The following is a 447,103-nucleotide window of genomic DNA, read 5'->3' as shown; positions in this document are numbered from 1 at the left end:
ATGTCCAACAATGCAGTACTCAGCGCGTTACGCCGCATGGACATCAGCGGCGACGAAATGACTGGGCACGGCTTTCGTGCGACAGCGAGAACCATAGGCGCTGAGGTGCTGGGGTTTCGCCCCGATCTTCTGGAGCATCAGCTTGCTCACACGGTAAAAAATCCGCTGGGACGTGCGTACGATCGAACCACCTTCTTGCCGGAGCGGCGTGAAATGATGCAGATCTGGGCCGACTTTTTGGACTCGATAAAACGCTGAATGCAAGCGCCCCCATCAGCCAGCAAGCCTTCAAGCTAATACGAGCACTATCTTATCGCTCCAGTACTGGCTGAATTGCTAAACTGCGCCGATTTGGCGCCTGTAATGCGCCAGGCGCAGTCCAAAAGGAATTCCTACCGATGTCAGCCTTATCAGCTTTGCTGAATACCTACCGCAGCGCTTCTGTCACCGAACGCGAAAAAGGTACTTACTTCGAAGAGCTGATTTGCACTTACCTCCGCAACGAAGCCACCTACCGTGACCTTTACGACAGAGTATGGACGTATGCGGAGTGGGCGAAGGAACAAAGCCTCAGTGGCAAGGATGCGGGCATTGATTTAGTGGCTCGCACCCAAGGCACCGGCGAGTACCACGCCATCCAGTGCAAGCTGTACGCCGAGGACTACAAGGTCCAGAAGAAGGACATAGACAGTTTCTTCACCGCCTCGGGCAAGGCACCGTTCTCGCACCGCTTCATCGTCGCCACCACCAACAACTGGAGCGAGCACGCTGAGGACGCGTTGCAGGGCCAGCAGCCTCCGGTCAGTAAAATCGACCTGCAAGCCCTGGAAGACAGCCAGATAGACTGGGCCAAGTACCAGCCCAATCAGGCAGTCGCTCTCAAGGCCAAGAAGCAGCTGCGAGAGCACCAGCAAACCGCGTTGAATGCCGTGGCCGCTGGCCTCAAGGACGCAGAACGCGGCAAGCTGATCATGGCCTGCGGCACCGGCAAGACCTTCACCAGCCTGAAAATTGCCGAGCAGCAGGCCGGTAAGGGTAAGCGTGTACTGTTCCTGGTGCCCAGCCTGTCGCTGCTATCGCAGACCCTTACCGAATGGACGCAGGAAAGCGCAACCCCGCTCCACAGCTTTGCCGTCTGCTCCGACAGCGACGTTGGCAAGAAGCGCAAAGCAGAGGATGACGCGGTTCAGGTGTTCACCCACGAGCTACGCTACCCAGCCACCACTAAGGCAGATCGCCTCGCAGCGGAAATGCTCAAGCGCCATGATGCCGAGCACATGAGCGTAGTGTTCTCCACCTATCACTCCATCGACGTGATCAGCCGTGCCCAGGCTGATCATGGCCTGGCCGCTTTCGATCTGGTGATCTGCGACGAAGCGCACCGCACCACGGGCGCCACCTTTGGCGACGATGACGAAAGCAACTTTGTGCGCGTTCATGATGCCGACTACATCCGCGCCACCAAACGTCTGTACATGACCGCCACGCCGCGCATCTACGGTGACAACGCGAAGCTCAAGGCCGAGTCCGGTGAAGTCACCCTGTGCTCGATGGATGACGACGCGCTCTACGGCAAAGAGCTGTTCGTCATCAACTTCTCCGAGGCCGTTCAGCGGGGCCTGCTCACCGATTACAAGGTGCTGGTACTCACCGTCGAGGAGAGCACCATCAGCCGGCGCCTTCAGGAGATGCTGAAGGACGAGAACAACCAGCTCAAGGTAGACGACGCCGCCAAGATAGTCGGTTGCTGGAAGGCGCTGGCCAAGCAGGGATTGGCCGAAAACCTGGTGGGTGATGATCAGCCCATGAGGCGCGCTGTAGCTTTCTGCCAGGTCATCTCGCCCAACTACAAGGGCACCAAGCACAAGGTCAGCTCGATCAACATCGCCAGCATGTTCCAGTCGGTGGTGGAGGCTTATCAGGAGTCAGAAAACATCGATGAGGCCTCACGCATCATCTGCGAAGCCGCACATGTCGATGGCGGCATGAACGCCAGCGCCAAGGAAGCCAAGCTCAACTGGCTTAAGGAAGAACCGCCAGCCAACACCTGCCGCATCCTCAGTAACGTGCGCTGCCTGTCGGAAGGTGTGGACGTACCGGCGCTTGACGCCGTGCTCTTCCTCACCCCGCGCAATTCCCAGGTCGACGTTGTGCAATCGGTGGGCCGGGTGATGCGCAACGCACCGGGTAAAAAACGCGGCTACGTGGTGCTGCCCGTGGTCATTCCGGCCGGCATGGAGCCCCACGAAGCGCTTAATGACAACCAGACCTACAAAGTGGTCTGGCAGGTGCTTCAGGCACTGCGTTCGCACGACGACAGCTTCGACGCCATGGTCAACAAGCTCGACCTGATCGGCTCTGACCCGCGCAAGATGGAAGTCATCGCCATCACCGACAAGGCCGATAAAAAAGCCAGGAAAACTAGCGGCACCAGCAACGGCCAGGCAGGCAAAGGCCAGTACGGCATTGGTGAGAAACGCGCTAAGTACGATGTCGAAGGCCAGATGACCCAGCAGGCGGAGCTGGCCTATGAGGTGGGGGAAATCGAGAAGGCCATCTACGCCAAAATCGTCGACAAGTGCGGCAACCGCCATCACTGGGAAGACTGGGCAAACGACATTGCCAAGATCGCCCGCACCCATATTGACCGCATCCAGGGCATCTTGGAGAACCCGGCCAACATCCAAGAAAAGGCTGCCTTCAACGCCTTCGCCGCCGAGCTGCGCGACGACCTCAACGACAGCATCAGCGATGGCGAGATTGTCGAAATGCTCGCCCAGCACCTGGTAACCAAGCCGGTATTCGATGCGCTGTTTGACGAGTACAGTTTTGCCAGCAACAACCCCATGTCCAAGGCCATGCAAGGCGTGCTGGACGCGCTTCATGAGCACCACCTGGCCAAGGAAGCTGACACCTTGGAGAAGTTCTACGCCAGCGTGCGTCAGCGCGCTGCCGGCATCAACAACGCCCAAGGCAAGCAGAAGATCATCGTCGAGCTGTACGACAAGTTCTTCCGCAACGCCTTCCCCAAGATGACCGAGCGCCTGGGTATCGTTTACACCCCGGTCGAGGTGGTGGACTTCATCCTTCACAGCGTCAACCACCTGCTGCAACAAGAGTTCGGTCAGACCCTGGGCAGTAAGGGCGTCCACATCATCGACCCCTTTACCGGCACCGGTACTTTTATCACCCGCCTGATTCAGTCAGGTCTAATTAAACCGGAAGAGCTGCCGCATAAGTACAAGAATGAAATCCACGCCAACGAGTTGGTTTTGCTGGCCTACTACATAGCTGCCATCAATATCGAAGCTGCCTACCACGGCGAAGTAATCGATGAGTACGCGCCGTTTGAAGGTATCTGTCTGACCGACACCTTCCAAATGTACGAGAAAGACGACCTGGTGGACGCCCTGTTGGAGGACAACAGCGCTCGGCGTAAGCGTCAGAAGGCGCTGGATATTCGGGTGATTGTGGGTAATCCACCGTATTCGGCGAAGCAGGATAGCGGTAATGACAACAATGCTAATTTGGCCTATCTCAATCTCGATTCCTCCATTCGTGAAAGTTATGCTGCGCGCTCAGCTGCGACCAATAAAAACGCCTTGTACGACAGCTACATTCGAGCTATTCGATGGGCCAGTGATCGTATAGGGGGAGCAGGCATTATCGGATTTGTAACCAATGCGGGGTTTGTTGAATCCAACACAGCAGATGGCGTTCGCAAGTGTTTGGTGGATGAGTTCTCCAGCCTCTATGTGTTCCATTTACGTGGTAATCAGCGCACAAGCGGCGAAACCTCCCGCAAGGAAGGTGGCAAGATTTTCGGCAGTGGCAGTCGCGCCCCTATCGCAATCTCATTGTTGGTCAAGAACCCTCAATCACCGGCTCACGGTCAGATTTATTTCCACGATATTGGTGACTATCTCAGCCGCGAGGAAAAACTAGAGCTGATCGCCAGCTACGTCAGCGTGGAAGGCATTAGGAATTGGCAAACCATCACCCCGGATGAGCACGGTGACTGGCTCAAACAGCGTGACGACAGCTTCAACCATTTCATAGTTTTGGGCGATAAGGAGGACAAATCAGCACCGAGCTTGTTTGAGAACTACTCACGAGGAGTTGAATCGGGACGAGACGTTTGGGTTTACAACTCAAGCAAAATCGCTGTGGCTGAGAATGTCAGCGATATGCTGGCCGTCTATCACAAAGAGGTGACGGCTCTCACCAACGCCGATCTGAAAGGAACAAAGAAAGATCGGATTGCCCAAGCTGTTCAATTGGTTTGTAACGACCCCACAAAAATTAGCTGGACAAGTAGCTTGTTAGCCGATGCGGCGAGCGGTATTCAGCATAGCTTCGATGGCGATGCTCTATGTCATGCCCTCTACCGACCATTTACCAAACAGTGGCTGGTTTATGATGCGTCTGTTATTCATCGAGTAGGCCAGATGCCACGAATTTTTCCAAGATCGCCTAGTCAGAATATAGGAATTTGTGTTCCTGGCTTAGGCGGGGATAAAGGATTCTCGGCACTAATAGTTAATCGTATTCCGGATCTGAATTTGGCTCCAGGCATGGGGGGATACCAATGCTTCCCCCTCTACCTCTACGACGAAGCCCCCCACCCCGCAGAGAACGATCTCTTTTCCAAGTCAACTGAAGGTGGCTTGCGCAGCCGCAATGCAATTACTGACACCGGCCTTGCTCATTTCCAAGCAGCCTACCCTGGCGAGCAGATCAGCAAAGAAGACCTGTTCTACTACGTCTACGGTATCCTCCATTCCCCGGACTACCGCGAGCGCTTTGCCGACAATCTGAGCAAGGAGCTGCCGCGTATCCCGGCAGTGAAGAACGCCGTCGACTTCTGGGCGTTCAGCAAGGCTGGCCGTGCCCTGGCCGAGCTTCACCTGAACTACGAAACCGTCGAGCCCTACCCGCTGACCATCGAGGCCAAGAGCACGCTCACCGACGCAGATTACCGCGTGGAGAAGATGAAGTTCGCCAAGAAGGGCGACAAGAGCGCCGTCATCTACAACCACCGCATCACCCTCAAGGGCATCCCTGAGGCGGCATGGGACTATGTGGTCAACGGCAAGGCCGCGTTGGACTGGGTGATGGAGCGCCAAGCCGTGCGCACCGACAAAGCCAGCGGCATCGTCAACGACGCCAACGACTGGGCCGTGGAAACCATGGGCAACCCCAAGTACCCTCTGGAGCTGTTCCAGCGCGTGGTCACTGTTAGCCTGGAAACCCAGAGAATCGTCAAGGCGCTGCCCAAGCTCGATATCGCTACAGATAACTAGTTGAGCCCGATAAACGCTGAGCTCTCAGATAACCACTGCCCTGGTTGGGCACCCTTTCCCAACCAAGGCAGAGCACTGCTGATTGCCAGCCCGGCACTCTCATGTTAAAAAGTCTCCGTCCCAAGCGATCCCTATCGATCCGCAAAGGTCCGCCACGTCGCCTTGGTAACGACGTTAAAAACTTTCGCCTCGTTCGCATCCGCTGAACGGGCCGCAGCAACTGCAATTGGTTGATTTGCGTATCTGGCAGAACACTCTCAGTCCGTTGTGCCCCTAGAAGCCTTACGGCCCTAGAATTTCTGTAGCCCACAACGACCTCCGACGCTACCGAACATTAATCTCGGAAACGCGCATATACCTATGCGTGTGGCAAATGCCCCTGCTCGCTATATAGCCAGCCGATATCCGTCTTTTACCCTTTTTAGCAGTAGTGCCGGAGGACGCTGCCTCACGCTTCAGGACCTAGGACTCAAATCTATGGCAATGCACGTTAGCAACTTTGACGACGTCAGCGACGATGACAAAATTCTTCGTTTACGCGATGTCGAGGCAATCGTCGGACTAAAACGCTCAACGATCTACCGCAAAATATCGGAGGGCCTTTTCCCGCGACAACGTCTTTTGTGCGGTTCCAGCGTCGGCTGGCGTAACAGCGAAGTCCAGGCTTGGATTCGGCAAAGGGAGGCTTTGTAATGCAGCCCCAAACACCTCAACAGCCAGGCTGGATGGTGGAACTCACAGCAGCGGTCGATATTCCAGTGGAAAAGATCCAGTGGATTTGGCCAGGCTGGCTGCCAAGGGCAAAGCTATCCATTCTTGCCGGCGCTGGTGGGTGCGGCAAAACCACGTTGGCAATCTCGCTGGCAGCCAGGCTTAGTAAAGGAGATGCCTGGCCAGATGGCAGCAAATGTGAGGCCGCAGGCAACGTCATAATCTGGAGTGGTGAGGATGGTATAGCTGACACGATAATTCCTCGCCTTACGGCTGCAGATGCAGACCTAAACCGCGTGCACATTATCGAAGGGCTCAGGGATCAGAGTGGGAATAGGCGACAATTTGATCCTGCAGCCAACTTTGCCCTTTTGAACGAGGCAGCCACACGGATTAACGGCGTTTCATTGCTGATTTTCGACCCACTGATCAACCTCATTCGGGGGGACATGCACCGAGCAAACGAAGTTCGACAGGGGCTACAAATGGTAGTGGATTTTGCAGAGCGGCATTGTTGCGCTGTCCTCGGCATATCTCACCTGAGCAAAGGTACGGCCCAGTCCTCCGCAGCTAATCGTGTAATCGGCAGCCAGGCATTCTCCGCGCTCGCTCGCACTGTACTGGTGGCAGAGAAGGATCAGAATTCAGAAGCCAGGGTGCTTGTCCGAGCCAAGTCTAACGTTTCGATTGATAGCGGGGGGATCGAGTATTTCGTTGAGCCCATCGTTATAGACGAGCAGTTGGAGACAACCTGCATCCGATGGGGAGAGGCCATCGAAGGAAGCGCTGAAGCCATTCTGGCTGCTATCGAGCAAACGAACAGCCCAATACCAGCATCAGCCATTCAAGAAGCGTGCAGCTTTCTGGAGGAGACGTTACAAGCTGGGCCTGTTGCAATCACTGCGTTGAAGTCTCTAGCTGAAGAGTCTTGCATTTCGTGGGCATCAGTTCGTAGAGCTCGGAAAAAGCTCGGTATACGGTCACACAAAACAGGTATGCAGGGCGGATGGGCATTGGGACTGCCCACCTCTTCCTGAAGGTGCTCAACGAATATCGAAGGTGCTCAATACTCGTCTTGAGCGCCTTCGCTTTTATTGAACACCTTCGACTCGCGCGAGAGTCTGTATGACTGATTCCGCAGATAAAATCCCGACACGCCAGTAGCACTGGTCGACCACGAACTACTTCCCAATGAAATAGAGATTGCCGTTCTTGTTGTAAATCGCGGCAGGCCGGAAGTCCTTAGGCCAATTCCGCCCAGGATAGTATGCATACATCCATTCGGGCAGGTGACGAGCAATACCCGCCAGCGCATCCATGCCGTCCTTATCAGCTCTGCTAGCGTCAGCAAATAGTTCGCCTGAGGGATCGGTCAGGAAAATCGGGCCGTAGGCTTTCTCGGCCGAAATGAACGCTGGCGCAGCGCTCGCCGGAGCGTCGAACGGCGCGGGGTTCCCAGCAGCCAAATCTGCAAGCCTGTCGTATTTCTTGCCTGATCCGTCAGCGTACTTAGCCGGCTCATGACGCAACTTTGAGATTTTTCCACCAAAGTATTTTTCTCTCGCATCAAGCCAGGCCGACCTGACCAACGCAGATGCCTCCTTCGGGTTAGACGCGAGTTCCTCAGGCACCCACGCAGCAACCTGGTAGCGATAGACAGGGCCAGCACTGCCACCACCCAGCAAGAATAACCCGACGCCAAGAGAGGCTGCGCCTGCGCTGCTAAAACCAGTTGGAGGCGACACGTATCCCAAACCCGCCGTTGCTAAACCTCCAGAGCTTCCCGAAGATCGCGGCGCGCTCAGGTTATCTACTTCATTCCCGACCATTACCCTTGGAATATCGCGCTGACCATCGATGCGCATGGCTTCCAGAACCAACATGGCATCGGACCATTTTTCGCGAGGAACATCTTTAGGTTCTGGCAACGTTACCTTCGGGGTACTGGAGCAACCCACCAACGCAACCAACAGCAAGGTACCAACGCATCCCTTCACAGAAAAAAGCACCGACATGAAAACGCCCTATTTTTATTCAGTGGTAGTCCGGCACACTTAGAACGCCGGAGATATCCTTCACTTGCCTGCTAGGTCATAGCGCCCAAAATTTTCTGGGCAACTTCAGCGGAAAACAACACCACCACTTAAACGACCGCAGATGATTTCGGCGAACCGACGTAGCGGTAAAGCGTTGTTCGAGAAACGCCATACCGTCGGGCAACATCGGTTACCTGTATCTCAGGATCTCTGAGAAGAGCTCGTATCTCACGCACCTGACGATCATCCAGCGCAGGCTTGCGTCCACCTTTTCTCCCACGGGCACGAGCCGCAGCCAGTCCTGCACGAGTTCGTTCTCGAATGAGGTTGCGCTCAAACTCAGCCAGGGCAGCGAACACGTGAAAAATCAGCTTGCCGGCAGCGCTGGTGGTTTCGATTCGTTCAGTTATGGATTCGAAGGCCACCCCTTCCTGCTCCAAGCTACTGACAATCCCAACCAAGTCAGGCAAAGAGCGACCGAGGCGGTCCAGTCGCCAGACAACCAGAGTGTCACCGTTACGCAGAGCTTTAAGGCAATGCCCCAGCTCCGGCCTGTCCGCCGACTTGCCGCTCATGGTCTCCTCGTAGACTGTTGAGCACCCAGCCAGAGCAAGTGCATCTCGCTGCAGGTCGAGGTTCTGATCATCAGTCGACACTCGGGCATATCCAATCCGCTTTCCCATACGTTTTTCTCTCACTGATTTCGGTACAGGAAAAGTGACAGGAAAGCGGTAAATCCCAAGTCCAAAATGTCACTTTCAGAAGGCGACAGCACGAAATATCAAAAGTCGACCGCACGGTCTTTTCTGACGTTGGAGTCGCCTCAGAAAACGGAAAATAAAGCACGCTAAGGCGTAGTTCCCTCGGGCTACACCGCGTCCGCACTGCGCGGTTCTTTCTTCCCTTGCAGTGACGCAATCAGCGGGCAGGAAACGTTCCCCTTCCGCGCATGGCAGGCGCACACCAAATCAGACAGCACGGCCTCCATGCGCGCCAGGTCAGCCATCCTCTCGCGCACGTCCTTGAGCTTGTGCTCGGCCAGGCTGCTGGCTTCCTCGCAATGGGTGCCATCCTCCAGCCGCAGCAGCTCGGCGATCTCATCCAGGCTGAAGCCCAACCGCTGGGCTGATTTCACGAAGCGCACCCGCGTTACATCCGTCTCGCCATAGCGGCGAATGCTGCCGTAAGGCTTGTCCGGTTCCGGGAGCAAGCCCTTGCGCTGATAGAACCGGATGGTCTCCACATTGACCCCGGCCGTCCTGGCGAAAACGCCAATGGTCAGGTTCTCCAAATTGTTTTCCATATCGCTTGACTCCGTACATAACTACGGAAGTAAGCTTAAGCTATCCAATTCAGATTCGAAAGGACAAACGTATGTCTGAACCTCAAAACGGGCGCGGCGCGCTCTTCACTGGCGGGCTGGCCGCCATCCTCGCCTCGGCTTGCTGCCTCGGGCCGCTGGTTCTGATCGCCTTGGGGTTCAGCGGCGCTTGGATCGGCAACTTGACGGTGTTGGAACCCTATCGCCCCATCTTTATCGGCGTGGCGCTGGTGGCGTTGTTCTTCGCCTGGCGGCGCATCTACCGGCCGTCAGCCGCCTGCAAACCGGGTGAGGTTTGCGCGATTCCCCAAGTGCGAGCTACTTACAAGCTCATTTTCTGGGGCGTGGCCGTGCTGGTTTTGGTCGCGCTCGGATTTCCCTACGTCGTGCCATTTTTCTATTGATCACAGGAGTTCACCATGAAAAAGCTGCTTTCCGCCCTTGCCCTCGCTGCCGTTGTTGCCCCCGTGTGGGCCGCCACCCAGACCGTTACGCTGTCCGTACCGGGCATGACCTGCTCGGCCTGTCCGATCACTGTCAAGAAGGCGATTTCCAAGGTCGATGGCGTCAGTAAAGTTGACGTGACCTTCGAGACGCGCGAAGCGGTGGTCACCTTCGATGATGCCAAGACCAGCGTGCAGAAACTGACCAAGGCTACCGAGGATGCGGGCTACCCATCATCAGTCAAGAACTGATCATGAAAGACCCGAAGACACTGCTGCGGGTCAGCATCATTGGCACAACCCTCGTGGCGCTGTGTTGCTTCACCCCTGTTCTGGTCATTTTGCTCGGTGTGGTCGGCTTGTCCGCGCTGACCGGCTATCTGGACTATGTGCTGCTGCCTGCGCTGGCGATTTTCATCGGCTTGACCATCTACGCCATCCAACGAAAACGCCAAGCCGATGCCTGCTGCACCCCGAAATTCAATGGAGTAAAAAAATGACCGAAATCACCGTGAATGGCATGACCTTCACATCCTGCGCCACCCATGTCAAAGATGCTTTGGAAAAGATTCCCGGCGTGAATGCCGCTGTGGTGTCCTATCCAGAAAGCCGCGCGCAAGTCATGGCAGACACCGCCGTGAGCCACAACCAACTGCTGGCCGCCATCGCCGCATTGGGTTATCAAGGCTCGATCCGGGTTGGTGATTTCAAAGATGAACCAAAAATCCGTGATGCACTTGAGGGCGCCGGTTTGCATATCGCCATCATTGGCAGCGGCGGGGCCGCGATGGCGGCGGCGCTGAAGGCCGTCGAGCAAGGCGCGACGGTCACGCTGATCGAACGCGGCACCATCGGCGGCACCTGCGTCAATATCGGCTGTGTGCCGTCCAAGATCATGATCCGCGCTGCCCATATTGCCCATCTGCGCCGGGAAAGTCCGTTCGACGGCGGTATTGCGGCAACTGTGCCTGCGATTGACCGCAGCAAACTGCTGGCCCAGCAGCAGGCCCGTGTCGATGAACTGCGGCACGCCAAATACGAAGGCATCCTGGACGGCAATCCAGCCATCACCGTTTTGCACGGTGAAGCGCGTTTCAAGGACGACCAGAGCCTGGTCGTCCGTTTGAACGAGGGTGGCGAGCGCGAGGTAACGTTCGACCGCTGCCTGGTCGCCACCGGTGCCAGTCCGGCCGTGCCGCCGATTCCGGGCCTGAAAGAGTCACCCTACTGGACTTCCACCGAAGCGCTTGTCAGCGACACCATTCCCGCACGCCTGGCCGTGATCGGTTCGTCGGTGGTGGCGTTGGAACTGGCGCAAGCCTTTGCCCGGCTCGGCAGCCAGGTCACGATCCTGGCACGCAGCACCTTGTTCTTCCGGGAAGACCCGGCCATCGGCGAGGCCGTGACAGCCGCTTTCCGCGCCGAGGGCATCGAGGTGCTGGAGCACACGCAAGCCAGCCAGGTCGCCCATGTGAACGGCGAATTCGTGCTGACCACCGGACACGGTGAATTGCGCGCTGACAAGTTGCTGGTTGCCACCGGTCGGGCACCGAATACGCGCAGCCTCGCGCTGGACGCGGCGGGGGTCACTGTCAATGCGCAAGGGGCCATCGTTATCGACCAAGGCATGCGCACGAGCAACCCGAACATCTACGCGGCCGGCGACTGCACCGACCAGCCGCAGTTCGTCTACGTGGCAGCGGCCGCCGGCACCCGTGCCGCGATCAACATGACCGGCGGCGACGCAGCCCTCAATCTGACCGCGATGCCGGCAGTGGTGTTCACCGACCCGCAAGTCGCCACCGTGGGCTACAGCGAGGCGGAAGCGCACCACGATGGCATCGAGACCGACAGTCGCACGCTGACACTCGACAACGTTCCGCGAGCGCTTGCCAACTTCGACACACGCGGCTTCATCAAGCTGGTCATCGAGGAAGGTAGCGGACGGCTCATCGGCGTGCAGGCGGTGGCCCCGGAAGCGGGCGAACTGATCCAGACGGCGGTGCTCGCCATCCGCAACCGCATGACGGTGCAGGAACTGGCCGACCAGTTGTTCCCCTACCTGACAATGGTCGAGGGGTTGAGGCTTGCGGCGCAGACCTTCAACAAGGACGTGAAGCAGCTTTCCTGCTGCGCTGGATAAAAAAAGGAGGTTTTCAATGAGCGCCTACACCGTGTCCCGGCTGGCCCTTGATGCCGGGGTGAGCGTGCATATCGTGCGCGACTACCTGCTGCGCGGATTGCTGCGTCCGGTGGCGTGCACCCCGGGCGGCTATGGCCTGTTCGATGATGCCGCCTTGCAACGGCTGTGCTTCGTGCGGGCGGCCTTCGAGGCGGGCATCGGCCTGGACGCGCTGGCGCGGCTGTGCCGGGCGCTGGATGCTGCGGACGGCGATGAAGCGGCCGCGCAGCTTGCCGTTCTGCGCCAGTTCGTCGAGCGTCGGCGCGAAGCGTTGGCCGATCTGGAGGTGCAGTTGGCCACCATGCCGACCGAGCCGGCACAGCACGCGGAGAGTCTGCCATGAACAGCCCCGAGCGCTTGCCGTCCGAGACGCACAAACCGATCACCGGCTACCTGTGGGGCGCGCTGGCCGTGCTCACCTGTCCCTGCCATTTGCCGATTCTCGCCATTGTGCTGGCCGGCACGACGGCCGGCGCGTTCATCGGAGAGTACTGGGGTATCGCAGCCCTCACGCTGACCGGTTTGTTCGTCCTGTCTGTGACACGACTGCTGCGGGCCTTCAAAGATCGATCATGAGCGCTTCCCATTGAGACAAACCACGCTGTCGCTACGTTGCCTCATGCCGGCATCAAATTCGGCTGAGTAGCTTCTCGCCATCTGGACGTAGCTCACCCTTGGGTGAAACATGCCGATACAGGGTCTGCCGCGTGACGCCAAGTTCCTGGCACAGGTCGCCGACCTTGGTCTCTGGCTGACCCATTGCCGCCATCGCCAGCCGCAGCTTGGCGGCGGTCATCTTGAACGGCCGGCCGCCTTTCCGCCCGCGCGCGCGGGCCGAGGCTAGGCCGGCAATCGTGCGCTCCGCGATCAACTCGCGCTCGAACTCGGCCAGGGCGGCGAAGATGCCAAAGACCAGCTTGCCGGCGGCGGTCGTGGTGTCGATGGCCGCGCCGTGCCCGGTTAATACCTTCAAGCCGATGCCGCGCCCAGTCAGGTCGTGCACGGTGTTGATGAGATGTCGCAGGTCGCGTCCGAGCCGATCCAGTTTCCACACGACCAGTGTGTCGCCAGTTCGCAACGCCTTCAGGCAGCTCGTCAAGCCGGGCCGATCCTCGCGCATGCCGGATGCCTGGTCCTCGTAAAGATGTACTGGATCGACCCCGGCGGCAATCAGCGCGTCGCGCTGCAAATCGGTAGCCTGGGAGCCGTCCGCCTTCGATACCCGCATGTAGCCTATCAGCATGTCGTACCTGTCACATATACGTTCGATTATGTGACAGCGTGAGCCAGAAAGTTCTCGCCGTCAAAAACTGTCACTTAACCCGTCATTTAGTCTAAGACCTGCAAACGGCCATTCAGGCTCGTAATGTGACAAAAACTCCGGCGGGATGCCCTCCTTGGTGAACGTGGCGCGCAAACGTTCCAGGGATTCGGGGTCGCGTCGCCCGTAGGACGCCAGTGTGAACAGCAAGCGGGCCGTCTCCGGGTTGTGTCGCGCTTCAATGATGGCCTCATCGATGGCCTGGGCTGCTCGTTGCCAGTGGTTGATGGGTTCCGGCTTCGGCACCTTCGCCGGCAGGCCGTTGGTGAAACCAGTGTGCGGCTCCGTCTGAAACAGCGCGGCCTGTTCCCCGCGCGGGATCAGCGCCTTTGACTCGATCAGCGTGATGGCGGTGGCCGCCGCCTCCAGCATCTGCCACTGCACCGCCGGGGCCAGAATCTCGTAGGGACGCCACAGACTCTGCCCGGCGCGCAGCGGATGGCCGCAGCGCTCCCAGACATGGCGGATGCTCGCCGAGCAACTGCCGCAGTGCGAGAGCGGCGTGTTCAGCTCAGCAAGCAGGGTGCGCAGCAGCCGGAACCACAAGCCGGCGTGGACACGCCGACGCGGCAGCTCCACAAAACCCGTCGTCAGCGCCTGCCAGGTGCGCCGGTCCATGCAGGCGATTGCGTCATCGGCAGGGCGCGGCGCAGCATCGGCGATTTCCCACTGAAGATACCGGCCGGGCATGCCCCAGTAGGACTCCAGCCAGCAGCCATGCTGCGGGCAGCTCAGCATCAAGGGGAGCTGCCAGACGAGTAGCACAGCTTGATTCGTTGGATCGTTCAGACACTGCGGACACGCCCGGCGAATCGTCTGGCTCGGTAGCCAGGCACGCCAGCGAGTGATGGACCGCACCTTGCGGGTGCGCTTGGGCAGGAGCACCGCGCATTGGAATGTATAGGTTTCCAAGGCTGCTGGTACCGAATCGTCGAGACTGTCGAGCAGCCACGGCACCCAGCCTGCAAGACTCATGCTGCGCAACCGCTCCAGCTCGACGCCACTGCGCTGGCAGAGCGCCGTCAGCAACGACAAGGATGGTGCGGTATCCAGGTCATCAAGTTGGCTGTGACCAAGATCGTGGGCCAGCAGCTCGTGCACGTCCATCTGGTAGCAGGCGGCGACCCGGTTGAGCCATGAGGACAGGGCTTCGCCTTCCTTGGGTGCCGGATGCAGCGGCCAGCGCGGCGCGGACTTCACATCAGTTCCCGCTCGAACTGTCGCCGCCGCTCACTGGGGCCGATGTAGTCGGCCATGCTGAGCGTGCGGTGGTTGATCGCTTCCTCGCCACTCTCCACGGCGGCGACGGCCGCCGCCACCAGCAGATGTGCAAGCTCGCCGATGGTGCCTTCGCTCCGGGTGAGCAGGTAGCGGGCCATGTCCAGCGTGGCAATCGGGGATGGCCGCCGTAGCGGGAGTGACGCCGCGAAGCTGGCCAGCAGCGAGCAGCAGTCCTCATTGGCCTCCCACGGCGGCAGCAGCATCGGCTCGAAGCGGTTTTCCAACTGATCGTCCGAACGGATGGCCAGGTACGCCTCGCGCGTGCCGACCCCGACCAGGGGGATACGCAGCTCGTTGCCGAGGAAGCGCAGCAGGTTGAGGAACTCGCGCCGGTTAACGCTGTTGCCAGCCAGTACATTGTGCAGTTCGTCGATCACCAGCATGCGCACGCCGACCTTGCGCAGCAGGGCCAGCGCCAGTTGCTCCATTTCCGGCAGCCGTGGGCGCGGGCGCAGCGGCGCGCCCATCGCAGCCAGCAGCGCGACATAGAAGCGGATCACCGATGGCTCTGACGGCATCTGCACGACCAGCACCGGGATATGTTCTTGGTCAGCGTCGGTGCCGACCGGGTGCGCCCGCCGGAATTTCTCGACGATCATCGACTTGCCGTTGTTGGTGGGGCCGACCAGCAGCAGGTTTGGCATGCGTTGCTTGTTCGGCCACGCATACAGAGTTTCCAGCCGGTTCAGCGCCTCGACCGCGCGCGGGTAGCCGATCCAGCGGTCGGCGCGAATGCGCTGGATGCGCTCGTCTGCCGGCAGCCTGGCCAAACCCTGTGCCGCTGGCAGCAGGTGGGACAGGTCAATGACGGGATATTCGTCCACGGCTACCACTCCTCGATCTGATCGAACGGTTTGGCCGGCGGCAGGTTGTCTGCCTGCGGGTCAGCCATGTCCACATCCGGCGGTATGGGCTTGGCCGGTGGCTCCGACGTCTTGAGGTGCTGGCGGCGATCAGCGTCGCGCCGCGCCTTGCGCGTGGCCTTCTGGGCGGTGGTCACGATCTCGCGCATCTGCCCGATCATGCGGAACAGCGCCGACTCGTCCACCTGCTCGCGCCCGAGCTGACGCAATTTGGCCAGCGCCTGGCGTTGTTCCCAGAGGGTGACGGCCGGATGGGACAAGGTGCGGTAGTGGATCTCCAGATAGTGCTGACCTTCCGGTTCCAGTACCCAGATGCGGCTGATGTCGCGCGGATCGCGCCGGATCAGGAAGGCGGGCAAGCGCTCGCGCCGGGCAATCCACGGCTTGAGGGCGTCGGCGTAGTAGTGGATGTGGTCGATGACAAAGCCGGTGCGGGTCAGGGTGCGGCGGATCACCGGCAGGAAATCGACCAAAAACGCGGTGGGGCGGGTAACGACGGCCGGGACGCCAACGCGCTCCACGGCCTCGGCCCAGCGCGCGGCCGGCGGCTGGAGCAGGCCGTTGTGCACGGAGCCGTGATAGGTGCCTACCGCCAACGCGAGCCAGCGCTCCAGCTCGCGCAGCGTCAGGGTGGCCATCTTCTCGGAATCGTACTCGCCGCGCTGGCCGGGATTGGAGAAGGTCGTCCCCGGTAATTCGTCGTGGATCATCTGCATCGCCGTGCCGATGATCCGTTCCACGATGCCGCCGTAGTGCGGCTGGCCTGGTGGGCGATAGTCCAGCCGGATGCCATGCTGTTCGCAGCCACGGCGCAGCGCTTCGCTTTTGAACTCGGCCGCGTTGTCCAGATAGAGCAGCCTGGGCTTGCCGCTCATCGGCCAGTCCATTTCCACATTCAGCCCTTCCAGCCAGGGCCGCTTGTCGCAGGCGGCATGCGCGAGGCATAGGCCGACCGAGACGGCGGACGGCGCTTCCAGCGTGACCACCATGCCGAGTACGCAGCGCGTGAACACGTCGATGGCGAGGGTCAAATATGGGCGGCCAATCGGTTGCCGGTCGCGCTCGTCGACCACGATCAGGTCGATGACGGTGTGGTCGATCTGCACCTGTTCCAGCGGCATGGTGACTTCGGGCGGAATGCCACCCGCGCCTTGCAAGGGACGGGCAGCGTCCTGCCCGCCCCGGCTGCGGGCTATTTTCGCCGGGTGTAGTCCGGCAATCCGCTGGGCCACGGTGTTGCGCGCCGGCACCGGCAGCTTCTGGGTTTTGCACGCCTGCGCGACTTCGCGGTGGAACGCCGCCAGGCTGCGTTTCTGCTTGGTCAGGAAGCGCTTTTGCAGCAGCTCGCGGATGATGCGCTCGACCGGTTCCGGCAAGCGCCCCTTGCCTTTGCCGCCGCCGGATCGGCCGGGCGTCAGGTCTGTTACCAGGCCAGTACCCTGCCGGGCGCGACGGATCAGGACATATACCTGTCGCCGGGACAGGCCCAGCGCTTGGGCTGCCTCATCGGCGGCTTCATGCCCGACCACCTCAAGCGCTGCCAGTGGCCCGATGATTTCCGTCCGGTGCCGGGCTTGCGCCCATGCCTCGTCGGGCAGGGTGGCCACGCCTTGCGCGGCAATCGGTGGAGTGTCTGATGTCATGCCCAAACCTCGCTTTGGTGCACACGAGTATTGAGCATAGTCGAGATTGGTGCAGACGACTCCTGATATTGGGCTGTCAGGAGCCGTATGCACACCAGGCGTTACATCCAGTCAGATGGTGCGGTCGTCTTCTGAAAACGACAGTGTCTTTGATTAAGGTTTAATGATCTGCAAGGGGTCTATATCTTCCAGAAGCTTGTTTTTAATTTGACTTTCTAATATTGTTATAGATAGGCAACTTTCAATAAACTAGACCGGGCAGTCAATATGAGAGCAACTATTTTAGCAATCCCCCTGCTGTCGGCTATATGTCAAATTAGTTTCGGAAGCGAATGCGTGCTGGAAGGTGGGGAGGTCACCCTGTATGGCAGTATCAACAAAGAAACCTTTCCCGGTGCACCGAACTACGAAAGCGTCGAAATGAGCGATGAGGCTGAATCTGTACAAATATTGAAAGCTAATAAAGAGATATGTGTCACTGGGACATACCCAGATAGCGAGCAAAGCTTTAAACTCACAAATCTTTCAAAGTTCCACCTTGTATTTGATACCCCTTACTCCATCAAGGATGACGCTGCTGCGGAAAATTTCATTGTCACTGGTCACATCTATTCTGCTGTAACTGGTCATCACCACACACCAGCCATCCTTGAAGTAAGTAGGGTTGAAACTGCATCAGGCAACGTATCAAAAAAAGACAAGGTTACAGATGCTGGTAAAATTGCGATGAAAGCTAATCAAGGAATGGGTGGTACTCATTCCAACGCCAAGTCAACGACTAACTCAACCACTGTTCCCGATTACTGCGAAGGTTTTTCATCTGAAGCATGTTCACGGATCAGGGCGGTGGTTGAAGCCAACATCCGCCCGTCCTACTGTCTCGATGGAAATGTCATAACCAATAGTGCCCCGAACATGACATCGGAACAATTGCAGATCTGTAATACTATCGCAGAACGTACCTACGCGAACGCTGTGGATCAAAGAATTAGCGATGCCAGGGCGGCGGTGAAAGAAAGCTGGACGCAGTACCAAGGCATTATTACAACGATAGATACGGGTTATCGTTGCGATGTGATCAATGCAATGTCAGCAAATCTTGCAATTACAAAAATTCAAGAATTTATGGATGACGAAAAAGCAAAATATGGACTCATCGGAGACGTCAATACCAGTATTGAAACCGCGACTACAGATGCAGTTCATGCCAGTAAAGCTGAAGTTGAAAATGGTGCCTGTAAGCGTATTACTCCAGCATGGCGTGGAAAAATTCGTGCTCTGGTTTCGGATCTAATGCCAAGGCCGTAGTCCCTGTTTTGTATTTTAATCTAGAATTTGAATACCGTTTGTGGTGTTCACCTGTCCCGAAATTTTTGCTTCTGACTTTGCAGATGTAGCTCAAATGGAAAAAGGCCGTGCTAAGTTCATTGTGGTTGTTTCGGTTGATTACGTGACAACTACGTTTTGACGGCCTCACGGAGCCGCCTGAGAGCTGCTTCCAGCGATTATAAATCAACTTCCATATGTGGGTAGGGGTCTCGCCGTAAAACGTCCCCAGTCGAACGGTGGAGCTTAATCCGACATAACAATGATAATGGCCATTTTCCGATTCGCCCACTTCTCTTGCCCAGCAATGGATGACATTTATCTGCTTGTTCCATTTTGGACTTGAAAGGTCTTGTTTTATTTGCTTGAAAAATTTTGTGACCACTAGGTTGGCCGATGTAGCAGGCATATAATCCATAACGGGCAGATGAAGATCAAACCGCAACAGTTGTACTCGGGAATGGTGGGTCAGCAGCGCGTTGATCTGACCAAGCATTGGTTTAAGCAAGCTCGTGTATACACCGAGATTTCTAAATTTCCCTGTGTTGATTGCTACATCTTCGTACGTGGATTTGTAGGTGATTTCACTTTTTGGTTTGCGATTCTTTGATGCTGGCATTCTCGTTATCCTTCGTTGGTTTTTCCCTAATGCCTTGTATTGGATATTACTAAAGTGCAATCACGCACACAGCGGTACACCGCAGTTGGACTGGGGTTGATTGGATTTAGGTATCGAAGAAACAGGATTAAGGTTGATTGAATCCTACCACCGTTTCAACAGGTTCTAAACACTTTCACTAACGTTCTATTTGATGCTAATAAAAAATTGATTGCATCAAATAGTGCAGCCAAAATTACTACCATTTACATGGTTTCAGATGAAGTAATGAGGTTGCGTCATCATTCACCCTTATTGATCTCGTTGATAATAAATGGTCACAAAAATGCTGTACAAATATACAGTATTATCGGTTTTAATTAATATGTGAGATATATACAACCATTCTCCAGTGGCTCGCGCAAAACCTCCAGCACCTTGCGATCAAACTCGGGCAGTTCATCGAGGAACAGCACCCCATGGTGGGCCAGGGTGATTTCCCCCGGTTGTGGCTTCGACCCGCCGCCTACCAGTGCAGGGCCTGATGCCGAGTGATGTGGCTGACGAAATGGTCGATGGGGCCAATGGCTCAGCGGCGCCAGGCTGACCACGGACTGAATCGCCGCGACTTCAAGGGCCTCCTGCTCGCTCAACGGCGGCAATAAACCGGGCAGGCGGCTGGCAAGCAACGTCTTGCCGGTGCCGGGCGGCCCGCTGAACAGCAGGTTGTGCGCGCCCGCTGCCGCAATCAGCAACGCGCGCTTGGCTGCCCATTGGCCCTGAACTTCACTCAGGTCCGGGTAAGGTTTGTTCAAGTACCGCAAACCGTCGGACTTGTAGGGCTCGATCGGCACATGCCCATTCAGGTGCGCCACCACTTGGAGCAGGTGGTCCACCGCAATCACCTTCAGCCCGGAAGCCAGGCATGCTTCCTCGGCATTGTGCCTGGGCACTATCACCGTGCGCCCGGCCTTGCGCGCCGCCAGCGCTGCCGGCAGCACGCCCTTCACCGCGCGCACCTCGCCGGACAACGCCAACTCTCCCAGGCATTCCACGTCATCGAGCATCAACGCCGGTACCTGCACACTGGCCGCCAGGATTCCCAGGGCAATCGCCAGATCGAAACGCCCACCGTCCTTGGGCAGATCGGCGGGCGCGAGGTTGAGGGTGATACGGCGGGAGGGGTATTGCAGGGCTGAGTTGAGAATGGCACTGCGCACACGGTCCTTGCTTTCCTTGACTGCCGTTTCCGGCAGACCGACCAGCGTCAGCGACGGCAAACCATTGGCCATATGCACTTCGACGGTGACGGCAGGGGCTTCGACGCCGATCTGGGCGCGGCTGTGGACAATGGCGAGGGACATGCTCGTTCCTTGAAAGTGGGGGCCGCTTCCTGCGGTTTTTCAAGGGTAGATGAGGTGGGGAAGAATGAGGCGGGGAGGTTTTACAGAACGTATCCAGAGGGGGCTGCCAGCCCCCAGTGGTTGAGCTTATTCGGCGGGCGGGTTCAACCGCGCTTCCAATTCCGCGACTTTCGCCTCCAGGCTCTCCAACCGCGCACGCGTGCGGGCCAGCACGACCATCTGGCTGTCGAATTCTTCCCGGCTCACCAGGTCCAGCTTGCTGAAGCCACTTTGCAGCAAGGCCTTGAACTGGCTTTCGATTTCATTGCGGGGCAGCGGGGTGTCACCGCTGAACAGGCGAGAGGCGTGGCCGCTCAGGGCGTCGAGGAGGTCTTTGGGCGCGAGCATGGGAAATATTCCGGAAACTGTTGGCCGGCAGTGTATCACGCAGCGTCTATAGTCTTTTCCAGGTCCCGTTGCGCACGCTTTTCGCGCAGGGTGCCAGGAGGCGGTGCACTGTTTTCGTGCGCATTGCAGCCGCCGTGAAGCCCCGCAGGTGGGCATAAGTGAGCAAGGGACTGATTTCAGTGATTTTTACGGAGCTGGCAAGGTTTCTGCTTAGACGATCATGACCCATGCACTGATGCAGTCGCTGTGACGAATGCAGTGCGCCGACGGATCAGGGGTACAGGTTTCGTCACCAGTGGTTCGCTGGCGTCGTAATGGCAACTGCTCTTGCGACGACGCGTTACAAAGCCAGGCGCTGCGCTTAGACTTGAGACGGGTTTGTTTTCCTGGGGCAAGTCCACCAATTCGGGAGAGAGTTTTCATGAAGCTAGTCACTGCCATCATCAAGCCGTTCAAGTTGGACGATGTACGCGAGTCGTTGTCCGAGATCGGCGTGCAGGGCATTACCGTTACTGAGGTCAAAGGCTTCGGTCGGCAGAAGGGTCACACCGAGCTGTATCGCGGCGCGGAATATGTGGTTGATTTCCTGCCGAAGGTGAAGATTGATGTCGCCATTGACGACAAGGATCTTGATCGGGTTATCGAGGCGATAACCAAGGCCGCCAACACTGGCAAGATCGGTGACGGCAAGATCTTCGTGGTCAATCTGGAACAGGCTATTCGCATCCGTACCGGCGAAACCGATACCGACGCAATCTAAGCCGCCAAACCCCAACGCCCCAGGAGAAAACAATATGACTCTGCGTAAATTCGCAGGGCTCGGAGCCCTGTTGTCCATCGTAATGCCCAGCCTGGCTATGGCGGCAGACGAAGTGGCGGCTCCAGTCCTCAATTCCGGCGACACCGCATGGATGCTCACATCCACTGCGCTGGTGCTGTTCATGACCATCCCAGGCCTGGCGCTGTTCTACGGCGGCATGGTGCGCTCCAAAAACATTCTCTCCGTGATGATGCAGTGCTTCGCCATCACCGGTCTGATCAGCATTCTGTGGGTCGTCTACGGCTACAGCATTGCGTTCGACACGACTGGCATGGAGCAGGGCGTCGTCAACTTCAACTCCTTCTTCGGCGGTATGGGCAAGGCGTTCCTGGCGGGTGTCACGCCGGCCAGCATCACCGGCCCTGCGGCGCTCTTCCCTGAAGCGGTGTTCATCACCTTCCAGATGACGTTCGCCATCATCACCCCGGCGCTGATCGTCGGTGCATTCGCAGAGCGCATGAAGTTCTCCGCCATGCTGATCTTCATGGCCATCTGGTTCACCCTGGTCTACGCGCCGATCGCACACATGGTCTGGAGCGGCAACGGTGGCCTGCTGTGGGACTGGGGCGTGCTGGACTTCGCTGGCGGTACCGTCGTGCACATCAACGCCGGTGTGGCTGGCCTGGTGGCGTGCATCGTACTCGGCAAGCGTAAAGGCTACCCGAGCACCCCGATGGCCCCCCATAACCTGGGTTACACCCTGGTCGGTGCGGCCATGCTCTGGGTCGGCTGGTTTGGCTTCAACGCCGGTTCCGCCGCAGCTGCCAACGGTACTGCCGGTATGGCGATGCTGGTGACCCAGATCGCAACCGCTGCCGCCGCCCTGGGCTGGATGTTCGCCGAGTGGCTCACCCACGGTAAGCCAAGCGCACTGGGCATCGCCTCGGGTGTGGTTGCCGGTCTGGTCGCTGTGACGCCTGCTGCTGGCACCGTGGGCCCGATGGGTGCCCTGGTGATCGGCCTGGTTGCTGGCGTGATCTGCTTCTTCTGTGCCACCAGCCTCAAGCGCAAGCTGGGCTACGACGACTCCCTGGACGCGTTCGGCGTACACGGTATCGGCGGTATCGTCGGTGCAATCCTCACCGGTGTTTTCGCAGCCCCTGCGCTGGGTGGCTTCGGCACTGTGACTGACATCGCGGCCCAAGTCTGGATTCAATGCAAAGGCGTTGGCTTCACTGTGATCTACACCGCCATCGTGACCTTCATCATCCTCAAGGTGCTGGACATGGTCATGGGCCTGCGGGTTACCGAAGAAGAAGAGGCGGTCGGCCTCGACCTGGCGCAACACAACGAACGCGGCTACAACTTGTAAGTACGCAAAAAAAACATGCCCGGCTTGCCGGGCATTTTTTTGTCTGGCGTTTGTCATTGATAACAAGCTGTATCGGTTTTTGCGCTCCGTTTGTGATGGAGCGCACGTGGCATGTTTCAGTGTGCGTATGTCTTACAGCCCTGTGGGCGTATTCGGCACTTTGTTTTTTCCCAGAGCACGCTAGAATGCGCGCCGATGGGCGGAGAACTGTATGTGGCAACAGACCCTGATTACCCTGCGGGCCAAGCCCCGGGGCTTTCACCTGGTGACCGACGAGTTGCTTGCCGGCTTGCCTGAATTGAAGGCTTGTCGCGTGGGCCTGTTGCACCTGTGGCTACAGCACACCTCGGCCTCGTTGACCGTCAACGAGAATGCCGATCCGGCGGTTCGTCGGGACTTCGAGCGTTATTTCAACTCGCTGGTGCCGCAAGGCCTGGCAGGGTTCGAACACAACGACGAAGGCCCGGATGATCTGCCGGCGCACTTCAAGGCCAGTCTCCTGGGCTGCCAGCTGAGTTTGCCGGTGAAGGCCGGCCGCTTGGCGATGGGGACCTGGCAAGGTGTTTATCTGGGCGAGCACCGTGATCATGGCGGTGCTCGTAAAGTCCTCGCCACTTTGCACGGTGATGGGGCATAAGCCACTGGTTATCCGGTGGATGTTGATTTTTTTCCGGCAACCTCGACAGAGGGTGAAGCTGGGCTATAACTAATCTGCTTTTCGCAAGTCATGAGGTAGAACATGAGCGACGATGATCTGGAAAACGACGAACTGGAAGTAGGTGACGAAGACGACACCGAGGAAGGTCTTGAAGCGGCGGCGGAAGACGTTGCTGACGACGACGGCGGTGACGATGTTCCTGTTCCGGCTGCTAAAGGCAAGGCCAAGGCCGCTGTTTCGGTAGACGAACTGCCGAGCGTCGAGGCCAAGAACAAAGAGCGCGATGCGCTGGCCCGTGCGATGGAAGAGTTCCTCGCAAAAGGCGGCAAAGTGGTCGAGGTCGAGCCCAATGTGGTTGCAGACCCTCCCAAGAAGCCGGATAACAAGTACGGCAGCCGGCCTATTTAAGTCCTGCGCATGCTTGCGTGAAAAAGCCCGCCGTCGCTGCGGGCTTTTTCATGTGGGATGTCCCGTCCTGAATAAGGTTTACACCTTCTGACCGATCTTCAGGAGGATTCAATGGATACGGGAAAAAGGCGGAGCCAGCGCGATTACACGCTAGCTTTTAAATTGTCAGTCGTAGATCAAGTCGAAAAAGGCGAGTTGAGTTATAAAGAGGCTCAACGGCGCTTTGGCATTCAAGGCCGGTCCACGGTACTGGTTTGGTTACGCAAGCATGGCCGACAGGACTGGAGCCAAGGCGCCTCAATCCGAGCGCTGCGGAGCAGGCCGATGACCGACCCCAACCTCCCGCTGACACCCGAACAGCGGATCAAAGAGCTTGAAGAACAGTTGGCGCTGAGCAATCAGAAGGCCCAGTTCTTTGAAGCTGTCGTGAACGTCTTGAAAAATGATTACGGTGTGTCCATCGTAAAAAAGCGACCCGGCAAGTCCTCTCGCAAGGGCAAATCCAAGACCTGAGCATTACCAGGGCTTGCCTGTTTATGGGCATTTCGCGCCAAGCGTATTACAAGCGCAACCGAGCCTTTGACGCGAGAGTTTGCCAAGACCAGCAGGTAGTGGAATTCGTTCTGGAAAAGCGTCGCCGCCAGCCGAGGCTTGGGACGCGCAAACTGCACCACCTGATGGTAACTGAAGCCGCAGCGACGCTACGTGTCGGTCGAGACCGCCTGTTTTCCATCTTGCGAGAGGCGCGAGAGCTAGTCCCTCGCAAACGTGCTTATCATAAAACCACGCATAGCCATCATCGCTTCCGCCGTCACCCCAACCTACTCAAAGCTGGCCCGGAACAAGTTGTAGCCAGCAGACCTGAGCAGGTTTGGGTCGCAGACATTACCTATCTCCCAACGCGGGAAAGTGTCGCTTACGTCAGCCTGATAACAGACGCGTACTCACGCAAAATCGTGGGTCATCATGTGCACGGCAGCCTGCATACGGAGTCGGTGGTCAGGGCACTGCAGAAGGCTGTTAGTCAGCGAAAATCCAATCAACCGCTCATCCATCATTCAGATCGCGGAGCCCAGTATTGCTCCGATTTATACCAACGGATGCATACCCGGCATGGAATCAGGTGCTCAATGACTGACGGCTATGATTGCTATCAGAACGCGATGGCGGAGAGGATAAATGGGATTTTGAAGACTGAGTTTTTGCTGCATCGTCCCAAAGACCTGGCGGATGCAGTGAAAATGGTGGATGAGTCGGTGCAAATCTACAATCGGGAGCGGCCGCACTTATCCCTGAAATACAAAACGCCCGATGCAGTGCACCGGGCGTTTTGAGACTGAAATAGGTGTAAACCTATTTCAGGACTAGACAGGAAACAAATTCTGTTTGCCACTGAAGATCAGTGTCAGTTCCAGCTACGCAGTAACGCGGGCAACTCCGCCAGGCTACGAATCTGCGCGTCCGGGCGTTTGTCCGCTTCCCAAACCTTGCCCGTCGGGTTGAACCACACCGCACGAAGCCCCGCCTGCTGCGCGCCGGCGATGTCATCGCCCGGATGGTCGCCGACATGTACCGCCGCATTCGCGTCTACCCCTCCACGCTGCAACGCCTCCTCAAACAATCGCGCATCCGGCTTGGCGATGCCGACATCTTCGGCGCGCAGGGCAAAGTGGAAGTAGTCCGCCAGACCCACACGCTGTACATCGGCGTTGCCATTGGTGATCACGCCCAGCAGGAAATGCTGGCGCAGCGCCTGAAGCATGGGCTCGGCTTCAGGAAACACGGTGAGCTGGTGCCGTGCATGAATGAACGCTTCAAAGCACACATCGGCCATTTGCGTGGCCTCGGGCTGTGGATAGCCGGCCTCTTCAAACGCATGTATCAGGACGCGATGGCGTAAAAGGCTGATGCGGTTTTTCAGCTCGGGATGACGTTGCAGTACCTGCTGGCGCAGGCTGGCGAAGTGTTCCAGAGGCAGTTCGCCGACCTTGGACGCATGGGTCGCCAGCCATTCGCGCATCGACGCTTCGGCGCTGATGATGACCGGTACGTTGTCCCAGAGTGTGTCGTCCAGGTCGAAGGTGATCAGCTTGATACTCATGAGTCGCCGCCCTTGATGCGTTTGGCCCTTGGATGGGCGCTGTCGTACACCGTTGCCAGGTGTTGGAAGTCCAGGTGGGTATAGATCTGTGTCGTCTTGATATCAGAGTGGCCGAGCAGTTCCTGCACCGCGCGCAGGTCTTGGGACGATTCCAGCAAATGGCTGGCAAACGAGTGCCGCAGCATGTGCGGATGCAGGTTCTGCCCCAGCTCGCGCTCGCCGGCCGCCTTGACCCGCAGTTGAATCGCCCGCGGTCCCAGGCGCCGGCCCTGCTGGCTGACGAATACGGCGTCGTCCGCCGGGTTGGTCAGCGCGCGCAGGGGCAGCCACAGTTGCAGCGCTTCGCGGGCTTTGCGGCCGACCGGCAGCACGCGGGTCTTGCTGCCTTTGCCGAGCACTTGCACCAGGCCGTCGGCCAGGTCCAGTTGATCGAGATTCAGGCCCGTGAGCTCCGACAGGCGCAGGCCCGAAGAGTAGAACAGTTCGAGGATCGCTTGGTCGCGATGGGCGAGGAAGTCATCTTCCACGGCGCCATCGAGCAGTTGCAGGGCGCGATCGGTGTCCAGGGTCTTGGGCAGGCGCCGTTCGCCCTTGGGCGGGGCCAGGCCATTGGCCGGGTCGTGATCGCACAGGCCTTCACGGTTCAGGTAGTGATACAGGCCGCGCACCGCTGACAGCAGGCGCGCCAGGCTGCGCGAGGACTGGCCTTGCTGGTGCAGGCGCGCTATCAGGCTGCGAAGGCTCTGGATATCCAGAGCCTTCCAGCTGGGGATCTTTTGCTTTTCGCAGTAGGCCAGAACCTTGTTCAAGTCCCGCCGGTAGGCTTCCAGGGTATGGGGCGACACCTGGCGCTCGTTGCGCAGGTGAGCGCAATAAGCGTCCAGTTGCCGTTCCATGGCTAGCGCACCGCGCGCAGGGCGCTGGTGAAGCGCGGCAGTACGCGGCCCAGCACTTCGGCGATGTAGGTCAGGAACAGCGTGCCCACCGAGCTCTTGTAGTGCGCAGGATCTCGGCTGCCGATGGCCAGTACGCCGTGCAGGCCCTGATGGCTGATGGCGACCACGGCGGTGGAGCCGATCTGCTTGCGTTGTTCGGTGCCAAACAGGAAGTCCAGTTCGTGCTCGCGCAGGGTGCCGCTGATGGTCTTGCCTTCGGACAGCAGGCCTCCGATGGCGGTTTGCGCTTCGCCACCGCTGACCCAGCGACCCACCGGCATCGGGTTGTCGCTGAACAGGATCAAGCTGACGAAGGGCACCTGGAAGTCCAGGCGCAGGCTGTCTTCCACGGCGATCACCGTTTCTTCCAGGCTGGTGGCGTCCATCAGTGTGAGGATCAGGCGGCGGGTCTTGTCGAACAGGCGGTCGTTGTCACGCGCGACGTCCATCAACTGCGAGAGCCGATGGCGCATTTCGATGTTGCGCTCGCGCAGGATCTTCATCTGCCGCTCCACCAGCGACACGGTATCGCCGCGCTGGTGGGGGATGCGCAGGGCCGGCAGCAACTCTTCGTGGTCGACGAAAAAGTCCGGATTAGCCTCAAGGTACGCCGCGACAGCTGCGGCCTCCAGGCTTTCGCTCGGGGTTGCTTGGGCGGGTACTTGAGGCTTATCGGTCATTAGCTCGGCTCACTCATAGACGGACCTGTCCTTCGTATACACGCGTGGCCGGCCCGGTCATCAGCACCGGGTGGCCGGGGCCTGCCCATTCGATGGACAGGCGTCCACCGGGCAGGTCGATCAGCAGCGGCGAATCCATCCACCCCTGGCTGATTGCGGCCACGGCAGCAGCGCAAGCGCCGGTACCGCAAGCCTGGGTTTCGCCGGCACCGCGCTCCCACACACGCAATTGCGCGCGGGAACGGTCGACCACCTGCAGGAAGCCCACATTGACCCGTGCCGGAAAGCGCGGGTGATGTTCGATCTTCGGCCCCAGCTCATGCACGGGCGCGTTGTTGATGTCGTCGACCCGCAGCACCGCATGGGGGTTGCCCATCGACACGGCGGCGATATCCACCGATTGGCCATCGACGTCCAGCGCGTAGTGGGTCGCCTGCTCGGCTGCCTGGAACGGGATGTCCGCCGGCACCAGGCGTGGCGCGCCCATGTTGACGCTGATCTGGCCGTCGCTGCGGATATCCAGCTCGATCACACCGCTCTTGGTCTCGACGCGAATCTGGCGCTTGGCGGTCAGGCGCTTGTCGAGCACGAAGCGCGCAAAGCAGCGCGCTCCGTTGCCGCACTGTTCCACTTCGGAGCCGTCGGAGTTGAAGATCCGGTAACGGAAATCCACCTCCGGGTTGCTCGGCGCCTCGACGATCAGCAATTGGTCGAAGCCAATACCGGTATGCCGGTCGCCCCACTGTTTAGCGTGCTTGGGCAGGATGTGCGCGTGCTGGCTGACCAGGTCGAGGACCATGAAATCATTGCCCAGCCCGTGCATCTTGGTAAAACGCAGCAGCATGGCTTACTCCGGCAGCAGGCTTTCGCCAGCATACAACTCGGCTACCGTCTCACGGCGACGCACTTCAAACGCTTGATCACCGTCCACCAGCACCTCGGCGGTACGCCCGCGGGTGTTGTAGTTGGAGCTCATGACAAACCCATAGGCACCGGCCGAATGGACGGCCAGTAGGTCGCCTTCTTCCAGGGCCAGCTGACGATCCTTGGCCAGGAAGTCGCCGGTCTCGCAGATCGGGCCGACGATGTCATAGGCTCGTGCTTGGCTGTCGCGAGGCTTCACGGCGGTGACATTCATCCAGGCCTGATACAGCGCCGGGCGGATCAGGTCGTTCATCGCCGCGTCGACGATGGCGAAATCCTTGTGCTCGGTGTGCTTGAGGTACTCGACCTGGGTCAGCAGCACGCCGGCATTGGCAACGATGAAACGGCCCGGCTCGAACATCAGCGTCAGGTCGCGGCCTTCGATGCGCTCGCGTACGGCCTTGATGTAGTCGGCAATCAGCGGCGGCTCTTCGTCGCGATAACGCACGCCCACGCCGCCACCGAGGTCGATGTGGTGCAGGTAGATGCCGCACTCGCCAAGGCGATCGACCAGCGCCAGCAGGCGGTCGAGGGCATCGAGGAACGGTGGCAGGGTGGTCAGTTGCGAGCCGATATGGCAGTCGACGCCCAGCACTTCCAGGTTCGGCAACTGGGCGGCGCGGATGTACACGTCCTCGGCGTCGGCGATGGCGATGCCGAACTTGTTCTCTTTGAGACCGGTGGAAATGTACGGGTGGGTGCCGGCGTCGACGTCCGGGTTGACGCGCAGGGAGATCGGCGCGCGAACGCCCATCTCGGCCGCGACGACCTGCAGGCGTTCAAGCTCATCGGTGGACTCGACGTTGAAGCAGTGCACGCCGACTTCCAGGGCACGACGCATGTCTTCACGGCTCTTGCCGACGCCGGAGAACACGATTTTGTCAGCCTGGCCGCCAGCGGCCAGTACACGCTCCAGCTCGCCACGGGAGACGATGTCGAAACCGGCGCCCAAACGCGCCAGGACATTCAGTACACCCAGGTTGGAGTTGGCCTTGACCGCGTAGCACACCAGGTGCGGCACGCCATCGAGTGCGTCGGTGAATGAGCGGTATTGGGCTTCGATATGCGCGCGCGAGTACACATAGGTCGGGGTGCCAAAGCGCTCGGCAATCGCGGACAGCGCCACGCCTTCCGCGAACAGCTCGCCGTCCCGGTAGTTAAAAGCGTCCATGAGGTTCCCTTAGTAGGTGTCGTGCTTATGCGCTTTGACGGGCTTTTGCGACGATTGCGCCTGTTCATTCGGGTCTTTGCTGTCATCGGGCAGATACAGCGGGCCTTTTTGACCACAGGCACTAACGAGGCAAGCGACCGCGACGAGCGCAGCAAGAGAAGAGATCAGGCGCTTCATGGCGAAATCCTTGAATATGCATTAATTGCGCCCGAGTATACCGACCACCCGGCAGCTTGCCTATGCGCCGAAATACCCGTCCGGCGGGGGTTTGCCGAGATAGGCGAGAAGCGGGCTACGCTGGCTGAGGATATTTCGTACCGCCATCTGTAATGAAATCGGTATCCTTTGCAATCGGCGAGGCTCGCCCGTATCGTGCGGCGCTTGAGCAAAACCAGACACTTTTGAGGTTGCCACAATGAGTTTGACCGAAGCCCGTTTTCACGACCTGGTGGATTCGACCCAGCAGGCGCTGGAAGATATTTTCGACGACAGCGGCCTGGACGTGGACCTGGAAAATTCGGCCGGTGTGCTGACCGTCAAGTTCGAGAACGGCACCCAACTGATCTTCAGTCGCCAGGAGCCGTTGCGCCAACTGTGGCTGGCTGCACGTTCGGGTGGTTTTCACTTCGATTACAACGAAGAAGACAACAATTGGCAGTGCGATACCAGCGATGAGCTGCTCAGCGAAATGCTCGCGCGGCTGGTTCAGGAACAAGCCGGCGTCGAACTCGGCTTCGATGAGCTGAACCCCGACGAGAATTGATCGTGAGCCAGCCTGCAATCGTGCGTCCGCCCAAGCCGCTGTTCAGCAATGTCAGCCCGGCGGTGCCGTCACCTTGTATCAGTTTGTGTCGCCTGGATGAGCAGAAAGTCTGCCTCGGCTGCTTCCGTCATGTGGAAGACATCCGGGAATGGCGCTCCGCCGATGATCAGCGGCGGCGAGTGATCGTGGACCAGGCCGAGCGGCGTAAAGTCGCGCCCTGAGCCCGTCTTGTTTATTTGTGGTGCTGTGGTAGTGTCCGGGTACGCCTCAATCCATAGAGGCCCGTGAGAACCCCGCCTTTTTCTGGCGGGGTTTTGCTTTTTTGTGCAGAAAAAAGGAGTCTGCCTGAATCATGACCACCGCACCGTCCATCATTCTTACCCGTCTTGACGTGCAGCGTCTGGAGCAACTGATCGACCGCTTGGGCGACGAAGCTCCGGGCGTCGCGGCGTTGCAAGCCGAACTCGATCGCGCCGAAGACGTGGTTGGCCACGATGAAGTGCCTGCGGGTGTCGTGACCATGAACTCCAGCGTGCATTGCCGTGAGCAAGGCCGCGGCAAGGATTACCACCTGACCCTGGTCTATCCGAAAGACGCGAACGCCGATGAGGGCAAGATCTCGATCCTGGCTCCGGTGGGCAGTGCCTTGCTTGGCCTGCAAGTAGGCCAGCACATCGATTGGCCAGCACCTGGCGGCAAGACTCTCAAGCTTGAATTGCTCAGCGTTGACGCCCAGCCTAAAGACGGCGGTTCTTTTTCGCTCTAAATCTGGCTCAGCGCCTGGTTCAGTGAGCGCTCAAGTTCGGCCTTGTAACGCAGGTACAGATTGCTCGGGCTTTGCACATCACCGAGCAGACCCGACAGGTCCAGATCCGTGATATAGCAGCGGTAGCGCTCGGTTTCCCGGCGCTGCCCGACGATCTCTTGGGCGACCACTGCAAACAACCGGTCGCCAAACTCCAGTTCGGAAAACTCCCGCTGATTACAGTACAGGGTAATCCCCACCTGGCCAGGTGCCGCCTTGCCGATAATCGCCTGCACGTCATAAAACGGCTTGTTTGCCGGGTTTTGCGGTGCCGGCCGCGGCTCGATGCCACGTGCGCGGTTGCTGCCCGACGGCAGTAGTTGGTAGTACAGAATTTGCACCGCGCCCAGCGGTTGTTGCGGGTCCAGGGGCGACAGCGCGTCCCGGCGATAGATGATCGACTGCAGAAAGCGCTGCAACGGTACCAGCAGGCTCTGTTCGTCATGGAACGGCAAGCGTTGCTGCCAGAGCGCGTTGAATTCATCCAACACATACAGCTCGGCGAAGTCTTCGTTGACCCGGTAGAAGACCTGAATGCAATCGGCCATGCCCATGGGCAGCAGCAGCGCGAGCTCGTGGTCTTCCAGGGCCATGGCGTCCAGGTGCAGCGGGCTGTAGCTGGCCAATTCTTCGCTGAGGTAGGCGATCAACGCGTCCTGGGTCGGCAGCGACACGTGGGTGGCCTGGCCCGGTACCAATTCCATGACGTGATAGTGCTGTTGGACCTGCAGCACATAACGATGATTGCCCTGAGCCAGCTGCAGGTTCTGCGCGGTGTCGAAGATTTCTTCCACCCGCCGGGCAATGAATTGCGCGCGGTTGTGGCAGAAGCAGCGTACCCGCAGGCGTGGCAGGTGGTCCGGCGGCAGTTGGTTGAGGTAGTCGCGCAGGCAGTCGAGCAGGGCGTGGGGGCCGTCGTAGCGGCTGACCGTCACCTCGTTCCAGCTATTGAGTGTGACCTGGTCCAGGGTCAGCACCAGGTTGTCGCGTACACCGGCGTAGCTCAGGGAGTCGGTGCGCTCGGTGGTCATCAGGATATTCAGCTCGCGGTGGTGCTTGAGCGGGTCGACGCCGACGTTGATCAGCAGCAACACCTCTTCGGGCACGGCCGAGCGCAGCAGACGCTCTTCATCGACGCTGGCCAGGGGCAGGGCGATGGTCTGTTGCAGGCTGCCCAGCAGGTTGAACAGTTCGAATTCGGTCAGGTCGCTGACACCCGGGTGCAAGGCCAGGCGGGTGCTGCTGTCGATCACGCCGTTGCGGTGGCACCAAGTGAGCATTTCCAGGAGGTCGCGGCTGCGCTTGATCGGCGCAAAGTGCTCCCACTCCAGGGCGGTGAGGTTGCCGTTGTACAGGCCCCAATGGTGCTGGCCCGGCTCCTTGCGGATGGGCGATTGCACCAGGGTCAGGGTGTCTTCGGCCAGGTCCGGGGCGATGCCGGGGTTGATGAACTCGACCTTGCCGGCCTTGCGCTCAAAGGCGGCATACAGGCGCCGGCCCAGCACATTGAGGTCGCGCTTGTTGATCAGGCTGACGGTCTGTTCGGTGCGTGCGAACTGGGTCAGGAAGCGATAGCTGTAATTGAGCTCGTTGACCAGGGCGCGCCGTTCGGAAACCACCTGGCGGACTTTCCATTGGCTGCGGCTGTCCAGTAGCGCCAATTGGCGCTGGTCCCAACCCCACTCGTGGGCCAGGCGTTCCAGCAGTAGTCGCTGCCAGCCGGTACTGCGCTGGCCGGCGGTGAGCTTGCGGTTGACCTTCAGGTACAGCGCGCGGCGGACCAGTTCCAGGCGTTCGGGCTCGTTGCGCGCCTTGAGGTATTCCTCGATGCGCCGGTACACCACGATGTACGGGTCCAGTTCATCCAGGTCCATCTGGTTGGCGAACACCGCCCGTTTGAACCGCAGGCTCAAGCAGTGCACGTTCGGGTGCTCGCTGGCATAGACCTCGGTCAGCAGCAGCTTGAGCAGCGACTTGTAGGGCGACTCGATACCCTTGAACAGTTGCCACAGCCCGGCACCGATGAATTCGCCCGGCGGGATGCGCGCCAGGTGGCCGAGGTCGAGGGTTTCATCGGCGCGGATAAAGCGTTTGGAAATCAGCGTGTGGGTGAAGTCGGCGTAGCGTGATTCTTCATACACCGGCACCAGCCACCAGATCGGCGTGCGCCCGGCCAGCCAGATGGCGGTGCGGTAGAACTCGTCCAGCAACAGGTAATGCTGGGTGGTGCCGCAATCGTCAGAGCTCAGTTGCGTGTCGCGCTCGCCCAGTACAAAGCGTGTCGGCTCGATCAGGAAGAAGTGAGCTTCGGCACCCATGCTCAGGGCCCAGGCTTCCAGCAGCTGGCATTTTTTGCGCAGTTCGGCCAGCGCGTCTTCGCCCAGGTCTGCCGCGTGGCACACCCACACGTCCATATCGCTCTGATCGGCCTGGGCCAGGGTGCCGAGGCTGCCCATCAGGAACAGGCCGTGGATCGGCCGCGGCGGGTTGCCGTGGCGTGGCTTGTAGGAGAATGAGCGGGTGAGGCGCTGGGCTTCGGTCAGGGCTTGAGTATCGGGTTCGAAGTTCGACAGGCCCGCCGGCGTGCTGCCCGAGACGTAGCCTGGCAACAGCGGGTGGTTGACGTGGAAAAACAGCGGTAACAGGGTCAGCACGCTTTGCTGGCGTGGCGTCAGCCCTTCGACGGCGCGGGCCATGCGGCCCTCATTGAGCGCCATGAAACGCGCACGCAACTGGGCCAGCACCTTACGGTCGATGCCTTCGTCCAGGTCGGGGCGGATCTCATGGGTGCGACTCATATCGAATTCGGTGGCTCGCAGGGCCCGACGTGGGCGGCCGTGTAGGAGTTTACAGTCAGTAGCGTAGGAGGTTTAGAGGGAAAAGGTTTTTGGCGTCAGAATATTGTGCCGCCCACGGCAACGCCCTCGGAATCCGCATTGGGCGGACTCCATGGGCGGTATCCGGTATCAGGCGGCTTCTTTGTTCGTGGCGGTCGTCAGGATAGTCAGCAGGGTTTGCGCCTGCTCGGCAGCGTCCCGGCCCAGGCTGGTCAGGTAGCCTCCGTCCGGCTGATCAATCAGTTTTTTCTCGAACAGGCGCTTGGCCGCGGCGATGGCAGTGGGAGCGGCGGTCTGGTGGACTTTCAGACCTTCCTGGGAGCTGTCCAGGTTGAAGAGTGCAAGGATTTCCAGTTCGGCAACCAACTCAGGGGTATACGACATAAGGACTCCAGACTTTCTAAGAATTTGTTAGAGGCTAGCAGGCCATAAGGTGAACGCACTTTGGCAGGCTGTCCAGTAGGAGCGAGCAAGCTCGCTCCTACGGAAAATAGCGACTACTGGTTTTCGGGTGGCAGTTCAGGCAGCGCTCTTAACGCGGTTTCATACCATTGGGTATCGAAGGCGCGGTCTTCGTCCAGCATCTTGTCGATCTCCACCGCCAGTACGTGGGCCATGAGATTCAAAATTTCATCGCGCTCGTAACCCACCAGGGTCAGCTTGTTGAATGTGGCTTTGGCGGCCGGCGGGTTATCGCTTTCGATCTGGTTTTCGATGGCCTGGGTCAGCGTGCTTTCGGCAAACTCTTCTTCGTCGTTGTCGATATCGGTCGGCTCGCTCATGGCAGGCTCCTCAAGGAAAGGGCGCCAGTCTACCTCCATTCAGGCAGGTGATGCTGCTGGTCAGATCGGGCCTGGGGATCTATAACGCTTGCAGCCAACCCCATTCCCGGCCTGGAGGCGACTGTCATGCTCAAGCTCTACGGATTCTCGGTCAGCAACTACTACAACATGGTCAAACTGGCGTTGCTGGAGAAAGGGCTGCCTTTTGAAGAGGTGCCTTTCTATGCCGGGCAAACTCCCGATGCTCTGGCGGTAAGCCCGCGAGGCAAGGTGCCGGTACTGGGCGTGAAGCAAGGTTTTATCAACGAAACCAGCGTGATCCTCGAATACATCGAACAAACCCAGGAAGGCCCGTCGCTGCTCCCGGCCGAGCCGTTTCAACGCGCCCAGGTGCTGGCGTTGTGCAGGGAAATCGAGCTGTACATCGAATTGCCCGCACGGGCGTGCTTCGCCGAGGCGTTTTTCGGCATGGCGGTACCGGAGGCGGTCAAGGAAAAATCCAAGGCCGAGTTACTGTTGGGTGTGGCTTCGCTGGGGCGACACGGCAAGTTCGCGCCGTACGTGGCGGGGGAGAGCTTCACCCTGGCGGATCTGTATTTTATGTACAGCCTGAACCTTGCCTGCGGCGTAGGCGAGAAGCTGTTTGGCCTGGACCTGCTGGCGGAGTACCCGGCGGCCAAGACGTTGCTGGAGCGCTTGCATGCCATGCCCAACGCCCAGAAGGTGGCGGCGGACAGGGACGCGGCGATGCCGGCGTTCATGGCGATGATTGCGGCGAAGAAATGAGTTAGCCATGTGGGAGGGAGCAAGCCCCCTCCCACATTCTGATGCGTTTAGCGGCTGGCGAGCAGCGCCTGGCCGCGCACGACGGCTGCCTTCACCTGTGCCGGCGCAGTGCCGCCCACATGGTTACGGGCATTGACCGAGCCTTCCAGGGTCAGCACGGCAAACACGTCCTGTTCGATCTGGTCGCTGAACTGGCGCAGTTCTTCCAGGCTCATTTCCGCCAGGTCCTTGCCGCTTTCCACGCCGTATTTCACCGCATGGCCGACGATCTCGTGACAGTCGCGGAACGGCAGGCCACGGCGCACCAGATAGTCCGCCAGGTCGGTGGCGGTGGAGAAACCGCGCAAGGCCGCTTCCCGCATGATCGCGTGCTTGGGCTTGATCGCCGGAATCATGTCGGCAAAGGCACGCAGCGAGTCGCGCAGGGTGTCGGCGGCGTCGAACAGCGGTTCCTTGTCTTCCTGGTTGTCCTTGTTGTAGGCCAGGGGTTGGCCTTTCATCAGGGTCAGCAGGCCCATCAGTGCGCCGAATACGCGGCCGCTCTTGCCGCGTACCAATTCGGGTACGTCGGGGTTTTTCTTTTGCGGCATGATCGAACTGCCGGTGCAGAAACGGTCCGGCAGATCGATGAACTGGAATTGCGCGCTGGTCCACAGCACCAGCTCTTCGGAGAAGCGCGACAGGTGCATCATCGCGATGCTGGCGGCGGCGCAGAATTCGATGGCGAAGTCACGGTCCGAGACGCCATCCAGGGAGTTGCCGCCCACGGCGTCGAAACCCAGTAGTTGCGCGGTGTACTCGCGGTCGATCGGGTAGGTGGTGCCGGCCAGCGCGGCGCTGCCCAATGGCATGCGGTTGGCACGCTTGCGGCAATCGACCAGGCGCTCGTAGTCGCGGCTGAGCATCTCGAACCAGGCCAGCAGGTGGTGGCCGAAGGTTACGGGTTGTGCGGTCTGCAGGTGGGTGAAACCGGGCATGATGGTGTCCGATTCACGCTCGGCCTGTTCCAGCAGACCTTTTTGCAGACGGGTGATTTCGGCCAGGATCAGGTCGATTTCATCACGCAGCCACAGGCGGATATCGGTGGCCACCTGGTCGTTGCGGCTACGGCCGGTGTGCAGCTTCTTGCCGGTCACACCGATGCGATCGGTGAGGCGGGCCTCGATGTTCATGTGCACATCTTCCAGGTCGACGCGCCAGTCGAACGTGCCGGCTTCGATCTCACCGCGGATGGTGGTCAGGCCGTCGATGATGCTGTCACGCTCGGCGTCGGTCAGCACGCCGACCTTGGCCAACATCGTGGCGTGGGCGATGGAGCCCATGATGTCGTGGCGGTACAGGCGCTGGTCGAAGGTGACGGAGGCGGTGAAGCGGGCGACGAAGGCGTCGACGGGTTCACTGAAGCGGCCGCCCCAGGACTGGTTGGTCTTGTCGGTGCTCATGGATTCGCTCGTGATCTGCTTATAGGGAGGCATGGAAGTGTGCCGGCGATAATAACAGGGTTGCCCGTGATGGCGGTGCTGTGGGTCGTCGGCATTTTTATTTGTGCAAAGGATGGCTAAGTGCCTTGCCGCCGACCGCGTCCGGGACGAGACTGGAGGCAGGCTTGTTGAAACGATATTTGACGATTGAGCAATGTCGTCTCAGTGAGCGTCTACAGTTGGACTGATAGTGTGTGAATGCACCAAAGTCGGGTGACGCGGTCATAGCCCAGACTATCCATTTTAAAAGGGGGGTATTCGGATTGTGTATCAGCAAACCCTACGACGATGCCCGAAGGCACCAGGTCTTGGGCACTATTGAACAGGTCCGGGTAAATATGGGTGCCGCTCTCGGGGCACTTTTTGCCGCTCGCGCTAGTCTTAGCGTGGATCGCTGTGACGCAAGTCACCGCACCTGTCTACGCTATCCTTGTGCGAGACTCACGCAGGAATCCAGCGCAATATGAATGTCCTGATCGTTGATGACGAACCCCAAGCCCGCGAGCGACTGAGCCGTTTGGTCAGTGAGCTCGAGGGTTATACAGTCCTTGAACCGAGCGCCACCACGGGCGAAGAGGCGTTGACGCTGATCGACAGCCTCAAGCCGGATGTGGTGTTGCTCGATATCCGCATGCCAGGCCTCGACGGCCTGCAGGTTGCCGCCCGCTTGAGCGAGCGAGAATCGCCGCCTGCCGTGGTGTTGTGTGCTGCCCAGGAGGAGTTTTCCGCAGAGGCGCTGGAAGCCAGTGGCGTCAGCTTCCTTGCCAAGCCGGTGAGTGCCGAGGCATTGCTCAAGGCCCTGAAAAAAGCCGAGCGGCCCAACCGCATACAACTCGCTGCACTCACCCAGCCAGCCGCCCAAAGTGGTAATGGGCCACGTAGCCACATCAGTGCCCGCACACGCAAAGGCATCGAACTGATCCCCTTGAACCAGGTGGTCTACTTTATTGCCGATCACAAGTACGTGACCCTGCGGCACGAGACCGGTGAAGTGCTGCTCGATGAGCCGCTCAAGGCGCTCGAGGATGAATTTGGCGACCGCTTCGTGCGCATCCACCGCAATGCGCTGGTGGCCCGTGAGCGTATCGAACGCCTGCAACGCACGCCCCTGGGACACTTTCAGCTGTTCCTCAAAGGGCTCAATGGTGATGCGCTGATCGTCAGCCGACGCCATGTCGCGGGCGTGCGCAAAATGATGCAGCAGCTTTAGCCTAAGGGTTGCAGCAAGGCCTGCCTTCCTTATCCCGGTGCGACGTGGCCAGGGAGGCCAGGCACTTGCTGATTCAAATCAAAGCGTATTTGCCTGAGCTGTTATTATCTGCCGTATCTATTCAGTACGGATTGATCCATGTCCTCTCGCGAAATCCGCATCGCCACCCGTAAAAGCGCCCTGGCTTTGTGGCAAGCCGAATACGTCAAAGCCCGCCTTGAACAGGCTCATCCCGGCCTCAAGGTGACTTTGGTGCCTATGGTCAGTCGTGGCGACAAGCTGCTGGACTCGCCGCTGTCGAAAATCGGCGGCAAGGGCCTGTTCGTCAAAGAGCTGGAAACTGCGCTGCTGGAAAACCACGCCGATATCGCTGTGCACTCGATGAAAGACGTGCCCATGGACTTCCCCGAAGGCCTGGGCCTGTTTTGCATCTGCGAGCGTGAAGACCCGCGCGATGCCTTCGTTTCCAATACCTACGCGTCCCTGGATGAACTGCCCCAGGGCAGTGTCGTGGGCACCTCCAGCCTGCGTCGCCAGGCACAATTGCTGACCCGCCGCCCTGACCTGCAGATCCGCTTCCTGCGCGGCAACGTCAACACGCGCTTGGCCAAGCTGGATGCCGGTGAGTACGACGCGATCATCCTCGCTTCGGCGGGCTTGATCCGCCTGGGTTTCGAAGGCCGCATCACGTCGGCCATCAGTGTCGAGGACAGCCTGCCCGCAGGTGGGCAGGGTGCCGTGGGCATCGAATGTCGCACCGTCGATACTGAAATCCACGCGCTGCTGCAACCGCTGGATCACCACGACACCGACGTGCGCGTCACGGCCGAGCGTGCCCTGAACAAGCACCTCAACGGTGGCTGTCAGGTGCCAATTGCGTGTTACGCGGTGCTTGAAGGTGAAAACCTGTGGCTGCGTGGCCTGGTGGGCGACCCGGACGGCGGCACGTTGTTGACGGCCCAAGCGCGTGGCCCGCAGCGAGACGCCGCAGCCCTGGGTATCCAGGTGGCGGAAGAGTTGCTGGACAAGGGCGCCGGCGCCATTCTGCAAAAAGTCTATGGCGAGGCCGGCCCGCAGTGACCGATTGGCGAGTGCTGCTGACGCGGCCCGCCGAAGAGTCGGCAGCCCTGGCAGCGACGTTGTCCGAAGCCGGTATCTTCAGCAGCAGCTTGCCGTTGCTGGATATCGAGCCGATACCGGTCACGCCCGAGCAACAAGCCATCTTGCGTGATCTGGGCCGCTATTGCGCGGTGATCGTGGTGAGCAAGCCGGCTGCGCGCCTGGCCTTGCAGCAGTTGGATCAAGCCTGGCCGCACCTGCGCTGGTTCAGCGTCGGCGCAGCCACCGCCCAAGTGCTGGCCGATCACGGCCTCGACGTGCAGTATCCGCAAACAGGCGACGACAGCGAGGCCTTGCTTCAATTGCCTGCGTTGCGCGAGGCTATCGCACGCCCGGATGCCCGGGTATTGATCCTGCGGGGCGAGGGGGGGCGCGAGTTGCTGGCTGAGCGTTTGCGCGAGCAAGGTGCTAGTGTCGACTACTTGGAGTTGTACCGCCGTTTCCTGCCGGCTTACGACACCGGTGTACTGACACAGCGCATCCAGTTGGAACGCTTGAACGGCCTGGTGGTCAGCAGTGGGCAGGGTTTTTTGCACTTGCAGGCCCTGGCCGGACCCGATTGGCCGCAGGTGGCCCAGTTGCCGTTGTTCGTGCCCAGCCCGCGAGTCTATGAGATGGCGCGGGCCGCTGGCGCAGAAAAAGTTGTGGATTGTCGCGGCGCGAGTGCCGCGGCTTTGTTAGTGGCGTTGGGCAGCTTTGCCTTATAAGGCATCCCGCCCCCACTCTCTGATACGCAAAGGACGGATACGTGAGCGAAACAGCCTTGCCCAAAGAAGAAGCCCAACCCGCACTCGATGCGCCGGTTGAGTCACCGGTCACCGCCCCGCGACGTGGCAATGGCCTGGCAATCGTGGCCCTGCTGCTGGGCGCCGCCGGTGTTGCCGCCGGCGGTTGGGGAATCTGGCAGGTCCGCGCCCTGCAAGCCAGCAGCCAGCAACAGCTAGGCCAGGTGCGAACCCTCGATGACCAATCCCAGTCCCTCAAGCAAAGCCAGCAGCAATTGGCTGCGCGCCTGGCGCAGTTGCCCGGTGCGGATGAGCTGGAGGAGCGCCGCCGCCTGGTCGCCCAATTGCAGGGGGATCAGCAGCATTTGAGCCAGCGCCTGGAAACCGTGCTGGGCGCCAGCCGCAAGGATTGGCGCCTGGCGGAGGCCGAGCACTTGATACGCCTGGCGAGCCTGCGCCTGTCTGCCCTGCAGGACATCAACAGTGCCCAGGCGCTGGTACAGGGTGCCGACGAGATTCTTCGTGAGCAGAGCGATCCAGGTTCCTACGCTGCGCGCGAACAGTTGGCCAAGAGCCTGGCGGCACTGCGCAGCACCGAGCAGCCGGACCGTACCGGGTTGTATCTGCAATTGGCGGCCTTGCGCGATCAGGTTGTGCAACTGGCGGCCGTCGCCCCGGAATATCAACTGACCGAGCCCGTTTCCCAAGGCCGTCCGACCACCGACACCGACAACCGTTGGAGCCAATGGTGGGAGCAGATCTCCCGTTACTTCCGCATCGACTTCAACCCCGATGACAACATCCGTCCGCTGTTGGCCGGCCAAGGTCTGAACCAAGTGCGTCTGGCCCTGAGCCTCGCCCTGGAGCAGGCACAATGGGCCGCGCTCAATGGCGAGTCGGCGGTCTACAGCCGCTCACTGGGCGAGGCGCGCAGCGTGCTGCAGGACAACTTCAACCAGGACAACCCGCAAAGCAAGGCGATGCTGGCGCGTATCGCCGAGCTTGAACCCAAGGCCGTTTCGGTGGTGACCCCGGACCTGGCCGCGAGCCTGGCGGCGGTGCAGGCGTACCTTGAACGTCGTCACCTGTCTGCCGACGAAGCCAAGGCGGCGGCCACGCCGGCGACCCAGGAGTAGAACCGATGAAGCGTTTCTATGTGATCCTGGTGCTGGCGATAGCGATCGCCCTGGCACTCGCCGTGGGCATTTCGAAACATACCGGCTATGTGCTGATTACCTACCCTCATGTGCTGCATTACGAGTCGAGCCTGTGGGCGACCGTGGTGGCGGTGTTTGTCATCGGCCTGGCGATCTACCTGATCCGCGTGTTATTCGGCCTGGTCAGCACCTCGAGCGGTGTGGTCAACCCGTGGTCGCGGCGTAACCGTAGCCGCCGCGTGCAGATTGCCATCGAACAGGGCCAGTTGGACCTCGCCGAAGGCCGTTGGGCCAGCGCCGAGCGCCACCTGCGCCGCGCTGCCGAAGCCGAGCGCCAGCCATTGCTGTACTACCTCGGCGCGGCGCGAGCCGCCAACGAGCTGGGGCGCTATGAAGAGTCGGACGGTTTGCTGGAGCGTGCCCTGGAGCGTCAGCCTCAGGCCGAGCTCGCGATTGCCTTGAGTCATGCGCAATTGCAACTGGACCGCGGTGACACGGACGGCGCATTGACCGCCCTGCAGGCGATGCACGAGCGTCATCCCCATAACGCTCAGGTGCTGCGCCAATTGCAGCGCCTGCATCAGCAGCGGGGCGACTGGTCGTCCGTGATCCGCCTGTTACCGGAGCTGCGCAAGGACAGGGTGCTGCCTGCCGCCGAACTGGCCGAACTCGAGCGCCGCGCCTGGGGTGAAAACCTGAGCCTGGCCGCCCAGCGTGACGAGCAGGGCGAAGCCGGCCAGCAGTCGCTTGAGCGCGCCTGGCAGCAACTCACGTCCGCCCAGCGTCAGGAGCCGCAATTGGTCCTGGCGTATGCCGAGCAACTGCGTCAACTGGGCGCCGATGCCAACGCCGAAGAAGCGCTACGCGGCGCGATCAAGCGCAGCTACGACAGCCACCTGATCCGCCTCTACGGCCTGCTGCGTGGCAGTGATCCGGGCCGGCAATTGAAATTTGCCGAAGGTTGGCTCAAGGACCATCCAGGGGATGCCAGCCTGCTGCTGACGTTGGGTCGCTTGTGCCTGCAAAACAGCTTGTGGGGCAAGGCGCGGGATTATCTGGAAAGCAGCCTGCAAGTGGAGCGCAATCCCGAGGCCTGTGCCGAATTGGCGCGGCTGTTGGCCCAGTTGGGCGACGCCGAGCGTAGCAACCAGTTGTTCCAGGAGGGCCTGGGGCTGCTGGATAGCCGCTTGCTGGCGTCACCCCTGCCTGCCCCTGTCCGGGCTTGATGTAGGAAGAGGTCTGGGGTTGGCTCAGACGTGTCTTATAGCCAACCCCTTAATGTCTCGAAAATGATGGGCCTTGAGCGTTCGTAGGTGAACTCCTACACCCTGCTCCTCGAAGTCTTCCATGTTCTGACGGGTTGTCCTTACGCTCTCGCGGAATCGTCTGCTCTGGCGTGTATTGAAAGGGGTCAGGCCTTTCCTCTACCGTATCGACCTATATTTCGCGGTGCGGATAAAGCATGTCTTTGGCCCCTTCACGTTCCTTGTTTTTCCTTGCGTTCCTGGCGGGTGCGCTGACGTTGGGCGCGTCCTTTTACCTTGAGTTCGGTGCGTCGTTGCGGCCCTGCTTCCTCTGTCAGATGCAACGGGGCTTCCTGGCTGCCTTCACATTGATCAATCTGCTTGCCGCCATCCATAGCCCCAAGCGTTCTGCCATCTACCTGTACGGGTTCGCCAGCATGGGGTGCGCGTTGCTCGGCGCCATCACCGCCGTGCGCCAGGTGTTGCTACAAAATGCCGCACCGGAGCTGGCTGGCGATTGCTGGCCGAGCCTGCACCATATGATCGAAAACCTGTCGCTCTGGCAGGCATTGCAATTGACCGTCCAAGGCACCGTCGATTGCATGGAGATCACCTGGACGCTGTTTGACTTGAGCCTTCCCGAGTGGAGCCTGTTGTTCTTCCTGGGGATGTTGATGCTGGGCATCATGCAATTTTCACGGCTGTTCTTGAGCCAGCGTATGCGCCCGGCAAGGCACTGAACGCCAGCTGCAGTTTGTAGGACGGGATTAAACACTTGTATGAACATTCTCTCCTGCGTACCTTGAAGCCATAGTCATGCGGGCATAATCTGGCCCGCACGCGTTACTGAAACCGTTTGTCTGATGCGGCCTTGTCCGGCTGCCGCTTTTATCCTTGAAGTGTTGCGCGGGCACGGGCGGCAGCGCCCCCTATAGGGAAGAGAGATCATCATGCTGGAAAGTTGTCAGAATGCTCAGGAACGCTGGGGTGGGGTGCACAAGCTGATCGACAGCTGGCTGAAGGCACGTCACGAACTGGTTCGGGCGTTTGATGCTCTCGGCGAGAAGCCCGAAGCATTAGCGAAGAATCGCAAGCCGCTGCAGGCGTTTTGCGGTGTCTTGGTGGACTACGTGTCTGCCGGTCATTTCGGCGTCTACGAGCAGTTGACCAAGGAAGCGGAAGCCTTCGACGATCAGCGTGGTCTTGAGTTGGCCGACACCCTCTATCCACGCATCGATGTGATCACCGAGAAGCTGCTGGCGTTCAATGACCTGTGTGATGCCGGCAAGTGCGTTGCCGAAAAATTCAAAGAGCTGGGTGGCTTGCTCCATGAGCGTTTCGAGTTGGAGGATTGCCTGATCGAAGTGCTGCACAATGCTCACCGGGATGTGGCTGTCGCCCAGGCCTGACCTTTGGTGATGAGATAAAAAACGGTGCGCATGACGCACCGTTTTTTATTGGGTCAGCGGCGAGTGCCGAGCAATTCGATCTCGAACACCAGTGGCGTATAAGGCGGGATCAACTCGCCGGCACCATCGGCGCCATAGGCCTGGGCCGATGGAATCACCAGGCGCCATTTCGCACCCACCGGCATTTGTTGCAGCGCACTGCTCCAGCCGCTGATCACACTGTCCAGGCGGAACCATTGGGGCTGCGTGCTCTGATCGAACACCGTGCCGTCGGGCAGCCGTCCCACGTAGTTCACTTGAACCTGGTCGCTGGCCATCGGCTTATTGCCCGTGCCTGCCGTGAGCTCCGTGAGCAGGATGCCATCCGCCAACTCGCGCACGCCTTTTGCGGCTTTTTCCTGGGTCAGAAATTGTTGTTCGGCAGCCAGCGCTTTTTCGCTTTGGGGGGCCTGCGTGTCAGCTTCGTTCTGCGCTTCGTGCTGGGCAAGAATCTGTTCGATGCGTGCGTTATCCAACGCCAGCGGTTGGCCCTGATAGGCTTGTTTGAGGCCATCGATCAGGGCCTGGATCTGCAGGTCGGGAACCTCCTGACGCAGTCGCTCACCCAGGCTGGCGCCCAGGCTGTAGGCGAGATCGTGCTGAGTCTGCGCAGTGGTTTTGGGCGGCGATTGTTCGTTCGCATGGGCCACCGAAATCGCCAGGCCAAGCACAAGAAAAAGGTAACGCGACATGGGTGTCCTCCCGCCGAAAGTGCGACGGATTATGCCAGTGCGAGGAGGTAAAAAGTGCCGCGTATTTTCGTTATATCGATAAGAATTTTCGTACGGTGCAACGCAAGGCAAACGATACTGTCAACATGCCCTAGCGGCGGTAAGAGCAGAGGGCTAGTATGAGCCGCACCCACGTCAGCCAGGAGGTAACCCATGTCGGCCAAACAGAAGCCTGTTAATACCCCGTTGCATCTACTCCAACAACTTTCGGGCAGCTTGCTCGAACATCTGGAAAGCGCCTGTTCTCAAGCGTTGGCCGATGCAGAAAAACTGCTCGCCAAGCTGGAAAAACAACGCGGTAAAGCACAAGAAAAACTGCACAAATCCCGCACCAAACTGCAAGACGCCGCCACTGCCGGCAAGGCCAAGGCACAAGCCAAAGCTAAGGACGCCGTTAAAGAACTTGAGGATCTGCTGGACGCTCTCAAGGATCGTCAGGCTGAAACCCGCGCCTATATTTCCCAACTCAAGAAAGATGCCCAGGAAAGCCTGAAACTGGCCCAGGGCGTTGGTCGTGTGAAGGAAGCCGTGGCTAAAGTGCTGGGCGCTCGTGCCCCTGCCAAGCCAGTTGCCAAAACGGCTGCTGCAAAACCGGCCGCGAAGCCAACTGCTAAAACCGCTGCTGCAAAACCAGCCGCCAAGCCAGTTGCTAAAACCGCTGCTGCAAAACCAGCCGCCAAGCCAGTTGCTAAAGCTGCTGCTGCAAAACCGGCCGCGAAGCCAACTGCTAAAACCGCTGCTGCAAAACCAGCCGCCAAACCAGCCGCCAAACCAGTTGCTAAAACCGCTGCTGCAAAACCAGCCGCCAAGCCAGTTGCCAAAGCTGCTGCTGCGAAACCAGCCGCCAAGCCAGTCGCTAAAGCTGCTGCTGCGAAACCAGCCGCCAAGCCAGTCGCTAAAGCTGCTGCTGCAAAACCAGCCGCCAAGCCAGTTGCTAAAGCTGCTGCTGCAAAACCAGCCGCCAAGCCAGTCGCTAAAGCTGCTGCTGCAAAGCCAGCCGCCAAGCCAGTCGCTAAAGCTGCTGTTGCAAAACCAGCCACTCCAGCAGCACCTGTTGCTACTTCGGCACCCACCGCGCCGGCCAGCAGCACTCCTGCGCCGGTAGTGCCAAGCACCACCCCAACCAGCGCTTCCTAAGTGCCGGTGGCCATGGCGCGCAGCTGCTGCAGCGCGTCATGGTCAAGGTTGGTGGCATTCTCAGCCGCCAGCCCTTCCAGCCATCGCGGGTAACCCACCGCCTCTGCGATCGGCCATGTTTGCGCCAACGCTTCCAGACGCATCAGTTGCGTTCTTTCGGCATCCAGCTCCAGGGCTTTGACCCGCTCCCGCAACACCGCCAATTGCTCATCCTGCTGCGCCATGGCGCGCCATTGCACGCGCATCTGTCGCAACGGCTCGACCACCTGCGCCTGCCACGACCGAGCAAGCTGTTGCAGGGCCTGTGCGCGCCCGGGTTCAAACGCAACGCCGCGCTGTTCCAGCCACGCACCGCAAAGCAACAGGCACACATCCGCGCCTTGCGCCTGCAAGCGCAGGCAAGCGGCTTCGACGCCGGGGCGGGCGTAAGTCGAGAGGGCAAAGCTCCACAGGTCAGCACACATATTCACACCCAAGCCAGCGGCCAACGAAGCTGGTAGACTCCGCCGCCATTATGATCCGACTTCAAAGCCTAACATTACAGCGTGGCCCGCAACGTCTTCTCGAAGACGCCGAGCTGACCCTGCACGCCGGTCACAAAGCCGGCCTGATCGGTGCCAACGGCGCCGGCAAATCCACGTTGTTCGCCCTGTTGCTCGGTGAGCTGACCCCGGATTCCGGGGACTGCCTGCTGCCGGCCGACTGGCGCATCGCCCATATGCGCCAGGAGATCGACACCCTGGACCGCATCGCGATCGACTACGTGCTCGATGGCGACCTGCGTCTGCGCCAGGTGCAACACGACCTGGCCGAGGCCGAGAAAGCCCAGGACGGTGCCGCCCAGGCCCGCCTGCACGCTGAACTCGACAGCGCCGACGGCTACACCGCCGACGCCCGTGCGCGCAAGATGCTCGCCGGCCTGGGCTTTACCAACGAACAGATGGATCGCCCGGTCGCCGACTTCTCCGGCGGTTGGCGCATGCGCCTGAACCTGGCCCAGGCGCTGATGTGCCCCTCGGACCTGCTGCTGCTCGACGAACCGACCAACCACTTGGACCTCGATGCGATCCTGTGGCTGGAAGACTTCCTCAAGAACTACCAGGGCACCTTGCTGCTGATTTCCCACGACCGGGATTTCCTCGACGCGGTGGTCGACAACATCGCCCACGTCGAACAGCAGAAAATCACCCTCTACCGCGGCGGCTACTCCGCGTTCGAACGCGCCCGTGCCGAACGCCTGGCCCAGCAGCAGCAGGCCTACGAGAAGCAGCAGGCGCAGCGCGCGCACATGGAAAGCTACATCGCCCGGTTCAAGGCCCAGGCCACCAAGGCCCGTCAGGCCCAGAGCCGGATCAAGGCGCTGGAGCGCATGGAAGAGCTGTCGGCGGCCCATGTCGATTCGCCGTTCGACTTTGTGTTCCGCGAATCGGTGAAAATCTCCAGCCCCTTGCTCGATCTCTCGGATGCGCGCCTGGGTTACGGCGACAAAGTCATCCTGGAGAAGGTCAAGCTGCAGCTCACGCCGGGCGCACGCATCGGTTTGCTCGGGCCTAACGGCGCGGGCAAGTCGACGCTGATCAAGAACCTGTCGGGCGAATTGCAGCCGTTGGCCGGCCGCCTGACCCGAGGCGAGAACCTGGTGGTGGGCTACTTCGCCCAGCATCAGTTGGACTCCCTCGACGCCAAGGCCAGCCCGTTGCTGCACTTGCAGCGCCTGGCGCCGACCGAACGCGAGCAGACCCTGCGCGACTTCCTCGGCGGTTTCGACTTCCGTGGCGCGCGCATCGATGAGCCGGTGCTGAATTTCTCCGGTGGCGAAAAAGCCCGCCTGGCCCTGGCCTTGATCGCCTGGGACCGGCCGAACCTGTTGCTGCTCGACGAACCGACCAACCACCTCGACCTGGAAATGCGCCTGGCGCTGACCATGGCCCTGCAGGAATTCAGCGGTGCGGTACTGGTGGTGTCTCACGATCGCCACTTGCTCAAGAGCACCACCGACAACTTCCTGCTGGTGGCTGATGGCAAAGTAGAAGAGTTCGACGGCGACCTCGACGACTACGCGCGCTGGCTGACGGATTACCGCCTGCGCAACGCGCCGACCAGCAACACCCCGGTCAACCCGGACAAAACCGACAAGAAGGCCCAGCGCCAGGCCGCCGCCGCGCTGCGCCAACAACTGGCGCCGCACAAGCGCGAAGCCGACAAGCTGGAAGCCGAACTGGGCAAGGTGCATGAGCGCCTGGCCAAGATCGAAGCCAGCCTGGGCGACAGCGCCGTGTACGAACCGGCACGCAAGGACGAACTGCGCGACCTGCTGGCCGAACAGGCCAAGCTCAAGGTGCGTGAAGGGCAATTGGAGGAGAGCTGGATGGAAGCCCTCGAACTGCTCGAAAGCCTGCAAGCGGAGCTGGAGGCGCTGTCCTGATGGAAGCGCTGCATCTGCCGCCCCAATGGGTCGAGCCCGTGTGGATCGGCGTGCAAATCCTGCTGATCCTGCTGGCCGGTTACCTCGCCCAGCGGTTTGTCGCCAAAGGCCTGACTCGCCTGGGGGAACGCTACCCGCTGCCGCCGCAACTGCTGATGCCGCTGCGCGGTGGCCTGCGGTGGCTGATCATGGGCAGTGCGCTGATCTTCGTGCTGGGCCGCCTGGGGGTATCCGCCACGGTGTTGTGGACGGCACTGTCAGGGTTTGTCGCGGTGGCGGCGGTGGCGTTTTTCGCCATGTGGTCGGTGCTGTCCAACCTGCTGTGCGCCATCCTGATTTTCACGGTCGGCCCGTTTCGCCTCGGTGACATCGTTGAGCTGGTCGACACCGTCGACAAACCAGGGGTGAAGGGGCGCGTGGTGGCGATCAATCTGCTCTACACCACGTTGATCGAGGTGGAAGACGCAGGCACCGGCAGCGCCATGGTGCAGGTGCCTAACAGCCTGTTCTTCCAGCGCTCGGTGCGGCGTTGGCCGGGTACCCATGTGTTTCCGGGCGACCGCTAGCGTTTACATCCTGTAAAAATCTATAGCCAGCGTTTGCTCGGCGGAGTTAGCTTAAGGCCCATCAGCAAACGCTCTCCTGAGGTGTGTCATGGCACTCGATACGTGGCTGGCCTTTTTCCTGGCCAGTTGGATCATTTCTCTTTCGCCCGGCGCCGGCGCCATCGCCTCGATGTCCAGCGGCCTGCAATACGGTTTCCTGCGCGGTTACTGGAACGCCATCGGCCTGCAAATCGGCCTGGCGATGCAGATTGCCGTGGTGGCCGGTGGTCTGGGGGCGATTCTGGCGGCGTCTTCTACCGCGTTCTATGCGATCAAATGGTTCGGCGTGGCGTACCTGGTGTACCTGGCCGTCAAGCAATGGCGTGCCTTGCCCATGGACATGACCGATGACGCGGCCGTGCGCCCGGTCGGCAAGCCGATGGCAATGGTGTTCCGTGGCTTTCTGGTCAACGCCAGCAACCCCAAGGCCCTGGTGTTCATGCTCGCGGTGCTGCCGCAGTTCGTGAACCCGCAGGCGCCGCTGCTGATCCAGTACCTGATCCTCGGCGCGACCATGATCAGCGTCGACATGATCGTGATGGCGGGCTACACGGGGTTGGCGTCGAAAGTGTTGCGCCTGTTGCGCACGCCTAAACAGCAGAAGCGCATGAACCGCACGTTTGCCGGGCTGTTCGTGGGGGCGGCAGGTTTCCTGGCCAGCCTGCATCGCGCAACGGCCTGATTGACGAAACCGGATCAATATGGAGGGGGCTTGCTCCCGACAGTGGAGGATCAGTCAGCACATCGCTCACTGAACCACCGCCATCGGGAGCAAGCCCCCTCCACAGGTGATTGGGTTTACACATTTCTATCTGTGAATACAGTCAAGTGTGGGGGCTTGCTCGCCCCCTCCCACATTGTTGTGAAGTCGCGGTTCAGCGCAGAATCTTCGGCGCTTCATCCCGTGGCAGGTGGTTGCGCAGCGGCGGTTGGCCGGGGTCTTGATACCCACCGCCCAATTGTTCCGCCAACTGCCGCGCCACATCTTCGCCCAGTGCCTTCGACACTTCCTTCACTACCCGCGGCCGGTTCAGGCTCACGCGCACGTCGCGGCTGTTCACCAGTTTGGTGTCCTGGCCTTCGCCCATGGCGGTGAACGCCGAGGTGATTTCGTAGGTGCGCGTGTTGATCAGGCTGAAATCCGCCACCAGCGTCAGGCCCAGCACCGCCGAGTAGCTGTTGGTGTGGTCCAGGGCGTTGATGTCCTGGGTGAAGTCGATGTCCGACAGCGTGCCGAACAGCACGTAGTCCGCACCCTTGAAATGACCGGCCTTGATGCGCTTGATCACGTCATACACGTCACCCTTGGCATCGGCGGTGTAGGGCGTGCCCTGCACCAGTTGGAACTGGTGGGACTTGAGGATCTCGCCCTTGATGTCGCCGCTGAATTTACGCAGTTCGGTCTGTTCGATATAGCTGGTACGGCTTTCGTACTCGCTGTAGTTCGACGCGCCGCTGGCGTGGTAGGCGCTGGCCTGGAAGTTGTTGCTGGCCGAAACCTGGTGGATGTACTCCTCGACCCGGGCCTCATAGGCCAGGTCGGTCACCGCGATTTTCGGGGCGGCCGAGGCGCCGAAGGCGCACAGCAGGCCGATGATGCCGATCCATGCACGCATTGCTTAACGCTCCGTGGTTTTGCGGATTTCTTTTTCGTCCATCCATTCGGCCAGGCCGCTCTCAACGTCGATCAACTGCAGGCTGAACTTGTAGAACACGTCCTTGTAGTCCGAGCTGCGTTTGACGATGGAGCTGATGGAGCCTTCCAGACGGTACTTGGCGGCGACCATGTTGCCGGTCTTGCTCACGGTGGACTTCTTGTACAGGCCGCTCTGGTTCTGCAGCTTGAGCTGGTCGACCTGGCTCTGCATGTCGGTGTTGTCGCTGGCGAAGCGCGCGGTGCCGGTCTTCATCAGTTGGGTCTTGATCGACGTGGTGATCTCGCGGGTGTCGATGTACTCGCTGGTCTTGTTCTTCACGTCATACACCTGCACCACCGGGCGGCCCTGGAGGATGCCGGACTGGGCCAGGGAGCGGGTCATGCTTTCGGCGATCATCTGCAGGTCGGTGGAACCGAACTCGTTGGTCACCAGTTCCACGGCCTTGGTGTCGCCGTAGCCGATGTTTTTACCGCCCAGTACCGGGGAGGTGTTGGCGCAGCCGCTGGCCAGGACGGCGACGACGGCGAGGATCGAGAAGCGTGCAAACATGGGGACATCTCTCAGCAGCAAAAGGGGTGAACGGCTCAAGGGGTTTTCACTTCAAGACGGAAGTCCGCCGCTTGGGGCAGATTGGCGATGGCCGGCAGGAAGGTCGCCTGGTTGGCGTACAGGTTCAGCACTTTCCAGGTCTCTTCGTCGCCCACCGGGAAGCCGTCGGCGCCCAGCCAGGCAAAGCGGTAATACATCATCTGGTTGCTACTGGTGATGTTGCTCAGTTGCACCTTGGCGGTGAGAAAGCCGTTCTCGCGCGCGACGCGAATGGCGCCGACGGCGATGCCCTTGAATTTGCCCATCACCACGATTTTGCTGGCGGCGCTGCCGGGTGCCGGCGGCGGCGGGGTGGCGCAACCGGCGAGCAGGACCAGCGCCAAGGCACCGAGGATGAAATGACGCATAGCGCGCTCCTTAAGGTTATTTGAGAGTGGCGATAGCCTGGGGTTGAGTGCTCGGCACGACATGGGCCGCAAGGCCGCCGGCGAACACTTGGGTGCCGACCACGCGCAGCGTGATGACTTGGTAGCGCTGATCGGCCTTGATCGTCACCAGCGTGCCGCCCAGGGCGCTGGGCAGGCTGACCTGGTGTTCGCCATGCTTGAGGCGCAGGCGGGTCACTTGGGTCATGTCCGGCAAGGTGCGCCAGGTGCGGGTGTCGGCGCCTTCGGCGACTGCCGAGGCGATACCCAGTACCAGGCCCGCCATGGGGTTGGTCTTGTTCAGGTTGTTTTGCGCCACGCCCCGGCTGACCGCCCGCACGGTGGTGCGCAGGATGATGCCGGGCATGTCATCGCGCAGGGCGCGGCGGGACATGGCCGTGGTGCTGTTGAGCGGCGTGAGGTTCTGCTGCTGGCCGTCGACACCGATCTGGGCGAACGGTGCGGTCGACGTGTCGGCCTTGATCACCGGGAACGACAGCGGCGTGATCACCAGGTTGCCATTGATCGGGATGGGCAGCGGCAGGCGAATCGAGTCGCGGGCCGGCGCCAGGCCGCTCTGGACCACGATCAGGACGTCCGTTTCATCGGCGCCGACTTTGGATTTGTCCAGGTCCAGCAGGGCCTGCTCCAGCAGCGGCGTGTTGGGACGCAACTCGGCAGCCTTGCGGTAGCCGGGGGCGGCCAGGTCTTTTTCGCCCAGGGCTTCGTAGACGAAACCGGCCAGGTAATGGCTGAACGCACTCTGGTAGCTGTTTTTCAGGCCGACCACTTCCGGCGCGTCCAGGGCTTCCACCGGGTAGCCGCGCAGGTCTTTCATCTGGGTGGTCACACCCTCGCGCTGGGCTTCATCCTCGCGCTTGAGGTATTCCTTGTCCCGCAGGTCGGCGATCACCGCTTCGCGTTCGTGGGTTTTCTTGATTTCGGTGCGTGCGCCGTCGAAGTCATTCAGGGCCAGCAGGTTCAAGGCCATTTGCGTGGTCAGCATGACTTTTTCGTAGTCGTAGCCTTCGTAGCGACGCACTTTGTCATTGACCAGGAAACTGCCGAACTGAGAGAGGTACTTTTCGCTGTCGAACTTGACCGACTCTTCCCATTTGTAGACCTGCAGATCGGCGCTGCGCCAGGCGGTCTGGCTGCCGGTCAGATCGCCCTTGGCCCGCAGCAATTCGCCCTTTTCAAAGAAATAGAGCAGGTCTTTGTCTTCGCCGGTGTTGTTCTTTTCCAGCAGCGTCAGGGCGCCGTCGACATTGCCGGTGGCCAGTTGCTGGTTGGTGGCTTGCAGCTCGGTGTCGTAGCTGCGGAACATCGAACAGCCGGACAGCAAGGTGACTGCCGCGAGCGCGAGTGGGGGTAAGGCGCGAAATGCCATGCTACTTCTTCCCTGAACGTATTCATCCGATATGGTCATTCATCATAAAAATGAAGAACGAAATTCCCTTTCGCACTAACAGGGCGGCGCATTATAAGCGCCATTACTGGCAAAACAATGGCTTTGTGCTGTTACGCGAGCGACGAAATGCCACTACCGGCGTTTGGCTGCGACGTCTTTACACAGGCGAGATCACGAACACCTTGAGTCAAACCCTTTAAAGTTAAACAATGTGTTACTTCGTATTTCCCTTTGAGATTCATTCATGATTGCGCCCCTCCGTTTGCTCGCCTGGCTGGTAGTGCCGGCGTTGATGTCGTGCAGCTTCAACCTGTTGGCCGCGAGTGCCGAGGGCGCCCCGAAAGCCTTGCATTTACTGGACTACATCGGCGCGGACTACCCGCCGACCGTGTCGGCAGGCAAGGTCATTGATGAGTCGGAATACCGTGAGCAGGTGGAATTTCTCGGGGTCTTGCAGGGGCTGGTGGCGGATTTGCCTGCCAAGCCCGAGCGCGCCGAGCTGGTCAAAGGGGTCGATGAATTGAAGGCGGCAGTGACCGCTCGTCAGGACGGTGCGACCGTAGCCCGTCAGGCTCGGCAGTTGGGCGCCAAGTTGGCAGTCGCGTATGAAGTCAGCCAGGCCCCGGCGATTACCCCCGACCCGACGCGCGGCGCGCCGCTCTACGCCCAGCACTGCTCGGTCTGCCACGGCACGACGGGGGCCGGTGATGGCCCCGCCAGCGTCGGCATGACGCCGCTACCGGCGAACCTGACGGACGCTGCACGCCTGGACCGCCTGAGCCTCTATGCGATCTACAACACCCTGGGCCAGGGCGTTGAAGGCACCGATATGGTGTCCTTTGCCGATCAACTGGATGACCGTCAGCGCTGGGACCTGGCTACCTACATCGCCGGCTTCACCGCCGATCCGGCCGCTGCCAAGAGCGAGCAGCCCTTCAACCTCGCCGACCTGGCCCGCCAGACCCCCAATGAAGTGCTCGCCGCCAGTGGCCCCGGCGTCGCCGCGACCTTCCGCGCCCAGCGTGCGCAACCGCCGCAGGTCAAACGGGGCCCGGCGCAATTGCTCGACTACACCGCCGCCACCCTGGACAAGAGCCTTGCCGCGTTCCGCAACGGCGATCGTGAACAGGCCTACGACCTGTCGGTGGCTGCTTACCTGGAAGGCTTCGAGCTGGTGGAAAGCTCCCTGGACAACGTCAACGCCAACGTGCGCAAGGACACCGAGAAGGCCCTGATGGCCTACCGGCAGGCGTTGCAGGACGGGTTGCCGATCGAGCAGGTGCAGCAACGCCTGGACGCAGCCAAGGGCAAACTCACCGAATCCGCCGGTTTGCTGGGCGGCGACGGTCTGAGCTGGTCGCTGAGCTACATCTCCGGCTTGTTGATTCTGCTGCGTGAAGGCCTGGAAGCGATTCTGGTACTGGCTGCGGTCCTCGCTTTCCTGCGCAACACCGGCCAGCAATCGGCGGTGCGCAGCGTCCACATGGGCTGGGGCCTGGCGCTGTTGGCCGGCTTGGCCACCTGGGCGCTGGCAGCGTATGTGATCGACGTCAGTGGTGCGCAGCGCGAACTGCTCGAAGGCTGCACGGCACTGTTCGCCAGCGTGATGGTGCTGTGGCTTGGCGTGTGGATGCATGACCGACGCCACGCAGCCGCCTGGCAGGATTACATCAAGAGCAGCCTGGTGGGCGGCGGCGGGCGCTTCGGCTTTGCGATTCTGGCGTTCTTCTCGGTGTACCGCGAGCTGTTCGAAGTGATCCTGTTCTACGAAACCTTGTGGTTGCAAGCCGGTCCTGCCGGGCACAACGCCGTGCTGGCCGGTGGCGCCACGGCGCTGGTGCTGTTGACGGGCCTGGCCTGGGTGATCCTGCGCGGTTCGGCGAAGCTGCCGCTGGCGTTGTTCTTCGGTATCAACGCGGCGCTGCTGTGTGCGTTGTCGGTGGTGTTCGCCGGGCATGGTGTGAAGGCACTGCAGGAAGCGGGCATCTTCGGTACGCGGCCGGTGGCGTTCTTCGACTTCGACTGGCTGGGCATCCACGCCGACGCTTACTCGCTGGGCGCGCAGGTGGTGGCGATCCTGGCGATTGTGGTGCTGTACAGCCGCAGTCGCCTGGCCGATAAGCACCGCGTGGCGACATAGGCATGCGGGTATGGATCGACGCCGACGCCTGCCCGCGGGCGGCCAAGGACCAGGTGGTGAAGTTCGCCCTCAAGCGCCAGTTCGAGGTGGTGCTGGTGGCCGGGCAGAGCCAGATCAAGCCGAGCTTCTCTTGTGTGAAGCTGATCGTGGTGCCCAGCGGCCCGGATGCGGCCGATGATTACCTGGTGGAACACGCGGTGCCCGGTGAACTGGTGATCTGCAGCGATGTACCCCTGGCCGACCGACTGGTGAAGAAGGGCGTCACAGCCCTGGACCCGCGCGGCAAGGAGTTCAGCCCGGCGAACATGAGTGAGCGGCTGGCGGTGCGCAACCTGTTCACCGACCTGCGCGAGCAGGGCCAGATGGGCGGCGGTCCACCGCCCCACGGGGAAAAGGACAAGCAGGCGTTTGCCAATGCGCTTGACCGCATCCTCACTCGGTTGATGCGGTAAGCCTGGTGGTGAGCGGGGCTCAGTCGTTCTCGTGGGTCAGTTCCAGCACACGATCCACCAGTTTGTTGATGCCTGACGCCACCTCGCTGATGTTCTTGCCCAACATGTAGGCCGGTGTGCTCACCAGTTTGCGCGCCTTGTCCTCGACGATTTCCTCCACCGTGCATTCGTGGTGGGTGGCGCCCATTTTTTCGAGGGCGGCGGCGGTGTCGGCATCGTTGCCGATGGTGCAGGTCACGCCCGGGCCATAGATTTTCGCGGCCAGGGCCGGCGAGATGCAGATCAATCCCACCGGTTTGCCCGCTTCGGCAAAGGCTTCGGCCAGCGCCAGCAGTTGCGGGTTGACACTGCAAGCGGCGCCTTCAATGGCAAAGTTCGACAGATTCTTCGCCGCCCCAAACCCGCCGGGCACGATCAGCGCGTCGAAATCTTCGACGTTGGCGTCGTTAATGTCTTTCACTTCACCCCGGGCGATGCGCGCCGATTCCACCAGCACATTGCGCGATTCGGGCATTTCGAGGCCGGTGAGGTGGTTGATTACATGCAACTGTGGGATGTCCGGGGCAAAACATTGGACCTGAGCGCCGCGCTGGTCCAGGCGCAGCAAGGTGATCACGCTTTCATGGATCTCTGCGCCGTCGTACACGCCACAGCCGGAAAGGATCACTGCAATCTTTTTGCTCATGGGCATTTCTCCTGGGTTCTTGGCGTTAAATGTCTACTAATTTGTAACCTGTTGCCAATGGGATCTCGTGCCACTGCACCTAATCTTGATCAAACAAAAACAAGCCGGACCAGCCCATGGACTTCGTGCCTTATGCGGTACCGTTTTTCATTGCCTTGATCGTGGTGGAGCTGCTCGCCGACCGTTGGCGCGGCCAGCGTAACTACCGAGTGGCGGATGCCATCAACAGCCTCAGCACCGGGGTGCTGTCCACCACCACGGGCCTGCTGACCAAGGGCGTGGGGCTGCTGACCTATGCATTTGCCCTCCAGCACCTGGCACTGATCGAGCTGCCGGCCCAGAGCGTCTGGACCTGGGTGTTCGCCTTTGTCTTCTACGACTTCTGCTACTACTGGCTGCATCGCTGCGGCCATGAGCGCAACATCCTGTGGGCCGCGCATTCGGTGCATCACCAGAGCGAGGACTACAACCTCACCACGGCCCTGCGCCAGACCAGCACCGGCTTCCTGCTGAGCTGGATCTTCTACCTGCCCCTGGCCGTACTCGGCGTGCCGTTGGTGGTGTTCATCAGCGTGGCGTCGCTCAACCTGCTGTACCAATTCTGGGTGCACACCCGCCACGTGCCCAAGCTCGGCTGGTTCGAGTGGTTCTTCGTTACGCCGTCCAATCATCGGGCCCACCATGCACAGAACGCTCTCTACATGGATCGCAACTACGGCGGGGTGTTCATTATTTGGGACCGACTGTTCGGCAGTTTCCAGGAAGAAGACGATAACGAACCGGTGATCTTCGGCGTGACCACGCCCCTGGCCAGTTGGAACCCGCTGTGGGCCAACCTGCAGTTTTATGCGCAGTTGTGGAACGATGCGCGGCGCACGGAGAGTGGCTGGGACAAGCTGCGCATCTGGTTCATGCGCACCGGCTGGCGCCCGGCCGACGTGAAGGCCAAATACCCGCTGGCCAAGCCGGACCTGAGCCAGTTCCGCAAATTCGAGGTGCCGCTGGACGCGCGCCAGCAGGTGTACGTCGCTGTGCAGTTTGCGGTGTATGTGGGCTTTGGCAGCTATTTGATGAATGTCGGCGAGGGATTGCCCACGGCGGCGCTGATCCTGGGCTGGAGTGCGATGGCGCTGGGGTTGTTCACGTTGGGGGTGGCCCTGGAGAATCGCCCGTGGGCGCTCAAAGCCGAGCTGGTGCGCCTGGCGCTGAATGTGCCATTGGTGGGGTTGGCGCCGCTGGTCGGGCTGTGGCCGGCCAGCGGTTTGGGCTGGCTGGGCCTGGTGAGTTACAGCTTGCTCAGCGGGATCGGCCTGTACTGCTGCAGAAGCCGGCTCACTCGACTGGCGTCTTAGGGGGCTCGACTGGAGCGGGCTCGGCGGTCAGCCGGGCCTTGGCATCGGCACAGGCCTGGCGGGCGATGCGCGCGTTCTTGAAGCGTCGGCGCAACCACAGGCCAAAGCCCAGCACCAACAAGGCGCCCAGTACCCACAGCTCGTATTTCTTGACGCTGCCGAGCATACCTTCCAGCACCGCGCCAAAGTGATAGGCCGCAGCGCCCAGGGCTGCAGCCCAGACCGCGGCGCCGATACCGTTGAGGATCAGGTAGCGCACCGGCGGGTAGCCGGAAAGGCCGATTGCCACGGGCATCACCGTACGCAAGCCGTAGACAAAGCGGAAACTCAGCACCCAGACATCCGGATGCTTGCGGATATGTTCCAGGGCCTTGTCGCCCATCAATTGCCAGCGCGGCTTGCGCGCCAACAGTTTGCGGCCGTGCTTGCGCCCCATGTAATACCAGAGCTGGTCGCCGGCGTAGCTGCCGAAGAAGGCAACCACCACCACCAGGTTGATATCCATATACCCACGGAACGCCAGGAAGCCTGCGAGAACCAAGATGGTCTCGCCTTCAAAGAACGTGCCTAGGAAGAGGGCAAAGTAACCGAAGTCATGCAGAAATTGTTGAAGCATGGTCTGGGTGCTGGCGAAATGAACGCGCAGCCTACGCCTTCGTGAACATGGATGAAAGTATCGAGATGTGTCACGAAGTGAACAATTCCTACATATGACGACGAATGCGACTACAGGTCGCATGCTTAAGCACAACTGTCATACCTTCGTCATAATGGCCGCTTATAACTGCAACGCTCGCCCGTAAACCCGGGCTCAGGAGTCTGTCGTGAGTTTTACCCCTGCCAATCGCCTGTTCCCTGCCACTCGCCTGCGTCGCAATCGCCGTGATGATTTTTCTCGTCGCTTGGTGCGTGAAAACGTGCTGACGGTGAACGACCTGATCCTGCCGGTGTTTGTACTGGAGGGTGAAAATCGTCGGGAAGCGGTGGCGTCGATGCCCGGTGTAGAGCGTTTGAGCATAGACCTGCTGCTTGAAGAGGCGGCGAACTGGGTCGAACTGGGGATTCCGGCGTTGGCGCTGTTTCCGGTCACGCCGTCCGAACTCAAGTCCCTTGACGCTGCGCAAGCCTGGAACCCGGAAGGGATCGCCCAGCGCGCCACCCGGGCCCTGCGCGAGCGTTTCCCGGAGCTTGGGGTGATCACCGACGTGGCGTTGGACCCGTTCACCACCCACGGGCAGGATGGCATTCTCGACGAAGACGGCTATGTTCAGAACGACATAACCGTCGACGCGCTGGTCAAGCAGGCCTTGTCCCACGCGGCAGCCGGTGCCCAGGTGGTCGCGCCGTCTGACATGATGGACGGGCGTATCCAGGCGATTCGCGAAGCCCTGGAGCTGGCCGGTCATGTCAACGTGCGGATCATGGCCTACTCGGCCAAATACGCCAGTGCCTATTACGGCCCGTTCCGCGATGCGGTGGGCTCGGCCCTGAACCTGGGCAAGGCCAACAAGGCTTCGTACCAGATGGACCCGGCCAACAGCCACGAGGCCCTGCACGAAGTAGCGGCCGATCTGGCCGAAGGCGCCGATATGGTGATGGTCAAGCCGGGGATGCCTTACCTGGACATCCTTTACCGCGTCAAAGAGGAATTCAAAGTGCCGACCTTTGTGTATCAGGTCAGTGGCGAGTACGCCATGCACATGGCTGCAATACAGAATGGCTGGTTGAGTGAAGGGGTGATCCTTGAATCCCTGACGGCCTTTAAACGTGCCGGGGCTGATGGCATCCTGACCTATTTCGCCGCCCGCGCCGCCCAATTGCTTAGAGAGCAACAATAGCCCTCACAGGAACAGTCGATGAATACCGAAGGACTCTCTGAAGTTGCCGTAAAAGACGCTCACCCGGTGGTTGAAGCCGTCGCTGAGACCCCGCCGGAGCTGGAGCCGGTGCCGCCGGTGGTGGTCGCCGAAGCGCCCGCCCCGGCGCCGGCGCCCGCCGTGGTGACCAACCTGGATGACAGCAGCCTGTACATCCACCGCGAACTGTCGCAGCTGCAATTCAATATCCGCGTGCTGGAACAGGCGCTGGATGAGTCTTACCCATTGCTGGAGCGGCTGAAGTTCCTGCTGATCTTCTCCAGCAACCTGGACGAGTTCTTCGAAATCCGCGTCGCCGGCCTCAAGAAGCAGATCACCTTCGCCCGTGAGCAAGCCGGCGCCGACGGCCTGCAGCCGCACCAGGCCCTGGCGCGCATCAGCGAACTGGTGCACGGCCACGTGGACCGCCAGTACGCGATCCTCAATGACATCCTGCTGCCGGAACTGGAAAAACATCAGGTCCGCTTCATCCGTCGCCGTCACTGGACCACCAAGATCAAGACCTGGGTGCGTCGCTACTTCCGCGATGAAATCGCACCGATCATCACCCCTATCGGCCTCGACCCGACGCACCCGTTCCCGTTGCTGGTGAACAAGAGCCTGAACTTCATCGTCGAGCTGGAAGGTATCGACGCCTTTGGTCGCGATTCGGGTCTGGCGATCATCCCGGCACCGCGTCTGTTGCCACGGATCATCAAGGTACCGGAAGAAGTAGGGGGTGCTGGCGACAACTATGTATTCCTGTCGTCGATGATTCACGCCCACGCCGATGACCTGTTCCAAGGCATGAAGGTCAAGGGCTGCTACCAGTTCCGCCTGACCCGTAACGCCGACCTGGCGCTGGACTCCGAAGACGTCGAAGACTTGGCCCGCGCCCTGCGCGGCGAGCTGTTCTCGCGGCGCTATGGCGATGCGGTACGCCTGGAAGTGGCTGATACCTGCCCGAAACACCTGTCGGACTACCTGCTCAAGCAGTTCAACCTCGGCGAGAGCGAGCTGTACCAGGTCAACGGCCCGGTGAACCTGACGCGCCTGTTCAGCATCACCAGCCTGGACAGCCATCCGGAATTGCAATACACGCCGTTCACGCCGCAGATCCCGAAACTGCTGCAAAACAGCGAGAACATTTTCAGCGTGATCAGCAAGCAGGACATCCTGTTGCTGCACCCGTTCGAGTCCTTCACCCCGGTGGTCGACCTGCTGCGCCAGGCCGCCAAGGACCCGCATGTGCTCGCCGTGCGTCAGACCCTGTACCGCAGCGGCGCCAACTCGGAAATCGTCGACGCCCTGGTGGACGCTGCGCGTAACGGCAAGGAAGTCACCGCGGTGATCGAACTGCGTGCGCGCTTCGATGAAGAGTCCAACCTGCAACTGGCCAGCCGCCTGCAAGCCGCCGGTGCGGTGGTGATCTACGGCGTGGTCGGCTTCAAGACCCACGCCAAGATGATGCTGATCCTACGCCGCGAAGCCGGCGAAATCGTGCGCTATGCCCACTTGGGCACCGGCAACTATCACGCCGGTAACGCCAAGCTCTACACCGACTACAGCCTGCTGACGTCCGACGACGCCTTGTGTGAAGACGTCGGCAAGTTGTTCAGCCAACTGATCGGCATGGGCAAGACCCTGCGCATGAAGAAGCTGCTGCACGCGCCGTTCACCCTCAAGAAGGGCATGCTCGACATGATTGCCCGCGAGACCCAGTTCGCCCTCGACGGCAAACCGGCGCACATCATTGCCAAGTTCAACTCGCTGACCGATCCGAAGATCATCCGCGCGCTGTACAAGGCCAGCCAGTCAGGCGTGCGTATCGACCTGGTGGTGCGCGGCATGTGCTGCCTGCGTCCGGGCATCGCCGGCGTGTCGCATAACATCCATGTGCGTTCGATCATCGGCCGCTTCCTGGAGCACACGCGGGTGTTCTACTTCCTCAACGGCGGCGAAGAGCAGATGTTCCTCTCCAGTGCCGACTGGATGGAGCGCAACCTCGACAAGCGTGTCGAGACCTGCTTCCCGGTGGAAGGCAAGAAGCTGATCATGCGGGTCAAGAAGGAACTGGAAAGCTACCTCACCGACAATACCCACAGCTGGAGCCTGCAGTCGGACGGCCGCTATGTGCGTAACACCCCGACCGGCAACCAGAACCCGCGCAGTGCGCAGGCGACGTTGCTGGAAAGGCTGGGTAGTCCGATTCTGGCGGTGAATTGACGCGGACCTAATGTGGGAGGGAGCAAGCCCCCTCCCACTTGTGTTTTAGGCGTTGTTTAGCGCAGGTTCAGGGTGAACCCCACCCGCGTCAGCCACTCCGCTTCCTGGGCGAAGTCCGCCTGGGTCAGTTGGTTCTCGTCCAGCCAGCCTTCCGGGAACACCACGTCCAAGCTGTCGCCGCTGGCGCGCAGGGTCACCTGGGGCATTTCCTGGGTGCCACGGATGTGGTGGAACAGGATCGCAAAGCGCAGCAGCACGCACAGGCGGATCAGCTTGATGCCTTCATCGCCGAACTCGGCGAATTTGTCCTTTGGAATATTCCGACGATGGCCGCGTACCAGCAGCGCGAGCATCTGCTGGTCTTCCCGGGAGAAACCGGCCAGGTCCGAGTGCTCGATCAGGTAGGCACCGTGCTTGTGGTAGTGGTAGTGGGCGATATCCAGGCCCACTTCATGCACCTTGGCCGCCCAGCCCAGCAGTTCGCGCCATACACCGTCTTCCAGATCCCAGTCCGCGGCCACCTGGTCGAAGGCATGCAGGGCTTTGCGTTCCACGCGGGCCGCTTGTTCCAGATCGGCGTGATAGCGCTCCATCAACGAGCTGAGGGTGCGCTCACGCACGTCCTCGTGATGATGGCGACCGAGCAGGTCGTAGAGCACGCCTTCGCGCAGGGCGCCGTCACAGTGGTCCATGCGTTGCAGTTCGAGGGCGTCGAAGATGGCTTCGAGGATCGCCAGGCCGGCCGGGAAGATCGTGCGCCGGTCGGGCTTGATGCCGTCGAAGTCGATCTTCTCGGCATCTCCCAGCTTGAACAGCTTGCGCTTGAGCCACGCCAGGCCTTCGGCGTTGACTTCACCGGTGCCATGGCCGCCGGCCTTGAGGGCCAGGCCAATGGCGCGGATGGTGCCGGAGGAGCCGATGGCTTCATCCCAGGTCAGGCGGTGCAAGGCGTGCTCGATGCTCATGATCTCCAGGCGCGCCGCCGTGTAGGCCTGGGCATAGCGCGCCGGGGTGATCTTGCCGTCCTTGAAATAGCGTTGGGTGTAGCTGACGCAGCCCATCTGCAGGCTTTCGCGCAGCAGCGGCTCAAAGCGCTGGCCGATGATGAACTCGGTACTGCCGCCGCCGATGTCCGCCACCAGGCGCTTGCCAGGGGTGTCGGCCAGGGTGTGGGACACACCGAGGTAGATCAGGCGTGCTTCTTCACGGCCGGAGATGACTTCTACCGGGTGCCCGAGGATTTCCTCGGCGCGGCGGATGAACTCACCGCGGTTGCGGGCCTCGCGCAGGGCGTTGGTACCGACGATTCGCACGGCACCAGTGGGCATGCCGTTGATCAGTTGGGCGAAACGCTTGAGGCAATCGAGCCCGCGTTGCATGGATTCTTCATTGAGCTGGCGCTCGTCGTCGATCCCGGCAGCCAGTTGCACTTTTTCGCCGAGCCGTTCAAGGATGCGGATTTCGCCGTTCTGGGCCTTGGCCACGACCATATGAAAGCTGTTGGAGCCCAGGTCGATGGCGGCGATCAGGGACAGATTCTTGGCTTGGGATTGCGGCATGGTTAGGGGGTCTCGGTCGATAACCTCGCCATCGTGCCACGATCGACCGCTGCCGCCAACGCGTAGCGCCTCAGGAATTTCTCTTCGGCCGCTTGTAGGTGATTTTTGTAGGAAATGTAGGTTGTCTTTCCAGGCTCCTGTTGGCTTGAGCATATGACATGTAGGAAGTATTAACTTTGATCTGTTGTAAGGCCGCTAACGAATCGACCTACAACCTGGTCGGATGTATTTTATTCATGATTATGTTTAGGCCTACTGTTGAGTCACGTTCAGGCGACAGTTTATTTATATCGCTCTCACATTAATTGGCGTGTTGTCTTATTCTTTAGCTCAGTACCAAGGCGACAGACTGTCACTCGGCAATTTTGCCGTGGTGTTATTTATTTATGACTTGCCGTTTCAAGTTAAAGATAAATACGCCTGATAACTTTCACTGACAGGTCGAATATGAAAAAAATTGTTGGATTGACTCTTGGTATCGCTTGCCTGGCTGCAGGCCTCAACGCTCAGGCGTCCACCAGTGCCGAGCTGATCGTCAGGGGACGATCAAGCCAGCCGCCTGTAACCTCAGCATGACCGGTGGCGGCATTATCAATTACGGCGATATCCCCTCGGGTCAACTGCTGCCGACGGCGTTCAACCCGCTTGCGGAAAGAACCACGCCGTTGACCGTCAACTGCGGCAACACGCCTGCCAAGTTCGGCCTGAAGTTCGTCGACCTTCAGGCGGGGAGCAAGGTGCCGGGCATCCTCAATGTGCTCGGGACAGGCTACACCGAGGCGTATAACTATGGCCTGGGCACTGCGTCGGGCCGCAAGACCGGTGGCTTTGCGGTCACCCTCAAGGACCTCAGGACGTCGACCACATCGCTGTATCCCATCATGCGTTCCGGTACGGGCGCCTGGCAGAGCAGTGACGGCAGGGTTTCCCAATCGCCCACTCAATACTCATGGCGCAGCAGCACCACGATCACTCCCGCCGCAGTCTCTCAACTGACCGGGACTATCGCGGTACGGGCGGTTATCAACAAGGGCCAGGATCTGGACCTGAGTCGTGACATTACGCTCGATGGTCGCGCGACACTTGAGTTGAGCTACATCTAAGCGACTGAAATACAGCCGACCAAGATACTCCGTGTTTCTTGTCGGCTGTTTTTATGTGGGCGTCTGGTTATCAATCGTCAACTTCAAAGTCGTGGGGAGCGCTGAGTGCTTAGTCTTTCAGTAATAAATAATCTGCGGTTGTTGTGTGCAAGTGTGTGCATCGGGTTTGCCGGTATTACCGTGGCGGACGGTATGTTGCCGGAAACTACGGTGGTTGTGCTTTATGAGGAGCAGGGTGAAGCCACGATAAACATCAAGAATACCGACGCGGCGCCGGCCCTGTTGCATTCGGTCGTGGAGAACGTGCCCGAAGACCTGGAGCCGTTATTGATTGTGACGCCGCCCATCACGCGCGTGGAGGCCGGTGAAACCCAACTGGTGCGCTTCATCAGCACCTTGCAGGAGCCCCTCAAGACCCAGCGCTTGAAGCGCGTGACGTTCGAGGGCATCCCTCAGGCGCGCACCGGTGGCGGTGCGACCATTGGTATCACCCTGCGACAGAATTTGCCGTTGATCCTGCACCCGCGAGGCCTGCCCGTGCATCAGGCCCCTTGGGAGCTGCTGAAGTGGCGGCGTGCGGGGGAACGTCTCACGGTTCACAACGACAGCGCCTATGTGGTGCGCCTGGCGCCGGAGGTGCAGTTGTTTCCACAAGGCGTACTGGCAACGTTGCCGCGAACCTACGTGTTGCCGGGTGAAGCGCTGACGCTCAAGGTTGAAGGTTCGTTGGAGGGGGTGACAGACGTCGAAATCCAGCCAGCGACGATCTACGGGTTTTCGGCAGACAGTTACCGAACCCCGATCAATGCCAATGGGGGTTGACCGGGCCATGACCAACCTGTCGAGTAACAGGCTTGCCGCGACTTGCTGGCCTCGCCGACCCACATTGCTCATGGGGGTTGCGACCCTATGGAGCTTGCCGGGCCTTGTCCCTGCGCTGGAGTTGGGCGAGGGTTTCGATCTGGCGGCACTCACCACCCACGGCATCGACCCGAAAGTATCCGACTACTTCCGCAGTGCGGCGCGGTTTCGCGAAGGTGTCCATGTGGTAGGACTGCGAGTCAATGGAGCGCCCCTCGGTTTGGTGGATGCGCGGTTCGACGCGCAAGGGCAATTGTGTTTTACGCCGGGGTTGCTGGAAAAAGCCGGCTTGGTAAAGCCCGATGGGGTCGTTCGCGACGGTGCTACGGCAGATCAGGCCTGCCATGACTTTCTCGGCGCTTTCCCTACAACGATGGTGCGGCTGCGGCCTGGCAGCGACGAAGTGGCGCTGGTGGTGCCGACCGGATCACTGCGTGAGCCGCAATGGGATGCCGGGGAGTTTGCCAGGGGCGGTACGGCTGCGCTGTTCAACTATGACGTGCAGGGTTTCGACAGCCATTCGCGCAGCGGGCCCAGCCGCTTCGTTTCGGCCTATACCGAGGCTGGCTTCAACCTGGGTGATTGGGTCGTGCGTAGTCGTCAATTCTATGTGTCCGACAACGGTACAACCCGTAACGAGCATCTGTATGCCTACGCCCAGCGGGATATCGCCGCGTTGCAATCGACTTTTCAGGTGGGGCAGCTCTCCAGCAACAACCCGCTGTTTGGCGGCATCCAGCTGTCCGGCGTGCAGTTTTCCCCCGATGGTCAATCGCGGGCGCCGGCGGGCAGCAACAACGCGGTGGTGGAAGGAATGGCCCAGAGCCAGTCGCGGATTGAAGTGCGCCAGTCCGGCGTGTTGATTCACAGCACGCTGGTGCCTGAAGGTCCCTTCCGGCTGACGGGCCTGCCCTTGCTCAACGGCACCAGTGACCTGGACGTCAGCATCATCGATGTGCGCGGCGCCAAACGCAGTTTCGTGGTGCCGGCGGCCTCTTTCGCGGGGGCTGTGCCGGTAGCCCCCGGTTATTACTTCGCCCTTGGCAAGGTGCGTGAAAATGCCCAGGAGGAGGCTCGGTCGCCGGTAGTTGCCATGGGTAGCGGCACGTGGGGCCTGGGGCGCGACACCTCGGCGGGCCTGGGCCTGTTGAGCACCGATGAATACTGGTCGGCGGGGGGTACCCTCAGCCATGTGTTTTTCCAGCGGGTTTCCGTGGGGGCGCGTCATAACCTGTCTCGGGACAGCCGTAATGCCGTATCCGGATCACGCAGCAGCGTGTCCGTGAGCAGCCCCGTGTTCGCCAATATCGATGCCCATCTCAGCGCAACCGCGCAGACCCGTGGCTACCGGGAAGTGCTTGAAGCGGGCCGCTCGCCCAAGGCCGACGAGCTGGATTCGCGCTTCAAGAACCAATACACGGCGGGACTGAGCTGGGTCGATGACACCTTGGGTGCATTCTCCCTGGGCTATACCCGCAGTGCCCAGGTGAATGGGCAAGCCGCCGAGCATGTGTTTGCCTCCTGGAACAAGTCGTTGCGCTATGCCGATATCGCGCTGGTCGCCGACTCCCAGGTGGGCGGCACTTCGCCGCGCCGCAACGCCAAGGATGCGAGTGGCCGGCGCGATACGGCCCTGGACAATGACCTGTCCGTGCGGCTGCAGGTCAGCGTGCCCTTGGGCGGGGATCGTCGCGTGAACAGCTATATCAGCCATCGTGGCGATCAGTCCCGAGCGGGTACCGCACTCAGCGAGCGGGTCAATGAGTATGTGAATTATGAGGTGGGCGTCGAGCGCGACCTCAGTGCGCGCGAGCAATCGGTGCGAGGCCAGTTGGACCTGATGCCCCGTTATACCCGCGTGGGCCTGGGGGTCAGTCGCGATCCGTCGGGTACCCGCTATTCAGGGCAGTTGCAAGGCGGCGTGGTGGCTCACGGCGGCGGAGTGACCTTTTCACCTTATGCCGTGCAGGACACATTCGGCATCGTCTCGGTGGGTGACATTGGCTCTGCCAAGATCGAGACGCCACAAGGTCCGGTCTGGACCGACTTCAGCGGGCAGGCCGTTCTCCCAGGCTTGCCTGCCTACAGCGACAGTCGTATCGAGGTACAAACCCAGTCCTTGCCAAAACGCGTGGACTTGAAGAACGGCACTCAGGTGCTCGCCGCAGGGCGAGGGTCTTTCAATAGCGTGGCATTCGATGTGGTGAAGGTGCGTCGCGTCTTGATCACTGCCAGCGATGGACAAGGTCGACCGCTGCCTCAGGGGGCTGCGGTGTTCGACAAGAACAATCGTTTCCTCACCAGCGTGGTGGGCGAGGGCATGATTTTCCTGAACGACGCCAATGACGCGCAAAACCTGCGGGTGTCACTGTCGGATTCGTCCTCGTGCCTGCTGAACCTTGCCCCCGAGACCCAGGCAGACAATGACAAGTTCTATGAGACGACCTCGGCGGTGTGCCATGGTCGCTAAGTTCAACGGCATAGCCCTGGTACTGCTGTGCACGATGCTGATGGCCCAGGGCGCGCGGGCGGAAAACTGCCGGTTGTCCATCAGCCAGTCTCGTATCGATTACGGCGTCATTCACAGAGAGGCTCTTGTCGAGAGACCCTCGGTTGCGCTGGGGACGCGTACGCTGCATCTGAATGTACTTTGCACGGAACCTTCGGCAATGGCATTGCGGTTCACCGGCGCCGCAGAGGGGCAGGGCTTTCGCTTTGGCCGTCAGGGACGCCTGCGGCTGACGCTCAGGCATGCCCAGGTGGATGGGCGTGCCGTCGATTGGAGGCTGGCCCACCTTACCGGCGAGACCGCCAGCGGGCAGTTGTTGCCGGGGCAGGTTCTGGTGGCCGGCTCGCCAGGAAAACGGCTGACGGCCCAGGTCGATATCGACACCGACCTGCCCCCGGACGCCTTGCAGGTGCGCAGTGAAACGATCCTGGAGGGGGTGGGCCGTTTCGAGCTGGTCAGTCCGCCTGTTCCGTTGAGCCGATGAAGTTGGCGAGCTCGGGGGTGCGTGGGTTGGCGAACAGCACCTTGGGGTCGCCCACTTCGTGCACCTTGCCCTGGTGCATGAACACCAGCTTGTCGCCGACTTCCCGGGCAAAGCGCATTTCATGGGTGACCATGATCAAGGTCATGCCGTCCTTGGCCAACTGGCGCACCACGCTGAGCACTTCGTTGACCAGTTCCGGATCCAGGGCCGAGGTGATTTCATCGCACAGCAGCACCTTGGGCGACATCGCCAGGGCACGGGCAATGGCGACCCGCTGTTGCTGGCCGCCGGACAAACGATCGGGAAACGCGTCGAACTTTTCTCCCAGGCCAACGCGTTCCAGCATCTGTTTGGCCAGCTTCGCCGCCTGGGCCTTGGGCACCTTTTGCACCACTTGCGGTGCGAGCATGACGTTTTCGCCCACCGTCAGGTGCGGGAACAGGTTGAACTGCTGGAACACCATGCCGACTTTCTGCCGCAGGCTGCGCAGGTCGGCGCGGGCGGCATCGAGGTATTCGCCGTCGACCTCGATCACGCCGTCGTTGATCGATTCCAGGCCATTGAGGGTACGCAGCAAGGTGGACTTGCCCGAGCCGCTGCGGCCGATGATCGCCACCACCTGGCCTTCTTCGACCGTCAGGTCGATGCCCTTGAGGACGTGGTGATCGCCGTAATATTTATGCAGGGCGGAAATTCTAAGCAGAGGCATGCAGTCTCCTTTCCAGGTAGCGCGCACTGAGGGACAAGGGGTAGCAGAGCAGGAAGTAACCAAGGGCCACCAGGCCGTAGACCATGAAGGGCTCGAAGGTGGCGTTGGCGAGCATGCCGCCGGTCTTGGTCAATTCGGTGAAGCCGATGATCGAAGTCACGGCAGTGCCCTTGACCACCTGCACCGAGAAACCCACGGTGGGCGCGACGGCAATCCGCAGGGCTTGGGGCAGGATCACGTAGCGCAGTTGTTCAAGGGGGTTCAGCGCCAGGCTGGCCGACGCCTCCCACTGCCCGTGGGCGATGGAATCGACGCAACCGCGCCAGATTTCGGCGAGGTAGGCGCTGGTGAACAGGGTCAGGGCAATCGCGGCCGCCAGCCAGGGCGAGATATCCACCCCGAGCAGGGCAACGCCGAAAAACACCAGGAACAGCTGCATCAGCAGCGGTGTGCCCTGGAACAGTTCGATGTAGGTACGGGCGACGTTGCGCGGGAAGGCTTTATGGCTGATGCGTATCGTCATCACCAGCAAGCCGATCAGGCCGCCGCCGATAAACGCCACCAGCGACAGCAGCACGGTCCACTGCAGGCCGGTGAGCAGATTGCGCACGATGTCCCAGAAGGAAAAATCACTCATCGGCTGTTCCTCATCACAAACCGGCGGCCGATCCAGTTGAGCAACTGGCGAATCATCAACGCCATGCACAGGTACACCAGGGTGGTCAGGGCATAGGTTTCAAACGCACGGAAATTGCGCGACTGGATAAAGTTGGCGGCAAAGCTCAGCTCCTCGGTGGCGATCTGCGAACACACCGCCGAGCCGAGCATCACGATGATGATCTGGCTGCTCAGGGCCGGCCACACCTTGCCCAGCGCCGGCAGCAGCACCACATGGCGAAACGCTTCGAAGCGCGTCATCGCCAGTGCGGCAGCGGCTTCCAATTGCCCGCGAGGGATGGCCTGGATGCCGGCGCGGATGATCTCGATGGAGTAGGCGCCGAGGTTGATCACCATCGCCAGCACGGCGGCTTGCCACTCGGTGATTTTCAGCCCCAGGGATGGCAGGCCGAAGAAGATAAAGAACAACTGCACCAGGAATGGCGTGTTGCGGATCAACTCGACATACACCCCAAAGAACCACGCGAACGGCTGGATCTTCCACGCCCGCACCACGGCGCCGACAGTGCCCAGGGCAACCCCCAGGATCGCGCCGATAGCGGTCAGTTCAAGGGTGAACAGGGCGCCGCGCAACAGCAGGTCGGTATTGGCCAGCACCGGCACAAAGTCGAATTGATAGGCCATGGGTCAGCTCCGCTTCAGAGGTCGGCAGGCAGTGGTTCTTTCAGCCACTGCATGGCGTTCTTTTCCAGGCTGCCGTCAGCCTTGGCCGCGACGAGGATCTGGTTGACCTTCTCCAGCAGCGCCGGCTCGTTCTTGTTTACGCCCACGTAGACCGGCGAATCCTTGAGCTTCACTTTCAGTGCCGGTACGCGTTTCGGGTTGCGTTCGCTGATGGCCACCATCACCACGTTGCCGCTGGCGATCAGATCGACCTGGCCGGCCAGGTAGGCGGCGATGGTCGAGTTGTTGTCTTCGAAGCGTTTGATCGTGGCTTCCTTGGGGGCTACGGCGGTCAGCTCGATGTCTTCGATCGCGCCACGGGTCACGCTGATGGTCTTGCCCTTAAGGTCGTCCGTGGTGCTGATCGCGGCGTCAGGCGGGCCAAACACGGCCAGGTAAAACGGTGCGTAGGCCTTGGAGAAATCGATGACCTTCTCGCGCTCGGGGTTCTTGCCCAGGCTGGAAATCACCAGATCGACCTTGCCGGTGGTGAGGAACGGAATGCGGTTGGTGCTGTTGACCGGGGTCAGCTCCAGCTTGACCTTGAGCTGGTCCGCCAGCAGCTTGGCGGTGTCGATGTCCAGGCCGCGTGGCTTCATGTCGGGGCCGACCGAACCGAACGGCGGGAAGTCCTGAGGCACGGCGACCTTGAGGGTGCCGCGGGCGACGATATCGTCCAGACCATTGGCCTGGGCGGGTGCCTGGCTCAGCATCAGGCTGGCAAACAGGGCAGTAAGCAGGGCGCTGCAGCGCTTGGTCATGGCAACTCTCCGAGAAGGGCGAAGGATTTTTCTGGATTTGCTCAGTGCACAGCCCATGCCAGCTACGCTCGAATCGTCTGCAAGGCTCGAATTTATTGAGTTGCGGTGGTCTTACTGGTCTGAACAGTTGGTGGGCTTTTCGCACCCTTTTCGAGCGCCGGCAAAATCGCGCGAGCCCCTTTGGGGCGTGGCTTGCCGTCAGCCGAGAATAGCTTTACAACTAGCCGCACTGTTGACTGATACCTTGAGTTTTTTATGACTTCCATCGCCCAAGCCGTACCCGAAGCGGCCCTGCAGGCCATCCGCAAACTGATCAAGCAGCACGGCTTCGGACCGGGCGATGCGTTGCCGTCCCAGCGCGACCTGGCGGTGCAACTGGGGGTGAGTCGGGCGTCGTTGCGCGAGGCGTTGTCGTCCCTGAGTGCCTTGGGCGTCGTCAGCGTGCAGCCGGGCAAGGGTGTGTTTGTGCAGGCGATCGATGAGACACCGGCGTTTGCCTGGCCTTTTGCGGCGCAGGCCACGCCGCTGGATATCTTCCAGTTGCGCTATGCCCTTGAGGGGTTTGCGGCGGGTTTGGCGGCGGTGACGTTGACGCTCGATGAGCTGGACCGCCTGGAAGACAACGTCGAGGCGATGCGCAAGGTGCTCAAGGCCGGTGATTTCGACGCGGCCAACCGGCTGGACTTCGAATTCCACCAACGCATCCTGCTCGCCAGCGGTAACCAGGCGATGGTTAGCATTCTCAGCGCCAGCGCCGAGGTGTTCCTGGAGAGCCAGAAGCTACCGTTCATCCGGCCGGAGCGGGCCATGGAAACCTGGCAGGAGCACCGCAAGATCCTGCGTGCGCTGGCTCGTCGCGCCAGCGCGGCGGCGCAGAAAACCATGCAGGAACATGTGCGTAATGCTGCGTTGCGCACCGGCATTGCCTTCGTGACGCCTGTAACGCCGTGAGTCGGGCCATACCCAAACTCGTGCGCCATGATAGGAAGACTCAATCAGAGGCGGCTTCCTGAACGGGGGAAGGGCAGCTATGATGGGCAACGTTTTTTTTGCTTACAATCCGGAGACATCCATGAGCAACGATCTTATCAAGCACGTCACCGACGCGACATTTGAGGCCGAAGTACTCAAGGCTGCTGGCCCGGTGCTGGTTGACTACTGGGCTGAATGGTGCGGCCCTTGCAAAATGATCGCTCCTGTCCTGGACGACGTTGCAACCACCTACGACGGCAAGCTGACCATTGCCAAGCTGAACATCGACGACAACCAGGAAACCCCGGCCAAGCACGGCGTGCGCGGTATTCCTACGCTGATGTTGTTCAAGGGCGGCGAAGTCGCAGCGACCAAAGTGGGCGCACTGTCGAAGTCCCAACTGACTGCATTCATCGACGCGAACATCTAAGCGTCGTCAAAAAAAGCCCCGCAAATTGCGGGGCTTTTTCGTGAAACAGGGCTAGACGCTCCGAAACTCAGGTGGTACATTCGGCCCCGCACTGGTTTCTCCACTGCCCCCTGCAAGCCGTCGCCGACGCACTCCTTTTCGATTAGTACGCGATCCTGTCGCCTTCTCCGCGGCGCGGCCTCATTAAGCCAAAAGCTTAATTTCCCCCCTCCATAAATGATTACGTCATTCCTATATGAATCTGACTGAACTCAAGCAAAAGCCGATTACCGACCTGCTCCAATTGGCCGAAGAAATGGGCATAGAAAATATGGCCCGTTCGCGCAAGCAGGACGTGATTTTCTCCCTGCTCAAAAAGCACGCGAAAAGCGGCGAGGAAATCTCCGGTGATGGCGTGCTGGAGATTCTCCAGGACGGTTTCGGCTTCCTCCGCTCTGCAGACGCCTCCTATCTCGCCGGCCCGGACGATATCTACGTCTCGCCGAGCCAGATCCGTCGCTTCAACTTGCGCACCGGTGACACCATCGTTGGCAAGATCCGCCCTCCGAAGGAAGGCGAGCGTTATTTCGCCCTGCTCAAGGTCGACACGATCAACTTCGATCGTCCCGAGAACGCGAAAAACAAGATTCTCTTCGAGAACCTGACCCCGCTGTTCCCGACCGTGCGCATGAAGATGGAAGCCGGTAACGGTTCCACCGAAGACTTGACCGGTCGCGTGATCGACCTGTGTGCGCCTATCGGCAAGGGCCAGCGTGGCCTGATCGTCGCACCGCCGAAAGCCGGTAAGACCATCATGCTGCAGAACATTGCAGCGAACATCGCACGTAACAATCCTGAAGTTCACCTGATCGTCCTGTTGATCGATGAGCGTCCGGAAGAAGTGACCGAAATGCAGCGCACCGTGCGCGGCGAAGTGGTTGCCTCCACGTTCGACGAGCCGCCAACCCGCCACGTGCAGGTTGCCGAAATGGTGATCGAGAAGGCCAAGCGCCTGGTCGAACACAAGAAAGACGTGGTGATCCTGCTCGACTCCATCACCCGTCTGGCCCGCGCCTACAACACCGTGATCCCGAGCTCCGGCAAGGTATTGACCGGTGGTGTCGATGCCCACGCCCTGGAGAAACCGAAGCGTTTCTTCGGCGCCGCGCGGAACATCGAAGAAGGCGGCTCGCTGACCATCATCGCCACCGCGCTGGTTGAAACCGGCTCGAAGATGGATGAAGTGATCTACGAAGAGTTCAAGGGTACCGGCAACATGGAACTGCCCCTGGACCGTCGCATCGCGGAAAAACGCGTCTTCCCGGCCATCAACATCAACCGCTCCGGCACCCGCCGCGAAGAGTTGCTGACCGCCGACGACGAACTGCAGCGCATGTGGATTCTGCGCAAGCTGCTGCACCCGATGGACGAAGTCGCCGCCATCGAGTTCCTGATCGACAAGCTGAAAACCACCAAGACCAACGACGAGTTCTTCCTGTCGATGAAACGTAAGTAATACGACGTTTCAGGTCCGAAAGAATGGCGCCCCCGGGGGCGCCATTTTTGTGTGTGCGTTCTTTAGGATATTTCGACAGCCAAATGCACCGCGATAAGCTGCCAGCCGTCCTCAGAGCAGGTAGGATGTACGCCTATTTTACGGGTGGCATGGTTAATGAAATTCAAGGATCTTCGGGATTTCGTGCAGCAACTTGAGCAGCGCGGAGAGTTGAAACGCATCCAGGTGCCGGTTTCGCCGGTGCTGGAAATGACTGAGATTTGCGACCGCACCCTGCGCAACAAGGGCCCGGCGCTGCTGTTCGAGAACCCGACCGGTTTTGATATCCCGGTGCTCGGTAACCTGTTCGGCACCCCCGATCGCGTGGCCTTTGGCATGGGCGCCGAGTCGGTCAGCGAGCTGCGCGAGATCGGCAAGTTGCTGGCGTTCCTCAAGGAGCCCGAGCCACCCAAGGGCTTGAAGGATGCCTGGTCGAAGCTGCCGATCTTCCGCAAGATCATTGCCATGGCGCCCAAGGTGGTCAAGGACGCGGTGTGCCAGGAAGTGGTCATCGAAGGCGATGACGTCGACCTGGGCATGCTCCCGGTGCAGACCTGCTGGCCCGGCGACGTCGGCCCGCTGATCACTTGGGGCCTGACCGTCACCAAGGGACCAAACAAGGATCGCCAGAACCTCGGCATCTACCGTCAGCAAGTGATCGGCCGCAACAAGGTGATCATGCGCTGGCTGAGCCACCGTGGCGGTGCCCTGGACTTCCGCGAGTGGTGCGAGAAGCATCCCGGCAAGCCATTCCCGGTCTCCGTGGCCCTGGGCGCCGACCCGGCCACTATCCTCGGCGCCGTGACTCCGGTGCCTGACAGCCTATCCGAATATGCCTTCGCCGGCCTGCTGCGCGGCAACCGCACCGAACTGGTGAAGTGCCGTGGCAACGACCTGCAAGTACCGGCCACCGCCGAAATCATCCTTGAAGGCGTGATCCATCCCGGCGAAATGGCCGACGAAGGCCCTTACGGCGACCACACCGGCTACTACAACGAAGTCGACAGCTTTCCGGTGTTCACCGTCGAGCGCATCACCCATCGGATCAAGCCGATCTACCACAGCACCTACACTGGCCGTCCGCCGGATGAACCAGCGATTCTCGGCGTAGCACTCAACGAAGTGTTCGTGCCGATCCTGCAAAAGCAATTCCCGGAAATCACCGACTTCTACCTGCCGCCCGAAGGCTGCTCGTACCGCATGGCCATCGTGACCATGAAAAAGTCGTACCCAGGCCATGCCAAGCGGGTCATGCTCGGCGTGTGGTCGTTTTTGCGACAGTTCATGTACACCAAGTTCGTTATTGTCACCGACGATGACATCAACGCCCGCGACTGGAACGACGTGATCTGGGCCATCACCACGCGCATGGACCCCAAGCGCGACACGGTGATGATCGACAACACGCCGATCGACTACCTCGACTTCGCCTCGCCGGTGTCGGGCCTGGGTTCGAAGATGGGCCTGGATGCCACCCACAAATGGCCGGGTGAAACCACCCGCGAGTGGGGCAGGGTGATCGTCAAGGATGAAGCCGTGACGGCACGTGTCGATGCGATCTGGAAAGAATTGGGAATAGATTGATGCGTGTAACCCTGCAACCTTCCGGTGCCGTGCTGGAGCTGGTCCCCGGCGAGCGAATCCTCGAAGGTGCGCGCCGCCTGGGCTACGACTGTCCTCAGGCGTGCCGCAACGGCGTGTGTCATGTGTGTGCGGCTTTGTTGGTGGAAGGGCGGGTGCAGCAAGCCGGCGAAGTGCGCGATCACGGTGAGTTCTACACCTGCATCGCCGAACCGCTGGAAGATTGTGTGGTGTTGTGGGATGGCGTGCTGGCGCCGGGAGAGTTGCCGTTGCGCAAGTTGTCGTGCCAAGTGAGTGAATGTGTGGACGTCGGTGGTGATGTCTGGCGTGTGCGCCTGCTGGCCCCGGCCGGCAAGGCGGTGCGTTACCACGCCGGGCAATACCTGATGATCGAGCGGGAGAATGGTGAGAAGTCGGCGTTTTCCCTGGCCTCGGCGCCCCATTGCGGGCGCCAATTGGAGCTGCATGTGCTGGTCCGCGAGGACAGTGCGCGCACGCTGCTGGAGCAATTGCAGCGCAACCGGATGGCGCGCATCGAGCTGCCGTTTGGTGACACCCACCTGGCCGAGCTGCCGGACGGGCCGTTGGTGCTGATCGCCGCCGGCACTGGCATGGCGCAGATGCACAGCCTGATCGAGCATTGCCGTGCCTCGGGCTTCAAACACCCGGTGCATTTGTATTGGGGCGTGCGTCGTCCTGAAGATTTCTACGAGATCGAAGAGTGGGACCAATGGCTGAAACTGCCTAACCTGTTCCTGCACAAAGTCGTCAGCGACCTGTGCGGTTGGGAAGGGCGTTGCGGATTGCTGCATGAAGCCGTGTGCGAAGACATTGCCGACCTCAAGGGCGTGCACGTCTATGCCAGCGGCTCGCCGGCAATGATCTACGGCACGCTGGATGCGCTGGTCAACGCCGGCATGGATGCGCACCAGATGCGTGCCGACGTGTTTGCCTACGCGCCGCGCGCTTAGAAACGCACGCCGGTCGTCACCATCGCTGCGTTGAACCCCAGCAGCACCAGTTCCGCCGCCACCGGCCCGTAATGGGCGCCTACCGACGGAATGATCACCGGCGCCACGCCGAAACGGTTCAAGGGGATTTTGTCGCGGAACTTGCCGCGATACCCCTGGATCGCCCCGCCTGTCAGTTTCAAATACACCGGATAGTCGCGCATGTCATAGCGTTTGCCCGCATAGGCATAGTAGGAACGCTGGCTGAACGAGTTGCGAAACGTCGCCCCTCCATACACCAGGCCTGACGCCTCATTGCGCTCCAGGCCGATCAAATCCTGATGGTTGTTGTGCTCTGGGTCCGGCGCGAAGTGCCGGGTGTAGACGCTGGTCTGCGCATACCAGAAGCCTTTGTCATCGTCGGCAGGCAGCGCTTCGGCCGCGAGGGCGGTGGTGGCCTGGGCCAGTAACAGCAGGCCAGGCAGTCGAGATTTTTTCATGGGGGACCTCGATTAGTCGGTGTGAGGGCGGCTAGGTGGGTCGTGATGTGGAAGACATTTTGACGGGGCGATGTGCACCCAGGCTGAACCGGGGCTGAAAGTAATGGGATTGCTGGCTTCAATCCTGACGATCGGGTGTACCGTTCAAAGGGCGCTTTTTCGCCGTACGGTTACAGCGGCGCGTTTTATTACGGTAAAGTTGCTTACAACTGGTAACACATAGGGGGCACTCCGCTTTTCGCCATGACCGCCATTGAATCCGATCTTTTGCAATTGGCTTACCCTCCGCAGCTCGATCTGGGGCCGCAACTCACTCACGAACAGTTGATGAGCTCGATGCAGGCCACCATGGCGCGGCATAAGGGTGGGCCGGTCTGGCTATTTGCATATGGTTCGTTGATCTGGCGCCCTGAATGTTCGTCGACCGAGCGAGTACGGGCCCGGGTTCATGGTTATCACCGTGGCTTGTACCTGTGGTCCCATGAGCATCGGGGCACGCCGGAATCGCCTGGGCTGGTCTTTGGCTTGGATCGCGGCGGTTCCTGCAGCGGGTTTGCCTACCGTTTGCCGGAAGATCAACTGGAGGCCTCGCTTTATGCCCTGTGGCAGCGCGAGATGCCTTACCCCTCCTACCGGCCGCACTGGCTCAGCTGCCGTCTGGAAGATGGCAGTCAGGTGCAGGCTTTGGGGTTTGTCCTGGAGCGGCACCTGCCCAGCTACGCGGGCAACTTGCCTGACATCGTGCTTAACCATGTATTGCAAAGTGCGTGCGGGCGTTATGGCACCACGCGCGATTATGTCGAGCAGACCGTCAAGGCCCTGCGTAGCCACGCCATGCCAGATAAAAACCTGGAGGCGCGGCTCAAGCGTTGTGCCAAGGATTGCTCAGCATGATTGAGTTAGCGGGTCTGGACGACGACTTTGCCAACCGCCTTGCGCTGCCCCAGGTCATTGATCGCCCGGGCGGCCTGATCGAGTGGGTACACCTGCGACACTAACGGCTTGAGCTTGCCCTCGGCATACCACGTGAACAGTTGTTGGAAGTTCGCCCCGTTGTCCTGCGGCTGGCGCTGGGCAAACGAGCCCCAGAACACCCCGACCACCGCCGCGCCCTTGAGCAGCGCCAGGTTCACCGGCAGCTCGGGAATCCGTCCGCTGGCAAAACCCACCACCAACAGGCGGCCGTTCCAGGCGATGGCACGGATGGCCTGGTCGAACAGGTCGCCGCCCACCGGGTCGTAGATCACATCGGCGCCGTTGCCGTCGGTCAGGCGCTTGATCTCGTCCTTGAGGCTGGTTTCGCTGTAGTTGATCAACTCATCGGCGCCGGCTGCCTTGGCCACCGCCAGTTTCTCGGCACTGCTGGCGGCGGCGATCACCCGCGCGCCCATGGCTTTGCCGATTTCCACGGCGGCCAGGCCCACCCCCCCGGAAGCGCCGAGCACCAGCAGGGTTTCGCCGGGTTGCAGGTTGGCCCGTTGTTTCAGCGCATGCATGGATGTGCCGTAGGTCATGCTGAACGCGGCGGCGGTGTTGAAGTCCATGCTCGGCGGGATCGGTAGCACGTTATAGCCCGGCACGGCGACCTGTTCGGCAAAGCTGCCCCAACCGGTGAGCGCCATCACCCGGTCGCCGACTTTCAAGTGACTGACCTTTTCCCCCACTTCGCTGACCACCCCCGCCGCTTCGCCGCCCGGCGAGAACGGGAAGGGCGGCTTGAACTGGTATTTGCCCTCGATGATCAGGGTGTCCGGGAAATTCACCCCGGCGGCATGCACGTCCAGCAGGATTTCGTTCTTCTTGATCGCCGGGCCGGCGATTTCTTCCAGCACCAGGGTTTCGGCAGGGCCGAAGGCTTTGCACAGCACAGCTTTCATCGGACTATTCCTTTGGGCGTCGTGGCCGATAAGTGTAGGAGGGTATGCCCGAGGGTCAATGAGCATGCTCGGGCCTGATAAGTCGCCATAAGCTTGTGCTCTGCGTTGCTAGCGTTATGCTACCGGGCAACCGAATGTGAGGAATGAACTGTGAAAGCGTGGATTGTGTTGATGCTGGCCCTGGCCTTGCCGATGGCGGCCCAGGCCCAAGAGGCGAAAGAGGCAAAAGAAGGCGAGGCGCCGAAGGTCAGCTATATCAGCCTGAGCCCGCCGTTCGTGGGCAACTATGGCCTGGATGGCACGGCAAAACTCAAGGTGTACAAGGCCGACATCGCCCTGCGCGTGACCGGCACCGAAGCGGCCGCAGCGGTCAAAGCCAATGACGCGCTGATTCGCAACCAGTTGGTGGCGCTGTTCAACCAGCAGACCAACGAGTCCATGAGCACCGTCGAAGGCAAGGAAAAGCTGCGCCAGGAAGCCCTGAAGCAAACCCAGCAAGTGATGAACGACGAGACGGGCAAGCCGGTGGTGGAAGATTTGTTGTTCAACAACCTGATCGTCCAGTAGGAGCGAGCTTGCTCGCGAAAGTCGTCAACGATGACGCGTCCGTTCTGATTTGACGCGGTGTCCTTGAGTGCTTCGCGAGCACGCTCGCTCCTACCGTCGGCGGGACGCGGTTTCAGGAAGCCAGGCTCTTCCTGAACCGCGCCAACGCCACCGCAAAGAACAGCAAACCAATCCCCGCCAGCGCCAGCATGTCCGGCCACACCACGCTGACCCCCGCATCCCGGAACAGAATCGCCGCACTCAGGCTGACAAAGTGTGTCGACGGTGAGGCCTGCATCACCCACTGCAACCATTCGGGCATGCTGTCCAACGGCGTGCTGCCGCCTGAGAGCAGCAGCATCGGGATGATCACGGGGATCGCCAGCAAGCCGAACTGCGGCGTCGAGCGCGCGAGGGTGGCGAGGAAGATGCCCAGCGCGGTGCTGGCAAACAGGTACAGCGCCGTCACAAACAGGAACAGCACCAGCGACCCGGCCAGCGGCACGCCGAGCATCCACTTGACCACCACCTCCAGCGACAGCCAGGTACACAGCACCACCACCAGCATGTTGCTCCAGATTTTCGCCAGCATGATTTCCAGCGCGGTCAGCGGGAGCACCAGCAGGTGGTCGAGGGTGCCGTGCTCGCGCTCGCGCAGCAACGCGGTGCCGGTGAGCACGATGGCGAGGATGGTGATGTTGTTGACGATCTGGATCACCGCCAGGAACCAGCCGCCCTCCAGATTACTGTTGAACAGCGCCCGGGACGTGAGCAGGGCGGGCACCTGGCTGGCGGTATTGGCTTGCCCGCTGTAGGTCAGCAGTTCCTGCTGGAAAATCCGCCCGATGTAGCCCGCGCCCATGAACGCCTGACTCATTGCCGTGGCATCGACATTCACCTGCACGCCCGGCTGGCGTCCAGCCAACAGGTCGGCCTGGAAGTTCGCCGGCACGTTGATCACGAAGGTGTACTCGCCGCTGTCCATGACCTTGTCCAACTGATCGTAGGCCAACGGCACCGGCGGCTGAAACTCGGGAGGCAGCAGCGCCTCGGCCATCTGCCGCGAGAGCGCGCTTTGATCTTCATCGACAAAGGCCACGCTGGCATTGTGCACGCCGATCACCGAACCGGCGGCGGGCATGTAGATGGCCACGGTGAAGGCGTAGAACAGGAACAGCAGCAACACACTGTCGTGGCGCAGGCTGGTGAGTTCCTTGAGGCCCAGGCGCAGGATATGCGCGAACTTGTGCATCAGACCTCCTGTTTCTTGAGCATGATCAGGCTCAGCCCGGTGAACCCGACGAAAAATCCGAACAGCGCCAGGCATTGCGGCCACAGTTGGCGCAGGTCCAGGGCCTTGGTGAAGGTGCCCACGGCGATATCCAGGAAGTGCCCGGCCGGAAACAGCATGCCCATCACCGCAGCTGCGCCTTCCAGGGACGAGCGCGGCACGATCAGCCCGGAGAACTGGATGGTCGGCAGGCTGGTGATGATCATGGTGCCGAGGATCGCCGCGATCTGCGTGCGGGTGAACGCGGAAATCAGCAGGCCCATGCTGGTGGTCGCCAGCACGTACAACAGGCCGCCGAACGCCAGGGTCAAGGCGCTGCCCTTGAACGGTACGCCGAACAGCCAGCGGTTCATGGCCACCAATACCGCCAGGTTGACCAGGCTTACCGCCAGGTACGGTGCCTGTTTGCCCAGCAGGAACTCCAGGCGGGTCAAGGGCGTGGCGTAGAAATTGGTGATCGAGCCCAGCTCTTTTTCGCGCACGATGCCCAAGGCGGTGAGCATCGCCGGGATGAAGGCGAGGATCAGCGCCATCACGCCCGGGCCGATGGCGTTCACGCTGACCACGTCCTGGTTATAGCGAAGCGTGTTTCCAGCTTGGCCGCGGAGGCGTTGTTCGCGGGCGCGCTGCTCAGTTCGGCCAGTTGCTCAAGGTTGGCCTGGTGCACGGCCTCTACGTAGTTGCGGCTGGTTTCCGCGCGAAACGGCATGCCGCCGTCGAGCCAGGCGGCCACCGTGGGTTGGCGGCCGGCATACAGGTCGCGACCGAAACCGGGCGGGATTTCCAGGGCCAATTTGATTTCCGAGCGTTGCAGGCGCCGGTGCAGTTCGTTGGCATCCTGGATCGGGGTTTGTTCGGCGAAGTAACGCGAGCTGCGAAAGGCTTCCAGGTAGGCGCGGCTTTGTGGGGTCTGGTCCTGGTCGTAGACAGCGAAGGCGAGGTTTTCCACATCCAGGGAAATGCCGTAGCCGAAGATCACCATCATGAACATCGCCCCGAGCAGGGCAAAGGCCATGCGCACTTTGTCGCGCAACAATTCCTTGCCTTCACGGCTGGCCACGGCCATCAGGCGCGACAGGCTGAACCCGCGCCTGCTCACGGGCGGCGCGTTGGTTTCGCCGACGGTTTGGGCCGGCGCGCTGGGTTCGGGTTCGCCCTGGGCCTGTTCCAGGCAGGTGACGAACGCGGCTTCCAGGGTGTCGCCGTGGAACTGCTGTTGCAGTGCGTCGGGCGTATCGCAGGCCAGCACCTTGCCGGCGTGCATCAGGGAAATGCGGTCGCAGCGCTGGGCTTCGTTCATGAAGTGGGTGGACAGGAAAATCGTCACCCCTTGTTCGCGGGACAACTCGATCAGCAACCGCCAGAAGTCATCCCGCGCCGCCGGGTCGACGCCCGAGGTCGGCTCATCGAGGATCAACACTTCCGGGCGATGTAGCACGGCCACGGCCAAGGACAGACGCTGACGCAGGCCAAGGGGCAGTTCGCCGGACGGCTGCTCGGCCACATGGCCGAGGTCGAAGCGTTGGATCAGCTCATCGATGCGCGCAGCGCTGTCGGCCTTGGGCAAGTCGAACAGTTGCGCGTGCAGCACCAGGTTCTGGCGCACGCTGAGCTCGCCATACAACGAAAAGCTTTGCGACATGAAACCCACCCGCTTGCGCGTGGCGAGGTCCTTGGCATCCACCGGGTTGCCCAGCAGCGTGGCGCTGCCTTCGGTGGCCGGCATCAGCCCGGTGAGGACTTTCATGGTGGTGGTCTTGCCGCAGCCATTGGAGCCGAGGAATCCAAAAATCTCGCCGCGGCCGATGGCAAAGCTGACCTTGTTCACCGCGGTGAAATCCCCGAAGCGCAGGGTCAGGTCGTGGGCTTCGATGGCGATATCGGTGTTGGCGTTTGTCCTGGGTGGAATCACCAGCGGCTGGTTGTCATGGCCGCTGTCGCCCTGGAAGTGGGTGAACGCCTCATCCAGTTTGCCGCTGGGCGTAGCCGCCGCCAGTTCGTGGCTGAGGCCATCGGCGATCAGTTTGCCGCGGTCGAGCATCAGGCAATGTTCGAATTGCTCGGCCTCTTCCATGTAGGCCGTGGCCACCAGCAGGGTCAGTTGCGGGCGCTCGCTGCGGACGCTTTCGACCAGTTCCCAGAAGCGCCGACGCGACAGCGGGTCGACGCCGGTGGTGGGCTCGTCGAGGATCAGCAGGTCCGGCTCGTGGATCAGCGCACAGCACAGGCCGAGTTTCTGTTTCATCCCGCCGGAGAGTTTGCCGGCCGGGCGTTCGGCGAAGCGTTCGAGGTCGGTGGCCAGCAGCAGGTTGTGCATGCGCTGGTCGCAATCGGCTTTGGACAAGCCGAACAGCGTCGCAAAGAAGCGGATGTTTTCGCTGATGGACAGCTCGGGGTACAGGTTGCCGCCCAGGCCTTGGGGCATGAAGGCGATGCGCGGGTACAGGCTGTTGCGGTGGTGGCGGTCGGTGATGGCGCCGCCGAGCACCTCTAGCTGGCCGTCCTGCAGTTTTTTTACCCCTGCGATCAGTCCCAACAGGCTCGACTTGCCGGCGCCATCCGGGCCGATCAGTCCGCAGCGCGTGCCGGCGGGCAGGCTGAAGGCGATGTCAATCAGTGCCTGTTGCTTGCCGTAGCGGTGCTGGATGCCCGTGGCGTGCAGCGCCAGGCCGCTCATTGCAGGTTGGCCGGCCAGTCGATGTCAGCCGTGCGCACATAGCCGGCGCCGGGCATGCCCGGTTTGGCCTGGGGCACGGCGCTGGGTTGGGTCAGGCGCAGCTTGACGCGAAATACCAGTTTCTGGCGTTCATCGCGGGTTTCCACTTCCTTGGGGGTGAACTGGGATTTGGCCGCGACAAAGCTGATTTTGGCCGGCAGCGATTGGCCGGGGAGCGCGTCGAGGAGGATGCGTGCATCGCTGCCGACGGTCAGGGCGCCAGTCACCGAGGCGGGCAGGTAGAGGTTCATGTACTGATCTTCGGGGTCGATCAGCAGCAACACGCGACCGCCGGCGCCGAGCACTTCGCCGGGCTCGGCCAGGCGCAACTGGATAATGCCGTCGATCGGCGCGCGCAGGCTGCTGTCGTCGATTTCGCTGGTAAGCTGCGCCACCTGGGCCTGGGCGGCGCCGATGGCGGCCCTCACCGAATTGACCTGGGCCTGGGCCGCGACCACCGCTGCATTGCCGGTGCTCTGGCGGGACTGCTGCTGATCGATCAATTGGCCGCTGGCGAAGCCGCGCTTGTACAGCTCCTGGGTGCGTTTGAGTTCTTGATTGGCCAGCAATTGTTCGCTTTGGCGCAGTTGCACAGTGGCCTCGGCGGCGGCGAGATTTTCCTTGGCGCGCAGCACTTCGGCTTCGGCCTGGGCGCGCTGGGCTTCCAGGGTGCGGGTGTCCATGCGCGCCAGCAGTTGGCCTTTGAGCACCTTGTCACCTTCATCCACTCGCACTTCGGCCAGGCGCCCGGGGATCTTGGCGGCGATCTGCACTTCAGTGGACTCCAGACGGCCGTTGCCCATGCTTAAACCTTCGGGCAGGCGGTCCTGAGTGGAGCGCCAGTAACCGAAGGCGCCAGCCCCCAGCAACAGAGCGAGCAGTGCGATGGCAAAAAAGCGGGACAGAGGGCGGTTCGTGGACATGACTGCTTCCTGCGGCATTAGCGAATGAGTGTGACCGGTTTCCCTGGAGAGGGCTTTGATACCGGTCAGTTAAAGCAAATCAAGGATGGCGGCCCATTGCTCCGGCGTGACGGCCATCACGGAAAGGCGGCTGCCTTTTTGCACCAGCGGCAACTCGGCGAGGTCGGCTTGCTGTTTCAGGTAGCCCAGACCCAGCACCTTGGGAAAGGTCTGGACGTGCGCCACATTGATTGCACTCCACGGGTTCTTCTCCGCGTTGGCCTTGGCGTCGAAATAGTGGCTGTCCGGTTCCAGTGCAGTCGGGTCCGGGTAGGCGGCCTCGACGATTTTGCCGATGCCGGCAATGCCCGGCTCGGGGCAACTGGAGTGGTAAAAGAAGAACTCATCGCCGACGGCCATGGCGCGCAGGAAATTGCGCGCCTGGTAGTTGCGCACCCCGTCCCAGCGGACTTCACCGAGCTTTTCCAGGCCTTTGATCGAGAGTTCGTCCGGTTCCGATTTCATCAGCCAGTAGGCCATTGTTGGGCTCCTGAAAATGGGGGTTGGCAAGTTGTCCGGCAATTGGATGACAAACCGACAGTCGGTTGGCGCCAAGGTTTGCGTGTTGGTTCACGTTAACGCAGAATGCCGGGATTTTAAGCTTGACGCAGCTGCAACGGACTACTTTGGAACGTTGTTGTCATCGTGTACGAGGTGCCTGAAGGGGGGCAATCGATGCAACGTAAACCGGATTTACTATGGATTTTGGTGATTTTGTTTGGTCTGGGTGTGGTCACCACCGGGTATGCGCAAAGCCTGTGGTCGAACAAGACCGATGCCCCCGTGGAGATGGCTCAGCAGCCGCCGCAGCCGTTCAAGCGTTGACCCTTCTTCAAGGCGCCGCTGATTCCAGTGGCGTCTGCGCGATATACCATCTCTTGTCAGTGACGGTGCCCGCCAACGGCACATCCCAGCTCGCCTGTACCAGCCGTTCGACTTTCTGACACTCATGGGCCAGTCCCAATAGTGTTGGCTTGCGCCAGCGTTGGCGGCGCGCCAGGTAAGCCAGGCTACGGTCATAGAATCCGCCGCCCATGCCCAGTCGGCCGCCAGCTTCATCGAACCCCACCAATGGCAGCAATACCAGGTCCAGGGTCCACACCTTGCGTTGCCGGCTGACGGTCACGCGTGGTTCCAAAATGCGAAAACGGTTGGGCCGCAGTTTTTCTGCGGGCTCCACGCGCTGGAACACCATCTTGGTCCGCGGCCAGGCGCTGAGCACCGGCAGGTAAGTGACCTTGCCCCGGCGCTGTGCTGCGCGCAGCAGCAGGCGCGGATCGATTTCACCGTCCGTCGGTAGATATAAAGCGATGTGTTTGGCCCGGCGAAACAGCGGATGCTGTGCCAGTTGCCGATACAGGCCAAGGGCGGCCCGGCGCTGCTCGCTCGGCGTGAGGGTGCGTCGGGCGTTGCGCAACATGCGTCGAAGTTGCGGACGGGAAAGCGGCGCAGGTTCGGTCATGGTTTTTCGGCTCATAAAACAATGCCAGTCCTTAAGACTGGCATTGAGTTTGGAATTCAGGCTCCCCGACAGAGCCGCTGTCGACTCAGCCCTTGAACCCGAAAGTTCAAGGTGGAAGATGCAGTAGGCTTTAAGGCTTTCCGTCTAGCGGACATGCACACCAGCCCAACGTGCAACTTCCAGGGTAGTGCGAATCGGCTCCGGGACATCGCCGACTGGCAAGCACGCCAGGGAGTGGGGCGAGTATACCTTAAACGGGCATAGCAATCAGCCTTTGGATGTGTCGGAATCGTTGGCCAGTGCCAGGTCCACGCGCTCCAGTAGGTCACGTACCTGCTCACGCGTCGAGCCGCTGGCCTGCACGTCAGGGCGTTCCTGCTTATGCAGCAGATCGTGGGTGATATTCAGGGCGGCCATCACGGCGATGCGATCGGCGCCGATCACTTTGCCGCTGCTGCGGATTTCACGCATCTTGCCGTCGAGGTAGCGGGCGGCGCTCACCAGGTTGTTGCGCTCTTCGGGGGGGCAGATGATCGAGTATTCTTTATCGAGGATTTGCACGGTGACGCTATTGCTTGAACTCATGAGTCTTGCTCCAGGGCCTTCAGGCGCGAAATCATCGACTCGACCTTACGCCGGGCGATTTCGTTTTTTTCAATGAGGTGAGCGCGTTCCTCGCGCCAGGTCTTTTCCTGAGCTAATAGGAGTCCATTTTGACTCTTAAGTTGCTCGACCCGAGTAATTAGCAATTCGAGTCTGGCCATCAGCGCTTGCAGGTCGGTGTCTTCCATTGGGTTCCACTGGATTTGTCTGATGAATGGCAACTGCAGGATAAACGATCTGACGCCCTTGATAGTCTTGGTACGTCTGCCGGTGCTAGGATACAGCGCTCCATTCTAGACATTGCGCCGTCTGGCGCCTAGCTCACCATGCCTATTCAGAACTCCCCGTACGATGCTTTTTCCAAACTGCTGAGCACCAGCGGTCATCCTTGCTCGCCTGCCGAACTGCACGGCGTGCTGCTGGGCCGCAGTTGCACCGGCGTTGGCTTTGATGCCGACAACTGGCTGGCCGATGTGGCCGAGCTTCTGGAAAAAGAACCAGAAGATAACGTGCGTAATGCACTGATCGGCCTGCAGGAAATGGTCAAGGGCGAGCTGACCGGTGATGACGTCACCGTGGTCCTGCTGCTGCCCACCGACGATGCGCCGCTCACCGAGCGTGCTGCCGCGCTGGGTCAATGGTGCCAGGGCTTCCTCCATGGCTTTGGGGTGAACGCCGGCGGCCTGGAACTGAGCACCGACGCCAAGGAAGTGCTGCAGGACCTGGCCGCCATCTCCCAGGTGCAAGACGCCCTGGAAGAATCCGAGGACGGCGAAGGCGACTACATGGAAGTCATGGAATACCTGCGCGTCGCGCCGCTGCTGCTGTTCACCGAGACCAAGAAGTCTGCTGAGCCGGTTGCGGCCAAGCCATCGTTGCACTAAGGCCGTCACTGCACTAAGAAAGGAAGCCCATCTGCCCATGATCCATATCCCGAAAGCGGAATACACCCGGCGCCGCAAGGCGCTCATGGCGCAGATGGTCCCCAATAGCATCGCCATTCTGCCGGCCGCCGCCGTGGCGATCCGCAATCGCGATGTCGAGCATGTCTATCGCCAGGACAGCGACTTCCAGTACCTGAGCGGCTTCCCCGAGCCTGAAGCGGTGATCGTGCTGATGCCCGGTCGCCAGCACGGCGAATACGTGCTGTTCTGCCGCGAACGCAATGCCGAGCGCGAATTGTGGGACGGCCTGCGCGCCGGTACCGAAGGCGCCGTGCGTGACTTTGGCGCCGACGATGCCTTCCCCATCACCGATATCGACGACATCCTGCCCGGCCTGATCGAAGGCCGTGACCGGGTGTATTCGGCCATGGGCAGCAATGCCGAATTCGACCGGCACCTGATGGAGTGGATCAACGTTATCCGCTCCAAAGCGCACCTGGGCGCCCAGCCACCGAACGAATTCGTTGCCCTGGATCATCTGCTCCACGACATGCGCCTGTATAAATCGGCGGCGGAAGTGAAGGTGATGCGCGAGGCCGCACGCATTTCCTGCGCGGCCCACGTGCGCGCGATGCAGGCCAGTCGCGCCGGTTTGCACGAGTTCAGCCTGGAAGCCGAACTGGATTACGAGTTCCGCAAAGGCGGCGCGAAGATGCCGGCCTATGGCTCCATCGTCGCCGCCGGGCGCAACAGTTGCATCCTGCATTACCAGCAGAATGACGCGCTGCTCAAGGACGGCGACCTGGTGCTGATCGATGCCGGTTGCGAAATCGACTGCTACGCCAGCGACATCACTCGCACCTGGCCGGTCAACGGCAAGTTTTCGCCGGAACAGAAGGCGATCTATGAAATCGTGCTGGCCTCCCAGGAAGCCGCCTTTGCCGAGATCGCGCCGAACAAGCATTGGAACCAGGCCCACGAGGCGACCGTCCAGGTGATCACCGCCGGGCTGGTCAGGCTGGGGTTGTTGCAGGGCGACGTTGACGAGTTGATCGCCAGCGAAGCCTACAAGCCTTTCTATATGCACCGCGCCGGCCATTGGCTGGGGATGGATGTGCATGATGTGGGCGAGTACAAAGTGGGTGGTGAATGGCGCGTGCTGGAAGTCGGCATGGCGCTGACCGTGGAACCGGGCATCTATATTTCGCCGGACAACCAGAACGTGGCAAAGAAATGGCGTGGCATTGGCGTACGCATCGAGGACGACGTGGTGGTGACCAAGCAAGGCTGTGAAATCCTGACTGGCGGCGTGCCCAAGGCGGTCGCTGAGATTGAAGCGCTGATGGCGGCAGCCCGATGAGCCGGGTCAACCTGGCGATCATCGGCGGCGGCCTGGTGGGTGCCAGCCTGGCGCTGGCGTTGCAGGCCGGCGCCAAGGAGCTCGGCTGGAAGATTGTCCTGATCGAACCGTTCGCACCGGGCGACAGCTACCAGCCGAGCTACGATGCGCGGTCGTCGGCGTTGTCCTACGGGGCTCGTCAGATTTATCAGCGACTGGGCATCTGGCAGGACATTTCCCGCCGTGCCGAGCCGATCAAGCAGATCCATGTGTCGGACCGGGGGCGTTTCTCCACCGCGCGCCTTTCGGCGATGGAAGAAGGGGTGCCGGCCCTCGGTTATGTGGTGGAAAACGCCTGGCTCGGCCAATGTCTGTGGCAGGGATTGGACCGCGATGTGGTCAGTTGGCGTTGCCCGGCGGAAGTCACACGCATGGAACCGCTGCCGGATGGCTATCGCCTGACCCTCAACGACGAAACTGTACTCGAGTGCGACCTTGCGGTGCTGGCCGATGGCGGTCGTTCCGGTTTGCGCGAGCAACTGGGCATCGGTGTGAAAACCCGTCCCTACAACCAGAGCGCGCTGATCGCCAACATCACCCCCAGCGAAGCCCACAATGGCGAAGCCTTCGAGCGCTTCACCGACGACGGGCCGATGGCCTTGCTGCCGCTGCCGGACAACCGCTGCGCGCTGGTCTGGACCCGTGTCGGCATGGACGCTCAACGTCTGGCCGCGCTCGATGAACGCAGCTTTTTGAGTGAATTGCAGGGCGTGTTCGGCTATCGCCTGGGTACCTTGAAGCAAGTGGGCGCCCGTCATCTGTACCCGTTGAGCCTGGTGGAAGCCGAAGAGCAAGTGCGCTCGCACCTGGCCATCCTCGGCAACGCTGCCCACAGCCTGCACCCGATTGCCGGGCAGGGCTTCAACCTGTCCCTGCGCGACGCAAGTGCCTTGGCCGAGGCCTTGCTGGCCGGGCCGGCGGTACCGGGTGACCTGGCGACCTTGCAAGGCTATCGCGAGCGCCAGCGGATGGACCAGAAGCTGACCGTGGGTTTCTCCGACCAGGTCACGCGGCTGTTCGGCAGTGCCCAACCGTTGGTGGCCTTGGGCCGCAACATGGGTTTGCTGGGCCTGGACCTGTTACCGCCGGCCAAGCGCTGGTTCGCCCGTCAGGCCATGGGCCTGGGCACGCGTCCCGATGCGTAAATGGTTGATCGCGCGTCTGGGCAAGGCGCGGTTATTGCGTTGGATCATGACCCTGTACCCACCTTATCTGGGCGCGGGCATCAGCGTGCAGCATCTGAGCGCCGATTTTCGCCATGTCAAAGTGCGCATGGGCCTCGGTTGGTACAACCGCAATTACGTCGGCACGCAATTCGGCGGCAGCCTGTATTCGATGGTCGACCCGTTCTACATGTTGATGCTGATGGAGAACCTGGGCCGCGACTACATTGTCTGGGACAAGGCCGCCAGCATCGATTTCGTCTCGCCGGGCAAGGGCCCGGTGTACGCCGAATTTTCCATCGACGACGCCTTGCTCGATGAGGTGCGTCGACAGACCGAAGGTGGCGAGAAGTACTTGCCCCACCTCAAGGTCCAGATTCATGACGGCTCCGGCACCCTGGTGGCGCGGGTCGACAAAACCCTTTACGTGCGGCGCAAGCCGCCAGCGAGACAGGCTTAAAGCATGGACATGCGCGCAGATGTGCTGATTGTCGGGGCCGGAATGGTCGGAAGCGCCCTGGCGCTGGCGTTGCAGGGCAGTGGCCTGCAAGTGCTGCTGCTCGACGGCAGCGCGCTCAGCGTCAAGCCGTTCGACCCCGAGGCCGCCTTCGAGCCACGGGTGAGCGCCTTGTCCGCCGCCAGCCAGCGCATCCTGGAGCGTCTGGGCGTGTGGGATGGCATCGTCGCACGGCGCGCCAGTCCTTACGGCGAGATGCAAGTGTGGGACGGCAGCGGCACCGGGCAGATCCACTTTTCGGCGGCCAGCGTGCATGCCGAGGTGCTGGGGCATATCGTCGAGAACCGTGTGGTCCAGGATGCCTTGCTCGACCGTCTGCACGACTGCGACCTGGGCCTTTTGGCCAATGCACGCCTGGAGCAGATGCGTCGCTCCGGCGATGACTGGCTGCTGACCCTGGCCGATGGCCGCAAGTTGCGCGCGCCGCTGGTGGTGGCCGCCGATGGCGCCAACTCCGCCGTGCGCCGCCTGACCGGCACCGCAACGCGCGAATGGGATTACCTGCATAACGCCATCGTCACCAGCGTGCGCAGCAGCCAGCCGCACCAGCGGACGGCGTGGCAACGCTTTACCGACACGGGTCCGCTGGCGTTTTTGCCGCTGGTGCGCGATGGCCAGGAGGATTGGTGTTCGATCGTCTGGTCGACCACGCCGGCTGAATCCGCACGCCTGATGGCGCTGGACGATGAACGCTTCTGTCGTGAACTGGAACGTGCGTTCGAAGGGCGCCTGGGCACCGTGGTCAGCGCTGACCCGCGCGTTTGCGTGCCCTTGCGCCAGCGCCACGCCAAGCGCTATGTGGCCGAGGGCCTGGCACTGATCGGCGATGCCGCCCACGTGATCCATCCATTGGCGGGACAGGGCGTGAACCTGGGCTTTCTCGACGCCGCGGTGCTGGCCGAGGTGCTGTTGTCGGCCACCGAGCGTGGCGAGCGCCTGGCGGACTTGAAAGTGCTGAGCCGTTACGAGCGCCGGCGCATGCCGCATAACCTGGCGCTGATGGCGGCGATGGAGGGCTTCGAGCGCTTGTTCCAGGCCGATCAATTGCCATTGCGCTGGTTGCGCAATGCGGGCTTGAAGCTGGTCGACCAGATGCCCGAAGCGAAGGCCATCTTCGTTCGCCAGGCCCTCGGCCTGACGGGCGATCTGCCGGAACTGGCCAAATTCTGAAACACACCCCCTGGAGCGAGCTCGCCCCTACGGGGGGGTGTGGTTTGCAACATCTGGTAACGCCTCCGCTGAGTGTTTGATTGAGATGCTAAATGTGAGTCCCTATCATTTGCCTTCAATTTGCATATGAGAGACCGCCCCCCATGTCGGCATCCAAACGCCTTCTGACTGCCCTGGCACTCACCCTGATCGGCACCACCACCGTGCAGGCGGCCGACGAAGTCGTGGTCTACTCCTCGCGCATCGATGAACTGATCAAGCCCGTGTTCGACGCCTACACCCAAAAGACCGGCGTACAGGTGAAGTTCATCACCGACAAGGAAGCCCCGCTGATGCAGCGCATCAAGGCCGAGGGCGAAAACGCCACCGCCGACTTGCTGCTCACCGTCGACGCCGGCAATCTCTGGCAGGCCGAGCAGATGGGCATCCTGCAGCCGTTCACCTCTGACGTGATCGACAAGAACATCCCTCTGCAATACCGCTCTTCAAAGCACGCCTGGACCGGCTTGAGCCTGCGCGCGCGGACCATCGCCTATTCCACCGACCGGGTAAAACCGGGTGAGCTGACCACCTACGAAGCCCTGGCCGACAAACAATGGGAAGGCCGCCTGTGCCTGCGCACGGCGAAAAAGGTCTACAACCAGTCGCTGACCGCCACCCTGATCGAGACCCATGGCGAGGCCAAGACCGAAGCCATCGTCAAGGGCTGGGTCAGCAACCTGTCCACCGATGTATTCTCCGACGACATCGCCGTCCTGGAAGCGATCAACGCCGGGCAATGCGACGTCGGTATCGTCAATACGTATTACTACGGTCGCCTGCACAAGCAGAAACCGGACCTGGCGGTGAAGCTGTTCTGGCCAAACCAGGGCGACCGCGGCGTGCATGTGAACCTCTCGGGCATTGGCCTGACCAAGTACGCGCCGCACCCGCAAGCCGCCAAGGCACTGGTGGAGTGGATGACCACGCCGGAGGCGCAGAAGATCTTTGCCGACGTGAACCAGGAATTCCCGGCCAACCCGGCGGTACCGCCATCGGCTGAAGTGGCGAGCTGGGGCAAGTTCGTGGCCGATACCTTGCCGGTGGAAGTGGCAGGCAAGCGTCAGGCCGAGGCGATTCGCTTGATGGATCGGGCCGGCTGGAACTGAATGTATATGTGGGAGGGCGCTTGCTCCCGATGGCGGTCGGTCAGTCACTGATGAGGTGACGGGCATGGCTCCATCGGGAGCAAGCCCTCTCCCGCATTGTTTTGTGTCTGTCTGTAGATCACCCATTCCCCGGGAACTTGCTCTTGGCCCACCCCGCTCAACGTCGCTGGTACCTGCCGGTCTTCACCGTCGCCGCCCTGGTGCTACTGCCGCTGAGCGTGCTGGTGCTGTCCTGGCAAAGCATTGACACGCAAATCTGGTCCCACCTCTGGGACACTCAGATGCCGCGCCTGCTGGGTAACACCCTGACCCTGGTGCTGGGCGTCGGTATCGGCGTCACGCTGCTGGGCGTGAGCCTGGCCTGGCTCACGAGCCTCTGTGAGTTCCCCGGACGGCGCTGGCTCGACTGGGCGTTGATGCTGCCCTTCGCGATTCCTGCCTATGTGCTGGCCTTTGTATTTGTGGGGCTGCTGGATTTCGCCGGCCCGGTGCAAACCCTGCTGCGCGACGGGTTTGGCACAGGGCTGCGTTTGCCACGGGTGCGCTCCACCGGCGGCGTGATCATCGTGTTGGTGCTGGTGTTCTACCCCTACGTCTACCTGCTGGCACGCACTGCGTTCCTGTCCCAGGGCAAAGGCTTGATGGAAGCCGCGCGGGTGTTGGGACAGTCACCCTGGCAAGCGTTCTGGCGCGTGGCGCTGCCCATGGCGCGACCGGCGATTGGCGCGGGCGTGGCCCTGGCGTTGATGGAAACCCTGGCGGATTTCGGCGCGGTCTCAGTGTTCAACTTCGATACCTTCACCACCGCCATCTACAAGACCTGGTATGGCTTTTTCAGCCTGTCCAGCGCGGCACAGTTGGCCAGCCTGTTGCTGTTGTTGGTCATGCTGGTGCTCTACGGCGAACGGCGCGCCCGGGGTGCCAGCCGACCCAGTAACGAAAGGCCACGAGGCAAAGCCCTGTATCACCTGCGCGGTTTCAAGGCGGCGGCAGCCAGCAGTTGGTGTGGATTGGTATTTGCCTGTGCCTTTGTCATTCCGATGTTGCAATTGGTCGCCTGGTTCTGGCAGCGCGGACGGTTCGACCTGGATGAGCGCTATTCGGGCCTGATCGTCCACACCCTCTACCTGGGGGGGATCGCGGCGCTGATCACCGTCAGCGTGGCGATGCTGCTGGCCTTCGCCAAACGCCTGGCGCCGACCCGAGCGATTCGCTCCGGCATCAGCCTGGCCAACGTCGGGTACGCCTTGCCGGGCTCGGTGCTCGCGGTGTCGATCATGTTGGCATTCAGCTATCTCGACCGCGAACTGGTGGTGCCGTTGTCCGACTGGTTGGGCGGCGCGGGAAAACCCTTGCTGCTGGGCAGCCTGTCGGCGCTAGTGCTGGCGTATCTGGTGCGTTTCCTGGCCGTGGCCTATGGCCCGCTGGAAAACAGCCTGGCGCGCATCCGGCCCTCCTTGCCGGAAGCGGCACGCAGTCTTGGGGTGAGCGGTCCACGACTGTTTTGCAAAGTGTATCTGCCGTTATTGCTGCCCGGGACGCTGAGCGCTGCGCTGCTGGTGTTCGTCGATGTGCTCAAGGAAATGCCCGCGACCCTGCTGATGCGCCCGTTTGGCTGGGACACCCTGGCGGTGCGGATTTTTGAAATGACCAGCGAGGGGGAATGGGCGCGAGCGTCATTACCGGCCTTGACCCTGGTGTTGGTGGGCCTGCTACCGGTCATCGGGCTGATCCGACGCTCTGCCCGTCAAATCGGCTAGGTGCCAGTCCTACAGCTTGAGGCTACAATGCGCGGCATTCGGTGCAGCCCGTCTTTCGGATCGAGTCGCTGTGCGTCGCTGCGGGCCTTGTAACTCAAGGCATTCAGCACGAACGGCAACTCTGCGCACCTTCGCCAAGCCCGGAAGGAGAAACCCATGGGACAGCGTACGCCTCTGTATGACCTGCATCTCGCCCTCGGCGCGAAAATGGTCGATTTTGGCGGTTGGGATATGCCTCTGCACTACGGCTCGCAAGTTGAAGAGCACCATCAGGTGCGACGCGACTGCGGGGTGTTCGATGTATCGCATATGACCGTGATCGATATCTCAGGCCCCCAGGCCAAGGAATGGCTCCAGCACCTGCTGGCCAATGACGTCGACCGTTTGGATGGCTGCGGCCGTGCGTTATACAGCGCCATGCTCAACGAGCAGGGCGGTGTGGTGGACGACATGATCGTCTACCGTACCGAAACCGGTTACCGGTTGGTGGTCAATGCCGCCACCCGTGACCAGGACATGGCCTGGATGCACGCGCAACTGGGCGACTATCAGGTGCAACTGCTTGAACGCCCCGAGCTGGCCATGCTGGCGATTCAAGGCCCCCACGCCCGGCAAAAAATTGCCGAGCTGGTCACTCAGTCTCGTGCCACGCTTATTCATCAGCTCAAGCCCTTTGAAGGCCAGGCCGATGGCGACTGGTTTATCGCCCGGACCGGTTACACCGGTGAAGATGGCCTGGAAATTGTCCTGCCTGCCAACCAGGCGCCGGGTTTTTTCAACGACCTGGTAGGTGCAGGTATTTCACCCATCGGCCTCGGTGCCCGCGATACCTTGCGCCTGGAGGCCGGCATGAACCTGTACGGCCAGGATATCCGCCAGGACGTTTCGCCGCTGGCGGCCAACATGGCTTGGAGCATTGCCTGGGAGCCTGCCGGGCGCAACTTCATCGGCCGTGGGGCGCTGGAAGCCGAGCTGGCGGCGGGTGTGCAGTCCAAACTGGTGGGATTGGTGCTGGAAGAACGCGGGGTTTTACGTGCGCATCAGGTGGTTCGTATCGCCAATGTTGGCGAAGGGGAGATCACCAGTGGTAGTTTCTCTCCTACGCTGAGCAAATCCATTGCCCTGGCGCGTGTACCGTCGGCGACTGCCGATCGGGCCGAAGTGGAAATCCGCGGCAAGTGGTACCCGGTTCGAGTGGTCAAACCGACCTTCGTGCGCCATGGAAAAACCTTGATCTAACTATTTCCGGCAGGCCAAAGGCCGCTGACATTTCTTCTTGAGGACACAGACTATGAGCAATATCCCGGCCGACCTGCGTTTTGCCAAGAGTCATGAATGGGCCCGTCTGGAAGCTGACGGCACCGTGACCGTCGGCATCTCCGACCATGCCCAGGAAGCCTTGGGGGATGTGGTGTTTGTTGAGTTGGCTGAAGTGGGCGCCATATTTGCCGCCGAAGGCGAGGCTGGCGTAGTCGAATCGGTGAAGGCTGCTTCGGACATCTACGCCCCGGTGGCTGGCGAGGTCATTGCCGTCAACGAGGAGCTGAGCGCGAACTCTGAGCTGTTGAACTCTGACCCTTATGGCGCCTGGATCTTCAAGCTCAAGCCCGCTAACCCGGCTGACCTGGACACGTTGTTGGATGCTGCTGGCTACGAAGCGTTCCTTATCCGCGAGTGATCCTGTTGCAGGAGCCGGGCATCCGGCTCCTGCAATACGCTTTCAGCGTTGCAGCACCGCTTTTACCGCCGCAACCGACCGTTCGACATCCGCTAACGTCATTGCCGTAAACATCGGCAACGACACGATCAAACGTCCTACCTTTTCCGCCACTGGGAACATGCCTTCCTTGAACCCCTGCGCCCGATACAGGCTAAGTAGGTGGATCGGCGGGTAGTGATAGCCAATGCCTACACCGTGGGCCTGCATCTGCTCCATGAAAGTGGCGCGGGCGGGCAGGCCGTCCTGACGCTCCGGCAGCACCAGTTGGAACAGGTGCCAGTTGCTGTTTTCGAAATCCGCCGGCGGCAGTTGCGCACCGTATTTTTCCTCGAAGTCGCTGCCGAAGCACTTGAAGTAGTGCTGCGCCAGACGGCGGCGGTGGGCAGTGATCTTCTCGATATGGGCAAACTGTCCCAGTCCGATGGCGGCGGCAATATCGGTCATGTTGAACTTGCCCCCCAGCACATCCACGTCCAGGCCGTCGAAGCCGGTGCGGGTCACGCCCTGCAGGCGGTATTTTTCCGCCAGGCGCGCTTCTTCGGCATTGTTCAGTACCAGGCAGCCGCCCTCGGATGAGGTGATGTTCTTGTTGGCCTGAAAGCTGAACGACACAAAATCGCCGGTGGAGCCGATTCGCTCACCGTCCCAGTTGGATCCCAGCGCTTGTGCGGCGTCTTCGACGATGCGCAGGTTGTACTTGTTGGCCAGCGCATACAGCATCGGCATATCCACGGGCAGGCCAGCCAGGTAGACCGGAATGATTGCCTTGGTGCGTGGCGTGATCGCGGCCTCCACTTGGGCAAGATCGATATTGCGGGTGACCGGATCGATATCCGCGAACACCGGCGTGGCACCCACTTCCAGGATCACGTTGGCCGTGGCGACCCAGGAGATCGGCGTGGTGATGACTTCATCGCCCGGCCCGATACCGGCAATGCGCAAGGCAATCTCCATGGTGCAGGTGCCCGAGTTGAAGGTACGCACCGGTCGACCGCCAAAATATTCCGACAACTGCGCCTCGAATGCCTGCACTTTCGGCCCGCTGGTGATCCAGCCCGAGCGCAGTACATCGCCGACCGCCGCGATGGTGGCTTCGTCGATGGTAGGTTTGGAAAACGGCAGAAAGGGCTGTTGGCTCATAACGACGAAGGCATCCGTTTCAGATTGGCGATGAGTAAGCAAGGTATCAGTACTGGCATGGTTGCACGGTTCTACTGAATATAGCCTGTCGCCTGTGAATGAATCGTCAGCGTGGGGACAAAAAAATGCCGCTTCGAGAGCGGCATTTTTCAGAGTGAGGGCATCACTCGGTGACAGCGTTTTTCGCAAGGATGGCGTTGGCCAGTTCCATATCCGTGGCTTGCAGGCCAGGATTGTCGGCGCGGACTTTTTGCATGGCCGCTTCCAGGTACGGACCACGGATGCCGCCGTCGCTGGCAACAAAGCTGCCGGCGTCGTCTTGAGCGGCGACTACCAGCTTGTGGTCCTTGAAGGTCAGGTACGTCGAACCGGTAGTGGCGCCTGAAGAGATGACATTGCGCCAGAAAGTGTCGGCCATGGCTGAGCCGACAGGGAGGGAAAGCACAGCGAGGGTTGCGACAGCATATTTGAGACGCATGATGGGTGACTCCGGGTGGGGTATCTGTACATTATGATTGCCGTTAGCCCAGCCGAGTTCCCTCTCTGACTAAACAGTTTCTACCTTCAGCACCGCACCGTCCTGACCGACCACCCGTACATGAGCACCTACGGGTGTGTCCGGGCCGGTGACCATCCACACGCCATCCCCGACTTTTACCTTCCCTCGGCCATCGACAATCGCCTGATGGACCACAAAAGTGCGGCCGATCAGCTCCGAGCCCCGTTCGTTCAGGCCCGGTTGGTCACTGGCTTTGGCGCTGCTGCGTTGGCGTTTCCACCAATACACCGCCGTCAGTATCGACAGCACGGCAAACAACAGCAGTTGCCATTCCATCCCCAGGTGTGGGAACAGAAACGTGATCACGCCCACGGCGGCCGCTGCAATACCCATCCACAGCAGGTAACCACCAGCGCCGAATACCTCAAGTATCAACAGCACCGTGCCCAGCGCCAGCCAATCCCAGAATGACAAATGCTGCAGGAAATCCCACATGATGGTGGCCTCAGCCTTTCTTGCTATCGAACGTGGCCTTGACGATCTCGCCGATACCGCCGACCGCACCGATCACCTGGCTGGCTTCCAGCGGCATCAGGATGACCTTGCTGTTGTTGGCCGACGCCAGCTTGCCCAGGGCGTCGATGTATTTTTGTGCGACGAAATAGTTGACCGCCTGCACGTTGCCTGACGCGATAGCTTCCGACACCACCTGAGTGGCACGGGCTTCGGCTTCGGCCTGACGCTCGCGGGCTTCGGACTCCAGGAAAGCCGCCTGACGGCTGCCTTCGGCTTCAAGGATCTGCGCCTGTTTCTTGCCTTCGGCGGTCAGGATTGCCGAGGCGCGCAGACCTTCGGCCTCGAGGATTTGCGCACGCTTGATCCGCTCGGCCTTCATCTGGCCGGACATGGCGGCCATCAGGTCGGCGGGTGGGCTGATATCCTTGATCTCGATGCGGGTGATCTTGATGCCCCAGGGCGCTGTGGCTTCGTCGACGGTTTTCAGCAGTTTTTCGTTGATGCCGTCACGTTGGCTGAGCATGGCGTCCAGCTCCATGGAGCCGAGCACGGTACGGATATTGGTTTGCAGCAGGTTGCGGATGGCGTGTTCGAGGTTGTTGACCTCGTAGGCGGCTTGCGCGGTATTGACCACCTGGAAGAAGCACACTGCGTCGATCTGCACGGTGGCGTTGTCGGCGGTGATCACTTCCTGCGGCGGGATATCCAGCACGCTTTCCATCACGTTGATCTTGCGACCGATTCGGTCCATGACCGGGATGATGATGTTCAGGCCTGGCTTGAGGGTGTTGGTGTAGCGGCCGAAGCGCTCGACCGTCCATTGGTAGCCCTGGGGCACGACCTTGAAACCCATGAACAGGATGGCGATGGCCAATCCCACGAAAAGAAGCAGTACGGTTCCGATCTGCATAGCGATTCCCTATCTGAAAGTGTCAGTAAAACGACATTCGGCCGATTGTAACGGCCTTGTCGCGAATAAGAGCGATTTCACCGCCCAATTGACAAAGCATTTGTTTCTAAATCCCCAGGCGTTACCCTCAATACCTCCGCCATCGTGGTCAGCCCCGCCTTGACCTTTAGCAGGCCGGCCATGCGCAGGCTGCACATGCCGCGGGCAATGGCCGTGCGGCGCAGGGCCTGTATGTCGGCGCCGGGCATGATCAGCGCCTTGAGATCTTCGTCCACTGTCATGATCTCGTAGACCCCGGCGCGACCGCGGTAACCGCTGTGTCGGCACTGCGCGCACCCGATGGCTTCGTGGGCATCCCCCGCCATGCGCTTGCAATCGGGACACAGCAGTCGTACCAGACGCTGCGCCATCACGCCCAATAATGTGGCCTTGATCAAATAATGAGCAATCCCCAGTTCCTGCAGGCGACTGATGGCGCCGGGGGCATCGTTGGTATGCAGGGTCGACAGTACCAAGTGCCCGGTCAGCGCGGCCTGGATCGCCATTTCGGCGGTTTCCCGGTCGCGGATTTCGCCGATCATGATGATGTCCGGGTCCTGGCGCAGCAGGGCGCGGATGCCTCTGGCAAAGGTCAGGTCGATAGCGTGCTGCACCTGCATCTGGTTGAAGGCCGGCTCGACCATCTCGATCGGGTCTTCCACGGTGCACAGGTTGACCTCCCGTGACGCCAGTTGCTTGAGTGTGGTGTAGAGGGTGCTGGTCTTGCCTGAACCGGTCGGACCGGTCACCAGGATGATGCCACTGGTTTGGCGAGTCATGGCGCGCCAGCGTTGCTGGTCCTCGTCGGACAGCCCCAGTTGGTCGAAGTCCTTGAGCAGTACCTGCGGGTCGAAAATCCGCATCACCAGCTTTTCGCCAAAGGCGGTGGGCAAGGTTGAAAGACGCAGCTCGACTTCCGCACCCATCGGGCTTTTGGTCTTGACCCGGCCGTCCTGGGGTTTGCGTTTTTCCGCGACGTTCATGCGGCCCAGGCTTTTCAGGCGGCTGACCACCGCCATCGTGACCTGGGGTGGAAACTGATAGACGTCGTGCAACAGCCCGTCAATGCGAAAGCGTACACGGCCCTGTTCGCGGCACGGTTCGACATGAATATCACTGGCCCGCTGGCCGAAGGCGTACTGCAATAGCCAGTCGACGATATTGACGATGTGCGCGTCGTTGGCATCCGGCTCCTGGTCGCTGGCGCCGAGGTTGAGCAGGTCGGATTGGCCGGGCGCCACTGCCTTTTGCTCTGCGCCGATCACAGACTTCGCCAGTCGGTAGAACTCGCCGATACAGCGTGCAATGTCCTGGGGGTTGGCCACCACCCGCTTGATCGAGCGCTTGAGCACCTGTGCAAGCCCGGCTTCCCAGCGGGTGACGTAAGGCTGGGCGCTGGCGACAGTGACGGTCTGCGCGTCCACGGCGACCGCAAGGATGGCGTGGCGTTGGGCGAATGCGTAGGACATCAGCGGCACAACCTTCGCCACCTCGATTTTCAGCGGGTCGATCCGCAGGTAAGGTTGCCCGGCGTACCGGGCCAGCCACTGGGTCAGGGTTTCCAGGCACGGGCCTTCGGCAGCGATGCATTCCAATGGATGCCGGTCTGGGTCGGTCGGTAGGCTCGACAAACGCTGGGCCATGTCGGCCTTGATCAGCCCGGCGTCGATCAAGGGCGGCAACAGCGGACGCAGTTCCAATCGTCGGTCAGTGGGCATGCAGAAATTCCTGGGTGGCGTCGGGGGGTAAATCCCAGGCTAGCCAGCCCCTGAATATCTTCCTCCCCACGTGTATTGCAGGCTTTTACCGGGCGGCGGCCGCCACCGCCTGAGGCCCCACGGCGTCAGCGGGCCAAAGGTCCATTACGCAGATGCTGATCAGGTTTCGAATCTTTTCACCGATCACTTGGGCACGATGCCAGCTCAGGCCCCCCATCACGATATCGATGTGCAGCAGGTCTTCCTGACGATTGACCATGACCTGCTCAGGCGTGAGCGATTGCAGCGCGAAATAGTTCAGCACCCGGCACAACACGTCGGGCTCCGCCTCGGCGACGATCTGGTAATGGGCCTGGCAATGGGCGCTGTTGACGGCCCATGCATCGATGCGGGTAGCTGGGTGGTTGGTTTCGACGGCGTGCATGCTGACTCTCCAGATTCGACTGGAGAAATTTTTACATTCGCTGGCGGAGATTTCTTATCTAAGATGAGCTTGATTGACGATTAATCGAATCATTCAATTCAATAAAATCAATTTTTAAGGTGTTTCTATGCAAAGCGAGTTGGACGCCTACGACCGCCGCATCCTGGCTCTTCTGCAAGAGGACGCCTCACTCTCCAGCGCGCAGATCGCTGAGCAGGTCGGGTTGTCCCAGTCACCGTGCTGGCGACGCATCCAGCGGCTCAAGGAAGAGGGCGTGATTCGCGGTCAGGTCACTCTGCTGGATCGCAAGAAGATCGGCCTCAATACGCAGATTTTCGCCGAGGTCAAACTCAACGCCCACGGGCGTTCCAATTTCGCGGAGTTCACCGAAGCGATTCGTGGCTTTCCGGAAGTGTTGGAGTGTTATGTGCTGATGGGCGCGGTGGATTTTCTGCTGCGCATCGTCACTGCGGATATCGAGGCGTACGAGCGGTTTTTCTTCGAGAAGTTGTCGATGGTGCCGGGGATTCAGGAGGTCAATTCGATCGTGGCTTTGTCGGAGATCAAGTCCACCACCAGCCTGCCAGTATTGTGCTGACCGGGCTGGCCTCATCGGGGGCAAGCCCCCTCCCACATTTAGAATGCATTGCAAATGTGGGAGGGGGTTGCTTTCGAGAGCGAGGTCACAGGCGCAGCAGGGTCTTCCAGGCACGGTTCTGATACACCGCAATCGTCTGATGCATACGTGCATCCAACGATTCGTCGGTGATCGGCTGGTTGGCCAGAAGCGCCAGCTTGTTCAGCTCGCCGTACAGACGGTCCAGTTCCGGAATGTCCACCACCTGACGTGCATGGTGCAGCCACGCCTGGATGCGTTCGATACGCGGCAGTTGCTCGGCCAGGTCTTCCGGTTGCTGCTGGTAACGCTGCAACTGCAGAGCGACGGCATCGTCGGCCAGCAGGCGCGGCAGCCAGTTGGTGATTTGCGCAGCACCCTGACGGTTACCGCGCACGTTGCGGTCGGCGGCCCAGGTGCGGTTCAGCAACCAGCGGGAAGTGTTCAGTGAGAACAGGCCCCAGCGCACGTCGGCCAATTCGTCGGCGAATTGCTCCGGCGCCGCTTTGCGGATGTCTTCATCGTCGTCACCGGCCTGGACCAGCGGGCGCCAGTCTTCCAGCAGAGCATCGAGTGCGCTGCGCAGTTCGCTGGTGGATTGACGCGGCGCGGCCTGGCCGAGGCTGCCGAGCAAGGCGCGCAATTCGCCGAGGTTTTCGACCCAGTCTTGCAACAGGCGCCAGTGGCCGTTGAAACGGTATTGCTCGGCCAGGCGCTGGCTGCTGCCCAACAGGTGCCACATGATCGCGGCGAAGGCGTCGTCCAGCGGCATTTCGGCGTGCAGTTGCGGTGCCGGCAGGCTCAGGGAGTAGCTGCTGGCGTCGTAGAGGCGGTAACCGCGCTCAGCCTTGCTGATGTCACAGGGCATCAGCGCCAGGGTCGCGGCCAGTTCGGCGGCCAGCTCCAGCAGGGCAGCGGGTTCGCCTTCGCGCAGTTCCAGTTCCAGTTCGCAGATTTCTTCTTTCTGCTTGCCGGCGACGACATGGCCCAGGTCCAGGGCGGCTTCTATCACCACCTTGGCCTTGCCGCGGCCCCAGGCGATTTCGGCGCGTTCGCGCACGAAGTCGGTGGTGAAGATCGGCTTGAGGGTCTTTTTGTCCAGCTCGGCGAGTTCCTCGGGCCAGCATTCGCCGTCGAGTTTCTTCACGTCGAGCTTGGCTTTGGGCAATTCCCAATTGTATTCGTTGCGCTCCGACAAGCCGGCGACGCTTTGGCCACGGGTTTTGAGGGTCTGGATAATGTCGTCACCGTCCTTGCGCAAGCGCAGGGCGACTTTGGCTTTGGCCAGGTCGCGCTCAGGGGTGTCGAAGTATTGGTTCATCAACTCACGGCGTTCCCAGCCACTTTTGTTGCGTTTTTTCAGTAGCGGGTGCTCACGCAGCGCGGCGAGTGTTTCGCGGCTGACGCGGAGCTTGATTTCGGTTTCTTTCTGCATGGCCGGAAAATCCAGGATCGGGAGTGCAGCCGGGAAAAAGAGTGGCTGCCAAGGCCGTGCAGTGTACAGGACTGAGCCCGGCAACGCGCCGCAACGGTTTATTGTGTCGCACCGATGCCTTTATAGTGAGGTTCATCCGGGAAGTAGGGAGACCGCGCATGCCGTTACCGTCCATGAAAGAGCAATTCGCCGCCTTGATTGCCACACCGTCGGTCAGTTGCACCCAAGCGTCTCTCGACCAGAGCAACCGCCCGGTGATCGACCTGCTCGCCAGTTGGCTGGGCGACCTGGGCTTCGCCATCGACATCCAGCCCGTCAGCCCCGGCAAATTCAATCTGCTCGCCAGCTTCGGCACAGGCCCAGGTGGCCTGGTGCTGGCCGGTCATAGCGATACCGTCCCGTATGACGCCGCCTTGTGGAAGACCGATCCGCTGAAGCTGACGGAAATCGACGGCCGCTGGGTAGGGCTGGGCAGCTGTGACATGAAGGGCTTTTTCGCCTTGGCGATTGAAGCTGTGTTGCCGTTGTTGGATCAGCCGTTCAAGCAGCCATTGCTGATCCTCGCCACCTGCGATGAAGAAAGCTCGATGTCCGGGGCCCGTGCGCTGGCCGCTGCCGGTCGTCCGCTGGGTCGCGCGGCGGTGATCGGCGAGCCGACCGGCCTCAAGCCGATCCGCCTGCACAAAGGCGTGATGATGGAACGCATCGACATCCTCGGTCGCAGTGGCCATTCGTCGGACCCGAGCCTGGGCCACAGCGCCCTGGAAGCCATGCACGACGCCATCGGTGAATTGCGCGGCCTGCGTCTGGCCTGGCAGCGCGAATACCGCAACCCGCAGTTCAGCGTGCCGCAACCGACCCTGAATTTCGGCTGCATCCATGGCGGCGATAACCCCAATCGCATCTGCGGCCAGTGTTCCCTGGAGTTCGATCTGCGGCCCTTGCCCGGCATGGACCCGCAGGTGCTGCGCGCGGCGATCCGGCAGAAGCTCGAGCCGGTGGCCGAGCGCCATAAGGTGAAGATCGACTATGCGCCGCTGTTCGCCGAAGTGCCGCCGTTCGAGCAGGCCGAAGACGCAGAGCTGGTGCGGGTCGCGGAACGATTGACCGGTCATCGTGCCGAAGCAGTAGCGTTTGGCACCGAAGCGCCTTATCTTCAGCGCCTTGGGTGCGAAACCCTGGTGCTTGGCCCTGGCGATATCGCCTGCGCTCACCAGCCGGGCGAGCACCTCGAAATGTCACGCTTGACGCCTACAGTGCGTCTATTGCGGGAGCTGATCGAGCATTACTGCCTGACACCTGCCTAATTTGATCCCCACCCATTCGTACATAAGGAGAGCGAGCGTGTCGCCAAGCCTGTTCCGACGATAACCATCAGCCTGCTGTGCGTTTTCACGACTCATCCTTTTTCGGCTGCTTTTTATTACAGGCCCAGGTTCCATGCCCGATTACGTCAATTGGCTTCGTCACGCTTCGCCCTACATCAACGCTCACCGGGACTGCACCTTTGTGGTCATGCTGCCCGGCGATGGTGTGGATCATCCGAACTTCGGCAATATCGTCCACGACCTGGTGCTGCTCCACAGCCTGGGCGTGCGACTGGTGCTGGTCCACGGTTCGCGCCCACAGATCGAAGCGCGCCTTGACGCGCGCGGCCTCACCCCGGTTTACCACAAGGGCCTGCGCATCACCGATGCCGCGACCCTGGAGTGCGTGATCGACGCGGTCGGCCAACTGCGTATTGCCATTGAAGCGCGCCTGTCGATGGACATGGCGTCGTCGCCGATGCAGGGCTCGCGCCTGCGCGTAGCCAGCGGCAATCTGGTCACGGCACGCCCGATCGGTGTGCTGGAAGGCGTGGATTACCACCACACCGGCGAAGTGCGCCGCGTCGACCGCAAGGGCATCAACCGCCTGCTGGACGAGCGCTCCATCGTGCTGCTGTCGCCCCTGGGTTATTCGCCCACCGGCGAGATCTTCAACCTGGCCTGCGAAGACGTCGCCACCCGCGCCGCCATCGACCTGGCTGCCGACAAGCTCCTGCTGTTCGGCGCCGATCCCGGCCTGATCGACGAAAATGGCCGTTTGGTGCGCGAATTGCGTCCACAGCAAGTGCCGGCGCATCTGCAGCGCCTGGGCAGCAACTACCAGGCCGAATTGCTCGATGCCGCCGCCGAAGCGTGCCGTGGCGGAGTAGGGCGCAGCCATATCGTCAGCTATGTCGAAGACGGTGCGTTGCTCACCGAACTGTTCACCCGGGACGGCGGCGGCACGCTGGTGGCCCAGGAGCAATTCGAGCTGGTGCGCGAGGCGGCGATTGAAGACGTTGGCGGCTTGCTCGACCTGATCAGCCCGCTGGAAGAGCAGGGCATCCTGGTGCGCCGTTCGCGGGAAGTGCTGGAGCGCGAGATCGAACAGTTCAGCGTGGTCGAACGCGAAGGCATGATCATCGCCTGCGCGGCGCTGTATCAGATCGCCGATTCGGACGCGGGGGAACTGGCGTGCCTGGCGGTCAACCCGGAGTACCGCCACGGCAGGCGCGGCGATGAGTTGCTCGAGCGCATCGAGGCCCGCGCCCGGGCGCAGGGTTTGAAGACGCTGTTCGTGCTCACCACGCGCACGGCGCACTGGTTCCGCGAGCGCGGCTTTGTGCCCAGCAGTGTGGATCGCCTGCCTTCGGCGCGGGCATCGCTGTACAACTATCAGCGTAACTCGAAAATTTTCGAGAAGGCCCTGTAAACACCTGCCCTCCCACCATTGAGCCGGCTCCTGTGGGCGCTGGCTTGTCTGCCGATGACGTTGCCGCTCAAGCCTTTGGGGCGTGTGTGTCCCAATCCTCACAGCGACAGTTTCAGAATTCTTGACTTTGAGCCGGAATGATCAAGGTGCAGAGGGTTAAATTGCGCGAAGCTTTCGCTGGCAGACGGTTCCACCGGCGGTTTTGATGCCGCCTTGAAATATTAGCGATACAAAAACTGTAACAAATTGACGGGAAGATGGGCGTTTGGCCGTGATGGTCTCGCCTTTTTGGTCTTGGTTGACGTATATAACGCAGCGCTCAAGCCTAAAAGATCTAAAAAGCGCACAACAAATACCCTTTTGGAATTGGCTTATGCGACGACTCGTCTACTCTGGCGTGCCTGACGCATGCAAAGGCTTATTCCGAAATTGTATGAAAAAGGATGAAATAATTCTTTTTGGGTGTATGAAAAACTCATTACCCTGCAAGGACCAAATCAACTGCGATTAGACGAAGGTAGTAGACACACAAGGTTACGATTGACTTGTCGGTCACTATGCGGTGCTAATCGCGCATCTGTGGATCGCGGGCGTCAGACCCGGGACCAAAGAAATACAAAAATTAGAAAGTAAGAGGAGCGGTACATGAAGAAGTCCACCTTGGCACTGGCTGTAGCTTTGGGCGTCATCGCCCAGCAAGCAGGCGCTGCCGGTTTCATCGAAGACAGCCACGCCACCCTGAGTGCGCGTAACTTTTACATCAACACCGATAACCGCGATGGCCAGCCATCAGGTACCTCGAACACGCGTAGCAAGAACGCTGAATGGGGCCAAGGCTTCGATCTGCGTTTCATCTCGGGTTACACCCAAGGTACCGTTCAGTTTGGCGTTGATGCGATCGGCCTGTATGGCGTACGTCTGGACTCCAGCCGCGAAAACCACGGTAACTACACCGGCACTGCTTCCGGCGGTACTGTATTCCCAAGCGATGGCAATACGGCCGTTAACGATTTTGCCAGCCTGGGCGTGACCGGCAAGGTCAAGATCTCCAAAACCGAATTGAAGCTGGGCACCCTGCAGCCTAAGTTGCCAGTCATCGTGACCAACGATGGTCGTCTGCTGCCACAAACGTTCCAAGGTGGTCAGATCACTACCAACGACATCAAGGATCTGACCCTGGTTGCCGGTCAGGTCGAAAAGGCCAAGGGTCGTAACTCCAGCAATAACGAAAACCTGTCGATCGCGGGCGCCAACGCTAGTTCTAACTACAACGCCGGCAAATTTAGCAATAAGTTCTACTACGCTGGTGGTGACTACAAACTCACCAAGGACCTGACTGCCCAGTACTACTACGGCAATCTGGAAGACTTCTACAAGCAGCACTTCCTGGGGCTGACTCACAACTGGGCCATCGGTCCGGGCGTGTTGAAGTCTGACCTGCGTTATTTCAACAGCTCTGACGATGGTAAGAACGGCAACACCGCCGCTTACTACACCAGCGGTAACTACAGTGGTGTTAACAGCGGTAAGGGCAAGGTTGACAACAACCTGTACAGCGGCCTGTTCCTGTACACCGTTGCCGGTCACACCTTCGGTGGTGGTTATCAGGTCAGCAACGGCAGCAGCGACTTCCCTTGGTTGAACCAGGGCGACGGTTCGTCGGCTTACCTGACAACTGACATGCAGATCCAGAAGTTCGCCCGTGCCGGCGAGCGTACCTGGCAAGCTCGCTACGCTTATGACTTCGCTACAGTCGGCGTACCTGGCCTGACGGCTGGTGTTGTTTACCTCAAGGGCAGCGATATCGACACCGTTACCGCTACGCGCACTGAAATTACCGGTCAATCCGAGTGGGAACGTGACATCACGCTCGCCTACGTAATTCCAGAAGGCCCGCTGAAAAACCTCGGCGTTGCCTGGAAAAACGCAATGTGGCGTACCGACCTGGCGAACACCCGTTCCCAGGACGAAAACCGTCTGATCGTCAGCTACACCCTGCCACTGTTCTAGTAGCGTGAAGCTGTTGTAAGACTGTAAACCCTGCCCGGCGCAACGCCGGGCAGGGTGTCTTGCTTTTCAAGTCGGGCTCAACCCCCGCAAGCCCTTCCTGAACCCCTCTTTTACAGCGTCTCAAGGCCTTCTCGAACCTTGGAGCGAATGTTGGCCCTCGCCTGTTCCCCGGTCCAGTGAACACATTTTTAATATTCCTTTATCGTCTAGATAAATCCTTATTTATTCTTTTTAAAATATCCGCGACCGATGCACAGTGGGTTCCTGAAGCACTCATCAGGAGCCACACCATGAGCCTAAGACTGGGCGACATCGCCCCCGACTTCGAACAGGATTCCAGCGCCGGCAAGATTCGTTTCCACGAATGGCTGGGTGATAGCTGGGGTGTGTTGTTTTCCCACCCGGCGGACTTCACCCCGGTATGCACCACCGAGCTGGGTTTCACCGCCAAGCTCAAGGACGAATTCGCCAAGCGCGGCGTCAAGGCCATTGCCCTGTCGGTGGACCCGGTGGACTCGCACCACAAGTGGATCGAAGACATCAACGAAACCCAGCACACCGTCGTCAACTTCCCGATCCTGGCCGATTCCGACCGCAAGGTCTCGGACCTCTACGACCTGATCCATCCGAATGCCAGCGATACCCTTACCGTACGTTCCTTGTTCGTGATCGACCCGAACAAGAAGATCCGCCTGACCATCACCTACCCGGCCAGCACCGGGCGCAACTTCCACGAAATCCTGCGGGTGATCGACTCGCTGCAGCTGACCGACCATTACAAAGTCGCCACGCCCGCCAACTGGCAGGACGGTGATGAAGTGGTGATCGTGCCGTCGCTCAAGGACGAGGAAGAAATCAAGAAACGCTTTCCCAAAGGGTATCGGGCGGTGAAGCCGTATCTGCGGCTGACACCGCAACCCAACCGTTGAAACAGGACCGATGTGGGAGGGAGCAAGCCCCCTCCCACCTGGTGATCGCATTTCAAAGTACACATAGCAGGGGTTTTGAGGCCGTTTCGACGGCCTTTTTTTTCGCTTGGCGATTGGTGGGCAGCATATTCTTTTAATGAATAAACAAATGAAAAAATAAGATTTATAGATATATAAATCTGCTGATAAGGTCTGTTCCATCTTGGCGCCATCGCCGCACAGCGAACCGCCGACACTTGCTCAAGGAATACCTGCATGCTGGTCGTAACACTTGGAGGCAGTCCCAGCCAACGTTCCCGCTCCGGGGTCTTGTTGGATAAATCCCGTCAGTGGTTGCAAGACAAAGGTGTGGAAGTGGTGAGTTACCAGATACGGGACTTCCCGGCCGAAGACTTGCTGCATGCGCGCTTCGACAGCCCCAAGGTCATCGACCTGCTGCAACAGGTGGCCAACGCCGATGGCCTGGTCATCGCGACGCCGGTGTACAAGGCCTCGTTCTCCGGTGCGCTGAAAACCGTGCTCGACCTGCTGCCCGAACGCGCCCTGGCCCACAAGGTGGTATTGCCCATCGCCACCGGCGGCAGCATCGCCCACATGCTGGCGGTGGACTACGCCTTGAAGCCGGTGTTGTCGGCGCTCAAGGCCCAGGAATTGCTCCACGGGATTTTTGCCGAGGACAGCCAGATCGCCTATGGCGAAGGCAGTGTCCAGGCGCAACTGGTGCCGGTGCTCGAACACCGTTTGCACGAAGCCCTGGAGACGCTCTACAGCGCCATGGTCCGTCGCCCGAAACCGCTGGACCCCCATGTATTGAACGATCGTTTATTGAGTGCTCGCTGGAGCATTTAAGCCTTACCGCTACAACGAAGTACTCACCTTACTCAGCCGCCAACGGCCAAGCAGGTGCAGCCAATCCCTCATCGCACTATTTGGAGAGAGCGCCATGCGCACTGTCATCTTGCGTCGTGGTCTGGTCGCACTGTTTGCTGCGGCTGTGTCCTTCGGCGCCATTGTTCAAGCCCAAGCCGCCGAAACCCTGCGGATCGGCTATCAGAAATACGGCACCCTGGTGCTGCTCAAGGCCAAGGGCACCCTGGAAAAGCGCCTGGCCGCCCAGGGCGTGCAGGTGCAATGGACCGAGTTTCCCGGCGGCCCGCAATTGCTCGAAGGCCTGAACGTCGGCTCCATCGACTTCGGCGTCACCGGCGAAACCCCGCCGGTGTTCGCCCAGGCGGCGGGTGCCGACCTGCTCTACGTCGCCTACGAACCGCCCGCGCCGACCAGTGAAGCGATCCTGGTACCCAAAGATTCGCCGATCAAATCGGTGGCCGAGCTCAAGGGCAAGAAAGTCGTGCTCAACAAAGGCTCCAACGTGCACTACCTGCTGGTGCGTGCCCTGGAAGATGCCGGTCTGAAATACACCGACGTGCAGACCGTCTTTCTGCCGCCCGCCGATGCGCGTGCCGCGTTCGAACGTGGCAGCGTGGACGCCTGGGTGATCTGGGACCCGTACCAGGCTGCGGCAGAGAAACAACTGCAGGCGCGCACCCTGCGTGACGGTAGCGGCATCGCCGACAACCATCAGTTCTACCTGGCCACCAAACCTTACGCCGAACAACACCCCGCAGTGGTCAAGGCGCTGATCGAAGAAGTGCGCGCCGTGGGCGAATGGTCCAAGGCCAACCCGCAGGAAGTCACCGAACAAGTCGCGCCGCTGCTCGGCCTGCCGGCAGACATCACCCTGACCTCGGTGAAACGCCAGGGCTACGGCGCGCTGTTCCTGACCCCGGAAGTGGTCGCCGCCCAGCAGAAAATCGCCGACACCTTCTACCAACTCAAATTGATCCCCAAACCCTTGAGCATCAAGGACGTGATCTGGACGCCACCCGCCGCCGTGGCCAAAGCGCCGTAATCCGACTTCTTCAGGAGACAACTCCATGAGCCTCACTATTTTCTGGTTCCTGCCTACCCACGGCGACGGCCATTACCTTGGCACCGCTGAAGGCGCTCGCGCCGTCGACCACGGTTATTTGCAGCAAGTGGCCCAGGCTGCTGATCGCCTGGGATTTGGCGGGGTGCTGATCCCCACTGGGCGCTCCTGCGAAGACTCGTGGCTGGTGGCCGCCTCGCTGATCCCGGTGACCCAGCGTTTGAAATTCCTCGTCGCGCTGCGCCCCGGGATCATTTCCCCGACGGTGGCGGCGCGTCAGGCCGCGACCCTCGATCGCCTGTCCGGCGGCCGGGCGTTGTTCAACCTGGTGACGGGCGGTGATCCGGAAGAATTGGCCGGCGACGGTTTGTTTCTCAGCCACGAAGAGCGCTATCAGGCCTCAGTGGAATTCACCCGCATCTGGCGTCGCGTGCTGGAAGGCGAAACCGTCGATTACGACGGCCAGCACATCAGCGTCAAAGGCGCCAAATTGCTCTATCCGCCGATCCAGCAACCGCGTCCGCCGCTGTACTTCGGCGGTTCTTCCGAAGCCGCCCAGGACCTGGCGGCCGAGCAGGTGGATATGGTGCTGACCTGGGGCGAGCCGCCGGCTGCCGTGGCGGAAAAGATCGAACAGGTACGGGCCAAGGCCGCGAAACTGGGGCGCACCGTGCGCTTCGGCATCCGCCTGCATGTGATCGTGCGCGAAACCAACGATGAAGCCTGGAAAGCCGCCGACAAACTGATCTCCCATCTGGACGACGACACCATCGCCCGTGCCCAGGCTTCCCTGGCTCGCTTCGATTCGGTCGGCCAGCAACGCATGGCCGCCCTGCATGGTGGCAACCGCGACAACCTGGAGGTCAGCCCCAACCTGTGGGCCGGCGTCGGCCTGGTGCGCGGCGGTGCGGGGACCGCGCTGGTGGGCGATGGCCCGACGGTCGCGGCGCGGGTCAAGGAATACGCCGCGCTGGGCATCGACACCTTTATCTTCTCCGGCTACCCGCACCTGGAAGAGTCGTATCGGGTCGCTGAACTGTTGTTCCCCCATCTGGACATCGAACGTCCCGAGCTGCCGAAAAGCGCCGGCTACGTCAGCCCGTTCGGCGAGATGGTCGCCAACGACATCCTTCCCAAAGCTGCGTCACAGAGCTGAGGCGCCGCCATGAACCTTGAACAGTTGAGCCATCGCGTGGCGCCCTGGGTGCTGCCGATTCTATTGCTGGCGGTGTGGCAGTTGTCGGTATCGGCAGGCTGGTTGTCGACCCGCATCCTGCCGGCGCCCAGTGCCGTGATTGAAGCCGGGGTCCATCTGGTGGTCAGCGGTGAAATCTGGACCCACCTGGCCATCAGCGGCTGGCGTGCCGGCCTGGGCTTTGTGATCGGTGGCAGCATCGGCCTGGCCCTGGGTTTCATCACCGGCTTGTCGAAGTGGGGCGAGCGCCTGCTGGACAGCTCGGTGCAGATGATCCGCAACGTGCCGCACCTGGCGCTGATCCCGCTGGTGATCCTGTGGTTCGGCATTGACGAGACCGCGAAGATTTTCCTGGTCGCCCTCGGCACGCTGTTCCCGATCTACCTCAACACCTATCACGGTATCCGCAACGTCGACCCGGCGCTGGTGGAAATGGCGCGCAGCTATGGCCTCTCCGGGTTCAGCCTGTTCCGCCAGGTGATCCTGCCAGGTGCGCTGCCTTCGATTCTGGTGGGCGTGCGCTTTGCCCTGGGCTTCATGTGGCTGACGCTGATCGTGGCGGAAACCATCTCGGCCAGTTCCGGTATCGGTTACCTGGCGATGAACGCCCGTGAATTCCTGCAAACCGACGTGGTGGTACTGGCCATTGTCATGTACGCCATCCTCGGCAAGCTGGCCGATCTGGCCGCCCGTGGATTGGAGCGCGTGTGGCTGCGCTGGCACCCGGCTTATCAAGTGAACAAAGGAGGTGCGGCATGACCGCTCAACAACCTCCCCGCCTGTTGAAAGGCATCCCGCTGGTCGTGCGCAAGTTGCGTAAGGCCTTTGGTGCGCGGGAAGTGCTCAAGGACATCGACCTGCACATTCCTGCCGGCCAGTTTGTGGCGGTGGTCGGCCGCAGCGGTTGCGGCAAAAGCACCTTGCTGCGCCTGTTGGCCGGGCTGGACAAAGCCAGCGGCGGTGAGCTGCTGGCCGGTTCCGCGCCCTTGAGCGAAGCGATCGAAGACACGCGGTTGATGTTCCAGGAAGCGCGTCTGCTGCCGTGGAAAAAGATCATCGACAACGTCGGCCTGGGCCTCAAGGGCAACTGGCGTCCCAAGGCGCTGGAAGCCCTGGAAGCGGTCGGCCTGGCCGAGCGTGCCGATGAGTGGCCAGCGGCGCTGTCCGGTGGCCAGAAGCAGCGCGTGGCACTGGCCCGCGCGCTGATTCACCAGCCGCGCCTGCTGCTGCTGGACGAGCCGCTGGGGGCGCTGGATGCCCTGACGCGCATCGAGATGCAGCAACTGATCGAAAACCTCTGGCAGAAGCACGGTTTCACCGTGTTGCTGGTGACCCACGACGTCAGCGAAGCCGTGGCGATTGCCGACCGGGTGATCCTGATCGAAGAGGGCGAAGTCGGCCTCGACCTGATCGTCGACCTGCCGCGCCCACGCGCCCGAGGCTCCCATCGCCTGGCCGCGCTGGAAGCGCAGGTGCTCAACCGTGTGTTGTCACTGCCCGGCACCCCGCCGGAACCCGAACCTGTTTCACCGCTGCCGACGCAATTGCGTTGGGCGCAATAACTCACTTGTCCCATGAAGGAAGAACGACATGACCATCAAAGCCATCAACGTGCGTAACCAATTCAAAGGCACCATCAAGGAAATCGTCGAAGGCGACGTACTCTCGGAAATCGACGTACAGACCGCATCCGGCATCGTCACCTCCGTGATCACCACCCGCTCGGTCAAGGAGCTGGAACTGGTGATCGGCAGCGAAGTGATTGCCTTTGTGAAGTCCACCGAGGTGTCGATCGCCAAGTTGTGATCGATGCTGCGTACAAAGCCCCGAAGGTGAAAGCCTGTCGGGGTTTTTTTGTCACTCCGTTCGTGAATTCATCTCGCCTGTGAAGACTCCCCCCGAGCCGCTTCCGGAACCGATCGGGTGTGTATTTGCCAAGTCCTGCAACCTGCCGAACTCCGTTATCGATTACAGGGATTTCATCCTGTTTTTTCCGGCCGATTCGGGGAAAAAACCTCTATATATCGTGATGAATGTCCGGCTTGATCCGGGCGTCGTTACAGGCAGGAGCAAGACGTAGAAGGACTCTGGCTAGCGGGTGCGGGGGCTGGGCTGGGTACGAGGATTGCGGATCAACTGAGGGGGAAGAGCTTTGGTAGTTTTGATGCGTTTAGGAAGGCGTTTTGGAAAGCTGTGGCGGTTGATTCGGCGCTCGGTAGACAATCTGCGAGTTACAACCCCAAAAAATCACATTGATATTCATCGGAAATAGATCTATGAAATCGAGTATTTCAGAAGATACAGAAGATCAATTCATTAGCTTCATGCAGGAAATATTTAAGGCAAATAAAGGTGCTCCAGATGAGGTTTTAGATCCTTTACTTGATGAGTTTGAACGTATCACCGAACACCCTGCGGGGTCTGATCTTATTTATTACCCCGAGGAAGGTGCTGATAATTCAGCCGAGGGTATTACTCATACAATCAAATCTTGGCGTGCAGCCAATGGCCTGCCTGGTTTTAGACCCGCATGAAGCCTGGCGTTATTGGTCGCTCAGACCGATGCGGACCGCTTGGGTAAATACATCGGTAAATAAAGCCCGACATACGCATCGAACACGCGCATCCCTTCCTCTGCCATGCGCGGTGTGATCAGCCCATGCTGATGCACTGAGCGTGCGTACACGCGATCACTCAACTCCAGCGCCAACGCGAACACATCCACATCCGCCGGGAGGCTCGGCACTTCAAAGTGGCGACTGAACACTTCCAGCATCAAATCACCCAATTCCAGATCATGCTGGCGATCCGCCTGGGTCACTTCGGTGAGTCCATGTTGAGTCAGGATCAACTGGCGTGCGGCGGCGTCTTGCTCGTAGATAGTGAGCATGCGTTGTTCGACGATGTAGGACAGGTCGCGCCAGTGCTTGAGGGATTCATGGTCGATGGGGGCCTGGATGGCGGCGCGGAAGGCGGCGTGGACGTCCGCGGTCAAGGCTTCCAGCAGTGCCGGCACGCTGGCGAAGAAGTGATACACCGAGGACGGTGGAATCTGTGCGCGCTCGGCCACGTTGTAGATCGACAAACCGGCCACGCCTTCGGCGGCCAGCAAGGTGCGGGCGGCGTCGAGGATCGCGTCGATCCGGGCCTGGCTGCGGGCGCGGGGTTTGCGAGGGGCGGCGGGGCGGGTGGTCATGGAAGTCTCCTACAAGGCAGCGGGCATTGTATGAGCAGGAACCGGTGTTGTCTGCCAAGCCGCTATCGGGAGCAAGCCCCCTCCCACACTTGACTGAGTTCCAACCTTGAAATGCAGTCAAGTGTGGGAGGGGGCTTGCTCCCGATAAGGCCAACTCGGTCTACCAGGATAAACCCATAAAAAACGCCACAGACCAAAGGCCGGCGGCGTTTTTTCAGTGCAACCACTGCTTACACGGTATGCAGATACCAGTTGTACTCAAGGTCGGAGATGGAGTGTTCGAACTCTTCCAGCTCACTTTCCTTACAGGCGACGAAGATATCGATGTATTTAGGATCGATGTACTTGGCCATCACCTCGCTGTCGTCCAACTCGCGCAGGGCATCGCGCAGGTTGTTCGGCAGGCTCTGCTCGTTCTGCTCGTAGCTGTTGCCTTCCACCGGTGCGCCCGGTTCGATCTGGTTGGTCAGACCGTGGTGCACGCCCGCCAGGACCGAAGCCATCAGCAGGTAAGGGTTGGCATCGGCACCGGCCACGCGGTGTTCGATACGCACGGAGTCGGCCGCGCCGGTCGGCACGCGAATCGCCACGGTGCGGTTGTCCAGGCCCCAGCACGGCGAGTTCGGCACGTAGAACTGTGCGCCGAAACGACGGTAGGAGTTGACGTTAGGGCACAGGAACGCCATCTGGGCGGGTAGGGTCTCCAGCACACCGCCGATCGCGTGACGCAATGCGGCGTTCTGCTCGGGATCCTCGCTGGCAAAGATGTTTTTGCCGTCCTTGTCCAGGATCGAAATGTGTACGTGCAAACCGTTGCCTGCCTGGCCGGGGTAAGGCTTGGCCATGAAGGTGGTGTCCATCTCATGGTCGTAGGCGATGTTCTTGATCAGGCGCTTGAGCAGTACGGCGTAGTCGCAGGCCTTGATCGGGTCGGCCACGTGGTGCAGGTTCACTTCGAACTGCGCCGGGGCACTTTCCTTGACGATGGCGTCGGCCGGGATGCCTTGCTCCTTGGCACCTTCCAGGATGTCCTGGAGGCAGTCGACGTATTCGTCGAGATCGTCGATCAGGTAGACCTGTGTCGAGTGCGGGCGTTTGCCGGAGATCGGCGAGCGCGGCGGTTGTGGGCGGCCGTTCACGTTCTCCTGGTCGATCAGGTAGAACTCGAGCTCGAAGGCGGCGCAGATGGTCAGACCGAGGTCGTCGAATTTGCTCACAACTTGGCGGAGGACTTCGCGCGGATCGGCGAAGAAAGGTTCACCTTCAAGTTCGTGCATGGTCATCAGCAGTTGCGCGGTCGGGCGCTTTTGCCAGGGCTCATTGCACAGGGTGTCGGGGATTGGATAGCAGATTCGGTCAGCATCACCGATGTCCAGGCCCAGGCCGGTGCTTTCCACCGTCGAGCCATTGATATCCAGGGCAAATAAAGAGGCAGGCAGGTTAATGCCTTTCTCGTAAACCTTGTGGAGGCTGGTGCGTTCGATGCGCTTGCCGCGCACCACACCATTCATATCCGCAATTAGAAGGTCTACGTACAGAACCTCAGGATGATCCTTAAGGAACGCGTTCGCTTCGTTAAGCTGAACGGCACGCGGGGGTACCGACATGATGCAACACCTTTGTTGTTAAAAATATCAATCATTGATCTTTTCAGGTTTCAGTCAACCCGAACGGCATGCCGAAGTCAAGCGAGGCCTTTTTTGCCCTGAAAAAGCGCACTGAGGGCTTTTTTGGGGCTTTTTGGGGCGGTTTTGTCGGTTTGACCCGCATGGGACTAGCAGGCTTGAGCGGGCCGTGTTGTATTTTTTACGGGGGTGTTGTGTAAAAAAATGAACAAGGCTAAGCTCGATTCAAACCCATAACAGTAATAATACCGGGGTGCTTCATGTCTGGCCTGCCGTTGATCGGCATCACCACCTGCTCGAAACAGGTCGGTCTGCATGCTTTTCACATCCATGGCGAATGTTGCGAGCGCGCATTCCCGTTGATTATGCCTTCCCCGATAAGTCCCCTCGCTCCGGCCATTATTCTTGACGGCCAGGATGCAGTTCGCGTTACCCGTTCATTTTCTTGTACTCGACCTTTCCATGACGCCGGTCCTGCCTTTTTTGCGGTTGCCGCTCATTATCCTGCACGGGAGGCAAGCCTTTTGCTTTAGGAGTGCAACGGCACCCCAAATGGCGGTTAAGCTCCCACTCTGATGAACCAGCGACGCCGATGCGTCAACCGACGCCTGGCCTTTAATGGACGCCAGGAAACCCAGCCCAGAGGCATTTATGAGTAACAACCTCGACCAGCTCACCGATTGGTTGAAAGACCACAAGATCACAGAAGTCGAATGCATGATTGGCGACTTGACCGGCATCACCCGGGGCAAGATCTCGCCGACCAACAAGTTCATCGCCGAAAAAGGCATGCGCCTGCCCGAGAGCGTTCTGTTGCAGACCGTGACCGGCGACTATGTCGAAGACGACATCTATTACGAACTGCTCGACCCGGCCGACATCGACATGATCTGCCGCCCCGACCAGAACGCGGTGTTCCTGGTGCCATGGGCCATCGAGCCCACCGCCCAGGTGATCCACGACACCTACGACAAGCAAGGCAACCCGATCGAGCTGTCGCCGCGCAACGTGCTCAAGAAAGTCCTCAAGCTCTATGCCGACAAAGGCTGGCAGCCCATCGTGGCGCCGGAGATGGAGTTCTACCTGACCAAACGCTGCGAAGACCCGGACTTCCCGCTGCAACCGCCGATTGGCCGTTCCGGGCGCCCTGAAACCGGTCGCCAGTCCTTCTCTATAGAGGCGGCCAACGAATTCGACCCGCTGTTCGAGGACGTCTACGACTGGTGCGAACTGCAGGAACTGGACCTCGACACCCTGATCCATGAGGACGGCACGGCGCAGATGGAGATCAACTTCCGTCACGGCGATGCCCTGTCCCTGGCCGACCAGATCCTGGTGTTCAAGCGCACCATGCGTGAAGCCGCGCTCAAGCACGACGTGGCCGCCACCTTTATGGCCAAGCCCATGACCGGCGAGCCCGGCAGCGCGATGCACCTGCACCAGAGCATCATCGACATCGCCACCGGCAAGAACGTCTTCTCCAATGAAGACGGGACCATGAGCCAACTGTTCCTCAACCACATCGGCGGCCTGCAGAAATTCATCCCCGAATTGCTGCCGCTATTTGCCCCCAACGTGAACTCGTTCCGCCGCTTCCTGCCGGACACCTCGGCGCCGGTGAACGTGGAGTGGGGCGAAGAGAACCGCACCGTCGGCCTGCGCGTACCGGATGCCGGCCCGCAGAACCGTCGCGTGGAAAACCGCCTGCCGGGCGCTGACGCCAACCCGTACCTGGCGATTGCCGCCAGCCTGTTGTGCGGCTACATCGGCATGGTCGAAGGACATAACCCGAGTGCGCCGGTCGTCGGCCGTGGTTACGAACGGCGCAATCTGCGCCTGCCGCTGACCATCGAAGACGCCCTGGAACGCATGGAAAACAGCAAGACCATCGAGAAATACCTGGGTCACAAATTCATCACTGGCTACGTCGCGGTCAAGCGGGCCGAGCATGAAAACTTCAAGCGCGTGATCAGTTCGTGGGAGCGGGAGTTTCTGCTCTTCGCCGTCTGACGCGCCGGGCGCGCCCTTTAAAAGGGTGCGCCTTTCACTGAAAAGTCTAGGAGATTGGTATGTCCAGCAACAACCCGCAAACCCGTGAATGGCAAGCCTTGAGCAGCGATCACCACTTGGCGCCGTTCAGCGACTTCAAGCAGTTGAAAGAGAAAGGCCCGCGGATCATCACCAAAGCCGACGGCGTTTACCTGTGGGACAGCGAAGGCAACAAGATTCTCGACGGCATGGCCGGCCTGTGGTGCGTGGCGATCGGTTACGGTCGCCATGAACTGGCTGACGCCGCCGCCAAGCAGATGAAAGAGCTGCCGTACTACAACCTGTTCTTCCAGACCGCCCACCCGCCGGTACTGGAACTGGCCAAGGCGATCTCCGACATCGCGCCGGCCGGCATGAATCACGTGTTCTTCACCGGTTCTGGCTCCGAAGGCAACGACACCATGCTGCGTATGGTGCGCCACTATTGGGCGATCAAGGGCCAGCCAAACAAGAAAACCATCATCAGCCGCAAGAATGGCTACCACGGCTCCACCGTGGCCGGCGCGAGCCTGGGCGGCATGACGTATATGCATGAGCAGGGCGATTTGCCGATTCCAGGCATTGTCCACATTGCCCAGCCGTACTGGTTCGGCGAAGGCGGCGACATGAGCCCCGAAGAGTTCGGCGTATGGGCGGCCAACCAACTGGAAGAGAAGATCCTGGAACTGGGCGTGGACAACGTCGGTGCCTTCATTGCCGAGCCGATCCAGGGTGCCGGTGGCGTGATCGTACCGCCCGCCACCTACTGGCCGCGCATCAAGGAAATCCTCGCCAAGTACGACATCCTGTTCGTCGCCGACGAAGTGATCTGCGGTTTCGGCCGTACCGGTGAGTGGTTCGGTAGCGATTTCTACGACCTCAAGCCCGACATGATGACCATCGCCAAAGGCCTGACCTCGGGCTACGTCCCCATGGGCGGCCTGATCGTGCGCGATGACGTGGTGGCGGTGCTCAACGAAGGCGGCGATTTCAACCACGGCTTCACCTATTCCGGCCACCCGGTGGCGGCAGCGGTCGCGTTGGAAAACATCCGCATCATGCGTGATGAACAAATTGTTAAGCGTGTACACGACGAAACGGCACCCTATTTGCAGAAACGTCTGAGGGAGCTGGCTGATCACCCGTTGGTGGGGGAAGTGCGTGGTGTTGGCATGCTCGGTGCAATTGAGTTGGTTCAGGACAAAGCGACGCGCAAGCGTTACGAAGGCCGTGGTGCTGGCATGATCTGCCGCACGTTCTGCTTCGAGAATGGCCTGATCATGCGCGCTGTGGGCGACACGATGATCATTTCGCCGCCGCTGGTAATCAGCAAGGCTGAAATCGACGAGCTGGTAACCAAGGCTCGTCACTGTCTGGACCTGACTTTGGCGGCATTGCAGGGCTAAGTGCTAGGCTCAGTGCGCAGCGGCCTCTGGCGCTGCGTCTGGGCGGTGATCGATACGCTTCTATAAATAGGGCGTGTTGGTTGAAAGCCGGCCTAGGAACTTGCCAGACTGTCATCCTGTTTTGTTGTCCTTGGTGGGTGGCGAAACATACAAAGCTTGTGGCCCAAAAAAGAAAAATTGGAGCATCACCAAATGAAGGCATTAGGTTTGAAGAACGCTGGCAAGACCCTCCTCGCCTTGTCCCTGATGGGCGCAATGGCGGGCGCGGTCCAGGCAGACGATAAAGTGCTGCACGTCTACAACTGGTCCGACTATATCGCTCCGGACACCATTGCCAACTTTGAAAAAGAGTCGGGCATCAAAGTGGTGTACGACGTTTTCGACAGCAACGAGACGCTGGAAGCCAAGTTGCTGGCAGGCAAGTCCGGTTACGACATCGTCGTACCGTCGAACAACTTCCTCGCCAAGCAGATCAAGGCGGGTGTCTACCAGGAGCTGGACAAGTCCAAACTGTCCAACTACGACAACCTGAACAAATCCCTGCTTAAAGCCGTGTCGGTCAGCGACCCGGACAACAAGCACGCTTTCCCGTACATGTGGGGCTCGATCGGCATCGGCTACAACCCGGAGAAGGTCAAGGCCGCGTTGGGCGTCGACAAGATCGATTCCTGGGACACCCTGCTCAAACCTGAGAACATCGCCAAGCTGAAAAGCTGCGGCGTGAGCTTCCTCGACTCGCCAACCGAAATGCTGCCTATCGCGCTGCACTACCTGGGCCTGCCGACCGACAGCCAGAAGAAAGAAGATCTCAAACAAGCCGAAGCCTTGTTCCTGAAAATCCGTCCTTCGATCGGCTACTTCCACTCGTCCAAGTACATTTCCGACCTCGCCAACGGCAACATCTGCGTGGCCGTGGGTTACTCGGGTGACATCCAGCAGGCCAAGTCCCGCGCGGCTGAAGCCGGTGGCAAAGTCAAAGTGGCCTACGACATTCCAAAAGAAGGTGCTGGTAGCTTCTACGACATGGTCGCCATCCCTAAAGATGCCGAAAACGTCGAAGCCGCCTACAAGTTCATGAACTACCTGCTCGAGCCAAAAGTCATGGCCGGGATCACCAACAGCGTCCGTTTCCCGAACGGTAACGAGAAAGCCACTGCACTGGTCGACAAAGACATCACCAGCGATCCGGGCATCTACCCGTCTGTGGAAGTGCAAGCCAAGCTCTACGCCATTGCTGACCTGCCGGCTGCAACCCAGCGTGAAATGACGCGCAGCTGGACCAAAATCAAATCCGGTAAGTAAGCGAGGAAACCTGTAGGAGCGAGCTGGCTCGCGAAAATCATCAACGATAACGCAGCGCCTCTGGTCGCCCGCGTTGCCTGTGAGTTCTTCGCGAGCAAGCTTGCTCCTACAAAGCGCGGCAACCGTACAGTATTAAATGACAGAAAGTTTTGCCGGATCGGTTTATCGAGGGTAAGTTGCGCGCCGGTTTTGTTGTCGGGCAACAACTTTGGGCCCAACTATTTAAGAGGACCTCCACTTGCCAATTTCTTTATTTCGCCAAGCCTTGCTGGTGGGTGCAGGTATCACGCTGGCTGTCAGCGTGCAGGCCGCATCGACTGTGCATGTTTATAACTGGTCGGACTACATCGGCCCCGACACCCTGGCCAACTTCGAAAAAACCACCGGTATCAAGCCGGTGTACGACGTGTTTGATTCCAACGAAACCCTGGAAGGCAAGTTGCTCGCCGGGCGTACCGGTTACGACGTGGTGGTGCCGTCCAACCACTTCCTCGGCAAGCAGATCAAGGCCGGGGCGTTCCAGAAGCTCGATAAGTCGTTGCTGACGAACTATGCCAACCTTGACCCTGTGCTGCTCAAGCGCCTGGAGAAGAACGACCCGGGCAACCAGTACGCAGTGCCGTACCTGTGGGGCACCAACGGCATCGGTTACAACGTCGAAAAAGTCAAAGCCGTGCTGGGCGTCGACAAGATCGACTCCTGGGCCATGCTGTTCGAGCCGGAGAACATGAAGAAGCTGGCCACGTGCGGCGTATCCTTTATGGACTCGGCGGATGAAATGCTGCCGGCGGTGCTCAACTACATGGGCCTGAACCCCAACAGCACCAACCCCGAAGACTACAAGAAGGCCGAAGAAAAGTTGCTGAAAGTGCGGCCCTACGTGACCTACTTCCATTCGTCCAAATACATCTCGGACCTGGCCAACGGCAACATCTGCGTGGCCGCCGGGTTCTCCGGCGATGTGTTCCAGGCCAAGGCCCGTGCCCGCGAGGCGGGCAAGGGCGTGAATATCGCCTACGCGATTCCGAAAGAAGGCGGCAACCTGTGGTTTGACGTGCTGGCGATCCCCAAGGACGCCACCAGTGTCAAAGAGGCCCACGCCTTCATCAACTATTTACTGCAGCCTGAGGTAATCGCTCAGGTCAGTGATTACGTCGGTTACGCCAACCCTAACCCCGGGTCGGACAAACTGATGGAGCAATCGATACGCACGGACGAAGCGGTTTACCCACCGCAGGCGGTTCTCGATCGGACATTCGTCAACGTCGAGCTACCCCCGAACGTGCAACGTTTAATGACCCGTAGCTGGACCAAGGTCAAGACGGGCAAGTAAGGCTCAAACTATCCACGGTTTGCCTGTATCGGGCGAACTGCACTGTTTTTTTTGGGAGTTTCGTAAATGGCAGTTGCCTCCGGCGCCTATAAGAAAGCCCTCGAGGGCGACCAGACACCGAAGAAGGTGCTGGTCAAAATCGATCGGGTCACGAAGAAGTTCGACGAGACGATTGCCGTGGACGATGTGTCCCTGGAAATCAAGAAAGGCGAGATCTTCGCTTTGCTCGGCGGTTCGGGTTCGGGTAAATCCACCTTGTTGCGCATGCTCGCCGGTTTCGAGCGCCCAACCGAAGGTCGTATCTACCTCGACGGTGTGGACATCACCGATATGCCGCCCTACGAGCGGCCGATCAACATGATGTTCCAGTCCTACGCCTTGTTCCCGCACATGACCGTGGCGCAGAACATTGCGTTCGGCCTGCAGCAGGACAAGATTCCCAAGGCTGAAGTCGACGCCCGCGTGGCCGAGATGCTCAAGCTGGTACAGATGAGCCAGTACGCCAAGCGCAAGCCGCACCAGTTGTCTGGTGGTCAGCGTCAGCGTGTGGCCCTGGCCCGTTCCCTGGCCAAGCGCCCGAAACTGCTGCTGCTCGATGAGCCGATGGGGGCGCTGGACAAGAAGCTGCGTTCGCAGATGCAACTGGAACTGGTGGAAATCATCGAGCGCGTCGGCGTGACCTGCGTCATGGTGACCCACGACCAGGAAGAAGCCATGACCATGGCCGAGCGCATCGCGATCATGCACCTGGGCTGGATCGCGCAGATCGGTAGCCCGGTGGATATCTACGAGACGCCGACCAGCCGCCTGGTGTGCGAATTCATCGGCAACGTCAACATCTTCGACACCCAGGTGGTCGATGACGCCGAAGGCCACGCGGTGCTCCAGTGCCCTGACCTGGACCGCGACATCTACGTGGGCTACGGCATCGCCACCGCGGTGGAAGACAAGTCGGTGACCTACGCCATCCGCCCGGAAAAACTGCTGGTCACCACCCAGATGCCGACGTGCGAGCACAACTGGTCCAGCGGCAAGGTGCACGACATCGCCTACCTCGGCGGCCACTCGGTGTTCTACGTAGAACTGCCGAGCGGCAAGCTGGTGCAGTCGTTCGTGGCCAACGCCGAACGCCGTGGCCAGCGGCCGACCTGGGGTGATCAGGTCTACGTATGGTGGGAAGACGACAGCGGCGTGGTACTGCGCTCATGAACATGAAGAAGCTCAAGCGGCGCTTGCACCGCATCGTCCCCAGTGGCAAGCAGGTGGTCATCGGGATCCCTTTCCTGTGGCTGTTCCTGTTTTTCGCCTTGCCGTTCTTCATCGTCCTGAAGATCAGCTTTGCCGAAGCCGACGTGGCGATCCCGCCGTACACCGAGATCTACACCTTCGTTGAGCAGAAGCTGCAATTGGTGCTGAACCTGGCCAACTACGCGATGCTCGGCGACGACGAGTTGTACATCGCCGCGTACCTGGGCTCGCTGAAAATGGCGTTCTTCAGCACGTTGCTGTGCCTGTTGATCGGCTACCCGATGGCCTATGCCATCGCCAGCGCGCGCAAAGAGATGCAGACCGTCCTCGTGCTGCTGATCATGATGCCGACCTGGACCGCGATCCTGATCCGCGTGTATGCGTGGATGGGCATCCTCAGCAACAACGGCTTGCTTAACAGCTTCCTGATGTCCATCGGGCTGATCAACGAGCCGCTGCAGATCCTCAACACCAACATTGCGGTGTATATCGGCGTGGTCTATTCGTACCTGCCGTTCATGATCCTGCCGCTGTACGCCAACCTGGTGAAGCACGACCAGAGCCTGCTGGAAGCCGCTTCTGACCTGGGTTCGAGCACCTTCAACAGCTTCTGGAAGATCACCGTGCCGCTGTCCAAGAACGGCATCATCGCCGGTTGCATGCTGGTGTTTATCCCGGTGGTGGGTGAGTTCGTGATCCCGGAACTGCTCGGCGGCCCGGAAACCCTGATGATCGGTAAAGTGTTGTGGCAAGAATTCTTCAACAACCGTGACTGGCCGGTGGCGTCTGCCCTGGCGGTGGTGATGCTGGCGATCCTGATCGTGCCGATCATCCTGTTCAACCGCAGCCAAGCCAAAGAGATGGAGGGCAAGATATGAAGCGCGTCAGTTTTTCAAGCTTCATGCTGGTGGTGGGGTTGCTGTTCATCTACCTGCCGATGCTGATTCTGGTGATCTACTCGTTCAACGAATCCAAGCTGGTGACGGTGTGGGGCGGTTGGTCGATCAAGTGGTACGTGGGCCTGCTGGACAACACCCAGTTGATGGGCTCGGTGGCACGCTCCCTGGAAATCGCCTGCTACACGGCCATCGCGGCCGTGGCGCTGGGTACATTGGCGGCATTCGTGCTGACGCGCATCAGCCAGTTCAAGGGCCGCACGCTGTTCGGCGGCCTGGTGACCGCGCCGTTGGTGATGCCCGAAGTGATCACCGGTCTGTCGCTGTTGCTGCTGTTCGTGGCCATGGCGCAGATGATCGGCTGGCCCCAGGAACGGGGCATCGTCACCATCTGGATCGCCCACACCACCTTCTGTGCCGCGTATGTGGCGGTGGTCGTGTCGGCGCGCCTGCGTGAGCTGGACCTGTCGATCGAAGAAGCGGCGATGGACCTCGGGGCGCGGCCGTGGAAGGTGTTCTTCCTGATCACCATCCCGATGATCGCGCCGTCGTTGGCGGCGGGTGGGATGATGTCCTTCGCGCTGTCCCTTGATGACCTGGTACTGGCCAGCTTCGTGTCTGGCCCGGGCTCGACCACCTTGCCGATGGAAGTGTTCTCGGCGGTACGCCTGGGAGTCAAACCGGAGATCAACGCCGTGGCCAGCCTGATTCTGCTGGCGGTGTCGCTGGTGACTTTCCTGGTGTGGTTCTTCAGCCGTCGGGCCGAAGAGATGCGCAAGAAGGCGATCCAGCAGGCGATCGAAGAAGCGGCGGCCGATGGTTGGCAGCAGCCGGACATACGTCGGGCGCCCGCACCGGTCTAACGGTCGGAGCCGGGTTAAACAGGTGGGAGGGGGTTTGCTCCGCGTAGCAGTGGTTCAGTCACAGCGTTTTTGACTGACACACCGCTATCGGGAGCAAGCCCCCTCCCACAGTGTTGATCGCATTCCAGGTTGATCAGGCCGTCCATGGCGCAAGCCGTCGGCGAACGCGCAGATGATGCACTCCTTGAACCCTTCTCCCCGTGGATGCGCATGCACCACCGCTTCGCGCTGCCCGTCTGTAAAGGCGGCGTAGCCCAGGCCCAGCACGTCCATCTCGACCCCGGCCGTGACCAGCGCCACGGTCGGACGCAGATGTTGCGGCACGCCCGGCGTGGTGTGCAGGGCGATGGACAGCCATACCTGCTCGATATCGTCATCGTTCAGCCCGTAAGGCTTGAGGAAGGCTGCGGCCGCATTGGCGCCGTCCACTTCAAAGCGCTGGTCGTCACTGCGATGGCCTTCCACCAGGCCAAGGTCATGGAACATCGCGCCGACGTAGAGCAGCTCCGGGTTGTAGGCCAGTTGGTTGCGCTCGCCGCTCAAGGCGCCGAACAGGAATACCCGGCGCGACCATGGGCAAAACCGTCACCACCCATTGGGGCGATGCCGCCGACCTGGCGCGTTTGTGCCCCTCGGCCCAGGTCGAGGCCGATCGCCTCTACGTACAGGACGGCAAGCTCTACACCTCGGCCGGCGTCACGGCGGGGATCGACCTGTGCCTGTACCTGCTGGCCCAGGACCATGGCCCGGAAGTGGCGCTGAGCGTGGCCAAGCGCCTGGTGGTGTTCACCCAGCGTGCGGGCGGGCAGTCGCAGTTCAGCCCGTTTCTTACGGCCCACGCCGAAACCACCTCGGCGGTGGCGTTGGTGCAGTTGTACGTGCTGGCGAACCTGACCGGGGATTTGACCATCGCGGATTTCGCGATGCGCAGCACATGCGCAGTGTGTTCAACCGCCGCCTGGGCGTGACGCCGCAACAGTTCCGGCTCCACTTCGCGGCGCCGGTGTAGGCGCCGGTCAGCGGGCTGGCAGCAGCTTCAGCGTGCTGCGGGTGTTGGCGGTGACTTCCTCATCACTGAAGTGCGCTTGCTCGTAGCCGCCTTCGATATAGGTTTCTGCCTGGTCGCCATAGTGCTTGTCGAACGGCACGCCGCTTTGCCCCACGGGGTTGATGGTCAGCGCGTGGGGCACGTCGGCGAAGTCGATCAGGCGGCGGGTCGATGGGCCGTACGTCACGGGCCACGGTGCCGGGCCGATGTTGGCCGATTGGTTATTCGGCACTTCATGGCTGCCCGGTGCCGGGAAGGGGCCGACGTTGACGATCAGGTCCAGCGGCTTTTGCGAACCCAGCGGATGGCTGTGGGTCAGGGTATGGGCCTTGCCCCACTGCCATTGGCTCGGGTCGTCGCCGAAGGTGGCCTTGAGGTGCGCGAGGCTGTTGTCCCAGGCGCGCTTGACGGTGTCGGCGCGCTTGCCGTCCCACCAGGGCGAGTCCGCCGTGGCGGCCAAGCGTGGCAGCGCGGCGTCGATCACGCGGGTGCTGAGCAGGGTCTTGAACATGCTGTCGCCGAGTTTCGGGCGCAAGGCCGCGTCGGCGAGGTTGTACAGGAACTGGTTGAACAGCGTGGCGCTGGTGGAGTCCAGCGGGTAGTCGCCTTTCCAGGCGGCCAGTTGTTCCACCAGCTTCAATTGCGCCGGGTCCTTGACCACTTCGCGCAACACCGGCAACAGCGGCGCCAGCAAGCGTGGGCCATAGGCGGTGGTGGTGCCCAGTTGCAGGGCCTGGCTGTTGTTCACATCCCACTTCACGCTTTTGTCGCTCAACTGCGCGTTCAACTGCTGGCCACGGTCGGCCAGGTTGTAATAACCGGGGATCTCCATGCCGGTGGGCGACACCGGCTGGGCATTGGCGGACACCACATAACCGCGCGCCGGGTTTTCTTCCTGGGGGTTGGCGCTGAAGGGATAGAACCCGAGCTTGTCCGCCTGGTCGGTGCTGCCGTCGAGGATAAACCCGGCATTGACGCCCGCCGGGCGAATCGGCAACTGCGCCGCTGCCCACCAGCCGATATCGCCCTTGGCATTGGCCCAGACGATATTCAGCCCCGGTGCCGACACCTTGGCGGCAGCGGCGCGCGCCTTGGCCAGCGTGTCGGCGCGGTTGAGCTGGTAGAACCCTTCGAGGATCGGGTTCTGGGTGTCGAGGAACGCCCACCACATGGCGATCGGCGTCTTGCCGCCATTCTCGCCGAGCACGTCATTGATGATCGGGCCGTGGGGCGATCGGCGCAGGGTGAAGGTCACCGGTGCCTGGCCCTTCACGGCGATCTGTTGCTCGCTGCTGGTCATGTCGACCCACTGGCCGTGGTACCAGACCTGGTTGGGGTTGTCCGGGTTGACCTTCTCGGCGATCAGGTCGAGGTCATCGTTCTGGAACATGGTCAGGCTCCAGCCGAAATCCAGGTTGTGCCCCAGGAACGCCACCGGCACCAGCGCATTGTGATAGCCATACAGCTCAAAACCCGGCGCCGACAGATGCGCCTCGTACCACACTGACGGCACCGAAAAACGGATATGCGGGTCGCCCGCCAGCAACGGCTTGCCGCTCTTGGTGCGGCTGCCGCTGATGGCCCAGGCGTTGCTGCCTTCGAACTGCGGCAAACCATTGTCGGCCAGGGCCTGTTCGCTGAGGGCGGCGAGGGCGCCGAGGGTTTTCCAGTCGCTGTCGGCCAGGTTGAGCGCGCCCTTGGGTTGCCAGTCGAGGTCGAAGATTTTCAGGTAGTCGCTGCCCAATTGGTCGCGTACGTAAGTCAGCAAGGGTTCGGTACGAAACGCGGCGGCAAAGCTGTAGGCCAGGTAGCCGGCGACGCTGATGGTGTCTTCGGCGGTAAACCGACGCTTGGGAATGCCCAGCACGTCGAACTCCATCGGGCTGGCGTGGCTGTCCTGATAGCTGTTGATCCCGTCCAGATACGCTTGCAGGGCCTTCCACGCGGGGGATTGGTGGTCCATCTGCTCCACGTAGCTCAAGGCCCGCTCACGAATGCGCAGGCTGCGGAACAGTTTGTCGGTCTCCAGCAGCTTGGGCCCGAGCACCTCGGCCAGCTCGCCACGGGCCAGGCGTCGCATGATCTCCATCTGGAACAGGCGATCCTGGGCGTGCACATAGCCCAGGGCGCGATACAGGTCGGCCTCGTTCTCGGCGCGGATATGCGGCACGCCACGGTCGTCGTAGCGCACCGTCACCGAGCCTTGCAGGTTGGCCAGCGTGACCGTGCCCTGGCGGGTGGGTTGCTTGCTGTAGACGTACCAGCCGGCGCCAACGGCGACCAGCGCCACCAGCACCGCGAGAACCTGCAAGACGCGCTTCATGAACATTCCTTACCCAGTGTGGGGCCGCTGACTACGAACCGTTTGGCCACGAACAATAGCAGCCCACCGCCAGGGTGTGAGTAGCATTCACCTCGCGCCCGGCTTCGAGCGCCTTCAGGATCGGCTCGATAAAACTGTTGCTGGCGTTGCACGTCAGCCCTTCGCTGTACGGCCCGAAATACGCGAGCTTGCCGTTGCGATCCCAGATGCCCACGGCCGGCGTCGCCGGTATCTGATCGGCGCCGGGCAGGGCGGTCAGCACTTTCATGTGGCGCAGGTTATCGGGCAGTTGGCCGTGGCTGCCGGGTTTTTGCAGGGCGTAGAACTCGACGCCCTGGGGCCCGTACTGCTCGATCAGTTCGGCCAGGTGTTGCTGGTTGCCGACGTTGCAGGGGCAGGCCGGGTCCCAGAAGTGCACCAGGCGGATCGGTCCGGGGCCGCTGAGTTCGGCGGGCAGGCGCAGGGCGTCGCCGGAGAAGACCGCGGTGTGTTCGCTGAAGGCGCGCAGGTAGCGGCCCTGAAACCAGTCATAGGCGGCCCACAGCACGCCGGCGCAAAGGATCAGAATCAGGCTGGCGAACAGGGCGTTACGGTAAGGCTGTCGCATGTGGATCTATCCTCGCAGGTCGCGTAGCTTGCCATGCTTGCCCTGACAGATGAATATCGCCGTTCGATATTCATCTTCGTCTTACGCTTGGAACCCCTTTATGCCCGTCACCTTTGACCCCGATCATCTGCGCGAAAGCTTGCGGCCCCTGGTGGATGCGCAACCGCTCAGCGCCGAGGCACGGGTCTACCAGCGCTTCTACGGGCTGGACCTGGCGGCGCGCAAAGTCCCGGTGGCGAGCCGGCTGGGGCGTTTCGAGGTGGATGGGTTCGAGGTGGTGGCCCAGGTTTGGTGGCCGCCTGCGCCCGTGGCGACGATGTTCATGTTCCACGGGTTCTACGACCATATGGGGCTGTATCGCCACGTGGTGGATTGGGCGCTGGACCAGGGTTTCGTGGTGATTGCCTGCGATTTGCCGGGCCATGGTCTGTCCAGTGGTGCGCGCGCGAGCATCAATGATTTCGCGGTGTATCAGGATGTGGTGCAGGCCTTGTTCGCCCAGGCCCAAGCGCTGAATCTGCCGCAGCCCTGGCACCTGTTCGGGCAAAGTACCGGCGGCGCGGTGGTGGTGGACCATCTGCTCAACCATGGCGTCTACAGTCCGGCTCAGGGCCAGACTTTTCTGCTTGCACCCCTGGTGCGGCCGCGTGGCTGGGGGTGGTCGCAGGTCAGCTATTACCTGCTGCGTCCGTTCGTCAAAGGCATCGCGCGGCGGTTCAGCGAGAACACCAACGACCCGGCCTTCAAACCGTTCCTCGAAGCCGATCCACTGCAACCCCGCCAGTTGCCCACCGCCTGGGTCGGCGCCCTGGCGCGCTGGATCAAACGCATCGAAGCCGCACCGCGCAGCCCGAGGCGGCCGTTGATCGTGCAGGGCGAAGAGGACATGACGGTAGATTGGCAGCACAACTTGCAGGTACTGCGCAGCAAGTTCGATGAGCCTGAGGTGTTGATGCTCAAGCGCGGTCGGCATCACCTGGCGAATGAGATTGCGGAGATTCGCCAAGCGTACTTCACATTTCTAAGCGAACACCTGCGTAGGAGCTAGCTTGCTCCTACAGGGATCAGGGCGCCAGGCTGGAGGTGCTTTGACCGACCGCCAAGCCTGCGCGGACCGCTGCCAATGCCGCCTGGTAATACGCCTTGCCCTCCGCCGACTCGGCAAACGTAGCGAATTCTTCCAGCTCCGGGTCGGACAAATCCCGGTAGACATACAGCAGCGTGTTGTTCAGGTCAGTCCCAATCTGCTGCATCAGCCGCTCACGCTGGCCATTGAGCATGCCTTGGGCCTGACTGCCGCCCAGCAGGCCGGGAATCATCTGGCTCAAGCTGTCGGCCGCCACGCCGGCAATCGCCAGGCTGACTTCCGCCCCGGCTTCACGGGCGGGCAGGGCCTGGGCCAAATGGCCGATGATCAGGCTGCGGGTGGCGTCGGCTTCTACTTTCGGCAGGCCCTGGGCGTTTTTTGCCAACTGGTCGCGGCGGGTGGCGAGCAATTCGGCGGCGACAATCTTGCGTCCCAGCGGCGACTGGAAAAACGCCAGGGCCGGCTTCGGGTCTGCCAAGTGCTTGCGCAACTGCGCTTCGGCCCGCTGGTCCATGGCCTGGGCGGCAAAGCGTTTATTGCTGTTGTCCACCAGCGCCTGGTACACCGCTGGCGGCAGGCTATTGCGGTAGCGTTGCTGGGCGGCACTGAGGGCGTCATTGAAATGCGCACGTTGTTCGGCCCAGCCGGCGACCTTGTACAACTGGTCATGGCCGTCTGCCCAGGCGGGCAAAACGCAGAACATCAGCACGGAAAAAAACAAACGACGCATATGGACTCCTGTCAGTCGGCCACTATTGTCCGTGTCGGGTGTGGGATTTGTCGAGAAGTCCTATCAGTCACTTGAGTAAAGTGTGTTCAGACGCTCGGCGGCTCTGTCGGATTCCCAGGCGTATGGATACTATGCGCGCCATGCACATACCCTTCGATCACCCCTTGCTGCAACGCATCGTTGATGACCTGGCCGAAAAAGGCTGGTCGCAGCAAAACGGTTTCCTGCCCCAGGCTCTGACCCTGGAACTGGCGGCTGAGTGCCGTAAACGTGCGGCCGAAGGTGAACTGGCGCCGGCGGCGGTGGGGCGCGGACCGGCCCAGGAGATCCGCGAGGGCATTCGCGGCGACCATATCCAGTGGCTGGAAGAAGGTGACGCTGCCGTCTGCGGCAACTATATGGCGTTGATGGACAGCCTGCGCCTGGCGATGAACCGCAGTTTGTTCCTTGGCCTGGAAGATTTCGAAAGCCACTTCGCGATGTACCCGCCAGGGGCGTTTTACCTCAAGCACCTCGACCGTTTCCGTGATGATGACCGCCGCACGGTGTCGGCGGTGATCTACTTGAATGACGCCTGGCTGCCCGAGCAGGGCGGCCAGTTGCGCATGTACCTCAAGGACGGCGTCGAACACGATGTGGTGCCCAGCGGTGGATGCCTGGTGGTGTTCCTGTCGGGCGAGGTGCCCCACGAAGTCCTGCCGGCCACGCGTGAACGCCTGTCCATCACCGGCTGGTTCCGCCGGCGGGGCAACGAGCCGTTTTAAGCATGGAAAAGATTCTGATCAGCCGCTGCCTGCTCGGCCACGCGGTGCGCTATGACGGCGGGGCCAGCGGGCCGTTCGACCAACTGATGGTGTGGCAGGCCCAAGGCCGCGTGGTTGCGATCTGCCCGGAAGTGGCTGGCGGCCTGCCGACGCCGCGCCCGGCGGCCGAGATTGCGGGCGGGCAGGGCGTCGACGTGTGGGAAGGTCGCGCCCAGGTGCTGACCGCCGAGGGCGAAGACTTCAGCGCCGCCTTCCTCGACGGCGCCCGCCAGGCGTTGGCGCTGGTGCAGCGCCACAATATCCGCATCGCCGTGCTCAAGGCCAATAGCCCGTCCTGCGGCAACCTGCTGACTTACGACGGCACCTTCAGCGGCGTGAAAGTGAATGGCGAGGGCGTTACGGCATCGCTGCTCAAGCGCCACGGTGTTCAAGTGTTCAGTGAGCGGCAGTTGCCTGAGGCGGCGCAAGCCCTGGCCAATATTCGATCTACTGTGCCTTGACCGTCGGCGTATCGCTTTCAAACCACTTCTGCGACAGCTCTTTCAATCGGCCATCGTCCTTCACGCGCTTCAACGCCCCGTCCAGACTCGTCTTGAACGCCGGGTTGCCCTTCTGGAACGGGATCGCCAGTTCGGGCTTCTCACGATACGCCTCACTGAAATCGAACTGATCCTCTAGCTCGGCAGTCTTAGCGATATGGTTGATGGCCACGTCGTACTTGCCGGTCGCGACCCCGGTGAGCAGATCGGCGTCATCGGTGGTGATAAATGAGGAGCGCACGTCCATTTCTTTGGCCAGCAGTTCACCCAACTCGACTTCAAAGCCGGTGAGTTTGTCGCCTTCTTTGAAGTTATAGGGCGGGGTATTGGCTTCAAGGGCGATGCGCAGTTCACCGCGGTCGTTCACGTCGTCGATCAACTCGGCATGAGCCATAGGGCTCAAAAGGGGAAGCAAAAGTAACAGGCCAGGCGAGAAGCGCATGGTCACTCCTAGAATTTTTCAAATGTGCGAGGCGTCGTTCAGCATCGCTTTGTTATGGTGTTGAGTGCCTTGGACAGCAATTTGCCGCGAAGTTGTGATAACCCTACAGAATTCCTGGAAAAACTGGAGAAGCGAATGAAAGCCTTATTGTCCCGTGCAACGATTGCCAGCTTGCTGCTGGGTGCTTCGATGCTGGCCACCGCCGCCGACGGCATCCCGCGCAGCGCGCCGCCCGAAGGCGCCAAGGTGTTTATCGTCTCGCCCAAAGACGGCGCCACCGTCGATAAAACCTTCACCGTCAAATTCGGCATGGAAGGCCTGAAACTGGCTCCCGCCACCGATCAGACCCCCGGCACCGGTCACCAGCACCTGCTGATCGACCAAAAAGAGCTGCCGGACGCCAGCGTGCCAATCCCGGCCACCGACACTGTGATTCACTACGGCAAGGCCCAGACCGAAACCGAACTGACCCTCACCCCAGGCAAGCACACCTTGCAACTGGTGGCCGGCGACAAGCTGCACATGCAGTTCAACCCGACGGTCGCCTCGAAAGTCATTACGGTTAACGTGAAATAAAAAAACGGGAGCCCTGCAAGGGGCTCCCGTTTTTTGTAGGGACGGGTTCTTAGAAAAGAACGCGGCTACGGATCGTGCCGTTGATGTGCTGCAGTTTCTCTTGCGCCAGGTCCGAGTACTCGGCGTCGACGTCGATCACCACGTAGCCAACCTTCTCGTTGGTCTGCAGGAACTGACCGGCGATGTTGATGCCGTTTTCCGCGAAGACCTTGTTGATCTCCATCATCACACCCGGGATGTTCTGGTGGATGTGCAGCAGGCGGTGCTTGCCAGGGTGAGCCGGCAGCGCCACTTCCGGGAAGTTGACCGACGACACCGAGGTACCGTTGTCGCTGTACTTGACCAGCTTTTCCGACACTTCCAGACCAATGTTGGCCTGGGCTTCAGCGGTGGAGCCGCCGATGTGCGGGGTCAGGATCACGTTGTCCAGGCCACGCAGCGGGCTTTCGAAGATATCGTCGTTGGAGCGTGGCTCCACCGGGAACACGTCGATGGCGGCGCCGATCAGGTGCTTGTCCTTGATCGCGTCGGCCAGGGCGTCCAGCTTGACCACGGTGCCACGCGCGGCGTTGATCAGGATGCCGCCTTTCTTGATCGAGCGGATTTCCTTCTCGCCGATCATCCACTGAGTTTCAGCGGTTTCCGGCACGTGCAGGGTAACGATGTCGGACATGCCCAGCAGCTCGGACAGGCTCGACACTTGCGTGGCGTTGCCCAATGGCAGCTTGGTCAGGGTGTCGTAGAAGAACACCTGCATGCCCAGGCCTTCAGCCAGTACCGACAACTGAGTACCGATCGAGCCGTAACCGACGATACCCAGCTTCTTGCCCCGGATTTCGAAGGAGTTGGCCGCGCTCTTGATCCAGCCACCACGGTGGCAGGAAGCGTTCTTCTCAGGGATACCGCGCAGCAGCAGGATGGCCTCGGCCAGCACCAGCTCCGCGACGGAACGGGTGTTGGAGTACGGTGCGTTGAACACCGCGATGCCACGCTCGCGCGCTGCGTTGAGGTCGACCTGGTTGGTGCCGATGCAGAAACAGCCGACCGCCACGAGTTTCTTGGCGTGCTCGAAGATCTCTTCGGTCAGCTGAGTGCGGGAGCGAATGCCGATGAAGTGCGCGTCGGCGATCTTTTCCTTGAGCTGGGCTTCCGGCAGAGAACTGGTGATGTACTCAATGCTGGAGTACCCGGCGGCCTTCAGTACTTCGACGGCCGATGGGTGGACACCTTCCAGAAGAAGGAACTTGATCTTGCTCTTATCGAGAGAAGTCTTGCTCATCTGCGTAAACCTGTATCCCGGAGAAAAATGGCAGGGAATCGGATCGCTTAAGCTGACCCGGACGGCAGGAAAGCCGTCACCGCAGAAACGCCTTTGGGCTCTGTCCTGCGGGGGCGGTATGCTAGCATACGTGCCCCGCTAAACACCTATTCCTGCGACGTGAAGCGTTCTCAGGATGACCATGAATTGTTCGAGAGTTCTGTCGATGACCCATCCTGCCCTGATTGATGAGCTAAAGACCCTGGTTGAGCCCGGCAAAGTGCTGACCGATGCAGACTCCCTGGAGGCTTACGGCAAGGATTGGACCAAGCACTTCGCTCCCGCGCCGACCGCCATCGTGTTCCCCAAGACCATCGAGCAGGTGCAGGCCATCGTGCGCTGGGCCAATGAGCACAAGGTGGCGCTGGTGCCATCCGGTGGTCGTACCGGCCTGTCGGCCGCCGCCGTGGCGGCCAATGGCGAAGTGGTCGTCTCCTTCGATTACATGAACCAGATCCTCGACGTGAACCTCACCGACCGCACCGCCAAGTGCCAGCCGGGTGTGGTCACCAAGCAACTGCAGAACGTCGCCGAAGAAAACGGCCTGTATTACCCGGTGGACTTCGCTTCGTCCGGTTCGAGCCAGATTGGCGGCAATATCGGCACCAATGCCGGCGGGATCAAGGTCATTCGCTACGGTATGACCCGTAACTGGGTGGCCGGCATGAAGGTCGTCACCGGCAAGGGCGACGTGCTGGAGTTGAACCGCGACCTGATCAAGAACGCCACCGGCTACGACATGCGCCAGCTGTTCATCGGCGCCGAAGGCACCCTGGGCTTTGTGGTCGAAGCCACCATGCGCCTGGACCGTGCGCCGAAAAACCTCACCGCCATGGTGCTCGGCACCACCGATTTCGACTCGATCATGCCGGTGCTGCACGCGTTCCAGAGCAAGTTGGACCTGACGGCCTTCGAGTTCTTCTCCGACAAGGCACTGGCCAAAGTCCTCGGCCGTGGCGATGTGCCGGCGCCGTTCGAAACCGAGTGCCCGTTCTACGCATTGCTGGAATTCGAAGCCACCACCGAAGAAGTCGCCAACCACGCCCTGGAAACCTTCGAGCACTGTGTCGAGCAGGGCTGGGTACTGGACGGCGTGATGAGCCAGAGCGAAACCCAGTTGCACAACCTGTGGAAACTGCGCGAGTACATCTCCGAGACCATTTCCCACTGGACGCCGTACAAGAACGACATTTCGGTAACGGTATCGAAAGTGCCGGCGTTCTTGAAGGAAATCGACGCAATCGTCGGCGAACACTACCCGGACTTCGAAATCGTCTGGTTCGGCCATATCGGCGACGGCAACCTGCACCTGAACATCCTCAAGCCGGAAAATCTGAGCAAGGACGAGTTCTTCGCCAAATGCGCCACCGTGAACAAGTGGGTGTTCGAGACCGTCGAGAAGTACAACGGCTCGATCTCCGCCGAACACGGCGTGGGCATGACCAAGCGCGATTACCTGACGTACAGCCGCTCCCCGGTTGAAATCGAGTATATGAAGGCCGTGAAAGCGGTGTTCGACCCGAACGGGATCATGAACCCCGGCAAGATCTTCGCTGTTTAACCGCCCCTGAAGGAGTCGTTCCATGAGCTACCAGCACAAGTATGTCGACGGCACCAACATCCATTTCCCGGTGGGGAAAGTGGTGTGTATTGGGCGTAACTACGCCGAACATGCCAAGGAACTGGACAATCCTGTACCGACTGAGCCGCTGCTGTTCATCAAGCCGGGCAGTTGTGTCGTGCCGCTGGAAGGCGGGTTCAGCATTCCGACCGAGCGCGGTTCGGTGCACTACGAGGCGGAAATCGCGGTCCTGATCGGCAAACCGCTGTCGGCCAAGCCCAGCCGTGAAGAAGTGCTGGACGCCATCTCCGGCTTCGCCCCGGCCCTGGACCTGACCCTGCGCGACAAGCAGGCCGAACTCAAAGCCAAGGGCTTGCCGTGGGAAATCGCCAAGTCCTTCGACGGCGCGGCGGTGATCGCCCCGTTCGTGGTCGGCAGCACTTTCCCGGACCTGACTGATATCGGCATCCGCCTGACCATCAATGGTGAAGTTCGCCAGGATGGCAACAGCGCCGTCATGCTCAACCCGATCATCCCGATGATCCAGTACATGGCCGGCTGCTTCTCGCTGCAGGCTGGCGACGTGATCCTCACCGGCACCCCGGCCGGTGTGGGCCCGCTGACTGTCGGTGATGAGCTGGTACTGGAACTGACGGGCGTGAACCGCTTCGAAAGCAGCGTTCGCTGACATGTGAGAGGGGGCTTGCTCCCGGTGGCGGTGGTTCAGTCAGGCAGACATCGACTGAGACACGGCCATCGGGAGCAAGTCATTTGGATATGCATACATTCGACGGGTAAGATGGCGACCTTGCGCATAACGCTCCGCCAACCATAAGCCCTCCCCAATGCCCTTTGAACTCAGCGTCGACCTGACCACCCTCGCCATTCTCGCCGTCGTGGCCTTTATCGCCGGTTTCATCGACGCCATCGCCGGCGGTGGCGGCCCCCTCTCGCATTCGGTTTGTGGCTTTTGCATTTTTTTCACACGACATCCGGATAATTCACTGCCTTCAGCACGCGGGCCCTTGATCCTGTGCTATCCCCTGAAGCTGACTTTCTGGAAAAGCACCCTATGGCCCTGCCTTTGCACGCGGCACCACCCAAGCCCCGTTCTCGCTTTGCCCTGCGCTGGTACTCCTGGCTGTTTCTGGCGGGAGCGATCGGGTATGGGGTTTCCTGGGCCATGCACTGGGATGATCGCGGTGTGCTGTGGGTGCTGGAACGTTTTGAAACGCTGGCCGAACGCGAGGACAGCGTGTGGCTGCCGGCCTACCGTGCGGTCATCGATGGCAAGCTGTTGCCGGGCATGGAGAAGGACGAAGCTTCGGACGTCTCTTACGATCCGCAGAGCAAAACCCTGTTTTCCGTCATGGGCAAAAATCCCTTCCTGGTCGAGCTGAGCCTGCAGGGCGATGTGTTGCGCAAGATGCCGCTTAACGGCTGGAGCAACCCGGAAGGCGTGACCGTCATGGGCAACGGTCTGATGGCGGTGGTCGACGAGCGTGACCACAGCCTGACCATCGTCAAGGTCGACCCCGGCACCCAGCAGTTGAACAAGGCCGATTTCCCGAGTTACGACCTGGGCCCGTCCGAGGACCAGAACAAAGCGTTCGAGGGAATTACCTGGGACAAGCGCAATCAGCAGCTTTTGCTGGGCGAAGAGCGCCCGCCGGCGTTGTTCACCTGGAAAAGCGATGGCAGTCAGACCCTGACCGGCAACAAGCAAAAGCTGGTCAGTAAGGCGCTGGACATGCGCAACCTCTCAGCCCTGGCCATCGACCCGCGTACCGGGCACTTGCTGGTGCTCTCGGCCGACTCCCACCTGTTGCTGGAGCTGGATGAAAAAGGCGAACAGGTCAGCTTCATGACCTTGCTCGGCGGTTTCAATGGGCTCAAAAACACCATTCCACGGGCGGAGGGGGTGACCATGGACGAGCACGGCACGCTGTACATGGTCAGTGAGCCAAACCTGTTCTATCGTTTTGAAAGGCAGAAATAGCGGACTGATTACGTCGGATATTTCTCTATAAACGGCATTCGCCGGACATCAGGGGGCGTTTAAGTTTAAATTCAGACAGGCGTGATATTCATTCGCCACTTTGACGTTGAGCTCCCTACGATGTGCCGATTTGCCCGCCCCAAACCCCTGCTAGTCACGCTTGTGCTGATCGCCCTGATCGGCAGCGGGGCCGTTGCACAGCACTTTCGCCTGTTCGAGCGCGCCTGGTTCAACTGGCAGGCATGGCGCCACCCGGCGGATCAGCGCTCCATCGGCTTGGCGGATTACCGGGTGACACTGGAAGCCCAGGTGATCGACGGACTGGACGACGACGTCTCGGCCCTCACCTACGACCCGGTGCGCAAAAGCCTGTTTACCGTCACCAATAAAAACGCCGAGCTGATCGAGCTGTCCCTTGAGGGCAAGATCCTGCGGCGTATTCACTTGATTGGCTTCGGTGATGCCGAGGCGGTGGAATTTATCAGCGACAACACCTATGTCATCAGCGATGAGCGCCAGCAGCGGCTGATCAAGGTGCATGTGGACGACGACACCCAATTCCTCGATGCTGCCGATGCGGAGCAGATGACCCTGGGCCTGCACGTCGGTGGCAACAAGGGGTTCGAGGGCCTGGCCTATGACTCGGTCGGCAAGCGCCTCTTCGTGGCCAAGGAGCGTGACCCGATGCTGATCTACGAGGTCCACGGGTTTCCCCACGTCAAGCCGGAAAAAACCTACTCGGTGCATGTGATCAACAACCCCAAGCGTGACGCCGGGCTGTTTGTGCGCGACCTGTCGAGCCTGCAATACGACGAGCGCAGCGGCCATTTGCTGGCGCTGTCGGATGAGTCGTTTCTGGTGTTGGAGCTGGATATCGACGGTCGCCCGTTAAGCAGCCTGTCACTGCTTAAAGGACGCCACGGCCTGAGCAAACGCGTGCCCCAGGCCGAAGGGATCGCCATGGATGACGAAGGTACGTTGTACCTGGTCAGTGAGCCGAACCTGTTCTACGTGTTCAAGAAACCCGCTCTGGCCCCCCTGTAGGAGCCATGCATCAGGCCTTGAGGGTTTTCACGCCTTCCGGGGTGCCCAGCAGCAGCACATCGGCCGGACGCGCGGCGAACAGGCCGTTGGTGACCACGCCGACGATGGCGTTGATCTGGGTCTCAAGCTCCACGGGGTTAGTGATCAGCATGTTGTACACGTCGAGGATGATGTTGCCGTTGTCGGTCAACACGCCTTCGCGGTAGACCGGGTCGCCGCCCAGCTTCACCAGTTCGCGGGCCACATGGCTGCGGGCCATCGGGATCACTTCCACTGGCAGCGGGAAGGCGCCGAGCACCGGTACCAGTTTGCTCGCGTCGGCGATGCAGATGAAGGTCTTGGCCACGGCCGCGACGATCTTCTCGCGGGTCAGGGCTGCGCCGCCGCCCTTGATCAGGTGCAGGTGCTCGTCACTTTCATCGGCGCCGTCGACGTAGAACTCCAGGTCGCTCACGGTATTGAGCTCGTACACCGGAATGCCATGGCCCTTGAGGCGCGCAGCGGTGGCTTCGGAGCTGGCCACGGCGCCATCGAACGCGCCCTTATGCTTGGCCAGTGCATCGATAAAGCAGTTGGCGGTGGAGCCGGTGCCGACGCCGACGATGCTCTTGTCGTCGAGTTTGGGAAGGATTAAATCGACGGCGGCCTGGGCCACTGCCTGTTTGAGTTGATCCTGGGTCATGCGGGCTCCGGAACGGGCGGGGAGTAAAGAGGGCGCGAGTATACCCCAACAAACCTTGGGATTCGTGTGGTCTCCCGGCCAAACGCTGGGTTAGACTCCTTGCCCCTGTCAACCCGCCCAGTGATCTCCGCCGATGCTTGAACAGTACGTCAAAAAGATTCTCACCTCGCGCGTTTACGACGTTGCGGTAGAAACCCCGCTACAGACCGCCCGCCAGCTCTCCGAGCGGCTGGGCAACACGGTCTTGCTCAAGCGTGAAGACTTGCAGCCGGTGTTCTCGTTCAAGATTCGCGGCGCGTACAACAAGCTGACCCAGTTGACGACCGAAGAGCGCGCGCGCGGCGTCGTCACCGCTTCGGCAGGCAACCATGCCCAGGGCCTGGCCCTGGCGGCCAAGGTGCTGGGGGTCAAGGCCACTATCGTGATGCCCAAGACCACGCCAGAGATCAAGGTCGAAGGCGTGCGTTCCCGTGGTGGCAAAGTAGTGCTGCATGGCGATTCCTTTCCGGAAGCGCTGGCCTACTCGCTGAAGCTGGTCGATGAAAAAGGCTACGTCTACATCCACCCCTACGATGATCCGCACACCATTGCCGGGCAGGGCACCGTGGCGATGGAAATCCTGCGCCAGCACCCGGGGCCGCTGGACGCGATTTTCGTGCCGGTGGGCGGCGGCGGGCTGATCGCCGGTATCGCGGCGTACGTGAAATACCTGCGTCCGGAAATCAAGATCATCGGCGTCGAGCCGGACGACTCCAACTGCCTGCAGGCCGCCATGGCCGCCGGCGAGCGCGTGGTGCTGCCGACCGTGGGCCTCTTTGCCGATGGCGTGGCGGTGGCGCAGATCGGCCAATACACCTTCGATATCTGCAAGGACTATGTGGATGACGTGATCACCGTCAGCACCGATGAGATCTGCGCGGCGATCAAGGACATCTACGACGACACCCGCTCCATCACCGAACCGGCGGGCGCGTTGGGGGTGGCGGGCATCAAGAAATACGTCGAGACCCGTGGCGTCACCGGGCAGACCCTGGTGGCCATCGACTCCGGCGCCAACGTCAACTTCGACCGCCTGCGCCATGTGGCCGAGCGCGCTGAACTGGGTGAAGGTCGCGAAGCCATCATCGCGGTGACCATCCCCGAGAAACCGGGCAGCTTCAAGGCGTTCTGCGAGGCCGTGGGCAAGCGTCAGATCACCGAATTCAACTACCGCTATCACACCGGCCGCGAAGCGCACATCTTCGTCGGCGTGCAGACGCACCCGGAAAACGATCCGCGCAGCGCGTTGATCGCCAGCCTGACCAGCCAGGGTTTCCCGGTGCTGGACCTGACCGAGAACGAACTGGCCAAGTTGCACATTCGGCATATGGTCGGCGGGCATGCGGCCAAAGTCAGCGATGAAGTGGTATTTCGCTTCGAGTTCCCGGAGCGGCCAGGGGCTTTGTTCAACTTTCTTAACAAATTGGGCGGGCGCTGGAACATCTCGATGTTCCACTATCGCAACCACGGCGCAGCCGACGGTCGTGTGGTCGCCGGCCTGCAAGTCCCGGCGGACGAGCGCCATCTGGTATCGGCAGCCCTGGAAGCCATCGGCTATCCGTACTGGGACGAAAGCGATAACCCGGCTTACAAACTGTTCCTCGGTTGAGCGACTACGCTGATTGGGGCGGCCTTTAAGGAAGACGACACATGGAAACCCTGACCACCCTCAAAGTTATCCACATTGCGGCCACCGTGTTGTTGCTGCTCAGCGGTCTCGGCCTGGCGTTGCTGGCCTGGCGCAAACGCAGCGCCGGCCCAACGGTGACCGTGCAGCGCCCATGGGCGTTCGTCTGGTTGTTGATGGGGATTTGCGTGGTGAGCATGCCGTTTACCGGCTGGGGGCTGGTGCATTTGACCGGCTGGCCGCTAGGGCAAACCTGGATTCTGGGGTCCAGCCTGCTCTACACCGTCGCGGCGCTGTGCTGGTTCTGGCTGGTGGTGCGGCTCAATCGCTTGCGCAAGGGCGAGGGCGGTAGCCTGAATTTCACCTTGGCATTGGCGGTGGTCAGCCTGGTGGGGTTTGTGGCGATTGCGGGGTTGATGGGTGCCAAGCCGGTTTAAGGCTTGGCATCGACTTGCTCCCGATAGGGCCATCAGCTACGCAGCGTAATCACCGGCCAGCCGCGTTTCTCGGCCTCGGCTCGTAGATTCGGGTCAGGGTCCACTGCGATCGGATGCGTCACCTGCTCCAGCAGCGGCAAATCATTCATCGAGTCGCTATAGAAATAGCTGCCTTCCAGGCTGTGCCCGGTTTCTTCCAGCCAACGATTCAGGCGCGTCACCTTGCCCTCGCGAAAGCACGGCACATCGGTGCTGCGCCCAGTGTAGCGGCCGTCTTCCATCTCGCATTCGGTGGCGATCAGGGCGTCCACACCCAGGCGTGCGGCAATCGGCGCGGTGACAAAGCGGTTGGTGGCGGTGATGATCACCAACTTGTCGCCGGCGTCGCGGTGCTTGCCCAGCAGTTCAAATGCCAGTGGCAGCATGATCGGCTCGATACAGTCGCGCATATAGTCGTTGTGCCACTCCTCCAACTGGGCCATCTCGGTGCGGCCGAGGATTTCCAGGCAGAAGTTCAGGTACGCGGCGTTGTCCAGTTGGCCGGCCAGGTAGTCCTGATAGAACTCATCGTTGCGGGCTTTGTAGGCCACTGCGTCGAGAATCCCGCGTTCACAGAGGTAATCGCCCCAGGCGTGATCGCTGTCACCCCCCAGAAGCGTGTTGTCCAAGTCGAATAAAGCCAGGCGCATTGCAGTTACTCGCTGAAAAGTCTGTAAAAAGGCGTCCAGAATACGGTCTTTTCACAAGAGTGCACATAAGGTAAGAAGCCTCGTTGCCGCTGGAACAACCTTTGTGGAACAATGCGGCGACATGCGTTTGCGAGGTTGTTGCCGTGATCGACCCCGATGGTTTCCGTCCTAATGTCGGGATTATTCTTACGAATGATGCCGGACAGGTGCTATGGGCTCGCCGAATCAACCAAGATGCCTGGCAGTTTCCTCAAGGCGGAATCAACCCCGACGAAACCCCTGAAGACGCCCTGTACCGTGAGTTGAATGAAGAAGTTGGCCTTGAGCGCGAAGATGTGCAAATTCTGGCCTGTACCCGGGGCTGGTTGCGCTATCGTTTGCCGCAACGCCTGGTGCGTACCCACAGCCAACCGCTGTGCATCGGCCAGAAGCAGAAATGGTTTCTCCTGCGCCTGATCTCCAACGAGCAGCGGGTGCGGATGGATTTGACCGGTAAACCGGAGTTCGATGGCTGGCGTTGGGTCAGTTATTGGTATCCGTTGGGCCAGGTGGTGACATTCAAGCGCGAGGTTTATCGTCGCGCTCTCAAAGAGCTTGCCCCGCGCCTTTTAGCGCGCGACTGACGACGGAGTTCGACCCCGAGCCATGCTCAATACGCTGCGCAAGATCGTCCAGGAAGTTAACTCCGCCAAGGATCTCAAGGCGGCGTTGGGGATTATTGTGTTGCGCGTCAAGGAAGCCATGGGCAGCCAGGTCTGCTCGGTTTACCTGCTGGACCCCGAGACCAACCGTTTTGTGCTGATGGCCACCGAGGGCTTGAACAAGCGCTCCATTGGCAAGGTCAGCATGGCGCCCAATGAAGGTCTGGTGGGCCTGGTGGGGACGCGTGAAGAACCCCTGAACCTCGAAAACGCGGCCGATCACCCGCGTTATCGCTACTTTGCCGAAACCGGCGAAGAGCGCTATGCCTCGTTCCTCGGCGCACCGATCATTCACCACCGTCGCGTTGTCGGCGTGTTGGTCATTCAGCAAAAAGAACGCCGCCAGTTCGACGAAGGTGAAGAAGCCTTCCTCGTGACCATGAGCGCGCAGCTTGCCGGCGTTATTGCCCACGCCGAAGCCACCGGCTCGATTCGCGGCCTGGGGCGCCAGGGCAAGGGCATCCAGGAAGCCAAGTTCGTCGGCGTGCCGGGTTCGCCGGGCGCGGCCGTCGGTACGGCGGTGGTCATGCTGCCACCGGCCGATCTGGACGTGGTGCCGGACAAGAACGTCGATGACATCGACGCCGAAATCAGACTGTTCAAGACCGCCCTGGAAGGCGTGCGCGCCGACATGCGCAACCTGTCGACCAAGCTGGCCACACAGTTGCGCCCCGAAGAGCGCGCGCTCTTCGACGTGTACCAGATGATGCTCGACGACGCGTCCCTGGGTAACGAAGTCAAGACCGTGATCAAGACCGGCCAGTGGGCCCAGGGCGCGTTGCGCCAGGTGGTCTCCGATCACGTCAACCGTTTTGAATTGATGGACGACGCCTACCTGCGCGAGCGGGCCTCGGATGTGCGCGATCTCGGTCGCCGTCTGCTCGCCTACTTGCAGCAAGATCGTTCCACCAATCTGGTCTACCCCGACAACACCATCCTGATCAGTGAAGAACTGACCGCCACCATGCTCGGCGAAGTGCCGGAAGGCAAACTGGTGGGCCTGGTCTCGGTACTCGGTTCGGGTAACTCCCACGTCGCGATCCTAGCCCGCGCCATGGGCATTCCGACGGTGATGGGCCTGGTCGACCTGCCGTATTCCAAGGTCGACGGCATCGACATGATCGTCGATGGGCATCGCGGCGAGGTGTTTACCAACCCCAGCGAGCTGATGCGCAAGCAATACGCCGAAGTGGTCGAGGAAGAGCGCCAACTGTCCCAGGGCCTCGACGCCCTGCGCGAACTGCCGTGCGTGACCCTCGACGGCCACCGCGTACCGCTGCTGGTCAACACGGGCCTGCTGGCGGATGTAGCACGCGCTCAACAACGTGGCGCCGAAGGGGTCGGGCTGTACCGCACCGAAGTGCCGTTCATGATCAACCAGCGGTTTCCGAGCGAGAAGGAGCAGTTGGCGATTTACCGCGAGCAACTGTCCGCCTTCCACCCGTTGCCGGTGACCATGCGCAGCCTCGACATCGGCGGCGACAAGTCGCTGTCCTATTTCCCGATCAAGGAAGACAACCCCTTCCTGGGCTGGCGCGGCATTCGCGTCACCCTCGATCACCCCGAAATCTTCCTCGTGCAGACCCGTGCGATGCTCAAGGCCAGCGAAGGCTTGAACAACCTGCGCATCCTGCTGCCGATGATCTCCGGTACCCATGAGCTGGAAGAAGCCCTGCACCTGATCCACCGCGCCTGGGGTGAAGTGCGCGACGAAGGCGCCGACGTACCGATGCCGCCGATTGGGGTGATGATCGAAATTCCGGCGGCGGTGTACCAGGCCAAGGAACTGGCGCGGCAGGTGGATTTCCTGTCCGTGGGCTCCAACGACCTGACCCAGTACCTGCTCGCCGTGGACCGTAACAACCCACGGGTGGCCGACCTCTACGACTACCTGCACCCGGCGGTGCTGCAAGCGCTGCAGCATGTGGTGCGCGACGCCCATGCCGAAGGCAAGCCGGTGAGCATCTGCGGGGAAATGGCCGGCGATCCGGCAGCGGCGGTGCTGTTGATGGCAATGGGCTTTGACAGCCTGTCGATGAACGCCACCAACTTGCCGAAAGTGAAATGGCTGTTGCGCCAGGTGAATCTGAGCATGGCCAAGGAACTGCTGGCCGAGCTGATGACCATCGACAACCCGCAAGTTATCCACAGCTCGCTGCAACTGGCACTGAAGAACCTGGGGCTGACGCGAATGATCAACCCGGCCGCCGCAGCCAAAACCTTGTAGGAGCGAGCTTGCTCGCGAAAAAACTGAGGGCACCGCGTGCATTCAGGGGCGCGCGCGTTATCGTTGACGATTTTCGCGAGCAAGCTCGCTCCTACAGGTTGATCTCTACTTCGCCGAGCCGCCCACCGTGCGGCCCAAAACTGCGCTCCACCATCTGCCGCGTGCCGTCCGCATTCACAATCAGCGCTGTACTCGCCCGTGTCCCATAACTGGGGCTGGCGATAAATACGCTTGATAACAAACTCTCGGTCGCCAAGCCCACGCCGGTGTCCGGCAAGTCGGCAAACGGTGCGGTCTGCGGGTCGCTCAAGATATCCAGCAGGGTTTGCGGCTGCGGGTTCTCCAGTACCTCGCCCAGCGCCGCCTTGGCCTTGAGCAATTTCGGCCATGGCGTGTCGAGCCCTGCATTGGAAAGGCCGTACACCCCCGCGGGTAGCTGCGTAGGCACGCTGTCGCGGGCGTTGTAATGCCACAGCTCCTCCCGCGTGCCCACCAACAGGTTGAACCCGGCATATTCAATCGCGCGGCCGTTGATCTCCGCCAAATACTGCTCAAGCGGCAGCGAACCACCGAGAAACCGCGCCACCAGCTCCCCACGCGACTTGCGTGCCGGCGGCTGGTGCGGGTCGCGGATATTGGTCAGCGCGGCAAAACGCCCATCGGCGTTCACCCCAAGCCACGTACCGCCGGCTTCCAGGTCGCGACCGGCGTAGACGTGCGGCGCATCCTGCCATTGGGCCAGCGGCAGGCTGGGGCGGGCGTAGAACTCGTCACGGTTGGCCGCGACGATGAGCGGTTGGGCATGGCCCGGCCGCCAGGCGAAAACGATCAGGCACATCAGGTGATTCCCTTTTGTGTTTTTAGCCACTCTACCCACACAGGCGGTCGCGTTCCATCGTATCCAGTTGGGTCGCATGCCTTCCATCCGTTAACATGCCGGACTTGGTTTGGGGGCTCCCATGGAATTTCTGCTGTATTTGCTGCTGGGTGCCTGTGCGGGCGTGCTCGCCGGGCTGTTTGGCGTGGGCGGCGGGATCATTATCGTGCCGGTGCTGGTGTTCAGTTTCACCTTGCAGGGCTTCGACCCGCAGGTACTGACCCACCTGGCCGTGGGCACTTCGCTGGCGACGATCATCTTTACCTCGATCAATGCCGTGCGTGAGCACCACCGGCGTGGCGCGGTGCGTTGGCCGATCTTTGTGTGGATGACCGTGGGCATCCTGATCGGCGCAGGCTTCGGCGCACTGACGGCCGAGGCGATTTCCGGCCCCCACTTGCAGAAAATCATCGGTGTGTTCGCGCTGGTCATCGCCGTGCAACTGGCCCTGGAGGTCAAGCCCAAGGCCAGCCGCACGGTGCCGGGCAAGGTCGGTCTGACCTTGGCGGGCACGGTGATCGGCTGGGCCTCGGCGATTTTCGGGATTGGCGGCGGCTCGCTGACCGTGCCGTTCCTGACCTGGCGCAGCGTACCGATGCAGCAGGCGGTGGCCACCTCATCGGCCTGTGGCCTGCCGATTGCCCTGGCCAGTGCATTAAGTTTCATGATTCTGGGCTGGCATGACCCCCTGCTGCCCGCTCATAGTCTAGGGTTCGTGTATTTGCCGGCGCTGCTGGGCATTGCCCTGACCAGCATGGTGTTTGCCCGCTTCGGCGCGCGCCTGGCGCACCGCTTGTCGCCGCGCTTGCTGAAACGGCTGTTCGCCGGGCTGCTGTTTTGCGTGGGATTAAATTTCTTGCTGTAACGCAGGCTTAATCGCGCCCGGGCATGGTCCGGCGCCATAACGAATGATTTACGAGGAGTCGCAATGCTGCCTTACCCGCAGATCGACCCGGTGGCCCTGGCCATCGGTCCGCTGAAAATCCACTGGTACGGGTTGATGTACCTGATCGGCATCGGCGGTGCCTGGCTGCTGGCGTCCCGGCGCCTGAACCGTTTCGACCCGACCTGGACCAAGGAGAAACTCTCCGACATGGTGTTCTGGCTGTCGATGGGGGTGATCGTCGGCGGGCGCCTGGGGTATGTGCTGTTCTACGATTTGTCTGCGTACATCGCCAATCCGACGCTGATCTTCGAAGTGTGGAAGGGCGGCATGGCGTTCCACGGCGGGTTTATCGGCGTGATGATCGCCGCCTGGTGGTTCGGCCGGCGCAACGGCAAGTCGTTCTTCCAGTTGATGGACTTCGTCGCACCGCTGGTGCCGATCGGCCTGGGCGCCGGGCGCATCGGCAACTTCATCAATGCCGAGCTGTGGGGCAAGCCGACCGACGTGCCGTGGGCCATGGTGTTCCCACCGTTCAGCGACCCGGCGCAACTGCCGCGCCATCCGTCGCAGCTCTACCAGTTCGCCCTGGAAGGTGTGGCGCTGTTCCTGATTCTCTACCTCTTCTCGCGCAAGCCACGCCCCACCATGGCTGTGTCGGGGATGTTCGCGCTGTTCTACGGGATCTTCCGCTTTATCGTCGAGTTCGTGCGCGTACCGGATGCGCAGTTGGGCTACCTGGCGTTTGGCTGGGTGACCATGGGCCAGATCCTCAGCCTGCCGATGATCCTCGGCGGTCTGGGCCTGCTGTGGTGGGCGTACAATCGCCCGCAGCCGATCAAGAACACCGCGCTTTAAATTCGAACGCCGAGGCCTGTAAGGTCTCGGCTTCAACGATACGGGTAATGACATGAAGCAATATCTCGAACTACTGAACGACGTCGTGACCAATGGCCTGACCAAGGGCGACCGCACCGGCACCGGCACCAAGGCCGTGTTTGCCCGTCAGTATCGGCATAACTTGGCCGACGGCTTCCCGTTGCTCACTACCAAGAAGCTTCACTTCAAAAGCATCGCCAACGAATTGATCTGGATGTTGAGCGGCAACACCAACATCAAGTGGCTGAACGAGAACGGCGTACGTATCTGGGACGAGTGGGCCACCGAAGACGGTGATCTGGGCCCGGTGTACGGCGAGCAGTGGACCGCCTGGCCAACCAAGGACGGCGGCACGATCAACCAGATCGACTACATGGTCGAGACGCTGAAGACCAACCCCAACAGCCGCCGCATCCTGTTCCACGGCTGGAACGTCGAGTACCTGCCCGACGAGACCAAGAGCCCCCAGGAAAACGCGCGCAACGGCAAGCAGGCCCTGCCGCCGTGCCACTTGCTGTACCAGGCGTTCGTGCATGACGGTCATCTGTCGATGCAGTTGTATATCCGCAGTTCCGACGTATTCCTCGGCCTGCCGTACAACACCGCCGCGCTGGCGTTGCTGACCCATATGCTGGCCCAGCAGTGCGACCTGATCCCCCACGAGATCATCGTCACCACCGGCGACACCCATGCCTACAGCAACCATATGGAACAGATCCGCACCCAACTGGCGCGCACGCCGAAGAAGCTGCCGGAACTGGTGATCAAGCGTAAGCCGGCGTCGATCTATGACTACAAGTTCGAAGACTTCGAAATCGTGGGCTACGACGCTGACCCAAGCATCAAGGCCGACGTCGCCATCTAAAGGCTGTCTCAGTCTAAAGGTGTGGGCTTGTGTGGGAGGGGGCAAGCCCCTCCCACAATTTGATTTGTTGACCCCTTCAAATTAATGGCCGTGGCTTCTGCCCACATGCGAAGGCTCAGCCTCGCTGGCGGCAACACCGCCGTTGACCTCCAGCCGCTGCAAAATCCCGCAATGATCCCCGCCGCCACAGCGCTGGCGCAAATCCAGCAACTGCTCCTGCAACGCCAACAGGCCGTCGATCCGCGCTTTCACATGGTGGATATGCTCGTCGATCAACGCATTCACGTTTTCGCACTGGTCCTGAGGGCTGTCGCGCAGGTCGAGCAGGCTGCGGATTTCTTCCAGGGTCATGTCCAGGCTGCGGCAGTTGCGGATAAAGATCAGCCGTTCGGTGTGCGCCTGGGTGTACACGCGGTAGTTGGCCTCGGTGCGTGCCGGCGGAGGCAGCAGGCCTTCCTTCTCGTAATAACGGATGGTTTCCACCGGGCAGTCGGTCAGTTTGGCCAGTTCGCCGATCTTCATTGCCGCAATCTCCAAATGGGGGCTTGACCCTATAGTGGCTACAGGGTCTTTACTTGGCAACAGGCACCTTACGGACGCGACCTGATGAGCGACTCCCTTCACACCCCGCATAAACACGAGCACGACCACGAGCACGATCATGGCCCGAAGAAACTCACCCCCGTGCATGATCACGGCCACGGTGGCAGTTGCTGTTCCGGTACGCCGGCACCGACGCGGGTGCAACTGGGTCAAGCGCCCACCGCCGGCTCGCGCCTGAGCACTTTCCGCATCGAAGCCATGGACTGCCCCACCGAGCAGACGCTGATCCAGAACAAACTGGGCAAGCTCGCCGGTGTGCAGCAGTTGGAATTCAACCTGATCAACCGCATCCTTGGCGTCACTCACGACCTGCCAAGCACCGCGCCGATCATCGAGGCCGTCAAATCCCTGGGGATGCAGGCCGACCCTGTCGAAGAAGGCACTCCGGCGGCCGAACCGCCCGCCAAGAAGCATTGGTGGCCGCTGGCGGTGTCTGGCGTGGGCGCGCTGGGCGCCGAAGTGTTGCACTTCACCCACGCGGCGCCGACTTGGGTCATCGCCGTTGTGGCGTTGGTCTCGATCCTCAGCGGTGGCCTCACCACCTATAAAAAGGGCTGGATCGCCCTGAAAAACCTCAACCTGAACATCAATGCGCTAATGAGCATCGCGGTCACCGGCGCGGTCCTGATCGGCCAATGGCCGGAAGCGGCAATGGTGATGTTCCTGTTCACCGTGGCCGAATTGATCGAAGCCAAGTCCCTGGACCGTGCGCGCAATGCCATCAGTGGCTTGATGCAGATGACCCCGGAGCGGGCCACGGTGCGCCAGGCTGACGGCGGCTGGGTCGAGTGTGAGGTTAAAAACATCGAACTTGGCGCGATCGTGCGGGTAAAGCCTGGCGAGCGCATCGGCCTGGACGGTGACGTCACTGCCGGTACCTCCACCATCGACCAGGCGCCGATCACCGGTGAAAGCCTGCCGGTTGAAAAGACCGTGGGCGATAAGGTCTTCGCCGGCACCATCAACCAGGCCGGGGCCCTGGAATACCAGGTCATGGCGGCGGCCAACAACTCCACCCTGGCGCGGATCATCCACGCGGTGGAGCAGGCCCAGGGCGCCCGTGCGCCGACCCAACGCTTTGTCGACAGCTTCTCGAAGTTCTACACCCCGACGGTGTTCCTGCTGGCCCTCGGTGTGGCTGTGATTCCGCCGCTGTTCATGGCCGGCGCGTGGTTCGACTGGATCTACCGCGCCCTGGTGCTGTTGGTGGTCGCGTGCCCTTGCGCCCTGGTGATTTCCACCCCGGTGACCATCGTCAGCGGCCTGGCGGCGGCAGCGCGCAAAGGCATTCTGATCAAAGGCGGCGTGTACCTGGAGGGCGGTCACAAACTTAACTACCTGGCCCTCGACAAGACCGGCACCATCACCCACGGCAAACCGGTGCAGACCGATTATCTGGTACTGGTGCCCGACGTCGAAGCGCGAGTCCAGGCCCTGGCCGCCGGTCTGGCGGCGCGCTCCGACCACCCGGTGTCCCTGGCGATTGCCAACGCGGCGGTGGATAAAAACCTGCCGGTGCACGTTGTAGATAACTTCGAGGCCCTGGCCGGTCGCGGTGTGCGCGGTGATATCAACGGCGAAACCTATCACCTGGGCAACCATCGCCTCGTGGAAGACCTGGGCCTGTGCTCGCCGGCGCTGGAAGACAAACTCTTCGCCCTGGAGAAACAAGGCAAGTCCGTGGTGCTGCTGTTGGATAAATCAGGCCCACTGGCGCTGTTCGCCGTGGCCGACACGGTCAAGGACAGCAGTCGCGAAGCCATCGAGCAACTGCATGAGCTGGGCATCAAGACCCTGATGCTCACCGGCGACAACACCCACACCGCCCAGGCCATCGCGGCCCAGGTCGGCATCGACCAGGCTCAGGGCGACCTGTTGCCCACCGACAAACTGCTGGCCATCGAAGCCCTGTACGGCCAGGGCCACCGGGTGGGGATGGTCGGCGACGGCATCAACGATGCGCCCGCGTTGGCCCGTGCCGAGATCGGTTTCGCCATGGCCGCCGCCGGTACCGACACCGCCATCGAGACCGCCGATGTGGCCTTGATGGACGACGATTTGCGCAAGATTCCGGCTTTCATTCGGTTGTCGCGGCAAACGTCGAGTATCCTCAGGCAGAACATCGCCCTGGCGCTGGTGATCAAGGCGATCTTCCTGGTCGTCACCTTCCTGGGCCTGGCCACTATGTGGATGGCGGTGTTCGCCGACATGGGCGTGGCCCTGCTGGTGGTGTTCAATGGCCTGCGCCTGTTGCGCAAATAGATGATGAGAGGGTGGCGTGCTGAGTGCCGAGTTAAAGGCGTTTTATATGGTCGCCCGCCTGGGCAGCATCACTCAGGCGGCGAAGAAACTCGGCCTCAGCCAGCCCACCGTCACCACCCAGATTCGTAACCTGGAGAGCCAATACGGCGTCGAGCTGTTCTACCGCGGCGGCCGGCGCCTCACCGTCAGCGATGAGGGCGCGCGCCTGCTGCCGATGGTCAAGACGCTGTTGCAGCAGGAAGCGGATATCGAGTTTTTCCTGCGCAACAACGGCCAGGTCCAGGGCGCGCTGCGGATTGCCGCCACGGCGCCGTATTACATCCTCGACCTGGTCAAAGCCTTTCGCGAACGCCTGCCGCACGTGGAGGTGTCGGTGGAAATCGGCAACTCCCAGCAGGTACTCGAAGCCCTGGACGACTACCGCGTCGACGTCGCCGCCTCCTCGCAACTGCTGGAAGACCCACGCCTGATTCGCCGCGTACTGGGCTCCGACCCGTTGGTGCTGGCGGTGCATCGCAACCATCCCCTGGCCAGCCTCGATCACGTGCCGTTGACGGCATTGGCCGGTCATACCCTGTTGATGCGCGAAGCCGGCTCCACCACGCGACGGCTGACCGAAGACATGCTGCAAGGCGCCGGCGTGAGCTACGGGCCGCTGCTGGAAATCGGCAGCCGCGAGTCGATCCGCGAGGCGGTGCTGCGCAATATCGGAATCAGCATCATCGCCCGCCAGGAAGTGCCCCACGACCCGCAGCTGAAGGTACTGACCCTCGAGAACGCGCCACAGATTCCCGAATACCTGTACTGCCTCAAGGAAAGAAAAGGCGCGCGGTTGCCGGCGGCGTTTCTGGGGTTGGCGCAGGAAATGTCGCCGATCTGAACAGGGCGGTGACATTGAGGGAGCTATCGGCAGCAAGCCCCACACTTGACCGGGTTCCAACATGACAATGCGGTAAAAATGTGGGAGGGGGCTTGCCCCCGATAGCGGTAGTCCAGGCCCTCCACCTCTGTGAGCCCTACCCAAATCCACCAATACCACTATCGCCACGTTTTGCCTTTCTGCCACACGAGGGACGCATTGCCTGCCTAGCATGGCCTTCATCCGTTTGATGAGGTGCCTTGCATGAACACAGCCCTGACCCAACCCGGCGCGCCGATGAAGGTGCGCGGTATCCAGAAACGCTTCGGCGCCTTCACCGCGCTGGACAACGTGTCGCTGGACGTCGCCGCCGGTGAGCTGGTGTGTCTGCTGGGCCCGTCCGGTTGCGGCAAGACCACCTTGCTGCGCTGCATCGCCGGCCTGGAACGCCAGGACAGCGGCGAACTTTACCTGGGGGATCGCGACGTTTCCCTGCTGCCGCCCCAGGCGCGGGACTACGGGATTCTGTTCCAGTCCTACGCGCTGTTTCCCAATCTCACCGTCGAAGCGAATATCGGCTACGGCCTCACCGGCAGCGGCCGCGACGAAGTGCGCAAGCGCGTCGGCCAGATGCTCGAACTGGTGGGCCTGCTCGGCAGTGAAAAGAAATACCCCGGCCAACTCTCCGGTGGCCAGCAGCAACGCGTGGCCCTGGCCCGTGCGCTGGCGCCGGCGCCGTCGCTGCTGTTGCTGGATGAGCCGATGTCGGCCCTCGACGCCCGCGTGCGCGAGCACCTGTGCACCGAGTTGCGCCAGTTGCAACGGCGCCTGGGCATTACCACGTTGATGGTCACCCACAACCAGGACGAAGCCATGTTGATGGCCGACCGCATCGCCGTGATGCACAACGGCAAGGTCGAGCAATACGCCACGCCCCAGGAGATTTACGACCGCCCGGCCACGCCGTTCGTGGCGGAGTTTGTCGGCCAGGGCAACTGGCTGCCGTTCAGCCGCAACAGTGCCAGCCATGCCCAGGTCGGCGGGATGTCTATGCGCCTGGCCGACGATGCCGGCGTGGCCAAGTCCGGTCGTCTGTTTTGCCGCCCGGAAGCCATCAGCGTCAACCCGCCGGTGCATGAAGAAAACCTGTTCCCGGCCAAAGTGCGTGAGATCACCTTTCTCGGCAACCGCTGCCGCATGAGCTTTGAGCTGGAGCAACTGCCCGGTCATCCGCTGCTGGCGGAATTGGCGCCGGAAGCCATGCCGCGCCTGGGTGCACAGCACATCTGGGTGGCCTTGCCGCCGCGCAGCCTGCAGGTGTTTGCCTGAGATGGCTGCCGTTATGACGCTGCCGCGCCAGGTCACCCGTGCCGAATGGGGCGACCGCCTGTTCGTGGTGGGTGGCAAATGGCTCTGGCTGTTGCTGCTGGGTATTGCGGTCTTGCTGCCACTGCTGGCGATCTTCTGGCGCGGCTTCAGCAGCGAGGCAGGGCAGGGTGGTGGCCTGGTGGCGGCGCGCGGGCTGGTGACCAGCGCCAACTTCCACTGGCTGCTGGGCAACAGCCTGAAAGTCTCCCTCAGCGTGGCGGCCATCGTCGTACCGCTGGCCTACCTGTTTGCCTACGCCCTGCAACGCACGCTGATCCCCGGTAAAGCGGTCTGGCGCGGCCTGTCGCTGTTGCCGCTGATGGCGCCGTCGATGCTGCCGGGCATTGCGCTGGTGTACCTGTTCGGTAACCAGGGCCTGCTGCGCGGGCTGCTCTCGGAAAATATCTACGGCTTCTGGGGCATTGTGCTCGGTGAAGTGATCTACACCTTCCCACATGCCCTGATGATCCTGCTGTCGGCGCTGTCCCTGGCGGATGCGCGGCTGTTCGATGCGGCCTCAAGCATGGGCGCCAGCCCCGCCCGGGCGTTTCGCAGCATCACCTGGCCGGCCACGCGCCAGGCAGTGTTCGCCGCGTTCTGCCTGGTGTTCACCCTGACCATCACCGACTTCGGCGTGCCCGTGGTGGTCGGTGGCGATTATCAGGTGCTGGCGCTGGAAGCCTACAAGGCCGTGGTCGGCCAGCAACAGTTCGGACGCGGGGCGCTGATCGGCATGGTGCTACTGCTGCCGGCGCTGTTCAGTTTTGGTGTCGACGCCTGGCTGCGTCGGCGTCAGGGCGACGCGATGAGCGGCCGTGCCCAGGTGTTCCAGCCGCTGCCGTCGCGGCGGCGCGATGGTTGCTACCTGGCCATCGTGCTGCTGATCTGCGCGGTGTTGCTGCTGGTGTTCGGCATGGCGGTGTACTCGTCGCTGGTGAAGTTCTGGCCGTACAACCTGTCGTTGTCGCTCAACCACTACCAGTTCGAAGACACCGCCGGCGGCGGCTGGCTGGCCTATCGCAACAGCCTGACCCTGGCCCTGTGCACCGCGTTGATCGGCAGCGTGCTGATTTTCACCGGCGCCTACCTGATGGAAAAGACCCGCGGCCAGCAAGGCCTGAACCTGGCGCTGCGCCTGCTCAGCTTTGTGCCGATGGCCGTGCCGGGGCTGGTGCTGGGCCTGGGCTACGTGTTCTTTTTCAACCTCAGCGGCAACCCGTTGCACGTGTTCTACGGGACCATGACGCTGCTGGTGGTGTGCACCATCGCGCACTATCTGACCACCGCGCAGATGACCGCCACCACCGCGCTGCGCCAACTGGACGCCGAGTTCGAAGCCGCCGCGCTGTCGCTCAAGGCGCCGCTGTACCGCCATTACCTGCGCGTGACGGTGCCGATCTGTCTGCCGGCGCTGCTGGACATCGTGCGCTATCTGTTCGTGTCGGCGATGACCACCGTCTCGGCCGCGATCTTCCTCTACAGCCCCGACACCATCCTCGCCGCCGTCGCCGTGTTGAACATGGACGACGCCGGCAACGTCGGCGGCGCGGCGGCCATGTCCACTTTGATTCTGTTCACTTCGGCCGGCGTTTCGCTGCTGCTGGCGTGGGCCTCACGTGGCGCCCTGCGCCGCTCCCAAGCCTGGCGCCAGACCGCGCCCGGCCAATAACCCTTGAAGGAGGTATTCCATGTTCAAGCCCCTGACGCTGGTCGCTGCCGTACTCACTGCATTCAGCCTGAATGCCTTCGCCAAGACCGAGCTGACCGTGTACACGGCCCTCGAAGCCGAGCAGTTGAAGACCTATAAGCAGGCCTTTGAAAAGGCCAGCCCCGACGTTGAAATCAAATGGGTGCGCGACTCCACCGGCATCATCACCGCCAAGCTGCTGGCCGAGAAAGATCGCCCGCAAGCCGACGTGGTGTGGGGCCTGGCCGCGTCGAGCCTGGCGATCCTCGACCAGCAAGGCATGCTGGACAACTACGCGCCGAAGGACCTGGACAAGATCGGCAAAAACTACCGCGATGCCGCCAACCCGCCGGCCTGGGTCGGCATGGACGTGTGGGCCGCGACCATCTGCTTCAACACCGTCGAGGCCGAGAAACAAGGCCTGACCAAACCGGTGAGCTGGCAGGACCTGACCAAGCCTGAGTACAAGGGCAAGATCGTCATGCCCAACCCGGCGTCCTCGGGCACCGGCTTTCTGGATGTGAGCGCCTGGCTGCAGACCTTCGGCGAGAAGCAGGGCTGGCAGTACATGGACGACCTGCACCAGAACATCGGCCAGTACGTTCACTCCGGTTCCAAACCGTGCAAGCTGGCCGCTTCGGGGGAATTTCCGATCGGTATTTCGTTCGAGTACCCGGCCGTGCAGCTCAAACGTCAGGGTGCGCCGCTGGACATCATCCTGCCCAAAGAAGGCCTGGGTTGGGACATCGAGGCCACGGCCGTGATCAAGGGCACCGCCCACGCCGCCGCCGCGAAACAACTCGCCGACTTCTCCGCCAGCCCCGCGGCGATGGAGCTGTACAAGGACAACTTTGCCGTCCTCGCCCAACCGGGTATCGCCAAGCCGCAGACCGAACTGCCGGCCGATTACGAGCAGCGGTTGATCAAGAACGACTTCGCCTGGGCGTCGTCGCATCGCGACAGCATCCTGACCGAATGGCGCAAGCGCTATGACGGCAAGTCGGAAAAACAATAACTTTCACCTCGCTCCTACAGAGGGTTACGTATTTCATGACAGATTTACTGATCATCGGCGCCGGCATCCTCGGCCTGTCCCACGCCTACGCGGCCGCCAGGCGCGGGCTCAAGGTCAAGGTGTTCGAGCGCAGTGCCACACCGTTGGGCGCTTCGGTACGCAACTTCGGCCAGGCTCTGGTCACCGGCCAGCCGCCAGGCACCATGCTCGACCTGGCGCAGCACAGCCGCGATATCTGGGGCGAATGGGCGCGGGTGGCGGGCCTGCAACTCAAGCGTAACGGCTCGTACCTGTTCGCCCGTACCGAGGCAGAAGAGCATCTGCTGGAAGCCTTTTGCGCCGGGCGCGCCCGCGAACACGGCTACAACGTCGAACTGCTGCAAGGCGCGGCCATCAAGGATGTGTACGGCGGCCAGTTCCGCCATCATCGCGCCGCCCTGCATGGCCGCGATGATCAGCAGTTGTATTCGCGCGAAGCGATCCCGGCGCTGATCCGCTATCTGAGCCAGGAACTGAAGGTGGAGTTTCACTTTTCCACCCTGGTGCGCGACGTCGAGCCGGGCCAATTGCACAGCACGGCGGGCAGCTTTCGCGGCGAGCAGATCATCGTGTGCGCCGGCCACGACTACCAGACCCTGCTGGCCGAAGCGATCGCCGACCTCAACCCGCAAGTCTGCCGCCTGCAAATGCTGCGCGCGCGGCCGGCGGTCAACCTGAACCTGCAACACGCCTTGCTCACGGGCCTCAGTTGCGTGCATTACGGCGCGTTTGCCGACCTGCCGGAAGCGGCGGCGGTGCAGGCGCAGATCCTGCGCGATGCACCGCACCTGCATGAACACGGGATTCACTTGCTGATCAGCCCGACGCCCTATGGCGAGCTGATCATCGGCGATTCCCACCAGTACGGCAGCGATGCGTCGCCGTTCAACGCCGAGCAGGTCGATGACTGGCTGATCGAGCTGGCCGAACAGACCCTGGGCTGCACGATCCAGGTGGTCGAGCGCTGGCAGGGTGTGTATGGCGCACGCGGGCCGGGGCCGTTTTCGTTCCTGCGGGCGGCGCCGGGGGTGAGTGCGGCCTTGATGCACACTGGCGTGGGCATGAGCGTGGGGCCGGCGCTGGCCGAGCGCAATATCAGCGCCTTGTGGGGCGACGCCGCATGAACCCGGAACAGGCGATTGCCGAAGTGTTCGGCTTGTACGAACGCCACGGCATGGCGGATTACATCGGTGAGCCGGTGTCGCAGATCGAGCACATGTCCCAGGCCGCGCAGTTGGCCATGGCCGAAGGGTTCGACGATGAGGTGGTGTTGGCGGCGTTCTTCCACGATATCGGCCATCTTTGCGGCCAGGGCGGCGCGAACATGGGCGGTTATGGCGTGGTCAGTCATGAGCGGCTGGGCGCCGATTATCTGCGTCGCGCAGGCTTCAGCGAGCGCCTGGCCAGGCTGGTGGAATACCACGTGCAGGCCAAGCGTTACCTGACCTTCAGCCAGCCGGACTACTACGCCCGGTTGAGCGAGGCCAGCCGCCGGACCCTGGTGTATCAGGGCGGGGTGATGAGCGCCGAAGAGGCCCGGGCCTTCGAGCAGGACCCGCTCTGCGCCGTGAGTCTGCGCCTGCGCCACTGGGACGAAGAGGCCAAGCTCATGCACGTGCCGGTGCTCGACCTTGAGGTGCTCAAGGCCAAGGCCCGGCAGGTGCTGGCGGCTTAAGCTTCGTCGAGGCGCTGGGCCAGGGCTTCGACCTGTTCCTGGCGTTCGGCCTGGCTCAATTTGGCGTGGGGGTTGAGGGACGACCATTGCGGATAGGCGCGGGCCTTGTGCAGGGCGTCCGGCAACTTGCCTTCGCGCCAGGTCTTGTCCTGGGGCGTGTCCACTTTGATGCTGTGCATCGCCGCATGGCCGCGCAGGTTCAGGGCCTTGAGCAGTTGGCGCTGGCGCAGGGCGAGCAGGCGCAGCACGCTGTCGTCGACGGTCAGCTCGCGCTGGCCCTTGAGCTTGCCCAGCAGGCGGCTGCCATAACTGCGCGCGGTTTGCAGGGCACCGCCGGCAATCGCACCGGCCAGCGCGGCGGCGCCGAGGGTCAGGCCGCCGACCAGTAAATCCACACCGGCCCCGGCGGCCGCGCCCGCTGCAATGCCGCCGCCGACGCGCACGCCGAGTTGCTTGAGGGTTTGCGGGTTGAACAGGTCATCGCCCCAGCGGCCGTCCAGCAGCGGTAAATCACTGGCGGCGGCGTCCTGTGGGCGGAAGCCAAACAGCTTGAGCAACGCCTCGACGCACTTCTGTTCGCGCTGGCGTACGGCCTTGCGCAGATCGACGATGGCTTGCTGCTCATCTTCGCTGACCACGCTGCGTCTGCACGCGGCGCAGTCGATCAGCAATTCGGCGATCAATCGCGCCGCGCTTTGCAGACGCGCCTGGCGCTGGGCCTGCTGGTCGAGCACCAGGCGCTCCAGTTGCGGGCGTGCGTTTTCCAGCAGCAGGGCGAGGCTTTCATACAGCCGACGCTCGCCGTCTTCCGGCGGCGCGACGCTGTCGAACCGCACCAGTGCATGCAGGCCGAGGCGCGCCAGGGCTTCGCGCCAGTCCGGCTCGCGGTGGTCGCTGCTGCTGACAAAGTTGAGCACCGGCAGCAACGGTTTGCCGCAACTGGCCAGCACTTGCAGCTCGTCGCGGTACTTGGCTAGCACCGGTTCACGGGCGTCGATCACATACAGGCCGGCGTCGGACGCCAGCAGTTGGCGCAGCACCTTGGCCTCCTGCTCGAAACGCTGGCGCGCTTCGCTGCCGTCGAGGAAGCGCGCCAGCCGCGCGGGCCCATCGAGGCGCTCGCCGGGACGCTCCAGGCGCTCCAGGTAATCGAGCAGGGCGATGGCATCTTCCAGGCCCGGCGTGTCGTACAGCTCCAGCAAGGCTTCGCCGTCCACCGACAGGCGCGCGCCTTCGACATGCCGCGTGGTGCTGGGGCGATGGGAGACTTCGCCGAAGCCGACGTCCCGCGTGAGGGTGCGCAGCAGCGAGGTCTTGCCGACATTGGTGTGGCCGACCACGGCGAGTTTCAGCGGTTTAGTCATGACCGGTCTCCAGCCAGTTCAGCGGCGCGCAGTCGGCGAAGGGCAACTCCAACTGTTGCAGCGCGGTGTGCCAGTCGCCCAGGCGCTCGGCATCCAGCGCCTGGCCGGGCGGCGCTTGCAGCAGCCATACGCGGGTGGCGGTGGCGCTGCGGGCCAGCTCGGCGATCAGCGCCAGGCTGCCACGGTCTGGCGAGCGGCGTGGATCGCAGGCGATGGCCAGGCGCGCGGGCGGGAAGCGGCTGAGTTGTTCCAGCAGTTTGTTGCGTGATTCGCGGCTGTCGAGGATGCCGGCGTCTTTCACGTTGGCCGATAGCTTCGGTGGCCAGGGGTGTTGATCGTCCAACTCGATGGCCACCAACAGCGCGCCGGCGCTTTGCAGTTCGCTGACGCCGCCACTGACGTGGTGCAGGTGTTCCGGCGCCGCGTCATTGACGCCGAGGCGTTCGCTGCTGGGCATCAGGCGTTCGCGCAGTTGCGCGTAGCCGGGCAGGTTGAGGTCCAGGCGCAAGGCGGCGCGCCCGCGTTTCCAGCGCCACAGGCACAAGAGGGCGAGGATCAACCGGGGCAGCAGGCCGTAGACCAGCAACACGCCCACCAGCCAGGCGGCCCAGGCTTGGCGGGCGCTGTCGATATTCAGCGCGGAATCGCCGCTGGCGCGGATCATTTCGACGCTCGGCACGGTGAAACCCAACAACGCGGGCAGGGCGCTGAGGGCCTGGGTCACGGCGACGAAGGTGTCGGCGCCGAGGAGGGTGGTTTCCCACACAAAGCCGTAGCGCCGGGTGGCGAGCAGCGTCAGCAGGATCACCAGCGCGCTGAGCAGCGCCAGCAACCACAGGCTGTTGACCAGCACGCCGACGGCCCAACGATTGAGTTTGTGGCGCTGCAACAACAGCAGCAACGCCGGCGCCAACTGCGCGGCCTTGGCGTCACGGGCGAGTTTTTCGCTGAGCCACAGCCACACGCGCCCAAGGCTGGCGCCGTGCTCGCTGGCAAACAGCAGGCCCAGGGCCCAACTCAGCAACAGGATCAGGTTCAAACCGAGCAGACTGCCCAGGGCCCAGAACACATTCACCGGGGCCAAGCCATTGCCCAGCGCGGCAAAGGCCAACCCGGCGCCGCTGATGATGGCCACGATGGCCAGCAGCACCAGCGCCAGGCGCGCGCCTTGCAGCCAGCGGGTGAGGGCGGCGCGCAGGCCATCGCGTTCGGCCAGGTGCCGGGCGCGGTTCTGGATGCGCGTCGGCAGGTCGCCGCCGGCCGTGCGGGCCAGGCGGTTGGCTTCCAGGTCTACCAGGGGGCCGGCGTGTTCTTCACGCAGGCGCACGGTTTCTGTCAGCCAGAGAGTGTGCAGGGGGTTCAGTGCAGTCACGCGCCTTCCTGTTGTGCCAGTGAGCCTGGAGCATAACCGCTGTGCACCCGATTGGGGAAAGCTGCGCGGGGCTCTGGTATTCTCGTCGCCATGAAAAAAACTCTCCCTCTCAGCCTGATCGCAGCCCTCGGTGAAAACCGCGTGATCGGCGTCGACAACAGCATGCCCTGGCATTTGCCGGGGGATTTCAAATATTTCAAAGCCACCACGCTCGGCAAGCCGATCATCATGGGGCGCAAGACCTGGGACTCCCTGGGCCGACCGCTGCCGGGGCGCCTGAACCTGGTGGTTAGCCGTCAGACCGATCTTGCGCTTGAAGGTGCGGAAGTTTTTCCGTCGTTGGAAGCAGCGGTCGAGCGGGCCGATGCCTGGGCGCGGGAGCACGGCGCGGACGAGCTGATGCTGATCGGCGGCGCGCAGCTGTATGCCCAGGGGCTCGCGCAGGCGGATCGCCTGTACCTGACCCGCGTGGCGCTGAGCCCCGAAGGGGATGCGTGGTTCCCGGAGTTTGCGGCGAACCAGTGGAAATTGGTGTCGAACGTCGAAAATCCGGCTGAAGGCGCTAGGCCTGCGTATCAGTTTGAGGTTTGGGAAAAAGCCTGACTGAAGGAATGGCCCAAACTGGGCGATACCGTTCGTCATCAGTTCAAAAAGAAGCTGGTCGAGATCCTGGTCAATCCACGGATTGAAGCCGACCGTCTGCACGGCTTGCCCGATTGCTGCAAGATCAAACTTCGCAGCAGCGGCTACCGCTTGGTCTATCAAGTGATTGATCACGAGATCACGGTGTTTGCCGTGGCTGTCGACAAGCGTGAGCGTGATGAGGTTTACCGAAAAGCAGTTGATCGTTTGAGCTAGCAGGGCCTGAGAGCCCTGCTGGCTTATTGCGTTAAGCCTGCGCCAATTCGGCATGCTCATCGGCATTCAACAACGCTTTATCCGTCTGCCCCATGATCTGGCTGGTGATCGCCCCCGCCGTCATCGAGCCGTTCACGTTCAACGCCGTGCGGCCCATGTCGATCAGCGGTTCCACGGAAATCAGCAGCGCCACCAGTGACACCGGCAAGCCCATTGCCGGCAGCACGATCAGCGCGGCGAAGGTCGCCCCGCCGCCCACGCCGGCAACGCCCGCCGAACTCAAGGTCACAATCGCCACCAGGGTCGCGATCCACAGCGGGTCCAGCGGGTTGATGCCCACCGTCGGCGCGACCATCACCGCCAACATCGCGGGATAAAGCCCGGCACAACCGTTCTGGCCGATGGTTGCGCCGAACGAGGCGGCGAAGCCGGCGATGGACTGCGGGATGCCCAGGCGACGGGTCTGGGCTTCGATGCTCAGCGGGATCGCCGCCGCGCTGGAGCGGCTGGTGAAGGCAAAGGTCAGCACTGGCCACACCTTGCGGAAAAAGCGCAGCGGGTTGATCCCGGCCAGGGACAGCAGCAGGCCATGCACCACGAACATCAGGCCCAGGGCCAGGTACGAGACCACGACAAAACTGCCGAGTTTGAGGATGTCTTGCAGGTTGGAACCGGCGACCACCTTGGTCATCAGCGCCAATACGCCGTAGGGCGTGAGTTTCATCACCAGGCGCACCAGGCGCATCACCCAGGCTTGCAGGGTGTCGATGGCGTTGAGGACTTTCTGGCCCTTTTCCACGTCATCCTTGAGCAGTTGCAGCGCGGCGACCCCCAGGAACGCGGCGAAAATCACCACGCTGATGATCGACGTCGGCTTGGCCCGGGCCAGGTCGGCGAACGGGTTGGCCGGCACGAACGAGAGCAGCAACTGCGGGATATTCAGGTCGGCGACCTTGCCCGCGTAATCGTTCTGGATCACCTGCAGGCGCGCCATTTCCTGGGTGCCGGCCACCAGGCCCTCGGCGGTGAGGCCGAACAGGTTGGTCAGGCCGATGCCGATCAGCGCCGCAATCGCGGTGGTGAACAGCAGGGTGCCGATGGTCAGGAAGCTGATCTTGCCCAGGGCCGAAGCATTGTGCAGGCGCGCCACGGCACTGAGGATCGAAGCGAATACCAGCGGGATCACGATCATTTGCAGCAATTGCACATAGCCGTTGCCGACCAGGTCGAACCAGCCGATGGACGCTTTGAGGACCGGGTTGCCGTCGCCGTAAATGGCGTGCAATCCGGTACCGAACGCCACGCCAAGGACCAGGGCGAACAGGACCTTCTTGGCGAGGCTCCAGTTTGTGCGGCGGGTTTGTGTCAGGCCCACCAGCAGGGCCACGAACACCAGTACGTTGAGAATCAGGGGCAGATTCATGAGAGCTCCATTGAGAAGGCAGCCAATCGCGTGAGCCTGCGATTGCCAACCGGGAAGGCTAACAGTTTGATTTATATTGATTTAATACCGATATGGAATGGCGTCTGTCGTTTTTGGAATAAGAGGTTGGCGCTCAGGCGCATGGCAATGACGGAATCAGAACGCAAGCGGTCGTGACCGGGCGAAAACTGTCACAGGGATTTGTTAGCGTCGATGTCTTTCACTCAGGGAGACAACGCCTATGAAGCTCGCGCCGAAATTACTTGTATCCGCCGCATTCTGCCTCGGACTCGCCAGCCAGGCGTTCGCCGACACCGAGTTGAAACACTGGCCGGCCCCGGCCGCCAAGCAACTGAACGAAATGATCGCCGCCAACGCCAACAAGGGTAATTTCGCGGTGTTCGACATGGACAACACCAGCTACCGCTACGACCTCGAAGAGTCCCTGCTGCCCTACATGGAAAACAAGGGCCTGATCACCCGCGACAGCCTCGACCCGTCGCTCAAGCTTATGCCGTTCAAAGACACCGCCGACCATAAGGAAAGTCTGTTCAGTTACTACTATCGCCTGTGCGAAGTGGACGACATGGTCTGCTACCCCTGGGTGGCCCAGGTGTTCTCCGGTTTCACCCTCAAGGAACTCAAGGTCCAGGTCGATGAGTTGATGGCCTCCGGCAAACCCGTGCCCGTCAGCTATTTCGAAGGCGACGTGGTGAAGCAATCCGAGGTGCAACCGCCGAAAGTCTTCACCGGCCAGGCCGAGCTGTACAACAAACTGATGGAAAACGGCATCGAGGTGTATGTGATGACTGCCGCATCGGAAGAACTGGTGCGCATGGTCGCGGCTGATCCGAAGTACGGCTACAACGTCAAACCCGAGAACGTCATCGGCGTGACCACCCTGCTCAAAGACCGCAAGACCGGCGAACTGACCACCGCGCGCAAACAGATCGCGGCCGGCAAATACGACCAGAAAGCCAACCTCGGCCTGGAACTCACCCCATACCTGTGGACCCCGGCGACCTGGATGGCCGGCAAGCACGCGGCGATCCTCACCTACATCGACGAATGGAAAAAACCGGTGATCGTCGGCGGCGATACGCCGACCAGCGACGGCTACATGCTGTTCCACGATGTGGACGTGGCCAAGGGCGGCGTGCACCTGTGGGTTAACCGCAAGGACAAGTACATGGCCCAGCTCAACGGCATGATGGCCAGGCACGCGGCGGCCCAGGCCAAGGAAGGCTTGCCGGTGACGGCGGACAAGAACTGGGTGATCGTCAAGCCTGACGAAATCCAGTAGGCCCGCATTCCCTCTGTAGGCGCCCGGCTTGCCGGCTTCTACAGGTTTTCTCCAGGCAAAAAATGCCCCGCACCTGGCGGGGCATTTTTATCGGCGAGCCTTACAGGCCGTCGAGCATCGCCTTGTTACGCACAGCACCTTTGTCGGCACTGGTGGCCAACAGGGCATAGGCTTTCAGTGCGGTAGTGACTTTGCGCGGACGCTTCTCCACCGGCTTCCAGCCTTTCTTGTCCTGCTCGACCCGGCGTGCGGCCAGTTCTTCGTCGCTGATCAACAGGTTGATCGAACGGTTCGGAATGTCGATCAGCACCTTGTCGCCATCTTGCACCAGGCCAATCGCGCCGCCGGCAGCCGCTTCCGGCGAAGCATGGCCGATGGACAGACCCGAGGTGCCGCCGGAGAAACGCCCGTCCGTCAGCAGCGCGCAGGCTTTGCCCAGGCCCTTGGATTTCAGGTACGACGTCGGGTAGAGCATCTCCTGCATGCCCGGGCCGCCTTTCGGGCCTTCGTAGCGGATGATCACGATGTCGCCTTCTTTGACTTCGTCGGCGAGGATGCCGCGTACCGAGCTGTCCTGGCTTTCGTAGATCTTGGCGCGACCTTCAAACACGTGGATCGACTCGTCCACACCGGCGGTTTTCACCACGCAGCCGTCGAGGGCGATGTTGCCGTACAGCACGGCCAGGCCGCCTTCTTTGGAATAGGCGTGTTCGACACTGCGGATGCAACCGTTTTCACGGTCGGCGTCGAGGGTGTCCCAACGGGTCGACTGGCTGAACGCGGTCTGGGTCGGGATGCCCGCCGGGCCGGCCTTGAAGAAGGTGTGCACGGCTTCGTCGTCAGTCTGGGTGATGTCCCACTTGGCGATGCCTTCGGCGAGGGACTTGCTGTGCACGGTCGGCAGGTCGGTGTGCAGCAGGCCGCCACGGGCCAGGGAACCGAGGATCGAGAAAATCCCGCCGGCGCGGTGCACGTCTTCCATGTGGTACTTCTGGATGTTCGGCGCGACCTTGCACAGTTGCGGCACGTTGCGGGACAGGCGGTCGATGTCGCGCAGGTCGAAGTCGATCTCGGCTTCCTGGGCTGCGGCCAGCAAGTGCAGGATGGTGTTGGTGGAACCGCCCATCGCGATGTCCAGGGTCATGGCGTTTTCAAACGCCTTGAAGTTGGCGATGTTGCGCGGCAATACCGACTCATCGTTCTCGCCATAGTAGCGCTTGCACAGCTCGACGATGGTGCGGCCGGCCTGCAGGAACAGTTGCTCGCGGTCGCTGTGGGTGGCCAGCGTCGAACCGTTGCCCGGCAAGGCCAGGCCCAGGGCTTCCACCAGGCAGTTCATCGAGTTGGCGGTGAACATGCCGGAGCACGAACCGCAGGTCGGGCAGGCGCTGCGCTCGTATTCCGCGACCTTCTCGTCAGACGCGCTGGAATCGGCGGCGATGACCATGGCATCGACCAGGTCGAGGCCGTGGGAAGCGAGTTTGGTCTTGCCGGCTTCCATCGGACCGCCGGAGACGAAGATCACCGGGACATTCAGGCGCAGGGCAGCCATCAGCATGCCGGGGGTGATCTTGTCGCAGTTGGAAATGCACACGATGGCGTCGGCGCAGTGGGCGTTGACCATGTACTCCACGGAGTCGGCGATGATCTCGCGGCTCGGCAGGGAATACAGCATGCCGTCATGGCCCATGGCGATGCCGTCGTCCACGGCGATGGTGTTGAATTCCTTGGCCACGCCGCCGGCGCGTTCGATCTCGCGGGCGACCAGTTGGCCCAGGTCCTTGAGGTGGACGTGGCCGGGGACGAACTGGGTGAACGAGTTGGCAATCGCGATGATCGGCTTCTTGAAGTCGTCATCTTTCATCCCCGTGGCGCGCCACAGTGCGCGGGCGCCGGCCATGTTGCGGCCGTGGGTGGATGTTTTCGAGCGGTAATCAGGCATTGGAGCACTCCGGGCGGCTAATCAGGAATCAAAGGGGAGTGAGCTTCTATGGACGTCTGGAACACCCGAAAAATGGCACTGGTGTCCGGAAGTTGCCGCAAACGTTACGGGATCGCCGTGCGCAGTGGCCTTGAGCTCATAAACCCGCCGGGGGATGACTGGCGATGAATAGGGCCGATTCTACACCGTCTTCCTGTAGGCGCGAGCTTGCTCGCGAAAAACGTCAGCGATAACGCAGCGCTATCGGGAGGCCCGCGTCGCCTGTTCGTTTTTCGCGAGCAAGCTCGTTCCTACAGGGGGACGGTTTCAGTCTTTAGCTATTGGGCAGTAACCGGCAGGTGATGCTCTTAATGTAGCGCGTCTCGACAATCGCCGGGTGCACCGGATGGTCCGGGCCCTGGCCGCCGCGTTCGAGCATCTGGATATTGCGGTCCAGGTGGCGGGCGCTGGTCAGCAGGATGTTTTGCAGGTCGTCTTCCGGCAGGTGCATCGAGCAGGAGGCGCTGACCAGGATGCCGTCTTTGCTGAGCAGGCGCATGGCTTGCTCGTTCAGGCGGCGATAGGCGCCTTCGCCGTTTTTCATGTCTTTTTTGCGTTTGATGAAGGCCGGTGGGTCGGCGACGATCACGTCGAAACGTTCTTCGCTGGCTTTGAGTTCCTTCAGGGCTTCGAAGACGTCGCCTTCGATGCAGGTCATTTTCTCGGCGACGCCATTCAGCGCGGCGTTGCGCTCGACGCCGTCGAGGGCGAAGGCCGAGGCGTCGACGCAGAACACTTCAGTGGCGCCGAAGGCTGCGGCTTGCACGCCCCAGCCGCCGATGTAGCTATATAGGTCGAGGACGCGCTTGCCTTTGGCATACGGGGCCAGGCGCGCGCGGTTCATGCGGTGGTCGTAGAACCAGCCGGTTTTCTGGCCCTGGATCACCGGGGCTTCGAATTTCACGCCGTTCTCTTCCAGCGCAACCCACTCCGGCACCAGGCCGAACACGGTTTCGACGTAGCGGTTGAGGCCTTCGGCGTCGCGCGCGGCGGAGTCGTTCTTGAACAGGATGCCGCTGGGCTTGAGCACTTGGGTCAGGGCGGCGATCACGTCCTCTTTATGCGCTTCCATGGTCGCCGAAGCGATCTGCACCACCAGAATGTCGCCGAAACGGTCGACCACCAGGCCCGGCAACAGGTCGGAATCGCCGTAGACCAGGCGGTAGAACGGCTTGTCGAACAGGCGATCACGCAGGGACAGGGCAACGTTGAGGCGGTGCACCAGCAGTGACTTGTCCAAAGGCAACTTGATGTCACGCGACAGCAGGCGCGCGCAGATCAGGTTGTTCGGGCTCATGGCCACGATGCCCAGGGTCTTGCCGCCGGCCGCTTCGAGGATGGCCTGGTCGCCCGCCTGGAAGCCGTGAAGTGGGGTGGCGGCCACGTCGATTTCGTTGCTGTAGACCCACAGGTGGCCGTTGCGCAAACGACGATCGGCGTTGGCTTTGAGACGCAGGCTTGGCAGGGACATGACGTCGCTCCGGAAAAAAGAGCGGGAGTATAACGTGTTGCATTACATTTCGTGGCTTGGCCTGATGGGCTGTAGGCGCGAGCTTGCTCGCGAAGACCGTCAACGATAACGCAGCGCTATCAGGTAGGCCGTGTCGTCCATGGTTTTTTCGCGAGCAAGCTCGCTACAGGAGCGGGTTGCCATTCGGTTTTTGAGGTGTCGGTCAGCTTCCCATCGGGGTTAGAATCGGCGCCTAGCCCAGAGTATGTACTTATGCACCCAGAGCTTTCCGCCGAACAGATCCAACAGGCCCTGCAAGGCATCAGCGTGCCGCCCCAACCGCAGATCATGGTGGATTTGCAGATGGAGCAATACATGCCCGACCCGGACCTGGAGGTGATCGCGCGGTTGATCGCCCAGGACCCGGGCCTGTCCGGCGCATTGCTCAAGATCGTCAACTCGCCGTATTACGGCCTGACCAACAAGATCGCCTCGATCCAGCGCGCCGTGAACCTGTTGGGCAGCCGCTCGATCATCAACCTGATCAACGCCCAGTCGATCAAGGGCGAGATGAACGATGAGACCATCGTCACCCTCAACCGCTTCTGGGACACCGCCCAGGATGTGGCCATGACTTGCCTCACCCTGGCCAAGCGCACCGGCTCCCAGGCGGTGGACGAAGCCTACGCCCTGGGGCTGTTCCACGATTGCGGCGTGCCGCTGATGCTCAAGCGTTTCCCCAATTACATGTCGGTGCTCGAAGAGGCCTACGGCAACGCCGGTCCCGACTGCCGCGTGGTCGACACCGAAAACAACGCGTTCAACACCAACCATGCGGTAGTCGGCTACTACACCGCCAAGTCCTGGCGCCTGCCGGAGCATGTGACTGACGCCATCGCCAATCACCACAACGCCCTGGCGATTTTCAGCGATGAGTCATCGCGCAATTCACAACTGAAAAACCTGCTGGCGATCCTGAAGATGGCCGAGCATATCTGTTCGTCCTACCGGGTACTGGGCAACCAGACGGTGGATCATGAGTGGAATACCGTGGGCGGTCTGGTGTTGGACTACGTGGGCCTGTCGGACTACGACTTCGATAGCCTGAAGTTGTCGATTCGTGAGCTGGGCGCGCACTGACCCTTTCACCCAGAGGTACACATGCCCGAATTACCCGAAGTCGAAACCACCCGGCGTGGGATTGCCCCGCACCTGGAAGGCCAGCGCGTCAGCCGTGTGGTGGTGCGTGAGCGGCGCCTGCGCTGGCCGATCCCGGAGGACCTGGATGTGCGTCTGTCCGGGCAGCGCATCGTGCTGGTGGAACGGCGGGCCAAGTACCTGTTGATCAATGCCGAGGTGGGCACCTTGATCAGCCACCTGGGCATGTCGGGCAACCTGCGCTTGGTGGAAGTCGGCCTGCCGGCGGCCAAGCACGAGCATGTGGACATCGAGCTCGAATCCGGCCTGGCCTTGCGCTACACCGACCCGCGGCGTTTTGGCGCGATGCTCTGGAGCCACGACCCGCACAACCACGAATTGCTGATTCGCCTCGGACCGGAGCCGTTGACCGACCTGTTCGATGGCGAGCGTTTGTTCCAGTTGTCCCGTGGCAAGACGATGGCGGTGAAGCCGTTCATCATGGACAACGCGGTGGTGGTGGGCGTGGGCAATATCTATGCGACCGAAGCGCTGTTTGCCGCCGGGATCGACCCGCGCCGGGCGGCGGGCGGGATTTCACGGGCGCGTTATTTGAAGCTGGCGATCGAGATCAAGCGCATCCTGGCGGCCGCCATCGAGCGCGGCGGCACCACGTTGCGCGACTTTATCGGTGGCGACGGGCAACCGGGGTACTTCCAGCAGGAGCTGTTCGTCTACGGCCGGGGCGGCGAGGCGTGCAAGGTCTGCGGGACCGAATTGCGCAATGTGGTGCTGGGGCAGCGGGCCAGTGTGTTTTGTCCTAAGTGCCAGAGCTGATTGCTGTGTGATGGCTGATATTGCCATCGGGAGCAAGCCCCCTCCCACACTTCACATGTGGGAGGGGCTTGCTCCCGATAAGGCCCTTGCAGGCGCCAACAGGCTCAAGCCTTACCGGTAATCTTGCGGTACTTTTCCATCAACTGCGCTTCAGTCTCCGGGTGGGCTTCATCCAACGGAATGCAATCCACCGGGCATACCTGCTGGCACTGAGGTTCATCGTAGTGGCCGACACATTGGGTGCACAGGTTGGGGTCGATCACGTAGATCTCTTCGCCCTGGGAAATCGCAGCGTTCGGGCACTCGGGTTCGCAGACGTCGCAGTTGATGCAATCGTCGGTGATGATCAGGGACATGGAAACTCCTGCCAGGGCTGTCAGCCAAGGCATCTTGAAAACGAATGCGCGCAATTGTGCCGCATTGGCGCCCGCAGTGCGAGCGGGCGCCGATTGAGCGGTCTTACTTCTTGAAGCGTTGGGTCAGCGCATCCGCCACGGCTGGGTGCACGAACTTGGTGATATCCCCGCCCAATGCCGCGATTTCACGGACCAATGTCGAGGAAATGAACGAATAACGCTCCGACGGCGTGAGGAACAGGCTTTCCACGTCCGGCGCCAGTTGGCGGTTCATGTTGGCGAGCTGGAATTCGTATTCAAAGTCCGACACCGCGCGCAGGCCACGCAGGAACACATTGGCGTTCTGCTCTTTGGCGAAGTGTGCCAGCAGTGTCGAAAAACCCACTACTTCCACGTTGGGCAGGTGCTTGGTGACCTCACGCGCCAGTTCCACGCGCTGTTCCAGGGGAAACAGCGGGTTTTTCTTGGGGCTGGCCGCGACTGCGATGATCACATGGTCGAACAAGCGTGAGGCCCGTTCGACCAGATCGCCATGGCCTTTGGTAATCGGGTCGAAGGTACCTGGGTACAACACTCGGTTCATCGCGTCGTCCTGGCGGAGTCCGTTGGGGAACCGGATGGTATCGCAGCCATCCCGGTCGGCCAAGTCAACTTATGCAGATAGGCCTGGTGAATACCGTGTTTTTTCACGCCGTTTTAAGACGTTCGGCTAATGCGCTCGCCAGTTGCGCGGTCAATCCGTACACCGACAATTGTGGGTTGGCGCCAATGCTGGTGGGGAACAGCGAGCCATCGTGGATCGACAGGTTGCGCAATTGGTGATGGCGACCGAGGCTGTCGGCCACTGCGTTTTTCGGGTCTTCGCCCATGGCACAACCGCCCATCACATGCGCACTGCCCAGGCAGGTGCGGTGCAGTTCCAGGTTCAAGCCGTCGATCAGGCTGCGGGCTTCGGCCAGGGTCTTCACGTAGCGCGCATCGTGGTGTAACGGTTTGACCGACTTGGCGCCGGCCGCGAACTGAATCTCGGCCATGCTGTGAAAGGCCCGGCGCAGGCCGTCCCAAGCGTAGGGCGAAACCTGATAGTCGAGCACCGGCGTGCCGTCGCCGCGCAGTTCCACGCTGCCGCCGGGGCTGTCGGGGTGGAAACCGTCGCGCAGCAGGGCAAGCATGGCGTGGGTATTGGGCAATTGGCTCATGTCCAGGGCATTCTGGGTGCCGTAGCCCCCGAGCAGGGTGCTGGCCAGCGCCGGGTGCAGCGGCGGCGCCTCGAGCTTGTAGGACATTTTTCCGGTGGTGCCGTCCTGCCATTGGAAATGGTCGGAGTAGATCGACTGCGGTGCGCCATAGAACGGATTGATCACCTCGTCGAACAGCGCCGCGGAGAAATTCACCAGGTGCAGAAAGGTCCGTTTGCCCAGCCGCGAATGCGGGTCCGGGGCGTCCGAGCGCATCAGCAGCGCCGGGCTGTTGATGCCGCCACCCGCCAGCACGTAATGCCTGGCCTTGACCGTGATCTTGCGTCCAGTCGGCGCCACGCAGCGTTCGTCCATGGCCACGCATTCCAGGCTATTGATGTGGTCGCCGCTGTAGACCAGGCGTTCGGCGCGGGCCAGGTAGAGCAGTTCGCCGCCTTTTTCCAGGGTGGACGGGATGGTGGTCACCAGCATCGACTGTTTGGCGTTGACCGGGCAGCCCATGCCGCAATAGCCCAGGTTGAAGCAGCCGCGCACATTGCGCGGGATCACGTGCCAGCTATAGCCGAGTTTTTCGCAGCCTTTGCGGATCACGTCATTGTTGGCGTTGGGCGGCATGACCCAGGGCGCGATGCCCAGGCGCTGTTCCATCTTCTCGAACCACGGTGCCATCTCGGCGCTGCTGTGGCCCTTCACCGCATATTCGCTGGCCCAGTGAGAAAGGGTGGCGTCTGGCGTGCGAAAGCTGGAAGTCCAGTTGATCAACGTGGTACCGCCCACGGCGCGGCCCTGCAGGATGGTGATCGCGCCGTCCTTGCTCATGCGGCCAATGCCTTCCTGGTACAGGCTGGTGTAGGCCTCGTGTTCGAGCAGCTTGAAATCGCTGCTGGTCTTGAGCGGGCCTTCTTCGATCAGCAGCACCTTGTAGCCGGCGGCGCTGAGGATTTCGGCGGTGGTGCCGCCGCCGGCACCGCTGCCGATGATCGCGACGTCGGCTTCCAGGGTCAGGTCATGGTCGAGGGCTGCGCCATTGTGGGTTTTCCAGCCACGGGCCAAGCCGTCGCGGAAGAGATCGGGTACGGGCATCAGGATCGTCTCTAGTTTTTATTGTGGAGGATGCGGATCAGATCTTCGGCGGGCCGGGATAACCGCAATGGACCCAGGACGTCGGCCGGAAATACCAGGCCATGATCACCAGCTTGAGCAGCGAGCCCTGGCCCATGCGTAGCAGGTTCAGGTAGCTGTTTTCCCAGCGGTGCAGGAAGTTGCGGATCTGCTCGCTGCTGGCGTTTTCCCAACTGCCCCAGATGCCGGTCAACGGGCCACGGGTGATGCCCATGCCCAGTACGTCGAACAGTTGCTGAGTGAGCTTGAACATCTCCGGCGACAGGTGCTGCAGGCTGTAGTCGAGGCGTTTGAGGGTGTCCTCTATCCCGGCGACCACGTCCTGGGCGTTGGCCGCGCCTTCGAGCAGCACCGGGATCACCGCGCGCAGAAACGGCAGGTCACTGTTGCGCAGCATGGCAAAACCGCTGGCCGGGGTGCTGCTGGAGCAGCCGCTGAGGCTGGCGCCGAGCCCGGCCGTGGCCAGGAAGGCACTGGCGCACAGGCCGATCTTCAAGACGCCGCGCCGCGACAGCGCGGGTGAATCCGTGAGGCTTGGGTTCATTGTTGTTGTTATCCCGTAGGTGGCGGTGTCAGCGGACGAACAGCTTCTGGATCAACTTCTGGATGGCTTTGCCGTAAGGCGGGTAAATCAACTTCGCCGCGTTCAGGCGCTGTTTCACCAGCACGCCCTTGGCTTTACTGAACGTGAGGAAGCCTTCGTGGCCGTGGTAATGGCCCATGCCCGATGCGCCGATGCCGCCAAAGGGCATGTCGTCCTGGGCCACGTGCAGGAGGGTGTCGTTCAAGCACACGCCGCCCGAATGGGTCTCGTGGAGTACGCGATTCTGTTCGCGCTTGTTGTAGCCGAAGTAATACAGGGCCAGTGGGCGAGGCCGCTGGTTGATGTAGGCAAAGGCTTGGTCCAGGCCGCGATAAGGCACGATCGGCAGCAGCGGGCCGAAAATCTCGTCCTGCATCACGGTCATGTCGTCGCTGACATTCAACAACAGGCTGTGGGCCATGCGTCGTGCCTGGCCCTGGTCGTACAGCGGGACCAGGGTGGCGCCCTTGTCGGTGGCGTCCTTGATATAGGCGTTGAGCCTGGCCAACTGCCGCTCGTTGATGATGGCGGTGTAGTCCGGGTTATTGGCCAGTGTCGGATAAAACCCGCGAACCGCTTTGCTGTAGGCCTCGACGAAACCGTCGACGCGATCTTCCGGCACCAGCACGTAGTCGGGGGCCACGCAGGTTTGCCCCGCATTCAAGGCCTTGCCGAAGGCGATGCGTTCGGCAGCGTCCTTGAGCGGCACGTCGGCGGAGACGATCGCCGGCGACTTGCCGCCCAGCTCCAGCGTGACCGGGGTCAGGTGTTCGGCTGCGGCGCGCATCACATGCTTGCCGATGCTGGTGGCGCCGGTGAACAGCAGGTGGTCGAAGCGCAGTCTGGAAAAGGCCATGCCCACGTCGGCCTCGCCGAGCACCACGCATACCAGGTCTTCGGGGAAGATTTTCGCCAGCAGTGTCTTGAGCAATTCGCCGGTGGCCGGCGTGGACTCGCTGAGCTTGAGCATCACCCGGTTACCGGCCGCCAACGCCCCGACCAGTGGGCCGATGGCCAGGTACAGCGGGTAGTTCCAGGGCACGATCACGCCGACCACGCCCAGGGGTTGATAGATAACTTTGGCTGACGCGGGTTGGAAGGCGATACCTACAGCGCGACGGGACGGTTTCATCCAGCCTTTGAGGTGTTTGCTGGCGTAATGAATGCCGTGGAGGCTGGGCATCAGTTCGGCGAACAGCGTTTCGTCTGCGCTGCGGTGGCTGAAGTCCTGGCTGATCGCGTCGATCAGCGCCTGGCGTTCGTCGCTGAGCATCTCGCGCAGGGCCTTGAGCCACTGCTGGCGTTGCGCGGCCGGCGGCATCGGGTTGGCGGCGTAGGCGCGGCGTTGAGCGTCGAAGAGCGTCTGGAGGTGGTCCAGCGCCGGGGACTCTTGCAGGTAGGCAATGGTGGCAGACATGGCGCAGTTCCCGATTGTTATAGGTCTGCGTGAATTTTTAGAGTCATTGCTCTAAATTGTCAAATGACATCGCAGCGACATGCTGATTTATCCCGACAAGGATAGGCCGTAAGATGCCCCATCACGTGTATAGAAGCTGATCCCCTATGGCACCACGAGTAAAGACCAGCGAGCGCATTGTGCAAACCAGCCTGGAGCTTTTTAACCAGCAGGGCGAGCGCAGTGTGAGCACCAACCATATTGCCGCCCATATGGAAATTTCGCCGGGCAACCTGTACTACCACTTCCCCAACAAGCAGGCGATCATCGCCGTGCTGTTCCGCGAATACGAAGCCCTGGTGGACAGTTTTCTGCGCCCGCCCCAGGGGCGCGCCATGCAGGTAGAAGACAAACGTTTCTACCTGCAGGCCGTACTGGCCGGCATGTGGCGTTACCGTTTCCTGCACCGCGACCTCGAACACCTGCTGGAAAGCGACCCGGAACTGGCCACCGGCTACCGGCGGTTTTCCCAGCGCTGCCTGATCCAGGGCAATGCCATTTACCAGGGGTTTGTCGATGCGGGCATCCTCAATATGGACCCGGTGCAAACCGAAGCCCTCACCCTCAATGCCTGGATCATCCTTACCTCCTGGGTGCGTTTCCTGTGCACCACCAATGAAAACTCCGCCCATTTGAGCGCCGAAGCGATCAAGCGCGGGGTGTATCAGGTGCTGGTGCTGGAGGCGGGGTTTGTCACGCCCCAGGCGAAGGCGGCGGTGGATGCGCTGTTCAAGGAGTTTTACGTGCCGTTGAATCAGGCACTGGAAGAAGTGAAGTAGGACCTTTCCCGAATCTTTTACAGGAGTCCGTCATGCCGCTTGCTCAACTGATTACCCCCCAGCAATTGGCCGAGCGCCAGCAGTCGGCGGGCTTGGTGATCCTGGATTGCCGTTTTGCCCTGGAAGACCCGGACTACGGGCGTTGCAGCTATTGCGAAGGGCATATAGAAGGCGCGCAATACGCTGACCTGGAGCGTCATCTCAGTGGCCCCGTGACCAAGGGCGTGACCGGGCGCCACCCGTTGCCGGCGGCGGATACGTTCGTCGAGCAACTGCAGGCCTGGGGCATCAATGCCGATACCGACGTGGTGCTCTACGACGACGGCCCCGGAGCCTTTGCCGCCCGCGCCTGGTGGTTGCTGGCCTGGCTGGGCAAGCGTGACGGCGTGTTCATTCTGGACGGTGGCCTCAAGGCCTGGCACGCCGCCGGGTTCCCCCTGAGCCTGGATGCGCCGGTGATCGAGCCGGGCACCTTTGCCGGTACGCCGGACCATCGCCTGGTGCTGGATGCCGAGCACCTGCAAAAGTGTCTCGGCCAACCCGGCCTGACCCTGATTGATGCCCGCGCCCAACCGCGCTTTCGCGGCGACGTAGAGCCCATCGACCCGGTGGCCGGGCACATCCCCGGCGCGCAGTGCGCGGCATTCAATGAAAACCTGGGCAGCGACGGCCGCTTCCTGCCGGCTGATCAGCTCAAGCAACGCTTCGCCGCCCACTTGCAGGGGCGCTCGCCGGATGAACTGGTGGCGTATTGCGGCTCGGGCGTGACGGCGTGCCACAACCTGTTCGCCCTGAGCCTGGCGGGTTATCCGTTGGGCAAGTTGTACGCAGGGTCGTGGAGCGAGTGGATTACCGATCCGGCGCGGCAGATCGCTACCGGCGATTGAGTTAGACCCGATCCAGGTTATGGGGAAGGTACCGGGTTAGCCGCGTTGCGCCAGTAACCATTGGGGGATTCTGCGCTCCAGGTAATAGCCGGGGCGCCTCAGCGAACCGTCGACAAACCCCACATGCCCACCCTTGGCCAGCAATTCGAACTCGGTGCAGTCCGACAGCTCGCGGGCCTCGGGCAAGCTGTGGGCGAAGACGAACGGGTCATCCGCCGCCTGGATGATCAGGGTCGGCGTGCGGACAGCGCCCAGGTAGTAACGGCTCGAGGCGCGGCGGTAATAGTCCTCGGCACTCAAGAAACCGTGCAATGGCGCGGTGACCCGGCCATCGAAGTCCCAGAACGTGCGCATCTTCTCCAGTGGGCCGAGGGCTTCCAGGGTTTTCAGCCCGTCGGCACGACCGTCCTGCACAAAACGGCGTTGTTTGACGCGGATATACGCGAGCATTTCACGCATGAAGTGCTTTTGATAAACCCGCGAAAAACCCAGCCCGATGCGGTCCGCGCACTGATCCAGACGAAACGGTACCGACACGGCCGCAGCACCTTGCAGCCCCGATGCCTCGCCGGTTTCCCCCAAGTGCTTGAGCAGCACATTGCCGCCGAGGGAATAACCCACCGCATACAGCGGAGCCAACGGCCGTTTGGCGTGCAAGTGCGCGATCGCCGCCGCCAGGTCTTCGCTGGCGCCCGAGTGATAGCTGCGTGCCAATAGGTTCGGCTCGCCCGAGCAGCCGCGCCAATTCAAGGCTGCGCTGGCCCAGCCCTGGGCGGCGAGGGCTTTTTGCAGGCCGGCCACGTAAGGCGAATTGGAAGAGCCGGTCAATCCGTGCAACACCAACACCAGCGGCGCTTGTGCGTCATGGGGACCGTGCCAGTCGAGGTCGAGAAAGTCGCCGTCTTGCAGCCACAGGCGTTCGCGTTGGCGTTCGATATGGGTGGTGGGACGCCACAGCGGCCCCCATAGCGTTTGCAGGTGGGGGTTGCCGAGGCCGAAGGCGGGGGTGAAGCGGTTGGAAGGGGTCATGAACATCTCTGTGGCAAGCGGGCCTGTTGTGACGAGCGAACTTGCTCGCCACAACAGGCCATCTGCCTGGCATTTATGCGGCGCTTTCGACCAGGCGGTGCCACAACGCGTAATACACCCGCCCGGATTTTTGCTCCCGGTGCAGGCGCCAGGCGCCAGGCAGGCCCAGCGTCGACGGTGCGGTCTCGCTCTCAGTGTAGATCCACGCATCCGGCGCCAGCCATTGGCGCTCTTCCAGCAAGGCGCACACGGTCGGCAGCAGGTTCTGGTTGAACGGCGGATCGAGGAACACCACGTCGTATTCACTGGCCGCCTGGGTTTCCAGGTAGCGCAGGGCGTCGGCCGTCTGCACCTGGCCATTGGTGCAGCGCAGGGTGCCCAGGTGTTCCTTGAGGCTGGAGACCGCCACATTGCTGGCATCCAGCGCCTGGGCCTGGGCCGCGCCACGGGACAGCGCCTCCAGGAACAGCGCGCCGCTGCCGGCAAACGGGTCCAGTACCTTGGCCCCGCCGATGTACGGTGCGAGCCAGTTGAACAGGGTTTCGCGCACGCGATCGGGCGTCGGGCGCAGGCCTACGACGTCGGGGAAGCTCAGCTTGCGGCTGCCCCATTCCCCGCCAATGATGCGCAGTTGGCCCACACCGTTATGCACGTTGTGGACGGGTTTTTTCGGGCGAGATGAACTGGCCATTAATGCTCCGGAACCCCGAGCGGCTGCTCGGCAGGTTTATCAGTGGGGGGCGGTAGTGGCTTTTGCGCAATCGTCGGGCCGGCGGTCACGATGACCATCTTGTCGGCGCTCAAGTGTTTGTTCAAGGCAGCCTTGACCTGCTCTGTGGTCAGGGCCTGGGATTGTTTCATGAAATCTTCCAGATAGGTCAGCGGCAGGTTATAGAAACCCATGGCACCCAACTGCCCGACGATATCGGCGTTGCTTGCGGTGGACAGCGGGAAGCTGCCCGCCAGCTCGCGCTTGGCGTCGTCCAGTTCCTTCTGGGTCGGACCGGTCTTGAGGTAGTCGGCCAGCACATCTTCGACCAGGCGCAGGGTGCCGCCGCTCATTTCCGCGCGGGTTTGCAGGTTGATCATGAACGGACCGCGCACCTGCATGGGCGAGAAGCCGGAGTAGACGCCATAGGTCAGGCCACGTTTCTCGCGCACTTCACTCATCAAGCGGGTGCCGAAGCCACCGCCGCCGAGGATCTGGTTGCCCAGGGACAAGGCGGCGTAGTCGGGGTCGGCACGGTCGATGCCCAATTGGGCGAACAGCAGGTGGGTCTGTTTGGACGGGAACTCGATATGGCTCAGGCCGGCCTTGGGTTCGGTTGGCTGGGCGATCTTCGCCAGGGCCGGGCCTTTGGGCAACGATGCCGAGACCTTGGCGGTCATGGCTTCGGCTTCGGCGCGGGTCAGGTCGCCCACCACCGCAATCACCGCGTTACCGGCGGCATAAGCCTTGGCGTGGAACCCCTGCAATTGCGCGAGGGTAATCTTCGGTACGCTGTCGGGCGTGCCTTCGCTCGGGTGCGCGTAGGGGTGATCGCCATACAGGCGCTTGAACAGCTCAATGCTCGCCAGTTTGCCGGGGTTCTGCTTCTGGTACTCGAAGCCCGCGAGGATCTGGTTCTTGATCCGCGCCAGGGAGTCGGCGGGGAAGGTCGGTTTGCCTATCACCTGGTCAAACAGCGCCAGTGCGGCGTCGCGTTTGTCGCGCTCGCTCAGGCTGCGCAGGGACACCAGCGCCATGTCGCGGTAAGCGCCATTGCCGAAGTCCGCGCCGAGGCCTTCAAAGCCACTGGCGATCTGGCTGACGTCCTTGCCTGGTATGCCTTCGTTGAGCATGGCGTTGGTCATCAGCGCCAGGCCCGGTACGTTGCCGTCCTGGCTGCTGCCGGCGGCGAACAGGATGCGCATGTCGAACATCGGCAGTTCGTGGGCTTCGACGAACAGCACCTTGGCGCCTTCGGCGGTGGTCCAGCTTTGCACGTCGAGCTGGCGATTGGTCGGCGCCTTGCCGTCCAGTTCCGCCAGGGATTGCAGGGTGGCGCTCGATTGAGCCTTGTCGAGCGCCTGGCTGGCGACGGACTCGCTCGGGCGCAGGAAGTACACGGCACTTGCCGCGATCAGCGTGACGGCGATCAGGCTGGGCAGGATCAGGCGGCTGCTTTTGCGATCACTCATGAGCGGTCTCCTCAGGCAGGACATGGGCGACGCTGAGACGTTCGCGGGTGAAATAGGTGCGCGCGGCGTTCTGGATGTCTTGCGGGGTCACGCTTTGCAGGTCGGCCAATTCGCTGTCCATCAACTTCCAGGACAGGCCAACGGTTTCCAGGGAGCCAATGGCCGTGGCCTGGCTGGTGATGGAGTCGCGCTGGTACACCAGGCCGGCAATCACCTGGGCGCGGATACGCTCCAGTTCTTCGGCGGTGGGCGGTTTGGCTTTCAACTCTTCCAGCAGGCGCCACAGCCCGGCTTCTGCCTGGGCAACGGTTTTCTTCTTCTGCTGGTTGGGGGTGGCCGTCAGCATGAACAGCGTGTCGCCACGGGTGTAGGCGTCATAGTTGGTGGAGGCAGCGGATACCAGCTCTTCACCGCGCTCCAGCCGCTCGGAGATGCGCGCGCTGTAGCCGCCATCCAGCAGGGCCGAGAGCAGGCGCAGGGCTTGTACCGAGCGCTTGTCGTCGGCGGTGGCCAGGCCTGGAACGTTGAAGCCCAGGATCACGCTTGGCAGTTGGGTCTTCACGTGCAGCGTCAACAGGCGCTCGCCGGGCTCGGCCAGTTCCATGGGGACTTTCGCTGGCGGCACGTCACGCTTGGGGATCGGGCCGAAGTAGCGCTGGGCCAGGGTTTTTACCTCGTCCGGGGTCACGTCGCCGACCACCACCAGGGTGGCGTTGTTCGGCACGTACCAGGATTGGTACCAGTGGCGCAGCTCCTCGACCTTCATGCGGTCCAGGTCAGCCATCCAGCCGATGGTCGGCGTGTGGTAGCCACTGGCCGGATAGGCCATGGCCTTGAAGCGCTCGTAGGCCTTGGACATGGGGTTGTCGTCGGTGCGCAGGCGGCGCTCTTCTTTGATGACCTCGATTTCGCGGCTGAACTCATCGGCCGGCAGGCGCAGGCTGGCCATGCGATCGGCTTCCAGCTCAAAGGCGACGCCCAGGCGGTCGCGGGCCAGCACTTGGTAGTAGGCGGTGTAGTCGTCGCTGGTGAAGGCGTTCTCTTCGGCGCCCAGGTCGCGCAGGATCAGCGAGGCTTCGCCGGGACCGACCTTGGCGCTGCCCTTGAACATCATGTGTTCCAGGGCGTGGGACAAACCGGTCTGGCCCGGGGTTTCGTAGCTCGAACCGACTTTGTACCAAACCTGGGAAACCACCACCGGCGCGCGATGATCCTCGCGCACGACGACCTTGAGGCCGTTGTCCAGGGTGAATTCGTGGGTGGGTTGTGGGTCGGCAGCCAGGGCTGAAAGGGGCAGACAAACTGTGCTGAGCAGCAGGCCTGCGGCGCGGCGGGCTAGAGCATTCATTCGTTTTTAAACCTGTTGGGCTGCCCGCTTGGTCTTAGCGTCGGCGGGCGAGGAGGTGCTAGGATACTGATCCGATTTGTGGACGGCCACTACGGTCGTCATAGGGTTCTGGTTTCAGTTGTAGGCTTGTTGGTGTTCGCAGTGGTTTTCCCAGACGATCTTCCACTTTTCGACGATTTTATCGCTGCAGTCCTATATTGAATCGATTTGTTGAGGCCTTTATTTACGCCTTACAAAATGTTGCGCATGAACGAGCGAGCGTTAAAGCAGTCTGTTCTGCATTGAATTTTATTTACCGAGGCGCCCCTGGCGCGTCGCTACCTTGAGATAGCCGTCTCCATGTTTGGTTCCAACGACGACAAGAAGACCCCAGCTGCGGCTGGCGAGAAAAAAGGCCTGTTCGGATGGCTGCGCAAAAAGCCGCAGGAAACCGTCGTCGAACAGCCGCAGGTTCAAGCTGAGCCTATTCCTGAACCCAAAGTAGACGCCGTACCGGTTTCCGAGGCCCCGGCACCGGTCGTGTTGCCGATGGCTGAGCCGGTGTTGCAGCCGGTGGTGCCTGAACCTGACGCCGAGCATGCGCCGTGGCCGCAACTGCCGGTGCCCGAAGAGCCCGTCGCGCTGGTTGAAGATGTGCAGGCCGAGCATGTGGTGCCGCCGATCCCGGTGGTGGTTGAGCCGCAGCCGCTCATCGTTGAAGCGCCGGCACCTGCTCCGGCCGCGTCTGCCGAAACCAGCAAAACCGGCTTCTTCGCCCGCCTCAAGCAAGGCCTGAGCAAAACCAGCGCCAGCATCGGCGAAGGCATGGCCAGCCTGTTTCTGGGCAAGAAGGTCATTGATGACGAACTGCTCGAAGACATCGAAACCCGCCTGCTGACCGCCGACGTGGGCGTCGAAGCCACCGCCGTGATCATCCAGAGCCTGACCCAGAAGGTCGCGCGCAAGCAGTTGACCGACGCCGATGCGTTGTACAAGTCCCTGCAGGCCGAGCTGGCCGCAATGCTCAAGCCGGTGGAAGCGCCGCTGGTGATCACGCCGAAGAAGCCGTTTGTGATCCTGGTGGTGGGCGTCAACGGCGCCGGCAAGACCACCACCATCGGCAAACTGGCCAAGAAGCTGCAGTCGGAAGGCAAGAAAGTCATGCTCGCCGCCGGCGACACCTTCCGCGCCGCCGCCGTGGAGCAGTTGCAGGTCTGGGGTGAGCGCAACAAGATCCCGGTGATCGCCCAGCACACCGGCGCCGATTCCGCCTCGGTGATCTTCGACGCCGTGCAAGCCGCCAAGGCCCGTAACATCGACGTGCTGATCGCCGATACCGCCGGTCGCCTGCACACCAAAGACAACCTGATGGAAGAGTTGAAGAAAGTGCGCCGCGTGATCGGCAAGCTCGACGCCGACGCTCCACACGAGGTGCTGCTGGTGCTTGACGCCGGTACTGGCCAGAACGCCATCAGCCAGGCCAAACAATTCAACCAGACGGTCCAACTGACTGGCCTGGCATTGACTAAGCTCGACGGCACGGCCAAGGGTGGCGTGATTTTCGCCCTGGCCAAACAGTTCGGGTTGCCGATTCGCTATATCGGCGTTGGTGAAGGTATCGACGACCTGCGCACTTTTGAAGCCGAGCCCTTTGTCCAGGCACTGTTTGCCGAGCGGGAGCGTTCATGATTCGATTCGAACAGGTCGGTAAACGCTATGCCAATGGGCATGTCGGCTTGCATGAGCTGAGTTTTCGAGTGCGTCGCGGCGAATTCTTGTTTGTCACCGGCCATTCCGGCGCCGGCAAAAGTACCCTGTTGCGCCTGCTGCTGGCCATGGAACGCCCGACCACCGGCAAGCTGCTGCTGGCCGGCCAGGACCTGGCCACCATCAGCAATGCGCAGATTCCGTTCCTGCGCCGCCAGATCGGCGTGGTATTCCAGAACCACCAGTTACTGTTCGATCGCACGGTGTTCAACAACATTGCCTTGCCGTTGCAGATCCTTGGGCTGTCCAAGGCTGAAATCATCAAGCGCGTGGACTCGGCGCTGGAGCGCGTAGCGCTGTCGGACAAAACCGACCTCTACCCCGGCGACCTGTCCACCGGCCAGCAACAGCGCGTCGGCATTGCCCGCGCCATCGTCCACCGCCCGGCCTTGCTGCTGGCGGACGAACCCACCGGTAACCTCGATCCGCGCCTGGCGGCCGAGATCATGGGCGTGTTCGAAGACATCAATCGCCTGGGCACCAGCGTATTGATCGCCAGTCACGACCTGGCACTGATCGCGCGCATGCGCCATCGCATGCTGACGCTGCAACGCGGTCGCCTGATCGGCGATGGGGAGGCTGGCGTATGAGTGCCACGCGTAGCCCCAAGGTTTCCGAGCGCGTGGCGCCGAAACCGGCCGACCCGCAACCGAAAAAGAAAAAACACGACGACGACGACGGCCCGGATTTCGCCACGCTGCTGCGTGCCTGGATCGAAAGCCATCGCGCCAGCCTGCTCGACAGCCTGCGTCGCCTGGGCAAGCAGCCGATCGGCAGTTTTTTCACCTGCCTGGTGATGGCCGTGGCCTTGAGCCTGCCGATGGGCTTGTCGCTGCTGCTTAATAATGTGGAGCGCCTGGGCGGTTCCTGGCAGCGCGCGGCTCAGATTTCGCTGTACCTGAACCTGGATGCCAGCGCCAAAGACGGCGAGGCCCTGCGCGAAGAGATCAAGAACCTGCCCGGCGTGGCGGATGCCGAGTACATCAGCCGCGATCAGGCCCTTGAGGAATTCCAGCAACAGTCCGGCCTGGGCGAAGCGCTCAAGGAACTGCCGCAGAACCCGCTGCCGGGTGTGGTGCTGGTGACGCCGAATGAAGTCGACAAGCCGGCCCTGGAAGCCCTGCGACAAAAACTCGCAGAGATGCCCAAGGTACAACAGGCGCAACTTGATCTAGTCTGGGTAGAGCGCCTGGCCGCGATTCTCAAGCTGGGCGACCGTTTTGTGTTCGGCCTGACGGTGTTGTTGGTGTCTGCATTACTTTTGGTGATAGGTAATACCATTCGTCTTCATATTGAAAACCGTCGCACCGAGATAGAAGTGATTAAACTCGTCGGCGGCACGGACAGCTATGTGCGTCGTCCTTTTCTGTACATGGGCGCGCTTTATGGCTTCGGTGCAGGGATTTTGTCCTGGGGCTTATTGGCGTTCGGCCTGGACTGGCTGAACGACGCGGTCGTCGGGCTGGCCGGCTTGTATGGCAGTGATTTTGCCCTGGCCGGGGTGCCGGTGGCCGATGGGCTGTCGCTCTTGCTTGGCGCGGTCCTGTTGGGGTATATCGGTGCGTGGATTGCGGTCGCACGGCATTTACGTGAGCTGGCACCGAAGTAATTAATGTCAGGGTAATGTGGTTTCGTTTGTATTGACCGTATCAGTGGTTTAGGGAACTTGTCCTACGGTTCCCGGTCAATTTTCGCAGTGCTGAACTGCACGAGTTATGTGAGTCGGAGGTTTTTTCGTATGACCACTTCTTTGCAACCTGTTTATGCCTTGGTCCCGGGTGCGAACCTGGAGGCCTATGTGCACACGGTCAACAGCATTCCATTGCTGACGCCGGAGCAGGAGCGTGAACTGGCCGAGAGTCTCTACTATGAGCAGGATTTGGGGGCGGCTCGGCAGATGGTGCTCGCCCACCTGCGTTTTGTCGTACATATCGCCCGTAGCTATAGCGGCTACGGTCTGGCCCAGGCTGACCTGATCCAGGAAGGCAACGTCGGCTTGATGAAGGCTGTGAAACGCTTCAACCCGGAAATGGGTGTGCGCCTGGTGTCGTTCGCCGTGCACTGGATCAAGGCGGAAATCCACGAATTCATCCTGCGCAACTGGCGCATCGTGAAAGTGGCGACCACCAAGGCCCAGCGCAAGCTGTTCTTCAACCTGCGCAGCCAGAAGAAACGCCTGGCGTGGCTGAACAACGAGGAAGTCCACCGCGTGGCCGAAAGCCTCGGCGTGGAGCCCCGTGAAGTGCGCGAGATGGAAAGTCGCCTGACCGGTCATGACATGGCCTTCGACCCGGCCGCTGAAGCGGACGACGACAGCGCCTTCCAATCGCCGGCCAACTACCTGGAAGACCACCGGTACGACCCGGCGCGTCAACTGGAAGACGCCGACTGGAGCGACAACTCCAACCAGAACCTGCACGAAGCGCTGGAAGTGCTGGACGACCGCAGCCGTGACATCCTCTACCAGCGCTGGCTGGCCGAAGAAAAAGCCACGCTGCACGACCTGGCGCAGAAGTACAACGTGTCGGCCGAGCGGATTCGCCAGCTTGAGAAAAGCGCGATGAACAAGCTGAAGCTGTCGATCGCCGCTTAAAACTGTGGGAGGGGGCTTGCTCCCGATAGCTGAGTATCAGTCGACATCAAGGTGACTGAACCACCGCCATCGGGAGCAAGCCCCCTCCCATATTTGTTTGTGTTGTGTCAGTCGGACCAAGGCGCCTTGCGCGAATTGTTCAACTCAACCAGATAGCCATCCCCACCCAGTTGGCTCATCTGCTGGCGAATCCATGCCGCCCGCCGTGCCACATAGGCGGTTGGATGGCTGGCGCTCCATACCCGAGGATTGGGTAGCACCGCCGCCAGATAGCTGGCCTGCTGCCGAGAAAGCGCCTTGGCACTCACGCCAAAGTGATGCTGCGCCGCGGCTTGCGCACCGAACACCCCTTCATCCCATTCCACGCTGTTGAGGTACACCTCAAGAATCCGTTGCTTGGGCCACAGCACCTCGATCAGTCCGGTAAACCAGGCTTCCAGGCCCTTGCGCAGATAACTGCGGCCGGACCACAGGAACAGGTTTTTCGACACCTGCTGGCTCAGGGTACTGGCGCCACGGATCGAACCGCCGCGCTCGTTATGCGCCAGCGCTGCCTGAATCGCGCCGAAATCAAAGCCCCAATGCTGCGGGAAACGCTGGTCTTCGCCGGCCATCACCGCCACTTTGAGGTCATCGGCGATCTGATCCCACGGCACCCAGGTGCGCTGCAGGTCAATGGGTTCGCCGTCGAACCAGGATTCGACCTTGCGCTCCACCATCAGCGCGGTGAACGGCGGCGGGACGACACGCAACAGCAGCACCAGCAGCACACTGCCGATGGCCAACCATTTCACGACGTTGAGAAAGCGTTTGAAGAGGACACGCAGCATAGAGATGGCTTGGCCGAACCCGTTGAGCGGGCCATTATACAGACCCTGCCCAATGAGTCTGACTGGAGTTCCTCATGCTGCGTAGCTTTCTGATGCTGGCTGCCTTTTTTGGCTTCACCGGCGTCGCCCTCGGTGCGTTCGCCGCCCATGGCCTGAAAAACCGCCTGAGCGCCGAGTACCTGACGATCTTCCACACCGGCGTGACCTACCAGTTGGTGCACACCCTCGCACTGTTTGGCGTGGCGTTACTGGCTGCCCATATCCCTGGCCGGCTGGTCACGTGGGCCGGCATCTCGTTCAGCGTCGGTATTCTGCTGTTCTCCGGCAGCCTGTATGTGCTGACCATGACCGGCATCAGCAAACTGGGCATCATCACGCCGTTTGGCGGGCTGGCGTTCCTGCTGGGCTGGTTCTTCCTTGGCCTGGCAGCGTGGCGCCTGCAGGCTGCCTGACCGGAGGACTTGGGTCATCCCCGTTGATCGGGCTAGAATGCTGGCCCCTAAAAACGATGGCGGCCCGTGGCATGCGCATTCAGTTGAACGGCGAATCCTTTGAACTGCCCGACGGTGAAACCGTTGCGGCCCTGCTGACCCGCCTGGACCTGACCGGGCGTCGCGTCGCAGTGGAGCTCAACCAGGATATCGTCCCGCGTAGCCAGCACGCCGAGACCGCGCTCACCGAGGGTGACCAGGTCGAAGTGGTCCACGCCATCGGCGGCGGCTAGTCGTCCGGCGTCCACGCGCGCCACTCCGCATTCTGCAGAACCTCACCCCACTTCGAGGATTTCCCATGAGCATCGTTCGTAGCGACAAGCCCTTCGTCCTGGCCGGCCGTACCTACCAGTCCCGTCTGCTGGTCGGCACCGGTAAGTACCGCGACATGGAAGAAACCCGCCTGGCCATCGAAGCCTCGGGCGCCGAGATCGTCACGTTCGCCGTGCGCCGCACCAACCTGGGCCAGATCGAAGGCGAGCCGAACCTGCTCGAAGTCCTGTCGCCTGATCGCTACACCTTCCTGCCGAACACCGCCGGTTGCTACGACGCCATCGAAGCCGTGCGCACCTGCCGCCTGGCCCGTGAGCTGCTCGATGGCCACAAGCTGGTGAAGCTGGAAGTGCTGGCCGACCAGAAAACCCTGTTCCCCAACGTGATCGAAACCCTCAAGGCCGCCGAGACGCTGGTCAAGGAAGGCTTCGACGTGATGGTCTACACCAGCGACGACCCGATCATCGCCCGCCAATTGGCCGAAATCGGCTGCATCGCCGTGATGCCGCTGGCCGGTCTGATCGGCTCCGGCCTGGGCATCTGCAATCCGTACAACCTGCAGATCATCCTCGAAGAAGCCAAGATCCCGGTGCTGGTGGATGCCGGCGTGGGCACGGCGTCCGACGCCACCATCGCCATGGAACTGGGCTGCGAAGCGGTGCTGATGAACTCCGCCATCGCCCATGCCCAGCAACCGGTCCTGATGGCCGAAGCCATGAAACACGCGATCGTCGCGGGCCGCCTGGCCTACCTCGCCGGTCGCATGCCGAAAAAACTCTACGCCAGCGCCTCCTCGCCGCTGGATGGTCTGATCAAGTAAGAGCCATTGATGACTGAATCAAACGAAACGCCGAACACCGTGGAACAGAGCGACGAGTCCAAGCACCGCCGCATCAAGAGTTTTGTGATGCGCGCCGGTCGCATGACCGAAGGCCAGCAAAAGGGCCTGGAGCAAGGTACGCCACTGTTCGTCCTGCCCCTGGCCGACGCGCCGGTGGACTACGACCAGGTGTTCGGCCGTTCGGCCCCGCGCTCCCTGGAAATCGGCTTCGGCATGGGCCACTCCCTGCTGGAAATGGCCGCCGCCGCGCCGGAACAGGATTTCATCGGTGTGGAAGTGCACCGTCCGGGTGTCGGCGCGCTGCTCAATGGCGTGCTGACCCAAGGGCTGACCAACCTGCGGGTCTACGACTGCGACGCGATCGAAGTGCTCAACCGTTGCATCGCCGACAACAGCCTCGACCGCCTGATGCTGTTTTTCCCCGACCCCTGGCACAAGAGCCGTCATCACAAGCGCCGCATCGTCCAGGCTTCCTTCGCCGAACTGGTGCGCAGCAAGCTCAAGGTCGGCGGTATCCTGCACATGGCCACCGACTGGGAACCCTACGCGCAATACATGCTGGAAGTGATGAACGTCGCCCCTGGCTACCGCAACCTGGCCGAAGACGGCCAATGCGTGCCGCGCCCGGCCGAGCGTCCGATCACCAAGTTCGAACGCCGAGGCGAGCGGTTGGGGCATGGGGTGTGGGATTTGAAGTTCGAGAAAGTCGACTAACAAGTCATTGGCTTGGAATGCGGTAAAAAATGTGGGAGGGGGGTTGCCCCCTCCCACATTTGTTTTGTGTTGGGTTTGGGGTCAGCGGCGGTCGGCGACGACGCCAATCAACACCAGCACCACCACCAGCACCGGCGCCAGGCTGTAGTTATTGAACTGGCTCAACCCCCGCACAATCCACGGTGTGGCGTAGATCAACGCTGCGCCGCTGCCGATCATGCACAGCAGGGCCATCAGCGGGACGCGCAACGCGCCGGCGATGCTGCCCAGGCGGGCTTCCACCCAGCCCTTGATGTCGGCGCCGAACAGCACCAGCAAACAGCCGACAAGAGCCAGGGAGATTTCCGATAGGTTGCTGCGACTCCAGCGGGATACGGTGGCGAGCAGGTCGAGTACCAGATCCATTCGATTTCCTTAAGAGCGATCAGCTCAAAAACTTCTGCAACAGGTCATTGAGAAAGAGTTGCCCGCGGTCGGTCGCCGCCAGGCGTGACGGTTCGACCTGCATTAAGCCACTTTGTTCTGCCTCGCGCCGCGCTGCATCCAGGCTCGCCAGGTCGAGACCGGTGCGTTCGGTGTAGAGCCTGGCTTCGACGCCTGCGGTCAGGCGCAGGGCGTTCATCAGAAACTCGAACGGCAGTTCTTCGTTGGTCAGCTCGTTCGCGCCGGCCAGCACGTTTTTGGCCGGGTTGAGGTAGTCCTTGGGCGCGCGGGTCTTCCAGGTGCGCACGATGCGCCCGTCTGGATGGCTGAGCTTGCCGTGGGCCCCGGCGCCGATGCCGATAAAGTCGCCAAAGCTCCAGTAGTTCAGGTTATGCCGCGCCGCACGCCCCGATTGGGCGTAGGCCGAGACTTCATATTGTGCGTAACCGTGTTCGGCGAGCAGCGCCTGGCCGGCTTCCTGGATGTCCCACAGGGTGTCGTCTTCCGGCAGCGTCGGCGGCTGGTTCCAGAACACGGTGTTGGGTTCCAGGGTCAGTTGGTACCAGGATAAATGCGTGGGCTTGAGCGCGATCGCCTGGCGCAGGTCGCTCAGGGCGTCGTCCAGGGACTGATCGGGCAAACCGTGCATCAGGTCCAGGTTGAAGTTGTCGAACCCGGCCAGGCGCGCCATACCGGCGGCGCGCACGGCTTCGTCACCGTTGTGGATGCGGCCCAGGGCCTCGAGCTTTGCCTGCTGGAAGCTCTGGATGCCGATGGACAGGCGGTTGATCCCCAGCTTGCGGTACGCCACGAACTTCTCTTGTTCGAAGGTGCCGGGGTTGGCTTCCAGGGTGATCTCGATGTCGTCGGCAAACGGAATGCGCGCTTCCACGCCCTTGAGCAGGCGGCCCAGCGCGGCGGCACTGAACAGGCTGGGCGTGCCGCCACCGAAGAAGATCGAACTCAGCGTCCTGCCATAAACAGCGTGCAGGTCCTGATCGAGGTCGGCCAGCAGCGCGTCGACGTACTCTTCTTCCGGCAACACGGGGCTGGCGGTGTGGGAGTTGAAGTCGCAATACGGGCATTTGCGCACGCACCACGGGATGTGGATGTACAGCGCCAGGGGCGGCAGATGGGGCAGGGGCGCCCGGGGTGTTTGCGCGCCGCCGTGGATCAGCGGCTGCGCAGAGGTGTTCCGGGTCATTTCAAACCCAGGCGCTGGCGCAGCAACGCCATGGCGCGGGCGCGGTGGCTGATCTGGTTCTTGTCGGCCGGGCTCAGTTCGGCGCTGGAGACATTACGCTCCGGCACCCAGAACAGCGGGTCGTAGCCAAACCCATGCTCACCGCTGGCCGCCCGCAGGATGCGTCCGTGCCACAACCCCTCGCACAGGATCGGCAGCGGGTCATCGGCATGTCGTACCAGGGCCAGCACGCAGACGAACTGCGCGCCGCGCTCGGCGTCCGGTACATCCTTGAGCGCCTCAAGCAGTTTGGCGTTGTTGGCCGCGTCGCCCTTGCCATCGGCATAACGCGCCGAGTAGATGCCGGGGGCGCCGCCAAGGAAGTCCACGGCCAGGCCCGAATCGTCCGCCAGTGCCGGCAGGCCGGAGAGACGTGCGGCGTTGCGGACCTTGAGGATGGCGTTTTCGACGAACGACAGACCGGTCTCTTCCGGCTCGACCTGGCTGAATTCGCCGATCGAGCGCAGGTGCACGGACTCGCCGAGCATGGCCTGCAGTTCTTTGAGTTTGCCGGCGTTATGGCTGGCCAGTACCAGTTGAGTAAGCTTCATCATTCCGCCGGAAACAGTTCCTGGTTGAAACTGAAACCGTGGGCCTTGCCGCCGGTTTCAACGTTGATGGTGAAAATTCGCACTTCCTGTTGCGGCACGGAGTAAGGGGCGAGGTAATAGATCGCACCTTTCTCGGTGATCTGCTTGAACGTCAGTATTTCGCTCTTGCCGCTCAGGTCCTTGACCGTACCGGTCACCTGCGCCGACACCGGCGTGACGCCCTTGACCACTGACACGTTGATCAAGCCTTTGTTCTTGCTGCGCACCACACCCACCGCCTGGGCTGTTTCCGGTTGCAGGAAGCTGGACGTGAAGGTGTTGTAGTGCACGGTGATATCGCCAAATTCCTTTTGACGCTTGCTGTCGATAATGTCAGCGGCCATGGCGCTGACGCCCAGGCACGCGGTAAGTAGAAAAACAGCCAGGCGATTCATGTTCGTCCTCCTCGAAAATAGTTAGACGGCAATTTTGTGGTCCGTCAGACCCGGGCTACTGACCCGATAAATGCCGATTTCACCCAACAGGTTAGGCCATAGCTTGCTCGCCCAGCCGTGGCGGTGCTGTTGATCGACGGCCAGGCGGTTGATCACCTTGGCTTCACGTTCGCTGCACAGCGCTTCGAAGTCTTCGAAGGTGCAGAAGTGGATGTTGGGCGTGTTGTACCAGGTATAGGGCAGGAAGTCCGAGACCGGCATGCGGCCCTTGGTGGCCAGGTACCAGCGGCAGCGCCAGTGGCCGAAGTTGGGGAAGGTGATGATGCACTGGCGACCCACGCGCAGCATTTCGTCGAGGATGCGGTCCGGGTAGTGCACCGCTTGCAGGGCCTGGGTCATCACCACGATGTCGAAGCTGTTGCTGGCAAAGTTGCCCAGGCCCTTGTCCAGGTCCTGCTCGATCACGTTGATGCCCTTGGCCACGCACTGGGCGATGTTGTCCGGGTCGTTTTCCAGGCCGTAGCCGGTGACTTGCTTGTTGTCGCGCAGCCAGCTGAGCAGTTCGCCATCGCCGCAGCCAAGGTCGAGCACGCGGCTGCCGGCGGGTATCCAGTCTTGGATGATGTCCAGGTCGGCTCTCATGGCGTTCTCACAGTGCTATTCGGTTCATGTAGTTGCTGAAGGCCTGCAGATAGCGCGGGATCGGAATCAGGAAGGCGTCGTGGCCTTGCGGTGCATCGATTTCCAGGTAGCACACGTCTTTGCGGGCTTCCATCAGCGCATCCACCAGCTCGCGGGAGCGGGCCGGCGAGAAGCGCCAGTCGGTGGTGAACGACATCACGCAGAACTTGGCCTTGGCGCCCTCGAAGGTTTTCGCCAGGTCGTCGTTGAAGTTCGCCGCCGGGTCGAAGTAGTCCAGTGCCTTGGTCATCAGCAGGTAGGTGTTGGCGTCGAAACGCCCGGAGAACTCCTCGCCCTGGTAGCGCAGGTAGCTTTCCACCTGGAACTCGACGCTGTGGAAGTCGTAGTTGAGCTTTTCACTCTTGAGGCCACGGCCGAATTTCTCGCCCATGGAATCGTCGGACAGGTAGGTGATGTGCCCGACCATTCGCGCCAGCATCAGGCCGCGCTTGGGGATCACGCCCGCTTCCAGGAACGAACCGCCGTGGAAGTCCGGATCGGTCAGGATCGCCTGGCGCGCCACTTCGTTGAAGGCGATGTTCTGCGCCGACAGCTTGGGGGCCGAAGCGATGGCCAGGCAGTGGCGCACGCGATCCGGGTAGGTGATGGTCCACTGCAGCGCCTGCATGCCGCCCAGGCTGCCGCCGATCACGGCGGCCCATTGTGCGATGCCCAGTTGGTCGGCCAGACGCGCCTGGCTGTGCACCCAGTCTTCCACGGTCAGCACCGGGAAGTCGGCACCGAACGGCTTGCCGGTTTCCGGGTTGAGGCTGCTGGGACCGGTGGAGCCGTTGCAGCCGCCGAGGTTGTTCAGGCTGACGACAAAGAACTTGTTGGTATCGATGGGTTTGCCGGGGCCGATGCAACTGTCCCACCAGCCGGGCTTGCGATCGTCAACGCTGTGAAAGCCCGCCGCGTGATGATGGCCGGACAGGGCGTGGCAGATCAGCACGGCATTGCTCGCCGTGGCGTTCAGTTGACCGTAGGTTTCATAGATCAGGTCGTAGGCGGGCAGCGCACGGCCGCAGGCCAGGGCCAGCGGTTCGCTGAAGTGCGCCACTTGGGGCACGACCAGTCCAACAGAATCGGGGGGGAAGGCAGTTGGCATCGACCCTGCTCTCGTTTAAATGAGGCGTAAGTCTAAAGAGCGGGGACCCCAGCGGCAAGCGAAGGCCTGCGCGGGGCAAAATGTGGAAGGGAGCAAGCCCCTTCCACAGGTGGTTCGCGTCAGATCAGGCCAAACAGTTCCTTGGGCATGAAGGCGTAGAACGCCAGGCGCGGAATCACCCAGCTTTGCACCAGTTGGATCGCGATGAACGCGAAGATCGGCGAGATATCCAGGCCGCCCAGGTTGGGGATCAGGCGACGGAACGGCGCCAGCACCGGCTCGGTGATCTGGTAGACCAGTTCGGCGCCCGGGCTGCGGCTGCCGGGAGCGACCCACGAGAGGATCACGCTGATGATCATCGACCAGAAAATGATCTTCAAAAACAGCGAGAAGATGCCGATCAATGCCCAAGGCAACAGCAGCAAGGTGAAGGCCTGGTAGCCGTTGAGCATCAGGATCACCACGAACAGCAGGATCTGCAGCAGCAGCGCCAGCACCAGCGACGACATGTCCAGGCCGAACAGGCTCGGGATCACCCGGCGCAGTGGCTTGAGCAGCGGTTGGGTGGCCTTGACCACGAACTGGCACAGCGGGTTGTAGAAGTTCGCCCGCACCAGTTGCAGGACAAATCGCATCAGCACGATCAGCAGGTACAGGCTTCCCAGGGTCTGGATGATGAAGATGGCGGCGTCATTGATTCCGAGCATGTTTGATTCCTATCTGATCCAGTTGCGTCGAGTTCCGTTGCAGTCGGGAACGACTATTTGCCCAGCTGTTCGGCCATTTCGGCCGAACGATGCGCCGCAGCCCCCAGCGCTTTTTCCACCAGGGCTTCGAAGCCCCCGGCCTGGAACGATTCGATGGCTGCCTGCGTGGTGCCGCCAGGGGAGGTCACACGACGGCGCAACTCGGCGGCGTCCACGTCGCTTGCGACGGCCATTTTCGCGGCACCCAGCGCGGTCTGCTTGGCCAGTTGCTCGGCGATGTCGCGGCTCAGGCCCAGTTTCACGCCGGCGGCGGTCATGGCTTCGATCAGCAGGAAGAAATACGCCGGGCCACTGCCGGACACGGCGGTGACCGCGTCCAGTTGCTGCTCCTGTTCCAGCCACAGGGCGATGCCCACGGCGGACAGCAGTTGCTGGGCCTGGTCGCGTTGCTCGATGCTCACTTCGGCGGTGGCGTACAGGCCACTCACGCCCTGACGCAGCAACGCCGGGGTGTTGGGCATGCAACGTACGATCGGTTGCGCGCCGAGCCAGTTCTTCATGCTGGCGCAGGTGATACCGGCGGCGATGGACACCACCAGTTGGTGCGGCTGCAGGCTCGGGCGCAGGCTTTCGCACACGGCCTTCATGGCTTGCGGCTTCACCGCCAGTACGATCACGTCGACGCCCTGGATGGCCTCGGCGTTGTCGGCGAAGGTTTCAATGCCGTGCTCGGCGCTGACGCGGGCACGAGTGTCGGCGCCTGGGTCGCTGGCGCGGATCTGCGCGGCGTCCAGGCCCTCGGCCCGCAGGCCGCCGATCAGGCTGGCCGCCATGTTACCGGCGCCGATAAAGGCAATACGCGTGTTGCTCATGACAGGTCCTTATTCAGTGGGAAGTCAGCCATTTCACGGCTGGCCGTAGTCGCGGGCGCCAAACAGCGCGGTACCGATCCGCACCCAGGTGGCACCTTGGGCGATGGCGGATTCGAGGTCGTGGCTCATGCCCATGGAAAGTGTGTCGAGCGGCAGGTTCAAGCTGGCTTGCAGGTCGCGTACGGCGGCGAACGCTGCGTCTTGTTCGGTCCGATCTTCGGTCGGCTCGGGGATCGCCATCAGGCCGCGCAGCTTCAGGCGCGGCAGGGCGCTGATGGCATGGGCCAGGGCCGGCAGGTCGGCGGGGGCGCAACCGGACTTGCTGGCTTCGCCGCTGACATTGACCTGGATGCAGATGTTCAGCGGCGGCAGGTCGGCCGGGCGTTGTTCGGACAGGCGTTGTGCAATTTTCAGACGGTCCACGGAATGCACCCAAGCGAAGTTCTCGGCGATCGCGCGAGTCTTGTTCGATTGAATGGGGCCGATGAAGTGCCAACTCAAGGGCAGGTCGGTTAATTCGGCCTGTTTGCCCAGGGCTTCCTGCAGGTAGTTCTCGCCAAAGTCGCACAGACCGGCGGCATAGGCTTCGCGCAGGGCTTGTGCGGGTTTGGTCTTGCTCACGGCCAGCAGGTGGATGCTGTTTGCGTCACGTTGCACGGCGTCGGCGGCGGCGCGGATGCGCTGGCTAACCTGACCGATGTTGTCTGCTATCGTCGACATTCAAGATGCGCCCGTGGATATGGAGTCCGCGGCATTCTACTGGAAATGGAAAGCCCTATGGATATCACTGAATTGCTTATGGCCAGCGTGCGCCGTGGCGCCTCCGACCTGCACGTATCGGCTGGCGTGGCGCCGATGTTGCGCGTGGATGGCGAGGTCTGGCCGCTGGATTGGCCGGTGCTTTCACCCCAGCAAGTGGCGGATTTATTAAGCCCTTTGCTCAACCAGCACCAACAAAAGGATTTCGAAACATCTCTTGAAACGGATTTTGCCTTCGAGCTGCCCGGCGTGGCGCGTTTTCGGGCGAATGTGTTCCAGCAGGATCGCGGCATGGGGGCGGTGTTCCGCACCATCCCGGGCCAGGTACAGAGCCTGGAAAGCCTCGGCCTGGGCGACGTGTTCCAGCGTATCGCCCGCTTACCCCGTGGCCTGGTGCTGGTGACCGGGCCGACCGGCTCCGGCAAGTCCACTACCCTGGCGGCGATGATCGACGACCTCAACCAGCACCGACGCCAGCACATCCTCACGCTGGAAGACCCCATCGAATTTATCCACACGCCGAAAACCGCCCTGATCAACCAGCGCCAGGTGCACCGCGACACCCATAGTTTCTCCACCGCCCTGCGCTCGGCGCTGCGGGAAGACCCGGATGTGATCCTGGTGGGCGAGTTGCGCGACCTGGAGACCATCCGCCTGGCGCTGACGGCCGCTGAGACCGGTCACCTGGTATTGGGCACCTTGCACACCACTTCGGCGGCAAAGACCGTAGACCGGCTGGTAGACGTGTTCCCGGCGGGGGAAAAGGCCATGGTCCGCACGATGCTGTCGGAATCGCTGCAGGCGGTGGTGTCACAGGTGCTGGTCAAGAAGGTCGGCTGCGGGCGCGTGGCGGCTCACGAAATCATGCTGGGCACGCCGGCCATTCGCAATCTGATCCGCGAAGACAAGGTGGCGCAGATCGTCTCGGCGATCCAGACCGGTGGTGCGCTGGGGATGAAGACGTTGGATATGAGTTTGAAGGCGTTGGTCAGCGCGGGGCAGATCAGCCGGGAGGCGGCGATGGAGAAGGCGAGGGTGCCTGGGGATATATGAGGTTGGGCGAGGAGAATCAAATGTGGGAAGGAGCAAGCTCCCTCCCACATGCTGTAGCGTACGTTAGCGTTGAACGATGCGCAGATTGTTGTGATCTTTGGGCAGAACCCGCTTGGCGATCACGTAGTTCTTGTCCCAGAACGGTTTTTTCAGCGTGTCGATGCTGACCGACTTGCCACGACGCGGTGCGTGGATAAAGCGGTCGTTGCCCAGGTAGATGGCCACGTGGTTGACCTGGCGGCTCTTGAGCTTGAAGAACAGCAGGTCGCCCGGTTTCAGGTCCTTGCGCGCAACCTTCTGCCCGTGGCCGGCGGCCATGGCGTTGGATGTGCGCGGCAAATCCACGGCCGATACGTTGTTAAACGCATATTTCACCAAGCCGCTGCAGTCGAACCCTTTACTTGGGCTGCTGCCGCCCCAACGATAAGGAGTACCGAGCACGTTGACGGCGCGGCTGAGGACGGTGCTGCTTTGTTTGGTGTTGGCTGCCATCAGGCCTGGAGTGGCTTTACCGTGGGCCTTGCTCAGTTGAGTCGGGCGGCTGACGGTCGGCTTTGCCGTTTTGGCGGTGCTTGGCGTGCTGTGGACTTTAGGGGTGAAACCGTTGACGTTCGGAAGTCGTTGCTCACGATTGGTGGCGTGGGCGGCCAGTGGCATTAATAGGCAAATGGTTAGCCATGTCTTGAAAAATGGTCGCATTAGGCGTGGCTCTTATGGGTTTGCGCGCAACTTTATAACAGCTTTTTGTGTCGTTCTCAGGCCGTTTGTCGACTGAACCTTGGGGTCAAATTCAGGAAATACGCGACGAATTGCCGCAATTGTCCTACACAAGTCAGGTGGCATAAGGCTTTCAGGGGAGGGAAGATACCATTTGCCGTACGTCGGGCGCTCGTAAAAAAGTCACAAAGAAAATGAAAATTTTTATCTATCGAGGCAAAAGAGGTACGCGATGAACACCTATCAACAGCTTGGTTCGCAGCAAGACACCCACAGCAAGGTGATCGGTTACCTGTTGTGGATTTTCGGTTTTACCGGCGCCCATCGCTTCTATTACGGCAAACCCGTGACCGGTACGATCTGGTTTTTCACCCTCGGCCTGCTGGGGATCGGCTGGCTGATCGACCTGTTCCTCATCCCGGCCATGGACCGTGAAGCGGACCTGCGTTTTACCGCCGGGCCTATCGAATACAACGTGGCGTGGATTCTGCTGGCGTTCCTGGGGGTGTTCGGCGTGCACCGCATGTACCAGGGCAAATGGATCACCGGCCTGATCTACCTGCTGACCGGCGGTTTGTTCCTGGTGGGGGTGCTGTATGACTTCTGGACGTTGAATACGCAGATTTCGATCCGCAATGCCGAGCTAAGAGGCGGGCGCTGAATCTCTCAGCCATACAGACAAGCAAATGTGGGAGGGGGCAAGCCCCCTCCCACATTGACTGTGCTCACTCCCGACTTGTATCAGGCCTGGTAGCTGATGCGTCCGTCCACCAGGGTGTAGCGCACGCTCGCCGGCAGGCTATGGCCGATGAACGGGCAGTTTTTACCCTTGGACAGCCAGGTTTCACCGGCGACGGTGCTGCTGGCGGGGTCGAACAGCACCAGGTCCGCTGCGGCGCCCACCGCCAACTTGCCCGCTGGCAGGCGCAAGGCTTCGGCCGGGCCGGCGCTCAGGCGCGCCAGCAGTGTCGGCAGGTCCAGCAAGCCATCCTCCACCAAGGTCATCGCCAGCGGCAGCAACAACTCGACGCTGCTGATGCCTGGCTCGGTCGCGCCAAACGGGGCCAGCTTGGCATCGCGCTCGTGGGGCTGGTGGTGGCTGGAAATCGCCGAGACCACGCCGGATTTCACTGCTGCGCGCAAACCGTCGCGGTCGGCACGGGTGCGCAGCGGCGGTTGGACGTGATACAGGCTGGAGAAGTCGATCAGCGCCTCGTCCGTCAGCAGCAACTGATACAACGCCACGTCTGCCGTCACCGGCAAACCCCGGGCCTGGGCCTGGGCGATCAGGGCAACGCCACGGGCGCTGGTCAGTTGGCTGAAGTGCGCGCGCACGCCGCTTTGTTCCACCAGCAGCAGGTCACGGGCCAGGGCCACGGTTTCGGCGGTTTCCGGGATGCCCGGCAGGCCGAGGAAGCTGGCCACGGCGCCTTCATGGGCCAGGCCGCCTTCGGCCAGGTCGCGGTCCTGGGAGTGGAAGATCACCGTCAAATCGAAGGTGGCCGCGTATTCCAGGGCGCGGCACAGGGTGCGGCTGTTGCGAAAACCCTCCAGGCCGTTGCCGAAGGCCACGCAGCCGGCATCGCGCAGCGCGATCAGTTCGGCCAGTTGTTCGCCGTCCAGGCCTTTGCTCAGGGCGCCGATGGGGAACACTTTGCAATTGCCGGCTTCGCGGGCGCGGTCGAGGATCAGTTCGGTTACGGCCGAGGTGTCCAGCACCGGCTTGGTGTGCGGCGGGCAGCACAGGCTGGTGACGCCACCGGCGGCGGCGGCGCGGGTTTCGCTGGCGATGCTGCCTTTGCGGCTGTAACCCGGCTCGCGCAGGGCGACGTTCAGGTCGACCAGCCCTGGCGCGGCCACCAGGCCTTTGGCGTCGATCGTCTCGCTGGCGCTGAAGCCAGCGGGCGCGGCGCCGATGGCGATGACCTTGCCGGCTTCCAGATGAAGATCGGTGACGTGATCCAGGCCTCTGGCCGGATCGATGACGCGGGCGCCGAGAATGCTGAGCTTCACTGGGCCTTCTCCTGCTCGAATTGACGTTGCGCGGTCTGCCCGCTCATGGCCATGGACAATACGGCCATGCGCACAGCGATGCCGTAGGTCACTTGGTTGAGAATCACCGACTGGTTGCCATCGGCCACCGCCGACTCGATCTCCACCCCTCGGTTGATCGGCCCCGGGTGCATCACGATGGCGTCCGGCTTGGCGCCGGCCAGGCGCGTGGTGGTCAGGCCGAACAGGCGGTAGAACTCGCCCTCGCTCGGCAGCAGGCCACCGGCCATGCGCTCGCGTTGCAGGCGCAGCATGATCACCACGTCCACGTCCTTGAGGCCTTCGGTCATGTCGGTGTAGACCTTCACACCGTACTGCTCGATGCCGATGGGCAGCAGGGTTTTCGGCGCGATCACGCGAATGTCCGGGCAACCCAGGGCTTTCAGGGCGAGCATGTTCGAGCGTGCCACCCGCGAATGCAGGATGTCGCCGACGATGGCCACCGAGAGGTTTTCAAAGCTGCCCTTGTGCCGACGGATGGTGAGCATGTCGAGCATGCCCTGGGTCGGGTGGGCGTGACGGCCGTCGCCGCCGTTGATGATCGCCACTTGCGGGCACACGTGCTCGGCGATGAAGTGCGCGGCACCGGAGTCGCCGTGGCGCACCACGAACATGTCGGCGGCCATCGCTTCAAGGTTGCGCAGGGTGTCGAGCAGGGTCTCGCCCTTGCTCGCCGACGAGGTCGACACATTCAGGGTGATCACGTCGGCCGACAACCGCTGGGCCGCCAGTTCGAAGGTGGTGCGGGTGCGGGTGGAGTTCTCGAAGAACACGTTGCAGATGGTCTTGCCGCGCAGCAGCGGGACTTTCTTCACCGCCCGGCCACCGACTTCGAGGAACGAGTCGGCGGTGTCGAGGATTTCGGTGAGCAGTTCGCGGGGCAAACCGTCGAGGGACAAGAAGTGTTGCAGCTGGCCCTGAGCATTGAGCTGCAGCGGGCGCTTGGCATCTAGAGGCGTCATCGCGGGGACTCTTTACAAGGCGGTTTAAAGGGCAAGGTCTTGCAGTTCGAGTACGAGCGGCGTGGGACCGGACAATTTTACCCGCTGGCGTGCTGAAAGTGACAGGGTCGCGCCGACCACGTCCGGGCTGATCGGCAGCTCGCCGGCGTCCAGGTCCAGCAGGCAGACCAGGGTCACGCTGGCGGGGCGGCCATAGTCGAACAGCTCATTCAGCGCGGCGCGGACGGTGCGACCGCTCATCAGCACGTCGTCGATCAGCACCAGGTGCTGGCCTTCGATCTCGAACGGCAGGGCCGACGGGCGCACTTGCGGGTGCAGGCCGTTCTGGCTGAAGTCGTCGCGGTAGAAGGACACATCCAGCGTACCCAGGGGCGAGTCGCTGCCCAGCTCTTGCAGCAGCGCCTGGGCCACCCATACGCCGCCGGTGCGAATGCCGATGAAGCGCGGCTCGCTGATGGCTCGGTGTTTCAGATGGGCCTTGAGGCGAATCGCCATCTGGCTGATCAGTTCGGCGGGATTGGGCAGGCTCATGGTGGCTCCTTCAAGGCCTTGCGCGGCAGGGGTTGCCAGCAAGGACCGGGCTCAAACGTAAAAAGACGCGGCAAGCCGCGTCAGTCAGGATTCAAATAAAGCGGTGTTTTCATCCAGCCAACCCTGCAACAGCAAGGCGGCGGCGATGGCGTCCACGGGGTTGTCGCGGTAGCTGCCTTTCTGCCCGCCACGATCGCGGCGCTCGCCCTTGGCTTCGAAGGTCGTCAGGCGCTCATCGTGGGTATAGAAGGGCAGGTTGTAGCGGCCGTTGAGGCGGCGCGCGAACTTTTCGGCGCGCAGGCACATGTCGCTGGGGGTGCCGTCCATGTTCAAGGGCAGGCCGACCACCACTGCATCGGGCTTCCACTCTTTGATCAGGGCTTCGACCTGGTTCCAGTCCGGTATGCCGTTCTGGGCTTTCAAGGTACACAGCTCGCGGGCCTGGCCGGTGATGACCTGGCCGACCGCTACGCCGATCTGTTTGGTGCCGTAGTCGAAACCGAGAATCAGACGCAAGGCCATCAGGCGTGCCCCGCCTGGCTGGTCAGCAGGCTGAGGTTGACCCGCAGCTTGGCCGCGGCCGCTTCCAGGCGCAGTTCGCTGGCGGTATTGAACAAAATGTCGGCGTCGTAAGGGCAGGTCAACCAGGCGTTATTGGCCAGTTCGGCCTCCAACTGCCCGGCTTCCCAGCCGGCGTAGCCGAGGGTGATCACGCTGTGTTCGGGGCCGACGCCGTCGGCGATGGCGAACAGCACATCCTGGGACGTGGACAGCGACACGCCGTCGAGGTCCACCGTGGCCTGGAATTTCGGCCCGGTCGGGTGCAGTACGAAGCCGCGATCGGTCTGCACCGGCCCGCCGATGTAGATCGGCACGCCCTGGCAACGGGCCGGCGGGTCGATTTCCGGGCGCAATTGCTCAAGGATATCGGCCAGGTTCAGCTCCTGCGGACGGTTCACCACCAGCCCCATGGCACCATTGGCCGTGTGCTCGACGATGTAGGTCAAGGTCTGCGCAAAGTTCGGGTCGGCCATGTGGGGCATGGCGATCAGGAATTGGTGCTTGAGGTAGGTCGGGCTGACATTTTTCATGTCCGCTAGTGTGGCGTTGGAGGGGCGAACTGACAAGCCGGGAGTGATCCGAATACAGCGCCGGCGGCTTTTCTGTAGGAGCGGTGTTATCAGTTGCTGGACAGGCGATCGCCCTTGGCGAACCGCCAGGTGCGGATGATTTCCAGGCGGTCCACATCGTTCAGGTCGCCGCTGAACGGCGCAAAGGGCGCGGCCAGGCGCACGATGCGCTGGGCGGCCTGGTCCAGTAGCGGCTGGCCGGACGACTCCAGCACCTGCACTTCATAGAGCGTCCCGTCGCGGTTGATCGACACCAGCAAGCGCAAGTTGCCATAAATCTGCTGGCGGCGGGCTTCGTCCGGGTAGTTGAGGTTGCCGATGCGTTCGACTTTCTTGCGCCACTCATCCTTATACCAGGCGCCCTTGTCGCGCATGGTGGAGGCGGCATTCAGGCGGTAGATGCGTGGGCGCTTGGCGTACAGCTGTTGTTCGTTGGCCAGTTCTGCTTCAAGGCTGGAGATCTGGTCGGAAAGCTGCGAGCTGTCGAAGGTCGGCGCAGGCTTGACCGGCTCGGGTTGCGGCTCGGTCTTGGTTTTCTCGCGCTGGACCGGGGCTTTCTGCGGTTTGGGCGCGACCGTGGTCACCGCAACCTTGGGCGCGGCCTGCTTGACCTCGGGCTTGGGCGTCGGTGGCGGGGAGACCTTATTGACCTTGTTGTCCTGGAACGGCGCCACTTCGGTGGTCTTGGGCACGGCTTTCTTGTCGAGCGTGCCGCTGCCCTGCTGGTTGTCCTGGGCGAGAAAGTCGGCCTTTTCGGGCTTCTTTTCGCTCTTGAACGTGGCGAGGGTGATTTCCAGGGTCTTGGTGATCTGCTTGGGCTCGACCAGGGTGAAACCCACGCCGAGGAGCAGCGCCAGGTGGATCAGCGCCGCGAGAAACAGGGTAAATCCGAGTCGATCAGCCGGGCGCACGCCGCTTGGGGAGAATTCGGGGGGCAGATCGGACGGGAGTGTCATGACAGGAAAACCAACATCGCGCGTTTCACAGGTGGCGCATGATAACGCAATGTTGGTGCGTGTCCGGCTGTTCTATGTCACTTGGCCTTGAGCTTGCGTTCAATCGCCGCCATCAGCATTTCGCCGATGTTGGTGCCAAAGGCGTTGTCGATCTCGCGAATGCAGGTCGGGCTGGTGACGTTGATTTCGGTGAGGTGCTCACCAATTACGTCCAGGCCAACAAACAACAGGCCTTTTTCGCGCAGGGTCGGGCCGACTTGCGAAGCGATCCAACGATCCTTGTCCGACAGCGGCCGCGCTTCACCGCGACCACCGGCCGCCAGGTTGCCACGGGTCTCGCCGGCCGCCGGGATACGCGCCAGGCAGTAATCCACCGGCTCGCCGTCGATCATCAGGATGCGCTTGTCGCCGTCCTTGATCGCTGGCAGATAGGCCTGGCCCATGATCTGCTGGGTGCCCAGGTCAGTCAGGGTCTCCAGGATCACCGACAGGTTCGGGTGGCCGGCGCTGTGGCGGAAGATCGACGTGCCGCCCATGCCATCCAGCGGTTTGAAGATCACATCACCGTGCTTGGCGGCGAATTCACGCAGCACATCGGCGCGGCGGCTGACCACGGTGGGCGGGGTGCACTGCGGGAACAGCGTGGCGAAGAGTTTTTCGTTGCAGTCGCGCAGGCTCTGCGGCTTGTTGACGATCAACACACCGGCGCGCTCGGCCTGCTCCAACAGGTAGGTGGAGTAGACGAACTCCATGTTGAACGGCGGGTCCTTGCGCATCAGGATCACGTCCAGATCGCTCAGGGGGCTGTCGATTTCGTCATGCAGCTCGAACCACTTCTCAGGGTTGGCAAACACCTGCAGCGGACGCATGCGTGCGCGGGCTTCGCCGTCGCCCTGATACAGATCGCTCTGCTCCATATAGAACAGGCTCCAGCCGCGGGCCTGGGCGGCCAGGAGCATGGCCAGCGAACTGTCCTTTTTATAGGAAATGCTGGCGATAGGGTCCATGACAATGCCGACGCGAACGCTCATGGGGGATTTCCTCTAGCAAATTAGGGCGCATAAAAGTGGAGTCAGAGTGGCGCTGCGACTGTTGTGGGTCAAGGAAAAACCACCTGGCAGGCTGCTCGATAGATTGCGCCCGGAGACTGTGCTAAAAAGACTGCCACGGCGCAGCGGCCCTTGAATTCCGAGGCTTGCGGCGCTCATCCTGTGCAACATCAGGCAGTACACACCGAAAACCGATTCGCTGTGGCGATGGTAGAGCAGATATGGAACAGCATTCCAACGCCTTGAGAGTGATGGTGATCGACGATTCGAAAACGATCCGTCGCACTGCCGAGACCTTGTTGAAGAACGTGGGCTGCGATGTCATCACGGCCATCGACGGTTTCGATGCCCTGGCCAGGATTGTGGATCATCACCCGCACATTATCTTTGTCGACATCATGATGCCGCGCCTGGATGGCTATCAGACGTGCGCCCTGGTGAAGAACAACCCGGCGTTCAAGTCGATCCCGGTGATCATGCTGTCCTCCAAGGACGGGCTGTTCGACAAGGCCAAGGGGCGTATCGTCGGTGTCGATCAGTTTTTGACCAAGCCTTTCAGCAAGGAAGAGCTGCTGGGTGCGATCAAGGCCTACGTGCCTGGGTTCGCCGCAGTAGAACAAGCACACTGACGCCACCTCACAAGGGCTGGCGCCGACCAATGTAGTGGGGAAAACCATGGCACGCGTTCTGATCGTCGACGATTCGCCGACCGAAATGTACAAACTGACTGGCATGCTGGAAAAGCACGGTCACCAGGTTCTCAAGGCCGAAAACGGTGCTGATGGCGTGGCCCTGGCCCGTCAGGAAAAGCCCGATGCGGTGCTGATGGACATCGTGATGCCGGGCCTCAATGGCTTCCAGGCCACGCGCCAGTTGTCCAAGGAGCCGGAAACCAATCGGATTCCGATCATCATCATCACCACCAAGGATCAGGAAACCGACAAGATCTGGGGCGCGCGCCAGGGGGCCAAGGATTACCTGACCAAGCCGGTGGACGAAGAGACCCTGATCGCCACCCTGAACAAGGTGCTGGCCGGCTGACGACACGCCATCATGACCGAGTCGCAAACCGCTTTCGAGCTGCTGCTGGACATCGACCACCGCTGCCGTCTGCTGGCGGCCGATCTGCCGTCCCAGGAAACCCGCCTGCAGCATTGGAGCGGGATTGGTTTTCGCCTGGGGCAGCATTGGTATGTGGCGCCCATGGGCGAAGTCGCCGAAGTCCTGCATGAACCGCGCTGCACCCTGATGCCGGGGGTCAAGCCGTGGGTCAAGGGCGTGGCCAACCTGCGCGGGCGTTTGCTGCCGGTGATGGACCTCGGTGGGTTTCTCGGTCTTGAACTGTCCAGGCCGCGCAAGCAACGGCGAGTGCTGGTGGTGGAATACAACGATCTGTTCGTAGGACTGCTGGTGGACGAGGTGGTGGGGATGCAGCATTTCGCACAAGACGCGTTGCTGGCGAGTGCCAGCCCCAGCGCGCCGTTTATCCAGGGCCGGTTCGACGGCGACCCGCTGTGGCAGGTCTTCATCCCCTTCGCCCTGGCCCAGGCTCCAGGCTTCATGGATGTTGCCGCATGACCACCGCCACCACGCCCAAACTCCAGGCCGGTTCGCGCAGCCGCTCGCAGATCATCGTGCTGTTTATAGCCTTGATCGTGTTCATCATGCTGCTGTTCGCCAACTTTGCGTACCTCAACACCCAGTCCACCTACGATAAGCAGTACATCGGCCACGCCGGTGAATTGCGCGTGCTGTCCCAGCGTATCGCCAAGAACGCCACCGAAGCCGCCGCCGGCAAGGCCGCCGCGTTCAAGCTGCTGGCAGAGGCGCGCAACGATTTTGCCCGGCGCTGGGGCTACCTGAAAAAAGGCGACCCGGACACCGGCCTGCCCGCCGCACCGAACGCGGTTCGCACAGAAATGCGTGCCGTGCAGACCGACTGGGAAGCGCTGCTGAAAAACACCGATGCGATCCTCGCGAGCGAGCAGACGGTGTTGTCCCTGCACCAGGTGGCCGCGACCCTGGCCGAAACCGTGCCGCAGTTGCAGATGGAATCGGAAAAGGTCGTCGATATCCTGCTGCAACGCGGCGCTCCGGCCAGCCAGGTGGCCGTGGCCCAGCGCCAGTCGCTGTTGGCCGAACGTATTCTGGGCGCGGTCAACACCGTACTGGCCGGCGACGAAACCGCCGTACAGGCCGCCGATGCCTTTGGCCGCGATGCCAACCGTTTCGGCCAGGTGCTTAACGGCATGCTGGCGGGCAACCCTGGCTTGCGCATCACCCAGGTCGAAGATCACGACGCCCGCGCGCGGCTGGCGGAAATCTCGGAGCTGTTCGAGTTTGTTTCCGGCTCCGTGGATGAAATCCTCGAAACCTCGCCGCAGCTGTTCCAGGTGCGGGCCTCGGCGAACAACATTTTCAACCTGTCGCAAACCCTGCTCGATGAAGCCTCGCACCTGGCCACCGGCTTTGAAAACCTGGCCGACGGGCGCAGTTTCGACACCATCGGCGGCTATGTACTGGGCCTGCTGGCGCTGGCCTCGATCATCCTGATCGGCCTGGTGATGGTGCGCGCCACCAACCAGCAACTGCGGGAAACCGCCGAGAAGAACGAACGCAACCAGAACGCGATCATGCGCCTGCTCGATGAAATCGAAGACCTGGCCGACGGCGACCTCACGGTGACGGCCTCGGTGACCGAAGATTTCACCGGCACCATCGCCGACTCCATCAACTATTCCGTGGACCAACTGCGCGACCTGGTCGCCACCATCAACCTCACCGCCGGCCAGGTCGCCGGCGCCGTGCAGGACACCCAGGCCACCGCCATGCACCTGGCCCAAGCCTCGGAACACCAGGCCCAGCAAATCGCCGAAGCCTCCACCGCGATCGAGCAGATGGCCCAGTCCATCGACCAGGTCTCAGCCAACGCAGCCGAATCCTCGGCGGTGGCCGAGCGCTCGGTGGAGATCGCCAACAAAGGCAACGAGGTGGTGCACAACACCATCCACGGCATGGACAACATCCGCGAACAGATCCAGGACACCGCCAAGCGCATCAAGCGCCTGGGCGAGTCGTCCCAGGAGATTGGCGACATCGTCAGCCTGATCGACGACATCGCCGACCAGACCAACATCCTGGCCCTCAACGCCGCGATCCAGGCGAGCATGGCCGGGGATGCCGGGCGCGGCTTCGCGGTGGTTGCCGATGAAGTGCAGCGGCTCGCCGAGCGCTCGTCGGCGGCCACGCGGCAGATCGAAACCCTGGTGCGGGCGATCCAGGCCGACACCAACGAAGCGGTGATCTCCATGGAGCAGACCACCACCGAAGTGGTCCGCGGCGCGCGGCTGGCCCAGGACGCCGGGGTGGCGCTGGAAGAGATCGAAGGCGTGTCGAAAACCCTGGCGGCGCTGATCCAGAGCATCTCCAACGCGGCGCAGCAACAGACCTCGTCGGCGGGGCAGATCTCCCTGACCATGAACGTGATCCAGCAGATCACCACGCAGACCTCCTCGGGCTCCACCGCCACCGCTGAAAGCATCGGCAACCTGGCGAAGATGGCCAGCCAGTTACGGCGCTCGGTGTCGGGGTTCACCCTGCCGCCGCCCAAACAGGCGGATGATTGAAGTGCGCCCCTCCCACAATTGATCGCCATTGGTTTCACGAACACCAGCAACTCATGAATTCTAAGCGGAGCAGTTATGGTTGATCGGCACGACTACGTGGCCCTCGAATGGGTCAAGGGCGACATTGCCGAAACCCTGAAACAGGCCCGTTCGGCGCTCGACACCTTTGTCGACAGTGGCGACGGCGATGCGATCGGCGAGTGCCTGGCCGCTATCCACCAGGTGCATGGCGCGTTGCTGATGGTCGAATTCTACGGCGCCGCGCTGCTGGCCGAAGAGATCGAGGAACTGGCCCTGGCCCTGCAGGCCGGCAACGTCGCCCAGCGCGATGAAAGCCTGCGCCTGCTGCAACAGGCTCTCGGTCAATTGCCGCTGTACCTGGACCGCGTCCACAGTGCCCGCCGCGACCTGCCGCTGGTGGTGCTGCCGCTGCTCAACGACCTGCGCAGTGCGCACGGCGAAAGCCTGTTGTCGGAGACCAGTCTGTTCAGCCCGCAACTGCTGTCGATTGCCCCCTTGTCCGATGAAGCCCTGGCCCAACGCGCGCTGCCGGACCTGGCCACGCAACTGCGCCAGTGGCACCAGTTGCTGCAACAGGCCCTGTCCGGGCTGCTGCGTGAAGACCACGGCCCGAGCAACCTGGAAGACATGGCGCGGGTGTTCGCGCGTCTTGAAGCGCTGTGTCAGGGCGCGCCGCTGTTGCCGTTGTGGCAAGTCACCTCGGCGCTGGTCGAAGGCATGCTCACCGGCGTGATCGCCAACAGCCCGGCGCTGCGCAGCCTGCTCAAGGCCTGCGACAAGGAACTCAAGCGCCTGCTGGCCCAGGGCATCGGCGGCATCAACCGCGCCGCGCCGGACGAATTGCTCAAGAGCCTGTTGTTCTACGTCGCCAAAGTCACCCGGCCGACGCCGCGCATGCAAAGCCTCAAGGAGCGCTACGGCCTCGACGAAGCCTTGCCTGACAGCGCCGTGGTCGATGCCGAACGCGCCCGCATGGCCGGGCCGGATCGCAATGCCATGGGCTCGGTGTTGGGCGCCTTGTGCGAGGAGTTGGTACGGGTCAAGGAACGCCTCGATCTGTTCGTGCGCAGCGACCGCCAACACACCGCCGACCTTGACGCGCTGCTCGCCCCCTTGCGCCAGATTGCCGACACCCTGGCCGTATTGGGTTTCGGCCAGCCGCGCAAAGTGATCATCGACCAACTGGCCGTGGTGCTGAGCCTGGCCCAGGGGCAGCGCGAGCCGAATGACGCCGTGTTGATGGACGTCGCCGGCGCCTTGCTGTACGTCGAAGCGACGTTGGCGGGCATGGCTGGCACCGTCGAGCCGGAGAACCGCGAAGAGAGCCGCCTGCCCACCACCGACCTGACCCAGATCCATCAGTTGGTGATCCGCGAATCCTGCCAATGCCTGCGGCAAGCCAAGGAACTGGTGATCGACTGCCTCGAAGCCGATTGGGATCGCCAGCGCCTGGACTCCCTGCCGGAACTGCTGAGCCAGGTGCGCGGCGCCCTGGCGATGATCCCGCTGCCCCGGGCGGCGAGCCTGATGCGCGGGTGCACCGATTTCGTCGACGAACAGTTGATGACCCACGACTCGCCGCCGTCCGAGGCGCAACTGGCGCATTTCGCCGATGTCATCAGTGGTTTGGAGTATTACCTGGAACGCATGCTCCAGGACCCCGATGCCGCCGGCGAACGGGTGCTGGAATTGGCCACCCAGGGCCTGGCCGCGCTGGGTTACCTGCCGGCGGAAAAACCCTGGCGCCAGGCGCTGGTAGCCCCGGACGGCGCGCTGTCCACCGAGACGGCCTCCAGCCAATCCCAGTTCGACGCCCTGGCCAGCCCCACGTCGCGCCTCAACCCGCCCGCGCAGCAACGCCCCGGCAGCTTGCTGCCGCCGCCGGCCGATGAAGCGCCCATCGACGACGAACTGCGCGAAGTCTTCCTGGAAGAAACCGACGAAGTCCTCGAGGTGCTGCACCGCTACCTGCCCAGCAGTGCCGATAAAGTCGCCCAAGGCGAAATGCGCCGCGCCTTCCACACCCTCAAGGGCAGCGGCCGCATGGTGCGCGCCCTGGTCCTGGCCGAGCTGGCCTGGGCCGTGGAGAACCTGTTGAACCGCGTGCTGGAGCGCAGCGTGGCCCTCAGCCCGCCGGTGCAACAGGTGCTGGACGACGCGGTGACCCTGCTGCCGGAATTGATCGCCGACTTCGCCACCGACGACCAACATCAACGCGATGAAGTCGACGCCCTGGCCGCCCGCGCCCACGCCTTGGCCAGTGGCGCGCAAGTGCCGGAGGCCGAACCCCACGACCCGATGCTGCTGGAGATCTTCCGCAACGAAGCCCAAAGCCATCTGGACAGCCTCAACCACTTCCTGCAACTGGCCGCCGAGCACGTGCCGCTGCAAGTCAGCGATGAACTGCAACGCGCCCTGCATACCCTCAAGGGCAGCGCCCACATGGCCGGCGTGTTGCCCATCGCCGAGCTGGCGCGCCCCCTCGATCACCTGACCCGCGAGTACAAGGCCCATCGCTTGCCGCTGGACCTGGACGAAGTGGAGTTGCTGCTGGAGGCCGAGGGCCTGTTCCAGCGCGGGCTGCGCCAACTGGACCGCAATCCCCTGGCGCCGATCCGCGGGGCCGAGGACCTGATCAAGCGCACTCAGAAGCTGCTCGACCAGCAGCTCGCCGCCTTGCTCGATGCGCCCAACACCGGCCTGCGCATCAAGCGCGACCCGCAACTGATCGCCAACTTCCTGGCCCAGGGCATGGACATCCTGCTCGACGCCGAAAGCCTGCTGCGCCGCTGGCAGCAACACCCCGGCGAACGCCAGGAACTCACCGCGCTGCTGGACGAATTGACCACCCTCGGGGAAAGCGCCCACGACGCCGACCTGCATGCCATCGACGCCCTGTGCGAGGCCTTGCTCGACCTGTATGGCGCCGTGGAAGAAAGCAGCCTGGCGGTCAGCGAACGGTTTTTCCATGAGGCCGAGCAGGCCCACGAAGCACTGATCAGCATGCTCGACCAACTGGCGGCCGGGCAGGAAATCAGCCCGGCGACGGCCCGGGTGCACGCCCTGCGCGAGCTGTTGGGCGAGGCCCTCGACCCGTCCGCCACCGGCCTGATCAAAAGCGACGGCAACCGTGCCCAGAGCATCGCCGAGTTGGGCGCCGCCACGCAGCAGTTGAACCACGCCAGCGCGATGGACGATGAGATCGTCGAGATCTTTCTGGAAGAGGCCGTCGACATCCTCGACAGCGCCGGGCAAGCCCTCAAGCGCTGGCTGCTGGAGCCCGATAACGTCGCGCCGCTGTCGTCGTTGCAGCGCGACATGCACACCCTCAAGGGTGGCGCGCACATGGCTGAGATCGCGCCGGTGGGCGAGTTGGCCCATGAGCTCGAATGCCTTTACGAAGGTCTGGTGGATCGACGCTACAGCTACTCCCCGGAACTGTCCGTGCTGTTGATGGCCTGTCATGAACGGCTGGCCCTGCACCTGGAAGAACTGCAACACCAGCAACCCCTGAGCGACGCCGGCGAGTTGATCGCCCAGTTGCACGACTTGCGCCACAGCAACCCACCGACGGCGCCGCCCACCGCTGCGCCGGCCTCCACCGCTGACCCGGAATTGCTGGATATCTTCCTCGAAGAAGCCGCTGACATTCTCGACAGCTCCGGCAGCGCCTTGCTGCGCTGGCAAGCCGAGCCGAACAACCGCCAGGAAGTCGAAACCCTGCTGCGCGACCTGCACACCCTCAAGGGCGGCGCGCGCATGGTCGAGATCGGGCCGATCGGCGACCTGGCCCACGAGCTGGAATTTCTCTACGAAGGCTTGTCGGCCGGCCTGTTGGCGCCGTCCGACGAATTGTTCATGTTGCTGCAAGGCTGTCATGACCGCCTGGCGCAGATGATTGATGCGGTGGCCGACGGTGTGCCGGTGGGCTCGGTGGACAAGCTGATCGAGCGCATCAAAAGCCTGGTGCATCCGGGCATCGAGCCGGTGTTGCCGGTAGCGTTGCCGGCGGGCAAGGGCGAAGCGGCGGCGGACCCGGCGGCGGACATGGTGAAGATCTCCGCCGAGTTGCTCGACGACCTGGTCAACCTGGCCGGCGAAACCTCGATCTTCCGCGGCCGTATCGAGCAGCAGGTCAACGACGCGCGCATCGCCCTCACGGAAGTGGAAACCACCATCGAGCGCATGCGCGACCAACTGCGCCGCCTCGACAGCGAAACCCAGAGCCGCCTGTTCAGCCGCCAGCAGACCGAGGCCGAACGCCTGGGTTATGAAGAATTCGACCCGCTGGAAATGGACCGCCATTCGCAGTTGCAGCAATTGTCCCGCGCGCTCTCCGAATCGGCCTCCGACCTGCTGGACCTCAAGGACACCCTCGAACGTCGCAACCAGGACGCCCACGACCTGTTGCAGCAACAGGCGCGGATCAACACCGAGTTGCAGGAAGGCCTGATGCGCACACGCATGGTGCCCTTCGAACGCATGCTGCCGCGCCTCAAACGCATCGTGCGCCAGGTGGCGGGCGAGCTGGGCAAGGACGTGGAATTCATCGTCGGCAACGCCGAGGGTGAGATGGACCGCAACGTGCTGGAACGCATGGCGGCGCCGCTGGAACATATGCTGCGCAATGCCGTCGACCACGGCCTGGAGTCCCGCGATGCGCGGCTGCTGGCCGGCAAGCCGGAGAAGGGCCGCATCACCCTGGACCTGACCCACGAAGGCGGCGACATCGTCTTCGACATGCGCGACGACGGCGCCGGCGTGCCCCTGGAAGCGGTGCGGCGCAAGGCGATCAAGCGCGGCCTGCTCGCCCCCCATCAAGAGATGAGCGATCGCGAGGTGTTGCAGTTCATCCTGCAGCCGGGGTTCTCCACCGCAGAAAAAATCACCCAGATCTCCGGGCGCGGCGTGGGCATGGACGTGGTGCACGAAGAAGTGCGCCAGCTCGGCGGCTCGATGTTCATCGACTCGACGCCGGGCGCGGGTGTGCACTTTCGCATTCGACTGCCGTTCACCGTGTCGGTCAACCGCGCGTTGATGGTGCAGTGCGCGGACGACCAGTATGCGATTCCGCTCAACACCATCGAAGGCCTGGTGCGTGTGCTGCCCCATGAACTGGCCGGGCACTATCAGCAAGACCCGCCGCATTATGAATACGCCGGCCAGCGCTACGAGCTGTTCTACCTCGGCGACCTGCTGCACACCGTGGCGCGCCCGAAACTGCTCGGCCAGTACCAACCGGTGCCGTTGCTGCTGGTGCACTGCAATGACCGGCATGTGGCGGTGCATGTGGATGCCATGGCCGGTAGCCGGGAGATCGTGGTCAAGGGCCTGGGGCCGCAGTTCGCCGGCGTGCAGGGCTTGTCCGGCGCGACCATTCTCGGCGACGGCCGCGTGGTGCTGATCATCGACCTGCTGGCGCATATCCGCGCACGGCAACCGGCCTTGCCGGCCCAGGTGGTCGATGCGCCGCTGATCCTCAACGAACCGGTGAAAAAGCGTCCGCTGCTGGTGCTGGTGGTGGACGATTCGGTCACCGTGCGCAAAGTCACCACCCGCTTGCTGGAGCGCAACGGCATGAACGTCCTCACCGCCAAAGACGGTATCGATGCCCTCGCCGTGCTCGAAGAACACACCCCGGACCTGATGCTGCTCGACATCGAAATGCCGCGCATGGACGGCTTCGAAGTGGCGATTCATGTGCGCGACGACCCACGGCTGATGCGCCTGCCGATCATCATGATCACCTCCCGCACCGGCCAGAAACACCGCGACCGCGCCATGGCCATCGGCGTCAACGAGTACCTGGGCAAGCCGTACCAGGAGTCGGTGCTGCTGGACAGCATCGCCTATTGGAGCAAGTCCCATGCTTGACCACCGCACCAGCCAACTCACCGGCCTGCTCCTGCCCCTGGCCGACCGCCACCTGGTGCTGCCCAACGTCGCCATCGCCGAGCTGATCGACTACCAGCGCGGCGAACCGGCCAGCGACGCACCGCCGTGGTATCTGCGGCAAGTGACCTGGCGCGACCGGCAACTGCCGTTGATCAGCTTCGAAGCGGCCTGCGGCGAGGCCAGCGTGACCGGCGAACGCTCGCGGATCGTGGTGCTCAACACCCTGGGCGGGCGGCCGACCTTGAAATTCATTGCGATGGTGATCCAGGGGATTCCCCGCTCGTACAAGCTCGACAGCCAGTTGAGTTACGTGGACGTGCCGCTGTGCCCGCTGGAACTGGCGGCGGTGCAGGTGGGCGAGCATGTGGCGAAGGTGCCGGACTTGTTTGGGCTGGAGGCACTGCTGGTAGAGTCCGGCCTGGCTTGATCCTGAGCCTTATGAACATCCAATGTGGGAGGGGGCTTGCCCCCGATCGCGGTCTATCAGCCACCGCATCTGGTGGCTGACCCACTGCTATCGGGAGCAAGCCCCCTCCCACCGGCTGTAGACCTCAATCAATCCGCGCAAACCGCTCAATCAGCGGTTGCTCCCGATGCTCGGCTTGCCACAAATCGTAGGCACTTTGCATCGATAACCAAAGCTGCGCGGTACTCACGCCGGCCCGTTCCAACCTGACAGCCAGATCCGGGCTGACCGGCTTGTCGGTGGCTAGCAAGCCCGGTCTTCGGATTTTTCCTGCAAGATTTTGGGCCGGGCATGAACTTGTCGTGTGCAGCCCATACACCTAGTCTTCGTCCCGTCACCGCAAAAAACGGTGACACGGACGTGCAAGTCCGGTTACATGTCGGCGCACCAACGCCCATAGCCATTCAACGGGCGTTTTTTATGTCTGCTGTACTCGTTATGGCGGCTGTGCGTGGGAGATCTTTCGGGGTCTGCCGGGGTCCGATATGCCCGGTCTTGCACACCTGCGCATGGCTGCCACCTTATTCGCGTGCAAGCGGAAGAGGGGAGTCTCCATCACATATCGGAGCTGTAAATCATGGTCAAACCCACCCCCAATCCGCCCCTCTTCACCGTAAACCCCCACCAGAACACCGAAGCCCTGCTGGTCAACGCCAGCGAAACCCTGTCTTCCCTCAACGCCCTCACCTGCAACCTGGCCTTCGATCTGGACACGTCCCAGCGCGCAATCATGCTCGGGATCCAGCAAATGGCAGAACTCGGGCAGTTACTGGTGGATCGAGCACTGGAGCAAGTTTCGCCTTCTCCAACGGCTTAAAACTTGATAGTTCCAAAAAAGGGACCTATCGCTCCCTTTTTGGGACTCTTTGGCTGCCACCATGCACACCCTGTCGCTCAGCACCGCACTCTTCACCCTCACTCAGCAAAAAGTGCTGGGCCTGCTGTTCGGCAAGCCGGATCAAAGCTTTTTCACCAATGAAATCGCACGCTGGGCCGAGGTCGGTAAGGGCAGCCTCACCCGCGAGCTGGAGCGGCTGCAGTTGGCGGGCATCTTGAGCATGACGCGCCAAGGCAATCAGACCCACTACCAAGCCAACCCCCAATGCCCGATCTACTCGGAGCTGTTGGCCATCGTGCGCAAAACCCTCAGCCTGGACGAGCCCTTGCGCAATGCACTGGCTCCGTTTGCCGGGCAGATAACCTGGGCTTTTATCTATGGCTCCATCGCCAAGGGCGAGGCGCACTCATCCAGTGGCATAGATCTCAAGATCAATCTGATGGGGGGCAACCCCCTGGAGTCCATGGATGGCAACACTGCTGAGTAAAGTGGAAGACTTTCTGGCTAACCATCGGTGGTGATGACGCACTTCATTCCCACAGCGCTGAACCACTGTGGGAGGGGGCTTGCTCCCGATAAGGGACGCTCAGCAACGCTTACAGGTTTTGATGCCCAGCAGTGTATAGAGCGGGCAGAAGCGGAAAATGCCCGTGGCGAGTGGCACGATACCGATCCAGCCCCACAAGCCGATCACGCCCGACAGACTCAGGCCAATCAAGATCAGGCCGACGGCGATACGCAGGCTGCGATCAATGGTTCCAATGTTTGCGTTCATGGCGATCTCCCGATCAGTTGCCAACGGCCTATCAAGCGACTTGCCATCGCGAGCAATTCCCGCGTCCTGCCTGAACAGCAGGCTGACAATGCACGCAGTCAGTCTGTCCCTGTTCTACCCCCGAAAAGATGACATAAGGCAAACACACTGAAGAAATCGCTGAACATGACGCCTGCCGCGCGCAACCCGAACCCTGACTGCCAACCACTGCCGTCATAACCGATTGGCAGACCATCTAACTGCCAACGCCTCTGCCATGGTCATGCTCGAATAACTAACTGTTTGTTATCACTCAATAAAAAACACATATCCGCGCTTGGCATGGCGCGTGCTAACTGCCTGGTCATGCCCCGTTCCGATAAACGACGGCGGTGTGATCTGCCACTGGCAGTGCGGTGTGACGCATGCACTTGCCGGCCGGATAAAGTTCCAACATTGAGTGCTGATGAGATGACTGAACGAGTGAGTACCGAGCCTAAGAGCAACACCAGTATTTATCTGCAGTTAGGCGGCGAGGCAGGGGTGCATAGGCTGGTCGACCGCTTTTACGAATTGATGGAAGGGCTGTCCGAGGCGCGAACAGTGCGTCAGATGCACCCGCCGAGCCTCGCCGGCAGTGCCGACAGCCTATTCAAGTTCCTGAGTGGCTGGTTTGGTGGCCCGCCGCTGTTTCACCAGGAGCGTGGTCACCCGCGTTTGCGCATGCGGCATGCGCCCTTTGCCGTCAGTGTTGTCGAGCGCGACGAATGGATGCTGTGTATGCATCAGGCAATCAATGAGCAGGTGGAGGACCCAAGCCTGAATGCGAAGCTGCACTGTATGTTTTCCGAAATGGCCGACCACATGATCAATACCGACGGGCGCCGCGCAAGTGCTGCGGTGCCGGCTTGAACGTCGGGTAACTCTCCCAACTGGACGCTTCCCCAATACCATGATTAAAACTGCCCACGATCTTGTTGTAGACGCTAAAGCCCGCATCGAAGAAGTTGCCATCGAAGAGGCTGACCTGGCTATCCAGCATGCGGATGTCCTGCTTGATGTGCGTGAAGCCGACGAATATGCCGCCGGTCATCTCTCGGGCGCGGTGCATGTCCCGCGCGGAATACTGGAATTTAAACTGAGCAACGATGCCGCACTCAGTTCGCGAGACCTTAAGGTCGTGCTGTACTGCAAAACCGGCGGTCGTGCGGCACTCGCCGCCGTCTCGCTGCAGGACATGGGCTATCTGCACGTAAAGTCGATCACCGGAGGTTTCGACGCCTGGGTGGGTGCGCAAAAGCCGATTGTGGTTGCGCAGTTACCGCGCTTCGAGTAGCACCGCGGGCGGCCTTGGGGGGCAGGGTGCTCCCCATTGGGCTTATCCCCGTGTCGTCACCAATCCATTACTCCAACCGTAACGATCCAGCGCCCTGCTTGATTGATACCCCCCCGATTCACTCCTAAGGTACAGCCCACGACAGCAAACCCGTGGAGCGACCATGACAACAATAATTACCCCCGACTCGCGCTGGACGCGGCGGCGCGACGAGAAGCAGCGGCGGCTCGGGCTGGTCAAGCAGTATGCCGACGGCGCCGTGTTGCCCAGCGATAAAATCGTCGCGGCCCTCGAAGCCCTGATCCTGCCCGGCGACCGTGTGGTGCTGGAGGGCAACAACCAGAAGCAGGCGGATTTCCTCTCGCGTTCCCTGGCCAAAGCCGACCCGGCCAAGCTCCACGATTTGCACATGATCATGCCCAGCGTCGGGCGTTCCGAGCACCTGGATCTGTTTGAAAAGGGCATCGCCCGCAAGCTGGATTTCTCCTTCGCCGGCACTCAATCCCTGCGCATCAGCCAGTTGCTCGAAGACGGCCTGCTGGAAATCGGTGCGATCCACACCTACATCGAACTCTACGCACGGCTGGTGGTGGACCTGATCCCCAACGTCGTCCTCTGCGCCGGTTTCATGGCCGACCGCGCCGGCAATATCTACACCGGCGCCAGCACCGAAGACACCCCGGCGCTGATCGAGCCCGCCGCCTTCAGCGATGGCATCGTCATCGTGCAGGTCAACCAGTTGGTGGACGATGTCAGCGACTTGCCCCGCGTCGACATCCCCGCCAGTTGGGTGGATTTCGTGGTGGTGGCCGACAAGCCGTTCTACATCGAGCCGCTGTTCACCCGCGACCCGCGCCATATCAAGCCGGTGCATGTGCTGATGGCGATGATGGCGATCCGTGGCATCTACGAAAAACACAACGTGCAGTCGCTCAATCACGGCATCGGTTTCAACACCGCCGCCATCGAATTGATCCTGCCCACCTACGGCGAATCCCTCGGCCTTAAGGGCAAGATCTGCCGCAACTGGACCCTCAACCCGCATCCCACGCTGATCCCCGCCATCGAAAGCGGCTGGGTGCAAAGCGTGCATTGCTTCGGCACCGAACTGGGCATGGAAAACTACATCGCCGCGCGCCCGGATGTGTTCTTCACCGGCCGTGATGGCTCGCTGCGTTCCAACCGGATGTTCTGCCAACTGGCCGGCCAGTACGCGGTGGACCTGTTCATCGGCGCGACCCTGCAAGTCGACGGCGACGGCCATTCCAGCACCGTGACCCGTGGCCGCCTCGCCGGTTTCGGCGGTGCGCCGAACATGGGCCACGACCCGCGCGGTCGCCGTCACGGCACCCCGGCATGGCTGGATATGCGCCACGACGATGCGCCGGAAGCGCTGCTCGAACGCGGCAAAAAACTCGTGGTGCAAATGGTCGAGACCTTCCAGGAAGGCGGCAAACCGACGTTCGTCGACACCCTCGACGCGGTGGAGGTGGCGCGTAAAAGCGGCATGCCCCTGGCGCCGATCATGATCTACGGCGACGACGTGACCCACCTGCTCACCGAAGAAGGCATCGCCTATCTGTACAAGGCGCGTTCCCTGGAAGAGCGTCAGGCGATGATCGCCGCCGTCGCCGGGGTGACCGCCATCGGCATGCGCCACAACCCCAAGGACACCGCGCGCATGCGCCGCGAAGGTTTGATCGCCTTGCCCGAAGACCTCGGCATCCGCCGCACCGACGCCACCCGCGAGCTGCTGGCCGCCAAGAGCGTGGCCGATCTGGTGGACTGGTCCGGTGGCCTGTACAACCCGCCCGCCAAATTCAGGAGCTGGTAAATGCGCGCACTCAAACTGCATGAACTCAGCCTCGCCGATCGCCTGGCGGATATGGCCGTGGAGGCGCTGATCGATGAAGCGGACCTGTCGCCCAAACCAGCGTTGGTGGACCGGCGCGGCAATGGCGCCCACAGTGATTTGCACCTCGGGCTGATGCACGCGTCGGCGTTGTCGCTGTGGCCGATGTTCAAGGAAATGGCTGAAGCTGCGATTGAATTCGGTGAGGTCGGTTTACCGCTGCGTGAAGCCCTCGGGCGCATCGGCCGTGAAGGTGAGCAAGCGATGCTGATCACCACCCACGGCGTGAATACCCATCGCGGTGCGATCTGGGCGCTTGGCCTGCTGACTGCCGCCGCCGCGCTGGCGCCTCGCGCCATCCCGCTGAATGCAGCCAGACTGGCCCTGCTCAACGACCGTTACGCGCCGCAACCGATGAGCCACGGCGCCCAGGTCGCGCAGCGCTACGGCGCACGTGGTGCCCGCGAAGAAGCCCAGTTGGGATTCCCTTCGGTGCTGCAACGCGGCCTGCCGCAACTGCACAAAAGTCGTCGGCAAAACGTGGGCGAACAGAACGCGCGCCTCGACGCATTGCTGGCGATCATGACCGACCTGGCCGATACCTGCGTGCTCTACCGCGCCGGGCTTGAGGGCCAATACGCCATGCAACGCGGCGCCCAGGCCGTGCTCGATGCCGGCGGCAGCGCCACCCTCGCCGGTCGCCGCCACCTGCACGAACTCGACCAGCAACTGCTGGCCCTGAATGCCTCCCCCGGCGGCGCCGCCGACCTGTTGGCCGCCTGCCTGTTTATCGACCGCCTCGACGGAGCGTTGTGATGGAAACCTTATCCTTTGAATTCCCCGCCGGGCAGCCGCCCAAAGGCCGTGCGCTGGTGGGATGTGTCGGCTCCGGCGACCTGGAAGTGCTGTTGGAACCGGGCACGGCCGGCACGCTGACGATCCAGGTGCAGACCTCGGTGAATGGCGCCGAGCAACGCTGGCAGCACCTGTTCGAGCGGATCTTCCAGGAACACACGCCACCGGCGTTGAACATTGATATCCACGACTTCGGCGCCACCCCCGGCGTGGTGCGTTTGCGCCTGGAGCAAGGTTTCGAGGAGCTCGGCCATGACTGACTTGCTCAGCAAACACAGCTTCGTCGAACTGGGCGCGCGGCAACGGGCCAAGGCCTTGTTGGACGCCGGTTCCTTTCGCGAATTGCTCGACCCGTTCCAGCGCGTCATGTCGCCGTGGCTCAGCCGCCAGGGCGTGGTGCCCCAGGCCGATGACGGCGTGGTGATCGCCAAGGGCAGCCTCGGCGGTTTGCCGGTGGTGATCGCCGCAATCGAAGGCAACTTCCAGGGCGGCAGCCTCGGTGAAGTGGGCGGCGCGAAGATCGCCGGCGCCCTGGAGTTGGCGGCCGAAGACAACCGCAAGGGCGTCCCGACCCGTGCCGTGCTGCTGCTGGAAACCGGCGGCGTGCGCTTGCAGGAGGCCAACCTGGGCCTGGCCGCGATTGCCGATATCCACGCGGCGATTGTCGACCTGCGCCAGTATCAGCCGGTGATCGGCGTGGTGGCGGGCAGCGTTGGCTGCTTTGGCGGCATGTCCATCGCCGCCGGGTTGTGCAGCTATCTGGTGGTGACCCGCGAAGCACGCCTGGGCCTGAACGGTCCGCAGGTGATCGAGCAGGAAGCCGGCCTGGACGAATACGATTCCCGCGACCGTCCTTTTATCTGGAGCCTGACCGGCGGCGAGCAGCGCTTCAACAGTGGCCTGGCCGACCGCTATGTGGCCGACGATGTGGCGCAGTTGCAACAGACAGTCAGCGCACTGTTGCAGCAAGGTCTGCCGGCACAGCAGCGCAGTCGCCAGGCCGCGCATTACCTGGCGCGCCTGGCTGAACTGGACGCCGCAGCGCAAATCGAGCCGGCGACGGTTCGCGATCTGTATCAGGGAGAACGCTCATGAGAGGTGTGCAGTGGTTCAACGCATTGAGTGCCGGCGCCACGCCGGTGAGCGGGTTGCCGGACTCGCTGAAAGTCGCCGATGGCGTCTTGGGTGAGCAAGCGGTGCGCTTTATCGCCGTGGTCCCCGACGCACACAACCGCTTCCCCCGTGCGCGCCAGGGCGAAGTTGGCCTGCTGGAAGGCTGGGGCTTGGCGAAGGCCGTCGATGAGGCCATCGCCCGTGGCGACCAGCGCCCGATCATCGCCATCGTCGATGTGCCGAGCCAGGCCTATGGCCGTCGCGAAGAAGCCCTTGGCATCCACCAGGCCCTGGCCGGCGCCGTCGACAGCTACGCGCGCGCCCGATTGGCCGGGCACCCGGTGATCGCACTGTTGGTGGGCAAGGCCATGTCCGGTGCGTTTCTCGCCCACGGCTACCAGGCCAATCGCCTGATCGCCCTGCGCGACCCCGGCGTGATGGTGCACGCCATGGGCAAGGCTTCGGCGGCGCGGGTGACTCTGCGCAGCGTCGAAGAACTGGAAGCCCTGGCCGCCAGCGTGCCGCCCATGGCCTATGACATCGACAGCTTTGCCAGCCTTGGTTTGCTCTGGGAGACCTTGTCGGTCAGCCAGATCGAACAGCCGACGCAGGACGATGTGGCGCGGGTCGGCGATTGCCTCATCAACGCGATCAAGGACATTCATGGCGCGGACTTGAGCGGTCGCCTGGGCGCGGCCAATCGCGCCGCCTCCAGCCACGTACGCCAGTTGCTGCGGGAGCAATGGTGAACGCCCACGATCTGCTCTGGGGCATGACCCTGGCGCACCTGCCCGCCGACGCACCGGACTGGGTGGTGGACGCGATCCGCGCCGGCCACCCGGTGGTGGTGCGTCGCGCCATTGCCGAACCGGAGGCGGTGGCGGTGGGGGTACGCGGGCGTGTGCGGGAGCAGCGTTATGCCGCGCAAATGCCGGTGGACGCGGTGCAGCGGCGCGTGACGCCGCAAGCACTGCGCACGCTGACATCGCCACGGGACGTGCCGGCGTTGCGGGCCCTCGATCAACTGCGGCCGCTGTTGGCGGCGCATGATTGGGGCGTCAGTGGCAGTGCCGGGTTTGAATTGGCCACGGGCATCGAAGCGTTGCATGCCTTGAGTGACCTGGATTTGATTCTTCACGCCCCCGAGCCGCTTGAGCGCAGCGCGGCGCGGGATCTGTTGGGGGCATTGGACAGCACGGCCTGCGCCGTGGACCTGCAACTGCAAACCCCATTCGGCGCCGTGGCCTTGCGCGAATGGGCCGGATCGTCACGCCGCGTCTTGCTCAAAACCGCCCGCGGCGCGCACCTGGTCATTGATCCCTGGCAGGCCATGCCATGAGCAGTCTGCTGGTGTTTCCGGGGCAGGGTGCCCAACGCACGGGCATGCTCCAGGCGCTGCCGGCCGACGTGTTGGCAGAAGCCAGCGAGGCCTTGGGCGAAGACGTACGCCGGCTCGATTCGGCGCAAGCCCTGGTGTCGACCCGTGCTGTGCAACTGTGCCTGTTGATCACCGGCGTGGCCCATGCCCGCCTGCTGCAACGCACCCCGGATTTCGTCGCCGGCCTGTCCATCGGCGCGTACCCGGCGGCGGTCATCGCCGGGGCCCTGGACTTTGCCGATGCGCTCAAACTGGTCAGCCTGCGCGGCGAACTGATGCAACAGGCTTATCCACAGGGCTACGGCATGACCGCGCTGATCGGGCCGCAGTTATCCAGCGTCGAAACGCTGCTGGCCGACATCCACAGCCCGCAAACCCCGGTGTACCTGGCCAATATCAACGCCGATAACCAAACCGTGATCGCCGGCAGCGATGCGGCGATGCAACGTGTCGCCGACCGCATCAAAGGCAACGGCGTGGCCAAGCGACTGGCCGTCAGCGTGCCGTCCCATTGCGCGCTGCTGGATGAACCTGCCCAGGTATTGGCGCGCGCCTTCGTGCCGCTGCGGGCGCCGCGCATCACTTACCTGAGCAGCACCCGCGCGCGGCCGATCCATAACCCCGAACAGCTGCGCGACGACCTGGCCTTCAACATGTGCCGCATCGTCGACTGGCGCGGCACCGTGCAAAGCGCCTACGAGCGCGGCGTGCGCCTGCAGATCGAACTGCCTCCGGGCAGCGTGCTGACCGGCCTGTCGCGCCGGGTCTTCGAACACGGCACGGTGATCGCCTGCGAAGGCGCACGCCTGGACACCCTGCAGGCCCTGCTGGAAGAGGAGGAGCGCCGCCACCGATAAAGCAGCACCCAAGGCTTTCGAAGCACAACAACAACAATTTCGATCGAGCACTTTGAGGACAACAACAATGATTATTTACGGTGTGGCGTTTCTGGCGCTTTGCACATTGACCGGCTTGTTTATCGGTGAACTGCTGGGCAAATGGATGGGTATCCCGGCCAACGTCGGCGGGGTCGGTATCGCGATGTTGCTGCTGATCGGCCTGGGCAGTTACCTGGGCAAGCGTGGTTTGTTTACTGGCAAGTCGGAGCAGGGCGTGAGCTTTTGGGCGGCGATCTATATCCCGATCGTGGTGGCCATGGCCGCCCAGCAGAATGTGTACGGCGCCATCAGCGGCGGGCCGATGGCGATTCTGGCCGGAACCTTTGCCGTGGTGCTGGCCTTTGCCCTGGTGCCGGTGCTGGTGCGCATCGGTAACCACGAGCCGAGCTCAGTCATCCCCACCAAAGACGCCGGGTGATCGCCATGTACGAATCGATGATGAAAGTGATCACCGGCTACGGCCTGATCAGTGGTTTCGCGGTGATCGGCCTGACGATGTGGGTGTCCTACTGGATCTCCGATACCTTCACCAAGGGCCGTCTGCACGGCTCGGCCATCGCTATTCTGCTCGGGTTGCTGCTTTCGTATGTGGGCGGCGCCTTCACCGGTGGCACCAAGGGCGTGGTGGATATTCCGTTGTTGTCGGGCATCGGCCTGCTGGGCGGGGCGATGCTGCGAGACTTCGCCATCGTGGCCACCGCCTTTGGCGTGAGTGTGGATGAGCTCAAACGCGCCGGGTACGTGGGGGTGCTGGCGTTGTTCGTCGGTGTGGGCTCCTCGTTTATCGCCGGGGTGAGCGTGGCCCTGGCATTCGGGTACACCGACGCGGTGAGCCTCACCACCATCGGCGCCGGCGCCGTGACCTACATCGTCGGCCCGGTGACCGGTGCGGCGATTGGCGCCAGTTCCGAGGTCATGGCGCTGTCGATCGCAGCGGGGCTGATCAAGGCGATTCTGGTGATGGTCATGACCCCGTTCGTAGCGCCTCTGATCGGCCTCAATAGCCCCCGAAGCGCGGTGATTTTCGGCGGACTGATGGGCACTTCCAGCGGAGTGGCCGGCGGTTTGGCGGCGACCGATCCGAAACTGGTGCCGTATGGCTGCCTGACGGCGGCGTTTTATACGGCGCTGGGGTGCCTGTTGGGGCCTTCGTTACTCTACGTGATGGTGCGCGGGTTGGTGGGCTGACTCCGGCATTTGGGCTGATAGGTCTGGCGCCATCGGGAGCAAGCCTCCTCCCACATTTGGAATGCATTCCACGTGTGGGAGGGGGCTTGCTCCCGATAGCGGTATCTCAGGCCTGCGCCTGGCGATTGGCATACATCCGACATTCGGCCAGCAACGCCAGCAAGTTCGGGTCGCGCTCCTTGGCCTTCAGGAACACCACGCCAATATGCTGCTGCAACCGATACCGGGGTTGCAGCGGTATCAGCTTCACGCGGTTCTCGTACACCGCCGCAATCCGCCCCGGCAGCAGCGCATAGCCCACCCCCGAGCTGACCATGCTCAGCAGGGTGAAAATGTCATTGACCTGCATCGCCACCTTCGGCTCGAACCCCGCTTGCTTGAACACCCGGTTGCCGTCCTGATGGGTGGCGAAGCCTTGGGTGAGGGTGATGAAGGTGGCGTCGCGCACGTCGGCCAGGTCGATCTGCTGGTTGCGGTCGAAGGGCGAGTCGGCCGGGGTGGCGAGGAAGATGTCGTCGGAAAACAGCGCGATCTGTGCGCAATCGGGATCGTTGGCGCGTTCGTCGAGGGAAATGAGGATCGCGTCGACTTCCATGTTCTTGAGCTTGTAGAGCAGGTCGAAGTTGGAGCCGAGGATCAGGTCGATGTTGAGTTCGCTGCGGCGCAGTTTCAGGCCCATGATCAACTGCGGCACGGTTTTCACCGTCAGCGAATACAGCGAGCCGAGCTTGAAGCGCTCCGCGGAGAAACCGGCGGCTTCGCGGGTCAGGCGGATGCTGTCGACCGCGTCCTGCACCAGCTTTTGTGCGCGTTCTTCGAGCGCGTAGGCGCTTTCCAGCGGGGTGAGGTTGCGGCCTTCATGCTTGAACAGCGGGCAGCGCAGGGCGTTTTCCAGGGAATGGATGGCGCGGTGCACGCTGACGTTGCTGGTGTGCAGCTCGGCGGCGGCGCGGGCCAGGTTGCCGGTGCGCATGAACGCCAGGAAGATTTCCAGCTTTTTGAGGGTGAACTCTTCGTCGATCAGCATGGCCGTGGGCTCTTGTTCGAATGCTGCCGATTGTGCCCGCAAAACCGTGCGGCGTCGCCGGAACGTCATAAGGAGCTTGCACTCTGATGCGCAAGGCGGGAGGCTTGCCAGCCAGCGGTCAACGGTTACGGGAGGTCGGGGACAGATGTACCACGGGGAACGATTCAACGCCTGGAGCCATTTGCTCGGGGCAGTCGCGGCGTGTGTGGGCGCGGTGTGGATGTTGGTGGTGGCGAGCCTGGATGGCAGCCCCTGGAAGATCGTCAGCGTGGCGATTTATGGTTTTACGCTGATGGTGCTGTACAGCGCGTCCACCGTGTACCACAGCGTGCGCGGGCGGCGTAAAGCGATCATGCAGAAGGTCGATCACTTTTCCATCTACCTGTTGATTGCCGGCAGCTACACGCCGTTTTGCCTGGTGAGTCTAAGAGGGCCCTGGGGCTGGACGCTGTTCGGCATTGTCTGGGGGCTGGCGGTGATCGGCATCCTGCAGGAGATCAAGCCGCGGTCCGAGGCGCGGATCTTGTCCATCGTGATCTACGCGGTGATGGGCTGGATCGTGCTGGTGGCGGTCAAGCCGCTGCTCGCCGCGCTGGGCACGGCGGGGTTTACCTGGCTGGCGGCGGGCGGAGTGTTGTACACCGTCGGCATCATCTTCTTTGCCCTGGAGGATCGCCTGCGCCATTCCCATGGGATCTGGCACTTGTTCGTGATCGGCGGCAGCCTGCTGCATTTCGTGGCGATCATGCATTACGTGCTCTGAAGGTGGATGGCGGTGTGTCAGTCTCTGCACAGGCAGGCTGATCCACCGTTATCGGGAGCAAGCCCCCTCCCACATTGTGCTTAAAGGCGGTCGAGCAACGCGCTGGCGTGGGTGCCGAGGATCTGCAGCAGGTTGGCCAGCATGTGCGGCGGCGGTTCGTCGGCGCGGGTCAGGGCGTAGAGGGTGATCGGCAGCGGCGGTGTCAGCGTGCGGATGCAGGTGCTCGCCGGTGAGGCGCCGAGGGCGGTGAAGGGGTCGATGACCGTCAGGCCGGCGCCGGATTCCACCATGGCGCGGGCCAGGGAATAGGTCTGCACGGAAATGCTCACCTTCGGTGGCGGGTCGACGTTTTCCAGGTAGCTGTCGAGTTTTGCCGCCAACGGGTCGGCGCTGGACAGGCCAATCAACGGCGCACCGGCCAGCTCGGCCAGGGGCAAGGGCCTGCTCAACTGCGCCTCTGGCCAATACCCCTTGGACGCCAGCGCCACCAGCACGCCGTTGGCCAGCACTTGGGTGGTCAGGCCCGGATGGCCGGAGAAATTGAGGGTCAACGCGAGGTCGATCTCGCGCATCAACAGTTTCTGCACCAGCTCGCGGCTATGGTCGCTGGACAGCTCGCAGGCAATGTCCGGGTAATCGTGCTTCCACGCCAGAATCGCCGGCGGCAGCAGCGACAGCGCCAACGCCGGGGTAGCACCGATGCGCACACTCTGCCCCGGTGCACGGCGCAAGCTCTTGGCCAGGCGCCGCACCCCTTGCAGGCTTTCGCTGACTTTCTCGACTTCGCGTTCCAGCGCGAGGGCTTCCGGCGTGGGCTGCAGCTTGCCGCGTACGCGCAGAAACAGCGGGAAACCCAGCTGCAACTCGGCGTGCTGCAACACCTTGGTCACTGCCGGCTGCGAGACATGCAGCAACTGCGCGGCGGCGCTGACGGAGCCGGTCTGGCGGATGGCCTGGAAGATCTCGATATGCCGCAAGCGCATGGCTAGTCCATAACCTTTGTTTATAGGGGGGCCATCTTTATTCATTGTCGCCGGCCTGTCACCTGGCCCTAGGCTTGAGGCCTCTTAATTCAACGGCGGGTGGTGGGGATGACCAGGCGGGTATGCATCATCGGGGGTGGCGTGATTGGCTTGGCAAGTGCTTATGCGCTGGTGCGCGCCGGCCATGAAGTGACAGTGATCGAGGCGCGCGACAGTCTGGGCAGCGAGACCAGTTTCGCCAACGGCGGGCAGTTGTCCTACCGCTACGTCGCCCCGCTGGCCGATGCCGGCGTGCCGTTGCAAGCCATGGGCTGGTTGCTGCGCGGTGACTCGCCGCTCAAGCTGCGCCCACGCCTGGACCCGCAGCAATGGCGCTGGATGGCCGCGTTCATCGGCGCCTGCCGTGGCTCGGTGAACAAACGTAACGCCGCGCACCTGCTGCGGCTGGCGACCCTGAGCCAGAACACCTTGCAGCAATGGCGTGTGGATGATCGCCTGGACGGTTTCGACTGGCGGCGCAACGGCAAGCTGGTGACCTTTCGCAACGCCGACACATTTGAGCGCGCACGCGCCAAGGTCACCGATATCCTCCAACAGCAGGTGCTGTCGGCGCTGGATTGCGCGCGCCTGGAACCGGCGCTGGCCCGCGTGGCGGAGGGGTTCGTCGGTGGCATCTACACGCCCAATGAGGAGGTTGCGGACTGTCATGCCTTCTGCCAACGTCTGGCGGCCCGGCTTCAAGCGTCGGGGCGCTGCACCTTTTTGCTGGGGCGCAAAGTCACCGGGTTGCTGCACATCGACGGCGCGGTACAGGCCATCGAAATGGACGCCGATATGATGCCGGTGGACCAACTGGTGCTGGCTGCCGGTCATCGCAGCGCCGAGTTGGGCTTGCCTGGCTTGTCGCTGCCGCTGTACCCGCTCAAGGGCTACAGCCTCAGCGTGCCGATTGGCGCGCAGCACAAGGCGCCGAACGTGAGCATCACCGATTACGACCGCAAGATTGTCTATGCGCGCATCGGCGAACAACTGCGGATCGCGGCGATGGTGGACATCGTCGGCTTTGACGCCAGCCTTGAGCCTAAGCGCCTGGCGCTGATCAAACGCCAGGCACTGGAGACATTTCCTCTGGCCGGCGACTACGCCCACGCGGTGGAATGGGCCGGTATGCGTCCCGCCACTCCGACGGGCGTGCCGCTGATTGGCGCCAGCGGCTATCGCAACCTGTGGCTGAACCTGGGCCATGGCGCCCTCGGCTTTACCCTGGCCTGCGGCAGCGGCCAACTGCTGGCCGAATTGATCGACCGCCACACCCCTTCCATTGATATGCAGGGCCTGGCGCCCCGCGCTGCGTGAGAATGCACCCATGACCCTCCACCGAATCCACAGCAACGAGCGACTTTCCGGCGCCGTGACGTACAAAGACCTGGTATTCCTCTCGGGCCAGGTGCCGGGCGAAGGCCAGGACGTGGCGACCCAGACCCGCGAGGTGCTGGCCAGGATCGACGCGCTGCTGGCCGAAGCGGGCAGTGATAAGGATCATCTGCTCAATGCGACCCTTTACCTGAAAGACATCAGCACCGGTTTCGCGCCGATGAACGAAGTGTGGTCGGCCTGGCTGTCGCCCGGCATGGCGCCGACGCGCACCACCCTGCAGGCGGAACTGGCACGGCCGAATGTGCTGGTGGAAATCAGCGTGATTGCGGTGCGTAAATAACTCGAAGACCAACGGAGCATAACAATGAAAAAAATCCTGTTGAGCGTCTGCACCCTGGGGCTTTTGTTGGGCGCCCAGGCCCACGCCAACCAGGCGCCGCTGGACGGTGCACTGGGCAAGATCGCCAACGCCAAGTCCATCACCCTGGGCTATCGCGATGCGTCGGTGCCGTTTTCCTACGTGGGGGATAACAGCGGTAAGCCCATGGGCTATTCGGTGGACCTGGCGAGCAAGATCGTCGAGCGCATCCAGCAAAAAACCGGCGTGACCGACCTCAAGGTGAAGTACAACCTGGTGACCTCCCAAACCCGCATCCCGCTGGTACAGAACGGCACCGTCGACCTCGAATGCGGCTCCACCGGGGTGACCGCCGAGCGGCAGAAGCAGGTGGCGTTTTCCTACGGGTTCATCTACGTCAAAGGGCAACTGCTGACCGCCAAGGACAGCGGCATCCAAGGCTTTGCCGACCTTAAGGGCAAGAACGTGGTGACCACCGCCGGGACCACCAATGAGCGCTTTCTCAAGCGCTACAATGCCGAGCACAAGACCAACATGTCCGTGATCAGCGCCAAGGACCACGGCGAGGCGTTCAAGATGCTCGAGACCGGCCGCGCGGCCGCGTTCTATATGGACGACGCGCTGCTCTATGGCGAGCGCGCCAAAGCCAGGGACCCGCACAAGTGGGTAGTGGTGGGCGAGGAGCAATCGCGGGAAATCTACAGTTGCATGGTGCGCAAGGATGACCCGCAGTTTCTCGCGGTGGTCAACGAGACGCTCGGCGACCTGTACCGCTCGGGGGAGATCAACGGGATTTACCAGCGCTGGTTCGAACAGCCGATTCCGCCCAAGGGCCTGAACCTGGAGTTCCCGATGACCCGTGAACTGAAGGCGATCATTGCCACGCCGGTCAGCGATCCGGTGGAGTAAGCAGGGCTAACCACAAGCCCCCTCCCACATTATTTGGGTGTGCAGTGCGGGTTAGAAATCGCCCCACAGTTGCTGGGCGACCGCCAGTGCCACCACCGGTGCGGTCTCGGTGCGCAACACGCGCGGACCCAGGCGGGCGGCGTGGAAGCCGGCGCCTTGGGCAGTGTCGACTTCGCTGTCGGTCAGCCCGCCCTCGGGCCCGATCAGGAAGGCCAGGCTGGACGGCTTGGCATGGCTGACCAGCGGTTCGGCGATCGGGTGCAGCACCAGTTTCAAATCCGCCTCGGTCTGCTTGAGCCAGTCCGCCAGCAGCAGCGGTGGATGAATCACCGGCACCGTCGAACGCCCACATTGCTCGCAGGCGCTGATCGCCACCTGGCGCCAGTGCAGCAGGCGCTTGTCGGCGCGTTCGTCCTTGAGGCGCACTTCGCAGCGTTCGCTGAAGATCGGCGTGATCGCGTTGACGCCCAGCTCGGTGGCTTTCTGGATCGCCCAATCCATGCGCTCGCCACGGGACAAACCCTGGCCGAGATGGATATGCAGCGACGATTCGGCCTGGCCGGCGAAGTGTTCGGTGAGTTGCACGGTGACGCGCTTCTTGCCGACCTCCAGCAAACTGCCCAAAAACTCCTGGCCGGAACCGTCGAACAATTGCACGGCATCGCCTTCGCCCATGCGCAATACGCGGCTGATGTAGTGGGCCTGGGCTTCGGGCAGTTCGACCTCGCCGAGGCTCAGCGGGGTGTCAGTGAAAAAGCGGGACAGTCTCATTTCTGTTCTCTGGAAAAAATAGGCGAACGCACGGGCAATTAACCCGGATCACGGAAGCCAGGATGGAAGTCTTTCGGCACCGTCACGCTGACTTTGCTGTTGGTGGCGATATCGATGCCTTCGCTGGCCACTTCGGCCAAAAAGTCGATCTGCTCCGGCGTGATCACATAGGGCGGCAGGAAATACACCACGCTGCCCAGCGGCCGCAACAGCGCGCCGCGTTCCAGAGCGTGCTCGAACACCTTCAGGCCACGGCGTTCCTGCCACGGGTAGGCGGTCTTGGTGGTTTTGTCCTGGACCATCTCGATGGCCAGCACCATGCCGGTCTGGCGCACTTCCGAGACGTGAGGATGGTCCACCAAATGCGCGGTGGCTGTGGCCATGCGCTGGGCCAGGGCCTTGTTGTTTTCGATGACGTTGTCTTCTTCGAAAATATCCAGGGTCGCCAGCGCCGCCGCGCACGCCAGCGGGTTGCCGGTGTAGCTGTGGGAATGCAGGAAGGCGCGCAGGGTCGGGTAGTCGTCGTAGAAGGCGCTGTACACGTCTTCGGTGGTGACCACGGCGGCCAACGGCAGGTAACCGCCGGTGAGGGCTTTGGACAGGCACAGGAAGTCCGGGCGGATGCCGGCCTGCTCACAGGCGAACATCGTACCGGTGCGGCCGAAGCCCACGGCGATTTCATCGTGGATCAGGTGCACGCCGTAGCGGTCGCAGGCTTCGCGCAGCAGCTTGAGGTACACCGGGTGGTACATGCGCATACCGCCGGCGCCCTGGATCAGCGGTTCGACGATCACGGCGGCGACCGTGTCATGGTGGTCCGCCAGGGTCTGTTCCATGGCCAGGAACATGTTGCGCGAGTGTTCTTCCCAGCCCATGCCCTCGGGGCGCAGGTAGCAGTCCGGGCTCGGCACTTTGATGGTGTCGAGCAGCAGCGCCTTGTAGGTCTCGGTGAACAGCGGCACGTCACCCACCGACATCGCGGCGATGGTTTCGCCGTGGTAGCTGTTGGTCAGGGTCACGAAGCGCTTTTTGTTCGGCAGGCCACGGTTGAGCCAGTAGTGGAAGCTCATCTTCAGCGCGACTTCGATGCATGACGAGCCGTTGTCGGCATAGAAACAGCGGGTCAGGCCTTCGGGCGTCATCGCCACCAGGCGCTCGGACAGTTCGATCACCGGCTGGTGGCTGAAACCGGCGAGGATCACGTGTTCGAGTTGGTCGACCTGGTCCTTGATGCGCTGGTTGATGCGCGGGTTGGCATGGCCGAAGACATTGACCCACCAGGAGCTGACGGCGTCGAGGTAGCGCTTGCCTTCGAAGTCTTCCAGCCACACGCCTTCACCGCGCTTGATCGGGATCAGCGGCAGTTGCTGGTGGTCTTTCATCTGGGTGCAGGGATGCCACAGCACCGCGAGGTCGCGTTGCATCCACTGGTTGTTCAAGCCCATCGGTGATCTCCTCGAAGCGGTCCTGCGAGCGGCGCAGGTAAAACAATCGCGCAAGCCTATGCAATGGCCGCCTGTGTCACAACCCATTACGGATGAATTGGCGGTAAACGTGAGACGGACTGTCACGTTTCTTAGGAATAGTCCTTAATCGCGCGTTAACTTATTGTGCATAGGCTCTTGATCGTATTTCTCGATATTTCAAAGCGAAATTTTCCGCTTTATTTCGATAGGTAAATCGCTAGTCTTGGGCGCGGCTCTTACGGGATTAAGTACATGCAGCTACGTAACTCACCGGCACGTTATGGCTGGGTCAGTATGGTTTTGCACTGGGGCGTGGCCCTGGTGGTGTTCGGTCTGTTCGCCCTGGGGTTGTGGATGGTCGGTCTCGACTATTACAGCGCGTGGCGCAAAGACGCACCGGACCTGCACAAAAGCATCGGTATCACGCTATTCGCCATCATGCTGGTGCGGATCGTCTGGCGGCTGATCAGCCCTGCGCCGCCGCCGCTGGCCAGCTACAGCCGGCTGACGCGCATCGGTGCTGCGTTTGGTCATGCTTTTCTCTATGTCGGCCTGTTTGCGCTGATGATCGCCGGCTACCTGATTTCCACTGCAGACGGTGTCGGTATCCCGGTGTTTGGCTTGTTTGAAATTCCTGCGTTGGTTTCCGGGCTACCGGACCAGGCAGATACCGCCGGCGTGGTGCATCTGTACCTCGCCTGGGTGTTGGTGGTCTTCGCCGGTTTGCACGGTGTGGCTGCGTTGAAACACCACTTTATCGATCGTGATGCGACCCTCCTGCGAATGCTGGGGCGCAAAGCCTGATGTTCAACCTCGACTCACAAGGAATAGAAAACATGTTGAAAAAGACCCTCGCCGCTCTGGCAATCGGTACAGCTCTGCTGTCTGCAGGTCAGGTGATGGCCGCCGACTATGTTGTCGACAAAGAAGGCCAGCACGCCTTCGTTGACTTCAAGATCAGCCACTTGGGCTACAGCTTCATCACCGGTACCTTCAAGGACCTGGACGGCAAGTTCAGCTTCGATGCCGCCAAGCCTGAAGACAGCAAGATTGAGTTCAACGTCCGTACCGCCAGCGTGTTCACCAACCACGCCGAACGTGACAAGCACATCTCCAGCAAAGACTTCCTGGACGTTGGCAAGTTTGCCGATGCCAAGTTCGTCTCCACCAGCGTGAAAACCACCGGTAAAAATGCCGCTGGTCAAGTCACTGCCGACGTGACCGGTAACCTGACCTTTCACGGCGTGACCAAGCCGATCGTGGTCAAGGCCACCTTCCTAGGCGAAGGCAAAGATCCATGGGGCGGCTACCGTGCCGGCTTTGAAGGCACCACCAGCTTCAATCGCCAGGACTTCGGCAAGCAGATGGACCTGGGCCCAGCGTCCAACAATGTTGAGCTGTACGTGACGTTTGAAGGTGTGAAAGCGAAGTAACGCTTCATTTGTTGGAGCGAGCTTGCTCGCGAAAAACGTAGAGACATTACGTTTTTTCAGGCTGCCAGCGTTATCGTTGACGACCTTCGCGAGCAAGCTCGCTCCTACAGGCAAAAAAACCCGTATCTTGCGATACGGGTTTTTTTTATGCCTCGCGGTTGCGGGTCAGCAGCGCTGGTTTTTCACCACGAGGACGGCCTGGCAACTGATCCAGTTGCTCCGGTGTCGGGAAGCGGTCGGCTTTCGACTCCTTGTGGATGATCTTCGGCGCCGGGCCACCGCGCGGGTTCTGCACGGCCGGCTCGGACAAGCGTGGCTGGTCGTCACGGGCCGGGCGGCGGTTGTTGCTGCGCGAGTCTTCGCGACGGGCCTGGCCATCACGCGGTGCGCCATTACGCGGGCCGCTGCGCTTGGCCGGTGGTGTACCGGTGGTGCCGCCGCTGCTGTTGCGCGGGCCGTTCTGACGAGCGCCCTGTGGCTGGCCGCCGCGCGGTGCGCCTGTGGCCGCGCCCGGTGCCGGAGCGCCTGGACGACGACCACGACCTTGGGCCGGCTTGGCCTGGGGCACGTAGTCGACGCGGTTACCGAAGTTATCCACATCGTCGTCGAGGAACTCGTCCGGGGCGCGGTCGGCGCTGGCGCGTGGCGGCTGGCTTGGCTGGCTCGGCTGACGCTGTTCGCGGGCCGGCGTGCCTTCACGTGGCTTCTGCTCACGGGCCGGGCGTTCGCCACGACCATTGGTGGGCGCTTTTTCCTTGCCGCCCTTGTCCTTGCCCTTGTCGCGACGACCGCCGCCACCACCGCCGCCGTTCGGGCCATCGCCCTTCGGACCGCGTGGGTTGCGCGGGTTACGCACATCCGGACGTTCGCGCACTTCAGGCTTCTCGGCCTCAACGGTGCTGGCATCGAAGCCCATCAGGTCGCCGTCGGCGATTTTCTGCTTGGTCATGCGCTCGATGCTTTTCAGCAGTTTTTCTTCGTCTGGCGCAACCAGGGAGATGGCTTCGCCCGAACGACCGGCACGGCCGGTACGGCCGATACGGTGCACGTAGTCTTCGTCGACGTTGGGCAGCTCGAAGTTGACCACGTGGGGCAGTTGGTCGATATCCAGGCCGCGGGCGGCGATATCGGTGGCCACCAGAATGCGCACTTCACCGGCCTTGAAGTCGGCCAGGGCTTTAGTGCGCGCGTTCTGGCTCTTGTTGCCGTGGATGGCGACGGCGGTGAGGCCGTGCTTGTCCAGGTACTCGGCCAGACGGTTGGCGCCGTGCTTGGTGCGGGTGAACACCAGCACCTGTTCCCACGCGCCATGGGTGATCAGGTGGGCGAGCAACGAACGCTTGTGGCTGGCAGCCAGGCGGAATACGCGTTGTTCGATACGCTCGACCGTGGTGTTCGGCGGCGTGACTTCGATGCGTTCCGGGTTGTGCAGCAGCTTGCCGGCCAGGGCGGTGATGTCGTTGGAGAACGTTGCCGAGAACAGCAGGTTCTGGCGTTTGGCCGGCAGGCGGGCGAGGACTTTTTTCACGTCATGGACAAAGCCCATGTCGAGCATGCGGTCGGCTTCGTCCAGCACGAGGATTTCCACGTGGGACAAATCGACGCTGCCTTGGCCGCACAGGTCGAGCAGGCGACCCGGGCAGGCGACGAGGACGTCAACGCCACGGGACATGGCCTGAACCTGTGGGTTCATGCCGACGCCGCCGAAGATGCAGGCGCTGACGAACTTCAGGTCGCGGGCATACAGCTTGAAGCTGTCGTGCACCTGGGCGGCGAGTTCGCGGGTTGGGGTCAGGACCAGTACGCGCGGTTGGCGCGGGCCGTGACGCTGGGATTTGTCCGGGTGACCGTTGGGGAACAACCGCTCCAGAATCGGGAGGGCGAAGCCGCCGGTTTTACCAGTACCTGTCTGAGCCGCGACCATCAGGTCGCGACCTTGCAACACGGCGGGAATGGCCCGCTGTTGCACCGGAGTAGGCTCGGTATAGCCCGCTGCCTCGATGGCGCGGACTAAAGCCTCGGAGAGACCGAGGGAAGCAAAGGACATGAGTAATCCTGTTTTAGTTAGGGCTTGGCCCAGAGGGATAATCTTGCCGGGCGCGAATGACGCTTAGGGGAGCGCAATCCCGTCCGGTCCTGCTGCGTCTGGCGAGCACTCCACCGGCCCGCGCGGGCTGAAAGCTGCGCTGTAGCGGGGTTGGGTGCCTTTTTCAGGACCTCAGCGGCCGGGCGTAAGCCTGGCGGAAAGGCCGGAGTATAACAGAGCAATCACGGCGCGCTGCTTTCCTGCTGCTCAACGGTGGGTCCTGGCGGCGTATTTGCGTCGATTCCACCATATTTGGCGCTCAAGGCGGCATATTCCGGCTCTTGCTTGAAGCGCTTGAGTTCGGCGGCAAAGCGCTGCACCAGCAGGTCCATGCCCGCACCGCGGCGCACGGCGAGAAATTGCTGCTGACGGTTGACCACGAACGGGGCCTGGGTGACCTTGCCCTCCAAACCCAATTGTTTTATCACGTGCTGGCCGACCCGGCGGTCAGTGATCAGCAGGTCTATACGCCCCAGCATCAATTTGCCGAAGTTGGCCTCATGGCTGGGGGCGGCTTCGCGTTTGAACTGGCTGGCGTCACTGAATGGCGCACCGTACAGGTAGCCCGGCGAGGTGCCGACCGTCAGGCCGCGCAGGTCGTCGAAGCTTTTGGCGGGGTGGGGGCGCTCGTTGGCGTAGAACAGCACGAACTCCACCTCCGACAGCGGTTCGCTGGGGTACAGCAGCAGGGCGTCGCGGTCGTGGCTGTGGAAAATATCCAGCGCGCCATCTGCGTTGCCCTGCTCGAGCATGACCAGGCAACGCTTCCAGGGCAGGAACTGCCACTGCACATCGACCCCCAGGCGCTGGAACACGATCACCGTCGTTTCGTAGTCCAGCCCTTGCATGACGCCTTGGTGCTCGTACACATACGGTGCCCAGGGTTCAGTGACAATACGCAGTTTCTCGCCATAAGCGGCCAGGCTCAGGCAAGTCAAAAGGGCAACGGTCGCAAGTTTCAGGATCACGGACATGCCCTGAGGTTACGACGCTCCAGTGCTAAAGAGAAGCTCTGGCTCAAGCGTCTGCAGGCGACCTTAGTGTGTCTGCGACGTCATCAGGTGTTCGTAGATGGCCGCGCGCCGCTCGCCGAGAATCAGGCGTACCACCGGGTTGGCGAACCAGTGTTCCAGTTGGTGCGCGTCAACCGGGCATTTTTGTCGCTCCTCCTGGTTCTGCCGGGCCTTGTCCCACCAGACCGGACCGCAGGCCTGGTCGAACTCGTTTTCGTGTTCGTAGCAGCCGTAGAGAATTTCGCGGATGAACTGCTGCTTGCGCTTGGGCAGCGCCAGGGTGATCAGCTTGTACATCAGGCGCTGCAGGCGCGGCGGGCGGGGCAGGTGGGCGGAGACCTTGCGCGTGTCGGCCAAGGCCTCGGCGCTGGAGGGCGCGGCTGCGTGCTTGGCGACCCACGCCTTGACCTTGGCCCGGAACAGTTGCTTGCGGCTCCAGTAGTGGTGGATCAGGTCGGGGCACTGGCGCACGTTGACGTGGCGGTACGCCGCAACCGACAGGCAGAACTCTTCCAGGGTGTAGGCGCCGTGGGCCATCACGAACAGCTCATCCATCAGTTTGATCGAGCGATCCAGCAGGTGCGCGTCCTGCCGGGCCAGGCCCATCACGCCGGAATTGAGCAGCCACATTTCGTCGTCGGCCAGGCCTTGCTCCGCCAGGTGCTTGGCCAGGGCGTCATACAGCAGGCTTTCGCGGTTGTCGCCGTACTTGGCGTGGAAGGCGTTGCACAGTAGGCTGCCGGGGGCGACGCGTTCGAACAACGCCATGGGCGAGTCGTGGAAAAACGTGTCGGTGTCGATCAGCAGGGCCTGTTCCGAGGTTTCCAGCACCTGGCGCAACAGCACATGTTTGGTCCGAAAGTGGTAGCCATGGGGCTCGCTCCAACGTTTGCGCGTTGCGTCGTCCAGTGTGCACACCTGCACCGGTAAGTCGCGGTAGGGGGCCGGGTTGTCGCTGAACACCTGGATGTCCAGCGGCAGGTCCTGGGTGCCGCCCAGGTGGGCGAGGGCGCTGGCGATGCTGAATACCGCTTCCTGATGATAGGTCTCGGCGCCAAATACCAGGTAAACCAGCTGTGGGCGGGGAGTCGGGGGCGCTGTGTTCATTTACTGCGGGCTTCCATTCCGGGAGGACCTAAAAAAAGCCCCCGTATAAACGAGGGCCTGGGTGCTGCTTGAACAGGCCTCAGCGCGGCAGCTTGAGGTTGTTCCAAATGGCAAGGCTGGGTTCGGACTGGTTCAGGGTATAGAAGTGCAACCCTGGCGCACCACCTTGCAACAAGCGGTCACACATTTCGCTGATGACCTGTTCGCCGAACGCCTGGATGCTCTTGACGTCATCGCCATAGGCTTCCAGTTGCTTACGCACCCAGCGTGGGATTTCAGCACCGCAGGCGTCGGAAAAGCGCGCTAGCTTGCTGTAGTTGGTGATCGGCATGATGCCCGGCACGATCGGGATGTTCACACCCATGGCCCGTACACGCTCGACGAAGTAGAAGTAGCTGTCGGCGTTGAAGAAGTACTGGGTGATCGCGCTGTCGGCGCCGGCGTTGGCCTTGCGCACGAAGTTCTGTAGATCGTCTTCGAAATTGCGGGCCTGGGGGTGCATCTCCGGGTAAGCCGCTACTTCGATATGGAAGTGATCGCCGCTTTCTTCGCGGATGAAGCTCACCAGGTCATTGGCGTAGCGCAGCTCACCGCTGGCCATGCCCATGCCGGACGGCAGGTCGCCACGCAGGGCGACGATGCGCTTGATGCCGGCACCTTTGTATTGGGTCAGCAGGCTGCGCAGGTCGGCCTTGCTGTCGCCCACGCACGACAAGTGCGGAGCGGCGGGAATTTTGACTTCGCTTTCTAGCTGCAACACGGTGTTGATCGTGCGATCACGGGTCGAACCGCCCGCGCCGTAGGTGCAGGAGAAGAAGTCGGGGTTATAGCTGGCCAACTGCTTGGCAGTCGCCATCAGTTTTTCATGCCCAGCATCGGTCTTGGTCGGGAAGAACTCGAAGCTGTAGCGACGGTCTTGGGACATGGTAATACCCTTTGAAACTCAAAACTGGAAGGCTTGCACTGTCAATGTGGGAGCGGGCTTGCTCGCGAATGCGGTGGGCCAGTCAGCATCATAGTGACTGACCCACCGCATTCGCGAGCAAGCCCGCTCCCACACCAGCCCACCCCCACAAGGAGGCGGGCGGCAGGCAAGTCAGTAGCGGTAAGCGTGCGGCTTGAACGGACCTTCGACGGTCACGCCGATGTAGTCGGCCTGGGTCTTGGTCAGTCGAGTCACCACGCCGCCGAAGCCGCGGACCATTTCCAGGGCCACTTCTTCGTCGAGTTTCTTCGGCAGGACTTCCACGGTCAGGCGCTCGGCTTTCTGGGCTGGCGACAGGTCGGCGTATTTCTGGCCGAACAGGAAGATCTGTGCCAGTACCTGGTTGGCGAACGAGCCATCCATGATGCGGCTTGGGTGGCCAGTGGCGTTACCCAGGTTTACCAGACGGCCTTCGGCCAGCAGGATCAGGTAGTCGTCGTTCTGCGGGTCGAAACTGCCCGAGCCGGTGCGGTGAACCTTGTGCACCTGTGGCTTCACTTCTTCCCATGCCCAGTTCTTGCGCATGAAAGCAGTGTCGATTTCGTTGTCGAAGTGACCGATGTTGCACACCACGGCGCGCTTCTTCAGGGCCTTGAGCATGTTGGCATCGCAGACGTTGACGTTACCGGTGGTGGTCACGATCAGGTCGATCTTGCCCAGCAGGGCCTTGTCGATGCTCGCTTCGCTGCCGTCGTTGACGCCATCGATGAACGGCGAAACCACTTCGAAACCGTCCATGCAGGCTTGCATGGCGCAGATCGGATCGACTTCGGAAACTTTGACGATCATGCCTTCCTGGCGCAGGGACTGGGCCGAACCCTTGCCCACGTCACCGTAGCCGATCACCAGGGCTTGCTTGCCCGACAGCAGGTGGTCGGTGCCACGCTTGATGGCATCGTTCAGGCTGTGACGGCAGCCGTACTTGTTGTCGTTCTTGCTCTTGGTCACCGAGTCGTTGACGTTGATGGCCGGGATTTTCAGCTCGCCCTTGGCCAGCATGTCCAGCAGGCGGTGAACGCCGGTGGTGGTCTCTTCGGTCACGCCGTGGACGCGGTCGAGGATCTGCGGGTACTTCTTGTGCAGCAGCTCGGTCAGGTCGCCGCCGTCGTCGAGGATCATGTTGGCATCCCATGGCGCGCCATCCTTGAGGATGGTTTGCTCCAGGCACCACTCGTACTCTTCTTCGGTCTCGCCTTTCCAGGCGAACACCGGGATACCGGCGGCGGCGATGGCGGCAGCGGCCTGGTCCTGAGTCGAGAAGATGTTGCAGGACGACCAGCGTACTTCGGCACCCAGGGCAACCAGGGTTTCGATCAGCACGGCGGTCTGGATGGTCATGTGGATGCAGCCGAGGATCTTCGCGCCCTTGAGCGGCTGTTCAGCGGCGTACTTGCGACGCAGACCCATCAGGGCGGGCATTTCGGATTCGGCGATAAAGGTTTCGCGACGGCCCCAGGCAGCGAGGGACATGTCGGCGACTTTGTAGTCGGTGAAATCTGCAGGCGTGATTACAGCGCTCATAGAGAGCCTCCATTCGTAGTGTGCGAATGGGCGCCGTTGTGCGTTTAGTATCAGGCCTGGTGGACCGGGCCGGACAACGCCCCATCCGAGCCTGACAGGTTGAACCTGCTGCAGCGCCCCTCGGACAGGTGGCGGGAGAACGGTATCAATTGAAGATGACCGTTTTGAAGCGGGGGCGATTATAGCCGTGTACGCCACACTTCCCAAGCGTTTCTGTCGGCGACATGCAGATCGCCCATGGCGTTGATAGGCAATGGTTCATAGAGCTTGGCCTCGGGCTCTGCCATGATACCGCCCATCATTCGGCAAGACGTTTTGGAGTGACCATGAACTTTCACACCCGTAAATGGGTAAAACCCGAAGACCTCAACCCCAACGGCACCCTGTTCGGCGGCAGTCTGCTGCGCTGGATCGACGAAGAAGCGGCGATCTACGCCATCGTCCAACTGGGCAACCAGCGTGTGGTGACCAAGTACATCTCCGAAATCAACTTTGTCAGCGCCTCGCGCCAGGGCGACATCATCGAACTGGGCATCACCGCCACCGAGTTCGGCCGCACCTCCATCACCCTGACCTGTGAAGTGCGCAACAAGATCACCCGCAAAAGTATCCTCACCGTGGAAAAAATGGTCTTCGTCAACCTCGGCGAAGACGGTCTGCCCGCGCCCCACGGCCGTACGGAGATCAAGTACGTGAAGGACCAGTTCAAGGAAGACAGGGCTCCCGAGTAACCAGGCAACGGTGTGATTTGCTTTACCAAATCATTCCGCAAGGATCTTTCCGAGGCTCTCTCATCACTCAGGCCTACAACCTGTAGAGAGAGCCCCGTGTATGAAAGTATCCAGTTCAGTTGTGCAAAATCCGCCCGCATTGCCGCAAAGCACCGGCCAGGACGTGAAGACGCCGTTGGTCAAGGATGTGGGCGAGCGCCAGTTGAGCCTCTATCGTCACAGCAATGGGCGCGTGGACGTGGTGCTGTCACCGCCGGCGGCGTCCCACCTGGTACTCAGCGGTGGTGGGGCCAAGGGCATCACCTTTCCGGGCATGGTGCAGTCGCTTGAAAGCGCCGGCAAACTCAACGGCATCAAGGTGATTTCCGGTTCTTCCGCCGGTGCGATCTCCGCCACGCTGCTCGCCAGCGGCATGGGGGCCAAGGCCTTTGGTGCGCTGTCCAACAGCATCGACCTGCCCAGCTTGCTCAACAGCAAAGACCCGCTGACGGCGTGGCTGCAAACCGCCAGCACCAAACTGGGCCAGCTCGCCGGGCGACTGCCTGGGCCGGCCGGCAATATTTCCCAGTTGCTGCTGACCATGATGCCGCGCCTGCAAACCGAGGCCCAACCGCTGGAGGAGATGATGCGCAACGAATCGCGCAAAGCGATTCTTGCGCACATCGCCGATACACCCAGGGCCACCCGGCCTGCCGAGGTCATGAAGATCGCCGATCGGCTCAGCGCGGGCGGGGCACCGACCTTTCGTGACCTTGAGGTGTTGAGCCGCCACATTCCGGCGATCAAGCAGCTCAATATCACCGGTACCGGCATGTTCGACGGTCGCCCGCAGTTGGTAGTGTTCAACGCCAGCCTGACCCCGGACATGGACATCGCCCGCGCCGCGCGGATTTCCGGTTCGTTGCCGGTGTTGTTCAAGAGCCCGACCGAGCAAGGCCATGGCTTCCAGGCGGCTGGTGCAGGCACGGCGTTTCAAGACGGTGGATTGCTGCTCAACACCCCGGCGCCCGGCATCATTCAACATACGTTTGCCCAGAGTCCCTTGAGCAAGGACGAGTCGCTGATCGTCAAGTTCGAATCCGAGAGCGCCGCGGCACCGAAACAAAGCGGCAGTGTTTTCAGCCATCTGGGCGATACCCTCACCGGCACGCCGCATACCGCTGCCGACGTCTATCAGACTGAGCGGCTCAAAGCGTTCGCCGAGCAGACGGTCACCTTGCCGCTGAAAACCGACAAAGGCGATTTTCGTGGCCTGCTCAACGGCACCGTCAACTTCACCATGACCCCCGAGCAGAAGCAGCACCTGCAGACACAGGCCCGCCAGGCGGTATCGACGCACCTGGAAACGCGCGGCAAGACGCGTGAGCAGCATGGGTTCGTCTCGTTGGACGAGGCGGTACTGGCGATGGATGATCAGTTGCTGGCCAGTGTGGAGGCTGAACTGAAGAAAGACCCGGCCGCCGCGCCAGTGTTGATGTTTCGCAAGAGCGCGCAACAGGCGCTGCACGCCTTGGACAGTGCGATTGCCGAGGCCAATCAGTCCGGCAAGGCGCTGGTGGTCACGCCGAAAATCGCCGGCGCACTGCGTCATCTGGATGCGCTGGCGCACAAGCCTGAACACATCGAATGGCTGGGGTGGCGGCTTAACGCCTCGGGCCAGAACAACTTCCAGCAACTGCTGCAAGTGGCCGCCAAGCCGGCACCGGGCACGGCCACGCCGTTGTCCAAGGTCATGGCCAGCGGCGTGGCGCAGATGCGTCGGCACGATATCGCGGTGAAGGCCGACAACTTTACCCGCGAGGTGATCTACCCGTCGCTGTACCGTCCGGGCCAGCCGGCGGCCAACGTCGAGTTGTTGCAACGCGCGGCGCGTGACTTGGGCCAAGCGACGACGCCGGCCGAGTTCAACCGGGTACTCGACGGCATCATCGAGCACTACAAAGCGCGCAATAAACCCTGGAGCAAACCGGGCAGCTCCACCACCGTGGAAATGGCCAAGGCCTGGCGCATCAAGGTTTAGTGGGCGGGGCACTGGAAAGCAGGAGTGGCGTCACGCCCGCCAGGTGAAGTCTGGCGGGTGGCATCATTCCACGACGGGCTTCACCCTTCGAGCGAGGTGGCAGGTTCGGTGCGAGGGGTGCTGTCAGGTGCTTTGAGTTGGCCTTCCCAGCGGGCAATCACCAGCGGCGCCAAGGCATTGCCCAGTACGTTCAATGCGGTGACAGGCATGTCCATCAGGCGATAGACGCCGGCAATGATCGCCACGCCTTCCACCGGCAGACCGGCCGCCGTCAGGGTCGCGGTCAGAATGATAAACATGAAGCCGGGCACGCCCGCCGCCCCCTTTGACGTCAGCACCATGATCAAGACCAGCATTCCCTGATCGGCGAGGCTCAGGTCGATGCCATATGCCTGGGCAATGAACAGCGTGCCCAGTGCGGCAAAGAGCGATGCGCCGTCCAGGTTGAAGGAGTATCCCAATGGGATAACCATGCTGGTAATCGGTCGTGGCGCCCCATACCGCTCCATCTTCTCGATCAATTGCGGCATCACCGTCGCCGAAGCGGCGCTGCTGAAGGCCAGCAACAGTTCACTGCGTATTTCCCGCAACAGGTGGAAAAAACCGATGCCCGTCAGCCGGGCGACCAGCCCCAGCACACAAACGGCAAACAGCAGCACCGCGATGTAGGTGATACCGATCAGTTTGGCCAGGGGCAACAACGCACTGAGGCCAAAGCTGGCGACGGTGACCGCCATCAGGCCGAAGATGCCGATCGGCGAGTAATGCATGACCAGGTGGGTGACTTTGAACATGGCAGCACAGACGCCTTGCATCACACTGACCAAGGGCGCTTTCTGCTGCTCGGGCAGCATGGACAAGGCGCAGCCGAACAGGATGGCGAAAAACAGCACCGAGAGCAGTTTGCCTTGTGACATCGCCAGCACGATGTTGTCCGGCACGATGCCCAGGAGGATTTGCCCCAGGTTTTGCGTTGAGCCGTCAGACGTGAGGCCGGTCACCGGTGCCGGCAGGTTACGGCCGAATTCCGCGCCCGCGCCGGGCTCGAACAGATTGCCGACAATCAGGCCGAAGACGATCGCGATACTGGTGATCGTGAAGAAGTAGACCAGTGTTTTCATGCCAATGCGGCCCAGGGCGGCGGGCGTACCCATGCTGGCAATGCCGACTGTCATGCAGGCAAAGACCAGAGGCACGACGATCATCTTCATCAGCTTGATGAACAGGTCGCCGGCCGGTTGCAGCAAGTTGTCAATGAACCACGTTTTTTGTTCGGGAAACTGGTTGAGAAGGAGGCCGACGAGTATTCCGGCAGCCAGGCCAATCATGATGCGGGTAACAAGGCTGGATGAATGTGTGATGGTCATGGGTATGCCCCTTATTGTTGTGATTGTCAGGGATTTATTTGGCGAAAAGTCCTGCAAAGTCCTTGAACCCCTTCACCTCGATCGGGTTGCCGCTGGGGTCGAGAAAAAACATCGTGCGCTGCTCGCCCGGCTCGCCGGCAAAGCGTGTCACTGGCGGGATCTCGAATTGCACGCCCCGCTCGGCGAGGCGTCCGGCCAGCGTCAGCCATTCCTCCAATGGCAGCACCACGCCGAGGTGCGGCATCAACACTTGATGCTCTCCGACCAGGCCTGTACGCGTCGTAGGAAAGGGCGTGCCCAAGTGCAGTGAGAGCTGGTTGCCAAAAAAATCGAAGTCAATCCAAGTCTCAGTGCTTCGGCCTTCCGCGCAGCCCAAAACATCTCGATAAAAAATGCGCGCCTGACTTAAGTCATAAACATGGTATGCAACGTGAAAGGGTCTGTTCATGGCAGGACCTCCAAGTGGGGGACTTCAGGTTAGATAGGCCGTGTGGCCGGGTAAAACGGCTTTGTCTTCTTCTGAGCGAAAGAAAAACTTATGGATGTTCGATTCCTGAGAAGCCTTGTCGCCGTGATTGAAACAGGCTCGATTGCGGCGGCCGCACGACGTGAAAATCGTAGCGCGGCGGCGATCAGCCAACGTGTCAAGGCGCTCGAACGATCACTGGGCTGCACGCTCCTGATGCGCACGGCCCATGCTGCGCGTCCCTCGGACCAATGCTTGCTGCTGTTACCGAAAATGCAGGCAGTCATTGAACAGGCACGTGAGCTACAGGAAGACTTGAGCGAGGACGGTCTATCGGGAGAGGTGAAGATCGGTGCCATTTCAACGGCGTTGACCGGAGTATTACCGGGCGTGATCGAGCGACTGGCGCTGTCGGCGCCCAATCTGAGGCTGAAGGTAACGCCGGGCGATTCGAAAAGTCTCTACGAGAAATTACTGACGCAAGAACTGGACGCAGCAATTCTGGTCAGGCCGCCGTTCCAGCCACCCAAGGCACTGGCGTCGGTAATGCTCAGGGCTGAACCGCTGATATTGATTGCCCCTGCCCGGTGTGAGGCGCAGCCGTTTGAAGCCTTGGTGCGCGAGCGTTCATTCATTCGCTATGACGCCCGCTCGTGGGGGGGACAAATCGCCCAGCGCTTTCTTGATGAACAGGGTCTCGACCCGCAGGTGTTGTGTGAGTTGGATGCGCTGGAGACCATCGTCATGCTGGTCGCCCAAGGCATGGGGGTGTCACTGGTTCCACGGTGGGCAGAAATGCCTCGGGACGGGATACGCGTATTACCGGTCAGTTGCGAGCAGCGCTATACGCGTGAACTGGTGGTGATGCATGGGTCGACACCGCGCCGCCCGGTGGCGATACGGCACCTGATTGAGCTGTTGTGCCGCCTGTACTGAACACCTACTGTCGCGGCGTGTCGTAGCTACAGGCACCCCTTGGACTCTGGTACATCATGGCCACACACGAAGACGGCAAGACCCCCAACCTGTCGCAGGAAGAGCAAAAGGATGTGGACGATAACCAGCCGCCCCGGGCGGCGGTGCTCCACGAAATCATCCGCACCCAGGGCGACCAGGAACTGGAACGCAGCGTCGCCGCCCTGTGGTGGTCGGCGCTGGCGGCCGGGTTGACCATGGGCCTGTCGCTGATGGCGATGGGCTTGCTCAATTCGCGCCTGCCGGACGGCGAGGCCTTCAAAGTGATCGCCAGCTTTGGCTACTGCGCGGGCTTTTTGGCGGTGATTCTGGCGCGCCAGCAACTGTTCACGGAAAACACCCTCACCGCCGTATTGCCGGTGATGAGCAAACCCACGTGGGCCAATGCCGGACGGCTGTTGAGGTTGTGGAGCGTGGTGCTGGTGGGCAACCTCTGCGGCACCCTGCTGGTGGCCTACGTGATGCTGCACCTGCCGATCTTCGACACCAAGACCGACCTGGCCTTCCTCGAGATCGGCCGCAAGATCATGGAGAACTCCCCCGGCCAGATGTTCGCCAAAGGCATCGTCTCCGGCTGGATGATCGCCACCATGGTGTGGATGATCCCGTCGATGGAAAGCGCCAAGATGTGGATCATCATCCTCATCACCTACCTGATGGCGCTGGGGGACTTCACCCACATCGTCGTCGGCTCCGCGGAAGTGTCGTACCTGGTGTTTGCCGGCGAGCTACCGTGGAAGGATTTCTGGCTGGTGTTCGCCGGCCCGACCCTGGCGGGCAACATCGTCGGCGGCAGCTTTATCTTTGCACTGATCAGCCATGCGCAGATCCGCAGCGAGAGCAGCCTGCCGGGCAAGAAGGCGGCGGACCCGAGGCATCCGCAGCAGATCGACAAGGCGCAGTGACGCTCAGGTGTGTGATTTCGCCGAACCCACGCTCCGGTTTGCGCTCACGGCAACGCGGCGGTCATCTCTCTAAGCGCTGAGCCACTGTTCGACTTTGTCGCGGGGCGGGATGCCCCCTGAGTGAACAACCTTTCCATCAATCACGACGCTGGGCGTGGACATGACCCCATAGCTGACGATCTGCTGCATGTCTTCGATTTTTTCCAGCGTTATGGGGATGCCTTTCGCACTGGCCACCTGTTCGATGAGGGCGACGGTCGATTTACATTTTGCACAACCGCTGCCCAGGACCTTGATGTCTTTCATAAAAACCTCGGTAGATGGATTACAACGCGAAGTTGAAGACGTAGCCAACGATGAGAATGCCGACGGCGACGACGCCAATGAAGGTGGCAATCAGGCGAACTTTCAGCACTTTTCGCAAGATCACCATCTCCGGAAGGGACAGGGCGATGACACTCATCATGAAGGCCAGCACAGTGCCCAGCGCTGCGCCCTTTGCGAGCAGTGCCTGCACAATGGGGATGATGCCTGCCGCATTGGTATACATGGGGATGCCGATAAGAACCGCGAGCGGAACCGACCACCAGGCTTCCTTGCCCATGAAACTGGCCATGAAATCCTCTGGCACATACCCGTGAATGCCTGCGCCAATGGCAATACCGGCCAGGATGTAAGGCCAGACTTTTCCGACGATTTCACGCACGCTGGCAAACCCGGCATTTATCCGCTCATACAGGGGCATGCGCGTGTCCCCGGCGGTTGCCTGGATCCTGGGCATGTCGCGAACCCAATCTTCCAGATAGGCCTCCATGTTCAGGCGGCCAATGACCCAGCCAGCCACAATTGCAATAAACAACCCCAGGCTGAGATACAGCAACGCAACTTTCCAGCCGAACAGGCCAAGCAGCAGTGTCAGCGCGACCTCATTCACCATGGGCGCAGAAATGAGGAAAGAAAACGTCACCCCCAGGGGCACGCCGGCTTGAACAAAACCTATAAAAAGAGGAACGGCTGAGCACGAGCAAAATGGGGTGAACACACCGAGCGAGGCCGCCATGACATTGGCCATGCCCTCGCTTCGCCCTGCCAATATTGCGCGGGTGCGTTCAGGCGTGAAGTAGGCGTTGAGCATGCCCATCAAGAACACGATGCCCGTCAACAGCATCAACACTTTGGGCGTGTCGTAGAAAAAAAACTGTAAGGCGCCGCCAAGGTGGCTGTTTCGCTCAACCGGAAGCGCTGCGACCACAGCCTCTGAAACAGGAATCAGGGCTTCGTACAATCCGAACCAGACAAGCGCTGCTGCCGCCAAAAACACGCGTGGGTTTCGCTCAGGCCAGCGCACGATCATTTCGTTCATGTCCGCTACTCCTGGGGCTTAGGCGCACAGGCCATGGACGAATCGTCAAGACAGGCCGCGATCTCATTGACGGTGCTGCGAGCCGTGCGTGTGACACCGATCAGCGTGGCGGATGCCGAACCGGTCCATTCGCCATAGCCCACCAGCCATAGTCTGGGCTCCTGGATCGAATGAGTGCCTTCGACCTCGACACGGCCTTCGGTGTTGATCACTCCCAGCGCCTCCAGGTGCTGCAGTGCGGGCCTGAATCCGGTGCACCAGATCACCACATCCACTGCAGACTCGGAGCCGTCGGCCCATCTCACACCCGCGCGCGTGAAGCGTTCAAAGGGGCGCACGGACTTGAGCGCTTCACGCCCACGGGCTTCTATAACGGGCGGCACCATGACAATGTCGCCCAACCCGCCGACGGGGTGGTCAATGACACGTCCCTCCTGCTGAGCTTTCAAGCGCTGAGTCGCCCGTTCAAACAGCACCCGTCCGTCCACGTCATCAGGCAAAAACATCGGCTCAGTAGGCGTTACCCACGTGGTCTCAGCGACTTTGGAAACTTCCGAACTCCAGGTGGCCGGTGAGAATAAACGCAGCGAGTTCCAGCCATGCCGCCAGGCACCCCCGGGCGCTTCCTCTGCGTCGAGGATGACGAACGACAGCTGCGTTCGGCGCAGAAAATACGCGACCGCCAAGGCTGACTGACCCCCACCGATAATCACTGCATCTAATGGGGTGCTGGCTGAATGAGTCATGGCGCAAGCCTTAAATCGGTGCTGGGCGGCAGTCAGTATAGAAAGCCAGGATTGAGAGCCAACTGATCTAGCTCAGATGTTCGAGGATGCGACTGGGCCGGGATTTGAATGCCATGCGGATGGCGAGAAGAGCCGGAGAGCATCCGATCCATGCCTCCATGCCCGTCTACTTCGCATCGGTTCACACCCTGCGGCCATGCTCATCAATGACGACTTGTCCGTCCTCTTTGGCGAAGCGGCCGCGCTGCTCTTGCGGCAACACGTCGAGGACAGCCTCCGAGGGACGACACAAGCGCGTCCCCAACGGCGTCACGACGATGGGGCGATTGATCAGGATGGGGTAAGCCATCATGGCATCAATGAGCCGTTCGTCAGTCAGTGATGTATCGCCCAGTCCCAGTTCCTCGCACAGGCATTAAATGGAACGCTGGTTGACACGCTTGGACAGCTCTTCAGCGGACTCTTTACGCTCGGAGTAACGATCAACCAGATAGTCCTGGCGATCGCGCAATAGCAGCGTGAACTTCATCAGTTCTTCCATCACATCCACCAAACGGTCGTAGTACGCGGACGGCTTCATACGGCCCGCCTCGTCGAACTCGGTGAACGCCTTGGCCACCGAGGATTGGTTTGGGATGGTGAACATCCGCATCCAGCGCCCCAACACCCGCAGTTGATTGACCACGTTGAAAGACTGCGAACCGCCGCAGACCTGCATCACCGCCAGGGTTTTTCCCTGCGTCGGTCGCACCGCCCCCATCGCCAGCGGAACCCAGTCGATCTGGGCCTTGAACACCGCGCTCATGGCGCCGTGTCGCTCAGGAGAACACCACACTTGTCCTTCTGACCATTGCATCAGCTCGCGCAGTTCGACGACCTTGGGATGGGTATCGGGCGCGTCATCCGGCAGCGGCAGACCCGAAGGGTCAAAGATTTTGGTGTCGGCGCCAAACTCGTTCAGCAGTCGCGCCGCCTCTTGCGTGACTAACCGGCTGAATGAGCGCTCTCGTGTCGATCCGTACAGCAGAAGAATCCGAGGCTTATGGCGCGAAGGCGTACGCGGCGACAGCAGCTCCAGCGACGGCAGGTCGATCAGGTCGGCGTGTACGTTCGGTAATGTGTCTTGCATATAAACTCCTGCGGCGGCGCTGGCGGGATGCTGTCTGGGTTTGAATATATGGTTTGGCGAATATTCGGTAAAGCGAATATGTTATTTGCTGTTGCGGCTTGGGCCACTACCGTCCAGGTGGGAAGGCAGGCAGGAGATGAACGGATGGACGATAGAACCTTTCGGCCGGCGGCGCGTTCATAGCACGGTGCGTGCGGCGTGGCATTTTTAGTGCTAAACCTCTAACCGCTGTTTAAAACTACAAAAGGAATGAATGATGACGGTCGCTTTCTGGTGTGTGTTGATCGCAATTTTTCTGCCTTACCTGTGCATAGGCGTGGCGAAGTTCAGCGGTGGCAAGTTCGGGCCACAGCAGAATCACGATCCCCGCGCCTTCCTGGAAACCCTCGAAGGGTTCGCCAAGCGTGCCCATAGCGCGCAGCTCAACAGTTTTGAAGTCACCCCGGCGTTTGCGGCGGCGGTGATCATTGCGCACCTGGCGGGCACCGCCTCGCTGGTGACCATCAACGTCCTTGCGGTGCTGTTTGTGACCAGTCGCCTGCTGTACATCATTTGCTACCTGGCCGACTGGGCGATCCTGCGTTCGCTGGTGTGGGCGGTGGGCATGGCGTTGATCGCGAGTTTCTTCTTCGTCTCGATCTGAGGTCGTACGCAAACCCCTTGTGGGAGGGCGCAAGTCCCTCCCGCATTTCATCTAGAGCGTCTCCGGCACCTGGGGCAACGCCGCGCCTTTGGGCCACAACATCCAGATTTGCCCCTGCTGCTTCATGTTCCCGGCCAGTTCGCCGGCCGCCTCGCCGGTGCCCCAGAACAGGTCCGCGCGCACTTCACCGGTGATTGCGCCGCCGGTGTCCTGCGCCGCGACCGGACGCGCAATCGGCGAACCGTCAGGCTTGGTCGTCGACAACCACAACAGGCTGCCCAGCGGGATCACCTTGCGGTCCACCGCCACGCTGTAGCCGGCGGTCAACGGCACGTTCAGCGAGCCGCGCGGGCCTTCGTTGCTGTCGGGACGGGCGCTGAAAAATACATAGCTGGGGTTGCTCGCCAGCAGCTCCGGGATGCGTTGCGGGTGTGCCTTGGCCCAGGCGCTGATCGCGCCCATGGTCACGTCTTCCTTTTTCAACTCGCCTTGCTCCACCAGCCAGCGGCCGATTGGGCGATAGGGGTAGCCGTTCTGGTCGCCATAGCCGATGCGCAGTTGCCGGCCACCGGCCAGTTGGATGCGGCCCGAGCCCTGGATCTGCAGGAATTGCAGGTCCATCGGGTCTGTCAGCCAGGCAATCGGCGTGGCGCTGGAGCCCTGGCCGTTGATGGTACTGGCGTCGTCATACGGCTTGAGCACGCGCCCTTCCAGGCGACCGCGCAGGCGCTTGCCCTTGAGTTCGGGGTAGATGCTTTCCAGATTGACGATGATCAGGTCGTCCGGCACGCCATACACCGGCACATGGGCGGTGGCGGTTTTGGTCAGGCTGCCGGGGTAGACCGGTTCGTAGTAGCCAGTGATCAGGCCGTTGGGGGTGTTGTCGGCCGAGCGCAGGCCGAACACATCCAGGCGCTCCTTGAGAAAACCGCGAACTGCCACGGCATCCCCCGGCACGCCGGTCGCTGCGGCACAGGTCGCGCCCCATATGGGGTCGGCCTTGAGGCGTTGGCAGGCGCTGCGCCAGGATTCAAAACCGGCCAGCAGGTCGCTGTCGGACACCGCCGGCAAGGCTTCCCACGGTGCACTCACATACGTGGCAACGGGGTGGGGTTTTGAAGTTTCATCTTTGCCGGCGTCTTTGCCCGCATCGCAGCCGGCCAGCAGCGCGATCATCGGCAGAGCCCACGCCAGCCGGCGGTTCCAGGCGTTCAAAAGGATTTTCATACAGATAATTCCTGAAGCGATTGCGCGGATTTAAACGCTTCCGGGCAACCCTTATTGTTAATAGGGCTATTGGTGTTTACGGGCGGGGCGAGGATACTGGCCGCCGTTTCCCGTGACCCTGAGCCACCATGACTTTTAAAAAACTGACGGTTGTATTGCTGGCCTGCGTGACCTTGTCTGCCTGCGGCGGTGTCGATCCGAATTCCCCGCTGGGTCAGCGCAAGGCGATCTTCAAACAGATGCTCAAGACCGGCGAAGACCTGGGCGGCATGCTGCGTGGACGTATCCCGTTCGACGGGGCGAAGTTCGCCGAAGGTGCGGTCAAGCTCGATGCGCTGTCCCACGAACCGTGGAAGCATTTCCCGAGCGTGCGTGAAGAAGATCACACCAGCGCCAAGGACGACGTGTGGCAGAAACAGGCGCAATTCCAGGCGCTGGCCCGCGATCTTGAAGCGGCCACCGGTGAATTGGTGATCGCCAGCCAAGTCCAGCCCTACAAGGCCAGCAACCTGGGGCCTGCGGTGCAGAAAGTCGAAGATGCGTGCAGCGCCTGCCATAAGCAGTTCCGGGACCACTGACGGTTATTACTGGTCGAGTTCTTCCACGGCGTCCTGCAGTTCTTTGCGCGCCTCGGCGAGTTTGTCCTTACGTTTGTTGATCTTGTCCGCGTCGCCTTTTTTCATCGCTTTGTCGAGGTCGGCCTGACGGCGGCTGACTTCGTGCTTGGCATCGAGCACCCGGTTTTCCCGCTCCTTTTTCAAGGACGCATCGGTGCAATTGGCGGTGACTTCGCTCAGGGCTTTTTCCAGGCCGGCCTGTTGTTCGCTGTTGCCGTGGGCCTTGGCCTGTTCGATCTGGGTGCTGATGGCCTGGCGCTTGGCGGCGCAGCCGGTGAGTGGAGCGGCTTCTTCGGCCGCCAGCAGCGGCGTGGTCATGAAGCTTGCGACGGTTAACAGGGCAAAGGGGGCGAGAAATTTCATGTGGAACTCCAAGGTCGCAATCTGACGGCAGGATGAATTCTGCCGTTGTTCAAAGGTGGCCGGCTCGGGTTCAAAACCCGTCGATCCCGGCCACGCGTAGTGTTTCAGCCAACGCCTGTACCTGCGGGTCGCGAAAGAAAGCGCTCAGTTGCGCCGCGCGGCCCGGGCCGATGCCATCAATGGCCCGCCAGGCTTGAGTATCCCTGGCGACCAGCGCCTGCCAGCCGCCTTGCAGGTTAGTGCGCGCCGCAGGCGGTATGCCCAGGGCCTTGAGCCATTGTGCGAAAGGCCGTTGCCGTGCGCTGTGCAGGCTGTCGAGCAGCCGTGCGCGGCTGCGATCGCCGAAGCCGTCAATGTTAGCAAGCTCTGCTGCATCGAGGGTCAACCAATCGAGCAAGCCTGCGATTAGACCGGCCTGGATCAATACGTTCCAAGTCTCGCGACCGATGTGCGGCAAGGCCAGGCCCTGGTTGCCGCTGAGCCAGGTGAGGCGGGCCAGCAACTGTTCCTCGCAGCCGGGGTCCAGTTGCCAGCAGCTCAAAGCGTGGAAGTCCCGGGGATTGGGGACAGGCAGTTGCACCCGCGTGTCGTTGCGCAGGATCACGTCGTCCAGGCGCGGAATCACCTGGCCCGCCAGGCTGATGGACACCTGGTCGCCAGGGCGGATATCCAGTGCTTGCCAGCGTTTCAAGGAGCCGGCGCTGACGCGGCTGATCTGCCGGTCGTCGAGCTGCACCGGCTCCAGTTCCAGCAGGGGCGTGATGCGCCCGGTGCGACCGATGTTGAAGTGCACCTCGCGCACCCACGCCAGGGCCTGGGCGGCCGGGTACTTCCAGGCGACCGCCCAGTACGGCGAGCTGACCTGCCAGCGTTCGGCGGGCGCGCGCTGCGCCTGGTGCAGCACCACGCCGTCGGTGGCGAAGGGCAGCGGCTGGTTGTACCAATAAGTGCGCCAGTGCGCGGCCTCGGCAATGCCTTGAATGGGCTGGCTGTAGCGCTGGCTGTCGCTCAAGCCCCAGCGTGCCAGGCTGGCCAGGCGCTCGCTGAACGCCTGGGGCCCCTCGGGCCAGGCCCAGACGAACAGGCCGATGCCGGCGGCGTCGGTGTCGCTCAAGCGGTGACGGTTCATCAGCCCCGCCACCTTGCTGCGGGCATTGAGCCCGCCATCGGCCGATTGCACATGGCCGTCGAGGCGCCAATAGAGTTCGCCTTGCAGTATCAGGTCGATAGGCTCCGGCAGTTGCTGGACGATGGCGGGGATTTTACGCGCGCTGGCCGTCCAATCCTGGCCGAGCCTGCCGTCGCCACGGCTGATGACCTGGTGCAATGCGCCCTGGCGATACACCAGGGTCACCGCCACGCCGTCGACCTTGGGTTGGATCCAGACATTCTGACGCGTGCCCAGCCAGGCCGCGACCGCCTGTTCATCCAGGCGTTTTTCCAGGCCGGTATGGGCGATCGGGTGAGGCAGGTTGCCGCGTGCGCTGGCCAGCGGGTTGTCAGGTACGGTAGCGGGCTGGGAAAAACACTCACGCCAGCGCGCAAGACGTTGGCGGGCCTGGTCGTAGAGTTCATCGCTGACGAGGGACTGGCCCAGCCGGTGGTAGCTGTCATCCCACTGGGCGATTTGCTCGGCCAGCGGATTGAGCTGCGATCGGGCTGACTCGGGGCAGTCGTCGGCCCCTGCGAAACCCATTGAAACACTCAGTAGAAACGCGGCGAATAAACGCATCATGAGCTTCCTTGCTCGAAAAGGACGCCCAGCCTAAATGATCCACTCGGCCACAAAAAAGCCCCGACAGTGCGGGGCTTTTTACGGGGTGTTTCCAGGCCCGTGGGCGGATTGCCCAAGTGCCTGGATACCGTAGGCGATTACAGACCGGCGGCGGTACGCAGGTCGTTGGCGCGATCGGTTTTTTCCCAGGTGAAGGTGGTGAAGGTGTCGTCGCCGACGGTCTTCTGCGCAGGGGTACGCCCGAAGTGGCCGTAGGCTGCAGTTTCCTGGTACATCGGGTGCAGCAGGTCGAGCATGGTGGTGATCGCGTAAGGGCGCAGGTCGAAGATCTCGCGCACCAGTTTGACGATTTTTTCGTCGCTGATCTTGCCGGTGCCGAAGGTGTTCAGCGAGATCGACGTAGGCTGGGCCACACCGATGGCGTAGGACACTTGAATCTCGCAGCGCTCGGCCAGGCCTGCCGCGACGATGTTCTTGGCTACGTAACGACCGGCGTAGGCCGCCGAACGGTCGACCTTGGACGGATCTTTACCGGAGAACGCGCCGCCGCCGTGACGGGCCATGCCGCCGTAGCTGTCGACGATGATCTTGCGACCGGTCAGGCCGCAGTCGCCCACCGGGCCGCCGATGATGAACTGGCCGGTCGGGTTGATGTGGAACTGGGTGTCCTTGCTCAGCAGTTCGGCAGGCAGCACGTGCTTGACGATCAGCTCCATCACGCCTTCGCGCAGGTCGGCGTAGGACACGTCCGGGTTGTGCTGGGTCGACAGCACGACCGCATCAATGCCGACGACTTTGCCGCCTTCATAGCGGCAGGTTACCTGGGACTTGGCGTCCGGGCGCAGCCACGGCAGCAGCCCGGATTTACGCGCTTCGGCCTGGCGCTTCACCAGTTGGTGCGAGAAGGTGATCGGCGCCGGCATCAGCACGTCGGTTTCGTTGCTGGCGTAGCCGAACATCAGGCCCTGGTCGCCCGCGCCCTGGTCTTCCGGCTTGGCACGGTCGACGCCCTGGTTGATGTCAGGCGACTGCTTGCCAATGATGTTCATCACGCCGCAGGTCGCGCCGTCGAAGCCCACGTTGGAGCTGTTGTAGCCGATCTCGGTGATCACATCACGGACGATCTGCTCCAGGTCTACCCAGGCGGTGGTGGTCACTTCGCCCGCGATGATCGCTACACCGGTTTTCACCAGGGTCTCGCACGCCACTCGGGCGAACTTGTCTTTAGCAATGATGGCGTCCAGCACCGCATCAGAAATCTGGTCGGCGATTTTGTCCGGATGCCCTTCAGACACGGACTCGGAGGTGAAAAGGGAGTATTCGCTCATCTCGATGTTTTCCTGATATTTACCGATGGTGAGTGTCGCCAGCCGGCCGCTGAAAATGGCGGACCTGAATCTGGAAACCATTACGTAAACCTACATAGAGGCTTTCCCCGGGAACGAGTCCCGCAGCGGTGGCCCAACGGGCCAGATCGTCCTGTTCAAAACCCAACCAGAGATCACCGCAGGCCTCCCTGGCCCAATTCTGGTTGTGGCTGCATAAATCCGTAACCAGCAGGCTACCGCCGGGGTGCAGCAACCCGGCCATGTGCTTGAGTGCGTCGGCGGGTGCGGCGAAATGGTGCAAGACCATGTTCAGCACCACGCAGTCGGCTTTGAGGGTCGGGCTGTTCAGCGCGTCGGCCAATTGCAGGGTGACATTGCCCAATGCCTCGCGCTCGCAGAGCTGGCGCGCCAGGTCGAGCATCGCCGGGCTGTTGTCCAGTGCCGTGACCTGCTTGAACCGGCGCGCCAGGTCCGGCAGGAAACCGCCATCCCCAGGCCCGACTTCCATCGCCGTGGCCTTATCACTGAAGCTCAGCTTGTCGAGCAGCGCCAGTACGCTGTCGCGGTATTGGGGCAAGCCCGCGATCAAGTCCTGTTGGGCGCGAAACTTCTCGGCGATCCGTGCGAAAAAGTCCTGGCTGGCGGCGGCGCGTTGCCCATGGACCTGGCCGATGCGCGATTGCACATCGTGCGGCAGGTTCAGGCTGTCCACTTCGTCGAACAGCGCGGCGTGCAGCTTGCCGCCCAGCAGGTCGGTGTGGGGCAGGGCGCGGCGATAGAAAATCGCGTTGCCTTCGCGGCGGGTGGCCACCAGGTCGGCCTGGGACAGCACCTTCAAGTGGTGGCTCATGCCGGACTGGCCGATGGCGAAAATCTGCGCCAGTTCCAATACGCCGAAGGAATCGTTGGTCAGTGCGCGCAATACGTTCAGGCGCAACGGGTCGCCAGCGGCCTTGCATAAGGCAGCCAGGTCATCGCTATCGTCAGGACGCAGGGAGGGCACGGGTAGGTTCATAAGGCCAGCAGTCTAGAGACGGGTGGATATCCCCGCAAGGCCAATATCAAAAAGTTTTGATATTGATCGATAAGTGGCGGTTATAAGCCGTTGCTATAACTTGCAGGCGAACCCGTGAAAGGTTTCTGCGGATGAATGCCGCGCAAACCACAGGAAAAACATCTTCAAGTGACTATCTGTCATTGCCCGCAGGCGGTGGCTGAGGGAAAATGCCGGTCCTTTTTTCCGTTTCTTTTATTCAACCTCCAGGAGAACAGCGATGCCCAGCCGTCGTGAGCGTGCCAACGCCATTCGTGCCCTCAGCATGGATGCCGTGCAAAAAGCCAACAGCGGCCATCCCGGTGCCCCGATGGGCATGGCGGATATCGCCGAGGTACTCTGGCGTGACTACCTGAAACACAACCCGACCAACCCGTCTTTCGCCGACCGTGACCGCTTCGTGCTGTCCAACGGCCATGGCTCGATGCTGATCTACTCGCTGCTGCACCTGACCGGCTACGATCTCACCATCGACGATCTGAAAAGCTTCCGCCAACTGCACAGCCGCACCCCGGGCCACCCTGAATTCGGCTACACCCCAGGCGTCGAGACCACCACCGGTCCCCTGGGCCAAGGCCTGGCCAACGCCGTCGGTTTCGCGCTGGCGGAAAAAGTCCTGGGCGCGCAGTTCAACCGCCCTGGCCACGACATCGTCGACCACCACACCTACGTGTTCCTGGGTGATGGCTGCATGATGGAAGGCATTTCCCACGAAGTCGCTTCCCTGGCCGGCACCCTGGGCCTGGGCAAGCTGATCGCGTTCTACGATGACAACGGCATTTCCATCGACGGCGAAGTCGAAGGCTGGTTCACCGACGACACCCCCAAGCGTTTCGAAGCCTACAACTGGCAGGTGATCCGCAACGTCGACGGTCACGACCCGGAAGAAATCAAGACCGCTATCGACACCGCACGCAAGAGCGAGCGGCCAACCCTGATCTGCTGCAAGACCACCATCGGTTTCGGCTCGCCGAACAAGCAGGGTAAAGAAGACTGCCACGGCGCCCCACTGGGTGACGCGGAAATCGCCCTGACCCGTGAAGCGCTGAAGTGGAACTACGGCCCGTTCGAAATCCCGGCCGACATCTACGCCGAATGGGATGCCAAGGAACAAGGCCTGGCCACCGAAGCCGAGTGGGACCAGCGTTTCGCCGCCTACTCCGCCGAATTCCCTGAGCTTGCCAATGAGCTGGTACGCCGCCTGGCCGGTGACCTGCCTGCCGATTTCGCGGAAAAAGCCTCGGCCTACATCGCCGAAGTCGCGGCCAAGGGCGAAACCATCGCCAGCCGTAAAGCCAGCCAGAACACCCTCAACGCCTTCGGTCCGCTGCTGCCTGAGTTCCTCGGCGGTTCGGCCGACCTGGCCGGTTCCAACCTGACCCTGTGGAAAGGCTGCAAAGGTGTCTCCGCCGAAGACGCCAGCGGCAACTACATGTACTACGGCGTGCGCGAATTCGGCATGAGCGCCATCATGAACGGCGTGTCCCTGCACGGCGGCCTGGTGCCTTACGGCGCGACCTTCCTGATGTTCATGGAATACGCCCGCAACGCAGTGCGCATGGCCGCGCTGATGAAGAAGCGCGTGATCCACGTGTACACCCACGATTCCATCGGCCTGGGCGAAGACGGCCCGACTCACCAGCCGGTCGAGCAACTGACCAGCCTGCGCACCACGCCGAACCTGGATTGCTGGCGCCCAGCCGACGCGGTCGAATCCGCCGTGGCCTGGAAGCACGCCATTGAACGCAAGGACGGCCCTTCGGCGCTGATCTTCTCGCGTCAGAACCTGCAACATCAGGTGCGCACCGACGCGCAGATCGCTGATATCAGCCGTGGTGGCTACGTGCTCAAGGACTGCATCGGCGAGCCGGAGCTGATCCTGATCTCCACCGGTTCCGAAGTGGGCCTGACCGTTCAGGCCTACGACAAGCTGACCGCACAAGGCCGTAACGTACGCGTGGTCTCCATGCCATGCACCAGCGTGTTCGAAGCCCAGGACGCCGACTACAAGCAATCGGTGTTGCCGTTGCAGGTCAGCGCACGTATCGCCATCGAAGCGGCGCACGCCGACTACTGGTACAAGTATGTGGGCCTGGAAGGTCGCGTGATCGGCATGACCACCTACGGTGAGTCGGCGCCTGCGCCTGCCTTGTTCGAAGAGTTCGGTTTCACCCTGGAAAACATCCTGGGTCAGGCTGAAGAGCTGCTGGAAGACTAAGGCTGTAGATTGAGGTGGCGGTGCCGGCCTCTTCGCGAGCAAGCCCGCTCCCACACTTGGATCGGGTTCACATAGTTTGAGTTGTGAACCCATTCCAAGTGTGGGAGCGGGCTTGCTCGCGATAGCGCTCGCCCCGCCACCCTATTACCCAAGGTAATCGAGAACCCCATGCCCCAACCGCGTCCCTACAAAGTTGCACTCAACGGCTACGGCCGCATTGGTCGTTGCGTCTTGCGTGCTCTGTTCGAGCGGGGGGCGGCGGCCGGGTTTGAAATTGTTGCGATCAACGATCTGGCCGACATGGCCAGCATCGAATACCTGACACGCTTTGACTCCACCCACGGCCGGTTCCCCGGCGAAGTGCGGGTGGAAGGCGATTGTCTGCATATCAAGGGCAACTGCGTGAAAGTGCTGCGCAGTGCCACCCCCGAGGGCATCGACTGGGCGGCGTTGGACGTCGACCTGGTGTTGGAATGCTCCGGTGCCTATAACACCCGTGCCGATGGCCAGCGTTTCCTCGACGCCGGCGCGCCGCGTGTGCTGTTTTCCCAGCCGATGGCCAGCGAGGCGGATGTCGACGCCACCATCGTCTACGGCATCAACCAGGATTGCCTGACCGGCGATGAGCGGCTGGTGTCCAACGCCTCCTGCACCACCAACTGCAGCGTGCCGCTGTTGCGCCTGCTGGATCAGGCGATCGGCCTGGATTACGTGTCGATCACCACGATTCACTCGGCGATGAACGACCAACCGGTGATCGACGCCTATCATCATGAAGACCTGCGTCGCACGCGCTCGGCGTTTCAGTCAGTGATTCCGGTGTCCACCGGGCTGGCCCGTGGCATCGAGCGACTGTTGCCGGAACTTGCCGGGCGAATTCAGGCCAAAGCCGTGCGGGTGCCGACGGTGAACGTGTCGTGCCTGGATATCACCATGCAAACCGTCAGCGACACCGACGCGGTGGAGGTCAACCGGATTCTGCGCGACGCCGCCACCAGCGGCCCGCTCAAAGGCCTGCTGGCCTACACCGAGTTGCCCCACGCCAGTTGCGATTTCAACCATGACCCGCATTCGGCGATCGTCGATGCCAGCCAGACCCGCGTTTCCGGCCCCCGGCTGGTGAACATCCTGGCCTGGTTCGACAACGAATGGGGGTTTGCCAACCGAATGCTGGACGTCGCAGAGCACTATCTGCAAACAGCCTCTCCACAACTTTAGCCTCAGGAATTGCCACCCATGACCGTGTTGAAGATGACCGACCTCGATCTGCAAGGTAAACGCGTACTGATTCGTGAAGACCTCAACGTCCCGATCAAGGACGGTGTTGTCACCAGCGATGCGCGAATCCTGGCCTCGCTGCCGACCATCAAGCTGGCCCTGGAAAAAGGCGCGGCCGTGATGGTCTGCTCCCACCTGGGTCGTCCGACCGAAGGTGAGTTCTCCGCGGAAAACAGCCTCAAGCCTGTGGCCGACTACTTGAGCAAGGCTCTGGGTCGCGACGTGCCGCTGGTGGCTGACTACTTGGGTGGCGTCGACGTCAAGCCTGGCGACATCGTGCTGTTCGAAAACGTGCGCTTCAACAAAGGCGAGAAAAAGAACAGTGACGAACTGGCCCAGCAATACGCCGCCCTGTGCGACGTGTTCGTGATGGATGCCTTCGGCACCGCCCACCGCGCCGAGGGTTCCACCCACGGCGTGGCCAAGTTCGCCAAGGTTGCGGCCGCCGGCCCATTGCTGGCTGCCGAGCTGGACGCACTGGGCAAGGCCCTGAAGGCGCCGGCCCAACCGATGGCAGCCATCGTCGCCGGCTCCAAAGTCTCCACCAAGCTGGACGTGCTCAACAGCCTGAGCCAGATCTGCAACCAACTGATTGTTGGCGGCGGCATTGCCAACACCTTCCTGGCCGCCGCCGGCCACCCGGTGGGCAAGTCCCTGTACGAGCCGGACCTGCTCGACACCGCCCGCGCCATCGCCGCCAAGGTCAGCGTGCCGCTGCCAGTGGACGTGGTCGTCGCCAAGGAATTCGCTGAAAGCGCCGAAGCCACCGTCAAACTGGTTGCCGACGTGGCCGCCGACGACATGATCCTGGACATTGGCCCGCAAACTGCAGCCAACTTCGCCGAACTGCTGAAAGCCTCGCGGACCATCCTGTGGAACGGTCCGGTCGGTGTGTTCGAGTTCGACCAATTCGGCAACGGCACCAAAGTGCTGGCCAAGGCGATTGCCGAAAGCTCGGCATTCTCCATCGCCGGCGGAGGCGACACCCTGGCGGCCATCGACAAATATGGCGTGGCTGACCAGATCTCCTACATTTCTACCGGTGGCGGCGCCTTCCTCGAATTCGTCGAGGGCAAAGTCCTGCCCGCCGTCGAAGTGCTGGAAACCCGAGCCAAAGGCTAAGGCTTGTGACCCGGAAAAGGAGTTTTCCCATGACCAAGTCGTTGGCACTCATGATCGCAGCGGGCCTGTTGGCCGGCTGCGGTAGCACGCCAAGCGCCAAGCCTGCGCCTGGCGCGGCGGTGGCAGCACAGAAAAAAGGCTGCTACCAGGCTGACTGGCAAGCCGAGACCATGCCGGTGATCAACAAGCGCATGGGCAACGAACGGCTGGAGAAATACGACTCTGCGCCCAACGGTCAGGAACAGGGTTGCCCTTGACGGGTCTGATCAACTAACCGACAGCATCGGCAGGCCCTTGGCCCCGGTGCGAGGATTGGCAATGAAAGGCGTTTTCGCCCTGGCAGCATTGGCGTTACTGGCCGGTTGCAGCAGCATGAACATGTTCAACAAGGCAGAGCCTGCGGACAAATGGACCACTTGGACCTGCGACAGCAAGGCCGAGGTCAATTGGCGCTTTGCCAACCAGGCCCATAGCGAGGTGGATGTGCGCCTCGGTGGTTCGGACCAGGTTTACCGCCTGAAGCAGGACGTTGCCGCCTCGGGCGTGCTGTACAGCAACGACCAACTGGCGTTTCACACAAAAGGTGAGGAAGGCCTGGTTTACTGGGTGGCCACCGACGATCTGATCGGCCGTGGCTGCAAAGCCAAGTAGTAAAAGAAGAGATCCCAATGTGGGAGGGGGCTTGCTCCCGATAGTGGTAGGTCAGTCGCCGACTGTGTTTGCTGATACACCGCTATCGGGAGCAAGCCCCCTCCCACATTGATCCGGTTCTGAATCGGAAACTTGAATAGCAGCCGCCGCTACGGCAGGCTTGCACGATTAACGACCCTCGTCCGGGAGAGACAACACAATGGCACTTATCAGCATGCGTCAAATGCTGGACCACGCAGCCGAGTTCGGCTACGGCGTCCCAGCCTTTAACGTCAACAACCTTGAGCAGATGCGCGCCATCATGGAAGCCGCTGACAAGACCGACTCCCCAGTGATCGTCCAGGCTTCGGCCGGTGCGCGTAAATACGCCGGCGCCCCGTTCCTGCGTCACCTGATCCTCGCCGCGATCGAAGAATTCCCACATATCCCGGTGTGCATGCACCAGGACCACGGCACCAGCCCTGACGTGTGCCAGCGTTCCATCCAACTGGGCTTCAGCTCGGTGATGATGGACGGCTCCCTCGGCGAAGACGGCAAGACCCCGACCGATTACGAGTACAACGTCCGTGTGACCCAACAAACCGTGGCCATGGCGCACGCCTGCGGCGTTTCGGTTGAAGGCGAGCTGGGCTGCCTGGGTTCCCTGGAAACCGGCATGGCCGGCGAAGAAGACGGCATCGGCGCCGAAGGCGTGCTGGATCACAGCCAGATGCTGACCGACCCGGAAGAAGCTGCCGACTTCGTCAAGAAGACCCAAGTGGACGCCCTGGCCATCGCCATCGGCACCAGCCACGGCGCCTACAAGTTCACCAAGCCGCCTACCGGCGACGTGCTGGCCATCGACCGCATCAAGGAAATCCACAAACGCATCCCCAACACCCACCTGGTGATGCACGGTTCTTCCTCGGTGCCGCAAGAATGGCTGGCGATCATCAACCAGTACGGCGGCGACATCAAAGAAACCTACGGCGTACCGGTTGAAGAAATCGTCGAAGGCATCAAGTACGGCGTGCGCAAGGTCAACATCGACACCGACCTGCGCCTGGCGTCCACTGGCGCAATGCGTCGCCTGATGGCCACCAACCCGAGCGAGTTCGACCCGCGTAAATTCTTCGGCGCCACTGTGACTGCGATGCGTGATGTGTGTATCGCACGCTACGAGGCTTTCGGCACCGCCGGTAATGCTTCGAAGATCAAGCCGATCTCGTTGGAAGCGATGTACCAGCGCTATTTGAAAGGTGAGTTGAACGCTAAGGTGAACTGAGCCTTGGTCGTTTAAAAAGAAGCCCGCAGCGATGCGGGCTTTTTTTCGGCTCGAATGTGGTCAGGCAGCGTCAGCGACAAACACCGCACGCTGTTTTCAATAGTCCAGAGGACCTGAGGGGGAGTATTCGTCAATGAGCGTGATGTCGCTGATCACGGCATACTCCAGCGTCTTATAACTGCCGGAACGGCGGTAATAGGTGAGTTTTTTTCGTTGGGCGTCATTTTCGTAGACTTCGCCTTCGTCGGTCTCTTCGTCGCTTCCATACAGCTTTCCGGTCACTTTGATTTTTTGCCCTTTCCTGAGGCTGTTCAACGTTGTTTCAGTTGCCGTGGTCATGAGGCCAACCTCCTGCGGGGGTGATTGGATGAGGGGGTGGCATCAATCTAACGAGGCAGGGCGGGTTCAGTAACTGTCAACGTTGACAGTTACTTAGATCGGATCGGCATGCAGGTGATTGCCAAAAGCGTGGATCAACCGGTGCGTTCAGTCGTGATCGATATCCAACTTCGCAAACGTCACCTTCGCGCCTTCCTTGCTGTTGCCACTGTTGTCCTGCACATACGCCCCCGCCTTGAAGTACAACGGCTTGCTGCCCCACGCCGCGCCGATGCGCTCGTTCCACTCACCGTCGGCGGCGTATACGCTCAGCAGCCCGGCTTTGTTGAGGTTGATGACGTAGGTGAAGCTTTTCTCCAGCGGCACGTTGGAGGCGACGGTGATGACCCGCCCTTCGCTGTCATCCGGGCGCATGCGCACTTTGGCGACGAGGTTGCCGGTCTGGGTTTTTTCCTTGAATTGGTACTCCAGTTTGATCAGCGGTTTCTGGCTGTCATAGGCGTGGATCTGGCCGATGACGATCTTGCCGGTGGAGGGCACCTGGTTGACGGTGAGGGTGGCGCGCAGGAAGTTGTCGGCGTCGGTGTAGGCCCAGTTGCGCAGGCGCCCATCGGCGTAGGTTTCGCGCAGTTCGCTGCGCGGGTACACGGCGTTTTCGGTGCGGGTGCCGGTGACCGGTGTCCAGAATTGCACGTTGCTGCCTTCTGCCTGGAAGTATTGGTCTTTGAAGCCGCTCAGCAGTTTCGGGGTGTCGATGGTCGCGGGCGGGGAGCCGACCGGAATGCTCAGGTTCCAGGTGGAAAGATCAATCATGGTGTAGGCCTTTTTACAGAGTTGTGTAGGCTATGGTCCTTTGGACCAGACAGGTTCTTTATAGGCGGTCGTCACTCGCTTGTTAATGAAGGCCTGGCAAATTATTGGCGCCAAAGGAATGCCAAAAAGCCATGATTCCCGTGAATCGTGGGCTGTAGACGCTGACCGTTAGTCGGCTTCCTATCCTTTGGCGCGATGATGGCACTTAGGTCACTTCTGATTTACGGTATCCAAGGCTAGAGTGACCCCTCAGTGTCTATCCGGGTTTTATCTTAGAAGTGACCGGGGCAGCTCCTTAAGGATGAGACGTAGCATGGAATGCGCTCCACACCACGGCGATGGCGGTTCGGTTCTTCTGGTCGTCGATGACTACCCGGAAAACCTGGTCAGCATGCGTGCGCTTTTGCAACGCGATGACTGGCAGGTGGTCACCGCCGGCTCCGGTCTGGAAGCCCTCGAGTTGTTGCTGGTGCATGAAGTCGACCTGGTCCTGCTCGATGTGAAGATGCCCGGCATGGATGGTTTTGAAGTGGCTCGCCTGATGCGCGGCAGCCAGCGCACAAGCATGACGCCGATTATTTTTCTCAGTGCCAACGCCCAATCGCCGGCCGCCGTGCTGGAAGGTTATGCCAGCGGCGCTATCGATTACCTGTTCAAACCCTTCGACCCGCATATCCTCAAGCCCAAGGTCCAGGCGTTGCTGGAGCAGCAGCGCAACCGCCGGGCCTTGCAGCGCCTGAGTCATGACCTCGAATCGGCCCGCGCCTTCAATGCCTCGGTGCTGGATAACGCCGCCGAAGGCATTCTGGTGGTGAGTGAGGCGGGCGTGATCGAGTACGCCAACCCGGCGATTTCACGCCTGCTCAATGCCAAGATCGACGAGTTGCAGGGCCAGGAATTCCTGGGGTTCCTGCAAAAACCCCATGTGCCGGCCTGGCCGGACTCGCAAATGTACGAAGGCTACCGCCAGGGCGATACCTGGCGCCTGCACGATGCGATCCTGCGTACCGGCCGTGGCCAGCAGGTGCCGGTGGCGATGTCCTGCGCGCCATTGCCCGCCGAGCAGAAGGCCATGGTGGTGACGGTGCTGGACATGTCCGAGGTGCGCCACCTGCATCAGCAATTGGAGTTCCAGGCGGTCACCGACCCGCTGACCGGGCTGTTGAACCGGCGCGGTTTCCATCAGGCAGTCGAGAGCACCCTGCTGCGCAACGAGCGGGCGGATCAGTCCCTGGTGTTGCTCTACCTGGACCTCGACGGCTTCAAGCGCGTCAACGATTCCCTCGGGCATGACGCCGGTGATCGGGTGCTGCGTTGGGTCTCGGAGCAATTGCAGAGTTGCCTGCGCTCCTATGACATTCTCGGGCGCATGGGGGGCGATGAATTCACCGCGTTGCTGGAGCTGGAGTTCCCGGAGCAGGCGGCAAAGATCTCGGAAGAGCTGATTGAACGGGTGTCTATTTGCCAGCAGGTTGACGGTTTGGATGTGATGCTCGGCGTCAGCATCGGCATCGCCACGTTTCCCGATTGCGGCTCGGACCTCAATGGCCTGCTACGCGCCGCTGACATTGCGATGTACGAAGCCAAGCGCGCTGGCCGTCAGCAATATCGCTATTACGATCAGGAAATGAACGGTCGCGCCCGCTCGCGCCTGATGCTGGAAGACAGCGTACGCACGGCCATCGACAACAAGGACTTCACCCTGGTGTACCAGCCGCAGGTGTCGTTGGTGGACGGGCGCTTGCGTGGCGTCGAAGCGCTGTTGCGCTGGCAGCACCCGAGCGTCGGCGATGTACCGCCGGGGCTGTTTTTGCCGTTGCTGGAAGAGGCGCGGCTGATCAGTCAACTGAGCGCCTGGATTTACCAGCAGGTCGCCGCCCAGCGTCAGGCCTGGCAAACCACCTTCGATGATGAGCTGGTGCTGAGCGTGAGCCTGAGCAGCAGCCAGTTCAATATGCCCAACCTGGCCAACCAGATGCAGCAGGTCATCGAGCGATATGGCTTGCAGGCGCGGCAGTTGGAGGTGGCGATCAGCGAAGACTGCCTGATGAACAACCTGGAAGAAGCCACCAAGCAACTCAAACTGCTGCGCCGCATCGGGGTGCGTATCGCGCTGGATGATTTCGGCTGTGGGCAGTGTTCCCTGGCGCATCTGCGCGACCTGGCTTTCGACACCCTCAAGCTCGACCCGCAACTGGTCGCATGCCTGCCGGGCTCGGTGCGCGACGCGGCGATGGCGCGCAGCATTATCGAACTGTGCGGGCATTTCGAGGTGCTGGTGGTGGCCGAAGGCGTGGAAACCCCCGAACAGGCTCAATGGCTCAAGGCCAATGGCTGCGCGTTTATCCAGGGCCCCTGGGCGGCGCAGCCGTTGATGGCCGAGGACGTGGTGCACTGGTCGCGCGCCCGCGTCCGTTGAATTCGCTACACTGGCGCCCATCCAGACCCTGTTGCAGACCCCATGACCGCGCTGAAATACCTCCAGGCTTACCCCGCTGCCCTTCAGGAACAAGTGCGCCAACTGATCGCCAAGGACCAGTTGGGCGCCTACCTGGAGCAGCGTTACCCCGAACGTCATGCCGTGCAGAGCGACAAGGCGTTGTACGCCTATGCCCTGGCCTTGAAACAGGAACACCTGCGTAATGCGCCGGCCATCGACAAGGTGCTGTTCGACAACCGCCTGGACCTGACCCACCGCGCCCTGGGCCTGCACACCACGATTTCGAGGATTCAGGGCGGCAACCTCAAAGCCAAGAAAGAGATTCGTATCGCCGCTCTGTTCAAAGAGGCGGCGCCGGAATTTCTGCGCATGATCGTGGTGCACGAGTTGGCGCACTTCAAGGAGTCGGACCACAACAAGGCGTTCTATAAACTCTGCGAATACATGATGCCCGGCTACCATCAGGTGGAATTCGACCTGCGGGTGTACCTCACGTATCGCGACCTGCAGGGCAAACCCTGACCGCACAAGGCGACCGACCATGGATGTGAGCAAGACCAAGAGCAGCTTCTACCGCCGCCTGTACGTGGCCTACCTGATCGACAGCGGGCAGGCCAGCAGCGTCCCGGCGCTGACCGACGCCACGGGCATGCCGCGGCGCACCGCACAGGACACGATTGCGGCATTGGCCGACTTGGATATCGTCTGTGAGTTCGAGCAGGAAGACGGCGCGCGCAACCATGCCGGGCGCTATCGGATTCGCGAGTGGGGCGCGATTGACCGGCGTTGGATCGAGGCGAATCTCAGCCAGATCAAGCGGGTTCTGGATTACCCCTGAGTTCAGCGGTGGCTGGGCCGCCGCTATCGGGAGCAAGCCCCCTCCCACATGCGACCGTGTTCCAATGGATGTACGCGGTTATAGGTGGGAGGGGGCTTGCTCCCGATGGCATCCTCAGGCGCGCCGCATCCCTATATGGGGGATGTCATCCTCCAGGTATTCCTCACCCGCCACCCGGAAACCATACCGCGCGTAATACCCCTGCAAATGCGCCTGGGCGGACAGGAAGATCGGCGTGTCCGGCCAGATATCGTCAATTTGCTTGAGTGCCTCGATCATCAGTTGATGCCCCAGCCCGGTGCCCCTTGCCACCGGCGCGACGATCACCCGGCCGACCACCACATCGCCGCCCTGGGTGTCCGGGTCCAGCAGGCGCAGGTAGGCCATCAGCTCATCGTCCTTCCAGGCCATCAAGTGATGGGTGTCGCCGAGCAGATCCTGCCCATCTATATCTTGATAGATGCATTTTTGCTCAACGACGAAGACCTCGTTGCGCAGGCGCAAAATGGCGTAGAGCTGCTCTTTGCCGAGGTCGTTGTGGTGTTTGCAGACCCAATCGACTGTCATGGTGTGTTCTCGCATAGATGCCTGTTCCTGATAGTAGGCGTGGCGGGCAATGCTGTCTAAATCAGCCATTGTTGCCAATGAAATCAATTAGCCATTATTGAGTGCGTTCACGCCCCGTTTCTTTGTGTAATCTGAGCTACTGTTAGAAGTTCAGGCGCCGCCTGAGCCAAGGCCACCGCCTGCTTGCCAAGGATTTTGAGCATGCCGCGATTCTCTCGTGCCGTTGCTTTATTTGGAGTGTTGTTGCTGGCGATGCCAGCGCTCGCCCAGCGTCTGCGCCTGGTAGCGGATGCCTGGCCACCGTTTACCGACGCCACCTTGATCAATGGCGGTTTGGCCACGGACATCGTCAGCACGGCCCTGGCCCGGGCGGGTTATGCCAGTGAATTCGAGCAGGTGCCCTGGGCCCGTGCGCTGATGGGCGTGGGTGACGGGCGCTATGACGTGGTGGTCAACGCCTGGTACGACGAGGCGCGTACGCACCTGGGGCAGTTTTCCGGTGAATACCTGCTCAACCGCGTACGCCTGATCAAGCGCCGCGACGACCCCATCGACTTTCAGAACCTTGAGCAACTGCACGATTACCCCATCGCTGTGGTGCGCGGTTATGCCTATTCGGCGGCGTTCGACGGAGATACGCAGTTGCAGAAAGTCCCGGTGCACAACTTCGTCATGGCCGTGCGCATGCTGGCGGCGCAACGGGTGCGACTGACCGTGGAGGATGAGTATGTGGCGCGCTATTACCTGTCACGCGAATCGCTGCGGGTGCGCAATGCGGTGGAGTTTTTACCCAAGGCATTGAGCGAAAACAGCCTGCATATCCTGGTCAGCCTGAAAAACCCCGAGCATGCGCAGATTGTCGCCGGGTTTGATCGGGAGATTGCCAAGATGAAGGTCGATGGCAGTTATGAGCGCTTGATGCGGTTGCATGGGATGTGAGACCTGCTGTGGCTTGCGACAGCAAGCCTCAGGTAGCGTCGGTATCTTTGATCAAATGCGCCGCCAACGTCCGCAACGGCCCCAACTGTCGACCAATCAACGCCAGTTGCGTCTGCACCAGGCGCTGCCCTTCATCGATCTCATCCGGCATTTGCTCCAGGTCGGCCGCCAGGGCTTCCTCGGCATCGCTCTGGATCGCGATCGGTTGCTTGTTCGCTAACCCCATGGCGATTTCGTCGATGCTCGCCGCGAGGCTATTGCCGGCGCCGTCGATCAGGTGTTCGCGCACCTCGGCCGGCAGTTGGGTGCCGCGGTGTGCGCCCAGGCCTGACAAGTAGCTGAGCAGCGTGTGGGACAGCACCAGAAAGCGGAAACCCACGTCGGCTTCCTTACGGAAGTGCCCCGGCTCCATCAGCATGTTCGCCAGGGTGGTGGACAGCGCCGCGTCGGCGTTGTGCGCGTTGCGCCGGGCCAGGCGGTAGGCCAGGTCGTCGCGCTTGCCGGCGGCATATTGCTGCATGATCTGGCGCAGGTAGATGCTGTTGCAGGTCAGGGTGTTGGCCAGCACTTTGTTCAGGCGCCGGCCTTGCCAGTCCGGCAGGAACAGGAACACCGTCAGGCCCGCGATCAGGCTGCCGATCAGCGTGTCGAACAGGCGCGGCAGGAACAGCCCGTAGCCATCGCCCACCTGGTTGAAGCAGAACAGCACCATCAGGGTGATCGCCGCCGTGGCCAGGGTGTAGCGCGTGGTGCGGTTGATAAAGAACACCAGGCCGGCGGCGATGGCGAACATCGATTGCACCAGAGGGCTGGGGAACAGGTCGAACAGCGCCCAGGCCACGGTCAGGCCGATGGCGGTGCCGATGATCCGCTGGCCGAGCTTGCGCCGCGTGGCGCCGTAGTTGGGCTGGCAGACGAACAGGGTGGTGAGGATGATCCAGTAACCCTGGGAGGCGTGGATGGCATGCAGGGTGCCGTAGCCGATGGTCAGCGCCAGGGCCAGGCGCAAGGCGTGGCGGAACAGCAGCGAAGTCGGCGTGAGTTGGGTGCGCAGGCGCATCCACATTTCCTTGAGATTGCGCGGGGCGCGGTCCAGCAGGTTGCTGTCGGTGGCGTCGGCCAGGGCATCGGGGTTGCTCGCGTCGCCCAGCAGGCGGTCGAGGGTCGACAGGTTGGCCGCCAGGGCGCGCAACGAGCGCAGCAGGCCGCGCCAGGCCGGGTTGCTCTGGATGCGCAGGTGTTCCATGGACGCGTTCAGGTCGCCCAAGGCTTCGGCGAAGCTGGCGTCGTAGACGAACGGCTGGCGCAACTGGATCGACTCGGCCAGGTCCTGGCAGGCCTTGCCTTGCTGGCGCAGCAGGCGCTGGCAGCGGAACAGCACGTCGCTGTGGAAGAAGGCTTCGGCCAGGGCGTTGTAGGGATAGTGGGAGGAACTGGCGCGTTCGTGGATGTCCTGGGCCAGAAAGTACAGCTTCAGGTAGCGGCTGACCTTCGAGCCGGGGCGACCATTGCCGACGCGGTGCAGGATGATTTCCTTCGCCGCATTCAGCGCCGCCACCACCCGGCCGTTTTGCTGGGCCAGTTCCAGGCGACGGCCTTCCACGTCCAACTGGCGGATCGGTTCGAACAGCGATGACTTGAGCTTGAGGTAACGCCCCAGTTCGCGAAACAACCGCGCCAGGCTTTGCTGCACCGGCTGGTTGGAAAACAACACCTGCCACAGCACCGAGAGCGCGCCGTACCAGGCGGCACCGGCCACCAGCAGCAACGGCTCGTGCCAGAAGTCGGTGACGGCGCCACCGCGCTGGTCCACGCCGATCATGGTGTAGACCGACAGGATCAGCGTCGCCGAGGCAATCGCACCATAGCGTTCGCCCAACGCACCGAGCATGGTCAGGCAGAAACTGGCCAGGGCCAGGGCAATCGCGAAGAGCCAGGGGTAAGGGAACAGCAGTTCCACCGACAGCGCGGCGATGCTGAAGCACACCAGCGTCACTGCCAGGGCATTGAGGCGGCCTTGCCAACTGTCATCGGTCTCGGCCAGGGCGCTGGCGATAATCCCCAGGAACAGCGGGATCAGCAGCGTCATTTCATCCTGATACCAGCACAGCGCCATGCTGCCGGTGAGGGCGATGAAGACCCGAACGCTGTAACTGAATTTATCCAGCGCCCACAGGCGCCGCATGGACTGGTTGAACGAGGTCGATGACATGAAGGCAGGAGTCTTCCGGGACGATGCGGCTAAATTGAGCTATCAAGGACGCCACGGCAAGCGTGGCGATCACATCGGTGCGCGAAATTTATTCCCGCTACATCCTTCAGACATATTGCGCTGCGGCGTAGCCCGACGCCCAGGCCCACTGGAAGTTGAACCCGCCCAGGTGGCCGGTCACGTCCAGCACTTCGCCGATAAAGTACAAGCCCGGGCTTTTCAGCGATTCCATGGTCTTGGACGACACTTCCCGCGTGTCCACCCCGCCCAGCGTCACTTCGGCGGTGCGATAGCCTTCGGTGCCCGCCGGCACCAGGTGCCAGCTCGCCAGTTTTTGCGCGATGTCGGCCAGTTCGGCGTGGGTGTATTGCTTCATCGGCTTGGACACGAACCAGGTTTCGGCCAGCAGGTTGGCCATCTTCTTGGTGAAGATTTCACCCAGCAGGGTTTTCAGTTCGCTGTTGGGCCGCTCGGCCTGTTGCTGTTGCAGCCAGGTGTGGGCGTCGTGGTCGGGCAGCAGGTTGATCTCCACCGTGTCGCCGGGTTCCCAGTAGGAGGAAATCTGCAGAATCGCCGGCCCGCTCAGGCCGCGATGGGTAAACAGCATGTTCTCGCGAAAGCTCTGGCCGTTGCAGCTGACCAGGCAATCCACGGAAGTACCGGACAACTCGCCGCACAGTTCCTTGAGCTGGTCGGTGATGGTGAACGGCACCAGCCCGGCGCGGGTCGGCAGCAGTTCGTGGCCGAATTGCCTGGCCACCTGATAACCGAAGCCGGTGGCGCCCAGGGTCGGGATCGACAGGCCGCCGGTGGCGATCACCAGGGATTCGCAGCGCAACTCGCCCAGGGTGGTCTGCAACTGGTAGCCGCTGTCGAGCCTGGCGATGGTTTCGATCGAGGTGTCCAGGTGCAGGCTCACGCCGGTCTGGATGCACTCGTCGAGCAGCATGCCGAGGATGTCGCTGGATTTGTTATCGCAGAACAACTGGCCGAGTTTCTTTTCGTGGTACGGCACGCCGTGCTTGGCCACCAGCGCGATGAAATCCCACTGGGTATAGCGGGCCAGGGCGGACTTGCAGAAGTGCGCGTTGTGCGAGAGGAAATTCGCCGGTTCGGTGTACATATTGGTGAAATTGCAGCGGCCACCGCCGGACATGAGGATCTTCTTGCCGGCTTTGTTCGCGTGGTCGATCAGCATCACCTTGCGCCCCCGCCCGGCGGCGGTCAGCGCGCACATCAGGCCTGCGGCGCCGGCGCCAATGATCACAACTTCGGTCGAGCGCAAAACGGTGTCCTCATACAAATTCTGATTGGGAATACAGGCAAATGTGGGAGGGGGCTTGCTCCCGATTGCGGTCAGTCAGTCGATAAATGTCTGACTGATACATCGCTATCGGGAGCAAGCCCCCTCCCACATTGACCGCATTCCACATGGGATCTCCATATCGGTCGGAGATCGTTACAGGATGCGCACGCGCAGCGAGCGGCCTTTGATCTTGCCGTCGTTCAGGCGCTGCAACGCTTGCTTGGCGACGCTGCGGTCCACGGCGACGAAGGCCTGGAAGTCGAAGATCGCGATCTTGCCGACCTGGGCGCCTGGAATGCCGGCTTCACCGGTCAGCGCGCCGAGGATGTCGCCCGGGCGCACTTTGTCTTTACGTCCGGCGGCGATGCACAGGGTGCTCATCTGCGGCAGCAGCGGGCCGCCGCTCTGTGGCTTGAGGTTGTCCAGTTGGTCCCAGTTCAGCGGCGACTTCTGCAGTTGCTCGATGGCCTGGGCGCGGTGCGCTTCGGACGGCGCCACCAGGCTGATGGCGATGCCGGTCTCGCCAGCGCGACCGGTACGGCCGACGCGGTGGATGTGGATTTCCGAGTCGCGGGCCAGTTCGACGTTGATCACCATGTCCAGTGCGTCGATGTCCAGGCCACGGGCGGCGACGTCAGTGGCCACCAGCACCGAGGTGCTGCGGTTGGCGAACATGGCCAGCACCTGGTCGCGGTCGCGCTGTTCCAGGTCGCCATGCAGGCCGACGGCGGAAATGCCCTTGGCAGTCAGGTGATCCACGGTTTCCTGCACTTGCTGCTTGGTGAAGCAGAACGCCACGCACGAGGCCGGGCGGAAGTGCGCGAGCACCTTGGTCACCGCGTCCATGCGTTCTTCCGGGGAGATCTCGTAGAAACGCTGCTCGATCTGGTCGTCGGAGTGGAACGCTTCGGCCTTCACTTGCTGCGGCGCGCGCATGAACTTGGACGCAAGCTGCTTGATGCTCACCGGGTAGGTGGCCGAGAACAGCAGGGTCTGGCGGCGGGCCGGGGTCTTGCTGATGATGTCTTCGATGGCGTCGTAGAAGCCCATGTCGAGCATGCGGTCGGCTTCGTCGAGGATCAGCGTGTTCAAGCCGTCCAGCACCAGCGAACCTTTGCGCAGGTGTTGCTGGATACGGCCCGGGGTGCCGACGATGACGTGGGCGCCGTGTTCCAGGGAAGCGATCTGCGGCCCGAGGGACACGCCGCCGCACAGGGTCAGCACCTTGATGTTGTCTTCGGCACGGGCCAGGCGGCGGATTTCCTTGGCGACCTGGTCGGCCAGCTCACGGGTCGGGCACATCACCAGGGCCTGGCAGCCGAAGTAGCGCGGGTTGATCGGGTTCAACAGGCCGATGCCGAACGCGGCAGTCTTGCCGCTGCCGGTCTTGGCCTGGGCAATCAGGTCCAGCCCTTTGAGGATCACCGGCAAGCTTTGCGCCTGGATCTGCGTCATCTCGACATAACCCAGCGAGTCGAGGTTAGCCAGCATGGCGGCGGAGAGCGGCAAAGTATTAAAAGCGGTGGCGATGGTAGTCACGGGACTGGCTCTGCAAAACAAAATGTCGCGCAGTGTACCAGCCCCGTGGGACTTTCCTTGCAAGTTCTCGACGAGACGCCGGCTAGTGCTCGATGTCGTGTTCGCGGCTGACCGTGCGTTTGCCGTCTTTTGGCGACAGTTGCAGGAAGATCGCCGCCGCCAGCATCGCCATGATGCCCACGGTGAGGAAGGTCAGTTGGAAGGCGCCGAGCACCGTGCTCACGCCGTCGTTGCCGCTTTCGGCGGTGAAGCCGCCGAGCAATGCGCCGGCGCAGGCCACACCCAGGCTCAGGGACAACTGCGCGACCACCGAGAGCAAACTGTTGCCGCTGCTGGCCTGGGCGTCGTCGAGATCGATCAGGGTGACGGTGTTCATCGCGGTAAATTGCAGTGAATTGATCGCCCCCAGCACCGCCAGCATGGCCAGCAGCAGCGGGTAGGGCGTCTGTTCGCTGACCAGGCCCATGCTGGCCAGCATCAGGCCCAGGGCCAGGGTGTTGCCGGTCAGCACCACGCGGTAGCCGAGGCGTTCGATCAGCGGTCGCGCCACCGACTTGGCCACCATCGCCGCCGCCGCCAGGGGCAGCATGCTCATCCCGGCCTGGGACGGCGAATAGCCCAGGGCCACTTGCAGCAGCAACGGCACCAGGAACGGCAGGGCGCCGCTGCCCAGGCGCGCGAACAGGTTGCCGAGGATGCCCACCGCGAAGGTGCGGGTCTTGAACAGCGTGGGTGAAAACAGCGGGTTGTCGATATGCCCGGCCCGCAGCCAGTACGCCGCCAGGCACGCCAGCCCGCCGAACAGCAGCAACATCACCCGCAGGTGCGGCAGGTGCAGTTCGCCCAGGCCTTCCATGGCGATGGTGATCAGCACCATCGCCGCGCCGAACAGCAGGAAGCCGACGCCATCGAAACGCGTGCGCTCGCTGCCGCGCAGGTCGGGGATCAGCTTCCACACCGCATAGCAGCCGATCATGCCCACCGGCAGATTAATCAGGAAGATCCAGTGCCAGGTCAGGTATTGCACCATCCAGCCGCCCATGGTCGGGCCGAGCAAGGGGCCGAGCAGGCCGGGGATGGTGATGAAACCCATGATCCGCACCAGTTCGGAGCGGGGATACGCACGCAGGACCACGAGCCGGCCCACCGGCAGCATCAACGCGCCGCCCAGGCCCTGGACCACCCGCGCGCCGACCAGCATGGTCAGGCTGCTGGACAGCGCGCATAGCAGCGAGCCGATGCTGAACAGCATGATCGCGCCGAAGAAAATCCGCTTGGTGCCGAAGCGGTCGGCGATCCAGCCCGAGGCCGGGATCAGCAGGGCGACGGTGAGCATGTAGGCGATCACCACCCCTTGCATGCGCAGCGGGTTTTCCGCGAGGTCCTGGGCCATGGCCGGCAAGGCCGTGTTGAGAATCGTCCCGTCCAGGGACTGCATGAAGAAGGCAATCGCGACCACCCAGGGGAGCCAGCGGGCGGTCTTGGCATCGAGCTGGACGGGATTGGGCATAGAGGACCTTTTTGTTAGCAGGCTATGTGTCGGCGATTATGCGCCATTTGCCGCGATTTTTCCCACTGGCGGTTCGTCTAGATCCGACAACACCGCGTGCTTGCCCACCAGGAAATCCAACAGCGCACGGTGCACCGCCAGGGCCGCCTCGCGGGACTCCAGGTCGAGCAAATGCCCGGTGTGTTCGGCCACGGCAAAGCTGCTGCGGCGCACATAGTCCTTGAACAGTCGGGCATCGGCGGCCGGGGTGTATTCGTCGAGCGTGCCATTGAGGAAATGCACCGGGGTTTCAATCCGCGTGAGTGCCGGCAGGTAATTGCCGTCGCCCAAGGCCAGGACCTGGTGGATATGAAAGCGCGCCTGGCGGTATTCGGTGGTGGCCATGTTCGACAGGTGCCGATGGTTGTTGCGCTTGAGGCGCGGCGAGAGGTACTTGCCCACCGTTTCGTTGAGCAAGTGGCCGACGGCGGATTTGTCGTCGGCCTCGATCAACACGCGCACGCGCTCCACATACTCAAGCATCGCCGGGTTGAGGTTGGGCGCCAGGGCCATCACCACCGAGCTTTCGATCGACGGCGGGTTGTGCGCCAGGGTCAACAGCGTGGAGATGCCGCCCCACGAGGCCGACACCAGGTGGTTGACCTGGAAGCGCTCGACCAGGGCGCGCAGGATCTGGACCTCGTCGTCCTTGGTCACCAGGTCCAGATCGGTGTTGTGTTCGCGCGAATAGCCGGAGAACGGCAAGTCGAACAGCAGCACATTGAAATGCTCGGCCAGGCATTTACTGGTGCGGGCGAAGGAGCGCGTGGTGGACAGCGCGCCGTTGACCATCAGTACCGTTTTCTTGTGCGGATCGGAACCTAGCTGCTCTACGTGGACGTTGTAGTGCTTGAACAGCTTTTCAATGACAAAACTTCCATGGTTCATGTCAACGCTCCAGCTTGCCCTTCCCGGGCAAGGTCATGCTCTCGTGGGTGGGGGTGGCGGGGTGCCACCAACCGTTATAACGAGGTTTTTTGCAGACGACAACAGACCGCCCGCGCTGACTGGGATGAAGAGGGTTTTCTGTCGGAAGGGCCGAAATAGAGATGTCTGAAATCAATACAGAACCCTGTGGGAGGGAGCAAGCACCCTCCCACAGGGATTGTGGTTGTGTTTGTGGTTACAGGGTCAGGGTCAGGCGTTTGACCAGGGCGCCCGGCAACAGGTTGGATGCGGTGTTGCGTTGGCTGTAGGTGCTGGCCGACAGCAGCAGTTCGCGCTCGGCGGTCAGGGCTTCCAGCTGCGAACCGAGCAGTTGGTAGACGCTGTCGTCGAAGCGCATGGTGCTGACCGGCGCCTTGATTTCGCCGTCTTCCACCCAGAACGTGGCAAAGCGCGTCATGCCGGTCAGGCGCGCCGCCGGCAGGTCGGAGTAGTTCAGGTACCACAGGTTGCTGATGTACAACCCGGTGCCCAACTGCTTGAGGATATCGGCCTGGGCCAAGGTGCCCGCCGCCATCTGCAGGGCGCTGGGGGCTTCGTCGCCGCTGGCGCCGTTGGTGCTCAGGCCGTATTCGGCGGCGCTGCGCGAGTTGATCAACTGGCCCTCGGCCTGGCCGGCCTTGATCAGCATGACATCGCCACGCGGGTAGCCTTCGGCGGAGAACGCCGGGCTCAGGGAGCCGCTGATCTGTTCGTCCACCGTCACCAACGGGCTCAGCGATTGCTCACCGGCGTACAGCCGTTGCAGCGCGCTGCCCTTGCTGGCGATGGCCTGGGCGGAAAAACCGCCCCAGGTGATGAGGCTGATGATCTCTTCCAGCGCGGCCGGCGCCAGGTAGGCGCGGTACTCGCCGGGCGCCAGCGTGTGCAGCGGGCGGCCGAGGAACTCCAGTTGTTCGCGGGCCTGCTGGACGCGGCGGGCGAACTCGGCGCTGTTCCATTCATGCCCGGCATAGCTGGCTTTCACCGCTTCGCCATTGGCATGGAACAGGCTGAAATCGAAGTTGAAGCTGTTGGCCTGGTGCCAGCCGAACGCGCCGTCCGAACTGGCGAAGCCACGGCTGATCGGCCCGGCGGCGTAGAAACCCACGAGGTCGACCCCGGCCGCGGCTTGGCTGATCTCTTCCAGCACATGGGCCAGCGCTGGCAGCGGGCGGGCCTGTTCGTCGTGGCTTTGCCACGCGGTGTGGTTGAGCAGCAGGTACGGATCGCTGGGCAGCAGCGGCAGGGTTTCGCGCAGTTGCCGCAGGCCGTCGGCGAGGCGCTGGCGGTCCAGTTCCGGTTCGCCGGCCAGGGTGATGTCGAGGTCGGCATGCCGGCCATCGTCGATCAGTTTCAGCGTGAGGCTGGCCTGCTGCACCTGCCCGGCCTGACGCACCTTGGCGTGGTTGAAGCGCACGAACTCGGACGACTCGGCGGCGTAGCCCAGGTGAAAGTGTTCCTTGTCGGTGATGGCTTGATTGAGCCACTGCACCAATGCCTTGAAGTTGTTCATCAGGCATCTCCTCCGAATACGTCAACGTTGCTGAACACACAGGCCGGCGAGGCGTGGCCGACGCGGATCACTTGGTTAGGTTCACCCTTGCCGCAGTTCGGTGTGCCCAGTACCTGGAAGGTGCTGGCGTCGCCCACGGCGCTGAGGTTGCGCCAGAACTGCGCGGAAATCGCCCGGTAGTTGGGGTTTTTTACCACGCCCTTGAGCTCGCCGTGTTCGATCAACTGGCCCCATTCACAGCCGAACTGGAATTTATTGCGCGCGTCATCAATCGACCACGAGCGGTTGGTGGACATGAGGATGCCGTGTTCGATGCCGCCGATCAGCTGCGCCAGGTTCTGGTCGCCGGCCTCGATGTTCAGGTTGGCCATGCGGTCGATCGGCGGGCGGTTCCAACTGCTGGCGCGGCTGTTGGCCACGCCGCTCATGCCCGCGCGAAATTGCGACAACGCGCCGCCCAGCGGCTTGAGCAGCAGCCCTTCGCGAATCAGGAATTGCTTGCTGGCGGCAGTGCCATCGTCGTCATGGGCGTAGCTGGCCAGTTGTTCGGGGATGTCCGGGTCGAAGGTCACGTTGAGCAGCGGCGAGCCGTATTGCAGGTGACCGAAGTCGCTGGCCTTCACAAAACTGGTGCCGGCGTAATTGCGCTCGTCGCCGAGGATGCGGTCGAGTTCCAGCGGATGGCCGATGGATTCGTGGATCTGCAGGATCATCTGGTCGGGCATCAACAGCAGGTCGCGCGGGCCATGGGGCGTGTTCGGCGCCAGCAGCAGTTGCAGGGCTTCGTCGGCGATGCGTGGCGCGGCGCCGACCAGGCCGAAGCGCTCGATCACGTCAAACCCGCCTTGCTGGCCGAAGTTGCTACCGCCGAGGGTGCGCGACTGGCTGTCGTTGCCGTCGTAGGCGGTGACGTTGACGCCGGGGAACACGAAGCGTTGGGCCTGGCGCAATTCGGCGCCGGCGCTGTTGAGGTAGATCTGCTCGACGTGGGTCAGGCCGAGGCTGACTTCCCAGCTCACCAGGCGCTCGTCCCGGGGCACGGACGCGGATTCATCGCCGAGCAATTGGTAGCAGTCGCTCAAGGACGGGAAGGCTTGCTCAAGGTCAGGCGACAGGTAGTCGGCGACGTCGCTGGACACGTGTTGGTCGCGCAGGTCGAGCAGGGCGTGGGGTTTTATCAGGCGTGCCTGCTGTTCGGCACGCTCAAGCGCGGCTTGCAGGCCGGGCAGGGAAAGGTCGTGGGTCGCGGCGTAGGCTTCGACACCGTTGACGCGCACGGTGAGCATGGCGCCTTCGTCGTGGTTCAGGTGCGGCGGTGCGGCGACGTTCTTGCGCACCGAGAGGTAATGGCCGGACTCGCGCACGTAGCGCAGGGAGAAGAAATCGGCGGTGGTGCGCAGGGCAGCGAAGTGTTTTTTGAGGGTTGTGTGGTGGTCGAACATGGGGCCTTCCTTGTGAGCGGCTCGGCGGGCAGGCGAACAGAGTAGGCCTGGGCTGGAAGCTGATCAAGGGAGGGGGTTTTGTGGTGTTTGTTCGGGCGCTATCGGGAGCAAGCCCCCTCCCACATTTGACCGAGTTCCAACATGAGAAAGCGGTCACATGTGGGAGGGGGCTTGCTCCCGATACAGACGCCACGGTGTTTCAGCTACTGCACAATTTCCCGCAACGGCTTGCCCCGCACTGGCGCATCGCCGGCCACGTAGTAGTCGGCGGTGCTGCGCGGCAGCGGTTGGCGGCCACGGATCTTGTCGGCGATTTTCTCGGCGATCATGATCGTCGGCGCGTTCAGGTTGCCGGTGGTGATGATCGGCATGATCGACGCATCGACCACCCGCAGGCCTTGCATGCCATGCACGCGGCCTTCGCCATCCACCACGGCCATGGCGTCGGTGCCCATCTTGCACGAGCAGGACGGGTGGAACGCGGTTTCGGCGTGCTCGCGGATGAACTGGTCCAGTTGCTCGTCGGTCTGCACCTCGATGCCGGGGCTGATTTCGCGGCCACGGAATGGGTCCAGCGCCGGCTGCTGCATGATTTCGCGGGTCAGGCGGATGCCGTCGCGAAATTCCTGCCAGTCCTGCTCGGTGGCCATGTAGTTGAAGAGGATGCTCGGGTAGTCCCGTGGGTTCTTCGACTTCAGGTGAACGCGACCACGGCTCGGCGAACGCATGGAGCCCATGTGTGCCTGGAAGCCATGTTCTTTCACGCCGTTGCTGCCGTTGTAGTTAATCGCCACCGGCAGGAAGTGGTACTGGATGTTCGGCCAATCGAAGTCTTCCCGGGTACGGATAAAACCGCCCGCCTCGAACTGGTTGCTGGCGCCGATGCCGGTGCCGTTGAACAGCCATTCGGCACCGATCGCCGGCTGGTTGTACCAGAGCAGCGAGGGGTACAGCGACACTGGTTGGGTGCACGCATATTGCAGGTACAGCTCAAGGTGGTCCTGCAGGTTTTCGCCGACGCCGGGCAGGTCGTGGACCACCGGGATGTCGAGGCTTTCCAGCAATTTGGCCGGGCCGACGCCGGAGCGTTGCAGCAGTTGCGGCGAAGCGATGGCGCCGCTGCACACCAGCACTTCTTTACGGGCGCGGGCTTCGATGCGTTCTTCGGCGGCGCCGATCAGGTAACGCACACCGACCGCACGCTTGCCTTCAAACAGCACTTTGTCGGTGAGGGCGTGGGTGACGATGGTCAGCGTCGAACGCTTTTTCGCCGTGTCCAGGTAACCGCGTGCGGTGCTGGCGCGACGGCCGTTTGGCGTGACGGTACGGTCCATCGGGCCGAAGCCTTCCTGTTGGTAGCCGTTCAAGTCTTCTGTACGCGGGTAACCGGCCTGCACGCCGGCTTCGACCATGGCGTGGAACAGCGGGTTGTTGCCGGCCTTGGGCGTGGTCACGCTGACCGGGCCGTCGCCGCCGTGGTAGTCGTTGGGGCCGATGTCGCGGGTTTCGGCCTTGCGGAAATACGGCAGGCAGTCGAGGTAGGTCCAGTCTTCCAGGCCGGGCAATTTCGACCAGTTGTCGTAGTCCAGGGCGTTGCCACGGATGTAGCACATGCCGTTGATCAGCGAGGAGCCGCCCAGGCCCTTGCCGCGCCCGCATTCCATCCGGCGGCCGTCCATGTGGGGCTCTGGATCGGTCTCGTAGGCCCAGTTGTAGCGCCGGCCTTGCAGTGGGAACGCCAGGGCGGCGGGCATTTGGGTGCGGAAGTCGAGACGGTAATCCGGGCCGCCGGCTTCGAGCAGCAGGACGGTGACGCCTTCGTCTTCGGTCAGACGGGTCGCCAGGGTGTTACCGGCAGAGCCGGCACCCACAATGATGTAATCGTATTCTTGGGACATAAATGCACCCTCTTTGAAGTGTGGTCAGGTCGGGCCTCATCGGGGGCAAGCCCCCTCCCACATTTGAATTGTGAATACCTTCAAAGGTGGGAGGGGGCTTGCTCCCGATAGCGGCCTCACAGGCAACGCAAGGCTCGGCTTTAGAACACCGAGGCGTAATCGCCCAACTCGACCTGTACCGATTTGATGCGGGTGAAGTTGTTCAGCGAGCTGATCCCGTTTTCACGGCCCACACCGGATTGCTTGTAGCCACCGACCGGCATTTTTGCGTCGGATTCGCCCCAGGCGTTGATCCAGCAGATGCCCGCTTCCAGTTGATGAATCACGCGGTGGGCGCGGTTCAGGTCTTTGGTCACCAGGCCAGCGGCGAGGCCGAAGTCGGTGTCGTTGGCGCGGCGGATCACTTCTTCTTCGGTCTCGTAGGTGAGGAGGCTCATCACCGGGCCGAAGATTTCTTCACGGACGATGGTCATTTCGTCGGTGCAGTCGGTGAACACGGTCGGGGCCACAAAGGCGCCTTTGGCGAAGTCGCCGTCGGTCAGGCGTTCGCCGCCGCACAGCACACGAGCCCCTTCAGCCTTACCTTTAGCGATGTAGCCGAGCACGCTTTCCATGTGGGCAAAGCTGACCAGCGGGCCGAAGTTGGTGTTGTCGTCCTGCGGGTCGCCGATGCGGATGCGTGCCACGCGCTCGGCGATCTTGGCTTCAAAGGCCGCTTGCAGGTGCTTGGGCACGAACACGCGCGTGCCGTTGGTGCAGACCTGACCGGAGCTGTAGAAGTTGGCCATCATCGCGATGTCGGCGGCGCGATCGAGGTCGGCGTCTTCGAACACGATCAGCGGCGACTTGCCGCCCAGTTCCATGGTCACTTCCTTGAGCGAAGAGCTCGAAGCGCTGGCCATGACTTTCTTGCCGGTGTCGGTGCCGCCGGTGAACGAGACTTTCTCGATGCGCGGGTGTTCGGTCAGCCAGGTGCCGACTTCACGGCCGCTGCCGGTCAGTACGTTGAACACGCCGGCTGGCACGCCGGCTTCGGTGTAGATCTCGGCCAGTTTCAGGGTGGTCAGCGAGGTGACTTCGCTGGGCTTGAAGATCATCGCGTTGCCGGCGGCCAGGGCCGGTGCGGATTTCCACAGGGCGATCTGGATCGGGTAGTTCCACGCGCCGATACCGGCGACCACGCCCAGCGGCTCGCGGCGGGTGTAGACGAATGAGGTGTCGCGCAGCGGGATCTGCTCGCCTTCGATGGCGGGCACCAGGCCTGCGTAGTATTCGAGCACGTCGGCACCGGTGACGATGTCGACGTACTTGGTTTCGGAGAACGATTTACCGGTGTCCAGGGTTTCCAGGGCGGCCAGTTCATCGTTGCGCTCGCGCAGGATGTCGACGGCGCGACGCAGGATGCGCGAACGCTCCATGGCGGTCATGGCCGCCCAGATTTTCTGGCCTTTTTCGGCACTGACCACGGCGCGCTCAACGTCATCGAACGTTGCGCGTTGTACGTGGGCGAGGACTTCCCCGTTGGCCGGGTTGATGGCTTCGAAGGTGGCATTGCTGCCAGCGTCGCTGTAGCCGCCGTCAATGTAGAGTTTTTGCAGTTCGAAACGGGCCATAAAGTCCTCGCAAGTGCATAAGTGGTTGGCACGGTTCGGGAGTTGAGCGGTTATGCCGGCTCTAACTCGCCTGCTTGGCCAATTGGAAATCCATGTATTCGTACGCGATCCGTTGCGCCTGCGCCGTGTCGAACGCATCTCCCGACAGGGCGCCGCGTAACCACAAACCGTCGATCAACGCCGCCAGGCCCCGGGCCGCGCTGCGTGCGTCAGGCAGCGGCAGTACACGGCGGAACTGGCAGCACAGGTTGGAATACAGGCGGTGATCGTTGATCCGCTGCAACCTGTGCAGTGACGGGTGGTGCATGCTGGTGGCCCAGAAGGCCAGCCAGGTTTTCATTGCCGGGCCGTTGACCTGGCTGGCGTCGAAGTTGCCGCCGATGATCACTTGAAGGTGTGCCCGTGGGCTGTCGTCCTTCAAGGCTTGCCGACGCTCGTGGACGTTCTCGATCAGCACGTTCATCAGGTAGCGCATCGTCGCGGCGATCAGGCCGTTCTTGTCCTTGAAGTAGTGGCTGATGATGCCGTTCGAGACACCGGCCAAACGGGCGATCAGCGCAATACTTGCATCCCCCATTCCGACCTGATCGATGGCCGTCAACGTGGCTTCGATCAATTGTTGGCGGCGTATGGGTTGCATACCGACCTTGGGCATGTAGCACCTCTCCTTGGGCCTGACGACGGGCGATGAACGTTCGTCGACGTGAAGGCCAGTCTATTTTGTTTTGATTGAACGTTCAATCAATAAAAAGTGAGTCGAGCGGCAGACAGTCACGACCTACGGGCATTTGCTGTCGGTGGGCAGCGACGTCTGACACCTGCGAAAACCCTTGGAACAGGCCACTTCAAGGCGTGTTACCGACTTTTATGGGGCAGGTATTTTCGGGGTGCCTTTATAACACCCGTCCGTCGACTGCCGAAAAAATCCATGAAGCGGGGTATCCGGTGCCTTGTGTCTTGCGCGCTTACAGCCTGGAGGTGCCGGCCGTGCTCGGCGGTGCGTACGTCGAGAGGGAAGAGAGGCAATGGCGGTAAAACAAAACGCCGCGAGGATCGCGGCGTTTGCATGTCGGCTGAATCAGCCCAGGTTCTTGCCCAGCAGGGCGTGGTAGAGCTCACTGTCGCCGAGAATCCCGACCACCCGGTTGTTGTCCTGCAACACCAGCTTGTTGCCGGTCTGGTAACGGATCTGCAACGCATCGCGCATGCCGATATTGGAGTCCACCAGTGTCGGTACGCGGCCCAAGCCTTCCACCGGTTGCCCCGGTGCCCAGTTCTGCACATTCATCACCGCGCCATTCTGGCGTGCGCCCTGGAAGGTGTTGCCTTCGGCCAGGTCCAGCCACGAGTCGTTGCCCGGGTCGAGGCACACCGAACCGTTGATGCGTTTGCAGTTGTCCAGGGTGCGCATCAGGCTGCGGCCGCACAGTACGTTCAGCGGGTTGGTGTGGGCGACGAAGGTGCGCACATAGTCATCCGCCGGGTTCAGCACGATCTCTTCCGGCACGCTGTACTGGATGATCTTGCCGTCTTTCATGATCGCGATGCGGCTGCCGAGCTTGAGGGCTTCGTCGAGGTCGTGGCTGACGAACACGATGGTCTTGCTCAGCTTGCGTTGCAGCTCCAGCAACTCGTCCTGCAGGCCCTGGCGGATCAGCGGGTCGAGGGCGGAGAAGGGTTCGTCCATCAGCAGGATGTCGGCATCCATCGCCAGGGCGCGGGCCAGGCCGACGCGCTGCTGCATGCCGCCGGAGAGTTCGTCGGGCTTCTTGTTGCGCCACTGGGTCAGGCCCACCAGCTCGAGTTTTTCATCCACCAGCTTGCGCCGGTCTTTCTCCGGGCGGCCCTGCATCTCGAGGCCGAAGCTGATGTTTTCGCGCACCGTCAGCCAGGGCATCAGGGCGAACTTCTGGAACACCATGGCGATGCGTTTGGTGCGCATCATTTTCAGCTCGGCGGGGGTGCAGGAGGCGATGTCGATCTGGCGCCCCTCATGCTCGACGAACAGTTGGCCACGGCTGACGGTATTGAGGCCGTTGATGCAGCGCAGCAGGCTCGACTTGCCGGAGCCGGAGAGGCCCATCAGCACGCAGATCTCGCCTTTCTCCACATCCAGGCTGGCTTTTTCCACGCCGACGATCTGCCCGGTCTTTTTCAGGATCTCGTTACGGCTCATGCCCTGGTCCAGCAGCTTGAGCGCTTCGCGCGGGTCTTTGGAGAAGATCACATCGACATTGTCGAATCGGATAATGCTCATGCATCACCCCCTACTTTGGCGTCGGGTTGTTTGCAGATGCGGTCGAGCATGATGGCCAGCAACACGATCGCCAGGCCGGCTTCGAAGCCCAGGGCGATGTCGGCGGTGTTCAGCGCGTTGACCACGGGTTTGCCGAGGCCGTCGGCGCCCACCAGGGCGGCGATCACCACCATCGACAACGACAGCATGATGCATTGGGTAATGCCGGCGGCAATGCTCGGCATGGCGTGGGGCAGTTCAATGCGCGAGAGCAACTGACGGCGCGAGCAGCCGAAGGCTTTGCCGGCGTCCATCAACTCTTGCGGTACATCGCGGATACCCAGGTAGGTCAGGCGGATGGGCGCGGCAATCGCGAACACCACCGTGGAGATCAAACCAGGCACCACACCCAGCCCGAAGAGGGTCAGGGTAGGGATGAGGTAGACGAAGGTCGGCACGGTCTGCATCAGATCGAGTACCGGCCGCATCATGGTATAGAACAGCGGTTTGTGCGCGGCAACAATGCCCAGCGGCACGCCGATGACCACGCAGACCAGGGTGGCGAACAACACCTGCGCGAGGGTTTCCATGGTTTCCTGCCAGTACCCCAGGTTCAGGATCAGCAGGAAGGAGGCGATGACAAAAACGGTCAGGCCCCATTTGCGTTGAATGAAGTGAGCCAGCAGCGCAATCAGACCGATCAATGCCAGCGGATTGAACCAGGTCAGCGCGAACGTCACGCCGTGGATCATCGTTTCCAGTGTCGATGCGATTGCGTCGAAGTAGTTGGCACCGTGTTGGGTCAACCATTCGACGAAGGCAGCGATGTACTGGCCTAGTGGGATTTTCTGTTCAGTCAGCATGGTAGTGAATGTCCACATGCGAAGGGGAAAACATCCCGGGCCAGCGCACCAGCCCGGGGTCAGCAGGGATTACTTGGCGAGGTAAGCTTTGACGGCCTCCAGGCCTGGTTTGCCATCGACGGTGGTGACACCGGCGAGCCAGGTGTCGAGCACTTGCGGGTTCTTTTTCAGCCAGGCCTTGGCGGCGGCGTCGGGTTTCATCTTGTCGTCCAGGACGTTACCCATCAGCGTGCTTTCCATGTTCAGGGTGAACGACAGGTTTTTCAGCAACTGGCCGACGTTGCTGCACTCCTGGGTATAGCCCTTGCGCACGTTGGTGTAGATGGTGGCCTGGCCGTAGTTGGGGCCGAACGAGTCGTCACCGCCGGTCAGGTACTTCATCTTGAAGCGGGTGTTCATCGGGTGCGGTTCCCAGCCGAGGAACACGATGGCCTGGTCGCGCTTGGTCGCGCGTTCCACCTGCGAGAGCATCCCGGCTTCGCTGGATTCGACCACTTTGAAGCCGGCGGTTTTCAGGCCGAAGGCGTCTTTGTCGATCAGGGTCTGGATGGTGCGGTTGCCGTCGTTACCCGGCTCGATACCGTAGATCTTGCCGCCCAGCTCGTCCTTGAATTTGGCGATATCGGCGAAGTCTTTCAGACCTTTGTTGTACAGCGCTTCAGGGACCGCCAGGGTGTACTTGGCGTTCTCCAGGTTGGCGCGCACGGTTTCCACGGTGCCGGCATCGCGGTACGGCTTGATGTCGTTTTCCATGGTCGGCATCCAGTTGCCGAGGAAGATGTCCATGTTCTTGCCGTCGGCCAGGGACTTGTAAGTCACCGGTACCGAAATCATCGTGGTGCGCGGCTTGTAGCCAAGGCCCTTGAGGATTTCGCTGGTGGTCGCGGTGGTGACGGTGATGTCGGTCCAGCCGACATCGGAGAAGTTGACGGTCTGACATTGTGCCGGTTCTGCAGCGTGCGCCAGGACTGGCAGACTCAGCATGGCGGCCAACAACAACGAGGGTGAACCTTTCATTTGGGTAGACTCCTGTGTTTTTTCTGGCGGCATTTGCCGCGCTTTATAAGGGTTGCGGTTGGAGCATGCGACAACAGCTCTGGCACGGTGCCTTGCAAACGAGTCGAGACTGATCATGTACCAGCGAAAATCTGACGCCTACAGGGGGCGTCGTATCCAGTACAGGCAGGGTCGTATCCAGTGTCGGTGACGTCGCTTACAGATTTTTCCTGCAGAAAAACCCGGGTTTTTGCCCCTCTGCACCGCTAAAAACGCCCAGAAAATTCGATCGCACGGCCGCGACGCGGATGAGCATGGGTGCGTCGGTGTGAGACGCCGTACGCGGCAGGAAAAGCTTGATGATGCCGCCATCTGGGCGATCTGAGCGTAGCACCTCGTTCAAGCCTGGCCGTGCTTATCGAGGAGTTGTACCGCAATGGCTATCAGTGTTTTCGACCTGTTCAAGATCGGCATCGGGCCTTCGAGTTCTCACACCGTCGGCCCCATGCGCGCCGCGGCGTTGTTCGTTCAAACATTGCGTGAACGTGGAGTGTTGGAACAAGTCAGGCGCGTCGAAGTTCAGCTGTATGGCTCGTTGTCGGCCACCGGCATCGGCCACGGCAGCGACACCGCCACGATCATGGGGCTGATGGGCGAGTGGCCGGACGCGATCGACCCGACGCAGATCGGCCAGCGGATTCACACCCTGCGCGAAACCGAGACCCTGCTGCTGGACGGGCGCCTGCCGGTGCCGTTCGTGTGGACGCGGGACATGCGCCTGCTCGACGAAAACCTGCCGTTCCATCCCAACGCTATGACCCTGGTGGTGGACGGCGACGGCGGCGAGTTGCACCGCGACACTTACTACTCGGTCGGCGGCGGTTTCGTCGTCGATGAAGCCCAGGCCCGGAGCGGCGTGGCCGACATGGACCGCACCGAGTTGCCCTATGATTTTTCCAGCGCGGTGGAGCTGCTGCAGTTGTGCAAGACCCACAACCTGCGCGTCGCCGAATTGATGCTGGCCAACGAAAAGACCTGGCGCTCCGAAGATGAGATCCGCAGTGGCCTGATGAAACTCTGGCGCGCCATGCAAGCGTGCGTGGAACAGGGCCTCAAGCACGAAGGCATCCTGCCCGGCGGCCTGAACGTGCGCCGTCGCGCGGCCAAGTTGCACCGCAGCCTGCAGGAATTGAACAAGCCCAATGTGATCGGCTCGACCTTGAGCGCGATGGAGTGGGTCAACCTGTTCGCCCTGGCCGTCAACGAAGAAAACGCCGCCGGCGGACGCATGGTCACCGCGCCCACCAACGGCGCGGCGGGGATCATTCCGGCGGTGCTGCACTACTTCATGAAATTCAGCGACGACGTTACCGAAGCCAACGTCGTCGATTACCTGCTCAGTGCGGCGGCGGTGGGCATCCTGTGCAAGAAAAATGCCTCGATTTCAGGCGCCGAAGTGGGCTGCCAGGGCGAAGTGGGTTCCGCCTGCGCCATGGCCGCTGCGGGGCTTGCCGAGATCCTTGGCGCCACGCCGGAGCAGTTGTGCAACGCCGCCGAAATCGGTCTTGAACATAACCTCGGCCTGACCTGCGACCCGGTGGGCGGGTTGGTGCAAGTGCCGTGCATCGAGCGCAATGCGATTGCCGCGGTCAAGGCGATCAACGCCGCGCAGATGGCCCTGCGCGGCGACGGCCAGCACTTTATCTCCCTGGACCGGGTGATCCGCACCATGCGCGATACCGGCGCGGACATGCACGACAAGTACAAGGAGACCTCGCGGGGCGGGTTGGCGGTCAGCGCGGTGGAGTGCTGAGACCGAGTTGTCTGCATCGGGAGCAAGCCCCCTCCCACATCTGAACTTGTGAACACCGTCAGTGTGGGAGGGGGCTTGCTCCCGATAGCGGTGGTCCACTCAACACTGCTCACAAAGTGAACACTCAAACCAAATCCGCCACCTTTTAGCGCGTCGCAAACAGATAAGTAGCCCTCGAACGATTTCGCCCTCGACCACCCGTCAGTTGTGCCTGTGGTGACAGACTTTTCCTATGTGCTGAAAGCGCCTTCCCACAAGTGCTACCGAACTGCTCACACCCCCCGAGCCGGCTCGCTCCGGCACCCGATTCGGGCCATATCCCGCACTTCCTGCGTGGGCTTATATAGACGCGTCATGAGGTCGCTTTCAGGAGTTATTGAATGGCCATTCAATTTTAGGCATGGCATTTGCTCTATCCATTCAAAGCCTTTCTCTGCACCGGAGCGAGGCGCAATAACAAGAGCCTCGCCTGAGGCCATCACCCGCTTTGTGTGAGGAGATACCGCGATGACGTCGTTCAACTCAGGGGCCCAACCCCAGAACCGTGCGCCTCAATCCATCGGCTTTTTGCTGCTGGACAATTTCACGCTGATTTCCCTGGCTTCGGCCGTTGAGCCGCTGCGCATGGCCAATCAGCTGTCCGGCCGCGAGCTGTATCGCTGGACCACCCTGAGTGTCGATGGCAATCAGGTCTGGGCCAGCGACGGTCTGCAAATCACCCCCGATGCCTCCATGCACAAAGCCCCGGTCCTGGACACGGTCATCGTGTGCGGCGGCGTGGGTATCCAGCGCACCGTCACCCGTGAACACGTGTCGTGGCTGCAAAGCCAGGCGCGCCAGTCCCGTCGCCTTGGCGCGGTGTGCACCGGCAGTTGGGCCCTGGCCTGCGCCGGCCTGCTCGACGGTTTCGATTGCAGCGTGCACTGGGAATGCCTGGCGTCGATGCAGGAAGCCTTCCCGCGTGTGTCGATGAGCACCCGCCTGTTCACCCTCGACCGCAACCGCTTCACCAGCTCCGGCGGCACCGCGCCGCTGGACATGATGCTGCACCTGATCAGCCGCGACCACGGCCGTGAACTGTCGGCAGCGATCTCCGAGATGTTTGTGTACGAACGCATCCGCAACGAACAGGATCACCAGCGTGTGCCGCTCAAGCACATGCTCGGCACCAACCAGCCGAAGCTGCAGGAAATCGTCGCGCTGATGGAAGCCAACCTCGAAGAACCGATCGACCTGGATGAGCTGGCGGTGTACGTCGCCGTGTCTCGGCGTCAGCTTGAGCGGTTGTTCCAGAAATACCTGCACTGCTCGCCGTCGCGCTACTACCTCAAGCTGCGCCTGATACGTGCGCGGCAGTTGCTCAAGCAAACGCCGATGTCGATCATCGAAGTGGCGTCGGTGTGCGGGTTCGTGTCCACGCCGCACTTCTCCAAGTGCTACCGCGAATACTTCGGCATTCCGCCACGGGATGAGCGCGTCGGTTCCAACACCACCCAACAGGTGGCGATGATGCCGATTCCACAGGCGTTGGTGTTGTCCCCGTTGTCGGGGCCGATGTCGGCGTTGAGCCAGGCGCGCAATGAGTCGACGTTTGCCAGCGTAAGGCTGTAGACCGCGTTGCCTGCATCGGGAGCAAGCCCCCACACTGACTGCATTCACACATCGAAACTTGTGAACACAGTTAAATGTGGGAGGGGCGGTGCGACGATTCGACTTGCTCCCGATAGCGGTCTGTCAGGCTTTGGTGTTCTGTTTGAACTGCATCAACGCCGGCAGCAACTGCCTGTCGATCACCTGGCGCACCGCCGGCAGAATCGTCGCGCTGCCGCTGTACATCTGCTCGACCATGCCCTTGAGCGCCTTGGCCCGCGCTTCGCTCAAACCGCGTACCGCACATTCACAAGCCTGCTCGGCGCTGGCGCCGCTGGATACCTCGAAACCCAGCGAGCGCAGTTGGTTCAGCAGGTCATCCTGGTCAATCAAGTCCGCGTGCATCATGACGTTTATCCTGGTGAGGGGAGCGGGGATTGACTTGGATTCTGGTAGCCATCGACCGGGTCAGCAAGGGCAGAACCCGGGAATGGCTCGGATGACTATGAACAGGTCGTTTTCAACCCATTTCCCTGGTAGGAGCGAGCTTGCTCCTACAGGGGGCGGGTCAGCGTTGGGGCAGGCCGATGACGCGGCCGAGCAGGGCGGGGCGCGGCAGGTCGGTTTGTGCGGCGCCGATGGCGGCGAGTGCTGCCAAGGTCGCCGCAGTGAATGGCGCCGAATGCGGCCCGGCGAGATCGACGTGCAGCAACATCTGTTCGTTGCCGGCCAGTTCGCGTGCTTCGCCGACCCGATGCAGGCTGTGGTACAGATGCAGGCGCTTGGCGTCATGGCCGATCAGTTGGGTGTGCACTTCCACCTCGGTACCGAGTTTCACTTCATGCAGGTAGTTCAGGTGCAGTTCCAGGGTGAACAGCGAATGGCCGCTGGCTTCGCGGTTGTCGCTGTCCAGGCCGAGGGTGTCCATCAACGCGTCGGTGGCGTAGCTGAAGATCAGCAAATAGAACGCGTCGCGCAGATGGCCGTTGTAATCCACCCAGGCGGGCTGGACCTGGGTGGTGTAGGTGGTCAGTGCAGGCATGCTCGGGGCTCCCTTATTCTGCGAAGGTCATGCCGTGCTTGGCTTTGGTGGTTTTCACCGCCTCCAGCACCGCCAGCAGGCAATCATCACGATAGCGCTCCAGCGCCGAAATGCTGTGGCTGCCCAGTTGATCTGTGGTGCCATCGACCACATCGTCGATCAATTTGTCGGTCAGCTCCGGCGCCGGCAGGTAGGTCCACGGCAATTGCAGGGCCGGACCGAACTGCGCCATGAAGTGACGCATCCCGGCATCGCCACCGGCCAGGGTGTAGGTGAGGAAAGTGCCCATGAACGACCAACGCAAGCCGGCGCCAAAACGGATCGCGTCGTCGATTTCACCGGTGGTGGCCACGCCGTCATTCACCAGGTGCAGGGCCTCGCGCCACAACGCTTCGAGCAAGCGGTCGGCGATAAACCCGGGGACTTCCTTGCGCACATGCAACGGGCGCATGCCGAGGGATTCGTACACTTGGATCGCAGCCTGGATCGCCTCGGGCGCGGTGCGTTGACCGCCGACCACTTCCACCAAGGGCAACAGGTACACCGGGTTGAACGGATGGCCGACCACACAGCGTTCCGGGTGGGTCGAGCCTTCGTAGAATTCACTCGGCAACAGCCCCGAGGTGCTGGAGCCGATCAATGCATTCGGCTTGGCCGCCGCGCTGATCTTGCTGTGCAGTTCGAGTTTCAAGTCCAGGCGTTCCGGGGCGCTTTCCTGGATGAAGTCGGCGTCTTTCACGCACGCTTCGATGGTGGCGACAAAACGCAGGCGGTCCTGGGATGCGCCGGGCGCCAGGCCCTGTTTTTCCAGGGCGCTCCAGGCGTTGGCGACCCGTTTGCGCAGCGCGGCTTCGGCGCCGGGCGCGGGGTCCCAGGCCACCACGTCGAGGCCGTGGGCCAGGGCGCGGGACACCCAACCGCTGCCGATGACACCGCTGCCGAGGGCGGCGAAGGTTTTGATTTCGGTGATAAAGCGCATGGCGACATTCCTGAATGATGGAGTGAATCTCTGTGGGAGAGGGCTTGCTCCCACAGGTTTTGATTCGGTTTTGGCAGGGCGGTTAGCCGCGCTTGGTCAAACCCATTTTTAGGCGCCCTTCGGCCGGGGTCATGACCCGCGCACCGAGGCGGCTGAGGATTTCACTGGCGCGCTCCACCAGTTGACCGTTGGTGGCGAGCACGCCTTTGTCCAGCCACAGGTTGTCCTCCAGCCCCACCCGCACGTTGCCGCCCAGCAGCACCGCTTGCGCCGCCATCGGCATCTGCATGCGCCCGATACCGAAGCCGGCCCACACTGCGCCTGCGGGCAGGTTGTCGACCATGGCTTTCATGGTGGTGGTGTCGGCCGGCGCGCCCCACGGGATGCCCAGGCACAGTTGGAACAGCGGGTCGTCGAGCAGGCCTTCCTTGATCATCTGCTTGGCGAACCACAGGTGGCCGGTGTCGAAGATTTCCAGCTCGGCCTTCACCCCCAGTTCCTGGATGCGCTTGGCGCCGGCCCGCAGTTGCGCCGGGGTCGACACGTAAATGGTGTCGCCATCGCCGAAGTTGAGGGTGCCGCAATCGAGGGTGCAGATTTCCGGCAGCAGTTCTTCCACATGGGCCAGGCGCGTCAGCGGGCCGACCAGGTCGGTGTTGGGGCCGAAGGCCATGGGGTTCTCGCCGCCGCCGATCTCCAGGTCGCCGCCCATGCCGGCGGTGAGGTTGACGATGATGTCGATGTCGGCCTCGCGAATACGCTCCATCACTTCGCGGTACAGGGCCACGTCGCGGCTGAACTTGCCGGTCTCGGGGTCGCGCACATGGCAGTGCACCACGGTGGCGCCGGCCTTGGCGGCTTCCACGGCGGCGGCGGCGATTTGCTTGGGGGTGACCGGCACGTGCGGGCTTCTGGCGGTCGTGTCGCCAGCACCGGTGAGTGCGCAGGTGATGATGACGTCGTGGTTCATGGGGCAGGTTCCTTACAGGCGTGGTGGTGCCGTTCGCGGTCGGAAATGACCGCGAAACGGTGATTCAGAACAGGTTATTTGCGGGTCAGTTGCAGGTTGGCGGCGGCCGGTTTGCCGTCGAAGGTGGTCACGCCTTCGAGCCAGCGCGCCTGGTCTTGCGGGTGATCCTTGAGCCACTGTTTGGCGGACTCGAAGGCGTCCTTGTGATCCAGCAACGGCTGCATCATTCGGCTCTCGTCGGCAGCGGTGAAGGTCAGGTTGGTCAGCAGCTTGTGGATGTTGGGGCACTGCGCGGCATAGTTTGGCGCGGTGACGGTCCAGACGGTGGCCATGCCTTCGTTCGGGCCCAGGGCGTCGTCGCTGCCGGTGAGGTAGGTCATCGCCACGTTGACGTTCATCGGGTGCGGCGCCCAGCCAAAGAACACCACGGCTTCCTTGCGACGCACCGCGCGATCCACGGCGGCGAGCATGCCGGCCTCGCTGGACTCCACCAACTGGAACTTGCCCAGGCCGAACTGGTTCTTGGCGATCATCGCCTTGATCTGGGTATTGGCGCCCGAGCCTGGCTCGATGCCGTAGATCTTGCCGCCGAGTTCTTTCTCGAACTTGGCGATGTCGGCGAAGGTTTTCAGGCCCTTGTCCGCCAGGTACGTCGGCACGGCCAGGGTGGCGCGGGCGTCTTCCAGGCTCGGTTTGTCGAGGACCTTGACTTGCTTGGCGTCGACGAACGGGGTGATGGTCTGGGTCATCAGCGGGTTCCAGTAGCCGAGGAACAGGTCCAGGCGCTGGTCGCGGATGCCGGCGAAGATGATTTGCTGGGAGGCGCTGGTCTGTTTGGTCTTGTAGCCGAGGCCGTCGAGCAACACTTGGGTCATGGCGCTGGTGGCGATCACGTCGGTCCAGTTCACCACGCCCATGCGCACGTTCTGGCAGGAGGGGGCGTCGGCCGCCAGGGCATTCGTGCTCAAGATGGCGCTGGCGCTGAGTGCGAGCACGCAGCGGCGGATCAGTCGATTCATGGTGGTTCCCTCGGCAGGTCGTTATTGTGGGGGCCGGCGTCTTTGTGCGCCGTGGGATCACGTTACGCAGCTTGAGGGGCGACAAAACGCACGGCGGCGACCCGCTCTTGCACTGCAGCGACCTGTCCTCTTGAATCCGCCCATGAACGGGAGTATCACAGTGCCACGCTGCCCGTCCTACGAGAGCGCCACCATGTCCCAGGATGTCTACTTTCTGCTGATGCCGGGTTTCTCGGCCATCGGCTTTATCTCCGCGCTCGAACCGCTGCGGGTGGCCAATCGTTTTCGCGGCGAGCTGTACCGTTGGCACATATTGAGCGCCGACGGCGGCGCGGTGCTGGCGAGCAATGGCATGTCGGTCAACGCCGACGCGGCGCTGGAACCGCTGAAAAAAGGCGCGACCCTGCTGGTGGTCGCCGGCTTCGAGCCGCTGCAGTTCGCCACGCCCGTGCTGGAACATTGGCTGCGTCGCCTCGACCATGACGGCGTGACCCTCGGCGCCATCGACACCGGCGCCTGCATCCTGGCCGAAGCCGGCCTGCTCGACGGCCACCGCCTGACCCTGCACTGGGAAGCCATCGACGCCTTCAAGGAGTCCTATCCGCACCTGACGGTGACCCACGAACTGTTCGAGATCGACCGCCGCCGCATCACCTGCGCCGGCGGCACCGCTTCCATCGACCTGATGCTCGACCTCATCGCCCAGGCCCACGGCCCGGAGCTGGCGATCCAGGTTTCCGAACAGTTCGTGCTGGGCCGCATCCGCCCGCGCAAGGACCACCAACGCATGCAGATCGCCACGCGCTACGGCATCAACAACAAGAAGTTGGTGCAGGTGATCGGCGAGATGGAGCAGCACACCGAACCGCCCCTGAGCACCCTGGCCCTGGCCGACGCGATCAAGGTCACGCGGCGCCAGTTGGAGCGGCTGTTCCGCTTGCACCTGAACGACACACCGAGCAATTTCTACCTCGGCCTGCGCCTGGAAAAAGCCCGGCAGTTATTGCGCCAGAGCGACATGAGCGTGCTGGAGGTGAGCATTGCGTGCGGGTTTGAATCGCCGTCGTATTTCACCCGCAGCTATCGGGCGCGGTTTGCCAAGTGTCCGCGAGAGGATCGGCGACGGGAGGTGGTTTGACCGGCGATTATAGTCAATTATACTCGCGACTATAATTTATAGTCCGCTACATAATTGAGTATAAAACCATGTCCAAGCCCAGCGGTTTTGTGTTCCGCCGCCCCGCGCTGGCCAGCAGTATTGCCGATGGCCTGGTGGGGGTCGGTCTGCAGGACTTCACCTCCGGCCTGTTTCTCGCGGCGCCGCGTCGCACCGGCAAAAGTACCTTTTTGCGCGAAGACCTTATCCCCCAATGCCAGGCCCGTGGCTGGCTGACGGTGTATGTCGACCTGTGGGCCGACAAGGAAAAAGACCCCGCCGAGCTGATTTCCAGCGCCATTGCCGGTGCGTTGGTGCCGTTCGAAAAGGGCATCCGCAAGCTGGCCAAGCATATCGGCATTGAAAAACTCAACTTCCTGCGCACCTTGTCCTGGGACTTCACCCAACCTCAATTGCCCGTGGGCGCGACGCTCACGCAAGCACTGGAATTACTTCACAGCGCCGCCGAGAAAACCGTGGTGCTGGTGATCGACGAAGCCCAGCACGCGCTCACCACCGAGGCGGGCATCAACGCCATGTTTGCCCTCAAGGCCGCGCGCGACCAGCTCAACCAGGGCCGCGAAGGCGAGGGCAGTGGCCTGCACCTGGTGTTCACCGGTTCCAATCGCGACAAACTCGCCCATTTGGTCTTGGGCAAAAGCCAGCCGTTCTTCGGTTCCAGCATCACGCCGTTTCCGTTGCTGGGGAAAGCGTTTACCCAGGCGTACACCGCGCACCTCAACGCCCACTTGGCCAAGACCAATCAATTCAACGCGGCCGACATTGATGAAGCGTTCGAGTTGGTTGGCCGTCGGCCGGAGATGCTGCGCACCATCGTGGGCGAGGTGGCGCTGGAGCTGGGCGAGGCGAGCAATCTCGGTCAACTGCTGCACAGCCGCGCCGAACTGCTGCGCGCTGGCGTGTGGACCGAATTCGAGAGCGCCTGGAACGCCCTGACGATCCCTCAACGTGCCGTGTTGGAAGTGATGGTGACGCGTTCGCAACACAACGAACCCTTCGCCCCGTTCACCGACAGCACCCTCACCGCCGTCAGCCAGGCGCTGGAGGCGATGGGCAGCGACGTAGTGCCGGGCACCCAGACCATCCAGGCGTGTATCGATGCCTTGCGCGACAAGGAGCTGGTGTGGAAATCAAGCCGCGGCGGTTATGCCCTCGAAGACAAATCCTTCGGCGACTGGCTGCTGCACAAGCGCCGTACGCTGAGCTAAAGACCCCACAAAACCCAGGTGGGAGAGGGTTATTTTTTCAGCAGGGCCGAACAGGCGGCCTTGTAGGCTTCGTGCTGGTACTTGTTCAGCGTCGTCGGCAGCTCGAAATTGTGCTTCTTGTACTGCGCATTGAGGGTCTGCGGCGACAGCAGGGTCACTTCAACCCCGTCGAGCAACTGAAACACCCCTTCAATCTTGAACGTCGTCGGCCCACCGGCGAATTCACCTTTCTTGCTGCGCTTCTTGATGACGATGCGTTCGATGGCGTTGGCCTGCACAAACGCCTTCACCTGGGCGGCGAAGGCTTTGACGTTGGCCGCGTCATCGTCGTCTTCCAGGGCGATTTTCTTGGTGGCCAGGGCAACGTGGCTCAGCGCCTGGTTATCCAGGGAGGCGAGGGCGATGATGGCTTCGCTGCCTTTGATTTCGATGCCGCAGAGAGTCATTGGGTCGCCTTGGAGCAAAATGAGAGGCGGCGATAGTAACAGGGGCGAGGGCTGAGACGGTCGCTGTCCATCCGTCGGATGCGTGCTTGACCTGTTATTTCTGACAGTAGACCGCTGCGTGCCCGGTCTCATAGATTCCCTGAAGGGCCTGCCGAGGGTTCCGGCCTGTTTCATGGCTATTCCGACAAGGGAGTTATGCAATGAATATTCGTAAGGAAATTCGCGCACTGACCGCAACGGAGCGACTGGACTTTATCAACACGTTACTGACGATGAAGAGCACCGGTGTCTACGACAAGTATGTTCATTGGCATCACGCCGTCATGAACGCCACGGTCTATCCGAACGAACCCCAAGATCCCAACTACCGTAACGGAGCTCACCGAGGGCCGGCATTTTTGCCATGGCACCGTGAAATGTTGATGCAGTTCGAGGCAGACCTCCAAGCCATCAGGCCCGATATGACGCTGCCTTATTGGGACTGGACGCGGGATGCGGCCGCCCCTGAACAATCGCCGGTGTGGAGCCAGGGTTTCCTGGGTGGGGATGGCGACCCTGACGATGAGTTTCGCGTGCAGGATGGGGTCTTTGCGCACAAATACGGGAACTGGCCCGTGCCACCCTATGACGAGGAGGGCTTGCCGGGGCCTGGCCTCAAACGCCAGTTCGGGCAAGTGATCAACTCACTGCCCACCGAGGACGACCTGCGCGTGGCGATGAACGAAAGTCTGTATGACGAACCCAATTACAACTCGAGCCCTTTCACCCGCGGTTTCAGAAACCGCCTGGAAGGCTGGATCACCCAGCGTGGCGATCCGGCTGTCAAAACGTCCGGTTCGCAGTTGCATAACCGTGTGCATTTGTGGGTTGGCGGCAATATGTTGCCCATGACCTCACCCGACGACCCGGTGTTCTTCTTGCATCACTGTTTCGTCGACAAGATCTGGGCGGACTGGCAGGCGCAGAAGCGGCTGGATGAGCCGGACCTGGCTCCGCATTATTGCCCCATGCAGGACGGCCCGCCGGGCCACAACTACGACGATGTGATTAAACCCTGGACGCGCCGTATCAGTGAGGTGATGGATATCAACGCGCTAGGCTACAGCTATGCCCCCCTCCGCTCGCTGACGAAAAACCCGTTCAAGTCGCCCTTCGTGGCCTGACGCTTGCGATTCATTCCCGCGTTCAATGCGCGGGAATGCGTCACTCCTGGCCAATCGACTCCAAAAACTCCGAACGTTCATCACTCATCCGCGCCAGGCAGTCGTTCAGTTCAATCGCATAGGGCTTGGTGCCGGTCGCCGCCGGGAAGGTGTCTACCGCGCAATCGGCGTCGCGCAGTTTTTCCCATTTCTGCTGGGCATCCTTCAGACGGGCGGTGATGTCCGCCAGCTTTGACTTGTCGCTGCCATAGGTCGAACCCATGCGATCGAGCAGTGCTTGATAGTTCTCCTTAAGCAATTGCTCGGCGGTGGTTTTGTTGTAGGTGGCGCATTCCAGGGTTTGCTTGTCGTTTTCGATGCCGTCGCACGGCGTGCTGTCGGTGTCTTCGGCGGCGTGGACGCCGGTTGCGATGAGTGCCAAAGCCAGGAAAATCGATTTCATTGCGCCGTCTCATATCGGTGGATGCGGGAATTCTGGCTCAAGCGTAAGACAAAGAACAGTCGCCAGACAGACCTGTCTTAACGACCTTCGTCGCGGATTGACGCTTTCGGCAATTCCCCTGTCGTTTTTGCACCCGGTCCGGTCGGCCCCTGGGCATATGCTGGCCCCAAAGCGCCGGCAGACGATTCGGCGCACGACTCGCCAATAAGGGGACGCCTGATGAGCCCAGCGCAATTACACGCCGACAGCATCGTTATCGACGGGCTGATCATTGCCAAGTGGAACCGCGAGCTGTTCGAGGACATGCGCAAAGGTGGCCTGACCGCCGCCAACTGCACCGTGTCGGTGTGGGAAGGCTTCCAGGCCACGATCAACAACATCGTGGCCAGCCAGACCCTGATCCGCGAGAACAGCGACCTGGTGATCCCGGTGAAAACCACCGCCGACATCCATAAAGCCAAGGAACAGGGCAAGACCGGCATCATCTTCGGCTTCCAGAACGCCCATGCCTTCGAGGACCAGCTCGGCTACGTCGAGATCTTCAAGCAGCTCGGCGTCGGTGTGGTGCAGATGTGCTACAACACCCAGAACCTGGTCGGCACCGGTTGCTATGAGCGCGACGGCGGGCTGTCGGGCTTTGGCCGCGAGATCGTCGGCGAGATGAACCGCGTCGGCATCATGTGCGACCTGTCCCACGTCGGCTCCAAGACCAGCGAAGAAGTCATCCTCGAATCGAAAAAACCGGTGTGCTACTCCCACTGCCTGCCGTCCGGGCTCAAGGAACACCCGCGCAACAAGTCCGATGAAGAACTGAAATTCATCGCCGACCACGGCGGCTTCGTCGGCGTGACCATGTTCGCGCCGTTCCTGGCCAAGGGCATCGACTCGACCATCGACGACTACGCCGAAGCCATCGAGTACACCATGAACATCGTCGGCGAAGACGCCATCGGTATCGGCACCGATTTCACCCAGGGCCATGGCCAGGATTTCTTTGAAATGCTGACCCATGACAAGGGCTACGCCCGCCGCCTGACCAGCTTCGGCAAGATCATCAACCCCCTGGGCATCCGCACCGTGGGCGAGTTCCCCAACCTCACCGAGACCCTGCTCAAGCGCGGCCACAGCGAACGCGTGGTGCGCAAGATCATGGGCGAGAACTGGGTCAACGTCTTGAAGGACGTGTGGGGCGAATAAGCCAACAGCACCCTCGGGCAACACCACCACGAATTTTCTGGAGTTAAGTTTCCATGGCCAAGATCGCCCCGCAATTACCTATCGAAGTCGACAGCGAAACCGGTGTCTGGACTTCCGACGCCCTGCCGATGCTGTACGTACCGCGTCATTTCTTCGTCAACAACCACATGGGCATCGAAGAAGTGCTCGGCGCCGAAGCCTACGCCGAGATTCTCTACAAGGCCGGCTACAAATCCGCCTGGCACTGGTGTGAAAAAGAAGCCGAATGCCATGGCCTGGAAGGCGTCGCGGTGTTCGAGCACTACATGAAGCGCCTGTCGCAACGTGGCTGGGGCCTGTTCAAGATCCAGGACATTGACCTGGATAAAGGCACCGCCAGCGTCAAGCTCGAACACTCGGCGTTCGTCTACGTGTACGGCAAGGTCGGGCGCAAGGTCGACTACATGTTCACCGGCTGGTTTGCCGGGGCCATGGACCAGATTCTGCAAGCGCGTGGCAGCACCCTCCGTACCGTGGCCGAACAAGTCTACGGCGGCTCCGAAGAGGGCCATGACGACGGCCTGTTCACCGTCAAGCCGTTGTAAGTCGAGGAACCCTGCCATGGCTTTCGAAGCAATGTTCGCGCCGATCCAGATCGGCAAACTGACCATCCGCAACCGCGTGCTCAGTACCGCCCACGCCGAGGTGTATGCCACCGACGGCGGCATGACCACCGACCGCTATGTGAAGTACTACGAAGAGAAAGCCAAGGGCGGGATCGGCCTGGCCATCTGCGGCGGGTCTTCCAGCGTGGCCATCGACAGCCCCCAGGGCTGGTGGAAATCGGTGAACCTGGCCGACGACCGGATCATCCCGCACTTCCAGAACCTGGCCGATGCCATGCACAAGCATGGCGCCAAGATCATGATCCAGATTACCCACATGGGTCGCCGCTCGCGCTGGGACGGCGAGCATTGGCCGACCCTGCTGTCGCCGTCGGGCATCCGCGAACCGGTGCACCGTGCGACCTGCAAGACCATCGAGCCGGAAGAAATCTGGCGCGTGATCGGCAACTACGCCAGCGCCGCCGCACGGGCGAAAGCCGGTGGCCTGGATGGCGTGGAACTGTCGGCGGTGCACCAGCACATGATCGACCAGTTCTGGAGCCCACGGGTCAACAAGCGCACCGACGAATGGGGCGGCAGCTTCGAGAACCGCATGCGTTTCGGCCTGGAAGTGCTCAAGGCCGTGCGGGCGGAGGTCGGCCCGGATTTCTGCGTCGGCATCCGCTTGTGCGGCGATGAGTTCCACCCGGACGGCTTGTCCCACGAGGACATGAAGCAGATCGCCAAGTATTACGACGACACCGGCATGCTCGACTTTATCGGCGTGGTCGGCTCGGGTTGCGATACCCACAACACCCTGGCCAACGTCATCCCGAACATGAGTTATCCACCGGAGCCGTTCCTGCATTTGGCGGCCGGGATCAAGGAAGTGGTCAAGGCCCCGGTGCTGCACGCGCAGAACATCAAGGACCCGAACCAGGCCACGCGCATCCTCGAAGGCGGCTATGTGGACATGGTCGGCATGACCCGCGCCCACATCGCCGACCCGCACCTGATCGCCAAGATCAAGATGGGCCAGATCGACCAGATCAAACAGTGCGTCGGCGCCAACTATTGCATCGACCGCCAGTACCAGGGCCTGGATGTGCTGTGCATCCAGAACGCCGCGACCTCCCGTGAATACATGGGCGTGCCGCACATCATCGAAAAATCCACCGGACCGAAACGCAAGGTGGTGGTGGTCGGTGCCGGTCCGGCCGGGATGGAAGCGGCGCGCGTCGCCGCCGAGCGGGGCCACGACGTGACCCTGCTGGAGAAAAAAGACTTTATCGGCGGACAGATCACCACCGCCTCCAAGGCCCCGCAGCGCGACCAGATTGCCGGCATCACCCGCTGGTTCCAACTGGAACTGGCGCGGCTGAACGTCGACCTGCGCCTGGGCGTGGCGGCGGACGCGGCGACCATCCTCGACCTGCGCCCGGATGTGGTGGTGCTGGCGGTGGGCGGGCATCCGTTCCTGGAGCAGAACGAACACTGGGGCGCGGCCGAAGGCCTGGTGGTCAGCAGTTGGGACGTGCTCGACGGCAAAGTGGCGCCGGGCAAGAACGTGCTGGTGTACGACACCATCTGCGAATTCACCGGCATGTCGGTGGCGGACTTCCTCGCGGACAAGGGCAGCCAGGTCGAGATCGTCACCGACGACATCAAGCCCGGCGTGGCCATCGGCGGTACGTCGTTCCCCACGTACTACCGCAGCATGTACCCCAAGGAAGTGATCATGACCGGCGACATGATGCTGGAAAAGGTCTACCGCGAAGGCGACAAGCTGGTGGCGGTGCTGGAGAACGAATACACCGGCGCCAAAGAGGAGCGAGTGGTCGACCAGGTGGTCGTCGAGAACGGCGTGCGCCCGGACGAAGCGATCTACTACGCCCTCAAAGACGGCTCGCGCAACAAGGGCCAGATGGACATCGAAGCCTTGTTCGCGATCAGGCCGCAGCCGTGCCTGAGCGAAGCGGGCGAGGGCTACTTGCTGTTCCGCATCGGTGACTGTGTGGCGCAGCGCAACACCCACGCCGCGATCTATGACGCCTTGCGCCTGTGCAAGGATTTCTGACCCGACACCGAACCAATGTGTACTCGGTCTGAAAATGTGGGAGGGGGCTTGCTCCCGATAGCGGTGGGTCAGCTACAGCTGTATCGACTGACAGACTGCTATCGGGAGCAAGCCCCCTCCCACATTCAGGCCCGGTTTCACAGTAGATCCGTGTGGTCTGTGGGAGCTTCACCATGTTGAATACTCTTCTTCCGATTCTGCTGTTCGCGGCGCTGGGCCTTGCTGTTCTGGGCGCACTGCGGCGGGCAGCCATGTGGCGCCGTGGGCGAGCGTCGAAGGTCGACTTGATCAAAGGCCTGCTGGCCATGCCCAGGCGCTACATGGTCGACCTGCACCACGTGGTCGCCCGCGACAAATACATCGCCAATACCCACGTCGCCACGGCGCTGGGCTTTGTGCTGTCGGCGTTGCTGGCGATCCTGGTGCACGGTTTCGGCCTGCATAACCGCCTGCTCGGTTATGCGCTGCTGCTGTCTTCGGTGCTGATGTTCGTCGGCGCCACGTTTGTCTACCTGCGCCGGCGCAATCCGCCGGCGCGCTTGTCCAAAGGCCCGTGGATGCGCCTGCCGAAAAGCCTGATGGCGTTTTCGCTGAGCTTCTTCCTGGTGACCTTGCCGGTGGCCGGGGTGCTGCCCGCCGACGTCGGTGGCTGGTTGCTGGCCGCGCTGCTCGGCGTTGGCGTGCTGTGGGGCGTGTCGGAAATGTTCTTCGGCATGACCTGGGGCGGGCCGATGAAGCACGCCTTCGCCGGTGCCCTGCACCTGGCCTGGCACCGCCGCGCCGAGCGTTTTGGCGGCGGCCGTTCCACCGGTTTGAAGCCGCTGGACCTCAAAGACAAACGCGCGCCATTGGGCGTGGAAAAACCCACGGATTTCACCTGGAACCAACTGCTCGGCTTCGACGCCTGCGTGCAGTGCGGCAAGTGCGAAGCCGCGTGCCCGGCGTTCGCCGCCGGCCAGCCGCTGAACCCGAAAAAGCTGATCCAGGACATGGTGGTCGGCCTGGCCGGCGGCACCGATGCCAAGTTCGCCGGCAGCCCGTATCCGGGCAAACCCATCGGCGAACACAGCGGCAATCCGCACCAGCCGATCGTCAATGGCCTGGTGGACGCCGAAACCCTGTGGTCGTGCACCACCTGCCGCGCCTGCGTGGAAGAGTGCCCGATGATGATCGAGCACGTGGACGCCATCGTCGACATGCGCCGCTACCTCACCCTGGAAAAAGGCGCCACCCCGAACAAGGGCGCTGAAGTCCTGGAAAACCTGATTGCCACCGACAACCCCGGCGGTTTCGCGCCGGGCGGTCGGTTGAACTGGGCGGCGGATTTGAACCTGCCGCTGCTCAGCGACAAGGGCCGCTGCGACGTGCTGTTCTGGGTCGGCGACGGCGCCTTCGACATGCGCAACCAACGCACCCTGCGCGCGTTCGTCAAAGTGCTGAAAGCCGCCAAGGTCGACTTCGCCGTGCTCGGCCTGGAAGAACGCGACAGCGGCGACGTGGCGCGCCGCCTGGGCGATGAAGCGACCTTCCAACTGCTGGCCACGCGCAATATCCAGACGTTGGCCAAGTACAGCTTCACGCGCATCGTCACCTGCGACCCCCACAGTTTCCATGTGCTGAAAAACGAATACGGCGCCTTCAACGGCGACTACGTGGTGCAGCACCACAGCACGTTCATGGCCGAGCTGATCGGCGACGGCGCGCTGAACCTGGGCCAGCACAAAGGCAACAGCGTGACCTACCACGACCCGTGCTACCTGGGCCGCTACAACGGTGAGTACGAGGCGCCGCGCCAAGTGCTGCGCGCGCTGGGCATCGAGGTCAAGGAGATGCAACGCTCGGCCTTCCGTTCACGCTGCTGCGGCGGCGGTGGCGGCGCGCCGATCACCGACATTCCCGGCAAGCAGCGCATCCCCGACATGCGTATGGACGACATCCGCGAAACCGCTGCCGAGCTGGTGGCCGTGGGTTGCCCGCAATGCACCGCGATGCTTGAAGGCGTGGTCGAACCGCGTCCGCGGATTTTGGACATCGCTGAGTTGGTGGCCGACGCCTTGCTTGAAGACGCGCCCGCTGCCAAAACCCCGATCAAACGCGAACCTGTGGAGGTGCATTGATGAGCGACATTATCCGCCGCGACCCACGGGCCGAATGGATCGCCCGCAACCGCCTGCATCCACTGCATGCGGCGATGCAACCGCAGCAGCATAGCTGGATGGGGCCCAGCGGCGTCATGCGCAAAAACGTGCATGGCGTGGGGTTTATCGGCCCCAACGGCATCAAGCGCATCGACCGCAGCGGCGCCCAACAGGGCGGCGCGGCCAAGCGCACGGCGGCGGTGGAAGTGCAATTGCCGCTGCATCAGGTGGTTGAGCCGACGTTCTATATCAACGTTGTGCCGGACATGGTCGGTGGCCGTTTGAGCAGTCACGACCGCGACCTGCTCGGCCTCGCCCGGCAACTGGCCGGCAGCGACGGCGCGGTGCTGGCGGTGGTGTTTGGCGAGCACAAGGAAAACGCCTTCGCCACGGCCGGCGTCGACCGCCTGCTGGTGCTCGACGGCCATGAATTCGACGGTTATGCACCGGAGCAACGTGTCCAGGGCCTGCGGGCTGTGGATAACCAATTCAACCCGCGCCACTGGCTGCTGCCCGACAGCCGCAGCGGTGGCGGTGAGTTGGGTCGACGCTTGGCCGCCAGCCTCAAGGAACGTCCGGCCACGCGGGTCTGGCAGATCAAGGGCAGCGAATGCATCGGCCGCGCCGGCGCCGGCCAGCAAGATTTGGCCCGGCCGCTGCCACGCCTGATCCTCGCCGCCGCCGAATGCGCCGAGCCGGTCAGCGAGACCCGTCACGAAGTGCTGCCCGTGACGTTATCCACAACCCTGGCGCGCCGCCTGCCACGCATCGAAGACCTCGGCGCGGTGGCGGTGGACCCGGCGGCGATTCCCATGGCCGAGGCCGAGTTCATCTTCTCCGGCGGCAATGGGGTCAAGGATTGGGCACTGTTCCACCAGACCGCCGCCGCCCTGGGCGCCACCGAAGGTGCGTCACGGGTGGCGGTGGACGACGGCTTCATGGCCCGCGACCGCCAGGTCGGCGCCAGCGGTACCTGGGTCACGGCGCGGGTGTATGTGGCCGTGGGGATTTCCGGGGCGATCCAGCACCTGCAAGGCATCGGCGCCTGCGACAAGGTGGTGGCGATCAACCTCGATGCCGGCTGCGACATGATCAAGCGTGCCGACCTGTCGGTGATTGGCGACAGCGCGGCGATTCTGCAGGCCTTGATTGATGCGGTTCACACCTACCGCAACGGCGCCAAGCGCGATGCGGCTTAAGGATATGGTCATGACCACGAATGTAATCAGCCTGGTGTCCATCGGCGCCCACCCCACCTCCGGCCGCCCGCGCCGCGCCGAACAGGATGCGCGCGCGGTCGAACTGGGCCTGCAAATGGCGGGGGATCAGTTGCAGGTGCTGCATGCCGGCGATATCGCCGAACCGACTTTGCGCAGCTACCTGGGCATGGGCTTGCCCCAATTGCATGTGCTGGAACAACCGGCGGGCAGCGATGCCTTGCCGGTGCTCAGCGCGTATTTGCGCGAGGCCGGCGCCCAGGTAGTGCTCACCGGCAGCCAGGCCGAAACCGGTGAAGGGTCGGGGATGTTGCCGTTCCTGCTCGCCGAGCAACTGGGTTGGCCGTTGATTGTCGGGCTGGCGCAGGTGGAGTCCATCGACGGCGGCATCGCCCATGTGCTGCAAGCCTTGCCACGCGGCCAGCGGCGGCGCTTGAAGGTGCGCCTGCCGTTCCTGGCCACAGTGGATAACGCCGCGCCCAAACCACGCCAAAGCGCCTATGGCCCGGCGCAACGTGGGGAACTGGCGGCCCATGAAGTCGAGGTCGAAGACGACGAATTACTCACCGGCGCCCAACTGCGGCCCGCCAAGCCACGGCCCAAACGCCTCAAAGTGATCAAGGCCAAGAGCGGCGCCGACCGCATGAAAGCCGCGACAGCCAAGGCCAGTGGCGGCGGCGGGCAAGTGCTCAAAGGCCTGAGCGCCGAAGACGGCGCGCAAGCGATCCTCAAGCTGTTGATCGAAGAAGGCGTCGTGCGCTAACCCACAGTTTTGATGCGGTTGTGCTTTAGAAGTGTTTGAGCAGGAGCATCTTCAATACCCGGCACTTCATGCAGCACCCGCCCAGGTCCTGAGCTGTAAACCCAATCCAATGTGGGAGGGGGCTTGCTCCCGATGACGGAGTGTCAGTCGCAACAGTCGTGACTGATCCACCGCCATCGGGAGCAAGCCCGCCTACCGTCAGGGCGGTGGGGCTGTAGGTTTGGGCACCAGTTCCGGCAGTGGTGGTGGCAAGGCCTGCCATGTCGCATCCGGTTGTTGCATCGGCGGCGGCAGCGGCGGCAGTGTGTCGCCGCCGCTCGGTTTGAGGATCATTTTGTCGGTGGTATCGCGCAGGATCATGCCCTCGGTCGAACTGCGCGCCTCGGTGCCGCTGTGGAAGGTGCTGATCTGGGAAATCGGCAGGTCCAGGTTGCGTTCGATCCTGGGCGTGAGCAGCAGGATGATTTCGGTCTTCTGCTGGGTGGTGACGTTGCTGCCGAACAGCTTGTCGCCGATCCACGGGATCTGGCTCAGCCATGGCAAGCCTGAGCCTTCATCGATGTCGGCCGTGCGGATCAACCCCGAGACAATCTGGGTTTCGTTGTTGCGCGCGGTCAACAGGGTCTTGGTCGAGCGCGACCCCAGTTCAAACGTGGCCGGTACGTTTTCCGAGCCGGGAATGCGCTTGGTGATGTGGCTCATTTCCACGTTCAACTCCAGGTGCACCTCATCGCTCAGGCTGATGGTGGGCTTGAGCCGGATCTGCAGGCCCACGTCCTGGTAAGACACCGACGAGGTGGTGATCTGGTTGGCCGTGGTGGTGGTGACCACCGGAATCTTGTCGCCAATGTTGACCTCGGCTTCCTCGCGGTTGCGCACCCGCACGCGCGGGTTGGCCAGGGTCACGGTGTTGCCGCTGCGCTGCAGCATATTGATCCGCGCCGAAGTGCTGCCGGCGTCCAGCAGGATGTTGTCACTGTTGAGACCGCGCAGCGCGCTGAGCGGAGTGCCCGCCAGCCCGGCCGGCACATTCGCCAGGTTGCCCACGGACAAACCGATCCCGTCCGGGTAGTCGATGCCCAGGTTCTTTTCGTCGGTCACCGCGACTTCCAATACCTGGATGCCGATGGTCACTTCTGCCTGGGCGATGTCCAGCGCTTCCACCAGCTTTTCCACGGCACTCAAGGTGTCGAGCCCGTCGCGCACGATCACCGCGTTGAGGCGCTCGTCCACCAGCACGTCCTTGGGCTTGAGGGTTTGCTTGATCTCGGCGGCGACGACCTTGGCGTCGCCATGGCTGAGGTAGAAGGTGCGCACCGCCAGCTCGCGGTATTCGCGTTCCTTGTCCGGGCGCCGGGGGTAAATCAGCAGGGTGTTGTTGTTGAGGATTTTCTTGTCCAGGCCTTGGGTGGTCAGCAGCAGGTTGAGCGCGTCTTCGGCGGTGGTGCGGCTGGCGGTCATGCTTGCCGAGGCGCTGGGGTTGACGTCCTTGTCGATGACAAAATTGACCCCCGACAAGCGGGCGATGGTCTCGAAAATCGTGGTCAGGCTTTGTGAACTGAATTCCAGGCTCAGCGGTTTGCGCATGGCTTCGGACAGGTCGGCGCTGAGGTAATCGGCGCTCACCAGTTCACGGGTCAGGGCGTTGCGAAAATCCAGGGCCTCTCGGTAGTTGGGTTTTTGCGCGATGATCTGGCGCACCAGGTTGAGGGCTTCCACCGGGTTGGCGCGCTTCATTTCATAAGCCCTGGCCAGTTGCGGGCGCAGCTGTTTCATCGCCTGGATGCTCTGGATTTCCTGGCGCGCGCCGAGGTTGGCCGGGTCGTATTTGAGGATGGTTTCCAGGGCCCGGATGGCCGCCGCATCGTCGCCGCGCATCAGCGCCGTGCTGGCCTCGCGGCTGTATTGGGCGACCAGCAATTCGAGCTTGCTGAATTGGGCGGTGCGCAATTGCACATCGTCGGGGGCTCGGTTGGCTTCGGCCTGCAGCACCTCCACCGAACGCACGATGTCGCCTTTCTGGCGCAGTTCATCGCTCTGTTTGATCGCCCGCTGGGTTTCGCACCCGACCAGCACCAGCAGTGCCAGGCTCAAGGGGACCCACGGAGGTATGCTCATGGTCGTGTCCTGCCCGTGTCAGTGGTTGTCCAGGCGCAAGGTGCTGACATGCTTGAGGGGCATGTAGGTCAGCACCACCGCGTTGTCGGTGAGCGTGTCCAGGCGGTAGTGCGCGTCGAGCATCTTGCCGGGCACGATGCGGCCGGGCACCGAGCAGCGGTTGCACAGGGTGTACTGGTTGCCGTTGCCGCTGAGCACGACGATTTTCGCCTGGTGCTCGTAGCGCCACTGTGCACTCACGCGAAACGGCAGCGGCGGAGGCTTGGGCGGCGCGGTGTCGACCGGTGGCGGCGCCGGTGGCGCAGGTATCCAGGTCTGGGCGGGGAACAGATCAACCGTTGCCAGCGGCGGCGCGGTGACCTTTTGCGCCGGCGGCGCCGGCTCGAGCGGTCGGGCGACCACCGGCGCGGATGCCGGTGCCGACGTGGGGCTGTCGGGTGTGTCCTGCCAGAACAACCAGGCGCAGCCGAGCAGGGTGATCAGCAGCAACACGCGCAGGTACAGCGGCAGCTTCATTCCACCACCCCCAGCACGCTCAGTTTGAGGTGGATGTTCAGCATGCCGCTGGTGATGGCCTTGCGTTCCAGGGTGAGGCTGTCGATGCGCACCGCCGGCTCGCGTGCCACCTCGTTCAGCACCTCGCGCAACAGGCTGTAGGGGCCGGTGAGGGGGATTTCCACCTCCAGGCGTTGCAGCCCGGTGTCGCCGGGGACGGAGTACGCCAGGCTAGTCTGTTCGATAAGAAAACCGCGTTGCGCGAGCAGGCCCAGGAGTTTTTCCAGGCGCGGGGCGAAGTCGTCGGCGCCGGGCATTTTTTCCACCACTGCCGGCTCCGTGACTTGAACCTCCTGGGGCTGTTCGGCGATACCGGCTTCCACTTCCTGGCGCCGTTGCTGGTCCAAGACCAGCGCCGGGCGAATCACCGTCATGTCGATCAGCAGCGCCGCCGCCATCGTGCCCAGCGCCAGCAGTCCCCAGAACCCCAGGCGTTGCTGGCCCTGCATCAGTTGCCAGCGCAGGCGCGGCACGTGGCGGCTGAGGGCGTCCATCGGCGACTACCCTGCGCCAACGCTGAGTTTGACCTGCATCGGGTGTTGCGGGTCGTCGGTCTTGCGCGTGCTCTGCTGCAGATTCACCTGGACGCCAGGCTGGGCCTGCAGCCGCTCCACAAAGCGAAAGGCATCACCGAACGCCTTGGCCTCCAGTTCCAGGTTCAGCCGTTGCGCCTGGGTATTGACCTCCAGGCGTGTCAGGGCGATGTCCCGGGACCAGGCTTGGGCCACGGCGTCCATCAAGGCGAAGGGGCTGGCCGATTGTTGGGTGAAGGCCGCCACCTGCTGTTTTTGCACGGGCGACAGGTGAATCGCCGCCTGGATCAGTTGCTCCTGGCGACGCGTCAGTTGGATAAAGTGCTGCTCCCGTTCATCGGTCAGCCGTTGCTGCTCTTCCATGTGCTGCCACTGCTGCCAGGTGTTGAACAGCAGCGCGGCGGCCACCAGCCACAACGCGGCCACCCAGGGTCGTCGCGTGGCGCCGGGGTGCTGGAAATCCACGCGGGGCGCACGCGGTGCGCGCAACCGATGCCAGAAGCGGCTGAGCCTGGGGTTCATGCCGAGGGTTCCTCCAGCCACGGATGCACGGGCCCCAGGCGATTGTCCGTCGGGGTGTTGGCGACCACCCGGGGTGGCAGCGCGGGGCGCTCGACCAAGAGCCCGGCGGTGAACAGGTTGTCGCTCAAGGCGCTGTCGGGTGGGGTCGGGATCGCACACACCTGGTCAATCACGCCCTGCTGTCGATACAGGCAACTGAGGCCCTCGGCTTCGGGGACCGCCAGCACGCAGTCGTCGGGCAAGCGCCGCCAATACTGGCGGGCGACTGCCGTCAGCAGCGGCTCGCAGGTGACCAGCGGCAGATGGTTCAGCTTGAACAGGTCACGCAGGTCCTGCAGCAAGGCCCGCGACGTGGCGACCGCCAGGCGTTGCTGGCCGAAGGCGCCGTCGGCGAGCTGCACCTGCCACACCTGCGGGTCGAGCCCCACGTGCTGGCTGAAGGTGGCTTCGGCGAACCCCTGCCAATCGTCCCGGCTGTACAGGCCGGTTTGCCAGGGCAGCATCAGGTAGTGCACATGGGGAAACCCCAGCAGCAGCGTGGCCCGGTCCAGAAACCGCACAGGGCCGCGCGGCGCCTGTTCCAGCAGGTCGGCGCAGGCCGCCAGCGGTTCGCCGGCACGGCGCGCGTGCCACACCGGCGCACCCCGCCAGCGCGCGCGTGCGGCCCATTCGGCGCCGGTGCTGTGCAGCCACGCCACATGCTCAATAAAGGGAAATGACACGGTGGATCTCCTTGAGCGTGGTGTGGCCCTGGGCGGCATGGGCCAGGGCGATATCGCGGATAAACACATGGCCGGCTTCGCGCGCCAGTTCACGCAAAGTGGACGCCGAGCTGCGGTTGAGCAGGCCCTCCTTGATCGAGTCGTTCAGGCTCAGCACTTCGGCCAGGGCGAGCCGACCGCGATAACCGGTGTGGCGGCAGGCGTCGCAGCCTTTGCCCTCGCGATACACCCCGTTGTTGAGTTGGGCCTCGAGCAACTGGGCGAGGCGCACGATGTCCGCATCGGGTCGGCTTTCCACGCTGCAGTCCGGGCAGACGCGCCGCACCAGACGCTGGGCGACGACGCCATTGAGGGCTTCGACGAAACTGGCCGGGTCCACGTCCATGTAGGTGAAGCGCTCCAGCACACTGAACGCGCTGTTGGCATGCACCGAGGACATCACCAAGTGCCCGGTCAGCGCCGCCTGCACCGCGATGCCGGCGGTTTCGCCGTCGCGGATTTCCCCCACCAGGATGGTGTCCGGGTCGTGGCGCAGGATCGAGCGCAGGCCACGGGCGAATGTCAGGCCCTTTTTGTCGTTGACCGGGATTTGCAACACGCCGGGCAGTTCGTATTCCACCGGGTCTTCGATGGTGATGATTTTTTTCTCGCCGGTGTTGGTCTCCGACAAGGCCGCATACAGGGTGGTGGATTTGCCGCTGCCGGTGGGGCCGGTCACCAGCAACATGCCGTAGGGTTCGCTGGCCAGCACGCGGATGCGCTCGATGGTGTCGGCGTCCAGCCCCAGGTTCGCCAGGCTCAGGGATTCGCCGCGCTGGGACTTGTCGAGAATCCGCAGCACCGCGTCCTCGCCGTGGATGCTGGGCATGATCGACACGCGAAAATCCACTTCGCGGCCCTGGATCTTCATCTTGAAACGCCCGTCCTGGGGCACGCGCCGCTCGCCGATATCCAGCTCCGACAGGACCTTGAGGCGCGACAGTGCCTGCTCCGCCATGTCCATGCCGCTGGCCTGGCCCATCTGCTGCAATACGCCGTCGATGCGGTACTTGATGACCAGGCCCTGCGGGGTGGTTTCCACGTGGATATCACTGGCGCGACTTTGCAGCGCATCGAACAGCATGGAGTTGACCAGGCGCACCACGGGGTTGTCGTCGCGGGCGATGCTGCTCAAGGAAATTTCCTGCGCGACCTGGCCGACCGGGCCGTGGTCATCGGCCTCGCCGAAGGGCTGCATGACCCGTTGGCTGGCTTCGGCCTGGGTCAGCTGGGCCTTGACCGCACCCGGCAGGCTCATCGCCAGGGGCAGTTGGCGCAGCGCGGCACTGGACTGCAGCCAGTGCCGGCTGGCCAGGGTGAACGGGTCGCCCAGCACCAGGCACGGCTCGCCCTCGTGGTCCACCGGCAACACGTTGTGGATCAGCGCCAGGGGCAGTGCCAGCAGGTCGAAGCGCCAATGTTCGCTCAGGTGCTGCGGCGCGATGGCGCGCAGGCCCAGGGGCCGGGCGATGCTGCCCAACTGGTCGGGCGCCTGCGCCAGCACCTCCAGCAAATAATCCGACAGGCTGATGCCGCGTTGTGCCGCGAGGGTTTGCCATTGGTGTGTCTGCTCGCTCATCGGACTACCCCTGGATGGAACCGGCCAGCTCGAAAATCGGCATGTACAGCATGAACACGATCAGGCCGATCAACCCGCCCACCACCAGCATCAACAAGGGCTCGAACACCTTGCTGAACAGTTCGATGGCGCGCTCCAGGGCTTCGTCGTGAAACTGCGCGATGCGTTCGCACATCGCCGCCAGCTCGCCGCTTTGCTCGCCCACCCGCAGCAGGCGTTCGGCGACGGCGGTGGTCAGTCGGTGGCGGGCCAGCGATGTGGACAAGGGCTGGCCCGCCTGGATATCGGTCATGGCGTGGCGCAGGTCGGCCTGGCGTTCCGCCGGCAGCAGCGCGCCGGACAGCGCCACGGCGGTGACCACCGGCATCCCGCCCATCAGCAACATGCCGGCGGTGCGATAAAAACGCGCGAGGATAAACAGCGTGCGCTGCGCGCCCAGGCTGGGGATGGCCCATAGCAGGCGGGCAGCGCGCTGCTTGAACGCGGCGCTGCGCACCAACAGCACCAGGCCGATCACGGCCAGCACCAGGCCGATGAGCAACGCGTTGCCCTGGGTGTGCACCAGGTCGCCCCACCACACCATCAAGCGCGCGGTGGCGGGCAAGTCGGCCACGGCGTCGAACACGGCGGCAAACCGCGGGATCACGAAAAACAACAGGAACACCAGGATCAGTGCACCGACGCTGAGCACCACCATCGGGTACATCAGCGCGCCGCTGACACGCTTTTTGACCGCTTCCAGGTGCGCCTCGAAATGGTGATAACGGCGCAGCGCCACCGACAGTTGCCCGCTGTGCTCCGAGGACGCCACCGTGGCGATCAACAGGGACGGAAACACCTCGGGCTTGAGCTGCAGGGCCTTGGACAATGAATGGCCCTGGTACATCGACGCCAGCAAGTCGCTCATCACCTGGCGATTGATGCCCGGCGCGGCTTTGTCGCGCAGGGTTTCCACGGCTTCCACCAGCACCAGGCCGGCGTCCAGCAGCACCACCAGTTCCTGGATGAACAGGCCGAGGGCGAACCGCGCGCGCCGGCCCGGCAACCGGAGCTGGCGGCGCGCCTGCAACGAGATCACCTGGGCGCCGTCGGCCTGCAACTGTTGGCGGGCCTGGGCGGGGTCGAGGGCTTGCACGCGCAGGGTGTGCAGATGGCCGTCGCGCACGATACGGGCGTCGAAGTCGATCATGGCGTTTGCCTCGCCAACTGCTGGCGCTGTTGCAGCAATTGGCCGTAATAGCGCCATACGGCCGCGGCATAGCGTGCGCGGCGGCTGTCGCGCTGCGGCCGGGTACCGGCGTTGTAGGCGCCCACCGCTTGCCAGCCGTAGCCTTTTTCGCGGATGAACCCGGCCAGGATCCACGCGCCGACGATCACGCTGGTGCAGGGCTGGCTGATCAGGTGCTGTTCGGTGATGCCGTACTGCGCCAGCGTGGGCAAGTGACGGCTGTTGATTTGCATCAGGCCGATGTCACGGCTGCCGTCGCTGTTGACGTTGCGGGCCGTGGGGTTGAGGCCGGATTCGACCTTGGCGATGGCGTAGAGCAGGAGCGGATCGACGTGGTAGCGGCTGGCTGCCAGTTGCCAGCAATTGGCCTGGGCGGCGCCGGTCAGGCACAACCAGAGCAGGGTGAGCGACAGCGTGCGCATGGCCGGCTCACAGTCCGAACACAATGTCGGCGTGGGTGCCTTCACCGCCGGCCTTGCCATCGCGGCCGAGGGAAATGATGTCCACTTCGTGGGGGGGCGTGCCGGGGTTTTTGTACTGGTAGGGGGCGTTCCACGGGTCCGGCGGCGTGGCCTTGGGCAAGTACGGGCCGTGCCAGTTCGGTTCGCTGGCGGGCCGTTCGGTCAACGCGTTGAGCCCCAGCGATTCGGCGGGATAGTGGCCGTTGTCCAGGCGGTATTGGTTCAGGGCGTCGCCCAGGGATTTCATCTGGCCCTTGGCGGTTTGCACCTTGGCCAGCTCCAGGCGGTCGAACATCTTGGGGCCGACGTACCCGGCGAGCAAGGCGATGATGAGCAGGACGACCAGCAGTTCCAGCAGGGTGAAACCGGCGTGGGGTCTGTGGATAACAGAGGGAATGGCCATGGGAATACCCTGTTGGGAGTGCCAAGGTACGGCGGTTATGTCTCAATCTCCCGGCCCGCTGTAGCGCGGGCACCGCCGGTAGTACGTCGATATACACCCTTACCACTGTAGCGTTTGCCGATATAAGGCGCCGTGAGGCGCCCTATAACGTTTGGCTCTTGTGGTTATTGGCTTAATGCATATGCCCATGGGCTCATGGCACTTGTTCCCATGCCTGATCCCACGCCGTACCGGTGCCCGGCGCATAGGCCCAGGCCGCGCCGGCGCACCAGGCGGTGAACGGATGCGGTTTGCAGCGGTAGTTGTTGCCTCGGTTGCTCACGATGTCACCGGCCTTGTAGGGCGTGCCCTCTTGATAGGCCGGGTACTCCTCGCCACCTCCGGCCGGGGTCACGGTGAAGTCCTGTTCGGCCTGGCTGGTCTTGCCGTTTTGCGGGTCGCGAACATTCAAGCGTGCCGTGAAGACGGTGGGTTGCGTGACGGTGTAGGCAGTGCCGCTGACGGTGGCTGCGTTCGGCGCGCTGGTCATCCCGGAAACGGCCCATTGATAGATCAGTTGCCCATTGCTGCCGCTGGACGCGGTGCCGTTGAAGGTAAACGCCTCTCTCGACTTCAGTGCGGTGGGGCCGGTGATACGGGCGACGGGTGGGGCAGGATTGACCGGGGTTTCGCCGCCCGGGACGATCGCCATTGCCTTGGAATACCCCTCGGCCCTTACGAAGACCGAATTGGCGCCCGCGTCGCTTGGGTTGAACACCACGTTGTTGCCGTCTTTTTCCCCCACTTTGGCGATGTTCGGGTCGATCTGGCTCGCCAGTTGTTGGCCCCAGACGTTCGCGTCCAGGTTGCTCGCGTTGATGGGCAGGGTGATGTCGACGATCTCTTTGGCTTGCGGTGTGTTGTCCAGGATACGGAAGTGCACGGCATCACCTGGCACGAGCGCCTTCATGACCGCATCGATGAATTGGCCAAGATCGAACCAGCGCTCCGGCACGCTGGCCCCGACAAGGTTGATATCGCTGCAGTTGTAGAAGCCTTCCCCCGCCGGATCGACGCGCTGCCATTGCACGAAGAGCGTCGCCTTGCCGGATTGCCCGGCAGGCACAGGCACCGGGAACTTGAAGAAACCCGAGGCCGAAATGGCGGGCGGCTTGGTGCCCCAGTTGGTTTGCGCGACCTTCAGTTGCTCGGTGTGGATGAGGGTCAGGTCATTCCAGGTCAGCGGCGAGCGAGTCGGATCAAAGCCGGGTTTCGTGAGAAAAACCCGGGCAAAACTGGGCACGTGTGGCGCGGTACCGATGATGCGGACCTCCATCATGCCGTTGGAGGGGGTGACGTCGGTGCGGTACCAATCATTTGAAACCAGGTTCAGCCCGTCTTTCTTGCTGTCCGCTGCTGAACAGAGCGTGCCGTCCGGCACTTCGCGTTTAACCGTCTCCAGGTCTTCATAGCCGGGCGCCCTGATCAGGTGGGCCACTTCGTTCCATTGTTGGCCGGGGTACTGCCCGCTTTTACGGGCCAGTGCCGCGCACCCGGCATCGCTGGGGTTGCCTGACCAGAAGTCCGGGAGCGTCTTGCAGTAGATCTGCCGTGCGATGGGGGTATCCACCGCGCCATGGGCCATTGCCAGCGCCGGTACCAGACATACCAGCGCGAGCATTCCTGTGATTAAAGTCCTCGTATACCGCTGTAAGTTATTCATGCTGTAGTCCGCCTCGATTCAGATAAACAAGTTCCGAACGGCTGGAACGCTCAGTGTGTGCATTGGCATCATCGGGTTGGCTGATCTCCATGGGGAGCGGTGGGGGTTGCAGGGTGACTCTGCCCAGGACCGTGCAGAAATACCCACCCTTGATAACTGCCTTGCCCTGTAAAACCTTGATCGATGAGGGTGAAGTTGTCCTGTTTGAAGGGCGTGCCCTCGGCCTGGCTGAACACCCCCATGAGGGTGTCGCCCGGACCGTGCACCACGCCCCAGTCGGCCTGGCCGGTCAACGGGTCGTCGTAGACTTTGCGCAGGTAGCGTTTGATCGTGGGTTGGCGGCGGTCGAGCACCAGGTCTTCCAGGGTCTTGGGGTAGGTGTTGCCCGCGCTGTAATACAGGTCGATGGCCCGACGAATCTCATTGCCACGCGCCAGCAACTGCGACTCGCGTTCGCGTTGCAGCACGCTGGACCACAGGGTGCCGACTTCCATCAACATCACGGCGACCACGGCCACCGTCACCAGCATGGCCATGAACACCGCGCCGCGCTGGCCGTGCCTACCAGTCTGCATAGGCGCTCCCATCGTTACCGTTGCCCCTGGCGCCGCTGCGCACATCGCCCAGGCCTTGTTCGTCGGACGGTTGCAGTTGCCAGGTGTCGCGCTTGCCTGTCAGCGGGTCCATGGGGATCTCGCGCAGGTAGCGGCGGTCCACCAGGGCTTGCAGGGAGTCGGGGTTGGCGCCGTGGTCTTCGCGGTATTGGTCCAGCGCCTGGCGCAGGGTGGAGAGGTTGTGGCGCAGCACGGTTTCCTGGGCTTTGGTGTGCTGGCGAAAATACTGCGGCGTGACCAGGGTCATGAGGGTGGCGATGATGGCCATGACCACCAGCAACTCGATCAGGGTAAAGCCCCGATCACCACTGGCTGTATAACGTTCCATTCAAACTCTCCCGGGTACTTCGGGATGAAACGTCAAATACATCTTCTCCCTCTTGTGGGTTATCGGCAGTGCTCTTGTAACTGCGCAGTTGCCAGGTGTTTTCGGGCGCCACGTCAGGGCACTCGCAGAGCGGGTCGCGGGGAATCCGGCGCAGGAAATAGAGTTTGCGGCCTTGCAGACTGGTTTTATCCGGGACCCCTTCCACCAGCACGCGCAAGGTGGGTGGATAACCCGAGTCGGTGATGCTCTTTTCGATACGACCGTCGTCGGCCGCTTGCTTATAGGAATCGATGGCGCGGCGTATCTCCCGCAACGAACGTTGCAGGTCCAGTTCCCGGTCGCGTTTACCCATCAATGCTGTCAGCGGATAAGCCACTGTCGCGAGCGTGGCCAGCAGGGCCAGCGTCAGTAGCAATTCAATCAGCGTAAAACCTTTGGCGCAGTGACGGCTGGGCGTGCCCTGCCACATCACCTCTGTACCTCCGTTCAGGCTGCCAAGGACTTCCGCGTTAACCCAGGCCTATGGATTTGACTGCAAGGGTGAGTGTAGATGCTGGGTGTTTTTTGTACAGTTTCGCCGGTTACCCACAAACGCTGTGAGCGGAGCTGTGGATAAGGTGTTCGTGGCTGTCCACAGGCCAGGCAAATCAATGCCTGCAGACCGTTGTACGAATAATGATCAGGCTAAGTCACGGTTTTTACGGGGATTTATGTGTGGATAAGGCTTTGGCGCCGCCGAGACTTGCCCCCAAAGTCTGTTGGCGCTTCTGTGGATAAGATGTTCGCTATCGGCTGTAGGCCTTATGGATAAAGGCTTTCACTGGGCTGGTCAATTAATGATCAAATCAGCCTTGGGCGCGGATAAAAACCTTGAAAGCCTTGGTTTATGACGCTTTGGCACGGTTTTCCACAGCCCCGGCGAAGTTGCCCCCAAAGTCTGTTGGTGCTTCTGTGGATAAGGTGTTCGCGTACCGCTACAGGCCATGGTTTATATGGCTTACATGCAGTTGTTCAAAAACTGATCAATACCGCCTGAAAACTGCCATGTTGAATAAGTCACGGATTTTCTTGATTTAATTTCGGCGGGCAGATGCACTTGCCCACAATTGCTGTGGGTGGCTCTGTGGATAAGTTGTTGGGCGAAGTCTGGAGGTCAGGCTGACAGCGGTCTTGCGGACAATTGAACGTTTTTCGTACAACACCCCCCCCCCTGTAGGAACGAGCTTGCTCGCTCCTACAGGGGATTGGGGGTTATTCGTGGGCGGCGACGCCTTTGAGGTAAGGCGCCGGCGCGGCGCCGAGGTTGTTGAGCATGCGTTCGCTGTACCAGTCCACGAAGTTCACCACGCCGAACTCATAGGTCTTGGAGTACGGGCCCGGCTGGTAGGCGGCGGAGTTGATGCCGCGCTGGTTTTCTTCGGCCAGGCGACGGTCCTGGTCGTTGGTGGCGTCCCACACCAGGCGCATGCGCGCGGGGTCGTAGTCGACGCCTTCGACGGCGTCTTTGTGCACCAGCCACTTGGTGGTGACCATGGTTTCCTGGGCGCTGATCGGCCACACGGTGAACACGATGATGTGGTCGCCCATGCAGTGGTTCCACGAGTGCGGCAGGTGCAGGATGCGCATCGAGCCCAGGTCCGGGTTCTTGATGCGGCCCATCAGTTTGGCGCAGCCCTGTTTGCCGTCCATCGTCATCGACACGGTGCCCTTGAGCAGCGGCATGCGCACGATACGGTTACGCAGGCCGAAGCTGGCGTGGGCGTAGGGGATCTTCTCGGCTTCCCAGGCGGCTGCGGAGGCCGCCACGTGATCCTTGAACGCCTGGTCGGCGCGCGGGTCGGTGACGTCGTCCCATTCCAGCAGGGTTTTCAGCAGTTCCGGGTGCGACGCGTTGCAGTGGTAGCACTCGCGGTTGTTTTCCAGCACCAGCTTCCAGTTGGCCTTTTCCATCAAGGTGGTTTGCACCGCCACCTTGGTGTTCTCCATGTCGTAGGGTTCCATGTAGTGGTTCAGCGTCGACAGGAAGTCATCGATGGCCGGCGGGTTCTCGGCCAAGCTGATAAAGATATAGCCACCGGCGGTCTTCACGTTCACCGGCTTCAAGCCGTATTGCTTCATGTCGAAGTCGGCGCCCATCTCGGTACCGGCGAACAGCAGGCGGCCGTCGAGCTCGTAGGTCCACTGGTGGTACGGGCAGACCAGCTTGGCGACCTTGCCCTTGTCGCTGGCGCACAAACGCGAGCCCCGATGGCGACACACGTTATGGAAGGCATGCACCACGCCATCGGCGCCACGGATCACGATGACCGGGTTCTTGCCCACTTGCAGGGTCAGGTAGTTGCCCTTGCTTGGGATCTCGCAGGTCATGCCGGCGATCAACCACTCTTTCTGGAAGATCTCCTGCATGTCGATATCAAACAGCCGCTCATCAGAGTAGAACGGCTGGGGCAGCGAAAAGGTGCGCTCGCGCTCTTGCAGCATCTGCGCGGTGGCCTTGCGTGCGGGTTCCAGCGGATCGCCCAAGCTTAAGGTTGCGGTGACGTCCATCGTGTGTGTCCTCATGGCCATTCGGTGTGGCCGGCGAATAGTGGCTGATCAGGTTTGCAGCAAGGCGTAAACAAAGCGTCGTTGTTGGGAGCGAGTGTGGGGCCGGCGTTGCGCCGAACCTTATCCATGGGCGACATGGCCCAATCTGATCCCGACGCGCAAGCCTAGGTAATTGGGGGCTGGTCGCGATAAGTATGTGAATGTCGCAGATAGGTAAATGGGCGGTTCGCGCGTTACGCAGAATCGCCACCATAAGGCCGACTTCGGCGGTGGAGAACAGCATGTCCAACAATTTCCTGAATCCGGTAACCACACAGACCTGGGCCAACGGTCGGCACATCGTCCGGTGCGTCAAAGTCATCCAGGAAACCTGGGACGTGCGCACCTTCTGTTTCATGGCCGACCAGCCGATCCTGTTCTTTTTCAAGCCGGGGCAGTTCGTCACCCTGGAGTTGGAGATCGACGGCCAGCCGATCATGCGTTCCTACACGATTTCCAGCTCACCGTCGGTGCCCTACAGCTTCTCGGTGACCATCAAGCGCGTGCCGGGCGGGCGGGTCTCCAACTGGCTGCACGACACCTTGCACGAAGGCCAGGAACTGGCGGTGCACGGGCCGGTCGGGCTGTTCAATGCCATCGACTTCCCAAGCCCCAAGGTGCTGTACCTCAGCGGCGGCGTCGGCATCACCCCGGTGATGTCCATGGCGCGCTGGTTCTACGACACCAACGCCAACGTCGACATGACGTTTATCCACAGCGCACGTTCGCCCAAAGACATCATCTATCACCGCGAGCTGGAGCACATGGCCTCGCGGATCGACAACTTCAGCCTGCACTTGATCTGCGAAAAACACGGCCTGGGCGAACCCTGGGCCGGTTATCGCGGCTACCTGAACCACAAGATGCTCGAACTGATGGTGCCGGACTTCCTCGAGCGCGAAGTGTTCTGCTGCGGCCCCACGCCATACATGAACGCGGTGAAACGCCTGCTCGAAGCGGCCGGTTTCGACATGGCGCGCTACCACGAGGAATCGTTCGGCGCGACGCCTCCCGAGGCGCGTGCCGACGCGGTGGAGCAAGCCGAACAAGCCGCCGACGCGCCGGAAGTCGACCTCGCGGACCTGCACCAAGTGGAATTCATCGCTTCGGGCAAGAGCATCCGCGTGGCGCCGGGGGAAACCGTCCACGCCGCCGCAGCCAAGCTCGGGTTGTTGATTCCCAAGGCCTGCGGCATGGGGATCTGCGGCACCTGCAAGGTGATGAAGCTGGGGGGCGAGGTCGAGATGGAACACAACGGCGGGATTACCGAGGAAGACGAAGCCGAGGGTTACATCCTGTCGTGCTGCAGTGTGCCGAAGGGCGATGTGCGCATCGAGTTCTGACACTCAACCGTACAGCGGCGGGCGGCGGTCCTGGTGCACGTGGTTGTGTGCGCTGATGCACTTGTTCCTGGCCTGGGCCAGTGGCAGGTCGGCCACCAGGCGCTGTTCGGCCGGATGCGCGACCGCGCCGGCCTGTGGATAACCGTCGGCGTCGACAATGACCGAGCCGCCGACCCAGTCCACGCCGCGCTCTTCGCCATGGCGGTCGCACGCGGCGATGAACAGACGGTTGACCGCCGCGTTGGCCTGGACCCGCACAATTTCTCCTGGCCGTTCGCCGGCCGGGCGCGGGCCATCCGGCCAGTTGACCGGCGCGCAGAGCAGGTCGGCACCGGCCAGGGCCGGCTGGCGGACCCACTCGGGTAACTCCAGGTCGTAGCAGATCATCACCGCGATGCGTCCGACGGCGGTTTCCACCACCGGCGGCGGTGCATCGCCGGGGGTGAAGATCAGCTTCTCGCGATCCCACAGATGCGCCTTGCGGTACACCGTCATGCGCCCATCAGGTTCGATCAGCGCCGCGCTGTTGGCCACCTTGCCGTCGGGCAGGCGCTCGCAGAAACCGGCCACGACGATCAGGTTCAATTCGCTCGCCAGTGCTTTCCACAGCGTCAGGGTCGGGCCATCCAGTGGCTCGGACACCGCATGCGCTTCCTGCGTGTCGTTGAACACATAGCCACTCTGCATGAGTTCCGGCAACACCAGCACCTGCGCGCCCAGTGCCGCTGCGCCACGGATGGCCTCGGCACTGAGGGCGCGGTTGTAATGCGCGGCGCCCAGGCGCGGCGCCAGTTGATGGCAGACGACCCGCACGTGGCTCATGGGCGTTGCCCTTCGAGCAGGGCTTCGCTGGCGGCGATGGCGCGGCCTTCTGCGGCGGTGTCGAGGTTGCGACTCATCAGGCAATAGACCAGCGCAGAAACGCTCAGGCCGACGACGAAGGTGATGTCGGCGCCGCCCAGTGCCTTAGCGACCGGGCCTTCATAGAAACTCAGCGACACGAACGGGATCATCGACAGCATGCCCAGGCCATAGGCGACCAGGCCCGCTTGACCCCATTGGCCGTAGATGCCAGCGGGGTTGAAAATGTCGCTGATGGCGTATTGGCCTTTGCGCACCACATAGAAGTCCGCCAGGTTGACGGCCGTCCACGGCACCAGGAAATACAGCATCAGCAGCACAAAGGTGTTGAAGCTGGCCAGGTAACTGTCGGGAATGCTCAACGCGATGAGGAAAATCAGCACCGCCACCAGGCCGATGCCGATCACGCGAGTCTTGAGGCGCGGTCGGATCTTCACGAAACCGTCGATGGCACTGATGCCGGTGAGCATCGCGCCGTAGCAGTTGACCGCCATGATGCCAATCAGCGCCGGCACCGCGATCAACACGGTGAAGGTGCCAAAGCCCGGAATCAGTTGGTTGCCCACCTCACGCACGCTGCCGATGGCGTCGGGCGACGGCAGGGCGGAGGCCAGGAATGCGCCGAGGGACATCAGCCACAGGGCCGAGCCGGCGGCGCCCAGGTAGGTCCAGAAAATCACACTGCGCGAGGGGGTGTGATGGGGCAGGTAGCGCGAGTAGTCGGACACATAGACCGCGTAGCTGATTTGATAACCGGCCGCGGCGCAGAGCTGAATCAGAAACGCCGACCAGGAGAAGTGCGCATCGGCCACTGCGGCATCGGCCTGCAGGGTCGTCAGCGCCGCCACGGTCAGCACCGCGAACACGCTGATCATCACGTAGGTCAGCCAGCGTTGCACCGTGTGCAGCAGGTCGTGGCCGATCACCGCAATCACCACGGCGAGCACGATCATCAAGGCATACCACGGCGCCCGGCTGCCCGGCAGCACGGTGTTGATGGCATCGGTGGCGAGAATCACGTTGAACACATTGAAACCGATGTACACGAAGATCACCGCGATGAACGGCACAATCGCCCCGCGCAGGCCGAATTGGGCGCGCGACTGGATCATCTGCGGCAAGCCCATGCGCGGGCCCTGGTTGGCGTGGAAGGCCATGGCGAACGTGCCCAGGCCCACGCCGATGACGATCGCCAGGATCGCGTACGCCAGGCCCAGGCCCAACGCGGCGCCGGTAAAACCGGTGATCATGGTGGTCAGGACAAAGTTACCGGTGAACCAGAACGGGCCTTGGTGCCAGACTTTGCCGTGGCGTTCACTTCGTGGCACGTAGTCAATGGAACGGGTTTCGATTTTCAGGCCGGTGGCGGCGGAAGGTGGCGTCTTGTCAGAGGAAGCATTCATAGGTTCACGGTTTGTTTTTATGGTGATTGAGCGTCGGAGCATCGGGTAAGCAGCGATTCAATTGAATCTCGGTGGGCAAATAATTACTTCAGACTTTCCTTAAGTAATGGATTTTTCATTGAGTGGATGGAACCGCTGCGGGGTTATCTCCAAGCGGTATAAGTGCGCGCGAGGGCTGTTCTAAGCTGAACTTCAGCTGCGTCGCAGTCGCCTTAGCTTTGTCGTCGGGGTGGACATTCTCCCAACCTGCAAGGAGGCTCTGCCATGTCGGCGATCCCTTCCCGCGTCAAAAGCGCCTCGCGCCTGCTGAGCCAGGACGTCACTGCGCTGATTCCTGACTTTCCCTTCCATTACGCCCGCTATTTGCAGACCGCGCGTGATTCCCTTTCCACCCTGGCCCATGTGCCTGCCGCTGCGCGCGGGCGAAAAGTGCTGATTGTGGGAGCGGGCGTCGCGGGCATGGTGACGGCCTACGAGGCGATGCGCATGGGCCTGCACCCGGTGCTGGTCGAAGCGTCGGACCGCATCGGCGGGCGGCTCTATGCCCATGTGGCCGGCGATCCGGACGATCCGGCCAAACGGGTGATTTGCGAGCTGGGGGCCATGCGTTTTCCCCACTCGGGCAAGGCGCTGATGCACTACTTCGACAAGGTGGGCATGAGCGCCAATTCCGCCGCTTTTCCCAATCCGGGCTCACCGGCGACGGCCAGCACGGTCGTCGATTACAACGATACGCAGACCTACTACGAAGGCAGCGACTTGCCCCCCGACTACCAGGAAATCGAGCGGCTTTTTTTCGAGGTGTTCCTGGAAACCGATCCGATCCGGTTCACCGAGATGGAGCAGGCCATGTCCGAAGGCGCGATTGATCAGGCGCTGATCAAGTCGATCTGGAACGCCATCCTGGAGGCCGGCTGGGACAACCTCAGTTTCTTTTCCGCCCTGGTCGAGAAAGCGGGGTGGTCGCGTGCGGACATCGACCTGTTCGGCCAGATAGGCTTCGGCACCGGTGGCTGGAACACCGACTATCCCAATTGCTTCCTGGAGGTGCTGCGAGTGCTGTACACCGGGCTGGATACCAACCACACCTTGATGTACGACGGCTCGTCGCAATTGCCCACGCGCTTGTGGAACAGTTCCCCGCAAGCCCTGGGCGATGTGATGGTGCACTGGCCCGCCACCACCACGGTGCAGATGCTCAGCGAGCAGGTCATCGCCCGGCCGTTCAACCAGGAAGTGCGTCAGATCGAGCGCCAGGCCGATGGCAGCTTTGAGGTGTTTATCTACGATACGCAACTGGGGCAGGGCACGCGTCACGCCTTTGACAGCGTGGTGTATACGCCCCACGTGCGGATTCTCGACAAGTTTCGCTACATGGGCGGCAGGGACCGTTTGGCGGCGATGGACAGTTTGTTGCCCAGGGAAACCTGGGAAGCCGTGATGTACACCCACTACATGCAGTCGGCGAAGATCTTCGCCGCCACCACGCAACCCTTCTGGAAAGAAACCGGCCCCGACGGGCATTACAAAATGAGCGTCACCTTGTCCGATCGGATTACCCGTGGCACCTACTTGCTGGATTATTCCGCCAGCACGGGGGACTACCAAGGCAGCGGGATTTTCCTGTCTTACACCTGGAATGACGACAGCCTGAAATTTCTCGGCGACCGTGCGGCGCCGCTACCGACCCATGTCGAACTCTGTACCTCGTTGCTCGATGAGGTGTACCGAGGCTCCAACCTCGACCTGGCCGCGCATTTCGCTGCAAGAGACCCATTTGTGGAGATCAACTGGGAAGAGCAGCCGTTCTTTCTTTGCGCGTTCAAGATGAACCTGCCGGGGCAGTATGAGTATCAGCGCCGGTTGTTTTCCCAGTTCATGAGCGGGGTCGGCGAGGGCAGCCCCGACGGTTTCATTCTGGCCGGCGACGATGTGTCGTGGACGGGCGGCTGGGCCGAAGGGGCGGTGACCACCGCGCTCAATGCGGTGAACAAGTTGGCTGTGGTGTTTGCGGGCGGGGCCTACCTGCACAACCCCGGGCCCGTCGATCAATGGGAGGCGCTCAAGCCGATGGCGCTGTGACAGGGGGGCGGCGCAATGCCTGTCAGGTGCAGGCATTGCGTTCACGGGTGTTTCAGCTTGCCATCACTTCGCGAATGTCCGCCGCCAGTTCCCGCACGCGTGCTTCCTCGGTGTCCCACGCACACATGAAGCGCGCGCCGCCTTTGCCGATGAAGGTGTAGAAGCGCCAGCCCTTGGCGGTCAGCGCGGCGATGGCCGGTTCCGAGAGTTGCAGGAACACGCCGTTGGCCTGCACCGGGAACATCAATTCCACGCCGGGAATGTCCGCGACCAGGCTGCTCAGCAATTGCGCGCAGTGGTTGGCGTGGCGCGCGTGTTTGAGCCAGGCGTCGTTTTCCAGCAGGCCCACCCAGGGGGCGGAGAGGAAGCGCATCTTCGAGGCCAGTTGACCGGCCTGTTTGCAGCGGTAGTCGAAGTCTTCGGCCAGGGCGCGGTTGAAGAACAGGATCGCCTCGCCCACCGCCATGCCGTTCTTGGTGCCGCCAAAACACAGCACGTCCACACCCGCCTTCCAGGTCAGGTCGGCCGGCGAGCAGCCGAGGAACGCGCAGGCATTGGCGAAGCGTGCGCCGTCCATGTGCAGGTGCAGGCCCAGCTCTTTGCAGGTGGCGCTGATGGCGCGGATTTCTTCCGGGGTGTACACGCTGCCGACTTCGGTGGCCTGGGTCAGCGTCACCACGCGGGGTTTGGGGTAGTGGATGTCCTGGCGCTTGAGGGCGATCTCGCGGATCGATTCCGGGGTCAGCTTGCCGTTTTCGGTGCGCGCGGTGAGCAGCTTGGAACCGTTGGAGAAAAACTCCGGCGCGCCGCATTCGTCGGTTTCGACGTGGGCGGTTTCCGAGCAAATCACGCTATGGTAGCTCTGGCACAAGGAGGACAGCGCCAGGGAGTTGGCCGCGGTGCCGTTGAAGGCGAAGAACACTTCGCAGTCGGTCTCGAACAGGTTGCGGAAACCGTCAGCGGCGCGGTGGGTCCATTCATCATCGCCATAGGCGCGCTGATGCCCGTGGTTGGCTTGTTCCATGGCGGCCCAGGCTTCCGGGCAGATGCCGGAATAGTTGTCGCTGGCGAACTGTTGGCTCTTGTCGGTCATGGCCCATTCCTGTGGTCGATGTTGGTGCGCACTTTAACCAAGATTGTCTGGGGTGCGCACGCACTGTAAATGCAAAGTCATTGGGGAATTATGCACGCGACTGAAACGATGCCTGTCGGACGCGTCCGAGACGGCGCTTTGGATTTGCTCAAGTGGCTGGCGCTGCTGAGCATGGTGCTCGATCACCTGCGCTATGTCGGCTTGAGCCTGGATGGCCTGTATGTGCCGGGGCGCCTGGCGTTCCCGTGGTTTTGCCTGGCGATTGCGGCGAATCTGCATCGGGTGCGCCACGTCGTGGTCAGCGGTCAATGGCGTTACCTGGGCTGGTTGCTGCTGTTCAGCCTGATCAGTGAGGTACCGTATCGCCTGTTCATCGAGGATGCCGATACGTTAAACGTACTGCCGACCTTGGCACTGGGCCTGCTGGTTGCGCGAGGATGGCAGCAGAAGGCTGCGGTTGATCGAGGATTGGCGCTGATCGCCCTGGTGATAGGCGTGGTATTTTCCGCGCACTTGATGTTCGGTATTTTCGGTGTATTGCTGCCGCTGGCGATGCTGCTGGTGTTCAGTCGGCCATGGTATTTCAGCGTGTTGCCGGGACTGGTGTGTGTGGCGGCCAATCAATGGCAGATCCTGCTCAATAACGGCACGCCGGTGGCGCTGATGGGATTGGCCGCCTGCCTGATCGCGCCATTGGCCGGCCTGGTCCTGTTGCGACACAGCAAAAGCGCCACGCCACCGGCCATGCGCCGCTGGGCCTATGCGCTCTATCCCGCGCATTTTTTGCTGCTGCTACTCGTGCGCAAGATCATCGCCTGATCCTTGTGGGGGCAAGCCCCCTCCCACATTTGTTCTGCGTTGTTCCAGCAATGTCGTAAACGCACCTTTGCGTGGCGTCCGTAGGCATTTGACCAGCGGGCGCCAGCCCTACCATCGCATCAAAGGGCCCTGCACGGGCCTCAACAATACGAAAGGCTGGGAGAGACGCGATGTTCAGCAAACAAGACCAGATCCAGGGATATGACGACGCACTGCTGGCGGCGATGAATGCCGAGGAGCAACGTCAGGAAGATCATATCGAGCTGATCGCGTCGGAGAACTACACCAGCAAGCGTGTGATGCAAGCTCAAGGCAGTGGCCTGACCAACAAATACGCCGAAGGCTACCCGGGCAAGCGCTACTACGGTGGCTGCGAGCACGTGGACAAGGTCGAGGCCCTGGCCATCGAACGCGCCAAGCAGTTGTTCGGCGCCGATTACGCCAACGTGCAGCCGCACTCCGGTTCGTCCGCCAACAGCGCGGTGTACCTGGCGCTGCTGAACGCCGGCGACACCATCCTCGGCATGAGCCTGGCCCACGGCGGCCACCTGACCCACGGCGCGAAAGTGTCGTCTTCGGGCAAGCTGTACAACGCGGTGCAATACGGCATCAACACCGACACCGGCCTGATCGACTACGACGAAGTCGAGCGCCTGGCCGTCGAGCACCAGCCGAAAATGGTCGTGGCCGGTTTCTCCGCCTACTCCAAGACCCTGGATTTCCCCCGCTTTCGCGCAATCGCCGACAAGGTCGGTGCGCTGCTGTTCGTCGACATGGCCCACGTCGCTGGCCTGGTGGCCGCCGGTCTGTACCCGAATCCGCTGCCGTACGCCGATGTGGTCACCACCACCACCCACAAGACCCTGCGCGGTCCACGGGGCGGCCTGATCCTGGCGCGTGCCAACGAAACGATTGAAAAGAAACTCAACGCTGCGGTTTTCCCCGGCGCCCAGGGCGGCCCGCTGATGCATGTGATCGCCGGCAAGGCGGTGTGCTTCAAGGAAGCCCAGGAACCGGGGTTCAAGGCCTACCAGCAACAAGTGATCGACAACGCCCAGGCCATGGCCGGCGTGTTTATCAACCGTGGCTACGATGTCGTGTCCGGCGGCACCGACAACCACCTGTTCCTGGTCAGCCTGATCCGTCAGGGCCTCACCGGCAAAGAGGCGGACGCCGCCCTCGGGCGCGCCCACATCACCGTCAACAAGAACGCCGTGCCGAATGACCCGCAGTCGCCGTTTGTGACCTCGGGCCTGCGCATCGGTACGCCGGCGGTGACCACGCGCGGTTTCAAAGTGCCGCAATGCATCGAGCTGGCCGGCTGGATCTGCGACATCCTCGACAACCTCGGCGACGCCGACGTCGAGGCCGATGTGGCCAAGCGCGTGTCGGCCCTGTGCGCTGATTTCCCGGTTTATCGCTGAGCGCGGTTTTGGAGTAATGACTATGCAACGCTACTCGGGCTTCGGCCTCTTCAAGCACTCCCTCAGCCACCACGAAAACTGGCAGAAGATGTGGCGCACGCCGACGCCTAAAAAGGTGTACGACGTGGTCATCGTCGGCGGCGGCGGGCATGGTCTGGCGACCGCTTACTACCTGGCCAAGGAACACGGCATCACCAACGTGGCCGTGGTCGAGAAAGGTTGGTTGGGCGGCGGTAACACCGCGCGCAACACCACCATCGTGCGTTCCAACTACCTGTGGGACGAGTCGGCGCACCTGTACGAACACGCGATGAAACTGTGGGAAGGCCTGTCCCAAGACCTGAACTACAACGTGATGTTCTCCCAGCGCGGCGTCTACAACCTGTGCCACACCCTGCAGGACATCCGTGACTCCGAACGTCGCGTCAGCGCCAACCGCCTCAACGGCGTGGACGGCGAACTGCTCAATGCCAAACAGGTCGCGGACGAGATTCCGTACCTGGATTGCTCGAAGAACACCCGCTATCCGGTGATGGGCGCTACCGTGCAGCGGCGCGGCGGCGTGGCCCGTCACGATGCCGTGGCCTGGGGCTTTGCCCGCGCCGCCGATGCCCTCGGAGTGGATTTGATACAGCAGACCGAAGTGATCGGTTTCCGCAAGGAAAACGGCGTGTGCATCGGCGTCGAAACCAACAAAGGCTTTATCGGCGCCAAGCGCGTCGGTGTGGTCACCGCCGGTAACTCGGGGCACATGGCCTCGCTCGCCGGTTTCCGCCTGCCGATCGAATCCCACCCGCTGCAAGCGCTGGTGTCGGAGCCGATCAAGCCGATCATCGACAGCGTGATCATGTCCAACGCCGTGCACGGTTATATCAGCCAGTCCGACAAGGGCGACCTGGTGATCGGCGCCGGTATCGACGGCTACAACGGCTACGGCCAGCGCGGCTCCTACCCGGTGATCGAACACACCATCCAGGCCATCGTCGAGATGTTCCCGGTGCTGTCGCGCGTGCGCATGAACCGGCAGTGGGGCGGCATCGTCGACACCACGCCGGATGCGTGCCCGATCATCTCCAAGACCCCGGTGCCGAACATGTTTTTCAACTGCGGTTGGGGCACCGGTGGCTTCAAGGCCACCCCCGGCTCCGGCAACGTGTTTGCCGCGAGCCTGGCCAAGGGTGAAATGCACCCGTTGGCCGCCCCTTTCTCCATCGACCGTTTCCACAACGGTGCGTTGATCGACGAACATGGCGCCGCGGCCGTCGCCCACTAACAGGAGAAATTTCCTATGTTGCATATCTTCTGTCCTCACTGCTTTGAGCTGCGCTCCGAAGAGGAATTCCACGCATCCGGCCAGGCGCACATCCCGCGCCCGCTGGACCCGGGAGCCTGCACCGACGAGCAGTGGGGCGACTACATGTTCTTCCGCGACAACCCCCGTGGCCTGCACCACGAGCTGTGGATTCACGCCGCCGGCTGCCGTCAGTATTTCAACGCCACCCGCGACACCGTCACCTACGAAATCCTTGAAACCTACAAGATAGGCAGCAAGCCGCAATTCACCGCCAAGGCTTCTGGAGAGAAGGTATGAGCCAGATCAATCGCCTGTCCAACGGTGGCCGGATCGACCGTAACAAGGTCCTGACCTTCAGCTTCAACGGCCAGACCTACAAAGGCTTCGAAGGCGACACCCTGGCCGCAGCCCTGCTGGCCAACGGCGTCGACATCATCGGTCGCAGCTTCAAGTATTCGCGTCCACGGGGCATCTTCGCCGCCGGCGCCGAAGAGCCCAACGCAGTGCTGCAGATCGGCGCCACCGAAGCCACCCAGATTCCCAACGTGCGCGCCACGCAACAGGCGCTGTACCAGGGCCTCGTCGCCACCAGCACCAACGGCTGGCCGAGCGTCAATAACGACGTGATGGGCATTCTCGGCAAGGTCGGCGGCAAGCTGATGCCGCCGGGTTTCTACTACAAAACCTTCATGTACCCGCAATCGTTCTGGATGACCTACGAGAAGTACATCCGCAAGGCGGCCGGCCTGGGCCGTTCGCCGACCGAGAACGACCCGGACACCTACGACAACTTCAACCGTCACTGCGACGTGCTGGTGGTCGGTGCCGGTCCTGCCGGTCTGGCCGCTGCACTGGCCGCCGCGCGCAGCGGTGCCCGCGTGATCATCGCCGATGAGCAGGAAGAGTTCGGTGGCTCGCTGCTCGACTCCCGCGAAAGCCTCGACGGCAAGCCCGCGGCGGAATGGGTCGCCAGTGTCATCGCCGAACTCAAAGCCCTGCCGGATGTGGTGCTGTTGCCCCGCGCCACCGTCAACGGCTACCACGACCATAACTTCCTGACCATCCACGAACGCCTCACCGATCACCTCGGCGACCGTGCGCCGATCGGCCAGGTACGCCAGCGTATCCACCGTGTGCGCGCCCAGCGCGTGGTGCTGGCCACCGGTGCGTGCGAGCGTCCGCTGGTGTACGGCAATAACGACGTGCCGGGCAATATGCTCGCCGGTGCGGTCTCCACCTATGTGCGTCGCTATGGCGTGGCACCGGGTAAAAAACTGGTGCTGTCGACCAACAACGATCACGCCTACCGCGTGGCCCTGGACTGGTTCGACGCCGGCCTGAAAGTGGTCGCCGTGGCCGATGCACGCCACAACCCACGCGGCGCGCTGGTGGAAGAAGCGCGCGCCAAAGGCATTCGTATCCTCACCGGCAGTGCCGTGATCGAAGCCCGTGGCAGCAAGCACGTGACCGGCGCCCGAGTGGCCGCCATCGACGTCAAGGCCCACACAGTCACCAGCCCCGGCGAGTGGCTGGACTGCGACCTGGTGGCCAGCTCCGGCGGCTACAGCCCGGTGGTCCACCTGGCCTCGCACCTGGGCGGCAAGCCGACCTGGCGCGAAGACATCCTCGGTTTTGTACCGGGTGAAGCACCGCAGAAGCGTGTGTGCGTCGGGGGTATCAACGGTGTCTACGCCTTGGGCGATGCCCTGGCCGATGGTTTTGAAGGCGGCGTGCGCGCGGCCAGCGAAGCCGGTTTCGGGCCGGTGGAAGGCACACTGCCGAACGTCTTGAGCCGTCTGGAAGAGCCGACCCTGGCGCTGTTCCAGGTGCCCCACGAAAAAGGCACCGCACGGGCGCCGAAGCAATTCGTCGACCTGCAGAACGACGTCACCGCCGCCGCCATCGAACTGGCGACCCGCGAAGGGTTCGAGTCGGTTGAACACGTCAAACGCTACACCGCGCTGGGCTTCGGCACCGACCAGGGCAAGCTGGGTAACGTCAATGGCCTGGCAATTGCCGCACGCTCGCTGAACGTGACCATCCCGCAGATGGGCACCACCATGTTCCGTCCCAACTACACGCCGGTCACCTTCGGCGCGGTGGCGGGCCGTCACTGTGGGCATATCTTCGAGCCGGTGCGCTACACCGCGCTGCACGCCTGGCACGTGAAAAACGGCGCCGAATTCGAGGACGTCGGCCAGTGGAAACGCCCGTGGTACTTCCCGCGCAACGGTGAAGACCTGCATGCCGCCGTCAAACGCGAATGCCTGGCCGTGCGCGACAGCGTCGGCCTGCTGGATGCGTCGACCCTTGGCAAGATCGACATTCAGGGCCCGGATGCCCGCGAGTTCCTCAACCGTATCTACACCAACGCCTGGACCAAGCTCGATGTGGGCAAGGCGCGCTACGGCCTGATGTGCAAGGAAGACGGCATGGTCTTCGACGACGGCGTGACCGCGTGCCTGGCCGACAACCACTTCCTGATGACCACCACCACCGGCGGCGCCGCCCGTGTGCTGCAGTGGCTGGAAATCTACCAACAGACCGAATGGCCGGACCTGAAGGTGTACTTCACCTCGGTCACTGACCACTGGGCGACCATGACTCTGTCCGGCCCCAACAGCCGCAAGCTGCTCAGCGAAGTGACCGACATCGACCTGGACAAGGACGGCTTCCCGTTCATGACCTGGAAAGAAGGCCTGGTCGGCGGCGTACCGGCGCGGGTGTTCCGCATCTCGTTCACCGGCGAGCTGTCCTATGAAGTCAACGTGCAGGCCGACTACGCCATGGGCGTGCTGGAGAAAATCGTCGAGGCCGGCAAGAAGTACAACCTGACTCCGTACGGCACCGAGACCATGCACGTGCTGCGGGCCGAGAAGGGTTTCATCATCGTCGGCCAGGACACCGACGGTTCGGTGACCCCGGACGACCTGAACATGGGCTGGTGTGTTGGCCGCACCAAACCGTTCTCGTGGATCGGCTGGCGCGGCATGAACCGTGAAGACTGCGTGCGTGAAGAGCGTAAGCAACTGGTGGGCCTCAAGCCGATCGATCCGAAAGTGTGGCTGCCGGAAGGCGCGCAACTGGTGTTCGATCCGAAGCAGGCAATCCCGATGAAGATGGTCGGCCACGTCACCTCAAGCTATGCGCACAACTCCCTGGGTTATTCGTTTGCGCTGGCGGTGGTCAAGGGCGGCTTGAAGCGCCTCGGCGAGCGGGTGTTTTCGCCTCAGGTCGATGGCAGCGTGATCGAGGCGGAGATTGTGTCCTCGGTGTTCTTTGATCCGAAAGGCGACCGCCAGAACATCTGATAGACCGAGGCGCGGCTATCGGGAGCAAGCCCCCTCCCACAGGGGAATGCATTCCAAATGTGGGAGGGGGCTTGCCCCCGATGACGCCAGTAGCCACACAACAGAATTCAGCAAAGGTGCTCTATGACAGCAGCCAACGTATACCAACAACGCCCCACCACCGGGGCCAGGGCCGAGTCCTCGCTGCACCATGCCGACCTCGCCAGCCTGGTCGGCAAGGGCCGCAAGAACGCCGGCGTGACCGTGCGTGAAAAGAAACTGCTCGGCCACCTGACTATTCGCGGCGACGGCCATGATGCTGCGTTCGCCGCCGGCGTGCACAAGGCCCTGGGCATCGAACTGCCCGGCGCCCTGAAGGTGATCGTCAACGGCGACACCAGCCTGCAATGGCTCGGCCCGGATGAGTGGTTGCTGGTGGTGCCGAGCGGTGAAGAATTCGCCGCCGAACAGAACCTGCGCGCGGCCCTGGGCGATCTGCATATCCAGATCGTCAACGTCAGCGGCGGCCAGCAGATCCTCGAACTCAGCGGCCCGAACGTGCGCGATGTGCTGATGAAATCCACCAGCTACGACGTGCACCCCAACAACTTCCCGGTGGGCAAGGCGGTGGGCACGGTGTTCGCCAAGTCGCAACTGGTGATCCGCCACACCGCCGAAGACACCTGGGAATTGGTGATTCGTCGCAGTTTCTCGGATTACTGGTGGTTGTGGCTGCAAGACGCCTCGGCCGAATTCGGCCTGAGCGTCCAAGCCTGAGGAATCGCCCATGAGCCGCGCACCCGATACCTGGATTTTGACTGCCGACTGCCCCAGCGTGCTCGGCACGGTGGACGCGGTCACCCGCTATCTGTTCGAGCAGGGTTGCTACGTCACCGAGCACCATTCGTTCGATGACCGCCTCTCGGGCCGGTTTTTCATTCGCGTGGAATTCCGTCAGCCCGACGGTTTCGACGAGCAGGCGTTCCGCGCCGGCCTGGCCACGCGGGGCGAGGGCTTTGGCATGGTCTTCGAGCTGACGGCGCCGAACTACCGGCCGAAAGTGGTGATCATGGTGTCCAAGGCCGATCACTGCCTCAACGATCTGCTGTACCGCCAGCGCATCGGCCAACTGCCGATGGACGTGGTCGCGGTGGTGTCCAATCACCCCGATCTGAAACCTTTGGCCGACTGGCACCAGATTCCCTACTACCATTTCCCCCTGGACCCCAACGACAAACCGTCCCAGGAGCGTCAGGTGTGGCAGGTGATCGAAGACACCGGCGCGGAACTGGTGATCCTTGCGCGCTACATGCAAGTGCTGTCGCCGGAGCTGTGCCGCAAGCTCGATGGCAAGGCGATCAACATCCACCACTCGTTGTTGCCGGGGTTCAAGGGCGCCAAGCCGTATCACCAGGCGTACAACAAGGGCGTGAAGCTGGTGGGCGCGACGGCGCATTACATCAACAACGACCTGGATGAAGGCCCGATCATCGCCCAGGGCGTGGAGGTGGTGGATCACAGCCACTATCCGGAGGACTTGATTGCCAAAGGGCGCGATATCGAAGGGCTGACGTTGGCTCGCGCGGTGGGGTATCACATTGAGCGGCGGGTGTTCTTGAACGCCAATCGGACGGTGGTGCTCTGACTGACACCATCGTGAGCAAGCCCCCTCCCACAACGCAAAAACAGCATCTGTAACCCGAGCACTCAACGCGCTGCCTGCCTGGGCAACGCGGTTTTATAAAAACAACAGCGAGGTGAAAGCATGTCTGGTAATCGTGGTGTCGTGTATCTCGGCAACGGCAAGGTCGAAGTACAGAAAATCGACTATCCCAAAATGCAGGACCCCCGTGGCAGGAAGATCGAGCACGGCGTCATCCTGCGCGTGGTCTCCACCAACATCTGCGGCTCCGACCAACACATGGTGCGCGGCCGCACCACGGCCCAGACCGGCCTGGTGCTCGGTCACGAGATCACTGGCGAAGTGATCGAGAAGGGCAGCGACGTCGAAAACCTGAAAATCGGCGACCTGGTGTCCGTGCCCTTCAACGTCGCCTGCGGCCGCTGCCGCTCGTGCAAAGAGCAACACACCGGCGTGTGCCTGACCGTCAACCCGGCCCGTGCCGGCGGCGCCTACGGCTATGTCGACATGGGCGACTGGACCGGCGGCCAGGCCGAGTACGTGCTGGTGCCGTACGCCGACTTCAACCTGCTGAAACTGCCGGACCGCGACAAGGCCATGGAGAAAATCCGCGACCTGACCTGCCTCTCCGACATCCTCCCCACCGGCTACCACGGCGCGGTCACCGCCGGTGTCGGCCCGGGCAGTACCGTGTACATCGCCGGTGCCGGTCCTGTCGGCCTCGCTGCTGCCGCGTCGGCCCGCCTGCTGGGCGCGGCGGTGGTGATCATCGGCGACGTCAACCCGATCCGCCTGGCTCACGCCAAGGCCCAGGGGTTCGAAATCGCCGACTTGTCCCAGGACACTCCGCTGCACGAACAGATCGCCGCGTTGCTGGGCGAACCGGAAGTCGACTGCGCCGTCGACGCGGTAGGCTTCGAAGCCCGTGGTCACGGCCACGAAGGCGTCAAGGCGGAGGCTCCGGCCACAGTGCTCAACTCGCTGATGGGCGTGGTACGCGTAGCCGGCAAGATCGGCATCCCCGGCCTGTACGTCACCGAAGACCCAGGTGCAGTGGATGCCGCCGCGAAAATGGGCAGCCTGAGCATTCGCTTTGGTTTGGGCTGGGCCAAATCCCACAGCTTCCACACCGGGCAAACGCCGGTGATGAAGTACAACCGCCAGTTGATGCAGGCGATCATGTGGGACCGCATCAACATTGCTGAAATCGTCGGCGTGCAGGTGATCAGCCTGGATGACGCGCCGCGTGGCTACGGCGAGTTCGACGCGGGCGTGCCGAAGAAGTTTGTGATCGACCCGCACAAGTTGTTCAGTGCGGCGTAGGCGATAGATAAGGGCGCCCCGGGGGGCGCCTTTGTTTTATGGTGCTGTCCCGTCCGCGGATGCGCCGCCAACATCAAGGGCAATTCCGATATAAGTCCCTTTCTTCGACAACTGCGAAGCCTCGGCTACGCGTTTGACCCTCTTCTATTGATGATTGAACGCGCATTTCAAATTGTCATTGGCCTTGCAGTAGCTGTCTTGCCAAGACGTATTTGTCGCGGGTGAAAACTGATGCACCGGTTTCAGTGTCAGTCTCACGGCGTCGTAACCGGCGCCCTCATAATCACAGATGACTGTTGGCATGCTGTTCCTTTCGTCGTTCATTGCTTTGTAATTGGCTGCTGTGAACTTCAGGCTTGCCATGCGCAGTTCCTGGCTGGTTTCGTTCTCACCCGTCCACTTTTGATCCTGGGGACCATCAGCCACATAGCTGTAGCCACCTTTGTCCATCCGGTATTGCTTGATGTCGGCAGGTTTGGGGCAGGAAGAGGTTTGGGCATACGCATGCCCCGTCACCGCGAGCATCGCATACAGCCATAGGGCGCGATTGAGGTTCATGAGGGACACTCCTTTGTGTAGTGGAGGCTAAATGTTGAGGGCGTTTTAACGCAGCATCTACTGTGAGAAATGACAGTGGCTTAGATTCAATCTCAATAAAAAGCAGGGCGTTCGGTGCTCCCTTGCCAGTGTGGGGGCAGCGAGTTGCCAGCGCGCCCTGAAAAGCGGTTGGCCCGGAACAATGTGTCGGATCGCCAGTCAAACGCGTGCTTTTGCCCCTATATCCAGAGGTTGTTTCGATGAAGATTTCACGCGGTTTCGCCCTTTCTTGCCTGATCAGCCTGGCGACCCCCCCGGTGTTTGCCGCCGGGTTCAGCCTCGGCGATGCGGCCAATGCGATTTCCGGCATGCAAGGCGGCAACAACAAGGCTGCCGCCGCGGCACCGTCATCCGAGACGGCCGGCCTGCTGAGTGCCCTGACCTCGCAACTCAACGTCACCCCCGAACAGGCCGTGGGCGGCACCGGCGCCATGCTGGGCCTGGCCAAGAACAAATTGAGCGGCAACGACTATTCGCAACTGGGCAAGAGCGTGCCGGGGCTCGATCAGCTATCGGGCAACAATGCCTTGGGCAGCCTCGGCGCCTTGAGCGGCATGCTCGGCCAGAGCGGCGGCAGCAAGACCAGCGGCCTGGACGGCCTGCTGGGTAACGTCAAAGACACCAACGACCTGAACACCGCGTTCAGCGCCCTGGGCATGGACAGCGGCATGATCGGCCAGTTTGCCCCGGTGATCCTGCAATACCTGGGCGGCCAGGGCGCCAGCAGCTCCGTGTTGGGCAAGCTGGCCCAGGCCTGGGGCACTGGCAACTAACGTTGATGTTCCGTGCGCAACTGTTCGATGCGCACATCCTTCTCCCTCCAGAGCTGGTTGACCCAGTTCTGGACGGTCTGGCGAAACGCCGGGTCGTTCTCGTAATCCCCTTGCCACAAGGCCGGGTCCAGCTCGCGGGTCTGGATATCAATGATCACCTTGGGCACTGCGCCGCTGATCAGATCCCAGAATCCCGGGATTTTTGCTTGTGGGTACACCACGGTCACGTCGAGGACCGCATCCAGTTGTTCCCCCATCGCCGCCAGCACAAACGCCACGCCACCGGCCTTGGGCTTGAGCAGGCGGGCGAACGGTGAGGCTTGCTGCGCGCGCTTGGCCGCGGTGAACCGCGTGCCTTCCAGGTAATTGACCACCGTCACCGGCTGGCGTTTGAACAGCTCGCAGGCTTGCCGGGTGATCTTCAAATCCTGCCCTGCCAGCTCCGGGTGCCTGGCCAGGAACGCCTTGGTGTAGCGCTTCATGAACGGGTAATCCAGTGCCCACCAGGCCAGGCCCAGGAACGGTACCCAGATCAGTTCTTTTTTCAGGAAGAACTTGAAGAACGGTGTGCGGCGGTTGAGGGCCTGGATCAGCGCCGGGATGTCGACCCAGGATTGGTGATTGCTGATCACCAGGTAGGAGGTGTCGCTGCGCAGGTCGGCGCCGCCGCGAATGTCCCATTGGGTCGGGATGCACCGCGCGAGGATCAGTTTGTCGATCTCGGCCCAGGTTTCGGCGATCCACATCACCGCCCAGGACGCGTAGTCCCGATAGCGGCCGGGGGCCAACAGTTTGAGCAGGGCGAACACCATCAAGGGGCCGAACAGCACCAGGGTGTTGAGCAATAGCAGCAGGGTGACGAAACAGCCGGTGAGCAGGCGGCGCATAAGCAACTCTTGGAATCGTGTGGGCGGGCCATCATAAGAGAGCCGCGTCGAGAGGCCAAATCGCAAATCGCTGCACGAATGTTTCACAATGTGCCGGGTAGGGTGGCAGAACTAACTAAGTGCTGCTTTTGCGGTCTAGAATCCGCCTACTTCTTTCCGAGGAAATCACTTCGTGAAACTGCTCCTTGCCTCGCTCGCCCTGGCCGCCTTGCCGGTCATGGCCGCCGAACCGACCGTCTACGGTCGCTACGAATACATCCAGTTGCCGGAAATCGGCGAAACCTTCAAGGCCAAGATGGACACCGGCGCGCTGACCGCCTCGCTGTCGGCCCGCGACATCGAGACCTTCACCCGCGATGGCGACGACTGGGTGCGCTTCCGTCTCGGCGGCAACGACGCTGGCAACAAGGTCTACGAACACAAGGTGGCGCGCATCAGCAAGATCAAGAGCCGCGCCGATGAAGACGAAGACAAGGAAGAAACCACCGTGGCCAAGCGCCCGGTCATCGACCTGGAAATGTGCCTGGGCAACGTCAAGCGCACCGTCGAGGTCAACCTCACCGACCGCAGCAGTTTCAACTACCCGCTGTTGATCGGCGCCAAGGCCCTGCGTGAATTCGGCGCAGCGGTGAACCCGGCGCGGCGCTACACCGCCGACAAACCGGACTGCTGACGGACCGCCATGGCGCACATCCTGATTGTCGAAGACGAAGCGGCCATCGCCGACACGTTGATATTCGCCCTGCAAGGCGAGGGCTTCACCACCACCTGGCTGCGTCTCGGCCAGGAGGCGCTGGCCCATCAGCGCCAGACCCCGGCCGACCTGATCATCCTCGACATCGGCCTGCCGGACATCAGCGGCTTTGAAACCTGCAAGCAACTGCGGCGTTTCAGTGAAGTGCCGGTGATGTTCCTCAGCGCCCGCGACGCTGAAATCGACCGCGTGGTGGGGCTGGAGATCGGCGCCGACGACTATGTGGTCAAGCCGTTCAGCCCTCGGGAAGTGGCGGCGCGGGTGCGGGCGATCCTCAAGCGCGTCGGCCCCGGTGTGGCGCCGGCGCTGTTCCAGGTCGATCTGGAGCGCATGCAGATCAGCTATCGCGGCCAGCCCTTGAGCCTCACGCGCCATGAATTCCGCCTGCTGCGCAGCCTGCTGGAGCAACCCGAACGGGTATTCAGCCGCGAGCAACTGCTGGATGCGGTGGGCGTGCCGGCCGATGCCGGCTACGAGCGCAATATCGACTCCCATATCAAAAGCCTGCGCAGCAAACTGCGTGGCGTGGCCGCCGATGCCGAACCGATCCAGACCCACCGCGGCCTCGGCTACAGCTACAGTCCGAGTCATAGCTGATGCGCCTGGGGCTGCGGATTTTCCTGGTGTACGCGCTGTTCATCGGCCTCACCGGGTACTTCGTGCTCAATACGGTGATGAAGGAAATCCGCCCCGGCGTGCGCCAGTCCACCGAAGAAACCCTGGTGGACACCGCCAACCTGCTGGCCGAGGTTCTGCGTGACGACGTCAAAAACGGCACCCTCGGCCAAAGCCACTGGCCCGAACGACTCACGGCCTACGGCAATCGCCAGCCTGGCGCGACCATCTGGGGCCTGCCGAAAAACCAGGTCAACCACCGCATCTACGTGACCGACGCCAAGGGCACCGTGTTGCTCGATTCCTCCGGCGAAGCGGTGGGCCAGGACTATTCCCGCTGGAACGACGTGTACCTGACCCTGCGCGGCGAATACGGTGCGCGCTCCACCCGCAGCGACGCCGATGACCCCGCTTCGTCGGTGATGCACGTGGGCGCGCCGATCCGCGACAACGGCCAGATCATCGGCGTGGTCACGGTGGCCAAGCCCAATAGCTCTCTGCAGCCCTATGTCGATCGCACCGAGCGTCGCCTGCTCTGGTATGGCGCCGGGTTGGTCGTGCTCGGCCTGTTGCTGGGCGCGTTGCTGTCCTGGTGGTTGAGCGTTGCGCTGCACCGGCTGACGGCGTATGCGCAGGCCGTCAGCGAAGGTCGTCGGGCCGCGTTGCCCCATTACCGCGGCGGCGAACTCAAGCAGCTCTCCACCGCGGTGGAACACATGCGCACGCAACTGGAGGGCAAGGCCTACGTCGAGCAGTACGTCTACACCCTGACCCACGAATTGAAAAGTCCGCTGGCGGCGATCCGCGGCGCGGCGGAGTTGTTGCAGGGCGACATGAGCCGCGCGCAGCAGCAGCGCTTCGTCGGCAATATCGACAGCGAAAGCGCACGCCTGCAGCAGTTGATCGAACGGCTGCTGAACCTGGCGCAAGTGGAGCAGCGCCAGGGTTTGGAGGCGCAGGCGAGCCTGCCGTTGGCGGCGCTGGTGGACGAAGTGCTCAAGGCGCAATGCGCACGCATCGAGGGCGCTGGCTTGCAGGTCGAGCAGGCGATTGGCGCCGAGGTGACGGTGTTCGGCGAGCCTTTCCTGCTGCGCCAGGCCCTGGGCAATCTGCTGGACAACGCCCTGGACTTCACCCCGCCCGGCGGCGTCTTGCGGTTCAGCGCGCAGACTCGGCACAACGAGGTGCAGATCAGCCTGTTCAACCAGGCCGCACCGATTCCCGACTATGCCCTGCCGCGCCTGAGCGAGCGATTCTACTCGCTGCCGCGCCCGGCCAGCGGGCGCAAAAGCACCGGCCTGGGCCTCAACTTCGTCGAGGAAGTCATGAAGCTGCATGGCGGCGCGATGCAGATCGACAATGTGCAAGGCGGCGTGCAAGTGGTGCTGCATCTCCACACAGTCTCCACATTGCCCACATAAATCGCCCCTCTCGGCGGTACAGACTCTCCCGATCAAAACAGGGAGAAACCCATGAACCGCAATCTGCTTTTCAAACTGGGCGCGATCGCGCTGCTGATCCTGCTGTTGCTGATTCCGTTGCTGATGATCAACGGCATCATCAGCGACCGCCAGCAACGGCGCGACGCGGTCCTGATGGACATCGCCCGCAGTTCCAGCAACGCCCAGCGCCTGACCGGGCCGGTGATGGTGGTGCCGTACCGCAAGACCGTGCGCGAGTGGAAACTCAACGAAAAGCTCAACAAGCGCTACGAAGACATCCGCGAAGAGCGTGGCCGTCTGTATTTCCTGCCGGACCTTTTCGAACTCGACGGCCAGGTGCAGACCGAACTGCGCGCACGGGGCATTTACCAGGCCCGGCTGTTTCATGCCGACAGTAGCATCAGCGGGCGTTTTGAGGTGCCGGCGCAGTGGGGGATCACCGAAGACTTTGCTGATTACCGCTTTGAACCGGCGTTTATGGCGGTGGGCATCAGCGACATTCGCGGCATCGAAAACGCGCTGAAGCTGGAACTGGGCAGCCAACGCCTGGCATTCGCACCGGGCTCCCAGGTGGACTGGCTGGGGGAGGGCGTGCACGTGCTGCTGCCGCAGCAGGAAAATAAAAAGCCGTTTGTCGTGGAGTTCGCCTTCGACCTGCGCCTGCAAGGCACCGAGCAGTTGCAAGTGGTGCCGGTGGGCAAGACCAGCCAGGTGTCACTCGCGTCCAACTGGCCACACCCCAGCTTTATCGGCAACTTCCTGCCGACCCAGCGGGACGTCACCGACAAAGGCTTCACCGCCCACTGGCAGACCTCGTTCTTCTCTACCAACCTCGAACAAGCCCTGCAAACCTGCCTGGACGGGCAGGGCTGCACCGACTTCAGCAACCGCAGCTTTGGCGTGAACTTCATCGACCCGGTGGACCAGTACCTCAAGAGCGACCGTGCGATCAAATACGCGCTGCTGTTCATCGCCCTGACCTTTGCCGGTTTCTTCCTCTTTGAAGTGCTCAAGCACCTGGCGGTGCACCCGATCCAGTACGCCCTGGTGGGGGTGGCGCTGGCGTTCTTCTACCTGCTGTTGCTGTCGTTGTCCGAGCATCTGGGCTTTGCCGTGGCCTACCTGATCTCGGCCGGCGCCTGCGTGGTGCTGATCGGTTTCTATGTGTGCCACGTGCTGCGCAGCATTGCCCATGGCCTGGGTTTTTCGGCGGGACTGGCGGCGTTGTATGGCGTGCTGTACGGGCTGTTGAGCGCCGAGGATTATGCGTTGCTGATGGGCTCGCTGTTGCTGTTCGGCCTGCTGGGGACCGTGATGGTGCTGACGCGCAAACTGGATTGGTATGGCGTGGGCAAACGCAAGACGGCCGAGCCGCTGCAATTTGACCTGGAGGCGGTGCAATGATCGGATTGCGCGAGGATCAGCGGGTGAAGACGCAGATGGTGAGCAAGATCAAGGCGCTATTCCCCGCGTGGAGGGTGGGTGATGTGGGGGGAGCTGCTGTGGCAAGCCCGCTCGCCACAGTAACTGCCACAGCCGCCCGCCTCACACTGGCGGCTGAGTCTCCAGCATCGAAGGTCGCTGGCTGACCTCGGCGTACCAGGCGGCGAGCTTGGGAGTGTCCGCGCGCCAGTGCATATCCGGATGGCGGAAATCGAGATAACCCAAGGCACACGCGACGCTGATCGACGCGACATCGAAGTGGCTGGCCAACTCGGCAATGGCGTCCTGTTCCAACTCGGCGAGGGTGCGACGGATCTTGTTGCGCTGCTCATCGAGCCACGGCGCCCAGTGCTTCTCCACCGGCCGCAGCGCGCGCTCGTAACGCACCAGCACGGCGGCATCCATGATGCCGTCGGCCATCGAGGCCAGGGTCAGGCGCCGCCAGCGGGCCGAACCGTCGCGGGGAATCAGCGGCGTGCCGACGTGCTGGTGGTCGAGGTAATCGAGAATCACCCGGCTGTCATGCACCACACTGCCATCGGCCAGGCGCAGCGCCGGGATCTTGCCCACAGGGTTGCCCTGCACCAATTGCGCGTCAGCGGCGATCGGTGACGGCATAGAGGCCAGCAAGGCCACGCGGTCCTGCTGGCCGGTCTCGATCAGCAACACACGGACCTTGCGAACGAACGGCGACGCGGGATTGTGAAACAACGTCATGCTGGGCACAGACATAGACATTCCTCTGTAGGAGCGAGCGTGCTCGCAAAGAACGTCAACGATAACGCAGCGCATCGGGTTTTACGCAACGCTATGTAACAAGCTCATGCCCTCTCAGCAGTTTGTAGACCGCAATGACTGCCGGAATACCCAGCCCGACCCAACTGAGCCAGTCCCACACGCCATCCCCCAGCAATGCGGCAAACAACCCGGCGGCGCTGAGCACGCCGATCCCCAGCGGAATGCCAAACACTTTCCAGAAATTCGACGACCGTGGCTTCATGCCTTGCCCGCCTTGCGTCTGACGATCCACAGGTAGACGCCGCTGACCAACACGATGATGGTCAGCCCATCCAGCACCGCCCACAGGATCTTCATCGGCATGCCGCCATAGTCGCCAAAGTGCAGCGGCTGGGACATGCCCATGGCGTCCATGTACCACGGCCGTTCGCCGATGGCGGTGACGGCCAGGGTGCTGGCGTCGATCAGCACCGGGGTGAGCAGGTGCGAGGTCAGGTGGCTGCTGCCTTTCATGAACACGGCGTAGTGGTGCTCACTGGAAAAGCGCGTGCCGGGGAAGGCGATAAAGTCCGGCTGCATGCCGGGCGCAGCCTTGGCGGCGATGTTCAGCAGATCGCTGGCCGGTGCGCGTTGGGTCAGCGGCGGGGCGTTTTTGTAGGGTTCGACCATCGCGCTGAGGCTGTCGGTACGCCAGGCGGCGATGATCAGATCGGCACAGGCGCTGATCACGCCGGTCACGCCCACCACCAGCGCCCAGGTCAACGTGACCACGCCGATCAGGTTGTGCAGGTCGAGCCAGCGCAGTCGGGTGGATTTGTCCTGGCGCACGGTGGCGAATTTCAAGCGGCGCATGAACGGCAGGTACAGCACCGTGCCCGAGACCATCGCGACCACAAACAGCAGGCCCATGAACGCCAGCAGCAACTTGCCCGGCAGGCCGGCGAACATATCGACATGCAGGCGCAGCAGGAACAGCGTAAAGCCGCCGTTGGCCGACGGCATCTCGACCGCTTCACCGGTGCGCGCGTCGAGCATGAAGGTGTGGGAGGCGTTGGGTTCGGTGCCGGCGGTGGCGGCCTTGATCGCGATCACGCCGTTTTTGTCGTGTTCGTCCCAGGCCAGGTATTGCAGGGCTTCGCCGGGGCGATGGGCCTGGGCCTTGGCCACCAGTTGCTCAAGGTTCAGTGGCGGCGTATCGGCGGGCATCTGCGCCAGTTGTGGCTCGTTGCCCAGCAGGTGATCAATCTCGTGGTGAAACACCAGCGGCAGCCCGGTGAGCGCGAGCAGCAGCAGGAACACCGTGCAGATCAGGCTGGTCCAGGTGTGGATAAAGGACCAGCGGCGGATGGTTGTGCTTTTCATGTTCTAGCCTTCGGACACGCCAGGGCCGCCCATGGGGGCGGCCCGGTGGTTAACCCAGTCGCTTACCACTGGTAGGTGGCACTGGCGACGACGCTGCGTTGGTCGCCGAAGTAGCAGTAGCTGCCATCGCAGGTCGACAGGTAGTCCTTGTTGAACAGGTTGGTGGCGTTCACCTTCACCGACGCCCCTTTGAGGCTGTTGTCCAGGCGACCCAGGTCGTAGTGCACCGCGCCGTCGAACACCGTGTAGGCATTGGCCTTGCCCAGCCAGGTGTTGGCCTGGTCGCCATAGGTATTGCCGGTGTAGCGGGCGCCGAAGCCGATGCCGAAGCCGTCGAGCACACCGGTGTGCCAGGTGTAGTCGGTCCACAGCGAGGCTTGCTGATTGGGCATCAGTTGCAGGCGGTTGCCTTTGTAGATACCGGTTTGCACCTCGGACTTGGCCAGGGTGTAGGCGGCGATGACTTTGAGGTTCTCGGTCACGTCAGACACCGCTTCCAGCTCCAGGCCCTTGACCTTCACTTCGCCGGCCTGGTCGGTGATCGACTGGTTGCCCGCGCCGATTCGGGTCACCAGCACGTTTTTCTGGGTCAGGTCGTAGACCGCCGCACTCAGCAGCGTATTGGCGCCGGGCGGCTGGTACTTGATCCCCAGTTCCCATTGCTGGCCTTCGGTGGGCTTGTAGGACTTGACCGGGTCGACGCTGGCGTTGCTCGCCGGCTGGAAGGATTCGGCGTAGGACAGGTACGGCACAAAGCCGGAATCGAACACATAGCTCAGCGCCGCGTTACCACTGAAGTTCTTGCTGCGATCCGTGTTGGTCGCGTCCAGTTTGTTGAAGTAGGTGGTGCCCTGGTGCACCCAGTCTTCGCGTCCGCCCAGGGTCAGGCGCCAGTTGTCCAGGGCCATCTGGTCTTGGGCGTAGAGGCCGGTCTGTATGGTTTTCTGGTTGTAGTCGTAATACGCATCGCCGGTCGGGCGCACCGTTGGCACGCTGTTGACCGGGTTGAAAATATTGATGCTCGACGCAGTGCCGTAGATCGTCCGGAAGGAGGTATCGGTGCGCTGGTGATCCAGGCCGAGCAGCACAGTGTGGGTGATATCGCCGGTGGCGAAGTCAGCCTGGAGGTGGTTGTCCAGCGCAAACTGGCCGATGTTTTCGTCAACGTTGGTGGTCGAGCGAGTGATGGTGCCCGCAGCGTCCGCCGGGGAGTAGGCGTAGGAACCCACGGTCAGTTGCTGGAACGACAATTCCGACTTGGTGTAGCGCAGGTTCTGCTTGAACTGCCAGGTGTCGTTGAAACGATGTTCGAAGGCATAGCCCAGCGCGTAGTAGGTACGGTCGTAGAACTCGTAGTCCGGATCGCCGAGGTTCTTGTGGTGGGAGATCTCGCCCAGGGACGATTTGATCTTGGTGCCCTGGATCGGCAGGAACTGGCTGGTGGTGCCGGTATCGTCGCGGGTGAACTGCGAGAGCAGAGTCAGCTTGGTGTCGGTGTCGATGTTCCAGGTCAGGCTGGGGGCGATGTTGTAGCGCTTGTTGTCGATATGGTCGACCTGGGTGCCGGCGTCGCGCACCACCCCGCTGACGCCATAGAGGAACTGGCCATCGTCGTCGATCTTGCCGGTGCTGGCGAAGTTGATCTGGCGATAGTTGTCACTGCCGTATTGCACCTGGATGGCATGGCTCGATTCGGCGCTGGGGCGGCGGCTGACCATGTCCAGCAGGCCGCCCGGCGGGGTCTGGCCGTACACCGACGACGCCGGGCCGCGCAGCAGGGCGATGCGGTCGAGGTTCCAGGTTTCGGCTTTCGGGTTGGCGTACACGCCGCGCGGCAATGGCAGGCCGTCGAGGAACTGGGTGGGCTCGAAGCCACGCACGCGCATCCAGTCGTAGCGGGTGTCGCTGCCGTAGCTGGCGGACACGATGCCGGGCATGTATTTGACCGCATCATCCAGGTTCTGCACGTTGCGGTCCTGCATCTGCTCGCGGGTGGCGACGGAGATCGAGCGCGGCGCTTCCACCAGGGCGGTGTCGGTCTTGGTGCCGGCGGCGGTGCGCGTGGCCAGGTAGCCCTGGACCGGGCCCCAGGCACTTTCCTGCTGGCCTGCCTGACCGGTGATGTTGGTCACCGGCAACGCCATGACGCCCTCCGGAATCGCCACCAACGTAAACGTCCCCGCGCTGCTTTGCTCCAACTGCAACCCGGTGCCCCGCAGGGCTTCGCGCAACGCGCCTTGGGCATCGAACGGCCCCTGCACGGGGGCCGAGGTCTTGCCCGAAGCCAGGGCCGGGTTGAGGGTCAGCGCCAGGCCGGCCTGGCTGGCGATCTGGTTCAAGGTGCTGGCCAAGGGCGCCGCCGGCAGGTTGTAGGCACGCACGCCGGAGGCTTGTTCGGCGGCGATCAGCAAGGGGCTGGCCAGCGGGGCGCCGAGGGCAATCGCCACGGCTAACAGGCTGGGGCGCAACAAGGTGTCTAGCGTGCGGGACATGGGGTGGCTCCTGAATGGAAGTAATTCGCAATTACCCCTGTGCCGAGCGAGATTCGAAAAGTGATAGGGCCAGATGAAAATAAATTCTATTTGGCGCCGATGGAGGCAGACGGTTGCTGTTTGAAACAACGCCTGTGGGCACGAATCATCTCGTTCCCACAGGGTTTTCAGGCCAGTCCGATAGCCCTGAAAACCTTGACCTACAGCCGCGTCCTGTTTTTTACGCCTCCAGCCTTGAGCGGTTGACCCGGCCGGTTTGGCTATCTAGGTTCCCGACCTACCGTACCCAACAAAAGAAGGCGCGCACCTGTCGGGAAAGCCTGCGGCACGTGTCACGGCGCTGGACCGCCTGAGCGTCGAGGAAGAGAACCATGACCACACAAGCCCTCGTGCCACACGAACTGGACACGAAAAAGCTCTGGGAAAGCACCGTCGAACTGTCCGCCTGCAAGCGCATAACCAGCCATGACGGCAGAAACCCGAAGACCACCATCGTAGTGCCGATACTGACCTGTCGCTGCCTATGGAAAAGGTTTCAACGAGAAGCCGAAGACTGGATCGCCCCCGGCGGCGTACTCATCGCTGATCCGCAGGCACGTAACCGCAGGATCAATGCGGCATATGCGCAGTTGTGGCTGGCGGATAACCGCTTTCAATGGGCGGGGTTGGCGGCGTTTGCGTCCAAGCAGGTGGGGTGTGGGTTGTTGCATGCCGTCACGCTGGATGAACGCATCGAAGCGGAAAAAAGGGCTTATCAACAGGTCAGAGACAACGCGCCCCAGGACCTGCTTGACCGCCGAAGGCTCATCAACATCCGCCCAAAATCCGAAGAATGGCACGCGTGGGACCAGGCCAGGCAACAGAACCCGCTTCCCCAGGCGAGCAATCCACTGCTGGGTGGCGCGGTTGCGACGTTACAGGACCAGTTGAAGTACGTTCATGAAATGCTGGCGCTTGGGAATACCGCGCTGTTTCTGGATGTTTATCCGTTGCATCGGTTTTTTATGGTGCGTGGGTTTGAGGAGATGCAGAAGTGTTTGGAGGAACGCAGAAGTCTGAAAGATGAAGTGATTTGGCCGATTGCGGGTGAAGTTGAGTTCGGTGCGTTTCAAACCGAGGTGTCCGATAGCTTTCGAACAATCGAATCAGGAAATATCGCTAAAGGGGTGGATTATATGGCAGCCCATGAACAGCTCAATATTCTTCAGCCTGCCATGTATGATGACCCCGATTTCGCGAAACTTATGCAAGGTACTCAGGCGGGTGATGTGCTATCTGTCGTGACCGGACTATTCACGGGCATCTCCGAAGAGATCCAGCTTACGTTAGCCAGCCAGTGCAAGGTCACCGACGATCGTAGAATTTCATTCTCAAGCAATCCTTTTGCAAACCTAGCGGATAAAAACCAGCGGATGGAATTTGTTGTACGTGCCGCCACTCAATTTGACCAGTTGCTGAAGAGTCCGATAACGCGGGCTCAGCTTGAGCGTTCGATTTTTGAAATTTCTACTGGTATGGATATAAAACCATGACGTCCTTAAAACGCAGGCTTCTGCTCTTGTTGCTCATACTTGCGACCCTTGCTTTTTATTTGTTCTATTCCAATCGTGCGTTAAATACGCTCCGTGTACATGTCGGAAAACCTTATGACGAAGTTGTAAGAGACTCGACGTTTTCCGTAAAAGCCAATACCGTTATTTACCCCAGCGAACCACCACACCCCAGTTCAACCTGGATCACCAGTCCGGTTGTTATACAGTACGACGACCCGAATTATGGCTTCGTCTTACCCGCTACTCTATTTGGTGCAATCACTTACGACGATGGAAAAGTCGCAGGCATTACAACCTCTCCGATGCTTGAAATGTTGTCCTTCAGTGAGCTTGTACCTCTTCTCGAAGAGATTCAGTCGCGCCTGAAAAGGTCCGGTTGGACACCGCAATATCCCAATGAACTCACTTGGCTGCCCACCACCACCGAGCAGCAAAAAACCGCCCTGCAAGATGAATTATTCAATGAGGTGGGCCTCGTTTTGCTTGGCATACCGAAAAAATACACACTCGCAATCAACATCAAATGCTTCAAGCGATGCAATGAGCGCAATCCGGCGACGGCAAAGTATTTAATTGATATCAGCATGGGAAGAAATTACTTCCGCGAATGAGTCAGGAAATATCGTAAAGGAGGGGGTTTTATGGCAGCCCATGAACAGCTCAATATTCTTCAGTCGGCCATGTATGGAGTGTCCGATTTTGCGAGACTCATGTATCCGATAACGCGGGCCCAGCCCAAGCGTTCGATTTTTGAAATTTCTATTGGCATGAATATAAAGCCATGATGTCCCCAAAGCGCTGGCTACTGATCTTGCTGCCCATACTGGCGATCCTTGCTTTGTATTTGTTCTATTCCAATCGAGCGTTAAATACGCTCCGCGTACATGTCGGAAAGCCTTATGACGAAGTTGTACGAGATTCGACGTTTTCTGTAAAAGCCAATACCGTTATCTACCCCAGCGAACCACCACGCCCCAGCTCGACCTGGATCACCAGCCCGGTTGTTATACAGTACGACGATCCAAACTATGGATTCACTTTACCCACCACTAAATTTGGTGCAATTACTTACGGAGATGGAAAAGTCATAGGCATTACAACCTCTCCGATGCTTGAAATGTTGTCCTTCAGTGAGCTTGTACCTCTTCTCGAAGAGATTCAGTTGCGACTGAAAAGGTCCGGCTGGACACCGCAATATCCCAATAAACTCACTTGGCTGCTCACCACCACTGAACAGCAAAAAACGGCCCTGCAAGATGAATTGTTCAAACAGGTGGGCCTCGTTTTGCTTGGCATACCGCATCAATATACACTGGCAATCAACGTTAAATGTTTCAGGCGATGCAACGAGCGCAATCCTGCGACGGCAAAATATTTAATTGATATCAGCATGGGAAGAAATTACTTCCGCGAATGAGTCAGGAAATATCGTAAAGGAGGGGATTTTATGGCAGCCCATGAACAGCTCAATATTCTTCAGTCGGCCATGTATGAAGTGTCCGATTTTGCGAGACTCATGAATCCGATAACGCGGGCCCAGCCCAAGCGTTCGATTTTTGAAATTTCTATTGGTATGGATATAAAACCATGATGCCCCCAAAGCGCTGGTTACTGATCTTGCTGCCTATGCTGGCATTCCTTGCTTTGTATTTGTTCTATTCCAATCGCGCGTTAAATATGCTCAGCGTACATATCGGAAAGCCTTATGGCGAAGTTGTACGAGACTCGACCTTTTCCGTAAAGGCCAACACCGTTATCTCCTCCAGCGAACCACCACACCCCGGTTCGACCTGGATCACCACCCCGGTTGTTATACAGTACGACGACCCGAATTATGGCTTCGTCTTACCCGCTACTCTATTTGGTGCAATCAGTTATGACGATGGAAAAGTCTCAAACATTACAACCTCTCCGATGCTGGAAATGCTGTCCTTCAGTGAGCTTGTACCTCTTCTCGAAGAGATTCAGTTGCGACTGAAAAGGTCCGGCTGGACACCGCAATATCCCAATAAACTCACTTGGCTGCCCACCACCACCGAGCAGCAAAAAACCGCCCTGCAAGATGAATTATTCAATGAGGTGGGCCTCGTTTTGCTTGGTATACCGCAAAAATACACACTCGCAATCAATATCAAATGCTTCAAGCGATGCAATGAGCGCAATCCTGCGACGGCAAAATATTTAATTGATATCAGCATGGGAAGAAATTACTTCCGCGAATGAATGGACTTTCGGTGTGTTGTTCAAACGGTCAGTCACGCGGTGGATGTAAGCGTGGGCGGGATTCCACAACCGATAAACAGCGCTGGCTACCCATTCCCCGCGCCGGAACAAGGTCAGTTTGGCGCCTTCATTGCCACGGTCACCCACCACGGCGTGTGCTGTTCGATCTGCACCGGCAGGGTCGGCAGCAGGGCGTTGAGCGCGAGGGTCGTGTCGTGCAGCGGGAAGCTGCCGGTGATGCGCAGGTCGGCAACGCGTTTATCCACACCCAGGTAACCGCTGCGGTAGCGGCCCAGTTCGGCCACCACATCGCCCAGGCGCGCGTTGTCCACCACCAGCATGCCGCGCGTCCAGGCGTCGGTGCCGGGGGTGACGGCCAGCAGCGGGCCGAGGCCTTTGCTGTGCATCAGCACTTGCTCGCCTGCCTTGAAGATCTGTTCCTGCGCCAGCGCTTCAGGCTGGGCGCCCACCGCCGATTGCAGCACGCTCAGGCGCGTGGCGTCGGCTTCGCGCTTGACGATAAACCGCGTGCCCAGCGCCCGCAGGCTGCCGTCGCGGGTTTGCACGTAGAACGGGCGCGCGTCGTTGTGGCCGGTTTCGACGAGGATTTCGCCTTCCTGCAACACGATCAACCGGCGCTGTTCATCGAAACGCACGTCGATGGCGCTGTGGGTGTTGAGGTTGATCCGAGTGCCGTCCGCCAGTGTCAGCGTGCGTTGCTCGCCGGTGGCGGTGCGCTGGTCGGCCAGCCAATAGTGGATCGGCACGTAGCGTTCGCCGGCCAACAACGCCAGGCCGCACACCAGCGCGATACTCGCCAGGCCGCTGCCGAGCTTGCGCACGCGCCGGCGAATGCCTTCGCGCGATTGCAGCAGCGCCGCCCGCGCCGGGCCCGAGGCCAGGCCGAAGCGCTGGTCGAGCAGCCCCAGTTGGCGCCAGGCGCGGGCATGTTCTTCATCGCTGGCCAACCATTGGCTGAAGGCTTCGCGCGCCACCAGGCCGCCGTCGCCCGCATCGAGGGACAACTGCCAGGCAATTGCCGCATCCAACACGCGGGCCGACACCGGTTTGGCGTTGATCGAGGTCATAGCGGCTCGCCATACAGGGCGATGTAGCACTGGCGAATGCCCTGGGCCAGGTACTGGCGCACCCGCGGCACCGACACGCCGAGGCGCTGGGCGATGTCCGCGTGGCCCAGGCCGTCGACGCGGTTATAGAGGAATGCGGCGCGGGCCTTGCTCGACAGCTTGCCGAGCAGGCGGTCGATGGCCTTGAGGTCTTCGAGGATCAGTTGCTGGTCTTCCGGCGACGGGTGTTCGCTTTCCGGGATCAGCATCAATTCGTTGAGGTAGGCCTGTTCGAGGGCGGCGCGGCGGAAGTAATCGAACAACAGGCCCTTGGCGATCGCCAGCAGGAAGGCGCGCGGTTCGCGGGGTTCGCGCAACTCGTCACGGCCCAGCAGGCGCATGAACGTGTCCTGGCTCAAGTCTTCGGCGCGGCTGGGGCAGGCCACGTTGCGGCGCAGCCAGGCCAGCAACCAGCCACGATGGTCGCGATACAACGCGCCAACACGCTCACTGTGTGGGTTCTGGACCGACGACAAGGCATCACCGAATAAACAAGAGGTTTAAACTAACGAGAATTATTCGCGATTGTGTCAGAGGCGTGGGATGGGCGCAATTGGCGTCTGTCGGGAGAGGCCACTAAAACGATGGCGCTTGTTTACGGCGTTTCCATTGGCTCAACCGTTCCTGCAACGATTGGGGCGTGTCGATGTGCTGCTGACGCGCGCGGCTGAGCAGGATCAACATCAGCTCCGCCGTGGCCAGGGCATCGGCGCTGGCGTGATGACGCTCGCCCACTTGCAGGTTGAAGTACTCGATCCAGTCATCCAGCCCGGCCTCGCGGATCGGCGCCTGGGGGCACAGCATCGGGGCGATTTCGGCAACATCCAGAAACGGATGGGCCAGTCGATACCCCAGGCTGTCCTTGAGCGCCCGCCCCAGCATGTGTTGGTCGAAGCGTGCGTGGAAGGCCAACAGCGGGCTGTCGCCGACGAATTCCATGAACTCCAGCAGCGCGTCCACCGGGTCGCTGCCGGCGGCGATGGCGCTGGGGCCGAGGCCGTGGATCAGGACGCTGGGGCTGAGTTTGGTTTCGGCACGGTGCAGGGTGCGCTCGAACAATTGGGAGAAGTCCACCGCGCCGTCTTCGATCACCACGGCGCCAATGGACAGCACCTGGTCGCGGTTGAGGTTCAGGCCGGTGGTTTCCAGGTCCACCACCACCCAGCGCTGGCTGCGCAGCAGCCCGCCGCCGAGGGCGGTGGGTTTGCGCAATTGGGCCAGGCGCTGTTGTTGGGTTGCGTCGAGTCGGGGTTTGGCCGCACGCAGCCAACCGAACCAGCTCACAACTGGTACCGCAACGTCAGGCTGCTTTGTAGCCGCTGGGCCTGGCGCAGGGATTCGCGCAGGATACGTCGGTCCAGGTGGTTGAGGCTGTCGGGGTCGACCCGGTTGGAGTACGGCAGGTTTTCGCGGGTCTGCAACTGGTGCTGCTGCATGCGGGTTTGCTGGATAAAGTGATACGCCTCTTCATAGGCGGCGCCGTCCAGCGGCTCGATCACTTCCTTGACCACCAGTTGGCGCAGGCGCTCCAGGGTATTGATGGCGTGCACGTCGTTGGCCAGGGCCAGCAGGCGTGCGCCGTCGACGAAAGGCGTCAGGCCTTGCACCTTGAGGTCGAGGGTGGCCTTCTCGCTGCCTTTGCGCGTCAGCACGAACTCGCGGAAGCGCCCCACCGGCGGGCGCTGGCGCAAGGCGTTCTCCGCCAGCATGCGCTGGAACAGGGGGTTATCCGCGACTTGGTCGAGAATGCCCTGGCGCAGTTGTTCACAGCCCTGCTCATCGCCCCACACCACCCGCAGGTCGAAATAGATGGTCGACCCCAGCAGGTTCTCCGGCGTGGCTTCGCGGATAAACGCCGCAAACCGTCGTGCCCATTCGGCCCGCGATAGGCACAGCTCGGGATTGCCGGCCATGATGTTGCCTTTGCACAGGGTGAAGCCGCACTGCGCCAGGCTCTGGTTGATCTGCTGCGCCAGGGGCAGCAGGCGCGCGCGAATCTCGGCGGCTTCGGCGGCGTCCTTGGCGTCGAACAGAATGCCGTTGTCTTGGTCGGTGTACAGCGTCTGCTCGCGCCGGCCTTCGCTGCCGAAACACAGCCAACTGAACGGTACGCCGGGGTCGCCTTTGTCAGCGAGGGTCAGCTCGATCACCCGGCACACCGTGTGATCGTTGAGCAGGGTAATGATGTGAGTGATCTGGGTCGACGACGCGCCATGGGCCAGCATGAGCTCCACCAACTGGCCTATCTCGCCGCGTATCGCCACCAGGTTTTCCACCTTGGGCGCGTTGCGGATGGTGCGGGCCAGGTGCACCAGGTCGACCCGTTGCAGGGAAAACAAGTCGCGCTCGGACACCACGCCACACAGGCGCTGGTCTTTGACCAGGCACACGTGGGCGATATGCCGCTCGGTCATGGCGATGGCGGCATCGAACGCGCTGTGGTCCGGCGAGAGGAAGAACGGCGCATGGGTCATGTGCCCGTCGATCGCCCGGGTGAAATCGCTGGAGCCGTCGGCGACCACCTGGCGCAAGTCGCGCAGGGTGAAAATCCCCAGGGGCGCCTTGTGCTCATCGACGATCACAATGCTGCCCACTTGCTGCTCGTGCATCAGCGTGACCGCTTCGCGCAGCGGCGTCTGCGGGCTACAGGTGACCGGATGGCGCATGGCCAATTCGCCCAGGCGGGTGTTCAGGGAATATTGGGTGCCGAGGGTTTCCACGGCTTTTTGCTGCACCTGCTGGTTGACCTGGTCCAGCAGGCTGCTGACGCCCCGCAGGGCGAAGTCGCGAAACGGGCTGGAAAGGGCAAACAGCTTGATGAATGCCGGTTTGTTCAGTTGCAGGCAGAACGTGTCTTCGGCGGCTTTGTGCTCGGTGCGCGTCGCGCGTTCGCCCAACAACGCGGCGAGGGGGAAGCACTCGCCGGCGGTGATTTCAAAGGTGGTCTCGGCGGAGTCCGGCCGTTCGCCGATAACCCGGCCCTGCTTGACGATGTAAAAGTGCTCCACCGGCCCGCTCGACGGCTTGAGAATGCTCTCGCCGGGGCCATAGAAACGCAATTGGCACTGCTCGACCAGAAATGCCAGGTGCGCATTTTCCATCTGATTGAAGGGCGGGAAGCGTTGCAGGAACTGCAGGGTGCCGTGAATGTTCTGCAATACGGCAGTTTTCCCCGCCTGGGTGAAGGCATCAGCTTTACTCATAACAGTGACCGCGATTTTTTGTCGTTATCGTTCCCCATGGTCGACTCCTGTGTGGCAGGTGCCCATTGGACGTAAGTCTAGGTCGATGAGAACGGTGTAAAACTAAGGAAAAACCTTACAACTTATGGTCCAAACCCGGTAAAACGCCCACTAGGCAAACTTTCCGACGAAGTGCACATTGTTCGCACTTCTGCGATGTCTGACGAGTGTGCTGGGAGATTGATGAGAATTGCCGAGAACCGTATGTCCGACCACGATATTTTGAGCGATGCCGAGCGCGAGGCACTGAGCGCCGTGATGCTGGAGCCTGATTTACCGCCACAACGCGTGTTGATTGTTGACGACGACAAGGACGCGCGTGAACTGCTGGCGGAGATTCTGGGCTTGGACGGTATTCGCTGCATGACGGCCGACAGTGGTGAGGCAGCGTGGGATTTGTTGCAGTCCAGCAGCGCCATTGGTTTGCTGATCACCGACCTGCGCATGGCGCCGAGCAATGGCCTGGAGTTGATTCGCCAGGTCCGCGAATCCACGCGGGCAGCGTTGCCGATCATCGTCATGTCCGGGGACGCGGAAGCGCCGGATGTGATCGATGCGATGCATTTGAGTGTGGTGGACTTTTTGCTCAAGCCGATTGATAGCGAGAAGTTGGCGAAGTTGGTGAAGCAGGAGTTGGGGATGACGAAGTAAAACCCGCCTACAAAAAAAGCCCTGATCTCACGATCAGGGCTTTTTTACCTGTAGGAGCGTTTAGTTACAGGCCATTCTTGGCCTTGAACTCGCGACGCTTGCGGTGCAACACCGGCTCGGTATAGCCATTCGGCTGCTTGGTCCCTTCAATCACCAACTCCACCGCCGCCTGGAACGCGATATTGCTATCGAAATCCGGCGCCAGCGGACGGTACAGCGCATCCCCGGCATTCTGACGGTCCACCACCGGCGCCATGCGCTTGAGGCTTTCCATCACCTGATCCTGAGTGACAACGCCGTGACGCAACCAGTTGGCGATGTGCTGGCTGGAGATACGCAGGGTGGCGCGGTCTTCCATCAGGCCGATGTCGTTGATGTCCGGCACCTTCGAGCAGCCGACGCCCTGGTCGATCCAGCGCACCACGTAGCCGAGGATGCCCTGGGCGTTGTTGTCCAGTTCGTTGCGGATTTCTTCCTCGGACCAGTCGGTGTTTTTCGCCAGGGGAATGGTGAGGATATCGTCCAGCGACGCGCGCTCGCGCTTGGCCAGTTCGGCCTGGCGGGCGAATACGTCGACCTTGTGGTAGTGCAGCGCATGCAGCGCCGCCGCGGTGGGCGACGGTACCCAGGCGGTGTTGGCGCCGGCCAGTGGGTGGGCGATTTTCTGTTCGAGCATCGCGGCCATCAGGTCGGGCATGGCCCACATGCCTTTACCGATCTGCGCGCGGCCTTGCAGGCCGGTAGCCAGGCCGATATCGACGTTCCAGTTTTCGTAAGCGCCGATCCACTTCTCGGACTTCATGGCCGCCTTGCGCACCATCGCGCCGGCTTCCATCGAGGTGTGGATTTCATCGCCGGTGCGGTCGAGGAAGCCGGTGTTGATAAACACCACGCGCTCGCTGGCAGCCTTGATGCAGGCCTTGAGGTTGACCGTGGTACGGCGCTCCTCGTCCATGATCCCGACCTTCAGCGTGTTGCGCGGCAGGTTCAGCACGTCTTCGATACGGCCGAACAGCTCGTTGGTGAACGCCGCTTCTTCCGGGCCGTGCATCTTCGGTTTGACGATGTAGACCGAACCGGTGCGGCTGTTCTTGCGGCTGCTGTTGCCGTTGAGGCTGTGGATCGCCGCCAGGCTGGTGAGCAGGCCGTCGAGAATGCCTTCCGGGACTTCGTTGCCGTCTTTGTCGAGGATCGCGTCGATGGTCATCAAGTGACCCACGTTGCGCACGAACAGCAGCGAGCGACCGTGCAGCGTCACGTCCTGGCCATCCACGCCGGTGTAGACGCGGTCGGCGTTCATGGTGCGGGTGAAGGTCTTGCCGCCCTTGGCCACTTCTTCGGCCAGGTCGCCTTTCATCAGGCCGAGCCAGTTGCGGTAGATCACCACTTTGTCATCGGCATCGACGGCGGCGACGGAGTCTTCGCAGTCCATGATGGTGGTCAGCGCGGCTTCCATCAGCACGTCTTTGACGCCGGCGGCGTCGGTCTGGCCGACCGGGGTGCTGGCGTCGATCTGGATTTCGAAGTGCAGGCCGTTGTGCTTGAGCAGGATCGCAATCGGTTGGGCCGTGTCGCCCTGGAAACCGATCAACTGGGCGTCGTCGCGCAGGCCGCTGTTGCTGCCGCCTTTGAGGCTGACCACCAGTTTGCCGTCAATGATCTTGTAGCCGGTGGAATCGACATGGCTGCCGGCGCTCAGCGGCGCGGCTTCGTCGAGGAAGGCGCGGGCGAAGGCGATGACCTTGTCGCCACGCACCTTGTTGTAGCCCTTGCCCTTCTCGGCGCCGTCGGCCTCGCTGATGGCGTCGGTGCCATACAGCGCGTCGTACAGCGAACCCCAGCGCGCATTGGAGGCGTTGAGGGCGAAGCGGGCGTTCATCACCGGCACGACCAACTGCGGGCCGGCCATGCGGGCGATCTCATCATCGACGTTTTGGGTCGAGGCCTGGAAATCTGCGGCTTCTGGCAGCAGGTATCCGATATCTTGCAGGAAGGCTTTGTAGGCCACCGGGTCGTGGGCCTGGCCCGCGTGGGTCTGGTGCCAGGTGTCGATCCGCGCCTGGAAATCATCGCGTTTGGCGAGTAGGGCTTTGTTCTTCGGTGCCAGGTCATGGATGACCTTGTCGGCGCCGGCCCAGAACTGCTCGGCAGTGACGCCGGTACCGGGAATGGCTTCGTTATTCACGAAGTCGAACAGGACTTTGGCGACCTGCAGGCCACCGACTTGAACGTGTTCAGTCATCTCTTGCCTCACTCTGCGGAGCTTATGCGCTGTTTCAGATTTTCATTATGTAGTGCCTGGGTGCGCATACTACATGATGACTTGCGGTTGTGAAAATTAGACTAATTACGTCGTTTAGCGACCGACTTTGGTCGTACGGTCACAGCGGAGAACGGGATGTTCTCAAGAAACCATTGGATTGTTCCAGATAAATATAAAAATCGTACACGATTTGTCTTCAGCGGCTTGCACGTCCACCTTGTAGGAGCGAGCTCGCTCGCGAAGATCCCAAGAGCGCCGCTGGCTACGACCTTCGCAAGCACGCTCACTCCTACAGGAATAGCACCCGAGGTATTTCGCCATGGACCATCTTGTACTCACTATTATCGCTGCCGACAAACCCGGCCTGGTTGAACGCGTCGCGCAGACCATCGCCGCCCACGGTGGCAACTGGCTGGAAAGCCGCATGGCGCATATGGCCGGGCAGTTTGCCGGGATCCTGCGGGTGAGCGTTCCTACGGAGAACCACCAGGCGTTGGTCGCCGCGCTGGAGGACTTATCCACACACGGTATTCGTGTGCTGGTGGGCGAGGGCAGCAGCGGGCAGGCGCTGGTGTCCAAAGCGATCCTGATGACACTGGTGGGCAATGACCGTACGGGTATCGTGCGCGAGATCACGGCGTTATTGAGCAAGCAGGGCGTCAACCTGGAGCGCCTGAGCACCGACGTGCGTCCGGCGCCGATGAGCGGCGATCTGCTGTTCAGCGCCGAGGCCCTGTTGCAGGTGCCGTCGACGTTGTCCCTGGATGCATTGCAACAGTCGCTGGAAACCCTGGCGGATGACTTGATGGTGGAACTGCGCAACGAGGAATAATCATCCACAAGGTTATGCATGGAAATCTTGCATGGGCCTGTGGATAACCTGTAGAAACCCGTCGTCAGGCCACGTCGGCCGGTCCTCTTCGCCGCTTGAGCAAAAAACGAGCAGTTTCAAGGGCTTGTGCACAAATGGCGGGGATCAGGTTGTGGATAACCTTGGGGTGAAAGGCTGCAAGCCACGCGCGCTGTGGCTTGCAGAGGTTTGTACGTTATTTGATCAGCGTTTGCGCGCGCTCAACCCGATATCCACGCTGTACACCACCAGCCCGGCCCAGATAAACGCGAAGGCGGTCAGGGTGGCCGGCGCCAGGTGTTCACCGAACAGCAGCACCGCTTCCAGCAGCACCAGGGTCGGCGCCACGTACTGTAAAAAGCCCAGCGCGGTGTAGGGCAAATGCCGCGCGGCGGCGTTGAAACACACCAGCGGGATCAGCGTCACCGGGCCTGCGGCCACCAGCCACCAGGCTTCGGACGTGCTCCAGAAGGCCATTTGTGCCGTGTGGGCCGACGGGTTGAACAGCAACCACGCCACGGCGATCGGCACCAGCATCCAGGTTTCCACCACCAGCCCCGGCAGCGCTTTCACCGGCGCCTGCTTGCGGATCAGGCCATAGAAGCCGAAGGTCAGCGCCAGCACCAGCGACACCCACGGCAAGCTGCCCACCTGCCAGACCTGTTGCGCCACACCGACCGCCGCCAGCCCCACGGCCACCCACTGCAGACGGCGCAGGCGCTCGCCAAGGATCAACATGCCCAGCAGCACATTCACCAGCGGGTTGATGTAGTAACCCAGGCTCGCTTCGAGCATGCGTCCGCTGTTCACCGACCACACATACGTCAGCCAGTTAGCCGCAATCAATGCACCGCTGAGGGCCAGGATCGCCAGGCGCCGGGGGTTGTCGCGCAATTCGCGGAACCAGCCGGGGTGTTTCCACACCATCAGCAACAGCGTGCCGAACAGCGCCGACCACAGTACGCGGTGCACGATGATTTCCGCAGCGGGAACACTGGCGATGGCTTTGAAGTAGAGCGGGAACAGACCCCAGATGATGTAGGCGCTCAGGCCCAGGACGTAACCCTTGCGGGGGTTGGCGGCGTGCATGCGAATCCTTGTTTGGGCAGCTAACAAAGCGCGATTGTAGGGAAATTTTTCCGGCAGTGGGCATGGCTTTCGGTAGGCGCGAGCTTGCTCGCTCCTACCGTGAGGCGCGGCGTTGTTTAGAACAGTTTCAGAGGTTCTTCGTTGAGCGCCGACAATTGCTCGCGCAACGCCAGGACCTGATCGCCCCAATACCGCTCGCTGCCGAACCACGGAAAGCTGTGGGGAAACGCCGGGTCGTCCCAGCGCCGTGCCAGCCAGGCGCTGTAGTGCATCAGGCGCAAGGCGCGCAACGGTTCGATCAGCGCCAGTTCGCGCGGGTCGAAGTCGTGGAACTCTTGATAGCCGTCCATCAATTCCGACAACTGGCCCAGGCATTCCTGACGGTCGCCGGCGAGCATCATCCACAGGTCCTGCACCGCCGGGCCCATGCGGCAGTCATCGAGGTCGACGATATGGAACATCTCGTCGCGGCACATCATGTTGCCGGGGTGGCAATCGCCGTGCATGCGGATGTTCTTGTGCGGCGTGGCCTTGTAGACCTCCTCCACGCGCTTGAGCAGGTCACGGGCCACCGACTCATAGGCCGGCAGCAGGCTTTTGGGAATGAAGTTGCCTTCGAGCAGCGTGGTCAGGGAATCGTGACCGAAGTTCTTCACGCCCAGGGCTTCGCGGTGCTGGAACGGACGGGTCGAACCGACCGCGTGCAAGCGCCCGAGTAACTGCCCGAGGCGATAGAGCTGGTCCAGATTGCCCGGCTCCGGCGCACGGCCGCCACGGCGTGGAAACAGGGCGAAGCGGAAGCCTGCGTGTTCAAACAGGCTTGAGCCGTTATGGATCATCGGCGCGACCACCGGCACATCGCACTCGGCCAGCTCGAAGGTGAAGCTGTGTTCTTCGAGGATCGCTTCGTTGGTCCAGCGCTGGGGGCGGTAGAACTTGGCGATCAGCGGTTCGCTGTCTTCGATGCCCACTTGGTAGACACGGTTTTCGTAGCTGTTGAGCGCCAGAACGCGAGCATCGCTGAGGAAACCGATGCTTTCGACGGCGTCGAGCACCAGATCGGGCGTGAGTGTTTCAAACGGATGGGCCATGCGAACTCCTGCGCGCAGCAGGGCGCCGCGTCCGGCCGGGTATGGTAACGCACGCGGCCAGGGATAGGGGGAGCCTGTGCCATTGTCATCGGGAGCAAGCCCCCTCCCACATTTGACCGAGTTGTTATGACGACCCGGGACAACTGTGGGAGGGGGCTTGCCCCCGATAGCGATCTATCAGGCGCCGACAATCCCACCATCATCGCGCCGAATCGCCATCACCGACGACCGCGGCTTGCCATTCGGCAGATGCTCCGGCCAGGTCGAGCCGCCGGTTTCCCCCGGATGCTGAATCCCCACAAACAGGGTTTTCTGATCCGGCGAAAAGCTGATCCCCGTCACTTCACACGCCACCGGCCCGACCATGAAACGGCGGATTTCCCCGGTGCTCGGGTCGGCGCAGAGCATCTGGTTATTGCCCATGCCGGCGAAGTCGCCGGCGTTGCTGTAGTCGCCGTCGGTGAGAATCCACAGGCGCCCGGCCTTGTCGAACCCCAGGCCGTCCGGGCTGTTGAACATGTTCTGCGGGTTGATGTTCGCCGAGCCGCCCTTCGGTGTATCGGCATGCACGCCGGGGTTGCCCGCCACCACGAACAGGTCCCAACTGAAGTCCGGGGCGCCGTGGTCATCGGCGTTGGCCTTCCAGCGCAGGATCTGGCCATAGACGTTTTTCGCACGCGGGTTGGGCCCGCCCACCGGCTGGCCGTCTTCGCCGCGCTTGGCGTTGTTGGTCAGGGTGCAATAGACCTGGCCGTCGGTGGGGCTGACCACGATCCATTCCGGGCGGTCCATGCGCGTGGCCTTCACCACGCTGGCGGCCAGGCGCGCGTGGATCAGCACTTCGGCCTGGCTGGCAAAGCCGGAGCTGGCGTCGATGCCGTTTTTCCCAAAGGTCAACTCGACCCATTGGCCCTGGCCCTTGGGATGGTCGGCGTTGCCATCGCCGCCGTCGAAGAGGGCCACGTACAAGGTGCCGTGGTCGAGCAGGTCTTTGTTGGCCTTGGGGTTCTTGTGGTTGATCTTGTCGCGGCTGACGAACTTGTAGATGAACTCGCCGCGCTCGTCGTCGCCCATGTACACCACGGCGCGGCCGTCACGGGTTTCGGCCAGGGCCGCGTTCTCGTGTTTGAAGCGGCCCAGGGCGGTGCGTTTGACCGGGGTGGATTGCGGGTCGAACGGGTCGATTTCCACCACCCAACCATGGCGATTGAGTTCGTTGGGGTGCTTGGCCATATCGAAGCGCGGGTCGTGCAGGTGCCAGTTGATCTCTTTGCTGGCCGCGACCACGCCGTAGCGCTTTTGCCCGGCGTCGAAGCTTTGCTGTGGGTTGCTGCTGCCGAAGCAGTCGGTGAAGTTCTCTTCGCACGTCAGGTAAGTGCCCCACGGGGTCTTGCCGTTGGCGCAGTTCTGGAAGGTACCGAGGACTTTTTTGCCGGACTTGTCGGCGCTGGTTTTCAGCCATTCATGGCCGGCGGCGGGGCCGCTCAGGCGAATCGGCGAGTTGCCGTGGATGCGCCGGTTGTAGCGCGAGTCCTGGACGAACTGCCAGGTGTCGCCGGCGCGCCGCACTTCGATCACCGACACCCCTTCGCTGGCCTGGGCCTTGTGCACGTCTTCGGCCGATTGCGGTGCGCCGCCGTGGGCGAAGAGGTAGCGGTAGTTGGTGTATTCGTTGTTGATCGCCATCAGGGCGCGATTGTCGTCACCGGGGAAGGCGAACAGGCTCATGCCGTCGTTGTTGTCACCGAACTGCTGTTCCTGGGCCTTGGCGGTGCCGTTGCCGGACGGGTCGAACGCCGGGGCGTTCTTGTGCAGCGGCTGGCCCCAACTGATCAGCACCGAGGCGCTGTAGCCAGGCGGCAGGCTGAGGGTGTCGCGGGTGTCGGCGGCGATGCTGGCGAAACCCAGCAGCGGGCTGGCGTTGGCGGCGGTGACGGCCAGCGCGCTGCGGCTCAGCAGGTTACCGCCGAGGAACATTGCCGCACCGCACAGGGCGCCGGCGCCGATAAAGCGGCGGCGGGTGAGGCCGACCATCTGTTCGAGGTCGGTGGCTTGGTTTTCTTCTAATAGGCTCATGTCAGGCTCCCTGCGGTTTTTGCAGACACCATAAGGAGCGGGCGTGACGAAATGGTTGCAGTTTGAAGACGGGCGCCACGCGGATATCGCCTAGGCCGGTGTACCGAGCAGGACGTTGCTGGGCGCGAATTGCACCTGGATCGCCCGGCCTTCGGCGGCGCCCAGTGCCGTCAGCGCGTCGGGCGGGGCCAGGGCGCATAACACCGGGCCGTTGGGCAGGGCGATGCGCACTTCGCTGGGGCCGTCGTCGGCGCCCAGAATCGTCTCGATGACCCCGCTCATGCAATTGTGTCCAGGTGTTGCAGGCGCGCCAGGGGCGTGTAATTCCAGCCAGCCGGCCTTGATCAACGCGACCACCTCTACGCCGGTCTCCAGCTCCAGCCGCTGCGTGCTGTCGTGGGTGATTTGCGCGTCCAGGGTCAACCCGCCGGCCAATTGCAGGCGCACCCGATCGTTGCGGCCATGGGGCTCGATGCTGACCACTTGCCCATGCAGTTGGTTACGCGCGCTGGTGCGCAGCATCAAACGGCCGAGCAGGTTGAAGTCGCTGGCGGCTTCGTCCGAGCCCAGCACCTCGGCTTGCAGCACTTGCAGGCGCTGGTAGAGGCGCCATATCCGTTCACCTTCGGCCGTCAGCCTGGCGCCGCCGCCGCCCTTGCCGCCGACGCTGCGCTCCACCAGCGGCTTTTGCGCCAGGTTGTTGAGCTCGTCGATGGCGTCCCAGGCCGCCTTGTAGCTCAGACCGGCGCTCTTGGCGGCGCGGGTGATCGAACCTTGCTCGGCGATATGTCCCAGCAAGGCGATGCGCTGGGGGCGGCGGATGATGTGTTGGCTGAGGGGGCTCGGAACAGACATGGGGATTACGCTTGGAGGAGATGGGCCGAACGTTGCGGGAGAGGTGATGCCGGCGTCAAGTCAGGCCCCCGGTTTGGGCGTGCGCGCCAGGCAGTACACATCGACCTGCCGCGCACCGGCAGCCATCAGCAGGCGCGCCAGGCTGTGGGCGGTGGCGCCGGTGGTGAGCACGTCGTCCACCACGGCGAAGTGCCGGCCTTGCACCTGAGCGTCGGGTGCCAGGGCGAAGGCGCCGAGCAGGTTGCGTTTGCGGGTGCGGGCGTCGAGGGCTTGTTGCGCGACGGTTTCATGGGGGCGTAACAACAGGTGTTCATCGAGGTCGATACCGAGGTCGTCACTCAGCCAGCGCGCCAGCATCAGGGCCTGGTTGTAGCCGCGTTCGCGCAGGCGCTTGCGGGCCATGGGCACCGGCAGCAGGCAGTCGGGGCGGCTCAGTTCGGTGTTATCGAAGCGATGGTGCAGGGCGTGCCCCAGCAAACGGCCGAGTAAATGCCCGAGTGGCCAGCGCGCCTGGTGCTTGAAGCGGCTGATGAGGGTGTCGACCGGGAAGCTGTAGGTCCAGGGCGCGATCACCTGTTTAAAAGCCGGCGGATGTTTCTGACATTCACCGCAGATCAGGCCGTCCATCGGCAAGGGCAGGGCGCACACTTCGCAGTGTTCCATCAGCCAGGGCAGCTCGGTTTCACAGACGTTGCACACACAATCGGCCGTTTCAGCCGGCTCATCACAGATTAAACATGTCTGTATGTTTTTTGAGCAGATGTAAACCTTGTGTTTGTGTCTTGGTTGACAGTGCATGATTCTTCCTTAAATATGCCGAGCATCCGTGTCGTGCCTGTGGGTATTGCCCTTCCCGCAGCGTTTGCCCAAGCATAATCAAGGAATCGCCCATGAGCGCCAGCACCACCGCCACCCTGCGTCACGATTGGTCCTTAGCCGAAGTCAAAGCGTTGTTCGTGCAACCGTTCAACGACCTGCTGTTCCAGGCGCAGACCGTGCACCGCGCGCATTTCGACGCCAACCGTGTGCAAGTGTCGACCCTGCTGTCGATCAAGACCGGCGCCTGCCCGGAAGATTGCAAATATTGTCCGCAGTCGGGCCACTACAACACTGGCCTGGAAAAAGAAAAGCTGATGGAAGTGCAGAAGGTCCTCGAAGAGGCTGCCCGCGCCAAGGCCATCGGCTCGACCCGCTTCTGCATGGGCGCCGCGTGGAAGCATCCGTCGGCCAAAGACATGCCTTACGTGCTGCAGATGGTCAAAGGCGTGAAGGCCATGGGCCTGGAGACCTGCATGACCCTCGGCCGTCTCGACCAGGACCAGACCGAAGCGCTGGCCCAGGCCGGCCTGGATTACTACAACCACAACCTCGACACTTCGCCGGAGTTCTACGGCTCGATCATCACCACCCGCACGTATGCCGAGCGCCTGCAAACCCTGGCCTATGTGCGCGATTCGGGGATGAAGATCTGTTCCGGCGGCATCCTCGGCATGGGCGAGTCCCTGGACGACCGCGCCAACCTGCTGATCCAACTGGCCAACCTGCCGGAGCATCCGGAATCGGTGCCGATCAATATGCTGGTGAAGGTGGCCGGGACGCCGCTGGAAAACGCCGAGGAGATCGACCCGTTCGATTTCATTCGCATGCTGGCGGTGGCGCGCATCCTGATGCCGCAATCCCATGTGCGCCTGTCGGCCGGGCGTGAGGCGATGAACGAGCAGATGCAGGCCCTGGCGTTCTTTGCCGGCGCCAACTCGATCTTCTACGGCGACAAACTGCTGACCACCGCCAACCCGCAGGCCGACAAGGACATGCAACTGTTCGCGCGCCTGGGCATCCTGCCGGAAGCCCGCGAAGCACACGCCGACGAAGTGCACCAGGCGGCGATCGAGCAGGCGTTGGTGGAGCAGAAGAGCAGCGAGCAGTTCTATAACGCTGCCGTTTGATTGAAGTGCGATTCAAATGTGGGAGGGGGCTTGCTCCCGATAGCGGTGGGTCAGTTCGTTCATTGCCTACTGATACGCCGGCATCGGGAGCAAGCCCCCTCCCACATTTTCTGACCGAGTTGAACCTGCCAATCCGAGGCCTGCATGTCTTTCGATCTTTCCGCGCGCCTCGCTGCCCGCCGTGCCGAACACCTTTACCGCCAACGCCCCTTGCTGGACAGCCCCCAAGGCCCGCAAGTGGTGGTGGACGGCCAGCCGTTGCTGGCGTTCTGCAATAACGACTACCTGGGCCTGGCCAATCACCCGCAGGTGATCGAAGCCTGGCGCGCCGGGGCGTCCCGTTGGGGGGTGGGTGGGGGCGCGTCGCACCTGGTGGTCGGCCATGCCACGCCGCACCATGAACTGGAAGAAGCCCTGGCCGATCTCACCGGTCGCCCGCGCGCCTTGCTGTTTACCACCGGTTACATGGCCAACCTCGGCGCGGTCACGGCGTTGGTGGGGCAGGGCGATACCGTGCTGGAGGACCGTCTCAACCACGCGTCCCTGCTGGATGCCGGCCTGTTGTCCGGGGCGCGCTTCAATCGCTATCTGCACAACGACGCCGCCAGCCTGGCCAAGCGCCTGGAAAAAGCCACCGGCAATACCCTGGTGGTCACCGACGGCGTGTTCAGCATGGACGGCGACCTCGCCGACTTGCCGGCGCTGGCCCGCGAAGCACGTGCCAAGGGCGCCTGGTTGATGGTGGATGACGCCCATGGCTTCGGCCCGCTGGGTGCCAACGGCGCGGGGATCGTCGAGCATTTCGGCTTGAGCCAGGACGACGTGCCGGTGCTGGTCGGTACCCTGGGCAAAGCCTTCGGCACCGCCGGGGCGTTTGTGGCGGGCAGTGACGAGTTGATCGAAAGCCTGATCCAGTTCGCCCGGCCGTACATCTACACCACCAGCCAGCCCCCGGCGCTGGCCTGCGCCACCTTGAAAAGCCTGGAACTGCTGCGCAGCGAGCATTGGCGGCGCGAACACCTCAACACGCTGATCCGCCAGTTCCGCCGCGGCGCCGAGCAGCTCGGCCTGGACTTGATGGACAGCTTTACGCCGATCCAGCCGATCATGATCGGCGACAGCGCCAAGGCGATACGCCTGTCGCAGCGCCTGCGCGAGCGCGGTGTGATGGTCACGGCAATCCGTCCGCCCACCGTGCCGGCTGGCAGTGCGCGTTTGCGCGTGACATTGACCGCGGCCCACAGCGAGGCGCAGGTGCAGCTATTGTTGAACGCATTGGAGGCGTGTTTCCGTCTGGAGCCCGACCATGCGTGACCGACTGATATTGCTGCCCGGCTGGGGCCTTGGTGTGTCGCCGCTGGAACCGTTGGCCGCGGCATTGCAGGGCCTGGACGAACACTTGCGGGTGCAGATCGAACCGTTGCCGCTGCTGGCGTCCAGCGACCTGGAGGAGTGGCTCGACGAACTCGACGCCACGCTGCCGGACAATGCGTGGCTGGGCGGCTGGTCGCTGGGCGGCATGCTCGCCTCCGAACTGGCGGCGCGGCGCGGCGAGCGGTGCTGCGGCCTGTTCACCCTGGCGAGCAACCCGTGTTTCGTCGCCCATGCGGGCTGGCCGAACGCGATGCCTGCCGAAACCTTCGATGCGTTTCTCGCCGGCTGCCATGCCGACTCCCAAGTCACCCTCAAGCGCTTCGGCCTGTTGTGTGCCAAGGGCGCCGAGGACCCGCGCGGGCTGTCGCGCTTGCTGGTCAGCGGTGCGCCGCATTCGCCCGCCAGCGTGTTGATGCCCGGCCTTGAGCTGCTGGCCCAACTCGATACCCGCGCCGCGTTGCAGGCGTTTCGCGGCCCGCAACTGCACCTGTTCGCCGGCCTGGATGGGCTGGTGCCTGCCGAAGCCGCCGCAGATCTGCTGGCCTTGCTCCCCGATGTGGAAATCGGCCTGATCGAACAGGCCGGTCACGCTTTTCTTCTGGAGGACCCCCACGGTGTCGCGGCGGCCATCCAGGCTTTTTTGCACGAGTGCGTCGATGACTGATTTATCCCGTCCCGCTTTGCCGGGCCCGCTGCCGGACAAGCGTCAGGTGGCGGCGTCCTTTTCCCGCGCGGCCGCCAGTTACGACAGCGTGGCGCAGTTGCAACGGGACGTGGGGCACGCCCTGCTGGCGCGTCTGCCGTTGGCTGTTGCACCGCGACGCTGGCTGGATATGGGCTGTGGCACCGGCTACTTCAGTCGTGTACTGGGCGACCGATTGCCGACCAGCCACGGCGTGGCACTGGATATCGCCGAAGGCATGCTCCACCACGCACGGCCCTTGGGCGGCGCCACGCATTTCATCGCCGGGGATGCCGAACGCCTGCCGTTGCAGGACGCGAGCTGCGAGCTGATCTTCTCCAGCCTGGCGGTGCAATGGTGTGCGAATTTCGAGGCCGTGCTCAGCGAGGCTTATCGTGTGCTGCGGCCGGGTGGCGTGCTGGCGTTCGCGAGCCTGTGCGTGGGCACCCTGGATGAGTTGCGCGAAAGCTGGCGCGCGGCGGATGGCCTGGTGCACGTCAATCGCTTTCGCACCTTCGAGGCCTATCAGCAGTTGTGCGCGGCCAGTGGCTTGCAGGTGGTGAGCCTGGAGCGGCGTCCCCATGTGTTGCATTACCCGGATGTGCGCAGCCTGACCCATGAGTTGAAGGCGCTGGGCGCACACAATCTCAACCCGGGTCGCCCCGGAGGCTTGACGGGCCGCGCGCGGATTGTTGCACTGGTCGACGCTTACGAGCGGTTCCGTCAGGCTCAGGGCCTGCCGGCGACTTACCAAGTGGTGTATGCCGTACTGGAGAAACCTCTATGAGCGCCGCTTATTTCATCACCGGCACCGACACCGATGTCGGCAAGACCACCATCGCTGCCGGCCTGCTGCATGCCGCACGCCAGGCCGGCAAAAGCACCGCCGCCGGAAAACCGGTGGCCTCGGGCTGTCAGGTCACCCCCAAAGGCTTGCGCAATGCCGACGCCCTGGCACTGCTGGCCGAATCTTCATTGTCGCTGCGCTACGACGAAGTCAACCCGGTGGCCTTCGAGCCGGCCATCGCGCCCCATTTGGCGGCGCGGGAGGCGGGTGTTGCGCTGACCGTGCAAGCGCTGTTGAAACCCATGCAGCAGATCCTGGCGCGGCAAGCGGATTTCACCCTGATCGAAGGCGCAGGCGGCTGGCGTGTGCCGTTGGCCGATCAGGACAACCTGTCGGACCTGGCCATGGCGCTCAAGCTGCCGGTGATCCTGGTGGTGGGCGTGCGTCTGGGCTGCATCAGCCATGCCTTGCTCACCGCCGAAGCCATCGCCCGCGACGGCCTGCCGCTGGCCGGTTGGGTGGCCAACATCATCGACCCGAAGACCTCGCGCCTGGAAGAAAACCTCGCCACCCTGGCCGAACGCTTGCCTGCACCGTGCCTGGGCCGGGTGCCGAAACTCAAGCACGCCAGCGCCGATGCCGTGGCGGAATATTTGCACTTGGACCTGCTTGACTGATTTTGGCTATCGACAAGGCATTATGCCATTAGTGTTTTTGACGGGCCTTTTGCCAGGATGTCTGCTTCAATTCAACTTCACGATTCTCTAAGCAGGTCCACGCCATGGAAATTTCTGGCAGCAGCGCGTTTTATTCGGGTCTGAGCACCATTCAGACCGGACAGAGCCGTGTCGACCAGGCCGCCGGCAGGATTGCCAGCGCCGCCACGACCCAGCCGTCGGACGCCCAGAGCGACCGTCTACAGGCCAATGACCGCGCCCAGCCGACCAACTCGGCGAGCAATATGGTCGAAATGGCCCAAGGCAAGGTTCAAGTGGAGTTGGGCGTCAAAGTCGCCAAGGCTTCCGATGAAATGCTCGGCACCTTGATCGACACCTTCGCCTGACCTTGCACGCGCCGGCCCGCCGGCGATTCCCGCAACGCGGTATGCCAGACATACCGCGCTCGCTGGTCAACCCTTCCCCCTTTCTCTTGATCTTTCTTGTGGCGTCCCGTCGCAGGCTTTGCCGTGCGCGGCGTTGTGCCCTGTCATGACAAACGGCATCGGCACGACGCTTGACATCCCCAGGTCGTAAACGTATGTTTCAAACACCTGTTTGACCGCTACAACAAATCCCATGCGGTTGTTCATCCCAGCTCCATCAGCAGAGGTTTATCGCTATGCCTGACTACAAGGCCCCCTTGCGTGATATTCGCTTCGTTCGTGACGAACTGCTCGGCTACGAAGCGCACTATCAGAGCCTTCCGGCTTGCGCAGACGCAACCCCGGACATGGTTGATGCCATTCTCGAAGAAGGCGCCAAGTTTTGTGAGCAGGTACTGGCGCCGCTGAACCGCGTGGGTGACCTTGAAGGTTGCACCTGGAGCGAGTCCGGTGTGAAAACCCCGACAGGTTTCAAAGAGGCCTACCAGCAATTCGTCGAAGGCGGCTGGCCAAGCCTGGCCCACGACGTCGAGCACGGTGGCCAAGGCCTGCCGGAATCCCTGGGCCTGGCCGTCAGCGAAATGGTCGGCGAAGCCAACTGGTCGTGGGGCATGTACCCAGGCCTGTCCCATGGTGCGATGAACACCATTTCCGAACACGGTACCCCCGAGCAGCAAAACGCCTACCTGACCAAACTGGTGTCGGGCGAATGGACCGGCACCATGTGCCTGACCGAGCCGCACTGCGGCACCGACCTGGGCATGCTGCGTACCAAGGCCGAGCCTCAGGCCGATGGTTCCTACAAAGTCTCCGGCACCAAGATCTTCATTTCGGCCGGTGAGCACGACATGGCCGACAACATCGTCCACATCGTCCTGGCCCGCCTGCCGGACGCACCAGCCGGCACCAAAGGCATCTCGCTGTTTATCGTGCCGAAATTCCTGCCTAACGCCGACGGCTCGATCGGTGCGCGCAACGCGGTTAGCTGTGGTTCCCTGGAACACAAGATGGGCATCCACGGCAACGCCACCTGTGTGATGAACTTCGACGCGGCCACCGGTTTCCTGATCGGCCCGGCGAACAAAGGCCTGAACTGCATGTTCACCTTTATGAACACCGCTCGCCTGGGCACCGCGCTGCAAGGCCTGGCCCACGCCGAAATCGGCTTCCAGGGCGGCCTGAAATACGCTCGCGATCGCCTGCAGATGCGTTCCCTGACCGGCCCGAAAGCCCCGGACAAAGCCGCTGACCCGATCATCGTGCACCCTGACGTGCGCCGCATGCTGCTGACCATGAAAGCCTTCGCCGAAGGCAACCGTGCGATGGTGTACTTCACCGCCAAGCAAGTGGACATCGTCAAGTACGGCACCGACGACGAAGCCAAGAAACAAGCCGATGGCCTGCTGGCGTTCATGACGCCGATCGCCAAAGCGTTCATGACCGAAGTCGGTTTCGAGTCCGCCAATCACGGCGTGCAGATCTACGGCGGTCACGGCTTCATCGCCGAGTGGGGCATGGAGCAGAACGTGCGCGACAGCCGCATCTCGATGCTGTACGAAGGCACCACCGGTATCCAGGCGCTGGACCTGCTCGGGCGTAAAGTGCTGATGACCCAGGGCGAAGCGCTCAAGGGCTTCACCAAGATCGTGCACAAGTTCTGCCAGGCCAACGAAGGCGTCGAGGCCATCAAGGAGTTCGTAGCACCGCTGGCGGCGCTGAACAAAGAGTGGGGCGAAGTGACCATGAAGGTCGGCATGGCGGCGATGAAAGACCGTGAAGAAGTCGGTGCCGCCTCGGTGGATTACCTGATGTATTCCGGTTACGCCTGCCTGGCTTACTTCTGGGCCGACATGGCGCGTCTGGCCGCCGAGAAACTCGCGGCGGGCACTACTGAAACCGCGTTCTACACCGCCAAGCTGCAAACCGCGCGCTTCTACTTCCAGCGCATCCTGCCACGTACCCGTACCCACGTGGCCACCATGCTGTCGGGCGCCAACAACCTGATGGACATGAAAGAAGAAGACTTCGGCCTGGCTTACTAAACCTTACCGGGTGTTCTTGAAAGCCGCCGCGCCCCTTGGGGAGCGGCGGCTTTTTAATGGGCGATAAAAAACCACAGCACCGCGCTCAGGGATTGCCGGCGGCTGCCGTTAAAGTGATGGCAATGTGATACATGTCGGGCAGGTTGTGCTTAACTGTCCGCATGAAGGCACAGTGCCATCACTTTTGCGGGTCGGAGTTTTACCCTTGTCGCGCGTGTCCGCTTTACGTTTCAGTCATTTTCTCCCTTCGTTACTGCTGTTGCTGGCCGGGCTCTCGGCTGCGTACGTCAAGGATCTCAACGTCTTCTTCACGTCGCTGTTCAATGTGTTGCCAACCCTGGTGCTGTTGCTCGGCGGTTCGTACTGCGCGGTGTATCGCCGTCAGCGCGAACTGTTTCTGATGATCACGGTGTACGTCGCGTATTTCCTGCTCGATACCCAGACCGACTTTTATCGCGACAACGGCCGCGTGCGCGAAGACGCCGCCGTGGTGTTTCATTTGTGCTGCCTGTTGTTGCCGGTGCTGTTCAGTATTTATGCGCTGTGGCAGGAGAAGACCCACCTGTTCCGTGACTTCGTCGCCCGGGGCGCGGTGTTGCTGGCGGTGGGCAGCGTGGCCCTGGCGCTCGAGCAAAGTTATCCCCAGGCCGTGTTGAACTGGCTGGCGGAGATCCGCTGGCCGGCGCTGCATGGCAGTTGGATGAGCCTGATCCAGCTGTCGTACCCGATGTTCCTGATCGGTTTTCTCAGCCTCGCGGCCCAGTACTGGTACCAGCCGCGCCCGCTGCATGCGGCGCAACTGGTGGGGTTGCTGGGAATGTTCTGGATGCTGCCGCAAACCTTCATCCTGCCGTTCACCCTGAACATCATGTGCAGCCAGGTGATGTTGATGATCGCCGCCGGCGTGGCTCACGAGGCGTATCAGATGGCGTTCCGCGACGAGCTGACCGGCCTGCCGGGACGTCGCGCCCTCAATGAGCGCATGCAGCGGCTGGGGCGCAACTATGTGCTGGCCATGAGCGACGTCGACCACTTCAAGCGTTTCAACGATACCCACGGTCACGACGTGGGCGACCAGGTGCTGCGCCTGGTCGCCAGCAAACTGTCCAAGGTCAACGGCGGCGGGCGTGCCTATCGGTATGGCGGTGAAGAGTTCGCCGTGGTGTTCGCCGGCAAGACCCTGGAGGAATGCATGCCGCACTTGGAGGACATCCGCGAGATCATCGCGGACTACGACATCAAGCTGCGCAACCCGGACCGCCCGCAGGACGACCAACAAGGCCGCCAGCGCCGCGCGGGCAGTGGTGCGTCGAGTGTCTCGGTGACCATCAGCATCGGCGTGGCCGAGCGCCTGCCCGAGCATCGCACCCCCGAAGAAGTGCTCAAGACTGCCGACCAAGCCTTGTACGCCGCCAAGGGCGCGGGGCGTAACTGTGTGGTCGCGGCCGGGCAAACCCGGCGTGGCGCGGTGCGTATGGCGCGCGCCGCCGGTTGAGTGATGGCGATGTATTCAGCGGCCCTACAGTGATTGTTCGCGGCGGCGGCCGGCAGTAGGTTGGAGCCATCTGCTGCCGGAGAACACTGCCATGCCTGAGTACAAAGCTCCCCTGCGCGACATGCGCTTTCTGATCGACAACGTGTTCGATTTCCACGGCCATTACGCCGCCCTGGGCGCAACCGACGCCAGCCCGGACATGGTCAGTGCGATCCTCGAAGAAGGCGCCAAATTCTGCGAGAACGTGCTCGCGCCGCTCAACCGCAGCGGTGACGAGGAAGGCTGCCATTTCGACCAGGGCGTCGTGACCACGCCCAAGGGCTTCAAGGAAGCCTTCGCCCAGTACGTGGAAGGCGGCTGGCACGGCGTGGCGGCGGACCCGGCCTACGGCGGCCAGGGCCTGCCGCAATCGCTGGGCCTGGTGCTCAGCGAAATGATCGGCTCCAGCAATACGTCCTGGGGCATGTACCCCGGCCTGACCCACGGCGCGATGTCGGCGATCCACGCCCACGGCACCGATGAACAGAAAGCCACCTTCCTCGGCAAACTCACCGCCGGCGAATGGACCGGCACCATGTGCCTGACCGAAGCCCACTGCGGCACCGACCTGGGCCTGATCAAGACCCGCGCCGTGCCCCAGGCGGATGGCAGCTACGCGCTCAGCGGCAGCAAGATCTTCATCTCCGCCGGCGAACACGACATGAGTGCCAACATCATCCACCTGGTGCTGGCCAAGCTGCCGGATGCGCCGGCGGGCACCAAAGGCATCTCGCTGTTTATCGTGCCCAAGTTCCATGTGGATTCGGGCGAGCGCAACGCGGTGCACTGCGGCGCCATCGAACACAAGATGGGCATCAAGGCTTCGGCCACCTGCGTGCTCAACTTCGACGGCGCCAAGGGCTTTTTGATCGGCGAACCGAACAAAGGCCTCAACTGCATGTTCACCATGATGAACCACGCGCGCCTGGGCACCGGCATGCAGGGCCTGTGCAATGGCGAAGCGAGCTTCCAGGGCGCGATCAAATACGCCAACGACCGCCTGCAAATGCGCGCGCTGACCGGCGCCAAGGCCCCGGACAAAGCCGCCGACCCGATCATCGTGCACCCCGATGTGCGCCGCATGCTGCTGACCATGAAAGCCTTCAACGAAGGCAACCGCGCGCTGACTTATTTCACCGCGCAACTGCTCGACACCGCGCACCTGGCCAGCGACGCCGGCCAGCGTCAGGAGGCCGAAGACCTGCTGGCGTTCCTCACGCCCATCTGCAAAGCCTTTATGACCGACACAGGGCTTGAGGTCACCAACCACGGCATGCAGATCTTCGGCGGCCATGGCTATATCCGCGAATGGGGCATGGAGCAACTGGCCCGCGATGCGCGGATTGCGCCGATCTACGAAGGCACCAACGGCATCCAGGCCCTCGACCTGCTGGGGCGCAAGGTGCTGGGCAGCCAAGGCAAGTTGCTGCGCGGCTTTACCCGGATCGTGCATAAGTTCTGCGCGGCGAATGCCGAGCACCCGCAGCTCAAGGCCTATGTGGCGCAACTCAATCAACTGAACCAGGAATGGGGCGAACTGACCGCCGAGGTCGGTAAGGCGGCGATGAAGAACCCTGACGAAGTCGGCGCGGCGGCGGTGGACTACCTGATGTACAGCGGTTACATCATCCTCGCCTACCTGTGGCTGCGCATGGCCATCGCGGCTCAGGCCCAGGTCGACGACGCCGAGTTTGCCCGCGCCAAGCTGGCCACCTGCGACTTCTATTTCAAGCGCCTGCTGCCGCGTACCGCCACCCACCGCGCTGCCGTGCAAGCGGGCAGCGAATGCCTGATGAGTCTGCCTGCGGAGGCTTTCGCGCTGTGATGACTTAAAAATACCAGTCAGTCACAAGTGGACCCTATGTGTCTGAAAAGTTGTTCGGGTACACTCGGCGCCTGTAAAACCGATCCTATCGAATCACTTTTCACGTTCTCACGAGGTTTGCTATGGCTGATTACAAAGCGCCGTTGCGTGATATGCGCTTCGTCCTCAACGAAGTTTTCGAGGTCGCCAAGACTTGGGCTCAATTGCCGGCATTGGCAGACACCGTCGATGCCGAAACCGTTGAAGCCATCCTCGAGGAAGCGGGCAAAGTCACCGCCAAATCCATCGCTCCGCTCAGCCGTGCGGGCGATGAGCAGGGCTGCCGCTGGGCAGACACGGTGGTCAGCACGCCGGACGGCTTTCCACAGGCCTACACCACCTACGCCGAAGGCGGTTGGGTCGGCGTAGGCGGTGATCCGAGCTTTGGCGGCATGGGCATGCCCAAGGCCGTGTCGGCGCAAGTCGAAGAAATGATCAACTCGTCGAGCCTGGCGTTCGGCCTGTACCCGATGCTGACCTCCGGCGCCTGCGTGTCGATCAACACTCACGCCAACGAAGCCCTCAAGGCCACTTACCTGCCGAAGATGTACTCCGGCGAGTGGGCCGGTTCCATGTGCCTGACCGAAGCCCACGCCGGCACCGACCTGGGGATGATCCGCACCAAGGCCGAGCCGCAGGCGGACGGTTCCTACACGGTCAGCGGGACCAAGATCTTTATCACCGGCGGTGAACACGACCTGACCGAAAATATCATCCACCTGGTGCTGGCCAAGCTGCCGGACGCCCCGGCCGGTCCCAAAGGCATCTCGTTGTTCCTGGTGCCCAAGTTCATGGTCAACGCCGACGGCAGCCTGGGGGCGCGTAACCCGGTGAGCTGTGGCTCCATCGAGCACAAGATGGGCATCCAGGCGTCCGCGACCTGTGTGATGAACTTCGACGCAGCCGTGGGCTACCTGGTGGGCGAACCCAACCGTGGCCTGGCGGCGATGTTCACCATGATGAACTACGAGCGCCTGGGCGTCGGTATCCAGGGCCTGGCGTCCGGTGAGCGTTCGTATCAGAACGCCATCGAATACGCCCGCGACCGTCTGCAAAGCCGCGCGCCGACCGGCGCCCAGGCCAAGGACAAACCGGCCGACCCGATCATCGTCCACCCGGACGTGCGGCGCATGCTGCTGACCATGAAAGCCTCGAACGAAGGCGGCCGTGCGTTCTCCACCTACGTGGCGACGCAGTTGGACATCGCCAAGTTCAGCGACGATGCCGCTGCCCGCGAGCGCGCGGACAACCTGGTGGCGCTGCTGACGCCGGTGGCCAAGGCGTTCCTCACCGATCTGGGCCTGGAAACCACCGTGCTGGGCCAGCAAGTGTTTGGCGGTCACGGCTACATTCGCGAGTGGGGCCAGGAGCAACTGGTGCGCGATGTGCGCATCACCCAGATCTACGAAGGCACCAACGGCATCCAGGCCCTGGACTTGATGGGGCGCAAGATCGTCGGCAACGGCGCTGCGTTCTACACGCTGTTCGCCGACGAGATCCGCCAGTTCATCGCCGATGCGGCGCCGGAGTTGGCCGAATTCACCCAACCGCTCAGTGCGGCGGTGGATACCCTGGACGAACTGACGGCCTGGGTGCTGGAACGCGCCAAGACCAACCCGAATGAAATCGGTGCGGCGTCGGTGGAGTATCTGCATGCCTTTGGCTACATGGCATACGCCTACATGTGGGCGCGCATGGCCAAGGCAGCGTTGGGCAAAGAGGCGCAGGAAGATTTCTACGCCAGCAAACTGGGCACCGCACGCTTCTACTTCGCGCGCCTGCTGCCCCGTATTCATTCGCTGAGTGCGTCGGTAAAAGCCGGTAGCGAATCGCTGTTTTTGCTGGATGAAGCGTTGTTCTAAGGGCTTGGAGGGCGTGTAAGCATTCTCTTACATGACGTGCTGCTATTCGTCCTCTATCGCCAAATTGGATCCACGGATAATCTACTTCCCATGGACGTCGCGCAGGAAGCGCAAAGCAACAACACGGACACGTAGGATTCTGCCAGGGTGGCGGAGTGAAAGGGATGTCAAGGGAAACAGTCTGCAAAGCCCCGCTTCGGCGGGGTTTTCTTTTGCCCGCGAAAAAGTCAGCCAGGTGCCAGCGGGGCGTTCATCACGTCTTCGAGCAAGGTGCGCAATAGCGCCAGCGTCGCCTGCTGGCGTTGTACGTCGCGGCAGACCAGGCCGACCTTGAGCGGCACCCGCGGCTCGCTCAAGGGCTTCCACAGCAGCGATTGGCTGTTGTGTTCATCCTGGGAGCGCCCCGGCAGCACGGTGGCCAGTTTTGAATTGGGCAGGCTGTCGAGAATCCCCACCATGGTATTCAACTCCGCCTGCACCTGCGGGCGCCGCCCGAGGTTGGCTAACTGGCCCTGCCAGATCTGCCTGATCTGGAACTCTTCGCCCAGCAGCAGCATTGGCAACTCGGCGGCTTGTTTCACGGAGACTTTCTTGAATTCGCGCAGAGGGTGATCCGCCGGGATGACCACCTTCAACTCATCTTCATACAGCACCATGCCGTGCAGCCCCGGTTGGCGCGGCGGCAGGAAACTGATGCCGATGTCCAGCGAGCCATTGAGCAGGCGCCGTTCAATCTCAAGTCCGGTCAGTTCATAGATTTGCACCACCAAGTGCGGCTGGGCCTTGCGCACGCGCTCCAGCATTTGCGGCACCAGGCTGGTGTGCACGGTTTGCAGCACGCCGATGGCCAAGGTGCGCAAGGCCTGACCCTTGAAGTTACGCAACGCCTCCACAGCCTGCTGCATGCCATCGATCAACGGCAAGGCGTGGTTGTATAACGTATGGGCGGCGAGGGTCGGCAGCAGGCGCTTGCTGCTGCGTTCGAACAGGCTCACATCGAGGTTTTGTTCCAGATGGCGGATCTGCTGTGACAAGGCAGGTTGGGAGATTGACAGGCGCTCTGCAGCACGGCCGACATGGCCTTCTTCATACACCGCGACGAAATAACGCAGTTGCTTAAAATCCATAAGTATTTCTTATCGAAAAAGCTGGAAAATCGAAATGGCCGGCGGCCCCGAGGATGCCTATTCTAGCGCCCATCCACAAGGCTTACAGGGCCAGATCGGGCGATGATTAGCGTTCATGTTGATGGTGTTTGCATAGGCAAGTCAAAAAACCTCCGGGCAGGTTTTGCGGGAGGCACCGACCAGGGGGTGGTTGCCATGGGAGGTGAAGTGTGAACCTGTTCAACTTACGCCGTCCGGCGGCCAGTCTGGATGACCTGATCATCGAGGCGCCTCGCAACGATTTTCCCGGTGAATGCCTGATGCCTACCGTAGTTCGCCCCTCACAAGTCTTCGTCCGTGGCCAGGGTTCCTGGTTGTGGGACAGCGAGGATCGCGCCTATCTGGACTTCAGTCAGGGCAGCGCCGCCAACAGCTTGGGCCACAGCCCGAAAGTATTGGTCAACGCCCTGGCCGATCAGGCCCAGGTCTTGATCAACCCCGGTTACGGCCTGCACAACCGCCCCCAACTCAATCTCGTCGACCGCTTGTGCCACCGCACCGGCAGCGACCAGGCGTATTTGCTCAACAGCGGCGCCGAAGCCTGTGAAGCGGCGATCAAACTGGCGCGCAAGTGGGGCCAGCTGTATCGCGGTGGCGCCTATCGGATCATCAGCGCCAGCAACGGCTGCCATGGGCGCAGCTTCGCGGCGATGTCGGCCTCGGCGAGTACCTGTGAAAACCGTTTTGAACCGCAACTGCCGGGCTTCAGCCATGTCCCGCTCAACGACCTGGCAGCGCTGCACGCGGCCGTCGATGCGAAAACCGTCGCCATCATGCTCGAACCGATCCAGAGCCAGGCCGGCGTCATCCTCGCGACCGAGCATTACCTCCAGGGTGTCGAACGGCTGTGCCGCGAGCTGGGCATTCTGCTGATTCTCGACGAAGTACAAACCGGCATCGGCCGCTGCGGCACCTTGCTCGCCGAAGAGCGCTACGGTGTGCGCGCCGACATCATTACCCTCGGCAAAGGCCTGGGCGGTGGCGTACCGCTGGCGGCGCTGCTGGCGCGCGGCAAGGCCTGTTGTTTCGAGGTCGGTGAGTTGGAAGGCACCCATCACGGCAATGCGCTGATGGCCTCGGCCGGGATGGCGGTACTCGATACCGTGCTGGAGCACGGCTTCCTGGAGCATGTCCGTGAGTCCGGTCTCCACCTGAGCGAAGGTCTCGCTCGCCTGGCCTATCGCTACGACCACGGCCAATTGCGCGGCGATGGGCTGATGTGGGGCCTGACGTTGTCGGATGATTGTGCGGAGGACGTGGTAAACGCGGCCCTGCAAGAAGGCCTGATTCTCAACGCGCCGCAACCTGACTGCCTGCGCTTCACACCGGCCCTGACCGTGAGCAAAAGCAACATCGACGAAATGCTCCTGCGCCTGGGGCGTGCGTTTTCCCGGGTGCACACCGCCCAGTTGCAATGCCGCCGGGGCATCGCCGTCTGAACCCTTGTTCCTGACCCCCTATTCCTGAACCGTCTCGCGGTATACGCGGCGCCCCCAGCCTGTTTTTTTTGGCTGGGGGCGTTTTTTTTGGTGCGGCGAAAGCTGGCGCCGTGCCAGAACCCACTGAACCCTCATGAACGCCCAAGGTCGATTAGCTACACGGCTCACACGAGCCGATTTTCAGGAGCTGAACCCATGGACTTCATTCGTATCATCATCGCCATTCTGTTGCCGCCACTGGGTGTGTTCCTGCAAGTGGGGTTCGCCGGCGCGTTCTGGCTGAATATTCTGCTGACCTTGTGCGGTTACTTCCCTGGCGTCATTCATGCGGTGTACATCATCGCCAAGCGCTGAGGCCGTCAGCTTTTTGCGATGAGCCGTGAGTTGCGCTCATTGCGAAAGGCCAGTTGCTCGATGGTCTGGGTGGCGTGTTCGGCTTCTTCCCGGGCTTGAAGGATCATGCCGTGGTGTTCGGACTTGCTGCACACCGGATCGGCATTGCTCGCATCGCCGGTCAGCATGAAGGCCTGGCAGCGACAGCCGCCGAAGTCCTTCTCCTTTTCATCGCATGAACGGCACGGCTCGGGCATCCAGTCGTAGCCGCGAAAGCGGTTGAAACCGAAGGAGTCGTACCAGATGTGCTGCATGCTATGGTCGCGCACGTTGGGAAATTGCACCGGCATCTGTCGGGCGCCATGGCAGGGCAGGGCGGTACCGTCCGGGGTCACGGTCAGAAAGATGCTGCCCCAGCCATTCATGCAGGCTTTCGGCCGTTCTTCGTAGTAATCCGGGGTGACGAAAATCAGCTTGCACGGGTGCCCTTCGGCTTCGAGCTTGGCGCGGTATTCGTTGGTGATGCGTTCGGCGCGTACCAACTGTTCCCGGGTCGGCAGCAACCCCACCCGATTGAGTTGCGCCCAGCCGTAGAACTGGCAGGTGGCGAGTTCGACAAAGTCCGCTTCCAGCGCAATGCACAGCTCGATGATGCGGTCGATCTTGTCGATGTTGTGCCGATGGGTGACGAAGTTCAGCACCATCGGGTAACCGTGGGCCTTCACCGCGCGGGCCATCTCCAGTTTTTGCGCGAAGGCCTTTTTCGAACCGGCGAGCAGGTTGTTCACCTGTTCGTCGCTGGCCTGGAAGCTGATCTGGATATGGTCCAGACCGGCTTTCTTGAAGTCGCTGATCTTCTGTTCGGTCAGGCCGATGCCGGAGGTGATGAGGTTGGTGTAGAACCCCAGCCTGCGCGCCTCGGCGATCAGCTCGGCGAGGTCCTGGCGCACCAGCGGTTCGCCACCGGAAAAGCCCAACTGCGCAGCGCCCATCTCGCGGGCTTCGCGGAACACCTTGAACCACTGCTCGGTGCTCAGCTCCTTGCCCTGCTCGGCAAAATCCAGCGGGTTGGAGCAATACGGGCACTGCAGCGGGCAGCGGTAGGTCAACTCGGCGAGTAGCCACAAGGGCAGGCCGATGGCGGGTGTTTCAGGCAAGGGTAATCCAGTGCTGGGCACGGGCGACCTCCATGAATTGCTCGACGTCATCACCCAGCTCAGGCACACCGGGGAATTGTTTATCCAGCTCAGCGATGATCGCGGCGACGTCGCGCTCGCCGTCGATCAGCCCACCGATCAAGGCAGCACTTTCGTTGAGCTTGATCATGCCTTCGGGGTAGAGCAGTACATGGCCTTTTTGCGCAGGCTCGTACTGGTAGCGATAGCCCTGGCGCCAGGTCGGTTTCTTGCTGCGATCAAAGCTCATAGGGCGATCCCTTTATGCCAGACCCGCTGTTCGGTCACGCTGTGATAGGGCGGGCGTTTCAATTCGTAGGCCATGCTCATGGCATCCAGCATGCTCCACAGGATGTCCAGTTTGAACTGGAGAATTTCCAGCATGCGCTCCTGGCCTTCACGGGTGGTGTAGTGCTGCAGCGTGATCGCCAGGCCGTGTTCCACATCGCGCCGAGCCTGGCTCAGGCGGGTACGGAAGTATTCGTAGCCGGTGGGGTCGATCCACGGGTAATGCTGGGGCCAGCTGTCGAGGCGCGACTGGTGGATCTGCGGCGCGAACAGCTCGGTCAGCGAGCTGCTGGCGGCTTCCTGCCAACTGGCGCGGCGCGCAAAGTTGACGTAGGCGTCCACCGCAAAGCGCACGCCGGGCAGCACCAGTTCCTGGGAGCGCAGTTGGTCCGGGTCGAGGCCCACGGCCTGGCCCAGGCGCAGCCAGGCTTCGATGCCGCCGTCTTCGCCCGGTGCGCCGTCGTGGTCGAGCAGGCGCTGAATCCACTCGCGGCGGATTTCGCGGTCCGGGCAGTTGGCCAGGATCGCGGCGTCCTTCAGCGGGATATTCACCTGATAGTAGAAGCGGTTGGCGACCCAGCCCTGGATCTGCTCGCGGGTGGCGCGGCCTTCATACATCGCCACGTGGTATGGGTGATGGATGTGGTAGAAGGCGCCCTTGGCCCGCAGGGCGTGTTCGAATTCTGTTTGGGTCAACGCTGTGTCAGTCATGGGGTTTCTCCTGTGGGAGCGGGGTGCTTTGGCGTTTTTCGCGAGCAAGCTCGCTCCTACAGTTCAATGCTCATGCCGTCGTAAGACACTTCGACATTGCGCCGTGTCAGCTCGGCGCGTTCGGGAGAGTCTTCATCGAGAATCGGGTTGGTGTTGTTGATGTGGATAAGCACCTTGCGCTGCTTGGGCAACTGCTCCAGCACTTCGAGCATGCCGCCGGGGCCGTTCTGCGCCAGGTGGCCCATCTCGCGACCGGTGCGGGTGCCGACGCCACGGCGTTGCATTTCATCGTCGTCCCACATCGTGCCGTCCACCAGCAGGCAGTCGCTGCCGGCCATGATGTCCATCAACGGCGCGTCGACTTTGCCCAGGCCTGGGGCGTAGAACAGTTTGCCGCCGGTGCGCAAGTCTTCGACGATCAGGCCGATGTTGTCGCCTGGGTGCGGGTCGAAGCGGTGCGGCGAATACGGTGGTGCGGCACTGCGCAGCGGCAGCGGGGTGAAACGCAGGTTGGGGCAGGCCGGGATGCTGAAGCTGGCGTCCAGCTCGATGCGGTTCCAGGTCAGGCCGCCATTCCAATGGGTGAGCATGGTGAACAGCGGGAAGCCGGTGCTCAGGTCTTCATGGACCATGTCGGTGCACCAGACCTGGTGCGGACAGCCTTCGCGCAGGCTCAACAGACCGGTGGTGTGGTCGATCTGGCTGTCCATCAGGATGATGGCGCTGATACCGGTGTCGCGCAGGGCGCGGCCGGGCTGCATCGGTGCGAAGCCCTGCAGTTGCGCGCGGATATCCGGCGAGGCATTGCACAGCACCCAATTCACGCCGTCATCGGAAATCGCGATGGACGACTGGGTACGCGCCTGCGCCCGCAGGCTGCCGTCACGAAAACCTGCGCAGTTCACGCAGTTGCAGTTCCACTGCGGGAACCCACCGCCGGCGGCGGAACCTAGAATCTGGACAAACATGGCCGCTCCATCAAACAAAGCTGAAAACAAAAACGCCCCGGACGAGCCGAGGCGTTGTCTTACCCAGCCAATCAGCGGCTGGCGAAGTACATAGTCACTTCGAAACCGATGCGCAGATCAGTGTAAGCAGGTTTGGACCAGGTCATATTCTTACTCCTACGAAGGGATGGGACGTTTACTACCAAGTAATACATATAGTCCACCTCCAGTCGGAGATGTTCAGATGTGTGCGTGGGAATGTTACTCAATTCTTCTCAAGTTAGCGCTGTCTTGGTGGAAAAAGCTTGTTGCAGGGAGGGCAATGGTCAGGAGGCCGTTCGCCAGGTTTCGTCGATTCGCGGGCCGTTGGCCAGGCAGCGCCAGCCGCCAGCCGCGTCTAGCAGTTGCTGGGCGGCATGCTGCAGGTCTTGCCGGGTAAGGGCCAGGATCTGCTGTTGAAGTTGCGCGAGGTAATCCGACGGATGGCCGGCCAGGTGCGCGTGCCACAGCAGCTCGGCGGCTTGGGCGACGGGCAGTGCCTGCGTGGTGAATTGTTGCGCCAACGCGTGGGTGCCCAGGTCGCCGCTGCTGGCGATCAGCGCAGGCAGTTGCTGCAGAAACACGTGCAGATGGTCGACGATTGCCGCCAGCGTGACGTTGGGGGATTGCACGCCAAACAGCAGGCCGGTTTGCCCGTTGATCTGTCGGATACCGCTGAACACCGCGTAGCCCACTTGCAACTCGACGCGCAGGCGTTGATAGAAGGGGGCCTGGAGCAGATGGCCGAGCAGTCGCCACGCGGCTTCATCCGCCAGGGATTGCGTCGGTGTCGGGCAAAACAGCAGCACGGCGGCGTCGCTGGCGTCGGTCTTCACCTCATGCCAGAGGCGTTGGCCGCCGAGGCGTTGGGGTTGGTGTTCGAGGCTGGCGGGTTGTCCGGGTAAACGGGCGGCCGCCGCTTTGATCGCCGCTTCATGAGTGGCAGAGAAACCAACGGCCAGTCCTTGCCAACGTGCGCTGGCCCACGCTGCTTGCGGTTCACCGGTGCCTGAAACAGTACCGGCGCAGCACATCGGCAACGCCTTGAGCAGTGCACGGATCGCGATCAGCGGGGGCGCGGCGAGAGGCGCTTCTGGCGCCTGACTCAAACCCAGCGCCAGGGCTTCCAGCACCGCCGGCGTGGGGGTTTGCAGGCCGACGATTTTCACCAGCGCGTCCTGACCGTTGGCGTCGAAAGACAGCTCGACGCCCGCCTGCCGGGCATTCTCGACCAATGCCTGCAATGTGCTGTCGAGCCCGGAGGGAGCGGCTGAATCGAACCGCCAATGCAGGTACAGCGCGCCTTCATCGGTGTCGTTGGCCATGGCTGGGCTGAAGGTCAACGCCGACTGTTCCCGCCGGCCCCGTGAGCGGTCCTGGGCAAAGGTGCGCAAGCCGCGGTGGGCGCTGGTTTGGCCGCGAATCAGGCCGGCGCGCTCTTCCTTGGCGGTGGGACGCAGGAACGGATTGTTCGGAGGCAGGCGCCAAGGGTGTCGGGACGCTGGCAGGTGCAGCGCGTCGAGCATGGCCTTGAGAGCGCTGACAGCCTGTTCCGACAGCTGCGCTTCCAACCCTTCGCTGGCATGCCGCGCCAGGGCCAGGGCGCCTTGGACCTGGTGTTGGCGAGCCGCCAGCAGGGCGAATTCTTCCCGCAGTGAGGTCCAGTCGCTGTGTGCGAAAAAGCTCAGCCAGTCGTGCAGCAACGCCTCGATCTGTGTCGCCGAATCGCGTTGGGTGTCGAGGGTGAAATCGATAGCCAGTAGCGCTTGCCCGGCGAAGTGATAGACCACGGACGCCTGCAGCGCGGTGGCCAGTCGCTGCGCTTTCAGCTCGGCGAGCAGGCCGCCCGGCGCCGCTGCGTTAAGCCAGAGGCAGAGGAAATCCAGCGCTTCGCGGGGTGCTTCACAGGTCATGACGTGGTGCAGGTGATTGCCGTCGACGTGTTGATAACTGCACGCCGCCCCAGTCATCAAGGCCGGTGGCGCCGCCTGTGGGCGCAGGGGGCCTGAGGTCAGCACTTCACCGAATCGCCGCGCCAAGGTTTCCAGCGCCTCCAACGACTGCGGACCGGCCAGGCATAAGGTCATCTGCCCGCTCTGATAGAACCCTTGGTGGAATGCCCGCAACGCGTGTTGAAACGCCTCACGCTCCACCGGCAGGCTGTCGCGATTGCCCGCATGAAAGCCTCGCAGTGGATGATCGACGGCCAAGCCCTGGAGCAATGCCACCTGCTGCTGCGCCTTGGCATCCTGGGACCAGGCGACGAATTCCGCGTGCAGCACTTCGCGCTCGCGGCGTTGATCGTCCTGGCTCAGACACGGATGCGTGAGCATATCGGCCAAGCGTTCCAGCCCATCGGCGAAGGTCGACAGCGGCAGTTCAAAGAAGAAATCCGTGGTGCGTTCACGGGTGCTGGCATTGACCTGGCCGCCGTGGCGCTGCACGTAGGCCATCAGCCCTTCTTCGGTAGGAAAACGCTCAGTGCCAAGAAACAACAAATGTTCCAGAAAGTGCGCCAGGCCGGGCCATGCCAAGGGCACGTCATGGCTGCCGGCCGCCACTCGTAACACAGCGGCGCTGCGCTTCAAACGCGGCGCATGACGCAGGGAAACCCGCAGGCCGTTGGCCAGGGTCAGGTGAAGGTGATGAGGGTGGGCCGGCGCGGGCATGGGCACTTCCGAAACGTAGGAAGCGCCTATGCTAGCAAACCCGCCAGGTCAGGGCTTGTGCAGCGTGCCGTAGAGTTCGGGACGGCGGTCTTGCAGGTAGTCATTGGCGGCGCGAGCGTCGAGGAGCGCTTGGTGTTCCAGCGTGCCGACGATCAAGGCTTCATCCAGGCCGGCCTGGGCGATGCGCCGGCCATCCGGCGCGGCGATGCTGCTTTGCCCGCAATACTGAATTTCGTCTTCGTGCCCGCAGTAGTTGGCGTAGGCCACGTAGCACTGGTTCTCGAAAGCGCGTGCGCGCACCGTGACGTCGGCGACGAAATCGAACGGCACCATATTCGCGGTGGGCACCAGGATCAGGTCGGCGCCGGCCAGGGCCAGGCGCCGGGTGTTTTCCGGGAACTCCAGGTCGTAACAGATCAACACGCCCAGTTTCCAGCCGTTGAGTTCCACCAGCGGGAAATCATCGCCCCCGGCACTGAACATCGAATGATCGAGGTCGCCGAACAAGTGCGTTTTGCGGTAGTTGCACAGGCGTTGGCCGTGGGCGTCGATCAACTGCACGGCGTTAAAAATCTGCCCATCGGCGGCGCGTTCCGGGTAGCCATACAGGATTGCCACGCCGGCACTTTGCGCCAGTTCGGCAATCGTTCGCGCCGACTCGCCATCCTGCGCTTCGGCCAATGCGCCGACAGCTTCGGCGCCGATGTTGTAGCCGGTGAGGAACATCTCCGGCAACACCAGCAGGTCGGCGCCGGACGCCTCATGGGCCAGGCGATGCAGGCGCTTGAGGTTGCCGGCCACATCCAGCGGCAGCGGCGGGCATTGGTACAGGGCGACGCGCATAGTCAGTTCCTTACTCGGCCAGGGCAATCGGTCCGATCTCATCGAACACATCGCCCGGCCCTGGGTTCTCTGGGTGAGTGTGGCCACCGAAGTGGGTCATGATGCCCCACACCGCGTTCAGCGAGGTTTGTACTGCGCCTTCGACCCAGGCGGGCGTCCAGGATACGTCGTCGCCCGCGATAAAAATCCCACGTTGTTCGGCGGGCATGTCCTTCTGCATGAAGTGCGCATACATCCGCTGGTTGTAGCGATAGTGGCCAGGCAGCGCGCCCTTGAAGGCGCCGAGGAAATGCGGGTCGGCTTCCCAGGACACGGTGATCGGATCGCCGATGATGCGCGCCTTGATGTCGACTTTCGGGTAGATCTTGCTCAGGGCATCCAGGGCCAGCTTCACGCGTTTATCAATGGGCTGTGGCAGCATTTTCAGCGCATCGCTCATCCACGAGTACGACAGGCAGATCACGCCCGGCTTGTCGTCGCCGTTGTCGAACAGATAGGTCCCACGGGTCAGGCGATCGGTGAGGGTCATGCTCATCAGGTCGCGGCCGGTTTCCGGGTCTTTGTCTTTCCAGAACGGGCGGTCGACCATCACGAAGGTCTTCGACGATTGCATATAGCGGGTGCGGTCCAGGGCCATCCACATCTTTTGCGAGAATAGGCTTTCGTCGCACTCGATCTGGGTGGTCAGCAGCCAGCTCTGGCAGGTGGTGAGCACGGCGGCGTATTCGCGAGTGTCGCCGTAGTTGTCGGTCACGGCGAAACGGCCGCCGGGCGCGTGGGCAATGCGCTTGACCCCGGCCCGTGGCGCGCCGCGGTGCAGGGAGCTGAGGCTGGTGCCGGCGGGCCAATGGGCGCAGCGCTCCGGCACATGGCGCCAGATGCCCATGGGCACCTGAGCCACGCCGCCGACCACCAGGTGTTGATGGTCGTCGCAGTTGGTCATCACCACGCGGAAGATTTCCAGCATCGAGTTGGGGAAGTCCGAGTCCCAACCGCCGGTGCCGAAACCGACCTGGCCGAACACTTCGCGGTGATGGAACGACAACTTGGCGAAGGCTTTGGAGGTGGCGACGAAGTCGTAGAACGTGCGGTCGTCCCACAGTGGCACCAGCTTATTCCACAGCGCTTTGAGGCGCGGTACGTCGCGGTCGCGGATGGCTTGCTGGATGTCGCCGAATTGCGAGCCGGCTTCCAGGGCGTCGGCCCAGGCGTCAGCCACTTCCTGGAACAGCGCAGGCAAGTCGGAGAGTTTTTGTGCGTAGTGGGTCTGGCCTTCCAGGTCGATCACGGTGCTGCCGGAGGCTGGGGTCAGCGGGTTGGGGAAGGGTTTGGTGTCCAGGCCGAGCTTGTCCACATAGTGATAGAACGCCGTGGACGAGACCGGGAAACGCATGCCACCCAGTTCGGCGATGATCCCTTCGGCGCCTTCAAAGGCCTGGGAGCGCAAGCGGCCGCCCATCTTCGACGCTTCGTACACCACCGGCTTCAGGCCCAGTTTCATCAGCTCATAGGCGGCCACCAGGCCCGCGATCCCGGCACCGACGATCGCCACTTCGGCGCCATGGTGGACGGCGGGGATGCTGCCCAGGCCGGCCGGGTGTTCGATCCAGTCATCGAAGGCAAACGGGAAATCCGGGCCGAAGATGGTGATGGGTTTCTTGCCGTCTGCGGGGTGGCGATTGGTCTTGCTGATGCTGCTGGACGGAATGCTCATGGCGGACCCTGGCTGGCGACTCGGCGGACGTGACCCGCTGAGTATAGGAAAAGATGGCAGCCAGTTTAGGGAGCGTTGCGCTCGTTAATAAGACGCAAAGTGTCGTCGAATTGGATTGGTTTCAGTCAATCTGACGAAGGTGCTGGTCAGATAGGTTGTCCGCGATCCAGTTTGTTACTGAGGATGATCGAGGTGGTGGTTTTTTCTACACCGTCGACGCTGCCGATCTGGTCGAGCAATTGGTCCAGTTGCTCCGGCGAATCGGTGCGCAGCCAGGCCACGTAATCGAACTCGCCGCTTACTGCACACAACTGTTGCACCTGGGCCATCGCACTCAGCCGGCGCAGCACCTCTTTGCCCGAGCGCGGTTGCACGGTAATCCCCACGTAGGCCTGCAAACCACCGCCCGCCACCCGCTGGCCCAGGCGTACGCCGTAACCGGTGATCACCTGGGTTTTCTCCAGACGCGCCAGACGCGAGGTGACCGTGGTGCGCGCGATCCCCAACTGCCGGGCAAGCATGGCTACGCTTTCGCGGGCGTTGAGTTGCAGGGCGGCGATCAGTTGGCGATCGATTTCATCGAGGACGGGCAAGGGAGGCTCCGAAACGGGCGGTAATAGGTGGCATGTTACAGGGGGACACCTTGAACGGCTGCAAGACTAACGCTCGATGATGCAGCAGTTGCTATACCCGTAGGAAGCTATGGGGCAACCGCCACGTGGTGGGTGTTTATGCCTCGCTGCGTTTGAGCTTAGCAACCGCCATTTTTAGAGGCCAAAAACGACAAAAGCCGCGCAATGCGCGGCTTTGAAGTTGGTGGGCCCACACGGACTTGAACCGTGGACCAAAGGATTATGAGTCCTCTGCTCTGACCAACTGAGCTATAGGCCCTCAGTAGGCCGCGGATTATAACGATGGTTTCTCCACTCTGCCATCCGAAAAATCCTCAACCTGCATACGAAGGAACGTCGCGGCAAAAAGCTCCGGCGGCAGGGGTAGGCTGACGATGTAGCCTTGCATCTGTTCGCAGCCTTCGGCGGCGAGGAAGGCTTGCTGCGCGGCGTTCTCCACGCCTTCGGCGATGATGGTGAATTGCATGCTGTGGCCCAGGGCGATGATGGCGCGCACGATGGCGGCGTCGTGGGGGTCGTCGGGCAGGCCGCGGACGAAGGATTGGTCGATCTTCAGGAAGTCCAGCGGCAGGCGTTTGAGGTAGCTCAGGGATGAGTAGCCGGTGCCGAAGTCGTCGATCGCCAGTTGTACGCCCAGGTGTTTGAGTTGGTGCAGCACTTCCAGCGCTTCTTCGGCCTGGCTCATGATGAAGTTTTCGGTGATTTCCAGTTGCAGGCAGCCAGGGGCGAGGTGGTAGTCATGCAGCAGTTGTTCGATGCGACCGAGCAAGCCGGGGTGGCGCAGTTGCGCGCCGGCGAGGTTGACCGACAGCGGGCCGAATGGCTCGAAGGCTGTTTGCCAGGCGTGCATTTGTCGGCAGGCCTGTTCCAGCACCCAATCGCCAATTTGCAGGATCATGCCGTTCTCTTCGGCCAGGGCGATGAAGTGTTCGGGCGGTACGTCGCCGAATGCCGGGTGCCGCCAGCGGATCAGGGCTTCGGCGCCGATCAGTCCTTGGGTCACCAGGCTCAGTTTCGGCTGGTAATACAGGCTCAGTTCGTCGCGTTCGATGGCGCGGCGCAACTCATGTTCCAGCGCCACGCGTTCGTTGGCCTGGGCGGTGAGGTCGCGGGTGTAGCTTTCGACCCGGTTGCGGCCCTTGGCCTTGGAGCGGTACATCGCGGCGTCAGCGTTCTTGACCAGGGTGGCGACGTCGGTGCCGTCCTGGGGGTACAGGCTGGTGCCGATACTGGCGCTGATAAAGAACTCGTGTTCGCCGGCCTGGAACGGCGGGGTGAAGCAGGCCAGCAGTTTATTGGCCAGGTATTGGGCGTCACTGACGTGCTGCAGGCCAGGGAGCAGGATGATGAATTCGTCTCCGCCCAGGCGTGCGACGGTGTCGATGTCGCGCAGTTGCTCTTTGAGGCGCACGGCGATGTCTTTGAGCAGCAGGTCGCCGACGGGGTGGCCAAGGCTGTCGTTAATGTGTTTGAAGCGGTCCAGGTCGAGAAACAGGACGGCCCCCTGTTTGCCGGTGTCCTGATGACCGTTGAGGGCGGCTTGCAAGCGACTTTCAAACAGCGTTCGGTTGGGCAGTCCGGTCAGCGGGTCGTGGTGGGCCTGGTAGTCGAGGCGCGCCTGGGCCAACTTGAGGCTGGAGATGTCGGCAAACACGGCGACGAAGTGCGTGATCAAGTGGTCGCGATTGCGCACGGCGCTGATGGTCAACCAACTGGGGTACACCTCGCCATTCTTGCGACGGTTGGAAATCTCGCCCTGCCAGTGCCCCTGGTCTGTCAACTGATGCCACATGGCGGCATAGAAGGCGCTGTCGTGCAGGCCGGAGGCCAGCAGGCGCGGCGTATGGCCCAGGGCTTCGGCTTCGCTGTAGCCGGTGATCTCGCTGAAGGCGCGGTTGACGGCACTGATGTTCTGTTGGGTGTCGGTGATCAATACGCCTTCGGCGGTGCTCTCGAAAACGGTCGCGGCCTGCTGCAGTTTTTCCTGCATCAGCTGGCGCTCGGTGATGTCCCGGGCGATGGTCAGCATGCAGTCGTCGTCGCCGATGGGCAGTGGGCGGCTGGACAGCTCGCAGAGGCGGATCTGGCCATCGTTGCGGCGTATATGGCAGATGAAGTCACGCACGAAGCCATCGCGCTGCATCAGTTCCAGCATGTGTTTGCGTTCGTTGAGGTCGACCCAGATGCCCAGGTCCAGGGTTGACCGGTCGATGGAGGTCGCGCTGGGGTAGCCGGTGATACGACTGAAACCGTCGTTCACTTCAATCAGCAGGCCGTCGCGCTGCCGGCTTAGCAGCAAGCCGTCGGGGGAGGCATGAAAGGCTTTGGCGAATTTCTCTTCGGACGTTTGCAGTTGTTGCTGGGTTTCCTTGAGTTGGGTGATGTCGCGCACCACCACGACGATGGCCTCCGTGGCGTCGAGTTGAAATGGTTCGGCGGAAATCAGGCCGGTAAAGGCTTGGCCGTTGCTGCGTAGAAAAGGCATTTCCAGGTTGCGGATGCTGGTGGTCTGTACCCGTTGTAGCAGTTCGGGGCCGATGCCCGGGATACCCCAGATATTCAGCGCAGTGGCGGTTTTGCCAATGACCTGCTCGGCCTTCAGGCCCACCTGGTCCTCGAACGCTTTGTTGACCTCCAGCAAGCAGCCATCGGACAGGCGCGCGATCACCAGAATGTCCGGGCACTGTTGGAACACCGAGGCGAATTTTTGCTCGGAGAGCTGCAGCGCTTCTTCGGTGCGCTTGGCATCGCTGATGTCGATCATCAGGCCGCGCAGTACCGGCTCGTGGCCATGCTCGATCAGGCTGACGATGTCGCGTACCCACAGGCAGCGGCCGTCGGCGGTGATTACCCGGTAGTCGATGCTGTGATCACGGCTGGCGCGGGTTTCGCGGTAGCAATACGCTTCGGTGCGCGTCAGGTCGGCAGGATGAATGATGTTGCGCCAGAAGCCTGGAATCAGCCAATGCGCACGGGGATAACCGAGCAGTTCTTCAGCATGGGGTGACACATAGCTGTAGGTAAAGTCGGTGACGCTGGCCTCCCAGGCAATGGCGGATAAGCTCTCCACCAGGCCGCGATAGTGATATTCACTGCTGCGCAGTTCCTGTTCGAGGGCGACGCGGCGGGATATTTCCGAACTCAGCCGGCGATTGATCCTGATGACGACGACCAGCACGGTGCTCAACAGCAATACCGCGGGCAGCCCGTAGGTCAGCAAGTCGGTCCAGAACGTGCGGTGATCGGTGAAGCTGCCGACCCAGTGTTGCTGGATCGCTGCGGTTTCGTTGGGGCTGAGATCGGCCAGTACCTTGTCCAGGATGCCCACCAGTATTTTGTTGTCCTGGGGCACGCCCATTGCCAGTTGGTAGCGGTAGGGCGTGTCGCCGCTGACGTACAAGCCATCCAGCTTGAGCTGGCGCAGGCTCCAGACACTCGACGCCAGGTCGCCGACCACTGCATCCACTTCATCCGTGGCCAGGGCTTGCAGCGTCGAGCTGACATTCGGCATGGCCACCAGGTTGAGGTCGGGATGGTGGCTACGCAGCAATTCATGGGGCGCGTAGTTTTCCACCACTGCGATTTTCAGCCCGTAGAGGTCCTTCAGGTTGCGTGCTTTGGCGCCGCCTTCATGGGCCAGGATAACGATGGGGAAGTCCAGGTACGGGCGAGTGAATGCCATAAATCCCTGGCGTTCCGGGGTGGACATGATGCCGGGCAGCAAATCGAGTTGATTGTTTCGCGTCAGCTCCAGCACAGCGCCCCAGTTCGCGGGCTCGATCAGTTTGAACTTAACACCGAGGCGATCCTGGATCAGGCGCACGTAATCCGCCGCCAAACCCTGATAGCGACCATCTTCATCTCGGTATTCAAAGGGTGGCCACGAGGCGTCCACCCCCAGTCGCAGTTCTTGATGGTCCGCCAGCCAGCCACGCTCATCGTCGGTAAGAGTCAACGCGCCAGCCGTTGCGGTCCAGGTCAGCAGCGACAGCAGTAACACAGCCGGCAATCTGGGCATAACGGTCTCGTTATGGCACGGGGAATGTTTCGAGTGTAGACGGGCATTGCGGGGCAGGGGTGTCGCGCGGGGTTTTATCTGTGGAAAGCAAAACCCCCGGCCTGGGCCGGGGGTTCTGGGATCACTCGTCGAGGAAGGAGCGCAGATGCTCGCTTCGCGTCGGGTGGCGCAACTTGCGCAGCGCCTTGGCTTCGATCTGACGAATCCGCTCGCGGGTCACGTCAAACTGTTTACCGACTTCCTCAAGGGTGTGGTCGGTATTCATGTCGATGCCGAAACGCATGCGCAGTACCTTGGCTTCACGGGCAGTGAGGCCGGACAGTACGTCGCGAGTCGCTTCTTTAAGGCTCTCAACGGTGGCGACATCGATTGGCGACTGCATGGTCGAGTCTTCGATGAAGTCACCCAGGTGGGAATCTTCGTCATCACCGATCGGGGTTTCCATGGAGATCGGCTCTTTAGCAATCTTCAATACCTTGCGGATTTTATCCTCAGGCATTTCCATGCGTTCGCCCAGCTCTTCCGGGGTCGGTTCGCGACCCATTTCCTGCAGCATCTGCCGGGAAATGCGGTTGAGCTTGTTGATCGTCTCGATCATGTGCACCGGAATACGGATGGTGCGGGCCTGGTCGGCGATCGAGCGAGTGATCGCCTGACGGATCCACCAGGTGGCATAAGTCGAGAACTTGTAGCCGCGACGGTATTCGAACTTGTCCACAGCCTTCATCAAGCCGATGTTGCCTTCCTGGATCAGATCGAGGAATTGCAGGCCACGGTTGGTGTACTTCTTGGCGATGGAGATCACCAGACGCAAGTTCGCTTCAACCATCTCTTTCTTCGCGCGGCGGGCCTTGGCCTCGCCGATCGACATGCGACGGTTGATGTCCTTGATTTCGGCAATCGTCAGACCGGTTTCGGTCTCAAGCGCGGTCAGCTTGTGCTGGCAACGGATGATGTCCGGCTGCAGGCGGCCGATGGCTTCGGCGTATTTCGCCTTGCCCTTGGCCAGTGCGTCGGTCCAGCTCTCGTCGACTTCATTGCCCGGGAACTGGCGCAGGAAGTCGGTGCGCGGCATACGTGCATCACGTACACATAGCTGCATGATCGCACGCTCTTGTGCACGCAGACGCTCAAGGGCGCTGCGAACGCGTTCAACCAGGCCTTCGAATTGCTTCGGTACCAGCTTGATCGGCATGAACAGCTCAGCCAGCGCCACCAGCTCGGCAATTGCCAGCTTGTTGGAGCGACCGTGCTTTTTCAGGGCCTTGCGGGTGATTTCCATTTGATCGGAAACCGCACCGAAACGCTGGGCAGCGATGATCGGGTCTGGACCGCTTTCAACTTCATCTTCGTCGTCGGTGCTGGCTTCAGCATCGTCGTCTTCGGAGTCGTCGTCCGCTTTCACGGCTTTCGGGTCGACAGGCGGCGGTACTTCGGCGGCAGGCGGCGCAATGCCGTCGTCCGGGTCGATATAACCGCTCAGGACGTCGGACAGGCGGCCACCTTCGGTGGTGACGCGAGTGTACTCGGAGAGAATGTGGTCAACCGTGCCAGGGAAGTGCGCGATAGCGCCCATCACTTCACGGATACCCTCTTCGATACGCTTGGCGATTTCGATTTCGCCTTCACGTGTCAGCAACTCGACGGTACCCATTTCACGCATATACATACGCACAGGGTCAGTCGTGCGACCGATGTCGGTCTCTACCGCGGCCAGCGCGGCAGCGGCTTCTTCAGCGGCTGCCTCGTCGGTATCGGCGTCGGCCAACATAAGGGCGTCCGCATCCGGAGCACTCTCGTGTACGGGGATCCCCATGTCGTTAATCATGCGGATGATGTCTTCCACCTGCTCTGGATCTGAAATATCCTCAGGCAGGTGGTCGTTGACCTCTGCGTAAGTCAGATACTTCTGCTCACGACCAAGGGTGATCAACTCTTTGATACGAGACTGCTGTTGCGATTTTCCGGACATAACACCCTATCCACTGAAGGTCTTGGCGGGCAAAAAACAAGCCGAGGATTATACCCGAGCTACGACCTCACGCGCCAGTTAAGGTCGGGTTTGATGCGGAAACATTCTGTTTTAAGAGGTCGCGCATCTGTTTTGCTATCTGAATTTGCTCTTCAGCCGACAATCCCGGCTGCCTTGCTCTCTTGATGAGTTCATCGAGGGTCTGCGTGTGCTGGCCCGCGGATAACCTAGTAATGGTGTCTAAAAACTGTTGTTCAAGGTTATCGCCGTCAATTAGCCACTCCTTTTCCGCGAGTGCTTTCAACAAGCGACCTTGTTCGGTGCCATGCCATCGAGCCATTAGCTGGATGGAGTTTAGCTTAGGATTTTTCTGCACGGCCTCTATCAGGGCAATGAGTACCTGGGCGTAGGTGTTGCTCTCGTTGGCAAAATGCTCCGCACTTTCAACCTTGCCCGCCAGTTGCGGGTGGTGGATGAGTGTGCGCAGGGCAATCAGCGTCGGGGCTTCTACGGCGACCGGTGTGCGTGGGGCATAGGCTTCGTCGCGGTCACCGCGCTTGCCGTTCTTGCTCCAGGGTTTCTTGTCCCATTTCTTGCCGCCGGCGCCGGGCTTCTTCGGCGTCCACTCCTGCTGGGGCGCGTAGGCTTCCTGCGGTGGGTGGAAGTCGGCATAGTCCGGCATGGCGTCGTAATCCATGCCTGGGTCGTAGGCCGGCGGCGCATTCTGCGGTGCGCTGTGGACCAACTGGCTGACGGCTTCGCCGCTCAGTCCGGTGATTTCCAGCAGGCGCTGGCGCATCAGGGTGCGCAGGTTGGCGCCCGGCACCTTGTCGATCAGCGGCGCGGCGAGGGTGGCCATGTGGGCCTTGCCTTCAAGGGAGCGCGGGTCGGCTTCTTCGGTGAGCTGCTGGAAGAAGTAATCCGCCAGAGGCTGTGCATGTTGATTGATGCGCGCGCGGAACGCGTCGGTGCCTTCGGAGCGGACCAGAGTGTCTGGGTCTTCGCCTTCGGGCAGGAACAGGAAGCGTGCGCGACGCCCATCCTGCAGGCACGGCAGCGTGGCTTCAAGGGCGCGCCAGGCGGCGTTGCGGCCGGCCTGGTCGCCGTCGAAGCAGAACAGGACGCTGGGTACGACACGGAACAGGCGCTTTAAGTGTTCTTCGCTGGTGGCGGTACCCAGGGTTGCCACGGCGTTGCGCAAGCCTTGCTGGGCGAGGGCGATCACGTCCATATAGCCTTCAACCACGATGATTTCATCGAGATTGCGGTTGTTCTTGCGCGCCTCGAATAGGCCGTAAAGCTCCTGGCCCTTGTGGAATACCGGGGTTTCCGGGGAGTTCAGGTACTTGGGCTTGTCGTCCCCCAGCACGCGGCCGCCGAAGGCGATGATCCGGCCACGGCTGTCGCGGATCGGGAACATCACGCGGTCGCGGAAGCGGTCGTAGCGCTTGCCGGTTTCGGCGTTTTCCACCAGCAGGCCGGCGTCGATCATGGCTTTTTGCTGGAGTGTGTCGCTGCTCAAGTGCTTGTAGAGATTGTCCCAGCCCGGTGGGGCGAATCCGAGGCCGAAGTCGCGGGCGATCTCGCCGGTGAGGCCGCGCCCTTTGAGGTAGTCGACGGCGGCCTTGCGCTGCGGATGGCTTTTAAGCGCCTGACGATAAAAGTCGGCAGCGGCCGTCAGTAGCGGGTACAGCGGCGAATCGGTGGGTTGCCGCGGTTTGTGCGGGCGGCCACTTTCTTCGCGGGGGATTTCCATGCCGGCGGCTTTGGCCAGTTCCTCGACGGCCTGGGGGAAGTCCAGGTTGTCGTGGTCCATGATGAAACCGAGGGCATTGCCGCCTGCGCCGCAGCCGAAGCAGTAGTAGAACTGTTTGTCGGGGCTGACGCTGAACGATGGGGTTTTTTCTTTGTGGAACGGGCAGCAGGCGGTGTAGTTCTTGCCGGCTTTCTTCATTTGCAGGCGCGAGCTGACAACATCGACGATGTCGGTGCGGTTCAGAAGGTCGTCAATAAAGCTCTGGGGAATCAGCCCGGCCATGGCGTTCTCGTCATCACTGCGTGTAATTGAGGGCCCGTGAAATGCTCAAGCGCACGTATCGAGTGGCTTGGCCATCAATCGTCTGCTTGGGCTGTCAGGAAGTGTATCTGCCGATCATTCGCTGACGTTAGTTTCTATCAGTCTTCGGCGAAGAAATGTTGCCCTGGCGTCCGGCGTCGGCCAATGGTGGCCTCGGAAGCTCATCGCTGGGCACAGTCGATCTGTTGATCGCCTGCCTACAAAATGAGTGTGCTCGTCAGTAGCCTTGTTAGGCTCGTCAGAAGAGACGTGCACCGCTGGCAGAAGCGCCAGTCCTGACGTGTGAAGCAGTGTCTCGGTCGCATGTGCGGCGTCGACGGTGAAGCATCAAGCGATATCCGCAAATGCCAACAGCCCGGCTGAGGGCCGGGCTTGGCAGAAGCTTGCTACGAACGTCTGTGTATTAGTACAGACGAACGGCGCGGCGCTGTTCGCGCTGAACTTTCTTGGCGTGACGCTTAACAGCGGCTGCTGCTTTACGCTTACGCTCAGAAGTTGGCTTCTCATAAAATTCGCGGCTACGAACTTCAGCCAGAACACCGGCTTTTTCGCAGGAGCGCTTGAAACGACGCAGAGCTACGTCGAAGGGTTCGTTCTCTTTTACTTTGACGGCTGGCATCCAGAGCTACCTTCTTTCATTACCGGGAATCAACGTTCTCGTCGCAAAAAATTCGCGGCTGAGGTCGTCGGTTTTTAAGGGTTGCGGATGTTAACCCCTCATTGCCCGGAATGCAAAGCCTCTGATCGAAAACCGCTAGTCTGGAGGGGGAGCGGCGACTATCATGCGCGCCTTCGAATTCAGCCTCTACAAGGCGCAAACCCATGCTAGTACTGGGACTTGAAACCTCCTGCGACGAAACCGGTGTCGCACTCTACGACAGTGAACGCGGGCTTTTGGCCGATGCACTGTTCAGTCAGATCGACCTGCACCGCGCCTATGGTGGCGTGGTGCCCGAGCTTGCCAGCCGCGATCACGTCAAGCGCATGCTGCCGTTGATTCGCCAGGTGCTGGACGAGGCCGGCTGCGTGCCGACCGAGATCGATGCGATCGCCTACACCGCCGGCCCCGGATTGGTCGGAGCCCTGCTGGTTGGGGCTTCTTGCGCTCAGGCGCTGGCATTTGCCTGGGACATTCCGGCCCTCGGTGTACACCACATGGAAGGCCATTTATTGGCGCCCATGCTGGAAAAAACACCACCGCAGTTCCCGTTCGTCGCTTTGTTGGTTTCGGGGGGGCATACGCAACTGGTTCAGGTCGATGGGATCGGTCAATACACGCTGTTGGGCGAGTCCCTGGATGATGCCGCCGGTGAAGCATTCGACAAGACCGCGAAGATGATGGGCCTCAATTATCCCGGTGGTCCGGAAATCGCCCGTCTCGCTGAAAAGGGTGTTCCGGGCCGCTTCACTTTCCCGCGTCCGATGTGCGATCGCCCCGGCCTGATGTTCAGCTTCAGCGGTCTGAAAACCTCCGCGTTGAACACCTGGCAGCAAAGCGTCAGCGCCGGGGACGACAGTGAGCAAGCCCGTTGCGACATCGCGCTGGCGTTCCAGCAGGCCGTGGTGGAGACTTTGACCATCAAGTGCAAGCGTGCCCTGAAACAGGCGGGCATGCAGCGTCTGGTGATCGCAGGCGGCGTCAGCGCCAATAAGGCCCTGCGGGCTTCGCTGGAGAAAATGCTCGGCGACATGAAGGGCGATGTGTTTTATGCGCGCCCTGAATTCTGCACCGATAACGGCGCGATGATCGCCTATGCCGGTTGCCAGCGTCTGCAGGCCGGGCAGCACGAAAGCTTGGCGATCAGCGTGCAGGCCCGCTGGCCGATGGAGCAATTGTCGCCGTTGTAAGTGCTCAAGGTGAGCGGGATTCATCGGCCGGATTTAAAAATGCCGTTCGCGCCCGGCAAACAGGTCGCGTAAATTGCCCCGGTGGCGCCAGACGATCAGCAGGGTCAGCACGCTCATCGGTAGTAGCGCCGCCGGCTCCTGCCATGCCAGTAGAGGCAGGGTGAGCGGCGTGGCGATCAATGCGGCCAGTGAGCTGGTGCGGGTCAGGTAGAACGTCAGCAGCCAGGCAAACGCGGCCAGTAACGCGGCAGGCGGGTAGATCGCCAGCAACATGCCGGCGGCCGTGGCGACACCTTTGCCACCGCGAAAGCGGAAGTACAACGGAAACAAATGGCCCAGGACGGCACATACGCCAACCCAGGCCTGCTGCTGAAGGGTAAGGCCGGCGAACTGCGCGACCAGCACGGGCAACAGGCCTTTGCAGACATCGCCCAGCAGCGTGAGGATGGCGAGTTTCTTGCCGGCCAGGCGCAACATATTGGTGGCGCCGGCATTGCCTGAGCCACTCATTCGCGGGTCGGGGGTTCCCGTCAGGCGGCTGAGCAAAATGGCGAAGGACAGCGAGCCGAGCAGGTAGGCGAAGATCGCCAGTGACCAAAACATGCTAACTATTCCGGGCGAGGACGCCCTGATTCTAACGGGGCATCGCGCCCTTGTCGTGCTGCGGAGAAGAGTGCTTGGACAGAGTGTTTATCGAAGGCCTGGAAGTCGACACCGTGATCGGGGCCTACGACTGGGAGCGCGGAATCCGCCAATGCCTGCGCCTGGACCTGAGCTTCGCCTGGGATAACCGCCCGGCAGCCGCCGGTGACGACCTCAGCCTTGCGCTGGATTACGCCAGTGTATCTGCACGGATCCAGGCGTTTGCCGAGCAGTCCCAGTACCAACTGGTGGAGACGTTCGCCGAGTGTCTGGCGCAAGTGTTGATGAGCGAATTCCAGATCCCCTGGCTGCACCTCAAACTGACCAAGCCAGGTGCCGTGCCGGCTGCCAAAGGTGTGGGCGTGGAGATCGAGCGCGGATGTCGCTAACTCAGGTTTACCTTGGCCTCGGCAGCAATATCGGGCGCGAAACCCATTTGCGCGCGGGTTTGGATGCACTGGCGAGTTTTTTGACCGATATGCAGTGCTCGCCGGTGTTCGAAAGCCAGCCGGTGGGCATCAAGAGTGGGCCATTCTTCAATCTGGTGGTGTCGGCCTACACCGACCTGCCATTGATGGAGCTGGACCGCCGCTTGAAATTCATCGAAGCCGACAATGGCCGCTATGCGCCGGATCGCAAAGGTCTGCCGCTGGATATCGACGTGCTGCTGTATGGTGATCTGGTGGGCAACTTCGATGGTTTGGTCCTGCCTCGCGCAGAGATCCTGAAAAATGCGTTTGTATTGTGGCCGCTGTCGATGATGGCGCCAGACCGTGTGCACCCTGAAGTGGGCAAGACCCTGGCCGAACTGTGGCGCGATGCGCAGATCAACCAAGTGCTGGCGCCTGTCGGATTTGAATGGCAGGGCCGGCAACTCACGCCGGACTCGCTCTTGTAGGAGTGAGCTTGCTCGCGAAAAAACTGAGAACGCTGCGTTATCGTTGACGTTCTTCGCGAGCAAGCCCGGCGCCTACGAGGGTTTGTGTTGTTCCTTGTAGGCTTTGAGTGCCTTGAGCCGTTCGCGCTTGAGCGCCTCGCCCAACTCCGGGCCTTTGAAGCCCTTCTCAAGCAGTGGCGCCACTGCAACCTCACGCGCTGCTTTCGCCGCTGCGCGTAAGTAATCCGCTTGTGGATAACTTCTTTGCTCCAGTCCCTTGCGGCCCCGTGCATCCATTTCACAGGCGACTACAAACTCCTCAAAGCGCTGTGGCCGACGGTAAACGTCAAAGCTCTGCAGCAACTCCAGCAGGGTCGAGGCTTTCAGCTCCAGGGCGCGATGGCCATGGGTGTGATATCGGCCGACCAGCAAGGCCAGCTCCTGGCAATCCTTGGGCGCCTTGAAGCGTTCGTTCACTGCCTTGATCAGCTTCAAGCCCCGGTGTTCATGGGCAATATGCTGCGGCAACTTATCCACAGGTGTCAGGCCCTTGCCCAAGTCATGCAGCAGGCAGGCCCAGCGTACGCTCAGTGGTTGTTTATGCAGGGCGGCCTGTTCCAGCACGCTCAAGGTGTGTACACCGGTGTCGATCTCGGGGTGATGGGCTTCGGGCTGGGGCACGCCGAACAGCGCGTCGACTTCCGGCATCAAGATTTTCAGCGCATCGCAATCGCGCAGCACTTGGATAAACACCTGGGGCTGATCTTCCATCAGGGCGCGGGAGATTTCCTTCCAACTGCGCTCCGGGGTCAGGGCCTGCAGTTCGCCGGATTCGCTGAGTTGACGCATCAGCGCCATGGTCTCGGGAGCAACGGTGAAACCCAGGTGCGCATAACGTGCGGCAAAGCGCGCAACGCGGAGTACACGCAAGGGATCTTCGGCGAACGCGGGGGAAACATGGCGGAGAATGCGCGCTTGCAGATCACGCTGGCCGTGATAAGGGTCGGTCAGGTTGCCATCATCGTCCTCTGCCATGGCATTGATGGTCAGGTCGCGGCGGATCAGGTCTTCTTCCAGCGTGACCTCAGGGCTGGCGTGAAACACGAAGCCGCCGTAACCCCGGCCACTCTTGCGCTCGGTGCGGGCGAGGGCGTATTCGTCGCCGTTCCTCGGGTCCAGGAATACCGGAAAATCAGCCCCCACGGGTTTGTACCCTTTGGCGAGCATCTCTTCTGCAGTCGCGCCCACGACGACACGGTCGATATCGGTGACCTTGATGCCCAGCAAGCGGTCACGCACCGCGCCGCCGACTTTGTAGATTTTCATGAAAAAGCCTCCATTAGCCGAACAGGATAACGCCTGTGTCCGGCCAATGGAGGCTTTGCTGCGTCAGAGGTGAACGACGGCCAGGTCCAGGCGGCCGTAGTCATTGTCGTTGTGATCGCTGCGCGGTGGCACGTGGTGGGTTTTCATCACCTGATCACCCTGCAAGGTTTCCAAGTGAATGTCGAAGCCCCACAACCGATGCAGGTGTTTGAGCACTTCCTCAGTGGATTCGCCCAAGGGTTTGCGGTCGTGCTGCTGGTGGCGCAGGGTCAGCGAGCGATCGCCGCGCACATCGATGCTGTAGATCTGCACGTTGGGCTCGCGGTTGCCGAGGTTGTACTGCGCCGCCAGGGTCTCGCGGATCGTGCGATAGCCAGGTTCATCGTGGATGGCGGGTACCACCAGATCGTCCTTGAGGTCGTCATCGAGGATGCTGAACAGCTTGAGATCTCGAATGACCTTGGGCGACAGGTACTGCAGGATAAAGCTCTCATCCTTGAAGCTGCTCATGGCGAACTTGATGGTCGATAACCAATCGCTGCCGGCGATCTCCGGGAACCAGCGGCGATCTTCCTCGGTGGGGTGTTCGCACATGCGCCGAATATCGCGGTACATGGCGAAGCCCAGGGCATAGGGGTTGATGCCGCTGTAGTACGGGCTGTCGAAGCCGGGCTGGTACACCACGCTGGTGTGAGAGGTCAGGAACTCCATCATGAAGCCGTCGGTGACCAGGCCTTCGTCGTAGAGGTCGTTGATCAGGGTGTAGTGCCAGAACGTCGCCCAGCCTTCGTTCATCACCTGGGTCTGGCGCTGTGGATAAAAGTATTGGGCGATTTTGCGCACAATACGCACGATTTCCCGTTGCCACGGCTCCAGCAGAGGCGCGTGTTTTTCCAGAAAATACAGGATGTTTTCCTGGGGTTCGGCGGGGAAGCGCGCATTGTCCTTATCGTTGTTCTTGTCGGCACGTTTGGGAATCGTGCGCCATAGGTCGTTGATCTGTTTCTGCAGGTGCTCTTCGCGCTCCTTCTGGCGCAGGCGTTCTTCCTCGGCGGAAATCGGGTAGGGGCGTTTGTAGCGGTCGACGCCGTAGTTCATCAGTGCGTGGCAGGAATCGAGCAGGTCCTCCACCGCGTCGATGCCATGGCGTTCTTCGCATTGCATGATGTACTGCTTGGCGAACACCAGGTAATCGATGATCGAGCTGGCATCGGTCCAGGTGCGGAACAGGTAGTTGCCCTTGAAGAAACTGTTGTGACCATAGCAGGCGTGGGCCACCACCAGCGCCTGCATGCAGATGGTGTTTTCTTCCATCAGATAGGCAATGCAGGGGTCGGAGTTGATGACAATCTCATAGGCCAGGCCCATCTGACCGCGGCTGTAGGATTTCTCGGTGCTGAGGAAGTGCTTGCCGTAGGACCAATGATGGTAGCCCAGGGGCATGCCGACGGAAGCGTAGGCATCCATCATCTGTTCGGCAGTGATCACTTCGATCTGGTTGGGGTAGGTGTCCAAGGCATAACCCGCCGCGATGCGGCTGATTTCCCGGTCATAGGCCTGGATCAGTTCAAAGGTCCACTCGGAGCCTGTGGAAATGGGTTGGCGCTTAGTCTCTTTTTTGGCGGTCATGTCACTAACCTGCGCTGGAAGAGTTCACGGAAGACCGGGTAGATATCGCCGGCCGAGACCAGTTGCTGTTGGGCGAACGTATCGGCAAACGCTTCGCCGATGCGCTCGTATTCAAACCACAGGGCCTGGTGCTCACGGGGAGTGATTTCGACATAAGTGTAGTACTGCACGAACGGCATGATCTGGTTGATCAGGATGTCGCGGCAGATGGGCGAATCGTCGTTCCAGTTGTCGCCGTCGGAGGCCTGGGCTGCGTAGATGTTCCATTCGTTGGCCGGGTAGCGCTCGGCCATGATCTCCTGCATCAGTTTCAAGGCACTGGAGACGATGGTGCCGCCGGTTTCCCGCGAGTAGAAGAACTCCTCTTCGTCCACTTCCCGGGCGCTGGTGTGATGGCGGATGAACACGACGTCGATCTTGTCGTAGTTTCGCTTGAGGAACAGGTACAGCAGGATAAAGAACCGTTTGGCGATGTCCTTGGTGGCCTGGGTCATGGAGCCGGACACGTCCATCAGGCAGAACATCACGGCCTTGGAACTCGGGTTGGGTTGTTTGACCAGCAGGTTGTACTTGAGGTCGAAGGTGTCGAGGAACGGCACGCGGTGAATCCGCGCGCTGAGTTTTTCTATTTCCACCTCAAGTTCCTGGATATCGCCGAAGTTATCCGGCTCTTCGCGCTTCAAGCGCGCCAACTCTTCCTTGGCCTCCTTCAATTTGGCGCGGCTGCTGCCCGACAGGGCGATACGCCGCGCATGGGCCGAGCGCAGGGTGCGGATGATATTGATCCGGGACGGGTTGCCCTCGTTGCTGATCCCGGCGCGTACGGTTTTGAAGGTGTCGGTGCCGGTCAGGTTGCGCTTGACCAGGTTGGGCAGTTCCAGGTCCTCGAACATGAATTCGAGGAATTCTTCCTGGGTGATCTGGAAGACGAATTCATCCATGCCTTCGCCGGAGTTGCCGGCCTTGCCCGGGCCTTTACCGCCGCCACCGCCCTGAGGGCGCTGGATATGTTCGCCGGTGGTGAATTCCTTGTTGCCGGGATGCACAACGGTCTGTTTGCCGCCGCGGCCATGGTGCAGCACCGGTTCGTCGATATCCCGCCCCGGAATGCTGATTTGCTCGCCATGTTCCATATCGGTGATGGAACGACGGCTGACGGCCTCTTCCACCGCCTTTTTGATGTGGTCACGGTAACGCCGCAGGAAACGCTGGCGGTTTACCGTGCTCTTGTTCTTGCCATTGAGGCGTCGGTCGATCACATAGCTCATTGAGGAGCCCTCCGGGCAGCTTCACGTTACAAGCTTCAAGCGGCGAGCTGGAAGCTTAGAGACAAGCGGTCGACTGCCAGGCCATTGGCCCGGCAGTACACGCCCGTCGCTGCCTTACTGCGATTTGCGCACCCGCAGGTACCACTCGGAGAGCAGCCGTACCTGTTTGTCGGTGTAGCCGCGCTCGACCATCCGTGTAACGAAGTCGTTGTGTTTTTGCTGATCCTCCTTGCTGGCCTTGGCATTGAAGCTGATGACCGGCAGCAGATCCTCGGTGTTGGAGAACATTTTCTTCTCGATGACCACCCGCAGCTTCTCGTAGCTGAGCCAGGTGGGGTTCTTGCCATTGTTGTTGGCGCGGGCACGCAGCACGAAGTTGACGATTTCGTTGCGGAAATCCTTCGGATTGCTGATGCCGGCGGGTTTCTCGATCTTTTCCAGTTCCTCGTTGAGGGCCACGCGGTTGAGGATTTCGCCGGTTTCCGGGTCGCGGTATTCCTGGTCCTGGATCCAGAAGTCTGCATACAACACGTAGCGGTCGAAGATGTTCTGGCCGTATTCGCTGTAGGACTCCAGGTACGCGGTCTGGATTTCCTTGCCGATAAACTCGATGTAGCGCGGCGCCAGGTATTCCTTGAGGAAGCGCAGGTAGCGCTCGCGGGTTTCGGCCTGGAATTGCTCCTGTTCGATCTGCTGCTCCAGCACGTAGAGCAAGTGGACCGGGTTGGCAGCGATCTCGTGAGGGTCGAAGTTAAACACTTTGGACAGGATCTTGAACGCGAAGCGCGTCGACAGACCATTCATGCCCTCGTCCACGCCCGCGTTGTCGCGGTATTCCTGGATCGACTTGGCCTTGGGGTCGGTGTCCTTGAGGTTCTCGCCGTCGTACACGCGCATCTTCGAATAGATATTCGAGTTCTCCGGCTCTTTGAGGCGCGACAGTACGGTGAACTGGGCGAGCATCTTCAGGGTGTCGGGTGCGCAGTGGGCCTTGGCCAGGGAACTGTTGAACAGCAGCTTGTCGTAGATCTTGATTTCATCGCTGACCCGCAGGCAGTACGGCACCTTGACGATGTAGATCCGGTCGATGAAGGCTTCGTTGTTCTTGTTGTTGCGGAAGGTGTGCCATTCCGATTCGTTGGAGTGGGCCAGCAGTATCCCGGTGAACGGAATCGCCCCCAGGCCTTCGGTACTGTTGTAGTTGCCTTCCTGGGTGGCGGTGAGCAGTGGGTGCAGGACCTTGATCGGCGCCTTGAACATCTCCACGAATTCCATCAGGCCCTGGTTGGCCCGGCACAGCGCGCCTGAGTAGCTGTAGGCGTCGGCGTCGTTCTGTGGGAATTCTTCCAGTTTGCGGATATCGACCTTGCCCACCAGCGCCGAGATGTCCTGGTTGTTCTCATCGCCCGGTTCGGTCTTGGCCACGCCGATCTGGTTGAGGATCGAAGGGTAGAGTTTCACCACGCGGAACTGGCTGATGTCGCCGCCGAACTCGGCCAGGCGTTTGGTGGCCCAGGGCGACATGATGGTGTTGAGGTAGCGCCGTGGGATGCCGAAGTCTTCTTCGAGGATTGCGCCATCTTCCGTGGCGTTGAACAGGCCCAGGGGCGACTCGAACACCGGCGAACCCTTGATGGCGTAGAAGGGCACCTTCTCGATCAGTTGTTTGAGCTTTTCGGCCAGGGACGATTTACCGCCGCCGACGGGGCCGAGCAGGTAGAGGATCTGTTTCTTTTCCTCCAGGCCTTGGGCAGCGTGGCGGAAGTAGGAGACGATCTGGTCAATGCATTCTTCCATTCCGTGGAAGTCTTCAAAGGCCGGGTAACGGCGGATCACCTTGTTGGAGAAGATTCGCGACAGTCGCGAATTGTTCGAGGTGTCTACCAGTTCCGGCTCGCCGATCGCCAGTAGCAGGCGTTCGGCGGCAGACGCATAGGCACTGCGGTCGCGTTTGCACAGCTCGAGATACTCTTGAAGCGTGAGTTCCTCTTGCCGTGTGGACTCGAAGCGTTGTTGGAAGTGGCTAAAAATACTCATGACGTCGTCACCTCGCTCGATACGTGGAGCCGACGCCGGATCAATCAGTCGATGCTGGCAGCCATTGACGAACGCCAATGGCCGTTTTCCCCCCAGAACACCCTGAAACGCTACCGATGACCCGCACGCCGGTGTACCGGCTCTCCCCTGATTCGGATGGCCTGCGCTTAAGGATAGTTCGGAATCGGAGAGGTCAAGGCGCGATGCGCAATTAGTTTGGCTGCGCCGTTCGTCAGAAACGGCGCGAGCCCAAGCGTCACGCGGGGTAGCGGGGTGTGAAAAAAATTATTGCGAATCGCCGGAGGAAATTTCTGCCGGATAGGTTGTACGCCACAGCTCAAAGCCACCGTCCAGGCTATAGACGTCGGAGAAGCCCTGACTGATCAGATAGGCCGCCGCGCTCTGGCTGGAATTGCCGTGGTAGCAGGCCACGATCACCGGTGCGTCGAGGTCGGCGGCGCGGATGAAATCGGCGATGTTGTGGTTGTCCAAATGGCGAGCACCGCTGATGTGGGCAGCCACATAAGTCGGTTGGTCGCGGATGTCGACCACCACCGCGCCTTGTTCGCGCAGGGCCTGGGCTTGGTCGGGAGGGATACGTTTGAATTCGCTCATGGCGCTCTCCTTGGGCGTGGCTGCACGTGGCGTCTAGCGCTTGGCGGCAGTCGGCAGTGTAACGGGAAGGGGGGATTGGCACTGGCAGCTCTGGCGCTCGCCGGTGTCGATGTTCATCAGGGTCATGGCGCCACCCCACACGCAACCGGTGTCGAGGGCGAACACGCCGGGTTCGTCGCACTTACCCTCAAGGGCTGCCCAGTGACCGAAGATGATCTTCGTATCGCGGGTTTTACGTTCCTTGTGGGCAAACCATGGTTTGTAGCCGGGCAGTGCGGTGTCGGCGCCTTCCTTGCTCTTGAGGTCCAGCTTGCCGTCGGCGGTGCAGAAGCGCATGCGTGTGAAGTAGTTGGTGATCACCCGCAGGCGTGCGACGCCAGTGAGGTCGTTGTCCCACTTCACCGGTTCATTGCCGTACATGCCGTCGAGGAAGGGCGTGTACAGGCTGTCATCGGCTAGAGCCGCTTCAACTTCGGCGGCGTACTTGAGGGCTTTCTTGAGTGTCCACTGGGGCGGGATACCCGCATGGACCAAGGCCATGTCGCGGCTTTCGTCGTAATGCATGAGCTTTTGCCGGCGCAGCCAGTCAAGCAGGTCGGCGCGATCCGGCGCTTCGAGGATTTCCCGCAGAGTGTCGCCCTTTTTCAGACGCTCGATGTTTTTGCTGGCTGCCAGCAGGTGCAGGTCGTGGTTGCCCAGCACGCACACCAGGGAATCGCGCAGGTTGTACAAGTAGCGCAACGTCGCCAGGGATTCGGGGCCACGATTGACCAGGTCGCCCACCAGCCACAGGCGATCGTTCGCCGGGTCGAAGGCCACTCGATCGAGCAGGCATTTGAGAGGCTCCAGGCAGCCTTGCAGGTCGCCGACCGCATACGTCGCCATCAGTGCAGGGCTCCCGGTACCGCGAGGCGGAATGGCTTGATGATGGCGTCGAACAGTTGGCCGTCGGTGGCTTTCATCTGATAGGAGCCTTGCATGGTGCCGACCTTGGAGGTCATCACTGTGCCGCTGCTGTAGGTATGGCTGGCGCCGATGTCGATCAGCGGTTGCTGGCCGACCACGCCGGCGCCGCGCACTTCCTCGACCTGGCCGTCACCGTCGGTGATCACCCAATGACGCGACAACAGCTTGGCCGGCACCAGCCCGTTGTTTTTCACCGTAATGGTGTAGGCAAAGGCGAAGCGGTTCTGTTCGGGTTGCGATTGTTCCGCCAGGAAGCGGGTGACGACGCTGACGTCGATCTGGTAGCGAGGATCGGACATGCAAGAGGCCTTAAAAGCAAAAGCGGGGGACAGCAGATGCGGATCAGTCTAGGCCAAGAGGTAGGCACTAGGCCAGACATGTGTCAGGCCCGGCACCCACCCACTGTAGGAGCCGGCAAGCCGGTTCCTACAGGTTATTGCGCGGCGGGGGCGGGCTGGATGGCTAGCTGATCGGCCAGGCGCACGAACGCGGCCAGGTCCAGTTGCTCGGGGCGCAGGCTGCCGTCGACGCCGGCGGCTTCTATCTCAGCCTGGCTCAACAGCAACTTGAGCGTATTGCGCAGGGTCTTGCGGCGCTGGTTGAACGCTTCGCGCACCACGCGCTCCAGCAGCTTGTGATCCTTGGCCGGGTGCGGCAGCACGGCGTGAGGCACCAGGCGCACGATGGCCGAGTCGACCTTCGGCGGCGGGTTGAACGCGCCCGGACCGACATTGAACAGGTGTTCGACGCGGCAGTGGTACTGGACCATGATCGACAGGCGACCCCAGTCACCACCGCCAGGACCGGCAGCCAGGCGCTCCACCACTTCCTTTTGCAGCATGAAGTGCATGTCGCGGATGATCCCGGCGTTGTTCAGCAGGTGGAAAATCAGCGGCGTGGAGATGTTGTAGGGCAGGTTGCCGACTACCCGCAGGCTGTTAGGCGCCGCATTGAGGGTGTTGAAGTCGAACTTCAGCGCATCGCCCTGATGCAGGATGAAGTTGGACTTGCCGCCAAACTGCTGGTTGAGGATCGGGATCAAGTCTTTATCGAGCTCGACCACATCCAGTTGAGCACCGCTGGCCAACAGGCCTTGGGTCAGCGCGCCCTGGCCCGGGCCGATTTCCAGCAGACGGTCTTCGGGCTTGGCATGGATGGAACGCAGGATACGGTCGATCACGCCAGCGTCGTGCAGGAAGTTTTGCCCGAAGCGCTTGCGCGCCCGGTGTTGGTAATGCTCGGTCATAAACGGGTCTCGGCCATCTGATAGGCGGTTTCCAGGGCCACGTGCAGGCTGCCGGTATCGATCTTGCCGCTGCCCGCCAGGTCCAGGGCGGTGCCATGGTCGACGGAGGTGCGGATGATCGGCAGGCCCAATGTCACGTTGACTGCAGCGCCGAAACCTTTGTATTTCAGCACAGGCAGCCCCTGGTCATGGTACATCGCCAGCACTGCGTCGCAGTGCTCCAGATATTTGGGGGTAAACAGAGTGTCTGCGGGCAGTGGGCCGCGCAGGTCCATGCCTTCTTGGCGCAGACGCTCCAGGGTGGGTTCGATGATGTCGATTTCTTCATGGCCCAGATGGCCGCCCTCACCGGCGTGCGGGTTGAGCCCGCAGACCAGGATGCGCGGTTGGGCGATGCCGAATTTCTGTTGCAGATCGGCATGCAGGATGCGCGTCACCCGCTCCAGGCGCTCGACGGTGATGGCATCGGCAACCTCACGCAGCGGCAGGTGCGTGGTCACCAGGGCAACCCGTAGCCCGCGGGTAGCGAGCATCATCACGACTTGTTCGGTGTGGGTCAGCTCGGCGAGGAATTCGGTGTGGCCGGAGAAGGCGATACCGGACTCGTTGATCACGCCCTTGTGCACTGGCGCGGTGATCATGCCGGCGAAATCACCGTCAATGCAGCCACGGCCGGCTCTGGTCAGGGTTTCCAGGACAAACGCGGCGTTGGTCTTGTTCAGTTGCCCGGTAACGACCTTCGCCTGCAGTGGGGTATCCCACACATACAAGCTGCCGGCGGGTGCCGGCAGGTCGGGCCAGTTGCCCGGTGCCACCTCCAGCAGAGTGACAACCACACCCAGCTGCGCGGCCCGCTCAAGGAGCAGGTCGCGGCTGGTAATGGCAATCAGGGGGTGTGGCTGAGGTTGCGAGGCGAGCAGCAGGCACAGGTCTGGACCAATGCCGGCCGGCTCGCCGGGTGTCACCGCGAAACGCTGGGGTTTCACTGGGTTGCCTGGTTGGTGCCTGTTTGCTCGGCGCCTGGCAACTTGTTCTCTACGTAGGCTTCGTCACGGATCTGACGCAACCAGGTTTGCAGCTCTTCGTCGTACTTGCGGTTACGCAATACGTTCAGCGCTTGTTGCTCGCGGGCCTGAGTCGTATTGTCGGTGGCGCGACGGCCAAGGACTTCCAGTACGTGCCAGCCATATTGGGTCTTGAATGGTTTGGACAGCACACCTTGTGGGGTGTCGGCCATCACTTGCTGGAACTCGGGCACCAATGCTTTCGGGTCGATCCAGTTCAGGTCGCCGCCGTTGAGAGCAGAACCCGGGTCTTCCGAGAAGCTTTTGGCCAGGGTGGCGAAGTCTTCACCGCTCTCGATGCGGTCATAGATCTTCTGGGCCAGTTCCTTGGTTTGTGCCTCGGTGCGGATTTCGCTGGGTTTGACCAGGATGTGACGAACATGCACTTCGTCTTTCAGCGAGGTCTCGCCACCGCGGCGTTCCAGCAACTTCAGGATGATGAAACCACCTGGCGTACGTGCTGGCTGAGTGATACCGCCGACTTCCATGGCGCTCAGTTCGCGGTCGAACGGTGGTGGCAATTGAGCGGCTTTACGCCAGCCCATGTCACCGCCTTCAAGGGCGTTGTCGCTGCCGGACTGTGCGATCGCCATTTGGGCGAAATCGGCACCGGCCTTCAGGCGATCATAGATAGCCTGGGTTTTGGCGGCGGCGGCGTTGAGCTGCTCGGAATTGGCGCTGTCCGGGGTCGGAATCAGGATATTGGCCAGGTGCAGTTCTTCGGAAAGCTGCATCTTGCCCAGGTCCGAGGCCAGGAAGTTCTTCACTTCCTGCTCGGACACCTGAACCCGCTCGGCCACGCGGCGCTGGCGTACACGGCTGATGATCATTTCGCGGCGGATCTGGTCGCGAGCGTCCTCATAGGACAACCCGTCGTGGGCCAGTGCCGCGCGGAATTGATCAATGCTCATGTTGTTGCGCTGGGCAATGGTGCCCACGGCCTGGTTCAGTTCTTCGTCCGAAATACGGATGCCGGAACGATCGCCGATCTGCAGTTGCAGGTTTTCGACGATCAGGCGCTCAAGCACCTGTTGGTCCAGGACGCTGGTCGGCGGCACGCCACCGCCACGCTTGGCGATGGTTTGCTGCACTTCCTTGACGCGCTGGTCCAGTTGGCTCTGCATGATCACGTCGTTATCGACGATGGCCACGACCTTATCCAGCTGTTGAACCGCAGCGTGCGCCGATGCGGTACCCAGGAACAGCGCGCCCAGCACGAGGGGGCGCAGACAATCAGAAAGCTTGGTCTTCACGTTCACGATAACCTTCAATGCCTTTGTCGAGGAAGCTCTCTACCTTGGCGCCGGTCAGGCCGCCGAGTCCTTTGAGGACGATCTGCAGGAAGAGCCCGTGGTCACCCTTTTCGTTAAGCGGGGCGATCTGGCTGTATTCGTCGTTGGAAACCCAGTAACGATTGATCAGACGCAGTTTCCAGCAGCAGTTGTCGTACTCGAAACCACCGAAGGCTTCCAGGGTACGGTTGCGAGCGTAGTCATACTGCCAGCGGCTGATCAGGTTCCACTGGGGAATGATCGGCCACATCATCGAGAAATCATGTTGCTGGATTTTGTAGTAATCCTTCACGTAGTTGTCGGAGCCAGGGGTGCCGTAGTCACCACCGAACTGCCATTTGCCGGTCAGCTGGTTGTAGACGACCTGGTCATTACGATAGCGATAGCCGACGTTGATGATCTTGTTCGGGTTGTCTTCTGGCTGGTAGTGGAGCATCGCGCTGCCGGAACGAGGGCTGTGTTCCTCGGTGTCCCAGTTGTAATCGGCAGTGGCGCGCCAGTCACGGTTGAAGCGGAACTCGTAGTCCAGGGCCACCGGCGATACGTCGGACTGTGCGTCGGCACGGTCGGACGCCAGGATACCCGGCAGTTGAACCTCACGATCCTTGAAGTACAGCGCCTGGCCCACGGATACACGCTGACGCTCGAAGCCGTTGTCTTCGATCCAGCGGCTGGTCAAACCCAGGGACAGCTTGTTCTCGTCGCCGATACGGTCGGAGCCGCTGAAGCGGTTGTCGCGGAACAGCGATGCGTAGCTGAACGAGTACTCACTGGTGTCGAAGACCGGGATATCGCTCTGGTCCTTGTTCGGCACGTACAGGTAGAACGCACGCGGTTCGAGGGTCTGGCGATAGTCTTTGCCGAACCAGTTGGTATTGCGATCGAAGTACAGGCCGCTGTCGACGCTGGCCACCGGAACCGCACGGTCCTGGGAGCTCTTGAAGGTGCCGCCTGCGTACTGGGTGCCGGCCGCCGTCGCCGCGGCTTGCGCTGCGATGATGTCGTTCTTGCCGGTGCTGTCCAGATCAAGATCGTACTTGGTATAGACGTACTTGAGCTTCGGCGTCACGAAGCCGTAGGTCCAGTTCATCGGGTACTCGACGGCAGGCGCTACGTTCAGACGGGTGCCGTTTGCACGGGTCAGGCCCGTGACATAGGTGTCCAGACGCCGCTCGGAGTCACCGTTTTCATTGATGAAGTTGCCGTTTTCCAGGTTGCGCTCGAACCGAACGGCTTCGGTCTCATAGCTGAAGTTCAAACCACCTGGATGGAACGGAAGCTGACCATTGAAGGTGATCTGCGGCAGCCGGTCATAAGGTGTGATCTGGGAGATCGTTGCCAGTTGATAAGCCTGGACATTCAAACGCGCCTGGAACGAGTCACCACGATAGGTCACTGCACCCTGCTGATTGACGTAGTCACGACTTTCAACACCTTCCTGATAAGACTTGAGGTCCTGGAAGTAGTAAGGGTCGCTGATCTTCGTGTAGTCGACCTCGGTCAGTACACGCGAGTCCAGCCCGCCCTTGTGTTGCCAGTTGAGCATGTAGCGGGTTTTGTTGTAATCGGTCTGCAGCTTGCGTTCGTCGTTGTCGTCGTTCAGGTACGCGCCGCCGAACTGGCCTTCGCTGGACTTGGTGAGGTAGCGGAACTCGCCCTCCATCATCATGCCGCGCTTGGTCATGTATTGCGGGTACAACGTGGCGTCGTAGTTCGGCGCCAGGTTGAAGTAGTACGGCGTAACCAGAGTAAAGCCGGTTTCGCTGCCGGAGCTGAAGCTCGGTGGCAGGAAGCCGGATTGACGACGGTCGTCGATCGGGAAATAGATGTAAGGGGTATACAGGATCGGGATGTTCTTGATCCGCAACGTCGCGTTGGTGGCCGTACCGAAGCCGGTGGCCGGGTTCAACGTGATGTTGTTGCCCTTGAGCTGCCAGGCATTGCTGTCTGGCTCGCAGGTGGTGTACGTACCGTCCTTGAGACGGATGATCGCGTTTTCGGCACGCTTGGCGTACAGCGCGTTACCGCGGATGCGCGACTTGTGCAGCACGTATTCGGCGTTGTCGACCTGCGCCGCACCGGTGTCCAACTGCACCTCGGCGTGGTCGCCGACGATCAGTGCGCCGTTGTCGCGCATGCGCACATTGCCGTTCAACTCGCCGCGGTTCTCGGCCTGGTACAGGCTGGCTTCTTCGGCTTCTAGCTGCATGCTGCCCTGACGCATGACGACGTCACCGGCCAGGGTGGCAACCTGTTGTTCCTGCTCGTAACGAGAGGCCTTGGCGCCGATGAAGGTGGGCGCATCGCTCTTGTTCGTCTTGTCGTTCATGCCAGGACGAGTCGGCTCGATGTACGCACCGCCGCAGTAAGGGCCGGTTTCGGCCAACTGGGCTGCGGTCAGCTTGTCGCGAGGTACCCAGTCCAAGTGGCTGTAGTCGGCACTGCGCGAACGCAGGCCACGGCCCTTGGTTTCGGTGACCAGTGCGGTCTTCGGTTCGGCCGCAGTGCTGCCGCCAGTGTCGGCTTGCGCCGTACTGGTGGCCGAGCTGACGGCGGCGCCGTCATGCACCGGGCGCGGTGGCAATGGGGCGGCGGCGGTTTTCGGCGCGCAATCCCAGGCACCCGAAGCAGAGACTGAGCAGTCATACTGTTCCGCGGCGACCACGAATGAGGTGGCGAAAGGTTGCATGGCCAGCAGACTGCCGGTTACCAGCAACGGAAATTTTCTACGAAACGCGGGGGATTTCAATGCCATCTTATTAGTCCGGGCTTCCTGCGTGCCATCTGCCCGCGGTGTGGGCCGCACGCCTCTCGATGGTCTGAAAAAGATGCGTGATAATAAAGCATGACCCGCTTGACGGCTAGCGCCGTCGGAGACCCTTGTAATGCCCGAGCAAGATCTACGTTTACAACAGCTGAAAGTCTGGCTGGATGAGCAGCTACCGATCCTTTTCAATGCTCAAGACTGGGGTGCCGTACCCCCGGCCACATTGACCGCAGCCAGCAGCGACGCGAGTTTCAGGCGCTATTTCCGTTGGGAAGGAGGCGGTCGAACTTTCGTGGTAATGGACGCGCCACCCCCCCAGGAAAACTGCAAACCTTTCGTTGATATCGCCCATTTGCTCGCGAAGTCGGGGATAAATGTTCCAAAAATTTATGCAGAAGATTTGCCGCGAGGCTTTCTTTTGCTCAATGACCTGGGCAGAAAAACCTATCTGGACGTGATTGACGAGCAAAACGCCGATCAATTGTTCGCCGACGCGATCGACGCCCTGCTGGCTTTCCAGCAGTTGCCGATGGATGCGCCGCTGCCCAGCTATGACGTGGCCTTGCTGCGCCGCGAGCTCGAATTGTTCCCTGAATGGTACGTGCGCCGGCATTTGGGTATCGAACTCGATACACACCAGCGCGCGCTGTGGCAGCGCGTCAGTGACCACCTGATCGACAGCGCCCTGGCACAGCCGAAGGTGCTGGTGCACCGCGACTATATGCCGCGCAACCTGATGATCAGCGAGCCGAACCCTGGGGTGCTGGATTTCCAGGATGCGGTGTATGGCCCGGTGACCTACGACATCACGTGCTTGTTCAAGGACGCCTTCCTCAGTTGGCCCCAGGCCCGCGTGCGGGCATGGCAGCGCGGCTATTGGGAGCGTGCCGGGGCGTTGGGCATCCCGGTGCAGGCAAACGTCGACGACTTCTTGCGCGCCAGCGACCTGATGGGCGTGCAGCGTCATCTCAAGGTCATCGGCATTTTCGCGCGCATTTGCCATCGCGACGGCAAGCCTCGCTACCTGGCGGATGTGCCGCGCTTCTTTGCTTATATAGAAGCGGTGCTGGCCGAACGTGCGGAGTTGAGCGAGCTGGCTGAGTTGCTGAACAGCCTGCGCCAACCCGCCGAGGCGCGTGTATGAAGGCGATGATCCTCGCCGCCGGCAAGGGCGAGCGGATGCGTCCGCTCACCCTGCACACGCCCAAGCCGTTGGTGCAGGCCGGCGGCAAGCGCCTGATCGAGTACCACTTGGAGGCGCTGGTCAAGGCGGGCTTCACCGATATCGTGATCAACCACGCCTGGCTGGGCCAGCAGATCGAAAGCTATTTGGGCGACGGTGCACAATTTGGCCTGCGCATCCGCTATTCCCCGGAGGGCGAGCCGCTGGAAACCGGCGGCGGGATTTTCCAGGCCTTGTCGCTGTTGGGCGATGAACCCTTCCTGGTGGTCAATGGCGATATCTGGACCGACTACGACTTCGCCCACCTCAAGCGACCGCTCCAGGGCTTGGCGCATCTGGTGATGGTCGACAACCCCGCGCATCACCCCTCAGGCGGTGATTTCTACCTTGATCAGGGATTGCTTCATGATGCGGCGCCCGGTGCCGATAACCTGACCTTCAGTGGCATTTCAGTGCTCGACCCCAAGCTGTTCGCGGGTTGCAGCGCCGGTGCCTTCAAGCTGGCGCCGCTGTTGCGGGCGGCCATGGCGAAAGGTTTGGTAACGGGGGAACACATGGCGGGACGCTGGATCGATGTCGGCACGCTGGAGCGCCTGGCGCAAGTCGAAACCTTGCTGATAGCGGGGCAGTAGCATGCTGTGGCCAGGGACGCTGATCGGCGCCGGGGCTGGCTTTGCCATTGCCAGTATTCCGGGGGCCTTGTTGGGCGCGCTGTTGGGACAGGCGTTGGACCGTCGCCTGCAACTGCAAAGCTGGGCGCAATTGCGCGAACGCCTGGGTGGGCGTCCGGCGTTGCGCAATGACGAATTGTTGTTTGTGTTGCTGGGGCGCCTGGCCAAAAGCAATGGTCGAGTGGTGGATGGGCATATCCAGCAGGCGCGCCAGGAGATGCGCTCGCTGGATATGACCGAGTCGGCCCAGCGCCGTGCAATCGCTGCGTTCAATCGTGGCAAGTCCGGCTCCGACCGCGTGCGCAGCTACCTGCGTGTGCTCAAGGCTCAGCCCCACGCGGCGGAAGGTGTATTGCGTGCGTGCTGGCGGATGGTCTGGGCCGATGGCCAGGCGGATGACGCCGAGCGCGACCTGATCGACCTCTGGGGCAAATGGCTGGGTTGGACGCCGCAACAATTGCAGGCCTTGGCCGCGGACTACACGCCTGAGCGCAAGCCGGTGGCCAACCGCGGCGGGAGCTATCAGGACGCATTGCGCCTGCTGGGCGTGACGACCACCACCGAGCCCTCGGCGATCAAGCGCGCCTATCGCCGCCTGCTCAGTCGCCACCACCCGGACAAAATTGCCGGCACCGGCGCCAGCCCCGCGCAAGTGCGCGAGGCCACCGAACGCACCCGCGAATTGCACAGTGCCTTTGCGTTGATCCGCGAGCGGCGGGACTTCAGGTAGGCGTCAGTCGGCGCTGACCTGGGGGCTCAACCAGCCGCGGACCCGGCGATACAACTGTTCCTGCTCGGCCGCACTGTTGCCTGGCAGTGTCTTCAATGACACCTGCTTATAGCCATCATTCTTCAAGCGCTTGGCCGCCTGCGCACGGGCCAACGCGGTTTTGCGTGCTTGAGCGTCGTCTTGATAGAAGATATCGGCGGTCGGCAGTTTCAGGCTGGGGGCCAGTTGCTGTATGTCGGGATGGCGTCCCGTGGGTGTCTGCGCGGCGACCATGACGAACTTCTGCACCTGGGACGGTTGTTTCTCGCCCAAGTAACGCGCGGCCCACCAGGCGCCCGTGCCGTGTCCGACCAACACCACGCTGCGCGCGCCCTGGGTTTGGGCGAAGGCCACGGCGGCATCGATGCGGGCAAAGATGCGCGAAGCATCGGTCTTGTCTTGCTCGTCGGCGCCGGGCACCGTTGCCGGGTCGGTGCCTTCGGCTTCGGCGCTGGCGGCTTGCTCGATCGGTTTGTCGGCGGTGCTCGCCTCTTTGCTGCTGGTATCGACGCTGGCCTGGGGCGCTTCCATGACGCGCGGCGGCAGGGTGTCCATGTTCATGTCCGGCAGCGACAGGCTGAGACTGCCCCAATTGGCATCCGGCAATTTGCGTCGCAAAGGGCCGATTGCTTGCGGCCAGTCAGCATTTTCCCCAGCGCCCGGTACGATAATCACCACGCCTTCGGGTTCGGCGCTGTTGGCTGGCTTCCACAGGGCGAGAAATGATTCGCTGCCGGCCTGCAACTGTTGCTGCTCCTGTTGCGGGATCTTGCGTTCAAGAAAGCCGGCTTCTTCCTGGCTGCGTTCAGGCAGGGGGTGGTGTTCGATGGGTTTTTCGGCCGGCGGCGCAGGCGCATCGGCGGCCTGTACGGAAAAGGCACTGGTAAAGAGCAGTGACAGGCACAATGCTGGCAGTGCCGAACGGTGGAGAAAGAGCATCGTTGATTCCCGGCCAGAAATGATTCCAGCAGCCTAATGGGTTGGTCAGTATTTGTCAGTGATGTGAGACGTCGATCATGGGTTTTCGCGGTCTGCTGGTTATCGGCTGTTTGTGCTTTGCCTTGATGGCAAATGCCAACCCTGCACCCCCTTCGCCCCAGGCGCAGCTCAATGCGCAACAACGCGAATGGCTGGCCCAGCACCCGGAGTTGCGGGTGGGCCTGGTGTTGCAGGCGCCCTATGCGCAATACGACCGGCGCTTGCAGCGGTTGTCCGGGGCCAATGTCGAATTGATGCAGTGGCTGGCCAAGGCGCTGAATATCGAGCTGACCTGGCGCAACTTTCCCACTCAGGAGCAGTTGGAAGCGGCCGTGCGCGACGGCGAGGTGGATATCGCCCCCGGTCTGCAACAGACCCCGGCCGGTTTGCGCCTGTGGTTGTTCACCGACCCCTATATGCGCGTACCCCAGCGTATCGTCGGCATCCGTGAAGGCGGTGGTGCCGTGGAGCTGGAAAAGCTCGATGACCGATCCCGCGTCGCCGTGCGCATGCCCAGCGCCGTGGCCGATTACCTGCGCAGCACCTATCCCGGCCTGAATCTGCAAGGCGTGCCCATGGAGCGCCAGGCCCTGCAACTGCTGGTCAGCCAGCAGGCGCGTTACGCCGTGGTGGACGAAGCGCAACTGAGCCGCTTGTCCGGGGAGGCGGAATTCGCCGGGCTGGCGGTGGTGGGGGATATCGGCCTGCCGCAATTGCTGCGGGTGGCCACGCGCCGGGAATGGCCGGAGCTGGCCGGCATCATGGAAAGCGCCTTGCGTGCTATTCCCGCCCGCGATCTCGACCAATTGCACAGTCGCTGGCTGCAACCCAAATACCCACGGCTGTCTGAATCTCCGGGCCTGTGGCAAAACCTCAGCCTGCTGCTGGGGCTGTTGCTGCTCGCCAGTCTGGCCACGGTGTTCTGGCAGCGTCGCCAGCAGCGTGTGCTGGAACACAGCTTGCTGGCCTCCCGCGAGGAAAGCGCGGCCCGCGCCGCCGGGGCCGAGGCGTTGCGGCTCACGCAGTTTTCCATCGACCAAAGCACCGTGGGGATCCTCTGGGTCAACTGGGACAGCCATGTGCGCTACGCCAACCACGCCGCCGAAAGCATGCTCGGCTATGGCCCCGGCACATTGATCGAGCGGCCGCTGGTTGACCTCGATCCAAGCCTGGATATGGACCGCTGGCTCAACCTGTGGAAGCGCGCGCGCGCCAGCGAAGACGGGCCGCAGAACTTCGCCACCGATTGCCGGCGGGCCGATGGCAGCATCCTGCCGGCCAACGTGTCCTTGAGCTTTCTGCGCTTTGCCGAGGCCGAGTACCTGGTGGTCTACCTCAACGACGTCACCGAACTGCGCCGAACCCTGGCCGCCCTGCTGCAAAGCGAAGCGCAACTGCGCGAGCTGTCTGCCCACCTGGAAACCGTGCGCGAAGAAGAAAAGGCGCGTATCGCCCGCGAAGTGCACGACGAACTCGGGCAGATGCTCACCGTGCTCAAGCTGGAAACGTCGATGTGCGAGTTGGCCTATGCGCAACTGGACCCCGGCCTGCACGAGCGCCTGAATAGCATGAAGCGCCTGATTGCCCAACTGTTCCAACTGGTTCGGGACGTGGCCACGGCGTTGCGTCCGCCGATCCTCGACGCCGGCATCGCCTCGGCCATCGAATGGCAGGCGCGGCGTTTCGAAGCGCGTACGCACATTCCCTGTCTGGTGCAGGTGCCGGAAAACTTGCCGGTCTTGAGCGATGCCAAGGCCATCGGCCTGTTCCGTATCCTGCAAGAAGCGCTGACCAATGTGATGCGCCATGCCCAGGCGCATACTGTCGAACTGACCCTGGCGGTGGAAGGCACACACCTGCGGCTGACCATCAGCGATGACGGCGTCGGGTTCGTCCAGGCCCAGGGCCGCCCGGTGTCGTTTGGCCTGGTGGGCATGCGCGAGCGGGTGCTGATCATGGGCGGGCAATTGAGCCTGGACAGCGAGTTGGGGGAGGGCACCACCCTGAGTGTCACGGTGCCGTTGGATGGATAACCCGAAGAGGAAACCCCTGTGATCCGTGTACTGGTAGCCGAAGACCACACCATCGTGCGTGAAGGCATCAAGCAATTGATCGGCCTGGCCAAAGACCTGCAGGTCGTTGGGGAGGCGAGCAATGGCGAGCAACTGCTGGAGACCTTGCGCCATGTGCCTTGCGAGGTGGTGTTGCTGGACATCTCGATGCCCGGCGTCAACGGCCTGGAAGCGATTGCGCGGATTCGTACGCTGAGCAATCCGCCGGCGATCCTGGTGCTGTCGATGCACGACGAGGCGCAAATGGCCGCCCGCGCGTTGAAGGTGGGCGCCGCCGGTTATGCCACCAAGGACAGCGATCCTGCGCTGCTGCTCATGGCGATTCGCAAGGTGGCGGCGGGCGGGCGTTATATCGATCCGGACCTGGCCGACCGCATGGTCTTCGAGGTCGGCCTGACCGATTCGCGGCCCTTGCATTCGTTGCTGTCGGAGCGCGAATTCTCGGTGTTTGAACGCCTGGCCCAGGGCGCCAACGTCAATGACATCGCCCAGCAACTGGCGTTGAGCAGCAAGACCATCAGCACCCACAAGGCGCGGCTGATGCAGAAACTCAACATCACCTCCCTGGCCGAACTGGTGAAATACGCCATGGAACACAAGCTTCTGTAGGCACGAGCAAGCTCGTTCCTACCGGCGGGCATATCTATTTGCGACCTGCTCTGCGTGCCGTTTTATATAGGAAGGGTTACGGGACTGTTCCATTACCGTCATTCGTGTAGGGCGTTCCCTACCCGCAAGCTTCCATCCGGCTGATGTGATTCTCTCCTGGCTCCCGATTTCCGGGGGCTCGCCGCTGGACTACGCTTGTGCCACAGCAGTCCAAAATACAAAGGTGCAGGTATGAGCGAGGCGGATTCAAATGATGTGCTGGTCAGCTTTCGTGGCGTGCAGAAGAGCTACGACGGCGAGAACCTGATCGTCAAAGACCTCAACCTGGAGATCCGCAAGGGCGAGTTCCTGACCCTGCTCGGGCCGTCCGGTTCGGGTAAGACCACCAGTCTGATGATGCTCGCCGGCTTTGAAACGCCGACCGCTGGCGAAATCCAACTGGCCGGGCGCGCGATCAATAATGTGCCACCGCACAAGCGCGACATCGGCATGGTGTTCCAGAACTACGCGTTGTTCCCACACATGACCGTCGCCGAGAACCTGGCGTTCCCGCTGTCGGTACGCGGCTTGAGCAAGACCGATATCAGCGAGCGGGTCAAACGCGTGCTGAGCATGGTTCAGCTCGACGCCTTCGCCCAGCGCTACCCGGCGCAGTTGTCCGGCGGCCAGCAGCAGCGTGTGGCATTGGCCCGGGCGCTGGTGTTCGAACCGCAGCTGGTGCTGATGGACGAACCCCTCGGCGCCCTCGACAAGCAACTGCGTGAACACATGCAGATGGAGATCAAGCACCTGCACCAGCGCCTCGGCGTGACGGTGGTGTACGTGACCCACGACCAGGGCGAAGCCTTGACGATGTCCGACCGAGTGGCGGTGTTCCACCAGGGCGAGATCCAGCAGATCGCCGCGCCGCGTACCTTGTACGAAGAGCCGAAGAACACCTTCGTTGCCAACTTCATCGGTGAAAACAACCGCCTTAATGGCCGCCTGCACAGCCGCACCGGCGACCGTTGCGTGGTCGAGCTGGCGCGCGGCGAGAAAGTCGAAGCGCTGGCGGTGAACGTCGGCCAGGTCGGTGGTCCGGTGACCCTGTCGGTGCGCCCGGAGCGCGTCAGCCTCAATGGCTCCAGCGAAAGCTGCACCAACCGTTTCTCGGGGCGCGTGGCGGAATTCGTTTACCTGGGCGACCACGTGCGTGTGCGCCTGGAAGTCTGCGGCATGACCGATTTTTTTGTGAAACAACCGATCGCCGAGCTGGACCCGGCACTGGCGGTCGGCGACGTGGTACCGATTGGCTGGCAAGTCGAGCACGTTCGCGCACTCGACCCACTTCTAGAGGCGAAATAATCGCCCCCATGGCTTCACCAACCCTGCACGTGGAGAGAACAACAATGTTGAGATCCCTTAAGTATTCCGCACTGGCGATCGGTTTGATCGGCGCGACCCAGGCCATGGCTGGCCCGGACCTGACGGTCGTGTCCTTTGGTGGTGCGAACAAGGCAGCCCAGGTCAAGGCTTTCTATGCACCGTGGGAAAGCGCGGGCAACGGCAAGATCGTCGCCGGTGAGTACAACGGTGAGATGGCCAAGGTCAAAGCCATGGTCGACACCAAGAGCGTGTCCTGGGACCTGGTGGAAGTGGAGTCGCCGGAACTGTCCCGCGGTTGTGACGAAGACATGTTCGAGCCGCTGGACCCGAAACTGTTCGGCAACACCGCTGACTACGTAAAAGGCGCCATCCAACCGTGCGGCGTGGGCTTCTTCGTGTGGTCGACCGTGCTGGCCTACAACGCCGACAAGCTGAGCTCCGCACCGACCAGTTGGGCGGACTTCTGGGACACCAAGAAATTCCCGGGCAAACGCGGCCTGCGCAAGGGCGCCAAGTACACCCTGGAATTCGCATTGATGGCCGACGGCGTCGCGCCGAAGGATGTGTACAAAGTGTTGGCCGGCAAAGACGGTCAGGACCGCGCGTTCAAGAAACTGGACGAGCTCAAGCCTTCGATCCAGTGGTGGGAAGCCGGTGCACAGCCGCCGCAATACCTCGCCTCGGGTGACGTTGTGATGAGCTCGGCCTACAACGGTCGCATCGCTGCCGTGCAGAAAGAAAGCAACCTGAAAGTGGTGTGGAACGGCGGTATCTACGACTTCGACGCTTGGGCTATTCCAAAAGGCCTGGCCAAGGATCGTGCAGAAGCGGCGAAGAAATTCATCGCCTTCTCGGTGCAGCCTCAGCAGCAGAAGATCTACTCGGAAAACATCGCTTACGGCCCGGCCAACACCCAAGCCGTTCCGTTGCTGGCCAAGGACGTGTTGAAAGACATGCCGACCACGCCTGAGAACATCGCCAACCAGGTGCAGATCGACGTGAGCTTCTGGGCCGATAACGGCGAGCAGCTCGAGCAGCGCTTCAATTCCTGGGCAGCTAAATAATCCATGTGGGAGGGGGCTTGCCCCCGATGGCGGTGTATCAGTTGCTAGATGTACTGACTGACACTCCGCTATCGGGAGCAAGCCCCCTCCCACAGGGGATCTGCTGCGTTTGGCAGAGTGCATTCATTTTCAAGTTTCGGAGTTAGCCATGGCCATCGCCGTTCCCTCAAACGAGGTCAACAGCCCCACCCTCAAGCAGCGTCTGGCGCGTGCCGAACGGCTCAATCGCTGGAAGGCCCAGGCCCTGATTGCGCCGCTGGTGCTGTTCTTGCTGCTGGTGTTCCTGGTGCCGATCGTTGCGCTGCTCTACAAAAGCGTGGGCAACCCGGAAGTGGTGGCCGGTTTGCCGCGTACCGTGGTGGCGGTCAAGGCCTGGGATGGTCGTGGTCTGCCGGGTGAACCGGTGTACCAGGCCCTCAGCGAAGACTTGGGCGAGGCGCGTAAAAACCAGACGCTGGGCGACCTGTCCAAACGCTTGAACATGGAACTGGCCGGCTATCGCAGCCTGCTCACCAAAACCGCACGGGCGCTGCCATTCAGTGAAGCGCCTGGCTCTTATAAAGAAGCGTTGGAAACCCTCGATGAACGCTGGGGCGACCCGGCGTACTGGCAGGCGATCCGGCGCAATACCAGCAGCCTGACGCCGTTCTATCTGCTGGCCGCCGTCGATCACCGCATCGACGACCTTGGCGAAGTGGCCCCGGCCACGCCGGACCAGGCGATCTACCTGGACATTTTCGCCCGCACCTTCTGGATGGGCCTGGTGATCACCGCCGTCTGCCTGTTGCTGGCGTATCCCCTGGCGTATCTGTTGGCCAACCTGCCGGCGCGTAAAAGCAACCTGCTGATGATTCTGGTGTTGCTGCCGTTCTGGACCTCGATCCTGGTGCGGGTGGCGGCGTGGATCGTGCTGCTGCAGTCCGGCGGCCTGATCAATAGCGCCCTGATGGGCATGGGCCTGATCGATAAACCGCTGGAGCTGGTGTTCAACCGCACCGGGGTCTATATCTCCATGGTGCACATCCTGCTGCCGTTCATGATTCTGCCGATCTACAGCGTGATGAAGGGTATTTCGCCTACCTACATGCGTGCGGCGATTTCCCTGGGGTGCCATCCGTTCACCAGCTTCTGGCGCGTTTACTTCCCGCAGACCTACGCCGGTGTCGGTGCTGGCTGTCTGCTGGTGTTCATCCTGGCGATTGGTTACTACATCACCCCGGCACTGCTGGGCAGCCCGAACGACCAGATGGTCAGCTACTTCGTGGCGTTCTATACCAACACCAGCATCAACTGGGGCATGGCGACGGCGTTGGGCGGCTTGCTGCTGCTGGCGACCGTGGTGCTGTACCTGATCTACAACCGGCTGGTAGGCGCCAGCCGCCTGCGCCTGAGCTGAGGAGACCTTGCGATGCTGAGTCCTTATATGTCACCGGTGGAGCGGGTGTGGTTCTACAGCTTGCGGATACTCTGCGGCTTGATCCTGCTGTTCCTCATCTTGCCCGTGCTGGTGATCATCCCGCTGTCGTTCAACAGCGGCAGTTTTCTGGTGTACCCGCTGCAAGGCTTCTCGCTGCACTGGTACCACGACTTCTTCACCTCGGCCGAATGGATGCGGGCGCTGAAGAACAGCATCATCGTCGCCCCGGCGGCCACGGTGCTGGCCATGGTATTCGGCACGCTGGCGGCGATCGGCCTGACGCGCGGCAACTTCCCCGGCAAGGCGCTGGTCATGGCCCTGGTGATTTCGCCGATGGTGGTGCCGGTGGTGATCATCGGTGTGGCCAGTTACCTGTTCTTTGCACCGCTGGGCCTGGGCAACAGCTTTTTCTCGCTGATCGTGGTGCATGCGGTACTGGGCGTGCCCTTTGTGATCATCACCGTGTCGGCGACGTTGCAAGGGTTCAACCATAACCTGGTGCGGGCGGCGGCCAGTCTCGGTGCCTCGCCATTGACCGCGTTTCGCCGCGTGACCTTGCCGCTGATTGCGCCGGGGGTGATATCCGGTGCCCTGTTCGCGTTCGCGACGTCGTTCGATGAGGTGGTGGTGACACTGTTCCTCGCCGGCCCCGAGCAAGCGACCTTGCCGCGCCAGATGTTCAGCGGCATCCGCGAAAACCTCAGCCCGACCATTGCCGCAGCGGCCACCTTGCTGATCGCCTTTTCGGTGCTGCTGTTGCTGACCCTGGAATGGCTGCGTGGGCGTAGCGAGAAGCTGCGCACCGCCCAGGTCTAAAGCCAGGCGCAGGTCAAAGATGTGGAGAGGGGGGCAAGCCCTCTCCCACATGGGGTTGTCTTCCATTCAGTTGCTGAATGGAAGACAACCCGTTTCAGTCAGCTACTCTTGTGCCAGCCCGTTTATTAATAAGAGGCCGCGCACATGAGTACTTCCTCATTCAAGATCGCCCACAAATTGCTGACCGGTGCAGGCGCCATCGAACAATTGGCCGCCGAACTCACGCGCCTGGATATCGACAACCCGCTGATCGTCACCGATGCCGCGTTGGTCAAGTCCGGCACTGTGGCGCTGGCGCTTGAGCATCTGGGCGAGCGTCCCTATGAGATTTTCGACCGCGTGCTGCCGGACCCGGAAATCTCCATCGTCGAAGATTGCATGCAGGCCTACCGCGACGGCGGGCACGACGGCCTGATCGGCGTGGGCGGCGGCAGCGCCATCGACATCGCTAAAAGTGTCGCGGCCTACGCCGGTTACCACGGCGCCCTGGAGGATCTGTTCGGTGTCGATCAGGTGCCGCGTAGAGGCCCGCCGCTGATCGCCATCCCGACCACGGCCGGCACCGGCTCGGAAGTCACCAACGTGGCGATCCTCTCCGACAAGGCTGCGCAGTTGAAAAAAGGCATCGTCAGCGACTACCTGCTGCCGGATGTCGCGCTGATCAGCCCGCAAATGACCCTGACCTGCCCGCGCAGTGTCACCGCCGCCAGTGGCGTGGATGCGCTGGTGCATGCCATCGAGTCCTACTTGTCGCTGAATGCCTCGCCGATCACCGATGCCCTGGCCATCGGTGCGATCAAGCTGATTGCCAAGGCGCTGCCCAAAGCCTACGCCAACCCGGCCAACCTGCAGGCCCGCGACGACATGGCCACCGCCAGCCTGATGGCCGGCATGGCGTTCGGCAATGCGGGGGTGGGCGCGGTGCATGCGCTGGCGTACCCGCTGGGCGGGCGGTTCAACATCGCCCACGGCGTGAGCAACGCGCTGTTGCTGCCCTATGTGATGCACTGGAACAAGCTGGCCTGTGTGGAGCGTATGCAGGACATTGCCCAGGCCATGGGGGTCAATATCAACGGCCTGAGCGTCAACGATGCGGCCAATCAGGCCGTCGAGGCGATGACGCGACTGTGCGCCGCCGTGGAGATCCCGGCGGGCCTGCGCAGCTTCGGGGTGCCCGAGGAGGCGATCCCGGCCATGGCCGTCGAAGCCGCCGGCATCGAGCGGCTGATGCGCAACAATCCGCGCAAGCTCAGCGTGGCGGATATCGAGAAAATCTATCGGGCCGCTTACTAGTCGTTGAGTCAGGTCACGGTGCGCAGGGTAAAGCATGAGGTATACAATGCGCGCCACCGTGATTTAGCTCAAAAAAGGTGCGTCATGCAGCCCTTCGTTATTGCTCCATCGATTCTCTCCGCCGATTTCGCCCGCCTGGGTGAAGAAGTGGACAAGGTGTTGGCCGCCGGCGCCGACTTCGTGCACTTCGATGTCATGGACAACCACTACGTGCCCAACCTGACCATCGGCCCGATGGTTTGTGCGGCGCTGCGCAAGTACGGCATCACCGCGCCGATCGACGCGCACCTGATGGTCAGCCCCGTGGATCGCATCGTCGGTGACTTCGTCGAGGCCGGCGCGACCTACATCACCTTTCACCCTGAAGCCTCGCTGCACGTCGACCGTACCCTGCAACTGATCCGCGAAGGCGGCTGCAAGGCGGGCCTGGTGTTCAACCCGGCCACTCCGCTGGACGTGCTCAAGTACGTGATGGACAAGGTCGACATGGTCCTGCTGATGAGCGTCAACCCAGGCTTCGGCGGGCAAAAGTTCATCCCCGGCACCCTCGACAAGCTGCGCGAAGCCCGCGCGCTGATTGATGCGTCGGGCCGCGACATCCGCCTGGAAATCGACGGTGGGGTCAACGTCAATAACATCCGCGAAATCGCCGCTGCCGGCGCTGATACCTTCGTGGCCGGCTCGGCGATCTTCAACGCCCCGGATTATCAGGAAGTCATCGCCAAGATGCGTGCGGAACTGGCGCTGGCACGTCCATGAGCGGCTTCGAGCAGTTGTTTTCCGGCGAACTGCCACGGCTGGTGATGTTCGATCTGGACGGTACGTTGATCGATTCGGTGCCTGACCTGGCGGCGGCGGTGGACGAGATGCTGCTCAAGCTGGGGCGCAAGCCGGTGGGGATCGACCCGGTGCGTGAATGGGTCGGCAATGGCGTGCACATGCTGGTGCGCCGGGCCCTGGCCAACCACATTGACGCCCAGGGCGTGGATGAGGTCGAGGCCGAACACGCCCTGGAACTGTTCAATGTTGCCTATGAAAGCAACCACGAATTGACGGTGGTGTATCCCGGCGTGCGCGACACCCTCAAATGGTTGAGCAAGCAGGGGGTGGAAATGGCCCTGATCACCAACAAGCCCGAGCGTTTCGTCGCGCCGCTGTTGGACCAGATGAAAATCGGCCGTTACTTCCGCTGGATCATCGGCGGCGATACCTTGCCGCAAAAAAAACCCGATCCGGCGGCGCTGTTTTTTGTGATGAAAATGGCCAATATTCCGGCGTCCCAGTCGTTGTTCGTCGGTGATTCGCGCAGCGATGTGCTGGCGGCCAAAGCCGCTGGCGTGCAGTGCGTCGCGTTGAGTTACGGCTACAACCATGGCCGTCCGATCGCCGAAGAGTCACCTTCATTGGTCATTGATGATCTGCGACGGTTAATCCCCGGTTGCTTGGGAGCTGGCGCTGAGATAACGTTGCCCGATATCGATCCGTCCCCTTCTGGAAATTCCATCGTGGTGGTCCCTCGCAAACTCTGGATGAAAGTCATCAAGGCCCTGGCCCGCTGGCGTTGGCGCGCCTGACTGATTCCAGGCCGCGCTCTGCGGCACGTTTGCCTACCTGACTGTTAGACCCTCACGCCACGAGGCACCTCATGATCCGCGAAGAATTCCTGCGTTTGGCCGCTGCCGGCTATAACCGTATCCCCCTGGCCTGCGAAACCCTGGCCGACTTCGATACGCCGCTGTCGATCTACCTGAAACTGGCCGACGAGCCCAACTCTTACTTGCTCGAATCGGTACAGGGCGGCGAGAAGTGGGGCCGTTACTCGATCATCGGTCTACCGTGCCGCACTGTATTGCGGGTGCATGACCATCACGTCAGCATCACGCACGATGGCGTCGAGATCGAAAACCACGATGTAGAAGATCCGCTGGCCTTCGTCGAAACCTTCAAGGCGCGCTACAACGTGCCGACCATTGCTGGCCTGCCGCGTTTCAACGGTGGCCTGGTGGGGTATTTCGGCTACGACTGCGTGCGTTATGTGGAAAAACGCCTGGGCAAATGCCCGAACCCGGACCCGCTGGGCGTGCCGGACATTCTGCTGATGGTCTCCGACGCCGTGGTGGTGTTCGACAACCTCGCTGGCAAGATGCACGCCATTGTGCTCGCCGACCCTTCCCAGGCGGACGCTTTCGAAAGGGGCCAGGCCAGCCTGGAAGCGCTGCTGGAAAAACTGCGCCAGCCGATCACCCCGCGTCGCGGCCTGGACCTGCGCCGTCCACCGGCGGCCGATCCGGTGTTCCGCTCCAGCTTTACCCAGGATGACTACGAGCGCGCGGTCGATACCATCAAGGAATACATCCTCGCCGGTGACTGCATGCAGGTGGTGCCGTCGCAACGCATGTCCATCGACTTCAAGGCCGCGCCGATCGACCTGTACCGGGCGCTGCGTTGCTTCAACCCGACGCCGTACATGTACTTCTTCAACTTCGGTGACTTCCACGTGGTGGGCAGCTCGCCGGAAGTGCTGGTGCGCGTCGAGGACAACCTGATCACGGTGCGCCCGATCGCCGGCACGCGCCCACGCGGCGCGACCGAAGAAGCGGACCTGGCGCTGGAAGAAGACCTGCTGAGCGACGACAAGGAAATCGCCGAGCACCTGATGCTGATCGATCTGGGCCGCAACGACACCGGGCGTGTGTCGGAAATCGGCTCGGTGAAGCTCACCGAGAAGATGGTGATCGAGCGTTATTCCAACGTGATGCATATCGTGTCCAACGTCACCGGTGAATTGAAAGCCGGGCTGACCGCGATGGACGCGCTGCGGGCGATTCTGCCGGCGGGCACCTTGTCGGGCGCGCCGAAGATTCGCGCGATGGAGATCATCGACGAGCTGGAGCCGGTCAAGCGTGGCGTCTACGGCGGCGCCGTGGGGTATTTCGCCTGGAACGGCAACATGGACACGGCCATTGCGATCCGCACGGCGGTGATCAAGGACGGGGAACTGCATGTGCAGGCTGGTGGCGGGATCGTCGCCGACTCGGTGCCGGCCCTCGAATGGGAAGAAACCCTGAACAAGCGCCGCGCCATGTTCCGTGCAGTGGCGTTGGCTGAACAGACCCCCCAGGGCTAAGAATTCTTGAGGTTTCCCCATGTTGCTGATGATTGATAACTACGACTCCTTTACCTACAACGTTGTGCAGTACCTGGGCGAGCTCGGTGCCGAGGTCAAGGTGGTGCGCAACGACGAATTGACCGTGGCCGAAATCGCGGCCCTCAACCCTGAGCGCATCGTGGTGTCGCCGGGCCCTTGCACGCCGACCGAGGCAGGTATTTCCCTGGAGGCGATCAAGTATTTCGCCGGCAAACTGCCGATCCTGGGCGTGTGCCTGGGGCACCAATCCATCGGCCAGGCCTTTGGCGGTGACGTGGTGCGTGCGCGACAGGTGATGCATGGCAAGACCAGCCCCGTGTTCCATAACAATGTCGGCGTGTTTCACGGGCTTAAGTTGCCGGTGACGGTGACCCGCTACCACTCGCTGGTGGTCAAGCGCGAAACCCTGCCCGAGTGCCTTGAGGTGACCGCCTGGACCCAACTGGAAGACGGCTCGGTCGATGAAATCATGGGCCTGCGCCATAAGACACTGAATATCGAAGGGGTGCAGTTTCACCCCGAGTCGATTCTGACCGAGCAGGGTTACGAGCTGTTCGCCAACTTTCTCAAGCAGAGCGGCGGCACGCGCTAAGGAGTTTTCATGGATATCAAGACAGCCCTGGGCCGTGTCGTCAGTCATCTGGACCTGAGCACCGCTGAAATGAGCGATGTGATGCGCGAGATCATGACCGGTCAATGCACCGACGCGCAGATCGGCGCGTTCATGATGGCAATGCGCATGAAGAGCGAGAGCATCGACGAGATCGTCGGCGCCGTTTCGGTGATGCGTGAGTTGGCGGACAAGGTTGAGCTCAAGACCCTCGACGGCGTGGTCGATGTGGTCGGTACCGGCGGCGACGGCGCGAATATTTTCAACGTGTCGACGGCGGCCTCCTTTGTGGTGGCGGCGGCGGGTTGTACCGTGGCCAAGCATGGCAACCGTGCGGTGTCCGGCAAAAGCGGCAGTGCCGACTTGCTGGAAGCGGCCGGTATCTACCTGAACCTGACGCCGGTCCAGGTGGCGCGTTGCATCGACAGCGTCGGCATCGGCTTCATGTTTGCCCAGTCCCACCATGGTGCGATGAAATACGCTGCCGGCCCGCGCAAGGACCTCGGTCTGCGCACCCTGTTCAACATGCTCGGCCCGCTTACGAATCCGGCCGGTGTTAAACACCAGGTGGTCGGCGTATTCAGCCAGGCGCTGTGCCGGCCGTTGGCGGAAGTTTTGCAACGCCTGGGCAGCAAGCACGTGCTGGTGGTGCATTCCAAGGATGGCTTGGACGAATTCAGCCTCGCGGCGCCGACCTTTGTAGCGGAGTTGAAGAATGACCAGATCACCGAATACTGGGTCGAGCCCGAAGACCTGGGTATGAAGAGCCAGAGCCTGCATGGCCTGGCCGTGGAAAGCCCGGCGGCTTCACTGGAACTGATTCGCGATGCCTTGGGGCGTCGCAAGACTGAGAACGGTCAAAAAGCCGCGGAAATGATTGTTCTGAATGCTGGCGCGGCACTTTTCGCGGCCGATCACGCCTATAGTCTCAAGGAAGGTGTCGAATTGGCCCACGATGCGCTGCACACGGGGCTGGCTCGTGAAAAGCTCGAAGAACTGGGAGCATTCACCGCAGTATTCAAGATGGAGAATGAAGGATGAGTGTACCGACCGTTTTGGAAAAAATCCTGGCTCGCAAGGCCGAAGAAGTCGCCGAGCGCCGTGCCCGTGTGAGCCTGGCCGAGCTGGAGGCACAGGCGAAAATCGCCGCGGCGCCGCGCGGTTTCGCCAATGCCTTGATCGCCCAGGCCAAGCTCAAGCAGCCGGCCGTGATCGCTGAGGTCAAGAAGGCCTCGCCGAGCAAAGGCGTGATCCGCGAGAACTTCGTACCGGCCGAGATCGCCGTCAGCTATGAGAAGGGCGGCGCGACTTGCCTGTCTGTGCTGACCGATATCGACTTCTTCCAGGGTTCCGACCTGTTCCTGCAGCAGGCACGTGCCGCGTGCAAGTTGCCGGTGATCCGCAAGGATTTCATGGTCGATCCGTACCAGATCGTCGAAGCCCGTGCCTTGGGTGCCGACTGCGTGCTGCTGATCGTCTCCGCACTGGATGACGTGAAGATGGCCGAGCTGGCGGCCGTGGCCAAGAGCGTCGGCCTGGATGTGCTGGTGGAAGTGCACGATGGCGATGAGCTGGAGCGAGCACTGAAGACCCTCGACACACCGTTGGTCGGCGTGAATAACCGTAACCTGCACACCTTTGAAGTCAGTCTGGAAAACACCCTCGACCTGCTGCCGCGCATTCCGCGCGATCGTCTGGTGATCACCGAGAGTGGCATCGTCAATCGTGCCGATGTGGAGCTGATGGAAATCAGTGGGGTGTATTCATTCCTGGTCGGCGAGACCTTCATGCGCGCCGAAAACCCAGGGGCGGAACTGCAGCGCCTGTTCTTCCCGGAGCGTGGCGTGGCTGTCAGCGGTTCGACCCTGGACTGATGATGATGCAGCCGGTGGCAATGACCGTCGAAGCAGGGCTTGCCGCCGAGCAGGCGTTGCTGGCTGCCGTTTGCGCGGGTGAGCAGGCGTTCGGGCTGCTGTTCTGGCAGCCCAGTGACCAAGCGTTGGTGATGCCGCGTCGTTTGAGCCGGTTGCCAGCGTTCGAGCGCGCCAGCCAGGTCTCGGCGGATGCCGGTTGGCCGGTGTTACTGCGTGAAACCGGTGGTGAGCCGGTGCCGCAGTCGAGCGCCACGGTGAATATCGCCCTGGTTTACGCGCCGCCTCGCAGTGAAGGCGATCAAGGGCGGATCGAAACCGGTTACCAGCGGCTTTGTCAGCCGATCTGCGATCTGTTGATCGAGTTGGGCGGTGATGCTTCGGTCGGGGAAATCGACGGTGCATTCTGCGACGGTCGCTATAACGTCAATCTCAATGGTCGCAAAATGGTCGGCACTGCCCAGCGCTGGCGGCAAAGCGGTGGCCGCGCGGTGGGGTTGGTGCACGGTGCGTTGTTGCTGGATAACGATCGCGAAGCATTGATCGCGGCGGTCAATCGCTTCAATGAGGCCTGCGGTCTCGAGCAGCGCGTTCGTGCCGACAGCCATATCGCCTTGCACGAAGCCTTTCCCGCCCCGGATGCGATCAGCCGCCTCGACACGTTGTACCGTCACATGCTTGACGGCTTCCTGCCGGTTTAACGGGTACCGAACACCACCATCGTCTTGCCTTTGACGTTGACCAGGTTGCGCTCTTCCAGATCCTTGAGCACGCGGCCGACCATCTCCCTTGAACAGCCGACAATGCGTCCGATCTCCTGGCGTGTAACCTTGATTTGCATCCCGTCGGGATGGGTCATGGCATCGGGCTGTTTGCACAACTCCAGCAGGCAGCGGGCCACGCGGCCGGTGACGTCAAAGAATGCCAGATCGCCGACCTTGCGCGTGGTGTCGCGCAGGCGCTGGGCAATTTGGCCGCTCAAGGCATAAAGGATATCGGGATCCTGCTGGGCCAATTCGCGGAATTTCGCGTAACTGATCTCGGCCACCTCGCACTCGATCTTGGTGCGGACCCAGGCGCTGCGCTCTTGCTCCTTGCCGGCTTGTTCAAACAGGCCCAATTCCCCAAAGAAATCGCCGGTGTTCAGGTAGGCAATGATCATTTCACGGCCGTCTTCATCCTCGATCAGGATAGTGACCGAGCCTTTGATGATGAAGAACAGGGTTTCGGAGCGCTCGCCGGCACAGATGATGTTGTGCTTGGCCGGATGACGCCGACGCTGGCAGTGCATCAACAACTTGTCGAGATTTTTGATCTTGGGTGTGGGAATCAGCGCAACCATGGTTGTATCCCGAAAAGGTGGAGCGAGGTAGTTGGCGTTATTGTATTCATTGGTATCGTTATTGATACACGCTGCACAAAAAGAGTGGCAATGCGCCACTGATTTGGCGCCAGCTTAACAGACACATTCTGTCTCGATCAGCGAATTTACAGGTGAGTGCCTGTCGTTGATCGCTCCGATGGGAAACGCTGTGGTGATCCGTCCCTGTGCTAAGCTGGCAACCCTTTTTTTACAGTGGAGTCTGGGCGATGAAGGCACGCATCCAATGGGCGGGCGAAGCCATGTTCCTCGGTGAGTCGGGCAGTGGCCATGTGGTGGTCATGGACGGCCCGCCGGAAGCCGGTGGCCGTAACCTGGGCGTACGCCCGATGGAAATGCTTCTGCTCGGTGTCGGCGGTTGCAGCAATTTCGACGTGGTCAGCATCCTCAAGAAGTCCCGTCAGGCCGTGGAAAGCTGTGAAGCTTTCCTGGAAGCCGAGCGGGCCACTGAAGATCCCAAGGTGTTTACCAAGATCCACATGCATTTCGTGGTGAAGGGGCGGGGGCTGAAAGAGGCTCAGGTCAAGCGGGCCATCGAGCTGTCGGCCGAAAAGTATTGCTCGGCGTCGATCATGTTGGGCGCAGCCGGTGTGGCCATCACCCATGATTACGAAATCATCGAGCTGGGTTGATCGCTAGACGATTCTTGTAGCAGCGAGTTTGCTCGCGAAGAACGTAAGGACAACGCGGGCATTCTGGATAAACGCGTCATCGTTGAGGTTTTTCGCGAGCAAGCTCGCTCCTGCAGTGGCTTCAGATTCGGTAGGTGCTTTTGGTCATGACCTTGGCCAGCAGGCTCATGCCAAACCTCACCGGCGCCGGAAAGCGGAAACCACCGGCATCCAAGGCGCTTTCTGCGTGGTGTTCTTCGTCGATACGCATCTGCTCAAGAATGGCACGGGACTTTTCGTCTCCGGCCGGCAGTTGCTCCAAGTGCTCATCGAGGTGCTTGCAGACCTGATGTTCGGTGGCTGCGACAAAACCGAGGCTGACCTTATCGCTGATCAGGCCGGCGGCGGCACCGATTCCAAACGACAAACCATAAAACAGCGGGTTCAGTACGCTTGGGTGGCTGCCCAGTTGGCGGATGCGTTGCTCGCACCACGCCAGGTGGTCGATTTCTTCCTCGGCTGCGTGCTCCATCGCTGCGCGTACCTGAGGCAGCTTGGCGGTCAGGGCCTGGCCTTGATACAGCGCCTGGGCGCAGACTTCGCCAGTGTGGTTGATGCGCATGAGGCCCGCGACGTGGCGGGTATCGGCCTCGCTCATCTGGGCGTCGGGCTGCACGATGGCAGGCGATGGGCGATAGGGCTGGCCGCTGAAGGGCAGCAGCGTGCGCATGGCCGTATCGGCTTGCAGCAACAGACGGTCAATCGGCGAGTAGTGACGTTGGGTAGTCATGCTGACCTCCGGGAAGAATCTCGGCGGCCAGTTTACCGCAAGAGAGGGCGAAGCGTTTGCGCTGAGTCAAAGGCCTAGGGTCGCATGCCGGGGCCGGCGACCCGAGTATCAGGGGTATCAGCCCGGCGGCCAGTTCATCTGGCGCTGACCCAGCACATGCATATGGATGTGGTAAACGGTCTGTCCACCCTCTTCATTACAGTTCATCACTACGCGAAAGCCCTTCTCGCAGCCCAGTTCCAGGGCTAGGCGCTGAGCGGTGAACAGGATATGCCCAGCCAGGGTTTTGTCGTCCTCGGTCAGATCATTCAGGGTGCGGATCGGTTTTTTCGGGATAACCAGAAAATGTACCGGCGCTTGCGGGGCGATATCGTGGAAGGCGAGGACCTGGTCATCTTCATAGATGATCTTCGCAGGTATTTCTCTGTTGATGATCTTGGTGAACAGAGTATCCAAAGCTGTTTCTCCATGGTGAATGTGCAGGGTGAGTGTACTCAGCCGGTCAGCGCGGGCAATAGGCCTTATTGATGGCGCCGGCAATCTTGCGGGTCAGCCAGCGTGGGCTCAAACGCGGGCTGAAGGCCATCCAGCGGTTGCGTCGACCGGGAATGATGATGGCTTTGTTCCGTTCGAGGGCGCGTACCGTATAGAGCGCCACTTCTTCCGGGCTCATCAGTTTGTCAGTGCGCTCGAGCTTGGCGGTGTCCATCTGCGCGGTGCCGTAGAAGGCGGTGCGTGTCGGGCCGGGGCAGAGCACCGAGACCTTGATGCCACAGGTTTTCAATTCTTCGCGCAGGCCTTCGGAGAAGTGCAGCACATAGGCCTTGCTGGCGTAGTAGCTGCTCATCCACGGACCGGGCTGGAACGCAGCGACCGACGCGACATTGAGGATTTGCCCGCCGCCATGCAACGCCATGGCATTGCCCAGGGCATGACACATACGGGTAAGGGCTAGGATGTTGACTTCGATCAGGTCCTGCTCGGTCATCCAGTCCTGTGCGAGGAAGGGGCCACTGGTGCCGATGCCGGCGCAATTGACCAGCAAATCGATCTGGCGTTCGCCTTCTTCGAGCTCCAGCAGGAACCCGGACAAGCGCAGAGGTTCGCCCAGATCACAGGCCCGAAACAGCACCTCGACGCCGAAGCGTTGAGTCAATTCAATTGCAATGCTTTCCAACTGATCACGCTGGCGGGCTACCAGAATCAAACTGCGGCCACGTCGGGCCAGGGCTTCGGCCAGGGCCAGGCCGATGCCGCTGGAGGCGCCGGTGATCAGAGCGTAACGGGTCATGCCTTTCTCCATCGCAACGCCGCCGCGCCAGTGATATAGGCATCACAGGCGGCGGGCGTTTCTTCACTGTTCTGGAGAGTCTACAGGTTCGGCCGCATCGTCAGCACTTTGCGCGTCTTCTTCTTCGACGATCACGCTTTGGTCGACGTCCTGGTCGGCGTTGAGAGAGCTGCTTTCATAGCTGCTGTCGACGTTGGCTTCGAGTTGGTCCAGGTAGCCGTTCATACCCAAAGTCATCACAATGATGAGCATCAATGGGATAAACGCGAGCCATAGCGACGCCAGGACCTTCACCGCGGTGGAGTTGCGTGGTGGTGGTGCGCCGTACTGGTTTGCGCCGGCGTTGCCGGGCAATACCAGCAGCAGCAGCGGGAAAATACTGTTCACCAGCGGCACCAGGTTCAGCAAGTACAGCCAGCCTGACCAGCCCAGGTCGTGCAGGCGTTGTACACCGATCTGCACGCTGACCCAGACCATCGCGACGAACAATGCAAAGCCCAGCAGTGAACCCAAAATGACGCCTGCCGTCGGCGAAGCGGTCGCTACTGCAAAGCTCGCAGTGGCGATGATGCCGGAGGCAACGAGCATTGCGACGGTCAATACAAGCGTCCACGCCAGGTACCGCAAACGCCCGATGCGCCCAACGATGGTGAATACATTAAGCGTGGAATACTCCGGCAGGTCGTCACCTACGGGGGAGCGCGGCGGTGCATAGGGCGAGGCGTCGGTGCGTGAGAACCCAGAGTCACTGGAGTCGGTCTCGTGGGTTTCGGCAAGGCTGAAGGCCACGGGTTGTTCAGGTTCGATACGAGCATCGACCCCGGCGTTTTTCAGTGCGGTGAGGTAGGTTTCTGCATCGGGGCGGGATAAGTCGCGCTTCAGAGCGACCGTGCGGCCCGTAAAAAGCTTCTCGATGGCGTCGACTTCGCTTTTGAACAGCTCGGCCAGGTTCAGTTTCGCCGTGGTGCTTTCGACGCCTGGGAGCAAGGCTCCATCAAACACAATCTTGAAACGGTTGTCGCTCATGCAGGCATCCTTGTCACTTGTTCAGGGAGGTAGTGTGGGCTTGCTCAATAGGCAGGCCTTGCGTTTGAGTCAGCGTGGCCAGCGTAATTGTATCGCGTGCTCGAGCGCCTTGCGGTATTCGGCATCCAGGCGGGCAACGAGTTCATCGACGCGGGGCAAATCATTAATCTCGCCAACGCCCTGGCCGGCAGACCATACGGTCTTCCAGGCCTTGGCTTCGTCGCTCAATGGCTTGAGCTTGGAACCGAAATCGATCTCGCCTTTGTCTTGTAGTGTCTTGATGTCGAAACCGGCGTTTTCCAAGCTCTGGCGCATAAAACTTGCGGGTACGCCAGAGACGGCCGGAGTGTGCACGATGTCGGCGGCGCGCGATGTGAGCAGCATCTCCTTATATGCATCCGGGGCATGGCTTTCGGCGGTCGCGATAAAGCGCGTACCGAGATAGGCCAGGTCTGCGCCGAGCAACTGGGCGGAGAGGATTTCGTGCCCATGGTTGAGGCAGCCGGCAAGCAGCAGGGTTTTATCGAAGAATTGGCGAATTTCGGCCACCAGCGAGAAGGGGCTCCAAGTGCCGGCATGTCCCCCGGCGCCAGCGGCCACGGCGATCAAGCCATCCACACCGGCTTCAGCGGCTTTTTCAGCATGGCGCCGAGTGGTGACGTCATGGAAAACCAGGCCGCCATAGCTGTGTACGGCGTCCACCAACTCTTTCACTGCACCGAGGCTGGTGATCACGATCGGTACTTTGTGCTCGACGCAGATCGCCAGGTCGGCCTCCAGTCGTGGGTTGCTGTTGTGCACGATCAAATTGACGGCATAGGGCGCGGGATTCTCCAACTGCGCGAGGCCCGTTTCGATTTCCTCCAGCCAGGCTTTGAAACCACTGCTTTCGCGCTGGTTCAGCGCCGGGAAACTCCCGACCACGCCATTGCGGCAGCACGCCAGGACTAGCTGTGGATTGGAAATCAGGAACATCGGCGCAGCCACGACGGGCAGGCGCAGACGTTGTTCAAGCAGAGCGGGCAGCGACATTGGAGGTACCCCGAGTCATTGACGTTAGAACGGTTTGACCACGACCAAAATTACGATAGCCAGCAATATTAGAACCGGGACTTCATTGAACCAGCGATAAAAGACATGGCTGCGGGTGTTTTCGCCACGGGCAAAACGTTTTACCTGCGCGCCGCACATGTGGTGGTAGCCGATAAGGAACACCACTAGGGTGAGCTTGGCGTGAATCCAGGCGCCCGATTGGAAAATGCTGGGGTTCAGGGCAATCAGCCAGATGCCGAACACCAGGGTGGCAATCATCGCCGGCCCCATGATGCCGCGATACAACTTGCGCTCCATCACGCTGAAACGCTCCTTGCTCACTGTGTCCTCGCTTTGTGCGTGGTAGACGAACAGGCGCGGCAGGTAGAACAGCCCGGCAAACCAGCACACGATGGCGACGATATGAAAGGCTTTGACCCATAGATAGAGCATTTTTAGTTATTCCCAGGTTCACGGTAACTGAAGATAGTAGTGGCTCATGCGTCCTTACGTCACGTTGGCGGTTGTCGCAGGACAATGCGGCCCCTATTATCGACGGCTTTCCAGTGGGTTCTTTGAGGGCAGGTTTATGGTCAAGGTCGGTATCGTCGGCGGCACGGGTTACACCGGTGTCGAATTGCTGCGTCTGTTGGCACAGCATCCGCAAGCTGAGGTGGTGGTCATCACTTCCCGATCCGAGGCCGGTCTGGCTGTGGCCGATATGTATCCGAACCTGCGAGGCCATTACGACGGCCTGGCGTTCAGCGTGCCGGACATCAAGACCCTCGGTGCCTGTGACGTGGTGTTTTTTGCCACCCCCCACGGCGTTGCCCATGCGCTGGCCGGTGAGCTGCTGGCTGCGGGCACCAAGGTGATCGATCTGTCGGCGGATTTCCGTCTGCAGGACGCCGACGAGTGGGCCAAATGGTACGGTCAGCCTCATGGGGCTCCGGAACTGTTGGGAGAGGCCGTGTACGGTCTGCCTGAAGTCAATCGTGAGCAGATCAAGCAAGCGCGCCTGATTGCCGTGCCGGGTTGCTATCCGACCGCGACGCAGTTGGGCTTCTTGCCATTGCTTGAAGCAGGGCTGGCGGATGCTTCGCGCCTGATCGCCGACTGCAAGTCTGGCGTCAGCGGCGCCGGTCGTGGGGCTGCGGTGGGTTCGCTGTACTCCGAGACGTCGGAAAGCATGAAGGCCTACGCGGTAAAGGGGCATCGCCATCTGCCGGAAATCCGCCAGGGGCTGCGTCGCGCCGCCGGTAAGGACGTGGGCCTGACCTTCGTGCCGCACCTGACGCCGATGATCCGTGGTATTCACTCCACGCTCTATGCAACGGTGGTTGATCGCTCGGTTGATCTGCAGGCGCTGTTTGAAAAGCGTTACGCCAACGAGCCGTTCGTCGACGTGATGCCGGCCGGCAGCCATCCGGAAACCCGCAGTGTGCGTGGCGCCAACGTGTGTCGTATCGCCGTGCACCGTCCGCAGGATGGCGACTTGGTCGTGGTGCTGTCGGTGATCGATAACCTGGTCAAGGGCGCGTCGGGCCAGGCGGTGCAGAACATGAACATCCTGTTTGGCCTGGATGAGAAACTGGGCTTGTCCCACGCGGGCATGCTGCCTTAAGGCTGTTCGGTCGTTAAGCAGAAGGCCCGTCGATCGGGCCTTTTGTGTTTTTAATGGCGGCAGCGCAGATTGATATACCGTAACAATAGTTGACCGCTTTTCTAGGAGAAGCGGATAATGCCGACCATTACGCATATGGCGGCGGTACGCCGGGAGATTATCAGCATGAGCGTTGAATCCTTCACCCCCACGGCTTTGCAATTCACCCACGGTGCTGCGCACAAGGTGAAGAGCCTGGTCGATGAAGAGGGTAATGATCGCTTGAAGCTGCGCGTATTCGTTACGGGCGGCGGTTGTTCAGGGTTTCAGTACGGTTTTACCTTCGATGAAGAAGTGGCCGATGATGACACCATTGTTGAGCGCGAGGGCGTGAGCCTGGTCGTGGACCCCATGAGTTTCCAATACTTGGCAGGCGCCGAGGTGGATTATCAGGAAGGTCTGGAGGGGTCGCGTTTCGTGATCAAGAACCCTAATGCCACCACTACATGTGGTTGCGGGTCTTCGTTCTCGATCTGATCGGTAGCGGTTATAAAAGCGCCGCTTGGCTTTAATCGGCCAAGCGGCGTTTTGCTGTCTGGATTTTAAGCCGGATAGATTGCGCCCAGCACCCGCAGCCCGCGTGCGCCGGTGACGCTCGGGCGGTTGGTGGCGATGCCTTCAAGGCAGCAGTGGGCCAGCCAGGCGAAGGCCATGGCTTCGACCCAGTCGGGGTCTACACCGTGGGTAGCGGTACTGCTGACCTGAGTCGATGGCAGTAGCGCGGCCAGGCGCTTCATCAGTGCGCTGTTATGGGCGCCGCCGCCGCAGACAAGCAGGGTCTCTGTCAGGGGTTGGGCGGTTTGCAGCGACTCGACAATGGTCAGGGCTGTCAGCTCCAGCAGAGTGGCCTGGATGTCCTGGGGGGCGAAAGCGGGCAGGCGCGCCAGGTGCTGTTGCAGCCAACCTAGATTGAACACTTCGCGTCCAGTGCTTTTTGGGCCTTTGGTCAAGAAGAAGGGATCGCTGAGCAGCGCGTTGAGCAATTGAGGTTCTACTTTGCCGCTGGCGGCCCACTGACCCTCGCGATCAAAGTGTTCGCCGCGCTGTTGGTGAATCCAGGCATCCAGCAGGACATTGCCCGGGCCGCAGTCGAAGCCGGCTACGGGCTTGTCGGTCTCGATCAGGCTGAGATTGCTGAAACCTCCGACATTCAATACCGCGCGATTCCCGCTGCGTTCGTCAAACAGTGCTTCATGAAAGGCCGGCACCAACGGTGCACCCTGGCCACCTGCGGCAACGTCGCGACTGCGGAAGTCGCTGACCACGGTGATGCCGGTCAATTCGGTGAGCAAGGCAGGATTGCCAATCTGTACGGTGAAGCCGCGTGCTGGTTCATGGCGGATGGTCTGCCCATGGCTGCCGATCGCGCGAATGTCCTGCGGCTTGAGGTGGTGCTGGTCGAGCAGGGCATGGATGCCTTGGGCGGCGAGTGTCACCCAGTGCTGCTGGGCCATTGCCGAACGGGCGATCTCATCCGGGCCGCTGGCGCACAGGCCGAGGAGTTCCATGCGCAGGCTGTTTGGCATGGGGATGTAGTGAGTGGCGATCAGCTTGATCGCCGCGTCTTGTTCAATCAGGGCGATATCCAGGCCATCGAGACTGGTCCCGGACATTACGCCTATATAGAGCGGCATACCTTAACGCTTCGCCGAAGCCAGCAGGGTGGAGCGCTCCTGATCCATGCGTGCCATCAATGGCTGGCTCTGCTGCATGAAACGCGCACGTTCGGCTTTGGCGATCGGGTCTGCCATCGGCAGTTTCTGACCCAGTGGGTCGACGTGTACACCATTGACCTGGAACTCATAATGCAAGTGTGGTCCGGTGGACAGGCCCGTGGTGCCGATGTAACCGATCACCTGGCCCTGCTTCACATTGCCGCCGGTCTGCACGCCTTTGGCGAACCCTTGCATGTGGCCATACAGCGTGCGGTAGGTGTTGCCGTGCTGGATGATCACGGTGTTGCCATAACCGCCACGGCGTCCGGCTAGCAGCACTTTGCCATCGCCTGCTGCCTTGATGGGCGTGCCGCGCGGGGCCGCATAGTCGACGCCTTTGTGGGCGCGGATCTTGTTCAGGATTGGGTGCTTGCGACCCATGGAGAAACGCGAGCTGATGCGGGCGAAATCCACAGGTGTGCGGATAAAGGCCTTGCGCATGCTGTTGCCATCAGCGGTGTAGTAACTGCTGTTGCCTTGTTTGTTGGTGTATCGCACGGCGGTGTAGGTCTTGCCACGGTTGGTAAAGCGTGCGGAAAGGATATTGCCGGTGCCGACCACTTTGCCGTTGGCGACCTTCTGCTCATAGATCACATCGAATTCGTCACCCTGGCGGATGTCCTGGGCGAAGTCGATGTCGTAGCCAAACACGCTGGCCATGTCCATGGTCATGCTGTGGGACAAGCCTGCGCGGGCAGCCGATTGCGACAGCGAGCTGTTGATAACGCCATGTACATAGGCGGAGCGCATCACCGGCTTGGTGATGATGCGATTGAACGCAAAGCCCTTGGCGCCTTTGGTCAGGGTGATGCTTTCCAGATCGCTGATGTTGCTGTGCAGGTTGTTCAACTGGCCGTCGGGGGTCAGTTCGAATTCGAGTTTTTGACCGCGCTTGAGCTGGGTGAATTGCTTGGCTTGTTTATCGCTGGCCAAGACCTCATTAACTGTGGTGGCAGGCAGGCCAACCTTTTCAAACAGTGTGGAAAGCGTATCGCCCTTGCCGACGACCACCTCTCGATGTTGAGGGTTCTTTGCCAGCGCTACCGCAGGTGCAGGCTGCTGCTGGGCGGTTTGGCCGGTCTCGTCGGGGGCGCTTTCGATTTGGGCGAACGGCGAATCGACGGGGGCATTTGTGGCTTGTTGCGCGTCGGAAGCGTCTTGATCTTGTGTCAGTTGTTCTGCGGGACTTTCCAGGTCAAGGCTCAGGGATGTTCGTTTGGCTTCTACGTCACTGGAAGGGAATACCAGGAGTGCCAGGCTCAAAAGGGCGGCGATACCACTTGCAGCGAGCAGGTGGGTCTTTGGGTAAAGCGGCGGCGCTTTAGACGGTTCTGTGGTCATAGGTAATTTTGACTTTGAAGATGAAATGGAAAAGATGAATGACATGATGAAGATGAAATAACTGTATAAAATATAACCAAATCATCTGTCGCGCAAGCTTGCGAACGTTAGGCTTGCTGAATGGTGTCCGTGCGCAGGGCAAAACTTGTAATTAGTCCCTGATCTTGTATGGTTGGTTCCCTTTTGAATCTGAGCCTTGCGGGTCTGTTATGAAGTCGGTTGAAGAGCAGTTAGCGCTGATAAAACGTGGTGCGGAAGAACTGTTGGTCGAGGCGGAGCTGATCGAAAAGCTCAAGCGTGGCCAGCCCCTGCGTATCAAGGCCGGCTTTGATCCGACTGCGCCGGATCTGCACCTGGGTCATACCGTGCTTATCAATAAGTTGCGCCAGTTCCAGGACCTGGGGCATCAGGTGATCTTCCTTATAGGAGATTTCACCGGGATGATCGGAGATCCAAGCGGCAAGAGCGCTACGCGTCCGCCGCTGACCCGCGAGCAGGTTCTCGATAATGCCGAGACCTACAAGGCCCAGGTGTTCAAGATTCTCGATCCGGCCAAGACCGAGGTGGCGTTCAACTCCACCTGGATGGACAAGATGGGGCCGGCGGACTTCATTCGTCTGACCTCTCAGTACACCGTAGCGCGCATGCTAGAGCGCGATGACTTCGACAAGCGTTATTCCACCAATCAGCCTATCGCTATTCATGAGTTCCTGTACCCGCTGGTCCAGGGCTATGACTCGGTGGCTTTACGCGCTGACGTTGAGTTGGGCGGCACCGATCAGAAGTTCAATCTTCTGATGGGGCGCGAGTTGCAGCGTGCGTATGGGCAGGAGGCTCAGTGCATTCTGACGATGCCACTGCTGGAAGGGTTGGATGGCGTCAAGAAGATGTCCAAGTCGCTGGGTAACTATGTCGGTATCCAGGAAGCTCCAGGCGTGATGTACGGCAAGCTGGTTTCGATTCCGGATGCGCTGATGTGGCGTTACTTCGAGCTGTTGAGTTTCCGCTCGATGGACGAAATCAATGCGCTGCGTGCGGATGTCGAGGCGGGTGCCAATCCTCGTGACGTGAAGATCAAGCTGGCTGAAGAGATTGTTGCGCGTTTCCATGGCGAGGAGGCTGCGGCTAGTGCTCACCGTGCGGCGGGCAACCGGATGAAGGAAGGTGAGCTGCCGGATGATCTGCCGGAGATCGAGCTGACTGCTGCAGAGGCGATGCCGATCGCGGCTGTCCTTAATAAGGCAGGCTTGGTGAAGAACTCGGCGGTTGCGCGCGACCTCTTGGGTTCTGG

Annotated in this window: 431 protein-coding genes, 1 tRNA gene, 1 other RNA gene, 8 pseudogenes and 1 riboswitch (2 of these 442 running past the window's edge); of the genes and pseudogenes, 230 read left to right on the top strand and 211 right to left on the bottom strand. The window is 61.7% G+C overall.

The genetic code is table 11. The features are described 5' to 3' along the window. The 4 genes from ACLH0J_RS08465 to ACLH0J_RS08450 all read left to right on the top strand — a co-directional run. Positions 1-258, top strand: the 3' end of a protein-coding gene (locus tag ACLH0J_RS08465; protein ID WP_023109106.1) for a tyrosine-type recombinase/integrase. It extends 948 nt beyond the left edge of the window; only the last 258 of its 1,206 coding nucleotides appear in the window; the start codon falls outside the window, past its left edge; the stop codon is at positions 256-258. A gap of 140 nt (positions 259-398) precedes the next feature. Continuing rightward, entirely contained in the window at positions 399-5,303 is a 4,905-nt protein-coding gene (locus ACLH0J_RS08460) for a DEAD/DEAH box helicase (RefSeq protein WP_023109107.1), read from the top strand. Positions 5,304-5,663: 360 nt separating this feature from the next. Continuing rightward, positions 5,664-5,996: a helix-turn-helix transcriptional regulator gene (locus ACLH0J_RS08455; protein ID WP_306341803.1), complete on the top strand. Its 333-nt coding sequence runs from the start codon at positions 5,664-5,666 to the stop codon at positions 5,994-5,996. Continuing rightward, the gene (locus ACLH0J_RS08450; RefSeq protein WP_017735525.1) at positions 5,996-7,051 is read left to right on the top strand and encodes an AAA family ATPase; all 1,056 of its coding nucleotides are present in this window, start codon (positions 5,996-5,998) and stop codon (positions 7,049-7,051) included. The genes ACLH0J_RS08455 and ACLH0J_RS08450 overlap by 1 nt, the downstream gene beginning before the upstream one ends. Before the next feature lie 144 nt (positions 7,052-7,195). Here ACLH0J_RS08450 and ACLH0J_RS08445 read toward each other — a convergent pair whose 3' ends face one another. The 3 genes from ACLH0J_RS08445 to merR all read right to left on the bottom strand — a co-directional run bounded on the left by ACLH0J_RS08445 (position 7,196) and on the right by merR (position 9,353). Further along, positions 7,196-8,029: a hypothetical protein gene (locus ACLH0J_RS08445; protein WP_023109108.1), complete on the bottom strand. Its 834-nt coding sequence runs from the start codon at positions 8,027-8,029 to the stop codon at positions 7,196-7,198. A 128-nt stretch (positions 8,030-8,157) separates the two neighbouring features. Next, positions 8,158-8,733: a recombinase family protein gene (locus ACLH0J_RS08440; protein WP_017735523.1), complete on the bottom strand. Its 576-nt coding sequence runs from the start codon at positions 8,731-8,733 to the stop codon at positions 8,158-8,160. Positions 8,734-8,918: 185 nt separating this feature from the next. Continuing rightward, positions 8,919-9,353: an Hg(II)-responsive transcriptional regulator gene (gene merR / locus ACLH0J_RS08435; RefSeq protein WP_000429838.1), complete on the bottom strand. Its 435-nt coding sequence runs from the start codon at positions 9,351-9,353 to the stop codon at positions 8,919-8,921. A 71-nt stretch (positions 9,354-9,424) separates the two neighbouring features. Between merR and merT the strand changes: the two genes are divergently transcribed. The 6 genes from merT to merE are packed head-to-tail and all read left to right on the top strand — an operon-like array spanning position 9,425 to position 12,572. Continuing rightward, on the top strand, positions 9,425-9,775 hold the full coding sequence (gene merT / locus ACLH0J_RS08430) for a mercuric ion transporter MerT (protein WP_001294667.1): 351 nt from the start codon (positions 9,425-9,427) through the stop codon (positions 9,773-9,775). A 15-nt stretch (positions 9,776-9,790) separates the two neighbouring features. Continuing rightward, positions 9,791-10,066 (top strand): mercury resistance system periplasmic binding protein MerP, encoded by a 276-nt coding sequence (gene merP / locus ACLH0J_RS08425; RefSeq protein WP_000735441.1) that lies wholly within the window; start codon positions 9,791-9,793, stop codon positions 10,064-10,066. Between the two features lie 2 nt (positions 10,067-10,068). Continuing rightward, the gene (gene merF, locus ACLH0J_RS08420) at positions 10,069-10,314 is read left to right on the top strand and encodes a mercury resistance system transport protein MerF (RefSeq protein WP_000654684.1); all 246 of its coding nucleotides are present in this window, start codon (positions 10,069-10,071) and stop codon (positions 10,312-10,314) included. After that, on the top strand, positions 10,311-11,957 hold the full coding sequence (gene merA, locus ACLH0J_RS08415; RefSeq protein ID WP_411391058.1) for a mercury(II) reductase: 1,647 nt from the start codon (positions 10,311-10,313) through the stop codon (positions 11,955-11,957). The genes merF and merA overlap by 4 nt, the downstream gene beginning before the upstream one ends. A 16-nt stretch (positions 11,958-11,973) precedes the next feature. Beyond that, the gene (merD, locus tag ACLH0J_RS08410) at positions 11,974-12,339 is read left to right on the top strand and encodes a mercury resistance co-regulator MerD (RefSeq protein ID WP_003465059.1); all 366 of its coding nucleotides are present in this window, start codon (positions 11,974-11,976) and stop codon (positions 12,337-12,339) included. Then, a complete protein-coding gene (gene merE, locus ACLH0J_RS08405) occupies positions 12,336-12,572 on the top strand; it encodes a broad-spectrum mercury transporter MerE (protein WP_001087809.1) in 237 nt (78 codons plus the stop codon). The genes merD and merE overlap by 4 nt, the downstream gene beginning before the upstream one ends. A gap of 52 nt (positions 12,573-12,624) precedes the next feature. On the opposite strand, the gene ACLH0J_RS08400 is transcribed toward merE, so the two are convergent. The 4 genes from ACLH0J_RS08400 to ACLH0J_RS08385 are packed head-to-tail and all read right to left on the bottom strand — an operon-like array spanning position 12,625 to position 17,104. Further along, complete coding sequence (locus tag ACLH0J_RS08400) at positions 12,625-13,239, bottom strand: recombinase family protein (protein WP_000904941.1); 615 nt, start codon at positions 13,237-13,239, stop codon at positions 12,625-12,627. Positions 13,240-13,299: 60 nt separating this feature from the next. Then, positions 13,300-14,517, bottom strand: a complete 1,218-nt coding sequence (locus ACLH0J_RS08395) for a TniQ family protein (RefSeq protein ID WP_054881237.1) — start codon at positions 14,515-14,517, stop codon at positions 13,300-13,302. After that, positions 14,514-15,422, bottom strand: a complete 909-nt coding sequence (locus tag ACLH0J_RS08390; RefSeq protein ID WP_003465065.1) for a TniB family NTP-binding protein — start codon at positions 15,420-15,422, stop codon at positions 14,514-14,516. The genes ACLH0J_RS08395 and ACLH0J_RS08390 overlap by 4 nt, the downstream gene beginning before the upstream one ends. 2 nt (positions 15,423-15,424) lie before the next feature. Continuing rightward, complete coding sequence (locus ACLH0J_RS08385) at positions 15,425-17,104, bottom strand: Mu transposase C-terminal domain-containing protein (RefSeq protein WP_003465068.1); 1,680 nt, start codon at positions 17,102-17,104, stop codon at positions 15,425-15,427. A gap of 267 nt (positions 17,105-17,371) precedes the next feature. Here ACLH0J_RS08385 and ACLH0J_RS08380 point away from each other — a divergent pair, with 267 nt between their 5' ends. After that, entirely contained in the window at positions 17,372-18,412 is a 1,041-nt protein-coding gene (locus ACLH0J_RS08380) for a DUF4431 domain-containing protein (protein WP_262049556.1), read from the top strand. Here the strand turns inward: ACLH0J_RS08380 and ACLH0J_RS08375 are convergent. From ACLH0J_RS08375 to ACLH0J_RS08365, 3 genes and pseudogenes are all read right to left on the bottom strand, one after another. Then, the gene (locus ACLH0J_RS08375; RefSeq protein WP_262049557.1) at positions 18,351-19,049 is read right to left on the bottom strand and encodes an inovirus Gp2 family protein; all 699 of its coding nucleotides are present in this window, start codon (positions 19,047-19,049) and stop codon (positions 18,351-18,353) included. The two genes, ACLH0J_RS08380 and ACLH0J_RS08375, sit on opposite strands and share 62 nt — an antisense overlap. Before the next feature lie 368 nt (positions 19,050-19,417). Then, positions 19,418-20,392: pseudogene (locus ACLH0J_RS08370) on the bottom strand (YifB family Mg chelatase-like AAA ATPase); the annotation flags it as partial. Between the two features lie 126 nt (positions 20,393-20,518). Continuing rightward, positions 20,519-20,779 carry an accessory factor UbiK family protein gene (locus ACLH0J_RS08365; RefSeq protein ID WP_010567183.1) on the bottom strand — a complete coding sequence of 87 codons (261 nt, stop codon included), beginning with the start codon at positions 20,777-20,779 and terminating at the stop codon, positions 20,519-20,521. Between the two features lie 421 nt (positions 20,780-21,200). Here ACLH0J_RS08365 and glnK point away from each other — a divergent pair, with 421 nt between their 5' ends. The 5 genes from glnK (at position 21,201) to ACLH0J_RS08340 (ending at position 25,311) form a co-directional block, all read left to right on the top strand. Further along, positions 21,201-21,539, top strand: a complete 339-nt coding sequence (gene glnK, locus ACLH0J_RS08360; RefSeq protein ID WP_002555808.1) for a P-II family nitrogen regulator — start codon at positions 21,201-21,203, stop codon at positions 21,537-21,539. 34 nt (positions 21,540-21,573) lie between these two features. Further along, entirely contained in the window at positions 21,574-22,911 is a 1,338-nt protein-coding gene (locus ACLH0J_RS08355; protein ID WP_411391604.1) for an ammonium transporter, read from the top strand. A 211-nt stretch (positions 22,912-23,122) separates the two neighbouring features. Further along, positions 23,123-23,548: a secondary thiamine-phosphate synthase enzyme YjbQ gene (locus ACLH0J_RS08350; RefSeq protein ID WP_010567185.1), complete on the top strand. Its 426-nt coding sequence runs from the start codon at positions 23,123-23,125 to the stop codon at positions 23,546-23,548. Between the two features lie 102 nt (positions 23,549-23,650). Then, entirely contained in the window at positions 23,651-23,977 is a 327-nt protein-coding gene (gene sutA, locus ACLH0J_RS08345) for a transcriptional regulator SutA (protein ID WP_010567186.1), read from the top strand. Positions 23,978-24,088: 111 nt separating this feature from the next. Beyond that, a protein-coding gene (locus ACLH0J_RS08340; protein WP_411389081.1) for an IS3 family transposase occupies positions 24,089-25,311 on the top strand; the annotation gives its coding sequence in 2 pieces (ribosomal slippage) (positions 24,089-24,440 and positions 24,440-25,311; 1,224 coding nt in all). A gap of 71 nt (positions 25,312-25,382) precedes the next feature. Here the strand turns inward: ACLH0J_RS08340 and ACLH0J_RS08335 are convergent. From ACLH0J_RS08335 to lptM, 6 genes are read right to left on the bottom strand one after another with little or no spacing between them, the layout of a single operon-like run. Then, positions 25,383-26,078, bottom strand: a complete 696-nt coding sequence (locus ACLH0J_RS08335) for an HAD family hydrolase (RefSeq protein ID WP_411391603.1) — start codon at positions 26,076-26,078, stop codon at positions 25,383-25,385. Continuing rightward, a complete protein-coding gene (gene xerC / locus ACLH0J_RS08330) occupies positions 26,075-26,974 on the bottom strand; it encodes a tyrosine recombinase XerC (protein WP_411391602.1) in 900 nt (299 codons plus the stop codon). Before xerC ends, ACLH0J_RS08335 begins: the two co-directional genes overlap by 4 nt. A 2-nt stretch (positions 26,975-26,976) precedes the next feature. Further along, positions 26,977-27,693: a DUF484 family protein gene (locus ACLH0J_RS08325; protein WP_411391601.1), complete on the bottom strand. Its 717-nt coding sequence runs from the start codon at positions 27,691-27,693 to the stop codon at positions 26,977-26,979. A 13-nt stretch (positions 27,694-27,706) separates the two neighbouring features. Then, on the bottom strand, positions 27,707-28,537 hold the full coding sequence (gene dapF, locus ACLH0J_RS08320) for a diaminopimelate epimerase (protein WP_411391600.1): 831 nt from the start codon (positions 28,535-28,537) through the stop codon (positions 27,707-27,709). Between the two features lie 3 nt (positions 28,538-28,540). After that, the gene (gene lysA / locus ACLH0J_RS08315; RefSeq protein WP_411391599.1) at positions 28,541-29,788 is read right to left on the bottom strand and encodes a diaminopimelate decarboxylase; all 1,248 of its coding nucleotides are present in this window, start codon (positions 29,786-29,788) and stop codon (positions 28,541-28,543) included. Positions 29,789-29,797: 9 nt separating this feature from the next. Then, positions 29,798-29,965, bottom strand: coding sequence for an LPS translocon maturation chaperone LptM (lptM, locus tag ACLH0J_RS08310; protein WP_411391598.1), 168 nt, complete (start codon positions 29,963-29,965; stop codon positions 29,798-29,800). A gap of 238 nt (positions 29,966-30,203) precedes the next feature. Here lptM and cyaY point away from each other — a divergent pair, with 238 nt between their 5' ends. The 3 genes from cyaY (at position 30,204) to rnk (ending at position 31,317) form a co-directional block, all read left to right on the top strand. Continuing rightward, positions 30,204-30,551 carry an iron donor protein CyaY gene (cyaY, locus tag ACLH0J_RS08305; RefSeq protein ID WP_122716428.1) on the top strand — a complete coding sequence of 116 codons (348 nt, stop codon included), beginning with the start codon at positions 30,204-30,206 and terminating at the stop codon, positions 30,549-30,551. Between the two features lie 2 nt (positions 30,552-30,553). After that, positions 30,554-30,772, top strand: coding sequence for a DUF1289 domain-containing protein (locus tag ACLH0J_RS08300; protein ID WP_411391597.1), 219 nt, complete (start codon positions 30,554-30,556; stop codon positions 30,770-30,772). A gap of 131 nt (positions 30,773-30,903) precedes the next feature. Continuing rightward, complete coding sequence (gene rnk / locus ACLH0J_RS08295; protein WP_411391596.1) at positions 30,904-31,317, top strand: nucleoside diphosphate kinase regulator; 414 nt, start codon at positions 30,904-30,906, stop codon at positions 31,315-31,317. Here rnk and ACLH0J_RS08290 read toward each other — a convergent pair. From ACLH0J_RS08290 to ACLH0J_RS08280, 3 genes are all read right to left on the bottom strand, one after another. Next, positions 31,314-34,154, bottom strand: a complete 2,841-nt coding sequence (locus ACLH0J_RS08290) for a class I adenylate cyclase (RefSeq protein WP_411391595.1) — start codon at positions 34,152-34,154, stop codon at positions 31,314-31,316. The two genes, rnk and ACLH0J_RS08290, sit on opposite strands and share 4 nt — an antisense overlap. A 168-nt stretch (positions 34,155-34,322) precedes the next feature. Continuing rightward, positions 34,323-34,577 carry a TIGR02647 family protein gene (locus ACLH0J_RS08285; RefSeq protein ID WP_411391594.1) on the bottom strand — a complete coding sequence of 85 codons (255 nt, stop codon included), beginning with the start codon at positions 34,575-34,577 and terminating at the stop codon, positions 34,323-34,325. Between the two features lie 113 nt (positions 34,578-34,690). Further along, complete coding sequence (locus ACLH0J_RS08280; protein WP_010567198.1) at positions 34,691-34,975, bottom strand: hypothetical protein; 285 nt, start codon at positions 34,973-34,975, stop codon at positions 34,691-34,693. Between the two features lie 126 nt (positions 34,976-35,101). Here ACLH0J_RS08280 and ACLH0J_RS08275 point away from each other — a divergent pair, with 126 nt between their 5' ends. Beyond that, complete coding sequence (locus ACLH0J_RS08275) at positions 35,102-35,761, top strand: glutathione S-transferase family protein (RefSeq protein WP_411391593.1); 660 nt, start codon at positions 35,102-35,104, stop codon at positions 35,759-35,761. 47 nt (positions 35,762-35,808) lie between these two features. Here the strand turns inward: ACLH0J_RS08275 and argH are convergent, their stop codons facing one another. Beyond that, on the bottom strand, positions 35,809-37,203 hold the full coding sequence (argH, locus tag ACLH0J_RS08270) for an argininosuccinate lyase (RefSeq protein ID WP_010567200.1): 1,395 nt from the start codon (positions 37,201-37,203) through the stop codon (positions 35,809-35,811). A 502-nt stretch (positions 37,204-37,705) separates the two neighbouring features. Here argH and ACLH0J_RS08265 point away from each other — a divergent pair. The 7 genes from ACLH0J_RS08265 to rsd all read left to right on the top strand — a co-directional run bounded on the left by ACLH0J_RS08265 (position 37,706) and on the right by rsd (position 44,106). Further along, positions 37,706-38,452 (top strand): LytR/AlgR family response regulator transcription factor, encoded by a 747-nt coding sequence (locus ACLH0J_RS08265; RefSeq protein ID WP_411391592.1) that lies wholly within the window; start codon positions 37,706-37,708, stop codon positions 38,450-38,452. A 138-nt stretch (positions 38,453-38,590) separates the two neighbouring features. Next, positions 38,591-39,532 carry a hydroxymethylbilane synthase gene (gene hemC, locus ACLH0J_RS08260; RefSeq protein WP_411391591.1) on the top strand — a complete coding sequence of 314 codons (942 nt, stop codon included), beginning with the start codon at positions 38,591-38,593 and terminating at the stop codon, positions 39,530-39,532. Then, a complete protein-coding gene (locus ACLH0J_RS08255) occupies positions 39,529-40,278 on the top strand; it encodes a uroporphyrinogen-III synthase (protein ID WP_411391590.1) in 750 nt (249 codons plus the stop codon). Before hemC ends, ACLH0J_RS08255 begins: the two co-directional genes overlap by 4 nt. A gap of 41 nt (positions 40,279-40,319) precedes the next feature. Continuing rightward, positions 40,320-41,432: a uroporphyrinogen-III C-methyltransferase gene (locus tag ACLH0J_RS08250; RefSeq protein ID WP_411391589.1), complete on the top strand. Its 1,113-nt coding sequence runs from the start codon at positions 40,320-40,322 to the stop codon at positions 41,430-41,432. A gap of 5 nt (positions 41,433-41,437) precedes the next feature. Then, entirely contained in the window at positions 41,438-42,679 is a 1,242-nt protein-coding gene (locus tag ACLH0J_RS08245; RefSeq protein WP_411391588.1) for a heme biosynthesis protein HemY, read from the top strand. Positions 42,680-42,915: 236 nt separating this feature from the next. Beyond that, complete coding sequence (locus tag ACLH0J_RS08240; protein ID WP_411391587.1) at positions 42,916-43,437, top strand: disulfide bond formation protein B; 522 nt, start codon at positions 42,916-42,918, stop codon at positions 43,435-43,437. A gap of 210 nt (positions 43,438-43,647) precedes the next feature. After that, complete coding sequence (rsd, locus tag ACLH0J_RS08235) at positions 43,648-44,106, top strand: sigma D regulator (protein ID WP_411391586.1); 459 nt, start codon at positions 43,648-43,650, stop codon at positions 44,104-44,106. Between the two features lie 53 nt (positions 44,107-44,159). On the opposite strand, the gene ACLH0J_RS08230 is transcribed toward rsd, so the two are convergent. After that, a complete protein-coding gene (locus ACLH0J_RS08230) occupies positions 44,160-44,837 on the bottom strand; it encodes an FKBP-type peptidyl-prolyl cis-trans isomerase (RefSeq protein WP_411391585.1) in 678 nt (225 codons plus the stop codon). A 192-nt stretch (positions 44,838-45,029) separates the two neighbouring features. Here ACLH0J_RS08230 and ACLH0J_RS08225 point away from each other — a divergent pair, with 192 nt between their 5' ends. After that, complete coding sequence (locus ACLH0J_RS08225) at positions 45,030-46,013, top strand: AlgP family protein (RefSeq protein WP_411391584.1); 984 nt, start codon at positions 45,030-45,032, stop codon at positions 46,011-46,013. Here the strand turns inward: ACLH0J_RS08225 and ACLH0J_RS08220 are convergent. Next, positions 46,010-46,477 (bottom strand): TIGR02444 family protein, encoded by a 468-nt coding sequence (locus ACLH0J_RS08220; RefSeq protein WP_411391583.1) that lies wholly within the window; start codon positions 46,475-46,477, stop codon positions 46,010-46,012. The two genes, ACLH0J_RS08225 and ACLH0J_RS08220, sit on opposite strands and share 4 nt — an antisense overlap. A gap of 50 nt (positions 46,478-46,527) precedes the next feature. On the opposite strand from ACLH0J_RS08220, the gene ACLH0J_RS08215 reads away from it, so the two are divergent. The 3 genes from ACLH0J_RS08215 (at position 46,528) to ACLH0J_RS08205 (ending at position 49,725) form a co-directional block, all read left to right on the top strand. Next, positions 46,528-48,438: an ATP-binding cassette domain-containing protein gene (locus ACLH0J_RS08215; RefSeq protein ID WP_411391582.1), complete on the top strand. Its 1,911-nt coding sequence runs from the start codon at positions 46,528-46,530 to the stop codon at positions 48,436-48,438. Beyond that, positions 48,438-49,004, top strand: a complete 567-nt coding sequence (locus tag ACLH0J_RS08210; RefSeq protein WP_010564527.1) for a mechanosensitive ion channel family protein — start codon at positions 48,438-48,440, stop codon at positions 49,002-49,004. The genes ACLH0J_RS08215 and ACLH0J_RS08210 overlap by 1 nt, the downstream gene beginning before the upstream one ends. A gap of 88 nt (positions 49,005-49,092) precedes the next feature. Continuing rightward, complete coding sequence (locus ACLH0J_RS08205; protein ID WP_411391581.1) at positions 49,093-49,725, top strand: LysE family transporter; 633 nt, start codon at positions 49,093-49,095, stop codon at positions 49,723-49,725. A gap of 193 nt (positions 49,726-49,918) precedes the next feature. On the opposite strand, the gene ACLH0J_RS08200 is transcribed toward ACLH0J_RS08205, so the two are convergent. Genes ACLH0J_RS08200 through ACLH0J_RS08185 form a run of 4 tightly spaced genes read right to left on the bottom strand, consistent with a single transcriptional unit; the run spans position 49,919 to position 53,065 of the window. Then, a complete protein-coding gene (locus ACLH0J_RS08200; RefSeq protein ID WP_411391580.1) occupies positions 49,919-50,659 on the bottom strand; it encodes a penicillin-binding protein activator LpoB in 741 nt (246 codons plus the stop codon). A 3-nt stretch (positions 50,660-50,662) separates the two neighbouring features. Continuing rightward, on the bottom strand, positions 50,663-51,250 hold the full coding sequence (gene lpoB / locus ACLH0J_RS08195) for a penicillin-binding protein activator LpoB (RefSeq protein WP_321145393.1): 588 nt from the start codon (positions 51,248-51,250) through the stop codon (positions 50,663-50,665). A 35-nt stretch (positions 51,251-51,285) separates the two neighbouring features. Next, positions 51,286-51,657, bottom strand: coding sequence for a YcfL family protein (locus tag ACLH0J_RS08190; protein WP_024078040.1), 372 nt, complete (start codon positions 51,655-51,657; stop codon positions 51,286-51,288). A 16-nt stretch (positions 51,658-51,673) separates the two neighbouring features. Beyond that, positions 51,674-53,065, bottom strand: a complete 1,392-nt coding sequence (locus ACLH0J_RS08185) for a COG3014 family protein (protein ID WP_411391579.1) — start codon at positions 53,063-53,065, stop codon at positions 51,674-51,676. Positions 53,066-53,330: 265 nt separating this feature from the next. On the opposite strand from ACLH0J_RS08185, the gene ACLH0J_RS08180 reads away from it, so the two are divergent. Both ACLH0J_RS08180 and ACLH0J_RS08175 read left to right on the top strand, forming a co-directional pair. Beyond that, a complete protein-coding gene (locus tag ACLH0J_RS08180; protein WP_411391578.1) occupies positions 53,331-55,226 on the top strand; it encodes an FTR1 family protein in 1,896 nt (631 codons plus the stop codon). A 2-nt stretch (positions 55,227-55,228) separates the two neighbouring features. Next, on the top strand, positions 55,229-55,678 hold the full coding sequence (locus ACLH0J_RS08175; RefSeq protein WP_078834066.1) for a YaiI/YqxD family protein: 450 nt from the start codon (positions 55,229-55,231) through the stop codon (positions 55,676-55,678). Positions 55,679-55,697: 19 nt separating this feature from the next. On the opposite strand, the gene elbB is transcribed toward ACLH0J_RS08175, so the two are convergent. Continuing rightward, positions 55,698-56,363, bottom strand: a complete 666-nt coding sequence (gene elbB, locus ACLH0J_RS08170; protein WP_411391577.1) for an isoprenoid biosynthesis glyoxalase ElbB — start codon at positions 56,361-56,363, stop codon at positions 55,698-55,700. A 116-nt stretch (positions 56,364-56,479) separates the two neighbouring features. Between elbB and ACLH0J_RS08165 the strand changes: the two genes are divergently transcribed. Next, the gene (locus ACLH0J_RS08165) at positions 56,480-57,715 is read left to right on the top strand and encodes a sterol desaturase family protein (RefSeq protein ID WP_411391576.1); all 1,236 of its coding nucleotides are present in this window, start codon (positions 56,480-56,482) and stop codon (positions 57,713-57,715) included. Here the strand turns inward: ACLH0J_RS08165 and ACLH0J_RS08160 are convergent. Next, positions 57,696-58,331, bottom strand: a complete 636-nt coding sequence (locus tag ACLH0J_RS08160) for a DedA family protein (RefSeq protein ID WP_411391575.1) — start codon at positions 58,329-58,331, stop codon at positions 57,696-57,698. The genes ACLH0J_RS08165 and ACLH0J_RS08160 overlap by 20 nt on opposite strands. A 208-nt stretch (positions 58,332-58,539) precedes the next feature. On the opposite strand from ACLH0J_RS08160, the gene hemB reads away from it, so the two are divergent. Further along, on the top strand, positions 58,540-59,553 hold the full coding sequence (hemB, locus tag ACLH0J_RS08155; RefSeq protein WP_411391574.1) for a porphobilinogen synthase: 1,014 nt from the start codon (positions 58,540-58,542) through the stop codon (positions 59,551-59,553). A gap of 18 nt (positions 59,554-59,571) precedes the next feature. Next, positions 59,572-61,797: a polyphosphate kinase 1 gene (gene ppk1 / locus ACLH0J_RS08150; protein WP_411391573.1), complete on the top strand. Its 2,226-nt coding sequence runs from the start codon at positions 59,572-59,574 to the stop codon at positions 61,795-61,797. A 56-nt stretch (positions 61,798-61,853) separates the two neighbouring features. Here the strand turns inward: ppk1 and ppx are convergent, their stop codons facing one another. Then, a complete protein-coding gene (gene ppx / locus ACLH0J_RS08145) occupies positions 61,854-63,356 on the bottom strand; it encodes an exopolyphosphatase (RefSeq protein ID WP_411391572.1) in 1,503 nt (500 codons plus the stop codon). 447 nt (positions 63,357-63,803) lie between these two features. Between ppx and ACLH0J_RS08140 the strand changes: the two are divergent. The 4 genes and pseudogenes from ACLH0J_RS08140 (at position 63,804) to ACLH0J_RS08125 (ending at position 68,313) form a co-directional block, all read left to right on the top strand. Beyond that, positions 63,804-64,459, top strand: a pseudogene (locus ACLH0J_RS08140) (DUF1120 domain-containing protein). A gap of 105 nt (positions 64,460-64,564) precedes the next feature. Continuing rightward, on the top strand, positions 64,565-65,281 hold the full coding sequence (locus ACLH0J_RS08135) for a fimbria/pilus chaperone family protein (protein WP_411391571.1): 717 nt from the start codon (positions 64,565-64,567) through the stop codon (positions 65,279-65,281). Positions 65,282-65,288: 7 nt separating this feature from the next. Beyond that, positions 65,289-67,790, top strand: coding sequence for a fimbria/pilus outer membrane usher protein (locus tag ACLH0J_RS08130; RefSeq protein WP_411391570.1), 2,502 nt, complete (start codon positions 65,289-65,291; stop codon positions 67,788-67,790). Continuing rightward, on the top strand, positions 67,780-68,313 hold the full coding sequence (locus tag ACLH0J_RS08125; protein WP_411391569.1) for a hypothetical protein: 534 nt from the start codon (positions 67,780-67,782) through the stop codon (positions 68,311-68,313). The genes ACLH0J_RS08130 and ACLH0J_RS08125 overlap by 11 nt, the downstream gene beginning before the upstream one ends. Here ACLH0J_RS08125 and ACLH0J_RS08120 read toward each other — a convergent pair. Genes ACLH0J_RS08120 through ACLH0J_RS08105 form a run of 4 tightly spaced genes read right to left on the bottom strand, consistent with a single transcriptional unit; the run spans position 68,285 to position 71,124 of the window. Next, positions 68,285-69,022, bottom strand: a complete 738-nt coding sequence (locus ACLH0J_RS08120; RefSeq protein ID WP_411391568.1) for an amino acid ABC transporter ATP-binding protein — start codon at positions 69,020-69,022, stop codon at positions 68,285-68,287. The two genes, ACLH0J_RS08125 and ACLH0J_RS08120, sit on opposite strands and share 29 nt — an antisense overlap. Then, complete coding sequence (locus tag ACLH0J_RS08115; protein ID WP_411391567.1) at positions 69,009-69,659, bottom strand: amino acid ABC transporter permease; 651 nt, start codon at positions 69,657-69,659, stop codon at positions 69,009-69,011. Before ACLH0J_RS08115 ends, ACLH0J_RS08120 begins: the two co-directional genes overlap by 14 nt. Continuing rightward, entirely contained in the window at positions 69,656-70,324 is a 669-nt protein-coding gene (locus tag ACLH0J_RS08110; protein ID WP_411391566.1) for an amino acid ABC transporter permease, read from the bottom strand. Before ACLH0J_RS08110 ends, ACLH0J_RS08115 begins: the two co-directional genes overlap by 4 nt. Before the next feature lie 14 nt (positions 70,325-70,338). Next, positions 70,339-71,124, bottom strand: coding sequence for a transporter substrate-binding domain-containing protein (locus ACLH0J_RS08105; RefSeq protein ID WP_078834057.1), 786 nt, complete (start codon positions 71,122-71,124; stop codon positions 70,339-70,341). Positions 71,125-71,379: 255 nt separating this feature from the next. On the opposite strand from ACLH0J_RS08105, the gene ACLH0J_RS08100 reads away from it, so the two are divergent. The 5 genes from ACLH0J_RS08100 to ACLH0J_RS08080 all read left to right on the top strand — a co-directional run bounded on the left by ACLH0J_RS08100 (position 71,380) and on the right by ACLH0J_RS08080 (position 76,612). Beyond that, a complete protein-coding gene (locus tag ACLH0J_RS08100) occupies positions 71,380-72,075 on the top strand; it encodes a FadR/GntR family transcriptional regulator (RefSeq protein ID WP_411391565.1) in 696 nt (231 codons plus the stop codon). A 121-nt stretch (positions 72,076-72,196) separates the two neighbouring features. Continuing rightward, positions 72,197-72,526: a thioredoxin TrxA gene (gene trxA / locus ACLH0J_RS08095; RefSeq protein ID WP_411391564.1), complete on the top strand. Its 330-nt coding sequence runs from the start codon at positions 72,197-72,199 to the stop codon at positions 72,524-72,526. Positions 72,527-72,761: 235 nt separating this feature from the next. Further along, the gene (gene rho / locus ACLH0J_RS08090; protein ID WP_003176825.1) at positions 72,762-74,021 is read left to right on the top strand and encodes a transcription termination factor Rho; all 1,260 of its coding nucleotides are present in this window, start codon (positions 72,762-72,764) and stop codon (positions 74,019-74,021) included. Positions 74,022-74,177: 156 nt separating this feature from the next. Beyond that, positions 74,178-75,644, top strand: a complete 1,467-nt coding sequence (ubiD, locus tag ACLH0J_RS08085) for a 4-hydroxy-3-polyprenylbenzoate decarboxylase (RefSeq protein WP_024078017.1) — start codon at positions 74,178-74,180, stop codon at positions 75,642-75,644. Next, entirely contained in the window at positions 75,644-76,612 is a 969-nt protein-coding gene (locus tag ACLH0J_RS08080; protein ID WP_411391563.1) for a CDP-6-deoxy-delta-3,4-glucoseen reductase, read from the top strand. Before ubiD ends, ACLH0J_RS08080 begins: the two co-directional genes overlap by 1 nt. Here ACLH0J_RS08080 and ACLH0J_RS08075 read toward each other — a convergent pair. Further along, on the bottom strand, positions 76,609-77,091 hold the full coding sequence (locus ACLH0J_RS08075; RefSeq protein WP_411391562.1) for a sn-glycerol-3-phosphate transporter: 483 nt from the start codon (positions 77,089-77,091) through the stop codon (positions 76,609-76,611). The genes ACLH0J_RS08080 and ACLH0J_RS08075 overlap by 4 nt on opposite strands. Before the next feature lie 243 nt (positions 77,092-77,334). Between ACLH0J_RS08075 and ACLH0J_RS08070 the strand changes: the two genes are divergently transcribed. Continuing rightward, on the top strand, positions 77,335-77,985 hold the full coding sequence (locus ACLH0J_RS08070; protein ID WP_411391561.1) for a gamma-glutamylcyclotransferase: 651 nt from the start codon (positions 77,335-77,337) through the stop codon (positions 77,983-77,985). Between the two features lie 5 nt (positions 77,986-77,990). Here the strand turns inward: ACLH0J_RS08070 and ACLH0J_RS08065 are convergent, their stop codons facing one another. Further along, on the bottom strand, positions 77,991-78,968 hold the full coding sequence (locus tag ACLH0J_RS08065; protein WP_411391560.1) for an NADPH:quinone oxidoreductase family protein: 978 nt from the start codon (positions 78,966-78,968) through the stop codon (positions 77,991-77,993). Positions 78,969-79,118: 150 nt separating this feature from the next. Here ACLH0J_RS08065 and ACLH0J_RS08060 point away from each other — a divergent pair, with 150 nt between their 5' ends. Continuing rightward, complete coding sequence (locus tag ACLH0J_RS08060) at positions 79,119-79,535, top strand: flagellar basal body-associated FliL family protein (RefSeq protein ID WP_411391559.1); 417 nt, start codon at positions 79,119-79,121, stop codon at positions 79,533-79,535. A gap of 112 nt (positions 79,536-79,647) precedes the next feature. On the opposite strand, the gene ACLH0J_RS08055 is transcribed toward ACLH0J_RS08060, so the two are convergent. From ACLH0J_RS08055 to ACLH0J_RS08040, 4 genes and pseudogenes are all read right to left on the bottom strand, one after another. Next, entirely contained in the window at positions 79,648-80,766 is a 1,119-nt protein-coding gene (locus tag ACLH0J_RS08055) for an ABC transporter permease (RefSeq protein ID WP_411391558.1), read from the bottom strand. Further along, positions 80,766-83,482 (bottom strand): annotated as a pseudogene (gene rbbA / locus ACLH0J_RS08050) (ribosome-associated ATPase/putative transporter RbbA). Before rbbA ends, ACLH0J_RS08055 begins: the two are co-directional and overlap by 1 nt. Next, a complete protein-coding gene (locus ACLH0J_RS08045) occupies positions 83,479-84,444 on the bottom strand; it encodes an HlyD family secretion protein (RefSeq protein WP_411391557.1) in 966 nt (321 codons plus the stop codon). Before ACLH0J_RS08045 ends, rbbA begins: the two are co-directional and overlap by 4 nt. 69 nt (positions 84,445-84,513) lie before the next feature. Beyond that, entirely contained in the window at positions 84,514-84,963 is a 450-nt protein-coding gene (locus ACLH0J_RS08040; RefSeq protein ID WP_411391556.1) for an EVE domain-containing protein, read from the bottom strand. A gap of 195 nt (positions 84,964-85,158) precedes the next feature. On the opposite strand from ACLH0J_RS08040, the gene ACLH0J_RS08035 reads away from it, so the two are divergent. Continuing rightward, positions 85,159-85,308, top strand: coding sequence for a hypothetical protein (locus tag ACLH0J_RS08035; RefSeq protein ID WP_411391555.1), 150 nt, complete (start codon positions 85,159-85,161; stop codon positions 85,306-85,308). A gap of 7 nt (positions 85,309-85,315) precedes the next feature. Here the strand turns inward: ACLH0J_RS08035 and ACLH0J_RS08030 are convergent, their stop codons facing one another. The 4 genes from ACLH0J_RS08030 to ACLH0J_RS08015 form a co-directional block, all read right to left on the bottom strand. After that, a complete protein-coding gene (locus tag ACLH0J_RS08030; protein WP_411392789.1) occupies positions 85,316-85,945 on the bottom strand; it encodes a 5-formyltetrahydrofolate cyclo-ligase in 630 nt (209 codons plus the stop codon). A 58-nt stretch (positions 85,946-86,003) separates the two neighbouring features. Continuing rightward, positions 86,004-86,182: non-coding RNA, 6S RNA (ssrS, locus tag ACLH0J_RS08025), on the bottom strand. Between the two features lie 30 nt (positions 86,183-86,212). Then, positions 86,213-86,530: a cell division protein ZapA gene (locus tag ACLH0J_RS08020; RefSeq protein ID WP_411391554.1), complete on the bottom strand. Its 318-nt coding sequence runs from the start codon at positions 86,528-86,530 to the stop codon at positions 86,213-86,215. After that, entirely contained in the window at positions 86,527-86,736 is a 210-nt protein-coding gene (locus ACLH0J_RS08015; protein ID WP_007982902.1) for a TIGR02449 family protein, read from the bottom strand. Before ACLH0J_RS08015 ends, ACLH0J_RS08020 begins: the two co-directional genes overlap by 4 nt. 138 nt (positions 86,737-86,874) lie before the next feature. Here ACLH0J_RS08015 and ACLH0J_RS08010 point away from each other — a divergent pair, with 138 nt between their 5' ends. The 9 genes from ACLH0J_RS08010 to gcvH all read left to right on the top strand — a co-directional run bounded on the left by ACLH0J_RS08010 (position 86,875) and on the right by gcvH (position 96,267). Beyond that, a complete protein-coding gene (locus ACLH0J_RS08010; protein ID WP_411391553.1) occupies positions 86,875-87,432 on the top strand; it encodes a YecA family protein in 558 nt (185 codons plus the stop codon). A 37-nt stretch (positions 87,433-87,469) separates the two neighbouring features. Then, on the top strand, positions 87,470-88,792 hold the full coding sequence (gene pepP / locus ACLH0J_RS08005; RefSeq protein ID WP_411391552.1) for a Xaa-Pro aminopeptidase: 1,323 nt from the start codon (positions 87,470-87,472) through the stop codon (positions 88,790-88,792). After that, positions 88,789-89,976, top strand: a complete 1,188-nt coding sequence (gene ubiH, locus ACLH0J_RS08000) for a 2-octaprenyl-6-methoxyphenyl hydroxylase (protein ID WP_411391551.1) — start codon at positions 88,789-88,791, stop codon at positions 89,974-89,976. Before pepP ends, ubiH begins: the two co-directional genes overlap by 4 nt. Further along, positions 89,969-90,454, top strand: coding sequence for a DUF4442 domain-containing protein (locus ACLH0J_RS07995; protein ID WP_411391550.1), 486 nt, complete (start codon positions 89,969-89,971; stop codon positions 90,452-90,454). Before ubiH ends, ACLH0J_RS07995 begins: the two co-directional genes overlap by 8 nt. A 9-nt stretch (positions 90,455-90,463) precedes the next feature. Beyond that, positions 90,464-91,681, top strand: coding sequence for a 2-octaprenyl-3-methyl-6-methoxy-1,4-benzoquinol hydroxylase (locus ACLH0J_RS07990; RefSeq protein ID WP_411392788.1), 1,218 nt, complete (start codon positions 90,464-90,466; stop codon positions 91,679-91,681). 143 nt (positions 91,682-91,824) lie between these two features. Next, on the top strand, positions 91,825-92,829 hold the full coding sequence (locus tag ACLH0J_RS07985) for an extracellular solute-binding protein (protein WP_411391549.1): 1,005 nt from the start codon (positions 91,825-91,827) through the stop codon (positions 92,827-92,829). Between the two features lie 143 nt (positions 92,830-92,972). Continuing rightward, positions 92,973-94,589, top strand: coding sequence for an ABC transporter permease (locus tag ACLH0J_RS07980; RefSeq protein ID WP_411391548.1), 1,617 nt, complete (start codon positions 92,973-92,975; stop codon positions 94,587-94,589). A gap of 156 nt (positions 94,590-94,745) precedes the next feature. Next, entirely contained in the window at positions 94,746-95,828 is a 1,083-nt protein-coding gene (gene gcvT, locus ACLH0J_RS07975) for a glycine cleavage system aminomethyltransferase GcvT (RefSeq protein WP_411391547.1), read from the top strand. 52 nt (positions 95,829-95,880) lie between these two features. Continuing rightward, positions 95,881-96,267 carry a glycine cleavage system protein GcvH gene (gene gcvH, locus ACLH0J_RS07970; RefSeq protein ID WP_411391546.1) on the top strand — a complete coding sequence of 129 codons (387 nt, stop codon included), beginning with the start codon at positions 95,881-95,883 and terminating at the stop codon, positions 96,265-96,267. A 42-nt stretch (positions 96,268-96,309) separates the two neighbouring features. Here gcvH and ACLH0J_RS07965 read toward each other — a convergent pair whose 3' ends face one another. The 6 genes from ACLH0J_RS07965 to ACLH0J_RS07940 all read right to left on the bottom strand — a co-directional run bounded on the left by ACLH0J_RS07965 (position 96,310) and on the right by ACLH0J_RS07940 (position 101,555). Next, a complete protein-coding gene (locus ACLH0J_RS07965; RefSeq protein ID WP_411391545.1) occupies positions 96,310-97,449 on the bottom strand; it encodes a DegT/DnrJ/EryC1/StrS family aminotransferase in 1,140 nt (379 codons plus the stop codon). A gap of 163 nt (positions 97,450-97,612) precedes the next feature. After that, positions 97,613-97,927 carry a DUF2388 domain-containing protein gene (locus ACLH0J_RS07960; protein WP_411391544.1) on the bottom strand — a complete coding sequence of 105 codons (315 nt, stop codon included), beginning with the start codon at positions 97,925-97,927 and terminating at the stop codon, positions 97,613-97,615. Positions 97,928-97,996: 69 nt separating this feature from the next. Beyond that, entirely contained in the window at positions 97,997-98,443 is a 447-nt protein-coding gene (locus ACLH0J_RS07955; RefSeq protein WP_411391543.1) for an NfeD family protein, read from the bottom strand. Between the two features lie 10 nt (positions 98,444-98,453). After that, positions 98,454-99,374, bottom strand: a complete 921-nt coding sequence (locus ACLH0J_RS07950) for an SPFH domain-containing protein (protein WP_010564478.1) — start codon at positions 99,372-99,374, stop codon at positions 98,454-98,456. A 77-nt stretch (positions 99,375-99,451) separates the two neighbouring features. Further along, a complete protein-coding gene (locus ACLH0J_RS07945) occupies positions 99,452-101,131 on the bottom strand; it encodes a GspE/PulE family protein (protein WP_411391542.1) in 1,680 nt (559 codons plus the stop codon). An 85-nt stretch (positions 101,132-101,216) separates the two neighbouring features. After that, the gene (locus ACLH0J_RS07940; protein ID WP_411391541.1) at positions 101,217-101,555 is read right to left on the bottom strand and encodes a hypothetical protein; all 339 of its coding nucleotides are present in this window, start codon (positions 101,553-101,555) and stop codon (positions 101,217-101,219) included. A 127-nt stretch (positions 101,556-101,682) separates the two neighbouring features. Between ACLH0J_RS07940 and ACLH0J_RS07935 the strand changes: the two genes are divergently transcribed. Continuing rightward, the gene (locus ACLH0J_RS07935; protein ID WP_411391540.1) at positions 101,683-102,153 is read left to right on the top strand and encodes an Lrp/AsnC family transcriptional regulator; all 471 of its coding nucleotides are present in this window, start codon (positions 101,683-101,685) and stop codon (positions 102,151-102,153) included. Positions 102,154-102,238: 85 nt separating this feature from the next. On the opposite strand, the gene ACLH0J_RS07930 is transcribed toward ACLH0J_RS07935, so the two are convergent. Beyond that, positions 102,239-103,606, bottom strand: coding sequence for an inorganic triphosphatase (locus tag ACLH0J_RS07930; RefSeq protein ID WP_411391539.1), 1,368 nt, complete (start codon positions 103,604-103,606; stop codon positions 102,239-102,241). Positions 103,607-103,764: 158 nt separating this feature from the next. Here ACLH0J_RS07930 and argE point away from each other — a divergent pair, with 158 nt between their 5' ends. The 13 genes from argE to ACLH0J_RS07865 all read left to right on the top strand — a co-directional run bounded on the left by argE (position 103,765) and on the right by ACLH0J_RS07865 (position 114,943). Next, positions 103,765-104,913, top strand: a complete 1,149-nt coding sequence (gene argE, locus ACLH0J_RS07925) for an acetylornithine deacetylase (RefSeq protein WP_411391538.1) — start codon at positions 103,765-103,767, stop codon at positions 104,911-104,913. Between the two features lie 133 nt (positions 104,914-105,046). After that, complete coding sequence (argA, locus tag ACLH0J_RS07920) at positions 105,047-106,345, top strand: amino-acid N-acetyltransferase (RefSeq protein ID WP_411391537.1); 1,299 nt, start codon at positions 105,047-105,049, stop codon at positions 106,343-106,345. Positions 106,346-106,990: 645 nt separating this feature from the next. Beyond that, a complete protein-coding gene (locus tag ACLH0J_RS07915) occupies positions 106,991-108,355 on the top strand; it encodes an OprD family porin (protein ID WP_411391536.1) in 1,365 nt (454 codons plus the stop codon). A 290-nt stretch (positions 108,356-108,645) separates the two neighbouring features. Continuing rightward, on the top strand, positions 108,646-109,284 hold the full coding sequence (locus tag ACLH0J_RS07910) for a peroxiredoxin (protein ID WP_411391535.1): 639 nt from the start codon (positions 108,646-108,648) through the stop codon (positions 109,282-109,284). Positions 109,285-109,539: 255 nt separating this feature from the next. Further along, entirely contained in the window at positions 109,540-110,133 is a 594-nt protein-coding gene (ssuE, locus tag ACLH0J_RS07905) for an NADPH-dependent FMN reductase (protein WP_411391534.1), read from the top strand. A gap of 94 nt (positions 110,134-110,227) precedes the next feature. Next, positions 110,228-111,196, top strand: a complete 969-nt coding sequence (locus ACLH0J_RS07900; protein WP_411391533.1) for a sulfonate ABC transporter substrate-binding protein — start codon at positions 110,228-110,230, stop codon at positions 111,194-111,196. Between the two features lie 25 nt (positions 111,197-111,221). After that, positions 111,222-112,370, top strand: a complete 1,149-nt coding sequence (ssuD, locus tag ACLH0J_RS07895; protein ID WP_411391532.1) for an FMNH2-dependent alkanesulfonate monooxygenase — start codon at positions 111,222-111,224, stop codon at positions 112,368-112,370. A 9-nt stretch (positions 112,371-112,379) separates the two neighbouring features. Then, positions 112,380-113,168, top strand: a complete 789-nt coding sequence (gene ssuC, locus ACLH0J_RS07890) for an aliphatic sulfonate ABC transporter permease SsuC (RefSeq protein WP_411391531.1) — start codon at positions 112,380-112,382, stop codon at positions 113,166-113,168. Next, positions 113,165-113,971 (top strand): aliphatic sulfonates ABC transporter ATP-binding protein, encoded by an 807-nt coding sequence (gene ssuB, locus ACLH0J_RS07885; RefSeq protein ID WP_411391530.1) that lies wholly within the window; start codon positions 113,165-113,167, stop codon positions 113,969-113,971. Before ssuC ends, ssuB begins: the two co-directional genes overlap by 4 nt. Before the next feature lie 28 nt (positions 113,972-113,999). After that, a complete protein-coding gene (locus tag ACLH0J_RS07880) occupies positions 114,000-114,215 on the top strand; it encodes a molybdopterin-binding protein (RefSeq protein ID WP_003213899.1) in 216 nt (71 codons plus the stop codon). Between the two features lie 79 nt (positions 114,216-114,294). After that, the gene (locus ACLH0J_RS07875; protein ID WP_411391529.1) at positions 114,295-114,489 is read left to right on the top strand and encodes an S-type pyocin domain-containing protein; all 195 of its coding nucleotides are present in this window, start codon (positions 114,295-114,297) and stop codon (positions 114,487-114,489) included. Positions 114,490-114,521: 32 nt separating this feature from the next. Continuing rightward, positions 114,522-114,665, top strand: a complete 144-nt coding sequence (locus ACLH0J_RS07870; RefSeq protein ID WP_411392787.1) for a hypothetical protein — start codon at positions 114,522-114,524, stop codon at positions 114,663-114,665. A gap of 20 nt (positions 114,666-114,685) precedes the next feature. Beyond that, entirely contained in the window at positions 114,686-114,943 is a 258-nt protein-coding gene (locus tag ACLH0J_RS07865) for a bacteriocin immunity protein (RefSeq protein ID WP_411391528.1), read from the top strand. A gap of 20 nt (positions 114,944-114,963) precedes the next feature. Here ACLH0J_RS07865 and ACLH0J_RS07860 read toward each other — a convergent pair whose 3' ends face one another. Together ACLH0J_RS07860 and ACLH0J_RS07855 are read right to left on the bottom strand one after the other, a co-directional pair. Continuing rightward, positions 114,964-115,605, bottom strand: coding sequence for a TetR/AcrR family transcriptional regulator (locus ACLH0J_RS07860; protein WP_411391527.1), 642 nt, complete (start codon positions 115,603-115,605; stop codon positions 114,964-114,966). Positions 115,606-115,835: 230 nt separating this feature from the next. After that, complete coding sequence (locus ACLH0J_RS07855; protein ID WP_010564463.1) at positions 115,836-117,212, bottom strand: glutamine synthetase family protein; 1,377 nt, start codon at positions 117,210-117,212, stop codon at positions 115,836-115,838. 669 nt (positions 117,213-117,881) lie between these two features. Here ACLH0J_RS07855 and ACLH0J_RS07850 point away from each other — a divergent pair. From ACLH0J_RS07850 to ACLH0J_RS07820, 7 genes are all read left to right on the top strand, one after another. Next, positions 117,882-119,240: a glutamine synthetase family protein gene (locus ACLH0J_RS07850; RefSeq protein WP_017845082.1), complete on the top strand. Its 1,359-nt coding sequence runs from the start codon at positions 117,882-117,884 to the stop codon at positions 119,238-119,240. A 59-nt stretch (positions 119,241-119,299) separates the two neighbouring features. Next, positions 119,300-120,664 carry an aspartate aminotransferase family protein gene (locus ACLH0J_RS07845; RefSeq protein WP_411391526.1) on the top strand — a complete coding sequence of 455 codons (1,365 nt, stop codon included), beginning with the start codon at positions 119,300-119,302 and terminating at the stop codon, positions 120,662-120,664. A gap of 207 nt (positions 120,665-120,871) precedes the next feature. After that, positions 120,872-121,966 (top strand): polyamine ABC transporter substrate-binding protein, encoded by a 1,095-nt coding sequence (locus ACLH0J_RS07840; RefSeq protein ID WP_411392786.1) that lies wholly within the window; start codon positions 120,872-120,874, stop codon positions 121,964-121,966. Between the two features lie 238 nt (positions 121,967-122,204). Further along, the gene (locus tag ACLH0J_RS07835) at positions 122,205-123,299 is read left to right on the top strand and encodes a polyamine ABC transporter substrate-binding protein (RefSeq protein WP_411391525.1); all 1,095 of its coding nucleotides are present in this window, start codon (positions 122,205-122,207) and stop codon (positions 123,297-123,299) included. A 66-nt stretch (positions 123,300-123,365) separates the two neighbouring features. Further along, entirely contained in the window at positions 123,366-124,508 is a 1,143-nt protein-coding gene (locus ACLH0J_RS07830; protein ID WP_411391524.1) for an ABC transporter ATP-binding protein, read from the top strand. Continuing rightward, on the top strand, positions 124,505-125,425 hold the full coding sequence (locus tag ACLH0J_RS07825; RefSeq protein WP_411391523.1) for an ABC transporter permease subunit: 921 nt from the start codon (positions 124,505-124,507) through the stop codon (positions 125,423-125,425). Before ACLH0J_RS07830 ends, ACLH0J_RS07825 begins: the two co-directional genes overlap by 4 nt. Then, complete coding sequence (locus ACLH0J_RS07820) at positions 125,422-126,306, top strand: ABC transporter permease subunit (RefSeq protein WP_411391522.1); 885 nt, start codon at positions 125,422-125,424, stop codon at positions 126,304-126,306. The genes ACLH0J_RS07825 and ACLH0J_RS07820 overlap by 4 nt, the downstream gene beginning before the upstream one ends. Before the next feature lie 144 nt (positions 126,307-126,450). Here the strand turns inward: ACLH0J_RS07820 and ACLH0J_RS07815 are convergent. Continuing rightward, positions 126,451-126,876 (bottom strand): annotated as a pseudogene (locus tag ACLH0J_RS07815) (HD domain-containing protein); the annotation flags it as partial. On the opposite strand from ACLH0J_RS07815, the pseudogene ACLH0J_RS07810 reads away from it, so the two are divergent. After that, positions 126,870-127,315, top strand: a pseudogene (locus ACLH0J_RS07810) (AraC family transcriptional regulator); the annotation flags it as partial. The pseudogenes ACLH0J_RS07815 and ACLH0J_RS07810 overlap by 7 nt on opposite strands. A 7-nt stretch (positions 127,316-127,322) precedes the next feature. On the opposite strand, the gene ACLH0J_RS07805 reads toward ACLH0J_RS07810, so the two are convergent. Both ACLH0J_RS07805 and ACLH0J_RS07800 read right to left on the bottom strand, forming a co-directional pair. Further along, the gene (locus tag ACLH0J_RS07805) at positions 127,323-129,677 is read right to left on the bottom strand and encodes a penicillin acylase family protein (protein ID WP_411391521.1); all 2,355 of its coding nucleotides are present in this window, start codon (positions 129,675-129,677) and stop codon (positions 127,323-127,325) included. A 31-nt stretch (positions 129,678-129,708) separates the two neighbouring features. Further along, positions 129,709-130,284, bottom strand: coding sequence for a DUF6436 domain-containing protein (locus ACLH0J_RS07800; RefSeq protein ID WP_411391520.1), 576 nt, complete (start codon positions 130,282-130,284; stop codon positions 129,709-129,711). A gap of 100 nt (positions 130,285-130,384) precedes the next feature. Between ACLH0J_RS07800 and ACLH0J_RS07795 the strand changes: the two genes are divergently transcribed. After that, positions 130,385-131,332 (top strand): alpha/beta hydrolase, encoded by a 948-nt coding sequence (locus ACLH0J_RS07795; RefSeq protein WP_411391519.1) that lies wholly within the window; start codon positions 130,385-130,387, stop codon positions 131,330-131,332. Between the two features lie 16 nt (positions 131,333-131,348). Here the strand turns inward: ACLH0J_RS07795 and ACLH0J_RS07790 are convergent, their stop codons facing one another. Next, positions 131,349-132,101, bottom strand: a complete 753-nt coding sequence (locus tag ACLH0J_RS07790; RefSeq protein ID WP_411391518.1) for a DUF2059 domain-containing protein — start codon at positions 132,099-132,101, stop codon at positions 131,349-131,351. Between the two features lie 131 nt (positions 132,102-132,232). Here ACLH0J_RS07790 and ACLH0J_RS07785 point away from each other — a divergent pair, with 131 nt between their 5' ends. Both ACLH0J_RS07785 and ACLH0J_RS07780 read left to right on the top strand, forming a co-directional pair. Further along, positions 132,233-132,865, top strand: coding sequence for a 2OG-Fe(II) oxygenase (locus tag ACLH0J_RS07785; protein ID WP_411392785.1), 633 nt, complete (start codon positions 132,233-132,235; stop codon positions 132,863-132,865). A gap of 2 nt (positions 132,866-132,867) precedes the next feature. Then, positions 132,868-133,365 (top strand): DUF523 domain-containing protein, encoded by a 498-nt coding sequence (locus ACLH0J_RS07780; protein WP_411391517.1) that lies wholly within the window; start codon positions 132,868-132,870, stop codon positions 133,363-133,365. On the opposite strand, the gene ACLH0J_RS07775 is transcribed toward ACLH0J_RS07780, so the two are convergent. Further along, on the bottom strand, positions 133,352-133,846 hold the full coding sequence (locus tag ACLH0J_RS07775) for a transporter substrate-binding domain-containing protein (RefSeq protein ID WP_411391516.1): 495 nt from the start codon (positions 133,844-133,846) through the stop codon (positions 133,352-133,354). The genes ACLH0J_RS07780 and ACLH0J_RS07775 overlap by 14 nt on opposite strands. Before the next feature lie 135 nt (positions 133,847-133,981). On the opposite strand from ACLH0J_RS07775, the gene ACLH0J_RS07770 reads away from it, so the two are divergent. After that, positions 133,982-134,422, top strand: a complete 441-nt coding sequence (locus tag ACLH0J_RS07770; protein WP_411391515.1) for a DUF4399 domain-containing protein — start codon at positions 133,982-133,984, stop codon at positions 134,420-134,422. Between the two features lie 49 nt (positions 134,423-134,471). On the opposite strand, the gene serA is transcribed toward ACLH0J_RS07770, so the two are convergent. Then, positions 134,472-135,701 carry a phosphoglycerate dehydrogenase gene (gene serA, locus ACLH0J_RS07765; RefSeq protein ID WP_411391514.1) on the bottom strand — a complete coding sequence of 410 codons (1,230 nt, stop codon included), beginning with the start codon at positions 135,699-135,701 and terminating at the stop codon, positions 134,472-134,474. Between the two features lie 205 nt (positions 135,702-135,906). Here serA and ACLH0J_RS07760 point away from each other — a divergent pair, with 205 nt between their 5' ends. The 5 genes and pseudogenes from ACLH0J_RS07760 (at position 135,907) to ACLH0J_RS07740 (ending at position 140,344) form a co-directional block, all read left to right on the top strand. Then, entirely contained in the window at positions 135,907-137,301 is a 1,395-nt protein-coding gene (locus ACLH0J_RS07760) for an FAD-binding oxidoreductase (RefSeq protein WP_411391513.1), read from the top strand. Positions 137,302-137,323: 22 nt separating this feature from the next. Continuing rightward, positions 137,324-137,989, top strand: coding sequence for a fumarylacetoacetate hydrolase family protein (locus tag ACLH0J_RS07755; RefSeq protein WP_411391512.1), 666 nt, complete (start codon positions 137,324-137,326; stop codon positions 137,987-137,989). A gap of 157 nt (positions 137,990-138,146) precedes the next feature. After that, a pseudogene (locus ACLH0J_RS07750) lies at positions 138,147-138,254 on the top strand (hypothetical protein); the annotation flags it as partial. Positions 138,255-138,373: 119 nt separating this feature from the next. After that, positions 138,374-139,300: an SdiA-regulated domain-containing protein gene (locus ACLH0J_RS07745; protein WP_411391511.1), complete on the top strand. Its 927-nt coding sequence runs from the start codon at positions 138,374-138,376 to the stop codon at positions 139,298-139,300. Positions 139,301-139,420: 120 nt separating this feature from the next. Beyond that, entirely contained in the window at positions 139,421-140,344 is a 924-nt protein-coding gene (locus ACLH0J_RS07740) for an SdiA-regulated domain-containing protein (protein ID WP_411391510.1), read from the top strand. Between the two features lie 10 nt (positions 140,345-140,354). On the opposite strand, the gene rpiA is transcribed toward ACLH0J_RS07740, so the two are convergent. Next, entirely contained in the window at positions 140,355-141,026 is a 672-nt protein-coding gene (rpiA, locus tag ACLH0J_RS07735; RefSeq protein WP_411391509.1) for a ribose-5-phosphate isomerase RpiA, read from the bottom strand. 133 nt (positions 141,027-141,159) lie between these two features. Here rpiA and ilvA point away from each other — a divergent pair, with 133 nt between their 5' ends. Together ilvA and ACLH0J_RS07725 are read left to right on the top strand one after the other, a co-directional pair. Continuing rightward, positions 141,160-142,674, top strand: coding sequence for a threonine ammonia-lyase, biosynthetic (ilvA, locus tag ACLH0J_RS07730; RefSeq protein ID WP_411391508.1), 1,515 nt, complete (start codon positions 141,160-141,162; stop codon positions 142,672-142,674). 41 nt (positions 142,675-142,715) lie between these two features. Further along, a complete protein-coding gene (locus ACLH0J_RS07725; protein WP_411391507.1) occupies positions 142,716-143,129 on the top strand; it encodes a DUF2269 family protein in 414 nt (137 codons plus the stop codon). A 32-nt stretch (positions 143,130-143,161) separates the two neighbouring features. Here the strand turns inward: ACLH0J_RS07725 and ACLH0J_RS07720 are convergent, their stop codons facing one another. Beyond that, positions 143,162-143,818, bottom strand: coding sequence for an HAD family hydrolase (locus ACLH0J_RS07720; protein ID WP_411391506.1), 657 nt, complete (start codon positions 143,816-143,818; stop codon positions 143,162-143,164). 143 nt (positions 143,819-143,961) lie between these two features. On the opposite strand from ACLH0J_RS07720, the gene ACLH0J_RS07715 reads away from it, so the two are divergent. Next, entirely contained in the window at positions 143,962-144,441 is a 480-nt protein-coding gene (locus ACLH0J_RS07715; RefSeq protein WP_003176750.1) for an RNA pyrophosphohydrolase, read from the top strand. Positions 144,442-144,463: 22 nt separating this feature from the next. Then, positions 144,464-146,746: a phosphoenolpyruvate--protein phosphotransferase gene (gene ptsP / locus ACLH0J_RS07710; protein ID WP_010564437.1), complete on the top strand. Its 2,283-nt coding sequence runs from the start codon at positions 144,464-144,466 to the stop codon at positions 146,744-146,746. 91 nt (positions 146,747-146,837) lie between these two features. Here the strand turns inward: ptsP and ACLH0J_RS07705 are convergent, their stop codons facing one another. Further along, positions 146,838-147,584 (bottom strand): NRDE family protein, encoded by a 747-nt coding sequence (locus tag ACLH0J_RS07705; protein WP_411391505.1) that lies wholly within the window; start codon positions 147,582-147,584, stop codon positions 146,838-146,840. A 121-nt stretch (positions 147,585-147,705) separates the two neighbouring features. Between ACLH0J_RS07705 and ACLH0J_RS07700 the strand changes: the two genes are divergently transcribed. The 3 genes from ACLH0J_RS07700 (at position 147,706) to ACLH0J_RS07690 (ending at position 150,250) form a co-directional block, all read left to right on the top strand. Continuing rightward, entirely contained in the window at positions 147,706-148,488 is a 783-nt protein-coding gene (locus ACLH0J_RS07700; protein ID WP_010564435.1) for a sulfite exporter TauE/SafE family protein, read from the top strand. A gap of 63 nt (positions 148,489-148,551) precedes the next feature. Beyond that, positions 148,552-149,364, top strand: coding sequence for a prolipoprotein diacylglyceryl transferase (gene lgt, locus ACLH0J_RS07695; protein WP_411391504.1), 813 nt, complete (start codon positions 148,552-148,554; stop codon positions 149,362-149,364). A 52-nt stretch (positions 149,365-149,416) separates the two neighbouring features. Beyond that, the gene (locus tag ACLH0J_RS07690) at positions 149,417-150,250 is read left to right on the top strand and encodes a thymidylate synthase (RefSeq protein WP_411391503.1); all 834 of its coding nucleotides are present in this window, start codon (positions 149,417-149,419) and stop codon (positions 150,248-150,250) included. 81 nt (positions 150,251-150,331) lie between these two features. On the opposite strand, the gene cadR is transcribed toward ACLH0J_RS07690, so the two are convergent. Continuing rightward, positions 150,332-150,772: a Cd(II)/Pb(II)-responsive transcriptional regulator gene (gene cadR, locus ACLH0J_RS07685; RefSeq protein ID WP_411391502.1), complete on the bottom strand. Its 441-nt coding sequence runs from the start codon at positions 150,770-150,772 to the stop codon at positions 150,332-150,334. An 84-nt stretch (positions 150,773-150,856) separates the two neighbouring features. Between cadR and ACLH0J_RS07680 the strand changes: the two genes are divergently transcribed. The 7 genes from ACLH0J_RS07680 (at position 150,857) to ACLH0J_RS07650 (ending at position 159,758) form a co-directional block, all read left to right on the top strand. Further along, positions 150,857-153,115 carry a heavy metal translocating P-type ATPase gene (locus tag ACLH0J_RS07680; protein WP_411391501.1) on the top strand — a complete coding sequence of 753 codons (2,259 nt, stop codon included), beginning with the start codon at positions 150,857-150,859 and terminating at the stop codon, positions 153,113-153,115. A 16-nt stretch (positions 153,116-153,131) separates the two neighbouring features. Further along, the gene (locus ACLH0J_RS07675) at positions 153,132-153,995 is read left to right on the top strand and encodes a LysR family transcriptional regulator (protein ID WP_411391500.1); all 864 of its coding nucleotides are present in this window, start codon (positions 153,132-153,134) and stop codon (positions 153,993-153,995) included. 243 nt (positions 153,996-154,238) lie between these two features. Beyond that, positions 154,239-155,303 (top strand): putative 2-aminoethylphosphonate ABC transporter ATP-binding protein, encoded by a 1,065-nt coding sequence (locus ACLH0J_RS07670; protein WP_411391499.1) that lies wholly within the window; start codon positions 154,239-154,241, stop codon positions 155,301-155,303. A 1-nt stretch (position 155,304) separates the two neighbouring features. Next, entirely contained in the window at positions 155,305-157,011 is a 1,707-nt protein-coding gene (locus ACLH0J_RS07665) for a putative 2-aminoethylphosphonate ABC transporter permease subunit (RefSeq protein ID WP_411391498.1), read from the top strand. 19 nt (positions 157,012-157,030) lie between these two features. Next, positions 157,031-158,044 carry a putative 2-aminoethylphosphonate ABC transporter substrate-binding protein gene (locus ACLH0J_RS07660; RefSeq protein ID WP_411391497.1) on the top strand — a complete coding sequence of 338 codons (1,014 nt, stop codon included), beginning with the start codon at positions 157,031-157,033 and terminating at the stop codon, positions 158,042-158,044. Positions 158,045-158,079: 35 nt separating this feature from the next. Then, positions 158,080-159,207, top strand: coding sequence for a TIGR03364 family FAD-dependent oxidoreductase (locus ACLH0J_RS07655; protein ID WP_411391496.1), 1,128 nt, complete (start codon positions 158,080-158,082; stop codon positions 159,205-159,207). Beyond that, positions 159,204-159,758, top strand: a complete 555-nt coding sequence (locus tag ACLH0J_RS07650) for a phosphonate degradation HD-domain oxygenase (RefSeq protein ID WP_411391495.1) — start codon at positions 159,204-159,206, stop codon at positions 159,756-159,758. Before ACLH0J_RS07655 ends, ACLH0J_RS07650 begins: the two co-directional genes overlap by 4 nt. Here ACLH0J_RS07650 and ACLH0J_RS07645 read toward each other — a convergent pair. Continuing rightward, positions 159,755-161,122, bottom strand: a complete 1,368-nt coding sequence (locus tag ACLH0J_RS07645; protein WP_411391494.1) for a DUF3482 domain-containing protein — start codon at positions 161,120-161,122, stop codon at positions 159,755-159,757. The two genes, ACLH0J_RS07650 and ACLH0J_RS07645, sit on opposite strands and share 4 nt — an antisense overlap. Continuing rightward, positions 161,115-162,494, bottom strand: a complete 1,380-nt coding sequence (locus tag ACLH0J_RS07640; protein ID WP_411391493.1) for a DUF2868 domain-containing protein — start codon at positions 162,492-162,494, stop codon at positions 161,115-161,117. The genes ACLH0J_RS07645 and ACLH0J_RS07640 overlap by 8 nt, the downstream gene beginning before the upstream one ends. Before the next feature lie 90 nt (positions 162,495-162,584). Between ACLH0J_RS07640 and ACLH0J_RS07635 the strand changes: the two genes are divergently transcribed. Both ACLH0J_RS07635 and ACLH0J_RS07630 read left to right on the top strand, forming a co-directional pair. Next, positions 162,585-163,097: a dihydrofolate reductase gene (locus ACLH0J_RS07635; RefSeq protein WP_411391492.1), complete on the top strand. Its 513-nt coding sequence runs from the start codon at positions 162,585-162,587 to the stop codon at positions 163,095-163,097. Next, positions 163,098-163,352 (top strand): type II toxin-antitoxin system RelE family toxin, encoded by a 255-nt coding sequence (locus ACLH0J_RS07630; protein WP_411392784.1) that lies wholly within the window; start codon positions 163,098-163,100, stop codon positions 163,350-163,352. Between the two features lie 31 nt (positions 163,353-163,383). On the opposite strand, the gene ACLH0J_RS07625 is transcribed toward ACLH0J_RS07630, so the two are convergent. Then, on the bottom strand, positions 163,384-164,775 hold the full coding sequence (locus ACLH0J_RS07625) for an L-cystine transporter (RefSeq protein WP_411391491.1): 1,392 nt from the start codon (positions 164,773-164,775) through the stop codon (positions 163,384-163,386). Between the two features lie 241 nt (positions 164,776-165,016). Between ACLH0J_RS07625 and ACLH0J_RS07620 the strand changes: the two genes are divergently transcribed. Next, complete coding sequence (locus ACLH0J_RS07620) at positions 165,017-166,078, top strand: haloacid dehalogenase-like hydrolase (RefSeq protein ID WP_411391490.1); 1,062 nt, start codon at positions 165,017-165,019, stop codon at positions 166,076-166,078. 100 nt (positions 166,079-166,178) lie between these two features. On the opposite strand, the gene ilvD is transcribed toward ACLH0J_RS07620, so the two are convergent. Continuing rightward, positions 166,179-168,020: a dihydroxy-acid dehydratase gene (gene ilvD / locus ACLH0J_RS07615; RefSeq protein ID WP_411391489.1), complete on the bottom strand. Its 1,842-nt coding sequence runs from the start codon at positions 168,018-168,020 to the stop codon at positions 166,179-166,181. Positions 168,021-168,333: 313 nt separating this feature from the next. Next, positions 168,334-169,530, bottom strand: a complete 1,197-nt coding sequence (locus ACLH0J_RS07610) for a class I SAM-dependent rRNA methyltransferase (RefSeq protein WP_046381745.1) — start codon at positions 169,528-169,530, stop codon at positions 168,334-168,336. Between the two features lie 306 nt (positions 169,531-169,836). Between ACLH0J_RS07610 and ACLH0J_RS07605 the strand changes: the two genes are divergently transcribed. Together ACLH0J_RS07605 and mutM are read left to right on the top strand one after the other, a co-directional pair. After that, positions 169,837-170,649: an HDOD domain-containing protein gene (locus tag ACLH0J_RS07605; protein WP_411392783.1), complete on the top strand. Its 813-nt coding sequence runs from the start codon at positions 169,837-169,839 to the stop codon at positions 170,647-170,649. 21 nt (positions 170,650-170,670) lie between these two features. Continuing rightward, positions 170,671-171,483 carry a bifunctional DNA-formamidopyrimidine glycosylase/DNA-(apurinic or apyrimidinic site) lyase gene (mutM, locus tag ACLH0J_RS07600; protein ID WP_411391488.1) on the top strand — a complete coding sequence of 271 codons (813 nt, stop codon included), beginning with the start codon at positions 170,671-170,673 and terminating at the stop codon, positions 171,481-171,483. A gap of 104 nt (positions 171,484-171,587) precedes the next feature. On the opposite strand, the gene ACLH0J_RS07595 is transcribed toward mutM, so the two are convergent. The 5 genes from ACLH0J_RS07595 to ACLH0J_RS07575 form a co-directional block, all read right to left on the bottom strand. Beyond that, a complete protein-coding gene (locus ACLH0J_RS07595) occupies positions 171,588-171,839 on the bottom strand; it encodes a YfhL family 4Fe-4S dicluster ferredoxin (protein ID WP_010564414.1) in 252 nt (83 codons plus the stop codon). Positions 171,840-171,942: 103 nt separating this feature from the next. After that, positions 171,943-172,422 (bottom strand): pantetheine-phosphate adenylyltransferase, encoded by a 480-nt coding sequence (gene coaD, locus ACLH0J_RS07590; RefSeq protein WP_010564413.1) that lies wholly within the window; start codon positions 172,420-172,422, stop codon positions 171,943-171,945. 103 nt (positions 172,423-172,525) lie between these two features. After that, positions 172,526-174,121, bottom strand: coding sequence for a GMC family oxidoreductase N-terminal domain-containing protein (locus ACLH0J_RS07585; protein ID WP_411391487.1), 1,596 nt, complete (start codon positions 174,119-174,121; stop codon positions 172,526-172,528). 37 nt (positions 174,122-174,158) lie between these two features. Then, positions 174,159-174,704: a twin-arginine translocation pathway signal protein gene (locus ACLH0J_RS07580; RefSeq protein WP_411391486.1), complete on the bottom strand. Its 546-nt coding sequence runs from the start codon at positions 174,702-174,704 to the stop codon at positions 174,159-174,161. A gap of 28 nt (positions 174,705-174,732) precedes the next feature. Continuing rightward, on the bottom strand, positions 174,733-176,175 hold the full coding sequence (locus ACLH0J_RS07575) for a coniferyl aldehyde dehydrogenase (protein ID WP_411392782.1): 1,443 nt from the start codon (positions 176,173-176,175) through the stop codon (positions 174,733-174,735). A 131-nt stretch (positions 176,176-176,306) separates the two neighbouring features. Here ACLH0J_RS07575 and ACLH0J_RS07570 point away from each other — a divergent pair, with 131 nt between their 5' ends. Further along, positions 176,307-176,978, top strand: a complete 672-nt coding sequence (locus ACLH0J_RS07570) for a TetR/AcrR family transcriptional regulator (protein WP_411391485.1) — start codon at positions 176,307-176,309, stop codon at positions 176,976-176,978. Positions 176,979-177,010: 32 nt separating this feature from the next. Continuing rightward, positions 177,011-177,865, top strand: a complete 855-nt coding sequence (locus ACLH0J_RS07565; RefSeq protein WP_411391484.1) for a sulfurtransferase — start codon at positions 177,011-177,013, stop codon at positions 177,863-177,865. A 36-nt stretch (positions 177,866-177,901) separates the two neighbouring features. On the opposite strand, the gene ACLH0J_RS07560 is transcribed toward ACLH0J_RS07565, so the two are convergent. From ACLH0J_RS07560 to ACLH0J_RS07545, 4 genes are all read right to left on the bottom strand, one after another. Further along, positions 177,902-178,894 (bottom strand): hydrolase, encoded by a 993-nt coding sequence (locus ACLH0J_RS07560; RefSeq protein WP_411391483.1) that lies wholly within the window; start codon positions 178,892-178,894, stop codon positions 177,902-177,904. A gap of 73 nt (positions 178,895-178,967) precedes the next feature. After that, on the bottom strand, positions 178,968-179,585 hold the full coding sequence (rsmD, locus tag ACLH0J_RS07555; protein ID WP_010564406.1) for a 16S rRNA (guanine(966)-N(2))-methyltransferase RsmD: 618 nt from the start codon (positions 179,583-179,585) through the stop codon (positions 178,968-178,970). After that, entirely contained in the window at positions 179,585-181,075 is a 1,491-nt protein-coding gene (locus ACLH0J_RS07550) for a M16 family metallopeptidase (protein ID WP_411391482.1), read from the bottom strand. Before ACLH0J_RS07550 ends, rsmD begins: the two co-directional genes overlap by 1 nt. Next, entirely contained in the window at positions 181,068-182,423 is a 1,356-nt protein-coding gene (locus ACLH0J_RS07545) for a M16 family metallopeptidase (RefSeq protein WP_411391481.1), read from the bottom strand. Before ACLH0J_RS07545 ends, ACLH0J_RS07550 begins: the two co-directional genes overlap by 8 nt. A gap of 339 nt (positions 182,424-182,762) precedes the next feature. Here ACLH0J_RS07545 and ftsY point away from each other — a divergent pair, with 339 nt between their 5' ends. The 4 genes from ftsY (at position 182,763) to rpoH (ending at position 186,762) form a co-directional block, all read left to right on the top strand. Continuing rightward, positions 182,763-184,091: a signal recognition particle-docking protein FtsY gene (gene ftsY, locus ACLH0J_RS07540; RefSeq protein WP_411391480.1), complete on the top strand. Its 1,329-nt coding sequence runs from the start codon at positions 182,763-182,765 to the stop codon at positions 184,089-184,091. Beyond that, entirely contained in the window at positions 184,088-184,759 is a 672-nt protein-coding gene (gene ftsE, locus ACLH0J_RS07535; RefSeq protein WP_017476533.1) for a cell division ATP-binding protein FtsE, read from the top strand. The genes ftsY and ftsE overlap by 4 nt, the downstream gene beginning before the upstream one ends. Next, positions 184,756-185,778 carry a permease-like cell division protein FtsX gene (gene ftsX / locus ACLH0J_RS07530; RefSeq protein ID WP_411391479.1) on the top strand — a complete coding sequence of 341 codons (1,023 nt, stop codon included), beginning with the start codon at positions 184,756-184,758 and terminating at the stop codon, positions 185,776-185,778. The genes ftsE and ftsX overlap by 4 nt, the downstream gene beginning before the upstream one ends. Positions 185,779-185,907: 129 nt before the next feature. Then, positions 185,908-186,762, top strand: coding sequence for an RNA polymerase sigma factor RpoH (gene rpoH / locus ACLH0J_RS07525; protein ID WP_411391478.1), 855 nt, complete (start codon positions 185,908-185,910; stop codon positions 186,760-186,762). Positions 186,763-186,869: 107 nt separating this feature from the next. Here rpoH and mtgA read toward each other — a convergent pair whose 3' ends face one another. Further along, a complete protein-coding gene (gene mtgA / locus ACLH0J_RS07520) occupies positions 186,870-187,592 on the bottom strand; it encodes a monofunctional biosynthetic peptidoglycan transglycosylase (RefSeq protein WP_411391477.1) in 723 nt (240 codons plus the stop codon). A gap of 74 nt (positions 187,593-187,666) precedes the next feature. On the opposite strand from mtgA, the gene ACLH0J_RS07515 reads away from it, so the two are divergent. The 4 genes from ACLH0J_RS07515 (at position 187,667) to trmB (ending at position 189,911) form a co-directional block, all read left to right on the top strand. Beyond that, on the top strand, positions 187,667-188,044 hold the full coding sequence (locus tag ACLH0J_RS07515) for a DUF423 domain-containing protein (RefSeq protein WP_411391476.1): 378 nt from the start codon (positions 187,667-187,669) through the stop codon (positions 188,042-188,044). 71 nt (positions 188,045-188,115) lie between these two features. After that, positions 188,116-188,316 (top strand): sulfur carrier protein ThiS, encoded by a 201-nt coding sequence (gene thiS, locus ACLH0J_RS07510; RefSeq protein ID WP_010167710.1) that lies wholly within the window; start codon positions 188,116-188,118, stop codon positions 188,314-188,316. A gap of 65 nt (positions 188,317-188,381) precedes the next feature. Then, positions 188,382-189,176, top strand: a complete 795-nt coding sequence (locus ACLH0J_RS07505) for a thiazole synthase (protein WP_411391475.1) — start codon at positions 188,382-188,384, stop codon at positions 189,174-189,176. Between the two features lie 9 nt (positions 189,177-189,185). After that, positions 189,186-189,911: a tRNA (guanosine(46)-N7)-methyltransferase TrmB gene (gene trmB / locus ACLH0J_RS07500; RefSeq protein WP_411391474.1), complete on the top strand. Its 726-nt coding sequence runs from the start codon at positions 189,186-189,188 to the stop codon at positions 189,909-189,911. A gap of 81 nt (positions 189,912-189,992) precedes the next feature. Here trmB and ACLH0J_RS07495 read toward each other — a convergent pair whose 3' ends face one another. The 9 genes from ACLH0J_RS07495 to ACLH0J_RS07455 all read right to left on the bottom strand — a co-directional run bounded on the left by ACLH0J_RS07495 (position 189,993) and on the right by ACLH0J_RS07455 (position 196,650). Further along, positions 189,993-190,316, bottom strand: a complete 324-nt coding sequence (locus ACLH0J_RS07495; protein ID WP_003176691.1) for a DUF3392 domain-containing protein — start codon at positions 190,314-190,316, stop codon at positions 189,993-189,995. A 19-nt stretch (positions 190,317-190,335) separates the two neighbouring features. Continuing rightward, entirely contained in the window at positions 190,336-191,538 is a 1,203-nt protein-coding gene (gene hemW, locus ACLH0J_RS07490) for a radical SAM family heme chaperone HemW (RefSeq protein ID WP_411391473.1), read from the bottom strand. Then, positions 191,535-192,131, bottom strand: coding sequence for an RdgB/HAM1 family non-canonical purine NTP pyrophosphatase (rdgB, locus tag ACLH0J_RS07485; RefSeq protein ID WP_411391472.1), 597 nt, complete (start codon positions 192,129-192,131; stop codon positions 191,535-191,537). Before rdgB ends, hemW begins: the two co-directional genes overlap by 4 nt. Next, a complete protein-coding gene (locus tag ACLH0J_RS07480; protein WP_411391471.1) occupies positions 192,128-192,562 on the bottom strand; it encodes a DUF4426 domain-containing protein in 435 nt (144 codons plus the stop codon). Before ACLH0J_RS07480 ends, rdgB begins: the two co-directional genes overlap by 4 nt. 21 nt (positions 192,563-192,583) lie before the next feature. After that, positions 192,584-193,204 (bottom strand): methionine biosynthesis protein MetW, encoded by a 621-nt coding sequence (gene metW / locus ACLH0J_RS07475; protein ID WP_321145465.1) that lies wholly within the window; start codon positions 193,202-193,204, stop codon positions 192,584-192,586. Between the two features lie 7 nt (positions 193,205-193,211). After that, positions 193,212-194,351, bottom strand: coding sequence for a homoserine O-succinyltransferase MetX (metX, locus tag ACLH0J_RS07470; protein ID WP_411391470.1), 1,140 nt, complete (start codon positions 194,349-194,351; stop codon positions 193,212-193,214). Between the two features lie 119 nt (positions 194,352-194,470). Further along, positions 194,471-195,058 (bottom strand): YggT family protein, encoded by a 588-nt coding sequence (locus ACLH0J_RS07465; RefSeq protein WP_411391469.1) that lies wholly within the window; start codon positions 195,056-195,058, stop codon positions 194,471-194,473. A gap of 53 nt (positions 195,059-195,111) precedes the next feature. Then, positions 195,112-195,930 carry a pyrroline-5-carboxylate reductase gene (proC, locus tag ACLH0J_RS07460; RefSeq protein WP_411391468.1) on the bottom strand — a complete coding sequence of 273 codons (819 nt, stop codon included), beginning with the start codon at positions 195,928-195,930 and terminating at the stop codon, positions 195,112-195,114. A 33-nt stretch (positions 195,931-195,963) separates the two neighbouring features. Next, a complete protein-coding gene (locus ACLH0J_RS07455) occupies positions 195,964-196,650 on the bottom strand; it encodes a YggS family pyridoxal phosphate-dependent enzyme (protein ID WP_411391467.1) in 687 nt (228 codons plus the stop codon). 57 nt (positions 196,651-196,707) lie between these two features. On the opposite strand from ACLH0J_RS07455, the gene ACLH0J_RS07450 reads away from it, so the two are divergent. Beyond that, entirely contained in the window at positions 196,708-197,742 is a 1,035-nt protein-coding gene (locus ACLH0J_RS07450) for a type IV pilus twitching motility protein PilT (RefSeq protein ID WP_411391466.1), read from the top strand. Between the two features lie 63 nt (positions 197,743-197,805). On the opposite strand, the gene ACLH0J_RS07445 is transcribed toward ACLH0J_RS07450, so the two are convergent. Next, a complete protein-coding gene (locus ACLH0J_RS07445; RefSeq protein WP_411391465.1) occupies positions 197,806-198,441 on the bottom strand; it encodes a C40 family peptidase in 636 nt (211 codons plus the stop codon). 250 nt (positions 198,442-198,691) lie between these two features. On the opposite strand from ACLH0J_RS07445, the gene ACLH0J_RS07440 reads away from it, so the two are divergent. Continuing rightward, complete coding sequence (locus tag ACLH0J_RS07440) at positions 198,692-199,120, top strand: NINE protein (protein WP_411391464.1); 429 nt, start codon at positions 198,692-198,694, stop codon at positions 199,118-199,120. A gap of 80 nt (positions 199,121-199,200) precedes the next feature. On the opposite strand, the gene ACLH0J_RS07435 is transcribed toward ACLH0J_RS07440, so the two are convergent. From ACLH0J_RS07435 to gshB, 7 genes are all read right to left on the bottom strand, one after another. After that, the gene (locus ACLH0J_RS07435) at positions 199,201-200,472 is read right to left on the bottom strand and encodes a dihydroorotase (protein ID WP_411391463.1); all 1,272 of its coding nucleotides are present in this window, start codon (positions 200,470-200,472) and stop codon (positions 199,201-199,203) included. After that, complete coding sequence (locus ACLH0J_RS07430) at positions 200,469-201,473, bottom strand: aspartate carbamoyltransferase catalytic subunit (protein ID WP_411391462.1); 1,005 nt, start codon at positions 201,471-201,473, stop codon at positions 200,469-200,471. Before ACLH0J_RS07430 ends, ACLH0J_RS07435 begins: the two co-directional genes overlap by 4 nt. A gap of 24 nt (positions 201,474-201,497) precedes the next feature. Beyond that, positions 201,498-202,004, bottom strand: coding sequence for a bifunctional pyr operon transcriptional regulator/uracil phosphoribosyltransferase PyrR (gene pyrR / locus ACLH0J_RS07425; protein ID WP_411391461.1), 507 nt, complete (start codon positions 202,002-202,004; stop codon positions 201,498-201,500). Positions 202,005-202,088: 84 nt separating this feature from the next. Next, a complete protein-coding gene (gene ruvX / locus ACLH0J_RS07420; RefSeq protein ID WP_005792259.1) occupies positions 202,089-202,526 on the bottom strand; it encodes a Holliday junction resolvase RuvX in 438 nt (145 codons plus the stop codon). Then, entirely contained in the window at positions 202,526-203,095 is a 570-nt protein-coding gene (locus tag ACLH0J_RS07415; RefSeq protein ID WP_411391460.1) for a YqgE/AlgH family protein, read from the bottom strand. The genes ruvX and ACLH0J_RS07415 overlap by 1 nt, the downstream gene beginning before the upstream one ends. Positions 203,096-203,184: 89 nt before the next feature. Beyond that, a complete protein-coding gene (locus ACLH0J_RS07410; protein WP_411391459.1) occupies positions 203,185-204,090 on the bottom strand; it encodes an energy transducer TonB in 906 nt (301 codons plus the stop codon). Positions 204,091-204,167: 77 nt separating this feature from the next. Beyond that, positions 204,168-205,121, bottom strand: coding sequence for a glutathione synthase (gshB, locus tag ACLH0J_RS07405; protein ID WP_411391458.1), 954 nt, complete (start codon positions 205,119-205,121; stop codon positions 204,168-204,170). 239 nt (positions 205,122-205,360) lie between these two features. Between gshB and pilG the strand changes: the two genes are divergently transcribed. The 6 genes from pilG (at position 205,361) to ACLH0J_RS07375 (ending at position 215,108) form a co-directional block, all read left to right on the top strand. After that, positions 205,361-205,768 carry a twitching motility response regulator PilG gene (gene pilG / locus ACLH0J_RS07400; protein WP_010564379.1) on the top strand — a complete coding sequence of 136 codons (408 nt, stop codon included), beginning with the start codon at positions 205,361-205,363 and terminating at the stop codon, positions 205,766-205,768. 46 nt (positions 205,769-205,814) lie between these two features. After that, the gene (gene pilH / locus ACLH0J_RS07395; protein ID WP_010564378.1) at positions 205,815-206,180 is read left to right on the top strand and encodes a twitching motility response regulator PilH; all 366 of its coding nucleotides are present in this window, start codon (positions 205,815-205,817) and stop codon (positions 206,178-206,180) included. A gap of 12 nt (positions 206,181-206,192) precedes the next feature. Continuing rightward, on the top strand, positions 206,193-206,717 hold the full coding sequence (locus tag ACLH0J_RS07390; protein ID WP_411391457.1) for a chemotaxis protein CheW: 525 nt from the start codon (positions 206,193-206,195) through the stop codon (positions 206,715-206,717). Further along, positions 206,714-208,765: a methyl-accepting chemotaxis protein gene (locus tag ACLH0J_RS07385; RefSeq protein WP_411391456.1), complete on the top strand. Its 2,052-nt coding sequence runs from the start codon at positions 206,714-206,716 to the stop codon at positions 208,763-208,765. The genes ACLH0J_RS07390 and ACLH0J_RS07385 overlap by 4 nt, the downstream gene beginning before the upstream one ends. A gap of 75 nt (positions 208,766-208,840) precedes the next feature. Then, on the top strand, positions 208,841-214,660 hold the full coding sequence (locus tag ACLH0J_RS07380; protein ID WP_411391455.1) for an Hpt domain-containing protein: 5,820 nt from the start codon (positions 208,841-208,843) through the stop codon (positions 214,658-214,660). After that, a complete protein-coding gene (locus tag ACLH0J_RS07375) occupies positions 214,653-215,108 on the top strand; it encodes a chemotaxis protein CheW (RefSeq protein ID WP_411391454.1) in 456 nt (151 codons plus the stop codon). Before ACLH0J_RS07380 ends, ACLH0J_RS07375 begins: the two co-directional genes overlap by 8 nt. A gap of 124 nt (positions 215,109-215,232) precedes the next feature. Here the strand turns inward: ACLH0J_RS07375 and ACLH0J_RS07370 are convergent, their stop codons facing one another. Continuing rightward, positions 215,233-215,466: a helix-turn-helix transcriptional regulator gene (locus ACLH0J_RS07370; protein ID WP_411391453.1), complete on the bottom strand. Its 234-nt coding sequence runs from the start codon at positions 215,464-215,466 to the stop codon at positions 215,233-215,235. Between the two features lie 258 nt (positions 215,467-215,724). Here ACLH0J_RS07370 and ACLH0J_RS07365 point away from each other — a divergent pair, with 258 nt between their 5' ends. Then, the gene (locus ACLH0J_RS07365) at positions 215,725-215,964 is read left to right on the top strand and encodes a DUF6124 family protein (protein WP_411391452.1); all 240 of its coding nucleotides are present in this window, start codon (positions 215,725-215,727) and stop codon (positions 215,962-215,964) included. Positions 215,965-216,025: 61 nt separating this feature from the next. Then, a pseudogene (locus tag ACLH0J_RS07360) lies at positions 216,026-216,418 on the top strand (transcriptional regulator); the annotation flags it as partial. Between the two features lie 153 nt (positions 216,419-216,571). Here the strand turns inward: ACLH0J_RS07360 and ACLH0J_RS07355 are convergent. Next, on the bottom strand, positions 216,572-216,760 hold the full coding sequence (locus ACLH0J_RS07355; RefSeq protein ID WP_411391451.1) for a DUF2892 domain-containing protein: 189 nt from the start codon (positions 216,758-216,760) through the stop codon (positions 216,572-216,574). A 450-nt stretch (positions 216,761-217,210) separates the two neighbouring features. On the opposite strand from ACLH0J_RS07355, the gene ACLH0J_RS07350 reads away from it, so the two are divergent. The 11 genes from ACLH0J_RS07350 to madM all read left to right on the top strand — a co-directional run bounded on the left by ACLH0J_RS07350 (position 217,211) and on the right by madM (position 225,360). Continuing rightward, positions 217,211-217,651 (top strand): group II truncated hemoglobin, encoded by a 441-nt coding sequence (locus tag ACLH0J_RS07350; RefSeq protein ID WP_411391450.1) that lies wholly within the window; start codon positions 217,211-217,213, stop codon positions 217,649-217,651. Between the two features lie 43 nt (positions 217,652-217,694). Continuing rightward, on the top strand, positions 217,695-218,075 hold the full coding sequence (locus ACLH0J_RS07345) for a rhodanese-like domain-containing protein (RefSeq protein WP_411392781.1): 381 nt from the start codon (positions 217,695-217,697) through the stop codon (positions 218,073-218,075). 163 nt (positions 218,076-218,238) lie between these two features. Next, positions 218,239-219,909: a malonate decarboxylase subunit alpha gene (mdcA, locus tag ACLH0J_RS07340; protein ID WP_411391449.1), complete on the top strand. Its 1,671-nt coding sequence runs from the start codon at positions 218,239-218,241 to the stop codon at positions 219,907-219,909. Then, a complete protein-coding gene (locus tag ACLH0J_RS07335; RefSeq protein WP_411391448.1) occupies positions 219,910-220,743 on the top strand; it encodes a triphosphoribosyl-dephospho-CoA synthase in 834 nt (277 codons plus the stop codon). Then, positions 220,743-221,042 carry a malonate decarboxylase subunit delta gene (locus ACLH0J_RS07330; RefSeq protein WP_010564366.1) on the top strand — a complete coding sequence of 100 codons (300 nt, stop codon included), beginning with the start codon at positions 220,743-220,745 and terminating at the stop codon, positions 221,040-221,042. The genes ACLH0J_RS07335 and ACLH0J_RS07330 overlap by 1 nt, the downstream gene beginning before the upstream one ends. Further along, positions 221,035-221,877, top strand: a complete 843-nt coding sequence (locus ACLH0J_RS07325; RefSeq protein ID WP_411391447.1) for a biotin-independent malonate decarboxylase subunit beta — start codon at positions 221,035-221,037, stop codon at positions 221,875-221,877. Before ACLH0J_RS07330 ends, ACLH0J_RS07325 begins: the two co-directional genes overlap by 8 nt. After that, the gene (mdcE, locus tag ACLH0J_RS07320; protein WP_411391446.1) at positions 221,874-222,644 is read left to right on the top strand and encodes a biotin-independent malonate decarboxylase subunit gamma; all 771 of its coding nucleotides are present in this window, start codon (positions 221,874-221,876) and stop codon (positions 222,642-222,644) included. The genes ACLH0J_RS07325 and mdcE overlap by 4 nt, the downstream gene beginning before the upstream one ends. Beyond that, positions 222,638-223,234, top strand: coding sequence for a malonate decarboxylase holo-ACP synthase (locus ACLH0J_RS07315; protein WP_411391445.1), 597 nt, complete (start codon positions 222,638-222,640; stop codon positions 223,232-223,234). The genes mdcE and ACLH0J_RS07315 overlap by 7 nt, the downstream gene beginning before the upstream one ends. Beyond that, on the top strand, positions 223,231-224,130 hold the full coding sequence (mdcH, locus tag ACLH0J_RS07310; protein WP_411391444.1) for a malonate decarboxylase subunit epsilon: 900 nt from the start codon (positions 223,231-223,233) through the stop codon (positions 224,128-224,130). The genes ACLH0J_RS07315 and mdcH overlap by 4 nt, the downstream gene beginning before the upstream one ends. 67 nt (positions 224,131-224,197) lie before the next feature. Next, the gene (madL, locus tag ACLH0J_RS07305; RefSeq protein ID WP_411391443.1) at positions 224,198-224,590 is read left to right on the top strand and encodes a malonate transporter subunit MadL; all 393 of its coding nucleotides are present in this window, start codon (positions 224,198-224,200) and stop codon (positions 224,588-224,590) included. A 5-nt stretch (positions 224,591-224,595) separates the two neighbouring features. Then, positions 224,596-225,360, top strand: a complete 765-nt coding sequence (gene madM / locus ACLH0J_RS07300; RefSeq protein ID WP_010564360.1) for a malonate transporter subunit MadM — start codon at positions 224,596-224,598, stop codon at positions 225,358-225,360. Between the two features lie 106 nt (positions 225,361-225,466). Here the strand turns inward: madM and ACLH0J_RS07295 are convergent, their stop codons facing one another. Further along, positions 225,467-226,387: a LysR substrate-binding domain-containing protein gene (locus ACLH0J_RS07295; RefSeq protein ID WP_411391442.1), complete on the bottom strand. Its 921-nt coding sequence runs from the start codon at positions 226,385-226,387 to the stop codon at positions 225,467-225,469. Positions 226,388-226,532: 145 nt separating this feature from the next. Here ACLH0J_RS07295 and trhA point away from each other — a divergent pair, with 145 nt between their 5' ends. Continuing rightward, positions 226,533-227,150, top strand: coding sequence for a PAQR family membrane homeostasis protein TrhA (gene trhA, locus ACLH0J_RS07290; RefSeq protein ID WP_411391441.1), 618 nt, complete (start codon positions 226,533-226,535; stop codon positions 227,148-227,150). An 80-nt stretch (positions 227,151-227,230) separates the two neighbouring features. Here the strand turns inward: trhA and ACLH0J_RS07285 are convergent, their stop codons facing one another. Beyond that, positions 227,231-228,133, bottom strand: a complete 903-nt coding sequence (locus ACLH0J_RS07285; RefSeq protein ID WP_411391440.1) for a LysR family transcriptional regulator — start codon at positions 228,131-228,133, stop codon at positions 227,231-227,233. Between the two features lie 108 nt (positions 228,134-228,241). On the opposite strand from ACLH0J_RS07285, the gene ACLH0J_RS07280 reads away from it, so the two are divergent. The 3 genes from ACLH0J_RS07280 to ACLH0J_RS07270 are packed head-to-tail and all read left to right on the top strand — an operon-like array spanning position 228,242 to position 230,777. Next, complete coding sequence (locus ACLH0J_RS07280; RefSeq protein ID WP_411391439.1) at positions 228,242-229,489, top strand: D-amino acid dehydrogenase; 1,248 nt, start codon at positions 228,242-228,244, stop codon at positions 229,487-229,489. A 10-nt stretch (positions 229,490-229,499) separates the two neighbouring features. Beyond that, positions 229,500-229,850: a RidA family protein gene (locus ACLH0J_RS07275; RefSeq protein WP_411391438.1), complete on the top strand. Its 351-nt coding sequence runs from the start codon at positions 229,500-229,502 to the stop codon at positions 229,848-229,850. 24 nt (positions 229,851-229,874) lie between these two features. Beyond that, positions 229,875-230,777, top strand: a complete 903-nt coding sequence (locus tag ACLH0J_RS07270; protein ID WP_411391437.1) for a transporter substrate-binding domain-containing protein — start codon at positions 229,875-229,877, stop codon at positions 230,775-230,777. A gap of 51 nt (positions 230,778-230,828) precedes the next feature. Here the strand turns inward: ACLH0J_RS07270 and ACLH0J_RS07265 are convergent, their stop codons facing one another. Beyond that, positions 230,829-231,548 carry a 16S rRNA (uracil(1498)-N(3))-methyltransferase gene (locus ACLH0J_RS07265; RefSeq protein ID WP_411391436.1) on the bottom strand — a complete coding sequence of 240 codons (720 nt, stop codon included), beginning with the start codon at positions 231,546-231,548 and terminating at the stop codon, positions 230,829-230,831. Between the two features lie 38 nt (positions 231,549-231,586). Continuing rightward, a complete protein-coding gene (locus ACLH0J_RS07260; protein ID WP_411391435.1) occupies positions 231,587-232,993 on the bottom strand; it encodes an adenosylmethionine--8-amino-7-oxononanoate transaminase in 1,407 nt (468 codons plus the stop codon). A 273-nt stretch (positions 232,994-233,266) separates the two neighbouring features. Between ACLH0J_RS07260 and ACLH0J_RS07255 the strand changes: the two genes are divergently transcribed. Together ACLH0J_RS07255 and ACLH0J_RS07250 are read left to right on the top strand one after the other, a co-directional pair. Further along, a complete protein-coding gene (locus ACLH0J_RS07255) occupies positions 233,267-233,818 on the top strand; it encodes a cytochrome b (protein ID WP_411391434.1) in 552 nt (183 codons plus the stop codon). A 32-nt stretch (positions 233,819-233,850) separates the two neighbouring features. Beyond that, positions 233,851-234,447, top strand: a complete 597-nt coding sequence (locus tag ACLH0J_RS07250) for a YceI family protein (protein WP_411391433.1) — start codon at positions 233,851-233,853, stop codon at positions 234,445-234,447. A 145-nt stretch (positions 234,448-234,592) separates the two neighbouring features. On the opposite strand, the gene ACLH0J_RS07245 is transcribed toward ACLH0J_RS07250, so the two are convergent. The 5 genes from ACLH0J_RS07245 to ahcY form a co-directional block, all read right to left on the bottom strand. Next, positions 234,593-236,494 carry a DEAD/DEAH box helicase gene (locus tag ACLH0J_RS07245; RefSeq protein WP_411391432.1) on the bottom strand — a complete coding sequence of 634 codons (1,902 nt, stop codon included), beginning with the start codon at positions 236,492-236,494 and terminating at the stop codon, positions 234,593-234,595. A 221-nt stretch (positions 236,495-236,715) separates the two neighbouring features. Beyond that, on the bottom strand, positions 236,716-237,507 hold the full coding sequence (locus ACLH0J_RS07240; RefSeq protein WP_411391431.1) for a substrate-binding periplasmic protein: 792 nt from the start codon (positions 237,505-237,507) through the stop codon (positions 236,716-236,718). Positions 237,508-237,570: 63 nt separating this feature from the next. Continuing rightward, positions 237,571-238,653: a hypothetical protein gene (locus ACLH0J_RS07235; protein WP_411391430.1), complete on the bottom strand. Its 1,083-nt coding sequence runs from the start codon at positions 238,651-238,653 to the stop codon at positions 237,571-237,573. Positions 238,654-238,732: 79 nt separating this feature from the next. Then, a complete protein-coding gene (metF, locus tag ACLH0J_RS07230; protein ID WP_411391429.1) occupies positions 238,733-239,578 on the bottom strand; it encodes a methylenetetrahydrofolate reductase [NAD(P)H] in 846 nt (281 codons plus the stop codon). Positions 239,579-239,749: 171 nt separating this feature from the next. After that, positions 239,750-241,159: an adenosylhomocysteinase gene (ahcY, locus tag ACLH0J_RS07225; RefSeq protein WP_010565915.1), complete on the bottom strand. Its 1,410-nt coding sequence runs from the start codon at positions 241,157-241,159 to the stop codon at positions 239,750-239,752. 21 nt (positions 241,160-241,180) lie between these two features. Next, positions 241,181-241,287: riboswitch (S-adenosyl-L-homocysteine riboswitch) on the bottom strand. Between the two features lie 198 nt (positions 241,288-241,485). Between ahcY and ACLH0J_RS07220 the strand changes: the two genes are divergently transcribed. Next, on the top strand, positions 241,486-241,890 hold the full coding sequence (locus ACLH0J_RS07220) for an acyl-CoA thioesterase (RefSeq protein ID WP_411391428.1): 405 nt from the start codon (positions 241,486-241,488) through the stop codon (positions 241,888-241,890). Between the two features lie 100 nt (positions 241,891-241,990). Then, positions 241,991-243,910: a patatin-like phospholipase family protein gene (locus tag ACLH0J_RS07215; RefSeq protein ID WP_411391427.1), complete on the top strand. Its 1,920-nt coding sequence runs from the start codon at positions 241,991-241,993 to the stop codon at positions 243,908-243,910. Between the two features lie 80 nt (positions 243,911-243,990). Here ACLH0J_RS07215 and ACLH0J_RS07210 read toward each other — a convergent pair whose 3' ends face one another. Together ACLH0J_RS07210 and ACLH0J_RS07205 are read right to left on the bottom strand one after the other, a co-directional pair. Further along, positions 243,991-245,238 (bottom strand): cation:dicarboxylate symporter family transporter, encoded by a 1,248-nt coding sequence (locus ACLH0J_RS07210; RefSeq protein WP_411392780.1) that lies wholly within the window; start codon positions 245,236-245,238, stop codon positions 243,991-243,993. A gap of 73 nt (positions 245,239-245,311) precedes the next feature. Beyond that, a complete protein-coding gene (locus ACLH0J_RS07205) occupies positions 245,312-245,725 on the bottom strand; it encodes a VOC family protein (protein ID WP_411391426.1) in 414 nt (137 codons plus the stop codon). A gap of 90 nt (positions 245,726-245,815) precedes the next feature. Here ACLH0J_RS07205 and ACLH0J_RS07200 point away from each other — a divergent pair, with 90 nt between their 5' ends. Then, a complete protein-coding gene (locus ACLH0J_RS07200) occupies positions 245,816-246,679 on the top strand; it encodes a LysR family transcriptional regulator (RefSeq protein WP_411391425.1) in 864 nt (287 codons plus the stop codon). A 56-nt stretch (positions 246,680-246,735) separates the two neighbouring features. Continuing rightward, a complete protein-coding gene (locus ACLH0J_RS07195; RefSeq protein ID WP_411391424.1) occupies positions 246,736-247,623 on the top strand; it encodes a formate/nitrite transporter family protein in 888 nt (295 codons plus the stop codon). 69 nt (positions 247,624-247,692) lie between these two features. Here the strand turns inward: ACLH0J_RS07195 and ACLH0J_RS07190 are convergent, their stop codons facing one another. The 5 genes and pseudogenes from ACLH0J_RS07190 to arsH form a co-directional block, all read right to left on the bottom strand. Beyond that, entirely contained in the window at positions 247,693-247,929 is a 237-nt protein-coding gene (locus tag ACLH0J_RS07190; protein ID WP_411391423.1) for a thioredoxin family protein, read from the bottom strand. A 19-nt stretch (positions 247,930-247,948) separates the two neighbouring features. Beyond that, a complete protein-coding gene (locus ACLH0J_RS07185; RefSeq protein ID WP_411391422.1) occupies positions 247,949-248,986 on the bottom strand; it encodes a permease in 1,038 nt (345 codons plus the stop codon). A 5-nt stretch (positions 248,987-248,991) separates the two neighbouring features. Further along, the gene (locus ACLH0J_RS07180; protein WP_411391421.1) at positions 248,992-249,732 is read right to left on the bottom strand and encodes an NAD(P)-binding protein; all 741 of its coding nucleotides are present in this window, start codon (positions 249,730-249,732) and stop codon (positions 248,992-248,994) included. Positions 249,733-249,913: 181 nt separating this feature from the next. Then, positions 249,914-250,138, bottom strand: a pseudogene (locus ACLH0J_RS07175) (ArsC/Spx/MgsR family protein); the annotation flags it as partial. 9 nt (positions 250,139-250,147) lie between these two features. Further along, the gene (gene arsH, locus ACLH0J_RS07170) at positions 250,148-250,861 is read right to left on the bottom strand and encodes an arsenical resistance protein ArsH (RefSeq protein WP_411391420.1); all 714 of its coding nucleotides are present in this window, start codon (positions 250,859-250,861) and stop codon (positions 250,148-250,150) included. 256 nt (positions 250,862-251,117) lie between these two features. On the opposite strand from arsH, the gene ACLH0J_RS07165 reads away from it, so the two are divergent. Beyond that, entirely contained in the window at positions 251,118-251,504 is a 387-nt protein-coding gene (locus ACLH0J_RS07165) for an MAPEG family protein (protein ID WP_411391419.1), read from the top strand. 51 nt (positions 251,505-251,555) lie between these two features. Here ACLH0J_RS07165 and ACLH0J_RS07160 read toward each other — a convergent pair whose 3' ends face one another. Then, positions 251,556-252,731, bottom strand: a complete 1,176-nt coding sequence (locus ACLH0J_RS07160) for a murein transglycosylase A (protein WP_411391418.1) — start codon at positions 252,729-252,731, stop codon at positions 251,556-251,558. A gap of 128 nt (positions 252,732-252,859) precedes the next feature. Between ACLH0J_RS07160 and ACLH0J_RS07155 the strand changes: the two genes are divergently transcribed. Beyond that, positions 252,860-253,309, top strand: a complete 450-nt coding sequence (locus ACLH0J_RS07155; RefSeq protein ID WP_411391417.1) for a c-type cytochrome — start codon at positions 252,860-252,862, stop codon at positions 253,307-253,309. 6 nt (positions 253,310-253,315) lie between these two features. Here ACLH0J_RS07155 and ACLH0J_RS07150 read toward each other — a convergent pair whose 3' ends face one another. The 4 genes from ACLH0J_RS07150 to ACLH0J_RS07135 form a co-directional block, all read right to left on the bottom strand. Further along, positions 253,316-253,711, bottom strand: a complete 396-nt coding sequence (locus tag ACLH0J_RS07150) for a DUF1090 domain-containing protein (RefSeq protein WP_411391416.1) — start codon at positions 253,709-253,711, stop codon at positions 253,316-253,318. Positions 253,712-253,781: 70 nt separating this feature from the next. Next, positions 253,782-255,446, bottom strand: coding sequence for an NAD-dependent DNA ligase LigB (ligB, locus tag ACLH0J_RS07145; protein ID WP_411391415.1), 1,665 nt, complete (start codon positions 255,444-255,446; stop codon positions 253,782-253,784). Positions 255,447-255,583: 137 nt separating this feature from the next. After that, positions 255,584-256,774, bottom strand: a complete 1,191-nt coding sequence (gene metK, locus ACLH0J_RS07140) for a methionine adenosyltransferase (protein ID WP_411391414.1) — start codon at positions 256,772-256,774, stop codon at positions 255,584-255,586. A 19-nt stretch (positions 256,775-256,793) separates the two neighbouring features. Continuing rightward, positions 256,794-257,789 (bottom strand): ArsR/SmtB family transcription factor, encoded by a 996-nt coding sequence (locus ACLH0J_RS07135; protein WP_411391413.1) that lies wholly within the window; start codon positions 257,787-257,789, stop codon positions 256,794-256,796. A 259-nt stretch (positions 257,790-258,048) separates the two neighbouring features. On the opposite strand from ACLH0J_RS07135, the gene tkt reads away from it, so the two are divergent. The 6 genes from tkt to fba all read left to right on the top strand — a co-directional run bounded on the left by tkt (position 258,049) and on the right by fba (position 264,361). Further along, a complete protein-coding gene (tkt, locus tag ACLH0J_RS07130) occupies positions 258,049-260,046 on the top strand; it encodes a transketolase (protein WP_411391412.1) in 1,998 nt (665 codons plus the stop codon). 168 nt (positions 260,047-260,214) lie between these two features. Beyond that, entirely contained in the window at positions 260,215-261,264 is a 1,050-nt protein-coding gene (gene epd, locus ACLH0J_RS07125; RefSeq protein ID WP_411391411.1) for an erythrose-4-phosphate dehydrogenase, read from the top strand. Positions 261,265-261,282: 18 nt separating this feature from the next. Then, positions 261,283-262,446 carry a phosphoglycerate kinase gene (locus ACLH0J_RS07120; RefSeq protein ID WP_411391410.1) on the top strand — a complete coding sequence of 388 codons (1,164 nt, stop codon included), beginning with the start codon at positions 261,283-261,285 and terminating at the stop codon, positions 262,444-262,446. Between the two features lie 29 nt (positions 262,447-262,475). Continuing rightward, positions 262,476-262,703 carry a hypothetical protein gene (locus tag ACLH0J_RS07115; protein ID WP_411391409.1) on the top strand — a complete coding sequence of 76 codons (228 nt, stop codon included), beginning with the start codon at positions 262,476-262,478 and terminating at the stop codon, positions 262,701-262,703. A 61-nt stretch (positions 262,704-262,764) separates the two neighbouring features. After that, positions 262,765-263,097, top strand: coding sequence for an MliC family protein (locus ACLH0J_RS07110; RefSeq protein WP_411391408.1), 333 nt, complete (start codon positions 262,765-262,767; stop codon positions 263,095-263,097). A 199-nt stretch (positions 263,098-263,296) separates the two neighbouring features. Next, complete coding sequence (gene fba, locus ACLH0J_RS07105) at positions 263,297-264,361, top strand: class II fructose-bisphosphate aldolase (protein ID WP_003177554.1); 1,065 nt, start codon at positions 263,297-263,299, stop codon at positions 264,359-264,361. A 96-nt stretch (positions 264,362-264,457) separates the two neighbouring features. Here the strand turns inward: fba and ACLH0J_RS07100 are convergent, their stop codons facing one another. Further along, positions 264,458-264,700 carry a hypothetical protein gene (locus ACLH0J_RS07100; RefSeq protein WP_411391407.1) on the bottom strand — a complete coding sequence of 81 codons (243 nt, stop codon included), beginning with the start codon at positions 264,698-264,700 and terminating at the stop codon, positions 264,458-264,460. Positions 264,701-264,847: 147 nt separating this feature from the next. Next, positions 264,848-265,513 (bottom strand): polysaccharide lyase family 7 protein, encoded by a 666-nt coding sequence (locus ACLH0J_RS07095; RefSeq protein ID WP_411391406.1) that lies wholly within the window; start codon positions 265,511-265,513, stop codon positions 264,848-264,850. A 313-nt stretch (positions 265,514-265,826) separates the two neighbouring features. Between ACLH0J_RS07095 and ACLH0J_RS07090 the strand changes: the two genes are divergently transcribed. Genes ACLH0J_RS07090 through ACLH0J_RS07080 form a run of 3 tightly spaced genes read left to right on the top strand, consistent with a single transcriptional unit; the run spans position 265,827 to position 268,791 of the window. Continuing rightward, entirely contained in the window at positions 265,827-267,932 is a 2,106-nt protein-coding gene (locus ACLH0J_RS07090) for a putative bifunctional diguanylate cyclase/phosphodiesterase (protein WP_411391405.1), read from the top strand. 42 nt (positions 267,933-267,974) lie between these two features. Further along, positions 267,975-268,475, top strand: coding sequence for a M48 family metallopeptidase (locus tag ACLH0J_RS07085; RefSeq protein WP_010565934.1), 501 nt, complete (start codon positions 267,975-267,977; stop codon positions 268,473-268,475). Positions 268,476-268,494: 19 nt separating this feature from the next. Then, positions 268,495-268,791, top strand: a complete 297-nt coding sequence (locus ACLH0J_RS07080) for a helix-turn-helix domain-containing protein (protein ID WP_078834348.1) — start codon at positions 268,495-268,497, stop codon at positions 268,789-268,791. 114 nt (positions 268,792-268,905) lie between these two features. Here ACLH0J_RS07080 and ACLH0J_RS07075 read toward each other — a convergent pair whose 3' ends face one another. Continuing rightward, positions 268,906-269,358 (bottom strand): GNAT family N-acetyltransferase, encoded by a 453-nt coding sequence (locus tag ACLH0J_RS07075; protein WP_411392779.1) that lies wholly within the window; start codon positions 269,356-269,358, stop codon positions 268,906-268,908. 201 nt (positions 269,359-269,559) lie between these two features. Between ACLH0J_RS07075 and ACLH0J_RS07070 the strand changes: the two genes are divergently transcribed. After that, entirely contained in the window at positions 269,560-270,297 is a 738-nt protein-coding gene (locus tag ACLH0J_RS07070; RefSeq protein WP_411391404.1) for a substrate-binding periplasmic protein, read from the top strand. Positions 270,298-270,325: 28 nt separating this feature from the next. Here the strand turns inward: ACLH0J_RS07070 and yccS are convergent, their stop codons facing one another. The 13 genes from yccS to ACLH0J_RS07005 form a co-directional block, all read right to left on the bottom strand. Then, a complete protein-coding gene (gene yccS, locus ACLH0J_RS07065; protein ID WP_411391403.1) occupies positions 270,326-272,509 on the bottom strand; it encodes a YccS family putative transporter in 2,184 nt (727 codons plus the stop codon). 106 nt (positions 272,510-272,615) lie between these two features. After that, positions 272,616-273,794 carry an NAD(P)/FAD-dependent oxidoreductase gene (locus ACLH0J_RS07060; RefSeq protein WP_411391402.1) on the bottom strand — a complete coding sequence of 393 codons (1,179 nt, stop codon included), beginning with the start codon at positions 273,792-273,794 and terminating at the stop codon, positions 272,616-272,618. A gap of 174 nt (positions 273,795-273,968) precedes the next feature. Next, positions 273,969-275,306 (bottom strand): ATP-dependent RNA helicase DbpA, encoded by a 1,338-nt coding sequence (dbpA, locus tag ACLH0J_RS07055; RefSeq protein WP_231998194.1) that lies wholly within the window; start codon positions 275,304-275,306, stop codon positions 273,969-273,971. A gap of 130 nt (positions 275,307-275,436) precedes the next feature. Then, on the bottom strand, positions 275,437-276,864 hold the full coding sequence (mdtD, locus tag ACLH0J_RS07050) for a multidrug transporter subunit MdtD (RefSeq protein WP_411391401.1): 1,428 nt from the start codon (positions 276,862-276,864) through the stop codon (positions 275,437-275,439). A gap of 36 nt (positions 276,865-276,900) precedes the next feature. Continuing rightward, positions 276,901-277,791, bottom strand: a complete 891-nt coding sequence (locus ACLH0J_RS07045; RefSeq protein WP_411391400.1) for an alpha/beta fold hydrolase — start codon at positions 277,789-277,791, stop codon at positions 276,901-276,903. 235 nt (positions 277,792-278,026) lie between these two features. Next, positions 278,027-279,343: a TldD/PmbA family protein gene (locus tag ACLH0J_RS07040; RefSeq protein WP_411391399.1), complete on the bottom strand. Its 1,317-nt coding sequence runs from the start codon at positions 279,341-279,343 to the stop codon at positions 278,027-278,029. Next, positions 279,343-280,785 (bottom strand): TldD/PmbA family protein, encoded by a 1,443-nt coding sequence (locus ACLH0J_RS07035; RefSeq protein WP_411391398.1) that lies wholly within the window; start codon positions 280,783-280,785, stop codon positions 279,343-279,345. Before ACLH0J_RS07035 ends, ACLH0J_RS07040 begins: the two co-directional genes overlap by 1 nt. Before the next feature lie 203 nt (positions 280,786-280,988). Beyond that, on the bottom strand, positions 280,989-282,683 hold the full coding sequence (betA, locus tag ACLH0J_RS07030; RefSeq protein ID WP_411391397.1) for a choline dehydrogenase: 1,695 nt from the start codon (positions 282,681-282,683) through the stop codon (positions 280,989-280,991). A gap of 140 nt (positions 282,684-282,823) precedes the next feature. Further along, positions 282,824-284,296: a betaine-aldehyde dehydrogenase gene (gene betB / locus ACLH0J_RS07025; protein ID WP_411391396.1), complete on the bottom strand. Its 1,473-nt coding sequence runs from the start codon at positions 284,294-284,296 to the stop codon at positions 282,824-282,826. 61 nt (positions 284,297-284,357) lie between these two features. Further along, positions 284,358-284,951: a transcriptional regulator BetI gene (betI, locus tag ACLH0J_RS07020; RefSeq protein WP_411391395.1), complete on the bottom strand. Its 594-nt coding sequence runs from the start codon at positions 284,949-284,951 to the stop codon at positions 284,358-284,360. A 423-nt stretch (positions 284,952-285,374) separates the two neighbouring features. Next, the gene (gene choV / locus ACLH0J_RS07015; protein WP_411391394.1) at positions 285,375-286,553 is read right to left on the bottom strand and encodes a choline ABC transporter ATP-binding protein; all 1,179 of its coding nucleotides are present in this window, start codon (positions 286,551-286,553) and stop codon (positions 285,375-285,377) included. Beyond that, a complete protein-coding gene (gene choW / locus ACLH0J_RS07010) occupies positions 286,550-287,395 on the bottom strand; it encodes a choline ABC transporter permease subunit (RefSeq protein ID WP_016972877.1) in 846 nt (281 codons plus the stop codon). Before choW ends, choV begins: the two co-directional genes overlap by 4 nt. A 69-nt stretch (positions 287,396-287,464) precedes the next feature. Beyond that, on the bottom strand, positions 287,465-288,412 hold the full coding sequence (locus ACLH0J_RS07005; protein ID WP_411391393.1) for a choline ABC transporter substrate-binding protein: 948 nt from the start codon (positions 288,410-288,412) through the stop codon (positions 287,465-287,467). A gap of 415 nt (positions 288,413-288,827) precedes the next feature. Here ACLH0J_RS07005 and ACLH0J_RS07000 point away from each other — a divergent pair, with 415 nt between their 5' ends. Next, positions 288,828-290,204 carry an L-serine ammonia-lyase gene (locus ACLH0J_RS07000; protein ID WP_411391392.1) on the top strand — a complete coding sequence of 459 codons (1,377 nt, stop codon included), beginning with the start codon at positions 288,828-288,830 and terminating at the stop codon, positions 290,202-290,204. Positions 290,205-290,711: 507 nt separating this feature from the next. Further along, positions 290,712-291,815 (top strand): GlxA family transcriptional regulator, encoded by a 1,104-nt coding sequence (locus tag ACLH0J_RS06995; protein ID WP_411391391.1) that lies wholly within the window; start codon positions 290,712-290,714, stop codon positions 291,813-291,815. Between the two features lie 123 nt (positions 291,816-291,938). On the opposite strand, the gene ACLH0J_RS06990 is transcribed toward ACLH0J_RS06995, so the two are convergent. The 5 genes from ACLH0J_RS06990 to ACLH0J_RS06970 form a co-directional block, all read right to left on the bottom strand. After that, positions 291,939-292,202, bottom strand: coding sequence for a hypothetical protein (locus ACLH0J_RS06990; protein ID WP_411391390.1), 264 nt, complete (start codon positions 292,200-292,202; stop codon positions 291,939-291,941). 160 nt (positions 292,203-292,362) lie between these two features. Further along, positions 292,363-292,836, bottom strand: a complete 474-nt coding sequence (locus tag ACLH0J_RS06985) for a thioesterase family protein (protein WP_411391389.1) — start codon at positions 292,834-292,836, stop codon at positions 292,363-292,365. A 13-nt stretch (positions 292,837-292,849) separates the two neighbouring features. Next, positions 292,850-293,815, bottom strand: coding sequence for an L-carnitine dehydrogenase (locus ACLH0J_RS06980; RefSeq protein WP_411391388.1), 966 nt, complete (start codon positions 293,813-293,815; stop codon positions 292,850-292,852). A gap of 82 nt (positions 293,816-293,897) precedes the next feature. After that, on the bottom strand, positions 293,898-294,785 hold the full coding sequence (locus ACLH0J_RS06975) for a 3-keto-5-aminohexanoate cleavage protein (protein ID WP_411391387.1): 888 nt from the start codon (positions 294,783-294,785) through the stop codon (positions 293,898-293,900). A 74-nt stretch (positions 294,786-294,859) separates the two neighbouring features. After that, positions 294,860-295,804 (bottom strand): choline ABC transporter substrate-binding protein, encoded by a 945-nt coding sequence (locus tag ACLH0J_RS06970; RefSeq protein ID WP_411391386.1) that lies wholly within the window; start codon positions 295,802-295,804, stop codon positions 294,860-294,862. Between the two features lie 193 nt (positions 295,805-295,997). On the opposite strand from ACLH0J_RS06970, the gene ACLH0J_RS06965 reads away from it, so the two are divergent. Together ACLH0J_RS06965 and ACLH0J_RS06960 are read left to right on the top strand one after the other, a co-directional pair. Beyond that, positions 295,998-296,942: a GlxA family transcriptional regulator gene (locus tag ACLH0J_RS06965; RefSeq protein ID WP_411391385.1), complete on the top strand. Its 945-nt coding sequence runs from the start codon at positions 295,998-296,000 to the stop codon at positions 296,940-296,942. A 68-nt stretch (positions 296,943-297,010) separates the two neighbouring features. After that, entirely contained in the window at positions 297,011-298,189 is a 1,179-nt protein-coding gene (locus ACLH0J_RS06960; protein WP_411391384.1) for an AAA family ATPase, read from the top strand. Between the two features lie 29 nt (positions 298,190-298,218). Here ACLH0J_RS06960 and ACLH0J_RS06955 read toward each other — a convergent pair whose 3' ends face one another. Beyond that, complete coding sequence (locus ACLH0J_RS06955) at positions 298,219-298,635, bottom strand: DUF3010 family protein (RefSeq protein ID WP_411391383.1); 417 nt, start codon at positions 298,633-298,635, stop codon at positions 298,219-298,221. A 200-nt stretch (positions 298,636-298,835) separates the two neighbouring features. Here ACLH0J_RS06955 and ACLH0J_RS06950 point away from each other — a divergent pair, with 200 nt between their 5' ends. Beyond that, complete coding sequence (locus ACLH0J_RS06950; protein ID WP_411391382.1) at positions 298,836-299,798, top strand: tyrosinase family protein; 963 nt, start codon at positions 298,836-298,838, stop codon at positions 299,796-299,798. A gap of 40 nt (positions 299,799-299,838) precedes the next feature. Here the strand turns inward: ACLH0J_RS06950 and ACLH0J_RS06945 are convergent, their stop codons facing one another. Then, entirely contained in the window at positions 299,839-300,240 is a 402-nt protein-coding gene (locus tag ACLH0J_RS06945; protein ID WP_411391381.1) for a lysozyme inhibitor LprI family protein, read from the bottom strand. Positions 300,241-300,459: 219 nt separating this feature from the next. On the opposite strand from ACLH0J_RS06945, the gene ACLH0J_RS06940 reads away from it, so the two are divergent. The 6 genes from ACLH0J_RS06940 to ACLH0J_RS06915 all read left to right on the top strand — a co-directional run bounded on the left by ACLH0J_RS06940 (position 300,460) and on the right by ACLH0J_RS06915 (position 308,216). Then, positions 300,460-301,437 carry a dipeptidase gene (locus tag ACLH0J_RS06940; protein WP_411391380.1) on the top strand — a complete coding sequence of 326 codons (978 nt, stop codon included), beginning with the start codon at positions 300,460-300,462 and terminating at the stop codon, positions 301,435-301,437. A 53-nt stretch (positions 301,438-301,490) separates the two neighbouring features. Beyond that, positions 301,491-302,021, top strand: a complete 531-nt coding sequence (locus tag ACLH0J_RS06935; RefSeq protein WP_411391379.1) for a DUF5943 domain-containing protein — start codon at positions 301,491-301,493, stop codon at positions 302,019-302,021. Positions 302,022-302,037: 16 nt separating this feature from the next. Further along, positions 302,038-304,098, top strand: a complete 2,061-nt coding sequence (dgcA, locus tag ACLH0J_RS06930; RefSeq protein WP_411391378.1) for a dimethylglycine demethylation protein DgcA — start codon at positions 302,038-302,040, stop codon at positions 304,096-304,098. Between the two features lie 173 nt (positions 304,099-304,271). Next, positions 304,272-306,215 carry a dimethylglycine demethylation protein DgcB gene (gene dgcB / locus ACLH0J_RS06925; RefSeq protein ID WP_411391377.1) on the top strand — a complete coding sequence of 648 codons (1,944 nt, stop codon included), beginning with the start codon at positions 304,272-304,274 and terminating at the stop codon, positions 306,213-306,215. Next, complete coding sequence (locus tag ACLH0J_RS06920; protein ID WP_411391376.1) at positions 306,215-307,435, top strand: electron transfer flavoprotein subunit alpha/FixB family protein; 1,221 nt, start codon at positions 306,215-306,217, stop codon at positions 307,433-307,435. The genes dgcB and ACLH0J_RS06920 overlap by 1 nt, the downstream gene beginning before the upstream one ends. Positions 307,436-307,445: 10 nt before the next feature. Then, positions 307,446-308,216, top strand: coding sequence for an electron transfer flavoprotein subunit beta (locus tag ACLH0J_RS06915; RefSeq protein WP_411391375.1), 771 nt, complete (start codon positions 307,446-307,448; stop codon positions 308,214-308,216). 198 nt (positions 308,217-308,414) lie between these two features. Here the strand turns inward: ACLH0J_RS06915 and ACLH0J_RS06910 are convergent, their stop codons facing one another. The 14 genes from ACLH0J_RS06910 to gbcA form a co-directional block, all read right to left on the bottom strand. Beyond that, entirely contained in the window at positions 308,415-310,334 is a 1,920-nt protein-coding gene (locus tag ACLH0J_RS06910) for a secretin N-terminal domain-containing protein (protein WP_411391374.1), read from the bottom strand. A gap of 18 nt (positions 310,335-310,352) precedes the next feature. Beyond that, complete coding sequence (locus tag ACLH0J_RS06905) at positions 310,353-310,850, bottom strand: hypothetical protein (protein ID WP_411391373.1); 498 nt, start codon at positions 310,848-310,850, stop codon at positions 310,353-310,355. After that, a complete protein-coding gene (locus ACLH0J_RS06900; protein WP_411391372.1) occupies positions 310,847-311,383 on the bottom strand; it encodes a hypothetical protein in 537 nt (178 codons plus the stop codon). Before ACLH0J_RS06900 ends, ACLH0J_RS06905 begins: the two co-directional genes overlap by 4 nt. 6 nt (positions 311,384-311,389) lie before the next feature. Continuing rightward, the gene (locus ACLH0J_RS06895; protein ID WP_411391371.1) at positions 311,390-311,944 is read right to left on the bottom strand and encodes a hypothetical protein; all 555 of its coding nucleotides are present in this window, start codon (positions 311,942-311,944) and stop codon (positions 311,390-311,392) included. Further along, positions 311,941-312,666, bottom strand: coding sequence for a hypothetical protein (locus ACLH0J_RS06890; protein WP_411391370.1), 726 nt, complete (start codon positions 312,664-312,666; stop codon positions 311,941-311,943). Before ACLH0J_RS06890 ends, ACLH0J_RS06895 begins: the two co-directional genes overlap by 4 nt. Continuing rightward, positions 312,647-314,284 (bottom strand): GspE/PulE family protein, encoded by a 1,638-nt coding sequence (locus ACLH0J_RS06885; RefSeq protein WP_411391369.1) that lies wholly within the window; start codon positions 314,282-314,284, stop codon positions 312,647-312,649. The genes ACLH0J_RS06890 and ACLH0J_RS06885 overlap by 20 nt, the downstream gene beginning before the upstream one ends. Before the next feature lie 4 nt (positions 314,285-314,288). Continuing rightward, positions 314,289-315,473, bottom strand: coding sequence for a type II secretion system F family protein (locus ACLH0J_RS06880; protein WP_411391368.1), 1,185 nt, complete (start codon positions 315,471-315,473; stop codon positions 314,289-314,291). Beyond that, positions 315,470-315,934 carry a lytic transglycosylase domain-containing protein gene (locus ACLH0J_RS06875; protein ID WP_411391367.1) on the bottom strand — a complete coding sequence of 155 codons (465 nt, stop codon included), beginning with the start codon at positions 315,932-315,934 and terminating at the stop codon, positions 315,470-315,472. The genes ACLH0J_RS06880 and ACLH0J_RS06875 overlap by 4 nt, the downstream gene beginning before the upstream one ends. A gap of 7 nt (positions 315,935-315,941) precedes the next feature. Beyond that, on the bottom strand, positions 315,942-316,376 hold the full coding sequence (gspG, locus tag ACLH0J_RS06870; RefSeq protein WP_411391366.1) for a type II secretion system major pseudopilin GspG: 435 nt from the start codon (positions 316,374-316,376) through the stop codon (positions 315,942-315,944). A 193-nt stretch (positions 316,377-316,569) separates the two neighbouring features. Then, positions 316,570-318,036, bottom strand: coding sequence for a lytic polysaccharide monooxygenase (locus tag ACLH0J_RS06865; RefSeq protein ID WP_411391365.1), 1,467 nt, complete (start codon positions 318,034-318,036; stop codon positions 316,570-316,572). A 110-nt stretch (positions 318,037-318,146) separates the two neighbouring features. After that, positions 318,147-318,653, bottom strand: a complete 507-nt coding sequence (locus ACLH0J_RS06860) for a type II secretion system protein (protein WP_411391364.1) — start codon at positions 318,651-318,653, stop codon at positions 318,147-318,149. Continuing rightward, on the bottom strand, positions 318,640-319,020 hold the full coding sequence (locus ACLH0J_RS06855; RefSeq protein ID WP_010565981.1) for a type II secretion system protein: 381 nt from the start codon (positions 319,018-319,020) through the stop codon (positions 318,640-318,642). Before ACLH0J_RS06855 ends, ACLH0J_RS06860 begins: the two co-directional genes overlap by 14 nt. After that, positions 318,995-319,489, bottom strand: a complete 495-nt coding sequence (locus ACLH0J_RS06850; protein ID WP_411391363.1) for a prepilin-type N-terminal cleavage/methylation domain-containing protein — start codon at positions 319,487-319,489, stop codon at positions 318,995-318,997. The genes ACLH0J_RS06855 and ACLH0J_RS06850 overlap by 26 nt, the downstream gene beginning before the upstream one ends. Positions 319,490-320,271: 782 nt before the next feature. Then, complete coding sequence (gene gbcA, locus ACLH0J_RS06845; RefSeq protein ID WP_411391362.1) at positions 320,272-321,567, bottom strand: glycine-betaine demethylase subunit GbcA; 1,296 nt, start codon at positions 321,565-321,567, stop codon at positions 320,272-320,274. 281 nt (positions 321,568-321,848) lie between these two features. Here gbcA and gbcB point away from each other — a divergent pair, with 281 nt between their 5' ends. Further along, positions 321,849-322,949, top strand: a complete 1,101-nt coding sequence (gene gbcB, locus ACLH0J_RS06840; RefSeq protein WP_411391361.1) for a glycine-betaine demethylase subunit GbcB — start codon at positions 321,849-321,851, stop codon at positions 322,947-322,949. Between the two features lie 3 nt (positions 322,950-322,952). On the opposite strand, the gene ACLH0J_RS06835 is transcribed toward gbcB, so the two are convergent. After that, positions 322,953-323,771, bottom strand: a complete 819-nt coding sequence (locus ACLH0J_RS06835) for a nitrilase-related carbon-nitrogen hydrolase (RefSeq protein ID WP_411391360.1) — start codon at positions 323,769-323,771, stop codon at positions 322,953-322,955. Next, the gene (locus ACLH0J_RS06830) at positions 323,768-325,213 is read right to left on the bottom strand and encodes a purine-cytosine permease family protein (protein ID WP_411391359.1); all 1,446 of its coding nucleotides are present in this window, start codon (positions 325,211-325,213) and stop codon (positions 323,768-323,770) included. Before ACLH0J_RS06830 ends, ACLH0J_RS06835 begins: the two co-directional genes overlap by 4 nt. Before the next feature lie 264 nt (positions 325,214-325,477). Here ACLH0J_RS06830 and ACLH0J_RS06825 point away from each other — a divergent pair, with 264 nt between their 5' ends. After that, on the top strand, positions 325,478-327,295 hold the full coding sequence (locus tag ACLH0J_RS06825) for an FAD-dependent oxidoreductase (protein ID WP_411391358.1): 1,818 nt from the start codon (positions 325,478-325,480) through the stop codon (positions 327,293-327,295). A gap of 52 nt (positions 327,296-327,347) precedes the next feature. Here the strand turns inward: ACLH0J_RS06825 and ACLH0J_RS06820 are convergent, their stop codons facing one another. Continuing rightward, the gene (locus tag ACLH0J_RS06820; RefSeq protein WP_411391357.1) at positions 327,348-328,388 is read right to left on the bottom strand and encodes a threonine aldolase family protein; all 1,041 of its coding nucleotides are present in this window, start codon (positions 328,386-328,388) and stop codon (positions 327,348-327,350) included. Between the two features lie 90 nt (positions 328,389-328,478). Here ACLH0J_RS06820 and ACLH0J_RS06815 point away from each other — a divergent pair, with 90 nt between their 5' ends. From ACLH0J_RS06815 to fdhA, 8 genes are all read left to right on the top strand, one after another. After that, on the top strand, positions 328,479-329,207 hold the full coding sequence (locus ACLH0J_RS06815; protein WP_411391356.1) for a TraX family protein: 729 nt from the start codon (positions 328,479-328,481) through the stop codon (positions 329,205-329,207). 170 nt (positions 329,208-329,377) lie between these two features. Further along, positions 329,378-330,631, top strand: a complete 1,254-nt coding sequence (gene glyA / locus ACLH0J_RS06810) for a serine hydroxymethyltransferase (protein ID WP_411391355.1) — start codon at positions 329,378-329,380, stop codon at positions 330,629-330,631. Positions 330,632-330,653: 22 nt separating this feature from the next. Continuing rightward, positions 330,654-331,904, top strand: a complete 1,251-nt coding sequence (locus tag ACLH0J_RS06805; RefSeq protein ID WP_003209185.1) for a sarcosine oxidase subunit beta — start codon at positions 330,654-330,656, stop codon at positions 331,902-331,904. 15 nt (positions 331,905-331,919) lie between these two features. After that, on the top strand, positions 331,920-332,222 hold the full coding sequence (locus ACLH0J_RS06800) for a sarcosine oxidase subunit delta (RefSeq protein ID WP_411391354.1): 303 nt from the start codon (positions 331,920-331,922) through the stop codon (positions 332,220-332,222). Beyond that, complete coding sequence (locus ACLH0J_RS06795) at positions 332,219-335,236, top strand: sarcosine oxidase subunit alpha (protein ID WP_411391353.1); 3,018 nt, start codon at positions 332,219-332,221, stop codon at positions 335,234-335,236. The genes ACLH0J_RS06800 and ACLH0J_RS06795 overlap by 4 nt, the downstream gene beginning before the upstream one ends. 123 nt (positions 335,237-335,359) lie before the next feature. Then, a complete protein-coding gene (locus ACLH0J_RS06790; protein WP_411391352.1) occupies positions 335,360-335,992 on the top strand; it encodes a sarcosine oxidase subunit gamma in 633 nt (210 codons plus the stop codon). 10 nt (positions 335,993-336,002) lie between these two features. Further along, entirely contained in the window at positions 336,003-336,860 is an 858-nt protein-coding gene (purU, locus tag ACLH0J_RS06785) for a formyltetrahydrofolate deformylase (protein WP_411391351.1), read from the top strand. Positions 336,861-336,980: 120 nt separating this feature from the next. Continuing rightward, positions 336,981-338,180 carry a formaldehyde dehydrogenase, glutathione-independent gene (gene fdhA / locus ACLH0J_RS06780; RefSeq protein WP_025858777.1) on the top strand — a complete coding sequence of 400 codons (1,200 nt, stop codon included), beginning with the start codon at positions 336,981-336,983 and terminating at the stop codon, positions 338,178-338,180. A 144-nt stretch (positions 338,181-338,324) separates the two neighbouring features. On the opposite strand, the gene ACLH0J_RS06775 is transcribed toward fdhA, so the two are convergent. After that, complete coding sequence (locus tag ACLH0J_RS06775; protein WP_411391350.1) at positions 338,325-338,738, bottom strand: hypothetical protein; 414 nt, start codon at positions 338,736-338,738, stop codon at positions 338,325-338,327. Between the two features lie 239 nt (positions 338,739-338,977). On the opposite strand from ACLH0J_RS06775, the gene ACLH0J_RS06770 reads away from it, so the two are divergent. After that, positions 338,978-339,550 carry a DUF2780 domain-containing protein gene (locus ACLH0J_RS06770; RefSeq protein WP_411391349.1) on the top strand — a complete coding sequence of 191 codons (573 nt, stop codon included), beginning with the start codon at positions 338,978-338,980 and terminating at the stop codon, positions 339,548-339,550. Here the strand turns inward: ACLH0J_RS06770 and ACLH0J_RS06765 are convergent. Further along, positions 339,547-340,437: an acyltransferase gene (locus tag ACLH0J_RS06765; protein ID WP_411391348.1), complete on the bottom strand. Its 891-nt coding sequence runs from the start codon at positions 340,435-340,437 to the stop codon at positions 339,547-339,549. The two genes, ACLH0J_RS06770 and ACLH0J_RS06765, sit on opposite strands and share 4 nt — an antisense overlap. 172 nt (positions 340,438-340,609) lie before the next feature. Here ACLH0J_RS06765 and ACLH0J_RS06760 point away from each other — a divergent pair, with 172 nt between their 5' ends. Genes ACLH0J_RS06760 through creD form a run of 4 tightly spaced genes read left to right on the top strand, consistent with a single transcriptional unit; the run spans position 340,610 to position 344,652 of the window. After that, positions 340,610-341,110, top strand: coding sequence for an ATP-dependent zinc protease (locus ACLH0J_RS06760; RefSeq protein ID WP_411391347.1), 501 nt, complete (start codon positions 340,610-340,612; stop codon positions 341,108-341,110). A 9-nt stretch (positions 341,111-341,119) separates the two neighbouring features. Next, positions 341,120-341,788: a two-component system response regulator CreB gene (creB, locus tag ACLH0J_RS06755; RefSeq protein ID WP_411391346.1), complete on the top strand. Its 669-nt coding sequence runs from the start codon at positions 341,120-341,122 to the stop codon at positions 341,786-341,788. Next, the gene (creC, locus tag ACLH0J_RS06750) at positions 341,788-343,227 is read left to right on the top strand and encodes a two-component system sensor histidine kinase CreC (protein WP_411391345.1); all 1,440 of its coding nucleotides are present in this window, start codon (positions 341,788-341,790) and stop codon (positions 343,225-343,227) included. Before creB ends, creC begins: the two co-directional genes overlap by 1 nt. 51 nt (positions 343,228-343,278) lie before the next feature. Then, the gene (gene creD / locus ACLH0J_RS06745) at positions 343,279-344,652 is read left to right on the top strand and encodes a cell envelope integrity protein CreD (RefSeq protein WP_411391344.1); all 1,374 of its coding nucleotides are present in this window, start codon (positions 343,279-343,281) and stop codon (positions 344,650-344,652) included. Positions 344,653-344,793: 141 nt separating this feature from the next. Here creD and ACLH0J_RS06740 read toward each other — a convergent pair whose 3' ends face one another. The 4 genes from ACLH0J_RS06740 to ACLH0J_RS06725 form a co-directional block, all read right to left on the bottom strand. Beyond that, positions 344,794-345,423 (bottom strand): glutathione S-transferase family protein, encoded by a 630-nt coding sequence (locus tag ACLH0J_RS06740; RefSeq protein ID WP_411391343.1) that lies wholly within the window; start codon positions 345,421-345,423, stop codon positions 344,794-344,796. 76 nt (positions 345,424-345,499) lie between these two features. After that, on the bottom strand, positions 345,500-345,691 hold the full coding sequence (locus ACLH0J_RS06735) for a hypothetical protein (RefSeq protein ID WP_411391342.1): 192 nt from the start codon (positions 345,689-345,691) through the stop codon (positions 345,500-345,502). Then, on the bottom strand, positions 345,688-346,791 hold the full coding sequence (locus ACLH0J_RS06730; protein ID WP_411391341.1) for a PepSY-associated TM helix domain-containing protein: 1,104 nt from the start codon (positions 346,789-346,791) through the stop codon (positions 345,688-345,690). Before ACLH0J_RS06730 ends, ACLH0J_RS06735 begins: the two co-directional genes overlap by 4 nt. A gap of 62 nt (positions 346,792-346,853) precedes the next feature. Beyond that, positions 346,854-349,283 carry a TonB-dependent siderophore receptor gene (locus ACLH0J_RS06725; RefSeq protein WP_411391340.1) on the bottom strand — a complete coding sequence of 810 codons (2,430 nt, stop codon included), beginning with the start codon at positions 349,281-349,283 and terminating at the stop codon, positions 346,854-346,856. Between the two features lie 371 nt (positions 349,284-349,654). Here ACLH0J_RS06725 and ACLH0J_RS06720 point away from each other — a divergent pair, with 371 nt between their 5' ends. The 6 genes from ACLH0J_RS06720 to ACLH0J_RS06695 are packed head-to-tail and all read left to right on the top strand — an operon-like array spanning position 349,655 to position 353,059. Beyond that, the gene (locus ACLH0J_RS06720) at positions 349,655-350,815 is read left to right on the top strand and encodes a DUF2515 family protein (RefSeq protein ID WP_411391339.1); all 1,161 of its coding nucleotides are present in this window, start codon (positions 349,655-349,657) and stop codon (positions 350,813-350,815) included. Continuing rightward, a complete protein-coding gene (locus ACLH0J_RS06715; protein ID WP_411391338.1) occupies positions 350,812-351,447 on the top strand; it encodes a hypothetical protein in 636 nt (211 codons plus the stop codon). Before ACLH0J_RS06720 ends, ACLH0J_RS06715 begins: the two co-directional genes overlap by 4 nt. Before the next feature lie 30 nt (positions 351,448-351,477). After that, positions 351,478-351,621 carry a hypothetical protein gene (locus ACLH0J_RS06710; protein WP_411391337.1) on the top strand — a complete coding sequence of 48 codons (144 nt, stop codon included), beginning with the start codon at positions 351,478-351,480 and terminating at the stop codon, positions 351,619-351,621. Continuing rightward, complete coding sequence (locus tag ACLH0J_RS06705; protein WP_411391336.1) at positions 351,618-352,253, top strand: hypothetical protein; 636 nt, start codon at positions 351,618-351,620, stop codon at positions 352,251-352,253. The genes ACLH0J_RS06710 and ACLH0J_RS06705 overlap by 4 nt, the downstream gene beginning before the upstream one ends. Before the next feature lie 30 nt (positions 352,254-352,283). Then, complete coding sequence (locus ACLH0J_RS06700; protein WP_411391335.1) at positions 352,284-352,427, top strand: hypothetical protein; 144 nt, start codon at positions 352,284-352,286, stop codon at positions 352,425-352,427. Beyond that, the gene (locus ACLH0J_RS06695) at positions 352,424-353,059 is read left to right on the top strand and encodes a hypothetical protein (protein ID WP_411391334.1); all 636 of its coding nucleotides are present in this window, start codon (positions 352,424-352,426) and stop codon (positions 353,057-353,059) included. The genes ACLH0J_RS06700 and ACLH0J_RS06695 overlap by 4 nt, the downstream gene beginning before the upstream one ends. A gap of 113 nt (positions 353,060-353,172) precedes the next feature. On the opposite strand, the gene ACLH0J_RS06690 is transcribed toward ACLH0J_RS06695, so the two are convergent. The 4 genes from ACLH0J_RS06690 to ACLH0J_RS06675 form a co-directional block, all read right to left on the bottom strand. Next, complete coding sequence (locus ACLH0J_RS06690) at positions 353,173-354,147, bottom strand: FecR domain-containing protein (protein WP_411391333.1); 975 nt, start codon at positions 354,145-354,147, stop codon at positions 353,173-353,175. Then, positions 354,144-354,662: an RNA polymerase sigma factor gene (locus ACLH0J_RS06685; RefSeq protein ID WP_411391332.1), complete on the bottom strand. Its 519-nt coding sequence runs from the start codon at positions 354,660-354,662 to the stop codon at positions 354,144-354,146. The genes ACLH0J_RS06690 and ACLH0J_RS06685 overlap by 4 nt, the downstream gene beginning before the upstream one ends. A gap of 100 nt (positions 354,663-354,762) precedes the next feature. Then, positions 354,763-355,470, bottom strand: coding sequence for a PolC-type DNA polymerase III (locus ACLH0J_RS06680; RefSeq protein WP_411391331.1), 708 nt, complete (start codon positions 355,468-355,470; stop codon positions 354,763-354,765). Continuing rightward, on the bottom strand, positions 355,467-357,389 hold the full coding sequence (locus ACLH0J_RS06675; RefSeq protein ID WP_411391330.1) for a putative nucleotidyltransferase substrate binding domain-containing protein: 1,923 nt from the start codon (positions 357,387-357,389) through the stop codon (positions 355,467-355,469). The genes ACLH0J_RS06680 and ACLH0J_RS06675 overlap by 4 nt, the downstream gene beginning before the upstream one ends. A gap of 243 nt (positions 357,390-357,632) precedes the next feature. Between ACLH0J_RS06675 and ACLH0J_RS06670 the strand changes: the two genes are divergently transcribed. Then, positions 357,633-358,079 (top strand): response regulator, encoded by a 447-nt coding sequence (locus ACLH0J_RS06670; protein ID WP_411391329.1) that lies wholly within the window; start codon positions 357,633-357,635, stop codon positions 358,077-358,079. Between the two features lie 64 nt (positions 358,080-358,143). Here ACLH0J_RS06670 and ACLH0J_RS06665 read toward each other — a convergent pair whose 3' ends face one another. Next, the gene (locus ACLH0J_RS06665) at positions 358,144-360,321 is read right to left on the bottom strand and encodes a malate synthase G (protein WP_411391328.1); all 2,178 of its coding nucleotides are present in this window, start codon (positions 360,319-360,321) and stop codon (positions 358,144-358,146) included. 340 nt (positions 360,322-360,661) lie between these two features. Here ACLH0J_RS06665 and ACLH0J_RS06660 point away from each other — a divergent pair, with 340 nt between their 5' ends. Beyond that, entirely contained in the window at positions 360,662-361,174 is a 513-nt protein-coding gene (locus ACLH0J_RS06660) for a glycine cleavage system protein R (RefSeq protein WP_411391327.1), read from the top strand. Positions 361,175-361,396: 222 nt separating this feature from the next. On the opposite strand, the gene rarD is transcribed toward ACLH0J_RS06660, so the two are convergent. From rarD to ACLH0J_RS06635, 5 genes are all read right to left on the bottom strand, one after another. After that, positions 361,397-362,281, bottom strand: a complete 885-nt coding sequence (gene rarD, locus ACLH0J_RS06655) for an EamA family transporter RarD (protein ID WP_411391326.1) — start codon at positions 362,279-362,281, stop codon at positions 361,397-361,399. A 116-nt stretch (positions 362,282-362,397) separates the two neighbouring features. Then, positions 362,398-363,372 (bottom strand): serine/threonine protein kinase, encoded by a 975-nt coding sequence (locus tag ACLH0J_RS06650; protein ID WP_411391325.1) that lies wholly within the window; start codon positions 363,370-363,372, stop codon positions 362,398-362,400. 177 nt (positions 363,373-363,549) lie between these two features. Continuing rightward, positions 363,550-365,448: a PhoX family protein gene (locus tag ACLH0J_RS06645; RefSeq protein ID WP_411391324.1), complete on the bottom strand. Its 1,899-nt coding sequence runs from the start codon at positions 365,446-365,448 to the stop codon at positions 363,550-363,552. A gap of 90 nt (positions 365,449-365,538) precedes the next feature. Then, on the bottom strand, positions 365,539-366,303 hold the full coding sequence (locus ACLH0J_RS06640) for a TOBE domain-containing protein (RefSeq protein WP_411391323.1): 765 nt from the start codon (positions 366,301-366,303) through the stop codon (positions 365,539-365,541). A gap of 60 nt (positions 366,304-366,363) precedes the next feature. Beyond that, positions 366,364-367,101, bottom strand: a complete 738-nt coding sequence (locus ACLH0J_RS06635) for a ComF family protein (RefSeq protein WP_411391322.1) — start codon at positions 367,099-367,101, stop codon at positions 366,364-366,366. Positions 367,102-367,193: 92 nt separating this feature from the next. Here ACLH0J_RS06635 and bioB point away from each other — a divergent pair, with 92 nt between their 5' ends. The 6 genes from bioB (at position 367,194) to ACLH0J_RS06605 (ending at position 372,155) form a co-directional block, all read left to right on the top strand. Beyond that, a complete protein-coding gene (gene bioB, locus ACLH0J_RS06630; protein ID WP_411391321.1) occupies positions 367,194-368,249 on the top strand; it encodes a biotin synthase BioB in 1,056 nt (351 codons plus the stop codon). Between the two features lie 144 nt (positions 368,250-368,393). Beyond that, positions 368,394-369,563, top strand: a complete 1,170-nt coding sequence (gene bioF, locus ACLH0J_RS06625) for an 8-amino-7-oxononanoate synthase (protein ID WP_411391320.1) — start codon at positions 368,394-368,396, stop codon at positions 369,561-369,563. Beyond that, positions 369,556-370,287: an alpha/beta fold hydrolase gene (locus ACLH0J_RS06620; RefSeq protein ID WP_411391319.1), complete on the top strand. Its 732-nt coding sequence runs from the start codon at positions 369,556-369,558 to the stop codon at positions 370,285-370,287. The genes bioF and ACLH0J_RS06620 overlap by 8 nt, the downstream gene beginning before the upstream one ends. After that, positions 370,280-371,092, top strand: a complete 813-nt coding sequence (bioC, locus tag ACLH0J_RS06615; RefSeq protein ID WP_411391318.1) for a malonyl-ACP O-methyltransferase BioC — start codon at positions 370,280-370,282, stop codon at positions 371,090-371,092. Before ACLH0J_RS06620 ends, bioC begins: the two co-directional genes overlap by 8 nt. Next, positions 371,089-371,769 (top strand): dethiobiotin synthase, encoded by a 681-nt coding sequence (gene bioD, locus ACLH0J_RS06610; RefSeq protein ID WP_411391317.1) that lies wholly within the window; start codon positions 371,089-371,091, stop codon positions 371,767-371,769. Before bioC ends, bioD begins: the two co-directional genes overlap by 4 nt. 104 nt (positions 371,770-371,873) lie before the next feature. Beyond that, positions 371,874-372,155, top strand: coding sequence for a pyrroloquinoline quinone biosynthesis protein PqqE (locus ACLH0J_RS06605; protein WP_411391316.1), 282 nt, complete (start codon positions 371,874-371,876; stop codon positions 372,153-372,155). A 66-nt stretch (positions 372,156-372,221) separates the two neighbouring features. Here the strand turns inward: ACLH0J_RS06605 and ACLH0J_RS06600 are convergent, their stop codons facing one another. Then, complete coding sequence (locus tag ACLH0J_RS06600; RefSeq protein WP_411391315.1) at positions 372,222-372,401, bottom strand: hypothetical protein; 180 nt, start codon at positions 372,399-372,401, stop codon at positions 372,222-372,224. Between the two features lie 29 nt (positions 372,402-372,430). Here ACLH0J_RS06600 and ACLH0J_RS06595 point away from each other — a divergent pair, with 29 nt between their 5' ends. From ACLH0J_RS06595 to ACLH0J_RS06580, 4 genes are all read left to right on the top strand, one after another. After that, positions 372,431-374,236, top strand: coding sequence for a phenylacyl-CoA dehydrogenase (locus ACLH0J_RS06595; protein ID WP_411391314.1), 1,806 nt, complete (start codon positions 372,431-372,433; stop codon positions 374,234-374,236). A gap of 205 nt (positions 374,237-374,441) precedes the next feature. Further along, positions 374,442-375,731, top strand: a complete 1,290-nt coding sequence (locus tag ACLH0J_RS06590; RefSeq protein WP_411391313.1) for a diguanylate cyclase — start codon at positions 374,442-374,444, stop codon at positions 375,729-375,731. A gap of 91 nt (positions 375,732-375,822) precedes the next feature. Next, the gene (locus ACLH0J_RS06585) at positions 375,823-377,595 is read left to right on the top strand and encodes an acyl-CoA dehydrogenase C-terminal domain-containing protein (protein ID WP_411391312.1); all 1,773 of its coding nucleotides are present in this window, start codon (positions 375,823-375,825) and stop codon (positions 377,593-377,595) included. Positions 377,596-377,717: 122 nt separating this feature from the next. Continuing rightward, on the top strand, positions 377,718-379,496 hold the full coding sequence (locus ACLH0J_RS06580; protein ID WP_411391311.1) for an acyl-CoA dehydrogenase C-terminal domain-containing protein: 1,779 nt from the start codon (positions 377,718-377,720) through the stop codon (positions 379,494-379,496). Between the two features lie 227 nt (positions 379,497-379,723). On the opposite strand, the gene ACLH0J_RS06575 is transcribed toward ACLH0J_RS06580, so the two are convergent. Beyond that, positions 379,724-380,623: a LysR family transcriptional regulator gene (locus tag ACLH0J_RS06575; protein WP_411391310.1), complete on the bottom strand. Its 900-nt coding sequence runs from the start codon at positions 380,621-380,623 to the stop codon at positions 379,724-379,726. A gap of 209 nt (positions 380,624-380,832) precedes the next feature. Here ACLH0J_RS06575 and ACLH0J_RS06570 point away from each other — a divergent pair, with 209 nt between their 5' ends. Then, the gene (locus ACLH0J_RS06570) at positions 380,833-382,101 is read left to right on the top strand and encodes an aspartate aminotransferase family protein (protein ID WP_411391309.1); all 1,269 of its coding nucleotides are present in this window, start codon (positions 380,833-380,835) and stop codon (positions 382,099-382,101) included. Positions 382,102-382,296: 195 nt separating this feature from the next. Beyond that, positions 382,297-382,455 (top strand): YqaE/Pmp3 family membrane protein, encoded by a 159-nt coding sequence (locus ACLH0J_RS06565; protein WP_010566317.1) that lies wholly within the window; start codon positions 382,297-382,299, stop codon positions 382,453-382,455. A 5-nt stretch (positions 382,456-382,460) separates the two neighbouring features. Here the strand turns inward: ACLH0J_RS06565 and pqqE are convergent, their stop codons facing one another. From pqqE to rpsU, 14 genes are all read right to left on the bottom strand, one after another. Beyond that, positions 382,461-383,642 carry a pyrroloquinoline quinone biosynthesis protein PqqE gene (gene pqqE, locus ACLH0J_RS06560; RefSeq protein ID WP_411391308.1) on the bottom strand — a complete coding sequence of 394 codons (1,182 nt, stop codon included), beginning with the start codon at positions 383,640-383,642 and terminating at the stop codon, positions 382,461-382,463. Further along, a complete protein-coding gene (gene pqqD, locus ACLH0J_RS06555; RefSeq protein ID WP_411391307.1) occupies positions 383,584-383,859 on the bottom strand; it encodes a pyrroloquinoline quinone biosynthesis peptide chaperone PqqD in 276 nt (91 codons plus the stop codon). Before pqqD ends, pqqE begins: the two co-directional genes overlap by 59 nt. After that, positions 383,856-384,608, bottom strand: coding sequence for a pyrroloquinoline-quinone synthase PqqC (gene pqqC, locus ACLH0J_RS06550; protein ID WP_411391306.1), 753 nt, complete (start codon positions 384,606-384,608; stop codon positions 383,856-383,858). Before pqqC ends, pqqD begins: the two co-directional genes overlap by 4 nt. 56 nt (positions 384,609-384,664) lie before the next feature. After that, positions 384,665-385,576: a pyrroloquinoline quinone biosynthesis protein PqqB gene (gene pqqB, locus ACLH0J_RS06545; RefSeq protein ID WP_411391305.1), complete on the bottom strand. Its 912-nt coding sequence runs from the start codon at positions 385,574-385,576 to the stop codon at positions 384,665-384,667. Positions 385,577-385,647: 71 nt separating this feature from the next. Next, positions 385,648-385,722, bottom strand: coding sequence for a pyrroloquinoline quinone precursor peptide PqqA (gene pqqA / locus ACLH0J_RS06540; protein WP_003194766.1), 75 nt, complete (start codon positions 385,720-385,722; stop codon positions 385,648-385,650). A 159-nt stretch (positions 385,723-385,881) separates the two neighbouring features. Next, a complete protein-coding gene (gene pqqF / locus ACLH0J_RS06535; RefSeq protein WP_411391304.1) occupies positions 385,882-388,263 on the bottom strand; it encodes a pyrroloquinoline quinone biosynthesis protein PqqF in 2,382 nt (793 codons plus the stop codon). Positions 388,264-388,311: 48 nt separating this feature from the next. Then, positions 388,312-389,106, bottom strand: a complete 795-nt coding sequence (locus ACLH0J_RS06530) for a carbon-nitrogen hydrolase family protein (protein ID WP_411391303.1) — start codon at positions 389,104-389,106, stop codon at positions 388,312-388,314. 10 nt (positions 389,107-389,116) lie between these two features. Further along, positions 389,117-390,799, bottom strand: a complete 1,683-nt coding sequence (locus tag ACLH0J_RS06525) for a flavin monoamine oxidase family protein (RefSeq protein WP_411392778.1) — start codon at positions 390,797-390,799, stop codon at positions 389,117-389,119. 167 nt (positions 390,800-390,966) lie between these two features. Then, positions 390,967-391,413, bottom strand: coding sequence for an Lrp/AsnC family transcriptional regulator (locus ACLH0J_RS06520; protein WP_411391302.1), 447 nt, complete (start codon positions 391,411-391,413; stop codon positions 390,967-390,969). A 221-nt stretch (positions 391,414-391,634) separates the two neighbouring features. Further along, positions 391,635-391,711: transfer RNA gene (locus ACLH0J_RS06515), tRNA-Ile, on the bottom strand. Between the two features lie 15 nt (positions 391,712-391,726). Continuing rightward, complete coding sequence (locus ACLH0J_RS06510) at positions 391,727-395,470, bottom strand: EAL domain-containing protein (RefSeq protein WP_411391301.1); 3,744 nt, start codon at positions 395,468-395,470, stop codon at positions 391,727-391,729. A gap of 121 nt (positions 395,471-395,591) precedes the next feature. Continuing rightward, positions 395,592-397,442 (bottom strand): RNA polymerase sigma factor RpoD, encoded by a 1,851-nt coding sequence (gene rpoD / locus ACLH0J_RS06505; RefSeq protein ID WP_411391300.1) that lies wholly within the window; start codon positions 397,440-397,442, stop codon positions 395,592-395,594. A gap of 67 nt (positions 397,443-397,509) precedes the next feature. After that, positions 397,510-399,480, bottom strand: coding sequence for a DNA primase (gene dnaG, locus ACLH0J_RS06500; protein ID WP_411391299.1), 1,971 nt, complete (start codon positions 399,478-399,480; stop codon positions 397,510-397,512). Positions 399,481-399,922: 442 nt separating this feature from the next. Then, positions 399,923-400,138, bottom strand: a complete 216-nt coding sequence (gene rpsU / locus ACLH0J_RS06495) for a 30S ribosomal protein S21 (protein WP_002551877.1) — start codon at positions 400,136-400,138, stop codon at positions 399,923-399,925. Positions 400,139-400,341: 203 nt separating this feature from the next. On the opposite strand from rpsU, the gene tsaD reads away from it, so the two are divergent. Beyond that, on the top strand, positions 400,342-401,367 hold the full coding sequence (gene tsaD, locus ACLH0J_RS06490; RefSeq protein WP_411391298.1) for a tRNA (adenosine(37)-N6)-threonylcarbamoyltransferase complex transferase subunit TsaD: 1,026 nt from the start codon (positions 400,342-400,344) through the stop codon (positions 401,365-401,367). A gap of 33 nt (positions 401,368-401,400) precedes the next feature. Here tsaD and plsY read toward each other — a convergent pair whose 3' ends face one another. Further along, positions 401,401-401,970: a glycerol-3-phosphate 1-O-acyltransferase PlsY gene (plsY, locus tag ACLH0J_RS06485; protein ID WP_411391297.1), complete on the bottom strand. Its 570-nt coding sequence runs from the start codon at positions 401,968-401,970 to the stop codon at positions 401,401-401,403. Positions 401,971-402,044: 74 nt separating this feature from the next. Here plsY and folB point away from each other — a divergent pair, with 74 nt between their 5' ends. Together folB and folK are read left to right on the top strand one after the other, a co-directional pair. Then, on the top strand, positions 402,045-402,398 hold the full coding sequence (gene folB, locus ACLH0J_RS06480; RefSeq protein ID WP_411391296.1) for a dihydroneopterin aldolase: 354 nt from the start codon (positions 402,045-402,047) through the stop codon (positions 402,396-402,398). After that, entirely contained in the window at positions 402,389-402,907 is a 519-nt protein-coding gene (folK, locus tag ACLH0J_RS06475) for a 2-amino-4-hydroxy-6-hydroxymethyldihydropteridine diphosphokinase (RefSeq protein WP_411391295.1), read from the top strand. The genes folB and folK overlap by 10 nt, the downstream gene beginning before the upstream one ends. A gap of 72 nt (positions 402,908-402,979) precedes the next feature. Here the strand turns inward: folK and ACLH0J_RS06470 are convergent, their stop codons facing one another. From ACLH0J_RS06470 to ACLH0J_RS06420, 11 genes are all read right to left on the bottom strand, one after another. Next, positions 402,980-404,212, bottom strand: coding sequence for a multifunctional CCA addition/repair protein (locus tag ACLH0J_RS06470; protein ID WP_411391294.1), 1,233 nt, complete (start codon positions 404,210-404,212; stop codon positions 402,980-402,982). Between the two features lie 63 nt (positions 404,213-404,275). After that, positions 404,276-405,841: a SpoVR family protein gene (locus tag ACLH0J_RS06465; protein ID WP_411391293.1), complete on the bottom strand. Its 1,566-nt coding sequence runs from the start codon at positions 405,839-405,841 to the stop codon at positions 404,276-404,278. Next, positions 405,838-407,109 carry a YeaH/YhbH family protein gene (locus ACLH0J_RS06460; protein WP_411391292.1) on the bottom strand — a complete coding sequence of 424 codons (1,272 nt, stop codon included), beginning with the start codon at positions 407,107-407,109 and terminating at the stop codon, positions 405,838-405,840. The genes ACLH0J_RS06465 and ACLH0J_RS06460 overlap by 4 nt, the downstream gene beginning before the upstream one ends. Positions 407,110-407,223: 114 nt before the next feature. After that, the gene (locus ACLH0J_RS06455) at positions 407,224-409,146 is read right to left on the bottom strand and encodes a PrkA family serine protein kinase (protein WP_411391291.1); all 1,923 of its coding nucleotides are present in this window, start codon (positions 409,144-409,146) and stop codon (positions 407,224-407,226) included. Between the two features lie 285 nt (positions 409,147-409,431). Next, positions 409,432-409,761, bottom strand: a complete 330-nt coding sequence (glpE, locus tag ACLH0J_RS06450) for a thiosulfate sulfurtransferase GlpE (RefSeq protein ID WP_411391290.1) — start codon at positions 409,759-409,761, stop codon at positions 409,432-409,434. Positions 409,762-409,794: 33 nt separating this feature from the next. Beyond that, entirely contained in the window at positions 409,795-410,646 is an 852-nt protein-coding gene (locus ACLH0J_RS06445; protein ID WP_411391289.1) for a symmetrical bis(5'-nucleosyl)-tetraphosphatase, read from the bottom strand. Continuing rightward, the gene (gene apaG / locus ACLH0J_RS06440; RefSeq protein ID WP_010566343.1) at positions 410,646-411,026 is read right to left on the bottom strand and encodes a Co2+/Mg2+ efflux protein ApaG; all 381 of its coding nucleotides are present in this window, start codon (positions 411,024-411,026) and stop codon (positions 410,646-410,648) included. Before apaG ends, ACLH0J_RS06445 begins: the two co-directional genes overlap by 1 nt. A 134-nt stretch (positions 411,027-411,160) precedes the next feature. Further along, the gene (gene rsmA / locus ACLH0J_RS06435; protein WP_411391288.1) at positions 411,161-411,973 is read right to left on the bottom strand and encodes a 16S rRNA (adenine(1518)-N(6)/adenine(1519)-N(6))-dimethyltransferase RsmA; all 813 of its coding nucleotides are present in this window, start codon (positions 411,971-411,973) and stop codon (positions 411,161-411,163) included. After that, positions 411,970-412,959: a 4-hydroxythreonine-4-phosphate dehydrogenase PdxA gene (gene pdxA / locus ACLH0J_RS06430; protein ID WP_411391287.1), complete on the bottom strand. Its 990-nt coding sequence runs from the start codon at positions 412,957-412,959 to the stop codon at positions 411,970-411,972. Before pdxA ends, rsmA begins: the two co-directional genes overlap by 4 nt. Continuing rightward, entirely contained in the window at positions 412,956-414,296 is a 1,341-nt protein-coding gene (locus ACLH0J_RS06425) for a peptidylprolyl isomerase (protein ID WP_411391286.1), read from the bottom strand. Before ACLH0J_RS06425 ends, pdxA begins: the two co-directional genes overlap by 4 nt. Beyond that, positions 414,271-417,084 carry an LPS-assembly protein LptD gene (locus ACLH0J_RS06420; protein WP_411391285.1) on the bottom strand — a complete coding sequence of 938 codons (2,814 nt, stop codon included), beginning with the start codon at positions 417,082-417,084 and terminating at the stop codon, positions 414,271-414,273. The genes ACLH0J_RS06425 and ACLH0J_RS06420 overlap by 26 nt, the downstream gene beginning before the upstream one ends. A gap of 130 nt (positions 417,085-417,214) precedes the next feature. On the opposite strand from ACLH0J_RS06420, the gene ACLH0J_RS06415 reads away from it, so the two are divergent. From ACLH0J_RS06415 to ACLH0J_RS06405, 3 genes are read left to right on the top strand one after another with little or no spacing between them, the layout of a single operon-like run. Continuing rightward, entirely contained in the window at positions 417,215-418,240 is a 1,026-nt protein-coding gene (locus tag ACLH0J_RS06415) for an aminoglycoside phosphotransferase family protein (protein ID WP_411391284.1), read from the top strand. Next, positions 418,237-418,911: an N-acetylmuramate alpha-1-phosphate uridylyltransferase MurU gene (gene murU / locus ACLH0J_RS06410; RefSeq protein ID WP_411391283.1), complete on the top strand. Its 675-nt coding sequence runs from the start codon at positions 418,237-418,239 to the stop codon at positions 418,909-418,911. The genes ACLH0J_RS06415 and murU overlap by 4 nt, the downstream gene beginning before the upstream one ends. Position 418,912: 1 nt before the next feature. Then, positions 418,913-419,680, top strand: a complete 768-nt coding sequence (locus ACLH0J_RS06405; RefSeq protein ID WP_411391282.1) for a TerB family tellurite resistance protein — start codon at positions 418,913-418,915, stop codon at positions 419,678-419,680. Positions 419,681-419,683: 3 nt separating this feature from the next. Here ACLH0J_RS06405 and ACLH0J_RS06400 read toward each other — a convergent pair whose 3' ends face one another. Beyond that, the gene (locus tag ACLH0J_RS06400) at positions 419,684-420,658 is read right to left on the bottom strand and encodes an alpha/beta hydrolase family protein (protein ID WP_411391281.1); all 975 of its coding nucleotides are present in this window, start codon (positions 420,656-420,658) and stop codon (positions 419,684-419,686) included. A 77-nt stretch (positions 420,659-420,735) separates the two neighbouring features. Between ACLH0J_RS06400 and ACLH0J_RS06395 the strand changes: the two genes are divergently transcribed. The 14 genes from ACLH0J_RS06395 (at position 420,736) to ACLH0J_RS06330 (ending at position 435,663) form a co-directional block, all read left to right on the top strand. Next, positions 420,736-422,730, top strand: a complete 1,995-nt coding sequence (locus ACLH0J_RS06395) for a histidine kinase (protein ID WP_411391280.1) — start codon at positions 420,736-420,738, stop codon at positions 422,728-422,730. Positions 422,731-422,748: 18 nt separating this feature from the next. Further along, on the top strand, positions 422,749-423,378 hold the full coding sequence (locus tag ACLH0J_RS06390; protein ID WP_411391279.1) for a response regulator: 630 nt from the start codon (positions 422,749-422,751) through the stop codon (positions 423,376-423,378). 231 nt (positions 423,379-423,609) lie between these two features. Further along, on the top strand, positions 423,610-424,722 hold the full coding sequence (locus ACLH0J_RS06385; protein ID WP_411391278.1) for an ABC transporter ATP-binding protein: 1,113 nt from the start codon (positions 423,610-423,612) through the stop codon (positions 424,720-424,722). 44 nt (positions 424,723-424,766) lie between these two features. Continuing rightward, the gene (locus ACLH0J_RS06380; RefSeq protein WP_253399628.1) at positions 424,767-425,807 is read left to right on the top strand and encodes an ABC transporter substrate-binding protein; all 1,041 of its coding nucleotides are present in this window, start codon (positions 424,767-424,769) and stop codon (positions 425,805-425,807) included. A gap of 148 nt (positions 425,808-425,955) precedes the next feature. Then, positions 425,956-427,203, top strand: a complete 1,248-nt coding sequence (locus ACLH0J_RS06375; protein ID WP_411391277.1) for an ABC transporter permease — start codon at positions 425,956-425,958, stop codon at positions 427,201-427,203. A 12-nt stretch (positions 427,204-427,215) separates the two neighbouring features. Then, positions 427,216-428,040, top strand: coding sequence for an ABC transporter permease (locus ACLH0J_RS06370; protein WP_411391276.1), 825 nt, complete (start codon positions 427,216-427,218; stop codon positions 428,038-428,040). A 144-nt stretch (positions 428,041-428,184) separates the two neighbouring features. Further along, positions 428,185-429,333, top strand: a complete 1,149-nt coding sequence (locus ACLH0J_RS06365) for an iron-containing alcohol dehydrogenase (protein WP_411391275.1) — start codon at positions 428,185-428,187, stop codon at positions 429,331-429,333. Positions 429,334-429,417: 84 nt separating this feature from the next. Beyond that, the gene (gene rpe, locus ACLH0J_RS06360; RefSeq protein WP_411391274.1) at positions 429,418-430,092 is read left to right on the top strand and encodes a ribulose-phosphate 3-epimerase; all 675 of its coding nucleotides are present in this window, start codon (positions 429,418-429,420) and stop codon (positions 430,090-430,092) included. Then, entirely contained in the window at positions 430,089-430,907 is an 819-nt protein-coding gene (locus ACLH0J_RS06355; protein ID WP_411391273.1) for a phosphoglycolate phosphatase, read from the top strand. The genes rpe and ACLH0J_RS06355 overlap by 4 nt, the downstream gene beginning before the upstream one ends. 71 nt (positions 430,908-430,978) lie before the next feature. Beyond that, entirely contained in the window at positions 430,979-432,460 is a 1,482-nt protein-coding gene (gene trpE, locus ACLH0J_RS06350; RefSeq protein WP_411391272.1) for an anthranilate synthase component I, read from the top strand. A gap of 19 nt (positions 432,461-432,479) precedes the next feature. Next, positions 432,480-433,073 (top strand): aminodeoxychorismate/anthranilate synthase component II, encoded by a 594-nt coding sequence (locus ACLH0J_RS06345; RefSeq protein WP_411391271.1) that lies wholly within the window; start codon positions 432,480-432,482, stop codon positions 433,071-433,073. 9 nt (positions 433,074-433,082) lie between these two features. Next, complete coding sequence (trpD, locus tag ACLH0J_RS06340; RefSeq protein WP_411391270.1) at positions 433,083-434,132, top strand: anthranilate phosphoribosyltransferase; 1,050 nt, start codon at positions 433,083-433,085, stop codon at positions 434,130-434,132. After that, positions 434,129-434,965, top strand: coding sequence for an indole-3-glycerol phosphate synthase TrpC (gene trpC / locus ACLH0J_RS06335; protein ID WP_411391269.1), 837 nt, complete (start codon positions 434,129-434,131; stop codon positions 434,963-434,965). The genes trpD and trpC overlap by 4 nt, the downstream gene beginning before the upstream one ends. 2 nt (positions 434,966-434,967) lie before the next feature. After that, positions 434,968-435,663 (top strand): lipoyl protein ligase domain-containing protein, encoded by a 696-nt coding sequence (locus tag ACLH0J_RS06330; RefSeq protein WP_411391268.1) that lies wholly within the window; start codon positions 434,968-434,970, stop codon positions 435,661-435,663. Here the strand turns inward: ACLH0J_RS06330 and crp are convergent. Then, positions 435,660-436,304, bottom strand: a complete 645-nt coding sequence (crp, locus tag ACLH0J_RS06325; protein ID WP_411391267.1) for a cAMP-activated global transcriptional regulator CRP — start codon at positions 436,302-436,304, stop codon at positions 435,660-435,662. The two genes, ACLH0J_RS06330 and crp, sit on opposite strands and share 4 nt — an antisense overlap. A 248-nt stretch (positions 436,305-436,552) precedes the next feature. On the opposite strand from crp, the gene ACLH0J_RS06320 reads away from it, so the two are divergent. Beyond that, entirely contained in the window at positions 436,553-436,975 is a 423-nt protein-coding gene (locus tag ACLH0J_RS06320) for an OsmC family protein (protein ID WP_003176451.1), read from the top strand. A 121-nt stretch (positions 436,976-437,096) separates the two neighbouring features. On the opposite strand, the gene coq7 is transcribed toward ACLH0J_RS06320, so the two are convergent. The 6 genes from coq7 to hemJ all read right to left on the bottom strand — a co-directional run bounded on the left by coq7 (position 437,097) and on the right by hemJ (position 441,546). Beyond that, complete coding sequence (gene coq7 / locus ACLH0J_RS06315) at positions 437,097-437,744, bottom strand: 2-polyprenyl-3-methyl-6-methoxy-1,4-benzoquinone monooxygenase (protein ID WP_411391266.1); 648 nt, start codon at positions 437,742-437,744, stop codon at positions 437,097-437,099. Positions 437,745-437,861: 117 nt separating this feature from the next. After that, on the bottom strand, positions 437,862-438,200 hold the full coding sequence (locus tag ACLH0J_RS06310) for a histidine triad nucleotide-binding protein (protein ID WP_010568016.1): 339 nt from the start codon (positions 438,198-438,200) through the stop codon (positions 437,862-437,864). Positions 438,201-438,246: 46 nt separating this feature from the next. Then, the gene (locus ACLH0J_RS06305) at positions 438,247-439,035 is read right to left on the bottom strand and encodes an SDR family NAD(P)-dependent oxidoreductase (protein ID WP_411391265.1); all 789 of its coding nucleotides are present in this window, start codon (positions 439,033-439,035) and stop codon (positions 438,247-438,249) included. Between the two features lie 63 nt (positions 439,036-439,098). Then, entirely contained in the window at positions 439,099-440,061 is a 963-nt protein-coding gene (locus ACLH0J_RS06300; protein WP_411391264.1) for a DUF805 domain-containing protein, read from the bottom strand. Positions 440,062-440,130: 69 nt separating this feature from the next. Beyond that, positions 440,131-441,093 carry an NAD(P)H-dependent flavin oxidoreductase gene (locus ACLH0J_RS06295; RefSeq protein ID WP_411391263.1) on the bottom strand — a complete coding sequence of 321 codons (963 nt, stop codon included), beginning with the start codon at positions 441,091-441,093 and terminating at the stop codon, positions 440,131-440,133. Between the two features lie 24 nt (positions 441,094-441,117). Further along, the gene (hemJ, locus tag ACLH0J_RS06290; protein WP_411391262.1) at positions 441,118-441,546 is read right to left on the bottom strand and encodes a protoporphyrinogen oxidase HemJ; all 429 of its coding nucleotides are present in this window, start codon (positions 441,544-441,546) and stop codon (positions 441,118-441,120) included. Positions 441,547-441,682: 136 nt separating this feature from the next. Here hemJ and argC point away from each other — a divergent pair, with 136 nt between their 5' ends. Both argC and erpA read left to right on the top strand, forming a co-directional pair. Continuing rightward, entirely contained in the window at positions 441,683-442,717 is a 1,035-nt protein-coding gene (gene argC / locus ACLH0J_RS06285) for an N-acetyl-gamma-glutamyl-phosphate reductase (protein ID WP_411391261.1), read from the top strand. Between the two features lie 165 nt (positions 442,718-442,882). Next, positions 442,883-443,233: an iron-sulfur cluster insertion protein ErpA gene (erpA, locus tag ACLH0J_RS06280; protein WP_007906865.1), complete on the top strand. Its 351-nt coding sequence runs from the start codon at positions 442,883-442,885 to the stop codon at positions 443,231-443,233. 65 nt (positions 443,234-443,298) lie between these two features. Here the strand turns inward: erpA and ACLH0J_RS06275 are convergent, their stop codons facing one another. Both ACLH0J_RS06275 and ACLH0J_RS06270 read right to left on the bottom strand, forming a co-directional pair. Continuing rightward, the gene (locus tag ACLH0J_RS06275; RefSeq protein ID WP_411391260.1) at positions 443,299-444,390 is read right to left on the bottom strand and encodes an anhydro-N-acetylmuramic acid kinase; all 1,092 of its coding nucleotides are present in this window, start codon (positions 444,388-444,390) and stop codon (positions 443,299-443,301) included. 3 nt (positions 444,391-444,393) lie between these two features. Next, entirely contained in the window at positions 444,394-445,812 is a 1,419-nt protein-coding gene (locus tag ACLH0J_RS06270; protein ID WP_411391259.1) for a peptidoglycan DD-metalloendopeptidase family protein, read from the bottom strand. 209 nt (positions 445,813-446,021) lie between these two features. On the opposite strand from ACLH0J_RS06270, the gene tyrS reads away from it, so the two are divergent. Then, positions 446,022-447,103: the 5' portion of a tyrosine--tRNA ligase gene (gene tyrS / locus ACLH0J_RS06265; protein WP_411391258.1), read on the top strand. The gene runs 118 nt beyond the window's last position; only the first 1,082 of its 1,200 coding nucleotides appear in the window; it begins with the start codon at positions 446,022-446,024; its stop codon lies off the right edge, out of view.

It is taken from the genome of Pseudomonas sp. MPB23, from assembly GCF_046605395.1.
Taxonomy (GTDB): domain Bacteria; phylum Pseudomonadota; class Gammaproteobacteria; order Pseudomonadales; family Pseudomonadaceae; genus Aquipseudomonas.
This window is presented reverse-complemented; position numbering and strand designations above follow the sequence as displayed.

Excerpts from the sequence above, each read along its gene's own strand:
- folK (WP_411391295.1), top strand. The coding sequence starts at position 402,389 with ATGTCGCTAACTCAGGTTTACCTTGGCCTCGGCAGCAATATCGGGCGC.
- ACLH0J_RS06645 (WP_411391324.1), bottom strand. The coding sequence starts at position 365,448 with ATGAGCCTATTAGAAGAAAACCAAGCCACCGACCTCGAACAGATGGTC.
- ACLH0J_RS07210 (WP_411392780.1), bottom strand. The coding sequence starts at position 245,238 with ATGATTGGCCTGGCTGCCGGAATACTCGTCGGCCTCCTTCTCAACCAG.
- ACLH0J_RS08375 (WP_262049557.1), bottom strand. The coding sequence starts at position 19,049 with ATGCCAGCATCAAAGAATCGCAAACCAAAAAGTGAAATCACCTACAAA.
- ACLH0J_RS06860 (WP_411391364.1), bottom strand. The coding sequence starts at position 318,653 with ATGCAGACTGGTAGGCACGGCCAGCGCGGCGCGGTGTTCATGGCCATG.
- ACLH0J_RS07190 (WP_411391423.1), bottom strand. The coding sequence starts at position 247,929 with ATGAAAGACATCAAGGTCCTGGGCAGCGGTTGTGCAAAATGTAAATCG.
- ACLH0J_RS08185 (WP_411391579.1), bottom strand. The coding sequence starts at position 53,065 with ATGGCATTTCGCGCCTTACCCCCACTCGCGCTCGCGGCAGTCACCTTG.
- merA (WP_411391058.1), top strand. The coding sequence starts at position 10,311 with ATGACCGAAATCACCGTGAATGGCATGACCTTCACATCCTGCGCCACC.
- ACLH0J_RS08165 (WP_411391576.1), top strand. The coding sequence starts at position 56,480 with ATGGACTTCGTGCCTTATGCGGTACCGTTTTTCATTGCCTTGATCGTG.
- ACLH0J_RS06575 (WP_411391310.1), bottom strand. The coding sequence starts at position 380,623 with ATGGATTTTAAGCAACTGCGTTATTTCGTCGCGGTGTATGAAGAAGGC.
- ACLH0J_RS06465 (WP_411391293.1), bottom strand. The coding sequence starts at position 405,841 with ATGACCGCCAAAAAAGAGACTAAGCGCCAACCCATTTCCACAGGCTCC.
- ACLH0J_RS06470 (WP_411391294.1), bottom strand. The coding sequence starts at position 404,212 with ATGAAAATCTACAAAGTCGGCGGCGCGGTGCGTGACCGCTTGCTGGGC.
- trhA (WP_411391441.1), top strand. The coding sequence starts at position 226,533 with ATGTACCACGGGGAACGATTCAACGCCTGGAGCCATTTGCTCGGGGCA.
- ACLH0J_RS08010 (WP_411391553.1), top strand. The coding sequence starts at position 86,875 with ATGCCTATTCAGAACTCCCCGTACGATGCTTTTTCCAAACTGCTGAGC.
- ACLH0J_RS06415 (WP_411391284.1), top strand. The coding sequence starts at position 417,215 with ATGCCCGAGCAAGATCTACGTTTACAACAGCTGAAAGTCTGGCTGGAT.
- ACLH0J_RS07660 (WP_411391497.1), top strand. The coding sequence starts at position 157,031 with ATGTTCAAGCCCCTGACGCTGGTCGCTGCCGTACTCACTGCATTCAGC.
- ACLH0J_RS07795 (WP_411391519.1), top strand. The coding sequence starts at position 130,385 with ATGCCCGTCACCTTTGACCCCGATCATCTGCGCGAAAGCTTGCGGCCC.
- ACLH0J_RS08120 (WP_411391568.1), bottom strand. The coding sequence starts at position 69,022 with ATGCCTCTGCTTAGAATTTCCGCCCTGCATAAATATTACGGCGATCAC.
- ACLH0J_RS07585 (WP_411391487.1), bottom strand. The coding sequence starts at position 174,121 with ATGCCCGTACCCGATCTCTTCCGCGACGGCTTGGCCCGTGGCTGGAAA.
- ssuC (WP_411391531.1), top strand. The coding sequence starts at position 112,380 with ATGAACCTTGAACAGTTGAGCCATCGCGTGGCGCCCTGGGTGCTGCCG.
- ACLH0J_RS08265 (WP_411391592.1), top strand. The coding sequence starts at position 37,706 with ATGAATGTCCTGATCGTTGATGACGAACCCCAAGCCCGCGAGCGACTG.
- ACLH0J_RS08030 (WP_411392789.1), bottom strand. The coding sequence starts at position 85,945 with ATGACCGAACCTGCGCCGCTTTCCCGTCCGCAACTTCGACGCATGTTG.
- cadR (WP_411391502.1), bottom strand. The coding sequence starts at position 150,772 with ATGAAGATCGGCGAACTGGCCAAACTGACCGACTGCCCGGTGGAAACC.
- ACLH0J_RS06270 (WP_411391259.1), bottom strand. The coding sequence starts at position 445,812 with ATGACCACAGAACCGTCTAAAGCGCCGCCGCTTTACCCAAAGACCCAC.
- ACLH0J_RS07160 (WP_411391418.1), bottom strand. The coding sequence starts at position 252,731 with ATGAAAATCCTTTTGAACGCCTGGAACCGCCGGCTGGCGTGGGCTCTG.
- ACLH0J_RS07775 (WP_411391516.1), bottom strand. The coding sequence starts at position 133,846 with ATGCGCTTCTCGCCTGGCCTGTTACTTTTGCTTCCCCTTTTGAGCCCT.
- choW (WP_016972877.1), bottom strand. The coding sequence starts at position 287,395 with ATGCTGACTGAACAGAAAATCCCACTAGGCCAGTACATCGCTGCCTTC.
- ACLH0J_RS07855 (WP_010564463.1), bottom strand. The coding sequence starts at position 117,212 with ATGTCGGTACCCCCGCGTGCCGTTCAGCTTAACGAAGCGAACGCGTTC.
- mdtD (WP_411391401.1), bottom strand. The coding sequence starts at position 276,864 with ATGCCCAATCCCGTCCAGCTCGATGCCAAGACCGCCCGCTGGCTCCCC.
- ACLH0J_RS06365 (WP_411391275.1), top strand. The coding sequence starts at position 428,185 with ATGAGTACTTCCTCATTCAAGATCGCCCACAAATTGCTGACCGGTGCA.
- ftsY (WP_411391480.1), top strand. The coding sequence starts at position 182,763 with ATGTTTGGTTCCAACGACGACAAGAAGACCCCAGCTGCGGCTGGCGAG.
- ssuD (WP_411391532.1), top strand. The coding sequence starts at position 111,222 with ATGAGCCTCACTATTTTCTGGTTCCTGCCTACCCACGGCGACGGCCAT.
- ACLH0J_RS06775 (WP_411391350.1), bottom strand. The coding sequence starts at position 338,738 with ATGAACCTCAATCGCGCCCTATGGCTGTATGCGATGCTCGCGGTGACG.
- ACLH0J_RS07955 (WP_411391543.1), bottom strand. The coding sequence starts at position 98,443 with ATGTGGGATTTCCTGCAGCATTTGTCATTCTGGGATTGGCTGGCGCTG.
- metW (WP_321145465.1), bottom strand. The coding sequence starts at position 193,204 with ATGAGAGCCGACCTGGACATCATCCAAGACTGGATACCCGCCGGCAGC.
- ACLH0J_RS07250 (WP_411391433.1), top strand. The coding sequence starts at position 233,851 with ATGTTGAAAAAGACCCTCGCCGCTCTGGCAATCGGTACAGCTCTGCTG.
- ACLH0J_RS06300 (WP_411391264.1), bottom strand. The coding sequence starts at position 440,061 with ATGAGCGACAACCGTTTCAAGATTGTGTTTGATGGAGCCTTGCTCCCA.
- ACLH0J_RS08180 (WP_411391578.1), top strand. The coding sequence starts at position 53,331 with ATGATTGCGCCCCTCCGTTTGCTCGCCTGGCTGGTAGTGCCGGCGTTG.
- ACLH0J_RS07860 (WP_411391527.1), bottom strand. The coding sequence starts at position 115,605 with ATGACCACCCGCCCCGCCGCCCCTCGCAAACCCCGCGCCCGCAGCCAG.
- ligB (WP_411391415.1), bottom strand. The coding sequence starts at position 255,446 with ATGATGCGTTTATTCGCCGCGTTTCTACTGAGTGTTTCAATGGGTTTC.
- ACLH0J_RS06595 (WP_411391314.1), top strand. The coding sequence starts at position 372,431 with ATGCCTGACTACAAGGCCCCCTTGCGTGATATTCGCTTCGTTCGTGAC.
- ACLH0J_RS08230 (WP_411391585.1), bottom strand. The coding sequence starts at position 44,837 with ATGTCGCGTTACCTTTTTCTTGTGCTTGGCCTGGCGATTTCGGTGGCC.
- trpD (WP_411391270.1), top strand. The coding sequence starts at position 433,083 with ATGGATATCAAGACAGCCCTGGGCCGTGTCGTCAGTCATCTGGACCTG.
- fba (WP_003177554.1), top strand. The coding sequence starts at position 263,297 with ATGGCACTTATCAGCATGCGTCAAATGCTGGACCACGCAGCCGAGTTC.
- arsH (WP_411391420.1), bottom strand. The coding sequence starts at position 250,861 with ATGCAAGACACATTACCGAACGTACACGCCGACCTGATCGACCTGCCG.
- hemJ (WP_411391262.1), bottom strand. The coding sequence starts at position 441,546 with ATGCTCTATCTATGGGTCAAAGCCTTTCATATCGTCGCCATCGTGTGC.
- ACLH0J_RS06460 (WP_411391292.1), bottom strand. The coding sequence starts at position 407,109 with ATGAGCTATGTGATCGACCGACGCCTCAATGGCAAGAACAAGAGCACG.
- merD (WP_003465059.1), top strand. The coding sequence starts at position 11,974 with ATGAGCGCCTACACCGTGTCCCGGCTGGCCCTTGATGCCGGGGTGAGC.
- creC (WP_411391345.1), top strand. The coding sequence starts at position 341,788 with ATGCGCCTGGGGCTGCGGATTTTCCTGGTGTACGCGCTGTTCATCGGC.
- ACLH0J_RS06965 (WP_411391385.1), top strand. The coding sequence starts at position 295,998 with ATGTCCCAGGATGTCTACTTTCTGCTGATGCCGGGTTTCTCGGCCATC.
- ACLH0J_RS06565 (WP_010566317.1), top strand. The coding sequence starts at position 382,297 with ATGGACTTCATTCGTATCATCATCGCCATTCTGTTGCCGCCACTGGGT.
- ilvA (WP_411391508.1), top strand. The coding sequence starts at position 141,160 with ATGCTTGAACAGTACGTCAAAAAGATTCTCACCTCGCGCGTTTACGAC.
- ACLH0J_RS07705 (WP_411391505.1), bottom strand. The coding sequence starts at position 147,584 with ATGTGCCTGATCGTTTTCGCCTGGCGGCCGGGCCATGCCCAACCGCTC.
- ubiH (WP_411391551.1), top strand. The coding sequence starts at position 88,789 with ATGAGCCGGGTCAACCTGGCGATCATCGGCGGCGGCCTGGTGGGTGCC.
- ssuB (WP_411391530.1), top strand. The coding sequence starts at position 113,165 with ATGACCGCTCAACAACCTCCCCGCCTGTTGAAAGGCATCCCGCTGGTC.
- dbpA (WP_231998194.1), bottom strand. The coding sequence starts at position 275,306 with ATGCTGGCTAACCTCGACTCGCTGGGTTATGTCGAGATGACGCAGATC.
- ACLH0J_RS07115 (WP_411391409.1), top strand. The coding sequence starts at position 262,476 with ATGACCAAGTCGTTGGCACTCATGATCGCAGCGGGCCTGTTGGCCGGC.
- pilH (WP_010564378.1), top strand. The coding sequence starts at position 205,815 with ATGGCACGCGTTCTGATCGTCGACGATTCGCCGACCGAAATGTACAAA.
- pepP (WP_411391552.1), top strand. The coding sequence starts at position 87,470 with ATGATCCATATCCCGAAAGCGGAATACACCCGGCGCCGCAAGGCGCTC.
- ACLH0J_RS08220 (WP_411391583.1), bottom strand. The coding sequence starts at position 46,477 with ATGTGTGCTGACCTGTGGAGCTTTGCCCTCTCGACTTACGCCCGCCCC.
- ACLH0J_RS06900 (WP_411391372.1), bottom strand. The coding sequence starts at position 311,383 with ATGGACGCCCTCAGCCGCCACGTGCCGCGCCTGCGCTGGCAACTGATG.
- ACLH0J_RS07315 (WP_411391445.1), top strand. The coding sequence starts at position 222,638 with ATGGTGAACGCCCACGATCTGCTCTGGGGCATGACCCTGGCGCACCTG.
- rpiA (WP_411391509.1), bottom strand. The coding sequence starts at position 141,026 with ATGACCCAGGATCAACTCAAACAGGCAGTGGCCCAGGCCGCCGTCGAT.
- ACLH0J_RS07195 (WP_411391424.1), top strand. The coding sequence starts at position 246,736 with ATGGCCACACACGAAGACGGCAAGACCCCCAACCTGTCGCAGGAAGAG.
- ACLH0J_RS07120 (WP_411391410.1), top strand. The coding sequence starts at position 261,283 with ATGACCGTGTTGAAGATGACCGACCTCGATCTGCAAGGTAAACGCGTA.
- purU (WP_411391351.1), top strand. The coding sequence starts at position 336,003 with ATGAGCCGCGCACCCGATACCTGGATTTTGACTGCCGACTGCCCCAGC.
- ACLH0J_RS07655 (WP_411391496.1), top strand. The coding sequence starts at position 158,080 with ATGACAGATTTACTGATCATCGGCGCCGGCATCCTCGGCCTGTCCCAC.
- ACLH0J_RS06675 (WP_411391330.1), bottom strand. The coding sequence starts at position 357,389 with ATGAGTAAAGCTGATGCCTTCACCCAGGCGGGGAAAACTGCCGTATTG.
- ACLH0J_RS08385 (WP_003465068.1), bottom strand. The coding sequence starts at position 17,104 with ATGACATCAGACACTCCACCGATTGCCGCGCAAGGCGTGGCCACCCTG.
- ACLH0J_RS06635 (WP_411391322.1), bottom strand. The coding sequence starts at position 367,101 with ATGCACTGTCAACCAAGACACAAACACAAGGTTTACATCTGCTCAAAA.
- ACLH0J_RS06380 (WP_253399628.1), top strand. The coding sequence starts at position 424,767 with ATGTTGAGATCCCTTAAGTATTCCGCACTGGCGATCGGTTTGATCGGC.
- metK (WP_411391414.1), bottom strand. The coding sequence starts at position 256,774 with ATGAGCGAATACTCCCTTTTCACCTCCGAGTCCGTGTCTGAAGGGCAT.
- ACLH0J_RS06800 (WP_411391354.1), top strand. The coding sequence starts at position 331,920 with ATGTTGCATATCTTCTGTCCTCACTGCTTTGAGCTGCGCTCCGAAGAG.
- ACLH0J_RS06975 (WP_411391387.1), bottom strand. The coding sequence starts at position 294,785 with ATGAACCACGACGTCATCATCACCTGCGCACTCACCGGTGCTGGCGAC.
- ACLH0J_RS06420 (WP_411391285.1), bottom strand. The coding sequence starts at position 417,084 with ATGGCATTGAAATCCCCCGCGTTTCGTAGAAAATTTCCGTTGCTGGTA.
- erpA (WP_007906865.1), top strand. The coding sequence starts at position 442,883 with ATGAGCGTTGAATCCTTCACCCCCACGGCTTTGCAATTCACCCACGGT.
- tsaD (WP_411391298.1), top strand. The coding sequence starts at position 400,342 with ATGCTAGTACTGGGACTTGAAACCTCCTGCGACGAAACCGGTGTCGCA.
- coaD (WP_010564413.1), bottom strand. The coding sequence starts at position 172,422 with ATGAACCGAGTGTTGTACCCAGGTACCTTCGACCCGATTACCAAAGGC.
- ACLH0J_RS07745 (WP_411391511.1), top strand. The coding sequence starts at position 138,374 with ATGGCCCTGCCTTTGCACGCGGCACCACCCAAGCCCCGTTCTCGCTTT.
- crp (WP_411391267.1), bottom strand. The coding sequence starts at position 436,304 with ATGGTTGCGCTGATTCCCACACCCAAGATCAAAAATCTCGACAAGTTG.
- ACLH0J_RS07080 (WP_078834348.1), top strand. The coding sequence starts at position 268,495 with ATGGATGTGAGCAAGACCAAGAGCAGCTTCTACCGCCGCCTGTACGTG.
- ACLH0J_RS07240 (WP_411391431.1), bottom strand. The coding sequence starts at position 237,507 with ATGTCCGTGATCCTGAAACTTGCGACCGTTGCCCTTTTGACTTGCCTG.
- ACLH0J_RS07100 (WP_411391407.1), bottom strand. The coding sequence starts at position 264,700 with ATGACCACGGCAACTGAAACAACGTTGAACAGCCTCAGGAAAGGGCAA.
- ACLH0J_RS06895 (WP_411391371.1), bottom strand. The coding sequence starts at position 311,944 with ATGAACCCCAGGCTCAGCCGCTTCTGGCATCGGTTGCGCGCACCGCGT.
- ACLH0J_RS07845 (WP_411391526.1), top strand. The coding sequence starts at position 119,300 with ATGTCCAGCAACAACCCGCAAACCCGTGAATGGCAAGCCTTGAGCAGC.
- argE (WP_411391538.1), top strand. The coding sequence starts at position 103,765 with ATGCCGTTACCGTCCATGAAAGAGCAATTCGCCGCCTTGATTGCCACA.
- ACLH0J_RS07545 (WP_411391481.1), bottom strand. The coding sequence starts at position 182,423 with ATGAATGCTCTAGCCCGCCGCGCCGCAGGCCTGCTGCTCAGCACAGTT.
- creB (WP_411391346.1), top strand. The coding sequence starts at position 341,120 with ATGGCGCACATCCTGATTGTCGAAGACGAAGCGGCCATCGCCGACACG.
- ACLH0J_RS07620 (WP_411391490.1), top strand. The coding sequence starts at position 165,017 with ATGAAGCTCGCGCCGAAATTACTTGTATCCGCCGCATTCTGCCTCGGA.
- ACLH0J_RS07755 (WP_411391512.1), top strand. The coding sequence starts at position 137,324 with ATGAGCTACCAGCACAAGTATGTCGACGGCACCAACATCCATTTCCCG.
- ACLH0J_RS07075 (WP_411392779.1), bottom strand. The coding sequence starts at position 269,358 with ATGACAGTCGATTGGGTCTGCAAACACCACAACGACCTCGGCAAAGAG.
- ACLH0J_RS07350 (WP_411391450.1), top strand. The coding sequence starts at position 217,211 with ATGACTGAACGAGTGAGTACCGAGCCTAAGAGCAACACCAGTATTTAT.
- ACLH0J_RS07580 (WP_411391486.1), bottom strand. The coding sequence starts at position 174,704 with ATGAACCCAAGCCTCACGGATTCACCCGCGCTGTCGCGGCGCGGCGTC.
- merF (WP_000654684.1), top strand. The coding sequence starts at position 10,069 with ATGAAAGACCCGAAGACACTGCTGCGGGTCAGCATCATTGGCACAACC.
- ACLH0J_RS08015 (WP_007982902.1), bottom strand. The coding sequence starts at position 86,736 with ATGGAAGACACCGACCTGCAAGCGCTGATGGCCAGACTCGAATTGCTA.
- ACLH0J_RS08215 (WP_411391582.1), top strand. The coding sequence starts at position 46,528 with ATGATCCGACTTCAAAGCCTAACATTACAGCGTGGCCCGCAACGTCTT.
- ACLH0J_RS06720 (WP_411391339.1), top strand. The coding sequence starts at position 349,655 with ATGACCACACAAGCCCTCGTGCCACACGAACTGGACACGAAAAAGCTC.
- ACLH0J_RS07720 (WP_411391506.1), bottom strand. The coding sequence starts at position 143,818 with ATGCGCCTGGCTTTATTCGACTTGGACAACACGCTTCTGGGGGGTGAC.
- ACLH0J_RS06850 (WP_411391363.1), bottom strand. The coding sequence starts at position 319,489 with ATGTGGCAGGGCACGCCCAGCCGTCACTGCGCCAAAGGTTTTACGCTG.
- ACLH0J_RS08280 (WP_010567198.1), bottom strand. The coding sequence starts at position 34,975 with ATGAGCGAGCCGACCGATATCGACAACGACGAAGAAGAGTTTGCCGAA.
- glyA (WP_411391355.1), top strand. The coding sequence starts at position 329,378 with ATGTTCAGCAAACAAGACCAGATCCAGGGATATGACGACGCACTGCTG.
- ACLH0J_RS07965 (WP_411391545.1), bottom strand. The coding sequence starts at position 97,449 with ATGAGCCAACAGCCCTTTCTGCCGTTTTCCAAACCTACCATCGACGAA.
- ACLH0J_RS07760 (WP_411391513.1), top strand. The coding sequence starts at position 135,907 with ATGACCCATCCTGCCCTGATTGATGAGCTAAAGACCCTGGTTGAGCCC.
- ACLH0J_RS07560 (WP_411391483.1), bottom strand. The coding sequence starts at position 178,894 with ATGACCCCTTCCAACCGCTTCACCCCCGCCTTCGGCCTCGGCAACCCC.
- ACLH0J_RS07270 (WP_411391437.1), top strand. The coding sequence starts at position 229,875 with ATGAAAAAAATCCTGTTGAGCGTCTGCACCCTGGGGCTTTTGTTGGGC.
- ACLH0J_RS06730 (WP_411391341.1), bottom strand. The coding sequence starts at position 346,791 with ATGAAAAGCACAACCATCCGCCGCTGGTCCTTTATCCACACCTGGACC.
- ACLH0J_RS07665 (WP_411391498.1), top strand. The coding sequence starts at position 155,305 with ATGGCTGCCGTTATGACGCTGCCGCGCCAGGTCACCCGTGCCGAATGG.
- ACLH0J_RS06375 (WP_411391277.1), top strand. The coding sequence starts at position 425,956 with ATGGCCATCGCCGTTCCCTCAAACGAGGTCAACAGCCCCACCCTCAAG.
- merT (WP_001294667.1), top strand. The coding sequence starts at position 9,425 with ATGTCTGAACCTCAAAACGGGCGCGGCGCGCTCTTCACTGGCGGGCTG.
- ACLH0J_RS06320 (WP_003176451.1), top strand. The coding sequence starts at position 436,553 with ATGAAGGCACGCATCCAATGGGCGGGCGAAGCCATGTTCCTCGGTGAG.
- ruvX (WP_005792259.1), bottom strand. The coding sequence starts at position 202,526 with ATGGCCTTGCGTCTGATTCTCGGTTTCGACTACGGCACCAAACAGATC.
- ACLH0J_RS06945 (WP_411391381.1), bottom strand. The coding sequence starts at position 300,240 with ATGAAATCGATTTTCCTGGCTTTGGCACTCATCGCAACCGGCGTCCAC.
- ACLH0J_RS08020 (WP_411391554.1), bottom strand. The coding sequence starts at position 86,530 with ATGAGTTCAAGCAATAGCGTCACCGTGCAAATCCTCGATAAAGAATAC.
- ACLH0J_RS07680 (WP_411391501.1), top strand. The coding sequence starts at position 150,857 with ATGAGCGACTCCCTTCACACCCCGCATAAACACGAGCACGACCACGAG.
- rsd (WP_411391586.1), top strand. The coding sequence starts at position 43,648 with ATGCTGGAAAGTTGTCAGAATGCTCAGGAACGCTGGGGTGGGGTGCAC.
- betA (WP_411391397.1), bottom strand. The coding sequence starts at position 282,683 with ATGTCCCAAGAATACGATTACATCATTGTGGGTGCCGGCTCTGCCGGT.
- trmB (WP_411391474.1), top strand. The coding sequence starts at position 189,186 with ATGACTGAATCAAACGAAACGCCGAACACCGTGGAACAGAGCGACGAG.
- ACLH0J_RS06875 (WP_411391367.1), bottom strand. The coding sequence starts at position 315,934 with ATGCGCACGCTGTCGCTCACCCTGCTCTGGTTGTGCCTGACCGGCGCC.
- ACLH0J_RS07880 (WP_003213899.1), top strand. The coding sequence starts at position 114,000 with ATGACCATCAAAGCCATCAACGTGCGTAACCAATTCAAAGGCACCATC.
- ACLH0J_RS07550 (WP_411391482.1), bottom strand. The coding sequence starts at position 181,075 with ATGAGTGATCGCAAAAGCAGCCGCCTGATCCTGCCCAGCCTGATCGCC.
- ACLH0J_RS08210 (WP_010564527.1), top strand. The coding sequence starts at position 48,438 with ATGGAAGCGCTGCATCTGCCGCCCCAATGGGTCGAGCCCGTGTGGATC.
- dapF (WP_411391600.1), bottom strand. The coding sequence starts at position 28,537 with ATGCTGCTGCGTTTTACCAAGATGCACGGGCTGGGCAATGATTTCATG.
- rpsU (WP_002551877.1), bottom strand. The coding sequence starts at position 400,138 with ATGCCAGCCGTCAAAGTAAAAGAGAACGAACCCTTCGACGTAGCTCTG.
- argA (WP_411391537.1), top strand. The coding sequence starts at position 105,047 with ATGCCCGATTACGTCAATTGGCTTCGTCACGCTTCGCCCTACATCAAC.
- mdcA (WP_411391449.1), top strand. The coding sequence starts at position 218,239 with ATGACAACAATAATTACCCCCGACTCGCGCTGGACGCGGCGGCGCGAC.
- ACLH0J_RS06735 (WP_411391342.1), bottom strand. The coding sequence starts at position 345,691 with ATGAAGCCACGGTCGTCGAATTTCTGGAAAGTGTTTGGCATTCCGCTG.
- ACLH0J_RS08035 (WP_411391555.1), top strand. The coding sequence starts at position 85,159 with ATGCAACGTAAACCGGATTTACTATGGATTTTGGTGATTTTGTTTGGT.
- ACLH0J_RS06640 (WP_411391323.1), bottom strand. The coding sequence starts at position 366,303 with ATGTCTGTTCCGAGCCCCCTCAGCCAACACATCATCCGCCGCCCCCAG.
- trpE (WP_411391272.1), top strand. The coding sequence starts at position 430,979 with ATGATCCGCGAAGAATTCCTGCGTTTGGCCGCTGCCGGCTATAACCGT.
- murU (WP_411391283.1), top strand. The coding sequence starts at position 418,237 with ATGAAGGCGATGATCCTCGCCGCCGGCAAGGGCGAGCGGATGCGTCCG.
- ACLH0J_RS06405 (WP_411391282.1), top strand. The coding sequence starts at position 418,913 with ATGCTGTGGCCAGGGACGCTGATCGGCGCCGGGGCTGGCTTTGCCATT.
- ACLH0J_RS07785 (WP_411392785.1), top strand. The coding sequence starts at position 132,233 with ATGCGCGCCATGCACATACCCTTCGATCACCCCTTGCTGCAACGCATC.
- ACLH0J_RS07325 (WP_411391447.1), top strand. The coding sequence starts at position 221,035 with ATGACTGACTTGCTCAGCAAACACAGCTTCGTCGAACTGGGCGCGCGG.
- betI (WP_411391395.1), bottom strand. The coding sequence starts at position 284,951 with ATGCCCAAGGTCGGTATGCAACCCATACGCCGCCAACAATTGATCGAA.
- ACLH0J_RS06885 (WP_411391369.1), bottom strand. The coding sequence starts at position 314,284 with ATGAGCGAGCAGACACACCAATGGCAAACCCTCGCGGCACAACGCGGC.
- ACLH0J_RS06855 (WP_010565981.1), bottom strand. The coding sequence starts at position 319,020 with ATGGAACGTTATACAGCCAGTGGTGATCGGGGCTTTACCCTGATCGAG.
- ACLH0J_RS07040 (WP_411391399.1), bottom strand. The coding sequence starts at position 279,343 with ATGAACAACTTCAAGGCATTGGTGCAGTGGCTCAATCAAGCCATCACC.
- ACLH0J_RS06400 (WP_411391281.1), bottom strand. The coding sequence starts at position 420,658 with ATGCTCTTTCTCCACCGTTCGGCACTGCCAGCATTGTGCCTGTCACTG.
- ACLH0J_RS06980 (WP_411391388.1), bottom strand. The coding sequence starts at position 293,815 with ATGCGCTTTATCACCGAAATCAAAACCTTCGCCGCCCTCGGCAGCGGT.
- ACLH0J_RS06770 (WP_411391349.1), top strand. The coding sequence starts at position 338,978 with ATGAAGATTTCACGCGGTTTCGCCCTTTCTTGCCTGATCAGCCTGGCG.
- xerC (WP_411391602.1), bottom strand. The coding sequence starts at position 26,974 with ATGGAACGGCAACTGGACGCTTATTGCGCTCACCTGCGCAACGAGCGC.
- ACLH0J_RS08275 (WP_411391593.1), top strand. The coding sequence starts at position 35,102 with ATGCTCAAGCTCTACGGATTCTCGGTCAGCAACTACTACAACATGGTC.
- ACLH0J_RS07085 (WP_010565934.1), top strand. The coding sequence starts at position 267,975 with ATGACCGCGCTGAAATACCTCCAGGCTTACCCCGCTGCCCTTCAGGAA.
- ACLH0J_RS08240 (WP_411391587.1), top strand. The coding sequence starts at position 42,916 with ATGTCTTTGGCCCCTTCACGTTCCTTGTTTTTCCTTGCGTTCCTGGCG.
- ACLH0J_RS07995 (WP_411391550.1), top strand. The coding sequence starts at position 89,969 with ATGCGTAAATGGTTGATCGCGCGTCTGGGCAAGGCGCGGTTATTGCGT.
- rpoD (WP_411391300.1), bottom strand. The coding sequence starts at position 397,442 with ATGTCCGGAAAATCGCAACAGCAGTCTCGTATCAAAGAGTTGATCACC.
- mdcE (WP_411391446.1), top strand. The coding sequence starts at position 221,874 with ATGAGAGGTGTGCAGTGGTTCAACGCATTGAGTGCCGGCGCCACGCCG.
- ssuE (WP_411391534.1), top strand. The coding sequence starts at position 109,540 with ATGCTGGTCGTAACACTTGGAGGCAGTCCCAGCCAACGTTCCCGCTCC.
- coq7 (WP_411391266.1), bottom strand. The coding sequence starts at position 437,744 with ATGACTACCCAACGTCACTACTCGCCGATTGACCGTCTGTTGCTGCAA.
- ACLH0J_RS06915 (WP_411391375.1), top strand. The coding sequence starts at position 307,446 with ATGACCACGAATGTAATCAGCCTGGTGTCCATCGGCGCCCACCCCACC.
- ACLH0J_RS08040 (WP_411391556.1), bottom strand. The coding sequence starts at position 84,963 with ATGGCCTACTGGCTGATGAAATCGGAACCGGACGAACTCTCGATCAAA.
- ACLH0J_RS07900 (WP_411391533.1), top strand. The coding sequence starts at position 110,228 with ATGCGCACTGTCATCTTGCGTCGTGGTCTGGTCGCACTGTTTGCTGCG.
- ACLH0J_RS07045 (WP_411391400.1), bottom strand. The coding sequence starts at position 277,791 with ATGAACCATGGAAGTTTTGTCATTGAAAAGCTGTTCAAGCACTACAAC.
- ACLH0J_RS07155 (WP_411391417.1), top strand. The coding sequence starts at position 252,860 with ATGACTTTTAAAAAACTGACGGTTGTATTGCTGGCCTGCGTGACCTTG.
- rpoH (WP_411391478.1), top strand. The coding sequence starts at position 185,908 with ATGACCACTTCTTTGCAACCTGTTTATGCCTTGGTCCCGGGTGCGAAC.
- ACLH0J_RS07825 (WP_411391523.1), top strand. The coding sequence starts at position 124,505 with ATGAACATGAAGAAGCTCAAGCGGCGCTTGCACCGCATCGTCCCCAGT.
- ACLH0J_RS07790 (WP_411391518.1), bottom strand. The coding sequence starts at position 132,101 with ATGCGTCGTTTGTTTTTTTCCGTGCTGATGTTCTGCGTTTTGCCCGCC.
- ACLH0J_RS08200 (WP_411391580.1), bottom strand. The coding sequence starts at position 50,659 with ATGCGTGCATGGATCGGCATCATCGGCCTGCTGTGCGCCTTCGGCGCC.
- mdcH (WP_411391444.1), top strand. The coding sequence starts at position 223,231 with ATGAGCAGTCTGCTGGTGTTTCCGGGGCAGGGTGCCCAACGCACGGGC.
- ACLH0J_RS06600 (WP_411391315.1), bottom strand. The coding sequence starts at position 372,401 with ATGAACAACCGCATGGGATTTGTTGTAGCGGTCAAACAGGTGTTTGAA.
- apaG (WP_010566343.1), bottom strand. The coding sequence starts at position 411,026 with ATGTCCGATCCTCGCTACCAGATCGACGTCAGCGTCGTCACCCGCTTC.
- ACLH0J_RS06815 (WP_411391356.1), top strand. The coding sequence starts at position 328,479 with ATGCACGCGACTGAAACGATGCCTGTCGGACGCGTCCGAGACGGCGCT.
- ACLH0J_RS06990 (WP_411391390.1), bottom strand. The coding sequence starts at position 292,202 with ATGATGCACGCGGACTTGATTGACCAGGATGACCTGCTGAACCAACTG.
- hemC (WP_411391591.1), top strand. The coding sequence starts at position 38,591 with ATGTCCTCTCGCGAAATCCGCATCGCCACCCGTAAAAGCGCCCTGGCT.
- lptM (WP_411391598.1), bottom strand. The coding sequence starts at position 29,965 with ATGAAGCGCCTGATCTCTTCTCTTGCTGCGCTCGTCGCGGTCGCTTGC.
- dgcB (WP_411391377.1), top strand. The coding sequence starts at position 304,272 with ATGTTGAATACTCTTCTTCCGATTCTGCTGTTCGCGGCGCTGGGCCTT.
- ACLH0J_RS07180 (WP_411391421.1), bottom strand. The coding sequence starts at position 249,732 with ATGACTCATTCAGCCAGCACCCCATTAGATGCAGTGATTATCGGTGGG.
- ACLH0J_RS08100 (WP_411391565.1), top strand. The coding sequence starts at position 71,380 with ATGACTTCCATCGCCCAAGCCGTACCCGAAGCGGCCCTGCAGGCCATC.
- rnk (WP_411391596.1), top strand. The coding sequence starts at position 30,904 with ATGACCACCGCACCGTCCATCATTCTTACCCGTCTTGACGTGCAGCGT.
- ACLH0J_RS06865 (WP_411391365.1), bottom strand. The coding sequence starts at position 318,036 with ATGCTCGCGCTGGTATGTCTGGTACCGGCGCTGGCAATGGCCCATGGC.
- ACLH0J_RS07945 (WP_411391542.1), bottom strand. The coding sequence starts at position 101,131 with ATGCCCACTGACCGACGATTGGAACTGCGTCCGCTGTTGCCGCCCTTG.
- ACLH0J_RS07220 (WP_411391428.1), top strand. The coding sequence starts at position 241,486 with ATGAACTTTCACACCCGTAAATGGGTAAAACCCGAAGACCTCAACCCC.
- ACLH0J_RS07165 (WP_411391419.1), top strand. The coding sequence starts at position 251,118 with ATGACGGTCGCTTTCTGGTGTGTGTTGATCGCAATTTTTCTGCCTTAC.
- ACLH0J_RS07690 (WP_411391503.1), top strand. The coding sequence starts at position 149,417 with ATGAAGCAATATCTCGAACTACTGAACGACGTCGTGACCAATGGCCTG.
- ACLH0J_RS06620 (WP_411391319.1), top strand. The coding sequence starts at position 369,556 with ATGCGTGACCGACTGATATTGCTGCCCGGCTGGGGCCTTGGTGTGTCG.
- bioC (WP_411391318.1), top strand. The coding sequence starts at position 370,280 with ATGACTGATTTATCCCGTCCCGCTTTGCCGGGCCCGCTGCCGGACAAG.
- gspG (WP_411391366.1), bottom strand. The coding sequence starts at position 316,376 with ATGGCCATTCCCTCTGTTATCCACAGACCCCACGCCGGTTTCACCCTG.
- ppx (WP_411391572.1), bottom strand. The coding sequence starts at position 63,356 with ATGCCGCAATCCCAAGCCAAGAATCTGTCCCTGATCGCCGCCATCGAC.
- dnaG (WP_411391299.1), bottom strand. The coding sequence starts at position 399,480 with ATGGCCGGGCTGATTCCCCAGAGCTTTATTGACGACCTTCTGAACCGC.
- ACLH0J_RS07915 (WP_411391536.1), top strand. The coding sequence starts at position 106,991 with ATGAAGAAGTCCACCTTGGCACTGGCTGTAGCTTTGGGCGTCATCGCC.
- ACLH0J_RS07465 (WP_411391469.1), bottom strand. The coding sequence starts at position 195,058 with ATGCTCGGAATCAATGACGCCGCCATCTTCATCATCCAGACCCTGGGA.
- ACLH0J_RS06940 (WP_411391380.1), top strand. The coding sequence starts at position 300,460 with ATGAGCCCAGCGCAATTACACGCCGACAGCATCGTTATCGACGGGCTG.
- ACLH0J_RS07455 (WP_411391467.1), bottom strand. The coding sequence starts at position 196,650 with ATGTCGACGATAGCAGACAACATCGGTCAGGTTAGCCAGCGCATCCGC.
- ACLH0J_RS07725 (WP_411391507.1), top strand. The coding sequence starts at position 142,716 with ATGGAAACCCTGACCACCCTCAAAGTTATCCACATTGCGGCCACCGTG.
- ACLH0J_RS07865 (WP_411391528.1), top strand. The coding sequence starts at position 114,686 with ATGAAATCGAGTATTTCAGAAGATACAGAAGATCAATTCATTAGCTTC.
- pilG (WP_010564379.1), top strand. The coding sequence starts at position 205,361 with ATGGAACAGCATTCCAACGCCTTGAGAGTGATGGTGATCGACGATTCG.
- ftsX (WP_411391479.1), top strand. The coding sequence starts at position 184,756 with ATGAGTGCCACGCGTAGCCCCAAGGTTTCCGAGCGCGTGGCGCCGAAA.
- pqqC (WP_411391306.1), bottom strand. The coding sequence starts at position 384,608 with ATGACTGACACAGCGTTGACCCAAACAGAATTCGAACACGCCCTGCGG.
- ACLH0J_RS08225 (WP_411391584.1), top strand. The coding sequence starts at position 45,030 with ATGTCGGCCAAACAGAAGCCTGTTAATACCCCGTTGCATCTACTCCAA.
- ACLH0J_RS08130 (WP_411391570.1), top strand. The coding sequence starts at position 65,289 with ATGACCAACCTGTCGAGTAACAGGCTTGCCGCGACTTGCTGGCCTCGC.
- ACLH0J_RS08125 (WP_411391569.1), top strand. The coding sequence starts at position 67,780 with ATGGTCGCTAAGTTCAACGGCATAGCCCTGGTACTGCTGTGCACGATG.
- madM (WP_010564360.1), top strand. The coding sequence starts at position 224,596 with ATGTACGAATCGATGATGAAAGTGATCACCGGCTACGGCCTGATCAGT.
- ACLH0J_RS06825 (WP_411391358.1), top strand. The coding sequence starts at position 325,478 with ATGTCGGCGATCCCTTCCCGCGTCAAAAGCGCCTCGCGCCTGCTGAGC.
- ACLH0J_RS07515 (WP_411391476.1), top strand. The coding sequence starts at position 187,667 with ATGCTGCGTAGCTTTCTGATGCTGGCTGCCTTTTTTGGCTTCACCGGC.
- merE (WP_001087809.1), top strand. The coding sequence starts at position 12,336 with ATGAACAGCCCCGAGCGCTTGCCGTCCGAGACGCACAAACCGATCACC.
- ACLH0J_RS08355 (WP_411391604.1), top strand. The coding sequence starts at position 21,574 with ATGACTCTGCGTAAATTCGCAGGGCTCGGAGCCCTGTTGTCCATCGTA.
- mutM (WP_411391488.1), top strand. The coding sequence starts at position 170,671 with ATGCCCGAATTACCCGAAGTCGAAACCACCCGGCGTGGGATTGCCCCG.
- ACLH0J_RS06700 (WP_411391335.1), top strand. The coding sequence starts at position 352,284 with ATGGCAGCCCATGAACAGCTCAATATTCTTCAGTCGGCCATGTATGAA.
- ACLH0J_RS08065 (WP_411391560.1), bottom strand. The coding sequence starts at position 78,968 with ATGAAAGCTGTGCTGTGCAAAGCCTTCGGCCCTGCCGAAACCCTGGTG.
- ACLH0J_RS07930 (WP_411391539.1), bottom strand. The coding sequence starts at position 103,606 with ATGCAGAAAGAAACCGAAATCAAGCTCCGCGTCAGCCGCGAAACACTC.
- rsmD (WP_010564406.1), bottom strand. The coding sequence starts at position 179,585 with ATGGCCAGTTCATCTCGCCCGAAAAAACCCGTCCACAACGTGCATAAC.
- ACLH0J_RS06880 (WP_411391368.1), bottom strand. The coding sequence starts at position 315,473 with ATGATCGACTTCGACGCCCGTATCGTGCGCGACGGCCATCTGCACACC.
- metX (WP_411391470.1), bottom strand. The coding sequence starts at position 194,351 with ATGCCAACTGCCTTCCCCCCCGATTCTGTTGGACTGGTCGTGCCCCAA.
- ACLH0J_RS06905 (WP_411391373.1), bottom strand. The coding sequence starts at position 310,850 with ATGAAGCTGCCGCTGTACCTGCGCGTGTTGCTGCTGATCACCCTGCTC.
- ACLH0J_RS07000 (WP_411391392.1), top strand. The coding sequence starts at position 288,828 with ATGGCTATCAGTGTTTTCGACCTGTTCAAGATCGGCATCGGGCCTTCG.
- ACLH0J_RS06950 (WP_411391382.1), top strand. The coding sequence starts at position 298,836 with ATGAATATTCGTAAGGAAATTCGCGCACTGACCGCAACGGAGCGACTG.
- ACLH0J_RS06715 (WP_411391338.1), top strand. The coding sequence starts at position 350,812 with ATGACGTCCTTAAAACGCAGGCTTCTGCTCTTGTTGCTCATACTTGCG.
- ACLH0J_RS06605 (WP_411391316.1), top strand. The coding sequence starts at position 371,874 with ATGGAAATTTCTGGCAGCAGCGCGTTTTATTCGGGTCTGAGCACCATT.
- lysA (WP_411391599.1), bottom strand. The coding sequence starts at position 29,788 with ATGGACGCTTTTAACTACCGGGACGGCGAGCTGTTCGCGGAAGGCGTG.
- ACLH0J_RS07440 (WP_411391464.1), top strand. The coding sequence starts at position 198,692 with ATGAACACCTATCAACAGCTTGGTTCGCAGCAAGACACCCACAGCAAG.
- serA (WP_411391514.1), bottom strand. The coding sequence starts at position 135,701 with ATGAGCAAGACTTCTCTCGATAAGAGCAAGATCAAGTTCCTTCTTCTG.
- gcvH (WP_411391546.1), top strand. The coding sequence starts at position 95,881 with ATGAGCAATATCCCGGCCGACCTGCGTTTTGCCAAGAGTCATGAATGG.
- plsY (WP_411391297.1), bottom strand. The coding sequence starts at position 401,970 with ATGTTTTGGTCACTGGCGATCTTCGCCTACCTGCTCGGCTCGCTGTCC.
- madL (WP_411391443.1), top strand. The coding sequence starts at position 224,198 with ATGATTATTTACGGTGTGGCGTTTCTGGCGCTTTGCACATTGACCGGC.
- lpoB (WP_321145393.1), bottom strand. The coding sequence starts at position 51,250 with ATGTTTGCACGCTTCTCGATCCTCGCCGTCGTCGCCGTCCTGGCCAGC.
- ACLH0J_RS07740 (WP_411391510.1), top strand. The coding sequence starts at position 139,421 with ATGTGCCGATTTGCCCGCCCCAAACCCCTGCTAGTCACGCTTGTGCTG.
- gshB (WP_411391458.1), bottom strand. The coding sequence starts at position 205,121 with ATGAGCGTTCGCGTCGGCATTGTCATGGACCCTATCGCCAGCATTTCC.
- proC (WP_411391468.1), bottom strand. The coding sequence starts at position 195,930 with ATGAGCAACACGCGTATTGCCTTTATCGGCGCCGGTAACATGGCGGCC.
- ACLH0J_RS08285 (WP_411391594.1), bottom strand. The coding sequence starts at position 34,577 with ATGTCGTATACCCCTGAGTTGGTTGCCGAACTGGAAATCCTTGCACTC.
- ACLH0J_RS07005 (WP_411391393.1), bottom strand. The coding sequence starts at position 288,412 with ATGAAAGGTTCACCCTCGTTGTTGTTGGCCGCCATGCTGAGTCTGCCA.
- ACLH0J_RS08055 (WP_411391558.1), bottom strand. The coding sequence starts at position 80,766 with ATGCACAAGTTCGCGCATATCCTGCGCCTGGGCCTCAAGGAACTCACC.
- ACLH0J_RS08365 (WP_010567183.1), bottom strand. The coding sequence starts at position 20,779 with ATGCTCGCGCCCAAAGACCTCCTCGACGCCCTGAGCGGCCACGCCTCT.
- trxA (WP_411391564.1), top strand. The coding sequence starts at position 72,197 with ATGAGCAACGATCTTATCAAGCACGTCACCGACGCGACATTTGAGGCC.
- ACLH0J_RS07480 (WP_411391471.1), bottom strand. The coding sequence starts at position 192,562 with ATGAATCGCCTGGCTGTTTTTCTACTTACCGCGTGCCTGGGCGTCAGC.
- ACLH0J_RS07285 (WP_411391440.1), bottom strand. The coding sequence starts at position 228,133 with ATGCGCTTGCGGCATATCGAGATCTTCCAGGCCATCCGCCAGACCGGC.
- ACLH0J_RS08075 (WP_411391562.1), bottom strand. The coding sequence starts at position 77,091 with ATGAAAAAATCTCGACTGCCTGGCCTGCTGTTACTGGCCCAGGCCACC.
- ACLH0J_RS07820 (WP_411391522.1), top strand. The coding sequence starts at position 125,422 with ATGAAGCGCGTCAGTTTTTCAAGCTTCATGCTGGTGGTGGGGTTGCTG.
- ACLH0J_RS07635 (WP_411391492.1), top strand. The coding sequence starts at position 162,585 with ATGAAAAAAACTCTCCCTCTCAGCCTGATCGCAGCCCTCGGTGAAAAC.
- pqqF (WP_411391304.1), bottom strand. The coding sequence starts at position 388,263 with ATGCCCGCGCCGGCCCACCCTCATCACCTTCACCTGACCCTGGCCAAC.
- cyaY (WP_122716428.1), top strand. The coding sequence starts at position 30,204 with ATGAGTTTGACCGAAGCCCGTTTTCACGACCTGGTGGATTCGACCCAG.
- ACLH0J_RS07095 (WP_411391406.1), bottom strand. The coding sequence starts at position 265,513 with ATGATTGATCTTTCCACCTGGAACCTGAGCATTCCGGTCGGCTCCCCG.
- ACLH0J_RS07990 (WP_411392788.1), top strand. The coding sequence starts at position 90,464 with ATGCGCGCAGATGTGCTGATTGTCGGGGCCGGAATGGTCGGAAGCGCC.
- trpC (WP_411391269.1), top strand. The coding sequence starts at position 434,129 with ATGAGTGTACCGACCGTTTTGGAAAAAATCCTGGCTCGCAAGGCCGAA.
- rarD (WP_411391326.1), bottom strand. The coding sequence starts at position 362,281 with ATGCACGCCGCCAACCCCCGCAAGGGTTACGTCCTGGGCCTGAGCGCC.
- ACLH0J_RS06820 (WP_411391357.1), bottom strand. The coding sequence starts at position 328,388 with ATGACCGACAAGAGCCAACAGTTCGCCAGCGACAACTATTCCGGCATC.
- ACLH0J_RS08450 (WP_017735525.1), top strand. The coding sequence starts at position 5,996 with ATGCAGCCCCAAACACCTCAACAGCCAGGCTGGATGGTGGAACTCACA.
- ACLH0J_RS06510 (WP_411391301.1), bottom strand. The coding sequence starts at position 395,470 with ATGCCCAGATTGCCGGCTGTGTTACTGCTGTCGCTGCTGACCTGGACC.
- ACLH0J_RS08290 (WP_411391595.1), bottom strand. The coding sequence starts at position 34,154 with ATGAGTCGCACCCATGAGATCCGCCCCGACCTGGACGAAGGCATCGAC.
- ACLH0J_RS07265 (WP_411391436.1), bottom strand. The coding sequence starts at position 231,548 with ATGAGACTGTCCCGCTTTTTCACTGACACCCCGCTGAGCCTCGGCGAG.
- ACLH0J_RS08335 (WP_411391603.1), bottom strand. The coding sequence starts at position 26,078 with ATGAGTATCAAGCTGATCACCTTCGACCTGGACGACACACTCTGGGAC.
- ACLH0J_RS06330 (WP_411391268.1), top strand. The coding sequence starts at position 434,968 with ATGATGCAGCCGGTGGCAATGACCGTCGAAGCAGGGCTTGCCGCCGAG.
- ACLH0J_RS07430 (WP_411391462.1), bottom strand. The coding sequence starts at position 201,473 with ATGACGCCTCTAGATGCCAAGCGCCCGCTGCAGCTCAATGCTCAGGGC.
- mtgA (WP_411391477.1), bottom strand. The coding sequence starts at position 187,592 with ATGCTGCGTGTCCTCTTCAAACGCTTTCTCAACGTCGTGAAATGGTTG.
- betB (WP_411391396.1), bottom strand. The coding sequence starts at position 284,296 with ATGGCCCGTTTCGAACTGCAAAAACTCTACATTGACGGCGGCTACAGC.
- ACLH0J_RS07070 (WP_411391404.1), top strand. The coding sequence starts at position 269,560 with ATGCCGCGATTCTCTCGTGCCGTTGCTTTATTTGGAGTGTTGTTGCTG.
- ACLH0J_RS08045 (WP_411391557.1), bottom strand. The coding sequence starts at position 84,444 with ATGTCCACGAACCGCCCTCTGTCCCGCTTTTTTGCCATCGCACTGCTC.
- ACLH0J_RS07375 (WP_411391454.1), top strand. The coding sequence starts at position 214,653 with ATGCTTGACCACCGCACCAGCCAACTCACCGGCCTGCTCCTGCCCCTG.
- ACLH0J_RS06355 (WP_411391273.1), top strand. The coding sequence starts at position 430,089 with ATGAGCGGCTTCGAGCAGTTGTTTTCCGGCGAACTGCCACGGCTGGTG.
- epd (WP_411391411.1), top strand. The coding sequence starts at position 260,215 with ATGCCCCAACCGCGTCCCTACAAAGTTGCACTCAACGGCTACGGCCGC.
- ACLH0J_RS07035 (WP_411391398.1), bottom strand. The coding sequence starts at position 280,785 with ATGTTCGACCACCACACAACCCTCAAAAAACACTTCGCTGCCCTGCGC.
- pqqD (WP_411391307.1), bottom strand. The coding sequence starts at position 383,859 with ATGAGCTTTGATCGCAGCAAGAAACCGACCTGGCGCCAGGGCTATCGC.
- ACLH0J_RS07625 (WP_411391491.1), bottom strand. The coding sequence starts at position 164,775 with ATGAATCTGCCCCTGATTCTCAACGTACTGGTGTTCGTGGCCCTGCTG.
- ACLH0J_RS07110 (WP_411391408.1), top strand. The coding sequence starts at position 262,765 with ATGAAAGGCGTTTTCGCCCTGGCAGCATTGGCGTTACTGGCCGGTTGC.
- rpe (WP_411391274.1), top strand. The coding sequence starts at position 429,418 with ATGCAGCCCTTCGTTATTGCTCCATCGATTCTCTCCGCCGATTTCGCC.
- ubiD (WP_024078017.1), top strand. The coding sequence starts at position 74,178 with ATGAAATTCAAGGATCTTCGGGATTTCGTGCAGCAACTTGAGCAGCGC.
- ACLH0J_RS07245 (WP_411391432.1), bottom strand. The coding sequence starts at position 236,494 with ATGTCCTTTGCTTCCCTCGGTCTCTCCGAGGCTTTAGTCCGCGCCATC.
- ACLH0J_RS06835 (WP_411391360.1), bottom strand. The coding sequence starts at position 323,771 with ATGAGCCACGTGCGGGTCGTCTGCCATCAACTGGCGCCGCGCCTGGGC.
- ACLH0J_RS06920 (WP_411391376.1), top strand. The coding sequence starts at position 306,215 with ATGAGCGACATTATCCGCCGCGACCCACGGGCCGAATGGATCGCCCGC.
- ACLH0J_RS07830 (WP_411391524.1), top strand. The coding sequence starts at position 123,366 with ATGGCAGTTGCCTCCGGCGCCTATAAGAAAGCCCTCGAGGGCGACCAG.
- ACLH0J_RS06530 (WP_411391303.1), bottom strand. The coding sequence starts at position 389,106 with ATGCGCGTCGCCCTGTACCAATGCCCGCCGCTGCCGCTGGATGTGGCC.
- ACLH0J_RS06665 (WP_411391328.1), bottom strand. The coding sequence starts at position 360,321 with ATGACTGAACACGTTCAAGTCGGTGGCCTGCAGGTCGCCAAAGTCCTG.
- ACLH0J_RS08380 (WP_262049556.1), top strand. The coding sequence starts at position 17,372 with ATGAGAGCAACTATTTTAGCAATCCCCCTGCTGTCGGCTATATGTCAA.
- ACLH0J_RS07365 (WP_411391452.1), top strand. The coding sequence starts at position 215,725 with ATGGTCAAACCCACCCCCAATCCGCCCCTCTTCACCGTAAACCCCCAC.
- ACLH0J_RS06935 (WP_411391379.1), top strand. The coding sequence starts at position 301,491 with ATGGCCAAGATCGCCCCGCAATTACCTATCGAAGTCGACAGCGAAACC.
- ACLH0J_RS07940 (WP_411391541.1), bottom strand. The coding sequence starts at position 101,555 with ATGCACGCCGTCGAAACCAACCACCCAGCTACCCGCATCGATGCATGG.
- ACLH0J_RS06305 (WP_411391265.1), bottom strand. The coding sequence starts at position 439,035 with ATGACCCGTTACGCTCTGATCACCGGCGCCTCCAGCGGCATCGGCCTG.
- fdhA (WP_025858777.1), top strand. The coding sequence starts at position 336,981 with ATGTCTGGTAATCGTGGTGTCGTGTATCTCGGCAACGGCAAGGTCGAA.
- ACLH0J_RS07185 (WP_411391422.1), bottom strand. The coding sequence starts at position 248,986 with ATGAACGAAATGATCGTGCGCTGGCCTGAGCGAAACCCACGCGTGTTT.
- ACLH0J_RS08400 (WP_000904941.1), bottom strand. The coding sequence starts at position 13,239 with ATGCTGATAGGCTACATGCGGGTATCGAAGGCGGACGGCTCCCAGGCT.
- rsmA (WP_411391288.1), bottom strand. The coding sequence starts at position 411,973 with ATGACCGAGCATTACCAACACCGGGCGCGCAAGCGCTTCGGGCAAAAC.
- ACLH0J_RS06710 (WP_411391337.1), top strand. The coding sequence starts at position 351,478 with ATGGCAGCCCATGAACAGCTCAATATTCTTCAGTCGGCCATGTATGGA.
- tkt (WP_411391412.1), top strand. The coding sequence starts at position 258,049 with ATGCCCAGCCGTCGTGAGCGTGCCAACGCCATTCGTGCCCTCAGCATG.
- ACLH0J_RS07380 (WP_411391455.1), top strand. The coding sequence starts at position 208,841 with ATGGTTGATCGGCACGACTACGTGGCCCTCGAATGGGTCAAGGGCGAC.
- ACLH0J_RS06805 (WP_003209185.1), top strand. The coding sequence starts at position 330,654 with ATGCAACGCTACTCGGGCTTCGGCCTCTTCAAGCACTCCCTCAGCCAC.
- ACLH0J_RS08160 (WP_411391575.1), bottom strand. The coding sequence starts at position 58,331 with ATGCTTCAACAATTTCTGCATGACTTCGGTTACTTTGCCCTCTTCCTA.
- ACLH0J_RS07505 (WP_411391475.1), top strand. The coding sequence starts at position 188,382 with ATGAGCATCGTTCGTAGCGACAAGCCCTTCGTCCTGGCCGGCCGTACC.
- ACLH0J_RS07260 (WP_411391435.1), bottom strand. The coding sequence starts at position 232,993 with ATGGGCTTGAACAACCAGTGGATGCAACGCGACCTCGCGGTGCTGTGG.
- ACLH0J_RS07215 (WP_411391427.1), top strand. The coding sequence starts at position 241,991 with ATGAAAGTATCCAGTTCAGTTGTGCAAAATCCGCCCGCATTGCCGCAA.
- ACLH0J_RS07450 (WP_411391466.1), top strand. The coding sequence starts at position 196,708 with ATGGATATCACTGAATTGCTTATGGCCAGCGTGCGCCGTGGCGCCTCC.
- ACLH0J_RS08460 (WP_023109107.1), top strand. The coding sequence starts at position 399 with ATGTCAGCCTTATCAGCTTTGCTGAATACCTACCGCAGCGCTTCTGTC.
- ACLH0J_RS08080 (WP_411391563.1), top strand. The coding sequence starts at position 75,644 with ATGCGTGTAACCCTGCAACCTTCCGGTGCCGTGCTGGAGCTGGTCCCC.
- ACLH0J_RS07355 (WP_411391451.1), bottom strand. The coding sequence starts at position 216,760 with ATGAACGCAAACATTGGAACCATTGATCGCAGCCTGCGTATCGCCGTC.
- ACLH0J_RS08245 (WP_411391588.1), top strand. The coding sequence starts at position 41,438 with ATGAAGCGTTTCTATGTGATCCTGGTGCTGGCGATAGCGATCGCCCTG.
- ACLH0J_RS07950 (WP_010564478.1), bottom strand. The coding sequence starts at position 99,374 with ATGCAGATCGGAACCGTACTGCTTCTTTTCGTGGGATTGGCCATCGCC.
- ACLH0J_RS08105 (WP_078834057.1), bottom strand. The coding sequence starts at position 71,124 with ATGACCAAGCGCTGCAGCGCCCTGCTTACTGCCCTGTTTGCCAGCCTG.
- ACLH0J_RS07275 (WP_411391438.1), top strand. The coding sequence starts at position 229,500 with ATGACCCTCCACCGAATCCACAGCAACGAGCGACTTTCCGGCGCCGTG.
- ACLH0J_RS06765 (WP_411391348.1), bottom strand. The coding sequence starts at position 340,437 with ATGCGCCGCCTGCTCACCGGCTGTTTCGTCACCCTGCTGCTATTGCTC.
- gbcB (WP_411391361.1), top strand. The coding sequence starts at position 321,849 with ATGTCCAACAATTTCCTGAATCCGGTAACCACACAGACCTGGGCCAAC.
- ACLH0J_RS08110 (WP_411391566.1), bottom strand. The coding sequence starts at position 70,324 with ATGGCCTATCAATTCGACTTTGTGCCGGTGCTGGCCAATACCGACCTG.
- ACLH0J_RS06275 (WP_411391260.1), bottom strand. The coding sequence starts at position 444,390 with ATGCCGCTCTATATAGGCGTAATGTCCGGGACCAGTCTCGATGGCCTG.
- ACLH0J_RS07770 (WP_411391515.1), top strand. The coding sequence starts at position 133,982 with ATGAAAGCCTTATTGTCCCGTGCAACGATTGCCAGCTTGCTGCTGGGT.
- ACLH0J_RS07255 (WP_411391434.1), top strand. The coding sequence starts at position 233,267 with ATGCAGCTACGTAACTCACCGGCACGTTATGGCTGGGTCAGTATGGTT.
- ACLH0J_RS06660 (WP_411391327.1), top strand. The coding sequence starts at position 360,662 with ATGGACCATCTTGTACTCACTATTATCGCTGCCGACAAACCCGGCCTG.
- ACLH0J_RS06670 (WP_411391329.1), top strand. The coding sequence starts at position 357,633 with ATGTCCGACCACGATATTTTGAGCGATGCCGAGCGCGAGGCACTGAGC.
- ACLH0J_RS07390 (WP_411391457.1), top strand. The coding sequence starts at position 206,193 with ATGACCGAGTCGCAAACCGCTTTCGAGCTGCTGCTGGACATCGACCAC.
- ACLH0J_RS07985 (WP_411391549.1), top strand. The coding sequence starts at position 91,825 with ATGTCGGCATCCAAACGCCTTCTGACTGCCCTGGCACTCACCCTGATC.
- ACLH0J_RS08440 (WP_017735523.1), bottom strand. The coding sequence starts at position 8,733 with ATGGGAAAGCGGATTGGATATGCCCGAGTGTCGACTGATGATCAGAAC.
- ACLH0J_RS06995 (WP_411391391.1), top strand. The coding sequence starts at position 290,712 with ATGACGTCGTTCAACTCAGGGGCCCAACCCCAGAACCGTGCGCCTCAA.
- pyrR (WP_411391461.1), bottom strand. The coding sequence starts at position 202,004 with ATGAGCCTGCCCAATCCCGCCGAACTGATCAGCCAGATGGCGATTCGC.
- argC (WP_411391261.1), top strand. The coding sequence starts at position 441,683 with ATGGTCAAGGTCGGTATCGTCGGCGGCACGGGTTACACCGGTGTCGAA.
- ACLH0J_RS06395 (WP_411391280.1), top strand. The coding sequence starts at position 420,736 with ATGGGTTTTCGCGGTCTGCTGGTTATCGGCTGTTTGTGCTTTGCCTTG.
- elbB (WP_411391577.1), bottom strand. The coding sequence starts at position 56,363 with ATGAGCAAAAAGATTGCAGTGATCCTTTCCGGCTGTGGCGTGTACGAC.
- ACLH0J_RS07495 (WP_003176691.1), bottom strand. The coding sequence starts at position 190,316 with ATGGATCTGGTACTCGACCTGCTCGCCACCGTATCCCGCTGGAGTCGC.
- rdgB (WP_411391472.1), bottom strand. The coding sequence starts at position 192,131 with ATGATGAAGCTTACTCAACTGGTACTGGCCAGCCATAACGCCGGCAAA.
- ACLH0J_RS06370 (WP_411391276.1), top strand. The coding sequence starts at position 427,216 with ATGCTGAGTCCTTATATGTCACCGGTGGAGCGGGTGTGGTTCTACAGC.
- choV (WP_411391394.1), bottom strand. The coding sequence starts at position 286,553 with ATGAGCATTATCCGATTCGACAATGTCGATGTGATCTTCTCCAAAGAC.
- ACLH0J_RS06690 (WP_411391333.1), bottom strand. The coding sequence starts at position 354,147 with ATGACCTCGATCAACGCCAAACCGGTGTCGGCCCGCGTGTTGGATGCG.
- ACLH0J_RS07385 (WP_411391456.1), top strand. The coding sequence starts at position 206,714 with ATGACCACCGCCACCACGCCCAAACTCCAGGCCGGTTCGCGCAGCCGC.
- hemW (WP_411391473.1), bottom strand. The coding sequence starts at position 191,538 with ATGACCCGGAACACCTCTGCGCAGCCGCTGATCCACGGCGGCGCGCAA.
- ptsP (WP_010564437.1), top strand. The coding sequence starts at position 144,464 with ATGCTCAATACGCTGCGCAAGATCGTCCAGGAAGTTAACTCCGCCAAG.
- ACLH0J_RS06650 (WP_411391325.1), bottom strand. The coding sequence starts at position 363,372 with ATGGCCCATCCGTTTGAAACACTCACGCCCGATCTGGTGCTCGACGCC.
- pqqB (WP_411391305.1), bottom strand. The coding sequence starts at position 385,576 with ATGTTTGTCCAGATTCTAGGTTCCGCCGCCGGCGGTGGGTTCCCGCAG.
- ACLH0J_RS07780 (WP_411391517.1), top strand. The coding sequence starts at position 132,868 with ATGGAAAAGATTCTGATCAGCCGCTGCCTGCTCGGCCACGCGGTGCGC.
- ACLH0J_RS06725 (WP_411391340.1), bottom strand. The coding sequence starts at position 349,283 with ATGTCCCGCACGCTAGACACCTTGTTGCGCCCCAGCCTGTTAGCCGTG.
- ACLH0J_RS06445 (WP_411391289.1), bottom strand. The coding sequence starts at position 410,646 with ATGGCGACGTATGCGGTCGGCGACCTGCAAGGCTGCCTGGAGCCTCTC.
- ACLH0J_RS08445 (WP_023109108.1), bottom strand. The coding sequence starts at position 8,029 with ATGTCGGTGCTTTTTTCTGTGAAGGGATGCGTTGGTACCTTGCTGTTG.
- ACLH0J_RS07565 (WP_411391484.1), top strand. The coding sequence starts at position 177,011 with ATGCCGCTTGCTCAACTGATTACCCCCCAGCAATTGGCCGAGCGCCAG.
- ACLH0J_RS07805 (WP_411391521.1), bottom strand. The coding sequence starts at position 129,677 with ATGAAGCGCGTCTTGCAGGTTCTCGCGGTGCTGGTGGCGCTGGTCGCC.
- ACLH0J_RS07610 (WP_046381745.1), bottom strand. The coding sequence starts at position 169,530 with ATGTCCCTGCCAAGCCTGCGTCTCAAAGCCAACGCCGATCGTCGTTTG.
- ACLH0J_RS07700 (WP_010564435.1), top strand. The coding sequence starts at position 147,706 with ATGGAATTTCTGCTGTATTTGCTGCTGGGTGCCTGTGCGGGCGTGCTC.
- ACLH0J_RS06795 (WP_411391353.1), top strand. The coding sequence starts at position 332,219 with ATGAGCCAGATCAATCGCCTGTCCAACGGTGGCCGGATCGACCGTAAC.
- ACLH0J_RS06910 (WP_411391374.1), bottom strand. The coding sequence starts at position 310,334 with ATGAGCATACCTCCGTGGGTCCCCTTGAGCCTGGCACTGCTGGTGCTG.
- yccS (WP_411391403.1), bottom strand. The coding sequence starts at position 272,509 with ATGTCATCGACCTCGTTCAACCAGTCCATGCGGCGCCTGTGGGCGCTG.
- ACLH0J_RS06345 (WP_411391271.1), top strand. The coding sequence starts at position 432,480 with ATGTTGCTGATGATTGATAACTACGACTCCTTTACCTACAACGTTGTG.
- ACLH0J_RS06970 (WP_411391386.1), bottom strand. The coding sequence starts at position 295,804 with ATGAATCGACTGATCCGCCGCTGCGTGCTCGCACTCAGCGCCAGCGCC.
- ACLH0J_RS07595 (WP_010564414.1), bottom strand. The coding sequence starts at position 171,839 with ATGTCCCTGATCATCACCGACGATTGCATCAACTGCGACGTCTGCGAA.
- merP (WP_000735441.1), top strand. The coding sequence starts at position 9,791 with ATGAAAAAGCTGCTTTCCGCCCTTGCCCTCGCTGCCGTTGTTGCCCCC.
- ACLH0J_RS07415 (WP_411391460.1), bottom strand. The coding sequence starts at position 203,095 with ATGAAAAATGTCAGCCCGACCTACCTCAAGCACCAATTCCTGATCGCC.
- ACLH0J_RS06790 (WP_411391352.1), top strand. The coding sequence starts at position 335,360 with ATGACAGCAGCCAACGTATACCAACAACGCCCCACCACCGGGGCCAGG.
- ACLH0J_RS08070 (WP_411391561.1), top strand. The coding sequence starts at position 77,335 with ATGACCGCCATTGAATCCGATCTTTTGCAATTGGCTTACCCTCCGCAG.
- ACLH0J_RS07200 (WP_411391425.1), top strand. The coding sequence starts at position 245,816 with ATGGATGTTCGATTCCTGAGAAGCCTTGTCGCCGTGATTGAAACAGGC.
- ACLH0J_RS07280 (WP_411391439.1), top strand. The coding sequence starts at position 228,242 with ATGACCAGGCGGGTATGCATCATCGGGGGTGGCGTGATTGGCTTGGCA.
- ppk1 (WP_411391573.1), top strand. The coding sequence starts at position 59,572 with ATGAATACCGAAGGACTCTCTGAAGTTGCCGTAAAAGACGCTCACCCG.
- ACLH0J_RS06695 (WP_411391334.1), top strand. The coding sequence starts at position 352,424 with ATGATGCCCCCAAAGCGCTGGTTACTGATCTTGCTGCCTATGCTGGCA.
- ACLH0J_RS07445 (WP_411391465.1), bottom strand. The coding sequence starts at position 198,441 with ATGCGACCATTTTTCAAGACATGGCTAACCATTTGCCTATTAATGCCA.
- ACLH0J_RS08325 (WP_411391601.1), bottom strand. The coding sequence starts at position 27,693 with ATGACCGATAAGCCTCAAGTACCCGCCCAAGCAACCCCGAGCGAAAGC.
- merR (WP_000429838.1), bottom strand. The coding sequence starts at position 9,353 with ATGGAAAACAATTTGGAGAACCTGACCATTGGCGTTTTCGCCAGGACG.
- ACLH0J_RS07090 (WP_411391405.1), top strand. The coding sequence starts at position 265,827 with ATGGAATGCGCTCCACACCACGGCGATGGCGGTTCGGTTCTTCTGGTC.
- ACLH0J_RS07410 (WP_411391459.1), bottom strand. The coding sequence starts at position 204,090 with ATGACACTCCCGTCCGATCTGCCCCCCGAATTCTCCCCAAGCGGCGTG.
- ACLH0J_RS08175 (WP_078834066.1), top strand. The coding sequence starts at position 55,229 with ATGCGGGTATGGATCGACGCCGACGCCTGCCCGCGGGCGGCCAAGGAC.
- ACLH0J_RS06295 (WP_411391263.1), bottom strand. The coding sequence starts at position 441,093 with ATGTCGCTGCCCGCTCTGCTTGAACAACGTCTGCGCCTGCCCGTCGTG.
- ACLH0J_RS07960 (WP_411391544.1), bottom strand. The coding sequence starts at position 97,927 with ATGCGTCTCAAATATGCTGTCGCAACCCTCGCTGTGCTTTCCCTCCCT.
- ACLH0J_RS07150 (WP_411391416.1), bottom strand. The coding sequence starts at position 253,711 with ATGAAATTTCTCGCCCCCTTTGCCCTGTTAACCGTCGCAAGCTTCATG.
- ACLH0J_RS06705 (WP_411391336.1), top strand. The coding sequence starts at position 351,618 with ATGATGTCCCCAAAGCGCTGGCTACTGATCTTGCTGCCCATACTGGCG.
- ACLH0J_RS08205 (WP_411391581.1), top strand. The coding sequence starts at position 49,093 with ATGGCACTCGATACGTGGCTGGCCTTTTTCCTGGCCAGTTGGATCATT.
- ACLH0J_RS07570 (WP_411391485.1), top strand. The coding sequence starts at position 176,307 with ATGGCACCACGAGTAAAGACCAGCGAGCGCATTGTGCAAACCAGCCTG.
- metF (WP_411391429.1), bottom strand. The coding sequence starts at position 239,578 with ATGTCCCAAGACCGTCGCTACAGCTTCGAGTTCTTCCCGACCAAGACC.
- ACLH0J_RS07295 (WP_411391442.1), bottom strand. The coding sequence starts at position 226,387 with ATGCTGATCGACGAAGAGTTCACCCTCAAAAAGCTGGAAATCTTCCTG.
- ACLH0J_RS07650 (WP_411391495.1), top strand. The coding sequence starts at position 159,204 with ATGAACCCGGAACAGGCGATTGCCGAAGTGTTCGGCTTGTACGAACGC.
- gcvT (WP_411391547.1), top strand. The coding sequence starts at position 94,746 with ATGGGACAGCGTACGCCTCTGTATGACCTGCATCTCGCCCTCGGCGCG.
- ACLH0J_RS06985 (WP_411391389.1), bottom strand. The coding sequence starts at position 292,836 with ATGCCTGCACTGACCACCTACACCACCCAGGTCCAGCCCGCCTGGGTG.
- ACLH0J_RS07910 (WP_411391535.1), top strand. The coding sequence starts at position 108,646 with ATGAGCCTAAGACTGGGCGACATCGCCCCCGACTTCGAACAGGATTCC.
- lgt (WP_411391504.1), top strand. The coding sequence starts at position 148,552 with ATGCTGCCTTACCCGCAGATCGACCCGGTGGCCCTGGCCATCGGTCCG.
- argH (WP_010567200.1), bottom strand. The coding sequence starts at position 37,203 with ATGAGCACCGACAAGACCAACCAGTCCTGGGGCGGCCGCTTCAGTGAA.
- glpE (WP_411391290.1), bottom strand. The coding sequence starts at position 409,761 with ATGAGCGAATTCAAACGTATCCCTCCCGACCAAGCCCAGGCCCTGCGC.
- ACLH0J_RS07800 (WP_411391520.1), bottom strand. The coding sequence starts at position 130,284 with ATGCGACAGCCTTACCGTAACGCCCTGTTCGCCAGCCTGATTCTGATC.
- ACLH0J_RS08350 (WP_010567185.1), top strand. The coding sequence starts at position 23,123 with ATGTGGCAACAGACCCTGATTACCCTGCGGGCCAAGCCCCGGGGCTTT.
- ACLH0J_RS06455 (WP_411391291.1), bottom strand. The coding sequence starts at position 409,146 with ATGAGTATTTTTAGCCACTTCCAACAACGCTTCGAGTCCACACGGCAA.
- ACLH0J_RS06955 (WP_411391383.1), bottom strand. The coding sequence starts at position 298,635 with ATGACTCTCTGCGGCATCGAAATCAAAGGCAGCGAAGCCATCATCGCC.
- glnK (WP_002555808.1), top strand. The coding sequence starts at position 21,201 with ATGAAGCTAGTCACTGCCATCATCAAGCCGTTCAAGTTGGACGATGTA.
- ftsE (WP_017476533.1), top strand. The coding sequence starts at position 184,088 with ATGATTCGATTCGAACAGGTCGGTAAACGCTATGCCAATGGGCATGTC.
- ACLH0J_RS07335 (WP_411391448.1), top strand. The coding sequence starts at position 219,910 with ATGCGCGCACTCAAACTGCATGAACTCAGCCTCGCCGATCGCCTGGCG.
- bioF (WP_411391320.1), top strand. The coding sequence starts at position 368,394 with ATGTCTTTCGATCTTTCCGCGCGCCTCGCTGCCCGCCGTGCCGAACAC.
- ilvD (WP_411391489.1), bottom strand. The coding sequence starts at position 168,020 with ATGCCTGATTACCGCTCGAAAACATCCACCCACGGCCGCAACATGGCC.
- rho (WP_003176825.1), top strand. The coding sequence starts at position 72,762 with ATGAATCTGACTGAACTCAAGCAAAAGCCGATTACCGACCTGCTCCAA.
- ahcY (WP_010565915.1), bottom strand. The coding sequence starts at position 241,159 with ATGAGCGCTGTAATCACGCCTGCAGATTTCACCGACTACAAAGTCGCC.
- ACLH0J_RS07935 (WP_411391540.1), top strand. The coding sequence starts at position 101,683 with ATGCAAAGCGAGTTGGACGCCTACGACCGCCGCATCCTGGCTCTTCTG.
- thiS (WP_010167710.1), top strand. The coding sequence starts at position 188,116 with ATGCGCATTCAGTTGAACGGCGAATCCTTTGAACTGCCCGACGGTGAA.
- ACLH0J_RS08115 (WP_411391567.1), bottom strand. The coding sequence starts at position 69,659 with ATGAGTGATTTTTCCTTCTGGGACATCGTGCGCAATCTGCTCACCGGC.
- creD (WP_411391344.1), top strand. The coding sequence starts at position 343,279 with ATGAACCGCAATCTGCTTTTCAAACTGGGCGCGATCGCGCTGCTGATC.
- bioD (WP_411391317.1), top strand. The coding sequence starts at position 371,089 with ATGAGCGCCGCTTATTTCATCACCGGCACCGACACCGATGTCGGCAAG.
- ACLH0J_RS07205 (WP_411391426.1), bottom strand. The coding sequence starts at position 245,725 with ATGAACAGACCCTTTCACGTTGCATACCATGTTTATGACTTAAGTCAG.
- ACLH0J_RS07135 (WP_411391413.1), bottom strand. The coding sequence starts at position 257,789 with ATGAACCTACCCGTGCCCTCCCTGCGTCCTGACGATAGCGATGACCTG.
- ACLH0J_RS07850 (WP_017845082.1), top strand. The coding sequence starts at position 117,882 with ATGAGTAACAACCTCGACCAGCTCACCGATTGGTTGAAAGACCACAAG.
- bioB (WP_411391321.1), top strand. The coding sequence starts at position 367,194 with ATGAGCGCCAGCACCACCGCCACCCTGCGTCACGATTGGTCCTTAGCC.
- sutA (WP_010567186.1), top strand. The coding sequence starts at position 23,651 with ATGAGCGACGATGATCTGGAAAACGACGAACTGGAAGTAGGTGACGAA.
- ACLH0J_RS08455 (WP_306341803.1), top strand. The coding sequence starts at position 5,664 with ATGCGTGTGGCAAATGCCCCTGCTCGCTATATAGCCAGCCGATATCCG.
- ACLH0J_RS06740 (WP_411391343.1), bottom strand. The coding sequence starts at position 345,423 with ATGTCTGTGCCCAGCATGACGTTGTTTCACAATCCCGCGTCGCCGTTC.
- dgcA (WP_411391378.1), top strand. The coding sequence starts at position 302,038 with ATGGCTTTCGAAGCAATGTTCGCGCCGATCCAGATCGGCAAACTGACC.
- ACLH0J_RS07670 (WP_411391499.1), top strand. The coding sequence starts at position 154,239 with ATGAACACAGCCCTGACCCAACCCGGCGCGCCGATGAAGGTGCGCGGT.
- ACLH0J_RS07330 (WP_010564366.1), top strand. The coding sequence starts at position 220,743 with ATGGAAACCTTATCCTTTGAATTCCCCGCCGGGCAGCCGCCCAAAGGC.
- ACLH0J_RS07235 (WP_411391430.1), bottom strand. The coding sequence starts at position 238,653 with ATGAACACAGCGCCCCCGACTCCCCGCCCACAGCTGGTTTACCTGGTA.
- ACLH0J_RS07645 (WP_411391494.1), bottom strand. The coding sequence starts at position 161,122 with ATGACTAAACCGCTGAAACTCGCCGTGGTCGGCCACACCAATGTCGGC.
- ACLH0J_RS08190 (WP_024078040.1), bottom strand. The coding sequence starts at position 51,657 with ATGCGTCATTTCATCCTCGGTGCCTTGGCGCTGGTCCTGCTCGCCGGT.
- ACLH0J_RS06585 (WP_411391312.1), top strand. The coding sequence starts at position 375,823 with ATGCCTGAGTACAAAGCTCCCCTGCGCGACATGCGCTTTCTGATCGAC.
- ACLH0J_RS06580 (WP_411391311.1), top strand. The coding sequence starts at position 377,718 with ATGGCTGATTACAAAGCGCCGTTGCGTGATATGCGCTTCGTCCTCAAC.
- pqqE (WP_411391308.1), bottom strand. The coding sequence starts at position 383,642 with ATGACGTCGAGCAATTCATGGAGGTCGCCCGTGCCCAGCACTGGATTA.
- ACLH0J_RS06830 (WP_411391359.1), bottom strand. The coding sequence starts at position 325,213 with ATGAATGCTTCCTCTGACAAGACGCCACCTTCCGCCGCCACCGGCCTG.
- ACLH0J_RS06960 (WP_411391384.1), top strand. The coding sequence starts at position 297,011 with ATGTCCAAGCCCAGCGGTTTTGTGTTCCGCCGCCCCGCGCTGGCCAGC.
- gbcA (WP_411391362.1), bottom strand. The coding sequence starts at position 321,567 with ATGGACGTCACCGCAACCTTAAGCTTGGGCGATCCGCTGGAACCCGCA.
- ACLH0J_RS06385 (WP_411391278.1), top strand. The coding sequence starts at position 423,610 with ATGAGCGAGGCGGATTCAAATGATGTGCTGGTCAGCTTTCGTGGCGTG.